The following is a 460,330-nucleotide window of genomic DNA, read 5'->3' as shown; positions in this document are numbered from 1 at the left end:
GTCGGCCCATGCGGTGGACGTCCTGCGGCGAGCGGGCGAGTGGGACGCCGCGGGGGTGGTCTTCGGGCCGGGCGGGCCGGGGCCGTCCGACTCCGCGTTGCGGACGGCTGCCGAGGAGGCCGGTGTCGCGGTCCTCTTCCGTACCGCGTGGTGCACCTGGGACCAGTTGGTGGGCGTGCTGCGGGCGGGGCTGGCGTCAGCCGGTGTTTCTCCCGGTCCCAAGGCGCAGGCCGTCGTGTTCGGGGACCTGGAGCGGCTGGCCGATGCGGTGGCGGCGCTCGCCGGGGGCGCGGTGACGATCGAGGACCCGGAGTCCCGCGTGCTGGCCTACTCCTCGACCGAGGAGGACGTGGATGATCTTCGTCGGCTGACGCAGCTGATCAGCACCTCCCTTGGCTCCTCCTGGCGGCTCACGAACCACCCAGCTCCGGGAACGAGCGCCGGCCCGAAGGGCGCGGTTGCGGGAGCACACGGAGTAGGCCGGCGACGGCCGAACAACTCGGGGGCGGAGGTGGCTCGGAGCGGCCCCTGCAACGCAGGCCTGCGTCAGTCGGGGCCGCTCCAGTCGAAGGGGAAGTGCTTGCTCGACTTGCCGGAGCGATCCCAGGAGAAGCCGAACGCGTTCGCCTGGTCGACGGTGGCCCGGCCCCAGGTGGCGACCTGGCCCGGCCCGACCTCGGCGCCCGGGGCGTTGTGGACCTGGACGCGCCCGCCGTCGGTGGTGGTCGGGCCGGTGAGTGCCTCGGCGACCGCCGTGACCCGGCCGGGGACCTCGGCCCGCCAGGTGGCGAGGTCATCGTCTATTTCCACGTGGATGGGAGCGACATCCATCCCGCGCATCTCGGGGTGGAACATCTCCCCGAACTGCGCAGGCCAGCCGCCCGCCTCGCCACCGAAGACGGCCCCGAGAGCACCGCGCTGCTGTTCGTCGGCGCGTTCGTCGAGGAACACCGCGGCGTAGGGGTCGCTGTGCTCGCCGGCCCAGACGTTGCCCGTGAAGGAGCCGAGCATCAGGACGTTGAGGCCGTCGAGCCGGACATCGCCGTAGCTGCCCTCCCGGATGTGCCAGACCAGGACGCCTTCGCAGTCGCCGTAGGTCGGGGGTTGTGCGAAGGTGCACGGGCAGGGGATGGCGCACTTGCACACATCGAACCAGTCGCCGGTCAGATGCCAGCGCGTCGCAGTGGCCTGTTCTGTCATCTCGCTTCCCTCCTGCCGAGCTCCGGGGAGCTCACTCGGAGTGGCGAGACCGCGTGTGCCGAGCCCGGTCCCGGGGACGGGACACGGTCTCCCTTCCAGCTTGCACCTCACGCCCCCTGCGCGGAACCCGGTTACGCGCAGGGATCACATGTCGTCCATCGACGGCATCGAGTCCTGCAGCCCGGGCAGCAGCCAGTCCTGGAAGGGCGCGAGCACGGCCAGAACGAGGAACGCCACGCCCACGACGCGCCCCAGCAGCACACCCCTGGGCGACAGCTTCTCCAGGAAGATCACCAAGGCCAGCCCCGCCATAGCCGCCACGTTCATCACGCCCAGCGGAACGAGGACGACCATCAGCCCGGCGCAGCAGCCGACGCAGTAGGCGCCGTGGTGGAGGCCCACCCGCAGGTCGCGGGTCGGCCCCCGGAAGCCGGAGTAGCGCACCAGATGGCCCAGGGGGTCGCGGCAGTGCCGCAGGCAGACGTACTTCAAGGGGCCGAGCTGGTAGAGGCCCGCGAGCAGGAAGGCGACCGAGCCGATCCAGCGACCGGCTGTGGGGTGGTCGTCCACGAGGCTGCCGGAGAGGGCCAGAGCGGCGTAGGCGAGCAGCCCGAACGCCGTCCACACCAGCAGATATCCGGCGACGAACGCGACGGTGCGGACGGTCCGGGCCCAGCCGGAGGACTGCCGGCCGATGCCCCGGACCCAGGTGATGGCCACCGGCGCCATGGACGGCAGCATCATGGCCGCCATCATCGTCACCCAGAGCACCAGGAACAGCGGCAGCGCCATCCCCATCGTGCCGGGCTCGACCCCCATGTCCTGGGCCTGGCCGATCGTCAGCACCCAGGCGGGGACGGCGATCAGGACCACGAGGAACCAGGCGGCCGCGAGATCCCGCGTGGGCAGCAACCCCCCACCCGTTCCGGTCGGGGCGACCGACCGGCCGGCTGTGAGAGCGGAACCCCGGCTGTGACGCATCGGCGTGTTCTCCTGCGGCTCCTTCCAGGAGAGCATTTCCCCGCCCTCGGCGCGAGCTGGTCCGGGCAGTTCTTCGCGAAGCTCTTGGCGCGCATTCCCATGCCTGCCCGCTTGACCGGCAGCGGCGGCCCGACGAGCTCTACGCTCTTGGCAGGAGCGGTCTCGACGGCGAGCCACGGGTGGCGGCAGTCATCCTTCAGGCGGCCTTGCGGGCGCGGACGGCGACCGCCACGGCGACCGCGTCCTGCCGCGCGGCCGGTACGAGGCGCCGCATGAGGGCGATCAACGCACGCCGTACAGCAGAGCGCCCCGCCGCCACAAGATCCTCAGGCTCGGCGGCGCTGATCACGACCGCCCCCGACCACCCCCGACCACCACTGCCCGACCTGGGCGCCAAAGGATGGTGCCCGTGTGTGGTCGCCGGGGGCGTATCGGCTCCGCGTTCCTTGCCGGGACTACGACTGGACGCTCTTCAACGCCTCGACCAGCAGCGTGACGGTGGCTGTACACCCCGTGCTGCATCGCGCTGGGCCGGGTCGCCGTCTTCAACCTGCCCGACTTCGCACGCACCGGCGGCACCGCGGCCGTCGTACTGGCGTAGGTCCTTTTCTGCCGGGGCGCTCGGTAACTGAAGTGACTGATGTGGCTACAGAAGCGATGGGGACTGTTGGGCGGGCATGGACGGTTTCGAGCGCAGGCCCGTGACTGCACGAGGTGATGGGTGCTAGAAAGGCCGAATGAAAGACCACTTTGTCCGAATTGGTCATATATCGCCACTGTGGTCACTGGCACGAAGGAACACCCGAAGCGTCGCGGGGCAGATATTCCTCCTGCAGGTGGCGCTGGTGGTGCTGCTTGTGGCATTCGCGGTCTTCGCCCTGGTCCTTCAGTCGCAGCGGCACACCGACGCCGGGGCCAAACGAAGATCCATAGCCGTCGCGCAGACTTTCGCACATTCCCCGGGCGTGCTGTCCGCACTGCAGGCCCCCGAGCCCGCGAAGGTCCTGCAGCCGCTGACCGAAGCGGGGCGCAAGTCCGCGGGCGTCGACTTCATCGTGGTGATGGACACGAAAGGGATCCGCTACACCCATCCCCTGCCGGACCGGATCGGCAAGCGATTCGTAGGAGAGATCGAGCCGTCGCTGGCGGGGAAGGTCTATACCGAAAGCGTGCAGGGCCCCCTCGGCGACGAGGTGCAGGCGACCGTGCCCATCCGGGACACGCGGGGCCAAGTGGTGGCCCTCGTTTCCGCCGGGCTGAAGGTCAAGAACGTGACCAGTCTGGTGGACCGGCAGATACCGATCATCCTGACCGCCGGTGCGGGCGCACTCGCAGTGGCCACCGCCGCCACCGTGCTGGTCGGCAGGCGGCTGCGACGGCAGACTCACAGCCTGGCCCCGAACGAGATGTCCCGCATGTACGAGCACCATGACGCGGTGCTGCACTCCGTACGCGAAGGGGTGCTCATCGTCAGTGGTGAGGGGCGATTGCTGCTGGCGAACGACGAGGCCAGGCGCCTCCTGGAGCTGGCCCCGGACGCAGAGGGGATGCAGGTGTCCCGGATGCCGGCCCTCGAACCCGAGATGGCGTCGTTGCTCAGCTCGGGCCGCGAGGCCACGGACGAGGTGCACCTGGCCGGGCCGCGGCTGCTGGTGGTCAACCAGAGGCTCACGGATCGCGGCGGAGGTCCCCGGGGCACCGTCGTGACCCTGCGCGATTCCACGGAGCTGCGGGCCGTGTCCGGCAGAGCCGAGATCACCGGTGAGCGGCTGAAGCTCCTCTACGACGCCGGACTGGGCATCGGCACCACCCTGGACGTGATCCAAACGGCCGACGAACTCGCCCGGATCGCCGTCCCTCGCTTCGCCGATTTCGTCACCGTGGACCTGGCCGACGCCGTACTGCACGGCGAGGAACCGGCGGCCACGGCCAAGGGAATGCGACGCGTTGCCGTATGCGGTATCCGCGACGACCAACCGCTCTACGAGAAGGGCCGGCTGATCGACTTCCTGCCCTCCACGCCCCAGGCACGCGGCTACGGCTCCGGCCGCTCGGAACTGGTGGCCGACCTGTCCACCGCGACGGGCTGGCATCTGCAGGACCCGGAGCGCACCGAGCAGATAGTGGACTTCGGCATCCACTCGCTCATCGCCGCTCCGATCCAGGCCCGCGGTGTCGTGCTGGGCTTGGTCAACTTCTGGCGCTCCAAGGAGCACGATCCCTTCGACCAGGAGGAGCTCTCGCTGGCGGAGGAGCTGGTGGCCCGTGCCGCGGTCAGCATCGACAACGCCCGCCGCTACACGCGTGAGCACGCTCTGGCGGTCACCCTCCAGCGCAGCCTGCTGCCGCGGGCCCTGCCCGAGCAGAGCGCCCTCGACGTCGGCTACCGGTACCTCCCGGCCCAGTCGGGTGTGAGCGGGGACTGGTTCGACGTGATTCCCCTGCCGGGCAGCCGCGTGGCGCTGGTCGTCGGTGACGTGGTCGGCCACGGCCTGCACGCCGCGGCGACCATGGGGCGGCTGCGCACCGCGGTGCACAACTTCTCCACGCTCGATCTGCCCCCCGACGAGCTGCTGAGTCATCTGGACGAGCTGGTCGGGCGCATCGACCAGGACGAGGCGTGCACGGAAAGCCCCGCCGCCGTGGTGGGCGCCACCTGCCTGTACGCGATCTACGACCCTGCGACGTGCCGCTGCACCATGGCGAGCGCGGGGCACCTGGCTCCCGCGCTGGTCCAGCCCGACGGGAAGGTCACCTTTCCCGACCTGCCGCCGGGTCCGCCCCTGGGGCTCGGGGGCATGCCCTTCCAGACCGCCGAGCTGGACATCGCCGAAGGCTCCCAGCTCGTCCTTTACACCGACGGCCTCATCGAGGACCGGACCCGTGACCTCGACGAGGGAATGGAACTCCTGCGGCAAGCCCTGACGGATCACACGGAGCGCGCGCCGGAGGAGAGCTGTCAGGCGGTGCTGGATGCGCTGTTGCCCGAACGCCCCACGGATGACGTGGCGTTGCTCATCGCCCGTACCCATGCGCTGCCACCGGATCGGATAGCCGAGTGGGACGTGCCCCCCGATCCGGCTGCCGTCGCCGGGGTGCGCGCCGCGGCGGCCGGCAAGCTCGACGAGTGGGGGCTGTCCGAACTGGGCTTCAGCACGGAACTGGTGCTGAGCGAACTCGTCACCAACGCCGTCCGTTACGGCGGCGAGTCGATCCACCTGAGACTGATCTACGACAGCAGGCTGATCTGCGAGGTGGCTGACGGCAGCAGCACCTCGCCCCACTTGCGGTATGCCGCGACGACCGACGAAGGCGGCCGGGGCCTGTTCCTGGTGTCGCAGCTGACCGAGCGCTGGGGAACCCGGTACACGCCCCAGGGCAAGGTGATCTGGGCCGAGCAGGCACTACCGAACAACTGAGCGCCCTTCGCCGGTTTCCGGCACGGAGGGGGAGAAGGGCGCCGCCTTCCGCACGTCCTTCGGCCGACAGTGGCGTCGTGCCCGTGCCGCCGCAGGGCTGCCGGACGGCTTCCGCTTCTACGACCTTCGTCACACCGGGCACACGCTGTCCACGCGCTCCGGCGCCGCGCTCAAAGACTCCATGGGTGCGCGCCGAGCGTGCGAAGAACCACACGGGCGACTCCGCGCACCATAGGGAGGAGGCCACCGGTACGCAGCGGGCCCGGATCGAGCCGTCTGCTCCCGGACCGGACGCCGAGGCGGGGTGGCCGATGAAAGGATCACCGCGAGGTGATCGACGCCATCGCCTTCAAGTTCCAGACCGGAACACAGTGGGTCCACCTGCCGAAGAAGTACGGCAATGGGCGAGGCGTCCACAACCGGCTGCGGATCTGGGCCATCGACGGCACCTGGGAGCGGGTGTTCACGACGCTGATGGCGCAGGCTGACACCGAAGACGACCTGAACGGGGCCGTCTCGGCGGACTCCACCATCGTGCGGGCCCACCAGCACGCCGCTGGGCCCGCAGAAAGAGACCCGGTCGGCGAGCCCGACGACCACGCCATCGGATGGTCCCGTGGCGGACTGACCACGAAGATCCAATGGGGACTACGATCTGGCGATTTCCTGCCGGAGCTGGTGGGTGAAGCGACGCAGGAGGTCCAACGTCTCTCGGAACTCGGCCCGGCGGTCGTCCCTGGCGTCGGTGGGCCGGGGGCCCCAGACCCGACGCGCGAGAGTATCGGCGAGATCGACGGTATCGCCGGCGCAGAGCAAGTAGAGGGCTGAGCGTGCTTCCTGCATCTGGTTCGCCAACTCGTTGGCTCCGGGACCGTCGCCACTCAGCTGTGTTTCCTTCAGGTGGTCCAGCAGCTGAACTACGGCCGTGTTGAAGCCGATCCCGGCTTTGAGCTTCTGCTCGCGGAGCCACATGTGGTCCTGTCGGCGCGCGGTGAACCACGAACCGAACACCGCCCCTATGAGGCCGATAGCGGCCCCGATGGCCACGGACAGGATGTTCTCCACGGTCAGCTCTCCCCGACGTACAGCGCCGCCAGGCTTCAGAGGCTGCCGGGGGCGCCGCACTCGACGAGCGCCCTCACATGCCAAGGGTTCGGTGATTCGAACGAAACGGCCTGGCCGGGTCCTTATGGTGCGGTTGTGGTGCGCCACCCGCTCACCGGTCTAGCAACAAAGAACCCCCGGGCCTCTGGCCTGGGGGTTTCGCATGGAGCGGGTGACGAGAATCGAACTCGCGCTCTCAGCTTGGGAAGCTGATGTTCTACCATTAAACTACACCCGCGTAAGACGCCGGTTGGTGCCGGTGTCGGAACGCTTGGTTACTTTACCTCATGTCGGGCCCCGCGCGCTGAAGCCGTGGGGCCCGGTGGCGTTTCGGGGGCGGGGATGGGGCTGCGGGGCGCGGGAGTTGGGGCGTACCGTGGAGGCGCGGAAGAGGGTCTGGGTGGGGCTCGGAACGGATCGGAGTGCCGCCTGGAGGGGCGTCCCGTTCATCCCGTAATGTGGCGCTTCGTCGTCAGGTCGACGTAGGTCGACAGCCAGACGCGGCTCTTGGGGAAGGGACTCTTGGACTTGATGGAGCGCACCGTCGTCCGTTGTGCCGATGGGCACGTGTTCAGCACCGCTTCGTTCCCGATGCAGCAGGCCGAGCGCCTCGGCCCCGGTCGGCTCATGCGCTGCCCGCGCTGTGCGCGGCTGCGCAGTGTCGTGCCGGTGGCGTTGGAGAGGCGGTAGTCACAGCTGCGGCCACGGCTACGTCCCTGTCACGGCCGTAGCCGTGGCCGCGGCCGTACGTGAGCCGTAGCGGCGCAGTCGTCGAGGCGCGCGGAGTCCGTCCTGATGGTGGGCGGTCCGCGCGTCTTGCGTATCCTCGGGGCGTGCTTCTCTCAGACAAGGACATCCGGGCCGAGATCGACGCCGGTCGGGTGCGGATCGATCCGTACGACGAAACCATGGTGCAGCCGTCGAGCATCGACGTGCGTCTCGACCGCTTTTTCCGGGTGCTCGAGAACCACCGGTACCCGCATATCGATCCCTCCATCGAACAGTCGGACCTCACACGGCTCGTCGAACCCGAGGGGGACGAGCCGTTCATCCTCCACCCCGGCGAGTTCGTGCTCGCCAGCACCTACGAGGTCATCTCGCTCCCCGACGACCTCGCCTCGCGGCTGGAGGGGAAGAGCTCCCTGGGCCGGCTCGGGCTCGTCACCCACTCCACCGCCGGGTTCATCGACCCCGGCTTCTCGGGGCACGTGACCCTCGAACTGTCGAACCTCGCCACGCTCCCCATCAAGCTCTGGCCGGGCATGAAGATCGGGCAGCTGTGCATGTTCCGGCTCAGCTCGCCGGCCGAGTTCCCGTACGGCAGCGAGCGCTACGGCTCCCGCTACCAGGGGCAGCGCGGGCCGACGGCCTCCCGGTCCTTCCTCAACTTCCACCGGACGCAGGTGTGAGCATGTCGAGCGCGCCTCCGGTCCGGGAGAACCTCACCTACGAGGCGTTCGGCACCGCCGTGCGCGAACTGGCGCAGACCATCGCCGACGACGGCTACGAGCCCGACATCGTGCTCAGCATCGCCCGCGGCGGGGTCTTCGTCGCCGGCGGGCTCGCCTACGCCCTCGACTGCAAGAACATCCACCTCGTGAACGTGGAGTTCTACACCGGCGTCGGCACGACCCTCGACATGCCCGTCATGCTCGCCCCGGTCCCGAACGCGATCGACTTCTCCGACAAGAAGGTCCTGATCACGGACGACGTCGCCGACACGGGCAAGACGCTCAAGCTCGTCCACGACTTCTGCCTCGACGCCGTCGCCGAGGTCCGGTCCGCCGTGATCTATGAGAAGTCCCACTCCCTCGTGAAGTGCGAGTACGTGTGGAAGCGGACCGACGAGTGGATCAATTTTCCGTGGAGTGTCTTGCCTCCAGTGCATAAGTCGGGAGAGGCCGCCAAGGCGAACAGGGAAGCGCTCTGAGCCGATGGGCGGCACGACAGCCCCTCGGCCTGGTCGTCGCGGGGCTCACGACCGTGTGGCGGTTCCGCATCCTGTCTCGTCGGACTCCCGCATGCGCGCGTCCATCGAGGTGCTGCGGTCGTACGGGTCGACCGCCGGGCCCTCTCCCGAGGGTGACGTCGCGCGCTCCGCGCCGAACTCGGGGGTGAAGTAGCCGGTGAAGGTGTCGCAGCCGCCGTTGGTGGTGTCCACCTTGTAGGAGACCAAGGAGAACGTGCCCGGCTCGGTGACGATCTTCGCCGGGTCGTCCCAGCTCATCACGACCTCGCGGCGCACGATGGTGCGGACGACCTCGTCGCTTCCCGCCTCGGCGCGGACGACCGGATAGACGTACGTGACATCGGTGGTCACCTCGACCGCGCCGCGCTTGCCCTCGCGGTACGTGATCCGTCCTCGTGTCTTGACCACATCCCCGACCAGTCGGACCTTCGAGTCCTCGAAGCGGCTGAACAGCAGCAGGGGATCGTTCTCACGGCTGGGTGCGCGGAACGCGGTCGCCAGGAAGTCCTGGACATCCCGCTGATGGGGATTGATCAACGCGATGGCCTTCTTCGGGCGTTCACCGCGCAGCACACCGGGATCCAGACTGGACGCGGCGAGGAAGTCCCGGCTCTCCTTGAGCGCCTGCGCGACCTGCGCCTTGCTCATCCAGCCGGTCGCCCGTGCCTCGGGCAGGCCGAGCGCGGCCTGCCCGTCACCCCACCGGGCCGCCGGCGAGCCCCTGAACGGCTCGTCCAGGGTGGGCTGTCGGACTGCCGCTTCCGTCGGCGGTGGCTGATCCGGACGTTCCGACTCCGCGGCGAGCGGTGTGCTCTCGCCGCCTTCGCCCGCGAACCATCCGGCCACCCGCCCCGGGTCCAGCGCCACGACCAGCAAGGCGGCCGCGACGATCAGACCGACCACGTACCAGCCCTTGCCTCTTCGCGGTCGGGCCGGTGAATGGCTCCGCCACGGCTCCGGCCTGGCGGTCTCCTCCCGCAGCCGCCCCGCCACCATGCGGGCCCGTGCCGACGGTTCCTCGGGGGCGTCCTTGCTCCCCGCCTCGGCTTCGCGGAGGAAGCGCTCCCACTCCTCGTCCGATATGGACTCCCCACCCTTGCCCACCCCGGGCCCCGCCCTTCTCGCTCACCGTGCCCCGCCCCAGGACCGGTCATTTTCGAGCATCATCACACAGCTCAACTCGGGCCGTTCCAGCCGCCGTCGGCGACCGGCCCGCGACGGCCGACGGCCCGTGACGGCCGACGGCCCGTGACGGCCGACGCCGGACGCCGGAAAGACCGGATGCCGGAAGAGAGGATGCCGGAAAGAGAGGAGGGGCTCCCGGCTTGTCGGCCGGGAACCCCTCACTCGTCGTGTCACCTGTTACCTGTTACCTGTCGCGTACTCGCCGCGGTCGCCGTGCCCAGCACGTGCCCGGCACGCGCTTAGAACGTGCCCAGCTTGATCAAGGACAGGATCGCCACCAGTTGGATCGCCGAGGCACCCAGCGCCTTCGGCCACGGGAGGTCGTGGGACTTGGAGACCATCATCGTCAGGAGGGCGCCCGCGGCGACCCAGGTGATCCAGCCGAGGATCTGGACGAACGAGGCGTCGCCGCCCGCGAACATCGCGACGACCAGGCGCGGCGCGTCCGTGAGGGTCATGATCAGCATGGAGAGGCCGACCGTGGGCTGCCAGGCGCCGTCGCCGCCGAGCTGGCGGGCCAGGGTGTGGGTGACCACGCCCAGGACGAAGATGCTCACCACCATCGTCACGCTGGTGACGAGCACGATCGGCACGACGGCCGAGAGCGTCGCCTTGATCGCTTCTTCGCGGGCGCTGTCGAAGCCGAAGACGGCCAGCAGGCCGTACAGGAACGACACGATGAGGGCGGGGCCCCACACCGCGTAGTCGCGCATCACCAGGAACGTCCGGTTGGGGCTGGTGACGATGCCCTTGAGGAGCGCCTTCCAGGGCAGCCGCGGGCCGAGCGGCGCCGCCGGGGCGTTGCCAGCGCGGTAGGTGTCGCCCTGCAGGTACGGGTCCTCGCCGACGGCGAACATCTGTGTGTGCCCCGGGTTGTTGGCGGCGTACGGGTCCACGCCGCCCTGGGGGTGCCCGCCGTCGTCGCCGAAGTACTCCGGCTCGCCGTGCCCGCCGTGCCCGCCGTGGTTGCCCTGTGTCCCGTAACCGCCGGGGCGTCCGCCGCCGTGCGTCTGCGGCCAGCCGCCCTGACCGCCGCGCCCGCCGCCGTACGGCGGTCCGGGGGGCGTCTGGGGGTAGCCGTACGACGGGCCGCCGGCCTGCGGGGCCTGCTGTCCGTACGGAGGGTTGTGCGGTCGCGCTTGAGGAGCGCCGTTGTCCCGGCCGCGTCCGATCCTGAATCCAGCCACGTCATCGAACGTACCTGGTCCCGGACGGCCGCGTGCCGGGCCGGGGCCAACCGGCCCGGCTTTGCGGCCGAGCTGTGACATCCCCTAAGGGATCGTCAGGGATGCGTGAGGGGTCGGCCGGACACGGCCCCCGCGCAGGTCGGCGGCCGTGTCAGCGGGCGCTCAATGGCTGCTCATGTACCTGCCGTACGACAGGGCCGACGACGGCGACGGCAGGCCCAGGTTCTTCGGGGTGAGGGCGTAGGAGCCGGTGACCGAGGTCTTCGGGAAGACCCAGACGCCGCCGGACCTCGCGTTCTCGCCCGGGGCGCCGACGGCCGTGTCCGGGGTGCCGTCCTGGTCGTAGTCGCCGGTGGCGACGGCCGCGCCGAAGGCGTCGTTCGTCTCCGCCGCGCCGGGGACGCGGGGACGGTCCTGGTGGTACGGCACGGAGGACGCCTCACCGAACTCGTCGACGATGCCGCCGACGTGGCTCAGCAGCAGGGTGGCCGCGCCGGCTGCCGCGCGGGTGCCGATGGCCTCGCCGGGGGCGCCCGCGACCAGGTCGTCGCGGCCGTCGTGGTTCCAGTCCAGCACGGCGAGGGAGGCGCCGAAGCGGTCACCGTCCTCGGCGACGCCCAGGACGCCGACGGTGTCCTGGTTGAGGGTCTGGGTGCGCAGGCCGAAGGATTTCTCGTCGCCGTAGAGGAGGTGGATGCCGCCGCCCTTGGCGTACGACTCCGGGCCGCACGGGTCGTCGATGTTCTCGTCGGCTATCTCACGGCACTCGCCGAGGGCCAGGTCGTCCAGTCCGTCGCCGTCGAAGTCGCCGACGGCGAGCGCGGAGGCGGCGCCGTTGTCGGAGTTCCAGGTGTTGGCCATGCGGCGCTCGGCTTCGTCCCACGTCCACAGCCGTACGTGTGACTGGGTGAAGGGGGCGTCGATCGTGTGGTAGGCGAGGGCGAGGTCGTCCGTGCCGTCGGCGGTGAAGTCGCCGGTGGCGAGGACCGGGGCACGGCCGCCCATCGGGGTGGCGAGGACGGTGGTGACGACCAGGTCCTCGCCGTTGTCGACGGCGGCACGCATGGCGACCCGGTCCCGGCCGCCGACCACCAGGTCCCGGCCGCCGTCGCCGGTCAGGTCCGCCGCCGCGACCGACCAGCCGTACGCCGCGTTCCCCGACGGGCCGGTGAGGGCGTTGGACGCGGGGCCCGTGCCGGTCCGCGCGCCGCCGACGACGGTGACCGTGCCCGCGTCCGCGCCCCGGCCGGTGACGTCCTCGCCGGGCGCGCCGACGATCAGCTCGGCGAGGCCGTCGCCGCTCAGGTCCGCGAGCAGTACGGAGGCGCCGAAGCGGTCGCCGGCCTCGGGGGTGCCGGGGACCTCGGCGGTGGACTGGCTGACCCGGATGCCGCCGTGCCGTCCGAGGCCCTTCGCGCCGCCCCAGACGAGGTGGACATAGCCGGCCTTGGCCTTGCCGTTCACGGTCGCGTCGGGGACGCCGACGGCGAGGTCCGCGTAGCCGTCGGCGTTGAAGTCGCTGGTCACGGCGGGGGAGGGGGCGGCGGTGGCGGCCGGCGCCAGGGTGAGGGCGAGGGCCGCCGTGGTGGCGGTCGCCACGGTGGCGGCGGCCAGGGCGTATGTCCGTCTGTGCACGGGGGGCTCCAGGTGGGTGGCCGGATGGCGGGGCCGAGATGGCCGGTTCACCTGTGTGACACCTGGAGGCCTCGTGGGGTTGTGCGGGCGGGGTCAGGGGTCAGGGGGCGGGTGGTCGAGGGCCGGGCCTACGACCAGAACTCGCTCTCCTTGTCCAGATCCTCCTGGCACTCGTCGATGTCCGTGATCCGGTCGCCGACGATCCGGAAGACGAGACAGCCGTTCTGCTCGATCCGCTTGCCGCCGCGCTCGGCGGTGTAGCGGTGCACGGAGACGGCGTGGCCCCGGCCGTCCACGCACACATGGCTGAGGGTGACGTCGAACGTCCCGCCGGTCTCCTCGAAGAGGCGCTGGTACAGGGCGATGATCGAGTCCTGCCCCTTGTGGTCGCCCGACAGCAGGTGGCTGCCGGGGACGTGGTGCGTGCAGTCCGAGGCCATCAGGCCCCGGAGGGTGTCCATGTCGCCCCGGGTGAAGGCGTCGTAGCCCTTGCGGACGAGCGCTGCGTTCGGGTGTTCGGCCATGGGGATCGCCGGCTTTCCGGATATCTGTCTGTTGTGCTTCTTTTATGTGATTATCGCCCCAAGTGGGGTGCTTCGCAGGCTAGGGCTGGGTGCGGGCCAGGAGGAGGAGCTGGTTGGGGGCCGGGTGGCGCGTGGGGTAATGGGGGAGTGCGGTCAGGCTCTGCCACGCCAGCCGCAGGGCCTGTGCGGCTTCCTCGTCGGCATGGTCTTCTAGTGGCAGGACGGCCAGGATGATCAAGGTGGCGAGAAGGGCTGAGCGGGCGCACGCCAGAGACCGATCGTCGGACGGGGACCACCGGTCGCGCATTGAGGTGAGGAGTGCGACCGTCTCGTCCAGCACGGGCAGTGTGCTGTTGTGCTGAGTCGCCCGTAGGCGCGCGCGGAGCTCGCGGAGGTCGGTGGTCGGATCCTCCGGTGGTTTCGGCGACGGTCCGGCGGGGGCCTCGGTCGCCACGCGTGTCATGAAGTCGTCGAAGCTCGCGAGGTCCGCATTCGCTCCGGGGAGGTACGTCCAGGCGGTGGACAGTGCGTGGAACGCGGCGGCCGCGATGCGCAGCCCCCCTGTGGTGGCGTTGTCGTCGAGGCTGAACACCAGGTCGAGGGCGGGGGCGATGCCGAGGGAATCGTCGAGGTCGGAGAAGACGGGGTTGAGGGCCGGGGCGTCGTTCAGCTCTAGATCGAGGGCGCCGTCGAGGGTGACGGCGAGGGGTAGCGCGGCCTCGACCGCCACGCGGAGGTCGAAGTGCAGTGTGTAGGCGCCGTTGGGGTCGTGGGTGAGATCGGGATCGAGCTCCCGGGCGCGAGTCAGGGTGCGCTCGTAGGCCTGGCTGAGGGCGACGGTGAGGGCGCGCCGGTTCGACAGTGCGTAGATGGCGGGGCCGTCGGCGATCGCCCGGTCCAGCTCGATGCTGAGGGCGGGGTCGACGATGAGGGCGGGGTTGATGGCGTGGAGCAGACGACGAGCCCGGGTGAGTGGCTTGTCGGCTTCTGGATCGGGCGTGCTGGGACCCGAGGCGGAGCTGTCCCGGGTGCTCAGGTGGGCACGGGCGTCGTCCAGGGCCAGGGCGAGAGCGAGCGTGAGAGGAAGCTCCAACGGTGCCAGGCCGGGGGAGCCGGGGATGTCCTCGGCGTGGGTGATCCCGGTGAGGAGGACCCTGGTACACCCCTCGATGTGGCTGCGGTCCTCGGCCGGGAGCGCCAGGAGCCGAAGGAAGGGCATGAGCCGTCGGCGGTCGGCGACTGGGCGGGTGCGAAGCCACGCCGACGGGGCGCTGTAGGGCCAAGGGGCTCCGTCAGGCCTGTGGAGGACGGTGCGTTCGGCGTGCCGGGCCCAGAGGGTGTGGTGGGCGAGGTCGACGGATGTGGCCGCGGCGGGGTCGTGGAGCTCTTCCGGTGTGGGCAGCCGGTAACCGGTGTCCCCGGTGACGGTGTTGAGCCAGGCGACGAAGCGTTCGGCGTCTCCTGCCTGCATGCCCACCGCGGCCCGGTTGTCGGCCTGGGACCCGTCTGAGGGAGCGGGGTCGTCATGGTGGCGCCCGGCCTCCCTCTCCTCGCGGACGAACTGCTGGTACACGAGCCGGGGAACGGGCCGTGCGCACAGGGCGGTGCTGTCGTCGAGCTGGATCGTCTCTCTCAGGCTTCTGGCGGCCAGAACCCCGATGAGCAGACGCAGCCGGGCGGCGTCCGCGGGGTCGTCCGTCCGTGCGGTCGCGATCTCGTCGACGCGTTCTCGGACGTCCGGGTCGACGGTCCTGGCCTGGTCGACGCAGTCCAGGGCCAGCGCCAGGGCGGGAACGGTGTTGCGGTCCAGGCAGGCGTTGATGACGGGTGTGGCGTCGTTGGCGGCCGACCAGAGCAGGATGGTCTCGCGCCACCAGGGGTCGTCGACATGGGTCGTCAGTACGGTGGAGTCGGTTCGTGAGTCGCCGAGCTGGGCGGCCGCCAGGTACTCCTGCAGCGTCAGGTGGGCGAAGCCGTACACGCCGCGTTCCCGTTCCACGAGCAGGCCGCTCTTGCGGGCCTCGGTCAGGAACACCTCGGCGGTCACCGTGCCCGGGACCTGGCGCAGCGGTCGGCGGATCGCGGTGGCCGCGTCACGCACCGGCCAGTCCCGCACCCTGGCCCTCATCATGGCCAGCGCCAAGTGCTGCGCGACATGCCGTTTGTGGGGGCCGCCGAGACCGGTGGCGTCGCTCAGGCCGCGGGCCTCGGCGCGGCGGTGGAGCAGTACGTCGCACATCTCCGCGTACAACTCGGCTCGGCTGCCGGGCAGTTGGCCACGGTAACGGTGGACGTTCGCGGTCATGGTCAGCAACAGCGGGTTGGCCGCCAGTTCGTACAGCGCCGGTTGACCGCGCAGCCGGGTCAGCAGGTCGGTGGCGTTCCTGTCCGCGATGGCGCGTATCTCCCGTTCCGTGCCCTGTCGGGCGCGGCTCTCCGTCGCGAACGCCCACTGCCGCAGGAAGAGTTCGATCTGCCGCCACGTGAATCGCCGTACCTGGAGCACCTCCGCTCCCGGCAGCGGATTCGTCTCGTAGCCATGGGGGCGGGACGTCACCACGTAGACGTTGTCGGGATGGCGCTGGATCTGGCGGGCGACCCAGGCCACGACCCGGTCGCGATCCGCCCGGTCGGCGACCTCGTCGAGTCCGTCCAGGAGTACGACACAGCCGCCCCGGTCGAGTCTTCGGTCCAGCCAACGCGCCGGGACCTTGCCCTCCAGCCAGCCGGCCGAGACCGCGACCGTGCCGAGCGTGGGAGGTTCGTCCGCCAGCAGAGCGGTGGCGTGGTCGCGGAGGTACAGCAGCACCGGCAGTCGGCGTCTCCACGGCCGCCAGCGGTGTTCGCACAGCCCCAGGGCGGTGTTGCGGGCCAGGGTCGTCTTGCCGGAACCAGGACCGCCGATCACCGCCAGCACCCGGGACGCCGCATCGCGGTCGGCGTCCCGGAGGACCGACTTCAGGCTTCGGCGTTCCCCGCCGGACACCGAACCCAGGTACGGCTCCCGCGTGGTGTTGTGCAGGGGCTGGGGTACGACGCTCACGTCCACGTACACCTGCCGCATCCGGAACACGAACTCGCTCTGTGTCGCGATGCCGACCGTTTCCATGTCCCGGACGCTGGCGCGGAGTTGACGGAGGTAGACCCTGCGTCCGCCGTGCGGGGTGGCCTCGGTGGCGGCGGGGACGGCCCGCTCCGAGAGCAGGAGGCTCAGGACGCCGAAGCCGAAGGCGGCGTACATCCAGGTCCAGCTGAGCGTTCCGTTGTTCAGCACCTGGTTCGTCGCCACGCCGAACGAGAGCAACAGCCCCGCGCCGCCCAGGACTCGGAGCGCCTTGCGTACGTCCGTCATCCCCACCCCGTGGTCGTCCGTCGTCAGCCGGGCTTCAACTCCGTACCCAGTTCACACCAGATGTACTTTCCGCTGTTCCCGTTCACGGTGAACCACCCCCAGTCGTCCGCGTAGGCGTCGACGAGATGCAGGCCTCGGCCGGAGGTGGGGGTGAGTGCGGGGGTGGTGACCGTCGGGGGTGTCGGGTCCGTGTCCCAGGCGCCCAGGCGGAACGAGCGGCCGGACTGGCGGAGCTTCAGGGCCGCCGGGCCGGTGGTGTGACGCAGGGCGTTGGTGAGGAGTTCGGAGGCCAGCAGCTCCGCCGGTTCGACGAGGGCGGGGAGGGTGTGGGTGGTGAGGATGTCGCGGAGGGTGCGGCGGCTGATCGCCACGGCTCGGGGGTCGTGGGGGATGTAGAGGGTGTACTCCCAGGCGTCGGGCATGGGGGGCTCCCGGTGAGGCGTACGGAGGGGTGGGGCGCTTCGGTGGCGGGCGGTGGCATTGTCGCCGCCGCCGTGGCAGGGCGGGGCGGTGCGCTTCCGGGGTCCCGGGATTCCGCAGCGTGTGCGTCGCGTCACTGAATGTAGGGGTGAATACTCACCCCGGTCAAGCTGGACTGGGATACTGGTGCCTCCAACTGTCGGGAGGGAAGGGCCACATGCCGGCCAGAAGCATCGTCACCGCACGCCAGGCGCGGCTGGGCGCCGAGCTGCGCAAGCTGCGGGAACGGAGGGGGCAGTCGATCCGGGAGGCGTCCGATGCCACGGGGATCGCGCAGAGCAAGATCTCCATGATGGAGTCGGGCAATGTCGGCGTGAGTGCCGAGCGCGTGCGGTACCTGGCCGGGCAGTACGCCTGTGACGACGCCGCCCTCGTCGAGGCGTTGGCGGCCATGGCGACCGAGCGCGGGCGGGGCTGGTGGGAGGAGTACCGGGAGCGCGTACCGTCGGGGTATCTGGACCTGGCGGAGCTGGAACACCATGCCGCCCACCTGACCAACTTCGAGTGCGTGCATATTCCTGGGCTGCTGCAGACCGAGGGACAGGTACGGGCGATCTTCGAGGGCTCGGTGCCGAGGCTTTCGGAGGAGGAGCTGGAGACGCGGGTGGAGTTCAGGTTGCGTCGGCAGCGGGCTCTGGAGAGTGTGCGGTACCTGGCGTTGGTGCATGAGGCGGCGCTGCGGATCCGGGTGGCCGACCGGAAGGTGGCTCGGGAGCAGTTGTCGTATCTGTTGGAGAGCGAAGTCGCGGTGCGTGTGGTGCCGTTCGATGTGGACGGTTTCGCCGGGGTCGTCGATCCGGTGGTGTACGCGGGCGGCCCGGTTCCGCGGCTCGACACCGCCATGGTGGACAGTCAGCATGGCAGTGCCTTCCTGGACGCGGAGGCTCAGCTCGGGCGATACCGGCAGGTGCTGCGCAAGGTGGAGGCGGCGGCGTTGGAGGTCGTAGAGTCCCGCGAGTTCATCCACCGACTCGTACGAGAATGCTGAGGGGTCAGGGCATGGCGGACGGCATGGTGTGGCGTAAGTCCTCGTTCTCCAGCGGCGGTGATGCGGCCAACTGCCTTGAGATCGCGGCCCATCGCGAAGCTCTCCACCTCCGTGAGAGCGAGGAGCCCGGCCGGGTGGTGCGCTCCACCCCCGCCGGGCTCGCCGCCCTCATACGTGCGATACGTGAGCCGCGTTACTGAAGCATTCCCGTGACGACGTCACCGTTCACCTGCTGCACGCCCGTCGTCGTCACGCCCTTCGAGGTGCCCGGCAGGCGCAGCGAGCTGTTGTCGCCCATGACGTACAGGTCCGCCATGCCGTCGCGGTCGGTGTCGCGGAGGCGGACCGTGTGGCCGACGTAGTCGCCGGTGGCCAGGGCGCCCGGGACACCCGGTGAGTTGCGGGCGAACCACTGCGAACCCTGAGCCCCCAGGCCCGACTTGGCGCCGTACAGGACGTGCACCCCGCCCGCCTCGTCAGCGCGGTCCGGGCTGTGGTGAGGGTCGTCGTCAGGAGGGTGCTGCGGCTGCTGCGCACGGGGAGGGAGGGCCCGCATCCAAAGTGGATGCGGGCCCGAACTCTGGTTGTGCCTGTGGCGGTCGCCCGGGTCAGTTGGCCGCGTTCGCGCCGAAGACCGGCTGGCCGGAGGTGGAGACGCCGACCGCGGACGGGGCGATGGAGCGCGAGCCCGTCGTGGTGATCTTCGTACCGTCGGAGGGCAGGTAGAGCAGGGAACCGTTGAAGTCGTTCTCGCCGTATGCGCCGACCGTCAGGTCCGCCTTGCCGTCATTGGTGAGGTCGGTGAGCTTCACGTCGCTGCCGAGGCGGTCGTCCGTCTCGTCCGAACCGGGCACGCCCGCGGTGGACTGGGCGAAGTACTGGTAGCCGGAGGTCGTGTTCAGACCGGATTCCGTGCCGTACAGGATGGTCAGGGCGCCCGCGTTGACGACACCGCCGAGGTTCTCGCCGGGGGCGCCGACCACCAGGTCGGTCTTCCCGTCGCCGTTGACGTCGCCGAGGGACAGCTCGCTGCCGAACCAGTCGCCGCGCTCGGAGGAACCGGGCACGTTGCCGCTGTTCTGCGTCACCGCGACGGTGGTGCCCGGGCCGCCGGCGGTGCCGTAGACGACGTGGACCTTGCCGCCGGTGGACGACTCGGGCACCGAGGGCTGGCTGCCGTCCTTCGACGGGTCCCAGTCCTGGCCGGTGACGATGTCGCCGTAGCCGTCGCCGTTGATGTCGCCGATGCCGGTGATGATGCCGCGCTTCAGCTCCTGCGCGCCCGAGGCGCTCAGGCCGGAGGCGCTGCCGGGCACGTACCAGTTGGTGTTGTAGTGGTAGTCGCCGTCGGTCTCGTAGCCGTTGACGACGAGGTCGGTCCGCTTGTCACCGTTGACGTCGCCCGCGCTCATCACCAGCGTGCCGGTGCCCTGGCCGGAGAGGATGTCGGTGGTGAAGCTGTAGCGGCCGCCGTACGCGCCGGACTTGCTGATGCCGCCCTTGAAGACGTACACCCGGTTCGACGAGGAGCCGACCGCGAGGTCCTCCTTGCCGTCGCCGTCGAAGTCGCCGGACGCCAGCGCGGTGCCCCAGTAGTCGTGCGAGGAGACCGCCGGGTCCTTGACGGTGGTGGCGCCGGACAGGCCGTTCGCCGAGCCCCAGACGATGAGGACCGTGCCGCCGTCGGTGTCGCCGTCGACGTCCTCGCCCTGCGCCGACACGGCGAGGTCGTCGTAGCCGTCGTCGTTGTAGTCGCCGTACGCGCTGACCCAGCCGAAGGCGTCGTTCTTCTCGGCGCTGCCGGGTACGCCGGTGGTGTTCTGGCTGATCGTGGCGCGCTTCGTCGAGGTCACGCCGCTCGCCGAGCCGTACAGGGCGACGATCTGGCCGGCGCCCGTGGCGCCGCCGACGGTGGCGTTTCCGGCCGAGTACGCGACGTCGCCGTAGCCGTCGCCGTTGAAGTCGGCCACGGGCTGGTGGACCGAGTCGGCCGCCGTCGCCGTCACGGCCGAGAAGGTGAGCAGACCGCCCGTCAGCGCGGCCGCGGAGGCCGTCGCGAGGGCGAGTCGCAGATGCTTGTGCATGCGGGAATCTCCTGCTGCATGCGGACGTCTGGCAGACGTCCGCAGTCAATGGGGTGCCCTTTCTGTCCGCGTTGCCCGGAGTTCTCCGGGAGTTCACGGGAAAGTTGGCGAACAGGAGACCGGTGAGGGGACGGGAGGGTTGCACGGAAGTTCGAGAAAATTCTGTGACCTGTGCGACAGGGGGGTGCGGGGGTGTGCGCTGGTGGGTCGTCCGAACGTTTTCCCACGGTCGTGCGTCTGCGTGGCGAGGCAACGACGGACGAGCGGTCGAACCCGTGGGAGACAAGATGCTGAGCGGTACCCGTGTACGGAGCGCCCTGGCCGCCCTGGCGACGGTCCCCCTGGCCGTCGGGTGCGCGGCCCTGGGCACAGGGGGCACGAGTTCGGCCTTGTGCGTGTTCGCCGTGGACTACGACGACCGGCAGTACGTCGAGGCGGGCGAGGTCGGCTACACCCTCGGCGCCGAGGTGGGCACCGCGCGGGACTCGGTCTGCGAGGACCAGGGCGGTGGTGAGGAGGACCAGGTGGCGGCCGAGGACCTGACCGTCTACGCGGCGTACGCCGTCGAGGGCGTCGACACCGGGGACGCGATCGCGGTGCGCGAGTCGCCGGGGGACGAGGTGCGCGTCCTGGTGCACGCGGTGGAGGACGAGGGGGTGCGGGCGGCGGTCGAGCGGGTGTTCGGGGAGGGGAAGGGCTCGACTGACGGTGAGGGGGATGTCGGCGGCACCGACAGCGCCGGCGGGGAGGCGCCCGCGAAGTGCGCGTTCGTCGTGGAGTACGGAGGGGACAGCTACAGCGACCGCGGCGAGGTGGAGTTCGAGTTGGGGGCCAGGGCGGGGACGGCCCGTGCGGTGCCCTGCGGGGACACACCCGGCGAGGTCGACGCCACGGCCGAGCCGGCGGTGTACGAGGCGTACGAGGTCAAGGGGCTGGACCCGGCCGACGCCGTGGCGATCCGCCTCTCGCCGGAGGAGGAACCGTTCTTCGTGGTGCGTATGAGCGACGACCTGCCGCCGGAGATCGAGAAGCTGTTCCCGGCCGAAGAGTTCTGAGCCGCACGGGCTGTGACGGCCGGGCTGTGACGGCCGGGTCATGACGATGCCCCCGGTCCGAACCGGACCGGGGGCATCGTCATGACAACTGCCGTGCACGCGCGGCTACTTCACCGGCTGCGGCTCCGGCTCGCTCTCCGTCTCCGCCGTGCCCGCCGGGGGCTCGTCGTCGTCCGGGGCCGGGGTCTTGACGGACTCCAGCAGCAGCTGGGCGACGTCGACGACGGTGATGGACTCCTTGGCCTTGCCCTCGTTCTTCTTGCCGTTGACCGAGTCGGTCAGCATGACGAGGCAGAACGGGCAGGCGGTGGAGACGATGTCCGGGTTGAGGGAGAGGGCCTCGTCGACGCGCTCGTTGTTGATGCGCTTGCCGATCCGCTCCTCCATCCACATCCGCGCGCCACCGGCGCCGCAGCAGAAGCCGCGCTCCTTGTGGCGGTGCATCTCCTGCTGGCGCAGGCCCGGGACGGCGGTCATGATCTCGCGCGGGGGCGTGTAGATCTTGTTGTGGCGGCCCAGGTAGCAGGGGTCGTGGTACGTGATGATGCCCTCGACCGGGGTCACCGGGATCAGCTTGCCCTCGTCGACGAGGTGCTGGAGCAGCTGGGTGTGGTGGATGACCTCGTAGTCGCCGCCGAGCTGCGGGTACTCGTTGCCGAGGGTGTTGAGACAGTGCGGGCAGGTGGCGACGATCTTCTTCGCGGACTTCGGCTTCGCCGACTCGGGCACGACCTTGCCCTCGTCGTCCATCTCCTCGCCGAACGCCATGTTCAGCGCCATGACGTTCTCCATGCCGAGCTCCTGGAACAGGGGCTCGTTGCCGAGACGGCGGGCGGAGTCACCGGTGCACTTCTCGTCGCCGCCCATGATGGCGAACTTGACGCCCGCCATGTGGAGCAGCTCCGCGAAGGCCTTGGTGGTCTTCTTGGCGCGGTCCTCCAGGGCGCCGGCGCAGCCGACCCAGTACAGGTACTCGACCTCGCTGAGGTCCTCGATGTCCTTGCCGACGACCGGGACCTCGAACTCGACCTCCTTGAGCCACTCCAGGCGCTGCTTCTTCGCCAGGCCCCAGGGGTTGCCCTTCTTCTCCAGGTTCTTGAGCATCGTGCCCGCCTCGGACGGGAACGCGGACTCGATCATCACCTGGTAGCGGCGCATGTCGACGATGTGGTCGACGTGCTCGATGTCGACGGGGCACTGCTCGACGCAGGCGCCGCAGGTGGTGCAGGACCACAGGACGTCCGGGTCGATGACGCCGTTCTCCTCGACGGTCCCGATCAGCGGCCGCTCGGCCTCCGCGAGCGCGGAAGCGGGCACTGAAGCCAGCTGCTCCTCGGACGCCTTCTCCTCGCCCTCCATGGTCTTGCCGCCACCGGCGAGGAGGTACGGGGCCTTGGCGTGCGCGTGGTCGCGCAGCGACATGATCAGCAGCTTCGGCGAGAGCGGCTTGCCGGTGTTCCAGGCCGGGCACTGCGACTGGCAGCGACCGCACTCGGTGCAGGTCGAGAAGTCGAGGATGCCCTTCCAGGAGAACTGCTCCACCTGGGAGACGCCGAAGACGTCGTCGTCGCCGGGGTCGGTGAAGTCGATCGGCTTGCCGCCGGAGGTCATCGGCTGCAGGCCGCCCAGCGCCGTGGCGCCGTCCGCGTTGCGCTTGAACCAGATGTTCGGGAAGCCGAGGAAGCGGTGCCAGGCGACACCCATGTTGGTGTTCAGCGAGACCGTGATCATCCAGATCAGCGAGACGCCGATCTTGATCATGGCGACGAAGTACACCAGGTTCTGGAGGGTGCTGGGGTCGAGGTCCTTGAAGGCGAGGACCAGCGGGTACGAGGCGAAGTAACCGGCCTCGTAGTGGTCCACGTGGTGGATGGCGCCCTCAAGGCCGCGCAGGGTGTAGATCGCGAGGCCGATGGTGAGGATGACGTACTCGACGAAGTACGCCTGCCAGGCCTTGGAGCCCGCGAAACGCGACTTGCGGCCGGCCCGGGAGGGCAGGTTGAGCAGCCGGATGGCGATCAGCACCAGGATGCCGAGGATCGTCATCACACCGATGAACTCGATGTACATCTCGAACGGCAGGAAGCCGCCGATGACCGGCAGCGTCCAGTCGGCCTGGAACAGCTGGCCGTATGCCTGGGCGAGGGTCGGCGGCAGCGTCAGGAAGCCGATCGCGACGAACCAGTGGGCGAAGCCCACGATCCCCCACCGGTTCATCCGGGTGTGGCCGAGGAACTCCCGGGCCAGGGTGATCGTGCGCGCCTTCGGGTCGTCCGTACGGCTGCCCGCCGGCACCGGTTGACCGAGCTTCACGAACCGGTAGATCTGCGCCACGGCTCGGGCGATGAGCGCAACGCCGACCACGGTCAGGACCAACGACACGATGATCGCGGCGAGTTGCATTTCGGGGCTCCTCGGGCCTGCGAGGGGTTTTCTCCGGGGTACCCGCCCGGGTGCCTCGGAGATCCATGGAGATCATTACTAAGCGGTAACTTATGCAGTCCGTCTGAGACTACCCAGTTCTTCAGCCGCACTGTAGCCAGGGGGGCGGTGATCTGCGTCGCTGAGGGTTGCCTGAGTGCGGGCCTGTCGGGGCCGGGGTGGGGGTCTGCGGACATCCGGGCGAACGTGCTGTTTCAAAACGATCGTGTTATTCATAAGAAATTGTGACATTCACCCCTAACGTGGATCCGTGCTGTACGGAATCCTCGCTGCCGCGTCCGCCCTGTTGCTGACCGCCGTGCTCTCGGCGACCGTCCGCGTGCCCGCGCTGCGGCTGGGGATCGTGGAACGCCGGCGCGGGCGGCGGGTGCCGTTGCTCGGGGGTGTCGCCGTGATGGGCGGCGTGGGCGCCGTGGCGTGGGTGGGGGAGTGGAGCGGGGTCGCTCCGCTCGGGCGTGAGGCCGGATGGCTGATCGTCGTCGGGGCGGGGCTCGGGGTGTTCGGTCTGCTCGGTGATGTGTGGCGACTGCCGGCCGTGGTGCGGGCGGCGGGGGTGGTCGTCGGCGCCGCGGTGGTGGTGCCATACAGCGAACTCGGCGTGCTGGGCGGGATGGTGGGGGTCGTCTGGATCGCCCTGGTGGTGCACGGGTTCAAGGGGATGGGACGTTCCGACGGGGTGCTCGGCGTGGTCGGCGCGGTCACCGCGTTCGCGTTGAGCGGGTGCGCGGCGGCCGAGGTCATGGACGGGCTGGCCACGCTGTTCAGCGTGCTGGCCGCGGCGCTCACCGGGTTCCTGATGCACAACTGGCCGCCCGCGCGCGTCGTGCTCGGCACGTGCGGGGCGTTGTTCGTGGGCTTCCTGCTCGCGGGGGGTGTGCTGCACGTGTACGCCGTCGGGTACGGGGCCGGTGTCGGGGCCCCCTTCGCCCTCACGGCCGTGGCGACCGCCGACGCGGTCCTCGTCCTGGTCTCGCGGAAACGGGCGGGGCGGGAGCTGTGGCGGGGCGGGCCCGACCATCTCGCCCACCGGCTGCGACGGATCGGGCTCACGCCGCCCGGGGCGGTGGTCGTGATGGGGGTCGCGGCCGCGGGTTCCACGGGTGTGGGGCTCGCCATCCACATGCTGTGGACCGAGCCGCGCACCGCGTGGTGGGTGGCGGGGGCGACCGCCCTGGTCGTCCTGGGGATGCTCTTCGTCCCGCCCGGCACGGCCAGACCGTCCCCCACCGCCGCGCGCCCCGCCCCCACGGGCATCCACCGCCCCCGCCCCACCGGCGTCCACCGCCCCACCATGACCCGCCCGGTCCCCACGGGCGCCCACCGCCCCTCTGACCGGGTCACCCGCCCCCGCCCCATCCCCGGAGGCCGCGCCCCCGGCCCCGTGTCCCGCCCCGGCCGCTTCCGCGAACAGGAGGCGGCGGAGCTGGGGCGGAGGGGGTGGGTGGGATAGGGGGCCGGGGGCGCGGCCTCCGGGGACGGGGCGGGGTGGTGGCGCGGCTGATGGGGCGGGACGGGGTGGGTGGCTGAGCGAGTGTCGTGAGGAGGGCGGAGAGGCTGTTGGTCCGAGGTGGGCGGCTGCGGCGCGTGGAGAGTGGCGGGATCTCGCTGTTCGGTACGGCGCGACCATCGCGGACCGCCCACCGGCGGCCTCCGGCCGTGCGCCACGGGCCTCTGCTCAGCCGTCGGCGACGCGCCCCGGCGCACCACCGCCGTGGCGTCGCCCGGGGGGCGGAGGTCAGGGGGACGGGCTGGTCCGTGGGCGTACGGCGACCACTGCTCGGCGCCCCTCGATTGGCGCCCCTGTGGACATATAAGCGCAGGTCAGCAGATGGTTGCGTATAAGGAAAACATAAGAGTTGAGCCCCCTCGACTCAGCTCTGTTGACCCAGCGGTGGGCGTCATGCACACTTGAGTCCGTTCCACTCAAGTCATTGTTGGAGGAATTGAAATGGCACGTGCGGTCGGCATCGACCTGGGCACGACTAACTCCGTCGTCAGCGTTCTGGAGGGCGGCGAGCCCACCGTGATCACCAACGCCGAGGGCGCCAGGACCACGCCGTCCGTCGTCGCCTTCGCCAAGAACGGTGAGGTGCTCGTCGGCGAGGTCGCCAAGCGTCAGGCGGTCACGAACGTGGACCGGACCATTCGGTCCGTCAAGCGTCACATGGGCACGGACTGGAAGATCGAGCTCGACGGGAAGCACTTCAACCCGCAGCAGATGAGCGCCTTCATCCTGCAGAAGCTGAAGCGCGACGCCGAGGCCTACCTGGGCGAGAAGGTCGCGGACGCGGTCATCACCGTCCCGGCGTACTTCAACGACTCCGAGCGTCAGGCGACGAAGGAGGCCGGTGAGATCGCGGGTCTGAACGTCCTGCGCATCGTCAACGAGCCCACCGCCGCCGCCCTCGCCTACGGCCTCGACAAGGACGACCAGACGATCCTGGTCTTCGACCTCGGTGGCGGCACCTTCGACGTGTCGCTCCTGGAGATCGGTGACGGCGTCGTCGAGGTGAAGGCCACCAACGGTGACAACCACCTCGGTGGTGACGACTGGGACCAGCGCGTCGTCGACTACCTGGTGCAGCAGTTCCGCGCCGGCCACGGTGTGGACCTCGCCAAGGACAAGATGGCGCTGCAGCGTCTGCGCGAGGCCGCCGAGAAGGCGAAGATCGAGCTCTCCTCGTCCACCGAGACCTCGATCAACCTGCCCTACATCACCGCCTCCGCCGAGGGCCCGCTGCACCTGGACGAGAAGCTCACCCGGGCCCAGTTCCAGCAGCTGACGGCCGACCTGCTGGAGCGCTGCAAGACGCCGTTCCACAACGTCATCAAGGACGCCGGGATCGCCCTCTCCGAGATCGACCACGTCGTTCTCGTCGGTGGGTCGACGCGTATGCCGGCCGTCGCCGAACTGGTCAAGGAACTGACCGGTGGCAAGGAGGCCAACAAGGGGGTCAACCCCGACGAGGTCGTCGCCATCGGTGCCTCCCTCCAGGCCGGTGTCCTGAAGGGCGAGGTCAAGGACGTCCTGCTCCTCGACGTCACCCCGCTGTCCCTCGGTATCGAGACCAAGGGCGGCATCATGACCAAGCTCATCGAGCGGAACACCACGATCCCGACCAAGCGGTCCGAGATCTTCACCACGGCCGAGGACAACCAGCCGTCCGTGCAGATCCAGGTCTACCAGGGCGAGCGCGAGATCGCGGCGTACAACAAGAAGCTCGGGATGTTCGAGCTCACCGGTCTGCCGCCGGCGCCCCGTGGCGTCCCGCAGATCGAGGTGTCCTTCGACATCGACGCCAACGGCATCATGCACGTGACCGCGAAGGACCTGGGCACGGGCAAGGAGCAGAAGATGACCGTCACCGGCGGCTCCTCGCTGCCGAAGGACGAGGTCGACCGGATGCGCCAGGAGGCCGAGCAGTACGCGGAGGAGGACCACCGCCGCCGCGAGGCCGCCGAGACCCGCAACCAGGGCGAGCAGCTCGTCTACCAGACCGAGAAGTTCCTCAAGGACAACGAGGACAAGGTCCCCGGTGACATCAAGACCGAGGTCGAGGCGTCCGTCGCCGAGCTGAAGGTAGTGCTCAAGGGCGAGGACACCGCCGAGATCCGCACGGCCACCGAGAAGGTCGCGGCCGTCTCGCAGAAGCTCGGCCAGGCCCTCTACGCCGACGCCCAGGCCGCGCAGGCCGCGGGCGGCGAGGCCGGCGCCGGTGACGCCAAGGCCGACGATGACGTCGTCGACGCCGAGATCGTCGACGAGGACCGTAAGGACGGTGCCGCGTGACGGAGGAGACCCCGGGCTTCGACGAGCAGCAGCCGCAGTCGGCTCAGCCGCAGCAGCCTGATGTCCCCTCCGGCTCCGAGGACGCCGAGTCGAAGGCCGCCCCCCAGGAGGGGGCGGCCCCGGCCGGGGACGCGGCAGCGACGGCCCAGGTGGCCGGTCTGACGGCGCAGCTGGACCAGGTGCGTACGGCGCTCGGTGAGCGCACGGCGGACCTCCAGCGCCTCCAGGCCGAGTACCAGAACTACCGTCGACGGGTCGAGCGCGACCGGATCACGGTCAAGGAGATCGCCATCGCGAACCTCCTGACCGAACTCCTGCCCGTGCTCGACGACATCGGCCGGGCGCGGGAGCACGGCGAACTCGTCGGCGGCTTCAAGTCCGTCGCCGAGTCCCTCGAGACCGTCGCCGCGAAGATGGGCCTTCAGCAGTTCGGCAAGGAGGGCGAGCCCTTCGACCCGACGATCCACGAGGCCCTGATGCACAGCTACGCGCCCGACGTCACCGAGACGACGTGCGTGGCGATTCTCCAGCCGGGGTATCGCATCGGCGAGCGCACCATCCGCCCCGCGCGGGTGGCCGTGGCCGAGCCCCAGCCGGGGGCGCAGCCCGCCAAGGCCGAGGGCTCCGAGGAGCAGGCGGCGGGTGCCTCCGGTGCCGACGACAAGGAGAGCGGTGGCCCGGACGAGGGCTGACGCCGACGGCGTCGTACACGGCGAGGTGCGCGGCGGCGTGCACGGTGAGCGGAAGGAGGGACGTCGAGGATGAGTACCAAGGACTTCATCGAGAAGGACTACTACAAGGTCCTCGGCGTCCCCAAGGACGCCACCGAGGCCGAGATCAAGAAGGCGTACCGCAAACTCGCCCGCGAGTTCCACCCGGACGCCAACAAGGGGAACACCAAGGCCGAGGAGCGCTTCAAGGAGATCTCCGAGGCCAACGACATCCTCGGTGACCCCAAGAAGCGCAAGGAGTACGACGAGGCCCGCGCCCTCTTCGGCAACGGTGGCTTCCGCCCCGGACCCGGCGCCGGCGGCGGCTCGTTCAACTTCGACCTGGGCGACCTCTTCGGAGGCGGCGCCCAGGGCGGTGGCCAGGCGGGCGGCTTCGGCGGGGGCATCGGCGATGTCTTCGGCGGCCTGTTCAACCGGGGCAGCTCCGGCACCACGCGGGTGCAGCCCCGGCGCGGCCAGGACATCGAGTCCGAGGTCACGTTGAGCTTCACCGAGGCCATCGAGGGCGCGACCGTCCCGCTCAGGATGTCCTCGCAGTCGCCCTGCAAGGCCTGTTCGGGCACCGGCGACGCCAACGGCACACCCCGGGTGTGCCCGACGTGCGTCGGCACCGGCCAGGTCGCGCGGGGCTCCGGCGGCGGCTTCTCCCTGACGGACCCCTGCCCGGACTGCAAGGGCCGCGGTCTGATCGCCGAGCACCCCTGCGACATCTGCAAGGGCTCCGGCCGCGCCAAGTCCTCCCGCACCATGCAGGTCCGGATCCCGGCGGGCGTCTCCGACGGCCAGCGGATCCGGCTGCGCGGCAAGGGCGCCCCCGGCGAGCGGGGCGGCCCGGCGGGCGACCTGTACGTCGTCGTGCACGTCGACCCGCACCCGGTGTTCGGCCGCAAGGACGACAACCTCACGGTGACCGTCCCGGTGACGTACCCCGAGGCGGCGCTCGGCGGAGAGGTCCGGGTCCCGACCCTGGGCGGACCGCCGGTCACCCTGAAACTGCCTCCGGGCACCCCCAACGGCCGTACGATGCGGGCCCGGGGCAAGGGCGCCTTCCGCAAGGACGGCACCCGTGGGGACCTGTTGATCACCGTCGAGGTGAGTGTCCCGAAGGACCTGTCGGGGAAGGCTCGTGACGCGCTGGAGGCGTATCGCGAGGCGACCGCGGGTGAGGACCCGCGAGCGGAGCTGTTCCAGGCCGCGAAGGGAGCATGAATGTGATGGACGGCCGCCGTAGGAACCCTTATGAGCTGACGGAAGAGACACCGGTGTACGTCATCTCGGTGGCCGCCCAGCTCTCCGGTCTGCACCCGCAGACCCTGCGCCAGTACGACCGTCTCGGCCTGGTCTCCCCGGACCGCACCGCCGGGCGCGGCCGTCGCTACTCGGCCCGTGACATCGAACTGCTGCGCACCGTCCAGCAGTTGTCGCAGGACGAGGGCATCAACCTGGCCGGCATCAAGCGCATCATCGAACTGGAGAACCAGGTCGCCGCGCTCCAGTCGCGGGTGGCCGAGATGGAGGCGGCCCTCGACGGTGCCGCCGCGGCCATGCGCCAGCGCGAGGCCGCCGTCCACGCGTCGTACCGGCGCGATCTGGTGCCCTACCAGGAAGTGCAGCAGAGCAGCGCGTTGGTGGTGTGGCGGCCGAAGGGGCGACAGGCGTCCGACTGACGGTTCGTCAAGTACGGTCAGGGGCCCGGAGGTTCAGGTGAACCTCCGGGCCCCTGCTGTGACGTCTGGGTGGGATCGCTGTGGTCCTTGGGGCCTTGGGGCGTGCGAGGGGACCTCGCGTGCTCAGGGGGCCAGGGCCACCCAGGCGTCGCCGGGGGGCGATTCGGTGCCGTCGGCGTGGAGGGCGGTCACCCAGTAGAAGTGGGTGGTGCCGGCGGCGGCCGTGGTGTCGGTGTACGACGTGCCGGTGACCGGGTCGGCGGTCAGGGGCTCGTAGGCGGCTGTGGCCGGGTTCCACCGGTACACCCGGTAACCGGTGATGTCCGTCCCGTTGTACGAGCTGGACAGCTCCCAGGTGAGGTCGACCGCGGCCGCGCCGTCGGCGGCCCGTGCGTTCACGCTGACCAGCCAGTCCGCGGGGGTCTCCACGGTGGGCCGCAGGTCGAGCTCGGTGACGGTCGTGGACACCATCTTGTCGGCCGACGTGTAGTTGGAGTTGCCCGAGGTGTCCACCGCGTCCACGAAGTACGTGTGGTGCTCGCCGTCCTGGAGGTTCGCCGCGTCGACGAGCCGGCTGGTGCCCGCCTCGACCGTGCCCACATGCGTGTACCCGGTCCCGTCGTCCACCGTGCTGACCCGGAACACGTTGTACTCGGCGAGGTCGGCGACCGGGCTGTCGTCCCAGTCCAGGACCGTGCCGTACTCGGTGGCGGTGGCCGTGAACCCGGTGACGAGCGGCGGGGCGGTGCCGTCGCCGTAGCCGTGGGAGATGGTCTGCGAGGGGGCCGACTCCCGGCCGAGCGCGTCGACGGTCGTCACCCAGTACACGTAGAACCCGTCGTCGGGGCTCGGCACGACCGTGGTGTCGGTGCAGGTGTAGCTGTACTTGGTGCCGTAGGCGGTGTCGGCGAGCTTCGGTTCGCAGGGCACCACCTGGGAGTCGACGACGTCGAAGGTCCCGGTCGCCTCGTCGAAGCGGCGCTCCTCGCGGTGGACCCGGAACTCGGTCGGCGCGTACGGCGACACGTCCCAGCGCAGATCGACGCCGCCGCCGTCCTCCGGCCGGTTCTCCGTCTTCCAGAAGTAAGGCACCGCGAGCGGCCTGGCGATCGACACCACCGACGAGTACGCGGTGTTGCCCGCCGCGTCCGACACCGCGACCTTGTAGTACGAGGTCTCCCCGTACGGGGCGGTGGCATCGGTCGCCGAGTTGCCCCAGGGGCCCTTGACCTCCTCGAACGGCCCGTCGGGCGAGGCGGCCCTCAGCAGCCGGTTCGTCTCGGCCCCCTCGGACATCCACCAGAGGGACACCCCGTCGAGGGAGGACTCACCGCTGACCTTCAGATCCCGGACGGTCGGCGGGATCCGGTCCACCGTGGTGACCAACTGATCGGCCGTACCCGCCGACCCATTGCCCGCCCTGTCGTAGGCGCGGACCTCGTAGTAGTACGCCGCGCCCGACTTCGGCAGCCCGGTATCGGTGTACGAGGTGGAGGTGGTCGTCGCGAGCGGCGTGCTGCCGAACGAAGCGCCCTTGAGCCGCCGGTAGACCTTGTACCCGGCGAGGTCCATCTCCTTGTTCTTCGCCCAGGTCAGCTTGGCCCGGCCCGTCTCCGAGTCGTACGACACCGAAGTCCCGGTCGGGACAAGGGGCTTGACCGTGTCGACGGTGGCGGAGGTGCGGGGCGTGTACGTGAACTTGACCTTGGCGGAGCCGGTCCAGTTGACGTAGTCGACGCGGAGGGTGTGCTTGCCGGAGGGGATGGTGAGGTTGAGGGTCTTGGAGACGGTCGTGGTGCCGTTCTTCCAGAGGTCGATCTTGCGGGCGCCGGTGGTGCCGGGGTCGAGGTAGACGCGGATGCCGTCGAGGCCGGTGGCGGAGAGGGTGAAGGGGCCGCCGGAGCCGAAGTCGCGGGTCACGGTCCAGCGGACGCCGAAGTTGTTGGACGGCAGGCCGGTGGCGGGAGCGCCGGTCCCCCAGTTCTGGTCGATCGCGCTGTCGCAGTCCGTCTTCTTCGGGGTGCCGGAGAAGGTGGTGTTCGCGAAGAACTGCCGCTTGAAGACGGGGGAGGTGCACGTGACGGCGGCGGACGCGGGCGCGGAGGCCGCGGTGAGCAGCCCACCAGCGGTGGCGAGCACGACAGCGGTCGCGCCGGCCGTACGTCTGACTGGGGTTTTCGGGATCACTTGGGTCCTTCTGCGCCGGTGCCTGGGTGGGATGCCTGGTGCCTGTTCGTCAGCGGTCAGGGACCTACCGCCGACGAACAGACAGCTGAGGTGGGGGATTGGTTGTACGGGGCCGTGGGGCGCGTGTGTCGGTCGAGGTCCGGGCCCCAGGCGCCCAGGTATCGGGCCGCCTCCTCGTAGGGAGCGCGCGTTACGCGTCCGGTGCGCCGACCGGTTCCGTCAAGGTGACGTACGAGAACTCCTCGCCTGTGCCGAAGCGGGAGTTGCCATGGATGTCCACGGCGATGACCGCCCAGCGGACGGTCTCGCCGCGAGAGCCGTACAACTCCTGGACGTGACTCAGGGGTTCATCGGGGTCCGTCCATCCCGCGTGCACCGAGTTCCACAGCTCGTACTGCCAGGTGCCGTCGACGAGTTGGCCCCGGTAGACGTCATAGTGGTCCACCTCGTCCGCCTCGGGGTTGCTTCGCCATGTCAGCTCGACATCCTGACCGACGATGGCCCCGGTCAGGCCGGTGACGGCCGCCGGGGCGAGGCCGGCCGTGGGAGCCACGGCCGTGGCCGATGCCGAGGCGGCGGACTCGTTCTCGGCGAAGTCGACCGCGGTCACCGTGTAGGTGTACGTAAGGCCGTGTCGAACGCCGGAGTCCACGAACGACGTCTGCGTGGAACGCACCGTGTCCACGAGCTTGTTGCCGCGGTAGATCCGGTAGTGCGACAGATCCTGGGCGATCGGAGTCTTCGGAGCCTGCCAGGTCAACCCGATGCCGGCCGCCGGTTTCGTCGTCGCGGTCAGACCGGTGGGCGCGGAAGGGGCGTGATCACCCCGCGAGACGTGGGTGCCCGCGGACTTCGCTGACTTGTTGCCGGCCTCGTCGACCGCGGTGACCCAGTAGCTGTAGTCGAGGTTCTCCTTCACCGTGGTGTCGAGCCAGGAGGTGGACGTCACCTTCGCCACCTGGACCACGGGGTTGTCGCCGCCGTCGTCGTCCCAGCGCCGGTGGACGAGGTGGTACGCCGCGCCCGGCACGGCGTTCCACGCCAGCGTGACCCCCGGCTGCCCATCGGTCGCCTCGACATGGGAGGGAACGGGGGGCGGGGTCCGGTCGACCGTCGTGACCGACCGGTCCGCGCTGCCGGCCGACTCGTTGCCGGCCTTGTCGTAGGCGCGGACCTCGTACACGTACGTCTCACCGGTCTTCGCCAGAGTGGCGTCGGTGTACGCAGAGGAGCCGGCTGCCGTATCGGTCAGTCTCTTCCAGCTGTCACTGGTCGCGGGGCGACGAAGGACCCGGTATCCGGCCAGGTCCATCTCCTTGTTCCTGGACCAGGCGATCTTGGCTTTGCCGGTGGCCTTGTCGTACGCCACGGTCGGGGCGGTCGGCGTCAGCGGGGCGACCTTGTCGATGGTGGCGGAGGTGCGGGGTGTGTAGGTGAAGTTGACCTTGGCGGAGCCGGTCCAGTTGACGTAGTCGACGCGGAGGGTGTGCTTGCCGGAGGGGATGGTGAGGTTGAGGGTCTTGGAGACGGTCGTGGTGCCGTTCTTCCAGAGGTCGATCTTGCGGGCGCCGGTGGTGCCGGGGTCGAGGTAGACGCGGATGCCGTCGAGGCCGGTGGCGGAGAGGGTGAAGGGGCCGCCGGAGCCGAAGTCGCGGGTCACGGTCCAGCGGACGCCGAAGTTGTTGGACGGCAGGCCGGTGGCGGGTGCGCCGGTGCCCCAGTTCTCGCTGATCTCCGCGTCGCAGTCCGTCTTCTTCGGCGTACCGGAGAAGGTGGTGTTCGCGAAGAGCTGCCGCTTGAAGGTGGGGGAGGCACAGGTGACGGCCGCGTTCGCGGACGTGGCGGTCACCGCGAGCAGGCCGCCTACGGCGGCGAACACGACTACGCCCGCCACTGCCGCCGTCGAGCGTCTGACTGAGGTCATGGGGTCCTTCAGGGGATGCCGATCGTCGTCGGCAGGGGACACCGCCGACGACGATCAGACGATTGGGGTGGGGGGATGGTTGTACGGGGTGGGTGAGACGGGGGAGGAAGGAGGGGCGCGAAGGGGGTGGTGAGAGCCAGGGCTTGTTGAGCGAATCGTTGCTGCGTCACCAGTTCGAGTGAAGTGGAGCCGTTTTCGCAGGTGAGCCACGGTGGCCGCCTAGCGTGGCGGCGTTGCTTGTGGGTTGAGCACGCCAAGCCCACACTTGAGAGGAGGTGCCACACCATGACCGCGCTGATGCATGAGAGGCCGGAGGCCATGCCTGAGATCAGGACCGATCCCGAGCCGGTCTCGTCCCTTTCCGAACTGGACGAAGTCGTGTGGCAGGCATGGAAGGCCATCGAACTCCCCGAGGGCTACCGAGCCGAGATCATCGAGGGAGCCATCGAGTTGTCGCCCACCGGCCGTCACTCGCACAGTCAGACGGTGAACCTCTTCCGGGACGACCTGGCCGATCACCTGAGGGGTGGTGACTTCGTCGCGAGACAGGACGGGAACATCATCCACGAAGGCCGCGTGTGGGTACCGGATCTGTTCGTTGTGCCGCGGGACAGCGAACGGTACGTGACCGCTGACGGCCTGGGCATTGTTGCCTCAGCCGTTCGGCTCATCGTCGAGGTCGTCTCTCCCGGCAAGCACAATCAGGACCGCGACCGGATCAGGAAGCGCCGTGAGTACGCTCGCGCGGGAATTCCGGTGTACGTCACCATCGATGACTACGACGGCGGGGGCGCTGTCACGCTCTTCACCAGACCGAGCCCCGAGAAGGCGGACTGGGAGGACATCCACCGTGTCCCCTACGGCACGGAGGTCGTCATCCCGGAAGGGCCGGCCAAGGGCTTCGTCATCGGCGAGGCGATCACGGGGCCGAAGCGGGACTGAATTCCGGCCCGCTCCGGTGACGTCCTCGGGGCCCCGGTCAGTCGCCCACGCCGAGCCCTGGGCCGGGGCGCTCGTGGCCGGGCGGCAGCTGCCGGGGCTGCTGGGTGGTGGGGCGGGGCACGCCGGATGTGCCGCGTGGACGCATGCCGACTTCCCAGAGGGGGATGTCGGGTGCGGCTCGGTCGGCGGTGGGTGTGGTGGGCTGCGGCGGGGTGGCGCTCGCGGGGCCTCCGGCCGGTGTTTCCGGCTCCGTCTTCGTGGCCGTTTTCGGGGCCGCGCCGAAGCAGTTGTCGATGCGGGCCTTGCCGGGGCTCAGGTCGGCGGTGAGGGCGTCCATCAGCGGTGACGATGGCAGGACGTCGAGTACCGTGCGGGCGTCCGCACCGCCCCGCTCTGCCTGGGTCAGCCAGGCCCGCAGCTCGCCCGCGTGGGGCAGGCCCTCGTCCTCCAACTCCCGCAACCGGTCACCGATCAGCCGCACGGCCTCGCTGCGGCTCTCCACGGCGTGGTCCCCGCGTGGCATGCCGGGGACGACTTCGGGGGTCAGACCGGTGGCGATGCTCGGGACGCCGTCGCAGGCCACCCACAGCGGGGGGTGGGGCATCCTTGCCGTCCACCGCCGGTCGCTGGATCTCGGCGAGGAGTTCGCCGTCGCGGCCGAGCCGCAGGCGGGCGTGGCCGTTCACCACGTCTCCCCTGGTGGCGAGCTGGTCCTCCCAGATCCGTACGGCCTCGACGGGCAGGCGGGGCCCGGGGTGCTCGACCGTGGTGTGCGGCCTCGCCAACATCGACAGGCACAGCACCCGGCCCGGCGGCACCGACTCCGGGGAGTGACCCGCCGAACTGTTCGCTATGCGGGGGACGCGGGCGTCTCAGGAGAGGGCGGCAGGGTGTCGGTGACGAACCAGCCCCGCTGAGGTACCGCGTCCACCCAGCCTTCGTCGGCCAGCAGGCCGAGCCCTCGCCGCACGGTCGTCCGGGCGATCCCGTACCGCTGCACGAGCTGGGCTTCGCTGGGCAGCATCCGCCCGGGCTGCCAGTCACCGCGCTGAATCTGAGCGCGGAGGATCCCTGCCAGCTGCCGGTATGGGGTCAGTGGCGCGCCGTGGTCGATGTTGCCGTCAGGGCTCACGCGGTTGGCGCTTCCCCGGAAGCAGGCGGCAACTGGTCGGCCACGAAGGTCCCCAGCCCTACTTCGCCTCGCGTCCAGCCCTGCTCCCGGACGTGCCGCATGGCCTTCGCCGCAGTCGCGTTCACCACACCGAACTCCTGCGCGATCTCCAGAGTGGACGGCACCCGGCTTCCCGGTGGGTAGGTGCCGTCCTCGATGCGCCGGATGATCTCCGCTGCGATCTGCCGCCACAGCGGGCGCGTACGGTCAAGATCCATGAATCTAGCGTGGGTGACCATGGCTTTCCGTGCATCCGTGGTTATCTGCGGTTATCCACGGGTATGGTGGACGCCGAACGTACAGCGGCCCCGACGGGAAGCGGCTACTTCCGTGTCGGGGAGGGTCGATGGGCTGCCGTTGGTCCGGCCGTACGTCGTCCTCTGGGAGTGCGAGCGGGACGAACTCGATCGGCGGCGGCTTCAGCGGGCGCGTCGTCGGGCGGCGGTTCTGGCGACGCTGGGGCAGGACTACTGCCCGTGGGAGGCGGCCGTATGAGCGGGGCGCGGCTGCGCAGGCTCGGTGTGGATCCGGTGACCGGCCGGGAGGCCCTCGCGGACACGTGCCCCGGTGGCCTCCTCGAAGCACTGGCCGACGTGCACGCGTTGAAGGCCGCCGCCGTGCTGGTGACGGTGGTGGGTGCCGTGCTGGAGGCGGGAAGGGCCTCGGACGCCGAACTCGCCGCCTTCGTACCGGCGTTGTGCGGGGCGCTCGAAGAATGCGTCCGCATCATGACCGCGGACGCGGACAGGGAGTGACGGCGAAAGGGAGTCCGGCCGCAGGGCCGTGACGCCGGTGGGTGGTCAGGGCTCCTCCCTGGCCACCCCCTGCTTGCGGTGACGTATCTGTCGTGACGGACCGACAGCTCAGCTCAGCTCCGCCAGCCTCTCCTCGATGGGCCCGGCCGAACGCAGGCGAATGGCCTCTTCGTACAGCTTCCGTTCGTCCTTGTGGTCCAGCCACGGATAGCGGACACGCCAGCGGTCGACGACGTACTGCAGCAGGTCGAACCGGCCTGCGGCAGCGATCGTGGCGGCGGCGACCAGGCTCTGTCTCGTCGAGAGCTGCGTCTCAGCCGCGTCCTGGTAATTGCGCTGCCGCACCGCAATCCCTCCGGCGGCGGGTACCGCCGCTGGTTCAGAAGGTGCAGACGGCCCTGTGCGCCCATCCGGTCGGCGACCACTGCCGCCGCCGACGGCGTGGCGCTCTGGAAAAGCCGGACGAACGTCTCGTCGAACTCCTCCTCGCCTTTCGTCACTGAGAGCCACCCGACTGCTGACCGGGCCAGTTCGGCGGCGGACCCGGGGCCCAGCTGCCCGGAGACTGGGGCGGCTGGACCGGGGGCATCCACTGGGCCTGTGGGGCAGCCGGAGCGTACGGCTGTTGAGGTGCCCCGGTGTACGGCTGTTGGGGCGCCACCGGGGTCTGTACGGGGGCGTAAGGCTGCTGCGGAGCGACATACGCCTGATCGGCGGTGATGGCGGGAGCGGGGATGTACTGCGGCGGTGTGTCGAAGCGGGGCAGCGGCTGCGTGCTCACCCGGTCCAGGAGGACGACGTTGGGGTTGCAGTCGCCGGCGTGCACCTGGACGGCGCCGCCGGGCTGCCGTTCCACCACCAGCAGGTTGAACTCGGCGAGCGACTGGAGCTGTGTGGGTTCGAGGGCGTACTCGTAGACGCGCTGCCGCCCGGTCGCCAGGCTCGTGCTGTCGCTGTCGCCGGTCGTGTGGGTGGTGGACTCGTTCGTGGTGTGGGTGACGCTCGTGGAGGTGCCGGTCGTCTCGCTGTAGCTGCCGCCGGAGTTGGTGGAGTCCGACGTCGAGAGCGGGTTGAACCAGCCCTGGTAGGTCGTGGAACTGCTGCTGCCCCAGTTCCGGCCGTACGTCTCCGAGTGGCTGGTGGTGGTGCCGCGGCTGACGGAGGAGCCGATCGTCTTGGCGACGGAGGTGTTGACGGTCCGGCCCTCGGTGTCCGTCAGCGAGTGCAGGACGAAGGAGTGGTGGCGGCCCAGGAAGTCGGCGGCGACCGTGGCTTCCTGGTGGTTGCCGAGCCGCATGAAGGCGACCGTTCCGCCGCCGATGAGCTCCTCGCCGGCGTCCCGCAGATGCGAGTGCACGAACGTGAGTTGGGCGCCCCGACGCTCACACACCTGGGCCAGTTGTTCGAGGTGACGACGTTGGAGGCCCTGCTCGCCCAGCATCACCACGACGCACGGGGCCTCCTCCTGGAACGAGGAGAGCCGCCGCATCACGCTCTGCAGGGCGAGGTCGGCCAGCAGCTCCGCGCTCGCCGAACCCGCGCCGAAGTCCAGTGCGACGCACGTCAGATAGCCGGGCCCACGCCCCTCACGGGCCGTTCCCAGCTGCTCCAGTGGGTGCACGAAGGACGCCAGCCGGATGAGGCTGTCCCGCAGCTGGTCCTTGTTCTTGTCGCTGAACAGATCGTCCGCGATGCGGTTGCGCTCCTCCCTGCTGAGCGCCTTGGCGTCGTCGGCCTCACCCACCAGGACGCGCAGCCCGGCACCGAGCCGTGCCAGGGACACGTCCTCGCCCAGCGCGCCGCACAGTTGGGTGAGGATCCGGGTGTAGACGGCACGATCGGCCCGGGCCGACTCGGGGCTGTCCCCGTGGATGGCCTCGACCAGGGCCTGCACCAGTTCGTGCGGCGCGAGCCCGCTCACGATGCCGCTCTCCGCCATACGGCTGGGCAGCAGCTGCACGTCCACGGGCACGCCGCCCGCCTCGGCGAGCACGGACAGCTCACGGCACACCAGGGCCTGGGTCAGGTCCAGCACGATCAGCGGCCGCTGGCGCAGCGTCGAAGCGCCGAAGACCGTGAGGAAGCCCTCGCGACCGCGCTGGCTGCCGCCGAAGACGTCCAGCCGCCGGGTGCCCGCTCCGAAGGGCAGCGCGCCCCAGGCGTCCAGGCCGGCGATCCACTGCGTCTGCTGGGCCTCGTGGAGTGTCCAGCGTTGGTGCCACGCCTGCCAGTCGTTCTGGAAACGTTCCTCCAGCGCCTTCGCCTGGGCGGTGCGGGCACGGGTGGCGGCGGTGTACCGCAACGAGGCGTAGAGGGCGCGCACCACCAGGATGCCGACGATGACACCGCCGATGGTGAGCATCACCGTGAAGAGAAGGCTCAGCAGGTAGAACACCACGGCGACGACGATGCCGATCCTCAGCGCGGAGCTGATGCGGTCCTTGCGGTCCAGCCTGGCGGCCTGCACACGGTTCTCGTAGCTGCCGTCCAGCTCCGTGCGCTGCGGCTCGGCTTCGACGAACGGCTGACGGAGCGACTCGGGGTCGCGGTAGGTCCAAGCGACGCGCTGGCCGGCGTCGAACAGTCTTTGATACGGGCCGAGTTGCCCGGCCTCGGTGTTCTCGATCGTCATGGGAGGGCTCCAGGCCGGTCAGGCGACGAAGGTCTCGATCGCGCGTATGCGCTTGTGCAGCGGCGGATGTGTGGACATGAGGCGCGCCATCGTTCGCTGCTTGCGGCGGTCGTCGTCGGCTCCCGCCGCGTGCCACGCGGTGAACACGGATACCAGGAGCGGACCGTAGCCGATCAGGCCCGCGAACCGGTCGGCCCGCAGCTCACCCTGGCGCCCGGACCAGGCGAGCAGGAACGGTACGGCGTAGAGGGCCAGCGCGGCCGGGAAGGTGAACAGCAGGGCGATGGCCAGTATCCCGAGGAAGATCACGAACAGTCCGGCGAGGATCTCGGAGATCGCGGCGAGGACGCGGATCACGAGCCGCAGGGCACTCATGACGAGCCGGGCGGGCACGGCGTACCAGTGGCCGAGCAGCCCGGCCCACGCGTGGCCGCCGACATGATGGCCCAGCTCGTGGGCGAGCACGGCGGCCAGTTGCTGGGGCGGGAGACTGCGCATGGCGCCGCGCGTGACCCCGACGATGTGGCCCGCGGCGGCGGAGGCGTTCAGCTCGTCGGTGTCCTCCATCCACAGGTCGTACTTGGACCCGTCGACGCCGGCCCGCTGGGTGACCTCGTACCAGATCGGCTGGAGTACGGCGAGTTCGCTGCCCAGGGGTTCACGCATCTTGAAGTACAGCTTCGCCAGGCCGCGTTCGGTCGGCCGGTTGAACACCAGGGCACCCGATGCGAGCCAGGCGACGACGAACGCCACGTCCACACCGCTCGGCATGGACAGCGAAATCAGGAACATCACCAGCAGGCTGCCCAGGAAGAGGGGGAGGTTGAGCAGCAGGGTGGTCACGGAGGAGGAGTCGGCTCCGCGGCGAACCTCGGGGGTGCCCACCGGAGCGTGGGCGGCGGGGAACTCGGCACCGGGGGTGGTGGAGACGGGGGCGGGCACAGGTGGTGGGGGCGGTGGCGGTGCGTGGTGCACGGGCTGGGGCGTCTGCGGAAGCGGTGCCTGCGGAGCCGCGTACAGCGGGTGGTGGGGTGCCTGGGGTGCCTGGGGTGACATCTGCGGTGTGCTGTACGGCTGTTGAGGCGCTTGAGGGGGCGCCGGATAGTGCGGCTGCTGCGGGTGCTGCTGCGGGTGCGGGTGCGGGTGCGCGTGCGGGGGCGGATACGAAGGCTGATACGGCGGCGGCGCGAACTGCTGGGGTGGAACCGCCTGCTGGGGTGGAACCGCCTGGTAGGGCGGCTGCGCAGGAGGCGGGTGGGCCGGGCCCGGTGCGTACGCCTGCGAGGGCTGGGCCGGGGCACCGTACGGCGGCATGGCAGGCGGTGCATCCGGAGCCTGGTACGCGGGCGGCACCTGGTGCGGCTGGCCGGGGGGAGGGTAGCCGTGGGGGAAGTCGCCCTGGGGAGGATGGCCGGGGCCGACCGGCCGGCCCGGTTGGTGCGGATCGACGGGATGGGTCACGTAAGAGGTCCGCCCTGGGAAGGAAGTGGGCCGAAAAGGCAGCCACATGTGGACAGTTGAGAAATGACCGTCCCGAGGGCGGCAGCACGTACGCCTCTGGTGATGTGAACTCGCCCCCGTGACCGCCGAAGCGGCAGCCAGTCATTGATTCGCAGCCGAAACATGCTGCACGAATTCGCCCCCTGAGTCCAGTTGGAACCACCGGTAACGAAGTCACAGTTGCAAGGCTTGGCCTGGGACCCGACCGGCTCTAGGGTGTAGGCGCAAGATCGACAACGGGGGAGACGTTGCGAACCGCACTGCTTGCGCACGATTCTGGTCAACTCAGCGATGATGCACGTTTATTCGCGTTGGCTGACAACTCCGGCAACTGGGGCGGTCCGCCGGTTTGCCGGAGTGAAGTCGGCGAAGGGGCCGCTTCTTGCGCCGCCGTGGAGCGGCACGGCAAAGGGGCTGCTTTTTGTGCCGCCGTGGAGCGGCGCGGCAAAGAACCTGACCGTCCGCATCCTGTGAGCCCGGCCCGGTATCGCGGACGCGCGGGCCAGTCGTATCCGGTCGGGACACAGCGGCCGCGGCTGCGCGCCGATCAGCGAGCGAGAGCGGGCCGTACCCCATGAACACCACGCCGTACGGCGGCACATGGCAGCGTTTCCTCGACATGGACGCCTGCCTGCTGCGAGAGGTCCCTCGCCAACGCCTCACGGACGACCGGCCAGGCGGTCCCGGCGACGACCTGCACGCCCAGCGGCTCGCCGCCCTGGTCTCCGCGCATCACGCACGGCGCTCCGAAGACCCCACGGGTGGTGCGGTGTTCGTCGGTTGGGCGCGCCGCGCGGCGGACCGGCCCATCGACGTGATGGTCGGAGGGAGCGCTCTGCTCGGCGGCCGTGCCGACGCCGACGGCGGCAGCACTCTGCTGCGACTGCCCGCCGGCGCACGCGGTCTGACCCAGCCGACGGGAACCGCGGCGTCCCTGTTCGCCGGCTTCCCGCACTGGAGCGCCGTCGCGGGTGTGACCGACGGGCTGCTCGTCGACGCGGAGCCGAACACCGGGGGGAGCGGCGCCGCACGTCAGCGGCCCAGCCTGGAGGACTGCCTCCTGGCGGTGTGGCAGGAGCCCTTCGCCTGGATGGTGTTCGCCGAACCGGTGCCCGCCGACGAACTCGACGACCTCACCGGCGACATCGCCGACGAACAGCGCCGCGCGATGTCCAAGGCGGACGGCTCGCCCGAGTACGCCATCGCGGCCGCCCGGTTGGAGCGACGGCACAAGGACCTGGCCAGGGCGGCGGCCACCGGACTGTGGCGGATACGCCTGCTGGCGGGCGGCCGTACGTCGCAGGAGGCGGCGCGTGTCGCCGCGCTGGTCTGCGCTTCGGCGGACCTGGAGGGGCTGCCCTACGCGCTCCGGCCGACCGGGCGGGTCGGGGACCTGCCCACGGCGCTCGGCGGCGCTCTCCCCGCCCCCGAGGAGTACCCCTTCCACGCCGGATCCGATCTGCTGGCAGCTCTGGCCCGGCCCCCCGCGCAGGAGATACCGGGCGTGCGGTTCGCGCTGCGCCCGGAGTTCGACGTCACCCCCGAGACCACCGGCCGTCCGGTCACGGCCGACACCCCGCCCCCGGTCCGGCTCGGGTCGGTGCTCGACCGCAACCGCAGCCCCGTCGGTGACCTGGAACTGACCCGCTCCACCCTCAACCGGCACACCTTCGTGTGCGGGGCGACGGGCGGCGGCAAGTCGCAGACCGTGCGCGGCATGCTGGAGGCGGCTACCCATGCGGGCATCCCGTGGCTGGTGGTGGAACCGGCGAAGGCGGAGTACCGGTTCATGTCGGCGCGGCTCGGCGACACGAGCGAGGTCGTCGTCATCAAACCCGGCGACCCCGACGCCCTCCCGGCCGGCCTGAATCCCCTGGAGCCCTCGGCGTTCGCGAACGGTGAGCGCTTCCCCCTCCAGACGCACCTCGACATGGTGCGCGCCCTGTTCCTGGCCTCCTTCGACCCGCAGGAACCGTTCCCGCAGGTGCTGAGTGCCGCGCTGACCCGCTGCTACGAGGACCTGGGCTGGGACCTCACCCTCGGCGAACCGCTCGTGCCCGGCACCGAGCCCCGCTACCCCACCCTTGAGGACCTGGAGCACACGGCCCTGAAGGTCGTGACCGACATCGGTTACGGCAAGGAGGTCGCCGACAACGTCCAGGGCTTCATCAAGATCCGCCTGGCCAGTCTGAGGCTCGGCACGACGGGACGATTCCTGGAGGGGGGCCGCCCGCTCGACTTCGGTGAACTCCTGCGCCGCAACGTCGTCTTCGAGATCGAGGACGTCGGCGACGACAAGGACAAGTCGTTCCTCATGGGCACGATCCTCATCCGGCTCGTCGAGTACCTGCGCATGGAACAGCGCGTGACCCGTCGACTCTCCTTCCCCTTGCGGCACTTGAGCGTCTTCGAGGAGGCGCACCGGCTGCTCCGCCGCTCGGAGGAGGGCGGCGCGAGCGCCCACGCGGTGGAGATGTTCGCCGGTCTGCTGGCCGAGATCCGCGCGTACGGCGAGGGCCTGGTCATCGCCGACCAGATTCCCTCCAAGCTCCTCCCGGACGTCATCAAGAACACCGCCGCCAAGGTGGTCCACCGCCTTCCCGCCCAGGACGACCGCGAGGCGGTCGGCGCGACCATGAACATCACGGCGGCCCAGTCCGAGTACCTGGTCACCCTGCGGCCGGGCGAAGCCGCCGTCTTCACGGACGGTATGGACTACCCGCTGCTGGTCCGCATGCGGGACGGGACGGACCGTGAGGACGCGGGGGCGATCCGGCCGGCGTCGGCGGCCGCGCTCACCGGAGAGCGCAGCCGCGCGTGCGGCCCCTGCTGCACCCCTGAACCGTGCACCCTCCGCGACCTGCGCAGGGCCCAGCGGCTGATGGACCAGCCGGAGCTCCGGATCGCGTTGTGGGCGGAGATGGCGGTGGCGGCCCATCTGCTGGGGTGGACGACGCCGTTGCCGGGGGAGGCGATGCGAGAGGCATTCGCCCCGTACCTGGCTACCGATGATGACCGCCGTCTGTTGAGCTGCGCGATCGGCCAGGCGGTCGACCGCGCGGTCCACAGCCGCGTCGGCGCGCCCACGGCCCCGGAGGCGCTGGCCGAGCATGTGGCCGCGATGATGCGCGGCCAGCTCGACGGGGAGGATCCGTGTCCGGTGGGTGAGCCCCGGTTCAGGGCGCGGAAGGGAACGAAGACGCGGGAGTACTACCACGGTCGGTATACGCCTTCCGTGCTGGAAAAGATCGTCGGGTGCTCCGATCCGTCGGAGGAGTGGGGATCGCGCTTCGGGCGCGCGCTGGGCTGCTTCGAACGAGTGATCAGGAAGCCGCGGACAGGGCAGGACAAGGGGGCAAGGAATGAGTGAGATCAAGGGCGAGGATCCTCACTCGGCCACGGAACTCACCTACGAGGGGGCTGACGGTCCCCCGTCCTGGCAGGCGGACGAAACCGGCGAACCCGCTGAACCTGCCGTGATCGATGCCGCCCACGACCCGTACGACTCAAGTGATGGGCCGTCTGACGAGGGGGAGCCGGAAGAGCCCCCCGAACCGGATCGCCTTGCTGTGGCCAAGGACCGAGATGTTGATCTGAGCCAGCTCGGAGTGGACGTCGTCTGGCGCGAAGGCCAGGAACCTCTCTACCGGAGCGACAACCGCGAGCCGGCTGAGATTTTCGCCAACGGCTTCGAAGCGCGAGACCTCTCGAATACAGATCTACGTCAATACGTGCGGGAGGATGACCCGTCAGCGTTCGTGAGTACGTCGTACCGCGAGGACATCGGTGACGATTTCGGAGGGAAGTACACTTACGAAATCGACGCACCCGGAGGGATCGACGTCAACAAGACGCTCGGTGCCCATCCGCTCTCGTACGAGGAAGAGGTTGCCTTCCCCGGCGGGGTGCGCAGCGAGTACGTCAAGTCCGCCGCTCCTTACGATTACGGAACCGGCGAGCTCGGTGAACCCATCTCGAATCCACACTACATACCCGAGGGTGAGCGTGTCCGAGGCAACTGAGGTCTTGTACGACAAGGAGATCTCTCTGGTCGCACATGACGGGGAAAAGACCGGCAGGCTTCTGGCCGAGTTCAAGGGATCCGATTACACGGTCCGCGTCACGTGCGGCTCACTGTCGTCACGTCACACGGCTTGGAACCTCTTTCAGGCTTTGGCGCAGGTCCGGGAAGACCTGGAACAGCACGGCCTGAAGCCGGCGGTCGAAGGGGCCTGCATCGATGTCTATCCCAGCAGGATGGCCCTTGAGATGGGGGGTGGCCGACGGGCGTACCACTGGGCAGGCGGCGGCCGTCCGGCGACCGTGGACATCTTCGACGACGTACCGCCCGCGGATCACGCACGGCTGGTATCGGTGAACGCACAACGGATCGCGCACGAGCAGCGTCAGGGGAGCCGAAATGAATGAAGGCGTGGGGGTGCGGATTCCTCCGGTGACCGACGAGATCCGTGCCCAGGCCGCCGCCCAGCCGGACGGCTGGGTCTACGCCATCGATTCGTACTTCGACCCGAACGGGGAGGTTCCGCCGTACGGCGTGGTTGGTGCCTGGAAGGTCGATTCGCAGGGTCGGCTCACCGGAGAATTCAAAAAGAACCCCAACTACCGTCCCTCGCCTCGCACACTCGGGATGGCGGAGCCCACCGACCCGGTGGACGCGGCCATTCAGCTGGCGGCGGTCGGCTATGGCTCCGAGGCCGATCTGAGACGTGCCCTGCTGGACGCCGTTGTATACGTGGGCCTTGACGTGCAGCACGTCTCACCGATTGTGATCCACACGAGTTCTTCCCAGGCCGCGAACTCAGCAGGAGAACTGCGGCAGATCCCCTTCCGTGAACTCCTGCCAGGCCTGCCTGAGGACGCCGTCCTCAGGCTGAACCCCGGTGGTTCGGCGTCCGTGAACATCCCCGTGGCCGACTTGAGCGGTGCGATGTGAGCACCATTGGACCTGCTTGGGGAAACTCGACCGCATCGAGCACCTCCACTCCCGAGCGGCGACTGGACGGTGGTTCTGTCCCGCGTGGAGTGAGGTCTGGTGAGTGAGCTGTACGCGGCGGAGGAGGGACACGACGCCGGGCTCGCCGCAGAGGCGCTGACGGTCCCCGCGTCAATGGAGCCTGTGGATTCGTGGGCGGAGCCCGAAGAGCCTCAGGACTTCGAAGCGCCCGAAGGGAGCGAAGCATCTGAGACACCCAAAGCGCCCGAGGAGGCTGAAGGGGCTGTCCAAGAGCCTGAGGCCTCGGAGGGAAGTGAGGATCCGCGAGAATCCGAACCGTCTGGGAGCGAGGAATCGCCCGGGGTTGCCGAGGACGCTGAGCAGTCGGAAGGGGCAGATCAGCCCGATCAGCCCGATCAGCCCGATGAGCCCGATGAGTCGGCCCAGTCCATCGAGGCTGTCGAAGCCGAGGGTACCCACGAGCCCGACGAGCCCGCGGATCGGAACGAGGCGCCGGACACCGCCGAGGCAGAGGATGTGAACGAGCCTGCCGCACCGTCGGCGGAGGACGGCGAGGGGGGCGCGGCCGACGCTCCGGAGTCGGGGGACGAGTCCGATAACCCGCTGGCCGACGTGGCAGAGGCCCTCGGCGAGCGCCATCCCGAGGTGGCTTCGGTGATCACCAAGCTCGGTGCGGACGACGCGAACAGGCTGAACGTGATCGAGAACCTGAAAGATCCTGAGGGCGGGGGCGCACGGACTCTGGAGATCATTCAGGAGCTCGCCGAGGGCGAGACCCTGGAAGGGCGTTCCTTGGAGGAGTACAGGTCGGAGAATCCCGGGCGGGGACCCCTGTTCGAGCCCGTGGAGCATGAGGTGAACTTCGAGCCCGACGGGACGTCCCGCAAGAACGCATACGTCGAGCAGGCCAAGTCGGACGACCCGGTGCGAGCCCTCGGAGCCTCCATCGAGGACGGCGACCGTGACGCCCTGGAGGACTACGGCATGAGGCTGCAGAACGAGGTGGAGCCGGCCGTCTACGAGGACGTGACGAGCCTCCTCGAGAAGGCCGACGATGCCGAATTGAGCATCCGCACGAAATCCGCAGACGGCCTGGTCGACAAAGTCAATAGAATGACAGAGGGGAGCGAGGGTCGAAAAGCCCGCCCGGATTACGAGATCGGGGACGTCATCGATGCCGTGGGGGCAAGAATCACCGTCGAGGACACCGCCCAGCTCGAATCCGTTCTTGAAAAGGCCAAGGGGCACTTCGGTACCGGTGAGGGCGGGCGCCTACTGGAGGTCGAGAACATGTACGCGGAGCCCAAGAGCGGGAATCCGAGCTACCGTGTCATTCCCATGGTCGTAGCCATCGAGGTCGGCGGAAAACCGTACACATACGAACTCCAGCTCACGACAGAGCGGGCTTCCGTGGCCGCCGACCTTGAGCACAACACCGTGTACAAGTCGCATATCGAAACGACTCCGGCGGAGCGCGACGTGATGCGTAGGATGCAGGCAGAAGCGGCGGCGTTGGATCAGGAAGAGACTCGCAGGAGGTACCCGTGACAGATGAGACAGGGTCGAAGTTCGTCATGATCTCGACGTTCCGCAGAAGGACCGCGGACGGATTTATGCTCGCTGCTTTCGTCATCGACGAGAGGGAGTGTGAGTCTCCCGCGGAAATGAAGTCGATCAGGAACGAAGCCCTCACCGAGATCCAGCGTCGACGCATCGCCGGAGAATTCGAGACCCGCAGGGCGAAGGCCGGCGAGGTGCCGTCGACCCTGCCTCGGTGGGCGGAATACAAGAGGCAGCTGGAAGCTGCGGACGAGGAGTCGTCTTGACCCATCGGGTGTTCGGCGCGTGGCACGACTGGGACACCGCCCGTCGACACTTGGCGGTGCTCGCTCCTGAGGTGTCGGCGCAGCGCCTCGGGGAAGCCGTCGCGTTCGCCGAAGAGGCCCACGGGGATCAGAAGAGGCCTGCCGGTGAGCCTTATGTGGAGCACCTCCTGGAGGTGGTGGAGATCCTCGTCTCGGGCGCGGGTGTTCACGACGAGGACCTGCTGGTCTCGGCCGTCCTCCACGACGTCGTGGAGGACACCGACCGCACTGCCGAGGAGGTCGGTGAGCGGTTCGGCCCCCGGGTCGAGGAGTGGGTGGGCTGGGTGACGAAGCCGAACCCCGAGGCACACGAGGATCCTGCGGAGGTGCGTGACCGCTACCTTCTGAGCCTGCGATCCGCCCCGCCGGAGGTCCTGCTGCTCAAGCTGGCGGACCGGTTCAGCAACGTGCAACGGCTCGACACGCACCCGCGGCCCGAGAAGCGGCGTTCCTACTACCGTGAGACGTGCCGCCACTTGGTACCTCTCGCCGCGGGGGTTCCGTGGTTCGAGGCGGCCTTCGAGGAGTGGCGGGAGTTCTACCGCCACCTGGAGGACGGGGCGCCCCCGGCGACGGCCTGACGTCCGCCGCCGGCGCCGATGCCCGGGCATGTGGGCCGACGCGTCGTCGGATGCTGCCCGTCTGACCGCGCCCAGACCGGCTACGGTTTGACGAAATCCCTCAGAGGCGTGCCGTGGAAGAGGCTGGCTCCGGGACCGTTACGGCACATCGCTGGGCCGACTCGACGGTACCCGCACACCGCTTTTCGACGGAGTGCCGACGCGGGAGCAGACCAAGCACGTCGCTCCGCTCCCACACCTGTCGGCCTCGTGAGAGTCCGGGCCGATGGTGGTACCGAGCCCGTCGGCTCAGTCCAACTGTTCCGTCGTCCCGTCCGGGTGGATCAGGAGGCGGATCGCGCCGCCGTAGCGGTTGTCCGTGATCGTCGCCGGGGTGGGGGCGCCGAGTTGTTGGGCGCGTTGTTGGAGGATCGACAGGACGACGTCCTGGATGTCGCCGTAGGGCGGGGCGGTGACCGGGACGCCGTCGATGAGGCCGGCGTTGGGGGAGAAGACGTGGACCTGGGCGTCGGACGCGGCTGAGGGTGCCGGACCCTGGCTCGGGATCGGTTCGGTCATCGGGGGCTGGTGTTCCTTCCGGCTCAGGTCAGGCGCTCTTCGCCTCTCCCCGCTCGGGGAGGATGGTGTCGTCGACGTCGTGGACGTCCTCGATGTTCAGGGCGTCCAGGACGCGAGCGTACGTGCCGCGTGAGAGACGTTGCAGGCGACCCGACTTGACCAGCGCGGACAGGACGTTGCTGATGGTCTTCGACGGGTCGCCGTACACGCCCGAGGGCAGGGCGCGCAGGACGTCGCGGGCGGAGAAGGCGCCGGGGAAGCCGGCGACGGCCTTCTCGACGGCCGCGCGGATGCTGGGGGTGGAGGGGGCCCGGCGGGTCTGTCCCGTTCCTGCTCCCGCTGCGGTCCTCACGGGCGGATGGCCACCGTGCAGGGGGTGAGCCGTGGGCGTGACCGGGCGCGGGAGGCGGTCGTGGATCTCGCGGACGGCCGTGCGGATGGTGTCCAGGCGGGCGTCGCCGGTGTCGTCGGAGGCGGCGGCCAGCATGGTGGCGACCTTCTCTATGTTCGCGAGGGTGGCGGCGAGTTCGCGCAGCAGCGGTTCCAGGAAGTCGCGGCGGAGCGCGGCCACCGGGTCGGTGGTGGCCAGGTCGACGGAGACGGAGCCGGTGAGGGGGCGCCGGGGAGGGAGGGGTGCTCCGTCGGCGTCCGAGGGGGCTTCGGCGTTGTCGGGGAGCAGTGACTCGACCGCTTCCCGTACGGCCGGCAGGTCCCGCGGGGCTTCGGTGGCCGGGTCGGCGCCGCCGGGCATGCACGCCAGCATGGTGACGAGCTGTTCGAGGCTGGTGAGCGCGGGCAGGGCGGAGCGCACCAGCGGGCCGAGCACGGCCTCCCGTACGGCCAGGGCGGGATCCTCGTACGAGAAGGTGATCCGTTGCCCGGCCTCGGCCGCTGCCATGGGTTCCTCGCTCCTGCCGTTCGACGGTCGGGACGTGTGCGACGGCCCGCCAGGAGGGGCCGTCTGTCTGTGGGTTGGCTGTGTGGTGGTGTGCGATTGCAACAGTGATGGCAACGCGGCGCGCGGCGGGCCTTCCCTCAACATGCTTTGATCATGGGTCAGTTGACCCTGAAGTCCCTGGAGCTGGTCGAACGCGTCGAGGATCCGCTCCAGTTCGGGAAGGTCCGGAGCGGTCGGCCGACGGGTTCCGGAGTGGGTCGCCGAGGACTCGTCGGCGCGGGACCTGAGCCGGGTGAGGCGCCGGGGGAGCGAGCCGGAGTCGAAGCGGACCGCGGCGTGGGCCGGCAGGTCGCCGTTCTCGTCGCCGAGGCCGAGCATGCGGCGCAGCGCGCGCCGGTCCTCCCGGGTGGTGGCCGCCGTGTAGCCGTACGGCTCGGCGTACGCGACGGCGTCCTGCAGACATTCCGCCCAGAGCGGGCAGGAGGCGCACAGGTCGCGGGCGGTGCGGAGGAGGACGAGGTGCTGGCGGCGCTGATCGGGTGGGATGCCGGGTGCCGCCGTCATCGGGGTGTCCGGGCCGTGGAGCCCGTACGGGTGCTCCGAGTTGTCCAGCAGCGGGTGTTGGAAGACGTCCGGCCGACGCCGACAGGGCAGAGCCGCGTCGGGTATGTGGGCCTCCCGGGCGACCGCCTTGCGGGCGGGTCGCGCGGGCAGCCTGGCCAGCGTCGTATGGCTCGCCATACGCATGAGTAATAGCCCCCGTGGTGATCCGTGATCGCGGGGGACTCTAGAACACATTGTCAAACTGTTGCAACGCATGTGCAAAGTGCTGGCCGGAAACGAACAGTGCCGCGACGAACCGTTCACAAGAGCCTCAACTGTCCGCCGTTTTCCGGGCGTCACGAGGACGCGGCCGACGTATCGCCTGGCCCAGCCTGCTGACCCGGGCCGCCATGGCCTTCGCGGATGCGCCGCGCACGGCGAGCACCCCGAGCACGCCCACGAAACCGATGGGCACGCCCGCCTCTGGCGCGAACATGCCGACGACGGAGCCGATGACCAAGATCACATCGGCGAGCACGACCGTGACCCCGCGCCGGCCCGGGTGCTCCTTCACCATCCACGCGCCGAGCAGGGCCATGCCGGTCAGGGCCCAGTAGCCGAAGGCGGCGGTCCCGGTGACGGCCGCGCTCGTGGTCATCCGGGCCGATTCACCCACCGCCGAGAAGTAGCCGGTGAAGGCGGCGGTGAGGATCGTGGAGGCGAGGGCGAGGAGGAGTTGGGTACGGCGGCGCAGCAGCCAGAGGGCTCCGCCGAGGAGCAGCACGGCGCAGACCATCACGAAGGACGAGCCGCTCTGCGAGGCGATCATGAAGAGGGTGTAGGCGCCGGCCAGGCCGAAGACGATGCGGGGGAGGAGGCGGACTGCCCAGGGGTCGTTCTTGTCCTGGTGGAGGAGGCGGCGGAGGCGGGACGGGGGCGGGGCGTCGGTACCTACCGGGGTGCCGACGCGAGGGCGCTGCGTGCGGCTCAATGGACCGGTCACTCTCCCATGCCGACGGCGGGCGTCTGCTCGAGGGCGGTAGAGACGGGGGCGGGGGCGGCGGAAGGGGCTGGTAGGGGGTGGGCTTCAGAGCGACTCCGGGCATGAACTGGGCACCTGCGACGGCTTGCGCCGAGGTCTCGTGCGGCTGGAGTGGCTGAGGGCCAGTCCGGGCGTTCACCTCGACGCCGGGGAGAAAGGCACCGTGAGTGCTGACGACGGGGTCGGACTTCGCGCGGGTTGCGTGCGCCCATGCCAGGTCGGTGGAGCTGGGTAGGGTCACCTCGTGGTCCGGGCGGATGACTTTGATCTCCTCGACGTATTTCTCGACATCGGCGGCTCGTGCGGGGCCGTCCATGGCCGCCACGCGGGCACAGACCTCAAGGACAGCGGCGCGCTGGGCCTCTGGAGTGGGGAGCGACTTCACGTGATCCAGGTCGAGGTGGCCGGCCTTGGTGAGCGGTGTGTACTTGGGGTCGTTCTCGTCGTACCCGAAGGTGTGCACCTGCGCGCGTACGGCCTGGGACGTCAGCAACTCCTGGGTCTCCGGGGCGAGACCCGTGTACTTGTCCAGCGGCGGCGGGTACATGAAATTGATGATGCCGAGCTTGCCGTCCTGGCGGAGCTGTCGGGATTCCGTCTGGTAGGCGACGGTGGCCGGGTTGAGTTCGGCCATGAAGAAGAGTGCTTCGTTCTCGGTCTTCGCGGCGTACCGCTGGGAGAGCGCGTCCCATGCGCCGGATGCCAGGGCCTTGCCTTCAGCCTCGTCCATTTCCAGGACGTTATGGAGAGCCTGGTCCCACAAGTAGAGTTCGCTCAGCTCTTTTCCGCCGGGCGTGCCCTCCAGGTATCGAACGGCGTTGGTGTCTCCCGCCTCCAAGTCGGCGTAGGCTCCGGCGACGTGCATGCTGGGGATACATTCGCCCTGGCCCAGCCCCGGGTGCTTGTCGAGGATCCAGGACCAGAAGGCGGATTTCGTGTCCGGGGCGGGGAGTTCGACATCCATCTTGTCGATGAGGCTGACCAGGTAGGAAGGCAATTTCTCCTTGAAGTCCTCGGCTTTGATGCCTGACTCCAGAGCACCTGCCCGCAAGTCTCTGAGGATCTTCCTGGCCTTGGTGTCAGAGATCCCTGTGTCCAGCACGGCCAATTCGTGCCGGGTGCGGGCCTCTGCGACGACCTCATCAGCCAGCTGGTCCTGGCTCACACGTCCTCCGGCGGGTAGCAGTTGATGTTGATGAGGGCGCCGCGCTTCTCGCCCGGGAGAGGGGAGATGCCCAGGTTCACGGTGAGAACGGTGACGCGATCCTCAGGCCCCGCGGCCGGCCACACGGCCATGCGGTAGGGGTCCATGTCCTCCAGTCGGTCCTCGCGCTGAACAAGCCAGTGGTGCTCGATCGGGGGCTCGGGGAAGGTCGGGTCGTCCCAACTGCCCGAAAAGACGGGCTCGCCGAGCACGGTGCGGGCTGCCGCCTCGAACGCACTCCATGCCTCGGCGGCCCGTCCCAGCACCAAGTCGTTCTCGTCCGCGTTGTCGGCCCGCAGGTGCCAGGAAGTCCAGTTGAGGTTTTTCACGGGCGCCCATCCACCACTGTGCACGGGGTACAGCGCCATACGCTGCCCTGTCGCACTGTGCACGCTCAGGATCCGTTCACCGGCCAGAGGGCGCCAGCCGAACAGCGCGCACCAATCGTCCAACGCTTGTCCGGGGCTCGGAGGGCCCGCCCAGACTGCGGGCCAGTCCACGTGCTCCAGGCCCTTGAGCTCCTCAGCCAGTTGCTCAGGGCTGCGGTCGATCCTGAGGGTCGTCATCGTCTGTTGCCTTCCTCGTCTTCCGGACGGCTCCGGTTCACCCGTGCCGTGCCTGCCGCTCCGCGTCCACGTGCGCTGGGTCGTGGCAGGCCAGCACGATCCTCGCATCGGCCGGGACCGGGCCGTGCGGGGTGACCGCGCCGAGCGTCATCCGCAGCTCGACGAGGGGTGCGTGGGGCGGGAGGAAGCGCCACACTGCCACTCGGTGGGGGTCTTGGTGCTCCGTGCGCCAGCGTGCGTCGGGCCAGGGCTGTGGGCCGGGCAGTTCCGGGAAGTCCGGGCTGTCCCACGTGCTGTGGTGGGTCGGGTTGCCCAGGTAGCCGCGCAGCGCGTCGAAGTGGGCCTGCCAGCGGATCTCAGAGAGATCCGTGACCTGGTCGTTCTCGGACAGGTCCCGGGACCGGGCTGCCCACAGCGTGTACTCGGCGCGGGTCACGGGGAGGGTCGGGCCGGGTGAGACGAGGTGCAGGCGGCTGCCCAGCGAGGTGCGGACGCGCAGGCCGGACTGGAACCACAGGGGGTGCCAGCCGAAGCCCGCGCACCAGTGCGCGCGCTTCTCCGCGTCCGCGGGGACGCCCGCCCACACCGTGGGCCAGTCCACGCCGGTGAGCCGCTGCATCTCCCCGACCAACTGGTCGGGGGTGCGGTCGGCGGTCAAGGCGGGCATGCTGGCTCCTCGGAGTGGATGGTGTGCCGGGGGAGGACAGGGGCGGCTAGACGCGACCGCTCGGGTCACGCGGGTCCCGTGGGGTCGGGCGCGGTGAGGGCGGAGTCGGATCCGCCGGAGCGACCCGGCGCGGTGCCGGTTCCGGCTCAGGCTCCTTGCGCGGTGCCGGTGCCGGTGCCGGTGCCGGTGCCGTGGGCGCGGGGCTCGGCGCGGGCCTGGGCGACGGCTGCTGGGTCTGCGCGCCGCTCGAACCGCTGACGCGGCCGCTGCGCCTGGAGCCGGCGGAATCCTGCCCCTCCGGCTCCTGTTCCGGCTCCGGCTCCGGCTGGGGTGACGGCGTGTTGGTGTTGTTCGCCGCGCGGGCTGCTGCCCTGTCCGCTCGGGCGGCGCGTGCGTCCTCCTTCGCCCAGTAGGCGGACTGGTTCTGCTCGCGCTTGGACTGGCCGAGCCAGCCCTTTTCCTGCATCTTGCCGCGCCCCTTGCCCTTGAAGATGGCGCGGTCCACCGCCCAGGCCGTGCCCTTGGCTGCCGTGCCCGCGACTCTCCCGCTGGTCTTGGGGGCATTCAGCATGGACTTCTCGCCCTTGGCGACGATCTTGTCGCTACCCCCGCTCGCCGCCTCCCGGATACCCAGCGCGTCACCGCCGCCGCCCGCGAACTCGGGGCTGAAGTTCCCGGCGAGCAGCTTCTTCAGCATCATGACCACGGCAGCAGTGACCAGGACCAGCATCAACAGCTGCGTACCCAAAGCGATCTGGGCCGGAAGGATCATCTGGTACAGGACGAGCAGGAGCGTCAAGATCACTCCGAACCCTGCACGCAGCACGAAGCTGTGAACGAACGTCTCCAACCAGCCCTTGAGCAGTTTCTGCTGTGAAGGATGGATACCGAGTGTGGCAACCAGGGGAAGCATGATGATCAAGATCAGCGTGACCGCGTGCCAGAGCAAGGTGAGCGCGCTGAGGACGAGGACCATGACGCCGACGATGAAGGCGGCGACGAGGGAGTAGAAAGCGATACCCACGCGGTCGGTGGCGTTCTTGCCCGTCCAGTCGTCAAAGGCCACCGGGTAGATGCTCTTGTCCGGAGCGTCTTCGCTGACGGCTATGTTTTTTCGAATTCCTTGCCACTCCACGAATTTGTCGACCTTGCCTCGTGTCGGGTCGACGTTGGTCGTGGACTGGGTGACGGCCTGACGTACACGAAGATCCGCACAGCGAGGGCTGCCAGGTGCTCCCCAATAGCAGTCGTACTTCGTGACGGGGCTGTCAGGGATAAGAGTGGTCGGGACTGTCTCCGGGCAGACGTCCTTCACGGAGTTCGATCCGTCCCTGTTGTTCCTGAAGATGCATGTGTTGCCGGGTTCTCCGAACTGTCCCAGCGCCCAGGGGCGGAACGCCAGTGTGTCGTACATCGCGCAACTGGAGAGGCGAAGTCCTACCGCTCCTCTGTTGTCGTCGAGGTCGCACGGGGGCTGGGGCTCACCTGACACGCCGGACAACACTGTCGAGGTGAGCGTGGAATTGGCCTCTGCGATCCATTTGTCGGCACCTGACACGAACTTGTCGTAGTTGGTGTCGTACAGAACGGCCATGACCGCGATCGTGGTCAACGCGGTCCAGGAGATCCCGGCCCAGACCTCCCGCATGTCGCCCTTGCGCCACTTGGAGAACACCCAGAGACCGACCAGCACGATCATCACCGGGACCGCGGGCCTGAGAACGTGGGTCTTGAGCGTCGTGACGGCGCTGTCACGCCCCGCGTAGAGGCCGGCGAACGGGCTCGGGTTGGAGGCCATCTCCTTGACCGAGATGGAGAACCGGGTCAGGACCTTGGTGCCGTAGAAGACCGCGTTCGCGATGCCGTTGTTGACATAGGCCATGACTTCACAGTCATCCGCCCCGCTGCCGTATTCACCGTTGCTCTGAGCGGCGTTGCCCTTGCCCTTGAACGTCATGGACCAGTTGAGGCCCCGCATCCCGTTCAACTCGTACAAGGTGTACTTGCTCGCATCCTTCGACTGCACCGTGTAGTCGTCCGGTACCAAACCTTTTTCGCTCTTGAGGTCACTGAATGGCGAGGAGCCCCACTGAAGGACCGCGGGTATGAACCCTTCGCCGTTACTGCCGGGAGAGTCCTTGTGGTAGCTCTCGTCCCCCGTGAAGTCGCAGGCGAAGTCCGCGGACGCGGATTTAGGAGCGGCCAGAGTGAGGGCGATCAGCGCCAGCACCAGAAAGAGGCCGGCGCGGACGGCTGCGCCGACATTTCGGATGCGACGGCTCAGCGCGTGACGCGGGGGCATCGAAAGTCCTATCGGAGACGGATGAGGTCAACGGCGAAAGCGGTGGGTTCTGTGGCCGTCAGACAAGCGGGATGTAGTTGCTCATGACGCATCCGTCGGCGAGTCCGTCGATCTTCTTGTAGCCGCTGGGAGTGGTGAAGCCCGGCTGGCAGCTCAGAAACATCATCTTGCTGGGGGCCAGTGCCTGGCCCGTCTCGTCACTCACCGGGGCTACGGCGAAGTCCTGACCGATCACCCACTGCTTTTCGGCTTTTGCGCTCTGATCCTGGAACTTTTGCATGTCATTGAGGAGGAACAGCGTGATGTCGTCGCCGTTCTCGTCGAAGCAGTGGGCACGTTCCTTGATGCCCCACGCCGGATCCCTGGCTTCGTCCCGCATGTAGTCCCAGTCCGCAGGGTCGTCCTCCAGGTCTTGACAGGCTGCATGCTCGTTGATAAGGGAGGCAAGGGAGGCCATGTCCGAGGCGGAGGGGAGTCCGAGGTCCGCCAGGGGGTCGTCTTCGCCGCCGCATCCGGTGAGGAAGACCAGCGCGGTGAGGGCGGCCGTGCCTGCCGTGAGTGCTCGCTTGATTCGCATCAGTCTGCCTACCGGTCCAATGGGTCGAAGAGATGGGTCGTCGGCACTCGGCCGCTCGCCAGTGAAGTCTGCGAGCGATGGCTCTCGGGAGGTCGGAAGCTCGGGTGGTGGCCCTGAGCGTCCTTCACCGTCCCAGTGCTCGGGTCGTCTGCTCCCCGCGAACCGGTGGCGCGCAGGGCAACCGACGTGGCGGCCAGGGTGGAGGTTCTGGTCGACAACATAGGCACGGTCTCCTCGGCGGACGGTGGTTCGGGGCGGGTCACGCGACCGACGGTTCCGGCGCGGCCGACCGCGTCGTCGTCGCCGGGTCCTCCGCCGCCTCCTGCAGGAACGTCCAGTCCCAGACGCTCAGCGGCGGGTTGACACCCTGGCGGGCCGGGCGGGTCGTGCCGTTGGTGTCCGTGGCCGCGAGGATCTCCTTGAAGACCAGGTCGACGGCGACCGTGCCGACGCGCTTGTCGGCGTCGCGCTGAAGGCAGACACCGGTGCGGAGTTCCTGGAGGGCGTTGACGACCTTCTGGTCGTCCTCCGGGCGGCCGAGCAGCGGGGCCACCAGGGACGCCTCCTGCGCGGACTTCTGCTTGAACGCGAAGACCGTGTGGATCTGGTTGGCACCACCGCTGCGGGCCTCGGAGTCCTCGATCTGGACGAGGTCGATGGCCTGCTGGGTGATCAGGACGGTCACGGCCATGTACGAGCGGCCCTGCTTCAGGGCGCGGCGCATCAGGTCGCGGCCCGACTCCGTGGCCGTGACGACGTACGCCTCGTCCACGAACAGCGCCTTCGGCCGCAGACCGATCTCGCCCGTCACGGGGTTCTTCTCGTAGCCGACGTCCAGCATCTGGCTGCCCAGCTCCACGACCGCCATCAGGGCCGTCGCCGCGAGGCGCTCCGCCGGGTTCCAGCTGCGCGGGTCCGACGCCGCGGGGGACTGGAAACCGCGCAGGGTGATGACCGTACGGCGCTTGCGCATCGCCGAGAGCGGCTTCGGCTGCTCGGAGAAGGCGAGCCGGGCGTAGGGGAGGGTGCGCAGCTCGGTGAGGAGCATCTGCGCGAGCTTCAGGTCCTTCGTGGCGTCCCGGTCGCCCGTCGCGAGGGCGTGCTCGTACGCCGTCACGACCTCGTCGACCACCTGCCACAGCGTCGGGCGGGGCACCTGCGCGTCCGCGTCGCGGGCCGTCAGGCCCTGCTCGACGGCCTGACGGATGGCCGAGTTGTAGCGGCCGACGACCGTGGCCATCGCCTCGATGACGGGCAGGCGTACGCGCTGGTAGTCCTCGTCGCCGAGGAAGCCGCGCAACATGGACTCCGCGAGAAGGCGGCCGGCCGGGACGTCACGGGCGATCACCCACGGGTCCAGCACGCCCGCCTGGCCCTTGAGGAGGTCGACGACCTCCGTCTCCGCCCAGAACTCCGGGTTCACCGGCTGGAACCGGCTCTGCGGGGTGCCGAGGAGTCCCGCCTCCGCGTCGGCGGAGAACGCCGGGTCGTTCACCTGGGAGCCGAATGCCAGGTAGTAGCAGAGCTGGGCGAAGTCGGTCTTCGGGTCGATGACCAGGCAGCGGACGCCCGACTCGGACTCCTCGTAGAACTTCTGCAGGGCCAGGGAGGACTTGCCACCACCGGACGCGCCGACGATGGCGAGGCCACCGCCGTCGTTGCGGGCCGGGCCGACGTGCAGGGAGTAGTGGACCGGCATCTTGCCCGCCCAGCCGACCAGGTTGCCGACCCAGCCGAGACGCTTTCCGGAGCGGTGCTCGGGGTTGTCGCCCAACTCCGTTCCGGCGGTGGGCAGTCCGGCACCCAGCTGCTCCACCTCCTGCAGGCGCAGGTAGGGGGCGATGGGGAGCTTCGGCGCGTCGCCCGGGAGCTGGGACTGCAGCAGACGCCACTGCTGGCGGGTCGGGCGCAGCAGGGTGACCTTGAGGTCCTGCTTGAACTGCATCTCCAGGACCCGGCGGCGGCGCTCCAGCTCCTTCACGCTCGGAGCCGAGATCGTGAAGCGGATCTGCGCCTCCATCCCCGGCATCTTGTGCTCCTCGATGTCGTCGACGAGCTCCTGGGCGCGGGTGACCTGGTGAGCCAGCTTGGTGTCGGGGCTGCGGCCGGAGTTGGCCATGTCGTTCATCTCGTCGACGAGGTTGCCGCGGATCTTGTCGGCGCGGTCTTTGAACTTCAGGTACGGGATGAGCGTGAACCGCATGTCGATCTCGACCGGGAAGTCCACGTGCTGCGCGGCGTACCGGGCCCACGCCGTCGACTGGCGGAAGCGGGTCTCCGCAGGCCAGTTGGCGGCGACCAGGGTGGTGGTGTAGCTGGTCTGCTGCTCGCCGGTGATCTCGTCGTACTGGTTCAGGACGATGTGCGTCTTGCGGTTCTCACCGGAGAAGTCGACGACGAGGTCGAAGGCGTTGGGGCCCCAGGCGCGCGAGCCGAGCACCGGCTCGGGCGGGACCGGCAGGTCGCCGTGGAGCGGTTTGCGGATCAGCCAGACCAGTTCTTCGCGGGTGAGAGGGGTGCCCCGGAGGGTCTCCAGGCTCTCGTGGACCTCGGTCGCCACCTGTGTCCACTCCGCGACGACGGAGGGCGACAGGTACTCGTCGGAGACCCCGGTCGCGGTCGCGGCCACATGGTCGGCGGCGCCCCGTACACCGCGGAGCAGGCCCGGCTCGTCGTACGGCTCGTCGTCCTCGGACATCACCCCGGAACCGCCGCTGTTGCGCTTGAGCGAGCCCAGCTTCACCAGGAGGACGTTGCGCTCCCGGTTGGCACCGATGCGCTCCTGGTACTCGGCTTTGCGCAGGTTGTAGGCCTTGTAGTTGTCGGTCGGGTCCCAGGCAATCGCGTTCAGGTCCTCCGCCCAGGTCAGCGCGGTGATCGGCTGGTACACCTTGCGGTAGTGGCACTCGACGTTGCGGTCACCGCGGGCGAGGTTGAGCAGACCACGCGGCGGACCCTCGGCCATCGCCTGGAGTTCCTGGGCGTTCAGGTACTCGTCGATGGCGTTGGGCAGGACGAGGCCGGTCCACACCGAGTCGCCGTGGACGAAGATCATGTCGTCGGCGTAGCGGTACGGCAGCCGGAGGTCCTCGCGTCGTGCCGAGGCGCCCGCCCCGGAGGACGACCTGGAACGGCTGGACGAGTTCGCCCGACTTCCGCCGCCCTGGCCAGGCTTCTTGCTCGACGTGGCGGCCATGATCATGGCGACCACGAAGAAGGCGGCCGCCCCGCCCAGAAGGATCAACATGAACATGGACATGGAGGAGTCATCCTGCGGTAGTCGGCTTGGTACGGGGGTGGATCAGCGGGGGAACCGGCCTGTTCAGCGGGGTGCCGAGAAGGCCGTACCGCGTTCGGCGGCCGCCCTGCGGGCCTCTTCGTAGCGGGTCTGCCAGCGCGGTCCTCCCGGGTTCCAGAGGATGACCTGCCAGTGCAGTTCCTCCGGCTCCTGGTCTGCGGAGAGTCCCTGCAGCCGCTTGGGCTGGAACCACCAGTCGGTCCACACCACCAGCTGCTGGCTCAGCGTGAGCGCCGAGGGCAGCGGGCGGCCCCAGACGAAGTAGACGGCGAACGGCGGCCCGAAGTAGAGGACCGACGTGAGCATCGACATGCCGAGGAAGGGGAGGAACGCGGAGAGGGTGAACAGGATGATGAGCCACACCAGCCCGAAGCCGAAGGCCGCGCCTAGCGCCGGCAGCAGCAGCCCCGGAAGGGGGATGTTGCCCCAGTTCCAGATCCGCTTCGGCCGGTTGACCAGATCGGTGTGGTCGTAGGCGACCAGTGGCTCGGGCGCGTCCTGCGCCATCGCGACCAACTCCTCCCGTTGACAGCGCTATGGACCGGCCGTCAGCTGCCGTTCCCGTTGCCGATCTGGTCGCCGAGGGAGATGAGCAGGCCGGCGAGGCCACTGGCGCCACCGATGACGAGGGCGGCGAGTGCGATCATGCCGAAGCCCTGGAAGGCCTCGCGCATGCCGTCGCCTCGCTTCATCGACATCAGCATGCGGATGCCGAGGACCAGGAGGGCGATGACGGCGACCAGAGTGCCGGCGCTGGTGAGGATGCTCTGCACCTCGCCGAACATCTCCTCCATCTTGTCGGTTCCGTCGCCTTCGGCGGCCAGGTACATGGTGGTTCCTCTCGGGTGGAAAAAAGCGAGTATGAGGGTGGGGCGGGGGCGAGGGGCGGTCAGGGCTTCTGAGGCTTGTCGTCCCCGGACGGCTTGGATGTGGCGGAGGGCGAGGCGGAGCCGGACGGGGACGCCGACGGCGCGTCGGTGTTCCCCTCCGGCGCGGTCTCCTCGTCGGAGTCGGCCCGGCCGCCCTCGGCGTCGAGCACACCGCCGCGGATGTCCTTGATGAACCAGCCCTGCGCCGTGTTCACGACGGTCATCCGGTAGGCGCGGCTCACGTTCGTGCCCTTGGGGTCGCCCCAGGTGACACTCACGCGGAGCTGCACGGCCTGGCCGTTGCCGTAGGTGTAGGAATCGGCGCCCTGGAGGCTCTTGGGTACCAGGGCGACCACGTCGTCGACCGTCGGGTCCGTCAGCCGGCCGGCCAGGCCGGCGGTGGCCACCTCGGTGGCGCCGGGAGCGGCGAAACGGGCCATGGCGGTGGAGTCCGACGCGCCCCACGCCTCGAAGTAGCCCGGCAGCACCTTCTCCTGGAGCTGTGCCGCGAGTTCGTCGTCGACGACCTCGTCGTCGCTGAGCTCGGGCACGTCCGCGCGGGCGGGCAGCGGCATCTGGCCGACGTCGCCCGCGACGCGCAGACCTTCGCCCGTCGCGAGGTCCTTCACATACACGGGCACGGTGAGCGTGGTGAGGGAGCCGTCGTCGCTACGGACCTGGATCCCGAGGTAGCGGCCGCGGTCGCCGTACTCGGGAAGCTCCTCGAGGGTCCCGTCCCAGACGGCGGACAGAGCGGTGTTGGACCCCTCCCCGCTCCAGCCGCACTCGGAGTCGACACCGGAGGAGGCGTAACGGGCCAGGTTCTCGCGGCGGTCCGCCTCCGTCTCCGGCGAGTACGTCATGCACAGCAGCGCGTACTGCTCGGCGAAGGTCGCCGCCTGCTGCGTCGGGAACTCGGTCAGGCGGTACTTGGCCGCGTCGTCGGCGTCGAGACCCGCTGTGACGGAACCCGACGACGCGCCGACCACCAGCCCCATTACTCCGCACGAACCCAGCGCGAACACACACGTGGTGATCAGCAGGGTGGCGCGCAGCGCGACGTGCGTACGGCGCCCTCCGGCGGCGGCCCGGCCGCCGGGCTTGGGGACGTCGAAGTCGCGGGCGGGGCGGGACTTGGCGGCGGTCGGGGCCGAAGCGGGCCCGGTGGCGGTGGCCGGTGCCGGGGCGGCCGAGGTGCCGGCGCGGGTTCCCAGGCTGAGGGTCTGGTTGCTGACCGCGGGTGCCTGGGGTGCCTGGGACGAGTGGGGTGCGTGGGCGAAGGCCGAGGCCGCAGGCGGGGCGGACGTGGCGGCGGGGGCGGCTGCCGTGCCGCCTTTCTTGCGCTGCTCCTTCGCCGCCTTCTTCTGCTCGTACGCGGCCTTGCGGGCCGCCCGCTCGCGCTCGCGCTTCTCCTTCTTCGACTCGCTCGCGGGACGCGTCTCACGCGGCGGCAAGGCCGGTACGGCGGCCTGCCCGGCCTGGGGCGTGTTGCGCACCCAGGCGGCGGCGACCTGGGCGCGGGCCGCGTCGGAGGGCAGCTGCTGCGGCTGCGGGTGGGAAGGCTGCGGGGCGGAGGGCTGAGCCTGGTGCGGGGCCGAGGGCTGACCGTGCCCCTGTGTCTGCCATGCCTGCTGTTGGGGCTGTTGGGGAGGACCGAAGGACCCGGGCTGGCCGGAAGGCTGGCCTCCGCCGACCGCGCCAGCAGGGCTGTTGTGGTCTGTCATCGAGTCGGTTACTCCAGCGAGTCGGTTCCCCGTCCGCCTCGGCGGGCACGACCGCACCGCACGACGGGCCCTGGCCCAGCCAGGTGCGCAGGCAGTGTGACAAAGACCTGTCACCGGACCGCCGTCGAATTCCTCGTCGGGAGACAGTGGATTCCCGCACCGGGGAAGTCCGGGAAAACGGTCGGGAAAAGTGTCAGGGACACGCCGGGACCCCGCTTGGCCGCTCCCACCCGTCCTGGGCCCACAATGCGCAGGGCACGTCGGCCGTACACACGACGTCCCCGACCGCACCTGGACCCGACGGACCCGGCGAAGGACGACAGTTGACCGACCACAACGGGCACCCGCAGCCGCCGCAGCCCGACCCGCGCGCCTGGGGTGCTCCCCAGCAGAACCCGCCGGTCCAGCAGGCACCCGCCACCGCTCCCGTCGTCGTACCGGCGCCACAGATCCACCCGGCCGACCGTGCCTGGGTCGACGGCTACGAGCCCGGCGACCCCTGGCAGGCGCGGCTCTGTGTCGAGACGCCGTACGGCACCTTCGCCTATCCCCTCACCCCCAACACGATTCCCGAACTCCTCGAGCAGATGGTCCTGGTGGCCCAGGAGCAGCAAGGCCTGCCGGTCGGTTTCGACGCCGAGTCCGAGCCCGAGTCCGAAGCCGAGGCCGAGCCCAGGACGCGCCCGGCGAAGGCTGGGGAGACCGGCGAGGACGAGCAGGACCAGCCCGCCGGACTCCACGGCGGCCGCGCCGCGCGGCTGACCGGCTGGGCCCTCGTCCATGACCTGTGGGAGCGCGAGGATCCGACGGCGCGGATCGTGATGGGCGCGATCGTCGTGGTGCTGTTGCTGCTCGGTATCGTCCTGTCCTGATCGCGTCGTCGGCGCGCGGGTGGTGCACATCAGTCGCCGCTCGGGCCCCACCCCGCTCGGGCCCCAAGGCCTCCGCCCCGGCCCGTGGCACTGACCCGTCCGCCGCCCCGGGCGCCGGAGCAGCAACCCGCAGGAGTGGAACCATGACCGGTACAGAAGCCGACGCCGAAGAGCCGGAGTTCTACTTCGCGGACGTCTATCTCTTCGTCTCCGACTACCTGGCCCAGATGGTCCGCCGTCGTGTCAACGGCTCGTCGGCGACCTGGTGTCCCAAGTGGTGGGAGCACCCCGAGGCCGGTGCCCGTCTCTCCGCGCTCTGGCTGGCGTGGGAGCACCTGCGGCAGGACCCGGCGCTCGGTATGTCGACGTGGTGGCTGCATCATGCCGACCCCCATCTCCGGGTGCTGATGGACGCCGACTCGGGCCCGTTCGCGGCCTGTTCACCCAAGGACGGGCACACGGCGTACCCGTTCGATCCCCTGCCGGTGGATCCGCGACCGGAGTGACGCCCTCGGGCTTTCCCCAAGCCCGCTCCCATTTCCCGGCCCATTCCTCGCCGGGAAATGGCGAGCCTCTCCCGCCCCCGCCTCCCCCTACCGTGTCCCGGTCAGCGCCCGACCGCCGTACCGGCACAGCACAAGGGAGTCACGGGAACCGTGGAGTTGCCTGCCGAGAACAAGCGCACGGCATTGTTGGCTCTGGCGGTGCTCGGCGCTCTGCTCGCCGCCGCGCTGACGGTGTTCATCGTTTTCGACGGAGACGACGAGGACGCGGGTGGGGGGAACACTGCATCGGCGGCACCCTCCGCGGAGAAGTCGGGTTCCGGCGGGGCTGACGCGGACTCCGGCTCGGACGAGCCGGGCGACGCCGAGGCGTCTCCCATCGTCGCCCTCTCCGAGGTGGACGAGGCCCACACCGTCATGGCGAAGTACATGGCCGGTATCAACACCTACGACTACAAGAGCAACGCCGTCGCGTGGGTGCCCCCGCTGCTGGAACTCACCACCGGCGACACCCGGATGAAGCAGTTGACCACGCTGCCCTCCGGCAAGACGTGGGCGACCTGCCAGGCGGAGCAGTGCGAGTCCAAGGGCACGGCCGTCGTCGTACGCGACGCGGTGATCTCCGACGATCTGGTGCGCGACAGCGGCCGCACCATCTCCAGCCTGGTCAAGGCGACTTCCACGGTCACCGCCGGCGGACAGTCGACCACGGAGTCCAACGAGTGGCTCGTGACCGTCCAGGAGGACGGCGGCAGGTGGGTCGTCTCCGGGTTCGACATCTTCGGCCTCGGTGACGTGGGTGCCTCCGAAGAATCGGGGGAGTGAGCCCGCCATGGTGGCACCTGCCGTACTGGCGGCCGCGGCGAAAGCCGCGAAGGTCGCCAAGACCGCCAAGGCAGCCGGCCAGTTGGCCGCCACCGCCCGCGGCTCCAAAGGCGGAGGCGGCGGGGGCAAGAAGAAGAGCACCTTCAAGTGGTGGATCTTCCTCGGCGGCGGCGGCGGGGGCCTCGCCATCGCGGGCATCTGTCTCGTCCTGCTGCTCATCGGAGGCATGATCGGCGGCGTCGGCAACGGCGCCACGAACGCCGCCTGCGGCGACTACGCCGAGAACGCCGAAGCCGGTAACACCGGCGACGCCGCGGCCACCAACCCGGTCATGCCGGCCGGCAAGATGTACATGCCGAGCGAGACCGCGCGCAACGAGATACCGCCCAAGATGATCCTCGCCTCGATGCGCGCCGCCGCCCGCTACGACGGCCTCGACTGGACGCTGATCGCCGGGCAGATGTACCAGGAGACCAAGTACGGCCAGGACCCCTCGGCCGCGCCGGGCGGTGCCAACTCCCTCGGCTACATGGGTATTTTGCAGTTCGGCAAGCCGGCCTGGACGGACTACGGGGACGACGGCAACGGCGACAAAAAAGAGGACCTGTACAACATCGACGACGCGGCGTACGCCGCCGCCAACTTCCTGCACGCGAAGAAGGCGGAGACCCAGCCGTTCAAGGCGCTGCAGATCTACTCCGGTTCGGTCGCCTCCAACACCATCTACCCGCGCGTGGTCCTCACCCAGGCCGCCCGGTACCGCGGTGCGCTCACCGGTGACAAGGACCTCATCAAGCGCTGGTACGTCCATCTGAAGGAAACCATCGAGAAGAACCCCGACTTCCCTACCCTGGGCAAGCAGTCGGACATCCCGGAGCCGGTCGGCAACGACGCCCAGCCGGACAAGGCCCTCAGTGTCGCCGCCACCTCGCCCCGGTCCTGGTCGACCCCGCCGCTGAAGGGCGAGACCGAGGACGTCGTCTCCGCCATGGCGCCGGTCGCGCACACGGTCGTGAGTGGCACGAGCGCCACGAACCTCACGCCGGTCTCCTTCCCCGACGCCAAGCCGCCCACCGCCGGCAAGGACTGGCAGTGGCCCATGAAGCGGGGCACGTACCAGATCGGCACGCCCTATCACAAGAGCGGCGGCATGTGGAGCCTCGGCTACCACACCGGTCTCGACCTGGTGGCTCGCAGCGGCACCCCGATCTACGCCCCGGCGGACGGCAAGGTCGTGGCCGCGGGTCCCGGCGGGTCGTACGGCAACATGACGAAGCTACGGCACGAGGGCGGCGTCATCACGCTCTACGCCCACCAGACCTCGTTCAACGTGTCCGTCGGCGACTCCGTCAAGCGCGGCCAGCAGATAGGAACCGTCGGCGCGACCGGCAACGTCACCGGCCCCCACCTGCACTGGGAGGTCCTCGTCCCGGGTGTCGACAACCCCTTCGTGGGGGGCCAGGACCAGGGCCCCGGCATGGTCGACCCCGAGGAGTGGCTGGCGGGACGGGTCACCGCCAACCCGGACTACGGCACGGTTCCCGGTTCCGACTCCGCCGATCCGGCCCGCGACACCACGTACGCCGACTGTGCGAAGGGCGGCAGCGGCGCGGCCGTCGCCCCCGACGGCGCCGGCGCCTCCGGTGTGCTTCCCGACTCCGACGACCCCGTGATCCGCGCGGTCCTCGGCTGGGCGCAGCGCGGCGTCGGCGTCCCGTACGTGTTCGGCGCGCCGCGGCTCCAGGGGCAGAACCCGACCAGCTTCGACTGCTCCAGCTTCACGCAGTGGGCCTACTACATGGCCAGCGGCGGGAAGATCGACATCGGCGGCACCACGTATGTGCAGGAGCCCCGCCTGGAGAAGTACGAGGTGCAGCTCTCCGAGGCACAGCCCGGTGACCTGATCTTCTTCCGGCCGGAGGGCGACAACCTGTCCGGGCACGTGGGCATCGTCTGGGACCCCAAGAGCAAGAAGATCATCCACGCCCCGCGCCCGGGCAAGAACGTCTCCTTCAGCACCTGGGACGTCCAGGACAAGATCACGGGCGTCTACCGCGTACCGATCCCGGCGGGCACCAACGCGGTCGAGGGCGACGGCAAGGCAGAGGCATAGCAGAGTTCAGGGCTCGGTGCGGGGCCCGGGATCCCGCCACGCGACCGCTCCCCATCTCCCCACCCCGTACAGAGCAAGGAAGTTGATGAAGACACGCACTGCTCTCGTCGTCGGAACCGTCCTGTCCCTGGGACTCGTGACCGGCTGTGGCGGCGGTGACGAGGACGCCGGGACCGGTACGAAGGCCAGCGGAAGCCCGAAGGCGTCCGCGTCGGCCGGCGCGGACGGCAAACCCGTCTACAAGGGGAAGCGGATCCCGGGGCTGGCGGCGAAGCCCGCCTGGGCCCTGGCCCAGAAGGACGGTGAGGAGTACTCGTGTCCGGGTGACGCCGCCTTCGACGGGCAGGACGAGAAGGGCTTCCCGACCGTCCAGGAGGGCGTCTGCCAGGTGGGGGACGCCTTCGTCCTGGTCCAGGACCGCACCGTGCCGGACGAGGAGTCCGAGACGGAGACGCCGACGGTGCACCTCGTCGCCCACTTCTTCGACGCGGCCACCGGTGAGAAGCGCAAGTCCCTCACCGTGAAGTGCGCGTACGACCCCGCACTGGAGGAGCAGCCCTCGCTCGACACCCTCGTCCAGGTGGGCGAGTGGAAGGACGGTTCCCCCGCCCTCCTGATCCGTACCTGCGAGAACACAGAGGCCAGCGGCCTGAAGGCGGCCACGCTCAAAAAGATCTACACCATGTACGACCCCAACGGCAGGGAACTGGGCAGCTCGACCCTCACCGGTGAGGGCAACAGGGACCTGCCGGTGGTCCGGGGGCACGTCGAGATGCCCGACGGCGAGGTGACCTTCGCCCCGATCGGTGGCGGCAAGGACTTCGTTCTCGAGCGATTCCTGGCCGACGAGACCATCTTCGGCACCGGCCAGGGCTATGTCGCCAAGTACGACGGGCCGTACTCCTCTCTGCGGTTGGCCGAACGCACCACGGGCGAGACCATCTGGAACACGGACGACGACGTCACCCCGCCCCGTGAACTGCGTGGCGACGGCGATGACGTCAAGGACGGCCACAAGGACCTGTTCCCGCTCCGGGGCGACCGGGCGACGCTCATGTGGACACCGCTGGGCAGCAGTGAATCGGTGATCACCACGGTCGACCTGCCGACCGGACGCACCATGGCCACGGGACCGTCCGTCGAGGTCAGCCTGGCCACGACCGACCTGGCCGAGATCGTCGTCTCGCCCGACGGCAAGACGGCCGTCTGCAACTTCGGTGAGGGCGCGCTCGCCTGGAACACCGAGACCGGCGCCGAGCTGTGGCGCCAGGAGGCGGACGAGAAGAACATCAAGCCGTTGCAGATCACGCCTGGCGGTGTCCTCTACGCGACGCTCGACGACGGCGAGACCGCCGCTCTGGCCGCGGACAGCAAGGAACTGCTCGGCATGGTCCCCGAGGGGACGGAGCTCCCCAAGGCGTTCTCCAGCAGCGGCTACGCGCTCGTCGACACCGCCGACGGCCTTTTCGCCTTCGAGGCCGAGAGGGCCTGACCGGCCGTTCCGCCAGTTTCGCCCCCACCCCCAGAAAGGACGGACCCGCGGGTGACCGCAGAACAGCAGAAGAAGCCCCGCGCCGAGGACGACTGGACGATCGAGATCGTCATCGTCGTCGCGATCGTGCTCCTGGGGGTCGTCGGCGCCTGGCTCGCGGCGAAGATCGGCGCACCGTTCGCGGACGCGCCGGCGCCCGCGTCGAACCCGCTGACGTTCCTCGTCGCCCTGATCAAGGGCGACTACAGCTGGCCGGGCTCCCCCGCCAGCGCCGTCGCCGCCGGTGAGGCCGTGCTGCTCGGCATCCTCGGGGCCGCCGCGTACCGGGTGGTCCAGCGGTTCAAGAAGAAGCACAAGGTCGACGGGGCGGCTCAACACCTCGCCAAGGGCGAGGAGTTGGGCAAGCTCACCATGAAGGGCGCGGCGGCCACGGCCGAGCGGCTCGGTGTGAAGGCGCGGACGCCCGGTGTCTTCATCGGACGGTCCGTCAAGGGCCGTCAGCCGCTGTTCGGTTCGTACGAGGACATGCACGTCGACATCTGGGGCCCGCGCACCGGCAAGACGACCCGACGGGCGGTCCCCGCCATCCTCGACGGGCCCGGCGCGGTCCTCGTCACCTCCAACAAGCGGGACATCGTGGACTCCACCCGGGGCCCCCGTTCCGCGCGAGGCCCCGTCTGGGTCTTCGACCCGCAGCAGGTCGCCGCCGAGGCGCCCACCTGGTGGTGGAACCCGCTGTCGTACGTCACCGACGTGGCCAAGGCCCGCAAGATGGCCGACCACTTCGCCAGCGGATCGCGGGACGCCAACGCCTCCACGGACGCCTTCTTCGACCCGGCGGGTCAGGACCTGCTCGCCAACCTCCTCCTCGCCGCCGCCTGCGGCAAGATGCCGATCACGCAGATCTACAGCTGGCTGTCCAACCCCAAGGACGACACCCCGGAGCGGATCCTGCGCGGCTCGGGCCACACCATGGCCGCCGACGGCCTCAACGGCGTCCTCACCGCCCCCGACAAGCAGCGCAGCGGTATCTACGGTGTCGCCCAGCAGATGGCGTCCTGCCTGATCAACCCCGAGGTCAACCGCTGGGTGACCCCGCCGGCCGACCCGAACGCGCCCGAGTTCGACCCGCACGCGTTCGTCCGCACCGCCGGCACCCTGTACTCCCTGTCCCGCGAGGGCCGCGACTCCGCCGGACCGCTGGTCACCGCGCTCACCGTCGCCGTCGTCGAGGCGGCCGAGGAGTACGCCACCACCCAGCGCGGCGGCCGCCTCCCGCTGCCCCTCGTCGGCGTCCTCGACGAGGCCGCCAACGTCTGCCGCTGGCGCACCCTGCCCGACCTGTACTCGCACTACGGCTCGCGCGGCATCATCCTCATGACCATCCTCCAGTCCTGGGCACAGGGCATCGAGGTGTGGGGCGAGCGCGGCATGGAGAAGCTGTGGTCCGCCGCGAACATCCGCGTCTACGGCGGCGGCGTCTCCGACACCCGCTTCCTGGGTGACCTCAGCGAGCTGGCCGGCGAGTACGACCAGCGCGAGTACCAGGCGAGCCGCGAGTCGGAGTTCGGCGGCTGGAGCGGCAACCGCACGGTCAGCGAGTCCGTCAGCCGCCAACGCGTCCTCGGCGTCTCCGACCTGGGCGCCATGCCCCCGGGCCGCGCCCTCGTCCTCGCCTCCGGCACCAAGCCGGTCCTCGTCGAGACCATCCCGTGGTGGGAGGGGCCGTACGCCCGCGAGGTCCAGGAGTCGCTGCGCAAGTACGACCCCGGGGCGCGGTGAGCACGGGCCCGGCGCACGCTTGAGCGGTCCGGGCAAGCATGAGGTTGAGGATGAGGCCGGGGCGGACGAACCGCCCCGGCCTCACACGTCATACCTCGATTTCGCCGCCGCGCGGCCCCGACAGATCCGGCGGTGGTTGCTGCGCACCCGCGGACCGTCCCGGTGCGCTCTCCCCGGCACCGTGCCCTGCGGCGGGCTGGCCCTGGTCCACGCCCACCTGCCACAAGGGCGTCGCACTCTCGGCGGGAGCGGCACCGCGAGGGCTCCCGGCCCCGGCCCCGGCCCCGGCCTGGGTCTGGGTCTGAGGGAGGCCGACTTGCCACAGGGGGGTCGGATTCTCGGGCGATGCGGCACCTTGGGCGTTCTCGGCCCCGGCCCCGGCCTGCTGAGCGCTCCGCGCGTTCTGTGGCAGACCCGCCTGCCACACTGGCGCCGGAGCGCCGGGTGCCTGACCCTCCTGCGCCGGCCCGTCCCGCCGCACGCCGACCCCGGGTCCCGGCTGCTCCTCCATCGCGGGCGGCGCCTGTTCCGGCGCGTCGGGCCTGAGCAACTGCCCGTTGGGCCCCTGCACCGTACGAAGCAGGTCCCGTTCCTGAGCGGTGATCAGAGTCCGGGGGTCGCGGTGCGGCAGCGGCGTCTGCTCCATCGCGGCCTGGACGGTGGCTTCGGCGGCGTGCTCCCAGGAGTACTGCTGGAGGATCTCCCGCATATGCAGCGCGCCGGCCTGCCGCGCGGGGAGGTCCTGCCGGAGCTCACGAATCGCCCGCATCCACATCTGTGCGCGGCTGCTGCCGTCCGTGGGCTCGGTCACCACGCACGGCCGGCCGATCTCCGGTGGGAACCGCTCGGGATCCTGGAGGAACTGCGCGGCCCCGCTCTCCTCGTTGACGAGAACGGGGACGCCGTGCCCCAGCCCCTCGGACGCCACCATGCCGAAGCCTTCGTGCTTCGACGGCATGATCATCGCGTGGGCGGCCCTGATGTCCTCGTTGAGTTCGTCCACGCTCGTCGTACGGGGCTTGACCGTGACGTTTCCGCCGGTGAGATCCTCAAGCCTCTCGAACTGTTCCTCAAGCTCCTCGTGGCGGATGCCACGGACGGTGAGGTGGACCCGGAGACCGGCCTCGTTCAGTTGCTTCACCGCGGTCGCGGCATCGTCCACGCCCTTGAGGGGATCCCCGACGCGTCCCATGACCAGGAGATTCAGCGTCTCCGGCGCGGGGTCGTGCTGGACCGGATCATAGATCTTGGTGCCCGGAACGAATTCGTGGGAATGCGGAACGTTCACGCCCTCCGCGGAAAGATCCCTGCTCGCCTGTGCCAGGAGCGGGCCGACCCCGGCCACGACGTCCGAACGCTCCATCAGCTCACGTTCGATCGCGGAGTCCTTGGCGGCCTTGGCCTCGGCCCTCTCGGGCGTGAGGCCCCGTACGAACGGAAGCCGCTCGGGGCTCGTGTGCAGGAAATGCACCAGGCGCGCGTCCTGGTACCAGTTCTCGCGCAGACCGGCGGCGGCCGGTCCGGAGAAGCGCGAGTGGCCGATGATGATGTCGTACGGCTGGGCCGCAGGATCTTCCAGTCCGTACTGCTGTGGGTCCCGGCCGGCGAGTTCTTCGAGCCATTCCCGCCGTTTCATCGGCCTCGGTTCGCCTCCGGCACCCGGACCCGGGTCGATCATCGGTGGCTGTGTCTGCACCGTCCTCTGTATGCCCTCGTGCGCGGGCATATCGGGATTGGCCGTGAACAGTGTGACGTTGTGCCGACGGGCGAGAGCCTCGGCCAACTCCTGGTTGAACACCTCGGCACCCCCCTCGCCTCTGCCGCTGTTGTCAGAGACGACGAGAATGTTGTAGCGCGCTTCAGACACCGTTTCCCCCGTATTCCTCAGTCATCCGTCCCGAGTCAGAAGCCGTACGTCTCCCTGAGTTCGCGGCCGATGCCCTGGGCGATGAAGTCCGTGAGGTCGTAGGCGGAGAGATGCACGACGCCGCACTGGGCGCCCGGGTGGATCCTCGCCGCGTACTCGTCCAGAAGCTCCGCCAGGATCTCCGCGCGGACGGCGGAGATGGCGACGTCTTCGGGGTTCCCCTTCTCACGGAAGATGCGGCGTTCGTCCGCGTGCGGAGCCCTCGGCTTCCGGCCCAACTCCACACTGCGCACAAACCCCTTGGCCGTGCCCGTGATCGGCCGGGGGTCAGGCCGGCCCTCGGTCCACGCCACCCCCAGCAGCGTGTGCACCCGCGGATCGATCGTCTCGTGCCGTTCCCGCCAGTACAGCCCCGACCGCCCCGCCAGCAGGTTCTGCAGATCGTCGGCCGCGATCGTCGTCGCGGGATTCACCGAGAAGTCCCCGTGATCCCGCATGTCCTTCAGGGACGGCAGGTTCTCCGAAGCACGCCAGGCCGCCCGGGACATGGTCTCGTACCGTGTCTGCAGGTCGTCCACGTCGGACGGCCGGTGGAACACCCGCGCCACGTCGACCGTGCCGACCGGGTGCGGGGTCGGTGTGGGCTTGCCGATGGCCGCCCGAAGCTCGTCGGCCGCTTCGTGCAGCAGACGGCTCAACTCGGCCGTGTCCGCGCCGATGGTCACGGCGGGACGTCCCGCCGCCAGCCGGTGGACCAACTCGTCGAGCGGGCGACACAGCACCATCATGTGCCCCTCGGGGATCACCACGGTCCGGCCCGGCACCATGTAGTCGTCCGGGTAGGGCTCCATCCGCGGCTCGTAGGGGCCGGGATCCTCGATCAGCCGGGCCGTCCACTCGGCGACCGCCTCGGCGAAGGTGATGGGTCGGTCGACAGGACCCGCGGCCCGACGGGAGATCAGATGACGTACGGGATCGGACGGTTCACCGGCCTGCGGCTCGGGTGCCTCGGAGACGCTGAGGGCCGCCTCCAGTTCCCGCCAGGCCGCCCGGCGCTCCTCCGGCCACCCGCCCCCCGGGCTGTCCAGGCGCCACACGCGGGTCTCTTCCACCCACATCATCCGCGCCGCCGCCGAGTACACGAGGTCGTAGGCGTCGGCAAGCTGCATCTGGCCGCTCATCCCGGCTCTCCTTCACGACTGATCAAGTAACTTCACATTCTCACACCGCGCTTCAGCGAAACGGTGAAGGCCAAATCGGTGTGAGCGGGTCCTTCGGTGAGCATGCGGCGAAGGCCGAAGACGGCTGTCTGCACCCGCCGTTCGGCTTCGGGCAGCGCTGAACCATCGGGTGCGGGGCAACGTCTCACCAGGGGAAACGCGTACGTCGCCGGTTGGGGAGGCACTCATGGCCATGGTCGGACTGTTCTGGATCGCCGAGGACGGTGGCGTGTACGTCGGGGCGCAGCCCGAGGGATACGGGCCCGGGGTGCGGCTGACGCGGGACTGGGTGGAGGGGCTGGGCACGGGGCAGAGCGCGGTGTGGGGCTGGTCGGAGATCCGGTCGGCGACCGTGCGGTACGTGCGGATCCGGTCCAGTGCCCGCCTGCTCGCCACCACGGCCGTCGACCTCGTGACCAACGCCGTCGCGGGCGGCGGGGATGCCGCGGCCGCGTTCGAGGTGCACCTGGAGACCGCCGACAGGACCGTCGAGCTCAACGCGCAGTCGGCCGCGGCCCTCGGCGGTTACGTCCAGTCCGAGTACGACCTCTCCGTCGCCCTGCTGGACCGACTCGTGGCGGGCACGGCGGACGTCGAGACCCTCGCACGCTGGGGCCGCGCCCACGCCGCCGAGGGCACCCCGCGACGTGAGCAGCGCGAGGCCCTGCTGCGGGAGTGGGCGACCGAGGCCTGAGCCGCCGGGGGCCGCGCCTCTCCGAGTTCTGGGGAACCCCGTTCCCCTCGTCCGCCGTCCCCCACAATGACCACTGGACACCGGGACACCGGAGGGACACATGACCGCACGGGACACCCCACAGGGCGCTCCACGGGACACCGCACGCGGCACCGCACGGAACAGCGGTGTCTCGGTGACCCACGACCTGGAGCCGCACGACTGGTCGAACGAGGAGACCGCGGCGTACGAGGCGGCGATCGAGGCCGTGAACGGCGCGGTCGGCGCCTACAGCGCGACGATCGCGGCGGAGGAGGCCAAGGACGTCCCCGACCCCGCCGTCATCGAGGCCGCGCGCACCGCGCAGGGGCGCCTGGCGCGGGAGCGCGAGGGGCTGCGCTCGGCCGACCGGGAGCAGATCGCCGAGGCCCGCGCGCGCTACGCCCAACTGGCCCGCGAGGTCCTGGCGGACCTCACGTGACCGGCCCGGCCGAGCGCACGACCCCTCCGGGCGATCGGGCGCCCGAGCCGCCCGCACGCGTGATCGACCCCGCCGAGGTGGAACGGCACCGGCTGTCCGACGCCGAGAACCGGCGGATCTTCCGTGAGCGGATCGTCCCCGACCTCCTGGCGGGCCGCGTCGCGCAGGAGACGCCCACCGTGGTGTTCCTGGTCGGCCAGCCCGGCGCGGGCAAGAGCCGGGTCACCGAGATGGTGGCCATCGCCCTGAACCGGCACGGCGGCTTCGCCGACGTCGACAGCGACCTCTACAAGCCGTACCACCCCGCGTACGCCCGGCTGATGGCCGAGGACGACACCCTGATGGCTGCGTACACCCGCGCCGACGGGCGGGCCTGGATGGCCCAGGCCGAGGCGTACGTCCGCGAGCACGGGCTGCACGCGATCATCCAGGAGACCTCGCAGAACGCGGCGGCCGTGGAGGAGAAGATGCGGGCGTACCGGGACTCCGGCGCCCGTGTCGAGGCCCTGTTCATGGGGGTGCCGCAGGCGATGAGCAACCAGGGCATCGTCAACCGGTACTTCGAGCAGCTCGCCGACCGGGGCCAGGGGCGGCTGACCGTGCAGTCCAACGCGGACGAGTCCTACGCCGGCATCCTCGAACTCGCCGACCGCGTGGACCGGGGCACCCTCGCCGACCTCGCGAGCGTCTACCGCCGGGGCGAGAGCAAGCCCCGCTACAGCAACTCCCTCGACGGCACCGGCCACTGGACCGGCCCGCCCGAGCTGCGCCAGGCCCTCGCCACGGAGCGGGACCGCCCCTGGACGGCGGCCGAGAGCGACTCCTTCGTCACCACGCAGCTGCGCCTGCGCGAGAGTGCCCGGGCCCTGGGCCCCGAATGGCCGGACCGACTCACCCGCATCGAGGACCAGGCCCGCCCCCTCCTGACCCCGACCGCCGCCGCCCAGCTGCCACCCGCGACACCCGCGACACCCGCGACACCCACGACACCTACGTCCCCCGCGCCGCCACCGCAGGCACCCCAGGCACCCCAGGCGACAGCGACGCCCTCACCCTCCCCCTCGGCCGCCGCCGCGCGCTCCCGCAGCACCCCACGCTCCGGCGGCCCCGCCACCCCGGGACAGGCCCCGGCCCCCGGACAGGGGCCCCGCCCCGTCCCCGGTCGGGCGGCGTCGCCCCCGCAGGGGCCGACCGGCCCCGACCCCAACCGACGCGGCAGGTAGCGGCCGGCGGTCGGCAGACAACGGCCGGCAGACGGGCGGCCAGCGGCCAGCGGACAACAGACAGCGGCCAGCGGACAACAGACAGCGGCCCGGTCGACCGGCGCGGCAGAAGCGGCAGCCGCCCGCCGACCGGCCTGCTCGACCGGCTCGACCGGCCCGGCCCGCTCGACCGGCCCGGCCGTGAGGTCCGCCACCCTCCTCACCCGTCCCGTCAGCCGGAGGAGCGGGTCGGCCCGGCGCGGCCGGTGGTGATCCCTGTCGCAGTCGGCCGCCGCCGCGCCCAGCCCGACCACACTCGCCCACCGCCTTGACCTGCCCCCTCCACGACGAACCCCGCCCCGACCCCCGCCCCGACCCCCGCACTCCCTACTCCCACAACCCCCGGCAGTACGGTGGACATTGGCGCGCGGCGGCATCCGGCGAGGCGTCGCCGGCCCGTGTCAGGGTGAAGGGCGCGCGGCGACACGGAGGGCCCCTTGCTTTACCCTCTTCACACCGAGACCACACAAGGCTGTTGTCATCTCGTTAAGTGATTGGTCCTTGACGCTGAGGTGATCACCGCGTTGGCTTTCAGCCACCTGGGTCGCAGTGCTGCGCCCACGCCCGGAAGGCCCTTGATGTGAACGCCCGTACCACCAGCACCACCCCCAGCACCCGTATACGTCGTCGCACCACCGCTCTGCGCCGCACCGCCACCGCCCTCGTCGCCTCGGCCGCAGCCGTCTCCCTCGCCTCCTGCGGGGTCTCGGACATCGGCGACAGCGCGGAGGCGAGCCCCACGAAGGGCGACGACATCACGGTGGGTGTGCTGTTCCCCGACAAGGACACCAAGCGGTACGAGCAGTTCGACTACCCCAACATCAAGAAGAAGATCGCCGAGCTGACCGACAACAAGGGCGTGACCAAGTACGCCAACGCGGAGAAGGACCCGGAGACCCAGAACAGCCAGTTCGAGCAGATGATCGCGGACAAGGTCGACATCATCATCGTCGACGCCGTGGACTCCAAGGCCGTCGCGCCCGCCGTGCAGAAGGCGGACGACGCGGGCATCCCCGTCATCGCGTACGACCGGCTGGCCGAGGGCCCGATCGACGGCTACGTCTCCTTCGACAACGAGCTCGTCGGGCAGGTACAGGGGCGCTCGCTGGTCGAGGACCTGGGTGACAGCGCCGCCAACAAGATCGTCATGATGAACGGGTCGCCCTCCGACCCGAACGCCGCCATGTTCAAGGACGGCGCGCTCTCCGAGCTCCAGGACAAGGTGACGATCTCCGAGTCGTTCGACACCAAGGACTGGGACCCCAAGGTCGCCAAGGTCAACATGGAGCAGGCGGTCGCCAAGCTCGGTGTCGACAACATCGACGCGGTCTACGCGGCCAACGACGGTATCGCCGGTGCCGTCATCGACGTGCTGAAGACCGCCGGTGTGGCCAAGGTGCCGCCGGTCACCGGGCAGGACGCCGACCTGGACGCGGTGCAGCGGATCCTCGCGGGCGACCAGTACATGACCGTGTACAAGTCCTTCCCGACGCAGGCGAGCGCCGCCGCCGAGATGGCCGTCGCCAAGGTCCAGGGCCGCTCCATCGAGTTCGACGCCCTCGCCAAGGACAGCGTCGACTCCCCGACCACCAAGAACATCCCGGCCCAGCTGGTGCCCCCGGTCGCCCTCACCAAGAACAACATCGAGGACACGGTCATCGCCGACGACATCTACACCGTCAAGCAGATCTGCACCGCCGAGTTCAAGTCCGACTGCGACGCGGCCAACCTGAAGTAGCCCAGCAGCAGCGCGGTCAGCCGGAGGTAGCCCTCAAGCCACCCGAGTGAACTCGATCGTCACCTCCGGGGGACCTCCGGCCACCCCTCGGTAGATGCCCTTGTGGGGCGTCACGTCGTCGTAGTCGCGGCCCCGGCCGACGACCACGTGGGACTCGTCGGCGGGGACGCGGTTGGTGGGGTCGTAGCCGGTCCAGTCGCCCGCCCAGTACTCGATCCAGGCGTGGCTCTGGCCGGCGACGGGGCGGTGGAGTTCGGCGTCGCGCTCCGGGTGGAGGTAGCCGGAGACATAGCGGGTGGGCAGGCCGAGGCCGCGGAGCATGCCGAGGGTGAGGTGGGCGATGTCCTGGCAGACGCCCGCCCCCTGCTCCCACGCCTCGAACGCGCTGGTGTGCACACCGGTCGCGCCCGGCACATACGCGACGTGGTCGGCGACCAGGGCCGAGACCGCGATCGCCGTCTCGTGCGCGGAGAGGCCGTCCGACGCCTCCCGGGCCCGGTCCAGCAGGCCCTGCGGGAGCGTCGTACGGCCCGTCGCCGTCAGGTACTCCAGGAGGCGGGAGTCCGCGGCCGCCCGGCGGATCTCCGCCCGGTCCGGCGCGTCCGGGAGCGCCTCGGGCGGGGACGTCTCCACCAGGCTCGTCGCGGTGATCGTCAGGTCGGAGTGCGGCTCGATGAGGTCGAAGCCGGTGACCTGGGTGCCCCAGTAGTCCCAGTACGACCACGTGGGCGTGGACGGGTTGACCAGGACCCGGGCGTCCAGGGTGGTCTGGCCCGGCAGCGTCAGCGGCGTCATCCGGACCTCGTTGTGTGAGGAGGCCGCGGGCTGCGCGTACGCGACGCGGGTGGTGTGCCGGATGCGTAGGCGCCGGGTCGCCCGAGGAGCCGTGGCGGGCATGTTCATCGTGCTCACGCGCCTTCCTGGGCCCACTCGACGGGGCCCTGGTACGGGAAGAACTTCTCGGCGACTGCCTCCGCCGAGGCCATGCACGCCTGCTGGAGGTCGCGCAGCAGCGCCGGCAGCCCGGCCTCCAGCGCCTCGGAGTCGAGGTATTCGAGGTGGGTGCGCAGGGCTCCGATCGGACGCCGGGCCGGGTCCTGGCGGGGGCGGCCGAGCGCCGCCAGGCACTCCTCCGCCGTGGTGAGGGCGTGCAGCGCCGAGCGTGGGAAGTTGCGGTCCAGGAGCAGGAACTCGGCCACCTTGGGGCTGTCGCCGAAGCCGCCGTGCACCCGCGCGTACGCCTCGTCGGCGCCGCTCGCGCTCAGCAGGGTCGGCCAGTCCGGCGCGTGCGCCGCGTCCAGCACCCGTACCGACAGCAGCCGCACCGTCATGTCCACCCGCTCCAGGCTGCGGCCCAGCACCACGAAACGCCAGCTGTCGTCGCGGCTCATCGTGGAGTCCGCGAGCCCGAAGAAGAGGGCCGCGCGACGCCGTACCAGCTCCAGATACGCGTACGGGCCGCCCGTGCGCCGCGCGGCCGTGCGCTGGTCGGCGAGCGCGTGCCAGGTGGAGTTCAGGCACTCCCACATCTCCGACGACACCGCCTCGCGGGCGCTGCGGGCGTTCAGCCGCGCCGCCCCGAGCGCGCCCTCGATCGACCCCGTCGAGCGGGCGTCGAAGGCCAGCCGGTCCAGCACCTGCTGCATGTCGCAGTGCTGGTCGGGCGCGTCGACGCCGAGGATCGCGTAGAGCGAGCGGCAGGCCGCGTCCTCGTCGCGCCAGGGGTCTTCGAGGAGGCGGTGGAGGTAGGCGTCGAGGATGCGGCCGGTCGCGTCGGCCCGTTCCACGTACCGCCCCGTCCAGGTCAGGGCCTCGGCTATCCGGGAGAGGATCACGTCGTTCACTGCTGCTGCGCCCCTTCCTGGGCGACCACGCGGGTGCCGTCGGGTCCGAGCTGACGCGGCGCCTTCTGCGGGAGCGGGCCGCCGGTCTCCGCGGGGCGCTGCTCGGCGGGGCCCTCGGCGAGCACCCAGGTGTCCTTGGAGCCGCCGCCCTGGCTGGAGTTGACGATGAGGTTGCCCTCCTGGAGGGCGACGCGGGTGAGTCCGCCGGGCAGGACCCACACCTCGCTGCCGTCGTTGACGGCGAAGGGCCGCAGGTCGATGTGGCGCGGGGCCATCCGTTCACCGGCGAGGGTGGGGGAGGTGGACAGGGCGACCGGCCGCTGCGCGATCCAGCCGCGCGGATCGGCCGCCACGGCCTCCCGGGTGCGCTCCAGCGTCTTCCGGTCGGCCTTCGGCCCGATGACGATGCCCTGCCCGCCGGCCCCGTCGACCGGCTTGATCACCAGCTGGTCGAGCTGGTCGAGGACCGCCTCCAGCTGTCCGGGCTCGTCCGGCCGGAACGACTCCACGTTCGGGAGAATCGGTTCCTCTGAGAGGTAGTAGCGGATGAGGTCCGGGACGTAGGTGTAGAGGAGCTTGTCGTCCGCGATGCCGTTGCCGACCGCGTTCGCCAGCGTCACGTTCCCCGCCATCGCGGCGCCCATGATGCCGGGGCAGCCGATCACCGAGTCGGGCCGGAAGTGGAGGGGATCGAGGAAGTCGTCGTCGAGGCGCCGGTATACGACATGGACCGGCATCTCCCCGCGGGTCGTCCGCATCCACACCCGGTTGCCCCGGCAGACGAGATCGTGTCCCTCCACCAACTGCACGCCCATCAGCCGGGCCAGCAGGGCGTGTTCGAAGTAGGCGGCGTTGCTGGGGCCGGGGGTGAGGACGACGACGCGCGGGTCGCCGATCCCGCCGGGCGCGGCGGCCCGCAGCGCGGCGAGCAGCCGCTGCGCGTACCCGTCCACCGGCACGACGTGCTGCTCGGCGAAGAGGGACGGGAACACCCGGGTCATCGCGCGCCGGTTCTCGATGACGTACGAGACCCCGGACGGCACCCGGACGTTGTCCTCCAGCACCCGGAAGTCGCCCGCCTCGTCCCGTACGAGGTCGATGCCCGCGACATGGATACGGACCCCTCCCGGGGGCTCCACACCGTGCGCGGCCCGGTGGAAATGGGCGGAGTTGAGGAGCAGCCGCCAGGGCACCACGCCGTCCTCGAAGGCCCGGCAGGGCCCGTACGCGTCGGCGAGGTACGCCTCCAGCGCGCGTACGCGCTGGGCCACTCCGCGCTGGATCAGATCCCACTCCAGGGCGTCCAGGATGCGCGGCACCAGATCCAGCGGCCAGGGTCTCTCCTCGCCCGCGAAGGCGTACGTGACGCCCCGGTCGGTGAACGCGCGGGCCATCTGGTCCGCCCTGAACCGCAGTTCGGCCGGCTCGATCGGCTGGAGCGCCGCCAGCACCGGCTCGTAGGCGGCCCTGACCTCACCCGGCCGCTCGAACATCTCGTCCCACGCGTCGGCCAACGCGTACGCGTCAAATATGTCCGCCATGGCCCGACGGTAAGCGCGCTCCGTAACGCCGCGATCACCGGAGCGTTTCCGCCGTCTTGCGGGGACGGCCACGACCTGCGGAAACGGAGGGTTTGAAGTACGGCCGGGTGGGGGATGCGGGGTGCGGCCGCGCGCGGGGAACAGTCACCGGGGTCTCCGTCCGACGACCTGCCGTTCGCGCCGGCGTGCGGGGGCGCGGGCACGCGGGGCGCGGGGGTGCAACGGCCCCGGCGCGGCGCGGGTGTGACGGACCGAGGCGTGCGCGGGGCGCCTCCGTCGTTGACTTCAGCGAGATTCATGCGAGGAAGCCCAGGCGTTTACGCCTGGGAGGAATCGCATCGTGTGGTGGCGACGCGGAGCGTCGCAGTGTCCGGGAGTTCGGGCGCGGAGCGCCCGTAGGGCTGTCTGGCGAAGCCGGGGCACTGTCGAACGTACGGCCGGGCGGGTCGCTGAATGGTGGGACAGGTGTACGGAAGTGGTCTGTTTGTACGGGCGGCTGTGTAGGTTCGGGTGTCATGAAGCTGGTGGTGCAGGTCAAGCTGTTGCCGACGCCCTTACAGGCGGCGGCGCTCGAGGCGACTCTGCATGCCTGCAACGAGGCGGCGTCCTGGGTGTCTGAGGTGGCTTTCGCCAAAAATGTGAAGCGGAACTTCGCGCTGCGCGAGCACACCTACCGCGAGATCAAGCAGCGGTGGGAATTGGGCGCGCAGGCTGCCCAGCACGTCATCAAGAAGACCTGCGACGCCTACCGCACGCTGGCGGCGAATGCGAAGGCCGGGAACCTGGGCAAGCGGTGGTCCAAGCGGTACCTGCGGGCCACCGAGAAGCCGATCACGTTCCGGCCCGAGGGTGCGCAGCCCTTTGACGACCGGATGCTGTCCTGGCAGATCACCGACCGCACCATCTCCATCTGGACATTGTCGGGGAGGGTGAAGCAGGTGGCGTTCACCGCCTCCCCGGAGCAGCTGGCCCGTCTGGCCCTGTACCGCAGGGGCGAGTCCGACCTGCTGTACCGGGACGGCATGTGGTTCCTGAACGCCACCTGCGAGATCCCCGAAGCCGAACCGAACGCGGATCCGGAGGGTTTTCTCGGCATCGACCTGGGCATCGTGAACATCGCCACGACCTCGGACGGTCAGATCATGGCCGGGCGCGAACTCAACCGGGGTCGGCTGCGCGAACGCACCCTGCGCACCAAGCTGCAGAAGAAGAACACCCCGTCCGCCAAACGCCGGCTGAAGAAGCGGCGGCGCAAGGAGTCGCGGCGGGCCAGAGACATCAACCACAAGATCGCGAAGCATGTGGTGGCCGAGGCAGAACGCACCGGTCGCGGAATCGCCCTCGAAAAACTGACGGGCATTCGCGAACGGGTACGGCTTCGAAAGCCCCAACGGGCCACCCACTCCAGCTGGGCCTTCGCTCAGCTGGGGGCGTTCATCGCGTACAAGGCCAAGAAGGCCGGGGTGCCGGTGGTGTACGTCGATCCGGCATACACCTCCCGCACCTGCGCCGAGTGCGGCCACATCGACAAGGCGAACCGCGCCTCACAGGCGTGGTTCGCGTGCCGGTCCTGCGGATTCGTTGATCACGCAGACCGCAACAGCTCCCGCAACATCCGCGCCCGCGCGGAAGAGTTGTGGCGACGCGGGGCGCAGTCAACCGCCTCAGTCCCGCCCCCGACATCCGAGGGCGGGACAGGACGCAAGCGCAGCACCACAACCAGTGGCGCCCGCTCTGCAAGCCCGGGACTTCAGTCCCGGGTCGTTGACCTTGTTGCAGAGCGCACTACCTGAGGGGTGGAGAAAAGCGAACATTACCCCTCCTATAGGGGCATAACCCTGGCGCAGCCGTGTTGCGGAGCCGGTGCGGGCCGCGCATAGTTGCGCTGCGAAGGGCTGGAACCGGGGGTGAATTGGGTGATGGCCGGGCACGCGACCGAGGAGCATCCGCACGGTGCCGACCGGCTCTGCGCGGCCGGGGACCGGGTGTACTCCAGGGCCGTACGGCGGGGCCGTGTCCCGCGCGCGGACGCCGACGCCGTGCCCTGTCTGCTCGAACTCGCCCTGCTGCACCCCGACCCCGACGACATGGGCTGGCTGGTGCCGACCTCCCCGCAGGAGGTCATGACCCGGCTGCTGCGCGGCGTCCACGCCGAGGTGAGCGCCAGTCAGGCACGGATGGGCGCGGCGGTCGACGCCGTCGAGTGGTACGCCGGGCTCGGCAGTTCCCGGGGCCCGCATCCGGCGGAGAGCGCGGCGATCCGGGTGCTCGACGGGCTGTCCCGGATCCGGGCGGCGATCGACGAGGCCACCGACCGCTGTACGACCGAGGTGCTGACCGTGCAGCCCGGCGGCATCCGGCGCGAGGACGAGCTGCGCGAGGGGCTGCACCGGGCGCTGGCGATGTGCCGCCGGGGTGTGCGGATGCGGGACCTGTACACGCATGTGGCCCGGCACGGGCAGGGCCTGCACAACTACATGGAGCTGATGGGGGAGTCGGCGGAGGCCCGCACCCTGGACGAGGTCGTGGAACGCCTCATCGTCTTCGACCGCACGGTCGCCTTCATCCCCGCGAACTCCGACCGCACCATGGCCCTGGAGATCCGCCACCCGGCACTGGTGGAGTACCTGGTCACCGTCTTCGAACGCCTGTGGCGCCTCGGCGTCCCGCTCGCCGCCTCCCTGCCCTCGACCGGCGTCGCGGGCATCACCCACCGGGAACGGTCCATCGCGGCGCTGCTGGCGGAGGGCCACCAGGACGCGGTGGTCGCCGAGCGGCTCGGCATCAGCGTCCGCACCTGCCGGGCCCACATCGCCCGCCTCTCCGAACGCCTGGGCGCGGCCAGTCGCACCCAACTGGGCGTCCGCATCGCCGAGGCAGGCCTGGACGGGCCGCCACGCACCACGTCGGCGGACGACCCCCTCAGGGTGCCCGCCCCTACGACGTCGATTCCCGCTCCAGAATCCCCGACTGCCCTATGAGATAACCGAGTTGCGCCCGGCTCTCACTGCCGAGCTGGGCGGCCAACTTGGCGATGTGGAGGCGGGCGGTACGGACGTTGAGCCCGAGCCTGTCGGCGATGGCCGTGTCGGTGTGCCCCTCCACCAGGAGACGGGCGATGGCGCGTTGGCGTGGGGTGATGCCGTCGATCACGGGGAGTTGGACGGCGTCGGGGTACATGGGCGTCGCAAGGTGCCAGAGGCGGTCGAAGGTGGTGGCGAAGAAGGAGATCAGGGTGGGATGGCGGATCTCCAGGGCCAAGGTGCGCTCGGCGTCGGCGGGGATGAAGGCCACTGTGCGGTCGACGAGGATGAGGCGGTCGGTGACCTGGTCCAGGGTGCGGGCCTCGGCGTCTCCGCGTAGTTGTTCATAGCGGTCGAGGACGAAGGGGGAGTGCCGGAGGGTGTGCGGGTAGAGCGTGCGGATGCGGGCGCCTCGGGCCAGCAGGGCCTGATCGCGGCCGATGGAACTGGCTTGCCCTTCCTGGCCGCGCGTGCCGTGTTGGTGGGTGTGCGGCTGAATGCAGAGCATTTCCTGCTTCGCCTCGGCCATGGCCTCGGTGATGGCGGTGTTGATCTGCTCGACGCCGCTGAGCAGAGTGATCGCCGAAGCGCCGATGTCCGCTGGTGTCCTCGACCGCTCGGCGGCCCGCAGCAACGGCTCGAAGACCGTCGCCAGCCACTCCTCCCGGCGCCGTTCCTCGGCGATCCGTTCCTCGATGCCACGCAGCAGCCGGTGCAGGGCGGTCGCGGGAGATGCTGGCTCCAGCCAGGACGGGTCACCGATCACGGGGTGCAGCAGTCCGGCATCGATCAGACAGGGTGCGGCCTTGGCAGCTTCGTCGCGTATTCGTCCCTCGCGCAGGGCGTGTGCGTACACCTCTGTGCCGGCCTCGCACATGTCGTCCGCCGTGTGGCTCTGGTGTCCTCCCGCGATCACTGCTTCGTATCCTCCTGCTTGAGAATGCCGGACTCAGCGATGCGATAACCGAGTTGCGCCCGGCTCTCACTGCCGAGCTGGGCGGCCAACTTGGCGATGTGGAGGCGGGCGGTGCGCACGTTGAGACCGAGCCGATCGGCGATGGCCGTGTCGGTGTGCCCCTCGACCAGGAGGTGGGCGATGGCGCGTTGGCGCGGGGTGATGCCGTCGATCACGGGCAGCTGGACGGTCTCGGGGTACATGGGAGTGGCCACGGCCCAGAAGCGGTCGAAGACCGTGGCGAGGAAGGAGACCAGGCCGGCGTGGCGGATCTCCAGAGCCTGTGTCCGGTCCTCACTGGCGGGGACGAAGGCCACGGCCCGGTCGACGATCAGAAGGCGCTTAGTGACCTCGTCGAGGGTGCGGACCTGAACGTCGCCCACCAGCCGTTCGAAGTGGGCGATGACTCCGAGGTCGTGGCGGGTGGTGTCCTGGTAGAGCGTGCGGATGCGGCAGCCCCGGGCGAGCATCCGCTGTTCGCGGGGGAGGCCCAGATCGTGCAGACGTGTGGCGGAACGTCTGCCCCCCGGCTGGATGGTGAGCAGTTCTTCCTGGGCTTCGTCCATGGCCAGTCCGATGGCCTCGTTGATCCGGTCGAAGCCGGCGAGGAGGCCAATGCCCGGAACTTCCGCAAGTGATTCGGAACGGCTGTCGAGGGCCAGTAACGGCTCGAACACCTCTGTCAGTCGAGCCTCCTCGTGCCGTCGCCGGGCGATGTCCCGGGCGCTTTCGTGCAAGAGCCGTGGCAGCGCCAGGGTCGGTGCCAGTGGGTGCAGCCAGTGGGGGGCACTGCTGTCCGGACGCAAGAGCCCGAAGTCGAGCAGGCAGGGCGCGTGATCGGAGTCCTCCACCGGGATCCGGCCCTCGCGTAGCGCCCTCGCGTACAGGTCGAACCCTGCCTTGCATAACTGCGCCGGTCCGTGCCCGTGGCCCTCGGCGACTTCCTGTAACCGCTCCCCCATAGCGTTCAGCTCTCCTGCTCCAGTATCCCCGACTGGGCGATCAGGTAGCCGAGTTGGGCCCTGCTGCCGCTGCCGAGCGCGGTCGCCAGCTTGGCTATGTGGGCGCGGCAGGTGCGGACGTTCATGCCGAGGCGGCGGGCTATGGCCTCGTCCACGTGGCCTTCGACGAGGAGCTTGGCGATGGAGTGCTGGATGTCCGTGATGCCGTCGGGGGCCGTCTCGTAGGGGGCGCCGGCTGTCAGTGGGACGGCTCGGCCCCACATGAACTCGAAGACCTTGACCAGGTAGCGCACGAGGCCCGGATGTCTGAGTTCCAGGGCGACCTGCTGGTCGTCGCGGGTGGGGATGAAAGCTACGGTGTCGTCGCAGATGATGAGGCGCTCGACCAACTCGTCGATAGTGCGGTATTCCACCTTGCCGTCGGACAGCCGCGCCACGTACGCCAGCTTTTCAGGGTTGTGCCGGGCCGTGTGTTGATACAGGGTGCGGATCCGCACACCACGTTCGATCAACGGTCTGTCACGTTCCAGCCCTTGGAGCAGGTTGCGCTCCGATATGCGGTTGCTCGGCTGGACCGTCAGCACCTCGATCTGGCACTCGGCGGTGGCCAGGTTGAGAGCCGTCTGTATCTGCTCTCCGCCTTCCAACACTCTGATGGCGTGGGTCGGGGCGGACACCTGGGCGCTGAGTGCCATAAAGGGTTCGAACGCGTCGCTGAGCTCGATCGACCGGCGCCGCTGTTCGGCGATCTCGCGCTCTATCGGGTTGAGCCGCTGGGCCAGTGCGACCGAAGGGGGAACGGGACGGAGCCAGTTCGCGTCATCGGGGTCGGGATGGAGCAGGGGGAACTCCATGAGGCAGGGGGCGGGCTCAACCTCCTCGCGTGCGATGCGTCCCGTCCGCAGTGCGTGTGCGTAGAGACGTGCTCCCTCGTCGCACAGATTGGCCACCGTGTGGGGATGTGTCGCTTCAGCCCGATTCTCCACCAAATCTCCACCCCCCAGGGTCCTGAACATGCAGGAACATGATGCATTGATTATGTGGCCATGACGTGCCCGAATGAGCCATCGTCGTACTCGACGGGGGAAGAGGGGACCTTCAAGTGAGGACGAAGCCGACTATGCGTAAGAGAATGCTTCGCTCGGTGCTTGTCGCCGCCTTCTCCACCGTTGTCGTTTTCGGAGCGCTGAGTGCCCTCTCCGAGACGAAGGGTGACAATCGCGCGGACACCAGTTGGCCGGCGGTTGCGGAGTCGACGACACTGGCGCGGGCCGCGGACACCAGTTGGCCGGTGCCCCCGGCTGATGACGGAGCAGGGGGCTGATGTGACCACTCCTCCCGACGACCGTTCTTTCCGGCGCGAAATGGCGACCGCCTATCGCTCCGGTTGGCACTTCATCGACCTGGCCACCGCCATCCCCCACAGCGGTGACTCGTTGATGGTGACCGTGTTCGGTGAACCGGTGGTGGTGACCCGGGACGAGGACGAGGACATCCGGGCGTACCGGTGTCTGCGGCGACCGCGCGGCGCGCCGCAGCCAGTGCGGTGTGCCGTTCGGTACGGGATGGTCTTCGTCAATCTCGACCAGCGCGACCACCGGCTCGCCGAGCCGGAGACCCAGGCCTCCACGGCCGTCTCAGCCACCCCCCGCAGTGCCTGAAGCGATTCCCCCGTCGTTTCAAATCGCTCAGGCGCTTCCCCCCAGCAGCGGCGTCACCGTGACCTGAACACGGTGACGCCGCTGCAGGTTTAGGGCGACATTTCAGGATGTCCCCCGGTATCGGAACCACCCCACCCGCCCGCCCATCTGTCCGAAAAAAGGTCAACCGGAAGCGGACGGTCACCCTCGGGGCGTCACCGCCCCCGTCTCACCCCCGCCCCAGCGCCCCCGTCAGCTCGATCTCGATCACCACGCGCTGCGGATTCGGCCGCGGATCCCTGCCGTACCGCTCCGCGTACCGCCGCTCGGCGTCCGTGATCCGCTCCCGGTCCGTACGGACGAACGCGCGCCCCTCCAGCGTGGCCCAGCGCTTGCCCTCCATCTGGCAGACGGCGACCCGGGCCCCCTCCTCCCCGGCCAGGCGCACATGCCGTGCCTTCGCGCTCGTCGAACTGGTGATCACCCGAGCGAGACGCGCCCCGGGTTCGTATGTCACTCCGACGGGCACCACATGGGGGCTGCCGTCGGCGCGGAGGGTGGTCAGGGTGCAGAGGTGGCGCTCCTGCCAGAAGGCCAGATAGGCGGCGTCCGGGGCGCCCGGGTCCACTCGGTAGGTACTCACGGTCGTGGAATCTAGCGGTGGATACGACTCCGGGCCCGGACCGCCCCCCCGGCCCTCCGGACCGCCCCCCGGCCCTCCGGACCGCCCCCCGGCCCTCCGGACCGCCCCCGACTCCCTCGATCCAATCCCCGGGATGCCTCCCGACTCCACCTTGAGTGGAATAGACTCAACTTTATGCACGTTGCCCAAGTCACTGTGGCCGACGGCTGACGCAAGGAGGGAAGCGCGAACGTGGACGCCGAGCTGACCAACAGGAGCCGGGACGCGATCAACGCGGCCAGCAACCGGGCCGTGTCCGAGGGACACCCCGACTTCACCCCCGCCCACCTGCTGCTGGCTCTGCTCCAGGGCCAGGACAACGAGAACATCACCGACCTGCTCGCCGCCGTCGAGGCCGATCAGGCGGCCGTGCGCGCGGGCGCCGAGAAGGTCCTGGCCGGTCTGCCCAGCGTGACCGGCTCCACCGTCTCGCCGCCCCAGCCGAACCGCGAGCTGCTGAGCGTCGTCGCCGAGGCCCAGGCCAAGGCGAAGGAGCTCGGCGACGAGTACGTCTCCACCGAGCACCTCCTGATCGGGATCGCGGACAAGGGCGGCCAGGCCGGGGACGTACTCTCCCGGCAGGGGGCGAACGCCAGGAAGTTGCAGGAGGCGTTCCAGAAGGCAAGGGGAGGACGCCGGGTGACCACCGCCGATCCGGAGGGCCAGTACAAGGCCCTGGAGAAGTTCGGGACCGACTTCACCGCCGCCGCGCGGGAGGGCAAGCTCGATCCCGTCATCGGCCGGGACCAGGAGATCCGGCGGGTCGTGCAGGTGCTCAGCCGCCGTACGAAGAACAACCCCGTCCTTATCGGTGAGCCGGGCGTCGGCAAGACCGCCGTCGTCGAGGGGCTCGCCCAGCGGATCGTCAAGGGCGACGTGCCCGAGTCGCTGAAGAACAAGCGGCTGGTCGCGCTCGACCTGGGCGCCATGGTCGCCGGGGCGAAGTACCGAGGTGAGTTCGAGGAGCGGCTGAAGACCGTGCTCGCGGAGATCAAGGACTCCGACGGGCAGATCATCACCTTCATCGACGAACTGCACACGGTCGTCGGCGCGGGCGCCGGCGGCGACTCCGCGATGGACGCCGGCAACATGCTGAAGCCGATGCTGGCCCGCGGCGAGCTGCGCATGGTCGGCGCCACCACCCTCGACGAGTACCGCGAGCGCATCGAGAAGGACCCGGCGCTGGAGCGCCGCTTCCAGCAGGTGCTGGTCGCCGAGCCGACCGTCGAGGACACCATCGCCATCCTGCGCGGACTCAAGGGCCGCTACGAGGCCCACCACAAGGTGGTGATCGCGGACGCGGCGCTGGTCGCCGCCGCCACCCTCTCCGACCGGTACATCACCTCCCGCTTCCTGCCCGACAAGGCCATCGACCTCGTCGACGAGTCCGCCTCGCGGCTCCGGATGGAGATCGACTCCTCGCCCGTCGAGATCGACGAACTGCAGCGGTCCGTGGACCGGCTGCGCATGGAGGAGATGGCCCTCGACAAGGAGACCGACGCCGCCTCCCGCGAGCGCCTGGAGCGTCTGCGCCGCGACCTCGCCGACAAGGAGGAGGAGCTGCGCGGCCTCACCGCCCGCTGGGAGAAGGAGAAGCAGTCCCTCAACGCCGTCGGTGAACTCAAGGAGAAGCTGGACGAGTTGCGCGGCCAGGCCGAACGCGCCCAGCGCGACGGCGACTTCGACACCGCCTCCAAGCTCCTCTACGGCGAGATCCCCACGCTGGAGCGGGCGTTGGAGGAGGCCTCCGAGGCCGAGGAGGAGGCCGCCGCGTCCAAGAACACCATGGTCAAGGACGAGGTCGGCGCCGACGACATCGCGGATGTCGTCGCCTCCTGGACCGGCATCCCGGCCGGCCGGCTGCTGGAGGGCGAGACCCAGAAGCTGCTCCGCATGGAGGACGAACTGGGCCGCCGCCTCATCGGCCAGGGCGAGGCCGTGCGCGCGGTGAGCGACGCCGTACGACGCTCCCGCGCGGGCATCGCCGACCCGGACCGCCCGACCGGCTCCTTCGTCTTCCTCGGCCCGACCGGCGTCGGCAAGACCGAGCTGGCGAAGGCCCTCGCCGACTTCCTCTTCGACGACGAGCGGGCCATGATCCGCATCGACATGTCGGAGTACGGCGAGAAGCACAGCGTGGCCCGGCTGGTCGGCGCGCCCCCCGGCTACATCGGCTACGAGGAGGGCGGCCAGCTGACCGAGGCCGTCCGCAGGCGCCCGTACTCCGTGGTCCTGCTCGACGAGGTGGAGAAGGCCCACCCGGAGGTCTTCGACATCCTCCTCCAGGTGCTGGACGACGGTCGGCTCACCGACGGCCAGGGCCGCACGGTCGACTTCCGCAACACGATCCTGATCCTCACCTCGAACCTGGGCAGCCAGTACCTGGTCGACCCCGTCACCACCGAGGCGGAGAAGAAGCAGCAGGTCCTGGAGGTGGTCCGGTCCTCCTTCAAGCCGGAGTTCCTCAACCGCCTGGACGACCTGGTCGTCTTCTCCGCCCTGGACAAGGCGGAGCTGCAGCGCATCGCGAAACTGCAGATCGACCGCCTCGCCAAGCGCCTCGCCGAGCGCCGCCTCACCCTGGAGATCACCCCCGAGGCGCTGGCCTGGCTCGCGGAGGAGGGCAACGATCCGGCCTACGGCGCCCGCCCCCTGCGCCGCCTCGTCCAGACCGCGATCGGCGACCGCCTCGCGAAGGAGATCCTCGCCGGCGAGGTCAAGGACGGCGACACGGTCCGGGTGGACACGTTCGGGGAGGGAGAGGGCCTGATCGTGGGGCCGGCGCCTCGGGAGGGGACGGGCAAGACGCTGTAGTCGAAAGAATTCTCTGGTCGCGGCCCCGGGACAAGGTACTTCGGGGCCGCGCAGCTGTGCGGGGAGACCTGCTATTCAGGGTGAGTATCGAGTCGACAATCCTTTCTTGACGTAACCTCCAGGCAGGCGAGCTCGTTCCTCCGGCAGGGAGGGATGTCGTATGAAACGAGTTCTGGCCGTGCAGCGCATCAGCCGTGACACCGAGGCGTCGTCGGCGCTCACTCGGCAGGACGAGGCGCTCACCCTGGCGGTGCGGCGGGGCGCCTACACGGAGGCGGGGCGGGTCGTCGACGCCACCGTGTCCGGCGCCGTCAATCTTGATCAGCGCCCCAGTCTGAGAAAGTGGCTCACCGATCCGCTTGTGCACGAGTGGGACGTCCTCATGGTCACCGAACAGGACCGCATCACGCGTGATGACATGCACTGGTGGCACTTCGTCGACTGGATTTTGAAGAACGGGAAGGACATCGAGGTTCTCGACGATCCGATGTTCGACATCCACTCCGAGGACGGACGGATGCTGGCGGGCATCAAGGCGGCCCAGGCAGCCAAGTACCGCAGGGCAGTTCAGGCCAAGCAACTCGACCGCACGCAGTTCTTCCGCGAGAACAGGCTGTGGAACGGCGGAGTCTGGCCCTTCGGCTACCGCGCTGAGGTCTTCTCCCACCTGGGAGAGCCCCGCAAGCGTCTGGTGGTCGACCCGTGCACCTCACAGCTCGTGCGCGAGGCGTACGAGCGCGTTGTCCATGGCCAGGACACGGTCTACGCGGTGGCTCGGGACTGGAACGCGCGAGGCGTGCCCAGTGCCCGGGACCATCAGCGCAGGGAGCAGAACAAGGATCTTCCGCAGCATGAGCGCAGGCCGGAGAAGGGCACTCTCTGGACTGTGACCCCCTTGCGCAACATGCTCAGGTCGCCCGCGCTGATGGGTGTGATGCTGCATCGTTCCGAACCCGTTCTGGACTCGGACGGGCAGCCCGTGGTCTGGGCGGACCCCCTCCTGACTCCCGAAGAGTTCGCGGCGCTCCAGGACGCCGTCATCACCGAGAGAAGCGTTCGGGACACCGGGCCGGTCAAAGGCTGGCGGACCCCATTGCTCGGCGTGGTCTTTTGCATCTGCGGCAGGCCCATGTACGTACGGCATCAGAAGAACCGTCTGGCCGACGGAACGGCGAGGGTGCTCACCTACTACCAGTGCCGTTCCATCTCCGAGATGAATCGCTGCGAGGCCCCTTCGACCTGGCGTGCCGAGAGTCTCTACGAGACAGTGGAGCGGCGTTTTCTGGACAAGGCCGGTGCGCTGACCGAGACGAAGCGCGTCTACGTACCAGGACGGAACCACACGGCGGCCATTGCCGAGTTGCGTCATGCTCTCGTCAACCTCACCGCGGCCGTCGGGCAGGCAACCGGCCCGGCGGCTGTGGAGGTACTGACCCGCCAAATGGACGAGTATGCGAAGACGATCGTGAGGCTGGAGACCGAACCGGTGGTCCCCGCCCGGTGGATCGAGGAGCCGACCGGTGCGGTCTACCGCGAACGCTGGAGCGCGCAGAGGGACTGGGAGGGCCGGGCGGCGATCCTCCTCAAGGCCGGTGTCCGCTACTTCTGTGAGGGAACCCACAGGTCGGGCGCCGCGCACATGTACCTTCCCCTGCCGCTTCGGCGCCGAGCGGGAGACCCAGACCCGAGCGGAGCCGCAGGGGCCGACGACGGGAGCGACTGTCCGGAGGAAGGGTTCCGCCAGTACTTCCTTGAGCTTCGGCAGGCCAGGGGAATGGGGCCGGGATTCTGGCACTCCCGTCGTTGATCCGACGCGCAGGGCAATCCTGTCGGCGGCGGCAGTTGCCGGGCAAGGGCCAAGAGAGAGAGGGTGGGATCTGTACGTCTGGTCTCCGCTCTGCGACGGCCGGACGAGCCAGACGACTGCAGGAGTATAAAACGTATGTCAATCGACCCGTCCTCGATTCCGAACTTCGGGGGCCAGCCCGAGCCGCAGCCCCAAGGGCCGGCGGGCCCCGTCGTCCCGGATCAGGACCTCGTGAAGCAGCTCCTGGACCAGATGGAGCTGAAGTACGTCGTCGACGACGAGGGTGACCTCGCGGCGCCGTGGGAGGAATTCCGTACGTACTTCATGTTCCGTGGCGAGGGTGACCAGCAGGTCTTCTCGGTGCGCACGTTCTACGACCGCCCGCACCAGATCGACGAGAAGCCGGCCCTGCTGGAGACGATCGACGACTGGAACCGCCGCACCCTGTGGCCCAAGGTCTACAGCCACACCCACGACGACGGCACGGTCCGTCTCATCGGTGAGGCCCAGCTCCTGATCGGCACCGGCGTCAGCCTGGAGCACTTCGTCTCGTCGACGGTCAGCTGGGTGCGCGCCGCCATCGAGTTCGACAAGTGGCTCGTCGAGCAGCTCGGCCTGGCCGAGGACGTCGACGAGGCCGACAAGCCGAAGGACGACGAGGGCGACGAGTAGCCGCCCCGCACACCTCCGCGGCCCCGGTGGCCCTCCACCCCCGGGGACGACGGGGAGGCCTGGCCCACGACGGCCGGAACAGCCCCGCAGACGCAGACAGGCGTAAGACGTACGAGAGCCCGGCCGGAGCGCCCGCCACCGCGGCGGTGTGCCACGGCCGGGCTCTCTTAAGTCCGGGCCGAAGGGAGCTTCAGAGGCGAGTTGAAGGCCGGGCGCTGTCGCCGCCCCTGAGTCGGCCGGGCCCCGGCCGTCGGCCGTCTTCCCGGCTCACCGGGCCCTTGTCCACGAGGGTCCGGCGGGCCACTGACCTCCCCAAAGAACCGGGGGAAAGAACTACCCGCCCACCCACCCTCCCCGGCCGCAAGGCCCACGTCACCCGTCCGAGTGACCGGCTTGCAGGCGCAGGATGCGGGCGGTTACGTTCGCCGTGACAACCGCAAACAGATACGGCCCCCGGCCGGGACGGCAATCCCGAACGAGGGCCTGACCGATCAGGAAGCACCAACCTTCCCAATGGCTGACCCGCAGTCTAACGCGCCCCTGCGCGCCGACGCCGGAGCACCGACCTCCGGCGTGATCCACGTACGCACCCGCCTCACGGCCGACTTCACCGTGATCTCCAATGCCCTCGCCCAGCGGCGCGGCAGCGCGGTCACGGTCGGTGTCGCGGCGTACATCTCCTCTCTGCCCACCGGTACGTGCGTGAGCATCACCGCCCTGTGCGAGCACTTCGACGAGGGCGAGATCCTCATCTCGCGCGCGCTCAGAGAGCTGGAAGTGGCCGGATACCTGGAGCGTCGGCGCGAGCGAACGCCTACCGGGCAGGTCCGTACCCGGACGTACTTCTACGACGTACCCGGCGGCGAACCCGACCCGGATCCGGACGGGTCTCCCAGGCCGCCCGAGCCGCGTCGCCCCCGGAAGCGACCCGCAGCTGCCACGCACGCGCCCGCGTCCGGGGCCGTGCCGGACACGGTGGGAACGCCCGGACCGGCGGAGGGGAAGACGGAGCAGGCAGCGGAGCCGGGAGCGACCGAGACCGCGGCTGAGACCGAGGTTGAGACCGCGGCGGAGGCGGAGGTACCGGTCCCGCTCGCCGACGTCGACCCCCGAGCCATCGCCGTACTCGCCGGTCTCCGCCGGGTCGACCCCCGCCTCGTCCTGTCCGAGCGGGAAGCCGCCCGCCTCGTCCCGGCCGTCACCCGGTGGCTCGGGGCAGGCCTGCTGCCCACCCAGATCACCGACCACCTCACCGCCCGTCTCCCGGCAGACCTCCTGGTCCGCCCGGTCGGCATCCTCGCCTACCGCCTCAAGGAGACACCCCTGACCGCACCGGAGGCCAAAACCGTCGAGACCCCAGAACGCCCGGTGGTCATGGAGATGCGGAACTGCGACGGCTGCGACCGGGGCTTCCGCTCCGCGGGACACAGCCACTGCCGGGACTGCCGGTCCCGGGACCCACTCCCCGCCGCCGTCTGAGACGACAGCGACTCAGCACGCCTGTCCACATCGACTTCTCCGCCGACGAGAACTCCGCCCCCGATCTGGCGATCCTTCGTGAGGACGCCCGCCGGGAGGGCATGCGCTACCGCTTCGAGGACGTCCTGCTGATCTCCGAGGCCGTCTGGTTACATCGCGGCACACACCCACGAGTACGGCACGGGCAAGCTCCCCATCCCGCTGGCAGACGGCCGGACCTTCACTCTCGACCTGGACGAACTCCCGCGTCCCGAACCCGAGTCGGACGCCCGGTGACGTCCGACTCGTAGCGGGCTGGGCGTTCGCTCGCGCCCGCGAGCGCGGGCGAGGAGCCGGCGGAGGCGGCCCAGCGGCGCCACTGACCGGCGTCGACACCGCCGGCGTCGAAGGCGGGTCGGCGGCCTCGTGGAGGACGGCCGTAGAAGACCGCCTCCGCCTTGCCGTGCCACTCACCCCACTCCACCACCCGCACCCGCCGCTTGCCCGAGGCCGTCGAGAATGAGGTCCAGCCCGAATTCGAACTCGTCACCGTAGGCGTATCCGGGGCGCATGACATGGACGGTCGCCATCTCGGTCAGGTACGGGTACTCGCCGTCGTCGAAGCCGCTCATGATGGACTCCGCCAGTTCGGCGGTCTCGGCCGGGGTGTCGAAGGGCAGGGTCTTCTCCTGCAGGGCGAACCCGTAGATGTAGCTGTCGAGCACCGAGATGGCGTGGGCGGTCAGGGTGAGGGAGAACCCCGCCTCACGCAGACAGCCGAGAACGGCATCGTGGTGCCGCAGGGTGGCGGGGCCCGGGGCGGATCGCGACTCCATCAGCCCGATGGCCCAGCGGTGGCGGGACAGCACCTCACGCATGGAGATCGCCCGCCGCCGCATGGCCGGCCGCCAGTCGTCGCCCGGTGAAGGCAGGTCGACCTCGCCGAAGACCAGGTCGACCATGCCGTCGAGCAGGTCCTCCTTGTTCGCCACGTGGTTGTACAGGGACATCGCCTCGACACCCACGGCCTCGCCGAGTCTGCGCATGCTGAGCGTCTCCAGGCCGCCGGTGTCGGCGAGTTCGACGGCGGCATGCAGCACCCGTTGGCGGCTGAGCGTCTCGCGGGGCGGCTGTGTGGTGCTGCGGCGGGACACGGCGGACGGTCACTCCCTCTTCCTGGACTCCAAACGTTGACGAGCTTACGCCGTAAGTGCTCTACTTACGGCGTAAGCACAGGCTTACGGTGTAAGTGCAGACTTACGTTGTAAGTAAGTGAGGGAGACGGACCCCGGGAGTAGCGACATGCGGAACATGAGCGAGGCGACCGCGCCCGCCGGTGCGACCGAATTGATGGCGGCCGTCGTGCAGGAGCGGTACGGAGCCGAGCCGGAAGCCGTGCTCCGGACGGCACAGCTCGCCCGGCCCCGTGCCCGGCCGGACCAGGTACTGGTGCGGGTGCGCGCGTCCAGCGTGGACCGGGGCACCTGGCACACCATGGCCGGCCTGCCGTATCCGGTCCGGGCGGTGTTCGGCCTGCGCCGGCCGAAGTATCCCAACCCCGGGCGTAACCTCGCGGGTGTCGTCGAGGCGGTCGGCGCCGATGTCACCGGGTTCGCGCCCGGCGACGAGGTGTACGGCACGGCGGTCGCCGCGTTCGCCGAGTACGTCGCCGCCCGCCCCGACAGGCTCGCTCCCAAGCCGGCCGGACTCACCTTCGAGGAGGCGGCGACGGTGCCCGTCAGCGGGCTCACCGCGCTGCAGGCGGTACGCGACGAGGGCCGGGTCCGGGAGGGGCAGCAGGTCCTGATCACAGGAGCCGCCGGAGGCGTGGGCACCTTCGCCGTCCAGCTCGCCCACGCCTGTGGGGCCCAGGTCACGGCCGTCGCGAGCACGCCCAAGCTCGACGCGGTACGGGCCCTGGGCGCCGACCGCGTCCTCGACTACACCCGTGAGGACTTCCTCGCCGACGCGCGACGCTACGACGTCATCATCGACATCGCCGGCAACCGCGGCCTCGGCGACCTGCGCCGCGCGCTCACCCCCCTCGGCCGGCTGATCATCACAGGCGGCGAGACGGACGGCGCCTGGCTCGGCGGAACCGACCGCCAGCTCCGTGCGCAGATGCTCTCCCCGTTCACGAGACAGCACCTCGGCACCTTCATCTCCTCCGAGCACGCCGAAGGACTGCGCGACCTGACCGCGTTCATCGACGCGGGCACGCTCAAGCCCGTCGTGGACCACGTCTACCCGCTCGGCGAGACGGCCGCGGCCGTGCGGCACCTCCTCGACGGCCGCGTCATCGGCAAGCTCGCGCTGGTCCTGTCCGGCCGGTGACCCGAGTGGCCCGGGCGCGGCGACCGAGCGTGTCGCCCGGTGGCCCCGAAGGCGGCGTGCGGCAAGGATGCCGGATCAGCGTGTCGGTGCGGTTGCCCGGCGCGGTCAGCGACTTGAGTCGGGCGGCTGCGTCCGCCAGCACCTCAGTACGCTTGCAGAACGCGAAGCGCACGAAGGGTGCGCCGTGCTCGCGGTGGTCGTAGAAGACCGCGTTGGGGATGGCGACCACCCCGCAACGCTCCGGCAGGGAGCGGCAGAAGGCGAAGCCGTCGTTCTCGCCGAGGGGGCGGATGTCGGTGGTGATGAAGTACGTGCCGGCCGGGCGGAAGACCTTGAACCCCGCCTGCTCCAGACCGCCCGCCAGCAGTTCGCGCTTGGCCCGCATGTCGGCGCGGAACTCCTCGAAGTACGAGTCCGGCAGGCTCAGGGCCTCGGCGACCGCGTACTGGAACGGCCCCGACGCCACGTAGGTGAGGTACTGCTTCGCCGAGCGCACCGCCGTCACCAGCGCGGGCGCGGCCGTCACCCAGGTCACTCCTCGTTGGCCTGCCTATTCCTCTTCCTATGTCGTGCGACAGGCCCCGCTGCGGATCTCCGGCACCGGCGGTGAGCGGGCCGCGCAACCCGTCCGGTCCGGTCTGGCGGCCGTCCCGACGGGCTCGGTGACACGGCACTGACCGTCGTATCCTGACCGCACACGGGAAGGAGCCGTTGATGGGCGTCGACGCGATCGTGCACACCGAGTTCCCCAAGGGGTACACGGTTCTGTTCGGGGCCGACGGAAAGGTGATCATGACCCCGCAGAGCGAAGAGCACTCCAGCACCATCAGGTCGATGCAGATCGACTCCGCTCTTGCCCTCGGCCGTCACGCGAAGGTCACCTCCGATGTCTACATCGACTTCCCCGCCGACGAGAACTCCGCCCCCGATCTGGCGATCCTTCGCGAGGACGCCCGCCGGGAGGGCAAGCGCTACAGCTTCGAGGACGTCCTGCTGATCTCCGAGGTCGTCTCGACCTCCTCCGCACGCCAGGACTACGACGACTGCACCGCGAAGTACGGCCGCTACGGAATCCCGATCTACCTCGTCGTGGACCCTTACGCCCAGGAAGTCGTCCTCCACACCCAGCCGACCGCCACGGGTTACATCGCGGCCCACACCCACAAGTACGGCACGGGCAAGCTCCCCATCCCCCTGGCCGACGGCCGCACCTTCACCCTCGACCTCGACGAGCTCCCGCGCCCGGAGCCCGAGGCGGACGGCCACTGACGAGGGACTCCCCGCCGGCCAGGCCACGCCAGGCCCGTGCCGTTCCGTGCCGCGAGCGCGTGCGACGAAGTCCGTTTCGCCGCAAGGAGGTTCGAAGCCGCGTTCGCTGCGGGCGACCACCACACGCACTGCCCTGAGGTAGCGGGCCCGCTCGTCCTCGGCCGAGTTGCCGGCCCCGGTTCGGCGATAGCGTGGCACGGCAAGGACTGCTGCTGACAGGTTGGACGAGTTTCATGCGGATGCGGTTCGAACCCGAGGCCGAGGAGGAGTTCGAGGCGGCGTGCGGGCTGCTGGTCGACCGCCTGGTCCGCTGGGCCGGGGAGCAGGGGCTGCCGGTGGACGGGTTCACTGCCGAGGCGGCCCTGGACTACCGACACCGGGCGACTGCCGACGGCCGACTGGGGCTGTGGGAGCCGCGCCATGTGGAGGAACTACTGCTCTCCTGGCTTCCCCAGCAGGTCACCGAGCTTCCCGGGGAGGAACGCGGCGACGCCCCGGGCACCTTGCGGACCCTGCTGCGCTATCTGCACGCCGCGCAGTTGGCGGACCCGCGCGGCCCCTCACTCCAGGATTCCCTTGCCGCGGTCGACAGGGTCGCGGACCGGCATCTGGCGGCGATGACGGACCGCACGCGCTGGGGACTGGCGAAGTTCTGGGCGATGACGGCCGCGGAGCAGGGCGTGGACGTCCAGGACGGGGCGGCGTTTCAGCGCTTCGCGGACCGGGCGCAGCGTGGGGAGGTCGCCTACGATCAGCAGGCCCTCGCCACGATCATGGAACGGCGGCTGACCGGCCGCGCGCTGTCCGGCGTGACCCGGGCCGAGCCGCAACTGCCCGTGATGCTTCCCCCGGACGACGGACTGCGCCGCCGGGCAGAGGCGTCGACGACCGTGGCGCAGTTGCGCGGACTCGCCGAATGGGCGGGGCAGGGCGGCCGACCGGTGACGGCGACGGGACGGCTGCGGATGGCGGAGGCCCGCGAGCTGGTGGACGTACTCGGCACCGGCGACAAGATCGAGGGGGTGCGCTCCTCTGCCGACCTGCCGCAGCTGGGCCTGCTGGTGGAGTGGGCGAAGAAGGCGCGCCTGGTCCGGGTGGTCAAGGGGCGGTTGTACGCGGTGGCCAAGGCCCGGCCGGTGCTGGCCGACCCGCTCCGGCTGTGGCTGCGCGCCTTCGACGCGTGCTTCGAGCTGCGGCAGGCCCTGATCGGGGCGCGTAGCGGCTGGCACGTCGAGTCGATGCTCTTCGACGTCTACGAGGACGTCCTGGAGGATGTGCTGAACACGCTCTACAGCCTGCCGTACCCGATGCCCTGGCCGCGACTGCGCGACACGGTGCACCTGGCCTATCGAAGCTCCTTCCAACTCGACCGCGGGTTGGACCTTCAGCACCGGATGTGGTTCGAGCACGCCGACCGGGACCTGCGCGCGGTGCTCGATCTGCTGGACGACCTGGGCGCGATCGAGCGTGACCGGGGGATGGCCGATCCGGTGTTCCTCGACATCGACCTCTCCGATGCCGGTCCCGAGCTGCTCGCGGACATGCCGCCGGAGCTGGCGGAGCTGCTGGGCGTCGCGGGGGCGGCAACGGACCCGGCGGCGCGGGAGCGTGCCGATGCCCGGCGAGAGGAGCTGACCGCCGGGCCGGTCGAGCTCATCCGTCTCACCGAGCTCGGTACCCGGGCCGTACGACAGCGGTTGCTGGCGGCCGGCAGGGACGCCCCGTTGGTCGGTGAACTGGCCCAGGCGCCGGCGGCCGGCCTGCTGGGGGTGCTGGCCGAGGAGTACGACCCGGACGCCGCCCGCACGGAACTGGCCCGCTGGATCACGGCCCGCGGCGAGCGGGAAGTGGCCCTGCGCCAACTGACCGACGCCGTAAGGACCATGACCTTCCGCACGCGTGCGCAGGCGATGCTCGACGTGCTGCCGGCGGCGTTGCCGGACGGTGAGGGCGAGCGGCTGCTGCACACGTTGCGGCGGGACACACAGCTGGCGCCGTCGGCGCTGAACGCGCTGGCGCACCGTGAGTTGCTGTCCCCCGAGGACATGACCGATGCCGAGCAGCTGCTGGTGCTCGCCGAGAGCCTGCTTCAGCTCGTGGAGTTGGCGGGCGGCGGGGACGGCGCCGAGGAGACGCTGCGCGCCCAGGGCCTGCAGGCCAGGGACGCGGTTGCCGCCGCGTTGGACTCCGCGCACCCGGACCGGGCCGGACTCGACGAGCTCAGGCAGCTGGCGGCCCGGGCACTGGGTACCCACGGCGCCCGCACCGGCCGCGCGCGGAAGGCCCGGCGCTCGTCAGGCAAGAGCGGCCGCAAGCGGCGCCGCTGACCGGGCAACACCGCCTGCCCCCCAGGTGCCGGGTGCGCCGGCACTGGCACGGAGCCGGGCGGAGGGAAACCGATGGGTCCCGGCGTCGTACTTCTCGGTGGCGCGTTACCGTCGGGGTCGTGGATGAGGGATGGGGCGAGGACGGGCTGCGGGCCCTGCGTGGCGCGCTCCACGCGTAGGACGGAGTGGCGTTGCTTGCGGCGTTGCGTCGTGGACCCGTGCGTGAGGTGCTGCAGCTGGCCGGCGATGGTGTGGCCGGGGCCGCGGCGCAGGGCCTGCCGGGGACTGCGGAGATGGCGGCCTTGTTTCTCGGCGCGCTCCTGGAGCGCGGCTTCCGGGGCGATGAGGAGCTGGCGGACCGGTTGCGCGCGGCCACGGGAGACGCGGCGGTGCCCCTCCTGCGCCCGCTCGCGGTCGATCTGGAGATGCTCGCCATGCTGCTGGAAGGCGACCCGGCCGAGTCCGGTGGCCGGATCGATCTGTCCACCGGGGAGTGCTGGCCTGCGTTCACCGATGAGCTGGGGCCTGGGCCCGAGGCTGAGGAGGACGACGATCCCGAGCGATGGCTGTACGTGCCGGCCCCGGGATCCCGGGCCGGTTACCGGGACATGGAGCTGTTCATCGAAGAGGTCGAGGACGTCGCCCTTGCCGACAGGCTGCGGATCGCCATGGGCGGGCGGGGTACCTTCCGGCGCTTCAAGGACGTCCTCGCTGGTGACGAGCGCTCCTGGAGCCGGTACCACCGGTTCCGCGATGAGCGACAGCGCGGACGGGCCCGCGCCTGGCTGGCCGAAGAGGGCTACTGCCCGCACATCACCTTCTTCGTAGAGCCCAGCTCGACTTCGTACCCTTCGGGGCCGGTATGACTCGTTGCTGCCCCTGTCCTGCATGATCCGGGGGCGCTGTCAGCGGGCCTGGCGGCGCCGGTTGATCGCTGATGGAAGCGTGTACGCCGACAGGCGGGTTGCGTGACATGACTGCCGAGCACCGGTGTCCCGACTCGACCAGGCGGCAGTCGGGTGCGGGTGCGCGGCGGCTCGGAGCAACCAGGCCGTGTGGCCCGTACATACGCTGGTACGTCTGTGGCTGTCAGGCGGCCAGCGTCTTGAGTCGGGAGGCCGCCTCCTCCAACACGCCTGTCCGCTTGCAGAACGCGAAGCGAACAAAGGGGGCGCCCTGCTCGCGGTGGTCGTAGAAGACCGCGTTGGGGATGGCCACCACGCCCGCCCGCTCCGGCAGCGCACGGCAGAAGGCGAAGCCGTCGGTCTCGCCGAGGGGGCGGATGTCGGTGGTGATGAAGTACGTGCCCGCCGTCCGGTACACCTCGAAGCCGGCGTCCGAGAGCCCCGTCGCCAGGAGGTCGCGCTTGGCCAGCATGTCCGCGCGAAACGCCTCGAAGTAGCTGTCGGGCAGCGCGAGCGCCTCGGCGACGGCGTACTGGAACGGCCCGGACGCCACATAGGTGAGGTACTGCTTCGCCGAGCGCACCGCCGTCACCAGCGCGGGCGCGGCCGTCACCCAGCCCACCTTCCACCCGGTGAACGAGAACGTCTTGCCCGCCGACCCGATGGTGACCGTCCGCTCCCGCATCCCCGGGAACGACGCCAGCGGCAGGTGCTCGGCGTCGTCGAAGACCAGGTGCTCGTAGACCTCGTCCGTCACCACCAGCAGGTCCCGCTCCACCGCCAGCTCGGCGATCGCCGTCAGCTCCTGGCGGTTGAGGACCGTCCCGGTCGGGTTGTGGGGCGTGTTGATCAGCAGCAGGCGCGTCCGGTCGGTGACGGCGTCCCGCAGCTCGTCGAGGTCCAGCCGGAACCGCCGGTCCCCGCCCGCGTCGCCCGCCCCCTCGCCGGACCCCTCGGACGGCCGCAGCGTCACCGGTACGCGCGTCCCGCCCGCCATCGCGATGCAGGCAGCGTACGAGTCGTAGTACGGCTCCAGGGCGACTACCTCGTCGCCCGGCTCCAGCAGCCCGAGCAGTGCGGCCGCGATGGCCTCCGTGGCACCGGCGGTGACCAGCACCTCGGTGTCGGGGTCGAATGTCAGTCCGTACCGTCGCCGCTGGTGGTCGACGATCGCGGCGCGCAGCTCGGGCACGCCGGGACCCGGCGGGTACTGGTTGCCACGGCCGTCCCGCAGCGCCCGTACGGCCGCCTCGCGGATCTCCTCGGGGCCGTCCGTGTCCGGGAAGCCCTGCCCGAGGTTGATCGACCCGGTCTGCAGGGCGAGCGCCGACATCTCGGCGAAGATCGTCGTCCCGAACTCGGCGAGCCGCCGGTTGAGCGGCGGACGAGGGGTGCGGGCGGGGCTTGCGCTGGAGGTCATGGCCGTCATCCTGCGCCCAAGCTCTGGAGTTCCTCAACTCGGCTTTGACCGGTGACACGCCAGGGCATCCCCACGTCACGCACGGCCCACGGGGGGTCTGCACGGGGGAACGAAAGGCAGGTGCCGCGATGGAGATCTTCTTCTTCCTCTTCGTGGGCGCGGTCGTCGTGATCGGCCTGGTCTCGGGGGGCCGGGGCTCGCGGCCGGGCCGTCGCCGCTCGCACAGCTGGTCGGACGACAGCGGCTCGTCCCACAGCGGCGGGGGGTGGTGGTCCTGCGGGGGCGGCTCGTCCTGTGGCGGCGGTTCCTCCTGCGGCGGTGGTGGCGGAGGAGGGGACTGAGCGACGGTCCTGTTCGGCGGCAGCCGGCCGCGCGGGCAACCGGCGCGGGAGACAAGCTCTGGACTTGCTCAATTCGGCTTTGAGCGGTCGTCGGCGGGGGCATCCCCGCCACACGCAAGTGAGCGAGGCACCCACGGGGGGTCGCTTCGGGGGACACAAGCAAGGAAGAGGGGAGGGTGGGCCATGGCGGAAGTCGGTTTCATCCTGGTGCTCAGCGTCATCGGTGTGGCCATCGTCGTCGGAGTCGTCAGGAGTTCCAGGCGGCGCGGCCGGCGCGGCAGCTGGTGGGCGGGCGGGGGCTCGTCCGGGGGATCGTCGTCCAGCGGATCCTCGTGCGGCAGCGGCAGTGGCTCGTCGTGCGGAGGCGGGTCCTCCTGCGGCGGAGGCGGCGGCTGCGGCGGCGGCAGCTGACCACGCGCTTCGAGCGGGCGTGGTCGGGGTCGGGGTCGTGGTCGTCGGCGGGGACATCCCCGCGACACACAAGTGAGCGAGGCACCCATGGGGGGTCGCTTCGGGGGACTCAGGAACAGAGGGGAGGGGTGACGCCATGAACGCGATCGCGGTGATCGGCATCATCCTGGTGATGGTCTGTGTGGTGACGGTGATCGTCGTGGCCGTCAACCGCGGCAGGGCGAACGCGGCACGTACGGCGGCACGACGCCGTCAGTCGTCGGGCCGGGGCGGCAGCGCTTACCGCGGCGGCCGGGGCAACAGCGGCTCCGACCACAGCGGCTCCGACAGCAGCTGGTGGGTGCTCGGGGCGGCCGCCGTCGGCGACTCGGGATCGTCCCACTCCTCGTCGAACGACGACCGCGGTTCGTCGTCCGGCGGTGGTGGCTCGTCCTGCGGCAGTAGCAGTGGGTCCTCGTGCGGCAGCAGTAGTGGCTCGTCCTGCGGCGGCGGGTCCTCCTGCGGTGGCGGCGGGGGCGGATGCGGTGGAGGCAGCTGACACGGGGCAGCCGAGCTCCACGACACGAGCGCCCGCCGGGACGAACTTCCCGGCGGGCGCTCGCGTGTGCAGCTCCGCAAACGGGGCAGGCGCAGCGGTGTGGTGACGCTTCACGCCTGAGTACGCCGGGTGGGCCCGGTTGTCCGGCAGGCGCTCCCCGACGTTCGCGCGCCCGGCTCGGTGGGCGCGCGGGGAGCACGTCGGTCGCCGGGGCGCACGCCTGGTTGAACAGTTGAGCTGGGCAGCCCTCGGGGGGATGGAAAGCACGTCAAGTTGGGTAAAAACGCTGTGGTGGCGCCACAGTTCATGATTCCCTATAAATCGCCAACGCAGCCCCCCGGACGTCCCTCCCGGCAGGCCTGACCTGGCTGACCGGACCGACCGGGACGTCGTCCTCACCCGACCTGGCTGACCGGGCCACATCTCCCGGTGCCGACCGGGGTGCGCCGGACCCACTCCTCTTCTCTTTGCGTCGCTGCGGAGCCGATCCATGCTCACGACCCTGAACACCGCCTACACCGACACGCGCGCGGCAGACCTCGCCTGGGCCCTGGGGCGTGAGCCGCTGCCCGCGCTCGCCACGCTCGATCTCGAACTCACCGGTGCGAAAATGCAGTTGAGGCTGCTCGGCGCGTCCCACCAGGTGCTCCTGGAGGAGGAGCGGGGCAGCCACTGCTCGGAGACGGTCGCGTGCATCCCGGGATCCAGCACGCCGCTCCCGCTCGGAGTGGCCAAACGTGTGGGTGATTGGGAGTACGAATTCGCCGCCCGGGTCGAGGTCCTCTCACCGGGATCCTTCGCCGGACGTGCCCAGGAACTCCTGGCGCTCGTCTCCGACCATCCCCATGGGCTGGCCGGTGTCTTCCCCGGCAGCCCGCACGCGTTCACCGCGATGCTCGCGCAGCGCCACGAGGGGCAGGTGCACTGGCGTACCTGGCACGCGTATCCACAGGACGGGCAACTGGTGGCCACCAGAACGAGGGTGGGGGTGAGGGTGCCGGTGACGGTGGCGCTGTGAGGGGTGGGTGACTTGGTTTTGGGTGGGTGGGTGGGTGGGTGCGGGGTGGGGTGGTTGTGGTGTGTGGGCGGGTGCGGGGTCGGTGGGGCTTCTCGCGCAGTTCCCCGCGCCCCTTAGAAGACCAGGCCCTGCGGGCCTGAAGGACAGCGGTCCTGCGGGCCTGAAAGCGGGGGGCGCCCGATGCTGCTTCTCGGGGGCGCGAGGAGCTGCGCGGGCGCCACGACGTGCCCGTGCCCGCCCAACCACCCGAACCCCCGAGCCATCAGGCACCCGCCCACGCGTCGCAGACCACTCGTGTGGGTGACCCAGCGCAGCGTGACCGTGACGGTAGCGTGCCAGGAGTGATCGAGCCGCACGCCCCCGCACCCCCCGGCGCCCCTCCCCCCTGGCGCGGCCACGGCGGCCCGGGTGCCCAGGCGTGGCTCCCCGTCCGCCCGGGAATCGGCCGCTTCCTCGTCCTCGCCGGGGTGTTCGTCTGCGCCGCCTGCGGACTCGTGTACGAACTCGAACTGGTCGCCCTCGCCTCGTACTTGATCGGCGACTCCGTCACCCAGGCCTCCGTGGTCCTCTCGGTCATGGTCTTCGCCATGGGCATCGGCTCCCTCGCCGCCAAACGCCTCCGCCCCCGCGCGGCCCTCGGTTTCGGCGCCATCGAGGCCGCCCTCGCCCTCGTCGGCGGCTGCAGCGCCCTCGCGCTGTACGCGGCGTTCGCCTGGACCGGCGACTGGGGCGGCATGTGGGCGAGCGGCTCCCGCTATCTCCTCGTCGCCTTCTCCCTGGCCATCGGCCTGCTCATCGGCGCCGAGGTCCCGCTGCTGATGGAGCTGATCCAGCGCATCCGCCGCCAGGACGCCGGCGGCGCGGTCGCCGACCTGTTCGCGGCCGACTACGTGGGCGCACTCGTCGGTGGTCTCGCCTTCCCCTTCCTTCTCCTCCCCTGGCTGGGCCAGCTGACCGGTGCCCTGCTCACCGGCACGGTCAACGCCCTCGTCGGCGGCGCGCTCGTCCTCGGCCTGTTCCACCGCGACCTGAGCCGCCGCGCCCGCTGGCTGCTGCTGGTCACCAACCTCGCCGTCCTCGGCCTCCTCGCCACCGCCGCCCTGCACGTCGACGACTTCGAACGCGCCGCCCGGCGCGCGGTGTACGGCAAGGACGTGCGGGTCGCGTTGCAGACCGGCCGTCAGGAGGTCGTCCTCACCGGCGGCCTGGACGGCCGCCCGCTCTCCCTCTTCCTCGACGGCCGGCTGCGGATCAGTGGCAGCGACGAACAGCGCTATCACCGCGCCCTCGTCCACCCCGCCCTGGACGCCGGACCGCACGCCCGCGTCCTCGTCCTCGGCGGCGGTGACGGCCTCGCCGCCCGTGAGGTGCTCCGCCACGACGGCGTACGCCAGGTGGACATCGTCGAGATCGACCCGGGCGTGGTGCGCCTGGCCCGCACGGACCCGGCACTCTCCGCGCTCAACAGCCACGCCTACGACGACGCGCGGGTCCGCGTCCACACGGAGGACTCCTTCGCCTGGCTGCGCGCCGCCCGGCCGGCCGAGCCGTACGACGTCGTGATCTCGGACCTCCCCGACCCCGGGATCACGGCGAGCACCAAGCTCTACTCGCAGGAGTTCTACGGGCTGGCGCGCGAGGTCCTGGCGGCCGACGGCCGCATGGTGGTGCACGCCGGGCCGGTGGCGTCCCGCCGGCGGGTGTTCTGGACGGTCGACGCAACCGTCCGCGCCGCCGGGCTGCGCACCACGCCCTACCGTGTCACCGCCGCCGACCCCGGATTCGTCACCGGCCCCGACCGTACGGCCCACACCTCCGGCGCCCCCTACGACTGGGGCTTCGTCCTGGCGACCCGCCCCGACGACCGTCGCCCACCCCTGGCCCTCGGCACCGGGACCACCCGGCTCACCGCCGCCGACGGGGTGCGGGACCTGCCGCCGTCGACGCTGGTGCACCCGAGGTACGGGGGCTGAGGCGTTGGTCGTGCGCGTGTCATGCGTCCGGTGTGTGGCGTAGGACGTAGGGGACGTGGTGGGGCGCATGGGGCCGCGCGGGCGGAACACGAGCAATAACGCGTATGTACGGGTGCGGTGCGGGGCCTCGTGGGTAGGCTCGACTGCCATGGAGCATGAGGTGTTCGTTCCGGTTCCCGTCGGCCGCCTCCGGGAGGCGCTGTCCGACCCCGAGCGGGTGGCCCGAGCGGTCCCCGGGCTCCAGCAGGACGTGGGCACGCCGCCCGTCGCCGGTCGCCTGAAGGTACGGGCCGCGGGGCACACCATCACCTACCGCGGCACCCTGCGCGTGACCCCCCGGGAGGACGGCTCCTACGCCGTGGAGGGCGACGCCGCCGAGGTCCGAGGCTCCGGCACCGTGAAACTCACCCTCACTCTCCGCCTCGTCCCGGCCGCCGAGGGCACCACCCTGGCCTGCTCCGCCACCGCCAGCGCCACCGGCCGCATCAGCGAACTCCCACCGGACCCGGTGACCTCGGCGGCCACCCGCCTGCTGGAGAAGTTCGCGGAGAACCTGGCGGCCGAGCCCGAGCCCGAGCCCGCCTCCGAGCCTGAGCCCGCCTCCGAGCCCGAGCCGAGGCCGACGGCCGCGGACACGGCGACACCACCCGAAGGCCCCCGGCCCACTGAGGACACCGCCGACCGAGACGAGCGCGACGAGCCCCGGACACCCCCGAAGAACGAGCCCCCGGCCTCCGCCGAGGACGAGCCGGCCCCTTCCCTCTTCGAGGCCGACGTGCCGCCGTCGGCACCGGACCCCTTCGGCGAGGGCGGCTACGTCGCCGACGACGAGCCGCCGGCCGAGGCCGCGCACGCCCGCCGGACGATGATCGGACGCAGCGCGGAGGAGGTCGACCACGCCCCGCCCCGCGGCCGGTACGCCCCGGTCCCGGCTCCCGAAACCGTCTCCGCGAGTGCCACCCTCCGCTGGGCGGCCCCCGCGGCGGCCCTGGCCGTGGCCTCGGCCATCATCGTGAGCCGCGCCCTGCGCAAACGCCGCTGACCCGACACCCCCCACGGATCCGCCGGGGCCGGGACGGTCGGGCAACTCCCCGGTGCGATCGACCAGTAGGGTCGAGGGGTGAGTAGTGAAGAGATCACGTTGGCCGCGGGTGACGCGGAGGTCGTGCTGGCGCCGGCGAACGGCGGCCGGGTGGCGGGGCTGCGGGTCGGTGGGGTCGAACTGCTGCGTCAGGGCGAGCGGTTCGGCTGCTTCCCGATGGTGCCGTGGTGCGGCCGCATCCGCGACGGACGCTTCCTCAGCGGCGGTTCCGTACAGCAGATGCCCCTGAACGCCCCGCCCAACGCCATCCACGGCACGACCCGCGAGGGAGCCTGGCGCGTCGCCCGCCACGACGCCACCGAGGCCGTCCTCACGTACGACCTGGTCGACCCCTGGCCCTACCCGGGCCGCGTCACCCAGGTGTTCACCCTCGCTCCGGACGCCCTCACCCTCACCATGTCCGTGGAGACGTACGACTCCTCCTTCCCGGCGCAGGTCGGCTGGCACCCCTGGTTCAACCGGACCCTCGGGGACGGCGGCGAGGACGTGCGGATCGACTTCCACCCCGCCTGGCAGGAGGAGCGCGGCGCGGACCACCTTCCCACCGGCAACCGCGTCGATCCCCGGCCCGGCCCCTGGGACGACTGCTTCGGCATGCCCGACGGCGTCGACGTCACCCTCACCTGGCCGGACCGGCTGGAACTGAAGGTGACCTCGCGGGAGGAGTGGGTCGTGGTCTACGACGAGCAGGCGGAGGCCGTGTGCGTCGAACCGCAGACCGGCCCGCCCAACGGCCTCAACACCCACCCCCGCCTGGTCACCCCCATCGACCCGCTGGAAGCGGCCACGACCTGGACCTGGCGTCGCCTGTAAGCGGACATAAGGGCCCCCTTAAGCTGACTGCCATGACTGACGTGGACGTACGTGGATCTCTGCTGCGGCAGATCAAGGACAAGGCCGTGGTGCACGGCAAGGTGACCCTGTCGTCGGGTCTGGAGGCGGACTACTACATCGACCTGCGTCGCGTCACTCTCGACGGCGAGGCCGCCCCGCTGGTCGGGCAGGTGCTCCTCGACCTGACCGCCGACCTCGACTTCGACGCGGTAGGCGGCCTCACCATGGGCGCCGACCCGGTCGCCGGCGCCATGCTGCACGCGGCCGCCGCCCGGGGCCGCAGGCTGGACGCGTTCGTCGTCCGCAAGGCGGCCAAGGCGCACGGTATGCAGCGCCGCGTGGAGGGGCCGGACATCAGCGGGCGTCGCGTCCTCGTCGTCGAGGACACCTCCACCACCGGAGGCTCCCCGCTCACCGCCGTCGAGGCCGTCCGCGAGGCCGGTGCCGAGGTCGTCGCCGTCGCCACGATCGTCGACCGCGCCACCGGCGCCGCCGAGAAGATCGAAGAGGGCGCCGGGGTGCCGTACCGGTTCGCGTTCTCGAAGGACGAACTGGGACTCGACTGAGGTCGGCACGCCGGGCGGAACACCAAGGTCATGGGTTACCGAACAGTTCCGGACACCCTGGCCGGAGCATCGGGTCCCGTCTGGAAGGATGGGGCCGACGATGACGTCGCAACCCTAGGTCAGGGACCGTAAGCACAACGCCACCCGCACATACAAGGAGCGGACCATGCCCATCGCAACCCCCGAGGTCTACAACGAGATGCTCGACCGGGCGAAGGCAGGCAAGTTCGCCTACCCGGCCATCAACGTGACCTCGACCCAGACGCTGCACGCCGCGCTGCGGGGCTTCGCGGAGGCGGAGAGCGACGGCATCGTCCAGATCTCGACCGGCGGAGCCGAGTTCCTGGGCGGTCAGTACAGCAAGGACATGGTGACGGGTTCCGTCGCCCTCGCCGAGTTCGCGCACATCGTGGCCGAGAAGTACCCCGTCACGGTCGCCCTCCACACCGACCACTGCCCGAAGGACAAGCTGGACGGCTACGTACGTCCGCTGCTGGCCGTGTCGGAGGAGCGGGTCAAGGCCGGTCGGAACCCGCTGTTCCAGTCGCACATGTGGGACGGCTCGGCCGAGACCCTCGCCGACAACCTCTCCATCGCCCAGGAACTCCTCGCCCGCGCCGCCGCCGCGAAGATCATCCTGGAGGTCGAGATCACCCCGACCGGTGGCGAGGAGGACGGCGTCTCCCACGAGATCAACGACTCCCTCTACACGACGGTCGACGACGCGATCCGCACCGCCGAGGCGCTCGGCCTGGGCGAGAAGGGCCGCTACCTGCTGGCCGCCTCCTTCGGCAACGTCCACGGCGTCTACAAGCCGGGCAACGTCGTCCTCCGCCCCGACCTCCTCAAGGAGCTGAACGAGGGCGTGGCCTCCCGCTTCGGCAAGGAGTCCCCGTTCGACTTCGTCTTCCACGGCGGCTCCGGCTCGACGGAGGAGGAGATCCGCACCGCCCTGGAGAACGGCGTCGTCAAGATGAACATCGACACCGACACCCAGTACGCCTTCACGCGTCCGGTCGCCGCGCACATGTTCCAGAACTACGACGGCGTCCTGAAGGTCGACGGCGAGGTCGGCAACAAGAAGACCTACGACCCCCGCACCTGGGGCAAGCTCGCGGAGGCCAGCATGGCCGCGCGTGTCGTCGAGGCGACGCAGAACCTGCGCTCGGCGGGCCAGAAGATCAAGTAGCCCCACCGCTCAGTCCCACCGCGTAGTCCCGCGTAGTCCCACCGCGTACGTCACTGTCGTACAGCGAGCCCGGTGCCGTGTTGGCGCCGGGCTCGCCGCGTGTGCGGGGGCGGCTGTATACCTGATCCATGCCCGACATCCGGCTCGCCTCGCCCCAGGGCAAGTGGGTCCTCTTCACCACGATTCTCGGCTCCAGCATGGCGCTGCTGGACTCCACGGTCGTCAACGTCGCCCTGCCCCGGATGGGGGAGGACCTGGACGCGGATCTCGCGGCCCTCCAGTGGACCGTCAACGCGTACATGCTCACCCTCGCCGGTCTGATCCTGCTGGGCGGCGCTCTCGGCGACCGCTTCGGCCGCCGCAAGGTGTTCGTCATCGGCGTCGTGTGGTTCGCCGCCGCCTCCCTGCTGTGCGGTCTCGCGCCGAACGTCGGCGTCCTGATCGCGGCCCGCGCGCTGCAGGGCGTGGGCGGGGCGCTGCTCACCCCGGGCTCGCTGGCCCTCATCCAGGCCTCGTTCCATCCCGACGACCGCGCGCGGGCCGTCGGCCTGTGGTCCGGCTTCGGCGGCATCGGCGCGGCCGTCGGCCCGTTCCTGGGCGGCTGGCTGGTGGACGGCCCCGGCTGGCGCTGGGTCTTCCTGCTGAACGTCCCCCTGGCGCTCCTCTGCGTGCCCGTGGCCACCCGCCACGTCCCCGAGTCGAGCGACGGCCGGGCCCACGAGGGCCGCTTCGACGTGCTGGGCGCGTTCCTCGGCGCGTCGTCGCTGGCGTTGGTGACGTACGCCCTGATCGAGGCGGCAGAGGGCTCGGTGGTGGTGACCGTCTCGGCCGTCGCCGGGGTCGCGGCGGGCGTGGCCTTCGTGTACGTCGAACACGCTCGCCCGGACCCGATGATGCCGCCGGAGATCTTCGCCTCCCGCCAGTTCACGACGGTCAACCTGGTCACCCTGTGCGTGTACGCGGCGTTCGGCGGCTTCTTCTTCCTCGCCGCGCTCCAGCTCCAGGTGGTGTCGGGGTACTCGGCACTGGGCGCGGGCACGGCCCTGCTCCCCATCACGGTCCTGATGCTCCTGCTCTCCTCCCGCGCGGGCGCGCTCGGCGAACGGATCGGCCCCCGCATCCCCCTCACCGTCGGTCCGCTGCTGTGCGCGGCGGGCATGCTGCTGGCCCTGCGGGTGGGGCCGGACGCGTCGTACGTCCTCGATGTCCTGCCCGCGCTGCTCGTGCTCGGCCTCGGCATGGTCACCCTGGTCGCGCCCCTGACCGCGACGGTCCTGGCCTCCGTGGACACCGAGCACGCGGGCCTGGCGAGCGGCATCAACAACGCGGCGGCCCGCGCGGCCGGTCTGGTCGCCGTGGCCGCGTTGCCGCTGATCGCGGGGATGGGCCCGGAGGCGTACCGGTCGGCGACCCAGTTCGACGAGGCGTTCGGCACGGCGATGATCGTCTGCGCCGCGACGCTGGTGGTGGGCGCGGTGCTGTCCTACACCACGATCCGCCGACCGGAACCGGACTGCCGCCACCCCGAGTGCCGGACGCACTGCGGGGTGGTGTCACCGCCGCTGGAGGCGGGTGAGGCGGGGGCGGGTGGCAGAGGGACGGGGGACCCGGGGGCGGGCGATCCGGAGGTGGGCGGTCTGGAGGGCGGCGGCCGGGAGAAGTGAGGAGAGCCCGGTCCGAGGGGGCGTCGACGGGCCGGTGTCCTGGGTGGGGAGGGTTGACGGCCGGTCCTGGGTGGGGTGGGCCGACGAGCGGGTCTCTTGGGTGGGGTGGGCCGACGAGCGGGTCTCTTGGGTGGGGCGGGCCGACGAGCCGGTCTCTTGGGCGGGACGGGCCGACGAGCGGGTCTTTTGGGTGGGGCGGGCCGACGAGCCGGTCTCTTGGGCGGGACGGGCCGACGAGCCGGTGTCCCGACCGGGGGACGAGGGGGCCGGCCCGTCCGCCGGGCCGACTCCGCGCCCGGTGAACCACCAACCGGGCCGTGCCACGACGCGCACCCTCATGAGCCAGACTGGAACCCATGACGATTCACGAGAACCTCCTCGGGGGCCCGCCCCCGACGCACCTCCCCGACGACCCGGAGCCCCGCGAACTCCTCGCGAACGGCACACCGCCGGCCGACGTCGCCGCGAAGTACCCCACCTCCTCCCTCGCCTGGGCCCGGCTCGCCGACGACGCGTACGAGCGGGGCAGCGTCGTGGAGTCGTACGCCTACGCCCGCACGGGCTACCACCGCGGCCTGGACGCCCTGCGCCGCAACGGCTGGAAGGGCCACGGGCCCGTCCCCTGGGAGCACGAGCCGAATCGCGGCTTCCTGCGCGCCCTGCACGCCCTCGCCCGCGCCGCGGGAGACATCGGCGAGCAGGAGGAGTACGAGCGCTGCTCCCAGTTCCTGAAGGACTCCTCCCCGACGGCGGCGCAGATGCTGAGCTGAGCGGACGTCGCTCGCTCACTGAGCCGACCGGAGGGTCGTTCGCGCAGGTCCGCCTGGTGTGACCAGGCGGACCTTGCGGTGCGGGGGTGGTATCGCCGACCATGCCGGTGGGGACCGGGGCCCCCGTGTCGGAATCGGCAGGGGCGGACCGCTACCCGGAGTACACAACAGGAGACAGCGATGTCCCAGCAGGCTCAGCCCCATGAGGCTTCGGAGCCCGAGACCCCGCATCTCGACTTCCAGGGCACGACCCCGTACGAGGACTACGTCCAGGCGGATGTCCTCACCCACCTCCAGCACCCCCTCTCCGACGACCCCGGCGAGATGGTCTTCCTGGTGACGACCCAGGTCATGGAGTTGTGGTTCACCGTCATCGTCCACGAGTGGGAGACCGCGACCACCGCGCTCCGGGGCGACGACGTGGCGAGGGCCAGGGACGCGCTGAAGCGCTCCGTACGCGAACTGGAGGCCCTGAACGCCTCCTGGCGCCCGCTCGCCCAGCTCACCCCCGCCCAGTTCAACTCCTACCGCGCCGCCCTCGGCGAGGGCTCCGGCTTCCAGTCGGCGATGTACCGCCGGATGGAGTTCCTGCTCGGCGAGAAGTCCGCCTCCATGCTCGTCCCGCACCGGGGTGCCCCCCGCGTCCACGCCGAGCTGGAGAAGGCGCTGCACGAGCCGAGCCTCTACGACGAGGTCCTGCGGCTGCTGGCCCGGCGCGGCCACGCGATCCCCGAGTCCGTCGTACGCCGTGACGTCTCCCAGCGCTACGAGCCGTCCCCCGAGGTCGAGGAGGTGTGGACCGCGTTGTACTCCGGCGACCCGGACCACGAACTCGCCCGCCTCGGCGAGGCGTTGACCGATGTCGCCGAGCTCGTCTGGCGCTGGCGCAACGACCACCTCGTCGCCACGCGCCGTGCGATGGGCTCCAAGGCGGGCACGGGCGGCTCCGCCGGTGTGGCCTGGCTGGAGAAGCGCGCCCGCAAGAACGTCTTCCCCGAGCTGTGGACGGCGCGCTCCCATGTCTGAACTCACCGCACTCAGTGCTGAACTGGCCTCCCGGGCAAGGGAGTTGGACGAGGCCGACGAACTGGCCTGCCTGCGCAGCCGTTTCGTCCTCGACGACGCGGTGTACCTCGACGGCAACTCGCTCGGCGCGCTGCCGGTGTCGGTCCCCGGCCGGCTCGCGGACGTCGTGTACCGCGAGTGGGGCGAGCTGCGCATCCGTTCCTGGGACGAGAGCGGCTGGTGGACCGCACCCGAACGCATAGGCGACCGCATCGCCCCGCTGGTGGGCGCGGCCCCCGGCCAGATCGTGGTCGGCGACTCCACGAGCGTCAACGTCTTCAAGGCGGTCGTGGCGGCGGTCCGGATGGCGGACGAGGAGGGCGAGGGCCGACGCGACGAGATCCTGGTCGACGCGACGACGTTCCCCACGGACGGCTACATGGCCGAGTCGGCGGCCCGTATGACCGGCCGCACCCTCCGCCCGGTGACCCCGGCGGAGGTCCCGGCCGCCCTGAGCGACCGTACGGCCGCCGTCCTCCTCAACCACGTCGACTACCGCACGGGCCGCCTGCACGACCTCCCCGGTCTGACGGCGGCGATCCACGAGGCCGGTGCCTACGCCGTCTGGGACCTCTGCCACAGCGCGGGCGCCCTCCCCGTCGGCCTCGACGAACACGGGGTCGACCTGGCGGTCGGCTGCACCTACAAGTACCTCAACGGCGGCCCCGGCTCCCCGGCCTACCTCTACGTCCGCCGAGACCTCCAGCCCCGCTTCGACTCACCCCTCCCCGGCTGGACCTCCCACACCGCCCCCTTCGCGATGCACCCGAAATACGAGCCCGCACCGGGCGCCGTGCGGGGCCGGGTCGGCACGCCCGACATCCTGTCGATGCTGGCCCTGGAGACGGCACTCGACGTCTGGTACGGCTGGAGCGGCGGGGGCGACGCGGGCCCGGCCCAGGAGGCCGGGGCGATGATCGAGTCGGTCCGCGCGAAGTCCCTCGCCCTGACGGACTTCTTCCTGCGCTGCGTAGCGGCGTACGTCCCCGAGGGCCGCGTCGAATCCCTCACGCCGACCGCCCACGCGGAACGCGGCAGCCAGGTCGCCCTCCGCTGCGACGACGCGGGCGACATCATGAAGCGCCTCATCTCCCAGGGCGTCATAGGCGACTTCCGTCACCCCGACGTCCTCCGCTTCGGCTTCACCCCGCTCTATGTCACCTTCGCCGACACCGAACGGGCGGCTCGGGTGCTGGCGCAGACGTTGGAGGGGGCGGGGTAGGCCGCGGGGGAGGGGCAGCCGCGGCCGCAGCGGCAGCGGCAGGGGCAGCCGCTGCGGCTGCGGGGGACCTCTCCGGTGGGCCGCCGCGCGGCCGGGGCGGCGTACCCCTTGGGCCGCGCGCTCCCGGCGGCCGTTCCTGTTGCGGGCGGTCGTGCCGCTGGGGCGATGGGGGAGGGTGGGCGCAGGCGGCACCCGGCAAGCGCCGGTGAGCGAAACCCGCCTCCGCCCAGCCCCAACCCCGGGCCACCCACCCGCACCCGTCCACCCTGCACCCCTCCCCCCTGCACCCACCCATCCCGCACCCGTCCACCAAGCCCCCTTCCCCCGGGGGCCGACCCCCACCCTGACCCCCCGTCACATCCCCGTGTCCGCCCACGTCACCGGCCTGATACCGTCCCCGCCAACGGCAGGCGCCCTTTCCCCGGCACCCGCCCACCCAAACCCTTCCAAATCCGTTTCACCCCCGAGAGGTTGGCGCATGCCGGACGACGACGCCGCAGCCCGCGATGCCGCCGAAGAGGCATCCGCCTTCTCGCACCCCCCGGTTACCCCCGACGCCGTCGCCACCTACGGCGACCACCCCGACCAGGTGATCGACTTCTACGCGCCCCGCACCGCCACCACCGAGTCCGGCGGCGCGGCCACAGCCACCGTCCCCCTCGTCGTGGTCCTGCACGGCGGCGCCTGGCGGGCCCCCTATGACCGCCGGCACATCACCCCCTTCGCGGACTTCCTCGCCCGCCACGGCTTCGCGGTGGCCAACGTCGAGTACAGGAGGGGCAGTTCACTCCCCGCCCAGACCGGCCCCACCGGCACCCCCGAGCCGGTCGCGGGCCGCTGGCCGGAGACGTTCGACGACATCGCCGCCGCCCTCGACGCCCTCCCGGACCTCGTGCGCGACGCCCTGCCCCAGGCCGACCCCCGCCGCACGGTCCTCACCGGCCACTCCGCGGGCGGCCACCTCGCCCTGTGGGCCGCCGGCCGCCACGTACTGCCGCCCGACACCCCGTGGCGCACCGACCGCCCCGCCCCCCTGCGCGGCGTGGTCGCCCTCGCCCCCATCGCCGACTTCACCGTGGCCGAGAAGCTCGACGTGTGCGGCGGCGCGACCACCCAACTCCTCGGTGGCCAGGACAAGTTCACCCACCGCCGCCCCTACGCCGACCCGGCCCTCCTCCTCCCGACGGGCATCGCCACCACCCTCGTACAGGGCCGCTCCGACATCGTCGTCCCCCAGGCCGTCGCCGAGGCGTACGCCGACGCCGCGGCCAGGGCGGGCGAGGTCGTGGGACTGACCCTGCTGGAGGACGTGGGCCACTTCCCCCTCATCGACCCGGCGGCGGACGCCTGCGCGGTGGTGGTGGAGGAGATCGCCCAGCTGGCCTGGTGAACGACGGCGCCGAGCCCCCTCCGGGGTTCCCGCCCCCGCACTCGTACCCGTAGTACCTGAGACGGATCCGGACAGACCCTCCTCACTGGTGACGACGGCGTACCCGCCCTCCGCCTACCGTTTTCCCCGTGACCGAGACGACCCAGACGCAGACGATGCCTCCGCGGGGCGGGGGCAGGCCGAGCAGCAGCCCGGAGTTCAGGGTGGCGATGGACGCCTGGCGCAGGCTGAGACAGGACCTGATAGACGACGCGTTCGCCTACCGACCGATGCCGCCCATGAAGATGGACGGCCCGTTCACCAGCAGCCTCTCCGGCCGCCTCCGTGACTACGTGGCCTGGACCCCGCACGCCGCGGTGGTGATGGCGGGCCTGCTCTCGGCGGCCATCGCCGCGTCCGCCACCGACGGCGACGGGATCGCCGCGATGATCGCGGCCGCCTTCGCCCTGCTCCCGGTCCTGCTGACCATGGTCAGGCCGGTGGCCGCCTTCTGGGCATCCATGATCGCCACCCCTCTGACCTCGGTCTTCAGCGACATGTGGGACGACTGGCCGTGGACAGCCGGCAGCTTCGCCGCCCACCTCGTGGTGATGACGGTGGTGGCCCTGCGCAGCCGGCCGCGCATAGCCGCCTGGATGTGGGGCCTGACCGCGGTGTACGGGATGTTCATGGAAAGCACCATCGGCGGCGGTCACTACGCGTCGAACACGGGCCCCCTGCTCGTCATCTCCGCGATGTCCCTGCTGGCCGTCTCCGCGCTGACCATCCGGCGCACGGCCCAGCGGGAGGTGACCGCCCAGCAGACGGTGACCGAGCACGAGCGCTCCCGGCGCACCCTCCTGGAGGAGCGCACCACGATCGCCCGCGAGCTGCACGACGTGGTGGCCCACCACATGTCGGTGGTCGCCATCCAGGCCGAGGCCGCGCCCTACCGCGTGGAGAACCCGCCGCCGGAGCTGGAGCAGGCCTTCGCCACGATCCGGGAGAACGCGGTGGCCGCGCTCACCGAGCTGCGCCGCGTTCTCGGGGTCGTCCGGGCCGAGGACTACGAGGCCCCGGACGCCCCCCAGCCCACCCTCGCCGACCTCGACGGCCTGCTCGCCAACGTGCGGGAGGCCGGACTCACGGTCGACAAGGCGGTCACCGGAGCCGTGCGTGAGCTTCCGCAGGGCGTGGAGCTGTCGGCGTACCGCATCGTGCAGGAGGCCCTCAGCAACACCCTGCGCCACGCACCGGGAGCGTCGGCCCGTGTGGAGATCGGCTATGTCCTGGGCGGCCTCGGGCTGCGCGTGGTCAACGGTCCGTCCCCGGAGGTGACCCTGGTGAAGTCCACCCACGGCACGGGGCACGGCCTCACCGGCATGCGGGAGCGCGTCACCATGCTGAACGGCGAGATGACGACGGGCGAGACGGAGGACGGCGGCTACGAGGTGACGGTGTTCCTGCCGGTGGCCGGCGCGAGCGAGGCCGACGCATGACGATCCGTGTGCTGATCGCCGACGACCAGATGATGGTCCGCGAGGGCTTCTCCGTGCTGCTCGGCGCGATGCCGGACATCGAGGTGGTCGGCGAGGCGGTCAACGGCCGGGACGCGGTCGCCCGGGTCCGGGAGCTGTCGCCGGACGTCGTCCTGATGGACATCCGGATGCCCGAGCTGAACGGCATCGAGGCCACCCGCGAGATCGTGGCCTCGGACGGCGGGGCGAAGGTCCTGGTGCTGACGACGTTCGACCTGGACGAGTACGTGTACCAGGCGCTGCGCGCGGGGGCCTCCGGCTTCCTCCTCAAGGACGCCTCGGCCCGCCAACTGGCCGACGGGGTGAGGGTGGTGGCCGCCGGTGAGGCCCTTCTCGCGCCGTCCGTCACCAAGCGGCTGATCACCGAGTTCTCCAAGCTGGCCCAGTCGCCCCGCCCCTCGGCGGCCACCCAGCTGGCGTACGGCGAACTCACCGACCGCGAGACCGAGGTCCTGGTCCTGATCGCCCAGGGGCTGTCGAACTCGGAGATGGCGGAGCGCCTGGTGGTCGCCGAGTCCACGATCAAGACCCATGTGAGCCGGGTCCTGGTCAAGCTGGGCCTGCGCGACCGCACGCAGGCGGCGGTGTTCGCCTACGAGGCACGGCTGGTCACGCCCGGCTGACGGGGCTCCGAGGGCGGCTTTGCCGAGGTCACGCGCCGGTTCCCCCTGTTCATCCGGCCCGCTCACGGGTTAGCGTCCGGTCATGGCACCTGCATCCGACCCCGCTTCCGACCTCGCCTTCGACCCGTGGGACCCCGACTTCGTGGCCGACCCGTACCCCGCGTACGCGGAGCTGCGGTCCCGGGGCCGGGTGCGGTACTTCGAGCCCACGAACCAGTGGCTCGTCCCGCACCACGCGGACGTCTCGGCGTTGCTGCGGGACCGGCGGCTCGGGCGGACGTACCAGCACAGGTTCACGCACGAGGACTTCGGCCGGACTGCCCCGCCGGCGGAGCACGAGCCGTTCCACACCCTGAACGACCACGGGATGCTCGACCTGGAACCCCCGGACCACACCCGGATCCGGCGGCTGGTCTCGAAGGCGTTCACCCCGCGCACGGTGGAGCAGCTGCAGCCGTATGTGCGGGAGCTGGCGGGTGAGCTGGTGGCCGGACTGGTGGAGGCGGGCGGGGGCGACCTGCTGACGGATGTCGCGGAGCCGCTGCCGGTGGCGGTGATCGCCGAGATGCTGGGCATCCCCGAGTCGGACCGGGCGCAGCTGCGGCCCTGGTCGGCGGACATCTGCGGGATGTACGAGCTGAGCCCGTCGGACGAGACTGCGAAGCGGGCGGTGCGCGCGTCGGTGGAGTTCTCGGAGTATCTGCGGGAGCTGATCGCGCACCGGAGGGCGGAGCCGGGCGAGGACCTGATCTCGGGTTTGATCGCCGCGTACGACGAGGGCGACCGCCTCACCGAGCAGGAGATGATCTCGACCTGTGTGCTGCTGCTGAACGCGGGCCACGAGGCGACGGTGAACGCCACAGTGAACGGCTGGTGGGCGCTGTTCCGCAACCCGGACCAGCTGGCGGCCCTGCGCGCGGACCACTCGCTGGTGCCGGCGGCGGTGGAGGAGCTGATGCGGTACGACACCCCGTTGCAGCTGTTCGAGCGCTGGGTGCTGGACGACATCGAGATCGACGGGACGACGGTCCCCCGGGGCGCGGAGATCGCGATGCTCTTCGGCTCCGCGAACCACGACCCGGCGGTGTTCGCCGACCCGGAGAAGCTGGACCTCACCCGGCGGGAGAACCCGCACATCTCGTTCAGCGCGGGTATCCACTACTGCATCGGCGCGCCGCTCGCCCGTATCGAACTGGCGGCCTCGATGACGGCGCTCCTGGAGAAGGCCCCGACCCTCGCCCTCGCCACCGAGCCGACCCGCAAGCCGAACTTCGTGATCCGGGGACTGGACGGGCTGGCCGTCGAGATCTGAGGACTACGCCCCACCGCCCGGCCCCGGCCCCGGTCCCGGCCCCGGTCCCGGCCCCGGTCCCGGCCCCGGTCCCGGCCCCGGTCCTGGTCCTGGTCCTGGTCCTGGTCCTAACGGTCCTGCTTCTGCACCCGGCTCCGACCCTGGCCGTGCGCCCGCCCCGGACGCTCGGCCTGCCGCTGCCCCCGTCCCTGCCCCCGTCTCTGCCCTCGTCTCTGCCCCCGACCTCCGTCGTCGGGCCACCAGGAGCGCGATCGCCAGGCAGACGGCGGCGGGGAGGGCGGCGCCGGCCAGGGCGACGAAGGGGAGTTCGGTGGCGAGGACGGTGTAGTCCATGTCCTCGCCCTCGAAGCCGCCCCGCAGATGCCGCTGAGTCCGGTCCGAGTTCCCCCAGGCGAGGGTCGCGGCCACCGCGCCCACCGCCGACAACGTGCACCCGCCGCACCCGGAAACACTCTGCCGATCCAACCCCGGCCCCCTCACCCGATCCAACCCCGGCCCCCTCGCACGACCCGGCCCCGGCTCCTGACCGCTCCGGTCGGTCCCTGCCCCGCCGGACGCGTCCCGCTCCACGACGGTTCTGTCCTCAGACGCTGATGTCCCGTCGCCGCAACCCCGCCAGACCCCCCGCGACCAGCACCACCGCGAGCCCGGTCAGTGTCAGTACCGGCGTCCAGTCCATCGTGCCGCCCGGCAGCTTCGGGAGGTGACCGAAGGGGGAGAGGTCGAGGAGGGCCTGGGGGGCGTTGAGGGCGGGGCCGATCCAGCCGATGAGGAGGACGGCGCCGGCGAGGCCCCAGGCCGTCGCCGCCGCCCGGGGGGTGAGCCCGTGGAGGAGGACGGCGGCGCCGCCGATGACCCACACCCCGGCGACCTGGACGAGGCAGGCGCCCAGGATCGGACCGGCCTCCTTGCCGTAGCCGAGGGTGAAGCCGAGACCGGCGAGGAGCATGATCCAGACGGTTCCGCCGAAGGCGACGACCAGATGCCCGGCGGCCCAGCGGAGCCGGCTCACCCGGTTCGCGAGGAGCGGTTCGGCGCGCCCGGAGGTCTCCTCGCCGTGCAGGCGGAGCACCGCGCCGACGATGTACAGCGCGGCGACCAGACCGAGCATGCCGATCATCGACGCGAGGAAGGCGTTGGTCAGGCCGGACTGCCCGCCCATGCGTTCGAAGATCTCGCGGGCGGCCTCGTTGTCGCCGACGAACTCGGCCGTGCCCTCGGTCAGCCCGCCGTAGACGACTCCGGCGAGGAAGAACCCGATGCTCCAGCCGAGGACACTGCCGCGCTGGAGCCGCCAGGCGAGCGCACCTGCCGTACCCAGCCGGCCGTTCGCCGGTCCCGGGCGGGTCGGCAGGAAGCTCATGCCGACGTCGCGGCGGCCGGCGAGCGCGTACGCCACCGTGCCCTGGATGGCTGCCGCCGCGATGAACAGCAGCAGCACCCACCACCGCTCCTCCGCGAACGAACGCTCGTTTTCGAGCCACCCCAGCGGCGACACCCAGGTCAAGAAAGACGAACCTTCGTTCTCGGAGGCGTCACCCGCCGCCCGCAGCACGAACGCCGCCCCCAGCACGCCCGCCGTCAGCCCCCGAGCCAGCCGCGCGCTCTCCGTCAGCTGCGCGACGACCGCCGCCATGGTTGCGAACACCATCCCGACGCCCGCGATCCCCAGCCCGAAGGCCAGTGCCCCCGCCGCGCCCTGCCCGGCCAGCCCGAGCGTGACGAGCAGCGCGAGCCCGCCGTTGGCGACGGCCGCCGCGAGCAGGGCGGCGGTCAGCGAGGCCCGGCGGCCGACCATGCCCGACGCGATCAGCTCCTGGCGCCCGCTCTCCTCCTCGTCGCGGGTGTGGCGGATGACCACGAGGAGGCTCATGACGGCGGCGAGGAGACCGGCGTAGACGCCGACGCGCCAGGCGGTCAGGGCGCCGAGGGAGTCGTCGAAGACCGGCCCCACCAGGGCGCGCAGCGAGGAGTTGGTGGTCAACTGCCGCATGAGGTCGGCGCGTTCGGCGGCGGTGCCGTACAGGGCCTGGAGGCTGTTCGGCATGGAGAGGACCATCAGCCCCGTCACCGCGACCCAGACCGGCACCATCACGCGGTCGCGGCGCAGGGCGAACCTCAACAGGGTTCCCGTCCCGGCCAGTTGACGGCTGCCGCCGGACCGTACGGAGAGCGGCTCGGTGAGGGCGGTGTCGGCGGTCGTGGTCATCGCGCGGCCACCTCCTCCGCCTGGTAGTGCCGCAGGAACAGCTCTTCCAGCGTCGGCGGCGTCGAGGTCAGGGACCGTACGCCGGACTCGGTCAGCGAGCGCAGGACGGCGTTGAGTTCGGCGGTGTCGACCTGGAGGCGGACGCGGTTGCCCTGGACGTCGAGGTCGTGGACGCCGGTGAGGTGGGCCAGGCCGCCCGGAGGGCCCGCCAGTTCGGCGGTGACGGTGGTCCGGGTCAGATGGCGCAGGTCGGCGAGGGAGCCGCTCTCGACGGTGACGCCCTTGCGGATGATGCTCACCCGGTCGCACAACTCCTCGACCTCGCTGAGGATGTGCGACGACAGCAGGACCGTGCGGCCCCGGTCGCGCTCCTCCCGTACGCAGCGCTGGAAGACCTCCTCCATCAGGGGGTCCAGGCCCGAGGTCGGCTCGTCCAGGATGAGCAGGTCGACGTCGGACGCGAAGGCGGCGACGAGGGCGACCTTCTGGCGGTTGCCCTTGGAGTACGTGCGCCCCTTCTTCGTGGGGTCGAGTTCGAACCGTTCGACGAGTTCGGCCCGGCGACGGGCGTCGAGCCCGCCCCGGAGCCGTCCGTAGAGGTCGATGACCTCGCCGCCGGACAGGTTGCGCCAGAGGGTCACGTCACCCGGCACGTACGCGATCCGGCGGTGCACCTCCACCGCGTCCGTCCACGGGTCGCGGCCCAGCACCCGCGCGGCGCCCGCGTCGGCGCGCAGCAGACCGAGCAGGACGCGGATGGCGGTGGACTTTCCGGCGCCGTTGGGGCCGAGGAAGCCGTGGACCTCGCCGGTCTCGACGCTCAGGTCGAGGCCGGCCAGAGCGTGGGTGCGCCCGAAGGACTTGTGCAGTCCGGTGACCTCTAGGGCGGGGTTGGCCTTCGTCATGCTTCAGAACGTACGCTTACTTCAGAAATTTGTGAAGTTAAGGAAACGTATGAATCGCCGGTAGGCTGGCTGAGGGTGTCGAAAGAGGGTGCCTGAGCAGTGCGCGCAGTGTCTGACCAGGGGAGATGATCCAGGGATGGTGGAGTCGAAGGCCGAGGTGGAGGTGCCGGAACGGGACCCGGAGTCGGTCTCCCGTTTCGTCGAACACTTCGCGGCGCAGCTCGTCGAGGCCGGGGTGCCGCGCATGCCGGCCCGGGTCTTCGCCGCGCTCCTGGCCTCCGACACCGGCGCGCTGACCTCGGTCGAACTGGGCGAACAGCTGCGGATCAGCCCCGCCGCCGTCTCCGGCGCGGTCCGCTATCTCGCCCAGGTGCACCTGGTCTCACGCGAACGCGAACCCGGTTCGCGCCGTGAGCGCTACCGCGTCCACAGCGACCAGTGGTACGAGGCCCTCACCAACCGCGAGGCCATCATCAAGCGGTGGGAGGAGGCGCTGCGCGAGGGCGTCGCCAGCCTGGGCGCCGACAGCCCGGCGGGCCGCCGACTCTCCGAGACCCTCGCCTTCTTCGAGTTCATCGAGACCGAGATCGAGGCGATGATGGGCCGCTGGCGCACCCACCGCGACGAACTGTTCGGCCGGGACTGACCGGCGGCCCGTTCATCGCCGACGACAGGGCCTGGGTGCGTCCCTGGCGGCAGCCTCCCCGGCACCCTCGTCCCCAACCTCGCCGACGGCGTAGCTCCGGCTCCGGCGCGCCGGAGCCACACCGGAGCCACGCCCAGCCGGGCTCAGTCCGAGCTGTTCCGCCGCGCCGCTCCCGCCGCCTTCCTGGCCGCGCGGTGACGTTTGGCCAGCCGCATCGAGTGCAGGCACGAGACACCGTCCCTCCGGCACGCGTCCACGCAGGCCACGGCATGGTCCAGCCAGTCGCTGAACGTGGCCAGGACGGGGTCGGTGGGCGGGGCGGAGCCCCCTGCCGGTTTCGTCGTTTCGTCGGTCATGCCGTACGTCCCTCCCCCAGGTACGCCGTGACATACGCCCGCACGAGGCCTCCCTCGTCTTCTTCACCCACGTGTGGACCACCCATGAATACGGCGCGCACGGGCAACGCTCTCATCGGCCGCCTCTCCCAGCAGGGCTCGCGTGGCGGAAACGGCAACCACCGGCCGTACGTGGCCCGATAGCGCTCCGCCCGGGCAGCCCAACGCCGCCACCGCCCGCGGTACGGGCTCAGCGCCGCCGCGCTCACCGCGCCCGCCCCGGGATCACGAAGTACGCCCACACGCACTTGGTGAACGGCCGCGCTTCGTGCCCCCACCGTTCGGAGAGCGTGTCGACCAGCACGAGTCCGCGCCCGCCGTCCCGTTCGGCGTCCCCGTCCCGCAGTGTCGGCACCTTCTGCTTGTCCGGATCCGACACCTCGACCAGTACGCCGCAGCCCCGGACCGACACCACCACCTCGACCTCGGCGCGGGGCACCCGGCAGTGCCGGACCGCGTTCGTTACGAGTTCCGTGGCCACGGTGGCGACGTCATGGGCGAGTTCACCGTCGAGCGCCCAGTCCTTGAGGATCCGCCGCACGTGGGCGCGGGCTTCGGGGACGTGTCTTCCGCGCTTGGGGATACGGAAGGAGTCGCGACGTGGGGTGAGAGCGGGCATGGCTAATAGACCCCCTGACGTGCAGTCAAGTAGCGCCGAGTAGTGGTGCGCTCACTCTGAGGTTAGAGTGCGAGCCTGCTTTTCAGCAACAAGATGAAGAGCATGTATGCGAAGGAGTGGATTGCTGGGAGCCGTCATCGCCCTAGAGTGGTGGCTCGGAAACCTCGCCGGAGAGGGGAAGCAATGCCCGCAGGGGGACGGCCGACCGTACGCAGTAGGCGACTTGGCGCCGCGCTCAAGAGGTATAGGTAGGCCGCCAAGCTGGATCAGCCGCAGGCGGCGGACGTACTCGGGGTGCATCAGACTCGGATCAGCCGCATAGAGAGCGGGCATGTGACCGCACGCATCGTCGAGATCCGCGTGCTGCTGAACGCGTACGGCGTCGACGACCCCGAAGTCCTCGCCAAACTGGAGGACTTGGCGAAGAGGTCCAAGCACCGCGGGTGGTGGCTCGAACATGCGGAGCACCTGCGGCCGAATTACCTCGACTACATCTCTCTGGAGGGCGACGCGACGCACATTCGGGTCTGGGCGCAGGTGCTGATGCCGGGCCTGCTGCAAACGCCCGCCTATGCCGAGTCCGTCATCACCTCTGGGCCCAGCTATGTCCCTCCGGAACGCGTGGCCCAGTTGGTCAAGGTGCGGGAAGCGCGGCAGGAGAAGATCGACGAAGGGGAGACGGCGTACACGGCCATCATCTGGGAGCCCGTGATCATTCATCCTCTGGTGCGTGCCGAGAGCCACCGTGAGCAGCTCGAACGCATCTTGGAAGTCGGGCAGCGGAAGAATGTGACCATTCAGGTCCTCCCGGTGAGTGCGGGGACACTCGCCGGTGAGATCTCCGCGTTCGCCTCCTTCAGCTTCGACGCCGAACCGGTCGTCGAGGCCGTGACGTTGGACAACCTGCGGGGAACCTCGATCCTTGAGGCGCCCGAGGATCTCGCCGCTTACACCCTTGCCTTCGACCAACTACGATCGGCCGCGCTGGCACCGGACGCGAGCGCGCAGCTCATTCGGCGTGCACTACAAAGAAGCAAGGACGATGCATCGTGACCCCTGAGTTCATAGGCCCCTTCCGGAAGTCTTCGTACTCCACGTCACAAGGCGAATGCGTCGAGGTCGCCCCCATCTCCACCGGCGGCCGAGCCATCCGCGACAGCAAGAACCCCCACGGCCCCCTCCTGCACATCTCACCCGCCGGATGGCGCGCTTTTCTCGGCGCCGTCGCCGGGACGGTCGTGCCGCGCTGACTAACATGGAAAGGTAATCCCGTAGGGATGCCCCCGTGCCGGAACCCCGGCTCGATTACGGCGAGCCGGGGTTTCCGATACCTGGGTATTCCGGGGTGTGTGCTTGCCTTCTCGGTTATCACCAGTGGCCGTTTCCGACGACGCGGAAGCTGCCGATGAGGAGCTGTCCCTCCCGGTCCCCTTCGACCGCGCTGCTGGAACTGTGCGGTCCGACCGTGGCGACGGGAGCCCCGTTGTCGCAGGTGATCCCGTTGAAGAATTCGACGGTCCTGTCGCTGTCGTTCCGGATGTTGAAGCTGCTGGCGCCCTCCTGACCGCGGCCCTGGTTCTGGCCCTGGCCCTGGTTCTGGTTCTGGTTCTGGCCCTGCCCGTGGCGCACGTTGACCACGGCGATGCAGGACCCCGGCTCGGCGCCGTACACGCGCTCGTTGACCTGAATCTGACCCTCGTCCCGGCGGTGCTCGCCACGACCCGCGCCGCGGCCCTCGTTGCCCTTCCGGGGGCCGTTGAAGTTGTCCGACGCACCCGCGTCGGCCGGGGCGTTGGCGGCGTTCGAGCCGGCGCTGGTGCCCGTGCCGTTGCCGCCGCGGGGGGCCGGGGCGGCGTCGGTGATGGCCGAGGCGGACTTGGGGGCCGACTCCAGGGCGGAGCTGGCGTAGGTGACACCGGTGGCGGCCGCGACTGCCACGCCGACGGAGGCGGCGATCACTGTGATCTTACGAGTGCGCAATGCACTTCCCCTTCTCTTCGTTCTCGTCGACAGGACCTGCCGACGAGAACGAACGTAATGACGGCCATTTCCGCTGTCATGTCGAGGAGGGCTGAGGTGGGGTCGGAAAAGAGGCCGAATGGGCGCATGGATTGTCGCTCCGGAGGGTGACGGTCGGCGTGCCTGACACCTCATCAAAATATGGCAATGAGCTGGTATTTCGAATCGCGGTCGGCTCTACACCGGCGCGTGCTGACGTGTCGTCACCCTGTTGGAGGCTGCGGGTATGCCTCGCTCGCTGTTCTCGCGCTGATCGCACGTCAGGTCGCGTCCGCGGCGCGCACCTGACACTCGCTCAAAATTCTTTTCCGATAAGCGACCGAGGCGGCGTGTCGCGCGCTCGTACCGCCTCCCAGCGCATAAAGTGGTCCGCCTTCCGGTGAGGCTCCCGGCACCAGCACCACCGCCCCAGTCGGCGCGCCGGGCGATCACGGGGCCTGACTGAGGCGGCGCTCAAGGGGTGTGCGGTAGTGCGGGGTGGTGCACAGGTCACAGGCCCCGGATCGGCCTCATGGCGTCGAGCAGCAGCCGGAGTTGGGTGGCGTCGTGGCGGTTGCCGGGGCGGGCCCGGGCGGCGGCCCGGACCCGCGTGGTGCCGGTGATCAGGATTTCGCTGCGGACCCGTTGTCGGACGGCTCATCGGCCTTGCCGCCCTGGTTCAGCATGCCACCGAGGGCGCTGAGGTTGCTGCCGCCACCGGTCACGAGGGGTGCCGCCTTGCCGGCAGCGTCGACGGCGATCTGGGCCATCTTCTGCAGGTGTTCGGTGGCGGTCTTCATGGCGGCCTGGGCACGTTCGCCGGCGTCCTTGTCGTTGCCGGCAGCGGATTCGATGCCCTTGGTGAGCACCTGGCTCATGTTGCTGAGGCCGCTCATGTCGCGGAACAGGTTCGCGGTGGCGATGGCCTGCGCCGCTTGTAGGGCGGTCGGGTCGGGCATCGCCGCGAGCGGCGTGAACTTCGCCTGGGAAGCACCCATACCGGCCGCCGTGACGTCGAGGTTCTGCGCCCGCGACGCGGTGGAGACCGGTGCGATGTCGGCCGGCGTGATCTGGATGGGCGAGTCCTTCCAGTTCCAGAATCGGGTGAGGTCGATCTTCTCCGCCGAGTTGGCCCGGCCCAGTACGGCCTCGGCGAAGACACCCTTGGTGGCGATGGCGATCGTGTTGGTCACGGGTGCCCCGAAGGTGGCATCGCCCGGCTGCCGGGCCTTGGTCCACGCCTCTCGTTCCTGCTCACTGCCGAAGTTCCACCGGAAGCCGAGATAGTTGCCGGTGGCAGCGACCGGCTTCGGATCCAGCAGCGTGCCGAGCAGGACAGGCGCAGCGTTCGAGCCCGGCGGGGTGTACGAGTAGTTGGCGAGGATGCGGCTGAGCGTCAGCTCGTCGGCGTTGGCCCACACGGCCTGGCTGTAGTGGCGGCGGTTGTCGTTCAGGTGGTCCAGGACCGCCTGCGGCACGTTCCCGCCTCGTACGTGGAAACCGAGCGACGCGACATAGGTGCGGGTGCCTGACTTCACCGTCGAACCGAACAGCCCGCAGATGGCCGCGCCACCGGCATCCTCGGTCAGGTCGGGTGCGACGGTGGTGGTCTCGGCGATCCCGAAGTTGGCCACGCCCGAGGTCATCGTCAGGCGCAGCCCGGCGAGGCTGCCGCGGGCGGCCGTACCGGACCAGGCGTCGACGGAGATCAGCTTGTCGGCGCCGCCGAAGGCGTAGGACGCGCGCTGCAGAACGCCGGAGCCGCCGGTGTCGCCGCAGCGGAAGGTGTGGCCCGGGAAGACCACCTGGAGGCTGCGTATCCCGAACTCGTCGTACCAGACGTCGATCTTGGACGCGTAGGGAGAGTCGGTCTTCGGCGGGACGTCGAAGGAGATCGGCGCCTCGCGTGCGGCGGTGAGCAGCCGGAGAACGTACCCGGTGCTCGTCAGCGCCCAGTACTCCCCGCCGACGGACGAGACGACATCCACTATCCCGGGGACCCCGGAAAAGTACTTGGGGGCAGTCCAGGCTGTCGCACCAGGCTCCACCACGAGGGCCTTGCCGTCGGTCGTGATGCCCCAGAGCACGCCGTCCGGGCCGGCGGACAGGCGCTGCACGTTCGGCGCCGGAGTCCGCTCCACCCAGTTGGCGCCGCTGCGCTCCCACGTCTGTCCCTGTCGGCAGTACCACACCTTGTTCTTGCCGACGACGGCGACATCGTCAGCCGTGATGCTCAGGTTCTGCGATACGCCGTTCGGGTCGCGATGGTAGAGCGAGCTGTCCGTGCCGATGAGGACGAGCGTGCCGTCCGAGCCGCATGCGAGGCTCAGTCCCGCCCAGCCCTGCGGGTCGTTTCGCCAGGTCGCCCCGTCGAACTGCACGAGCCGCCTGTCGCTCCTGAGCGCCCACACGGTGTTCTTGCCCGGCGCGATGCGGATCAGTTCGCTGTTCAGTCCGGTGGTCGGCATCGGGTTCCACTGCCGGGCCACCGGATCGAACCTCACCGGACTGCCGTCGGACTTGCGCACCCCGTACACGCCCATGGCCGAAGCGGCGATGTCGGCCAGATCCACCCCGTCGAACACCTGGGGGACCGACGGCGTCTCCGGTGCCAGGCACGCGTCGAGCTTACGCACAGCGGTGTCAAACGGGTTGGCGGCCCGTATCTTCGCCGCCCAGTCGGCCGGCGCCACCGATGCGAGCACCTCCTTGTACCGCTGCAGGCTGGTGTAGTTGAAGGTGAGCTCCTGCAGCGGAATGAACAGGCAGCGCTCCAGCTTGGTCGGCTTGGTCGTCACGTTGTAGACCTGGACGACCTCGTAGTACTGCACCGACATCGCGTGCATGTGGTTGTAGTTGGTGACGACGCGGGTGACGACCTGGTCCTTCTCCGACTGCGTCGTCTCACGCACGACCGTCATGTTCCGGCTGCGGGCCGCGGTCGCCAGCTGCTGGGTCCGCGCGCTGATACGCTGCGCCGCCTCCTCCGCGACCGACTTCACGCCGGTGGAGCGCGACACCGCTGTAGTGAAGCCGGTGTTCGACGACTCACCCCAGTTGCCGCCGGCCCCCATACCGAAGAACGCGACGCCGATGCTGCCGCCGGAGCTGGACGACTTGCTTGCCTGGGATGCCTGGGACGTGCCGAACTGCTCCTCGCGGGCGATCGCGTTCGCGACCTCGCTGATCGACCGGTTCTGGTCGGTGGTGCCCAGCAGCGTTTCGTTCTCGGAAGCCGTCTCGGTGCCGGTGGCCTTGGTGCTGCGCTGCCAGTCGACGACCGCGACCTTGGTGCTTTCGCCCGGTGCGAGTGCGAGGCTGTGCAGCAGTCGGCCGAGCGTGACGCCCTGGGCCGACCAGCTCTGTTCCGTCGTGACGATCATGCCCTCGGCCGGCCGGTCGTAGAACGGCAGGTTCTCCTCGCCGAGGTCGATGGCACCGGTCAGCTTGCGGGCGGGTTTTGCTCCGGGGATGTCGGTGAGCACCACCGAGCGGTACCGGACGATCTCCACCGGGTAGTTGCCGGTGGTCGGAAGCAGGTCCTTCGGCGTCGGTCCGTCGAGCATCGCCTTGTCCACTTCGAACTTCGGCGAGGTACTCGGCGGCGTCGTCTTGCTCGCCGGGGTGGTGCCAGACGTTCCGGTGCTCGGACTACTCATCACGATGCCCGTCTGCGAGGACGATGGGGAAAGGCCGGCATGACCGCCGCGACGTGGAGTGCCTGTTCCGAGGACGAATCACGCCTTCCAGGTCGCTCGAAAACTACACAGCCCGATTACGGAAAAAACACACTTTGCCAAACTTGGCCGGAACCAGGTGCCCAACGGAAATCCCTCCCTCAACGCCGTTTCCAGGCACCCCCCACTACCGGACGCCTGCCGAAACGCCTTGCCGTCCGGAGCGAAGACCACTGCTGCCGCCAGAACCCATTCGGTCAGGGGTGCCGGCATCCGCCTTCGGAAGCTCGGAATCCCTTTCTGAACAATCAGTAACTTGTAGAGAATCCCGACGAGATCCGGCCCCACCGCCCTTGGAGGGCGGAGGGGCTGTTCCACAGGCACATCGAACGGTGGAAGGTCGGATAGGCCGCCGACTTCCATCCGGCGGACGGCGGCAGCGCCGGCGGACGGGTTGGAGTCGTCGACGGCCGGTCACACCTGACAAAGGGGGGGGCAGTATCGCCTCGGCCATGTCCCTGGCCGGCAGTCGCGACTCCCGTGGCGGGAAACAGCCGGCCACCGCCGCCGTCGCCGCCCTGAAACACTCGCTCCCGCGAGCACCCAGCAGGCCGCTCACCAGCACGAATACGTCAACGAACAGGAACTACAGCTGCCGGGACCGACTCACCAGCACCTGGTGGAAATCGTGACCATCGCGGTCTGCTTCTGGGCTTGCTTGTCGTTCTCGTAGCTCTGATTGACGACCTCGGAATGCTTGTACCTGATCTCGCCGGACTCGCATTGGCGCTTCGCCGCCCACTCTGCGGTTTCGCGCGCGGTGGCGATCAAAGCATCCATGGACATGAACTGGCCACCATTGGAATATGTGTTCGTGACGGTAGCGCTCCCCGTCACCTTTGCTTTACTGGGCAGCCCTGCGGCGGCCGCAGGGCCACTCGCCGAAAGTATCGTTCCGCCCACTATGGCGGCCACGGCCAGAGCCCTTACGGAAAGTAAACTCTTCACGCTTGACAACCTCTCCATGCATGAATGGCCTCGCATGTCGCGAGACTTGACCCGCTGATCTTCGCGATCTTGGCTGGCAGGAGAGTACCCCAAAAAGTATATGAACTTTCAGCAACTTGATTGGCGGCTCATCGAGCTTGATAGGGGAGGCAGGCGTCCGCGAGCGCGCCTGGTGGTAGCACAACGTGATGGGAGTCCATTGGTTGGTGCGGTTGCGGAAGCCGTAGACCTGGCGGGCTTCGAGCTTGATCACGCGTCCGCACTCCGGGCACGCCCGCGCGCCCCGCACCCCGCATGCGTCACCCTGCGTCACACGGCCCTGGCTACAGCGAGCTGACACCTCATCATGTTCGATGGGTGCAGATCTTGTGAGGGTGTCTGGTTGGCCTGCTGATCGACTGCCCCGCCGTGGTGACCGGGCGAGGAGTTTCGTGGCGATCAGCGAGTGGGCGGCCGAGGCCCCTCGGGACGTCCTGGCCCGGTTCGGTGCCCACACCGTGACAGCCCTGTCCGTGCACATCCCGCCCAGCGGCGCGACGGTCCGCCGGGTCATCAAGGACCCCTGCCCCGGCGGCCTGGCCGACCTCCTCGGCCATGACCCGTCCGGCACCCACCGGGCGCCCCTTGCAGACCCTCACCCCGGCAGCGTCAGCCCCCACGCCGCCTCCCGGACCGTCCACGTCCGCGTCCGTACCGGGCCCGCCACCAGGGAATCCGCCCGGTAGCGGAAGTCCGCGCCGGACACGGTCACCCGCCGGCCTATCGCGTGCAGCGGGGCCGCCTCGGCGCCCACCGACACCGGCCGGATCTCGACATCGGCGCCGCCATGGACGTTGGGCGTGATGGACACGACCTCCACGGGCTGGTCCAGGTCGACGAGGATCACGCCGTCCACCTCCACCCGCAGCCGCGAGGGCCCGGCCCCGCCCCCGGCGGCGACCCGTATGCGCGAGGGCCGCAGCGGACGCGACATCCGGGCGGGTATCGCCGATCGCGTCGACAACGTACGGGCGAGAGACTGCGGCCAGGCGCGCAGCCAGGAATGATGGCCGGACGACGACGGCGACGCACACCCGTCGGCCGACCCGTCGGCCGACCCGTCGGCCGACCCGTCCCCGGGCTCCGGCCCCCTGGCCGACCCCGTGCCGCTGCCCGCCCGCGGGCCCGTCCGCGCATCCGCCTCCGAGCCTGTCCCCGATGCCTTCCTCGGGTCCGTGCCTCTGCCCGGGCCCGACGCCGCGCCCCTGCCGGGCCCCGGCGCCGGGCCCGGCGCCGTCCCGCCCCCCTCCGGCAGGTCCCGGGGCGGCGCGCCCGGCACGCCCGGCAGGGCCGGGATGCGCAGGGCGCCCAGGACCACGCCGTCGCTGTCGTCGACGAGCAGATCCAGCCGATGTTCGACACCGTCGAGGACGGCGCGGGCCGCCGCGACCGCGCCGGTGGGCACGCCCAGGGAGTGGGCGAGCCCCAGGGCGGAGCCCACGGGCACCAGGGAGAGGGCGCATGCCGCCAGCTCCCGCCGACGGTGCAGAAGAGCCACCGCCCGCAGCAGCGCGCGGTCGTCGCCGACCACCACCGGGCGCCGGGAACCGCGCCGTGAGAGGGCCCGCGCGAATTCCTCGGGCCCTTCCGGAAGGCACACCTTCGTACTCGCCGCACCCGCGCTGAGCACGTCTTTCGCGATCCGTACGGCCTCGCCGTCCGTGCGACGGGCGAGGGGATCGATCACCACGAGGAGCTGGTCGTCAGTCGCCACCTCGGTCCTGCCTCGCTTCCTCGGGTAGCATCTTTGTGCAAGAGCCCCTTGCGCTATTGCGCCAGGGGCTTCGTCTATTCCGGGGCATCCGGGTCCACAGTGTGCGGCCAACGACGGTCGCGGCGCACGCGACGGTAATGAGCCATCGCGTACGCCCCCGACCTTGGACATGCCCCGCCCGGAAGGGGTGTACGCGCGTGCCCGCACTTGTGCTGCTCGGTGCTCAGTGGGGTGACGAAGGCAAGGGAAAGGCGACGGACCTGCTAGGTGGGTCCGTCGACTATGTGGTGCGCTACCAGGGCGGCAACAACGCCGGCCACACGGTAGTCGTGGGTGACCAGAAGTACGCCCTCCACCTTCTCCCTTCCGGGATTCTCTCCCCCGGCTGCACGCCGGTCATCGGCAACGGCGTCGTCGTCGACCCGTCGGTCCTGCTCTCCGAGCTGAGCGGTCTGAACGAGCGCGGCGTCGACACGTCCAAGCTCCTGATCAGCGGCAACGCTCACATCATCACGCCGTACAACGTGACGGTGGACAAGGTCACGGAACGTTTCCTCGGTAAGCGCAAGATCGGTACGACGGGGCGGGGCATCGGCCCGACCTACGCCGACAAGATCAACCGCGTGGGCATCCGGGTTCAGGACCTGTACGACGAGTCGATCCTGACGCAGAAGGTCGAGGCGGCCCTCGACGTCAAGAACCAGCTCCTCACCAAGCTCTACAACCGCCGCGCGATCGCGGTGGACCAGGTCGTCGAGGAGCTGCTGGGCTACGCCGAGAAGCTGGCCCCGTTCGTCGCCGACACGGTCCTGGTCCTCAACCAGGCCCTGGAGGACGACAAGGTCGTCCTGTTCGAGGGCGGCCAGGGCACGCTCCTCGACATCGACCACGGCACGTACCCCTTCGTGACCTCGTCGAACCCGACCGCCGGTGGCGCCTGCACGGGCGCGGGCGTCGGCCCGACGAAGATCAGCCGGGTCATCGGCATCCTCAAGGCGTACACCACCCGGGTCGGCGCCGGTCCGTTCCCCACCGAGCTGTTCGACGAGGACGGCGAGGCGCTGCGCCGCATCGGCCACGAGCGGGGCGTCACCACCGGCCGTGACCGCCGCTGCGGCTGGTTCGACGCGGTCATCGCCCGCTACGCGACCCGCGTGAACGGCCTGACGGACTTCTTCCTCACCAAGCTCGACGTCCTCACGGGCTGGGAGCAGATCCCCGTCTGCGTCGCCTACGAGATCGACGGCAAGCGCGTCGAGGAACTCCCGTACTCGCAGTCCGACTTCCACCACGCGAAGCCGATCTACGAGACCCTGCCGGGCTGGTCCGAGGACATCACGTCGGCGAAGTCCTTCTCCGACCTCCCGAAGAACGCCCAGGCGTACGTGAAGGCGCTGGAGGAGATGTCCGGGGCGCCGATCTCCGCGATCGGGGTCGGTCCGGGCCGCGACGAGACGATCGAGATCAACTCGTTCATCTAGTCCTCCCGTTCCTCCGCTCTCCCCACACGAAGACGGCCGACCCGGCGACGGTGTCGGCCGCCTTCGTGTGTCGGTGTCGCGGCCACCCGGGACGACCTGCGGGCGCACCCGGGGCTGTCGGGCGGCGAGTGCGGTGCACAGGATCTGCCGCCCGTGCGACCGGGTCGGTGACTGCCCGGTCTGACGGGGCACGTCTTCGGCTACCCGGTGGGCCGGCTCCAGCGTCTGCCGCCGATCATCGGCCGGGGAAAGGACCTCACCCGCTGCCGGGTCTCGGCCGCTGACGCGCGTCCGGTCCGCAGTGCCGTCCCGGCACGGTGATCCGGGTTCAAGGGTCGAGGAGCCGGGTGCCGGGCCGCGGGCGCCCCCGCGGGTGTTCGGGGAGAACGGCTCCCCGAACACCCGGCGGCCGTGCGGCGGTGACTCAGTCCCGACAGGTGAAGACGTCGCTCGCCTGGCTCTTCGGAACCTGGCAGCTGGTCGTCCGGGATGTGCCGTCGTCCAAGATCCAGTTGATCCTCACCTGGCCCTGCCACCAGCGAGCGGTGTCGGTGACGCAGCCGTTCCGGCCGAAACGCCAGTACTCGCCGATCGCGAAGTTGCCGTTGTGGTCGTTGCCGTCCGCTGTCGCGTAGCCGGCTTGGCCGGCCGAGCTGCAGAACTGGACGCGCTGGCCGCTGCCTCCCGCCAGCGCGGTCTGCGGAAAGGCCAGGCCCGCCACGGCCACGGCGGTGACGGTGAGGGCGAGCACGGCAGTGCGGCGGCGTGGGGTGGTCCGGGGGGTGGTCAGGGGGATGGTGGGGTGCGACGACATGGGACAACTCTCCAGTTGTGTGTGGGGGAGAGAGATGAAGAAGATCATTCTAGTCCCGTACATCGCTCATCGTTCGTTCATACCGGGTCGCCGACTGAACATGGCGCATATAACGGGCATATCATTGGAAGATGCGCTTGTTCGTGCATGCTTGACCAGCTGAGGAAGGTGAGTGCGATGCGCGTCATGCTCAGGGCACGGATGGACACGGAGAAGTCGAACGAGGCGATTCGCAACGGCACGTTGGGGAAGCTGATGCAGGCCTCCATGGAGCAGGTGAAGCCGGAGGCGGCCTACTTCACCGCCGACAACGGGCAGCGCACCTGTTACATGGTCTTCGACATGCAGGACAGCTCGCAGATGCCCGCGATCGCCGAGCCGTTCTTCCTGGAACTGGGCGCGGATGTCACCTACACCCCGGTCATGAACCCCGAGGACATGCAGAAGGGCCTCGCGGCACTGGGCCGCTGAGCGCGAGGGCCCCTCAGCTGAAGACGATCATCGAGCCCTGCGCCAGGCTGCGGGTCGCCGCCGCGTGCAGGCCCAGCCAGACGTGCCGTTCACGGGCGAACGGGCTCGGGTCGTAGGGCGCCGGGACGGCCGGCTCCTCCAACTCCGTGGGCGCGCGCGGTGCCTCGGGGGGCGTCGGCGGGTTCGCCGGGTCGATGCCGATGGCCGGGGCGACGAACTCAAGTTCCCTCAGCAGGCCTTGGGAGGAGCCCAGGGGGCCGCCCCCGGCGAGGAGTTCGTCGCTGGAGAGGGGCTGCGGGAAATCGACGGGGACATAGGCGCCCGCGTGGTCGTAGTGCCAGACCAGGTGCGACTGCTGGGCCGTGCCCTCGAACATCTCCAGGAGCTGTTCGTAGTCCCCGCCCAGCGCGTCCACCGGCGTCACCGCGAGGCCGCACACCTGGAGCAGATAGGCGCGGCGCAGGAAGTGCAGCGCGTCGTAGTCGAAACCCGCGACGGGGGCGACCTCTCCGGTCAGCCCCGGCATGTACTGGTAGACCGGAACCGGTGGCAGCCCGGCCTCGCCCAGCAGTTTGTTGTAGAGCGCGAGTTCCTCGGCGAACGGGTTGTCGGGCGTGTGGCACAGCACGTCGACGAGCGGGACCAGCCAGAGGTCACAGGCCAAAAGAGAGCTCCTCGCGTCATCCGGCACGCACACGCACGGTAGGGATACGTTCGCGTACGGCACACAGTGGTCAGGGAAGCGTAGTCGCTGAGGGCGCCTTCAGTCCCCTTCGTGCAGGTCCCATACCCACACTCCGGCCACCCACCTCCCGGGTCGGCCGACGAGCTTGTCCACCGCCTCCCGCAACTGCTCGTCGTACGGCTGCGGGCGCAGGACCAGCGCACCCGCGTGCCAGTACGCGAAGTCCCTGCGCGCCTGCGCCTGCCAGTTCTCCCCGATCACCGGGACCTTGCCGGTGTAGCGGACGTCACGCAGCAGGTTGGAGGTGTGGCGGGGGACGGCGCCGTAGATGCCGACGCGGTCCTCGCCGAACGGGCCGTTGAAGTAGCCGCCGGGCATCCGGAACCCGAAGTCCGCCGTGGTCTGCCAGCGCAGAGCCTCCGCGTTGCCCGGGTCCGGCAGCGGCACGGGCACCAGGGTCTCGCCGGCCCCGGTGTCGACGTACGACGCCCACGTGCCGTCCGAGAAGAACGCCGGGACCTCCGCGCGTTCCACGGACTTCAGCGGGGCCGGGACGATCGGCAGCAGGGCGAGGGTCACCGCCATGAAGCCGACGTAGCGCGTGCCGAGGGCGGGGGTGGCCGCCAGGCGTTCGCAGGCGATCGCCAGCAGCATGCCCAGCACCGGGGCGCAGATCATCGCCACCCGGCCCTCGATGACCGACTCGAAGAGGGGCTTCTCGGCCAGCAGCGCCCACGGGCCGGGCAGGACGAGGTCCGTCTGCGGGAGGCGGATCTCGGGGCCCAGGGAGAGCACGGCGGCGGCTAACGCCGTGCAGGCCAGCGCCTTCACCAGAGGGCGCTCCCACAGCCGTACGACGATGCCGAGGGCCAGCAGGACCAGGGGCCAGCCGTAGAAGGCGTTCTGCTCGGTGATGTTGAGGGACAGCGCGTCCGAGCGGTCGCGGTCGCCCGCGAGGAGGGAGCGTTCGGCGAAGGAGAGGAGCGCGAGCGGGCTGTTGCCGGAGTTGGCGCCGTGCGCGATGTTCCCGTAGCTCTGCGGGCCGAAGAACTGCCAGGAGAGCGGGAAGGTGACGATCGGGAGGGACACGAGGACCGCGATGCCGAGGCCCTTCAGCAGCGGGCGCCAGGAGTCGCGTGCCACGTCCCGGCGGAGCAGGCCGTACGCGACGGCGAACAGCAGCATGCCCATGGCGGCGAGGAGGAGGGGTTCCTCGCCCAGGAATATCTGGTAGGCGGCCATCAGGCCGAGGACGATCCCGTCGTGCCGGGTCCGGGCGCCCGTGCACAGGCGCAGCGCCCGGTCGACGATCAGCGGGATCATGAACAGGACGACGAAGTTCGGGTGCGCGTTGGCGTGGCTGACCATCGGCGGCGCGAACGCGGCGAGGGCCGCTCCGGCGAAGGCCGCGCCCCGGTGCCGTACGACCCGTTCGACGATGAGCCAGTACCAGGCGGCGGCCGTGGCGGCGAGGCCCAGGGTCATGACCAGGGCGAGCGAGACCGCCGGGCCCAGGAGGAGCGTGACGGGCGCGAAGGGCACCGACAGGCCGAGCATGACCGTGTTGGCCATGAGGTTCACGCCGTCGGGGAAGCCCTGGAAGGTGGTGAAGAGCGGGTTGCGGAAGTGGACCAGGTTGTCGGCCGTGACCGCGAAGAACCACTCCCACTGGTTCTGGTCCTGGAGGGAGTCGGGGAGGTAGCGGCCGTTCGGGTCGATCCAGCGGCCGATGTAGAGGGCCACCGCCATCAGGAGGAAGCCCAGGACCGCGAGGACGTCGGCCCGGCGGACGGAACGGGCGCGCAGGACGGCGAGTTCGCCGAGGACCCGGGCGTAGTCCCCCGGGCGGATCTTCGAACCGGGCTGGTGGGACCAGCGGACGGGGACCTCGGCGACGGGCCAGCCGCTGCGGTGGAAGTACCGCAGGATCTCCACGTCGATCCCGAACCCGTCGAGTCGGGAGGCGGCGAAGGCCTCGCGGGCGCGGTCGCCGTCGAACAGCTTGAAGCCGCACTGGGTGTCGCGGATGCCGGGCACCGCGACGCCGCGTATCAGGAAGTTGCCGGCCCGGCCGAGCGTCTCGCGCAGCCGGTGCTGGTGGCGCTCGATGCTGGCGCCGGGCGCCTCGCGCGAGCCTATCGCCGCCGTGTGGCCGTCGGAGAGCGCCTTGTCGAGCCGCTCCAACTCGTCGATGGGCGCGGAGAGATCGGCGTCCGTGAGCAGGACGCGGCGGCCGTGCGAGGCGAGCACACCGAGCCGCAGGGCATGGCCCTTGCCCCGGTTGCGGTCCCCGCCGGAGACCAGCTGCACCCGTGCGTCGCGGGCGGTGACGGCGGCCACGACCTCGGCCGTCGCGTCCGTCGACCCGTCGTCGACGACGATGATCTCCCAGCGGGCGGCTGCCTCGGTGGCCGAGAGATGACTGATGATCGCGTCGAGCGTGGGGGCGAGGCGGTCCTGCTCGTTGTAGGCGGGGACGACCACGGAGAGGTCGACGCTCAACTGCCCGCCGCCCGTCCTCGGGGACGTGCTCATCCGTCCGCCAGTCGTTCCACAAGCGTCAGGGACTGCTCGTCGTATCCGGCGATGATCTCCTGCGCGCTCTGCGCGTCCCGGCGGGTGAGGGCGTCGACGAGATCGGTGTGGTCGGCCCACAGGCGGCCCTTGAGATCGTTGGTGCAGTGGCTCTCCTGACGGAGGTACTGCACCGCGCACACCCAGGACTGCACGCGCAGCCGGTGCAGGAAGTCGGTGAGGTACGGATTGCCGAACAGGGCGCTCAGTTCGCGCCAGAACCGCAGGTCGTAGCCGATGAGGATGTCCAGATCGCTGGCGGTGGCGGCCCGCCGCGCCTCCTCGCCGCGCCGCCGGACCCCGGCGAGCGCGGCGGCCGTACGGGGGTCGACCTCGCGGTCGCCGAGCCGTCGGAACATGCCTTCGGTGACCAGGATGCGAGCCTCGACCATGTTCCGGTAGTCGGCCACCGAGTAGGCGTGGACCTCGAAGCCCCGGTGCTGCACGGCGTCCAGCAGACCCTGCGCGGACAGATCCACCAGGGCCTCGCGCACGGGTGTCGCCGAGACGCCGTACTGCTCGGCGATCTCCTTGACCGTGAACTCCTGCCCCGGCTTGAGTCTGCCGGCCAGCACCTCGTCACGGAGCGCGTCCGCGAGCTGCTGCCGCAGGGTGCTTCGGGTCACGGCGCCAACGCCGCCGCCGGTGCCGGGCATCGTGGTCTGGGTCCCCCATCCGCGTACGCGTACGCATCCTGTGCGTGCTCTCTCAGTTCTCTTACGAGCACGTCACCTTACGCGTTCGGTTTTCGCGGAGGTGTTTTCACCCTTCTGCCCGGCACCGCCGACGTCCAGGGCCTCACACGGTGTGCTCGTCCGCCACGGACAGGGCCGCGTCCAGGGCGGCGAGGCCCTCCTTGGCCTCGGCCTCGGTGATGTTGCACGGGGGCACCACGTGGGTGCGGTTCATGTTGATGAAGGGCCACAGGCCGTTCGCCTTCGCGGCGGCGCCGAAGGCGAGCATGGGCGCGTTCGCCTCGCCGGTCGCGTTGTAGGGGACGAGCGGTTCGCGGGTCTCCTTGTTCCGCACCAGCTCCAGCGCCCAGAACATGCCGGTGCCGCGCACCTCGCCCACCGAGGGGTGCCGCTCGGCCAGTTCGCGCAGCGCCGGGCCGACGAGGGAGGAGCCGAGGGCGGCCGCGTTGGTCACGACGCCCTCCTCCGCCATGACGTTGATCGTCGCCACGGCGGCGGCGCAGGCCAGCGGGTGGCCGGAGTAGGTGAGACCGCCGGGGTAGGGGCGGCGGGCGAAGGTCTCGGCGACGGCGGGGGAGATGGCGACGCCGCCGAGGGGGACGTAACCGGAGTTGACGCCCTTGGCGAAGGTCATCAGGTCGGGCACGACGTCGAAGAGGTCCGCCGCGAACCAGGTGCCCGTCCGCCCGAAGCCGGCCATGACCTCGTCGAGGACGAACACGATCCCGTACTTGTCGCACAGCTCCCGGACCCCGGCCAGATAGCCCGGCGGCGGCACCATGATCCCGGCCGTGCCCGGGACGGTCTCCAGGATGATCGCGGCGATCGTCGACGGCCCCTCGAAGGTGATCGTCGTCTCCAGGTGCTCCAGCGCGCGGGCGCACTCCTGCTCCTGGGTCTCCGCGTGGAAACGGGTGCGGTAGAGGAACGGCGCCCAGAAGTGCACGACGCCCGCCGTGCCGGTGTCGGAGGCCCAGCGGCGGGGGTCGCCCGTGAGGTTCACGGCCTGCTGGGTGCCGCCGTGGTACGAGCGGTACGCGGCGAGGACCTTGGGGCGGCCGGTGTGCAGGCGGGCCATGCGGATGGCGTGCTCGACCGCGTCGGCGCCGCCGTTGGTGAAGAAGATCTTGTCCAGGTCGCCGGGGGTGCGCTCCGCGATCAGCCGGGCCGCCTCCGAGCGGGCCTCGACGGCGAACGCGGGGGCGAAGGTCGTCATGGTCGCGGCCTGCTCCTGGATGGCCGCGACGACCTTCGGGTGCTGGTAGCCGATGTTCGTGTAGACGAGGCCACTGGTGAAGTCGAGGTAGCGGTTGCCCTCGTAGTCCCAGAAGTAGGAGCCCTCCGCGCCGGCGACGGCGAGGGGGTCGATGAGTTCCTGTGCGGACCAGGAGTGGAAGACGTGCGCGCGGTCCGTGGCCTTCACCTGGGCGCCGGTCCGGGGGTCGGGGCGAGGGGTCATGGGGTGAGGCTAGGGGTGGGGTGCGGGCGGGGGACATCGGCTTTGTGTCTGCGTGCGGTCGGGTGGGCGCGACAGTGTGTCGCCCCCGCCGCCTCAAGGGGCGAAAGCACGGGGCGCGCCCCTGCTTTTCAGGGGCGCGGGGAACTGCGCGACCAGCCCCCACCCAGCCGCAGTCGAAGCCGACCCTATTGACAGCACACTGTCGTAATGCCAGCATACTGTCATGAGTAATCGGAAGCCTGTTCATCTCGCCGTGTACGACACCTACGCCGACTGGGAGACGGGACACACCACCGCGTGGCTCGCCCGGGGTGGGTACGAGGTCCGTACGGTCGGGGCGGGGACCGCCGCCGTGCGGACGATCGCGGGGGTGCGGATCCAGCCGGACGAGGAGCTGGGGGAGCTGCGGCCCGAGGACAGCTCGCTGCTCGTCCTCACCGGCGCGGACCTGTGGGACGCGGGCGACGGACTCGCGCCGTTCGCCCGCAAGGCCCGGGAGTTCCTGGCGGCCGGCGTGCCCGTCGCCGCGATCTGCGGCGCGACCGCCGGGCTCGCCCGGGAAGGGCTGCTGGACGACCGGGAGCACACCAGCGCGGCACCCTTCTACCTGGCGGCCACCGGATACGGCGGCGGTGAGCACTACGTGGACACGGACGCCGTCACCGACGGCTCCGGACTGCTCGTCACCGCCGGCCCCACCGAACCCGTCGCCTTCGCCCGTGAGGTCCTCCGCCTCCTCGGTGTCTACGAGGGCGAGGTCCTCGACGCCTGGTACCGCCTCTTCCACGACTCGGACGCGGAGGCGTACGCCGTGCTGGAGGCGGCCGGAAGGTGAGCCGCGAGCAGCAGGACCTCCTCAGCCGCGCCGCCCTCGGCGTCTTCCGCCTCAACGGCCAGTTCCTCTCCGTCGCCGACGAGCTGGCGCGCCCGGCAGGGCTCACGGCCGCCTGGTGGCAGGTGCTCGGCGCGGTGCTGCCCGAGCCGCTGCCCGTCGCCGGGGTCGCCCGGGCCATGGGCATCACCCGGCAGAGCGTCCAGCGGGTCGCCGATCTCCTCGTCGACCGGGGGCTCGCCGCGTACGTGCCGAACCCGGCCCACCGCCGCGCCAAGCTCCTCACGCCGACCCCCGCCGGGCGCGCGGCGATCGAGCGCATCGACCCGGGGCACGCGACCCTGGCCGCCCGCCTCGCTCAGGCGCTGGGGGAGGAGGAGTTCGCGGCGACCGTGCGGGCGCTCGAACGGTTGTCGGGTGCCCTGGACGGCCTCGCGACGCCACCGGACGCTGTTACGGAACCGTAGACACCGCCCCATCCGCCTCCCCGTACGGCCGCACTACGATCGGTCCGTTGCGCACGTACGCGACGTAGACGACGTTGATGAGGTTGCCGACGTAGGCGACGTACCCGTACGTACATGTACACGGATACGTACGCGTCCACGGACGCGTCGGGGACGGCACGGGGAATCGGGGGGACGGTGGCCATGGAGAAGCTCGGGCCCGGGGATCCACAGCGGATCGGGGCGTACCGGCTGCTCGCGCGGCTGGGGGCCGGCGGGATGGGGAACGTGTACCTGGCCCGGTCCGAGCGCGGCCGTACCGTCGCCGTCAAGCTGGTCCGGCGGGAGCTGGCGGAGCAGGAGGAGTTCCGGGCGCGGTTCCGGCAGGAGGTGCGGGCGGCGCGGCAGGTGGGCGGGTACTGGACCGCGCCGGTGCTGGACGCGGACACCGAGGCGGGCATTCCGTGGGTCGCCACCGGATACGTCGCCGGGCCGTCCCTCCAGGCCGTGGTCGGCAGGGACCACGGGGCGCTGCCCGAGCGCTCGGTACGGATCCTCGCGGCGGGGCTCGCGCACGCGCTGGAGGACATCCACGCGGCCGGGCTCATCCACCGGGACCTCAAGCCGTCCAACGTGCTGGTGACCATCGACGGGCCGCGCGTCATCGACTTCGGGATCGCGCGGGCGCTGGAGACCGTCACGGACGGCGGGCTGACGCGCACCGGCGCGCTCGTCGGGTCGCCGGGCTTCATGGCGCCCGAACAGGTGCGCGGCGACCGCATCACCCCCGCCTGCGACGTCTTCTGCCTCGGCTCCGTCCTCTCCTACGCGGCCACCGGCAACCTGCCGTTCGGCGCCGCCAACTCCGGTGTCCACGCCCTGATGTTCCGCATCGCGCAGGAGGAACCGGATCTGGAGGGGCTGCCGGAGGGCCTGTACGACATCGTCCGCGACTGCCTGCGCAAGGACCCCGCCGCCCGCCCCACGCTGGCCCAGATCCTGCAGCGCACCGGCGCCGAGGACACGGTCTTCGCCGGCCGCTCGCGCGACCCGTGGCTCCCGAGCGCCCTGGTGGCCCAACTGGGGCGGCACGCGGTGCGGTTGCTCGACACCGAGGATCCTCAGGATCCGGAGGAGACGAGTGGTTCCGGTGGGGCGGCGGGCCCGGGGGGAGCGGCGGCGGCTGCGGGCGGCTCGGGTGCGGGCGGCACGGGAGCGGGCGGCACGGGTGCGCCGGGCCGCGGGTCCGAAATGCCGGGAGGTCCGGAGGGTGGTGGTCGGTCGACGGCTTCTCCGGCCTCGACTCCGCCCGCATCTCCGTCGGTGAGCCCGTCGGTGGCCGGCGTCGCGAACTCGGCGGCCGGTGCCGCTGCCCAGAGCCCGCCGTCGGCCGAGTCCACATCCGTGCTGCCGGCCGGGTCCGCGGGGCCGCCGCCGTCGGCTCCGCCCGTGTATCCGCTGGGCGACCCCCATTCTCCGTACGGCGGCTCCGGTGCGTCCGGAGCCCCGGACGCGGGCGGGAGGCCTGGGCCGACGACGCCTCCCGGTGTCCCCGGCTCTCCTGCCGAGCACCACCCCGCCGCCACGCGCGAGGGTGCCGTACCGCCTCCGCCGGGGGCACCGGGTGGGGAGCCGTTGGACCGGATGCCGACGCGGAGCGTGGGCGCGGCCGGATCACAGCCCCCTCCGCCGACCGCGCCGCCGGGCGCGGGCCCCGGCGGCTACGCTCCGGGGCCCGCGCCCGGCGGATACGGCTTCCCCCAGCCGTACACCCAGCAGCCCGCCGCCGGGTACGGGCAGCGACCCGCACCCGGCCACGGTCAGCAGCCCGGCATGGCCCCCGGCCCCGGCCCCGGCCCTGGTCCCGGATACGGCTACCCGCAGGGCGGGCCGCAGGCGTCTTACGGGGCGTACGGGGCGTATGGGCAGGGGCCGTACGGGGGCGGCCAGGGGTTCTCAGGCGCCGGCGGGGCGGGGCTGGGCGCGACCCCGCCGTACGGGCCGGAGCCCCTCTACGGCCCCGGGCCCGGCGTTCCCCCCGAACCGGAGCGCGGGAGCCGGCGCGCCTCCGTGCTGCTGGTCGCCGTCGCGTTGGTGGTCGCCCTCGGGGCGGGCGGCTCGGTGTACGCGTTGATGAAGAAGGGCGGCGACGGCGGCGAGGAGGACGACGCGAAGGGCGGTACGCGGACGAGCGCGCCCGAGACTCCGGGGCCGGCGACCGACGAGCCCACCGACCCCGTGACCTCGCCGGACCCGACCACCGAGTCACCCGACGCCGGCACGATCCCGGAGGACTTCCTCGGCACCTGGAACGCCACTCTCGACGGCTCCGACGGCTCGGACACCCGTCAACTGGTCATCCAGCAGGGCGAGGTCGGCGACACGGTGCTCTCGCTCACGGCGGACGGTCCGCTCGAAGGCGGCGGCACGTACCACTGCGTGTTCGAGGCGGCGCTGACGGACGAACCGGACGACGAGGGTCCGCTCCGGATCGGCCCCTCCACCGTCACCACCGGCGAACCGGCCGAGTCCTGTTCCCCCGGCGCCGCCACCACCGTCACCCTCCTGCCCGACGGACAGCTCCGCCGCGTCGACACGGCGGGCAGGTCGGTGACGTACACGAAGGCGGACTGAGGACCCAGACGCCTGCGGGCCTGAGAAGCAGGGGCGCAGCCCCTGCTTCTCAGGGGCGCGGGGAACTGCGCGAGAAGCCCCACCGGACCCGCACCCGACAACGCACCCATCCACCCGCACCCATCCACCCGCACCCATCCACCCGCACGCGGCCCCTACCGGGCCTCCGGCGGCCGCTGCCGAGGCATGTTCGGGCGAGCCCCCGGCGGCAACGGCACCCGCCCGTTCATCGCGCCCTCCGGTCGCGAGACGGATCCCCCCGCCCGCATCCCCAACGGCGCCGCCCCCGTCCGGAACTCCAGCATCCAGTCCGCCGTCTCGGCCCGCACCAACTCCGTGATGTCCTCGGAGAACCGCCGCAGCACCCCGAGACACCGCTCGGCGGCCTCCCCGGCCGTCCCTTCGGCCGGCCCCAGCACCTCGCGCGCGCTCTCGGACGCCCAGTCGAACCGCAGCATCTGCAGCCGTCGCTGCACCGCCTGGGCCGTGGCGACGTCCCGCATCCACCCGGAGGTGACACCGAAGAACCGATCCACCGCCACGCACCCCACACAGGACAGCAGCGCGAGATACCCCCAGGGTGCGACCCCGCCCACCGCCCCGGTGAGATCGAGCAACGGCAGCGCGGCCCCGAAGAGCGCCCCGGTCGCCGCCCCGATCCGCAGCACCCGGGCCGCGAGCCGTTTCCACACCCGGTCCGCGAGATACCACGCGGCGGTCTCCAGCGCCGCCCGCTCCACCCAGTGGTACAACTCCTCCAGTCGCTCCGCCGGCGCCCCCCAGTCCCCCTGCGGGAACGGCCGCCCGGCCAGATCCCCGACCCACGGTCCGGTCGCCGCCGTCCACGGCTCCGCCCACAGCCCGGACCCCTCACCCCGCCCGTCCTGGGGTCCCCCCTCGGGCTGCATCTCCGGCTGGCTCACCCGGCACTCCCTACGTACGTACGGCGCTCACGCACCACCCTGACGCGGCCGGACCCTTCCTACCGCCCAATGGGTGGCGAAGATGGTGTTTTCACCGCTTATCCCCTGGAAGATGCCCTTGATCGGATATACGAATCCCCGCCGACTCACTCGAAAGAGTGGCGCGGCAGAGGCCGTGCCGACCACGTAGGCTCGTTGCGACCGCAAGAAGGTCCACGGGGCGCCGAAAGAACCGTCCCCGCGGACCTCCGCAAGTACTCGTGCGAGGGAGCTGAACGTGATCCCCGGTGGTGGCCAGCCCAACATGCAGCAGCTGCTCCAGCAGGCCCAGAAGATGCAGCAGGACCTGGCGAGGGCACAGGAGGAGCTCGCGCGCACGGAGGTCGACGGCCAGTCGGGCGGCGGCCTGGTGAAGGCCACCGTCAACGGCTCCGGCGAACTGCGCGCCCTGAAGATCGACCCCAAGGCGGTGGACCCGGAGGACACCGAGACCCTCGCCGACCTGATCGTCGCGGCCGTCCAGGCGGCCAACGAGAACGCGCAGACCCTCCAGCAGCAGAAACTGGGCCCCCTCGCCCAGGGCCTCGGCGGCGGTGGCGCGGGCATCCCCGGCCTGCCCTTCTGACCTCGCCCCCGGCCGGCTCCCCACCCGTTCCTCTCCGCGCTCCGCGGCGCGACCTCCCCTCCGAACTCCTCCGCACCCCCGTGCGAACCCATCCGTGCCCGGTACCGCCTTCCTCGGAGCGGCGGCGGCCGACTACGGTACGTACTGAAAGACACCAGGAAGGACGGGCAGTCCGTGTACGAAGGCGTGGTCCAGGACCTCATCGACGAGCTGGGGCGGCTGCCCGGCGTCGGTCCCAAGAGCGCGCAGCGGATCGCCTTCCACATCCTGCAGGCGGAGCCGACGGACGTGCGGCGGCTCGCGCAGGCCCTCCTCGAAGTGAAGGCGAAGGTCCGTTTCTGCGCGACCTGCGGCAACGTGGCGCAGGAGGAGCTGTGCAACATCTGCCGCGACCCGCGCCGCGACCCGTCCGTCATCTGTGTCGTCGAGGAACCGAAGGACGTCGTCGCGATCGAGCGCACCCGCGAGTTCCGCGGCCAGTACCACGTCCTCGGCGGCGCGATCAGCCCGATCGAGGGCGTCGGCCCCGACGACCTGCGCATACGGGAACTGCTGGCCCGCCTGGCCGACGGCACGGTCACCGAGCTGATCCTGGCCACGGACCCGAACCTGGAGGGCGAGGCCACGGCCACGTACCTCGCCCGCATGATCAAACCCATGGGCCTCAAGGTCACCCGCCTGGCCAGCGGCCTCCCGGTGGGCGGCGACCTGGAATACGCGGACGAGGTGACCCTCGGCCGCGCCTTCGAGGGGAGACGATTGCTGGATGTCTGACGCCACGCTGCACGCGACGGGCCACAACCCGGACGACTTCGCCGTCCAGATCGCGGACCAGATCGAGAGCTTCCTGGTCGCCGTCACCGAGGTGGCCAAGGGCGACGAGCCGGACTCGGCCGTGCCCTTCCTGCTGCTGGAGGTCTCCCAGCTGCTGCTGGCCGGCGGTCGCCTCGGCGCGCACGAGGACATCGTGCCGGACGAGCGCTACGAGCCCGACCCGGGCCCCGAGCCGGACGTCGACGACCTCCGCGAACGCCTCGCCGCCATGCTCGACCCGGTCGACGTCTACTCCGAGGTCTTCGACCCCTACGAGCCCCGCAAGGCGCCCGTCCCGGCCCGGATCTCCGACGACCTCGCCGACGTCATCGCCGACCTCCGCCACGGCATGGCCCACTACCGCGCGGGCCGTACCACCGAGGCCCTGTGGTGGTGGCAGTTCTCCTACTTCTCCAACTGGGGCTCCACGGCGTCGGCGACCCTTCGGGCCCTGCAGTCCCTCGTGGCGCACGTCCGGCTGAACCAGCCCCTCGCCGAGCTGGACGGCCTCGACACCGACCAGGAACTGATGGGCGACGAGACCCTGGAGTTCGAGGCGGGCAAGGTCATGGCGGAGGAGATCGCGGCCCCGCTGGGGTTGCGCGAGGCCAAGTAGCCGCGTCGCCCTCGGGCGTCCCGTGACCGCGCGGGGGGCTTTCCCAAGGGGTGCTGCGGGTGCGGGTACCGGCGGTAGCGTAGGCACCGTCGTTGTACGAGACGTCCGTACGTCTTCTCGCACCCGCTCGTACCCCGCCCGCCCCCCGACAGGAACCGGACCCAGTGACGTGACCGTTCTCCTGCTCCTTCTCGTCGCCGTGGCTCTGACCGCCGCAGTGGTGGGCCCTCGTGCCCTGCTCAGGGCGAGGTGGCCCGAGCGGGAACCCGTGGTCGCGCTGTGGGCGTGGCAGTGCCTGGTGGCGGCGGCGCTGCTGAGCTGCCTCGCGGCGCTGGTACTGGGCGCTGCGGCGGTGTTCGAGACGGTCCGCACGCACGCCTTCGCGCCCGCGCCCCCGGCCGTGACCGCCGCCTACGACCTCACGGCGGCCCCGCCCTGGACGGCCGTGCTGACCCTCGCGCTGGCCTGCGGGGCGGCGTGGAGCGGAGCGATGCTCGCCCGGGAGCTGGTCGAGGCCCGGCGGCGTCGGCAGCTGCGCCGGGCGCATCTGCGGGAGCGCGCCCCCGACCTCCCGGCGGGCCTGCCGCAGGCGCGGGGTCCGCTGCTGGTGCTGGAGGACGAGTACCCGGACGCGTGGCTGATGCCGGGCGCGCCGCCCCGACTGGTCGTCACCACGGGAGCGTTGGGCAGGCTGAGCGACCGTCAGCTGGACGCGGTCCTCACCCATGAGCTGGGCCACGCCCGTGCCCGTCACGACTGGCTGCTCCACCTCTCCACCGCCCTCGCCACGGGCTTCCCGCGCATCCCCCTCTTCGCCCACTTCGCCGACCAGACCCACCGCCTGGTCGAACTCGCCGCCGACGACACGGCGTCGCGTCGCTGCGGCCACCTCACCACCGCCCTGGCCCTCATCGAACTGAACCAGCACCGGGGGGTGTTGAGCTGCTCCAACACCCGTCGGCTGCTGGGCGACCGGGTGGAGCGGCTGCTGGAGCCGCCGCCCCGCCTCGACCGCACCAGCCGCGCGGCCACCACCACGGCCGCCGGGCTCCTCGCCCTCCTCCCGCTCCTCATCGCGTTCGCGCCGGCGCTGGGGACGCTCTAGTACGGCTGCTGTTCCTGGAGGAAGTCCATGAGCACGGCGGTGAGTTCGGCGGGAGCGTCCTCCTGGACGAGGTGCCCCGCACCGGCGATCGGCTCGAATCGCGCGCCGGGGATGAGACCGGCCAGCTCCCGCCCCTTCGCCAGCGGAATCCACCCGTCGTCCTCGCCCCAGCAGACCAGGGCCGGGATGCCGATCTCCCCGTACCGCCCCTGGATCTCGTCCGTGTGGGCCTGGTCCGCCTGGGCGATCTGCCGGTAGAAGGCGGGCTGCCCGTGTTCGCCGAGCCACGGCTGGACGAGCCGGTCGAGGACGGTCGGGTGCAGCCCGGGGCCGCTGGCGGAGCCGACGTACTCCCGTACGAGGGCCCGGTGCAGTGCGGGCGGCAGTTGCTCGAAGACCTCCGCGTGACGGCCCAGCAGCCGGAAGGCGGGCGAGCCCCACGGCGCCAGCGCCACGGGGTCGACGAGGGCGAGCGCGCGGTAGCGGGCCCCGTGCAGCAGATGCGCTCGCAGGGAGACGGCCCCGCCGAAGTCGTGCGCGACCACGAAGGGTTCGTCCGTCCCCCAGTGCGCCAGCAGCTCGGCGAAGACGCGTCCCTGCGCGGCCAGGGACACGTCCTGGCCGGTGTGCATGTCCGACTCCCCGTACCCGGGCATGTCCCATGCGAACACCTGGTACCGGTCGGTGTCGGCCAGCGCCTGGGCGATGCCGCGCCAGACGTAGGAGGAGAAGGGGGTGCCGTGGCAGAGCACGACCGGTTCCTGCCCGGCCTCCCCGATCGTGCCCCACCGCACGGCCCCCGACGCACTACGGAAAGTCTCAGTCAGCAGCACTTCGCTCATGGCTGTCGGTTACCCCACGGAACGCCGTCGTCACTGCGGTGCGCAGCGACTCCCGTTCCACGAGGTGATCCTGCCCGACGGCTACGCCGCCGCAGGCATCAACCCGTACGAGGAGAAGTTCGCCGGAGTACGCGGACCGACTCCTTCGGCCCGCACCGCCTTGCCGAGTCACCGTCCCGTCACCCTCCGTGCTTTGGGTGATCCCTGGCCGCCCCCTGTACGTCTCCTGCACGGCCCCTAACCGGCGTCACGCGAGTCTTGAGTCACTTCCACCGCACAGAAAGCGGAGGCAGTAACACCCCACACTCGCACAGGAGATCGCGATGACCCGCAAGAACCGGATACGCGCCGCCATCGTCACCGCCACCGCTCTGGTCACCGCCGGCACGGTCACCGCCGGTGTCAGCATGGCCGGGGCCGAGGCCGCGCCGAAGAAGCCCTCCAAGAAGGAGATCGCGGCGCTCTTCGACGGCTGGAACAAGGCGCTGCAGACCGGCAGTTCCAAGAAGGTCGCGGACCGGTACGCGAAGGACGCGGTCCTCCTGCCGACCGTCTCCAACAAGATCCGTACGGACCGCGCGGGCCTCGTCGACTACTTCGACCACTTCCTGAAGAACAAGCCGGTCGGCACGAAGACCAAGACGATCATCAACGTCCTGGACGCCAACTCCGCCATCGACACCGGCTCCTACTACTTCATCCTCACCGACCCCAAGACCGGTGAGAAGAGGAGAGTCGACGCCCGCTACACCTACGAGTACGAGAAGCGGAACGGCGTGTGGAAGATCGTCAACCACCACTCGTCGGCGATGCCCGAGGGCTGATCGGAAGTAGTCCCTCCCCAGTCGTGGCTGAGCCACACCCCCCGGCTCAGCCACCCCCTTGTCGCGCCGCGCGCAGCGTGAGCGCGACGCACAACCCGCCCCCGGGGGCGTCCTTGAGGGCCACGGTCCCGTTGTCGTCGGTGACGAGTTGCTTGACGACGGCGAGGCCGAGGCCCGACCCGGACTTCCCGGTGAGGCCCTGACCGCGCCAGAAGCGGTCGAAGGCGCGGGACTTCTCGGCGTCCGACATACCGGGCCCCTCGTCCAGCACCGAGAGCACCACCTCGTCGCCCCGGGTCTCCACCGAGACCGTGATCGTCGCACCGTCCGGCGAGACCTCCAGGGCGTTGGAGAGCACGTTGTCCAGGACCTGGTCCAGATGACCGGGACTGGCCAGCACGAGCGGCCGGCCGTCGGCACTCCCCCTGAGCGTGATGGTGACTCCGCGCTCGTCGGCGGCCGGCCTCCACACGTCCAGGCGCTCCTGGATGACGTCCCGCAGGGAGAGCGGTTCCGCCGCCGTCACCTTCGCCTCGGCCCGTGCCAGCACCAGCAGACCGTTGACCAGGCGGCTCATCCGGACCACCTCGGCGGTCGCCTGCTCCACGTCCTCCCGTACGAACTCGTCGTCCACCCCGTCCGCGATGTTGTCCAGCGACAGCCGCAATGCCGTGAGGGGGGTGCGGAGTTGGTGGGAGGCGTCGGCGACGAAGATGCGCTGTGACGCGATCAGGGTGTCGAGCCGTTCGCCCGCCTGGTTCAGCGTGCGCGCCAGGGTCTGTGTCTCCTGGGGGCCCGTCACGGGGGAGCGGGCCGTCAGATCGCCGTCGCTCATCTTGCTGGCCATCTCGTTGAGCTGGCGCAGCGGAGCGGTCAGGCGCCGGGCGGCGAACACGCCGATGACCGCGGCGGCCAACAGGACCACGACGGCCAGCGCCGCCCGGAAGCCCCAGATGGTCCAGAGGCGGTAGGTGAGGTGGTCGGTCGAGAACATGATCCGGACGGCACCGACGACCTCGTCCGTCTGCGTCTCCCCGTCCGGCGAGCGCTCGAAGGCGGGGACGGTGACCACCAGGTTCTCGCCCCAGATGAAGTCGGAGCCCCAGTCGACGGTGCTCTCACCGCGTTCCAGGGCCCTGGCCAGCGCCGCGTCCGCCGTCGGCTCCCGCAGCCTGTCCGGCGCGCACCTGTCGGTCGCGGTGACCTCGACCTTCTCCTCGTCGGGCGGGTACGCCCCGGCGAGCTGCGCCAGGGCCTCGCAGGACGCGGTGTCGCCCACGCCCAGCAGCCGGGCCATCGTCTCGGCCTCGCGCTGGACGGCCTCGCTGGTGTCGTCCCGCAGCTGATCCGTGAGCGTGAACGCCACGGGCACGGTGAACAGGGCGATCGCCACAGCCACGAGGAGCACGTAGCTGCGGATGAGCTGACGGATCATGGCGTGCCGTCGCCCTCACGGGCGGAGCCGGCGGTCTCGGCCGCCTCGGCCGCCTCGGTGACGATGAGCCGGAACCCCACCCCCCGCACCGCCTCGATCGTGATGGCCCCGGCGAGCTTGCGCCGCAGCGCGGCCACATGGACGTCGAGCGTCTTCGTCGGGCCGAACCAGTTCGCGTCCCAGACCGCCTCCATGATCTGCTCGCGCGACATCAGGGCGCCCGGCTCCTCGGTGAGGAAGGCGAGAAGGTCGTACTCCTTGGGCGCGAGCGGCACCTCCGTACCGTCGAGGTGGACGCGCGCGGCCTTGCGGTCGACGGTGAGGCGGGGGCCGTAGCGGTCGGGGCCGGGGGCGGGCGCGTCGGCGGCGCGCGGCTGCACCCGGCGCATCACGGCCCTTATCCGGGCGATCACCTCGCGCACGCCGAACGGCTTGGAGACGTAGTCGTCGGCGCCGAGCTCCAGTCCGACCACCCGGTCCGTCTCGTCGCTGCGGGCGCTGATCACGATGATCGGCACCTGGCTGCGGTCCCGCAGGGCCTTGCAGACGTCCAGGCCGTCGGTGTCGGGCAGCCCGAGGTCCAGGAGGACGACGTCGTACGGGCCGTCGTACGACAGCGCCGCCCCGCCCGTGTTGACCCACTGCACTTCGAAGCCGTATCGCAGGAGCCCTCGTCGCAGGGACTCGGCGACCGGCTCGTCGTCTTCCACCAGAAGTACGCGCACGGCCATGACCTTAGTGCTTGAAAGTTGCGGTTCCGCCGCCGAGAGAGCCGTCCATGGGCTCCCGGTGTGACTCCAGGCACTTTTCCCCGTCCGCGCCGACTGTTCGGCGACGACCTGGGCAGAGACGTTCCCGGAGCGGTCGAGGGTCCGTGGCGAGAAGCCGGGTGAAACCGGTGGAAGGCCCGGAGAAAACCCAGGCGATCAAAGGGTGAGCGGGACATCTCACCATGCGATACCAGGGAAGGGATATTCGACCGCTCGATAGACTGAGCCGACCGCCGCAGCACGTGTGAGTACGTGTGTATGTGCGGATAAGGGACTGAAACGGAGCGAGGAGCGCACGTGGGCCTTGTCGTGCAGAAGTACGGAGGCTCCTCCGTAGCCGATGCCGAGGGCATCAAGCGCGTCGCCAAGCGGATCGTGGAAGCGAAGAAGAACGGCCACCAGGTGGTCGTCGTCGTTTCCGCGATGGGCGACACGACGGACGAGCTGATCGATCTCGCCGAGCAGGTGTCACCGATGCCTGCCGGGCGTGAGTTCGACATGCTGCTGACCGCCGGAGAGCGTATCTCCATGGCGCTGCTGGCCATGGCGATCAAAAACCTGGGCCACGAGGCCCAGTCGTTCACCGGCAGCCAGGCAGGCGTCATCACCGACTCCGTCCACAACAAAGCCCGGATCATCGACGTCACGCCGGGGCGCATCCGGACCGCGCTGGACGAGGGCAACATCGCCATCGTCGCCGGGTTCCAGGGTGTCAGCGCGGACAAGAAGGACATCACCACCCTCGGCCGCGGCGGGTCGGACACGACCGCCGTCGCGCTGGCCGCCGCGCTGGAGGCCGAGGTCTGTGAGATCTACACCGACGTCGACGGCGTCTTCACCGCCGACCCGCGGGTCGTGAAGAAGGCCCGGAAGATCGACTGGATCTCCTCCGAGGACATGCTCGAACTGGCGTCGTCCGGTTCGAAGGTGCTGCTGCACCGCTGTGTCGAGTACGCCCGCCGCTACAACATCCCGATCCACGTCCGCTCGTCCTTCTCCGGACTGCCGGGCACCTGGGTCAGCAACGAGAAGCCAGAGTCGCAAGGGGACCACAAGGTGGAGCACGCCATCATCTCCGGAGTCGCCCACGACGTCTCCGAGGCCAAGGTCACGGTCGTCGGCGTCCCGGACAAGCCGGGCGAGGCCGCCGCGATCTTCCGCGCCATCGCGGACGCCGAGGTCAACATCGACATGGTGGTGCAGAACGTCTCCGCCGTGACGACCGGGCTGACGGACATCTCCTTCACCCTCCCCAAGACCGAGGGCCGCAAGGCCATCGACGCGCTGGAGAAGAACAAGGCCGGCATCGGCTTCGACTCGCTGCGCTACGACGACCAGATCGGCAAGATCTCCCTGGTCGGCGCGGGGATGAAGACCAACCCGGGTGTCACCGCGTCCTTCTTCGAGGCGCTGTCCAACGCGGGGGTGAACATCGAGCTGATCTCGACCTCCGAGATCCGTATCTCGGTGGTCACACGCGCCGACGACGTGCCGGAGGCCGTGCGCGCCGTGCACTCCGCCTTCGGGCTCGACTCCGACAGCGACGAGGCCGTGGTCTACGGAGGCACCGGACGATGACGGTCCGTTCCTCCCGCGCGGACGACGGCGGCATCGGTCACGGCGTCGACCGCTGATGGCCGTGGATGCCGGGCGAACCGGCAGGCCGACGCTCGCGGTCGTGGGCGCGACCGGGGCCGTCGGCACCGTCATGCTCCAGATCCTGTCCCACCGCGCGGACATCTGGGGCGAGATCCGTCTGATCGCCTCCCCGCGCTCGGCCGGCCGCAAGCTGGCCGTGCGCGGGGAGCAGGTCGAGGTGACGGCACTGGCCGAGGGCGCCGAGGAGGCCTTCGACGGGGTCGACATCGCCCTGTTCGACGTACCGGACGAGATCGCGGAGCACTGGGCGCCGATCGCGGCGGCCAAGGGCGCGGTCGTGGTCGACAACTCGGGCGCCTTCCGGATGGACCCGGAGGTGCCCCTCGTCGTCCCCGAGGTCAATGCCCACGCCGCCCGGAACCGGCCGCGCGGGATCATCGCCAACCCCAACTGCACGACCCTCTCCATGATCGTGGCGCTCGGCGCGCTGCACGCCGAGTTCGGGCTGCGCGCCCTGGTGGCCTCCTCGTACCAGGCGGTCAGCGGCGCGGGGCGGGCCGGCGTGGACACCCTGCGCCAGCAGATCGCCCTGGTCGCCGGTACGGAACTGGGGACCACCCCCGGTGACGTGCGGCGGGCCGTGGGCGACAACACCGGGCCGTTCCCGGAACCGGTGGCGCTCAACGTGGTGCCGTGGGCCGGGGACCTCCGCGCGGACGGTTGGTCCTCGGAGGAGATGAAGGTGCGGGACGAGTCCCGCAAGATCCTCGGGCTGCCGAAGCTGCCGGTGGCCGTGACCTGCGTACGGGTGCCGGTGGTCACCGCGCACTCCCTCACCCTGCACGCCCGCTTCGAGGGCGAGGTCACCGTCGCCAAGGCGCGGGAGATCCTCGCCACCGCCCCCGGGGTCGTCCTCTTCGACGATCCGGGCGCGGGGGAGTTCCCGACGCCGGCCGACGTGGTCGGCACCGACCCCACCTGGGTGGGGCGCCTGCGCCGGGCCCTCGACGATCCGACGGCCCTGGAACTCTTCGTCTGCGGCGACAACCTGCGCAAGGGCTCCGCCCTGAACGCCGTCCAGGTGGCGGAGTTGGTGGTCAGGGGGGCCTAAGGCGCCTGGGGCCTGGGGTGGCTGGGGTAGCTGGGGTGCCTGATGCGCCTGAGATGCCTTATGCGCCTGGGGTGCCCGGGGCGCCTGGTCGCTCGGGGGGTGACGGTTCTCGGGCGACCGCCGGGCGTTCGTGGTTGCTCGCGCGGCTCCCCTCGCCCCTGAAAGACCAGGCCCGCGGGCTCGCACGGCGTGGGGCGGGGCCCCTGCTCTTCCGGGGCGCGGGGAGCCGAGCGAGGAGCCCCCAGCGATCCGGTCCCGCCGACGAGCCCGCACCCGCCGCCCTACAGGCCTCCCGGACCGCGGCGTCGGCCCCTGTCGGTGGTGGCGTGTAAGTTCTTCGAGTCGGCGGTGCCACGGGCGGAGGATTTCCGGCCGGACCGTCGCCGGATTTCCGGGTTGATTCAGGCCTCCCGGTGATCGAGGATTTTCCTCCCCGTCCGCCGCAACCGCGCGGCGGACGGGGAGCGTCTTTACTGGGCGCCCTTCGGCGGGGCTGGGCGCCAACACTTGGGGCATAGGGGAAGAGCTGGTACGCATGAGGGCGTTCGACGCGCTGTCCGGTGTTCGGTGGGTCGTACCGATGGCTGCGCGCTGCGTGCCGGGGGACAGGACCGCCGTACCGAACAGCGCACATGCCGTACGGACACATGTGCGGTCTGACGCAAAAGTGATGCCTGTTCCGTACAACCCCGACGGGGGGATGCGGGTCCAACAGGCGTGGCAGAGGTTCTCGATTTCACCGCGGTACAGACGAGGGGCACCGCCCTTCGTCCACCCCGCCGTCCCCGCGTGCCCGGTTCGGCCGGCGGCATGCCGGTGATCGCGCCGATGCCCGCGGCGCGGCCGACCCGCATACCCAGCCAGCGCGACGGCGCGGACGACACGTCGACGGTGCCGGCCTCCGGTACGACGGTCGACCACCTGACCGAGACCTACCGCGCGCACTACCGGTCGCTGCTGGGCCTCGCGGCGCTCCTCCTCGACGACACCGCCTCCTGCGAGGACGTCGTCCAGGAGGCGTTCATCCGCGTGCACTCGGCGCGCAAGCGAGTTCGCGACCCGGAGAAGACGCTCGCCTATCTGCGCCAGACGGTCGTGAACCTCTCGCGCTCCGCCCTGCGCCGCCGCATCCTCGGCCTGAAGCTGCTGTCGAAGCCGATGCCCGACATGGCGAGCGCGGAGGAGGGCGCCTACGACCAGCTGGAGCGTGACTCCCTCATCAAGGCGATGAAGGGGCTCCAGCGGCGGCAGCGCGAGGTCCTCGTGCTGCGCTACTTCGCCGACATGACCGAGGCCCAGGTCGCTGAGACGCTCGGCATATCGCTGGGTTCGGTGAAGGCGTACGGCTCGCGGGGCATCGCGGCACTGCGCGTCGCCATGGAGGCGCCCGCATGAGCACGCACGGCAAGCACGACGGTCCCGACAGGCACGACGGTCCCGACAGGCACGACGGTCCCGACAGGCACGACGGTCCCGACAGGCACGACGGTCGGGACGAGCTCGGTGCCCGGAGGCGCGCCTCCTGGGGGCGCCGGGACGAGGACGAACGCGCGGAGCAGCGCGGGAACGAACGCGCGGAGCAGCGCGGGCGGAACGAGCGCGTCGGGGGGCGCGGGCTCGAGGAGCACGAAGAAACGCAATCGCACGCTGGGAACGGAACTGTGAATCACGGCCCCGAAGAACAAGGCCCCCACCCCGAGGGCCAGGATCTCGAAGGCCACGCTCCGCACGACTCGCGTGAGGACGACTCGCGGTCCGCCGGCCTGAATTCGGCCGACCCGGGTACGGACGACGCGGCCGCGGACGACGCGGGCACGAGTTCCTCGGCACCGAACGGCTCGGCACTGAAGGGCTCGGCACTGAAGGGCTCCGCGGCCGCCGGCTCCGGGCTGAACGGCTCCGGGTTGAACGGCTCCGGGGCGAAGGGCATCGGCGGGTTCGAGCCCGACGAGCTGGTGCTGCGCAATCTGCTGCACCAGGCGGTGTCGGAGATCGAGCCCAGGGACGGCACCCTGGAGCACCTGCGGCGAGCGGTACCGGCGCGGCGGACCCGCAAGCGCCAGGCCGTCGTCGGCATGGCCGCCGCCGCGCTCTTCATCGGCACGGCGATCCCGGCCCTCGTGCACGTCTCCAACTCCACCGGCTCCGACGTCAACCCCTCCATCATGGGCAACGGCTCGCACAAGCCGGAGACCGAGGGCCAGTCCAAGGGCCAGACCGGCGGGAACGGTTCGCCGGGGGGCTCCTCCGGCGGGTCCAAGGGGTCCGACAAGAACAAGGACAAGCACAAGGGCGACACGGGCAAGGGCCAGAGCACCGGCTCCACGGGCGGCACCCAGGCGACCCCGACGGCCGCTCCCTCCACGTTGTGCACGGCGGATCAGCTCGGCGGTGGCGGGAGCGTGGGCGCACCGGACTCCGGCGGAGCCGTCTACGGCTCGTTCCGCGTCTCCAACATCTCCGGCACGAGCTGTACGGTCACCGGCGCGGGAGCGGTGAGTGCCACCCCGCAGGGTGCCGCGGACGGGTCGAAGATCACCGTGGCGACCCATGTCGCCGGTGACGCGGCGGCCGGACTGCCCGACCCGGCGCTGTCCCTGACACAGCTGGTGCTGGCGCCCGGAGCGGCCTACGAGGTGCGGTTCGCCTGGGTGCCGTCCGAGCCCTGCCAGACCACCGGCGGGACGACCGGCGGCGGCACCGGCGGTACGGATCCGTCAGCGGACCCGACACCCACGGGGGAGGCGACCCCCGGCACCACCACCGACGGCTCCAACTCCGTCTCCACCCAGCTCGTCACCGAGGACGGCGTCGTCGACGGCAGTGTCCTCGTCTCCCACACCGCCGAGGGCGGCGTCGCCGGCTTCTCGACAGCCATCACCAACGCCTGCGCGGGCGTGGTCTACCGGACGGGCCTGCTGGCGGCCACCTGACGGGAGCCGCGGTCAGCGGTTCCCCCGCGGTCGCGCGAGTGCCGCCGTCCCACGTCCTGCCGCGAGTCCCGCCGGTCCTCCGTCCTACGGGGTCGGCTTGCGTCCTCCGTCCTACGGGGCCGGCTCGGCTTCGCGGGAGCGGCTCTCGGTGGCGCGGTCGCCGCCGTCGGGCTCGTCGCCGCCCCGTGCCGCAGTGCCGGAGCCGTCTCGGTCCGGTTCGACGGTGTCGGGCAGCAGCCCCAGTTCCGCGTCGCGGATGAACTCGACCTCGCGGCGGAGCAGGCGGAACCACATGAAGACGACGAAGCCGGCGAAGACGAACCACTCGCCGGTGTAGCCGAGGTTCTGGAAGGCCTTGAGGTCGAGCCCGGTGTTCTGCGGCGCGGTCGCGGGGACGGCCTTCATGCCCGAGTCGCCCTTGTCCAGGGTGATCCAGGCGTCGTACAGGTCGTCCGGCACGAGGTTCACCAGCGTCGCCGCGCTGATCGCCGAGGTCTGCCCGGCCGGCAGCCCGCCCTGGACGGGCACGCCGTTCGACCCCGGAGTCTCGGATGCCTGCAGCGAGCCGGTGACGGTGACCTCGCCGGAGGGAGCCGCCGGGGCGCGGTCGGCGTCCGCGGTGCCGGGCAGCCAGCCCCGTACGACCGGCAGGGCCTTGCCCTCGTCGGTGCGCAGCAGCGTCAGCACGTAGAAGCCGGTCCTGCCGTCCACCTCACGGTCGGGCACGAGGAGTTGCTCGCCGTACCGCCCGCTCACGGTGGCCAGTTCGCCCGAGGTCTCCTTGTCCACCGGCAGCAGCCGGTCCAGTGGGCGCGCCGGGGCCCGGTCCGCCGGGTCGATCCGCTCGGTCGCCGCGCGATGGTCCTGCATCCGGTCCTCGAACCGGCTCAGCTGCCACGAACCCATGAACACGCAGAACGGGATGGCGAGCAGCACGAAGACGTTGATCCCCCACCATCGGGGCGTCAGCAGGAACCGGTACACGCCTTCCACCGTACGGTGCCCGCGCGGGGTCCCCGGCTCCGGGGTCGCCCCCTCAGTACCGCTCGACGAGGTGCTCACGCCCGGCAGGCGGCTCGTACGGCTCGGGCCAGAAGTCCGTGATCGCGACTATCCGGCCGTCCTCGTCCCCCGTGAAGAAGGTGATCGCGTACATCTCCTCCGACCCGACCGTGACATGCGTCCGGCTCACCGCCTGCTCCCGCTGTCCCGGCTCGGCGACGATCCGCTCCACCCGGGCGTGCCAGTCGCCCGGGTACTCCCGGTTGAACTCCACATACCGCTCCCGGCCGCGGATCCGCTCCCTCGTCTGCGGCAGTTCGTACACGACGTCCTCGGCCAGCGTCTCGGCGAACGCCGTCCAGTCCCGCTCCTCGGCGGTGGCCCAGAAACGCTCGACGGTGCTGCGGAGATCGGTGTCGCGGAGATCAGCGCTGCGGAGATCAGCGCTGCGGAGATCGGTGCCGCGGAGATCGGTCGTGGGAGTCGTGCTCGGTTCTGTCCCTGGTGTCGTCGAGGTCATGCGGCGAGTCTGCACCCGGCCACTGACAATCGGCCCGGCCGCCGGCCCGCGACGGCCGAAGTTATCCACAGGCTGGGGACCTCGTCGGCACTTTGTCGTGCGGGCCGGGCAATATGGGGCCATGACTGAGAGCAACGGGTCCACCCCGCAGCAGCAGAGCGGGTTTATGCCCGACTGGGAGAAGAGGTTCCGGGCACCGAGGGTGTCCCTGCCGGACTGGGCGGAGGACGCGCCGCACCGCTCGCTGTTCGTCTCCAACGCCACGGGCACGTACGAGCTGTACGCGTGGGACCGCGCCACCGGCGAGCAGCGCCAGGTCACGAACCGGGCCAACGGCACCACGGACGGTGTGCTCTCGCCGGACGGCGAGTGGATCTGGTGGTTCGACGACAAGGACGGGGACGAGTTCGGCGTCTGGCGGCGCCAGCCCTTCCACGGCGGCCCGGACGAGGAGGGCGCCCCGGGCCTGGAACCGTCCTACCCGGCGGGCCTGGCCCTCGGCCGTGACGGCCGTACGGCGGTCGTCGGCCGCTCCACCGACGAGGACGGCTCCACGATCCATGTGTCCCGGCAGGGCGAGGCCCCCGTCGAGATCTACCGCCACCGTGAGTCGGCCGGAGTCGGCGACCTCTCCCACGACGGCTCGCTGATCGCGATCGAGCACACCGAGCACGGCGACGCGATGCACGCGGCCGTGCGCGTGGTCCGGCCGGACGGCACGACGGTCGCCGAGCTCGACGACACCAAGGGCGGCACGGTCGAGCTGGGCCTGGACGTGTTGGGTTTCGCACCTGTCGACGGCGACACCCGGCTGCTCATCGGCCACCAGCGGGGCGGACGTTGGGAGCCGCTCCTCTGGGACGCCGTCTCCGGCGAGGAGACCGACCTCGGACTGGCCGACCGGCTGGAGGGCGACCTGAGCGCCGAGTGGTATCCGGACGGCTCCGCGCTGCTGGTCGCCCACAGCTTCGAGGCCCGCAGCGGGCTGTACCGCTACGACCTGGCGACCCGCGCCCTGGACCGCGTGGAGACCCCGAGGGGCACCGTGTCGGGAGCCACGACCCGCCCCGACGGCAGCGTCGAGTACCTGTGGTCCTCGGCCGCGGAACCGCCGGTCGTGCGCTCCACGACGGGCGAGGTCGTGCTGGACCCGCCGGGCATGAAATCGCCCGGCTCGGTGGCGGTGGAGGACGTCTGGGTGGACAGCCCCGGCGGCCGTGTGCACGCCCTCGTCCAGCGCCCGGCGGGCGTGTCCGGCCCGTACCCCACGGTCTTCGACATCCACGGCGGCCCGACCTGGCACGACAGCGACTCCTTCGCCGCCGGGCCGGCCGCCTGGCTGGACCACGGGTACGCCGTGATCCGCGTCAACTACCGCGGCTCCACCGGTTACGGCCGTGCCTGGACCGACGCCCTCAAGCACCGGGTCGGTCTGATCGAGCTGGAGGACATCGCGGCGGTCCGGGAGTGGGCGGTGGGTTCCGGCTTCGCGGATCCCGACCGCCTCATCCTCACGGGCGGCTCCTGGGGCGGCTACCTCACCCTCCTCGGTCTCGGCGTCGAGCCGGACGTCTGGGCGCTCGGCATCGCCGCCGTTCCCGTCGCGGACTACGTCACCGCGTACCACGACGAGATGGAGGCGCTGAAGGCCATGGACCGCACGCTCCTCGGCGGCACGCCGGAGGAGGTCCCCGAGCGCTTCGAGGCCTCGTCGCCCCTGACCTACGTCGACGCGGTGAAAGCCCCTGTCTACATCTCCGCCGGCGTCAACGACCCCCGCTGCCCCATCCACCAGATCGACAACTACGTCGACCGTCTGGCCGGCCGGGGCGCCGTCCACGAGGTGTACCGCTACGACGCCGGTCACGGCTCCCTGGTCGTCGACGAACGCATCAAACAACTCCGCCTGGAACTCGACTTCGCGGAACGCCATCTGAGGGAGCGCGCCCAGCGGTCGTCACCCGCGTAGTCCCTGGAGATCGGCGGTCGGGGGGAGCACTCCGCGGGGCGCCGCGACCTCGGCTACGTCCCCCTCTGCCACTCGTGGCAGACGGCCGTGACCGCCGGGCCGGGCGTGGAAAGCCACCCGTGAACGGCACGCGGGGGCCGTCCATGCCCGGCAGCCGGCAGCCGGCAGTCGGCAGCCGGCAGCAGGCAGCCGGCTGCCGACCGTCGGCAGCCGACCGCCGGCAGCCGACCGCCGACCGCCGACCGCCGGCAGCCGACCGCCGACCGCCGGTCTCGGACGCCTCAGGCCGCCACCAGCGCGCCCTCCTCCTCCCGCGCCCCCTCCGCCGCCGCCAGCAAGCGCACGAGTGTGGTCCGTGCCCGTGCCACCCGCGACCGCACCGTCCCGACGGGGCATCCGGTCAGTTCCGCCGCGTCCTCGTAGGAGAGGCCCAGCATCTGCGTGAGGACGAACGCCTCGCGCCGTTCCTCGGGCAGCGCGCCCAGCAGATCGGCCAGCGCGATGCCGTCGTCGAAGCCGGGCAGTCCGCGCGGCTGGGCGTGCTCGACGGCCAGCCGCCAGTCCGGTACGTCGGACAGCCGGGGCCGGGCCGCCGCGTACCGGAAACTGTCGGTCACCGCTCGGCGGGCGATGGACAGCAGCCACGTACGGGCGGAGCAGCGGCCCTCGAACCGGTGCAGGCTGCCGAGCGCCCGCAGGAACGTGTCCTGCGCGAGGTCGTCCACCGCCTGCGGGTCCGCGCAGAGGTGGGCGACGAACCGCTGGACGTCGTGGTGGAGTGCGCCGACGAACCGTTCGACGGCCTCCGGGTCCCCACCGCGCGCGGCGAGCGCCCAGGCGGTTATGGACTCGTCGGTCGTGGACCGGGAGGCTCGCGGGATCGACGCGGGCGGGGGAGTAAGGGTGATCACCTGATGTCCTTCTCGGGTCGTCCGGGACCGGGGCCATCCGCCGACACGGGCACGTGAGAGCCACATGGCCGCACAGCCACGCTCCGCACGGCCGCCCTGCCTACGGCCGCCCTGCTTGGAGGCGCCCGGAGGGCGGGGGCGGGCAGGCAGGAGGGCAGGTGCGTGCGTGCGGACGTGCGTGGCGCGTGGGAACGCGTCCGGTGGTCCGGTGGTCCGGTGGTCCGGTGGTCCGGTTGGGAGGGAAGCCGGCCGTACGGCACGCGGTGTGGGCGGCGTACGGCCGAAGCCCGGGGAGCGAGCCGTGGTGGCTGCCCCGGGTCACCGGCTGTCGTCAGCTGACAGCGGTCCCGGCGGGCGGACCCCGAGAGGTGATCGCATGGACGAGAAGGAGCCGACGCGGTGAGCGGTCCGTACGGCCGCGCCGTACCCGGGGGCGCGGCCGCTCCGCCGCGACCGGCAGCGCGAGCGACAGCCGCAGCGGTGCGGCCAGCCAGCCGGCCACCGCCCGCAGCAGTGTGAAGGCGGCGCGCTCGCCGTGCGCCAGCCACAGACCGCACAGCAGCGCGGCCAGCAGATGCGCGGCGAACATGCCGGACGAGGACGCGTACGCGCCGTCCAGGAGGTAACCGGTGGGGTCCACATGGTCCATGTGACCGGTCGGGCCCATGTGGACGGTGTGATTCATGTGGGCGGAGCCCATGTCCATGGCGCCGTTCGCAGTGCTGTTCGCAGCGCCGTTCGCAGCCCCGTCCATGGCGCCCGCGCCCGCGGAGCCCGACGGCTGTGCCAGCTCGAAGCCCCCGTGGAGGGCCGTCTGCGCGGCGACCACCACGGAAGTGATCAGCGGGAGGCCGCGCTCACGTCCGGCCAGGCACCAGCCGGCCGCACCGGTCGCGGCGGCCCCGACCGCCAGGGCCCACCAGGGGACATGACCACCGGACATCATCACGTGGCCCAGGGCGGCGAGCAGCACACAGACGGCCGCGAACATCGCGGCGCGTGTCGTGCGCGTACCCCACCCTGCGGTCATGGCGCCCCATCCTCGCATTCGGACACCGCCGTCACCCCGTCCCTCTTGAGTACGGATTTCCACCCGCCGTCGCACTCACACCGGCAACTGTGATCCGGATCACTGAGGAACCGGCCGCCCGTATGCGGCAGTCTTCTGCCTCGTGGGGAGCCCTTCGCAGCACAACAGCCGTACCGGTCCGGGCCGACAGTCTGGTCCGGCGGACCCGGGCGCGCACATGGTCGTCTGCGGGGACGACGGACTGGCGCACCGGCTCGCCGCCGAACTGCGGACCGTGTACCGGGAGCAGGTGACCCTCGTCGTGCCGCCCACCGCGCGGATCGCGCGGCGGCCGGTCGTCGGACGCGCCCGCACCGCCGCCGCGCTCCTCGACCGGGTGACGGCGGTCGTCAACAGGGCGGCGGGCAACGGCGATCCGACCACCGGTGACCGGAGCGCCGGGACCGGAGAGGGGACCGGCCGCGCGGCCGGCGAGCGAGGCGACCGGAGGGAACGGGGCGACCGGGGCGAGGGCAGGAACAGCCCCCGGGACGGCGGTGAGCGGGTCCTGGAGGCGGGGGAGGCCACCGAGGCGGTGCTCGCCGAGGCCGGGGTCGAGCGGGCCGCCGCGCTGGCCCTGGTGTACGACGACGACGAGACCAACATCCGTGCGGCCCTCACCGCCCGCCGCCTCAACCCGCGTCTGCGGCTCGTCCTGCGGCTCTACAACCGTCGGTTGGGCCAGCACATCGAGGAACTGCTCGACCAGGCATCGGCGTTGGCGACCGGCGGCACCGCCGACGGAGTCGACGGTTTCGGCGCCTCGACGACGGTCCTGTCCGACGCCGACACGGCCGCGCCCGCACTGGCCGCGACCGCCGTGGCCGGAACCAGCAAGGTCGTCCAGACGGACGGACTGATGCTCAGGGCCGTGGAACGCCCGCCGGGCCGGGCGAGCCAGGGGGCGGGCGGCCAGAGCCCGGGAGGTCAGGGGCCGGGAGGCCTCTGCACCCTCGCGCTGCTGTCGGCCACCACCAACGACCCCGCCGGAACCGAGGGTTCCGAGGGCAGCGGGGAACGCGGTCCCCAACTCCTGCCCGACGAAAGGGCGGTGGCGGCGGCCACCGGGCGCGGCACCGTCGTCCTCGACACCGTGCGCTACACGGGAACCGCGCTGCCGCCCGGCCGGTCCGGCGGCGGTCCGCTCGGGGCCTTCGGCTCGCTGCTCTCGCGGCGGCTGCGGTGGTCCCTCGCGGGGATGATCGGGTGCGTGTTCGCCCTCGCCGTCGCGCAGATGGTGATCACCGGGGAGCATCCGCTCCAGGCGACGTACGCGACCCTCCTCGACCTCTTCGGAATCGCCGACCCCGCGACCGACCAGAGCGACTCCCGGCAGATCCTCCAACTTCTCTCCGGCCTCATGGGTTTACTCCTCCTGCCCGTGCTCCTGGCCGCCGTCCTGGAGGCGCTCGGCACGTTCCGCAGCGGGACCGCCCTGCGCAAGCCGCCGCGCGGTCTGTCCGGACACGTCGTCCTCCTCGGCCTCGGCAAGATCGGCACCCGCGTGCTCGCCCGCCTGCGGGACCTCCACATCCCGGTCGTCTGTGTCGAGGAGGACCCCGAGGCGCGCGGCCTCGCCGAGGCCCGTCGGCTGCGGGTGCCGGTCATCCTGGGCGACGTGACCCAGGAGGGCGTCCTGGAGGCCGCCAAGATCCACCGCGCCCACGCCCTGCTCGCCGTCACCAGTTCCGACACGACGAACCTCGAAGCCGGCCTGTACGCCCGTTCGTTACGCCCCGACCTGCGCGTCGTCCTGCGCCTCTACGACGACGACTTCGCCACCGCCGTCTACCGCACCCTCCGCGCCGCCCACCCGGGCGCCCTGACGCGCAGCCGCAGCGTCACCCACCTCGCCGCGCCCGCGTTCGCCGGCGCGATGATGGGGCGCCAGATCCTGGGCGCGATCCCCGTCGAGCGCCGGGTGCTCCTCTTCGCCGCCGTCGAAGTCCGCGGTCACCGGCGCCTGGAGGGCCGGACCGTCGCCGAGGCGTTCCAGGCGGGGGCGTGGCGAGTGCTGGCCCTCGACACGGCGGCGTCCGGGGAGCCGGGTCCGGAGCGGCCCGCCGGGCCGCCGCCGGGTTCGGGGCTGATCTGGGACCTGCCGCCCACGTACGTCCTCCGGGCCGAGGACCGTGTGGTGCTGGCGGCGACGAGACGGGGGCTGGCGGAGCTGCTGGGGAGGCGGGCGGGGGCGGGAGCGTAGCTGAGGGTCCAGTCTCTGAGGGTTCAGCCCCTGCGGGCCCAGTCCCTGAGGGCCCAGTCCCTGAGGGCCCAGTCCCTGCGGGCCGGGAAGACCACGGTCGCGCGTCCCTGGGAAGCGCGGGGCGCGGCCCCTGCTTCCCAGGGGCGCGGGGAACCGCGCGAGATCCCACTCATCCCCCACTCACCCGCAACTCACCCCCCACTCACCCGCAGACGACCCCGTGCACATCCCACGCCGGGAACGGATCGTCGAGGGCCACCTCACGCAGAACCTCGTCCTCCGTCACCAGACATCCGGCCAGAGCCGCCCGCAGCGCGTCTTCCCGCAACCCCGTCCCGATGAACACCAACTCCTGTGCGAACGGGGCCTCTTCGTCCTGCGCGGCGGTCGGTTCGAAGCGCGCCACCGACCCGGCCTGGGACCACAGCCCGATGACCCCCGGCCTCCCGGCGAGCGTGAAGAACCCCTTGGACCGCAACACCTGCCCGAAGGCACCACTGTCGAGGCCCTCGGTCACGAAGTCCCACAACCGCCCGGGATGGAAGGGCCGTTCGGAGCGGAACACGGTCGACGAGATGCCGTACTCCTCGGTCTCCGGCACGTGCTCCCCGTTCAGCTCCCGCACCCACCCCGGTGCCTGCTGGGCCCGTTCGAGATCGAACGCCTCCGTGCCGAGCACGTCCTCGACCCGGACCCGCCCATGGCTGACCGGCACGATCCGCGCCGCGGGATTGAGCCGTGCCAGGGTCGCCGCGAGCCGTTCGGCGGTCGCCGTGTCCACGAGGTCGAGCTTGTTCAGCACGATCACGTCGGCGAACTCCACCTGGTCCATCAGCAGATCGCTCACGGTGCGCTCGTCGTCCTCGTACTGGTCGAGCCCTCGCGCGACCAGCTCGTCCCCGCCCGCGAGCTCCGGCAGGAAGTTCACCGCGTCGACGACCGTCACCATGGTGTCGAGGCGGGCGAGATCGCCGAGCGTGGCCCCGTCGTCGCGCGCGAAGGCGAAGGTCGCGGCGACGGGCATCGGCTCCGAGATCCCGGAGCTCTCGATCAGCAGGTAGTCGAAACGCCCCTCCCGCGCGAGGCGGTCGACCTCCTCCAGCAGATCGTCGCGCAGGGTGCAGCAGATGCACCCGTTGGTCATCTCGACGAGCCGCTCCTCGGTGCGGGACAGCGCCGCCTCGCCCCCGCGCACGAGCGCGGCGTCGATGTTGACCTCGCTCATGTCGTTGACGATGACCGCGACGCGGAGCCCCTCGCGGTTGCCGAGCACATGGTTGAGCAGGGTGGTCTTGCCCGCGCCGAGGAACCCGGACAGGACGGTGACGGGCAGCCGTCGGTTCGTCATGGTCGCGCTCCCTGTCCCCCTCCTCAGCCCTCGGGGTGGATCAGCCCGCGCTCGTACGCCTTCAGCAGCCGCTGCGGTACGAGGTGCGTGGTGCCGTCGACCGTGAACGGCACCAGCTGGGGCGTGCTCGCCTTCCACTGGGCGCGACGGTGCCGGGTGTTGCTGCGGGACATCTTCCGCTTGGGTACGGCCATGGGGTCCTCCTCCACAGGGTGATGGACCGGAACGCTACATGAAAATGGATCCCATTACTAAAAAAGGGTTCCGGGGGCCGTGAGCAACCCCGGGCCGGGCGCCGTATGGGAGGAAAGGGTCGAACAGGCCCGCTCAGCGCAGCCGTTCCCTACGGAGGTACCGTCCCCCGTGGCCACAACCAAGGAAGAAGTCCCCCGCCGAGGTCGGCATCTCGACCCACCCCTCCTGCTCACCATGCTGCTGGTCCTCGCGGTGGTGGCGCAGGGCCCGCTGCGGGGCCTGCTGTCCGCGCCCGTGACCCAGAGCTGGATGACCGTGTTCGTCGCGGTGGTCGTGCAGGCCCTGCCGTTCCTGGTCATCGGGGTGCTGTTGTCGGCGGCGATCGCGGTGTTCGTGCCCGCGTCGTTCTTCGTCCGCGCGCTGCCGAAGCGGCCCGCCCTCGCGGTACCGGCGGCGGGCGTGGCCGGTGTGGTGCTGCCGGGCTGCGAGTGCGCCTCGGTGCCGGTCGCGGGCGCCCTCGTACGCCGGGGTGTGACGCCCGCGGCGGCGCTCGCCTTCCTTCTCTCCGCCCCCGCGATCAACCCGATCGTGCTGACCGCGACCGCCGTGGCCTTCCCGGGGAACCCCGAGATGGTGCTGGCCAGGTTGGTGGCGAGCCTGCTGGTGGCCTGCGCGATGGGCTGGCTGTGGCAAGGGCTCGGCCGCGGCGAGTGGATGCGCCCTCCGGAGCGGCCGTCCTACGAGGGCCGGGGCAGGGGCGCGGCCTTCTGGGGCTCGGTGCGACACGACGTGATGCACGCGGGCGGATTCCTGGTCGTCGGCGCGATGGCGGCGGCCACGCTCAAGGCCGTCGTCCCGGCGAGCTGGCTGAACGCCGCCGCGGACAACCCGGCGATCGCGATCCTCGCCCTCGCCGTCCTGGCCGTACTGCTGTCGATCTGCTCGGAGGCGGACGCGTTCGTCGCGGCCTCCCTGACCCAGTTCTCCCTGACCTCCCGGCTGGCCTTCCTGGTCGTCGGCCCGATGATCGACCTGAAACTCTTCGCCATGCAGACCGCCACCTTCGGCCGTGCCTTCGCGCTCCGCTTCGCCCCCGTCACCTTCGCCCTCGCGATCCTCGTGTCGGCCCTCGTCGGGGCGGTGCTGCTGTGAACCGTCAGGCACAGACCGTCGTCCTCTTCCTCACCGGCGGAGCCCTGCTCCACGCCGGCTTCACCGACCTCTACCTCCGCTACGTCAAGGCCGGCCTGCGCCCCCTCCTCATCGGCGCGGGCATCGTCCTCATAGCCACCGCCGTGGCCACGCTCCGGTACGAACGCCGGGCGCGACACCAGGACGACGAACGATCCACGCAGAACGACGAACGGTCCACGCAGGACGACCCGGATGCCGCCCACGGCGAGGCGCACGCCGCCCCTGACGAGCCGCACGCCCACCGCGAACCCCGGGTCTCCTGGCTTCTCGTCCTCCCGCTGCTCGCCCTCGTCCTGGTGGCCCCGCCGGCCGCCGGTTCCTACACCGCGATGCGCACCGGCACGGCCCTCCAGGAGCAGCCCTGGGGCTATCCCGCCCTCCCCGCCGACGGCACCCTCCGCCTGAGCGTCGCCGACTACGCGGGCCGCGCGGTCTACGACGAGGGGCGCGCTCTCGCGGGCCGGCCGCTGAAGGTCACGGGCTTCCTCGCCTTCGACGACTCCGGCACGCCGTATCTGGTCCGCATGGCCCTCAACTGCTGTGCCGCGGACGCCCAGCCCGTCAAGATCGCCCTCACCGGCGACCTCCCCGCCGTGCTCCAGCCGGACACCTGGATCGAGGTCACCGGCACCTACACGCCGAAGCGGACCGAGGATCCCCTCAACGGCACCGCCGTCCCCTACCTCCGGGTCACCACGACCAAGCCGGCGAAGGCACCGCGGGACCCGTACGACGAGGCCTGGAACGGCTGAGGCGTGTGTGTGGGGGAGCGGGGGGAGGCCCGGAGGGCATGAAAGGGCCCGGTCGCTGGCGACGGGGGATGCACCAGCGACCGGGCTATGGCCAAGGCTAACAAGGCTGTTCGCGGGACGGGAGCCGACTGGTCGATAGCGTTGACAAGTTGTGATCGGGATCACGCGAACCCGCGGCCCCGTCCGGCCCGCCCCCGACCCCGCCCGACAGGCCGGACGGGACCGGTGAGAAGACGTGAACGCGCTGATCAGAGGCTTGTCAGGCGTCCTCGCACGGTGGCTCGTAGGACAGCCGTGGCAGGTACTCGTCCCACTTCTCCCGCGTGAGCACCCCGCGCGTCGACGAGCAGATGTGCCGTACGGCGTCGTCGACGTCGAGATTCCACAGCCGTACGGTGTCGGCGCCGCTGGAGACCCCGAGCATGTCGCTGTCCGGGCTGAAGGACAGGAACTGGCCCGTCTTGGCGTTGGGGCTCATCGCCCGGCCGATGGGAGAGGCGTCGGCGGGGCGGGAGACGTCCCAGAGGTGGACGGTGCTGTCGTTGCCGCCGCTGGCGAGGGTCCGGCCGTCCGGGCTGAAGGTCAGCGAGACGACCGTCTCGGTGTGGCCGACGAGCGGGGAGCCCAGGCGCGTCGCCTCGCGGGGGTCGGAGACGTCCCAGAGCCGGACCATGTCGTCGCCACCGCCACTGGCCAGGGTCCTGCCGTCCGGACTGTAGACGAGGTCGCTGACCGCGCCGCGGTGGGCGGTGAGGGGCCCGTCGACGTGCCGGGACCGGGCCGGGTCCGCCACGTCCCACAGCCGGATGGTGCCGTCCGCGCTGCCGCTGGCGAGCGTACGGCCGTCCGGGCTGAAGACGAGGGCGAGGATGTAGCCCTTGTGTCCGGTGAGGGGCTTGCCGAGCGGGACGACATGCGACGGGTCGCTGACGTCCCACAACCGCACGTCGTGGTCGCCGTAGGAGGTGGCCAGGACCCGCCCGTCCGGGCTGTAGGCCTGCGCGTCCGTGTACCGGATCCGCAGCGCGAGCGGCGATCCGCGCAGGACGGGGCGTGCCGGGTCGCTGACGTCCCACAGATACAGCGCCCGGTTTCCGGCCACGATCGAGAGGGTGCGCCCGTCGGGGGAGAACGACAGCGAGCGATTGCCGCTGTCCTTGAGCGTGAACGCCTTCCCCAGCAGCACGGGCCGGCCGGGCTCCGCCACGTTCCACAGCCGGATCCGCCCGTCGCGCCCGGCGGTGGCCAGCACCCGCCCGTCCGGCCGGAACACCCCGTTCCGGCCGGCCATGTCCGAGGTCGGCAACGACCACAGCCGGACCTTGCTGTCACCGCTGCCGGTGGCGAGGGTCCGGCCGTCCGGGCTGAACCCCAGGGCGAACATCTCCCCGCTCGCCCCGGCCAGGGGCTCACCGACCTGCGACGGATACGCCGGGTCCTCGACGTTCCACAGACTCGCCGTGCTGTCCGCGCTGGCGGCGGCGAGCGTCCGGCCGTCCGGGCTGAAGGCCACGGACCAGATGGGGCCGGTGTGCCCGGTGAGCGGCGCCCCGAGCGCACTCGCCCGGCGGGAATCGGCCACGTCCCAGAGCCGGACGGTGTTGTCCGAACTGCCGCTGGCCAGCGTCCGCCCGTCGGGACCGAAGGCCAGCGAGTGCACCACACTCGTATGGCCCTTGAGCACGGTGCCCAGCGCGCGCGGCGCACGCGGGTCGGCCACGTCCCACAGCCGGATCGTGTTGTCGTCGCCCCCGGTCGCCAGCGTCTTCCCGTCCGGACCGAACGCGACGGCGCGTACGGGAGCGCTGTGCCCGGTGAGTGGCGCGCCGAGCTCCCTGGCGTGCGCCGGGTCGCTCACGTCCCACAGCCGTACGGTGCGGTCCTCGCCCACGGACGCCAGCGTCTTCCCGTCCGGGCTGAAGGCGATCAGGAAGATCGTGCCGTCGTGCCCGGTCAGCGGTGCGCCCAGCGCGCGCGGCGCACGCGGGTCCCGCACGTCCCACATACGGATCGTGCCGTCGTCGCCGGCGCTGGCGAGCGTACGGCCGTCCGGTGCGAAGACCGCGCTGCTCACCCAACTGGTGTGCCCGGTGAGGGGCTTGCCCAGGGCCGTGGGCCGGGACGGGTCCGCCACGTTCCACAGCCGTACGGATCGGTCGTAGCTGGCGGTGGCCAGGTACTTCCCGTCGGGGCTGAAGGAGGTGAGGTAGACGGCACCGCCGTGGCCGAGGAGAGGGGTGGCCAGGGGCGCGTTGACGATCGAGACGAGCCGGTTGTCGGTGCCCTCGTCGTCCGGCCGGAGATCGTGCGCCACCAGGTCGAGCTGGGCCGACAGCGACGGATCCGAGTACTGGACCCGATCGGCCTGGGCGACCACCTGCTCGAACACCGCGTCGTTGCGCTGCTGCCAGGCCACCACCGCCGAGCCGACGGCCACCAGGGCGAACGCCACCAGCGCCGCCACGGCACTCCGCCGGATCCGGACGGTACGCCGGTGCAGCCGGACCGACGCTGCCAGGAACTCCACCGCGCTCCGGGTCAGGAAGGCGCCCCCGGTGTCCCCGACGTCTCCGGGGTCCTTGGTGCCCCCGCTGCCCCCGCTGCCCCCGGCTTCCCTGGTGGACTTCGCCCAGGTGTGCGCCTGTTCGAGCCGCGAACCCCGGTAGAGCAGCGAGGAATCGCGGTCGGAGTCCTCCCAGGCGCGGCCGTCCTCCTCCAGCCGCTGCCGCAGCAGATGGTCGTTGCGGCCCTCGTCGATCCAACTCCGCAGGCGCGGCCAGGCGTGCAGCAGCGCCTCGTGGGTGATCTCCACGGTCTCCGCGTCCAGCGTCAGCAGCCGGGCGCGGGCCATCGCCTCCAGCGACTCCTCGGTCTTCTCCGGGTCCGCCGAGCCGTCCGCGAGCTGCCGCCTGGTGCCCCGGCGCCGGGTGGCCTGGGTGTCCTCTCCCAGCCGGACCAGCCGCAGCAACAGCAGCCGTGCCGCCGAACGGGCCGCCGGGTCCAGCCCCGACCAGGCCCGCTCGGCGGTGGCCGCCACCGCGCCCTGGATACCGCCGGCTGCCCGATAGCCGGCCAGCGTCAGCCGGCCCGCCTTCCGCCGCTGCCATGTCACGAGCAGGGCGTGCGACAGCAACGGCAGCACGCCCGCGTCGTGCGCCCCGCGCGGCCCGTCCGCGCTCACCTCCCGCACGATCAGCTCCGCCAGCCCCGGTTCCAGCTCCAGCCCCACGGCCTTGGCCGGTCCGGTCACCGCCTCCCGCAGCTCCGCCGTGGTCAACGGCCCCAGCACCATGTGCCGGTGCTGCAGAGCGTCCGCCAGCTCCGGATAGCCGAGGCACTGCTCGTAGAAGTCGGCCCGCACGCCCAGCACCACGACCAGGGGCGCCGCCCCGCCCTCCTCTCCGGGCGTGCACGCCGCACTGAGCAACTGCACGAACGTCCGCCGCTCCGCCTCGTCGGAGGAGAGCGTGAAGGTCTCTTCGAACTGGTCGACGATCAGGACGGGGCGGAGGGGGGTTGGGGTGGGGATGGGGATGGGGGTGCCCCTGGTCTCGCTGCCGCTGCCGCTGCCGCTGCCTCGGGCGCCGCCGTCCCGGGCTTCGCCGCTGCCGCCGCTCTCCTGGCTGCCGCCCCTCGCCTCGCCGCCCCTCCCGTCGCCGCCATGGTGCTCGGTCCCGCGTCGGCGTGCCCACGTCGCGACGGCCTCTCGTACCGCCTCGGCGAACATCGGCGTACCGGGCTCGTAGGCGGCGGACACGACCTGCCCCAGCTCCGGTATGTGACGGGTCAGCTCGCCGACCGGATCGGCACCCGGCACGAGCTGGAGCACCTCGCCGACCCTCCGCCCACCGGCGGTGCCCGCGCTCCCGAGCCCTGCGCCTACCTGGCCGGCGTCACCGTCGTCCAGGGCACCGCCGCGCACGGCGGGCACGAGCCCTGCATTGAGCAGTGAGGACTTTCCGGCGCCCGAGGCACCCACGAGCATGACCAGGCCGCCGGTGCGCCCCGCCGCGCGCAACTGCTCGACGAGCGCATCGGTGCTCCGCTCCCGCCCGAAGAACCAGCGTGCGTCCTGCTGCCGGTACGAGGCCAGTCCCCGGTAGGGGCAGACACCACCAGGAAGGGACGAGCCCTCGCCGGCAGGCTGCTCGTCCATGCCGGCGCCGGACGCGGCGGTCGCGGTGCCGGACGCGGAGTCCGCCGGGCGCTCCCCGACGGGATCGGCCAGGGCCCGCTCCCAGAGCCGCTGCCACTGGGCCATGTCGTACAGCCCCTTGGACACCGGAACGGGCCGCGCACGCCGGGCCTCGGGGATCAGCACCTGCAGTACGGAGGCGAGGGCGGCGAACTGCGCGGGGACGTTCCGGGCCCGTCGCCAGTCACTGATTCGCTGGGCCGAGACCCGTACGGGGCGCCCGCGCTCATCGACCCGCTGGAGCCGGACGACCGACTCGGAGACGCTCTTGAGGGGAGGATTGCCCGCTTCCTTGTACAACAGCGCGAGACGTTCCGCGAAGGCCGTGCGTGCCTCTGAGTCGTGACTCAAGGCATCTACCCCTTAACTTCCCCCACTACGTGGACATCCGGACCGGAAAACTCACCTTGCTGGTCTGACCTGCGGAAACGCCGTCACCGGACACCAGGGCCTTTCTCTCCCGCCAGCCCCGAATGGCAGGATCGGGCCCGAGCCGCCCACGCCGGTGCACTGCCCGCAGGGGCCACCGGCGTAGCGCCCGCACATCCGATCCATCATGCCGCACGCTTCCGGCCACCCTCAGCGACGCCCCCAGCCACAACCTCCTCGATCCGCGTCCCCAAGCGCGGATCGACACCCCCGCACCGTTCGGCACCGGTCCCCACGTGGGGAGGGACCGGTGCCGAACGAAGCGGCCCCAGGGCGCCGTCGCGGAACCGGGCACATCGAACGGGAAGCGAAGACAGGCTCCAGGGTGGCCGGGCCCACCCCCGCGGAACCCGGCCACCCGGCTGGGAGGTCTCTCATGGCCCGTGCCGAAGACAGCTGATCGGAGCCATGGAACACTCTGGTGTGAGTGACCCCCGTAGAACGTACACCGTAGTTGTGGGCGATCGTCAACTAAAGTTGAGCAGAAGCCACCACGTTCCGCGCTCACGCACACCAGAGTGGACACAGCGGCGATCAGGACAGGACGTACCGGACGTGACAGACGACGAGCCGCGCACCTTCGCGCAGTTGCTGGACCACCTCTTCCAGGAGGTCCACCCGGCGGGTCGCGGGCCCTACACGTACGCCGAGGTCGCCGAAGGGATCCGAGAGGCTTCGGGCGACGAGGGCAAGGGGCTCACCGCGAGCGCGATCCAGCAACTGCGCACCGGTGCCAAGAAGAACCCCACAAGGCACACCATCAAGGCGCTCGCCGACTTCTTCGGCGTGCCCGCCGGCTACTTCGTGGACGAGCAGGCCGCCCATCGCACCCGAGCGGAGATCGCGGTCCTCGCCGCCATGCGGGACCAGAACGTCCGCACCGTGGCCCTGCGCGCCAACGGTCTCAGTGCCGAGACCCTCCAGATGGTGACGGCGGTGATCGAGCAGGCCCGCATCCTGGAGGGCCTTCCGGGCGAAACACCCTCGAACGGCCTCGACTTGGACAATTAAGCGGGCGCGGGGCGCGGGGCGCGGGGCGCACCTGGCTGCTGGCCGCTGCCGGCCACCGGCCCACCACGGGCCACCGCCCCGCCGCCAGCCGCTGACTTGGACCTGGGCCCGGACCCGGACCTGCACTTGGACCCGGACCCGGACCCGGACCCGGACCCGGACTTGGACCGGACCCGGACCCGGAGTGCTCCCTGGACTCGAACCGGCCCCGGACAGTAATTCGGCCTCAACCCGAAAATCAGCCCCGGACAGGAAACCGGCCCCGGCTCGAAAACCTGCCTTTGCCCAGATGAAACGCGCCCTCACCTGATGGGCGAATCGCGAGATCCGGCCATTCGGCCAGAGCGCCGAGATTCCCTTGGACCGGCCTGCGTGTTCGCCTAAGCTTTCGAACGATTCGGTGCCGGGGATCCCGGATCGCACTCCGGCCTTACGGGGTCACGCCGTCAGCGGCCAGACCCGAGCAACGTCAGGACCGGACATGGACCTTGAGCGGTTACGCCGCGCTTGCGAAGAACGCGTGGACGCGCTTCGGCTCCCTCACCGCTTCAACACCCGAGACCTCTGCGACGCCGTGGCGGAGATGCGCGGCCGTCCGATCATCCTGAGGCCGCTGAGCACCCTCGGCGCGATCGACGCACCCTGCGGGATCCGCCTGGAGACACCCGACGCGGACCTCCTCTTCTACGAGGAGGGAACGTCCGCCCTGCACCAGAACCACATCCTCGCGCACGAGGTCAGCCACATCATCTGCGACCACCCCGGCACGCTGGAGCTGGACGCCGACGCCTTCCGCGCCCTCGGCTTCAACCCCACCCTCGTGCAGCGGATGAACGGACGCACGAGCTACTCCACGGACGACGAGCGCGAGGCCGAGACGATGGCCACCGTCATCCGGCAGCACATCTACCGCGGACGTGAGTTACCTCCCCGTGAGCCCGAGAAGGGCGCCGAACGCTGGGAGGCCCTGTTCGCCAAACCCACCAGGAAGGGCCGTCGGCGCCGATGATCGACCTCTTGTTCGCAGGCGTGGCCCTCGTGCTGCTGCTCGCCGCCGGGTACTGGGTCCGGGGCCGGGGCGGCCACCGGCCGACCGGCACCTGGGCCATGGCGGCACTGCTCGTCTCCTTCGCCTGTGCCTTCGGCTCGTACGTGTCCGTCGTGGAGAACGCCGTCGAAAGCGTCGTCCCCGACGGCGGGCGCCTGCTCAGCAACTCCTTCACGCTGACCGCCGCGACCTCCGTCCTGGCGTTCATGCTCCAGCTCGACCAGGAACCCGACGAGGCCCGGCGGAACATCCGACGGCGCGTGCTCTTCCTCGGCATCTCCGTCACCGCCATGACGGTGCTGTTCACCGCCAGCCAGTTGAACGACGATTCACCCCAGCTGTACGCGCTCTACGTGCTGATCTACGTCACGTACCTCAGCGTCACCGCGAAGGACTTCGGCACGCAGACCTGGAAACAGGCCGGCCACTCACGCCGCAAGAGCCAGCGCGTAGGACTGCGCATCACCTCCGTCGGCTGCGTCTTCGCCCTGCTGTACGCCGCCTACAAGGTCTTCGGCCTGGTCTCCATCGGGCTCGAACTGGACCTCCTGCCGCACGGCGTCCGATGCTCGACGCCCATCAGCCCCGTCCGCTGCGTGTTCAGCGTCACGGCGCCGGCGGTCGCGGTACTCCTCGTCACCGTGGGGCTCACCCTCCCGGCGGTCGTGTGGCCGTTCAGCCAGTTCCTGCGCCGTCGCTGGGAGTCGAGGTCGTTCGCCGCGCTGGCCCCCCTGTGGAAGGACATCACCGACACGACCCCTGAGGTCGTCCTGGGCCCGGCGGGGTCGCAGCACGTGGACGACTCCGACTTCCACCTCCACCGCCGGGTGATCGAGATCAACGACGGAGTGCTCGCCCTTCGCCCCCACCGCTCGGTGCGCGTCCAGGAGAGCGCCGAACGGGCCGTCGCCGCACGCGGCTTGACGGGAACCCAGGAAGGAGACGCCATCGTCGAGGCCGCGATCCTGCGCGCGGCCGTACACGCGAAGACAACGGGAAGCGAACCCAGAACGGGAAGCGAACCCAGAACGGGAAGCGAACCCAGAACGGGAAGCGAACCCAGGACCGGAAACGAACTTAGAACCGGAGCCGCACCCGCGCCCTCCAGAACCGCCTCCCGAGCGGGCAACCTCCGAGCCGAGACCGAATGGCTGCTGCTCGTAGCCCAGGCATACACCCAGCACGAAACCACCCCCACCACCGACCCCCTGGCACCGTCCGGAACGGATCCCCGAACGTGACCAACCCGCCCCACCCGACCGAAGCCCCCCACCCGACCGAAGCCCCCCACCCGACCGAGGCCCCCCACCCAACCGAGGACCCCCGCCCCACCAGCGCAACCGACCCGTTGCAGGACCCCGCATTCTTCGCCGACCCCTACCCCACGTACGCCCGCCTGCGCGAAGCGGCACCGGTACGCAGGGTACCCACCGGTTCAGGAGGCCGCCACAGCTACCTGGTCACCGGCTACACCGAGGCCCGGGAGGCGTTCACCGACCCCCGGCTCTCGAAGGACACCACGAAATTCTTCGCCGGTCGGCCGTCGCAACGCGATCTCCACCCGGCCGTCTCCCGGAACATGCTCGCCACCGATCCCCCGCACCACGCCCGGCTACGGGCGCTGGTGACGAAGGCGTTCACCACCGGGGCGGTCGCCCGGCTGCGCCCCTACATCTCGGGCCTCGTCGACGAGTTGCTCGACGCATGGCCGGACCACGGAACGGTGGACCTCGTCGCCGACCTCGCGGTCCCGCTGCCCGTCACGGTCATCTGCGAGCTGCTCGGGGTGCCCGAGTCCGACCGCGCATCCGTACGCACCTGGTCGAGCGACCTGTTCGCCGCCGGAGACCCGCGACGGATCGACGCCGCCTCCCACGCCGTCGGCGACTATATGACCGCCCTCGTCGCCACCAAGCGCACCGCACCCGGCACCAGCCTGCTCGACGACCTCATCGCCGTACGCGACGGCCAGGACCGCCTGTCCGAGGACGAACTCGTATCGCTCGCCGTACTTTTGCTGGTGGCCGGCCACGAGACCACCACCAACTTCATCGGCAACGCGGCCCTCGCCCTCCTCCGGCACCCGGAATCACTCGCGCGACTGAGGGCCGAGCCGCAGCTCCTCGGCAGCGCGCTGGACGAGCTGCTGCGCTACGACTCGCCCGTCGGGATCGCCACGTTCCGCTACAGCACCGAGGCACTCACACTCGGCGGTACGGAGATCCCCGAAGGCGCCCCGGTCCTCATCGCACCCGGCGCCGCCAACCGCGACCCGGACCGATTCCCCGATCCCGACCGCTTGGATCTCACCCGCCCCGCCGCAGGACACCTCGCCTTCGGCCACGGCATCCACCGATGCCTGGGTGCCCCTTTGGCCAGAGCCGAGGCCGAACTCGCCCTCCACGCCGTCATCACCCGCCACCCCCACGCCAGCCTGGCGGCCCCCGTCGAAACCCTCCCCTGGCGCCACACCCGCCTGACCCGAGGCCTGAAGACCCTCCCGCTCACCCTCTGACCACCCACACCCCACGCCCCACCCAGGAACCATGGACGGTGCGTTCGCTGTCGTGTCATGTCGTGCACACATCCGAGCCGAGTTCCACCTCCTGTCTTCCCTGGGCGTGCTCCGCCTTGCTCGGCGTCGCCATGGGCTGCGCCGCCTGGTCACTGACCGTCTGGGCACGCGCGTACTGCGACGCGGGTTACGACGCCGGCGGACGCCTCGAACTCAACTTCCTGCTCACTCTCGTCGTGGGAGCCGAGGCGCTCGTCGGGCTCGTGGCACTGGCCATCGGCCGACGCCTGACGCTTCGCGCACCGAGGGCACTCCGCGCCGCACTGCCGACGCTGCTGGTCGTCGTGGCGACGGTCGGGCCGGCCTGGTGGCTCTTCGCAACCCGAGGCACCCTGGACGGCTACCCCGGCGACTCCGGCCTCTGCCCCACAAGCAACGTCCCACCCCAGTGGCCCGCCTGGCTCCCCGCCTGACCACCGCCCCACGCTCTTCGAGGCCCGAGGCCCGAGGCCCGAGGCCCGAGCCCCGTGCCCACTCCATCGACGCCGGGACCACCCAGTCGCACGCGCGGCACGCCAGGGTCTGTACGGTGAGCGGTGTAACTCCCGAGCTGGACGCGAACGGGTGCGACGACGTTCGCGTGGTCACCAGGGACGGCGCCCTCGGCGCCGAGGAGTTCAGCCCCTACGACCGCATGATCGCCGCCGTCGGCATGTGGGACCTCCCCGGAACCTGGTGGGACCAGCTCGCCGTCGGCGGACGCCTCGTCGTCCCGCTGCGATGGCGCGGGCTGTCGCGGTCCGTGGCGTTCCGACGCGAGAAGGACCGGATGACGTCCGACTCCGTGAAGATGTGCGGCTTCCTCCCGGTGATCGGCCAGGACGGAGAGCGGAACGACTACATCGACGACGACCGGTTCGTCAGGCTCTACTGGGACGAGGACCAGCCCATCGTCCCGGAACTCCTGCGTGACGCCCTCACCCGACCGAAGACGGTCGTCTGGACCGACGCGACGGTCGGCCCCGTCGAGTCCTTCGACGGCGTATGGCTGCGCCTCAGTGCCACCGAGCGAGCGACCTGCCGTATCACCGCGAATCCCGCGGCGATGGAGGCCGGCCTTCACCGCCCCGCCTCGCCCGCCCTGAGCCCCGCCCTCGTCGAGGGTGACTCCATCGCGTACTTCACCCTGGAGCGCACCGCCGCAGACCCGGGCACCGAACCCCGGTTCCGGCTGGGAGCCGTCGGCTACGGCCCGGCCGGCGCCGATCTCGCCGAGCGGATCTGCGCGCAGATCCGCGCCTGGAGCCCGGCCAGGACCGTCGAACCCGCAGTCACCGCCTACCCCGCGGACACACCGGACAACGACCTCGCCGACGGAGCCGTGATCGACCGGCCTTCCGTACGGCTCGTCATCACCTACTGACGTCGGCGGGCGCGGCCGTCGGCAGTTGCGGCTGCGCCACCGACACGAGACGAAACGAGAGCAGAGCGGCGTCGGAGCCCTGTGGTCAACCCTGCGCAAGGTTCAACTCGCAGTCGGTGCACCGCCGTACGGCCCGTCGGCTCTGGTTGCCCGCGGTGGCGGTCGCCGGAGAAGCAGTACTCAACCGCTCCCAGAGCCCAGGTGGAGGATTCGTGATCCACCCCCACCGTGGCGGCCGTACGTCGTCCTCGGTCATGTGGTCGCACCAGCCGGGCCTGTGCGCGCACCGAGCCGGGGAGATCAGGATCGTGTCCTCCGGGTGAGTACGCCACTCCCTCTTCACGAACGTGCCTACCGAACGCGAGGGCGCCGACGCGGACGAGCCCGGCGGACATTCGCATCCGAGCCCGATGACGATCTTGCTGCCGCACTCCTCGCAGCGCTCCTCTTTCACTGGTCTCGTACCACCCTCACGCGGTGCCGGAGTCGACCCGGTAGACGATCTTCCCGTCGGACTCGGTGAACCCGCGCGACTCGTAGAAGGCCCGTGCGCCTGGGTTGTCGCGGTCAGTCATCCATTCCACCCGGCTGCACCCGGGGCGCGCGGCGGCCAGGGCGCGGAGTTCGTCCATGAGGCGAGCACCGATGCCCTGCCGACGCAGGGTGTCGCGGACGTAGAGCTCCTTCAGGAACAGGGAGTGCGAGGAGCCGGTAGCCGGCCAGAGGAAGGAATAGGCGGCGAGGCCCACGATGTCCCCGGTCTCGTCCTCGACGAGCAGGGCGGAAGCCAGCGGTGGCACGCCGAAGAGGGCTTCTTCCACCTGGAGGCGGCGCTCCTCGATCGGCTGGATATCTGTGTCGGCGGCCCCGTAGAACCGCTCGATCTCCTCGATCAGCCCGGCCACGGCCGGGACGTCCCGCTTCTCCGCGGGACGGATCGTCACGGTCATCGGCGCCTCCTGTCCTTCCTCGGTTGCTTCGGTCGCTGCTGCACTCGTTCGTTCCAACGCGTGATCCCCTCCTGGCGGTACGGGGCACGCGTCTACGGCGGCGATGCGGCCTGCGCGTAGGGGTTCCAGCCGTGCTGCCGCAGGGAGCTCTGGACGTGTCGGATGAGGTACTCCAGGTCCGTGCAGTAGACAGACGGGTTCCGGTAGCCCTGGGCTTCGCTGAAGCGGTGTGGGAGGTAGCCACCGCCGCACACGTCCACGAGTGGGCAGGCGCGGCACTGCTCGGCGAGCGCGTCCTTGCCGTGCTGCCGGTGCAACAGCTTCGGATGCGACAGAGCTTCGTCGAAAGAGTGGCGGAGGACGTCGAGCCCGAGCCAGGTGGCACCCTCCTCGACCGACCGCAGGGTGTCCACGGCCTCGATGGAGCCGTCGGACTCGATCACGACGCTTGTCGGCGGGGCCAGGCCGAGCGTCTCCACCGAGCCGCGCACGCCAGAGCTGAGGGCCACGATGTCTTCCAGCATCCGGACGCTGTGCCCGTACTCGGGCCGGGCGAGCCAGGCGTCGTACACCCTGCTCATCCACAGCCCGTACTCGGGCACGCTCGGGTCGGCGCGGTGCGGCGGGTCGTCGTGGGTCGCGTGCGGCAGGCCGAAGTCGACCACGGGCGGTTCGAACGCCGCCAGGTAGTCGTGGACCTCCACGGGGTCGTTGGCCAGGTCCACGACGGCGAGCAGCCCCGCGAACAGGTGTGGCCGCGACCGCAGGAGTTCGATGCCGCGCATGGCGGAGGCGGCGCTCGACCGCCCTGCGTGGGTCAGCCGGTGCCGGTCATTTGCACGTGGCGGTCCGTCGAGGCTGACGCCGACCGCGACCTCGTACCGCTCGAAGAGGTCCAGCCAGGCATCGGACAGAAGAGTTCCGTTGGTCTGGAGCTCGAAGAGGACCCGGGTCCCGGCCGGCGCAGCGTCCCGGACGGCCTCAAGTAGACCGGCCATGTGCCCGACACCGATGAGAAGCGGCTCCCCGCCGTGCAGTACGACGTGGACGGTCCGAAGGCGGTGTGCGGAAGCGTGTTCACCGATCCGCCGGGCCGCAGCCCGGGCCACAGCGAGGTCCATTCGGGCGGGCAGGCGCCGCGCCGCCTGGTCCTTGGAGTTGAAGACGAAGCAGTAGTCGCAGTCGATGTTGCAGCGGTTGGCGACCTTGAGGATGAACGTCTGAAAAGGTACGGGGCCTTCGGGTTCTTCAGGTTCTGTCATCGAGCGGACGTGCTCACAGCGGCCAGGGCCAGATGAGCGAGGCCGCGTGGGCACCGGCACCGACCGGGCCCGTCGCGCCCTCCTCGGCCTCCAGCCGCTGTCGAACGCGGGCGGCCACGCGGTCCAGGACGGCGGTGCCGGACGCCGTCGGCTCCACGGACGCCGGGCCGACGGGCGTGATGGTGCATGGCTCGGTGACGGACGCGGGTGGCGGCATTCAACGCTCCTCGTGAGGTACGTGCCGGAGGCGGCACAGTGCGACGGGGTTGAAGCGACAGATCAGCCGGAAACGTAGCATCCTCAACATCCCACCTGGCACAGGAAATTCGGCCACGTGGTCGGCGTCAACCGGACCGTGACACCAGCAACCGTTCGATGTCGTTCACGGCCGCGCTCACTCCCAACCGCCGGTACACGGTCACGGCGGCTCGCAGCGAGCCCACGCCGTGACCGGGCCCGTCAATCGTCCAGTCGCATCGGCCGATGCCCTCCAGCGCCCGAGCCTCCTCCAGCGGGCAGCGGATGTCCCGGGCTAGCGTGAGCGCCTGGTCGAAGTGCCCGCGAGCGGCCGCCGATTCACCGGAGGTGAACAGCAGCATCCCCCAGTGGTTCAGTACCTCTGCCTCGCCGCACCGGTCGCCCAGGCCCCGCAGGATCTGCAAACCGCGTTGGAACGCCTCGATCGCGCCGTCGCGCTCACCGACGATGCCGCGCGCCACGCCCAGCTCGCTCAGCGAGGCGGCCTCACCTCCGCGGCTGCCGAGTTCGCGGTAGACGTCCAGGGCCTCCACCAGAAGCCGGATCGCCTCTGTCGCATCTCCGGTCACACGCTCCACGACGCCTAGCTGGCGGACGCTGGTCGCGCGGCCGAACCGTTCACCGAGCTCGGTGAAGTGCGTCAGGGCCTGGCTGTGTGCCGTCCGCGCTCCCTCCATGTCTCCGGTCAGTCGTCGGACGACGCCCAACTCGTTCAGCGCGTACGCCTGGTGCACACGATCGTCCAGCTCCAGGTAGATGTCGAACGCTTCCCGGTGATGCCGCGCGGCCAGGTCGTACGCGCCCATGAGGCAGTGCACGACGCCCAGGTCCCGCAGGGAGTTCGCCTCCCCGTACCGGTCACCGAGTTCTCGGTAGATCGCCAGGGCCTCGCTCTGGGCCTCCACCGCGGTGTCGAACCGGCTCATCTGCCGGTGTGTCATGCCGAGATCCGCGAGCGCGTTCGCCTGTCCGAGCCGGTTCCCCAGCTCACGGTAGAGGGCGAGGGCGTCGGTCTGGGCTCGGGCCGCGTCCTCGTTGTCCGCGGTCAGGTACCAGACGATGCCGAGCTGGTTGAGTGTGTCCGCCTTGCCGCGCCGGTCGTCGACCGCTTCATACGCCGTCACGGCGTTGTTCAGGGCCTCGATCGCCTGTGGGTAGGAGGCCATGAAGCGGCGTACGACACCGAGTTCGGCGAGAGCGTCGCCCCGGGCCCGCTGGTCGCCGGTATGGCGGGCGGCCTCGGCGGCGGTCCGATGGAGCCCGACGGCCTGGTCCCAGGGGCCGGCCTGGCGCAGGAAGGGCGCCATGGCCGCGGCGAGCCGGACCACGAGGTCGTACAGGGCGAGGCCGTTCGCCCGCCGGACGCAGGCCAGGATGTTGGCCCGCTCGGTCTCCAGCCAGCTCAAGGCGTCCGCCCGCGACTCCAGGGGCGGAGTCTCCACCCGCGAGGCGCCGTCCGGCGCCGGTGGCACTACGGCACCACTGCGCCCGATGTGCCCGTTCACGACGGTGAGAGCGGCCAGGTAGTAGGCGCACACACGCTGTACGGCCTGTGCGTGGTCCATGCTGTCCCCCTCGGCGGCGAGACCGCGAGCGTAGTCCCGCAGGAGATCGTGCAGCCGGTAGCGACTCCCCGGTTGTTCGTCGATCAGGTGGTCGTCGTAGAGCGCCTCGAGGTGCAGACGGGCCACTACGACCGAGACGTCACCCAGAGCCGCACCGACGTGCGGGTCGAGATCGGTGCCGGGGAATAACCCGAGCCGCCGGAAGAAGCGCTGCCGCTCCGGCGCGAGATCCCGATAGGAGAGATCGAACGTCGCGGTGACGGCGCGCTCCCCGGCGCGCAGCTCTCCCAGGCGGTCCCGCGCCGCCACCAGCCGCCCGCGCAGGTCCTCGGCGTTCCAGGACGGATGGTGCCGCAGCCGTGCCGCGAGAAGCGACACCCCCAGAGGCAGACACCCGCACAGCCGCACCAACGCGTCCACCACATCCCGGTCGAACGTATCGGCCGGCCGCCCACTGAGCCGTACGAAGAGGTCGACAGCGTGATCCGGCGGCAGTGCGTCCACCGACATGACCACCTCCTCGTTCGCCACCAGCCGCTTGCGGCTGGTCACCAACACCAGGCACCCGCTCCCACCGGGGAGCAGCGGCTCCAGCTGCCGGTAACTGGCCGCGTTGTCGAGAATCAGCAGCGCCTTCTTGTCCGCGAACCTGCTCCGCCACATGGCGGCCCGGGCCTCCGTGACCGCTCCGACGTCATCACCGACGGGAATCTGCTGCGTCGGCACGCCGGCGGCCGCGAGAAGCGAGGCGAGCGCCTCGCCGGCCTGTACCGGAGTACGCCCCGGCGTGTGTCCGTTGAGATTCACGAAGAGCTGTCCGTCGGGGAACCGCTCCGAGAGCAGGTGGCCGGCGTGCACGGCGAAGGTGGTCTTCCCGACGCCGGGCATGCCGTCGATCACGTGAACGGGCAGACCCTCGCCGCGCTCCTGTGAGGCCCGCACCGAGCCCACCAGCCGCTCCAGCTCCGCGGCACGGTCGGTGAACGCGGCGGTGTCGCGTGGCAACGAACGCAGCACCTGGGCGGCCCCCGGCGGCCCCGTTCCATCCTCCGGTCGCCCCGGCGGGGTGGGAGGCCGCGTCTCGGAGAGTCCGGCGAGCAGGGCCGTCAGCCCCGCCATCGTCACACCCAGCACGACGAACGAGAACCAGGCGTGCTCCTGTAACCACCCAAGCCAGCCGGGCCACCGCGACTCATCGGACACGGCGTTCGTGACGAGCCCGACCAGCATGGTGGTCAAAGCGCAGCCTCCGGCGACGACGGCGATCGCGATCCCGCGCCGGAGTCTCATACGGAGGCCCCAGCAGCCGAGGGAGCGGCCGATTCCCCCCTGGTGCCGCTGATGAGACACCACGCACTGCCAACCGACCTGGTCACGAAGGCAACCCCCGAGTACGACACCCCAACTTCCCTAACCGAACAGTCCTCGTAGACCTTGGTCAAGGGCGCCTCTGAGCCACGGCGTGCACCAGCTGCCGCAAGGCGCGCTGGCCCACGGCCACCGCACCATCTTCAGTGGGCGGTTCGTAAGGTGATGTCTGTTTCTTGCTGAGGTGGGAGCAAGGACGCTGGTGGAGGTTCTGCCGGCTATTGCGTCCTGGCGAAGTTGCCGGTGTCGGCCTCGGTGAGGATCCCGAGTTTGACCAGGCGTTTCAGCTTGGCGCGGGTGCCTTCGACGTTCTTCGGTTGCAGTTCGTGGCCGAGGGCTTCGCAGACGTCCTTGGCCCGTAGCGGCCCGGTCGTGTGGTTGAAGGCGGCGAGGATGCGGGGGTAGTCCGGGTGCTCGGGCAGGTCCGGCGCGACGGTTGGGAGCCGGTCGGCGAGGCCGGTGACGGTCTTGCGGGTGATCGTGAGGTGTTCCAGGTGCGTCTCGGCCTCCCGCCACCGGGTCTGCAGGTCGTCGATCTGTGCGCGGAGGTCGTCGGCCAGGGCGCGGGCGGCGTCTTCCTGGAGGTCCAGGGCATCGAGCAGGGGCCGGATGTTCACGCTGCCACCGCCTGTGCCGTGCGCCAGGTGGGGGCGTTCGCGCCGGTGAGGCGTCGGGTCATGACGTGGGTCATCGCCCAGTAGACGCGGGAGGCGGAGGAGGAGGGGCGGTGCTCGTAGTCGCGGACCAGGCGCCGGTGCAGTATCAGGATCCCGTAGGTCTGCTCGACCCTCCACCGCTTCGGCTGTGGCACGAACCCCTTGTCCTGCGGGTTGCGTGCGACGATCTCGACGTCGATCCCCAGGCCGGCGCCGTGCAGGACGACCTGGTTCTTGAAGCCCTGGTCGACCAGGGCTTTGCGGACGGTTCCGCCGGCGTGCTGGGCGACCTGGTTCAGCAGGATGATGCCCGCGGTGTTGTCGTGGGTGTTCGCGGCGAGGACGACGACAGCGATGACCAGGCCGAGGACGTCCACGGCCAGGCCGCGTTTGCGGCCCGGCACCCGCTTGGCCGGATCGTGGCCGCTCGTGGCGGCGGGGACCCCGGCGGCCACATGGACACTCTGGGTGTCCAGGACCACCAGGGTCGGGTCCTCTAATCGCCGGGCGCGCTCCCGGACCTGGCAGCGCAGCAGTTCATGGATGACCTGGTCGGTCCCGTCGTCCCGCCACGCGGCGAAGTAGTAGTACGTCGCGCTCTTCTGCGGCAGGTCGTGCGGGAGATAGGCCCACTGGCAACCGGTCCGCCCCTGGTAGAGGATCGCGTTCACGATCTCCCGCATGTCGTAGGCGCCCTGGTGGCCGCTGACAGAGCGGTGCCGGTCCTTCCACGCGGTGATCACCGGCTCGATCAACGACCACTGCTCGTCCGATAAGTCACTCGGATACGGCTTGCGTTCACTCACCCGATCACATCAACAGATCAATAGCCGCGGACCGGCGGGTTCCGCCCCGCCACCACACCATCAGGCGACACCAGATCAACCCAAAAGCTCACGAACCGCCCACTCAGAACTCCACGCAACCTCTGATGATCACGCGGTGGCTGCTTCCCTATCGGCCCCGGCCACGACCTGCTCAATCGGCTCGGGGCCTACTCGGCATCGCGGGTCGTGGCCTCGGATCCAGTCGGTTTCGTAGACCTCGTGCCAGTACTCTCGCTCTTCTTGCCCGCCTCGATAGGGGCGTAGCGCCGCCGTTGCAGCTCATCGCGTTCAGCGTCCGGGATCGTCATCGACTCGGCAAGCACGGCGGCGAGCGCGTCCACTTGAGTGTTGTCCACGTCAGCGTGGAAGAGCCACCGGATGTTCTCGTCGCGCGTGATGAGGTCGATCGCCAAGCGCGCGCTTCTGTCCTGTGTGGTCGTTGCTCGGACGTATCGCACTTGGTCAATCGGGATGTCTTGCCGGATCTCGGCTTGCTCAAGGAATGCGTTCGTCTTGGCCGTGATGATGCGGCGATCTGTGACGGCGACCAGTGTCTTTGCCGCAGCCTTGTCCCTCGCTGCCGCCAATTTCTCCTTCGCTCCGCCGACGATCGCAGAAATGGGACCGAGGGCATCGAGCTGGTCGGGGAAGCCGAGGACACGTAGAGCCTCACCGTCCTCGAGTAGCCATCGCAGGATGCGAAGGTACGGCTTGAGATCCAGCGATTTGGGTGTACAGACGACGCCCGGAGCCTTGAGCGGAGGGGCCGGCGGATGGAGAGCGTCGGCAAGAGGCTCGACCGCCTCCAGAAGACGGGCGGAGGTTTCGCGGGCTGCCTTCACGTCCTTCCGCTTCCCCGGCAGCGGCCATGCGTCGGGTCCGGGGAGCTCGGCGGTGATCCGCAGCTCCCGCGTCAGCGCGTCGACGAGGCTCGTCGACTCGGCGAGAGCGGAGTCGAACTCCGCGCGGGTGTCGCGCGCGATGACCTCGGCGTACTGCGCCTCGGCGGCGTCTTCGCGTCCAGCGGCTCTCGCCCTTGCGGCGCGGAGCGCGTGATACCCGGTCCATGCCTTGAGGGAGGACAGGAGGGCGTAGGCATCGAAGGCGATCGCCTCGGCGTTCGTCTGCAGATACTCACGGTGGCTGCGTGCGTCGGCCCGACCGATCTGCCTGACGTGGTCGCGGACGTTCCCCTGGTAGAGCTCAAGCTGCTTCTGCAGCAGCGCTCCACTGCCCGCGACGTCCTCCCACAAGGACGTCGGGACCGATTCGATCTCTCGCGCCTGGTCGACGGCGCGATCGATGGCGGCGACGAGCCCCGTCAGCTCGGCCCACTGATCCTTGCGGATGGTGGTGAGGACTTGACTTGTCACCGCGAGGTTGGTCCTCACGAGGCCCGAGACCTCACTCAGCATCATCTGAAGGCCGACCATGGCCAGCGCCGGCCCGATCGAGGCCGCGGTCTGCGCCTTGCTCACCGCATTCACGGAGTAGAAGCGGGCCTGATGCAGGATGCGGCCAGGAACCATCACCGCTCCGAGGTTCCCGCCGTCCTTGGCGGCGAGCGTCGCGCCGCTCTTCAGCAGGGCCTGTGCCGTGTCGCCGATCCTGTAGAGCCCCTGCACGCTGGCGAACGCGTTTCCGAGATTGCCGACCACGGTCGCCGCGTTCCCGATCGAGGCGAGGATCGCTGAGATCTGCTTGCGGTCGGCAGCCGGCACGATCCCGAAGTCGATCAGATCGGGCTTCAGCTCCGGCGGGACCTCACCGGCGACGACAGCCACCCCTGGAAGCACCTCCACCAGGACCGTCGACGCCGTCGTCGAGTCGATGTCCGAGTCGGACGTCGGATCGTCCACAACAGGTGAGTCGGCGGTATTGCCCCGGCCGTTCTCGTCAGGCTCGGCGATCTCCGTCGAGTCCGAAGGGTCCTGCATGCGATCTCCTCCCCCGAAAGCGCGCGCAACGGCCGGACCTCGTCGGCGTTGACTGCCGAATTCTACGGCTCAACGCCCTGCGGTTCAGCCCGAATCCGCCGGGCTGATTCCGCACTGGCTGGTGCCAGCTGAGCTCCCCAGGGCTCCGCTCCGGATGAGTGGATCAGCGCAGTCCGGCGAAGAGATCGTTCTCGGGTACGGCCGCGCCGGTGGCGTCCTGGACACGTACGAAGGTCTCCATGCCCATCAACTCGCCGAACCGCTCCTTGCCCATCTTGAGGAAGAAGATGTTCTCGCCCTGACTGGCGTGCGCGGCCAGCACGTCGAACTTCTGGCCGCTGAACGCGGTGGTGTCCACCCACGTGGTGATCTCATCGTCGGGGAGGCCGATCTCGGCCATCGCGGCGGCCTCGGCTCCGGCATGTCCGGATGAAACTCGCGCATGATCTCGCCGAACCGCTGCATCATCGAGCGGGGCATCGTGGTCCAGTACACCTTCGGTGCCAGCGCGGTCATCTCCAGCGCCGCCATCGTGATGCGGTGGGCCTGGATGTGGTCGGGGTGGCCGTAGAAGCCGTTCTCGTCGTAGGTGACGACCACATCAGGTCGGTAGTGCCGCATGAGTTCCGCGAGTCGGGCCGCGCCTTCCGCCACGGGGGTTCCCCAGAAGGATCCGGGGGCGTCGTTGCTCGGCCAGCCCGTCATCCCGGAGTCGGCATAGTCCAGCATCTCCAGATCGCTGACCTTCAGGACGTCACAGCTCGCCTTGAGCTCTTGACGGCGCAGCGATGCGACGGCCGCCGGATCGTGCCCGGGATCGCCAGGCTTGACACCCCCCGGTCCGTCACCGCAACCGCCGTCGGTACACGTCACGAGAACCGTGCGGATGCCTTCCGCCGCGTACCGCGCGAGGACCCCTCCGGTTCCCGTGGCCTCGTCGTCGGGGTGGGCGTGCACCGCCATGAGCGTCAAGGGCCGGTCAGTCATCAAGCAGTCCTCCTGCAGAAATACGTCTTGGTCCGAGTGTGCGGCGGGCGTACCGCGATCCCGGGGCCCGGATCCTGTCGGGGCAGACGACCTTGTGGTCTCCGAGTTCCCCGCCCGTGCAGCGCCGGCCCCCCCGGTCGATGCAACAGTGCCGGCCGGACCCGCTGTTCCCGGCGCGGCTGCACCTCTCAGCGCCAGGTCGGATCCGACTTCCATCCGGCACCAGGCGTGAGATTCCGACGCGAAACTGGAGACCCTACCTGTCCATCTATCCACCAGTTCTGTCCTTTGACATCGAAGTTAGTCGTGTGCAGCCCCCTGACCTGGGCCGACTAGGTTGGATGTCAACGATTCCCCGGTTACCCGTGCTTGTCCGGTTCGGCGTCGGCGAAGGCGCGGTATCCGCCGAGATCTCGGGCTGGGCGAGGACGTCGCCGCGGTGTACGACTCGGACCGGCCCCCGGGCCATCATCGGAAACTGATCCGCCGGCGTAGCGAGGTCGTGTCGGACATTCAGCAAGACCGCCGTCGTCGTCATCACCGCGAAGTCCGCCGGGCGCAAGGTCTTCGGCCTCGCCACCGCAGGCGTCCGTCTCGCTTGACCTCTTGCGCGTCAGTCCGGCAGCCAGTGCAGCTCGTGCGCCAGGGTTTTGGCGACGGCACGGATGCGGCGGTGTAGCGGCGACTGCTCGCGTGGGAGGACCAGGTGGATCGTCAGGCTGGGCGCGCCTCGCAGTGGTCGCCAGGTGAGACCGGCCGGTTGTGCCGTGGCCGCGGCTTCTCCGGCTGGGGCGAGGGTGACCCCGTCGCGCAGGTCGCGCTGAGACATGTCGAAAGAGACTGCGGGCGTGTGGAATCGGGGGTGTGGTCGGGTGTCTCTGAACAGTGCGGACAGCTGATCGTGGATCACGGGGTTGGCCGCACGGTCCGGGAGCCGCAGCGGATACGCGGCCGCGTCGGCGATCTCGATCTCCGGGTGTTCGGCCAGCGGATGGTGCTGCGCCAGCTGGACTCCGACGCGCATACGCCGCAGCAGGAACCGGCGCACGCCACGGCCCGGCTGTTCACCGCGGGTGATCCCGGCATCGATGCGGCCGTCGGCGACCGCGGGGGAGATCTCCGGTGTCGCCATCGGGACCGCGCCGACCTCGAGTCCGCTGTTGCCGCGAATCAGCCTGTCCACCAGGGCCGGTGCCGTCTCGGCCCCGGCGCTGAGGCTGTATCCGATGCGCAGCGTGCCCAGTTCACCGGCCGCCGCGCTCCGGGCGGTGTCCCATGCCCGGTCCAGCGCCGCCAGCGCGGGCGGCGCGGACTCCGCCAAAGCCGCACCGGCCGTGGTCAATACGACGCTACGCGTGTTGCGGACCAGCAGGGCCGTACCGAGTTCCGCCTCCAATCGGCGCATCCGGGCACTGAGTGCGGGCTGCGCGATACCGATCCGTGCGGCCGCGCGGGTGAAGTTCAACTCCTGCGCCAGCACCAGGAAGTACCGCAGGCTCACCGTATCCGGCGCCACGTGCCCTCCCTGCCGATTGATAAGGATCCGTTCTGAGCCTATCCCGAACCGGTCTTTCCCTTGGCCTCAGATCAAGCCCTAACCTGCGCATATGGCGATGCAACTGACCGCGGTGCCCGTCGCCGGGATCGATCTGAGTGTCAATTCGAAGTCGGACGTGTCCGGCCCAACACAGGAGGTTTTCCATGGCCAAGGGCTACTGGGTCAGTGTCTACCCCGCCATTTCCGATCCTGAGAGGCTGACTGACTACAACGAGCTGGCGGGTCTGGCTGTCCGGGCTGGGGGCGGGCGCGTCCTGTCCAATTTCGGTCGAGTCGTCGCCCACGAGGCCGGAATCACCGAACGCGTCGTTCTGATCGAGTTCGACGGCTTTGAACAGGCGGTCGCGGCATACGAGAGCGAGGCATACCAGAAGGCGCTGGTGGCCCTCCCCGACGGCTTCGAGCGCGACTTCCGCATCGTCGAAGGCATCGACTGACCGGCGGGCCCAGCCATCGCTGGGCATCCGTCACCTGACACGCACACGGTGCTCAACGACGACTCACGAGACGAGTTCGAAGCCATGCCCCGCGTCCCAGTTTGTCGTCGACGTCCTCGACGGCCTGATCCCTGTCGGGCGGATCGAAGAAACGACGCGACGTCCGGGCCAGCTGGACTGTCTCGCTGACCTCGTCGACGAAACTGCTGGTGGTGGCCTTGCCGATCTTGTTGGTGCTGAAGTGGGTGAACCACAGATTGCCGTCCGCACCGGCGGCAATCCCCACCGACGTGGAGTTCCCGACCGGCACGTCGTCCTCCGTGACCACCCCGGCAGGGGTGATCCTCCCGATCTGGACGTCCTGGGGCTGGGTGAACCAGACGTTGTCCTCCGGGCCCGCGGCGATGCCCTGAGCCCGGCCGGGCACGCTGTGCTCGGTGATGGTCACCACCGCGGATCCCGGGATCGCCTCCACCCCGCGCCTGTAGCGGAGCGCTCACTTCCTCCTCGGCTGGCCCGGGTAGAACCCGGCGGGGCGGAGCCGGGTGCCGGTTCTGTAGTCGTGTGCAGTCCCCTGACCTGGGCCGACTAGGTTGGATGTCAACGATTCTGCTCGTGCTGACGCTGTTCGGGATCGTGTGTATCGGATGTAGTGGCGGATGCTGTCGTATGTGACCAAGTAGTCGTGGTGGTCCATGAGTTCTGTCCAGATCTGCCTTCCGTTGAGCTTCCTGCCGATCATTCCCTCGACCAGGTCGGCGAGTTCCCCTGTGATGGGGTCGGTCAGCGGACTCGTCTCTGCGGTGATCAGGCGTGGGACGGGTCTGTACGGTGAGCGGTGTAACTCCCGAGCTGGAAGCGACGGTTGATGACTGACGTGACGAGTGACGCCGAGGTGCGGAAGGCCGTTGTGAGTGGGGCGGGCGCCGTGGATGACGGGCTGGTCGCCGAGCTGGTGGCCCGGGCCCAGGCCGGTGGGGTGAAGCTCACCGGGGAGGGCGGCCTCCTGCAGCAGCTGACGAAGCGGGTGCTGGAGTCCGCGCTGGAAGGCGAACTCACCGATCATCTGGGGCACGAGTTCGGTGAGCGGGCCGAGGGCGGCCGGGAGAACTACCGCAACGGGCACCGGCCCAAGACGGTGATCACCGAGTCGGGGCCGGTCGAGATCGCGGTGCCGCGGGACCGGGCCGGGTCGTTCGAGCCGCAGCTGGTCAAGAAGCGTCAGCGGCGTCTGGGCGGGGTGGACGAGATGGTCCTGTCGTTGTCGGCGAAGGGGCTGACGCACGGGGAGATCTCCGCACATCTCGCTGAGGTGTACGGCGCGGAGATCTCCAAGTCCACGATCTCCACGATCACCGACAGCGTGATGGCCGGCATGACGGAATGGCAGAACCGTCCGCTGGACAGCGTCTACCCGGTCGTCTTCATCGATTGTGTGAACGTGAAGGTCAGGGACGGTCAGGTTGCCAACCGGCCTGTCTATATGGCGGTGGCGGTCACCGCCGAGGGGCACCGGGACATCCTGGGGCTGTGGATCGGCGACGGCGGGGAGGGCGCGAAGTACTGGCTTCAGGTCCTGACCGAGGTCAAGAACCGCGGCGCGGCCGATGTCCTGATGCTGGTCTGCGACGGCCTGACCGGCCTCCCGGACGCCGTGAACACGGTCTGGCCTGCGACGATAGTCCAGACCTGTGTCGTTCACCTGCTGAGGAACAGCTTTCGTTACGCGGCCCGGCAGGACTGGGAGAAGATCGCGAAGGCGCTCAGGCCCGTCTATACCGCGCCGACCGAGGAGGCCGCGCTGGAGCGGTTCGTGGAGTTCACTGACACCTGGGGCGGGAAGTATCCGGCGATCGTCCGGCTCTGGGAGGCGGCCTGGGCGGAGTTCGTGCCCTTCCTCCGGTTCGATGTGGAGATCCGCAAGATCGTCTGCACCACGAACGTGATCGAGAGCATCAACGCGCGGATCCGCAAGGCCGTCCGGGCCCGAGGGCACTTCCCAACCGACCAGGCCGCCCTCAAGTGCGTCTACCTGGCAGTCATGAGCCTGGACCCGACCGGCACCGGACGCAAACGCTGGACCATGCGCTGGAAGGCCGCACTCCAAGCCTTCGACATCACCTTCGACGGCCGGCTCACCGCCGGACGCCGCTGAACAAAACCGACTGAGTTCCACCGTTCGCTACACAGACCCCCCCGAGGGAGATCGCCGAGACCCGCGGCTGCTCGGCCTGGTGGGTCAAGGACCGCGCACGCCGGCGCCTGATACCGCACACACGAGTCGGCCGCGCCTACCGCTTCACCGCGGACCACCTCGCCGTGATCATCCGCATCCACGAGGAGCCGGCGCCACAGCGAGCCCAGAGGACGCCGTCACCGGCCAGTCCGCCGGAGTCGGCTATGACGCCGTCGCGTCCGACTCGGCAGGCGCGGCCCTCCACGTCCTCCGCCCCACGTCTCAGGGCTCGACCGCCCCGCAGGTCCCAGTACGGCACTGCTGCGTAGCTGTACCCGGCACATCCGAGAAAGGAGGGGATGCGAGGCGTGGGCTTCGCCGAGAAGCGCGGCAGTTACTGGCGCGGTCGATACAAGGCCAGCGAGGGCAAGTACGGCACCGTCGTCGACCCGACGGGCGCGGTGGTCAAGTTCGCCACCAAGCGGGAGGCCATGCAGGCCGCGGACGAGGAAGAGGCCAAGGTCCGGCGCGGCACCTGGCGCGACCCGGCGGCCGGACAGGAGACCTTCGGCGAGTACGCCAGCCGTTGGTACGACGCCCAGGACCTGGCTGCGTCCACCATGCAGAACTACCGGCGCCACATCGAGGAGCACCTGCTCCCTGAGTTCGAGGACAAGGCCCTCGCCGGCATCCTCCGCACGGACGTGGACACCTGGGAGAAGCGGGAGAAGGCCGTCTACGCGGCATCCAGTGTCAAGACGTGGCGCTCGACGCTCCACCTCATCCTGGAAGACGCCGTGGACGAGGGCCTCATCGCGTCCAACCCCGCAGCGAAGCGGCGCGGACGCGGCAAACGCGCCGGCCGCTCCCGCGACCGCGGGCCCGAGAAAGTGATCACCGACCCGCTCGGTCTGCTCTTCATCGCCGAACGCGCAGCCCTGCTGTCCGGCCGCGACGACGAGTTCGTCGCCGTGATCCTCAAGGGCTACACGGGGATGCGGTGGGGCGAAATCGTCGGGCTGGAGACTGAGTTCGCCCGACCCGGCGCCATACGCGTGGAGCACCAGCTGTACGAACTGGACTCGGGCGAGCTGACCCGCTGCCCGCCCAAGGACGACAGCTACCGCACCATCGACGCGACGGACTGGCTGTCGGCCCTGGTCGCTGACCACATTGCCCGTACGAAACCGACGCCGTGCCCCTGCCACGGCAAGCGCTACGTCTTCCACGGCCAGGGCACCGCCCGCACCGGCGGGCACACCGGTGCCAAGCTGGTGGACGTCGCCCGACGCGCGGGCGTTTCCACCGGCACCGTGTCCAACGTCCTCAACCACCCGGAACGCGTGCGGGAGGACACCCGCGCCTGCGTCGAACTCGCCATCGCCGAGCTGAACTTTGTCCGCGGCGGCATGCCGACGGAGAACGCCGCTCATTGGCGCCGCAACGGCTTCGCCACCTGGCTGTTCGCGCCTGCCACCTCCGGGTGGTACCCGAAGAAGGCACCTCAGGAGACCCGCCCGGTCCCGCTGCTCGGCGAGCCCTGGCCCGGCATCCCGGTCCGTGGCCGCAACGCCCATGGCCGGGCCGACGCCTGCTGGCTGCCCGTCGCCAGAGGGCTCACCCCGCATGGCCTGCGCCACTCCCACCGCACGCACATGGAAGACCTCGGCACCGAGAAGGTGCTGATGGACGAGCGCATGGGCCACATCGACGGCTCGGTCTCGGCACGCTACGCCCACGTGACCCCTGGCATGCGTGAGCGTCTCAAGGTCGGCCTGACCGTGCAGTGGGAAGCAGCGCTCGATGTCCGTCGGCGCCTGCACCCGCGCTCGCCGGTCGCCGTACTCGATCGGCTGCTGCGCGCTCGTGCCACGACGATGGCCTGATGGTCGGGAGACGGCTCCGATTACCTCGAACGGAGCCCGTCTTTTCCGATCTCGGCGGAAGGCACGAGAATGGAGTACGGTCACCAAAGATCCGATGGGGGCGGAGAGGAGGAACGCGGTGTCGTATGAGCCCAAGCTGGCCGCGGCCCTTTCCGGCGCCACGCTGCGGCAGCTCTCTCACTGGCGCCGCGCTTCCGGCACGAAGGGCGCGCTCCTCGTTCCGGAGATCTCCGACTCACGCCCGATCCTGTATTCCTTCCGCGACGTGGTGGCGCTGCGGGCCTGCGTGAAGCTTCGCAAGGAGACGTCGCTGCAGAAGATCCGCAGGGCCGTTGACACGCTCCGAGAAGACCTGGGCGAGCGTAAACACCTGTCCTCCTACGTGCTCGTCGCGGGACCGGACACGATCTATCTTGCGGAGCCCGAGCAGGCGGTCGATCTGATCAGGGGCGGGAACGTGGTCATCCACCAGTTGGTGGATGTGCTTGCTCCCTTCTACAAGGACGGCCGGCACATCCCTGATCTGCTGAAGCCACGCGACCACGTCGCCGTCGACTCTGCTGTGCGTGGCGGTGAGCCGGTCATCGAAGGAACCCGGATTCCCGCCGCAGAGGTAGCGGCCTTGGTCAGGGACGGTGTACCCCCGGACCGGGTCAGCGACTTCTACCCAGGGGTCAGCGCGGCAGCCGCACGCGACGCGGTCGATTTCAGCGACTACGTGGATAGCTACGTCGATGGCTCTCGGCAGGTTGTCGCTTGAAGCTGCTGCTCGATGAGAACGTCCCCAGGCCCATGGTCGAGATCGTGCGCATTCTTCTGACCGCGCACGACGTGGTGCACGTCCACGAGCTGGACGGTTGGGCCGGCACGAAGGACATCGAGCTGTACGCGAAGGCCAGGTCGGAGGGCTTCCAGGCGATCATCACCAATGACGCCAAGCAACTGAACCGGCCCATGGAGGTCGAGGCGATCGCGCGGTCGGGACTCCATCGCATCCAGTACCGCCAGAACAACAAGCATGGCGGCTTGGTCGGCCTTGGCACCGCCATCGCCACCGTATGTGCGGCGCTTCCTCACGCTTTGGCCGAACTGGAGGAGGCGGACGGCCAGCGACTCGTCTCCCTCACGGCCGTCGATCCCTCCCGACGCAGCCGATTGCAGGTCACGGACCCTGCTGTGGAGCCGCCGAAGCACTGGCCACGTCGCTGAACACGACGTCTACGACGGCTGCACCGCCGACATCAGCCGGGGCCGACTGCCTGGCTCGATGCGTAGTGCGCGTGATTGAGCGGATTCCTCCCCGTCGCTTGGGATATCCCTGCCAGGATCGGACGCGTGACATACGTAGTGACTGTGGACGCCCGCATCCCGGAGGGCACTCCGGAGATGGACCCACTTCAGCGCGCCGGCGCCGTGGCGCTCATTGAGGACGGCTTCGACTCGGTCGAAGCCATCGAGGGCCCCGACGGCATGGAAGTTGACCTCCTTGACAGCATCGTGGCCGTCTACCCGGGCGGAGCGCTTCTGAAGGTGTTCGTGGATGCTCCGGCTCTGGAATTCGCCGAGGAGGCTGCGCGGTCGGTCGTGGGTGAACTGCTGGAACGGTCTGAGCTGTTGGCTGACTGGCAGATCGAGCGATGCGAGGTCGAACTGCACCCGGATCTCGCCCAGGAGAGTCTCGCCGCCGCCGACGGTCCCGACGCCCCGCCCGATGATCCGGCTGACCGTAAGGCCCGGCATGCCGAGCGTCCCACGGTCGAGGACGACAGCGAGGGCTATGACGCCACGGCGGAAGCTGAGGCAGTACGCGGTCAGATGCTGGCACTGGCAGACGAGCTGCGCTCCTTCCCGCCCGTGATGTTTGGCGTCCTGGACGACGAAGACGATGAGGAAGAAGACCGTGACATCGAGTTCGCCGTCTCGCCGGAGGACGCCAAACTCGCCGCCGGTGCCTTGGTGTACGCGACGGAAATCTTGGTGGACGAGCTGTTCCGAGACGTGCAGACCCTGACGGAGGAGGACACCACCGCTGCGGAATGCGACGGCCCCCTGTGGCACTTCGAGGACCTTCCCGAGCGATACGCCCTCCAGTACGACGCCCGCTTCGCCCGCCGCTTCCTGGTGACGGTGATCGCCATGACCACCCGCTTCACGGATGGCAGCTTCCAGCAGCTGAGCTGCGTCGCCGAGGAACTCGCGCTGAAGCTGTTGCTGAACGAGACAAACGTGACCCTGGAGACCTTCGGGCTGCTCGACGACGGCGTCTCGGCCGCGCTCGACTCGTTCGCGAACAACGTCTACGAGGACATGGATCACGAGTGGCTCTACGACGATTCCATGGACGGTATAGACGAGAGCGCCGTCGGAGCGGCTCTCGGCGTCGCACCGATGGCGTTCAAGGCGTGGTTCACTCCGTTCAACGAGGGCAGGTACGTCCACCCGTCCGCGGCTGATGAACCGGAGGGGGCAGCGCAGTGAGTTGTCCCGCTGCCCGCCCCTTACACAGCCAGGTTCTGCCGGAGCCACGGGCCTGACATCGAAGACGAGCCGCTGCTTCACTCACAGGTCGAACAGTGCGTCGCCCGCATCCGATGTCGCCTTCAACGCCTTGGTCGCCTCTATGGGCACGGGAAGGATGCCCGCTGTGGTCAGGTCCGTCACCGTGATCAGTGGGCCCGTGCACACCTCATTGAAGAGATCGGCCTGTGCCGGCTCCTCGCGCACGAGCAGGCCGAGGACATTCAGCAGCTCCAGCAATTCCGTGGTCCATGAGGGAAGCCAGCGCCGAGCGAACTCATGGTCCAGTTCGAGTCGCCGCTTGCCGGCGGGATTCTTTCGGCGGTAGCCAAACCACTTGTCGAGAACGTTCATCCCGGACACTTCGTACTCCCGGACCGCGCGAGGCACCGGACTGATCCGTCCACTGCCGACCCACAGGTCCTGTGTCACGGGGTCGTACGCCAGCTTCTCCGGCATGGCTTCCGCATGGTCCGGAATCTCCGCGACGCATCGGGGGCGGTCGCGTGGTAGCAACACCCTGCCGTACGGCCTCCCGGCCGTCTCATCGGCGTACCGCTCGCCGTAGGTGTGCAGCCACAGGACTCGCTGGCCGATGGCAACCGCCCGCTCCCACAGGTAACGGTCAGCGGTGAGGGGTATCCGGGCGCCCGGGACTTCGAGGTCTTCCTGGAATCGAGCTGTGTACTCCGGGTGGGACGCGATGGCGGCGATGTAGGCCAGCAGGTCTTCGGCGACGACCGGTACGCCGAGCCGCCCGGAGATCAGGGGGAGCAGACCGGGCGTGACGTTGGGCAGCGTACCGGCGGCGTTGCGGTAGAGAGGACGGGCGCAACCGCTGCGGTTGTTGAAGTAGTGCATGTCGGGAATGAGGGCGCTGAAGACCAGTGCTGGCCCGTTGACCACCGGGTGGGCGTTCTGCTCGATGGTATAGATCTGGCGGTCGCTACGGACTCGCCAGAGGTCTGCTCTGCCGCGTTCCATCAATCGGCTGTCCGGCAGGACATATTGCCGGTCGAACGACCGGAATCCGATGCGCACCGTTTGAGCGTTTGTCCTGTGCTCGGTGGCGAGTGTTGTCCGTCCATGAGATTCGACCCCCGGCAGGGGCGGGACATTGTCATCAGGCGTTCGCTCTCCCGAGTTTCCGAGCATCTCGGCACGCCGCTCGGTGTCCGCAGCGACAAAGCGCCGCCACCGTTTGTGGAGCGTGTCCTCGTCCGGTGCATAGACCCACATGCGCCCCGGGGTGACGCCACGGGACGACCACGGCATCAGGTCTCTCAACTGCGGGCAGGACTCCCACAGATCGCTACCGGGTGGCAGGAAGGCATCCGTCCCGCCCGTGGCGCACTCGCGCCATTCGGGGTCGTCGAGCCTGAGGGTCGTCAGGCGTTCGATCTTCTCGTCGCGGCGCCCGCCGACCTTGAGGTGTCTTACCTTTGCGGTCTGCCGGTCTGTCCGCGGCCTGGGGCTGTCCCGCCATCGTACAAAGATCGCGATGCACAGCTCCTGGGCGACCTGAGGGAAGATGCGGGTCGCGACATCCGCGCGGTGGCCCTCCGGCGACAGGTCGATGATCCAGCCCTCGTCGGCGGTTTCCCGCAGGTAGCGCCGCATTCCGGCGAACGCCCGCCCCTTGAGCCATGCCTTCGGTGTGATCAGGGCGACGACACCGAATGGAGCGTCGTCGTGTGCGTCGAAGACCTTCCAGGTAGCCCAGCGCCAGAAGTAGACGTAGAGGTTGGCGATCTTCGACTCGTACCTGCCGTTGCCAGGTTGCCGGAAGGCCCCCAGCGGGGCGGGGATGTCCGCCTCGGGCTCGCCTCGTTCCACCCACTTGCCGGCGCCCCGACTCGCGGCGTCGTGAGGCGGGTTGCCCATGACGACCATGACACGCTCGTCCCGCTTGACCTGGTTGGCCTGGCGGCGGGATTCGGCGAGCGCCCGGTAGGTATGGGGGATCCAGTTGAATTCGGCTGTCGGGCTGTCCAGGGCATCAGCCACCAGCAGCCTGAGGCCCTGGGAGGGGGCCGCGGACCCGTACTGCTTGAGCATGGCGTGCATGCGCAGTTCTGCGACTGCGAATGGACCGACCTGCATCTCGAAGCCGACCAGCCGACGCCCCACCATCTCTCGCAGACGCGGGCCCACCGCGCCCGGGCCCTCTTCTTCGGCGATCGTCTCGGCAGCGAGCTCCAGTGCCGACAGCAGGAAAGTGCCGGTGCCCATGGCCGGATCGACAAGGACCACATCGGGAGAAGCGAAGCCGGACGGAATACGGAATCCCTCCCGTCTCAGGACGTCCTCGACCAGCCTGGCCATGGCCGAGACGACACCACGCGGTGTGTAGTACGAGCCGGTGCGTATCCGCAGCTCAGGGTCGTAGATGTGAAGGAAGTGCTCGTAGAGCAGGAAATAGGCGTCGCCCGTTCCGTCGTCGAGCACGTCCCATCTGACCGCGCCGATGACACGGAGCAGTGTGTTGAGCGTGGTGGACAGTCCAGCGACCGAGTCTCCGGCGAGGGCGTCAAGTGCCTGGCCCATCAACGAGTGCTTCTTACCCAGCTTCGTGGCGATACTGTGCATGGTCTCGCCCTCGAAGGTGATCTCCTCCACCCGAGCGAGCAGAAGGGCGAACACGACGGCCTGGCCGTACTGTTCGACGAACTCGGCGTCGGTCGCCTCCGGGAACAGCAAGTGCCGCCAGTCCTTGGCCAGTTTTGTAAAGGCTGGCAGACGGCGTCGGCTTTTTTCCTGCGCGATCGCCTCACCGACCTCTTCTGACAGAAGCTGGCAGAGTCCGGCGACTGCTCGGATGAGCTGGCTCGTGGTGCGGGGTGTCTGCGGCTTCCAGGTCAGGAAGTCGTACAGCACCCGCGCAAGCGCCCCGTCGGCGGGAGCAAGCCGGGCGCCGGAGGTGAGGACCGAGCCGCGCATGTTGGCTACTTCGCCAACCTGCTGGCCCTGCTGGTGGACAGAGAACGCGTTCCCGTCACAGAGCAGTACGTTGTTGAGCAACCGCAGTTTCGCCCACTGTTCGGCGTTGCGGCCTGTGTAGACGGACGGGTCGGCCTCGGTGCCCGGCTTCTTGAGCTCGATGTAACCGACGAGAGCGCCGCCGACCTCGACCGCATAGTCAGGGCGGGCTCCCATGTCGACGAGGGGAACTTCGCCGATGAGGATGACGTCCAGACCCAGGCCACGGCACACAGACCGGATCATGTTCTCCAGCGGCCCCCGGAGCTGGTCCTCCTGCCACCCGCTGCCTCTCAGCTTTGGCGTGACCTCCGCTCCAAACGCGGACACAGAGGCTTGGACTGCCTGTTCGAAGCTGTCATGGATCCTGCGTCGGGCACTCATACCGCCCCATCCCCCAAGGCGGGCAGATCCGGCCGACGTCAGGTCGGTGCGGCTATCTGCCGCACCTTGCTCCCGTCGGGGTCGGACTTCATTCCGGCCCTCGCTGTTCCATGACCGTAGGAGGGGAGCGCGGGGCGCAAGGAAGGTGCATGCGAGGGCGCACGGAGGCGCGTATGCGCGCAATATGCGCCCATGTCGGACTGGAGCTGAGACGTTGGATGCGCCAGGTCAAGGCCGTCGCGAGGCGGCGGGCGCTGTCCAGGGGGTCGTCTGGTGTTCAGCCGGATTGCCGAGACGAACCAGCAGCACGACTCCGGAGCGCATGGTGCCCAGTTAACGAACGCGCACATGAGAGGGATGCGGTGACGCGGTGATCAGGTGGGTGCGGCTCCTGCACGCTGGGAGAGCCCGATCAAGATCTTCTCCCAGATCTCTCCCAAACGATCTCCAGAAACCCGTCAGGGGCCTGATCCACTCACTGGATCAGGCCCCTGACCTGGTACTTCACTGTCGGGGTGGCGGGATTTGAACCCACGACCTCTTCGTCCCGAACGAAGCGCGCTGCCAAGCTGCGCTACACCCCGATTGTCGCTGCTTGTCGCGGCGACGTCGTTTACTTTAGCCCACCGGTGGCCGGAGACGAAATCCGGTTTTCGGGGTGGCGGTCAGGGCGGTCGGGGCGCCCCCGGCGGGGGTGCACCGGGTCGGGGCGGAGGTGGTCGACGACGACGAGGAGGAGGGCGACGGCGCAGAACGCGAGGCCCAGGAGGAGGGCGTTGCCGAGGACGCCCTTGTAGCCGTGGCGGTCGACGTCCAGGAACGGGTAGAGGTACGGGGCCGGCCAGTCGGCGGTCACCAGGGCGGCACGGCCGAGCGTGGACGCCAGGTACACCAGGGGGTAGAGCAGCCAGGTCACCGCGTGGATCAGGCGGGGTGGGGACGGGCGGGTCAGCAGCAACCAGTCCGCCACCACCGCGAGGGGGATCACGGTGTGGAAGGCGAGGTCGGTCAGGGTGAGCCAGCCGGTCGGGGCGACCGGGGCGCCCGTCGACGTCACCGTCATGGAGAAGGTCGACGGGGCGTTCGTGAGGAGCAGGTGGTACACCGACGCCGTGATCACGGCGTAGAAAACCGTGCCACCCGTCACCGCCGGTGGGAGGGGACGGCGGGCCGACCAGGCGCGACGTGCCGAGGCGGCGAAGACCAGTGCCACCAGGGCGCTGCTCTGGACCGAGAAGTGGCTGAACGCGCGCAGCGGGCTGCCCAGCACCATCTCGGTCACCACGGCCGCTGCCGCCGCCAGCGCGACCAGGGCACGGTACGTCCCCGCAAGCGGGCGTCGTGCCGGTGCCACCACAGCCGTCGCGGGGACGACGGACGTCACCGGCGCGGGCATGCCCGAGATCGCGGGCAGGTCGGGGATGTCCCTCGGTATCGGTGCGGTCATGCGCTCACGCTAAGGCGGCAGGATGAAACGGGCGATCCGGGGCGATCCGTACGGGTGGACGTCCGTGTGGGAGGCGCCCTGCACGCCAGGGCCCCGAACCTGCACGCCAGACCCCGAAGAGGGGCCTCGCCGTGCCGCAGGCGCAGCCCTACACCTCCCGCCCCACCAACGTCAGCAGCGAAGCCTCCGGCGGACACGCGAACCGCACCGGGGTGTAGCGGTTCGTGCCGCAGCCGGCGGAGACGTGCATGTAGGCGGTGCGGCCGTCGGCCGTGTGGGTGGAGAGGCCCTTGACGCGGTCCGTGTCGAGATCGCAGTTGGTGACGAGGGCGCCGTAGAAGGGGACACAGAGCTGTCCGCCGTGGGTGTGGCCGGCGAGGATCAGGGGGTATCCGTCGGCGGTGAAAGCGTCGAGGGTGCGGAGGTAGGGGGCGTGGACGACGCCCAAGGAGAGGTCGGCGGAGTCCGACGGACCACCGGCCACCCGCGCGTACCGGTCCCGCTTGATGTGCGGGTCGTCCAGGCCGGTCAGCTCGACCGACATGCCCTCGACCTTCAGCGTGCTGCGGGTGTTGGTGAGGTTGAGCCAGCCCGCCCCGTCGAAGCCGTCCCGCAGGTCCTCCCACGGGTTGTGGATGGCGCCGACCACCGGCTTGTTGCCGTTCAGGCCGTGTCGTCCCTGCACCTTCTCCAGGAGGTAGCGCGCGGGGTTGCGCAGCTTCGGGCCGTAGTAGTCGTTGGACCCGAAGACATAGGCGCCGGGGAACTCCATCAGCGGGCCCAACGCGTCCAGCACCTCGGGGACGCCCTCGGGGTCGGAGAGGTTGTCACCGGTGTTGATCACGAAGTCGGGGCGCAGCCCGGCCAGGGACCGCAGCCAACGCTGCTTCTTGCGCTGCCCGCTCACCATGTGGATGTCGGACACCTGGAGTATGCGCATCGGCCGCATGCCCGGTGGCAGCACCGGCACCGTCACCCGCCGCAGTCGGAAGGAGCGGGCCTCGAAACCCGCCGCGTACACCACACCGGCGGCACCGACCGCCGCGATCCCCAGAGGTACTCCGTATCGCGCTCGCATGTGTCCATCGTGTCAGACCCCGCCGAGCCCGAGCGCCCGCCTGTGGACAACCGTCGCCCACCATCGCCGATCGTCACCGATCGTCAACTCTCCCTGTGGACAACCCACTCCGGCTTCCGCACCCGATCCGCACACACCAGCGAAATCAAGGCGCGCTTCTCACGCCACACCTGCGACAATCGACGCCATGACCACGCTCAAGTCGAAGCTGCAGGAAGACCTCAACGCCGCCATCAAGGAGCGCGACGAGCTCCGCTCCTCGACGCTCCGGCTGACGCTCACCGCGATCACGAAGGAAGAGGTCGCGGGCAAGGAGAAGCGTGAGCTCTCCGACGACGAGGTGCTCAAGGTGATCACCAAGGAGGCGAAGAAGCGCCGTGAGGCCGCGGAAGCCTTCGCCCAGGGCGGTCGTACCGAGTCGGCCGAGCGGGAGAAGGCGGAGGGCGAGCTCCTCGCCGAGTACCTGCCCAAGCAGCTGTCCGACGAGGAGCTGCGGCAGATCGTCGTCCAGGCCGTCGAGGAGGTGCGGGCCGCCGGTGCCGAGGGGCCGCGCGCGATGGGCCAGGTCATGAAGATCGTCAACCCGAAGGTGGCCGGGCTCGCCGAGGGCGGCCGTGTCGCCGCCATCGTCAAGCAGCAGCTCGCGGGCGGCTGAGCAACCCACCGGCCGGCGTCGGCCCTCCGCTCTCCGCCGGGTCCTCCGGCTCGCGTCGGCCGCCGGCTTCCTCCAGCCCTCCCACACGACGGCGGTGGGGGCGCCCCTTCTCCAGGGGCGCCCCCACCGCCGTATCTCTTGGTCCACCGCCATGGCCGTCAGCGGACCGCCGACCTGACCACGACCGTCACCGAACCGTCGGCACGACCACGACCGTCACCGAACCGTCGGCACGACCACGGCTCTCACCCGAACCGAGGCCACCACCGCGGCTCTCGTCCGAACCGCGGCGTATCCCGGTCGGTCACCCGAACCGCAGCCGTATCCCGCTCCGTCACCCGAACCCGCCGTTGCCGTTCCCGTTGTTCCCGCCGTTCGTCTGGCCCTGGATCCAGTTCTCCGGGATGGTGAAATCCGGGGTCGGGAAGGTGGTGCCGCCGTCAGCGCCGCCGATGAAGCCGTCGTTGTCGCCGTCGTCACCGTTGCCGTTGTCGTCGCCGTTCCCGTTCCCGTTGCCGTTCCCATTGCCGTTGTCGTCGTCCCCACGGCCACGGTCCGGCCGCTCGTCGGGGATGTAGACGCGGTTGAAGTCGGGGTTCGGCCTGCCCTCCAGCGCGCCGGACATCATGTCGCGCCAGATCGGGCCGGGGACCCGGCCGCCGAAGACCTTGTCGTACCGTTCGCCGCCGATGGTGATGTTCACCATGCGGCGCTTGTGCGCGGGGTCGCCGACCCAGACGGCACCGGCCATGTTCGGGGTGTAGCCCACGAACCAGGCCGCGTAACGGAAGTCGGTCGTACCGGTCTTACCGGCGCTGGGACGGCTGCTGCCGAGGCCGGCCTCCCTGCCCGTACCGTCCTCGACCACGCCCTCGAGCAGGGTGCTGATCGTGTCGGCGGTCTTCTCGGACATGGCACGCGAACACGTCGACTTCGGGACCTCCAGCGACTTCGACTTCTCGCCGACCCGCTGGGTGATGGAATCGATGGCGACCGGCGTGCAGTACATCCCGCGCGCGGCGAAGGTGGCGTACGCGTTCGCCATGGTCAGCGGGGACATCTCCTGCGTGCCGAGCGCGATCGACGGGGCCTGGTCCATCTTGCGGCCGTCGGCCCGCTCGACGCCCATCTTCCCGGCCATCTTCGTCACCGGGCAGATGCCGATGTCCGCGATCATCTGCACGAAGTAGGTGTTGACCGACAGCGCGGTCGCCTTCTCCATCGAGTACGGGCCGACCTCGCTCGCGCTCTCGTTCTCGAGCTTCGCGGCGTTACTGCCCGTGCCGTTGCGCCAGGAGCCGCCGTCGCAGGTGGAGATCGGGCTCGGATACGCCATCTGGTACGGCGCGGAGTAGATCTTCCCCGGGGACATGCCGTCCTCGATGGCCGCCGCGGCGACGATCGGCTTGAACGTCGAACCGGGCTGGTAGCCCGCTCCGCCACCCATCGACTCGTCGACCGAGAGGTTTATCGACGTCTCGTTCTTCTTGGTGTCCAGGCCGTACGGCCTGGACTGGCCCATGGCGAGGATCTTGCCGGTGCCCGGCTCCACGATGGTGGCGGCGGTGGCCACCTCGTCCTTCTGCCGGACGTGTGCCTTGACGGAGGCCTGGACCGACTTCTGGGCCTGCGGGTCCATCGTCGTCCGGATGGTCAGACCGCCCTGGTTCCAGATCTTGGCCCGGTCCTCCTTGGTCTTGCCGAAGATCGGGTCGTTCAGGAAGACCTCGCGGACGTAGTCGCAGAAGAAGCCCGCGCCCTTCACCGCGGTGATGCAGCCGTTCTTCGGCTTGCTGATGTCGAGGCCGAGCGGCTTCTTCTTGGCCTTGTCGGCGTCCGCCTGCGAGATGTCGCCGACATCGGCCATGCGCTGCAGCACGGTGTTGCGCCGCTTGGTGGCCTCCTGCGGGTCGTTCACCGGGTCGTACCGGCTGGGCGACTGCACGATGCCGGCGAGGAGCGCGGCCTCCTCCACGTCCAGGTCCTTGGCGGACTTGGAGAAGTAGCGCTGCGAGGCGGCCTCGACGCCGTAGGCCTGCTGACCGAAGAACGTGATGTTCAGGTAGTTCTCGAGGATCTTCTTCTTGCCGAGTTCCTCCTCGAGCTGGATCGCCTTCTTCAGCTCGTTGATCTTCCGGCCGAGGGTCTGCTGGGTGGCCTGGGCGACCAGCGTCGGGTCGTCACCGGCCTCCTCCACCGCCACGTTCTTCACCAGCTGCTGCGTCAGCGTGGACGCGCCCTGGGCGACACCGCCCTCCCGCGCGTTCCGGTTCAGCGCGCGCAGGACGCCCTTCAGGTCGACCGCGCCGTGCTGGTAGAACCGGGCGTCCTCGATGGCGATGATCGCCTGCTGCATGTACGGCGAGATCTCCTTGAGATCGACCACCGTGCGGTCGCGGCTGTACACCGTGGCGATCGAGTCGCCCTTGCTGTCGAGGATCGTGGTGCGCTGGCTCAGCGGTGGCTGCTTGAGGTTGGCGGGGAGCTCGTCGAACCCCTCGACGGAACCCTTGGCCGCCAGCCCGAGGGCGCCGACCGCGGGCAGGGCGATGCCCGCCATCACGGCACCGGCGAGCACGCTGACACCTAGGAACTTGGCGGCCTGCTGTGTGGGGGACAGACCACCACCCGAGCGCTTGTTTGGCATGAGGGCAGCCTAATCCGTACCGATGACCGTTCCGAAGGAGCGGGTGGGTCCAGAGGGGTACGGGTGCCGGATCGTGACATCCGTTGCCCACGGTGCGACGGCGCCGAGGCGTGATGGTGCCGACGCGTGACCAGAAGAAGAGAACATGAGCGGTTGTCTACGTTCTCATTCGCCGGACACGCGCGCAGGCCTTGGCCTAAGCTGCTCTCAACTGTCACAGCCGTAGGCCCTTGTATCAAGTACGTCCAGCGAGCCCGAATCGTTCTGACGTTCTTACGATTTTTTTCCGGTGCCGTGTCCGAATCCACCTCGTGTGTCATTCGGTGTCCGTTGTGACGCATGTCAACTGCCCCGTTCTGACGGGATAGTCACGTATGTCCTCAGGTCACTCCCGCGGGTGATCTGCCGCTTACGCATAGTCCGTTCGGGCCATTCAAGATTGGGCCCGAAGGGGGTGTTGCGCTGTGCCCACCTTCCGTAACGTCCTCAACTGGCGGCGGTGAATATGCCGCTGCCGCCGTGGGGGAGCCTCGATTCGGGAGAGGACGGCGCCGGTATGGGCTGGGTAACCGACTGGAGTGCGCAGGCTGCCTGCCGCACTACCGATCCGGATGAACTGTTCGTTCAAGGAGCAGCGCAGAACAGGGCCAAGGCGGTGTGCACCGGATGCCCGGTGCGGACGGAGTGCCTGGCGGACGCGTTGGACAACCGCGTCGAGTTCGGCGTGTGGGGAGGAATGACGGAGCGCGAGCGCCGCGCACTGCTGCGCAGGCGACCGACCGTCACGTCGTGGCGCAGGCTGCTGGAGACCGCGCGCACGGAGTACGAGCGTGGCGCGGGCATTCTGCCGCTCGACGATGACGAGATGTACGAGAACTACGCGGCGGTGAGCTGAGAGCGAGGCCCCTTCCGGGCCACGTCGGTCGAGGGCGCCCTTGAGGTGTCGGCGCGTCGGGCAGGTGTGCCGGCTCTCGGGTGCCCCGAGGCGTGGATCGGTCTTCTGGCCACGGACGGCTCCTCAGCCTTCCGCCAGCCAGCCAGGCAGGCAGGCAGGCATGCAGTGAGTCAGCCAGGCAGCCAGTCAGTTGTCGGAGGTGGGCAACTCCGGCCTTATGGCCGCGAGCCGGTCCCCGATGTCCCGCAGACCCGCCAGGTCGTGGACATCACCGGGCAGCGCGGCCACTTCGGCCACGGGCACCTCGGGATGAAGCGCGGTGAAGCGGTCACGCGTGCGCTGTTCCCGGGAGAGCAGACGCATCCGCTCGGCATGCAGTCTGAGCAGGCCGGACGTGAGTTGTTCCACCGTCAGGTCCGGGGCGGGGGAGCCGTCCTGCGGACCGGTCGTTGCGGGAGATTCCGGACTGGCTGAACTGTCGTACGTGTCGGGAGAGTTACGAACTGCTTTCCCGTCCATCTGATCCACAATGCGGGGCTCGTCAAGATTTTCAGCGGCGGCGAGCGCGCGCTCGGCGGACAGCTGGGCCGCGCCGCTGCCATGGACACGGTTGAGCACCAGTCCCGCCAGTGGCATGTCCTCGGCCGCCAGCCGCTCCACGAAGTACGCCGCCTCACGCAACGCGTCCCGCTCCGGCGCCGCCACCACCAGGAAGGCCGTGCCGGGTGCCTGGAGCAGCTTGTACGTGGCGTCGGCGCGCGTACGGAAGCCGCCGAACATGGAGTCCATGGCGGCCACGAACGTCTGCACGTCCCTGAGCAGTTGACCGCCGAGCAGCTTGCCCAGGGCGCCCGTCATCATCGACATGCCGACGTTCAGGAACTTCATCCCGGCCCGCCCGCCGACCTTCGCGGGCGCCAGCAGCACCCGGATCAGCTTGCCGTCCAGGAACGAACCCAGCCGCTTCGGTGCGTCCAGGAAGTCCAGCGCCGAACGCGACGGCGGGGTGTCGACGACGATCAGGTCCCACTCGTCACGGGACCGCAGCTGGCCCAGCTTCTCCATCGCCATGTACTCCTGCGTGCCCGCGAAGCCCGCCGAGAGCGACTGGTAGAAGGGATTGCTCAGGATGGCGGAGGCCCGGTCGGGGTCCGCGTGCGCCTCGACGATCTCGTCGAAGGTGCGCTTCATGTCGAGCATCATGGCGTGCAGTTCGCCGTCCCCGTCGATGCCCTTCACCCGGCGCGGGGTGTTGTCCAGCGAGTCGATGCCCATGGACTGGGCGAGCCGCCGGGCCGGGTCGATGGTGAGCACGACCACCTTGCGGCCGCGCTCGGCGGCCCGGAGTCCGAGGGCGGCCGCCGTGGTCGTCTTGCCCACACCGCCGGCGCCGCAGCACACCACGATGCGGGTCCGCGGGTCGTCCAGCAGGGGGTCGACGGCCAGCGGCCGGGTCGAGCTGATCACGCGATGTCCGTCGGGCGCCTGGGTCAGGGCGTGGTCGAGGTCCGAGGCGTGGTCGTGCGCCGCGTCGCGCGAGGCGGCCGGGTCCGGAGTCATGAGATCCCTTGCTGACGCAGTTCCGTGGCGAGTTCGTACAGGCCCGCGAGGTCCATGCCCTCGGCGAGCAGCGGCAGTTCGTGCAGCGGCAGGCCCAGCTCGCCCAGTACCGACCGCTGTTCGTGCTCCAGGGTGTACCGCTCGGCGTACTCCTCGGCCTGCACGAGCAGCGGCTCCACCAGCCGTTCGGCGTTGCCGCCGCGCCGCGCGCCGCCCAGGCCCGCCGTGGACAGGGACTTGGCGACGGCCGTACGGGGCACCGCGCGCGCGAACTCCAGCTCGTCGGCGTCCAGCACCTCCGGCCGCACCATGTTGACGATGATCCGCCCCACCGGCAGATTCGCGGCCCGCAGCTCGGCGATGCCGTCCGCCGTCTCCTGGACGGGCATCTCCTCCAGCAGAGTCACCAGGTGCACGGCCGTCTCGGAGGACTTCAGGACCCGCATGACGGCCTGGGCCTGATTGTGTATCGGGCCGATCTTCGCGAGGCCCGCCACCTCGTCGTTGACGTTCAGGAAGCGGGTGATGCGCCCGGTGGGCGGCGCGTCCATCACCACGTAGTCGTACGTGAACCGCCCGCTCTTCTCCTTGCGGCGCACCGCCTCGCAGGCCTTGCCCGTCAGCAGTACGTCCCGGAGACCGGGCGCGATGGTGGTGGCGAAGTCGATGGCACCGAGTTTCTTCAGGGCCCGGCCCGCCCCGCCGAGCTTGTAGAACATCTGGAGGTAGTCCAACAGGGCCAGTTCGGGGTCGATGGCCAGCGCGTACACCTCCCCGCCCCCGGGGGCCACCGCGATCTTCCGCTCTTCGTACGGCAGTGCCTCCGCCTCGAAGAGCTGTGCGATGCCCTGTCTGCCCTCGACCTCGACCAGGAGGGTGCGCTTCCCCTCGGTCGCGAGGGCGAGCGCGAGTGCGGCGGCGACCGTGGTCTTTCCGGTCCCGCCCTTGCCGCTGACGACCTGGAGCCTGCTCACGTATTCGAGCCTAACCAGTCCGCGCGCGGCATACGCGGGAGGCTGTGGACAACTTGTGCCCTCCTCGCCTGTCGGCCCCCCACCTGTCGGCCCACGCGCGGCCCACGCTCCTGGGTGCTCCTGCCCGCCCGCCCAGGTCGTCACGCCCACCGGGACGGCGACGGAAACCCGTGCCGGACGGCGAGGAACCGGTGCCGGACGGCGGCCGGGCAGCGGATAAAGTCGGCCACATGACCAAGTGGGAATACGCAACCGTGCCGCTGCTCGTCCATGCCACGAAGCAGATTCTGGACACCTGGGGCGAGGACGGCTGGGAGCTCGTCCAGGTCGTGCCCGGGCCGAACAACCCCGAGCAGCTGGTGGCCTACCTGAAGCGGCCCAAGCCGTGAGCGCCGTCGAAGCGAAGCTCGTGGAACTCGGGCTGAGGCTGCCCGAGGTCGTCCCGCCGCTCGCCGCGTACCAGCCGGCCGTCCAGTCCGGCGTGTACGTGTACACCGCCGGGCAGCTGCCCATGGTGGACGGCAAGCTGCCCGTCACCGGCAAGGTCGGCGCCGAGGTCACCCCCGAGGAGGCCAAGGAGCTCGCCCGTACCTGTGCGCTGAACGCGCTCGCCGCAGTCAAGTCCGTGGCGGGCGACCTGGACCGGGTCGCGCGCGTGGTGAAGGTCGTCGGCTTCGTGGCCTCGGCCTCCGACTTCACCGGCCAGCCCGCCGTACTGAACGGCGCGAGCGAACTCCTCGGCGCCGTCTTCGGCGACAGGGGCGTCCACGCGCGCAGCGCGGTCGGTGTGGCGGTCCTGCCTCTGGACGCGCCGGTCGAGGTGGAACTCCAGGTGGAGCTCACCGAAGCCTGACCGCCACCAAGATCGCGGAGGCTCACTCGAACATCAGCCCGTTACGAGTTAGCCTCCGCCCATGGCAAACGGGCAGTGGTACCCAGCCGAGTGGCCGGACCGCATCCGCGCACTCGCGGCCGGCACGCTGACACCGGTGACCCCCAGGCGGGCCGCCACCGTCATGCTGCTCAAGGACACGGCCGACACCCCGGTCGTGCACATGCTGCGCAGACGCGCCTCCATGGCCTTCGCCGGAGGCGCGTACGCGTATCCGGGCGGCGGGGTGGACCCCCGCGACGACGACCACCAGATCCGCTGGGCGGGCCCCACGCGCGCGTGGTGGGCGTCCCGCCTCGGTGTCGACGAGACCGACGCCCAGGCCATCGTCTGCGCGGCCGTCCGGGAGACGTACGAGGAGGCGGGCGTCCTGCTCGCCGGGCCGAGCCCCGACACCGTGATCGGGGACACCACGGGCGACGACTGGGAGGCCGACCGTGCCGCGGTGGCCGCCCGGGAACTGTCCTTCGCCGAGTTCCTGGAACGCCGGGGGCTGGTCCTGCGCTCCGATCTCCTCGGCGCCTGGGCGCGCTGGATCACCCCGGAGTTCGAGGCCCGCCGCTACGACACCTGGTTCTTCGTGGCCGCCCTCCCGCAGGGCCAGCGCACCCGCAACGCCTCCACGGAGGCCGACCGCACGGTGTGGATCCGCCCCCGGGACGCGGCGGACGGCTACGACAAGGGCGAGCTGATGATGATGCCGCCCACCATCGCCACCCTGCGCCGGCTCGCGGAGTACGACTCGGCCGCCGCCGCGCTCGCCGCCGCACCCGCCCGCGACCTGACACCCGTCCTCGCTCGGGCCCGCCTGGAGAACGACGACGTGATCCTCTCCTGGCCGGGCCACGACGAGTTCACCAAGCGTGTTCCGGCCGCCGGAGACCCCACATGACCGCGGCGACAGCCCTCCCGAGCCGGTCGAGCGGCCGGCCCGAGGATCCGCCCGCGTTCCCCGCACCGCCGTGCGGGCGCCGGGACGCCGCGCCCGCCCGCGGCCGACACCGCGGCACTCCTCCCATCCCGCTGGAAGGCCCCTCCGCATGACCGACGCAGCAGCCCTTCCCGGCCAGCCCAGGGGCGGTGTCCTGTCCGGCCCCGCCACGGCGCGCGCCGTCAACGTGCTCGCGCCGAACGCCTCGGTGATGACGCTGGACGGCACCAACACCTGGATCGTCTCCGAACCGGACTCCGAACTCGCCGTCGTGATCGATCCCGGTCCGCTGCACGACGCTCATCTGCGCAACGTCGTCGACACGGCGGAGAAGACCGGCCGGCGCATCGCGCTGACCCTGCTCACGCACGGCCACCCCGACCACGCCGAGGGCGCCGCCCGCTTCGCCGAGCTGACCGGGACGAACGTACGGGCCCTGGACCCGACGCTGCGGCTCGGCGACGAGGGACTGGGCACGGGTGACGTCATCGCGCTCGGCGGCCTGGAACTCCGTGTCGTCCCGACCCCGGGCCACACCTCCGACTCGCTCTGCTTCCACATCCCGGCCGACCGGGCCGTCCTGACCGGTGACACCGTTTTGGGCCGCGGCACGACCGTCGTGGCCCACCCCGACGGTCGTCTCGGCGACTATCTCGACTCCCTGCGCCGCCTCAGGTCCCTCACGGTCGACGACGGCGTCCACACCGTCCTCCCCGGCCACGGCCCCGTCCTGGAGGACGCCCAGGGTGCCGTCGAGTTCTATCTCGCCCACCGCGCCCACCGGCTGGCGCAGGTCGAGACGGCCGTCGAGAACGGTCACCGCACCCCGGGCGAGGTGGTCGCCCGCGTCTACGCGGACGTGGACCGCTCCCTCTGGCCCGCCGCGGAACTCTCGGTTCGGGCACAGCTGGAGTATCTGACCGAACACGGCCTGATCTGACCGCTCCCGAGCCTGAGCGCCCGCCTCCGGGCTTCAGGGCACCCGGGGTGTCACACCGGGCCTCCGTGCCCTCGCGGGCCCCAGGGGCCCCTCCCAGGCGCTTCCAGGGGGCCGAGAGCGCGTCGCGGCGCCTCTGGACACGACAAGGGCGCTTCTGGACACGACAAGAGGGGGCCCGCCCCGAGAAACGAGACGAACCCCATCGGCGTACGGGTGGCCGCAGCGACCACGGCCTGACGTACCTGGCGGAACCGGTGTACCGCCGGCCCCGCGTCAGCGAGACCGCTTGGCCAGTCGCTCCACGTCCAGCAGGATGACCGCGCGCGCCTCCAGGCGCAGCCACCCGCGCTGCGCGAAGTCCGCCAGCGCCTTGTTCACGGTCTCCCGGGACGCGCCCACGAGCTGCGCCAGCTCCTCCTGGGTGAGGTCGTGCACCACATGGATGCCTTCCTCCGACTGCACCCCGAACCGGCGGGAAAGATCCAGCAGCGCACGAGCGACCCGCCCGGGCACGTCCGAGAACACCAGGTCGGACATCTGGTCGTTGGTCTTGCGCAGCCGCCGCGCGACCGCGCGCAGCAGCGCCGCCGCCACCTCGGGCCGCGCGTTCAGCCACGGCTGGAGGTCACCGTGGCCGAGGCCCAGCAGCTTGACCTCGGTCAGCGCCGAGGCCGTCGCCGTCCGCGGACCGGGGTCGAACAGCGACAGCTCGCCGATCAGCTCACCGGGGCCGAGCACGGCCAGCATGTTCTCGCGGCCGTCGGGCGAGGCGCGGTGCAGCTTCACCTTGCCCTCGGTGACCACATAAAGGCGGTCACCCGGGTCGCCCTCGTGGAACAGAGCGTCACCGCGCGCGAGGGTCACCTCACTCATGGAGGCGCGGAGCTCCGCGGCCTGCTCGTCATCGAGCGCCGCGAAGAGCGGGGCGCGCCGCAGAACGTCGTCCACGAGTTCTCTCCTTGTCGACCTGCTCAGGGGATCTTGCTCCCCGTACTACCAGGGGACCGTGTTCCCCATCTTGCCGGACGGTCCAAACAGTGTGATCTGTCACAAGGATGCCGCACACATGTCCCGGGGTATGCGTCAGGGGTCCAATTGGGGGCCGATCTTCTGGGCCCGGGGCGGATGTCGGTGCCGGGCTTTAGGCTGGCCGGGTGTCCAAAACGCCGGTGAGAGCACGGGCCGAGGGGGCTGGGCGGGTGGTTGTACGGCGCGATTCCGCTGTGGGCGAACAGGGCCCCACGGGAGCGAACAAAACGGCAAAGGCGACGAAGGTGTCCGATCCATCAGCGGCGGAGAATCCCGCCCGGAAGACCACGGCCCCGGCGAAAGCGGCTCCGGTGAGGAAAGCGGCCCCGGTGAAGAAGGCCGCCACCGCCCGGAAGGCGGCAGAGGCGGCAGAGGCGAAGGCGGCCGTGACGCGAGGGGCTCCCTCGACCCGGAGAAAGGTCCCGGCGGTCAAGCCCGAGTCCCGGACGGCCCTCGTCCGCCGTGCCCGTCGCATCAATCGCGAACTCGCCGAGGTGTATCCGTACGCGCACCCGGAGCTGGACTTCGAGAACTCCTTCCAGCTGATCGTGGCGACGGTCCTGTCCGCGCAGACGACCGACCTGCGGGTCAACCAGACGACACCGGCGCTCTTCGCGAAGTACCCCACCCCCGAGGACCTGGCCGCGGCCGACCCGCAGGAGGTCGAGGAGATCCTGCGACCCTGCGGGTTCTTCCGTGCCAAGACGAAGTCGGTGATGGGCCTGTCGAAGGCCCTGGTGGACAACCACGGCGGCGAGGTCCCCGGTCGTCTGGAAGATCTCGTCAAGCTGCCCGGCGTGGGCCGCAAGACCGCCTTCGTCGTGCTGGGCAACGCCTTCGGCCGCCCCGGCATCACCGTGGACACCCACTTCCAACGGCTCGTACGGCGCTGGCGATGGACCGAGGCGACCGACCCGGACAAGATCGAGGCCGCCGTCGGCGCGCTCTTCCCGAAGAGCGAGTGGACGATGCTGTCGCACCACGTGATCTTCCACGGCCGCCGTATCTGCCACGCCCGCAAACCGGCCTGCGGCGCCTGCCCCATCGCCCCGCTCTGCCCGGCGTTCGGCGAGGGTGAGACGGACCCGGAGAAGGCCAGGAAGCTGCTGAAGTACGAGAAGGGCGGTTTCCCCGGCCAGCGCCTCAAGCCTCCGCAGTCCTACCTGGACGCGGGCGGCATCCCGGCCCCGCCCCTCGGAGCCGCCGGATGACGGACCGCACCGGGCGCCCGGACACGCACACCACCGCACCCGTCCGCCTCACCGCACCCGTCCGCTTCGGCACACACGCCGGCGCGCACATCTCCCTCGCTCCGTACGCCGTCTCGCGCCCTTGCTCCGGATCACGCCCTCCCCGTCCCGGTCTCCGCCACCCACAAGGGGGACGTCGGGTTCATGTGGAACGATCAGCGGTCCTCCGGGCGTTGGGACCGGAAGAACGACGGGGGTGGCTATGACACGCGTGAGCCGGACGGACGGCGGCACGGACACCGACAACGGGCACCACACGGGGCGGCACCACGAGTGGGCCCAGCACGTCGTCCTGGACAAGACGGGCCTGCCCTCCTGGCTGGACCCGGTGGTGCGCGCCGCCGAGACGGTCGAGCCGCTGCAGCTGAGCCGCTTCCTGCCGCCGGAGAACGGCTCGGGTCGGCAGTCGGCGGTCCTGATCCTGTTCGGCGACGGCCCGGACGGACCCGAACTGCTGCTCATGGAGCGCGCCGGTTCGCTGCGATCGCACGCGGGCCAGCCGTCCTTCCCGGGCGGCGCCCTCGACCCCGAGGACGGCGACCCGCAGAGCGACGGCCCGCTGCGCGCCGCCCTGCGCGAGGCCGAGGAGGAGACCGGCCTCGACCCGGCAGGCGTCCAGCTCTTCGGCGTGCTGCCCAAGCTCTACATCCCGGTCAGCGGCTTCGTCGTGACCCCCGTCCTGGGCTGGTGGCGCCGCCCCACCCCGGTCCGCGTCGTCGATCCGAACGAGACGGCCCGCGTCTTCACCGTCCCCGTGGCGGATCTCACGGATCCCGCCAACAGAGCCACCGCCGTGCACCCCCGCGGGTACGCAGGTCCGGCATTTCTGGTCGAATCAGCCCTGGTGTGGGGTTTCACGGCCGGAGTGATCGACCGTCTGCTGCACTACTCGGGCTGGGAGCGCCCCTGGGACCGGGAGAAGCAGGTCCCGCTCGACTGGCGCTCATGACAGGGTGTCTGCCGTGCTGCGTCTTCTGGGGCCTGCTGCGTCCCCCTGTCGCCGCGCGGCGGACCGGTTCCCCGGTCGGCCTGTAGTGATCGCGTAGTGACGAGGCGAGGCTTGAAGCGGTGAACGTGCTGGACATCCTGTTGCTGGTCGCCGCCGTCTGGTTCGCGATCGTGGGCTACCGACAGGGCTTCGTCGTCGGCATCCTCTCGGTGATCGGCTTCCTCGGCGGCGGTCTCGTCGCGGTGTACGCCATGCCCGTGATCTGGGACTGGATGACCGACAACTCCGAGGTCAGCACGGCCGCCGCGGTCGTGGCGGTGGTCATCGTGATCGTCTGCGCCTCCGTCGGCCAGGCGCTGACCACCCACCTCGGCAACAAACTGCGCCGCTACATCACCTGGTCCCCGGCCCGCGCCCTGGACGCCACCGGCGGTGCCCTCGTCAACGTCGTCGCGATGCTCCTGGTCGCCTGGCTGATCGGTTCCGCACTCGCCGGAACGACCCTGCCGACGCTCGGCAAGGAGGTCCGCAACTCCAGGGTGCTGCAGGGCGTGGCCGGTGCCCTGCCCACCCAGGCGGACACCTGGTTCGCGGACTTCTCCTCGGTCCTCACGCAGAACGGTTTCCCGCAGGTCTTCAGCCCGTTCTCGAACGAGCCGATCACCGAGGTCCAGCCCCCCGACCCCGCACTCGCCGGCAGCCCGGTCGCCCAGCGCGCCAAGCGATCCATCGTCAAGGTCATGGGCACCGCCCAGAGTTGCGGCAAGGTCCTCGAAGGCACCGGCTTCGTCTTCGGCGAGCGCCGGGTGATGACCAACGCGCACGTGGTCGGCGGGGTCGACGAACCCACCGTCCAGATCGGCGGCGAGGGCCGCAAGTACGACGCCAAGGTCGTCCTCTACGACTGGGAGCGCGACATCGCCGTACTGGACGTGCCCAGCCTCAAGGCCCCCGCGCTGCAGTTCACCACCAAGGACGCCGTCAGCAGCGACGACGCGATCGTCGCGGGCTTCCCGGAGAACGGCGCGTACGACATCCGGCCCGCGCGCGTGCGCGGTCGCATCACGGCCAACGGCGCCGACATCTACAAGCGCGGCACCGTCCACCGTGATGTGTACTCGCTCTACGCGACCGTCCGCCAGGGCAACTCCGGCGGCCCGCTGCTCACGCCCGACGGCAAGGTCTACGGCGTGGTCTTCGCGAAGTCCCTCGACGACCCGGAGACGGGCTACGCCCTCACCGCGGACGAGGTCGAGGAAGACATCGCCAAGGGCCGTACGGCCAACCAGCAGGTGGACAGCGACAGCTGCGCGCTCTGAGGCCGGGCGGGGCCGGTGGTGCGAGGTCCTGTGCGGGTCGCCCCGTACGGGTCAGGGACGAGGATGGCGCAGCCGGGCCGAGACCCAGCGGGCCCGGCGGCGCAGGATGCGCGGAATGCCCAGCCGGGGATCGGTGCCCTGCAGTTGCGGACCGCCCCTCTGGTGGGAGCTCAGGCCCGAGGCCGAGCGGCGGTTGCGTGCTGCGTCACTGTAGTCGTGCGTCCAGCCCATACCCCGACGTGTGCCCCCGCCCCAAGGTCGATAACCGCCCCCAGGCCCCCCAATTGGCCTATGCGCCGGGCAAGTGGCCCTCCGTGGAACAGGTGTTCACGTCCGGATAGCGGGCGACCTGGCCGACTCACCGGTCGGGCTCGGGATCCTTCAGCCAGTTGATGAGTTCGGTCGAGAACGCCACCGGGTCCTCCTCGTGGGGGAAGTGTCCCAGACCGTCGAACAGCCGCCAACGGTACGGCGCTTCGACGTACTCCCCGGACCCGGCCGCACTGCGGGTGCGCATCACCGGGTCGAGCGAACCGTGCAGGTGGAGGGTGGGCACCCGGACCGGCCGCTTCATCCGGCGGTTGAACTGGATGCCGTCCGGGCGGGCCATGGACCGCACCATCCACCGGTACGGCTCGATCGAGCAGTGCGCGGTCGAGGGGATGCACATCGCCCGCTGGTACGCCTCCACGGCCTCGTCGTCGGGCAGCCGCGGCCCCGACCAGTCCCGGATCAGCCGGCCGACCAGGGCGCCGTCGTCGGCGGTGAGCTGCCGCTCGGGGATCCAGGGCCGCTGGAATCCCCAGATGTAGGAGCCCGCGGAGGTCTGTTTGACGTCCGAGAGCATCGCCGAGCGCCAGCGCCGCGGGTGCGGCATGGACGACACGGCGAGCCGCCGGACGAGCTTGGGGCGCATCACGGCCGCCGTCCACGCCAGATAGCCGCCCAGGTCGTGGCCGACCAGTGCGGCGTCGGGCTCGCCGAGGGACCGTACGACCCCGGTGATGTCGAGGGCGAGGTTCGCGGGGTCGTAACCCCGGGGTGTGCGGTCGCTGCCGCCGACCCCGCGCAGGTCCATCGCCACGGCCCGGAAGCCCGCGTCCGCCAGGGCGACCAGCTGATGCCGCCAGGTCCACCAGAACTGCGGGAAGCCGTGCAGCAGTAGCACCAGCGGTCCGTCGCCGACTTCCGCGATGTGGAAGCGTGCGCCGTTGGCGGCCACGTCCCGGTGGATCAGCTCCTTGGCACCGGGCACGTCGAGCCGTACGGGAGACGCGGGCTGATTCCAGGGGGCGGCCGGGGTGGTCGCGGGGTCCGTCATGACGTCGAGCGTGCCACAGCCTCGACGGCGCCGTCGGCCGGGGCGGGCCGACGGGGGTGCGGCTTGGCGTTCTGCAGCACACCCGCCGTCTCCTTCATGGAGGCGGCGACCTTCTGCGGGCCCTGGCCCTTCTTGGCCTTCTTGGAGAAGACGACGCCGATGAGTGTCAGCACGAGGGCGACCACGACGTTCGCCGCGAACGACAGCAGGAAGCAGATCGCCAGGTTCCACTCGCTCCAGGTGCGGATGCCGTACGCCAGCGCGAAACTCAGCATCGGCAGGGAGAAGATCAGCACCGCGCCGGCCGCGGTGAACGCCCCGCCGCCGATCACTCCTCGCTTGACGTCCTGCCTGAGCTGGGCCTTGGCCAGCGCGATCTCGTCGTGCACCAGCGCGGACATCTCGGCCGTCGCCGAGGCGACCAACTGGCCGACGCTGCGTTCGGCTCCGACCGGGCTGCCGTCGGGTGCGCTCATCGGGGTCTCCCTCATATGCGTTTGTACGGTCCTGTGTACGGTCCTGTCAGATCATGCCGGACCGTCGTCGCCGACGCCTGCCCCGCCCGCCACTTCGGCAAGCCTGCGATGTTCTGCGGCCTTGCGTTCGTAGATCTCCGCCATGCGCAGGTGGTACGCCGGGTCATCCTGCTCGTAGATGTCGGGGATGCCGTCGAGGTCCTCGTCGCGCTCCTCGGCGGCCCACAGGGCCTGGTACTTGGCGTTCCGCAGCTTCAACAGGACGGTCGCCAGGACCGCCGCGACGAGGGAACCGGTGAGGACGGCGGCCTTGACGCTGTCGGTGAGCACCTGGTCTCCCTCGAAGGCCAGTTCGCCGATGAGCAGCGACACGGTGAAGCCGATCCCGGCGAGGGAGGAGACGGCGAAGACGTCCGGCCAGGCCAGGTCCTCGGAGAGTTCGGCCCGGGTGAAGCGCGCTGCCAGCCAGGTCCCGCCGAAGATCCCGACCGCCTTGCCGACGACCAGTCCGAGAACCACGCCGAGCGTCTCCGGCTGCGTGAACACCTCCGCCAGCGCTCTGCCCGACACCGCGACCCCCGCGCTGAACAGGGCGAACAGTGGCACAGCCAGACCTGCCGACAAGGGGCGAACGAGGTGCTCGATGTGCTCGCCGGGGGAGTGCTCCTCCCCTTCGCGCCGGGTGCAGCGCAGCATCAGCCCCATCGCGACACCGGCGATGGTGGCGTGCACGCCGCTGTTGTACATCAGCGCCCAGACGACGAGCGCGAGGGGAACGTAGACGTACCACCCGCGTACGCCTTTCCTCAGCAGCAGCCAGAAGACGGCGAGACCGGCCAACGCGCCGCCCAGCGCGGCGAAGTTCAGGTCGTCCGTGAAGAACAGCGCGATGATCAGGATCGCGAACAGGTCGTCGACGACGGCGAGGGTGAGCAGGAAGGCGCGCAGCGCGTTCGGCAGGGAGGTGCCGATGACGGCGAGCACGGCCAGCGCGAAGGCGATGTCGGTGGCCGTGGGCACCGCCCAGCCGGCCAAAGAGCCGCCCCCGGTGAGGTTGGTGAGCGTGTAGACGAGCGCCGGAACGACCATGCCGCACAACGCCGCGATCACGGGCAGCGCGGCCGTCCGGGGGTCCTTGAGGTCACCGGCGACCAGTTCGCGCTTGAGTTCGATGCCGGCGACGAAGAAGAAGATGGCCAGAAGGCCGTCGGCCGCCCAGTGCGCCACGGACAGGTCGAGGCCGAGCGCTGCGGGGCCGAAGTGGAAGTGGCTGACGCTCTCGTAGCTGTCGTGCAGCGCGGGCACGTTGACCCAGACCAGCGCGGTGACGGCGGCCAGGAGCAGCAGCACACCGCCGACGGTCTCCGTGCGCAGCGCGTCCGCCACGAAGGTCCGCTCCGACAGGGAGAGCCGGTCGAGAACCCTGCGGGTGGGGGTGGTGCGGGACGCGGCCACGGTGGGACCTCCGGTCGGTGGACAGCACGGAACACTCGCCGACCAGACTTCCCGGCACACCTGTTCTTTAGCCTACCTAAGGGGCACCCGGCGTGCCGGTCGCCGGGTGCCCCTGGGAGGTCGTACGGGGCGCGTCAGTCCTCGCTGGGCGCCGCCGGCAGCTTGGCCTGGATGAGGTCCATGACCGTGGAATCGGTCAGCGTCGTGACGTCGCCGAGCTGACGGTTCTCCGCCACGTCACGCAGCAGCCGCCGCATGATCTTCCCGGAGCGGGTCTTCGGCAGCTCCTGAACCGGCAGGACCCGCTTCGGCTTGGCGATCGGGCCGAGGGTGGCGCCGACGTGGTTGCGGAGGTCGGCGACGAGGCTCTCGTCCTCGGCGTTCGCCGTGCCGCGCAGGATGACGAATGCCACGATCGCCTGCCCGGTGGTCTCGTCCGCGGCGCCGACCACGGCCGCTTCGGCCACGGACGGGTGCGAGACGAGCGCGGACTCCACCTCGGTCGTCGAGATGTTGTGGCCGGACACGAGCATCACGTCGTCGACGCGGCCGAGGAGCCAGATGTCCCCGTCGTCGTCCTTCTTCGCCCCGTCACCGGCGAAGTACTTGCCCTCGAACCGCGACCAGTACGTGTCGAGGAAGCGCTGGTCGTCCCCCCAGATGGTGCGCAGCATCGACGGCCACGGCTCGGTGAGGACGAGATAGCCACCACCGCCGTTCGGCACCTCGTTCGCCTCGTCGTCGACGACCGTGGCGGAGATGCCCGGCAGCGGCGTCTGCGCGGACCCCGGCTTGGTCGACGTCACACCCGGCAGCGGGGAGATCATCATCGCGCCGGTCTCGGTCTGCCACCAGGTGTCCACGATCGGCGTCGCGTCGGCCCCGATGTGCTTGCGGTACCAGATCCACGCCTCGGGGTTGATGGGCTCACCGACGGAGCCGAGGACGCGGAGCGAGGACAGGTCGAACTTCGCGGGGATGTCGTCGCCCCACTTCATGAACGTACGGATGGCCGTGGGCGCCGTGTAGAGGATCGTCACCCCGTACTTCTGCACGATCTCCCAGAACCGCCCCTGGTGCGGGGTGTCGGGCGTGCCCTCGTACATGACCTGCGTCGCGCCGTTCGCCAGCGGTCCGTAGACGATGTACGAGTGGCCGGTGACCCAGCCGACGTCGGCCGTGCACCAGTACACGTCCGTCTCCGGCTTGAGGTCGAAGACGGCGTGGTGGGTGTACGACGTCTGCGTCAGGTAGCCGCCGGAGGTGTGCAGGATGCCCTTGGGCTTACCGGTGGTGCCGGACGTGTACAGGATGAACAGCGGATGCTCGGCCCCGAACGGCTGCGGGGTGTGCTCGCTGCTCTGCCGGTCGACGATCTCGTGCCACCACACGTCACGGGAGTCGTTCCAGGCGACGTCCTGGCCGGTGCGGCGGACGACGAGGACGTGCTCGACATTGCCGGCCCGGTCGGCCGCGTCGTCCACGGCGGGCTTGAGAGCGGAGGGCTTGCCGCGCCGGTAGCCGCCGTCGGAGGTGATGACCACCTTGGCGTCCGCGTCCTGGATGCGGGTCGCGAGCGCGTCCGCGGAGAAGCCGCCGAAGACGACGGAGTGCGCGGCGCCGATCCGGGCGCAGGCGAGCATCGCCACGGCCGTCTCCGGGATCATGGGCATGTAGACCGCGACCCGGTCGCCCGCCTGGACCCCCAGCTCCAGCAGTGCGTTGGCGGCCTTGCTCACCTCGTCCTTGAGCTCGGCGTAGGTGATGGCCCGGCTGTCTCCGGGTTCGCCCTCGAAGTGGATGGCGACCCGGTCGCCGTTGCCGGCCTCCACGTGCCGGTCGACGCAGTTGTACGCGACGTTGAGTTCGCCGTCCTCGAACCACTTGGCGAACGGCGGGTTCGACCAATTCAGCGTCTCGGTCGGCTCCTTGGCCCAGGTCAGCCGCCGGGCCTGAGCCGCCCAGAAGCCGAGCCTGTCAGCCCTGGCCTGCTCGTACGCCTCGGCCGTGACGTTGGCGCTCGCGGCCAGGTCAGCGGGCGGCGCGAAGCGTCGCTCCTCCTTCAAGAGGTTGGCCAGGCTTTCGTTGCTCACGACATCTCCCTTGCGGTGCTTTGCCGGGGCGTCCGTTGTGTCCCAGGCCACAGCTCATCAGACCCGGACCCCCGATGACAAGGGTCTTCTTCGGATTGGTTTAGACCTGTGGGCGGGTGGCCCTGCGGCCAGGACGCCACCCTTTCCCACGGACCCGGAGGGAGATCGGTTCACGCGCGCGTGTCGTGCAGGACCGTCCCGGTGGGGTCGGACGGGTCGGTCGTGCCGGTGACCCGATCGAAGACTCCGCTCTCGGGTGCTTCCCCCGTGAGCAGGTACGCCTGTGCCTCGCCCACGTGGAAGTACATGCCGTGCAGTTCGAGCGCCCCCTCGCGCAGTGCGCGGGCGACGGAGTCGTGGGCTCTCAGGTGTGCCAGCTGCTGGACGATGTTGGTCAGGCACAGCTGTTCGACGGCGTCGGCGGGTTCGCGACCCGCGAGACGGGCCCAGGGGCGGTTCTTGTCGGTCGCGCGCTCCAGGCTGGGCCGGCCGTGGCGCAGCCAGCGCTTGAGAGGGGTCTGGGCGCCGTGCGGATCGGTTGTGAGCAGGGCCTGCATCGCGCCGCAGCCGGAGTGCCCGCAGACCGTGATGGACCGTACCTTCAGCACGTCCACCGCGTACTCGATCGCCGCGGCCACCGAGTCGTCGCCGCTCTCCTCGCCGGGCAGCGGCACGAGGTTGCCGACATTGCGCACGACGAAAAGGTCGCCGGGACCACTGGAGGTGATCATCGACGTGACGAGCCGGGAGTCGGCGCAGGTCAGAAAGAGCTGCGACGGCTGCTGCCCCTCGCGCGCCAGCCGGGCCAGCTCCCTGCGGACCAGGGGAGCCGTGTTGCGCTGGAACGCGCTGATGCCGCGGGCCAGTTGATGACCGCTCGGGCCTTCGGCCGCCTCCTCCTGCGGCGTGCCCGCGGTCGGGGTGACCGGGGCCTCGCACTGGTGGTTGCGCCAGGGCGTCCAGGGCCGGCAGCGGCAGCCGGCCGCCGAGGTGCTCGCGGGCTCGGCGATCCGGGTGCCGGCGCGGCCGGTGATCTCCACGGTGCCGCCCCGCGCGTGGTGGGCGTGCTGCCAGTCCTGCAGTGACTCGTAGGCCGCGTGGTCCATGAAGGACCCGTCCAGCTCCACCACGGTGGCGGCCCCCACGGGGACCTGGTGCAGGGCACGGCTGAGGCGGGGCACCGCCAGGAACGTCAACTGACCGCGCACATGGACGTGATGGACTCCGTCCCTCTCGTCGCGGGTGATGCGGGTGCGGGTGAGGCGGTGCAGGGCGACGCCGACGGCCACGGCGATACCGAGCGCGACGCCCTCCAGGACGCCGAAGACGACGACGCCGAGGGTGGTGACGGCGTAGACCAGCACCTCGCGGTGGCGGCTGACCGTGCGGATGTGGTGCAGGGACACCATCTGGACCCCCACGGCCATCACCAGGGCGGCCAGCGAGGCCAGGGGGATCAGCTCCAGGACGGGCACCAGCAGCAGGGTGGCCCCGACCACCCAGACGCCGTGCAACATCGTGGAGTTCCGGCTGGTGGCGCCGGCACGGACATTGGCCGTGCTGCGGACGGCGACGCCGGCGATCGGCAGGCCGCCGAGGGCGCCGGAGACGACGTTGGCCGCGCCTTGGCCGCGCAGCTCGCGGTCGAGGTCGGAGCGCCGTACGTCGGTCCGCCCGGCCGCCAGTTTGTCCATGGCGACGGCCCCGAGCAGCGACTGCACGCTGCACACGAGCGTGGTGGTGAGGACGGCCGCGACGAGGCCGAGCACCGGCCCGTCGGGCACGCCGGCCAGGGCGTGGCTCCGCCAGGACGGCAGGTCGACCTTGGGCAGGCTCAACGCGGCGACCGCGGCCGTCGCCGTGGCGCCGGCGACCGCGACCAGGGCGGCCGGGATCGTGCGTAGCTGCCGACCGACGGGGCCGGGGAGCCGGGGCCAGGCGAGCAGCAGGACGAGGGTGAGGACGCTCACGGAGACCGCGGCGGGTTGCAGGTGCGCCAACTGGGCGGGCAGCGCCCCGATGTTGGCGCTGACGGAGCTCTGCGGGGTGCCGCCGAGCACGATGTGCAGCTGGGCGACGGCGATGGTGACGCCGATGCCGGCGAGCATGCCGTGCACGATCGCGGGGCTGACGGCGAGCGCCGAGCGGGCCACGCGCAGGTGGGCCAGGCCCAGTTGGGACAGACCCGCGAGGACGGTGATGGCACAGGTGGTGCGCCAGCCGTACTGGTGGATGAGGTCGGCGGTGACGACGGTGAGACCGGCCGCGGGGCCGCTCACCTGGAGGGGGGATCCGCCGAGGCGTCCGGCCACGATTCCGCCGACGGCGGCCGCGACGAGGCCGGCCTGGAGCGGTGCGTCGGTGGCGAGGGCGATGCCCAGGGACAGGGGGAGGGCGATCAGGAAGACCGCGATGGATGCGGACAGGTCGGCGGCCGAGACATGGAACCGACGGCGCGGTCCGTCCGGCGGGCTGTGCGGTCGGTGATCACGCTCCGTTCGGTTCGAGTCCGGGTCGGTGGTGTGGGTGGGGACGCAGGCGGACATGTTCTCCCGTCTCCTCCGGGGCTGCGCGGACGCGTCGGTTCGCGGCCGTGGGGCACGGCGTTCAACGGCGGGATTCCTCAACGCTCAGTAAACGAATCGTAATGCAGGGTAAAGGACACGCAAGAACATTAGCCGCAAATAGGTCATTAGATCACTCGTGAGGGTGAATGAAGCCTTTCATCGGCTTGTCGTATTAATCATGATCGGAACTCTGTGTGACCTTGGCTGCTCTGCCCCTGAGCGAAGGAAGGTGGGCGGGACATGGCCGTCACCCAGAGGATCGCCGCCGGAGTCACGCTCGCCGCGACCTGCGCCGCGGCGCTCGCCGGATGCGGGATCGGTGAGCCGACGACGACCGCCGGCTCACCCGGCGCGAACACCACGGAGCAGGAGGGTCGGCAGGGCGGGCCCACGAAGGGAGGTGCCCCGGCGCCGCCCAAGGCCGCGGTCCGGCTGATCGGCGACGGCTCCACCGCCTATACCGGGCTGCAGCCGCACCTGCCCAGGCCGGAACGGCTGAAGCCCGGTCAGCGCCCCCCGCAGTTCGTGGTCTTCTCCTGGGACGGCGCGGGGGAGGACGGTCAACGGCTCTTCTCGCACTTCCGCGAGGTCGCCCGGGCCAACGACGCGACCATGACGTACTTCCTGAGCGGCGTGTACATGCTGCCGGAGGAGAAGCGGGACCTGTACCGGCCGCCTCAGCACTCACCGGGCCGCTCCGACATCGGGTTCAACGACGTTCGCGGAATCAAGGACACCGTGGACCAGCTGCGCGGCGCGTGGCTGGAGGGCAACGAGATCGGCACCCACTTCAACGGCCACTTCTGCGGCCCCGGCGGTGGGGTCGGCGAGTGGTCGGTCGAGGAGTGGAAGAGCGAGATCGCCCAGGCCAAGTCGTTCGTGAAGGCCTGGAAGACCAACACCGGCACGGAGAAGGCCGAGCCCCTGCCCTTCGACTACGACAAGGAGCTGATCGGCGCCCGCACACCCTGCCTGGAAGGGCAGGCGAACTTCATGCGGGCCGCCCGCGAACTGGGCTTCCGCTACGACACCAGCGGCGTCAGGGCCCAGGTCTGGCCCGAGAAGAAGGACGGGCTGTGGGACCTGTCGATGCAGTTGGTCCCCGTCCCGGGGCGGGACTTCGAGACGCTGACCATGGACTACAACTTCTACGTGAACCAGTCCGGCGCCCGGGCGGGGGCGCCCGGCCGACGGGAACAGTGGGGCGACCAGTTCCGTGACGGACTGCTCGCGGGCTTCGAGCGCGCCTACGAGGGCAACCGGGCGCCCCTGATCATCGGCAACCACTTCGAGTCCTGGAACGGCGGCGTCTACATGCGCGCCGTCGAGGAGACCATCGAGGCGGTCTGCGGCAAGGCCGAGGTGCGCTGCGTCTCCTTCCGGCAGCTCGCCGACTGGCTCGACGCCCAGGACCCGAAGGTCCTGGACAGACTGCGCGGCCTGGGTGTCGGCCAGTCCCCGAAGGAGGGCTGGAAGGCCTTCCTGTCCGCCGGACCGGCACCGGCCCCGAAGGGGGTCCCGGGGGCGCCGGCGGCCAGGCCGTAGCCGCACTCACACGGCGGCGGCGACCTCTTCTCCGAGCACGAACTCGGGGTCGATCTGCGCGGCCAGATCGACCCCGGTCCTCTCGTTGCCCCAACTGAAGGCGTTCTTCAGGTGGAAGTGCGCCATCTGACGGGTGTAGCGCTCCCAGTCGCGCAGCTCGTACGTGGCATCGGCCGCCTCGTGCAGGAGGCGCAGGGAGCGGCGGTTGGCCTCCTCCAACTGCTCGAAGCGGGGCGGGCGGCCCTTCTCCAGGGCGCGCACCCAGTCCGAGTGCCCGAGGGCGACCAGCAGGTCGTCCCCGACCTCGGCGCGGAGGAAGTCGAGGTCGTCCTGGCCGTGCACCTTGTTCCCGACGACCTTCAGGGCGACGCCGTAGTCGGCGGCGTACTCCTTGTACTGGCGGTAGACGGAGACCCCCCTCCGGGTCGGTTCGGCCACGAGGAACGTCATGTCGAAACGGGTGAACATGCCCGACGCGAAGGAGTCGGAACCAGCCGTCATGTCGACCACCACGTACTCGTCGCGACCGTCCACCAGGTGGTTCAGGAACAGCTCCACCGCTCCCGTCTTGGAGTGGTAGCAGGCGACCCCCAGATCGGCGTCGGTGAAGTGGCCGGTGACCATCAGACGGACGGCCCCGCCGTCGAGTTCCACCGGGCGGGCGCAGGCGTCGTAGATCGCGTTCGGCTCGCAGATCCGCACCAGACGTGAGCCGTCGCCCGGCGGGGTGGTCTTGATCATCGTCTCGGCGGAGGCGATCCGCGGGTTGGAGCCCCGCAGATGGTTCTTGATCAGCGCCAGCCGCTCGCCCATCGCGGGCAGTTCGGTGGCCTCCGACTCGTCGAGGCCGAGGGCGACGCCCAGGTGCTGGTTGATGTCCGCGTCGACGGCGACGACGGGAGCCCCGGAAGCGGCGAGGTGGCGGATGAACAGGGAGGACAGCGTGGTCTTGCCACTCCCGCCCTTCCCGACGAAAGCAATTTTCATGTTCACTAACGGTAGTGGGCTGGGCGCCAAGGGTGTTCGCGCTGTCGGGAAGACCACTCCTTCGAGGGGTCGGCCGCCCATGCGCGTAGGGTCGTACTCATGAGTACGACAGGTGCGGCCGCCGATCCGCTCGCGGCCCTGGGAGAGCTTCCCGGTGTGGCCGAATCCGTGGAGTCCGTGCGCAAGTCGGTGGACCGGGTCTACGGCCACCGCGTCATGCGCCGTCGCAGCAACGCGGTCACCTCCGAGGCGGCCCTGCGCGGCGCGCGCGGCTCGGCGGCGCTGTCCGGCGCCGACTGGGCCCTCGAAGAGGTGCGGCGCCGTACGGACTTCAGCGGCCAGGACGGTGACGACGAGGCCCGCGCCGTGGGTGCCGCACTGCGGCTCACCGCCGAGGCGGGCCAGCTGCTGTCGATCTGGCGGCAGTCGCCCCTGCGGGTGCTGGCCCGCCTGCACCTCGTCGCGGCCGGAAGCGACGACGCGCGCGTGGGACGTCCGCGACAGGACGGCGAGACCGTCGACGAGCCGCTCGTCGAGCTGCCCCTGCCGGGCGCGGCGGAGGTCGCCGGCCGGCTCGACGGCCTCTCCGAGCTGATCATCAAGGGCAGTTCGGCCCCGGCCCTGGTGACTGCCGCCGTCGTCCACGGCGAACTGCTCGCCCTGCGGCCCTTCGGTTTCCACAACGGCCTCGTCGCCCGCGCGGCCGAGCGGATCGTCCTGATCGGCAGCGGCCTCGACCCCAAGTCGGTCTGCCCGGCGGAGGTCGGCCACGCGGAACTCGGCCGCGCCGCCTATCTGGCCGCCCTCGACGGCTACGCCTCCGGCACCCCGGAGGGCATGTCCGCCTGGATCACCCACTGCGGCAGGGCGATCGAACTGGGTGCGCGCGAGTCGACGGCCGTGTGCGAGGCGCTGCAGCGCGGGGCGGCGTAGAAATCCGCGAGGCGGGCGGCGGGAAACCCCTGGAAAAGGGTTGCGGCGGTACGAGAATTCGTACCGCCGCTGGCATGTCCACCCGGTTACCAAGCGTCCTCGATATATGCCCATCAGGCCGGGAACTATGGCCCGTGACCTGGTGCGGCTGGCCCGTAATCGACGGGTCGACGTCGCGTGGGTGCCCGGTGTTCATGCTGGGTCCGTGGGGCCAAAATGAGTTGTTAAAGGTGATCCTCTCGGATGTCCTTTGGTCTCGCGGGCCTTGAATCCTTTCTACTCCAGGGACCGGTCAAGCGGAACCCCTCGATGCGCTTCTTTACTTTTGGGTTCAAAGAGGGTGAATCGGCTGCCGGGGTGCGGACCGCCGTTCAGGCGGTCGCCACACGGCGCCGACTCGCGTACCAGACGAGGCCGGCGGTGGCCGCCGCGGCGCCTATGGCGGCCGCCGCGAGCAGGGCGGGTCGCGGCCGTACGGCCAGGCGCTGCTTGAGGCGGACCGGGCGGTGGAAGTCGAGAATGGGCCACCCGCGCGCGAGGGCCTCCTTGCGCAGCGTCCGGTCCGGGTTCACCGCGTGCGGGTGGCCCACGGCCTCCAGCATCGGCAGGTCCGTCGCCGAGTCGCTGTACGCGTAGCAGTGCGCGAGGTCGTACTCCTCGGACTGGGCCAGCTCCCGGATCGCCTCCGCCTTCGTCGGCCCGTAGGCGTAGTACTCCACCTCGCCGGTGAAACAGCCGTCGTCACCGACGACCATCCGGGTGGCCACCACCCGGTCCGCGCCGAGGAGCTCGCCGATCGGCTCGACGACCTCGGCGCCGGAGGTGGAGACGATGACGACGTCCCGCCCCGCTATGTGGTGCTCCTCGATGAGGGAGGCGGCCTCGTCGTAGATGATCGGGTCGATCAGGTCGTGCAGGGTCTCGGCGACGATGTCCTTCACCTGTTGGACGTTCCAGCCCCGGCACAGCGCGGACAGATACTTCCGCATCCGTTCCATCTGGTCGTGGTCGGCGCCGCCCGCGAGGAACACGAACTGCGTGTACGCCGTTCGCAGGGCGGCCCTGCGGTTGATCAGGCCGCCTTGGTAGAACGACTTGCTGAAGGTGAGCGTGCTCGACTTCGCAATGACCGTCTTGTCCAGGTCAAAGAAGGCCGCTGTGCGGGGCAAGGAGTGGTTTTCCACGGGGCCGAGCATATGCGCCCGCCATTCGGGCTAGGCTGGGGCGCGTGGGTTTGCCTGAGAGGCCTCTCGGGTACACCATGGAAGTCACGGATCGTTCGCGACCGTGCTAACCCGGTCCGGCTCCTCCCCCCCCGAGTCGGCCGTGGAGACGACCCCCACTCTCCCCCCCGGTGGGGGTCGTCGCATGTCCGGACGCGTTTCCTCTCCCCTCTCCAGCCCGCGAGGCGCTCTCGTGCCCTCGTGGGCTTTCCTCTGCCCCGGCACAGGATCCGTCACCATCCGTAGCCGTGGGGCTGCGCTGTGGAAGTCGTACAAGCGTCGCCTGTTCGGGTGACTGCGATATCCACAAGGGCTGAGTTGTCCACAGTTATCGACCAAGATCCACACGATTTCGCAGACCGCTGCACCGTGATTCCAGCGCGTCCCGACGACGGCGAGTTCATGGCTGGTTCCGTTTCGCGGATGCGTAGCGCCGGATTCCGCCGACCGCCTCCGCAGCGGCCGATCTCCGGTGCGTCACACACGAGTTGAACGGGGGCGTCGGGAACACCGGGCGCCCGCGTTCACGCAGCGAAAGGGGCTGGAGATCGTGGCGGGAGCCATCACCGACGACCGGTCGTCCGCCGCCGAGGGGCGGCAGGGCAGGCCGTTGATCGTCACCGAGGACGTGGAACTGCTGGACGACCTGCTGCGCCTGTGCGCGGCCGCGGGCGCCCGGCCGGAGGTCCACCACGGGGTGCCCGAAGGGCGGGGCCGGTGGGAGACGGCGCCGCTCGTGCTCGTCGGGAACGACGCGGCGCGGCGGTTGCGCGGGGCCGCGCGCAGACGGGGAGTGGTGCTCGTCGGCAAGGACCAGGACGACTCGGGGGTCTGGCAGCGGGCCGTGGAGATCGGCGCCGACCACGTCCTGGTGCTGCCGGACGGCGAGCAGTGGCTCGTCGACCGCATCGCCGACGTGGCGGAGGGCGTCGGCAGGCCGGCTCTCACCGTCGGCGTCGTCGGCGGTCGGGGCGGTGCCGGCGCGTCCACGCTGGCCTGCGCCCTCGCCGTCACCTCCGCGCGACAGGACACCCGCACCCTCCTCGTGGACGCCGATCCGCTCGGCGGTGGCCTGGACGTGCTCCTCGGCGGAGAGAGCGCCGACGGACTGCGCTGGCCGGCCTTCGCCGCGTCACGCGGCCGGGTCGGCGGCGGCGCGCTGGAGGAGTCGCTGCCCGAGGTGCACGCCCTGCGCGTCCTCAGCTGGGACCGGGGCGACGCCGTGGCCATTCCGCCCCAGGCCGTCCGCGCGGTGCTCGCTGCGGGCCGGCGGCGCGGCGGAGCGGTCGTCGTCGATCTGCCGCGCCGCGTCGACGAAGGCGTCGCCGAAGCCCTCGCCCAATTGGACATCGGGCTCATGGTCGTCCCCGCCGAACTGCGTGCCGTCGCGGCCGCCTCGCGGGTCGCCTCCGCCTTCGGCATGGTCCTGCGCGACCTGCGTGTCGCGGTCCGCGGACCGTACGCCCCTGGCCTCGACGACCACGAGGTGGCCCGCCTCCTCGGGCTGCCGCTCGTGGGTGAAGTGCCCACCGAGGCCGGGTTGCCCGACGGCGGCAAACCACCGGGAGGCATCCCACGCGGACCGCTCGCGCGGTTCTGCGAGGGCTTCTGGGCGCGCGCGGCGGTTCGGGGTGAGGCGGCGTGAGCCGGGTGCCGGGCAGCGGGGAGCCATGCGTGGCGGGGCCTCGCGGGCGCTGTGCGAGCGAGGGCGGTGCCGTATGAACGGGATGCCCGACGACGGTCTGCTGGACGGTGTACGGCAGTGGCTCGTCGAGAGCGGGGCCGAGCCGACGCCCGCGCGTGTGGCGCAGGCGCTGCGCGAGCGGGGCCGGGTGCTCGGGGACGCCGAGGTCCTCGGGGCGGCGGAGCGGCTGCGGTCGGAGCTGGTGGGAAGCGGGCCGTTGGAGCCGCTGCTCGCCGATCCCTCGGTCACCGATGTGCTGGTGTCCGCGCCGGACCGGGTGTGGGTGGACCGGGGCGGCGGCCTGGAGCTCACCGGGATCTCCTTCCCGGACGCGGCGGCCGTACGACGGCTCGCGCAGCGCCTGGCGGCCGTCGCCGGACGCCGACTGGACGACGCCCGACCGTGGGTGGATGCCCGGCTCCCGGACGGCACCCGGCTCCACGCGGTGCTCCCGCCGGTGGCCGTCGGTTCCACCTGCCTGTCCCTGCGGGTGGTCCGGCCCCGCGCCTTCACCCTCGCCGAACTGGTGGAGGCGGGCACGGTGCCGCCCGGCGGCGACCGCGTTCTGCGGGCGCTGATCCGCTCCCGGTTGTCGTACGTCATCAGCGGTGGGACCGGGACCGGGAAGACCACGTTGCTGAGCGCGCTGCTCGGTCTGGTCGACCCCGGCGAGCGGATCGTGCTGGCCGAGGACTCGGCCGAGCTGCGGCCCGACCATCCGCATGTGGTGCGGCTGGAGGGCAGACCGGCGAACCAGGAGGGCGTGGGTCTCGTCGAGCTGCAGGACCTGGTGCGGCAGGCGCTGCGCATGCGCCCGGACCGGCTGGTGGTCGGCGAGGTGCGCGGACCTGAGGTGGTGTCCCTGCTGGCCGCCCTGAACACAGGCCATGAGGGCGGCTGCGGCACGCTCCACGCCAATGCCGCGGGCCAGGTGCCGGCCCGTCTGGAGGCCCTCGGAACTGCCGCGGGGCTGGACCGGGCCGCACTGCACAGCCAGTTGGCGGCCGCGTTGTCGGTGGTCCTGCACCTCGTACGGGACCGGGACGGCCGACGGCGGATCGCCGAGGTGCACGTGCTGGAACGGGACGGCTCGGGGCTGGTGGTGACCGTACCGGCCCTCCGCTGGGGCGAGAAGGCGTTCGTGTACGGGCGGGGCTGGGAGCGACTGCGGGGGCTGCTTCGAGGCGGGGCGCAGGGCCAGGCCGAGGGGCTTCTGGACGGGCGGCACGGTCGGGATCACGGGGTGTTGGACGGGACGCGCTGTCGGGATGACGCGGCCTCGGACGGGGTGCGCAGGCGGGACGGCGGATTGCCGGGTGGGGCGAACGGCCGGGCCGGTGACCATCTGGAAGGGAGTGAGCGGCGGTGACAGGGGTCGGGGAGATCTCGGGGGCGGTGGCCGTGATGTGTGCCGGGGCCGCGGCCTGGATGTCGGACGAGGGACGGGGCGCCGGGCTGCGGCGGGCGCGGTCGTTGCTGCCGGGGGGCGGAGCGGTGGGGCCGCCCATCTGGAAGCGGGTCGTCGGCCGGGTGCGGACCCTGGGAGCCGAGTGGTGGGCGCCGGTGGCCGGGTTGGTGATCGGCGTGCTCGGGTCGTCGGTGTTGCCGGTCGTCGCGGGAGCGGCCGGGGTGCCGTTGCTGAGGCGGGTGCGGCGGGCGGCGCGGGAGCGTCGGGCCCGGGAAGGGCGCGGCGATGCCGTGGTCGCCCTGTGCGCGTCGCTCGCGGGGGAGGTGCGGGCCGGGCGGCAGCCGGGCGAGGCGTTGACGCGGTCCGCGCGGGACTCCGGAGGGCTGGGCGAGGCCCACGGCGCGGTGCTGGCGGCGGCTCGCTTCGGCGGGGACGTGCCGGGTGCCCTGGCGGACGCGGCGCGGCAGCCGGGCGCCGAGGGGCTGCTGGGGCTCGCGGCGTGCTGGCGGGTGGCCGTCGACCGGGGCGCGGGCCTCGCCGCCGGGCTGGACCGGCTGGAGGGCGCCCTGCGTGCCGAGCGGGACCAGCGGGCGGACCTGCGCGCCCAGTTGGCCGGCGCGCGATCGACGGCCGTCATGCTCGCCGGGCTTCCGGTCCTGGGCCTCCTGCTGGGCACCGCGCTCGGTGCCGACCCCCTGCACGTGGTGCTGCACAGCACGGCGGGGATGGGCTGTCTGCTCGTCGGTGCCGTGCTGGAGGGCGTGGGCCTGTGGTGGGCGCTGCGGATCGTCCGGGGAGCTGAGGCGGTGTGAGCGGGGAGGTTGTCCACAGGCTGGGGGTGGCCGTCGTCGTGATCGTGAGCCTGTGGTGGCTGGTCCGGTCGTTCGACACCGCGCAACGCCGGCGAAGGCTGCGCGGTCGGCTGACCACGGTACTCGCCCTCGTGTCCGAGCCACCCCGGTGCAGCGTTCTGCCCCAGGGGCTCGTACGGCGATGGTTGCCGGTCGTCGGCGCGGTCTGTGCCGGGTGGGTGCTCGTCGGTGGCCTCGTGGGACTGCTGCTGGGGCTGGCCGCCGGATTCGGGGCCTGGCAGTGGCTGAGAAGGGCCCGGCGTGCGAACGGCGACCCGGGCGAGGCGTACGACGCCGCCGTGGCCGCACGCCAACTGCCTCTCGCCGCCGACCTGCTGGCCGCCTGCATCACGGCCGGGGCGAGCCCGGTGGTGGCCGCGCAGGCCGTGGGCGAGGCCCTCGGCGGACCGGTGGGCGGACGGCTGGCCAGAGGGGCGGCGGAGGCGCGGCTCGGGGGAGAACCGGCCGAAGCGTGGCGTTCGTTGGCGGCGCTTCCCGGTGCCGAAGCCCTGGCGCGGCTCCTGGAGCGCGCCGACGAGTCCGGCGTGCCGGCCGCCTCACCGGTCGCCCGCCTGGCCGCCGAGGCCCGCGCCGAATGGGGCCGTTCGGCGACGGAACGGGCCCGCCGGGCCGCCGTGATGGTCACCGCACCGGTGGGGCTGTGCTTTCTGCCCGCCTTCATCGCAGTGGGTGTCCTGCCGGTGGTCATCGGGTTGGCGGACGGGCTGTTGGGAGGAGGCGGGCGATGACGGGGCGGACGTCGGCGGGCGGTGCGCGAGGGCCACCCGGAGGACCGGAAGCGGCCGACGAACAGCGGAGATCAGCGGACAGACCAGTGGTCGACGGAACAGAGCCTCACGGGGGTTGAGATGAACAAGGCGGTACAGGCGCTGCAGGTAGTGGGAGCAGTGCGGGAAACGGTGCGGGTCCGGGTGGTGCGGGCCGTGCTGTGTCGGGTGCGGGCGGCCCGGAGGGATGCGGGGATGGTGACCTCCGAGTACGCGGTGGGGATCATCGCGGCCGTCGCCTTCGCCGCGGTTCTGTACAAGGTGGTGACCAGCGGGCAGGTCCAGGCGGAGCTGCAGCAGATCGTCGGGCGGGCCCTCAATGGCGGGGCGTGAGCCGCGACGGCTTCGCGGGGCGCTGGGTGGTGACGACGGGTTCGTGACGGCGGAGGCGGCCATGGCCCTGCCGGTGATGCTGCTGTTCGCGACGGCACTCGTGTGGGCCCTGCTCGCCGCCTGCGCGCAGATCCAGGTCGTGGATGCCGCTCGGGCCGGTGCCCGGGCGGCGGCCCGGCAGGACCCTCCGGGTGCGGTCGTGGCGGCAGCGCGGAAGACGGCGCCGGAGGGGGCGGAGGTGCTCGTGGGCCGGGAGGGCGACTTCGTACGTGTCGTGGTCTCGGCCGGTGCGCCGGGGCCGGACGGTCTGGGCCTCGACCTCAGCCATGCGGCCGTGGCGCTGGCGGAGGAGACGGTGGGGGAGGTGGGCGGGTGACCGCGCTCTGGTGGCGCGGCCGGTGGCTCAGGGGCGCCCGCTCGGCCCCGGGGCAGGCGGCCGGTGCGGACAGGGGTTCCGCGACCGTCTGGGCGGTCGGCGCGATCGCGGTGCTGTGCGCGGTGTTCGGTGCCGTACTCGCCTTCGGCCAAGCGGTCGTGATCCGGCATCAGGCAGAGGCAGCGGCCGATCTCGCGGCCCTTGCGGCCGCCGACCACTGGATGAGAGGAGCCGAGGGGGCCTGCGCGACGGCGGAACGGGTGGCGAAGGCACAGGGCAGCCGACTGGTGCGCTGCGAGGTCGAAGGAGAGATCTCGGACGTCACGGCCGCCTCCAGGACGGGCCCGCTCACCGCCGAGTCCAGGGCACGTGCGGGGCCGCCGGGCCCGACTTCCGGCTGGGAGGCCCACCGGAGAGCCCCGTAGGAGCGCGCCTCAGAGAGGGTGGGGAGCGGAGCGGCCAGCCCCGCACGACGGCAGTAGCCAGATCCCGGCGGTCCCCGAGTCCTGAGGCGCTAAGAACCCCCGGGTACCAAGGCTCCCCCGCATCCGAAACACGCCTAGGGCACCCGCCCCTCCGTCGGAGCCCCCGGTGCGGTGCGCAGCAGTTCGGTCAGGAGGCGTACGGCGCCCCGTTTGTGCAGCGGGTCGTTGCCGTTGCCGCACTTGGGGGACTGGATGCAGGACGGGCAGCCGGCGTCGCACTCGCAGGAGGCGATGGCCTGGTGGGTGGCGGTGAGCCAGGCACGGGCCGTGTGGAAGGCGCGCTCGGCGAATCCCGCGCCGCCCGGGTGGCCGTCGTAGACGAAGACCGTCGGGAGCAGGGTGTCCGGGTGGAGCGGGACCGAGACGCCGCCGATGTCCCAGCGGTCGCAGGTCGCGAAGAGGGGCAGCATGCCGATCGAGGCGTGTTCGGCGGCGTGCAGAGCGCCGCCGAGGATCTCGGGGCCGATCCGGGCCGCGTCGAGCTGGTCCTCGGTGACGGTCCACCAGACGGCGCGCGTGCGCAGCGTACGAGGAGGGAGGTCGAGTTTGGACTCGCCGAGCACCTCGCCGGTGATGAGGCGGCGACGGAGGAAGGAAACGACCTGGTTGGTGACTTCGACGGAGCCGTAGCACAAGCGGCCGTCACCCCAGGGGACTTCGGTGTCGGTTTCCAGGACGGAGATGGAGGTGGTGTCGCGGGCGACCGTCGAGTAGGGCGGCTCGGCCTGTTGGACGAGCGCGACGGAGTCATCCAGGTCCAGTTCGCGCACCAGGTAGGTGCGGCCCTGGTGCAGGTGGACCGCGCCCTCGTGGACGCTGGTGTGGGCGGCGCCCGCGTCGACCGTGCCGAGGAGCCGGCCGGTGCCCGTTTCGACGACCTGGACGGGGCGACCGCCCTGGCCCCGGATGTCGGCCAGGTCAGCGGCCCGTTCGCGACGGGTCCAGTGCCAGGCCTTGGCCCGGCGGCGGAGCAGTTTCGCGGCCTCCAGCTGCGGCAGCAGGTCTTCGCAGGCGGGGCCGAACAGGCCGAGGTCCTCGTCCGTGAGAGGTAGCTCCGCGGCCGCGGCGCAGAGGTGGGGGGCGAGGACGTACGGGTTGTCGGGATCGAGGACGGTCGATTCCACCGGTCGGTCGAACAGGGCCTCGGGGTGGTGGACCAGGAAGGTGTCCAGCGGGTCGTCCCGGGCGACGAGGACGGCGAGGGCGCCCTGGCCGGAGCGTCCGGCGCGGCCTGCCTGCTGCCACAGGGAGGCGCGTGTGCCGGGGTATCCGGCGATGAGGACGGCGTCGAGGCCGGAGATGTCGACGCCGAGTTCGAGGGCGGTGGTGGCTGCGAGGCCGAGGAGCTCGCCGGAGTGGAGGGCGCGTTCGAGGGCGCGGCGTTCCTCGGGGAGGTAGCCGCCGCGGTAGGCGGCGACACGACGGGAGAGGGAGCGATCCACTTCGGCGAGGCGTTCCTGGGCGATCACGGAGATCAGCTCCGCGCCGCGCCGGGAGCGGACGAAGGCGACCGAGCGGACGCCCTGGACGACGAGATCGGTGAGCAGGTCGGCGGTCTCGGCGGTGGCGGTACGGCGCACCGGCGCGCCCTTCTCGCCGTGCAGCTCGGTGAGTGGGGGCTCCCAGAGGGCGAACACCAGTTCGCCGCGGGGTGAGGCGTCGTCCGCCACCTCGGTGACCGGGACGCCGGTGAGGCGGCCGGCGGCGACCGAGGGCTCGGCGGCGGTGGCGGAAGCGAGGAGGAAGACGGGTTCGGCCCCGTAGCGGGCGCACAGGCGGCGCAGGCGCCGCAGCACCTGGGCGACGTGCGAGCCGAAGACGCCGCGGTAGGTGTGGCACTCGTCGATGACGACGTACTTCAGGGCGCGCAGGAAGGAGGACCAGCGGGGGTGGGAGGGAAGGATCCCCCGGTGCAGCATGTCGGGGTTGGTGAGGACGTAGTTGGCGTACTGGCGGACCCACTCGCGTTCCTCGACGGGGGTGTCGCCGTCGTACACGGCCGGGCGGACGGCGTTTCCGAGAGGTTGTGAAAGTTCCTTCACGGCCCGGCACTGGTCCGCCGCGAGGGCCTTGGTGGGGGCCAGGTAGAGGGTGGTCGCGCCACGGCCGTTGGGGGCCTCGGAGCCGTCCAGAAGGCGGGAGAGGACCGGGACCAGGTAGGCCAGCGACTTGCCGGAGGCGGTGCCGGTGGAGACGACGACCGATTCGCCGTCCAGCGCGTGCTCGGCGACGCGTGCCTGGTGGGCCCAGGGATGTTCGATTCCTGCGGCCTGAACGGCGGCGACCACTTCCGGTCGGATCCGGTCGGGCCAGACGGCATGGCGGCCCGCACGTGGGGGCACATGCTCCGTATGAGTGATGCGCGAAGCCCGGCTCGGCCCCGAGGCGAGCCGGTCCAGGACCGTGCCCGGCGAAGGGCTGGAGGCGGTGTCCGTCGGGGTTCGATCGGATCGGTGATTCTTGGCCATCGGCATCGAGTGTGTCACCGGCGTGACGGACAATGGAGCCAAGGCGTCGTGCACGCCTGCCGGTAAGTGATTGAATGCCATCGCGGCTGGCGAACCGTCCCGGGGGCTTTCAAGCCGAGGTGTCCCGAGGGGCGAACGCTCGATAGCAAGGTGCTGGAGGATCCGTGGACCTGTCCCTGTCGACCCGTACCGTCGGCGATCGTACGGTCGTCGAGGTCGGTGGCGAAATCGACGTTTATACCGCGCCCAAGCTGCGTGAGCAGCTGGTCGAGCTGGTCAACGACGGGAGTTTCCACCTCGTCGTCGACATGGAGGGCGTCGACTTCCTCGACTCCACCGGGCTCGGCGTACTGGTGGGCGGCCTGAAGCGAGTACGGGCCCATGAGGGCTCGCTGCGCCTGGTGTGCAACCAGGAGCGGATTTTGAAGATCTTCCGCATCACCGGTCTGACCAAGGTGTTCCCGATTCACACCTCGGTCGACGAAGCGGTGGCGGCCACTGACTGATCACGTCCGTCCGGGCCCCGTGCCCGGACGGCCACAGACAAGTGAGGAGGACCGGGCCCGAGCGGTCCGGCCTTCCGACAGCACGCCCGTAGTTCCGAGGGGGATGCATGGCCACCGTTGAACTCCGCTTCAGCGCGCTGCCCGAGCACGTCAGGACCGCCCGGCTGGTGGCGGCAGCGGTGGCGCGCAGGGCCGGAGTGGACGAGGCCGTCCTCGACGAGGTCAGGTTGGCCGTCGGCGAGGCGTGCACCCGTGCCGTCGGACTGCATCAGAGCAGCGGTATCTCGGCGCCGGTGCGGGTGTCGCTGATCGAGGAGGAGAAGCAGTTCTCCATCGAGGTGGGCGACGAGGCGCCGCACGCCGTTCCCGGTGACCGGTCATCGGGTGCCGGCGGGGATGCGGACGCCGAGATCGAGGAGGACGACATGGGCCTAGCGGTCATCAGCGGCCTCGTCGACGACGTGGAGGTCACCGCCGACGAGAACGGCGGGCTGATCCGCATGACCTGGCCGACGACTCCGTCGGTCGCGGTCGTGCCCTGATCGTCCGTTCTCACAACTTCAAGTAGTACCGCGAAGGGCCCTGCTGAGCAGGGCCCTTCGTGTTTTGTTCGGCATTTATTCTGATCACCGTCCATCGGAACACCGGAATTCGTGAAGGAATTCACGATCATTCACGTGATAATTGATCAAGTGTCAACGCCTTTGAGGCGTTACTTCTTTCGAGTAACGTGGTCGGGTATGGATCATTTGCTCAAGAGCATGTGAAGGCCAATTCCGTTTCCCGTGCACTGTTTTGATCAGGTTCCCCTCCCTACAATCCGTCCACATCTTGAGCTCAGCCCAAGCGTCAAGGAGGACGAATGGCGGGGCTTTCTACCCCTCAAAGGTTTGACCACACCGCGAACTTCGCAGCCGCGGTGCTCACCGACGACAACCGGATCATCGTCATGGTGATCGGCGTCGTGGCCCTGGCAGCACTCGTCGTCGCCGGGGTCCTGGTGCGCCAGGTGCTCGCGGCGGGTGAGGGCACCGACAGCATGAAGAAGATCGCGACGGCCATCCAGGAAGGCGCGAACGCCTATCTGGCACGGCAGTTGCGTACGCTCGGCGTATTCGCCGTCGTCGTGTTCTTCCTGCTCATGCTGCTGCCCGCGGACGACTGGAATCAGCGCGCCGGGCGATCGGTGTTCTTCTTGATCGGCGCGGCGTTCTCGGCGGCCACCGGCTATATCGGTATGTGGCTCGCCGTGCGCAGCAATGTGCGCGTCGCCGCGGCGGCCCGGGAAGCGACACCGGCGGAAGGTGAGCCGGAAAAGGATCTCACCGCCGTCTCGCACAAGGCGATGAAGATCGCATTTCGCACCGGCGGCGTCGTCGGCATGTTCACGGTGGGGCTCGGCCTCCTCGGCGCGTCCTGCGTGGTCCTCGTCTACGCGGCCGACGCACCGAAGGTGCTGGAGGGCTTCGGCCTCGGAGCCGCGCTCATCGCCATGTTCATGAGGGTCGGCGGCGGCATCTTCACCAAGGCCGCCGACGTCGGCGCCGACCTGGTCGGCAAGGTCGAGCAGGGCATTCCGGAGGACGATCCGCGCAATGCCGCGACCATCGCCGACAACGTGGGCGACAACGTCGGCGACTGCGCGGGCATGGCGGCCGACCTCTTCGAGTCGTACGCCGTGACGCTCGTCGCCGCGCTGATCCTCGGCAAGGCGGCGTTCGGCGACTCCGGACTCGCGTTCCCGCTGATCGTGCCCGCGATCGGCGTGATCACCGCGATGATCGGCATCTTCGCGGTGGCACCCCGCCGCACCGACCGCAGCGGCATGTCCGCCATCAACCGCGGGTTCTTCATCTCCGCGGTGATCTCGCTGGTGCTCGTCGCCATCGCCGTCTACGCCTATCTGCCCTCGTCGTACGCCGACCTCGAAGGGGTCACGGACACGGCGATCGCGGGTCACGAGGGCGATCCGCGGGTCCTCGCGGTCGTCGCCGTGGCCATCGGCATCCTGCTGGCCGCGCTGATCCAGCAACTGACCGGCTACTTCACCGAGACCAGCAGGCGTCCCGTCAAGGACATTGGCAAGAGCTCGCTCACCGGCGCGGCCACCGTCGTCCTCGCCGGTATCTCCATCGGTCTCGAATCGGCCGTCTACACCGCCCTGTTGATCGGCCTCGGCGTCTACGGGGCCTTCCTGCTCGGCGGTACGTCGATCATGCTCGCGCTGTTCGCGGTGGCGCTGGCCGGCACCGGCCTGCTCACCACGGTCGGCGTCATCGTGGCCATGGACACCTTCGGGCCGGTCTCCGACAACGCGCAGGGCATCGCCGAGATGTCCGGCGACGTCGAAGGCGCGGGTGCGCAGGTGCTCACCGACCTGGACGCCGTCGGCAACACCACCAAAGCCATCACCAAGGGCATCGCCATCGCCACGGCCGTCCTCGCCGCCGCCGCGCTCTTCGGCTCGTACCGGGACGCGATCCTCACGGCCGCGAACGACGTCGGGGAGAAGGTCTCCGGCGAAGGCGCGCCCATGAACCTGATGATGGACATCTCGCAACCCAACAACCTCGTCGGGCTGATCGCGGGTGCCGCGGTCGTCTTCCTCTTCTCGGGGCTGGCGATCAACGCGGTCTCACGGTCGGCGGGCGCGGTGGTCTACGAGGTGCGGCGGCAGTTCCGCGAGCACCCCGGGATCATGGACTACAGCGAGAAGCCGGAGTACGGCCGGGTCGTCGACATCTGCACCAAGGACGCCCTGCGGGAACTGGCCACGCCCGGTCTGCTCGCCGTCATGGCGCCGATCGCGATCGGGTTCTCGCTCGGGGTCGGCGCGCTCGGCGCGTATCTCGCCGGTGCGATCGGGACCGGGACGCTGATGGCGGTGTTCCTCGCCAACTCCGGTGGTGCGTGGGACAACGCCAAGAAGCTCGTCGAGGACGGCCATCACGGCGGCAAGGGCAGCGAGGCCCATGCCGCGACCGTCATCGGCGACACCGTCGGGGACCCGTTCAAGGACACGGCGGGACCGGCCATCAACCCGCTGCTGAAGGTGATGAACCTGGTCGCACTGCTCATCGCGCCCGCCGTCGTCCAGTTCAGCTACGGAGAGGACAAGAGCGTCGCGTTGCGGGTCGCCATCGCCGTGGCCTCGATCGCCGTCATCGTCGGCGCGGTGTACGTGTCCAAGCGACGCGGGATCGCCGTGGGTGACGAAGGCAACTCCGAGCGGATGGCCAAGTCGGCGGATCCAGCGGTGGTTTCGTAGGCGGTCTTACGACCTGCTTCGCCTGGGGCCAGCTCAAGGGGCGGGCGGACGGCGCGTGTTGACGCGTCGGCCGTCCGCCCCTCGGCCGTGGCGGTGGTGTCCGTGAGCCTTCTCTCTCTTGGTGCAAACGGTTACAAAAGGGTGCACCGGGGGTGCTCGGCACACAGGTGTCGCCCATCCGGCGTGTATGTTCCGGGGCCGAGAGCCATGGAAGGGACCAATCCGGTGAACAAGAAGCTCGCGGCCGCACTGTCCGGCGGTGCGGTACTGGTACTGGCGCTGTCCGGCTGCGGCGGCGACGACGAGACGAACGACAAGCTGAACTCCTGGGCCAAGGAGGTCTGCGACTCGGTGCAGCCGCAGATCAAGAAGATCGCGGCGGCCAACGCCTCGATCCAGAAGGAGACCTCGGACGACAGCGCGCCGGCGGACGTGCAGAAGGCCGACTCCCAGGGCTTCCAGGACATCTCCGACGCCTACAAGGCGATGGCGACGGCCATTCAGCAGGCCGGCGCGCCGGACGTCGAGGACGGCGAGAAGAAGCAGAAGGCCGCGGTGGCCGAGCTGAACCAGCTGTCCACGGCTTACGGGGAGCTGAAGAAGAAGTCCGACGCCCTGAACATCAAGGACCAGGCGAAGTTCGCGGACGGGCTCGAAGGGGTCGCGACGGAGCTGGAGAAGCTCAGCAAGACCGGGAGCGACGCGCTGAAGGAGCTGGAGAAGGGGGAGGTCGGGCAGGCGATGGCCGAGCAGCAGAGCTGCAAGTCCGCGACCACGTCCGGCGCTGCCTCGGCACCGGCTGTGCCCACGAAGAGCTGATCCGGTCGCCCTCGGCCGTGACGTGAGCCGGGCCGGGGCTTGAGTGTGCGCCAGAGGTCGCTGGTGGGCGAAGGCGGAGCCGACGCCCGATCTCGCGCCCGGCGGTCGGGGCGGGCTGGGATGGGTTCCGCGGCTCGGCGGTGACGAGGCGCCGCCGCGCCCGCCCGGGTCGCCCCTGGGGCCCTTCCGCCCCCGGTCGAGAGTGTGTGGGGCGCGCTGCCGCGCCAGGGGAGGACGCGGGGTGCCCGCGACCGGGTCGGGTCACGTCGCGCGGCTACGCTGGGCGGTGTGAGTGACTCCAGACTGTCTTCGTTGCCCTCTGTCGATCGGTCCGATGTCGCCGCGCGGTTGCGGGAGGCGTTGCTCGGTGCCGAATTCACCGCTGACGGGTTGCTCGAGCTGCTCGGTGCCTCCGCCTACGCGGCCCTCGCGCGGAGTGAGGTCGTGCCGGCGCTCAGGGCGACGCGGGGCGACACGGCGCTGGAGGCGCTGGTGCGGCTGTTCCTGCTGCAGGAGCCGGTCGTACGCGCGCGCGTGGAGGGCGTGCTGCCTGTCGACGCGTGCGTCGAGAGCGGATGGCTTGTTCGGGTCGGTGACGACGGGGACGAGGTCGCCGCCACCGTCGACGTGCGGCCGTACGGCGGCCCCGACGGCGAGGACTGGTTCATCGTGTCCGACCTGGGCTGCGCCGTCGGCGGGGCCGGGGGGATCGGGAGCCGGGACGAGGGCGTCGTGCTGGGGGTCGGTGGGGCGTCCACGACGCTGGCCGGCATCACCGTACGGACGCCCGTCGCCGCGGCCCTCGACCTCGGGACCGGTTCCGGCATCCAGGCGCTGCACGCCGCACAGCACGCCACGCGCGTGACGGCGACCGATCTCAACCCGCGCGCGCTGCACATCACGTCGCTCACACTGGCGCTCTCCGGAGCCCCCGCCGCCGAGCTGCGGGAGGGCTCGCTCTTCGAGCCGGTCGGGGCGGACGAGACGTACGACCTCATCGTGTCGAACCCACCGTTCGTGATCTCGCCCGGCGCCCGGCTGACGTACCGCGACGGCGGGATGGGTGGGGACGACCTGTGCCGCACGCTCGTCTCGCAGGCGGGGGAGCGGCTGAAGGAGGGCGGGTACGCGCAGTTCCTCGCCAACTGGCAGCACGTGGAGGGGGAGGACTGGCAGGAGCGGCTCAGGTCGTGGGTCCCGCGCGGCTGCGACGCGTGGATCGTGCAGCGCGAGGTCCAGGACGTCACGCAGTACGCCGAGTTGTGGCTGCGGGACGCGGGCGACCACCGCGGTGACGTCGCCGAGTACCAGGCGCGGTACGACGCGTGGCTGGACGAGTTCGAGGTGCGGAAGGTCAAGGGCGTCGGGTTCGGGTGGATCACGCTGCGGAAGTCGGCCGCCGCGGGGTCCGAGCCCTCGATCACCGTGGAGGAGTGGCCGCATCCGGTCGAACAGCCGCTCGGTGAGACGGTGCGGCAGCACTTCGCGCGCGTCGACTACCTGCGGGCGAACGACGACGCCGCCCTCCTCGCGGCACACTTCCGGCTCACCGCCGAGGTCGTCCAGGAGCAGGTCGGGCTGCCCGGCGCCGAGGACCCCGAGCATGTGGTGCTGCGTCAGAACCGTGGCATGCGGCGGGCCACGAAGGTGGACACGGTCGGCGCCGGATTCGCCGGTGTGTGCGACGGCACGCTCAGCGCCGGACGCATTCTGGACGCCATCGCCCAACTCGTCGGCGAGGACCCGGTGGCCCTGCGCGACCGGACCCCGGTCCAGATCCGCCTCCTCGTCGAACAGGGGTTCCTCGAACCGGCCCGGTGACCCGCTCGCACCGGCGCGGGGCCTGTCCGGGCAGGGGCCACCCCGGCGGCGCACCCGGTGACGATTTCCGGACCGTACGGTGACCGAACCGGTGCCCCGCCCGGCGCCCGTTCCCGTGACGTACGGGGCGCATTCGTGCCACTGGGACGCGTGTGTCCCTTCTGGCTGGATTGGTCGGTAAAAGGCCTCCTGTCAGTGGTGCGTGCGAAGCTATTTTCAAGAGACGGATTCGACGTGTCCTCGGGGGAGGCACGCGCTGTCTCTGGGGGATCGGGGGGTCGCGATGGCGGGGGATACGCCGGAGCAGGGCCAGGGAAGGATCATCAACGACCGGTACCGGCTGCTGCGCACCCTGGGCGCGGGCGGCATGGGCCGGGTCTGGCTCGCGTACGACGAGGAGTTGGCCTGCGAGGTCTCCATGAAGGAGATCTCCCTGCCCGACGTCCCGAGGGACACGACCGAGCCCGCCCAGCGCATCGCCCGGGCCCGCAGCGAGGCCCGGCACGCCGCGCGGCTGCGCGGTCATCCCCACGTGGCCACGGTCCACGACGTGGTGCTCCACGAGGGCCTGCCGTGGATCGTCATGGAGTACGTGCCGGACGCGATCGACCTCCAGGCGGTCGTACGGCAGCGGGGGCCGCTCTCGCCCGAGCAGGCCGCCCGGGTCGGGCTCGCCGTCCTCGACGCCCTCACCGCGGGGCACCGGATCGGCATACTCCACCGGGACGTGAAACCGGCCAACATCCTGCTCGCGGCCGACGCCTCGGGCGACCCCTACGCGCGCGTGCTGCTCACCGACTACGGCATCGCGCTCCAGCCGGAGTCCCGCGAACCCAGGCTCACCGCCACCGCCGGCATCCTCGGCACCCCCGGGTATCTGGCGCCCGAGCGGGCCCGGGGCGAGCCGCCGACGCCGGCCGCCGACATGTTCTCGCTCGGCGCCACGCTGTACGCGGCGGTCGAGGGCCGCGGCCCCTTCGACCGGCACGGCGAGTACGCGACGCTCACGGCCCTGCTCGGCGAGGAACCGACGCCTCCCGCCCGCGCCGGTGAACTGGCGCCCGTCCTGCACGGGTTGCTCATCAAGGACCCCGTGCGCCGACTCTCGCCGGAGGCCGTGGCGCGCGGCCTGGAGCGGGTGGCCGCCTCGGGCGGCGAGTCGACCCCGCCGGGCTGGGGTGCCACCCCCGCGTCGGCACCCGGCGCGTTCGGGCCGCCCCCCGGAACGCCCGGGGCTCCCGCCACACCCGGCACGCCCGGTGCTCCTCCGGGGTACGTGGCGAGCGCGCCGCCGGGGTACGTGGCCGCCGGGCAGCACGGCCTCGGGGGCACGCCGAACACACCGGGCCAACCCCACACGCCCGGTCCACCCCACACGCCGTACACACCGCACACCCCGGGGGCCCCGCACACGCCCGGCGCGCCCTCGGCGCCGAACACGCCGAACACTCCCGCCGGTGGCCCGCCCACACCGGGCGGCGCGGCGGGCGCCCCCTCGCCGTACGACCCGTGGCGGCAGGGACAACAGCCGCGCAGCCCCTACGACAGCTACAACCCGTACGGGGGCGGCCCGTCCACGCCCTACGGGAGCCCGGCGAGCGGCGGGGCCACGCCCTACGGAGCCACCCCCGGCGGTCGGCCGTCGGCGTACGGCGGCGCCGGAGGCGGTCAGGCGCCGCCGGGGTACGGCGCCACCATGGGCAACCAGTCGCTGCCGTACACGGCCAACGCGTCGGCACCGTACGGCACGGCCGGCGCACGGCCGCCGGGGAACGCGGGGTTCCCGACCATCACGGCCGGGAGCCCGCCGCCGCCCGGTGGGCCGAAGCGGAAGACGCCCGCGGCGGCGGTCGTCGCGATCGTGGTCGCCGTGCTGCTCGTGGCGGGCGGCGGTACGTGGGCCGCGGTGAACCTGACGGGCGGCCCGGACCCCAAGCCCTCCGACACCCCGGACGCGCTGGCGTCGCCGCCGCAGTCGGAGTATCCCTACGGCAAGCAGGCGGCCCTCAAGAAGGCCCTGGAGGTGGGGGACTGCGTCAAGGCGGTGTGGACGGGGACGGCGTTCGACTCGGTGCCCGACCTCGGGGTGGTGGACTGCGACGAGGACTGGCCGGACGGCCAGGTCGTGGCGATAGAGACGGCGTCGGACCCCTCCGACGCCAAGGCCAGCGGTGCGCAGCGCTGCGCCAGCCAGGCCGACCCGATGGCCGAGGCCCTGCCCGACGCGGACGTCTACGCGCTCGTCCCGACGAAGGAGGGCTTCGCCGCGGCCAAGGGCGGTACGGCATGTCTCGTCCTCGGCAAGCACGTCCCGATCGGCGGCGAGGTGGGCCGACTCCGTGACGTGGGCACGAACCTGTGGCCCACGCAGATGGCCGTCGGTGACTGCTGGGACTACGCGACCAGGGAGGACGAGGGGTACGACGCCCCGCTGACCGACTGTGCCGAAGCGCACACCGACCAGGTCGTCGGATCGGTGCAGGCACCCGACAACATGACCTTCGCCGGCGCCCTCGCCGAAGGCGGAAAGCTGTGCACCAACAGGTTCGAGTCGAGTTGGGCGCCAGGAGCTGACCTGATCGTGTCGGGATGGGTCTCCGCCGAAGAGGAATGGAAGAAGGGCTTCAACAAGGTGGTGTGCACGGTGCGCAACGCCGACGTGTCGCAGACGACCGGGAAGATACCCACGCCCGGCTCGGTCTGAGCGTCCGGACGCCTCGCGTTCACCTCGGGTTCGCGCGCTCGCTTCCCGTCCGTGCCAGCCTCCCGTCCCGGGGCAGTCGAGGGGTGGGAGGACGGGACATGGAGAGCGGTCCGGCGATCTTCGTGGGAGTGGTGTTCGCCCTGTTCGGGGGCGGACTGCTGCTGTGGACCGCGAGGCGGTCGCGCCTGGGCGAGCCGGTCGCGCAGGGGGTGCGTCCCGTGATGTCGACGACCCTCGCGAGCGTCGCCGCGGTCACCGCCCTGGCGCTCGGCGTATGGTGCCTCACCCGCATCTGAGAGGGCCGGGCGGACGGGGCCGTTGAGCGAGTGGGGTAACCGAGATGTGACCCTCCGCATAGGCCCCGAACGGATCGCTGAAGACGCCGGGCGGCAGGAATGGCGGTAGTCGGGTTACCGTTCGAGTGGCCGTTGCGGGCTTTTCCCGTTTGACACGGGGGCGGGATGTACCGTCACACTCCGCAGCGTCAGCATGACCCGACCCCGGGCCGACCGCCGAGCCCCGTGCGAGGCAACGGCTTCCGGGGGCGCCCGCCCCGGGAAGCAAGCCTGGGGAAACCCAGCGTCGACCGGAGAGAAGAGCGAAGTTGTCCCCGACCAGCGAGACCGCGAAGGGCGGCCGCCGACTCGTGATCGTCGAGTCGCCTGCCAAGGCGAAGACGATCAAGGGCTATCTCGGCCCCGGCTACATCGTCGAGGCGAGCGTGGGGCACATCCGCGACCTTCCGAACGGCGCCGCGGAGGTGCCCGAGCAGTACACCGGCGAGGTGCGCCGCCTCGGCGTGGACGTCGAGCATGACTTCGCGCCCATCTACGTCGTCAACGCGGACAAGAAGGCCCAGGTCAGGAAGCTCAAGGACCTGCTGAAGGAGTCCGACGAACTCTTCCTCGCCACCGATGAGGACCGCGAGGGCGAGGCCATCGCCTGGCACCTCCAGGAGGTGCTCAAGCCCAAGGTCCCGGTCAAGCGGATGGTCTTCCACGAGATCACCAAGGCCGCGATCCAGGCCGCCGTCGCCAACCCGCGCGAGCTGAACCAGCGCCTCGTCGACGCCCAGGAGACCCGCCGCATCCTCGACCGCCTCTACGGCTACGAGGTCTCGCCGGTCCTGTGGAAGAAGGTCATGCCGCGCCTGTCGGCGGGCCGCGTCCAGTCCGTCGCGACGCGGCTCGTCGTGGAGCGGGAGCGGGAGCGGATCGCCTTCCGCTCGGCCGAGTACTGGGACCTGACCGGTACCTTCGCGACCGGCCGCGCCGGTGACGCCTCCGACCCGTCGTCGCTGGTCGCACGCCTGCAGTCGGTGGACGGCCGCCGCGTCGCCCAGGGCCGCGACTTCGACTCGCTGGGGCAGATCAAGGGCGCGAACGTCCTCCACCTCGACGAGGCGAACGCCCGAGCGCTCGCCGCCGCCCTGGAGAACACCCGGTTCGCGGTCCGGTCCGTCGAGTCCAAGCCGTACCGCCGCTCGCCGTACGCCCCCTTCCGTACGACGACGCTCCAGCAGGAGGCCTCGCGCAAGCTCGGCTTCGGGGCGAAGGCGACGATGCAGGTGGCGCAGAAGCTGTACGAGAACGGCTTCATCACCTACATGCGTACGGACTCCACGACGCTCAGCGACACCGCCGTGGCCGCCGCCCGCGCCCAGGTCACCCAGCTGTACGGCGGCGACTACCTGCCGGCGCAGCCGCGTACGTACGCCGGGAAGGTCAAGAACGCGCAGGAGGCGCACGAGGCGATCCGCCCCTCGGGTGATCGTTTCCGCACGCCCGCCGAGACCGGGCTGACCGGTGACCAGTTCAAGCTGTACGAGTTGATCTGGAAGCGGACCGTCGCCTCCCAGATGAAGGACGCCACGGGCAACAGCGTCACCGTCAAGATCGGTGGCACCGCCTCCGACGGCCGGGACGCCGAGTTCAGCGCCTCCGGAAAGACGATCACCTTCCACGGCTTCCTCAAGGCCTACGTCGAGGGCGCCGACGACCCGAACGCCGAGCTCGACGACCGTGAGCGTCGGCTGCCGCAGGTCAACCAGGGCGACCCGCTCTCCGCCGAGGAGATCACGGTCGACGGGCACGCCACCAAGCCCCCGGCCCGCTACACCGAGGCGTCGCTGGTCAAGGAGCTCGAAGAACGCGAGATCGGCCGCCCGTCGACGTACGCGTCGATCATCGGCACCATCCTCGACCGGGGCTATGTGTTCAAGAAGGGCACGGCGCTCGTGCCGTCCTTCCTGAGCTTCGCCGTGGTCAACCTCCTGGAGAAGCACTTCGGGCGGCTCGTCGACTACGACTTCACCGCCAAGATGGAGGACGACCTCGACCGCATCGCGCGCGGCGAGGCCCAGGCGGTGCCGTGGCTGAAGCGGTTCTACTTCGGCGAGGGCCCGGGCTCCGGCGGCACGGCGGCCGAGGCCGGCAACGGCGACGGCGACCACCTCGGTGGACTCAAGGAACTGGTGACCGACCTGGGCGCGATCGACGCGCGCGAGGTGTCGTCGTTCCCCGTCGGCAGCGGCATCGTGCTGCGCGTCGGGCGTTACGGCCCGTACATCGAGCGTGGGGAGAAGGACGCCGAGGGGCACCAGCGCGCCGACATCCCCGAGGACCTGGCCCCGGACGAGCTGAGCGTCGAACTGGCGGAGGAACTGCTGGCCAAGCCCAGCGGCGACTTCGAACTGGGCGCGGACCCGGCGACCGGCCACCAGATCGTCGCCAAGGACGGGCGCTACGGGCCGTACGTCACGGAGATCCTGCCCGAGGGCACGCCGAAGACGGGCAAGAACGCCGTCAAGCCGCGTACGGCCTCGCTGTTCAAGTCGATGACCCTGGACACGGTCACCCTGGACGACGCGTTGAAGCTGATGTCGCTGCCGCGCGTGGTCGGTGCCGACGCGGAGGGCCAGGAGATCACCGCGCAGAACGGGCGGTACGGGCCGTATCTGAAGAAGGGCACGGACTCGCGTTCGCTGCAGTCCGAGGAGCAGCTCTTCACGATCACTCTCGAAGAGGCGCTGCAGATCTACGCCCAGCCCAAGCAGCGGGGGCGGGCCGCCGCCAAGCCGCCGCTGAAGGAACTGGGCGAGGACCCCGTCAGCGGGAAGCCGGTCGTGGTGAAGGACGGCCGTTTCGGGCCGTACGTCACCGATGGCGAGACCAACGCGACCCTGCGGTCCGGGGACAGCGTGGAGGAGATCACGCCCGAGCGCGGCTTCGAACTGCTGGCGGAGAAGCGGGCGAAGGCGCCCGCCAAGAAGACGGCCAAGAAGGCGCCGGCGAAGAAGACGGCGACCAAGAAGGCCGCGCCGGCGAAGAAGACCGCCGCCAAGAAGACCACCGCTTCGAAGACGGCCGTGGCCAAGAAGGCGGCTCCCGCGAAGAAGGCGGCAGCGAAGAAGGCGACGTCGGCAGGGGAGAGCGCCTAAGTAGCTCGGGGGTGCGGGTGGTGCGGCGGCTGCGGGATCGTTGTGGTTGATCGCGCAGTTCCCCGCGCCCCGGGGGCGGCTGTTGTGCGCCGTGGCTGGAATCTTCACCTCGGCTGCGCTGAATCTGCGCCCTTTACGCGACTTGGTGTCGAGGTGTGTGTGCGCTCGGGCGCTGCTTCTGGGTGTCGGTGGGTGCCGATAGGCTGAAAGCATGATGCGAGCCGAGCAGCCGACGGCCCACAACCCGGCCCCCGATGACGCCCTGGCAGCCGACTCCAGGGAGCGCGCCGTCCGGGCGCTGCTGCGCCGACCGCAACTGAAACGGTTGTGGAGCGCTCAGCTCGTGGGCGGTGTGGGCGATGTGCTCGCGCTGCTCGTGCTGGTGCTCCTCGCCTTCCAGGCTGCGATCGCCGAGGGCTCCTTCGGCGGCGGCTACCGGGGCGTCGCCCTGACAGTCGCGACCGTCTTCGGAACGCGCGCCCTCGCGACCCTGCTCTTCGGTGCCGTACTCCTCGGGCCGCTCACCTCTCTGACCTCGCAGGACGGCCCGCTCGACCGCCGCTGGACCATGGTCGGCGCGGACGGGCTGCGGGTCCTGCTGCTGATCGTCGCGCCCCTGTGGATCGACTGGACGCCCGACAACGCGCTCGCGATCCTGCTCGTCACCGTGTTCGTCGGCGGTGTCGCCGAGCGGTTCTGGACGGTCTGCCGCGAGAGCGCGGCCCCCGCGCTGCTGCCCGCGCCGCCACTGGAGGGCGCGACCGTACGGCCGCTGCCGGACCACATGGACGCGCTGCGGCGCCTGGCCCTGCGCACCGGATTCGTGGCCGTGCCCCTGGCGGCCGCCGTCCTCGTCCTCGCCTCGCTGCTCAACAACCTGCTGGGCGCGGGCCTGGACTGGTTCGGGCAGCACCAGGCCGCGCTCGCCTCGTACGTTGCCGCCGGGCTCTTCGCCGCCTCGCTGTCGGTCGTGACCTTCCTCGACCTGCCCAAGACGCGTACCCCGCGCGCGCGGTCGCCGCTGGAGGGGCTGCGCCGGCCCAAGACCGGCACCGGTGTGGACAAGGGCCGCACGGGCGCGATCCCGCTGCTGGTGCCGGCCTGCGGGGCCGTCGCGGGTGCGGTCGCCGCCGCCGTCGCCGTCGCCGTGCTGCACGCCAAGGACCTGGGCGGCGGGCCGGTGATGTACGGGCTGTTCGTCACCGCGCTGACGGGTGGCGTGGTCGTCGGGATCCGCCGGGCGCCGTCCGTGCTGCCCGCGCTGTCCCGGCGTCGGCTGCTCGCCCTCGCGATCGCGTTCACCGGCATCGCGCTGCTCGCCGCCGGCCTGACGCCGGACGTCACGAGCGTCGTGCTCGTCCTCGGGCTCGCCGGTGCCGGCGCGGGGATCGCCGCCAACACCGGGCACACGCTGCTCGACCAGGAGGCCGAGGACTTCCGCCGGGCCCGCACCACCGAGCATCTGCACGCCGTCGTACGGGTGTTCGTGGCGCTCGCGGTGCTCGTCGCTCCGCTGGTCGCCGCCGTCATCGGGCCGCACCGGCTGGAGAGCGGCAAGTTCGTGTTCGCGCACGGCGGTGCGGCGTTTACGTTGATGCTGGTGGGGGCGTTGCTGCTGCCGGTCGCCGCGTTGGTGCTCGCCAAGGTCGACGACCGGTCCGGGGTGCCGCTGCGGCAGGACCTGCGGGACGCGCTGCTGAAGGGCGACGATCCGGTTCAGGCGCCCGCGGCTTCGGGTTTCTTCATCGCCCTGGAGGGCGGGGACGGCGCCGGGAAGTCCACTCAGGTCGAGGCGATCGCCGAGTGGATCCGGGCCAAGGGGCACGAGGTCGTGGTGACGCGCGAGCCGGGGGCGACTCCGGTGGGCAAGCGGCTGCGGTCGATTCTGCTGGACGTGTCGAGTGCCGGGCTGTCGCACCGTGCCGAGGCGTTGCTGTACGCCGCGGATCGTGCCGAGCATGTGGACACCGTCGTGCGGCCCGCGCTGGAACGCGGCGCGGTCGTCGTCTCGGACCGGTACATCGACTCGTCCGTCGCCTATCAGGGGGCCGGGCGGGACCTCTCACCCACGGAGATCGCCCGGATCTCGCGGTGGGCGACCGACGGGCTCGTGCCGCATCTGACGGTGCTGCTGGATGTGTCGCCGGAGGCCGCGCGCGAGCGGTTCACCGAGGCGCCGGACCGGTTGGAGTCGGAGCCTGCCGAGTTCCACGAGCGGGTGCGGGCGGGATTCCTGACGCTGGCCGCCGCGGATGCCGGGCGGTACCTGGTCGTGGACGCCGGGCAGGACCCGGAGGCCGTGACGACCGTGGTCCGGGCTCGGCTCGACGTGATGCTGCCGCTGTCCGAGGCCGAGGTGAAGGCGCAGGAGGAAGCTCGGCGCAAGGCCGAGGAAGAAGCGCGGCGCAAGGCCGAGGAAGAGGCCGCGCGGAAGGCCGAGGAGGAGCGCCTGGAGCGGGAGCGCCAGGAGGAGCTCGCCCGGCTGCGCGCCGAGGAGGAGGAGCGCAAGCGGCGCGAGCTGGAGGAGGCTCAGCGGCGCGAGGCGGAGCGGCAGGCGGAGGAGGCCCGGCAGCGGGCCGAGGAAGCACGTCGTCGAGCCGAGGAGGAGCAGGCGCGGCTCCTCGCGGAGGAGAAGGCGCGGGCCGAGGCGGAGGAACGGCGCCGGGTCGAGGAGGAACGTCGTCGTCAGCAGGCCGCGGAGGAGCAGCGGCTGCGGGACGAGGCGGAGGCGCGGCGCCTGGAGAAGCAGCGGAAGGCCGAGGAGGCCTTGCTGCGGGCCGAGGAGGCTCGGAGGGCGGCCGCTGCCGCGGAGGCCGACCGGGCCGCGGCGGTTGCGGCCGAGGCGGAGCGGGCTGCGGCGGAGCGTGTCGAGGCCGACCGCAAGGCGGAGGCGGAGCGGGTCGCCGCTGCGGCTGAGGCTGCGCGGGTCGCGGCCGAGCGGGGGGCCGGGGCTGAATCCGGTGCCGGTGCCGGTGCCGGTGCCGGTGGTCATGGCGATGACGCGGTGACCGTGGCCACGCCGTTGGTGACGCCGACGAATGCGTCGGGTGGGCCGGTGGACGAGACGGCTGTCTTGCCGCCGGTGCGGGGGGACGCGTCGGGCGCCGACTCCGAGACGACGGCGAAGTTGCCGAAGCCGTCGGTGCCGTCCGCGGGGGCCGCTGCGGAGGATGAGACCGCGCTGTTGCCGCAGGTGCCCTCGGGTACGACCGATGAGACGGCTGTCCTGCCGCCGGTGCGGGACGATCGGGTGCCGCCGGGATACTTCCGGGACGAGCGGCCCGCGGCGGACGGGTCGGACGCGGTCGACGGGTCGGACGCCGTGGATCGGACGCGGGAGCTGCCGCAGGTCGACGAGCAGGGAGTGCCGCGGCGCCGGCCTCGGTCGGACTGGGCCGAGGAGACGCCGTTGGACGATCTGCCCACGTTGGCGGACGAGTTGTTGGGGCCGCACGACGAGGACGACGCCGATGAGCGGCGGGGCTGGGGGCGGCGCCGACGCTGAGGTGGGCTGAGACGCGGTGGCGGGGTGCGTGCCATGGGTTGCGGATGACCGGTACGCGCGCCACCGCCGGTACGCGTGACGCCGGTGGTTCTTCGGGTCGGGGCCGTGCCGGTGCGCCAGCCCGTCGCTTGGTGCTCCACTGCTCAGGGGGGAACCTCCGGGGTCTCTGGTCTCTGGGCCGCCGTGTGCGACGGGCTTGACGCACCGGCCGGCCCCTTCTGTGCGTGGGCCCGCCCCGCAGCGGTGCCTTTGCGGCCTTGTGTCCGTGCTCGCGGCCGGTCCGCTGCCCCCGTGCGGGGGCAGCGGTTTCGCGCCCTCGGTCCGCGTGTGGGGCTGGGTGTCAGTGGGGTCGCGCACAATGGGGCGCGGTGAGGGTGTTGTGGGACGGAGGCGGTGGGGCATGGCTGTGTGGGACGACCTGGTGGGGCAGGAGCGGCTGAGCGCGCAGCTGGACGCGGCCGCTCGGGACGCGGACCGGATCGTCACGGCGGCGGAGCAGGGGACCGCGCCTCCGGAGGCGTCCAAGATGACGCATGCGTGGCTGTTCACGGGGCCGCCGGGGTCGGGGCGGGTGACGGCGGCACGGGCGTTCGCCGCGGCGTTGCAGTGCGTGAGTCCGGACCGGGCGCTCGGGGGAAGCCCCGGATGCGGGTTCTGTGACGGGTGTCATACGGCGCTGGTGGGGACGCACGCGGATGTGAGCACCGTGGCGGCGGTGGGCACGCAGATCCTCGCCGACGACATGCGGGACACGGTGCGGAAGTCGTTCACGTCGCCGGCGAACGGGCGCTGGCAGGTGATCCTGGTCGAGGACGCCGAGCGGCTGAACGAGAAGTCGGCGAACGCGGTCCTGAAGGCCGTGGAGGAGCCCGCCCCGCGGACGGTGTGGATGCTGTGCGCGCCCTCGTTGGAGGACGTGCTGCCGACGATCCGGTCGCGGTGCCGGCATGTCGGGCTGCTCACACCGTCGGTGGACGCCGTGGCGGACATGCTCGTACGGCGGGAGGGCATCGAGCCGGAGGCCGCGGCGGTGGCCGCGCGGGCGACCCAGGGGCACATCGAGCGGGCCCGGCGGCTGGCCACCGATCCGCGGGCCCGGGAGCGGCGGGCCGCTGTGCTGAAGCTGCCGTTGCGGGTCGAGGACATCGGCGGGTGTCTGAAGGCGGCGCAGGAGTTGGTGGACGCCGCTTCGGAGGAGTCGAAGCAGTTGGCCGAAGAGGTCGACACCAAGGAGACCGAGGAGCTGAAGGCGGCGCTGGGCGCGGTGCAGGGCGGCCGTATGCCGCGCGGCACGGCGGGCGTGATGAAGGACCTGGAGGACAAGCAGAAGCGGCGGCGTACGCGCGCGCAGCGGGACAGTCTCGACCTCGCGTTGACCGAGCTCACCGGGTTCTACCGGGACGTGCTGGCTCTGCAGCTGGGCTCCCGGGTGGCGCTCTCCAATGTCGAGGTGCGAGACAGCCTGGAGCGGTTGGCGCGGGGAGGCACGCCCGAGGCGACGTTGCGGCGCATCGACGCGGTCGCGGCGTGCAGAGAGGCGTTGGATCGCAACGTGGCGCCCCTGCTGGCCGTGGAGGCGATGACGATGGCCCTGCGCGCCGGGTGAGGTGACGGAGGGCGGGCCGGGTACGGGGGTGGTGGTCTGCGCGGCTGGTCTGCGTGGTCTGCCTTACCGGGGCCGGTCTGCACGGTCTGCTGTGGGGGGTGGTCCGCGCGGTCTGTCTGCGGGGTGGGGGTGCGTTCGGTTGACCGCGTCACTCGTACGAGGAGCGTTCGTTGCTGTTCGTGATGAATTGCGCGGTTCTGGTTACGCTCGCGAGATGCACACCAGGCGTACTTCCCGGCCGCACCGGTCCCTGCGGGCCGGCGGCGCGTTGCTCGCTGCCGCCGCGCTGCTCGTCGCGGGCTGCTCCTCAGGCCACTCCAGTGCGGCGGCCACGACCGTCGACGGGGGGCCCGCCCTCGGCCCGCTGCCCCGTGCGACTCCGTCGGCTCTGGCCCCGTACTACGAGCAGAAGCTGAGCTGGCGCGACTGCGAGACACCCGGTTTCCAGTGCGCCACGATGAAGGCGCCCCTCGACTATGCGAAGCCGGGCGAGGGCGACGTCAAACTGGCCGTCTCGCGGCGGAAGGCGACCGGCCCGGGGGAGCGGCTCGGCTCGCTGCTGGTCAATCCGGGCGGTCCCGGCGGCTCGGCGGTCGGCTATGTGCAGAAGTACGCGGGCATCGGCTACCCCGCCAAGGTCCGGGCGCGGTACGACATGGTGGCCGTCGACCCGAGGGGCGTGGCAGGCAGCGAGCCGGTCGAATGTCTCACCGGGCGCCAGATGGACACGTACACGCAGACGGACCTCACCCCGGACGACACGGAGGAGACGGGTCGGCTGGTCGCCGCGTACAAGCGGTTCGCGGAGGGGTGCGGGGAGCGGGCGCCCAAGCTCCTGCGGCACGTCTCCACGGTCGAGGCCGCCCGCGACATGGACATCCTGCGGGCCCTGCTGGGCGACGAGAAGCTGACGTACGTAGGTGCCTCGTACGGGACGTTCCTCGGTGCGACGTACGCGGGGCTGTTCCCCGAGCGGGTCGGCCGACTGGTGCTGGACGGCGCGCTGGACCCGTCGCTGCCCGCCCGCAAGCTCAACCAGGAGCAGACGGCGGGCTTCGAGACGGCCTTCCAGGCTTTCGCCCGGGACTGCGTGGGGCGGAAGGACTGCGTGCTGGGGCGTACGCCGGCACAGGTCGCCGAGAACCTGCGCGCGCTCTTCGAACGGCTCGACGCGCGGCCGCTCGCGACAGGTGACGCCGACGGGCGGCGGCTCGGCGAGTCCCTCGCCACGACGGGCGTGATCGCCGCGATGTACGACGAGGGGGCCTGGCCCCAGCTGCGCCAGGCACTCACCGAGGCGGTCGAGAAGGACGACGGCGCGGGCCTGCTCGCCCTCTCGGACAGCTACTTCGAACGGGCACCGGACGGCACCTACTCGAACCTGATGTACGCCAACGCCGCCGTGAACTGTCTCGACCTCCCGGCCGCCTACGACACCCCCGAGGCGGTCGAACGGGCCCTCCCCGAGTTCGAGAAGGCGTCGCCCGTCTTCGGCCGGGCCCTCGCTTGGGCCTCCCTGAACTGCGCGTACTGGCCGGTGAGGCCGACGGGCGGGCCGCACCGCATCGAGGCGAAGGGCGCCGCCCCGATCGTCGTCGTCGGTACCACGCGCGATCCCGCCACGCCGTACCGCTGGGCAGAGTCCCTCGCCTCTCAGCTCTCCTCCGCCCGCCTCCTCACCTACGACGGCGACGGACACACCGCCTACGGCCGCGGCAGCGACTGCATCGACTCCGCGATCAACACCTACCTGCTCCGCGGCACACCCCCGACCGACGGAAAGCGCTGCTCAGCGTCCTGATCATCGACCTCTGCGACGTCTGGGCCCGGTCGTCCCCGGGGTGCTCCGACCCGTGGTTCGGAGCACCGCGGAAACTGTGTAGACTTACCGACGTTGCTGATCGCACCATAGTGCGGACAGCGCGCCGCCTTAGCTCAGATGGCCAGAGCAACGCACTCGTAATGCGTAGGTCTCGGGTTCGAATCCCGAAGGCGGCTCTTGTAAAGCCCAGGTCCCATAGTGGTGGCCTGGGCTTTTGTGTTGTGTGACGTGGGAAGACCCCGTACCCGCCATGGCTGGGTACGGGGTCTTCCTTCGGCGTCGCGCGGGGGGTGTTCCGGCGGGGGGATGGCGAGAACGGACTCCCGTGCGTGACGCGTTTCTGGGGGAGGCTCGTTCGGTGGTCGTGTGAACGAGGTGGCAGTCGAGCGAGGTGTCAGTCGGTTCCGGGGCGGGTCGTGGGGAAGGCGTGCTTGCGGGCGGCGATCACCACCAGGAGGACCGGGGCCATCAGTGCGAGAACGCTCCACGGGAAGGACTTGGGGCCGAGGCCGTCCAGGAGGATGCCCCCGACCGCCCCGCCGCCGGCCATGAACGAGTTCCACGTGGTGACCAGCAGGGCCTGTCCTCGGTCGCCTCCCGCGTCGGTGACGGCGGTCTGCAGGAGCGTGGTGACGCCACCCCAGCCGAGGCCCCACAGCACCATCGCCGTGTAGACCACGATCATGTTCCCGGCCAGCGCCGCCAGCAGGACGGAGGCGACGAGGAACAAGGCACTGCTGACGATGGTCAGTTGACGCAGCTTGCGGTCGACCAGGGCGCCCGTGATCCAGATGCTCACCACGGACGCGATGCCGAAGACGAGCAGCACGATGTCGCGGGAGCCGCCCATGTCGTAGGCGTCGAGGAAGGTGGCGATGTAGGTGTAGAGGATGTTGTGGGCCAGCACGTAGGCCGCGACCACGAACAGGACCGCCGCGACCCCCGGAAGGGACAGGGCCTTCAGGATGGGCTCGCGGGCCTCCGGCCGTTGGCCCGGGGCGTCCGGGACCGACACCATGATCCACCCCAGCAGCGCCACGGAGATCACCGTCACGAGGCCGAAGGTCATGCGCCAGCCGAAGAGCCCGCCGAGGAAAGTGCCGAGCGGGATGCCCAGGGACAGGGCCAGCGGGACGCCGGCCATGGTGATGGCGATGGCCCTGCCCTGGAGGTGCGGGGGCGCCAGACGCCGTGCGTAGCCGACGAGTTCGGCCCAGACCGCGGCCGCGGCGACACCGGCGAGGAGCCGGAACACCATCGTCAGGGGGTAGTTGGACGAGAGGGCGGTGACCAGGTTGGCGACCGCGAACACCGTCACCGCCAGCAACAGCAGTTGCTTGCGTCGCCAGGCCGCCGTGGTGACCGACAGGGGGATGGCGGCGACGCCGGTGGCGATGGCGTAGACCGTCAGGGCCTGGCCCATCGCGGACTCGCTCACCGACATGTCACGGGCCATCTCGGGAAGCACACCCGCCGGGAGCGCCTCGGTCAGAATCCCCATGAAGGCTGCTGTGGCCAGAGCCAGAAGCGGTGAGAGGGGCAGCTTCCGATTGTCTGCTGCTGGAGCGGAATCGCTCAGCAGCTCTGTCTGGGATGTTGACATGGTTGTATCCTCAAACCCTCACATCGGTGTGAATGTCAAGCTCGTACGAAAGAGGTGGGTCACATGCGGATCGGGGAGCTGTCCGAGCGGACCGGAACCCCTCGTCGGCTGCTGCGCTACTACGAGGAGCAGGGCCTGCTGGTCGCCGACCGCGCGCCCAACGGCTACCGGGACTATCCCGAGGGCTGTGTGAACCGGGTCCTGCAGATCAGAGGACTCCTCGACTCCGGACTGCCGACGCGGATCATCAAGCAGATCCTGCCGTGCATCAACGACCCCCGGGCCATCCACGTCTCCGACGCGACGCCGGAGACGATCGCCGCCCTGGAGGGCGAGCGCCAGCGCATGACCGACCGCATCGAGTGCCTGATGCGCAGCAGGGAGGCCATCTCCGGCTACCTCGAGGCCGTCCGCCGCGAGTCGGTCGTGGCTGCCTGACCGTACTGGACGGGGTTGGCCAGTACGACACCGTGGCTGCTCACGTCGATGACCATCCGGTCACCGTCCTCGATCCGGAAGCCGTCGTGGTAGGTGGCCTTGTCGGCGCCGAGCAGCAGGTAGTTGACCAGCCCCGGCTGTCGCAGAATCGGGTGCGACAGGACGTACGCCGTCATGTCCTCGACGCGTTGGTAGAGGGAGTCCCCGCCGCAGCTGAAGTCGCCCTCCCAGGCCGGGGCACCGTCACGCTCGATGGTCACCCGGCCGGTCACCGTCCGCGGCGGCTCGTCGAGGAAGAGCCAGGGTGCGAGGGAGGTCTCGCAGAGCTTGGCGTACGGCGTCCAGGCCCACGGGTTCTTCAGGTGCACGCCGATGTCGTTGAGGTCGTTGCCGAAGGTGTACCCGGCGTAGTGCGGGACGCCGTCGTCGTCGTTGACGTAGACCAGGGCGACCTCCGGCTCCTCGATGAGCCAGATCGGATCCGCCGGGGTGATCAGGGGTTCGTCCGGCATGCGCAGCCAGGAGCCGAAGCCCTTCTGGTAGTAGTTCGGCGGGGTGAACTCCTCGTCGGGGGACGGGTCGTGGTCGAACTTGGAGCGGTGCGTGCCCATGAAGCCGTTGACCAGGGCGTTGTTGGTGCTCGTCGGCAGCAGCGGAGGAAGGAAGCGCAGTTCCGGGTCACCGATGGTCACCTCGACCGTCTCGGCGCCCTCGGTCACCGCGGCGAGGACCGCTTCGGGGCCGCGGGCCGCGATGACGGCGGCGCGTACCTGCCCCTCGGTCACCCGGTGCAGGACATGGGTGTCACCGGGGGCCGGTACGCCTACGCCGGCGTACCGCTGACCCTTGTACTCGCATTCGAAGAGGATGGACATGGCGGTGAGGGATCTCCTTAGAGGGTGGTGAGGTCGGTCAGGACCTCGGTGATGCGGTCCAACGAGGCCTTGACCCAGGGCAGTCGGGCCGGCTCGTCGGCGGCCAGTGCCGCGAAGCGCTCGGCGTCGGTCCCGCCGTACAGACGGCTGGTGGCGACCCGGATCCGCAGCGAACGGTCCTCCTCGCCGAAGGCGGTTCCCGGCAGCAGGCCCACTCCGTACCGTTGCGCGAGGAGGGTGGCGAGGGCGTCGGCGCCGTGCACGTCGTGCGCCCCGGCAAGGTGGTCCCGGAGCGGCTCGAAGTCCGGGTAGAGGTAGCAGGTGGCCCGCACCGGGGCGAGTCCGGCGCCGGCGGCGGTGAACCGCTCGGCCACCGCGCGCACCACCACCTCGTGCAGTCGCCGGGCGGCTGCGACGTACCCGACCACCTCGGGCGGCTCCTCGAAGGCGTAGGCCGCGGCGCTCTGCACCGGGGCCGCGGTGCTCGACCAGATCTGGCTGGCGATGCCGACCAGCCTGGTGAGCGCCTCGTGCCCGAGCGGGCTGTCGGGGAGCCGGGCGACCCCGAGCCGCCAACCGCCGAGCGCCAGGTTCTTGGTGAGCCCCGTGGTGACCACGGTCCGCTCCGGCGCGAAGGCCGCCGGGGAGACCGCGCGGTCCGCCGGGTCGAAGACGAGGTCGCAGTAGATCTCGTCGGAGACGATGACGAGATCCAGGTCCCGGGCGGCCCGCGCCAGTCTCTCGACCGTGCCCGCGGTGGCGACGGTGCCGGTGGGGTTGTCGGGCAGGGTGACCACCACGCACCGCGGGTCCCGACCGGCGGCACGGGCGCGGGCCACCGCCTCGCGCAGGGCCGCCGGATCGGGCACACCGCCCTCGCCCGGCAGGACGGGCACCGGGATCGGCCGCGCCCCGACCAGCCGGGCCTGCGCCGCGTAGCTCACCCAACTCGGCACCGGCACCACCACATCGCCGCCGACCGCCAGAAGCAGGGCGAACAGCAGTGGCTTGCTGCCCGGTCCGCAGACCACCAGGCCCGGATCGACGGAGAGGTTCCGCCGCCCCCAGTAGCCGGCGACCGCGGACCGCAGCCTCGGGCTCCCGGCCACGGACCCGTAGGCGTTGCGATCCGCCGCCGCGGCGAGCCGCTCCCGCAACGCCGGCAGCACGGGCAGGCCGATCTCCCCGCTGGCCAGGGAGAGCACCTGCTCCCCGGCACGCTGCCGTCGAGCCAGCGCCTCGTCGGCGGCGAGGGTCGCCGACATGGTGACGGGCACGCGTGCGGTCATGGTGGGCTCCAACGAATCGAGCGGGGCTGATGGGTGGCCGGGCGGGGCACGCCCGGACGGCGGGGAGGGAGGCGGCGAGGTCACGCGCCGGCGAAGCGCTCCCGCAGTTCGACCTTGCGGACTTTGCCGGTGAGGGTCTTGGGCAGGGCCGTGACGATCTCCAGGCGCTCCGGGTAGAAGCGGGGGTCCTGGCCGGCCTCCCTCAGGTAGGCGCGGATCTCCTCCAACGTCACGGTGGCGTCGCCGCGCGGGACGACGACCACGAGGATCGGATCGTCGACCGTGCCGTGGGGACCGACGAGGGCGGCCTCGGTCACCTTCGGATGCCGGGAGAGGATCGCCTCCAACTCGGCCATCGGTACGACGATCCCGTCACGCAGGATGGTGTCCTTGGCGCGGCCCAGGATGCGGATACCGCCCCGGCCGTCCTCACGCGCCACGTCGCCGGTGTCGAACCAGCCGTCCTCGGTGAGTTCGGCGTCGAAGGCGTCCTGGTGCTTGTAGTAGCCGAGAGCCCGCGACGCGCCGCGAGCCCGCAGCCGGCCCACCGGGGCCCGCTTCGAGGGGTCGTGGCACAGGTCGATGCGGATCTCCATCGAGTCGATGGGCCGCCCGTGGCTGTGCGCCGCCCAGTCCTGGTTGTAGTCGAGCCGGCTGATGGTGACGGGACCGAACTCCGACATGCCCCACACCGAATACGTGCGGGCTCCGAAGGTCTGGCGCAGTTCGTCCACCAGCGGCTGGAGCACCGGAGCGGCGCCGGTGACCGTATGGCGCAGACTGGACACGTCGTGCGGATCGATCCGCTGGGCCCTGGCCACACCGGAGAGCGTGGGCGGCGGACCGTACAGCAGGGTGGCGCCGTACCGCTCGACCAGGTCCAGCAGGCCGGTGTGGTCCCCGCCGTCCTGGAAGACGACCGTTCCGCCGAGCATCACCCCGGCGAGGACGCCCTGCCCGAGGCCCGAGTAGTGCACCAGCGGGGTGGTGACGACGACCACCAGGTCGTCGCGGAGCATGAAGGTGTCCACATAGCCGCGCACACCCGAGTGCACCGTGTTCTGGCTGTGCACGACTCCCTTGGAGAAGCCGGTCGTGCCGGAGGTGAACAGCACCACGAACGGCTCGTCGGGCCGCAGCTGACGGCCCTCCAGGTCGGCCGTGCGCCGCTTCTCCCAGGGGGTGGCCACGAAGTGGTCGTGGAAGTCGAGGGCCCCTTCGGGAGCGTGCCCGTCGACGACCACGACGTGGTCGAGGGGAAGTTCCTCCTTGAGCGCGGTGACGGTCTCGGCGAGCGGAAAGCCCTCCCATTCCGGCACCGTCACGCACACCTTCGCCTCGGTGAGCGCCAGTCGGTGGCGCAGTTCCTCCTCCCGGCAGACCGGAGCGATCGGGCAGATGACCGCGCCGACCGCCATGCAGGCGAACATCAGCGGCACCATCTCCCACCGGTTGGGCAGCTGGACGGCGACCACGTCGCCGCGTCGCACGTCCAGTTCGAGCAGCGCCCCGGCGAACCGGTCGGTCAGCCGCGCCAGTTCGGCGTAGTCGAGGGTGTCGGTGCGGGCCTCGTCCAGACGGCGTCCGGCGACGGCCAGCTTGCGCGGCCGTTCCCGGGCCTGGCGACGCAGGTCGTCGAGGAAGGTCTCGTCGCGCCACCAGCCGCGCCGCCGGTACTCCGCCATGCGGTCCGCGGCCGACGCCGTGGCCAGGATGGCTGTGGTCGTCGAGGTCATCCCCGCTCCTTGCGGCGGGTCTCCAGCAGTTCGGGCAGCGGGTCGCCGGGGTTCGCGGCGCCGATGTCCAGCAGGTCGCGGGTGTTGCGGCGCACGCGGTCGCCGATCCAGTCGAAGACCCATGCCTTGCGGGCCTCGGCCGCCAGATCGAAGGGGACGACCCGGGTGACGGCGAGGGCGGCCGAGCCGGCCCCGCCGATGTTGGCGATCACGCCCGGTACCAGAGTGGCGCCCGAGGCCCGCGCCTTCTCCCGAGCCTCGGCGCTGGAAGCCAGGTTCGCGCCCTCGACCACCAGGTGGGCCCGCAGCCGGTGCGCGTTGTCGGCGTTCAGCGCGTTCTTCTGCGCGGCGAGGACCAGCAGGTCGGCGTCGACGTCGAGCCAGGCGTCCGGCTCGGTGGAGCAGGTGACGTCCTGGGGCAGCCGGGAACGGTCGATCAGCCCGAACTCGTCGGTGACGGCGATCAGGTCGGCCACCGGCAGCCGGTCCGCGCTGACGGTGCCGTGCACATCGGCCACGCCGACGATCACGTGCCCGCGCTCCTCCAGGAACCGGGCGACCGCCCGGCCCACCGCTCCGAATCCCTGAACGACGATCCGGGCGGGACCGGTACGACCGTTCGCCTCCAGGGCGGTGACCGCTGCCACCCCGACCCCGTGGCCGGTGCAGTCGATCAGGGGCTCGTAGTACGTCCGCCAGTCGATCGGCATGTCGGGTGCGCCCAACCGGTAGCGGGGGTCGTAGCCGGCCTCGGCGAAGAACACGGCGCGGTCGGCAGGGGTGACACCCATGTCGATGCCGAGGTGGATCCCGCCGTGCAGCAGCGGTTTGACGGTGCGGCCGAAGGTGCGGAAGGTCTCCTCGCGGTCGGTGCCGTCGGAGACGATGCCGCCCTTGGCGCCGCCGATGGGCAGGCCGGCGAGGATGAACTTGTGCGTCATGTCGCGGGCGAGACCGGCGACCTCCTCCTCGGTGACCCCCGTGGTCATCCGTACGCCGCCCATGGCCAGGCCGTCGTAGAGGGAGTCGACGACGACCCAGCCCCTGAGCGCGCCGCCGCTGCCGTTCAGGTGCACCGTGAATGCGGGGTCGTGCGGGGTTTCCAGATCACTCATTGCCAATCCTCGCTACGTAGATGTGGGTCACTGGTAGAGCTGGGCGAATCCGCGCAGGATCTCCAGGCCGTCCCCGCGGAACTCCAGGTGCGCCTGCGAGCCGAGGATCCGGCCGTCGTCGGAGCGCAGGAACTCCACGGGCGCGTGCTCGGACCGGCCGATGGAGCGGAAACCGGGGGGCGCCTCCTGGAGGTAGAGGGTGTGCCGGTGGAAGACGGTCACCGTCGGCTTCACATGGGTGAAGAGCGGTTCCTCCTTGTCGACCTGGACCTCGTAGCCGCCGACCCGCTGGGGCCCCTCGGCGAGTCGGCCGCCCGCCGCGACCGCGAGGATCTGCATGCCGCCGCAGATCCCGAAGACCGGCACGTCGGCGCTCATGACGAGGTCGATGAGCGGCTTGTAGTAGTCGCGGTCGTAGGCCCGCACCTTGGTGCCGCTCAGCACGATCGCCTGATAGCGGCCGTCGAGCCGGTTCGGCACGGAGGCCGCGTCGACCGCCTCGGTCTCCGAGCCGAGTTGCTCGAAACGCTTGCGGAGCTGCTTCAGCGACAGCGTTCCGTTGTTGACGACGAGTACTCGGGACTGCGCCACGCGCATGCTCCTCACGTTCGGGTGATGACGGTGCCGGTGCGGGCGGCGAGCAGCTCGGTGACCGGCGCGCTGCCGATGACGACGCGCTCCACGCCCTGCTCCAGGGCCTCGCCGGCGGCGCGCAGCTTCTTGCGCATGCCTCCGGTGGCGCCCTTGTCGCGGAACTCGGCGGCGGCCCGCGCCGTGATCCGTCGCACCGGCTCGCCGTCGATCAGCAGATGGGCGACATCGGTGACGAGCACCAGGTCCTCGGCGCCGGTGGCGCCCGCGACGGCGGCGGCGGCCCGGTCGGCGTCGGTGTTGACCTCCTGGCCCGCCGCGTTCCTGGCCAGCGGAGTGACCAGGTAGGCGTGCCCCGGCTGGAGGTTCTTCAGCGCCGACGGGTCCACCCCGGTGATCGGGCCGACCAGGTTCTCCAGCTCGACCAGCTGCTTGTTCCGCCACCACCAGCGCTCGCCTTCTCCGGCGGAGACGAGGCCGTCACTGCCCAGGAGCCGTTCCGCGGTGATGCCGCGCTGTTCGAGGCGGTCGAGGACGTCCTCGCCGAGGCGCAGACTGACGGTCTTGATGTCCGAGATGACCTCGGGCGTGGTCCAGCGGCTCTGATTGCCGTACCGGTCGCGCAGGATCGCGGACGGTTCGCTGTGGCGCGGGCTGAGCTGTTTGAGCGGCTTGGACCAGCCGTGCACCAGGACCAGCGGCCGCTGTCGGCCGTGCCGGGCCAGGTCGTCCCACCAGTCGCCGGCGAGATCGTCCAGGCAACTGCCGCCCAGCTTCACCACGGTCGGGGTCCGCTGTGTGATCGTCTCGCTCATGCGGGCATCACCGGCTGCATCGTCAGGCCGGTCTCCTCCGGCAGGCCGAACCGGATGTTCATGGACTGGAGGGCCTGGCCCGCCGCGCCCTTGACGAGGTTGTCGAGGGCGGCGAGGACGACGATCCGGCCGCCTTCGTCGTCGTACAGGACCGTCACATCACAGAAGTTGGAGCCCAGGACCGCCTGCGGATCGGGCACCGGGATGAGCGTCTCGGTGTGCCGCCGCACCCGCACGAACCGGTGCCCCTTGTAGAAGCGCAGGTAAGCCCGCTGGAGTTCGCGGCCGTCCACCTCGTCGTCGGTGAAGACGTAGGTGCTGGCGAGCAGTCCGCGCACGTGCGACACCCCGTACGCCGACATCGTCAGCGAACCGACGGTGCCGGGCTTGCTGTGTTCCAGGAAGTCGCCGACCTCGGCGGCGTGCCGGTGCCCCGTGGGGGCGTACGGTGCGATCGCGCCGTTGCGCAGCGGGTGCAGGTCCGGCACGCGCAGCTGCAGGCCGCCGCCGCTGGACCCGCTCTTGCCGTCCACGACCACGGTCTTCAGGTTCAGGCCGAGGCCGAGGGTCAGCGGGGCGAGCCCGAGGGTGATCGCCGTGGCGTAACAACCGGGTACGGAGATCAGCGGGGCGCCGGCCAGCTGGTCGCCGACGAGTTCCGGTACGCCGTAGACGAAGCGGTCGGCGAGTTCGTCCGACCGGGTGGCCTTGGGGTACCAGCGCTCATGCAGCCGAGGGGTGCGGATACGGAAGGCGCCGCTCAGGTCGACCACGCACGGGACGCGGTCGGCGAGGAGCGCGGCGAGTTCGGCCGAGGCCGGGGCCGGCGTGGCGAGGAACACCACGTCACACCGCTCGGCCACGGCCTCCGCCGTGACGCGCTCGACGGTCAGGCCCAGGTCGAGGCGGAGCCCGGGATGCAGCTGGGCCGGGCGCCGGCCGGCGCTGGAGTTGCCGCCGAGGAAGGTCAGTTCGAGTTCGGGATGCTGGCTCACCAGCCTGATCAGTTCACCGCCGGTGAGCCCGGAGGCGCCGACGATTCCCACGCGGATCATGCGTATGTCTCCTGCAGGTGACGGGCGATGGCCGACGGGATGTCCGCCCCCGTCGTCGATGCCACCCCACGCCAGGCGGGGGCGTGGTTGACCTCGTTGACGACGTGGCCCGATGGCGTCTTGAAGAGATCGACTCCGTAGATGCCCTCGCCGAGTCGGTCCACGACCCCGTCGACGAGCTTCTGCACCTCGGGGTCATGGGCGAGGGCCCGGCTCTGGTTGCCGAGCGCCGCGTTGCTGCGCCAGTCGGCTCCGGCACTCTCGAACTCGGCGGCGGCGACGATTCGTCGGCCGACGACCAGAGCGCGGACCGAGCCGCCGCCCAGATACGGCTCCACCAGACAGGCCTGCTCGAAGGCGTGTCCGAGGTCCTCGACGTAGTCGTACACGGACTGCGCCAGGTCGGCCTCGCGGACCAGGGTGACGCGCTTGCCCATGCCGCCGTAGACCGGCTTGAGCACCACGGGCAGGCCCAGGTCGTCGAGTGCCCGAGTGAAGTCCTTGCGGGACAGGGCGAGCCGGAAGTCCGGCACCGGCACGCCCGCGGAGCGCAGCTCGGAGCGCAGCACCAGCTTGTTCTCGCAGGCGTGGATGGCCCCCGCGGAGTTGAGGACGGGCACACCGCCCGACTCGGCCAGCGTGGCGAGCAGCCCGCCGCGGGTGTAGCTGCGGCTGCGGACCAACAGGGCGTCGTAGCCGTCGATCGACGGGGCCTTGGTGTCCCCGAGGCACAGGGACTCGTCGTTGACCCAGTCGATCCGGAGACCGAGGTCCGGGGCGCGACGGATGAGTTCGCGTTCCTCCCAGCCGACCCGGTCCGCGACGATGGCGACGTTCAGGGGCATGTCACTGGCCCCAGTCGCGCAGCTGTACCTCGACCATCTGCAGGGACAGCCGGCCGTTCTGGATCTCCTCCACGCGCAGCGTGAGCATGCACTCGGGGCAGGAGAGGGTCTCGCCCTGAACCATCGGGGGCACGGTCAGGTCGGTTTCGCACTCGGGGCAGTCGCCGGTGAGGAGGGCGGTGGACATGGATCAACTCCGGATTCGTCGTACGGGATCGGGGTGGCACGGACCGGCCTGCCCCGGTGAGGGCGTGGGTTCAGGCGGCCTGGAAGTCGATGGCGGCCTTGCGGATCGTGTCCCGGTCGAGCAGCGGGCCTCCGTCGCGCTCCTGCCGCTCGATGAGCCACGGGGTGAAGGCGTCGATGTCGACGGACACACCCGATTCGGCCAGGGCCCACTTGACGAGGGCAGGGGTGAGGCGCGTACGGACCCGCAGCTCGCGGGCGTTGCCGACGAGTTCGGCGGGCAGCGTCTCGTACGCCTCCGGGTGGGTGAGCTGGCCCGGCAGTTCATAGGCGAACGCGTGCGGTGTGGTCGGTCCCGACTGGAAGGAGTCGCCGAGGCCGGCGCCCTTGAGGGCGACCCGCGACAGCTCGGTGAGGTGGCTCAGGTCGAAGCGGGTGTCGCCGTGGATGACACGCAGTGAGGTGAGCAGTTCGGCGAGCGGGGCGTTGCCACCGCGTTCGCCGATGCCGCCGACGGTCGCCGAGATCCACTGCGCGCCCGCGCGGACGGCGGCCAGGGAGTTGGCGACGGCCATGCCGAGCATGTTGTGCGAGTGGATCTCGATCTCGGAGCCGTCGATCGCGGTGAGGTCGGCGATGACCTCCTCCATCTGCCAGGGCGACAGGTAGGCGACGGTTTCCGCGAGCCGGAACCTGTCGGCCCCCGCCTCGAAGCCGGCGGTGACATAGGGGACGAGGCGTTCCCTGGGCGTACGGGCGCCGTCCTCGCCGCTGAAGGTGACGTGGAAGCCACGTTCCTTGGCCTGCGTGATCGCCGAACGGGCCAGCGTCTGCAGGAACTTGGCGCTGGGCGAGCCGAGCTTGAGCTTCGCGTGCTGCTCGGAGGTGGGGATGGAGTACATGATGTGCCGTACGCCCAGGCGCTCGGCCTCGTCGAGGGCCTTCGCGACCTGCTGGCGGTCCCGCACCACGACGAGCGTCATGCTGCGTTCCGGGCCGACGGCCTCATGGGTGGCGAGGACCAGATCGGCGTCCTTGGAGCCCGGACCGGACACCATGCCGACCTCGACGAGCTCGATCCCGGTCTTCACCAGCAGGTCCGCGATGACCGCGGCGTCCTTGGGGCCGAACTCGACGCCGGCCATGTGCGCGGAGTCCCGCAGGGTCGCGTCAGACAGATGGGGCAGCCTCGGAAGACTTCCCCCGTGCTCTGCTACTGCCATTGCTCTTCCTCCTTTTGCAGGGCCGCCAACCATGGTGGACGGCGCAATGTGAGGAGACAACGGCTCTTGTGTCAGAGCATTGTCAAGGACTGTGCTGAAAAGTCCGCGCGAGTCATTTCTGTGAACTGTCCGCAGGATCGCTGAAAAATCTCAAATCCGCACCGAGAATTGTTCGAATTGCTGGTTATGGTGACCGGGCCCGTTTTCAGTGGATGGGAGTGGAGACTTCGATGGGAATTCCGCATTTCCCCACAGGCGAGTGGGCCCGGGAGCTCGCCGACCGCCTCGCGGGACCGACCACCGCCGAACGCGACCGCGAGTGCCGCTGGGACCCGCGGCTCTTCGCCGAGCTGGTCGCCGCCCGGCCCGGCCCGGGCCTCGCCGGTCCCTTGGTACCGCCCGACCTGGGCGGCGCCGGCCTGTCGGCCACCGAGGCCGTCGACCTGCTGGCGGGGCTCGGTGAAGGGGCGCGCGACCCGGGCCTCGCCCTCGCGGTCGCAGTGCACGCGGTGCTCGCCACCGTGCCCCTGCGCGCCTTCGGCACCCCCGGGCAGCGGGAGCGGTACCTGCCCCGGATGGCGTCGGGCGAGTGGGTGGGCGCGCTGTCGCTCCAGCAGACCCAGGGGGCGTCCCTCGCCCCCACCGTCACCGTCCGGCCCGCCGCGGAGGGGGCGGGCGGCTGGGTGCTCACCGGCGAACTGGACCTGGTCGCCGGTGCCCCCGTGGCCCATCACTTCCTGGTCGTCGCCGCGCACGACGACGGCCGACGGACGGCGTTCGTCGTGGACCGGGCCGGCGAGAGGCTGTGGGTGGACGAGGCCCGCCCGGCCGCGATGCCCACCTGCCCCTGGGGCCGGTTGGTCCTGGACGGCCGCGCGGTCGCGGACACCGCGGTGCTGGGCTCGGTCGGCGGCGCGGCGACCGAGGTGGAGCCGCTGCTGGCCGTGCTGGACTGGGTCTTCTCCAGCGCCCCCTGGCTCGGCCTCATCCGTGCCCTGACCCGGGACGCCGTCGACGGCGCCCGCGAACGACGGCTCTTCGGACGGCCGCTCCACCACGACCAGTCCGTCCGGTTCACCCTGGCGGATCTGGCCGCGCGCTGCGAACTCGCCGAGGGAATGCTGTACCGGGCCGCTGAGCAGTTCGACTCCGGCGACCGGCCCTCACACCAGGACGCGGCGGCCGCCCGGCTCTTCGTGGCCGCCGCCGTGCGCACGGTCACGGACGCGGCCGTGCGCTTGTCCGGCCCGCTCGGCCTCTCCGGCGACCACCTGGTCGGACGGGCGCACCGGGACGGGCTGTTCTTCGCCGGCACCGGGGGCGGCACGGAGGTGCTGCGCCCGGTGATAGCGGCGTCCCTGCTGGAACTCGGCTGAACATGCCCGACACGAGGTCAACCCGAGGAGCGCGTACGAGATGACCAGCACCACGCATGCGGACTACGTGAGCGGGAACCGGGCCGTGCCCGACTTCCCCGACTTCCCCGCCTTCCCCGGCATCGCCGCACGAGCCGCAGAGACGGACGCGACGGGTCGCATACCGGCCCAGAACTGGAAGGAGCTCGCCGACAGCGGCTACCTGCGGCTGTTCCACCCGCCGGAGATCGGCGGCACCGGCGCCGACGGACTCACCCAGGCCGATGCCATGGAGGCGCTGGCGCGGGCCTGCCCCGGCACCTACTGGGCGGCGACCGTGTCCACGCTGCTGTGCGGCAAGCTGATCTCCACCTACGGCGACCTCCGACACCACGAGCCGCTGCTGCGGGCCCTGCTGTCCGGGGAGCGGCTGGCCGCCTTCGCCGTGGTGGAGCGTACGGCGGGCAGCGACGCCGGCACCTACCGGACCACGGTGCGGCCCGCCCGGGAGCCCGAGGGCGGGTTCGTCATCAACGGAGAGAAGTCCAGGATCACCAACGCGCCCGTCGCCGACGTGGCCGTGGTACTCGCCCGCAGGGAGCGGCTCCCCGGAGACGACGGCCCCGACTGGTGCCTCGCCTTCGTCGACCTGAACCAACCCGGCGTCGAGCGGTACGAGATCGCGCACATGGGGCTGCGGGGCATGCCGTGGGGCGGGATCGTCTTCACCGACGCCCACATCGCCGCGAGCGATGTGGTGCCGGTGCCGTTCGGGGAGCTCGCCGAGGGCATGGCATGGGGCTGGCTGAAGAACTCGTTCGCGGCCATCGCCGTCGCCGAGTCCGCCCTGGCCGCCTCGGTACGGCATGCCAGGGAGCGGGTCTCGTTCGGTCGGCCGCTGGCGCACATGGAGGGTGTGCAGGCGCAGCTCGCCGAGTCCCGCGCCCAGATCGACGCCGCCCGGTTGCTGGCCCGCCGGGCGATGTGCGCGCGCGTCGAAGGCCGCTCGGTCCGGGATCTGATCGCGATGCTCAAGATCTACGCCACCGAGATGGGCGTCGAGGTCGCCGCCCGGGCCGTGCAGATCCACGGGGCGACCGGCGTCACCCAGGGCCATGAGGTGGAACGCCTCTACCGCGACGCCCAGATGAACGTCATCGGCGGCTTCACCTCCAACCGGTTGCGGGAGCAGGTCGCCGAGAACATCGGCCTCGGCCCCGCGGTCTACAGCGCCTTCGACTGGGTGACCCCGGCCGGCCTCGGCCAGGACCCGGCCGGGCTCGACGGATCGCCGTACGCGCAGGGGGCCGTGACGTAGGTGACGTAACCGAATACCGACGGATCGATCGCGCCGGCGCGGGTCCGAATTCCTTTCGGGGTTCGGACCCGCGGTGGCGTTCTCACGGAATTCGTCAGCCGTGTCCCATGCGGTAACCGACGCCGCGGACCGTGATGATCCACGAATGCGTGCCGAGTTTCGCCCGCAGGCTGCGCACGTGCGTGTCGATGGTGCGGCTGGAGTCCGCCCACCCGGTTTCCCAGACCCGTGCCATCAGTTCCTTTCGGGAAATGACGCTTTCGGGTGTGGCGGCCAGGGTGTGCAGTAATTCGAATTCTTTGGCGGTGACGTTCACCGGGCGGTCGTGCAGGCGGACCTCGCGCGTTCTGCTGTCGATGTGCAGCGGGCCGAGGCAGAGGGGCCGGGACCGCTCCGTCCGCGGGCGGGCCCGGCGCAGTACGGCTTCGATGCGCGCCAGCATCTCGCGCTCACCGCACGAGGTGACCACGCAGTCGTCCGCGCCGGCCTGCAGGGCGAGGACCCGGTCCAGTTCGGTGTTGCGGGCGGTGACGGAGATGATGGGCTTGTCGCCGGCCTGCCGTATCGACCGACAGACCTCGAGACCGTCGATGTCGGGAAGATCGAGGTCGAGCAGGACCAGGTCCGCCTGCTGATGGGCGTTGAGCGCCTCTGCTCCGGTGACGACGCTCTGGGCGTGGTACCCCTGTCGGCGCAGCTCGCGCGCCCTCGCCTCGGCGGCGTCGGCGTCGTCGCCGACTATCAGCACGCGAGTCGTGTCCGGTTGCGCAGCGTGCACTGCCATCGCTCCCCCTCCTTACACGCCAAACTTCCCATCAATAAAAGAACACACGTCCTGTTATTTGTACAGTGAACCGCCAGCGTCATATCGGTATGAACTATGGCGAAACGGTCAAACTCTTACGTCACATGGAGCCGGAGGGCGCAAGAAATCCGAAATATCACTCATATCTGGCACTCGAAAACAGGACTCTGGAGGCGTACACTCGCTCGACAGAGCCCAACCGGGGGGTCCGGGTGGCCGGAGGCGTGACAGCGCGCTCATGGCCGCAGATGGGTGAAGCTTGGCGTGCGACTTGTCGTCACGCCGCGGTGCGGGGGTACGCTAATGCAAATGAAGCGAGGCTTGGACGCGCAACGGCTCCGGGTGTCCACCCGGAGCCGTCCATCGGGGTCGTCCGACTCTCACTCGTGTTCGGGCGCTTCCTGTCCGCGGCTCTCCCGCAGGAGCCGTTCCGCCCGGTGGGGCGACAGGTCGAGTCTGGCCAGCACCGCCGGGGTGACGATGCTGGGAAGCAGTAGCTGATACAGGCCCGCGATCTCCTCGGAGAGGTCCAGCTTCTCCTCCAGGGCTTCCGTCACCAGTTGCACGCCGGTCCACGCGCCGACGAACGCTCGCGATATGGCGGCGGGGTCGGCGTGACCGAATAGTTCTCCGCTCTCCTTGGCCTCGGTCAGCAGTGTGTGTCCGAGGGTGACCCAGTCCGGCCATCGGGTGCCGAAGAGTCTGCGTGCCTTGGGGTCGACGGCCAGTCGGATCGCGGCGCGCAGTATCGGTTCCCTGGGTAGCCGGTGGGCCAGCAGCAGTCCCAGATCCACCCACTCCTGCATTTTGAACGCCTGGGGGCTGAACCCTTCGCGGGTCACGGCCTCGTCCAGCACGGCACGCGCCATGTCCTCTTTCGACGCGAAGTGGAAGTACAGGGCCCCTCGGGTCAGTCCCGTCCGCTCGACCAGCGCGGCGATCGTCGCCGCGTCGTACCCCACCTCATTGAACAAGCTCGCCATGCTCTCCAGGATTAGATTGCGAGTGCGAATCGCACGATCCTGCCTCACCACCCGACACCTTCCAGCGGTCCGTTAGATCAGTCGATCGGCACTCACCGAAGGATCACCCATGAGTAACCGAATGCTCGTTACTTTATCAGCGCACCCCACGTGGGCGGGCTCGGCGCCTGTGGAGACATTGCAACAAGGGGAAACGGTGGTCGGCGCCATCGGTGCCGTGCAGCCCGCGCTCCATGGCGCTGTGGACATGGCGAGACTGGGCGAATACACGCATCTCAGACATGACTCGGCGATCGTCGTCAGAGACTGGCGTCGGACAGGACCGGACACCTTCACCGTCGCGGCCCGCTGGCCCGGGTACCGCGGCCCCGGCCGGTACGACCCTCGGCTCCTGGCGCAGACCATCCGGCAGAGCGGACTCCTCGTCGCGCACGCCGAGTACGGGGTGCCGACCGGGCACCAGACGCTGCTGAGCAACCTCCGCATCACGGCCGAGGCCGGATTCCAGGCTCGGGAGGCCTCGGACTTCGAGGTCGACATCGCGGTCACCCGATCCGGCAGACGCTCCGCGAGCCTGGGCATGGAGTTCCGCATCCGGCGGGACGGTGCCACCGTGTGCCTCGCGGACACGGAGTTCGGCTGGGTCTCCCCGGCGGCCTACCGCCGGGTGCGCGGCCCGCACCTCACCGTCGCATGGGGCGAGTGGCCCGTGCCGGAGCCCATCGACAGCCACCTGGTCGGCAGGGCCGACGACAGCGACGTGCTGCTGGCGGCCGGACCAGCCGACCACCAGTGGCAACTGCGCAACGACGTCTCCCACACCTTGCTCTTCGACCACCCCGTCGACCACGTCCCCGGTCTCGTCCTGCTGGAGGCCGCGCATCAGGCCGCCCACGCCGCCGCGGGCCCGACGCCCGTCGAACTCACCGACATATCCATCGGCTACGAGCGGTACGTGGAGTTCGACGAGCCCTGCTGGATCGAGGCCCGGCGCCTGCCCACCCTGCTGCCCGACTGGTGTGCCGTCGTCGTCACCGGACGCCAGGGCGGAGAGGTCGCCTTCCAGGCGCGCCTGCGAGGGCTCCTGACGTAACCCGGCGGCATGGCGCACCGCAGGCGGCGGACCCCGCCGCCTGCGGTCGCCCTCGGCGACGCCGGCCATGTCGTCGGTGGCTGTCGTCGGTGGCTGTCGTCAGTGATTGACGAACCCTCCGTCGACCGGCACTACAGCGCCCGTCAGGAAGGGGCAGCGGTCGCTGAGCAGCCAGGCCGCGGCCTCGGCTATCTCCTCCGGCTCGGCGGTACGTCCCTGCGGCGTCAGCGAGTTGACCCGCTCCTCCAGACCGGGGTTGCGGGCGAACCAGTCCACGGTGATCTCACTGCGCGTGGTGCCCGGCGCGACCGCGTTCACCCTGATGCCCCGCGTCGCGTACTCGTCCGCGGCCGCCCTGGTCAGGCCGACCACCGCGTGCTTCGAGGCGATGTACGGCGCGGCGGCGGGGATGGCCACCACACCGGCCACGCTGCTGTTGTTGACGATCGCGCCGCCCCCGTGCGCCAGCATCGCGGTTATCTCGTGCCGCAGGCAGTTCCAGACGCTCCGCACGTTGACGTCCATGATGGTGTCGTACACGTCGTCCGTCATCAGATGCAGCGGAGTGCGGTCGCCGCCGATCCCGGCGTTGTTGAACGCCCCGTCCAGTCGCCCGTACTCGGCGACGGCGAAGTCCACCGCGCGGCCCGCGTCGGCGCTCACCGACATGTCGCCCACCACGTACGACGCCTCGGCCCCCTTGTCCCGCAGTTCACTCACGAGCGCTGCCAGTCGGTCCTCCCGACGAGCGGCCAGCACCACCACCGCGCCCTCCCGGCTGAACACCTTCGCCGCCGCGGCGCCGATGCCGCTGCTCGCACCGGTGATGAGGACCACCTTGTCCGCTAAAAGATCACTGATCATGGCCGCAGTCTCTCAAGGTGTTCCGGGCCCGGTGGGGCGTGCGGCGATATTGACCTTCGGCCGGACGACGCGGGACGAGGTACGGGCGGGGCACGGCGCAGGGGGTTCGGCCGGCTCAGCGGCCCACCTCGTGGTGGTGGCCCGTCGGGCCCGGGAGGGGTTTGAGGTCCACCTGGATGCGGTGGGTGGAGTCGTGGCTGACGGTGCCGCCGAGGCGGGCCTCGACGACGCCGAGGCGGAGGCCCGCGCCGCCCTCGCCGGAGCGGTGGAACTGGACCGCGAACTCCAGGCTGACCTGCTCCACGCTGAACCGCCAGTCGCTCGCCGCGCCCTCGGCCTGGGCTCGGGCCAGTTCCGCGCGGACCGTGCCGATGGCCTCGGCGAGGCCGACCGGTTCGGTATCGCTCATGTCAACACCCCGTCGGATTCCGTTGATTGACCGATCCAAGTTGGTTCACAAGTCTAGGGACGCGGCCTGCCCCGCGCGTAGTGTGAGGCAGCATGGGGGAATTGCGTGCGGACTGGAGACTCCGGCTGCGGCGCGGGAGTGCGCGGGGCCCCATCTGCGGCGCCGGGGTGCTCGTCGATCAGAACACCGTGTTGACCTGCGCCCATGTGGTGCGGCACCCGGATGCCGTGATGTGGGTGGAGTTCGCGGAGAACAGCGAGCTCGAACCGGTCTCCGCGCGCGTCCTGCCCGGCGGTTGGCTCGCGGGGAGCGACGTCGGCGGAGGGCGCGTAGGCCAGGCGGTCGGCGAGCCGGTCGGCGACGTGGTCGGCGAGGATGTCGCCGTACTGCGGCTGGACAGCCCCCGGCCTCAGGCGCGGCCCGCCCGGCTGGAGACCCGGCTGTGGGGCGGGATGGAGGTGTCCGCCACCGGGTACGCGGAGGGCTTCGACGACGGGATGAGCCTGTGGGGGCGTATCGGTGGGGTCAGCGGTGAGCGGGTGCAGCTCGACGCCGTCACCAAGGCCGAGGTGGTGCGCCGGGGGTTCAGCGGGGCCGCCGTGTGCACCCGGCCGGAGGAGGGGCGGGCCGCCCGGGTCGTCGGGCTCGTCGTCAGTTGGCGGGGAGACATGGGCGAGCTGTTGCCCGAGAACAACCGGCTCGCCTTCTCGTATCTGATCCCCGTCGCGCGTATCGCCGAACTGTCGCCCGTGATCGCTGAGTTGTGCGGCCCCCACGCCTGGGACCACGACTTCGAGGAGCGGCTGACACGGTGGTTCGGCGACGAGTGCGCCGACGAGGAGCCGGTGAAGGTCACCGTGGTGCCTCCGGGGAGCGGGAAGGAACGGTCCCTGCGGCATCTCGTGCACCGGGCCGATCTCGTCTACCGGGGTGGTGGGTCCAGTCGGCCCGACCTCGCCGATCACGCGCTGGGACACATCGCCTTTCCGCCCGGACGGTATCTGGCGTACTGGGACTGGCTTCTCGGCACCCGGCCGCCGCCGGGGCGACCACCCGCCCTCGTGGGTGGGCGGCGGGTCACCGTCGTGGTCGACGGGCTCGACGAGGAGCCCGAGCCGGGTGCCTTGATCGCGCTCCTCGCCCGATTACGGTCGCTCGGCTTCCGGCTGCTGCTGGTCTTCCGGCAGGAGGGGGGCACCGGCTGGACGGCCGCCCGCGACGACCTCCTCGCGCCCGCGCTCCTCGACCACGCGGACGCGCTCCTCGCCCGGCTGGAACGGGCGGAGTTCAGCCGCGCGGTCCGGCACGGTGTCGTCGACAGCGCCTCCCTCGGCTCCCTCACCGAGACGGCCGAACGGCGCCGGGGCGAGCGGCGGTCGATCGACGCGGCTGGGGGGACTGGGGGGAGTGGGAGTGGGAGTGGGAGTGGGGGGAGTGGTGGGTTTGGTGAGGGTGGCGGGTTTGACGGGGGTCGTGGGTTTGACGGGGGTGGTGGGGTCGGCAGGGCCGGTGGGACCCAGAGGGATCGTGTAGGCCGCGGGGCTCATGGGTTCGGTGGTGCCGGTGGGGGCATGGACCCGCAGCAACGGCTGGCCCGGCTGCGGGAGTTGATTCGTACCCTCCGCGCGGATCTGCGGCGCATCGGGGAGCGGGCGGGTGGGGAGCGGCCCGTCGCGGAGCAGGCACCTGGAGGGGAGCCTCCCGGAGAGCGGGCATCGGGTGGGTGGTCAGCTGGAGGGCGGCCCACCGGAAAGCGGGCATCTGGCGGGCGCGCGGACGGAGCGCGGCCCAGCGGGGAGCGGGCAGCCGGCGGGTGGCCCACCGGAGACCGGGTGTCCGGTGACCGGCCTTCCGGCGACTGGCCTTCCGGAGGCCTCACATGAGGTTCACCGCCCGCTTCGGGCCGGGGACGGGAGGCCGAGGGAGGAGTGGCCCGGGGACGGGAGGCCGTGGGGCGGGTGACCCGACCGCCGGCCGAGGGATGCATGGGCTGCTGGGGACGCATGGCCAAGGTGTGCCGGGCCCGGCGGCTGCCCGAGGTGAGGGTGGCCCGGGGGCGTATGGCCAAGGCGCGCGGGGCGCTGGGGCGGGTGGTCCGGAGATGCGTGGCTCGGCGGCGGGTGGCTCGGAGGTGTACGGCCCGGCGGCTGCCCGAGGTGTGGGTGGTCCGGGAGTGCATGGCCTAGGCGTGCGGGCCCCCGGGGTGGGTGGCTCGGTGGCGGGTGGTCCAGGGGTGGGTGGCTCGGGTGCGGGTGGTCCGGGGGTGCGTGGCCTGGAGACGCGTGGTGCGGAGGGTGGCCGACGTGTGGCTGGCGCGGGGACGCACGGCCAAGGCGCAGGCGCCCGGGAGACCACCCGAGGTGCCTCCGGGACGGGTGGTTCGGGCGGCCCGGGTGCGGGGGGTCCGGGTGTGGGTGGATCAGGGGCGGAGGGGCTCGGGGCGCGCGGTTGTCCGCATCGGCGGTTCACCGGTGCGCCGTGTGGCGGGACCCTGTTGCCCACCGGGTACTGCGCCGTGTGCGGGCGTGCGGAGGGCGGCCCCCGGCTGCCCGCACTGCCCGAGGAGCCGCGGGAGTTCGGGCCCGCCGAGTTGCTCGCGTTGCCCGAGCGGGCGTCGCGGCCCGCCCAGGAACGGCTCATCCATCCCGAGGCACCGCTGCGTGTCCGTATGGTCTGCTCGTCCGCCGAGTGCGGCATCACCTTCGCGCCGCCCTACACGGTGGGCCCGGTGCCGGTCGAGGGGTACTGCCCGGCCTGCGGCGAGCCCTACTCGTACCGGCCCGAACTCGCCGAGGGCGACGTGCTGCGCGACCAGTACCGGATCATGGGGCCCATCGCGCACGGCGGCCAGGGCTGGGTGTACCTCGCCGAGGACACGCACCTCGGCGACGTGGTCGCCGTGAAAGGGCTGCTCAACCGGTACGAGCAGGACGGGGCCAGGCTCGCCGACCTCGAACGCCGCAACCTCGTCGCCATCCGCCACCCCCGTATCGTCCAGATCCGCGACTTCGTCGCCCGGCGCGACGACTCCGGGCGGGTCACCGGCGGGTACATCGTCATGGACGACGTCGGCGACGGCACCCTCGACAAGGTCGTCAAGGAGACCCGACGCGGGGAGTCCGTCCTCGACATCGAGCACGTGGCCGCGTACGGCTGCCAGATCCTCGAAGCGTTCGTGCATCTGCACGCCGGTGGTGAGAAGGGCTTCGTGTACGGGGACATGAAGCCCTCGAACGTGGTGCACCACGGCGACGGCGTCAAGGTCATCGACCTCGGCGGCATGCGCGAACAGGGCCAGGAGCAGCCGCCCGCCCATGTCACCCCCGACTACATGGCACCCGAGACGGCGTCCTCGCCCATGCCCACCACCGCCCACGACCTGCACACGGTCGGCGTCACCCTGCGGGAACTCGCCGGCTGGGCCGTCGACGAGGTGCCCGGCCTCGGCACCGCCTCCTTTCGCGAGGTCATCGACCGCGCCACACGCACCGATCCGGGTCTGCGCTTCGCCGATGCCCGCGAGATGGCCGGCCAACTGCGCGGCGCCCTGCGGGAGATCCGCGCCCTGCGCGGCAAGAACGACCCGCCCGAACCCTCCGACTACTTCCGGCCGTCCCCGCAACTGCTCGGCGCCCGGCTCGGCACGGTGCAGGGCATCGAGCACTGGCTCGACCGCCCCCGGCGCGACCGGTACGACCCGCCCCTCGCCCCCGCCCTCGACCTCGGCGCGCCCACCCTCACCGAGATCGCCCGCCGGCTGCCGGTGCCCCGGCGGTACCCGGGCGATCCGCAGACCACACGGTTCGAGGTCAGCAGCGGTTACGACCCCGGCCGGCTCCTCGACCAGGAGGAGGGCAAGCCGCCCTCGGTGGAGATCCGCCTGCACAACGTACGGGTCCTGCTGGGCCGGAACAGCCGGGACGACCTGGAGCGGGCCCAGGAGGAGCTCGACACCGCCGACTCCATCCCCGGGCCGTCCGCCGTCCGCCGGTGGCGGCTGGAGTGGCACCGCGCGCTGGTCGCGCTGCGCCGCGCCGACCTCGACGCAGACCCGCGCCAGGTCGCCGTGGCCAAGCGCCACTTCGCCGCGGTCCGCCTCGAACTGCCCGGCGAGTACGCGCCGAAGCTGGCCCTCGCCTACTGCGGGGAACGGCTCGGCGACGACACGGCGGGGCCGACGGCCAAGGAGCTGTACGAGGCCGTGTTCGCCCGCAACCCCGCGCACGGGGGAGCGGCCCTGGGCCTCGCCCGGCTCGCGCTCCGCGCGGGCGACCGCCGGGCCGCCCTCGACGTCCTCGGCCGGGTCCGTCCCGGCACCCTGGACCACACCGTCACCCGGATCGCCTCCCTGCGCATCCGCGCGGCCAGGCTGCCCCGTGACAGTGATCCGCTGCCCGCGCCCACCGAGGTCGACACGGCCCTGGCCGAACTGAGCGACCTCGTCCGCCGGGAACCGGGCGCCGGCGGGCCGAGCCTGTCCGAGGACGAGGCGCTGCGCCTCAGCACCGAACTGCACGAATGGAAGCTGGACGCGCTCCACAGCCGCGGCGACCGGCCCGGCCCGGGAGGAGCGGGAGGAGGGCGGCTCGATCCCGGCAGCCTGCGGCGGCTGAGCGCGCAGGAGCGGGAGCTGCGTGCACGGATCGAGTCGCTCTATCGCCAACTGGCCGCCCGGCACGCGGAGTCGTCCGCCGCGCACGAACACCTCGTGGACCTCCTCCAGGCGGTACGGCCGCAGACCGTGGTCTGACCCGCTTGGCCGTGTGGCGGGGGCCTGTGGCACGGGGGAGTCGAGCGAGCCGAGGGGCCTGAGGAGAGCAGTGGGCGGCGTCCATGTGGTCCGTACGGCGACGAACGGGGAAGGAACGGTGACGCACGACATGAGCGGACGCGTGAGCGGGCACATGAGCCGGGGCGGGAGCGGGCAGACGGGCGGCGGGCGTGGGGGCGGGCGTATGGAGCGTCGTACGGGTGGTCAGGAGCGTCGTGCGGGTGGGCCGGGGGAAGGGCGCGCGAGCGGGCGTACGCACGGTGGGGCGGAGGCGCGTGAGGGCGGACGCACGGGCGGCCACGCGCGGTCGGCGCGGCCGCCCGAGATCCAGGTGCGGGTCGACCTCGACGGCGATGTGCGGCCGCACCGCAGCGCGAAGATCGAGGCGCATCTGCGCGTGGACGTGACCGCCGGGGGCGCGCCCGCCGAGCTGCCCGCGATCGAGCTCGCCGTAATCATCGCGGTCGATGTCGCCGAACCTCTCCGCGGGGTCGTCCGCCACGCCCTGCAGGCCGCGCTGCGCAGCCTGCCCGACGGCATCTCGTTCACCGTGCTCGGCGCCGGCCCCGAGCCGGTCCCGTGCCATCCGCGGGGTGACGCCGAGTGGGCCGTCGCCGACCAGCGAGAGAAGCGCCGGGCCGCCTTCGCCGCGGGCGCGATACCGCTGCACCGGGACGGCCCGCGCCCCGCCGGGTACGCCGTCTGGGCGGCCAGGGCACGCGCCCTGCTCGCGGCCCGCCCACTGTCCGTACGCCATCTGCTGCTGATCACCGACGGCAGCAGCGGACCGGGCGAGACCCGGCTGGACGAGGAACTGGACGCCTGCGCCGGGCACTTCACCTGCGATGTGCTCGCCGTGGGCGCGGACTGGGCGCCCGACCCCCTGCTCGCGCTCGCCGAACGGCTGCACGGTACGGCCGAGTTCGTGGACGATGGGCTCGGCCAGGCGATCACCGGCGCCGTCCGGCGGTTGCGCCGGGTGCACGCCCCGCAGTTGCCGATCGAGGTGACCGTACGGCCCACGGTGCGGCAGGTCGCCCTGAACGAGAAGGCGCCCCGGCCGCATCGTCTCGGCGGACTTCCCCAGCCCGGTCGGCCCCACCGCTGGAGCTTTCCGACGTACCAGTGGGAGCAGGGCGGGCGCGACTATCTGCTCACGCTCGTCGCCGACGCCGACGGTGATCCGTTGGAGACGTGGCTGCAGTTCGCCATGGTCTCCGTCGGGGACGTCCACGCGCCCGTCACCGCGCGCTGGCACCGGCCCGAGCAGCCGCCGCCCGAGGTCGCGGCCAGGGGTGACAGTGTGCGCGACCAGAAGTCGACCACCGTGATGCGGGACGCGCTGCGCCGGGGGCTCGTCGCGCTCAAGGACCGGCGCCGGGACGCCGCCGAGGGGCACCTCGGGCGGGCGGCGCGGCTGGCGGCCCGGTTCGGCACGGACTGGGTGCTGGACGAGATCGGCGCGGTCGCCGACATCGAGGACGCGTCGGCGGGGCGGGTCCGGCTGCGACCGGCCGCCGCCGTCGACGCGTCCACGCTCGGCCCGATGATCCTGCGTGCCGGATCCTGGCCCGTGCCCCTGCCCGACACGGCCGCTCCGCAGCCGGGCGCACGCTGCACCCGGTGCGCCGCCCCGGCCGGGGGCGAGGCCCGCTACTGCATAGCGTGCGGGGAGAAACTGCTGTGACGGCCGGACAGGGCGCTTCCGGGAGCGGGCGCTCGGGGTGGGCTCTTCGCGACGGGCGCCGGCGGTGGGGCCTTCGCGGCGGGCGCTCGGGGTGGGCTCTCCGCGGCGGCTGGTCTGCCTGGGCCCTTCGCGGCGGCTGGTCTGCCTGGGCCCTTCGTGGTGGCTGGTCTGCCCGGGCCCTTCGTGGGGAGCCTTCGGCCGGGGCTTCGCTGGGCGGGCGGTTTCTCGGCGCGGCCCGGCGGGGGCGAGCCGCGGTCGGCGGCGACCGGAGCCGATCCCTCCCCTCCGTCGCCCCGAGCGAGGGCCCGGCGGTGGCTCTACGGGAAGGGACCGCGTCGTCCGCACGGCTGTCCGCACGGCCGTCCGCACGGAGGCGGTGGATCGCGTTCTTCGGCTTCTCCGCGTCCGCACGCCCGGGTGGGCCCGCGTTTCTCGCCTCCCGGAGTGCTTCCTCCCGGAGTGCTTCCTCCCGGAGTGCTTCCTCCCGGAGTGCTTCCTCCCGGAGTGCTTCCTCCCGGAGTGCCTCCTCCCGGAGTGCCTCCCCCCGGCGGGGGAGGCCGTCGTACTCCCTCGGTGGTTTCTGGCGGCGCCGGTTGGGGCGGTGGCGGACGCGGCGGTTGCTGGAGGTGCATCTGGTCGTGCTGGCCGTCTGCGCGCTCGTAGCGGCCGGGGCCCTGTTCGTGTCCTGCCGGCAGATCCAGAGCGGCGCCGCGGCCGTCGCCGACGAGGAGGCGCCGGCCGTGCAGGGGCTCGCCGCCACCCGGCTCGCGGTGCTGCGCGCCGACCGCGAGGCCCGTGCCCTGGGCGAGCGGGAGTTCGTCGACGTGGCGGGCCGCGGCGAGACCTACCGGGCCCAGCTCTCCGCCGCCGATCAGGGACTGTCCAGGATCGCGGACCGCACGGACCAGGACCTCGGCACCGTCAACGGGCTGCTCGCCACCTACAGCAACTCCCTCACCCTCGGCACGGTCATGTACCGGGACCAGCCGCTCATGCGGCACCAGAAGCTCACCGAGGCGCGTTCGCTGCTCACCCGCCGGGGCGTCGGACTCGTACCCCGTCTGGACGACATGCAGCAGGTCCAGATGAAGCACGCCGAGGCCACCGTCACCGAGGGGTGGCTGCAGCGCGGCGGCTGGTGGACCGCCGAACTAGCTCTGGTGGCGCTGGCGTTCACCCTCCTCTCCGCGCTGTTCGTGCTGCGCGACCGCTGCGGCAGGGACTGGAACCCGTATCTGCTCGCGGCTTTCGCCCTCACCGTGCTGCTCGCCGTCGTCCCGCTGCTCACGATGGAGTCCGCCCAGGACGACCTAGACCGTGTGGTCGGGGATCTGCGGGAGATCACCCAGGAATCCAGGGATTCCTGCTGCGGCCTGGAGTTGGAGCGCGCGCAGCGGACCGTCACGGCCAAGTCGGAGGAGGTGCGGAGCGTCCTGGCCGACGACGCCTGGACCGACCGGGTGTACCAGGGCACCCTGACCGGCGGTCTGCTGATCGTCGTCCTGCCGGTGATCGGCCTCGGCCTCCGGCTCGACAGCGACTACTGGAGGCGGCGGTGACCCGGCGGTTCAAGGTGCTGGCTCTGCTCGCGGCGCTGCTGCTGGTCTGCGCCGGCGGCATGGTGGCGGTCTGGTCGGAGCGGGACGACGAACCGGTGACCATTCTCGGGCCGTGGACCGACAAGCAGGGCGAGCAGTTCGAGGACGTGCTGCGGAGCTTCGGCATCCCCTTCGAGTACCAGGGCACCGCGGCCCAGCGCGAGGTGCTGCTGTCCAAGGTGCAGTCGGGGGAACCCCCGGACATCGCGATCATGCCGGGTGTCGGTGAACTCGCCGAGTACGCCGACCAGGGCCTCCTGAAGTCGCTGAACGGTCTCTACGCCGCGGAGGAGTACGGTGCCCCCTGGAAGCCGGTGAGCACACCCCGGGAGGACGCGTACTGGGTGCCGGTCAAGGCGGACCTGAAGAGCATCGTCTGGTACCGCGAGGGGGAGCGCCCCGCGAACTCGCCCGCCTCGCTGCAGAGTTGGTGCATCGGCATGGGCGACGACGGAGCGTCCGGCTGGCCCGGCAGCGACTGGATCGAGGACCTCGTGCTGCAACGGGAGGGCCCGGAGGTCTACGGCAAGTGGGCACTGGGCGACGCCACGGTGCCCTGGACGGGGGCTCCGGTGCGCGGGGCGTGGGAGGCGTGGGCCGGTCTGCTCCGGCAGGACGAGGCGGCTGCCGGGCGCGCCCTGCTCACCGATCACCGCGGTGCCCCCGGCGAGCACGGGCTGCTCTTCGACGGTCAGGACGGGTGCGCGCTGGAGCACCAGGGTTCCTTCGCCCGCTCCTTCTACGGGGACAAGGGGCGGCGGGCGGGTCTGATGGACTCCGCTCCCCTGCTGCCCGGCGGCGGCTACCGGGTCCGGGGCCACGAGGTGACCGGTGACTTCGCCGCGCTGTTCAGCGACCGTCCCCGGGCCGGTGACCTGATCGAACGGCTGGCCTCGCGGGAGGGTCAGCGGAAGTGGGCCGAGGCCGCGGACGTCTTCTCGGCGAACCGGCGGGTGCGACCTGAAGGCGGCCCCGTCGAAGAGGAGATCGCCGAACGCCTCACCGGCTCCGGCCCCCGCTGCCTCGACGCCTCCGACGTCATGCCCCCCGCCGTCCGCGACGCCTTCTACGAGGCCGTCCTCCTGACGATCGCCCGCGCCGCCGCCGGGGAGGACCTCGACGTGCCGGGACTGCTGACCGACGTGCAGAACGTGGCGGAGACGCAGCCCGACCGGCGGGCGCCGTTGAGGACGGTGTGCAGTACGTAGTCAGCGGGTGTCGGGCTGGGCGGCGTGGAAGGTGCGGCGGTAGGCGTCCGGGGGGACGCCGAGGGTGCGGTTGAAGTGGCGGCGGAGGGTGGCGGCGGTCCCCATGCCCGTGGTGGTGGCGATGGCGTCGATGCTGTCGGCGGTGGTCTCCAGCAGTTCCTGGGCGCGGCCGATGCGCTGGGTGAGGAGCCACTGGAGGGGGGTGGTGCCGGTGGCCGCGCGGAAGTGCCGGGTCAGAGTGCGGGAACTCATGCTCGCGTGGCGGGCGAGGTCCTCGACGGTCAGGGTCCGGTCGAGGCGTGCCAGGGCCCAGGGGAGCAGGTCGGTCAGCGGATGGTCGCTCCGCGTGGGGACCGGGGCGGGGACGAACTGGGCCTGGCCGCCCGAACGGTGTGGGGGGACGACCAGCCGGCGGGCCACCGCGTTGGCGGCCGCCGAGCCGTGGTCGAGGCGGACCAGATGCAGACAGAGGTCCATCGCGGCGGCCTTGCCCGCCGAGGTGAGGACGCTGCCGTTGTCGACGTAGAGGACGTCCGGGTCGACCTCCACCTCCGGGTATCGGGTGGCCAGGACGTCCGTGTGTGCCCAGTGCGTGGTCGCCCGGCGGCCGTCCAACAGGCCCGCGGCGGCCAGCACGAACGCGCCGGTGCACAGCGAGGCGATCCGCGCGCCCGCCTCGTGCGCCGCGCGGACCGCGTCGACCAGGTCGGCGGGCGGGGCCACGTCCAGATCGGCCCAGCCGGGGACGATCACCGTGTCGGCGTGCGGTAGCCGGTCCAGGCCGTGGTCCGGCTCCAGGCGGAAGCGTCCCACGGAGACGGGGCCCGGGCCGCAGAGGGCGAACTCGTACCAGGGGTCCACCAGGTGCGAGAGGTCGGAGCCGAACACCTCGTAGGCCAGGGACAGTTCGAAATGGAGCATGCCGTCGGTGACGGCCAGCGCGATGGTGGGCGGGTCCGGTGAGGGCATGTCGGAAATTGTACGGGGCTCGTCGTTTCAGACACTCGTGGTGGGTGGCCGTGGTCGGAAGGATGGTCGTCAGGCGGGGCGGTCGACGCTCGGTCGACGGTGACGGTGACGGTGCTGGTGCCTGTGCCTGTGCCTGTGCCTGTGCCTGTGCCTGTGCCTGTGCCGGTGACGAATGACGAATGACGAATGACGATGGGGAGAGCTGATGAGTGCGGGGCGTACGGTCGCGGTGTTCGGGGCTTCCGGGCACACCGGGCGGTTCGTGGTGGCGGAGTTGCGGGCGCGGGGGTTCGTGCCGCTGCTCGTCGGGCGGAACGCGGAGAAGCTGCTGGCGCTCGTGGCGGGGCAGCCGGGCCCGGAGCCGGGGCAGGGGCCGCAGGGGTGGGTGCGGGTCGCCTCGGTCGATGAACCGTCCTCGCTGGACCGGGCGTTCGCCGGTGCGGACGCCGTGGTGAACTGCGCCGGGCCCTTCGCGGAGACGGCCGCGCCGGTGATCGAGGCGGCCTTGCGCGCCGGGATTCCCTATGTGGATGTGGCGGCCGAGATCGAGGCCAATCTCGACACGTTCGCGGAGTTCGGGGCGAAGGCGCGGGCGGCGGGGGTCGTCGTGGTGCCCGCCATGGCCTTCTTCGGCGGGCTCGGCGACCTGCTGGTCACCGCCGCGACCGAGGCGGCCGGCTGGTCGGCGGCGGACGAGGCGCACATCGCGTACGGGCTGAGCGGATGGCACCCCACGGCGGGGACACGGGACGCGGGCGCGGTCTCGCGGCAACGCAGGGGCGGGCGACGGGTCCGGTACGCCGACGGACGGCTGGAGTACCGGGACGACGCGGCGCCGGCCACGAAGTGGGACTTCCCCGAGCCGATGGGGACCCGCGCCGTGATCGGGGAGTTCAGCATGGCCGACATCGTCACCGTGCCCAGCCATCTGCCCGTCCCCGAGGTGCGGACGTACATGACGGTCGAGGCCGCGCGTGATCTGGCGGCCCCCGAGACCCCCGCACCGGCCGCCGTCGACGCCCACGGGCGGTCCGCGCAGACCTTCGTCGTCGACGTCGTCGTCCGGTCCGGGGACGTGGAACGGCGGGCCACGGCGCGCGGACAGGACATCTACGCCGTCAGCGCGCCGCTCGCGGTGGAGGCGGTACGGCGGGTGATCGAGGGACGGGTGAAGGGGACCGGGGTCCTCTCGGCCGGGGCGGCGTTCGACGCGGCCGACTTCCTCCGTGCGCTGTCCGGGCACGTCTCGGTGGAGGTGGAGTAGGTGTGGGGGCTGGGGCCGCAGCCGGGGGCCGGGGCGGTAGACGGGGACATGGGAAAGGGCCCTAGGGGGTGTTTCGAAAGTCCCGCACAGCACCCACGGCGCCCGGCACGCTCCCCCACTCTCGGCTCCGCTCGAGCGGGAGGGACCCCCACCGCCGCACCGGCCGACACCCCAAGTACGTCCAGTACGAGGGCTTTCGTCCGGCACGCCGAGAGCACGCACCGGACACCGCGGGCACCGCGGGCACCGCACAAGACTTTCGAAACACCCCCTAGTCCTCGACGGTCGGCGTCCCGGCTGCCGCGCCCGGCACGATCAGGCCCGTCTCGTACGCCACCACCACGGCCTGGGCGCGGTCGCGGAGGCGGAGTTTGGCGAGGATGCGGGCGACATGGGTCTTGACGGTGGCCTCGCTGAGGCGGAAGTGGGCGGCCAGTTCGGTGTTGCTGAGGCCGGTGGCGAGGGACCGGAGGACCCAGTTCGCGGGGGGTGAGGGGGGCGAGGTCGCGGTGGAGGGTGGGGGTCTCGGCGGCCGGGGAGACGAAGCGCTCGATCAGGCGGCGGGTGATGGCGGGGGACAGGAGCGCGTCGCCGGTGCGGGCCAGGCGGACGGCGGCGACCAGGTGCTCGGGGGTGACGTCCTTGAGCAGGAAGCCGCTGGCGCCGGCGGTGAGGGCGGCGTAGACGTAACGGTCCAGGTCGAAGGTGGTCAGCATGAGGACGCGGGGCGGGTCGGGGACCGTGCCGGAGAGGATGCGCCGGGTCGCCTCCAGGCCGTCGGTGCCGGGCATGCGGATGTCCATCAGGACGAGGTCGGGACGGGTGCGACGGACCGCCTCGACGGCCTGTTCCCCGTCGGCCGCCTCCGCGACCACGTCGATCCCGTCGGCGGAGAGGATCATGCCGAAGCCGGTGCGGACCAGGGCCTGGTCGTCGGCGATCACCACCCCGGGCCGGTCCGCCTCTGCCGGGTACGCGGCAGAGGCGGACCGGCCGTCACGGGTGCTCCTCAAGGGGCGGGGCGCTTCGGGGCGCCCTTTCGGAGGGTGGGTCAGGCGGGCCCAGTCGGTCGAGTGGTATGACCGCCTGGACGCGGTAGCCGCCGGTCGGGCGGGGGCCCGTGCGGAGGGTGCCGCCGTGGACGATGAGGCGTTCCCGCAGGCCCAGGAGGCCGCGGCCCGTGCCGGAGGCGGCCGCGGGGGTGGTGAGACCGCCGGTGTCCGTGATCTCCAGGCGGAGCGCGGTGGGCGTGTGGTCGACGGTGATCCGCACCCGGGCGCCCGCGGCGTGCTTGACGGTGTTCGTCAGGGCCTCCTGGACGACGCGGTACGCGGCCAGGTCGGCGCCCGGCGGCAGCGGGGAAGGGGTGCCGGTGACGATCAGCTCCACGGGGACGCCGGAGGCCCGGACGCGCGAGGTGAGGGCCGGGAGCTGACCCAGGCCCGGTTGCGGAGCCAACTCGGTGTCGTCGGCCGGCCCTTTCCAGGGGCCGGAGCCCAAACCGGAGCCGGAGCTCAAACCAGAATCGGAGCCGGAGCCGGAACCGGAGCCGGAGCCGGAGCCGGCACCCAAACCGGAGCCGGAGCCGGAGCCGGCACCCAAACCGGACCCGGAGCCGGACTCGGTGCCGGTGCCCGCACAGGAGTCCCACCCCGAGCTCGTGCCGGAGTCGGCACCGTTGGAGCCCGGCCAGGTGCCCGAATCGGTCGGGCCTCTCCACGCACCGGTCGGGCCCGTCTCGGCGGCAGGGGGCCGATCCTCCTCGGTCATCGTCAACAGGCCCATCACATGGCGCAGTTCCGTGGCCCTCCGGGGTCACCGGGGTGACGACCGTGGTGGCGTACGAGGGCGACTCGGCGTGGGGCGCGCCCGAGCTGGTCTCGGGGCACTGGCTCGACGGGCCCGGACAGGCGGTGGTGACCGCGCGGTTCCTGACGGCCGCCGGGATCGGGGTCGGGGACACGGTGACCCTCGACGAGAAGGGCCGACGAGCCACCGTACGGATCGTCGGCGAGGCCTTCTTCACCCAGGACGGGGGCATGACCCTCCTCACCTCCACTGCCACCCTCGCCGAACTCGGGCTCGGGGACGAGGCGTTGCCCGGCCGGTTCCACGTGCGGACCGCGTCGGGCACCGATCCGGGGCAGTACCTGGACACGCTGAACCGCGCGCTCGACGGCGCGGGTGTCGCCGCCCTCGCCCACGCCGACAGCGGCAACTCCTCCAGCGTGATCGTGGCCATGGACGCGCTGATCGGGATGCTCACGCTCATGCTGGTCGTGGTCGCCGGGCTCGGTGTCCTCCACACGGTCGTCCTCGACACCCGCGAACGGGTCCGCGACCTCGCGGTCCTGAAGGCCCTCGGTATGACACCCCGTCAGACCGTCGCCATGGTCGTCACCTCCGTCGCCGGGGTCGGCCTGCTCGTCGGGCTGGTCGCGGTCCCGGCCGGGATGGCCCTGCACGGCATGGTCACGCCGTTCATGGGAGACGCCGTCGGCATGACCCTGCCGGAGACCGTCCTCGCCGCGTACGACGGGCCCGTGCTCGCCCCCCTCTCGCTGGGCGGGCTGGTCATCGCGGTGGCGGGCGCGCTGCTGCCGGCGGGGTGGGCGGCGGGGACGGGTACGGCCAGGGCGCTGCGCACGGAGTAGGAGGCGACGACTCCCCGAGGGGTGTCGAGCAGTGATGTCAGGCAGCCGTCGGAGGAGGTGGGCGCGTACGAGGAGTCGTTCCCGGGGCCGAGGGCCGGGGGCCGGGGGCCGAGGGCCGAGGGCCGGGGTGCGCGTGGCGGAGCCCGCCCGCGCACGCCCAGGAGCCCGCCCTCGCACGCCCACCCGCCTTGCTCGGCACGGGCGTTGACCCGCGTCGTGCGCAGCAGCAGAATGAGCCCCCATCCGCTTGAGAGCGCTCTCAGAGGGCGTTCGGAACGCGGCTCCGGGCGGGCCTCGCACCGCGGCCCGCACCCCCCACCTCGTACCGGCAAGGGAGACCCATGACCGGCAGTACCGGCAGTACCGGAAGCAACGGCAGTACTGGCAGCACCGGAAGCACCGGCGGAACCGGCGGAACCGGCGGACGAGCCCGCGCGTTCAGCCGCCGCAGCCTCCTCGGTACCGGCCTCGGCGCCGCGGCGGCGCTCACCGTCGTCGGCCCGGGCCCGGCCCACGCCGCGTCCGGGGTGTCCGGGGTGTCCGAGGCGTCCGGCGGCTCGGCCCCGCGGCGCGGGCACGCCTTCCTCGCCGCCGCCATGGACGCCTACCCCGACCACGGCGACGTGCGGCTGGCCCAGAGCTACACCGACCAGGCGGGCCTGTTCAGCACGGCCTTCACCTACGACAACGCCCTCGCGATCCTCGCCCACCTCGCCGTGCGCACCGAGGACGGGCGGGCCAGGGCGGTGGCGCTCGGGGACGCGCTGATCTACGCACAGGAGCACGACCCGGCGTACGACGACGGCCGGCTGCGCCAGGCGTACAACGTCGGGCCGTACGTGTACTACGACGGCGTACCGCAGCCTGACGGGTTCGTCCGGGCGGACGGGACGGCCAACGTCGGCACCCAGTTCGGCTTCACGGGGACGGCCGTGGGGGACATGGCCTGGGCGGGGATCGCGCTGAGCGCGCTGGCCCGGCGGACCGGCGCCCGACGGTTCCTGGCCGCCGCCGTGCGGATCGGGGAGTGGATCGAGCGGACCGGCCGTACCGACGAGCCCCTCGGCGGCTACAAGTTCGGCGTGAACGGGGCGAACGAGAAACTGCCGTTCACCTCGACCGAGCACAACACCGACCTGATCTGTCTGTTCGGACGGCTCGCACGGCTCACCGGCGACCGGGTGTGGTGGCAGCGGCGGGCCCGGGCGGAGGCCTTCGTGAAGGGTATGTGGGAGCCCGGCCGGGGCGCGTCCGGCGGCTTCTTCTACACCGGCACCAACGACGGCGTCACCGTCAACAAGTCACCGATCCCCGAGGACACCCAGACCTGGACCCACCTCGCCCTCGACTCCGACCGGTACGCGCGCTCCCTCGACTGGGCGGCCCGGGAGCTCGCCGTCCTCGACCACGCCGAGCGCCGCAACAGCACGGTCCCGGCCGGGCAGTCGTACGAGGGCGTGACCTTCAGCTCGGCCAGTCTCCTCGCGAACGAGGACGCGCCCATCGCCGAGTTCCAGCCCAAGCCCAACCGCAACGGTGTCTGGTTCGAGGGCACCGCCCATCTCGCGCTCGCCCTGCGCGACCGGGGCGCACGCGGCGATGAGACACGCGCCCGGCGCCTTCTCGCCTCTCTCGAACGCGCCCAGGACTTCCTGGGCACCGCCCAGACCGTCGGCGGCCGCGCCCTTCCCGACCGTTCCGGCGTGGTCTCGGCCAGCAGCCCCCTCGACACCGGCTTCGGGTTCGGCTACTACCCGTACCGGCACACCGGCGCCACGGCCTGGTACCTGATGGCAGCGGTCCGCTCGAACCCGCTGCGGGCCTGATACCTGCGTCCGCACCGGGACCTGGAGCGCTGACCAGCGCTCCAGGCACGGGAGTTGACACGTCCCGTCACGGTGGGAGAGAGCGTGTGACGCCGACGGTCAGCTCTCTCCGCGCCTCGCCGTGCGCTCCTGGTGTCCCGCCCGGTCGGGCCGCCCCGCGTATGACAGCGGCTGCGGCACCACGCCGAACCACAGCTCGGGCGCCCACCGGCGCAGGGCCCGTTCGTAGGGCCCGTGGGTGTGGGGGAGGCGGATGCGGTAGCGCAGGCGGGGCAGTCCGGGCCGGAGCGGTTCCGTGTCACGGACGAACTGCCACAGCAGCGGGTCGTCGCGGTCGATCTCGTCCCGGGGGCACAGTTCGACGGTGGAGATCTGGTGCGTCCAGTAGACACCCACTCCGGCGAGCGAGTCCCAGCGGATCAGCGCGATCTCCTTGCCCCGGATCCACCAGAATCCCGTCGCGTCGAAGGCTGCCACCCATCGGCGGGTCCGCCAGGCGGAGACGACCGGAACGGCGAACAGCAGCGCCATCAGGATGAACAACACGGGGCCCCAGATGGCGAACAGGCCGTCGCTGTCGCGGCCGTACACCGCCTCGACCACGCCGAGCCCACCCGAGACGAGCGTCACCGGCACGAACAACAGGCTCCAGAGAAACCGCCGCCGACCGTACCGCACGACCGTCGCGTCGACAGCCGGCTCCGCCCCAGAGATCATGGGGCGGGACCCTAGCCGAGGAACAACACCCCCACCAGAGCCGCGACTGCCCCGGTCCGCTCGCACCTGTCCACCGGAGTCGTCCTCGGTCGCCCGTCACCTCAGCCGGGCGACGCGGTGCCGCCGTCGAGGAAGTCGTCACCTCAGTCAGGCGTGGTCCAGCCGTCGGCGAAGTCGCAGAGGCGGGTCATGCCCGTGAGCTCCCGGTCGGGGGCGTACGCGGGGCGGTCCGACTCGTGGACGACGGTGTCCACCCAGCGTTGGTAGGGGCCGCCGGGCGCGGCAAAGGGCGCCGCGTGTGCCGTGCCCAGACGGCTGTCGACGTACAGGAGGGCCCCCAAGGCCACGGGCTGGTCGTAGCGGAGGTCGGTGCGGGGCAGATACCGGTTCAGGTAGGCGGCGAGGATCTCCGCGTCCTCGTCGGTGCCGAAACGGGCCAGGGCGAAGCAGTAGCCCAGGCCCGCGTACACCGTCTCGTCGGCCAGCAGCAGTTCACCGAGGCGGGGACGGTAGGAGGTCCGCCGGGATATGCCGATCAGCCACGCGGCGGTGAGACGGGGCCGCCAGCCCTCGAAGAGCAGGGCGTCCAGGTCGGTGTCCGTGATGGACGCGGCGTCGGCGAGCAGAGGGTGCAGGAACCGCCTCCGGGTGGCCCCCTCGAACCGCAGGAACCGGCCGCTCAGCAGTTCCCCGTACCGGCCGATGCTCCGCCGGTCGGCGCGCGGCTGGACGTACCGCTTGACAGCGTTCCACCGGGCCGCCTCCTCCGGCGTCATGGCCGGCACGCGCCACACCCGCGACCCGCGCAGCTCTCTCCGCGATCTCCGCTCCACCATGCCGGAAGCGTAGATCCAGGCCGCCGGCTCCGGAGAAGGCCGTGAACGCGGTGAGTGCCGTGCAGACGGTCGCAGGGGGAAACGGTCGTGCAGGGGCGGAAACGGTCGTGCAGGGCGGAAACGGCCGAGAATGATCGGCATCGGCGATGGGCCTGATCCGTAATCAAGTGCGCGGGGGACGAACGGAGTCGGTGGAGTGGCGCTGGCCGCGCGGCGGGACGGCGAAGGGCCTGAACAGCGAAGTCGAGGAGTCGATGCGAAGTCTCCGGCGTGAACGACTAGCATCCCGGCCGTAAACAGTCGGTGGAGGACGGGATCCGGGTCGACGGTTCGTCGGCCGCGCCGGTCGTCGTCGGCGGTCCGTGGACGGAATGGGGTTGGTGTCGTGGTGGAGGCCGGGCCTCGGGTCGCTGTCGCCGTGGTGACGATGGGCAATCGGCCCGCGGAGGTGGACGCGCTGCTCGCCTCCGTGGCCAAGCAGGATGTCGCCCCCGAACGCATCGTGATCGTGGGGAACGGCTGCCCCCTCCCCGAGTTCGCCGAACGGCTGGACCTGCCCGGCGAGGTCACCCTCATCGAGGTGGACGAGAACCTCGGCTGCCCCGGCGGCCGGAACGTCGCGCTGGAGCGGCTGCGCGCTTTCGGTGACGTCGACGTCGTCGTCGAACTGGACGACGACGGGCTGCTCGTCGACGCCGATGTGCTGCGCCGCGTACGGGACTTGTACGCGGCCGACCCGCGCCTCGGCATCGTCGGGTTCCGGATCGCCGACGAGCACGGCGAGACCCAGCGGCGGCATGTGCCGAGGGTGGGCGCGAAGGACCCGATGCGCGGCGGTCCGGTCACCGGGTTCCTCGGCGGCGGGCACGCCCTCTCCATGGCCATGCTCGGCGAGACGGGCGACTGGGCCGCCGAGTTCTTCTTCGCGCACGAGGAGACCGACCTGGCGTGGCGGGCGCTCGACGCCGGCTGGACCGTGCTGTACGCCCCCGAACTGCTCCTCCAGCACCCGAAGACCTCACCCGCCCGGCACGCCATCTACTACCGCGTCAACGCCCGCAACCGCGTCTGGCTCGCCCGCCGCCGCCTCCCGCTCCCCCTCGTCCCCGTCCACCTGGGCGTGTGGGTCCTCATCACCCTGCTGCGGATGCGCTCGGTGGGCGGTCTGAAGGCCTGGTTCAGCGGCTTCGTGGAGGGCTGGCGCGAGTCGGGCGGCGAGCGTCGGTCCATGAGCTGGCGGACCGTCTGGCGCCTGACGCGACTCGGGCGCCCACCGATTCTGTAGGGCCGCGCCGATTCTGTGGGCGGAGCCGCCCGTCGATCCCGTGGCGCACAGCCGACCGTCGATCCCGTAGGGCCGTCCCACGCCACATCCCGCACACACGAGTGCCCCGGTCGTTCACCCCCGCCGACCGGGGCACAGCGCTTTGTGCGGTTCCGGGATCCGGCAGCGGCGGCGGCACTCCCCCGAGCTACGCGTCTCACGCGTGCGCCGTCGCCGCCGGATCCGATGAAGTGATCACATCAGGTCCCGCCAACGGATCGCTAACATGAGCCCAACGGTTCCACGAGGAGCCGTACGGGAGGCGGCGGCAGGTCGCCGCGGGGTAGGCCCGGAACGACGGTGCGGAAAGGCAGCGGACGGGTTCTATGCGGGACGGGCTGCGGTTCGGACTGCTCGGTCCGCCGGTTCTGTACGGGGCCGGGGGCGCGGATGACACCGAAGTAGCCGGGGGCGCCGCGGGTTCCGGCGGCGGCCGTGCGGCCGGTGGCGGCGGGGGCCGCACGATCGGCGGCTCCGGTGGCGGCGTACGGTCCGTCGGCAGCGGCAAGATGCGCGCCCTGTTCGTCGCACTGCTCCTCGAACCCGGGCGGGTCGTCTCCGTCGACACCCTGAAGGACGTGCTGTGGGACGCGGCGCCACCGCCCTCCGCACAGGCCTCCCTGCAGAACCATGTGACCCGGCTGCGCAGGCTGTTGGACGACCCCGAGCGGTTGCGCGCGATCCCGCCCGGTTATCTGCTGCGGGTGGACGAGGGCGAGTTGGACGTCCGCGTCTTCGAGAGCCACGCCCGTGCCGCCCGCACCGCCCACGCCGAACGCGACTGGGCCCGGACCGTACGCGAGTCCACCGCCGCGCTCGCCCTCTGGCGGGGGAAGCCGCTCGGCGGTCTGCCGGTCGAGGAGTTCCGTGCCCAGGCCTTCGTCCAACGCCTGGAGGAGGCACGGCTGTTGCTCCTGGAGCGACGCTACGACGCCGAACTCCACCTCGCGGCCGACAGGGCGGGACCCGGCGGGGCGGAACCCGGCAGGGCGGAGGCGGAACCCGCCGGGGCGCACGCGCTCGGCGCGCTCGCCCCCGAACTCGCCGCCCTCGTGGCCGAGCACCCCCTGCGCGAGGCCTTCCACCGCCTCCTCATGCTCGTCCTGCACCGCACGGGCCGCCAGGCCGAGGCCCTCGCCGTGCACCGCGACCTCCGCGCCCGCCTCCTCGACGAACTCGGCGTGGAGCCGGGCCACGCCGTACGCGACGCCCACGTGGAGATCCTGCGCGAACAGCCCTCCGAGCCCCGCCCGACACCACCCGACCTCCCTGCCGAGGAGCCGCCGCCCCGCCCGGCCCAACTTCCGCCACCCCCGGCCTATTTCACTGGCAGGTCAGAGGTACTGGCGGAGCTGCGGCAGGAGTTGGCCGGGGACGCAGGTGACGAGACCTTCGCCCCCACCCCGCCAGGGTCGCGGGGAACTGCGCGACCAGCCACAACGAGCCCGCACCCGCCGACGCGCAGTCTCCCCCGAGTTCAGAGGCGCCCCGCCTCGCCGACGGCGGTCATCAGCGGCATGGCCGGCGTCGGCAAGAGCGCCCTCGCCCTCCACCTCGCCCACGAACTCGCCGAACACTTCCCCGACGGCCAGCTGTACATCAACCTCCACGGCGCCACCCCGGGCATGACCCCCCTCACCCCCGCCCAGGCCCTCGCCGCCCTCCTGCGCGACCTCGGCACCGCCCCCCGACGCATCCCCGAACACCCGGACGCGGCGGCCGCGTTGCTCCGCTCGACCCTCGCCCCCACCCGGACCCTGATGGTCCTGGACGACGCCGCGAACGCCGCCCAGGTACGCCCCCTGCTCCCGGCGGGCCCCGGCTGCGCGGTCATCGTGACGAGCCGTTCGCCGCTCACCGCGCTGGACGGCGCCCACCGCTTCCCGCTCGCCCCGCTGTCGGACGCCGAGAGCGCGGCCCTGCTGCGGGCCGCCTCGGGCCGCGCGGCGGGTCTGGACGCCGCGCACCCCCTCGTCGAACTCACCGGCCGCCTCCCGCTCGCCCTCCGCGTCGTCGCGGCCCGCCTCGCCGCCCGGCGCGCCCTCACCCCGGACGCGCTGGCAGGGCAACTGGCCGCCACCGAAGGGAGGTTGCGGCACCTCGAATACGACGACCTGAGCGTCCGCCGCTCCCTCGCCGTCGCCCACGAGGCCCTGCGCGCCTCCGACCGCGAGGCCGACCGGGACGCTGCCCACGCCCTCCGCCGCATCGGCGCCCTCGACCTGCCCGCCTACGGCGCACCCCTCCTCGCCCGCCTCACCGGCACCGACGAGTCCCGCGCCGAGGCCGCCCTCGACCGCCTCGTCGACGTGGCCCTCCTGGAGGAGACGACGTACGGCCGGTACGTCCCCCACGACCTCGTACGTCACTTCGCCCGTGAACTCGCCGACTCGGCCACCGCCACCGAGACCGCCGCGGCCGTGGAGCGAGCCCTGCGCTGGTACACCGGTCGCGCCCGGCAGAGCCTGCTGGTGATGCTGCCACCGGGGTACGAGCGCGACGAACGCCTCCGCACGAGGCCGGCGACGTCCGAGCCGGCGGGCGCGGCCCCGGCTGCGGAATCCCCCGAGGAACGCCCGCCCACGGAACCGCCCTTCACCTCCGCCGAGGAGGCCTTCGCCTGGGGAGACCGCGAACTCCCCACCATCGTCGCCCTGGTGGATCGCTGCGCCCGCGACCACGGCGACGGTGACGGCCGCACCGAGGGCACGGCCGGGACGGGCGCGGCGGCACTCGTCCCCACCCTGGTCCGTCACCTCTTCCCCTATCTGCACCGGGGCGGCCGGCTCGCCGAGCTGGACGTGCTCGGTGGGCACGCGCTGAACGTGGCGCGGTCCCTCGGCGACGACGAGGCGGAGGCGTTCGCCCTCACCGACCGCGCGGGACTGCACTTCATGTCCGGCCGGGCCTCGGAGGCGCTCGCCCTCAACGACGAGGGCCTGAAGCTGTGGCGCCGCCTCGGAGTGGTGTCGTGCGTACGGCGCTGCCTGAACAACCGGGGGCTCGTACTGGAGAGCCTCGGCCGGTACGAGGAGAGCGAGGAGACGCTCCGGCAGAGCCTGGAGCTCTCCCGGCAACTCGGCGACCCCTACGGCGAGGCGGTGACCTTCAGCCACCTCGGCAACCTGTACAAGCACACCGACGCGCGCGCCGCCATCGCCCACCACGAACGGAGCCTGGCGCTGGGCGAGATCGCCGACAGTCTCGTCGTACGGCACACCGCGCACTGCAACATCGGCTACGCGCACCTCCGCCTCGGTGAACCGGCCGCCGCCGTACGCAACTTCGAGCAGAGCCTGCGCATCCTCGGTGACGACGAGGACTGGCAGGGCGAGTCCAAGTCCCGGCTCGGCCTGGTCCGGGCCCTGCGCGAACTCGGCCACCCGGACCGCGCGGCCCAGGAGTGCGCCGTCCTCCTCGATCTCGCCGAGCGCCGCGCCGACCAGTACGCCGTGGGCCTGGCCCGGCACCAGCGGGGGCTGCTGCTGCGGGCCGGGGGCCGTACGCAGGAGGCGTACCGCGAATGGGAGCGCGCACAGTCGATCCTCGACGGCACGGACTCGACGGTGGCGGTGGAGCTGAGAGAACTACTGAAGGACCGCGCTGTGTAGGGGCGCGGGAAGTGGTTGACCAGCCCGGGCGCGGCGGATCGCCAGGGCACGGGCCGGCCGGAGCGCGGCCTGCTGATCCGCGCCGCGTCCGGCAGGACCGTGCCCTGGCTGTGCACGGGTCGGATTACCTACCGACTACGCCATGTGGTTCTGTTCTCTACCACTCGACCGTGGCGGTTCGTGTACTGCCGTTCTTCGCATCCGCCGGAAGGACGTAGCCACGGCCGGTCCACCTGTCCGTGTCGGGGTCCCAGCGGGTGGGGAAGGTGCTGATCCTCACGTTCTGGCCGGTCTTCCACCACCAACTGGCGGTGTGGCAGCCGCCGTTCGCCTTGATGGTGTCACCCTCGTAGTAGGTCGTCCATGCGTTGTCCTGGTTCAGCCCCTCGATCTGGTACACGCGGTCCCTGTCCGTCGAGTTGCAGACCTTGACCTTGACCGACGGGTACGTCGCGGCCTGGGCCGTTCCGGACAGGGCCAGGCCGGTGATGCTGACAGTGGTGAGAGCGACTGCCGAAATCGTGCGCAATATCTTCGCCATTTGATTACACGCCTCTCTCCTGGATATATCCAGGATCGTTTTCTGTGGGGGTGGCGGCGTTATGTGGGCCGGATAAGCAGGGGTAGGCGCTGCCGAATGGCCCACGCATGGGCTCCCTCGGTGTTATCGAGGAAGTGAGGAAAACAATTACGCATTGATGCTTGAAGTGTCAAACGATCACTTGGCTTTGGCTGACGATCTGTCACCGTGCCTTCAAAGCAAGGGCTTTGTCGTTCTCGCGGTCGGTCCGGTGCACCTGGTCGGGGCCTGTCGGCCGTGATGGTGACTCGCACCGGAACCAGCAGCTTCACGCGAAGGTACGGCTCCCGGTGGTCATGGAGTATCGAGTTCGCCGATCACCACAAACGCACGAGCGCGGGGGAACGGAGCGACCATTTCCCTGCAACCCGCGCCCATGAGCCGGCACCGCTGTACCTCGGTCGATCGTGCTCACTTCGCGTCCGCATAACACTCGACCACCGCCGTGGTGAACGGAAACCGCACCGGCGTCTCCCCGAACGCCAGGCGCCCCGACAGCTCCGACGCCTCGCGGATCGCCGCCACCACGGCCTCCGCCTCCCGCTCGGGACAGTGCACGATCACCTCGTCGTGCTGGAAGAAGACCAGCTCGGCCGCCATGCCGTCGAGGGCGCGGCGGAGGGCCGCGAGGAGGAGCAGGGTCCAGTCGGCGGCGCTGCCCTGGACGACGAAGTTGCGGGCGAAGCGGCCCCGGGCCCGGGAGTTGGTGGACGCGTACCCGGGTACCCATTCGTCGCCCTGCCCGCGCTCCCGGGCGTCCCGGTCACCGTCGTCCTGCGGGAGGCCTGCCTCCTCGCCGGCGTCGTCGGAGGCACCGGCCGCCGGTGGACACGTACGCCCGAGCCAGGTCCGTACGAGCCGGCCCTCCTCGCCCGCGCGGGCCGCGTCGTCGACGTACTGCACCGCACGCGGGAACCGCCGGCGCAGCGCGGCGAGATTCTTGAGCCCGTCCCCGGACGTCTGCCCGTACACCGCACCGAGCACGGCGAGTTTGGCGTGCTCGCGGTTTCCGGAGAAGGCGCGGTCGGAGACGGACTGGTAGAGATCGGTGGGGCGGCCCGCGACCTCCATCAGCCCGGGGTCACGGGAGATGGCTGCCAGCACCCGGGGTTCCATCTGGTCGGCGTCGGCGACGACGAGCCGCCAGCCGGGGTCGGCGACACAGGCGCGGCGGATCACCTTGGGGATCTGGAGGGCGCCCCCGCCGTTGGTGGCCCACCGCCCGGTGACCGTGCCGTGCGCGAGGAACTCGGGCCGGAAGCGGCCGTCCCGGACCCAGTCCTGCAGCCAGGACCAGCCGTGGGCGACCCAGATGCGGTACAGCCGCTTGTACTCCAGGAGGGGCTTCACGGCGGGGTGGTCGAGGCTCTCGATCTCCCAGCGCCGGGTGGAGCGGATCCGGATGCCGGCCTGGGCGAAGGCCTTGACGACGTCCGCGGGGAGATCGGGCCGCACCCGCCGCCCGAACGCGTGCGACACCTCCTCGGCGAGTTCGGCGAGCCGGCGCGGCTCGCCCCCGCCCGCGTACCGCTCGCCGAGCATCTCGTGCAGCACGTCGCGATGGACATCGGCCCGCCAGGGCAGCCCCGCCCGGTTCAGCTCGGCGGCGACGAGCATCCCGGCCGACTCGGCGGCGGTCAGCAGCCGCATCCGGTCCGGGTGGGCGGTGGCGTCGTGCCGTCGCTGCTGGTCCGCGTACACCTCGACGAGGTCGGTGAGGGGGACGTGGACGGGGCGGGGCTCGAACAGGGAAGGCTGGGCGCCGGTGTCTGCGGAGCGGAGGGGCGGATCCGGCGGGACGGGTGCGTTGCGCAGACGGGCGAGAGCGGCGGCGGCGGAGCGGGGTTCACCGAGACGCCCCTCGTGCCCCAGGAGCAGGCTCTCGGCGTCCTCGATGTCATAGCACCGCTCGACTCGCACCCCCGTGGCGAGCAGCCGCGGATACACCTCCCCGGTGGCCCGCCACACCCACCGCCCCACCTGCGGCCCCCGCCGCCGCACCGCCTCGGCGAGATCGGGCTCCCAGGTCACGGCCCCCGCGAGCAGGCCGTCGGGCCCGAGCGGGGCGACCTCCACACCCCCGTCCTCGGCCGTCGCGAGCACCCACCGGTCGGTCATGGGTGCGAGTGTGACAGGGGGGTCTGACAACCCTCCTACTTCTACTCCTGGCCCTGGCCCTACTCCTGGCCCTGGCCCTGGCCCTGGCCCTGCACGATCGCCTGGAGGGCTCGGGCCACGTCCGCCTCGGTGGCCTCCTTGGTCACACCCAGCCCGCTCAGCACTCCCTCGCCGTTCTCGAACTCCAGGAGGGCGAGGAGGATGTGCTCGGTGCCGATGTAGTTGTGGCCGAGGCGGAGGGCCTCGCGGAAGGTGAGTTCGAGGACCTTCTTGGCGTCGGGGCCGTAGGGGATGAGTTCGGGCACCTCGGCGGCGGCCGGCGGCAGGACGGCTGTCGCGGCTTCCCGTACGGCCTCGGGGGAGACGCCCTGCGCGACTAGCGCCTTGGCCCCGAGCCCCTCCGGTTCGGCGAGGAGCCCGAGGGCGAGGTGGGCGGGCAGCCCCTCGACGGCGCCGGCTGCCTTGCCCTCGTTGTGCGCGGCCGTGACCACGTTCCGGGCGCGCGGTGTGAAGCGGCTGAAGCCCTGGCTGGGGTCGAGATCGCCCTCGCCCTTCGGCACGAACCGCTTCTGCGCGGCCTGCCGGGTGACGCCCATGCTCCGCCCGATGTCCGTCCAGGAGGCGCCCGAACGCCGGGCCTGGTCCACGAAGTGGCCGATCAGATGGTCGGCCACGTCGCCGAGGTGGTCCGCGGCGATCACCGCGTCCTGGAGCTGGTCGAGCGGTTCCGGGTGCACCTTCTTGATGGCTTCGATGAGCTCGTCGAGACGGATGGAGGCGGTGACTCGCGGATTCGTCGTCATGTGTCAACCGTAGGTTGACGGTGGAGGGGTGTCAACCCGAAGTTGACACTCTGGTCTCGCTTCGGCGCCGTCGCCAACCGCATCGCCAGCCCCGCGAACACCGTCCCGGTGAAGATGTTCAGCCCCCGTGCCACCCGTGCCACAGGGCGACCGAATTCCACCACCTGAGACCCCGACGCCCACCCCGCCCCTGACGGGGCGCGGGGAACGGCGCGCCCAGCCACATCCGCCCCGCACACGCCCTCCAACCGCGCCCCACCCTCTGATGCGCCCGTCCTATCTCCCCCCGGCCCCGCGGACGCCCACGCCCACGCCGACGCCCACCACCGCCACCATCCCGCCCACCCCGACGCACGCCCCCACACACGCCCCGAGGACCTCCCACGGCACCGCCACCCCCACCGGTGCCGACAACATCCCCAACGCCCCCGCCACCCCGGCGAGATTCACCACGGTGACCGCGGCCCCCAGCAGCACGCCCACCACCACCGCGACCAGGGCCTCGCCGACCACGACCACCCGCACCTGCCCCCGCGTCGCCCCGGCCAGCCGCAGTGACCGCAGCTCCGTGCCCCGCGCCGACGTGGCCATCAACAACGTCCCGGCCAGCGAGATCCCCGCGTACACGAGCGCGATCCCCAGCACCACGAGAAACCCCAGCCGGGTGTGCGCCTTCGTACCGGGACGGTTCGCCGCGAGCCACTCCTCGGCCGTCCGGACCGTCCAGCCGCCCGGCTCCGACCGCGCCCCTTCCAGCGCCGCCGCCACCCCCGCCCGGTCCACCCCGTTCCCGACCCGCACGTCGACCCGGTCCACCACGGCCCCACCCGCGTTCGCGGCCGTCACATACGCCCCGTTGTCCCCGGTCCCCTCCGCGAGCACCGCCGCGATCCGCAGCCGTACCGGCCGCCCGTCCCCGAGCCACACCCGCACGCTCTGCCCGACCTCGTGCCGCTCCCACTCCTCGTTCACGACGATCGACCGGTCGTCGAGGTCCCGTACGTCCCCGGCGACCACCGGCAACCGCGCCACCGTCGCGAGGCCCGCCGCGTCCGTCACCGCCCGTGCCTCGGACCGCACCAACGCGGTCCCCTCCTCCACGACGTACACGGCGGTGGAAGCGGACCCGACCACCGTCGCCCCGTCCCCGACGGCGCCCCGCACCGCCTCGTCCCGCAGCCCCGTACCCCCCTCACCCGTGACCACGAAGTCGGCCCCGGTCCGCGCCGCCGCCTCCGCGCCCTTCGCCCCGGCCACCGTCCCGGCGGCCCCCAGCAGCGACCCGGCCAGCGCGACGGTCACCAGCACCGGCGCCGCGACGGCCGCGGTGCGGCGTACGGAGGTGGCCGCGTTCTCCCGGATCAGCAGTCCGGCCGCCCCGGGCAGCGCCGCGCCCACCAGCCGTACGACCGGCCGCACGAGCAGCGGCGCGAGCGCGGCCACCGCCGTGATCAGCAGCATCGGCTGGGTGGTGTACGTCTTCCGCTTCAGCAGCTCGGCGGGATCGGTCCCCAACTTCCAGGCCAGCAACCCCAGTCCACCCACCAGCAGCAGGGACCCGATCACCCGGCGCGACAGCGGCAGCACCCCCGTGTCCACCGACGCCTCGCGCAACGCCTCCACGGGCCCGATCCGCCCGGCCCGTCGCGCCGCCACCCACGCCCCCGCGAGGGCCACCGACAGCCCCGTCCAGAAGGCCACGTGATACGGCCACACCACCGCCTCCGGCACCGTGAACCACGTCGGCGCGACCCCGCCGTCCACCAACTCCCGCACCAGCGGCGGCGCTCCCCACGCCCCCAGCGCACACCCGGCGCCGGACGCCACGACCCCCACCGCCACGGCCTCGCCGAGCAGCAGTCGCCGTACCTGCCCCGGGGTCGCGCCCGCCATCCGCAGCAGTCCGAACTCCCGTCTGCGCAGCGCCACCACGAAGGCGAACGTGGACGCCGTCACGAACACCGACACGAACGCGGCGACCCCGCCGGCCGTCCCCAGCAGCGAGTTCACGGCGACCAGCGCCTCCGCGTCCCGCTCGTACGACGGATCCACCTGCCGCCGGGCGTCACCGGTCAGCACCCGCGCACGCTCCCCGACCACGGCCCGCACCTCGGCCACGGGCGCGTCCACGCCGACCGCGTCCACGCCGGCCGCGTCAGCCCCGCCCGTGCCCGCCGTCACCGGCCCCAGCTTCCGCAACTCCGCCAGCAACCGTTTGTCCACAGGGTGTGGACGGGCCAGCTTCTGCGACACCCGGGCCGTGCCCGGCCCCCGCCGCACCTCCACCGTGAGTCTGTCCAGGCCCGCCACCACGACGGGGGAGGAGCCGAAACGCTCCGGCGCACGCGCGGGCGGGTCGAGTGACGCCGCGAGCCCCAGCCCCATGGCCGTCATCACCCCGACCCCCACCATCACGGCGACGAACGACCCGAGCAACGCGGCCCACCGCGTACGCAACGACGACAGGGTCAGCACGTCACACCCCCGATGGCGCCGTTGTCGGCCGCCCGCTCCAGCGTCGCCGTACGCTGCGTCCCCGCCGCCCGCTCCAACCCCGCCATTCGCGCCGCAACCGCCTCGACCGACGGCCGGACCAACTCCCCGTTGACCCGTCCGTCGACCAGGAACACCACCCGGTCCGCGTACGACGCGGCCACCGGATCGTGGGTCACCATGACCGTGGTCTGACCCTCCCTGTCGACCAACTCCCGCAACAGACAGAGCACTTCACGGCTGGTGGTGGTGTCCAGCGCCCCGGTGGGCTCGTCCCCGAAGAGAACGGCGGGGCGGGTGATCAACGCGCGGGCCAGGGCGACCCGCTGCTGCTGTCCGCCGGACAGCTGCGTGGGCCGGTGCCCGGCCCGCTCGGCCAGCCCCACCCGGGCCAGGGCCTCGCGCACCGCACCCCGCGAGGGGCGCCGCCCGGCGAGCCGCAGCGGCAGGGCGACGTTCTGTGCGGCGGTCAGGGAGGGGAGGAGGTTGAAGGCCTGGAAGACGAAACCGATCCGCTCCCGGCGCAGCAGCGTCAGCCGCCGCTCGCTCAGCCCGGCCAGCTCCACGCCGTCGACCCGCACCGTCCCGCCCGACGGCCGGTCGAGGCCCGCCGCGCACTGCAACAGCGTCGACTTCCCCGACCCCGACGGCCCCATCACCGCCGTAAAGGTCCCGACCCCGAAGTCCAGGTCCACCCCGTCGAGGGCGACGACCTCGCCGTACGCCCGCCGCAGCCCCCGCACGCGTACGGCCGCGCCCCCCGTCTCCCCGTCCCCTGCCGACACCCTGCCCGCCTTCGCGGCGGCCCTGTCTCTCTCTACCGTGGTCATGCCCCAAGCGAACCGTCCCCGCCCCGCCCGCACACGACCCCTGAAGGGCGTCCTGAGGGTAGGGCCAGCCCCACCCCCACCCCCAATCCCCGCCCCCGGAACAGAGCCCCCCACCCCATGACACGATCGAACACGTGAGTACGACCAGCACGGTGGACCGCGCCTTCGAGGCGGCGCTCTACGCCGACACCGACGCCGCCCTCGACACCGGCGCCTCCCTGCTCGCCGCCGACCCGGCGGCCGACGCCGAACTGGCCCGGCGCGGACGGGAGTTCGTCGCCGGGGCCTGGCGGCGGGGCTGGCAGCCGGCCGACGTCGTCCGGTTCGCGCGGCGCGAGCTGGAGGACGAGCACGTACGGCTCCTCGCGCGGCTGGTCGTCGAGGAGCACGAGGACGCGCGCGCGGGCGCACGCCCCCAGCCACCCGGCCCCCGCTGGTCCGCCCAGCTCGACGAGATCAGGGAACTCGCCGCACACCCCACCCGCGCGGACCGCTTCTCGCACGCCACCGCGGCCCTGGAGCTGTACCGCCTCCTCCTTCGCCTGCCCACCCTCGAACCCCTGGATCGCCCGCGGGAGGCCGGTGCCGCGAAGAACTCGCCCCACCCGGAGTCCCGCATGCTCAGCAGGATCCGCGCGCTCCTCGCCAAGGCGGAGGCGACCGGATTCCCGGAGGAGGCGGAGGCGCTCAGCGCGAAGGCGCAGGAGCTGATGGCACGGCACAGCATCGACGAGGCGCTGATCGCGGCCCGCGCGCACAGCAAGGACGCGCCCGGCGCGTGCCGGATCGGCGTCGACCCGCCCTACGAGACGGCCAAGGCGGTCCTCCTCGACGCGGTCGCCCGCGCCAACCGCTGCGAGGCCGTGTGGAACGAGGCCCTCGGTTTCTCCACGGTGGTCGGGTTCGAGGCCGACCTGGAGGTGGTCGAGCTGCTCCACACTTCGCTCCTCGTGCAGGCCACCACCGCCATGACCAAGGCGGAGGCGGTCCAGCGCAAGGGCGGCCGCAAGCGGACCAAGACCTTTCGGCAGTCCTTCCTGGCCGCCTACGCCCACCGCATCGGAGACCGGCTGGCGGCGGTCGCCGAGGCCCAGGTCGCCGAGGCGCGGGCCGCCGAGGAGGAGGCCGGGAGCACCGGAGCGGGCGCCCCGGAACCGGACCTGCTGCCCGTCCTCGCCGCCCGCGACGTCGCCGTCCACGACGAGTTCAGCCGGATGTTCCCGGACACGGTCACCACCCGCGTCCGAGGCGTCAGCGATCTCGTCGGCTGGCAGCAGGGAGCGGAGGCGGCCGACCGTGCCCAGGTCAGGGCACGGCCCCGGCTGCCGTCATGACAGGGAGACCGGCCCTTACCGTCACCGGGGCCCGGCCCCGGTGACTCAGTCGCCCGTCGGCAGGAACGGCCCCACCGTCGCCTCCAACGTGCTCTCGGACTTCACCGCGACCTCGGCGTCCGGCCACTTGAAGCTGCTGACCTTGCTGTCTCCGGGCAGGGTCAGCTTCAGCTGATCCACGGCGGCACTCTTCTCCGCGTCACCGGCGACCCCGCGCACGTAGGAGATGGAGAAGATCATCGACTGACCGCCCTGCAGCGTCACCTCGGTCTCCTCGGACGCGCCCTCCTGCGGCTGGAGCGCCCACGACTTGTCGCCGGCGAACAGGTCGACCCCGGCGAGACCCTTCAGCGTGCAGGCGGCGTCGCCCTTGTTGGTGACCGTGACCGGGACGGCCCCTTCGTCCCCGGCGGCCGGTGCCGCACTGCTGGGACCGACCTCGAAACCGACCCGCGCTGCCGTGCACGCGCCTTCCCGCGCGCTCTCGGTGGTGGCGGCGGCCCCGGTCTTGCCGTCGTCCCCGCCGTCACCTCCCTCACCCCCGTCACTCCCGCTACAGGCGGTCAGCGTGAGGGCCGCGAGAAGGGCGGCGGCGATGGCGGTCGGAGCGGTGCGCATGGGGTTCCCGGTGGAGTTCGTGGCTGTCACAGCACAGCCGGCGGTGGTGTGAACGTGCGAACGGGCCACGGAACCCGGAGGTTCCGCGGCCCGTCCCCACATGATCTACGACCCGAGCGCCGAGCGAGGCACATTCCCCAGGCTCACCGCCCGAAGGCGCCCCGGTGCCCGCGTGCCCGCGTGCCCGCGTGCCCGCGTGCCCGCGTGCCCGCGTGCCCCCGTGCGCGTTGCCCCCTTGCCCGAAGGCGACCCGGCCCGCGGCCCTACGACCCCGCGCTCGCCGTGGGCAGATCCGTCGGCAGCCCGGACGGCATCGACCCCTCCGCCTTCCGGTACGTCTCCTCGCCGACGCCGCCCTCCCAGGTGATCGTGAGGGACTTGGCGCTCACCTTGTCCACCATGCCCTCGGTGCGGTCGTCGCTGCCGTCCTGGCACTTGAGGCTGATCATCTGCATGTCGGCCGTGTCGGAGACCTTGCCGCTGCACACCGAGGTGCCCACGAAGACGGCGACCTCGCCGCCGTTGACGAACAGGGCGACCGGCTTGCCGCCGGTCGTGGCCAGCCAGTTGCCCTGGAGTTCGGTCTCGGCGCCGGAGGAGTCCCCGGAGCCGCCGCTGTCCGAACCCTTCGTCGCCGAGGGGGCGGCCGACGACTCCTCGGCTCCGGAGTCACCGTCGCCGCCGCCGCTGCACGCCGTCAGCAGGAGCGCGGCCGCGAGCCCGGCCACCCCGGCCACGACACGCAGCCGCCGACGGGCGGAGGAAGCCCCGGAATCCCCGGAGGCCCCTGAAGTCCCGCTCAGCGGCATTGCCGCCGTCGCCGTGGTCGTCCTAGTCGCCGTAGTCACTGGAGTTCTCCCGAGAGTGTGGCCGGATCAGGTCGCCGCCGGCGACAGCGGCAAGCTACCAGCAGCGGCTTTGCGACAGACGGCCGGGAACTGTGAGAACTCCGAGGACGACAGGACGCCCTGCAACGCCCTGTAGCAGCCCTATAGCGCCCTGCAACGCCCTGCAACGCCCTGCGACGGACTACCAGGACGACTTGCGCACCCCCGGCAGGTACCCCGCGTGCGCCTGCTCCCGCAGACTCACCCGGGACAGCCCGAACGTCCGGAAGTACCCCCGGGGCCGCCCGTCCACCTGGTCCCGGTTGCGGACGCGGGTGGCGCTGGCGTCGCGCGGCTGGGCGCGCAACTCCCGCCGGGCGGCCTCGCGCTCGGCGTCCGTGGCGGACGGCCGCCGGATGATCTCCTTCAGCTCGGCCCGCCGCTCGGCGTACCGGGCGACGATCTCCCGGCGCTTCTCGTTCTTCGCGATCTTGCTCTTCTTCGCCATCAGACCCGCACCCCCCGCGCGCGGATCCGGGCGACCGCGGCCTCGACGCCGATGACGTCCACGGTCTTGATCCCCTTCGCGCTCAGCCGGAGCCGCACATGGCGGTTCTCGCTGGGCAGCCAGTACCGCTTGGACTGGATGTTGGGGTCGAAGCGGCGGGACGTACGCCGGTGGGAGTGCGAGATGCGGTTGCCGAAGCCGGGCTGGGCTCCGGTCAGCATGCAGTGGGCGGACAAGGTGACGCACCTCTCTCGATCAGTTGATGCAAATGGAAGTCATTTTCAGTAACATACCAGCATGGCACGCAACGAACTCCGGCCGGTCATCAAACTCCGGTCCACGGCCGGCACCGGCTACACCTACGTCACGCGCAAGAACCGCCGGAACGACCCGGACCGGCTGACGCTGCGCAAGTTCGACCCGATGGCGGGCCGTCACGTCGACTTCCGAGAGGAGCGCTGAGGCGCCGATGAAGAAGGACATCCACCCGTCGTACGGGCCCGTCGTCTTCCGGGACCGTGCCGCGAACCACACCTTCCTCACCCGCTCGACGATGACGAGCGAGAAGACGATCGAGTGGGAGGACGGCAACACCTACCCGGTGGTCGACGTCGAGATCTCGAACGTCAGCCACCCCTTCTACACGGGCACCGCGCGCGTGCTGGACACGGCCGGCCGCGTGGAGAAGTTCGAGAAGCGGTACGGCGCCGGGAAGAAGCGAGGCTGACCGACGTGACCCAGCTGTCTGTCGCGATCGTCGGCGGGCTGCACGCCGACGCCCGGCGGGCCGCCGTCGAGGCGCTGCTCGCCGGGGTCCCGGGCAGCGTCGCGCTGCACCACGACCTCTCCACCGCCGTCGACGGTCCGGACGCCAAGGTCGTCCGGACCGTCCGGGACGCGGCGGGCCTCATCTCCACCGGTGAGACCCCGCTCGTCAACGACTGCGCCTGCTGCGCGCTGCGCGAGGACCTCGTCCCCGAGCTGGAGCGCTTCGCCGACGCGGGCCTCACCCGCCTGGCGGTCGTCGAGCTCTGGGACTCGGTCGAGCCGAAGGCCATGGCCGAGGTGGTCGCGGCGAGCGGGCTCCGCCTCACCTCCGTGATCACGGCCGTCGACCCCGCCCTCCTCCTGCCCTACCTCGGCAACGGCGACGACCTCGCCGACCGAGGCCTCGCCGCGGCCACCACCGACCAGCGCACGGTCGCCGACACCTTCGCCCGCCAACTGGAGTACGCCCCGATCCTGGCCGTACTCGACTCGGCGGAGGCGGACGACGAGGACAGAGCCCTCCTGGCGCAACTGCACCCGACCGCACAGAGGGTCCCCATCGAGAGCCAGGGGGCGCCCCTTGCTCCTGAGGGGCGCGAAGAACTGCGCGACCAGCCGCGACGCACCCGCACCCCGCAGCGCACCACCACCCCCATGGCGCCCCCCGGTTCCCTGCTCGCCGCGGCATTCGCCGGCTTCGACGTGGACGCCGCCGCAGCCGCCCAACACCCCGCGAGCGCCCTGCTGCCCACCGACGCCGACGAGCACGGCGTCACCACCCTCGTCTGGCACCGCCACCGCCCCTTCCACCCGGAGCGGCTGTACGCGGCGCTGGAGGACCTCTGCTGCGCGGCGGCCCGCAGTCGCGGCAGGTTCTGGCTGGCCGAGCGCCCCGACACCCTGCTGCACTGGGACGCGGCCGGCGGCGCCCTCTGTGTGGAGTCGGTGGGCCCCTGGCTCGCCTCGCTCCCGGACGCCGCCTGGGACATGGTGCCCCCGGTGCGCCGTGCCGCCGCCGCCCTCGACTGGCACCCGGAACACGGCGACCGCTGCCAGCACCTCGTCTTCACCTCCCCGGGCCTGGACCGCGACGGACTTGAACGGCTGCTGGAGTCCTGCCTGCTCACCGACGCCGAGTACGCCGCCGGCCGCGCCGCCTGGGAACGGCTGCCGCGCCCCTTCGACACCTTCCTGGAGGTCTGAACCGCCATGCCCCGCAAGCCGGAGCGCAAGCCCGCCAAGTCCCGCCCCAACCCGCTGGACCAGGCGAAGATCACGTACATCGACTACAAGGACACGGACCTCCTGCGCCGCTTCATCTCCGACCGGGGCAAGATCCGCAGCCGCCGCGTGACCCGTGTCACCGCACAGCAGCAGCGACAGCTCGCGCGGGCCATCAAGAACGCCCGCGAGATGGCTCTTCTGCCGTACGCCACGCGCTGACGCATCCCGACGCACCCCGACGCACCCTGACGCACCACCCCCCACCCGGCCCCGGGGAGGCTCCACGACCTCCCCGGGGCCGTCCGTTTTCCGCCATTCCGCGGACACCGCTCCCGCCGCCCTGAACCTCCCGGATCCCCACCCCGTACGGAGAGATGTAGGCCCGGATGGAACAGGATCGCCATGTCTTACGTCTCTCTGGTGCTGTAACCGAGAAGACACCCCGCGTGCACGTGCATCCGCTCATGCATCGGCACGTGAACAAAGCTATGATCCGGGGCAGTTGACCACTGCATCACTGGCAACACGGACATCACTGGCAACACCGGTCACACCAGAGCCAACGCGCGTCGAGCGCACTACTGCACCACCCCGGGGAGCGACCTGTGGACCACGACGTGTACGGCGTGGATGACGTGTACAACGGCATGGCCGCGACGGAGCTGACCGAGCTCCACGCGGTGGCCTGGCAGAAGAGCCGGCACAGCAACTCGCAGGGCAACTGCGTGGAGTTCGCCCGGCTGCCCGGCGGCGAGGTGGCGGTACGCAACTCGCGCTTCCCCGACGGCCCGGCGCTCGTCTACACCCGCGCCGAGATCGAGGCGATGCTCCTGGGCATCAAGGACGGGGAGTTCGACCACCTGGTCGGGTGAGGCCCGCCCGGCGGCGGGAGGCCTGCGGGACCCGCCGATGTGACACGCGTAGAACCGCGGCGCCGAAAAGCGCCGCGGTTCATCGACGGGCGGACGGGCGGCCCGGCACCGGCTCCACCTGGAACAGCGCCCACACCACCTTGCCGCTGAGGGCGCCCCCCAGCGGATGCCAGCCCCAGCTGTCCGCGAACGAGTCGACCAGGAACAGCCCCCGCCCCGACTCCGCCGAGAAGTCCTCGGAGTCGCCCGCGACCGGGCTGTCGTGACTGGGGTCGCGCACCGCGCACACCAGCCGCTCGCTCCAGCGCATCAAGTGCAGCCGTACGGGCGGGTCCTGGGCCGGGCACGCGCCGTTGCCGGCGGGCAGGCCGTGCCGCAGGGCGTTGGTGACGAGCTCCGAGACCACGAGGCAGACGTCGTCGAAACGTTCGTCCAACCGCCACTGGTCGAGCGTGCCCCGCGTGAACTGCCGTGCCTCGCGCACCGCTTCGTAGCGGGGCGGCAGCGCGCAGGACGCGGCGTCGGACACGGTCGCCGGATCAAGTGGCGGAAGTCCCTGCCGTAAGGGTTCGAGCATGGTCGATCCATTCGTCCCCATGCGAGGCACTCCCGGGTGTTCGCGGTCGTTGCGATGCAGCGGTGGCGCGGGACCATGGTTTCTGATGCGTACAGCAGATGCAAGGGCAGATGCACGTGCACGCGCCCGAATTGGACCTTCACATACCGCTTGCTGAACATTTCTTCTGTCACTTCACTCCCTCTCGACGGGCTCCGGCCGGCGCCTTCCTGGCAGCTGCCTGGCAACTGCCTGACGGCTTCCTGGCCGCTTCGTGACGATTTCCTGTGTCCGCGGGGTGTTCTTCGCGACGCGTCTCGGCCACACTCCCTTCTTTCCTCCCTCGCCTCATCCGTCTCAGCTGTTGAAGGCTTTCCATTTCTGTAACCGGACGAGTGCGGATCGGAGTGGTTTAGTGGCAGACTGCGACCCTTGAAGAAGTTGGGGAGGCTGGACGAACGTGGGCGCCGGTGAATCGAGCGGGTCGGTGGTGAGGCGGATGCTGCTGGGCTCGCATCTCAGGCGGCTTCGCGAGTCGCAGGGGATCACCCGGGAGAAGGCCGGGTACTCGATCCGCTCCTCCGAGTCGAAGATCAGTCGGATGGAACTCGGCCGGGTCAGCTTCAAGACCCGTGACGTGGAGGACCTGTTGACCCTCTACGGCGTCACCGACGAGACCGAGCGCACCTCGCTGCTCTCCCTGGCGAAGGAAGCCAACGTCGCCGGCTGGTGGCACAGCTACTCGGACGTCCTGCCCAGTTGGTTCCCCACCTACGTCGGTCTCGAAGCGGCGGCCCACCTCATCCGCAGCTACGAAGTCCAGTTCGTGCACGGCCTGTTGCAGACCGAGGCGTACGCCCACGCGGTCGTCGCCCGGGGTATGAGGGGCGCGAGCGAGGCGGAGATCGACAAGCGGGTCGCCCTGCGCATGGAGCGCCAGAAGTACCTGGTGGCCGAGAGGGCCCCGCAGTTCCACTGCGTCCTCGACGAGGCCGCCCTGCGCCGGCCGTACGGCGACCGGGAAGTGATGCGGGGGCAGCTCCAGCATCTGATCGAGATCTCGGAGCGCCCGAACGTGACGATCCAGGTCATGCCGTTCAGCTTCGGCGGCCACTCCGGCGAGAGCGGCGCCTTCACCGTGCTGAGCTTCCCTGAGTCCGACCTCACCGACGTCGTCTATCTCGAACAGCTCACCAGCGCCCTCTATCTGGACAAGGGCGAGGACATCGCCCAGTACGAGCGGGCGATCAAGCGGCTCCAGGACGACAGCCCGTCCCCGGCCGAGAGCCGGGACCTGCTGCGAGGGCTGCTCCAGCTCTCCTGAGCCCCGCCCGGCGGCCCACCGGCGACACACCGGGGTTCCGGAGCGAGTCTTCACAGAGTCTCCCGAGTAGCTCTCCAACTCCCTTTACCCACAAGTACGATGACGAGTGATCAATCTTGATCGATGCCGACTGATTGAGGATCACATGTCGTCCTACTTCACCGACCTGGCCCAGCAGTACATCGGCGGCGAGTGGCGCCCGGGCTCCGGCTCCTGGGACATCATCGACTTCAACCCGTACGACGACGCGAAGCTCGCGTCGATCACCATCGCCACGGTCGACGAGGTGGACGAGGCCTACCGGGCCGCCCAGGCGGCCCAGAAGGAATGGGCCGAGGTCAACGCCTATGCGCGTCGCGCCGTCTTCGAGAAGGCCCTGAAGGTCATCGAGGAGCGTGAGCAGGAGATCACCGAGGTGATCATCGCCGAGCTCGGCGGCACGTACCTGAAGGCCGGGTTCGAACTGCACCTCGCCAAGGAGTTCCTGCGCGAATCGATTCAGCTGGCGCTGCGTCCCGAGGGCAGAATCCTTCCGTCGCCGATCGACGGCAAGGAGAACCGCCTCTACCGCGTGCCGGTCGGCGTCGTGGGCGTCATCAGCCCCTTCAACTTCCCCTTCCTGCTCTCCCTCAAGTCGGTCGCCCCCGCCCTCGCCCTCGGCAACGGCGTGGTGCTGAAGCCGCACCAGAACACCCCCATCGCCGGTGGCACCCTGGTCGCGAAGATCTTCGAGGAGGCCGGCCTGCCCGGCGGGCTGCTCAACGTCGTCGTCACCGACATCGCCGAGATAGGCGACGCCTTCATCGAGCACCCCATTCCGAAGCTGATCTCCTTCACCGGCTCCGACAAGGTCGGCCGCCACGTCGCCACCGTCGCCGCCCAGAACTTCAAGCGCACCATCCTCGAACTGGGCGGCAACAGCGCCCTGGTGGTCCTGGACGACGCCGACATCGACTACGCCGTCGACGCGGCCGTCTTCTCGCGCTACGTCCACCAGGGCCAGGTCTGCATGGCCGCCAACCGCGTCCTGGTCGACCGCTCGGTGCAGGACGAGTTCACCGAGAAGTTCGTGGCCAAGGTGAAGTCCCTGAAGGTCGGCGACCCGAGCGACCCGAGCACGGTCATCGGCCCGGTCATCAACTCCTCCCAGGCGGACTCCCTCAAGTCCGTCGTCGAGCAGGCCCTCGCCGAGGGCGCCACCGCGCTCGTCCACGGCTCCACGACCGACAACCTGGTCGAGCCGTCCGTCCTCACCGACGTCCCCGCCGGCTCCGCCCTCCTCCAGCAGGAGGTCTTCGGCCCGGTCGTCTTCCTGATCCCCTTCGACGGGGAGGAGGAGGCCGTCCGCATCGTCAACGACACCCCGTACGGCCTCAGCGGCGCCGTCCACACCGGGGACATCGAGCGGGGCGTGCACTTCGCCAAGCAGATCGACACCGGCATGTTCCACGTCAACGACGGCACCGTCCACGACGAGCCCCTCGTCCCGTTCGGTGGGGAGAAGCACTCCGGGATCGGCCGCCTCAACGGCGAGACCACGGTGGACGCGTTCACCACCCAGAAGTGGATCTCGGTCCAGCACAAGCGGAGCTTCTTCCCCTTCTGAGGGCGTCCCGTTCCGGGCGCCGAGGACCACGACGAGGCCCGCCGCGCGCTGCTCGAAGCGGCGGGAAGCGGCGGGAAGGGGTGGGTGACGGACGCCGGGGGCCCCGGATCGAGCGGTGGCGTCCGGGAGCCGGGGGCCGAGAAACCGGGTGCGAGCCGGGGTGATCCCGCCTGGTTCTACGCTGGGCCCATGTCAGCGATCCGTCTTCTCGTGCTCGGCGCCGTGCGCCAGCACGGGCGGGCCCACGGCTACCAGGTGCGCAACGACCTGGAGTACTGGGGCGCGCACGAGTGGTCCAACGCCAAGCCCGGCTCGATCTACCACGCGCTGAAACAGATGGCGAAACAGGGGCTGCTGCACGCGCACGAGATCGCCCCGTCCACTGCAGGCGGACCGCCCCGCACCGAGTACGAGATCACGGAGCAGGGCACCGGGGAGTTCCGCAAGCTGCTGCGCGATTCCCTCACCGCCTACGACCAGAAGCCGGACGTGCTCTCCGCCGCGCTCGGCTTCATGGTCGACCTCGACCGCGAGGAGGTCCTCGGACTCCTCGAAGAGCGCGTGCGGACCATCGAGGAGTGGCGCAAGTCCGTCACCGAGTACTACACGCCCGAGGAGGGCCCCGCCCAGCTCGGCCACATCGGCGAGATCATGAACTTCTGGGTCACCTCCGCAGACACCGGCGCCCAGTGGACCCGAGGCCTCATCGAACGCATCCGCGGCGGCGCCTACACCTTCGCCGGCGAGGGCGAACCATTCGTCGGCGTCCTGAGGGAGGGCCAGGAGAACCCGTACGCGACGGGGGACCGGCATCCACAGGATCATCATTAATCAAGTTTGACTAGCAGGTGGTCTCCAGGTACCTTTCAGGCGAGTAGTCAAGTTTGACTAATGAGGGGGGCTCATGGCCGATCCATCGATCACCGTCCAAGGGGTGCGCAAGAAGTACGGCGCCAACGGCGGCAAGGTCGCCCTCGACGGCCTCGACCTCCAGGTCGCCCGCGGTACGGTCCACGCGGTGCTGGGCCCCAACGGCGCCGGCAAGACGACCCTGGTCCGCATCCTGGCGACCCTGCTGCGGCCCGACGCCGGCCGGGTCGAGGTCGCCGGGCGCGACGCGGTGACGCACGCGCGTGAGGTGCGCTTCCGCATCGGCCTGCTCGGCCAGCACGCCGCGCTCGACGAGGAGCTCGGCGGCCGGCAGAACCTGGAGATGTTCGGCCGCCTCTACCACCTGGGCGCCCGCCACGCGCGCGTGCGGGCCGGTGAGCTCCTGGAGCGGTTCGGCCTCGGCGACACCGGCCGCAAGGCCGTCAAGCAGTACAGCGGAGGCATGCGGCGCCGCCTCGACCTCGCCGCGTCCCTCATCACCGAACCGGAGGTGCTCTTCCTGGACGAGCCGACGACCGGCCTCGACCCCCGCGGCCGCGCCGAGGTCTGGGACTCCGTCCGCTCGCTGGTCGGCGGCGGTACGACGGTCCTGCTCACCACCCAGTACCTGGAGGAGGCCGACCAACTCGCCGACCGGATCTCCGTGGTCGACGGCGGCCGGGTCGTCGCCGACGGCACGGCGGACGAGCTGAAGCGCCTGACCGGCGGCGACCGCATCGACGTCGTCCTGCGCGACGCCGGCCAACTGGACGCCGCCGTCGGCCTGTTGCCCGTCCCCGCGGGCGACGTCTCGGTCGACACCGACCGCCGCCGCCTCAGCGCCCCGGTCACCGACCGCATGACGGCCCTCACCACGGTCGTACGCGCCCTCGCGGACTCCGGCATCGAGGCCGAGGACATCGCCCTGCGCCGCCCGACCCTGGACGAGGTGTTCCTGCACCTCACCGGGGGTGACCGGGCGGACGAGAACGACCGGGCCACCGGCGACCACCGAGTGAGGGAGGCCGTATGAGCACGCACACGACGTACACGATCCGGCACGGCGGTGTCGGCGCGTACGCGCTGACCGACTCCTGGACCATGACCCGCCGTGAACTCGCCCACTGGGCACGGCAGCCCGTGCAGCTGCTCGTCGGGCTGGTCTTCCCCGTGATGCTGCTGCTGATGTTCGGCTATCTCATCGGCGGCGGCCGTGGGGTGAGCGGCAGCTACCTCGACTATCTGGTCCCCGGCATGCTCGCGCTCACCATGGCCTTCGGTCTGGAGGGCACGATGCTCGCCGTCACCCAGGACCTCAACAAGGGGGTGATCGACCGCTTCCGCTCGATGCCGATGGCCAACGGGGCGGTTCTGGTGGGCCGTTCGGTCGCGGACATGCTCCAGTCGGCGGTGGGCCTGGCCGTCCTCATGGCCGTCGCGTTCGCGCTCGGCTGGCGCGCGCACGGCGGCCCCGCGGCCTTCCTCGGCGCGGTGGGTCTCCTCCTGCTCTTCCGCTTCGCCATGCTGTGGATCGGCATCCACCTCGCGATGCTGGCCGGCAGGCCCGAACTCCTCACCGCCGTGCAGATCCTCGTCTGGCCGGTCGGCTTCCTCTCCAACGCCCTCGCCACCCCCTCCTCCATGCCCGGCTGGCTCGGCACGGTCGTCGACTGGAACCCGATGTCCCACACGGCGACGGCCGTGCGCGACCTCTTCGGCACGCCGGGCGCCGACGCGGACCACCTGTGGACGGCGATCGCCTGGCCCCTGGCCCTGCTGGCGGTCTTCTTCCCCCTGGCGGTACGCAGGTTCGCCCGCCTGAGCAAGTAACGGCCCGAGCCGAACAGGCAGGGGCGCAGCCCCCTGCCTGTTCAGGGGCGCGGGGAACTGCGCGAGAACCCCCACCGGACCCGCACCACACCCACCCACCCCCCATTCCCCCATCCCCCCAATCCCCCGCGAAGGCGGTCGAAGGCCCAGGGGCCCTAGTGGTGAAACCCCGTCGCCGCCCCCTTGTCCCGCACCGCCGGCCCCGACTGCCGCCGAAGTTCGGGCAGCAACCGCCCCAGGTCCTCGAGAAACAGCCCCGCGAGATCGGAGGTGAACCCGTTCCGGCACACCACCCGCAGCACGGACAGATCCTCCCGGTTCTTCGGAAAGGTGTACGCCGGCACCAGCCACCCACTCTCCCGCATCCGCCGGGCCACGTCGAAGACGTCGAACGCGGTGACCCCCTCCTCCGTCGTGAAGGCGAACACCGGCAACTCGTCCCCCCGGGTGAGCAGCCGGAAGTCCCCGAACTCCGCCACCTCCTCCGCGAGCCCCGTCGCCACGTCCCGCGTCGATCGCTGCACGGCCCGGTAGCCCTCCCGCCCGAGCCGCAGGAACGTGTAGTACTGCGCCACGACCTGCGCACCCGGCCGGGAGAAGTTCAGCGCGAACGTGGGCATGTCCCCGCCCAGGTAGTTCACCCGGAACACCAGCTCCTCCGGCAGCTCGGCGGCGGACCGCCACAGCGCCCAGCCCACCCCCGGGTAGACCAACCCGTACTTGTGCCCGGAGGTGTTGATGGACGCCACCCGGGGCAGCCGGAAGTCCCAGGCCAACTCCTCGTCGAGGAAGGGCGCGACCATCGCACCGGACGCCCCGTCGACATGGACGGGCACATCCAGACCCGTACGTTCCTGGAGGTCGTCGAGAGCCGCGCACAGCTCGGCGATCGGCTCGTACGACCCGTCGAAGGTGGAGCCGAGGACGCCCACCACCCCGATCGTGTTCTCGTCGCACAGTGCCGCGGCCGCCGCCGGATCGAGATGGAACCGGTCGCCCTCCATGGGCACCTGCCGGGCCTCCACCTCCCAGAAGGTGCAGAACTTGTCCCAGCAGACCTGGACGTTGATCCCCATGACCAGGTTGGGCCGGGCGCCCGCCGACGGGTAGCGGTCGGCGTTCCGCTTCGCCCACCGCCGCTTGAGGGCCATCCCGGCGAGCATGCAGGCCTCGCTGGACCCGGTGGTCGAGCAGCCGACGGCGGCGCCCGGATCGGGCGCGTTCCACAGATCGGCGAGCATCGCCACGCACCGCCGCTCCAGCTCGGCCGTACGCGGGTACTCGTCCTTGTCGATCATGTTCTTGTCCCGGCACTCAGCCATCAGCACCCCCGCCTCGGGCTCCATCCAGGTGGTGACGAAGGTGGCGAGGTTCAGCCGTGAGTTGCCGTCCAGCATGAGTTCGTCGTGGACGAGCCGGTACGCCGTCGAGGGGGCCAGCGGTGCCTCGGGCAGCCGGTGCTTGGGCGGGGCCTCGGTCATGCCGCCCACCGGGTTGGCCTGGCCGTAGAAGGCGTTCACGGCGAGCCGGTGCCCGTCGTGCCGGTCGCGCCCGGGGTCCTGCGGGGCGGCGCTGTCCCATTGGTGCAGTGGCATGTCTTCGACGGTAGGTCGGCCCCCGCGGAGGCGCATCTCACACGCGCGCGGAGGGGGTGCGGGTGGCCCGTGAGGATGATGTGTCGGTCATATCGTCCGTCCATTACGCTGCCGAATGCACACCACGTATGACAAGAGCGAACACAGCAGGTGGAGTTGAGCGTCCCGCGGACCCACGTGCGTGACCGGGGAGGGACGGCGGAGTTGCCCACCCTTGACTATCTGATCAACGAGCGCCGACAGCTGAGGCTGCGGTTCCTCCAGCCCGGCCACGCGCCCCGCCACGGCGCGACCAGGGTCTCCGAGGTCGTCGCCCGGCCGCTGACCGAGGCGCCGCACACGCTCGCCGACCTCTCCGCCGACACCCCGTTCGAGAACGGGACGCTGTTCCTGGTCACCCTGGACACGCCCCGGCCGACCCCGGCCCATGTCCGGACGCTCGACCACCTCATCCGCCTCCTGGACCGGCGCAAGGCGGCCGGCCTCGTGATCGGCACCCCCGGCCACGACCTGAGCACCCTCCCCGATGCCACCCTCGCCGCCGCGAACCGCCTGGAGCTGCCCCTGCTCGCGACCTCCGCCGAGGCCACCGCCTGGGCCCACGTGAACGAGGATCTGCGGCTGCGGCGCGCCCAGTTCGCGGAGCGCCAGGTCGCGCACCTCGACGGCCTCCTCAACCGGCTTCCGGCCCGCCTCGCCGACCCCACGGCCGTACGGCGCATCGCCGACTGGCTCTCGGTGGCCCTGGACGCCGAGGTCCTCGTCACCTCGGCCCGGCGCGGCGTCCTCGCGGCGGCGCCCGACAGCGCGCCCGCCGCCCTGGCCCACGCCGTCATCACCGGAGCGCACGGCGCACAGGGCGCGCTCAGCGGCGCCATGCACACCCGCATCGTGTCGATCTCCCCGGGCGCCCCCGGGACCCCGGGATTCCCGGACGGCGATGACGAGGCCCGGCTGGCCATCGCCTCCCACGCACCCTTCGACAGCGCGGCCACGGCCCTGATCCAGCACGCGGCGAAACTCCTCGGACTGTGCGACCAGGCCCGGCGCGAGCACCAGGCCAGGACCCAGACCCCGCGGGCGGTGCGGCACGCCGCGTTCCAGCTGCTCATGCGCGGAGAAACGGTTCTGGCGCAGGTGGTCTACACGGGCGCGGCACAGGCCCTGCTGGACACCGACACCGCCCGCGTCTTCGTCGTCGACACCGGACCGCAGGAGCGCGAGGCCACCCTCAGCTGGTGCGAGCGGGCCCTGGCCGAACAGGCCATCGTGTCCCCGTGTCCGGGCAAGCCGAAGCACATCCTCATCCTCGACCCCGTCCGGGAGAGCGACCGGGTCGAGACGGTCCTCAAGGAGATGATCGCGGCCCGCGAGGGCCATCTGATGGGCCAGAGCCGACCGCACCCGCTCGCCGAGACCGCGGTCGGCTATCTGGAGGCCCTGACGGCGGTGGGCGACGCGGCCGGGACCCCGCACCGCATCCGGTTGGGCGGTTCCAAGGCCAAGTTCGCCCCCCTCCTGCCCAGGCGGGCGGCGAGGGCCTGGGCGGCGGCCCTGATGTCCCCGCTCCTGGACGACTTCCCGGGCCGGGGCGACGAGCGCAAACTGCTGCTGGAGACCCTCCCGACCGCCCTCAGCTTCAAGCACACCGAAGCCGCGGGAGGCCTCGGCGTCCACCGCAACACGGTCACCCAGCGCCTCAACCGGGCCGGGAAGATCCTCTCCCTCGACCTCCGGGGCTCCGCCAACGACCGCATCCTGACGCTGCTCGCCCTCGACATCCTCGCCCTGCCGCACCCGGAACCGGACGCCGACACCCCCGCCCTGCCGCACCCGCACCCAGACCCGGACCCGGACACCGCCGCCCCCTCCCGGCCACCCACCTTCGCGGCGCTGATGGCGGCCGCGGCCGAGGACGGCGGACCGACGGCCTGGGCGGAGGAACGCCTGCGCCCCGTACGGGCGGATCAGCGCGACCTCGTCGAGACCCTCTGCGTCTGGCTGGAGAACAACCTCAGTACCAGGGAGACCGCCCGCGCCCTCGGCCTCTCCGAGGCCACCGTCCGCAATCACACCCGGGACGCGGCCGGTCTCCTCGGCATGGACTTCTCCACGAAGATGGTCGGCATCACGGACACCGACGTGGTGACCGTGGCCGACATCGCGCTCGCCCTGCACGTGCTGCTGGGCCGCCCGGCCCTGGTCCAGCCGCCCCGGCCCTGACCCCGGGCCCGCGTCACCCGGTCGCCATGGACCGAACCCGCGCACGTGCCCCAACACGTGCACGGGCAGCTCGGATGCCCCCGCGGGAGAGGCGGCCTGGTCCGGCCCGCCGACGGCACGCCCGGCCCGCACCCCCGTGCCGGGCCCAGCGTCTCGTCGACGCACCCACCGTAGGAAAACCGCCGGGAGCGGGCCATTGCACAAGTGCACGGTCCGCGCGCCAGGGCTTCGCGTTGTGCACAGTGAGACGCGTGTGACCCGTCGCCAGTGCGTTTCACGAGCCCCGAGCCTTGCGGAAGTGCACAGTCCGCTACCGCCCGCCGCCCGCCGCCCGCCGTCCGGCACAAAAGACTTGCACCTCACGTCACGTGAGGCCCCAGCCTGGAGCACGTACCGACAAGGGAGCGGAAGCCATGAGCCACACCGTGGGACAGGTCGCGGGCTATGCCGGGATCACGGTGCGCACGCTGCACCACTACGACGAGATCGGCCTCCTCGTACCGAGCGAGCGCACCCACGCGGGTCACCGCCGCTACGGCGACGGCGACCTCGACCGGCTGCAGCAGATCCTGTTCTACCGGGAGCTCGGCTTCCCCCTCGACGAGGTCGCGACCCTGCTCGACGATCCGGCGGCGGACCCGCGGTCCCACCTGCGCCGCCAGCACGAACTGCTGACCGCCCGGATCGAGAGACTGCAGAAGATGGCCGCGGCCGTGGAGCACGCCATGGAGGCACGCACAATGGGCATCAACCTGACCCCCGAGGAGCGGTTCGAGGTGTTCGGCGACAAGGACCCCGAGCAGTACGCCGAGGAGGCGGAACAGCGCTGGGGCGGCACGGAGGCGTACGCGGAGTCGCAGCGCCGCGCGGCCACGTACACCAAGGAGGACTGGAAGCGCATGCAGGACGAGGTGGCCGACTGGGGCGCGCGCTACGACGCCCTGATGGCCGCCGGCGAGGAGCCGACCGGCGAGGCGGCCATGACCATGGCCGAGGAGCACCGGCAGCACATCGCCACCTGGTTCTACGACTGCCCGTACGAGATGCACCAGTGCCTCGGCGAGATGTACGTCTCCGACGAGCGCTTCAAGGCCTTCTACAACTCCACCCGCCCCGGCCTCGCCGAACACCTGCGGGACGCGATCAACGCGAACGCGGCCCGCCGGCGCCCCTGATCCCACCTCTGACCGCACCCGTGACCACACGGCTTGGTCTCAGTGCGGCCACAGGGCACTCTGGGGGAACCCGTGGAACCTAGTGGGGTGACCGTGCGTTGATAGCTTTGGTCACCCCTATGGGTCCCACCCCTGTGCGACCCGCCCTCGTGGGTCCCCACCCACAGGCGTTCACTCTTCCTCACCCCCCAGGAGCCCGGAACCGTGCAGACGATCGCCCTCGGACCGAGCTGGCTGGATCCGGACTACCTGCTCAACTCGTTCGGCATCTGGGGCCTGCTCCTGATCGTGTTCGCCGAGTCCGGCCTGTTCTTCGGGTTCTTCCTGCCCGGCGACTCGCTGCTGTTCACGGCCGGCCTGCTGATCACCACCGACCAACTGGACTTCCCGCTGTGGCTGGCGATCGTGCTGATCTGCGTCTCGGCGATCCTGGGTGACCAGGTGGGGTACATGTTCGGCAAGAAGGTCGGCCCCGCGCTCTTCAACCGCCCCGACTCCCGCTTCTTCAAGCAGGAGAACGTCACCAAGGCCCACGAGTTCTTCGAGAAGCACGGCCCGAAGTCCCTGATCCTGGCCCGCTTCGTGCCCATCGTGCGGACGTTCACCCCGATCATCGCGGGCGTCAGCGGCATGCGGTACCGCACGTTCCTCGTCTTCAACGTCGTCGGCGCCATCCTCTGGGGCGCGGGCGTCACCCTCCTCGGCTCCTGGCTCGGTCAGATCGAGTTCGTGCACAAGAACATCGAGGCGATGCTCATCCTCATCGTCTTCATCTCGGTGCTCCCGATCATCTTCGAGCTCCTCAAGGCGAGGAAGGCGAAGAAGAACCAGCCCGCGCAGCCCCAGCAGCAGTCCGCCCCCGCCCCGGTCATGGACGACGCGACGACCCAGCTCCGCCGCATCCCGCCGACCGACCAGCCCCAGCAGCAGCCGTACGACCCGAACCAGGGCTACGGCAACCAGGGTTACGGCGGCCAGGGCTACCAGCAGCAGGGCTACCAGGAGAACTACGGCCACCAGCAGCCCCAACAGCAGCCCTACGCCCAGCAGTACCCGCAGGGCGGCCAGTACCCCCAGGGCGGCCAGTACCCGCAGAGCCAGGACCAGAACCAGCAGGGCTACCAGGGCCAGGACTACCCGAGGTACTGACCCGCAGAGCTCACCACCCGCGCCTCCGCCATCCGGGGGCGCGGGTTCTTCTTTCTCTGGCGCGGGGAACCGCGCGGGAAGCCCCACCGAACCCGCGGCCGCCAACACCCCGCATCCCGGAGCCGGCTGTCAGGCGCTCAGAACCCACGCGTCCTCTTCGCCGCCTTCCGCCCCGCCCGAGCCGCCCCCGGCAGGAACAGCCGGAACACCTCGGACCCCAGGTTCACCCCGATCGCGATGGCCATCGCCAACGCCGCCGCCTTCGTCAGCGACACCAGCCCCGCGTCCACATCGTTCTGCGCGAGGCCCAACAACCCGAAGTAGGTCGCCGAACCCGGCAGCAGCGGCCCGATCGCCGCGGTCGTGTAGGGCAGCGCGGAAGCGAACCGGTACCGCGACAACAACTGTCCGAACAGGCCCACCAGCCCCGCCGCCACCGCCGTGGAAGCCACCGGCGAGATCCCGCCCGCGTCGTGCATGGCCCCGTACACCGCCCAGGCCACACCGCCGTTGAGGGTCACGGCCAGCACGGTGGATCGTTCCTGCTGGAGCAGCAGCGCGAACGTCAACGACAGCAGCATCGAGGCCCCGAGCTGCAACAACGGCCGTTCCGCGCTGCCGAGCGCCGCGTCCGGATGCAGCTCGGCGCCCAGCTTCACACCGAAGTACAGGACGAGCAGCACCCCCACCACGATGCCCACGAAGAGGTACATGACCTCCAGGAGCCGCGCGGAGGCGGTGATGTAGAAGCCGGTCAGGCCGTCCTGCACGCCCGCCACCAGCGCCCGCCCGGGCAGCAGCGCGAACAGCCCACCGGTGATGACGGCGGACGCCTCCACGTCCACGTGCGCCACGGTCAGCGTCACCCCGATCGCCGCCGGGGGCATCGCCGCCACCAGGAACTGGTAGAACTCCGGCAGCCCCCGCCCCGAGCACAGCCACGCCAGCCGGTCGCCGAGCATCGCACCGAGCGCCGCCGCGACGAACACGACCACGCCACCGCCGACCAGCACGGACGCGGCCCCCGCCAGCAGCCCGCTCGCCAGGGTCAGCGTCCAGCCGGGATACGGATGCCGGTTGCGCCGTATCTCCGCGAGCCGTCGGTAGGCCTCCTCCAGCGAGATCGCGCTCTCCGGATCGCTGAGGTCGTCCACCAGCCGGAAGACCGCCGCGAGCCGGGTGTAGTCGGTGGCCCGGCGCCGGACGATCCGGGACGCCGTGACCGGGTCGTCCACCAGCGACGGCTGGTAGGTGACCGACAGCTGGGTGAAGGTCACCGTCGGCTCGCAGCGGTCGAGGCCGTAGGACCGGCACACGGCGAACATCGCCGCCTCCACGTCCTCCGCGCCCTCACCGCCCGCCAGCAGCAGTTCACCGATCCTCAGGGTGAGGTCGAGCACACGCGGGACGGCAGGCCCCGTGTCGCCCTCGGCGCGCGCCGGCGGCTCCGGCGCGGGCCGCTCCGCCACCGGCATCCGCAGCATCGTGCGCATCCGGTCCTGCCACGGCACGTCCTTGGTCAGACTGACGGCCGGAATCCCGCCGGCCGGAGTGAACGCGACCGGCGCGTGCCGCGCGTTGTAGGTCCGCGGCAGGCTGAACGCGGACCCCTCGTGCTCGTCGGCGAGCCCCTCGGGCGGCGCCAGCCCCTCCGGAAGGGCGAACTCGGAGGTGGTGTGCGCCTCGGCCTCCGCCCCCGAGGCCGGCACATCCAGCCCCGCCGGGATCGCGAACTCCGAGGTCACCGACGCGTCACCGTCGATCCCCAGAGCGAATCCCACCGGCGCGAAGGCACTGCCCGCCTCGTCCGACACCGGCTTGCGGTCCTCCTGCGGCCCGCCGTCACCGGGCTCCGTCACTCCCACTCCGCAGCGCTCCCTGTACGACACCTCAGGTACGCCTCAGTATGCGCACCGACACCCACGCATACCCGAACGGGCCACGCGCCCCTCCTGGGGACACGCGGCCCGTTCGCGGAATCGGTCGGCAAGACAGCCGAGGAACTCAGGGGGTCAGTGACCGCCCTGCTCCTTGAAACGCTTGTACGACTTCTCGACCTCGGCCTCGGCCTCGGCGCGGCCGACCCAGTCGGCGCCCTCGACGGACTTGCCGGGCTCCAGGTCCTTGTAGACCTCGAAGAAGTGCTGGATCTCCAGGCGGTCGAACTCCGAGACATGGTGGATGTCACGCAGGTGCTCCACCCGGGGGTCGGTCGCCGGGACGCACAGCAGCTTGTCGTCGCCCCCGGCCTCGTCCGTCATCCGGAACATGCCGATCGCACGGCACTTGATGAGGCAGCCCGGGAAGGTCGGCTCGTCCAGGATGACCAGCGCGTCCAGCGGGTCGCCGTCCTCGCCGAGGGTGTTCTCGACGAAGCCGTAGTCGGTCGGGTAGGCGGTCGAGGTGAAGAGTCGACGGTCCAGGCGGATCCGACCGGTCTCGTGGTCCACCTCGTACTTGTTCCGCGAACCCTTCGGAATCTCGATCGTGACGTCGAACTCCACCGGTGACTCCTCCATGATCAACACATAGTTCTGGTGGTTAAGTGTCCCTCACGCAGGTGTGTGATCGCGAAAGGGGCTGGTGGTCGTGCGGGAGCCGAAGGTCTGGCAGGCCGCGAGACCGCGTGTGGTGCGGGTGGTGCACGGCGTGAAACCGGGGATCGTGCGCGTCACGCGCGCCGTGAAGCCCGGTGCCGCGCGCGTCGCACAGGTGGTGAAACCCGGCGTCGTACGCGTCACGAGCGCCGTCACGGCACGCTCTTCGCGGCTCGCGGGGAGCACGAAGAAGCTCACGACCCTCCAGTTCACCGCCGGCGCGGCCACCCTGGGGCTGGTGTTCTCGGCCGGGGCGGTGGCCGCCGCCGGACCCTGGGACTCCTCCGGTCAGCGTAAGGCCGAGCACGACTGGGCGGCATCGCGCGAAGGCCAGGGTGGCGCAGATCACGGACGCGGTTCCGGCGCGTCGTCCGGTACGGCGGCGGGGGCGCCCAAGCCCGCGCCGAGCGCCCCTTCCGTCCTGGCCGGCCTCGGCGGTGTCTCCGGCGCGGGCTCCGCGCCCGATTCCGCCGCCCTGGCGGCCCGCCTGGACCCGCTGCTGAACTCCTCCGTCCTGGGCCCGCGCCGCGCGGCCTCCGTCGTGGACGTCGAGACCGGAGAGCAGCTGTACTCCAGGAACGCGGACGAGGCCCTGACACCGGCCTCCACCACCAAGATCGCCACGGCGGCCGCGGCCCTGTCGGCGGTCGGCCCCGACCACCGCATCGAGACCCGCACGGTGCTGGACCCCGACTCCGCCGAGGTCGTGCTCGTCGGCGGCGGCGACCCCACCCTGACCGCCCACAAGGACACGGACGGGTACGCGAGCCTGCGGTCCCTCGCCGACGAGACGGCCGCCGCCCTCGACAAGCGTCACCTGAACGAGATCACGCTCGCCTACGACACCTCCCTCTACGAGGGTCCCGAGCAGCACACTATCGGCGTGAACGGCAACCTCGCCCTCGTCGTCCCGCTGATGGTCGACGAGGCCCGCCTCGACGGCTCCTCCAGCGGCAGCGCGGACCGCGCCCCGAACCCGGCGGCCGACGCCGCCGCCGAATTCGCGGACCTCCTGGAGGACCGGGGGGTCAAGGTGAAGACCGAGGGCTCCACCACGACCGGGAAGAACGCGAGGGAACTTGCCGCGGTCTCCTCCCCGCCCCTCTCCACCCTGGTCGAACGCATGCTCACCAACAGCGACAACGACATCGCCGAGGCCCTCGCCCGCCAGGTCGCGCTCGCGACGGGCGAGCAGCCGAGCTTCGAAGGCGGCGCGGCGGCCATCAGGAAGGAACTGAAGAAGCTCGAAGTGCCTCTGCAGGGCGTCGCGTTCGCGGACGGCAGCGGCCTCAGCCGGGGCAACGCACTGACCCCCGCCCTCCTCACCGCCCTGCTCGCCGAGTCCGCGTCCCCGGCCCACCCCGAACTCCGCCCCGTCCTCACCGGCCTCCCGGTCGCCGGCTTCACCGGCACCCTGCGCGGCCGCTACCCCAGCGACGCCACCGGCACCGGCGTCGTCCGCGCCAAGACCGGCACGCTCAGCAACGTGAACACCCTCGCCGGCACCGTCGTCGACGCCGACGGCCGCCTCCTCGCCTTCGCCTTCCTCGCCACGGAGACCCCCCTGGAGAACACCGACCCGGCCAAGAAGCTCCTGACGGACGCGACCTCGTCCCTGGCGACCTGCGGCTGCCGCTGAGGCGGGATAGGCAGGGAAGAAGCACGGGGCGCAGCCCCTGCTTCTCAGGGGCGCGGGCAACTGCGTGAGGACCCCCACCCACCCGCACCCGAGTCGCAACCGAACCCACCCCTGTCCCACGGCCTGCCCCAAGCGGCAGTGCTCACGTACGGTTGACAACATGACTCGCATCGGTGGTGCCGAGATGGTCGACTGGAATCTCGCGGTGGCGACCGCGACCCGGCTCGTACGGCCGGGCCCCGAGGTGAGCCGCGACGAGGCCAGGGCCATCGTCGCCGAGCTCCGCCGACACGCGAAGGCCTCGGAGGAACACGTCCGCGCCTTCACCCGCATGCTCCCCGACACGGGCGACGACACCCCTGTCCTCGTCGTCGACCGCCCCGGCTGGGTCCGGGCCAACGTCGCCGGCTTCCGGGAACTGCTGAAGCCGCTGCTCGACAAGATGCAGGAACGTCGCGGCAACACCCCCGGCGGAGCCGTCCTCGGCGCCGTCGGCGGCAAGGTCACCGGCGTGGAGCTGGGCATGCTCCTGTCCTTCCTGGCCTCCCGGGTCCTCGGCCAGTACGAGACCTTCGCCCCCGCGACCCGCGAACTCCCCGCGGGCGAGAACGGCGGCGGCCGACTCCTGCTCGTCGCGCCGAACATCGTGCACGTGGAGCGCGAACTCGACGTGCAGCCCCACGACTTCCGCCTCTGGGTCTGTCTGCACGAGGAGACGCACCGCACGCAGTTCACGGGCGTCCCCTGGCTGCGGGACCACCTGGAGGGTGAAATCCAGTCGTTCTTGGGGGAGACCGAGGTCGACCCCACGACCTTCCTGGAGCGCATCAGGGAGGCCGCCCAGTCACTCGCGGGGGGCCGCCCCGAGGGAGAGGTCGGCGACGACGGTCACTCGATCGTGGAGTTGGTGCAGACCCCCGCCCAGCGCGAGATCCTCGGCCGGCTCACCGCCGTCATGTCTCTCCTGGAGGGCCACGCCGACTTCGTGATGGACGGCGTCGGCCCGGCCGTCGTGCCCTCGGTCGCCGAGATCCGCGAGAAGTTCCAGCAGCGCCGCGCCAAGGGGGCCTCCCGCCTGGACCAGGCCCTGCGCAAGCTGCTCGGTCTGGACGCCAAACTCCGGCAGTACCGGGACGGCGAGCGGTTCGTACGGGCGGTCGTCGAACAGGTCGGTATGGACGGTTTCAACCGGGTGTGGACCTCCCCGAACACCCTGCCGACCAAGGCGGAGATCGCCAAACCGGCGGACTGGGTCGCGCGGGTGCACCGCAAGGCGGAGTCGTGAGCCGTGCGTGAGCGTGGTGAACGAATCCGGCCGACGGCAGGCAAACGCCCCTCCAATCACCCGTCCGAGGGACCGTGAGCGAGGGGTAGGCGTGCAATGCTCGGGGAAGGGCCCGGTTCTGTCACCATCTACACACTCTGAGTGACCGAACTCGGGCTCACCCCCCGACAATTTCATGAAGGGAACCGGACATGGGTCCCCACCCCGCGGTCGCGGCGATACGCCTGGCGGTCCGCCGCGTACTCCACGACCTCCTCACCGAACACCACACGAACACCACCCTCCACGCGCCCGCCCACGCGCTCCCGGGCGCGCCCTCCGACACGGGCGCACCACCGGTGCACACGCCCCCCACGGCCGTACCCCCCGCGGCCGTGCCCGTCGAGGTCAGGCGCGGCAGTTCCGCGCGCCCGCGCGCCGCGCGCACGGGGGCCGCCGCACACGAGCGCCCGCTCGTGCTCGTGGCCTGCTCCGGCGGCGCCGACTCCATGGCGCTCGCGTCCGCCCTCGCCTTCGAGGCGCCCAAGCTCGGCGTCCGCGCCGGCGGCATCACCGTCGACCACGGTCTGCAGCCCGGCTCCGACCTGCGCGCCGAGGAAGTCGCCCTGCGCCTGCGGGAACTCGGCCTCGACCCGGTCGAGTCCGTCGCCGTCACCGTCGGCCGCGGCGGCGGCCCCGAAGCCGCCGCCCGCGACGCCCGCTACGCCGCCCTGGACGCCGCGCTGGAACGCCACGGCGCCACCGCCGTCCTCCTCGGCCACACCCGCGACGACCAGGCCGAGACCGTCCTCCTCGGGCTCGCGCGGGGCTCCGGCATCCGCTCCCTGTCCGGAATGGCCGCGGTCTCGGGGGCCGACGGCCGCTACCGGCGCCCCTTCCTCCAACTCGACCGGCAGACCGCCCGCAAGGCCTGCATGGTCCAGTCGCTGCCCGTCTGGGACGACCCGCACAACGCCGACCCCGCCTACACCCGCTCCCGGCTCCGCCACGAGGGCCTGCCCGCCCTGGAGAAGGCGCTGGGCAAGGGCGTCGTCGAGGCCCTCGCCCGTACGGCCCAGCTCTCCCGGGACGACGCCGACGCCCTCGACACCTGGGCCCGTCAGGCCGAGGCCTCCGTCCGCGACGCCGCGGGCCTGCTGGAGTGCGCCAAGCTCTACGCCCTGCCGCCCGCCGTACGCCGTCGGATCCTGCGCCGGGCCGCCATCGAGGCCGGTGCCCCGGCGGGTTCCCTCTTCGCCCGGCACATCGAGGAGATCGACCGTCTCATCACCGGCTGGCGCGGTCAGGGGGCCATCAATCTCCCCGGCCGGGTCGTCGCCCAGCGGCAGGGTGGCAGACTGGTGATTCGGCAAGGCTGAAACCGGACGCCGAGGGGGCCCGCGGGGCGGGCCCCGAGCCCCCGCACAGGAGGCGGGCGTCCGGGAGCGGCCCTGGGACGACCGAAAGTGATGCGGGTGGACGCGAAAGACATGGGCACCGACCTCAAAGAGGTGCTCATCACCAAAGAAGAGATCGATGCGAAGCTGGTCGAACTGGCCGCGAAGATCGACACGGAGTACGCGGGCAAGGACCTGCTGATCGTCGGTGTCCTCAAGGGCGCGGTGATGGTCATGGCGGACCTGGCCCGGGCCCTGTCCACCCCGGTCACCATGGACTGGATGGCTGTGTCCTCCTACGGCGCGGGCACCCAGTCCTCGGGTGTGGTGCGGATCCTCAAGGACCTCGACACCGACATCAAGGGCAAGCACGTCCTGATCGTCGAGGACATCATCGACTCGGGGCTCACGCTGTCCTGGCTGATCTCCAACCTCGGCTCCCGCGAGCCCGAGTCCCTGAAGATCTGCACCCTGCTGCGCAAGCCCGACGCCGCCAAGGTCGCCATCGACGTGGAGTGGGTCGGCTTCGACATCCCCAACGAGTTCGTCGTGGGTTACGGCCTCGACTACGCCGAGAAGTACCGCAATCTCCCGTTCGTCGGTACGCTCGCGCCCCACGTCTACGGCGGTTGAGCCAACCCCCGTAAGACGCTCGGGAACCCCAGCGGGTTTCGTGCCGTTGGACCATGCGAGGACGGTATCGCCGACAGTCCCCTGCGGCTTCGGGTGACAATGCTGGGGTACCGTCCGAAGAACAGTCTTTTATCAAACTCACTATGGCAGGAGGGACGGGGCGGCACCGCTCCGTATGGATGGACGTGAAGCGATACTTCCGTGGGCCAGTCATGTGGATCGTGCTGGCCGTCCTTGCCGTGGTCGTGTTGATGCAGGTCGTCGGCTCGTCCGGCGGCTACAAGACGGTGGACACCGGCCAGGTGGTCCAGGCGATCAATGACAACAAGGTCAAAGAAGCCAAGCTGACCACCGGCGAAGAGTCGACCATCAAGGTCCAGCTCAAGGACGGCCAGAAGATCGAGGGCAGCTCGAAGATCCAGGCGAGCTACATCGGCGACCAGGGCGTCACCCTCGCCAACACCCTGCAGGACAAGTTCCAGAACAAGCAGATTCCCGACGGCTACACGGTCTCCCCGACCAAGCAGAACGCTTTCGTCGGAATCCTGCTGTCCCTGCTCCCCTTCGTCCTCATCGTGGTCGTCTTCCTGTTCCTGATGAATCAGATGCAGGGTGGCGGCTCCCGAGTCATGAACTTCGGGAAGTCCAAGGCCAAGCTCATCACCAAGGACACCCCGAAGACGACGTTCTCGGACGTCGCCGGTGCGGACGAGGCCGTCGAGGAGCTCCACGAGATCAAGGAGTTCCTCCAGGAGCCGGCCAAGTTCCAGGCCGTCGGCGCCAAGATCCCCAAGGGTGTGCTGCTGTACGGCCCGCCCGGTACGGGCAAGACGCTCCTCGCGCGCGCCGTCGCCGGCGAGGCGGGCGTCCCCTTCTACTCGATCTCCGGATCCGACTTCGTCGAGATGTTCGTCGGTGTCGGTGCCTCCCGGGTCCGTGACCTCTTCGAGCAGGCCAAGGCGAACGCCCCGGCGATCGTCTTCGTCGACGAGATCGACGCGGTCGGCCGCCATCGCGGCGCCGGCCTCGGCGGCGGTCACGACGAGCGCGAGCAGACGCTCAACCAGCTGCTCGTCGAGATGGACGGCTTCGACGTGAAGGGCGGCGTCATCCTGATCGCCGCCACCAACCGCCCGGACATCCTGGACCCGGCCCTCCTGCGCCCCGGCCGCTTCGACCGCCAGATCGCGGTCGACCGCCCGGACATGCAGGGCCGTCTGGAGATCCTGAAGGTCCACCAGAAGGGCAAGCCGGTCGCGCCCGACGTCGACCTCGGCGCCGTCGCCCGCCGCACCCCCGGTATGACGGGTGCCGATCTCTCCAACGTCCTGAACGAGGCCGCGCTCCTCACGGCCCGCAGCGACAGGAAGCTGATCGACAACCACATGCTGGACGAGGCGATCGACCGTGTGGTCGCGGGCCCGCAGAAGCGGACCCGGATCATGTCGGACAAGGAGAAGAAGATCACCGCGTACCACGAGGGCGGACACGCCCTGGTCGCGGCGGCCTCACCGAACTCCGACCCGGTCCACAAGATCACGATCCTGTCGAGAGGCCGTGCCCTCGGCTACACGATGGTCCTGCCGGACGAGGACAAGTACTCGACCACCCGCAACGAGATGCTCGACCAGCTCGGGTACATGATGGGTGGCCGCGCCGCCGAGGAACTGGTCTTCCACGACCCGACCACCGGCGCCGCGAACGACATCGAGAAGGCCACCAACCTGGCCCGCGCGATGGTCACGCAGTACGGCATGACCGAGCGCCTCGGCGCCATCAAGTTCGGCGGCGACAACACGGAGCCGTTCCTCGGACGTGAGATGGCTCACCAGCGCGACTACTCGGAAGAGGTCGCCGCGCTCGTGGACGAGGAAGTCAAGAAGCTCATCGAGAACGCGCACAACGAGGCCTGGGAGATCCTGGTCGAGAACCGCGACGTCCTCGACAACCTGGTCCTTCAGCTGCTGGAGAAGGAGACGCTGGGCAAGGAGGAGATCGCCGAGATCTTCGCCCCCATCGTCAAGCGCCCGCCCCGGCCCGCCTGGACCGGTTCCTCCCGCCGCACCCCGTCCACCCGTCCGCCGGTGCTCTCCCCGAAGGAGCTCGCACTGACGAACGGCGCCAACGGCGCGGCACCGGCGATCACCACCAAGGCGCCCGCCGAGGCGACCCCGGAGGAGAGCACGGAGAGCTGACGCCCCACCGATGAGAACCGGCCACCGGGAGCCTGCCCGCTCCCGGCCCAGGCCGACTCGTCAGGCCCGGAATGATTGCCGTGCCCCCCTGGTTCTAGCCTGGGGGGCGCGGCATTTTCGTATGGCCGAAAAAGGGCCGCAAGAAGGCCGAGGACGAGACGCGTCATCCGCACGTGTCACAGGCTCAGGAGCGAGGCACGACATGACCGACCCCGTGACGCTGGACGGCGAGGGCACCATCGGCGAGTTCGACGAGAAGCGCGCCGAGAACGCCGTACGGGAGCTGCTGATCGCCGTCGGCGAGGACCCCGACCGAGAGGGGCTCCGGGAGACGCCGGGGCGGGTGGCGCGGGCGTACAAGGAGATCTTCGCGGGGCTGTGGCAGCAGCCGGAGGATGTGCTGACCACCACGTTCGACCTCGGTCACGACGAGATGGTGCTGGTGAAGGACATCGAGGTGTACAGCACCTGTGAACACCACCTGGTCCCGTTCAGGGGCGTCGCCCATGTCGGATACATCCCGTCCACCAGCGGCAAGATCACCGGTCTGTCGAAGCTGGCGCGGCTCGTGGACGTCTACGCCAGGCGCCCGCAGGTGCAGGAGCGGATGACGACGCAGATCGCCGATTCGCTGATGGAGATCCTGGAGCCGCGCGGTGTGATCGTGGTCGTGGAGTGCGAGCACATGTGCATGTCGATGCGGGGCATCCGCAAGCCCGGCGCGAAGACCATAACGTCGGCGGTGCGGGGCCAGCTCAGGGACGCGGCGACCCGCAACGAGGCGATGAGCCTCATCATGGCGCACTGACCTCCTCCGGTGTCGGGAGCGGCGGAACGCGGCCGGTGCCGGGGGCCTAGGCTTGACGCATGAGCAAGCAGAACCGGCGTGGGTGGGTGGCCGGATTGCCCCGGTGGGACCGTTGCGCGGTCATGGGCGTCGTCAATGTCACCCCGGACTCCTTCTCCGACGGCGGCCGTTTCTTCGACACCACGGCGGCGGTCAAGCACGGCCTGGACATGGTCGGGGAGGGCGCGGACCTGGTGGACGTCGGCGGTGAGTCGACCCGCCCCGGTGCCGCCCGTGTCGACGAGGCGGAGGAACTGCGCAGAGTCGTCCCGGTCGTCCGGGGGCTGGCCTCCGAGGGTGTGACCGTCTCCGTGGACACCATGCGCGCGTCCGTGGCCGAACAGGCCCTCGCCGCCGGAGCCGCCCTCGTCAACGACGTCAGCGGCGGACTGGCCGATCCCGCGATGATCCCGGTGGTCGCCGACGCCGGCGCCCCCTTCGTGGTGATGCACTGGCGCGGCTTCCTGGAGGGCGGCAACGTCAAGGGCGTCTACGACGACGTCGTCACCGAGGTGCTGGAGGAGCTCCACGCGCGCGTGGCGGCCGTCCTGGCGGGCGGTGTCGCCGAAGACCGGGTCGTCGTCGACCCGGGCCTGGGCTTCTCCAAGGACGCCGAGCACGACCTCGCCCTCCTCGCGCACCTCGACCGGCTGCACGGCCTCGGTCACCCCCTGCTGGTCGCCGCCTCCCGCAAGCGGTTCCTCGGCCGGGTGCTGGCGGGCTCCGAGGGCGCCCCGCCGCCCGCACGGGAACGGGACGCCGCCACGGCCGCCGTGTCGGCCCTGGCCGCACAGCAGGGCGCCTGGGCGGTCCGCGTGCACGAGGTCCGCGCCACCGCCGACGCGGTCCGTGTGACCCGCGCCATCGAAGGGGCCCGGGAGCGGTGAGCGCTCCCCACACCGACGTCGAACAGGTCGAACTCGCCAACCGGGCCTTCTACGAGGCCATGGAACAGGGCGACTTCGAGACGCTCTCCTCGCTCTGGCTGGCCCCGGCCGACGTGGGCGTGGACGAGGAGTACCACGACCCCGCCGAGACCGGCGTGATCTCCTGCGTCCACCCCGGCTGGCCGGTGCTCACCGGGCGCGGCGAGGTGCTGCGGTCGTACGCGCTGATCATGGCGAACACGGAGTACATCCAGTTCTTCCTCACCGACGTGCATGTGTCGGTCACCGGCGACACCGCGCTCGTCAGCTGCACCGAGAACATCCTCAGCGGGGGTCCGGCGCCGGACGGCAGTGACGAGCTGGGGCCGCTCGTGGGGCAGCTGGTGGTCGCCACGAACGTGTTCCGTCGCACATCCGACGGCTGGAAGCTCTGGTCGCACCACGGTTCCCCGGTCCTGACGGAATCCGACGACGACGAGGGCGAGGAGTCGTCTTCCTGAGCGGAGCCGCCTTCCTGAGCGGAGTCACCTTCCTGAGTGGGCCGGCGGTCCGTGAGGCCCAAGGGGTGATTGGGAACACGGGTGCGCGGGTAGGGGCGGCTTCCGACCCGTGAGCCGTGGCGTTCCCTGGGAAACGCTCGATGAACCCTGTCCGTATGGAAGTGGAATCGGGCCTTCCGGGGGTGAGCGCTGTCAGTGCCCGCAGGTAGATTCGAAGGTGGCCGGTGTGCCGACCGTGCTCGGACGACACGGAGGACATCGGCCGTTCCCGACGACTGCAGGAGTGATTCGCGTGGATCGTGTCGCGCTGCGCGGCCTCAGGGCCCGTGGGTACCACGGGGTGTTCCCGGGTGAACGCGAGGAGGGCCAGACCTTCGTCGTGGACCTCACGCTCGGGCTGGACACCCGGCCGGCCGCGGCCGACGACGACCTGGCGAAGACCGTGCACTACGGGATCGTGGCGGAGGAGGTCGTCGCCATCGTCGCGGGCGAGCCGGTGAACCTCATCGAGACGCTCGCCGAGCGCATCGCCCAGGCGTGTCTGCGGCACGAGGTGGTCCAGGAGGTCGAGGTCACCGTCCACAAGCCGAACGCGCCGATCACGGTCCCCTTCGACGACACGACCGTCACCATCACCCGGAGCCGAGTATGACCGCGTTCTTCACCGAGGGTCAGAGCGACCCGACCGTACAGCCGGTGCCGGCCTCCGTCGTGCAGAAGGTGGACGAGGCCGACACGACCCTGCACAACCCCCGCCGGGCCGTGATCTCCATCGGCTCGAACCTGGGCAACCGGCTGGAGAACCTCCAGGGCGCCGTCGACGCCCTGGAGGACACTCCGGGTGTCCGCGTCAAGGCCGTGTCTCCGGTGTACGAGACCGAGCCGTGGGGTGTGGCCCCGGGCAGCCAGCCCTCGTACTTCAACGCGGTGGTGGTTCTGAAGACCACCCTGCCGCCCTCCTCGCTGCTGGAGCGGGCCCAGGCGGTGGAGGAGGCCTTCCACCGGGTGCGGGACGAGCGTTGGGGCCCGCGCACATTGGACGTCGACATCGTGTCGTACGCGGACGTCGTCTCCGACGACCCGGTACTGACCCTGCCGCACCCGCGGGCGCACGAGAGGGCCTTCGTCCTCGCGCCGTGGCACGACGTGGAGCCGGAGGCCCAGCTCGTCGGCCGCGGTCCGGTCGCCCTGCTCCTCGACGGCATCACCCGTGAAGGTGTGTCGCCCCGCGCCGACCTGGAACTCCACCTGCCCGAGTAGTCGTTAAGGTCTACCGGGTCGGGACCATCCCCGACGCACCGTCGGGACCACCGGCCGGGCCGACCACCCGGCGCCGTGGGGCCCGGCGTCCGTGGACCATCGGGCTCGTCGAAGGGGCATCGTGAAAGAGCTGCGCATCAGGACGCTGGCCGCGGTGTTCGTGGTGGCGGGGGTGCTGTCCTGGGCCGGCGCCCGGCTGTGGAACTCGGTGGACACCCTGCCGAGCGTCCCGCTGGCCGCCCCCATCGTGCTCGCCCTGATCGCGGCCGTCCTGACGGCCACCGCGCTGTCCCTGCGCAGCCGGCTCAAGGCCCAGCGGGAGCGCCGGCCCGAGGCCAAGGGCGTCGACCCCCTGATGGCGGCCCGCGCGGTCGTCTTCGGCCAGGCCAGCGCCCTCGTCGCGGCCCTCGTCGCCGGGATGTACGGCGGCGTCGGCGTCTTCCTCCTGGAGTACCTGGAGGTCCCGGCCCGTCGTGACCAGGCCATCTACGCCGGCTTCTCCGTCCTCGCGGGCATCGGCGTCATAGTGGCCGCCTTCTTCCTGGAGCGCGTCTGCAAACTCCCGGAGGACGACGACACCAATGGCGGGGCCGCGCGGGCGGTGTAGCGCCGCGCGGGTGCGGGTGGTGCGACCTGCCGCGGGCGGGCCGCACCCTTCACGCGGCGCCGCGCGCCGGGTGTTCCGTGGAGCGCACCGCGTGGGCACAGGGGGCCGGAGTCTTCGTGCGGCGGCGCAGCAGGCGGGGCAGGGCGAGATTCACGAAGCCCTCGGCCTGCATGGCGGCCAGGCCGATGCGGGGGAGGTCGCGGGAGGCGGCGTAGACGACGAAGCGGGGTTCCCAGCGGGGGCGGAACTTGGCGTTGAACTTGTAGAGCGACTCGATCTGGAACCAGCGGGAGAGGAAGACCAGCAGGCCGCGCCAGGCACGCAGGACCGGGCCCGCGCCGATCTTCTCGCCGCGGGCCAGGGCCGAGCGGAACATCGCGAAGTTCAGGGAGACCTGCCGGACGCCCAGGCGGGGGGCCGCCTGGAGGGCCGCCACGATGAGGAGTTCGTTCATGCCGGGATCGGCGGAGCGGTCGCGGCGCATCAGGTCCAGGGAGGCGCCGTCCGGACCCCAGGGCACGAAGTGCAGTACGGCCTTGAGATCGCCGTACGGGCCGGGGAGTTCGTCGGCCTTGTGCGCGGTGGCGATGAGGCAGTCCCCGTCGGCCGGGTCGCCGACGCGGCCGAGCGCCATGGAGAAGCCACGCTCGGTGTCGGTGCCGCGCCAGTCCTCGGCGGCCCGGCGGATCCGGTCCAGCTCGGCCTCACCGAGGTCACGGACGCGCCGTACCCGGGTCTCGTAACCGAGGCGCTCGATGCGCTTCACCATTTGACGCACGTTGCGCATCGCACGTCCGGTGAGGGAGAAATCCGCGACGTCCACCACCGCCTCGTCGCCCAGTTCGAGAGCGTCCAGGCCGGTCTCCCGGGTCCAGACCTCCGCGCCGGTCTCCGAGCAGCCCATGACGGCCGGGGTCCAGGAGTGCGCCTTCGCCTCGTCCATGAAGCGTTCGATCGCGCCGGGCCAGGCCTCGACGTCGCCGATCGGGTCGCCGCTGGCGAGCATCACCCCGGAGACGACGCGGTACGTCACCGCCGCCTTGCCGCTCGGGGAGAAGACGACCGCCTTGTCGCGGCGGAGCGCGAAGTGGCCGAGCGAGTCGCGGCCGCCGTGCTTGTCGAGCAGGGCGCGCAGGTGTATCTCGTCGTCGTCGGTGAGGCGGGCCGCCGGGTGTTCGGGGCGGAAGGCCAGGTAGATGGTGGTGATGGCGGTCAGCAGACCGAGGGCGCCGAGGGAGAAGGCCACTGTCCAGGACGTGGTGTCGGCGTAGTCGACCGGACCCTCGAAGCCGAACAAGCCGTAGATGACGTGCTCGAGCCGGTCGGCGAGGCTCGGGTCGCCGACCATGCGTCCGGGGTGGGCGCTCACGACGATCAGCCCGAGGACGATCGAACCGGCGCCCATCAGCACGAAGTTGGTCAGTGCCCGCCAGCGGCTGGTGGGGTCGGGCAGGGCGCGGAACTCGTCGCGGTGCCGCAGCAGCGGGATGAGCAGCGCGAGCGAGACGAGCACGCCGACGAGCGAGTGACGGTAGGTGAACTGGGCGATCGCCCCGGCCGGGAGCAGGACCACGGCCGCCCGCCAGGCCCGCCGCTTGCGCCGGCGCAGACCGTGGGCGAGGAGCAGCAGCAGGACGCCGACGCTCAGGGAGAGGGCCGCCGCGAACGGGCCGAGCGCACCCGGGAGCACCTCGGCCAGCGCGTGCATACGGCTGTTGCGGAAGCGGGGGAACACCCCCGCGGCGATGTCCACGAGCCCGACGAGTGTGCAGGCCCTGGCGACCAGGGCGGGTACGGCCTCGGGGCGCGGGCCGCGCAGCGCGCCGCGCAGTGCGCCATGCACCGCGCCCCGGCGCGTGCTTTTCAGCTGTCGGTCGGCGCTCGGCGCGAGTCGGTCCGACCGGACCGGAACCCCACCCGACATTTCCCCATCTGTCCTGACAGACATCGCATCCCGTAGTTCCGCGAGAGAGCTTGGATCCGGTGCCTTTTCCGGCATCCGGCGACATTGCGCCCTCTAGGACGGTGCCTTGGCGGGGGAGGTTCACTCTCCATCGGAAAGCTGAACCAAAGGGCAGGGAAAGACAAGGAAAGAAAGGTCGGCGGGGGACAACCCGATGGGTCTTACGAGCAACAAGGTGCTGGCCTTGGCGGTGCTGTCCGCCGTGCTGCTGTTCATCGGCACGGTGTGGCTGTGGCCGCGGTTGGCCCGGCGCGGATGGAAGGCGGTCGGCGGTCGGATCGTCGTACTGCTGGCCACGCAGGTCGCCGTCTTCGTGTCGGTCGGCCTCGCCGCCAACCAGGCCTTCGGGTTCTACGCCAGCTGGGCCGACCTGCTCGGCAGGGAGACCGGGCAGGGCGTGGTCGTCGACCATGACGGGGCCGAGACCGGGGGGCCGTTGCGGGTCGTCGACACCCGGCAGGTGAACGTGGCCGGCGGCGGTCGTCCCACGGTCGGCGGCCAGATCCAGAAGGTCGAGATCGTCGGCCGTACGAGCCGGATCGCGAGCCCGGCGTACGTGTATCTGCCGCCGGAGTACTTCCAGCCCCGGTACCGCACCCGCAGCTTCCCCGCCGCGGTCGTCCTCACCGGCTACCCGGGCACCGCCGAGGCGCTCATCAAGGGTCTCCACTTTCCGCAGACGGCCCACGCGTTGGCCCGGGACGGGAAGGCGCAGCCCATGATCCTGGTCATGATGCGGCCGACCGTGGCGCCGCCGCGCGACACCGAGTGCGTGGACGTCCCGGGCGGGCCGCAGACCGAGACGTTCTTCGCCAGGGATCTGCCGGACGCCGTGGGCCATCACTACAGGGTCGGGAAGAAGCCCGGCAGTTGGGGTGTCATCGGCGACTCGACCGGTGGCTACTGCGCGCTGAAACTCGCCATGCATCACCCTCGGGTGTTCGCCGCCGGCGCGGGTCTCTCGCCGTACTACAAGGCGCCGATCGACCCGACGACCGGTGATCTCTTCCAAGGGAACAAGACGCTGCGGAACGAGGCGGACCTGTTCTGGTATCTGAGGCACCGTCCGGCGCCGGACACCTCTCTGCTGGTCACCAGCAGCAAACAGGGGGAGACCAACTACAAGGCCACGCTGAAGTTCATCGAACAGGTGAAGGAGATGCGGCCGACGCGGATCTCGTCGATCATCCTCGACAGCGGCGGGCACAACTTCAACACGTGGCGCCGGGAGATCCCGGCGACGTTGCAGTGGATCAGCGGGCGGTTGAGCGACCGGTGAAGTCGGCCGGTGAAGCCATCGATGAAGGGGGCGATGAAGGGGTCGGTGAGGAGGTCGGTGAGGAGGTCGGTGAGGAGGTCGGTGAGGGTGGCCGATGACGGGCGGTGCGGCGTCGTGAAGAGCGGGTCGGTCACGGTCCGGCGACGGGGCGGCGACGACTTCGGTAACGGTTCGGCGGCGGGTTCGGCAATTCGTCGAATTCACCGGCGGGGAAAGGGGCGGATGCGGCCAAGGTGTATCCGGATTCAATGGGGTTGATCCAGTGGAGGAGCCGCCGGTGAGCGCATTGGCGCACCGGCGGGGAGGAAGCTTGTGAAGGCTTGTGAGAGGTGAGAGGGGCGGCTGAGTTTTTGCGGCCCGGGGCACCATCATTCGCCTACGCGCGGTAAGTTTCTGGCCATGCCACGTGGACGTCACCGCCATTCACCGCCTCTGCACAGGCTGCTGCCCCCCACGGCGATCGCAGGCGTCTCGCTCGTCTGCGCCCTTGGGCCATGGATGTTCTCCGAGCCGGCGGTGCTCCGGGTCACCGCCGCCGTCGCCGCGGCGACGGCAGCGGTGGGCGCGGCGGTCATGCGCCGTTGGGACGTCGAGGCGGGCAAACGCGTCGCCGACCTCACGCGCGCGCGGGCGAGCGACGAGTGGCGTCACGAGGAGAAGGTCGCCGAACTGGAGACCGACCTCGACGAGTCCCGTGAGCTGCGCACCAAGCTGGAGCACAAGCTCCGCGCCAAGCGCACCGAACTGGCCAACCTCCGCAACGAGCACGCGGCGCTGCTGCGGCGTTATGCCACCGCCGAGACCGAGCGGGCCAGCGCCCTGGAGGGCCGCCGCCTGCTGGAGATCGAGGCGACCGTCCCCGAGGACGCGCGGGCGTTGCCGACGTCCGGTGCGGACGCGGGCGACGGCGACGGTGACGGTGACGGCGACAAGACCACGGCGGCGTCCCGGACCTCGACGGTGCCGCCCCAGGGGGCTCCCTCGCCGGGGGCGCCCTGGGCCTCGTGGGAGACGGCGTCCAAGGCCGCGGCGGCGAGGGTGGCGGAGCAGGGGACGACGGGCGAGGCGGGTGCCGGTGGCGGTGCCGGCTCGGGTGCGGATGCGGAGGCGGAGAAGTCGGTCCTCTCGGTGTTCTCGCCGGCCGGTTCGTCGCTCTTCCTGCGTGCGAACTCTGCGTTGGACCGGATCATCACCCAGCGGGGCTCGGTGCCGAGCGAGAAGGGCGAGGCGGACGACGAGGGCGACGCCGAGCCCGTAGCGGCCGGGGCCGTGGAGGAGAGCACGTCCGAGGACCTCGAGCCCGAGGGCTCCGAGTCCGAGGGCTCCGCTTCTGCTGATGCGGGTGCTGATGAGTCCCTCGGTGGCTCCGCGGACCAGCAGGTCGATGAGTCCGTCGATGAGTCGGCGGGCGGGTCGGTGGATGAGTCGGTGGAGGCGCCTGTCGACGGTCCGACGTCGGCCGAGTCCACCGAGCCCACTCAGTCTGCCGAGTCCTCCGAATCCTCCGAGCCCACTCAGTCTGCCGAGTCCGCCGGTGCGACGGCCAAGGACGAGGGCGAGGGATCGAAGGGTGATTCCCCGAAGGGCCCTTCTCCCAAGGGTGACCCGGACGGGCCGACGGACGGGGGCACTCGGCAAGGACGTTCCGCCGAGGCGGAGGAGGAGCCGGTTCCGGTGCTCACCGCCGAGGAGGGCGACGCGGTGGGGAGGTCGGCGGCGGCCCGGGGGCATGAGCGCGCGGCCGGTGGCCCCGTCCCCGTGGTGGCCGCACCGGTCAGGTCCACGGGGGTGGGGGAGTTGACCCGCGTGGAGCCCGCGGGGCGTGCGGGGCAGGGACAGCAGGCCGAGCCGGCTCCGGCGGCGCCGGCCGCCCTTCCGTCGGCCGGTCACTTCACGGTGCCCACCGCCGTGGCGGTCGTTCCGGCGGCGCCGCAGCGGCGGACGGCCGTGGAGGGAGGGTTCGACTTCTTCGGTACGCAGAAGGCGGCGGACGCCCTGGAGGCCGTGCAGAACGAGGACCTCGCCGACGTGGTCGGTCAGGAGGCCCTCGCGCTCCACAAGGCCGAGTCCGAGGCCCAGTTCAAGCGCGTCGACGAGGCCTCCCGAGGGATCGGCCAGGTCATCGACCTCACCGCGTACGACGAAACAGAACAGATCGACGTACAGGGCCTCCGCACGGCGGCGTCCTAGTCACCGGCCCGCCCCGACCGCGGGCCTCGTGCCGTCCCTTCGGCCGCCCGACCTCTCCCGGCGGGCGGCCCGGGCGACCGTGCCGCCACCCGGCGAGCCCCGGTGGCGCAACGGACCCGCGCGCCCTACACCATCCACCGGTCGGGCAGCGCCTCCCGCCGTCCCGTCCGTGACCGTTCCGCCTGGGCCCGCAGCAGGTCCGCCGCCTCGCCCGCGTCGCGCAGTCGCGCCGTCACGGTCTTGTTGGCGCCGGTGTCGACGTGGACGTCGGCGAGCCCCTTGTACCGCTTCCAGGGCCCCTGCGACAGCCGTACGCTCTGCACCTTCGCATGCGGTACGAGGTCGAGCCGGCGCCGCAGCAGCCCGTGCCGGGCCGCGAAGACCGTGTCGCTGACGGCCAGCCCGTACCCCCGCCACCACCACGGCACGCACCACCGCGCCCGCCCCGGCGGCCGTTCGAGGGCCGTCGCGTCCGGCACGCTCACCCCCGGCAGCACCCGCGCGATGACCGACTCGGCCACCGCACGCGGCGCGACGGGCAGGAGAACGGAGTTGGTCGAGCCCGCCACGTCCAGCTCGACCCGGACCCACCCGCGGCGCCGCCACAGCAGCGGTTCGACGACGCGCACGGTCTGCACGCGGCCGGGCGGGACCGTCTCGTGGGACCGGTCGAGGAGTCCGTGGTCGATGCGGAGCCCGTCGGGGGAGTCGCCGACCGTCCAGTCGTACTCCCCGACGAACCGCCCCACGCTGCTCGCCCCGGCCGCGCCGAGCAGCGGCAGCGCGGTCGCGAGGACGGTCCACACGCTCTCCGTGGCGAACCACAGCACGGACGGCACGACGACCGCGGCCACGAGGGTCCACCAGGTCGCGCCGGTCAGGACGAGGGACATGGCCAGCACGCCCGCCGGCACCCTCAGCAACTGCCGTACGGGCGCCTCGCCGACCTCGTGCGCGGTGTCCGGCGCGAAACCGGCCGCGCGGGCCAGGAGTTCGGCCCGCAGGGCGCCGGCGTGCGCCTCGCCGAGATAGGCCAGCTCGTCCTTCTTGTCGGTGCCGACGACGTCGAGTTTGAGTTTGGCGACGCCCGCGATCCTGGCCAGCAGCGGGCGGGTGACGTCGATGGCCTGAATGCGTTCGAGACGGATGTGGGCGGTGCGGCGGAACACCAGTCCGGTACGGATGCGCAGTTCGCTGTCGGTCACCGCGAAGTGGGTGAACCACCAGGTCAGGAAGCCGTAGAGGGCGGCGGCCGGAACGAACACCGCGAGCCCGATCAGCAGGGTCGTCGTGTCGAGCCGCATCAGCTGCCGCTGCGCGCCGTCCGGATCGTGCACCCCCCACCCGATCAGCACCGCCACCGGTGCCCAGGCGCGCCGCAACGGCGTCACCGGATGCAGCCGATGCTCGACGACCGGTTTCTCCGCCCCCGCGGCGCCGTCCGCCGGTATGGTCTCCGCCCCTGCCGCCCCTGCTGCTCCGTCCCTCCGTACGGCCTCCGCCCCCGCCACGCCGTCCGTCCGTCCGATCTCGTCCCCCACCGTGCCGTCCGCCGGTACCGTGCCGTCCCCCAGCGCGCCGTCCGCGTCCTGTGCCGTCACCGTCACAGCCCTGCCGATCGGGCCTCGCCCAGCTGGGTGAGGTGGTCGCGCAGACGTTCGGCCTCGGCCGGGTCGAGGCCCGGGATACGGGCGTCCGTGGCGGCCGCGGCCGTGTGCAGCTGCACACTCGCCAGGTTGAAGTGCCGCTCGACGGGACCGGAGGTCACCTCGACCAGCTGCATGCGCCCGTACGGCACGACGGTCTCCTCGCGCCAGAGCACACCCCGGCTGATCAACAGGTCGTCGGCCCGTTCGGCGTACCGCCACGACCGCCAGTTGCGGCCCAGCATCGGCCACCCCCAGAGCAGCAGTCCCAGGGGCAGGAGCGCGAACGCCGCCCAGGGCGGCCCCGCCAGCCAGCCCAGCAGGACGGCCGTACCGACGGTGATCGGCACCAGCCACACCACCAGCAACAGCCGCCTCATCCGCAGCAGCCCGGGCGGCAGTCCCGTCCAGACCGGCTCGTCCTCCGCGCGCTCGGCGCCGTCCTCCAAGGTCCCCGTCTCCATTCCGCCAGCGTACGTACGACAGACTGTGTCCATGACTCCCCCGACGGAGACCCGAGAGACGACGGTCGGTATCGGCGGTGCCGCCGAGAGCACGGACATGGTGCTGAACATCGGCCCGCAGCATCCGTCCACGCACGGTGTGCTGCGGCTGCGGCTGGTCCTCGACGGCGAGCGCATCCAGCACGCCGAGCCGGTCATCGGCTATATGCACCGGGGCGCGGAGAAGCTCTTCGAAGCGCGTGACTACCGCCAGATCATCATGCTCGCCAACCGTCACGACTGGCTCTCCGCCTTCTCCAACGAACTCGGCGTCGTCCTCGGTGTCGAACGCATGCTCGGTATGGAGGTCCCCGAGCGGGCGGTCTGGATGCGCACGCTCCTCGCCGAGCTGAACCGGGTCCTGAACCACCTGATGTTCCTCGGCTCGTACCCGCTGGAGCTCGGCGGCATCACCCCGGTCTTCTACGCCTTCCGGGAGCGCGAGGAGCTCCAGAACGTCATGGAGGAGATCTCCGGCGGGCGGATGCACTACATGTTCAACCGGGTGGGCGGTCTGAAGGAGGACCTGCCGGCGGGGTGGACCGCACGCGCGCGTGCGGCCGTCGCCGACGTCCGCTCCCGTATGGACGTCTTCGACGACCTGGTGCTCGGCAACGAGATCTTCCGGGGCCGCACCCGGGACGTGGGCGTCCTCTCCCCTCAGGCCGTGCACGCGTACGGGGTCAGCGGCCCCATCGCCCGCGCCTCCGGCGTCGACTTCGATCTGCGGCGCGACGAGCCGTATCTGGCGTACGGCGAGCTCCAGGACGTCCTTCGGGTCGTCACCCGGGACGAGGGCGACTGCCTCGCCCGCTTCGAGTGCCTGCTGGAGCAGACCCACAACTCCCTCGCCCTCGCCGACGCCTGCCTGGACCGTCTGGCCGACCTCCCGCCCGGTCCCGTGAACCAGCGCCTGCCGAAGGTCCTCAAGGCCCCCGAGGGGCACACCTACGCCTGGACCGAGAACCCCCTCGGCATCAACGGCTACTACCTCGTCAGCAAGGGCGAGAAGACCCCCTACCGCCTCAAACTCCGCTCCGCCTCGTACAACAACATCCAGGCCCTCACGGAACTGCTGCCGGGGACGCTGGTGGCCGACATGGTGGCCATCCTGGGCTCGCTGTTCTTCGTGGTGGGCGACATCGACAAGTAGGGCGGGCCCTGGGCAGGTCCCAGGCCCTTGCCTTAGAGGGTGTCCTGGGCGAGCGGGTCCGGGATCCCGACCGGCTGCAGCAGCCAGCCGAAGTCGCCCAGGCCGCCCGGAGCGGTCAGCTCGGCGGCCTCGCCCGCGCCCGCGAGGGCCCGTACGTACGCCGCCGGGTCGGTGGTCGCCAGGGAGAGCGGTGGACGGCCGCCGGTGACCCCGAGGGCGCGCAGGGCCTCCCGCTGGGTGAGCAGCCGGGCCCCCGGCAGCGCGCACGCGTCCAGTGCCACATGCGCGGTGATGTCGCACGACCCGTCCGGGACCGGCGTCGTCTCCCGTCCGTCCCGGAACCCGGTGAGCGTCCCGAAGGGGGGCCGGGAGCCGGCGAGGTGCGCGTAGTCGACGGCGACGGCGAGCCCCCGCCCGACGCCCGCGACGGCGGCGGCCCACGCCCGGTCCCGGGGCAGCCCGACCTCTGCCCGCAGCCCCTCCCGCGGGGCGAGTGGCCACCACCGGTCCAGCCACTCGGCCTCGGCCCCGCCGACGGGCGCCCCGAGCGCCTCGGCGCCGTCCTCCCGTACGAGCACCAGCCGTGCCACGCCCGCCGCGTCCACCTCGACGACCTCCACGGGCACGTTGTCCAGCCATTCGTTGGCGAACAGCAGCCCCGAGACCCCCTTCGGCGGCTCGGCGACCCACTCGATGCGGTGATCGAGCCCCGGGGGCCGGTCGGCCAGTTCGACGGCGTACGCGCGCGTGCGGGACGACACCTCGGCGGGGAGCGCGTCCACGACCCCGCCCACCAGCTCGCCGTGCCCGGCCCCCAGGTCCACGAAGGCCAGCTCGCCGGGCCGCCCCAACGCCTCGTCCACCCGGCACAGCAGCCGCGCCACGGCGGCCGCGTAGAGGGGCGAGGCGTGCACGGAGGTCCGGAAGTGCCCGGCGGGCCCTTCCGGACGCAGGTAGAAGCCGTGGGGCCCGTAGAGGGCCTCCTGGGCCGCGGTGAGCCAGGAGCGCGTCATCACGTCAGGCTAAGCGGAACGGCTAACGCCGCCTCCACCTTGGGGAGTACATGCCCCAGTCATGGATCGGCCCTCCGGTTGACCCGTGCACACCGCCCGCTTCCCTACGCTGGGTTACGTGCAGCGCCTCTATGACTTCCTCCGCCGACACCCGACATGGGTCGACAGCTTCTGGGCCGTCGTCCTGCTCGGGGTGACCCTGGCCGGCGGAGCGATCGACCCGGACTACGCGAGCGACATGAACGAGACCGCGTTCGTGGTGATCACGCTCGTGCTCTGTCTGTCGATCGCCCTGCGGCGCCGTATGCCCGAGAAGATGCTGATGCTGGCCGCCGCGGCGGGCATCGCGCAGCTGATCCTCGACGTGCCGAGAATCCCGGCCGACTTCGCGATGCTCGTGGTCATCTACACGGTCGCGGCGAACGGCGCCCGCTGGGCCTCCTGGTTCGCCCTGGGCGGCGGCCTGTGCGCGGCGTCGCTGGGACAGCTGCGCTGGACCGAGGACGACACGAGCACGATGGGCAACGCGGTGCTCGCGCTGTTCCTGACCGTGCCCTTCGCCCTGGCCTGGGTGCTCGGCGACTCGTTGCGCACCCGTCGCGCGTACTTCGCGCAGCTGGAGGAGCGCGCGGCCCGCCTGGAGAAGGAGCGCGAGGCGCAGGCCAAGGTCGCGGTCGCCGCCGAGCGCGCCCGGATCGCCCGTGAACTGCACGACGTGGTCGCGCACAACGTGTCCGTGATGGTCGTCCAGGCCGACGGTGCCGCGTACGTCCTCGACGCGGCCCCGGACCAGGCGAAGAAGGCCCTGGAGACGATCTCCTCCACCGGCCGGCAGGCGCTCGCCGAGATGCGTCGCCTGCTGGGCGTGCTGCGTACCGGTGAGCACAAGGAGGTCGGCGAGTACGTCCCGCAGCCCGACGTCGACCAGATCGACGACCTGGTCGAACAGTGCCGGGTGGCCGGACTGCCCGTCGACTTCAAGATCGAGGGCACCCCGCGTCCGCTGCCCAGCGGGGTGGAGCTGACGGCGTACCGCATCGTCCAGGAGGCCCTCACCAACACCCGCAAACACGGCGGACCGAACGCCGGTGCGAGTGTCCGGCTGGTCTACTTCGACGACGGCCTCGGTCTGCTCGTCGAGGACGACGGCAAGGGCGCGCCCCACGAGCTGTACGAGGAGGGCGGCGTCGACGGCCAGGGGCACGGCCTCATCGGGATGCGTGAGCGCGTCGGTATGGTCGGCGGCACGCTGGACGCGGGCCCCCGCCCCGGCGGCGGCTTCCGGATCAGCGCCCTGCTGCCCCTGAAACCCGCGCACTGACACGGTCGTGCCGGCGACTGACACCTGTGGACGCCGACATCCGGCCTGTGACATCCGATCTGTGACACCTGACCTGTGACATCCGAACTTGTGTATCTGACATCCGACATCTGATCTGTGGACGGAAGAGGACCCGATGGCGATCCGCGTAATGCTCGTCGACGACCAGGTGCTGCTGCGCACCGGGTTCCGGATGGTGCTGGCGGCCCAGCCGGACATGGAGGTCGTGGCGGAGGCGGGCGACGGCGTCGAGGCCCTCCAGGTCGTACGGTCGACCGAGGTGGACGTGGTCCTCATGGACGTCCGGATGCCCAAGCTGGACGGGGTCGAGGCCACCCGCCGTATCTGCGCGGAGCCCGACCCGCCCAAGGTGCTCATCCTGACGACCTTCGATCTCGACGAGTACGCCTTCTCCGGGCTGAAGGCGGGCGCCTCCGGCTTCATGCTCAAGGACGTGCCGCCCGGCGAACTGCTCGCCGCGATCCGTGCCGTGCACAGCGGCGACGCCGTCGTCGCGCCCTCCACCACGCGGCGCCTGCTAGACCGGTTCGCCCCGATGCTCCCGAGCACCGGCACGGAACCCAAGCACAAGGAGCTGGAGCGCCTCACGGAACGCGAGCGCGAGGTCATGATCCTCGTCGCCCAGGGCCTCTCCAACGGCGAGATCGCCGCCCGCCTCGTCCTCTCCGAGGCCACGGTGAAGACCCACGTCGGCCGCATCCTCACCAAGCTGGGCCTACGGGACCGCGTCCAGGTGGTCGTCCTGGCGTACGAGACCGGGCTGGTGCGGGCGGGCGGGCACGGCTGAGGCAGGCGGGCACGGCTGAGGTGGTCCGCGTGCGCCGAGGCGGTCGGCGTACGGCACGACCGGCTCGGCCGGTCACCTGAGCAGCCCCTCCAGGAAGTCGCTCCCCAGCCGGGCCACCACCGCCACGTCCAGCTGGTGGAGCACGTACCGGCCCCGGCGGCGCGTCGTCAGGAGGCCCGCCTTCTTGAGGACGGCCAGGTGCCGGGATATCTCCGGCGGGGTCATCCCCAGCATCTGGGCCAGCTCTCCCGTGGTGTTCGCGCTGCGGGCCAGATTGCGGCACAGGCGCATACGGACGGGGTGGGCCAGCGCCGTCATGCGCAGGGCGAGCTGCTCGACCGTGAGCGGGGCGGCGGGCTCGGCCGCGCTCACGGGGTACTGGATCACCGGCTGCCAGCCGAACCGGTGCAGGACGGTGAGATGGGGCCGGCCCAGGCTGGTCGGCACGAGCAGCAGGCCGCCGTCACCCGTGTGCGTACGGCCCTCGATCAGCTTGTCCACCACGATCCGCCCCGCCGCCCCGCCCACGCCGTCCAGGGTCAGTGAGGGCGACACGGCACCCAACGCCTCGGCGAGCCCCTTGTGCCGCAGCAGCTCGCTCTTGTGGCGGGCGTCCGAAGCGAGCGGGTGGCACAGCCGCGACCAGGTCTCCGCGAAGAAGGCTGCGTCGCAGTCCTCCAGGAACTGCCGCAGCCAGGCCCGCACACCGGGCGGGTCCGCCAGCAGCCGCCGGGCGAACCGCAGTTGCCGCGGCCCGCGCGCGGCCGCCAGCTCCAGGGCGCGGCGCCGCATCTCCGCATCGGCCAGCGGGCCGGGCCGCCGCGAGTCGTACGCGTATCCGGGGGAGCAGACGAACTCCAGCCCGGCGTCCACGAACTGGTCGTCCGTCAGTTTGTCCAGCAGATCGAGGTCGTCGGCGAGCGTCGCGCCCGGGAGGGTGTCCCGGCCGGGGATCCCGGCGAAGGGCATGAACAGGTCCGAGAACGACGTACGCCACAGGAAGTCCGCCTCGGACATCCGGTCGGCGAGATGCGCGTCGAGCCGGGCGGTCACCCCCGTCACCCAGCCCTGGAGCCCCGGGTGGTGGCCGGGCTCCGACAGCACGTGCAGCGCCATGCCGAGCTCGGCCAGCGGCGAGGGCGCGACGGCCACCTTCTCCCGCCGCAGCCCGGTGATGTCGATGCGCACACTCATGGCCCCATGGTCCCCCCGACCACTGACACCGCCCCCGCCACCACCGACGTCACCCGGCCCCCCTCCCGTCCGGCGGGCCCTATTCGCGGGCCACCTTCTCCACCAGGCCCACGAAGTCCGCCACGGCCCCGTGGACGTCGTCCGCCGTCCACTCCAGCGCCGCGGCCCGCACCTCGATCTCGGTGACGGCCAGTCCCGGCCCGCCCCGGTCCCACGCGCGGGCGAAGAGCAGCGCGCCGGTCTGCTCGCCCTGCCGGACCGCGGCCTCCGCGGCCACGTCGACCTCGTACGGCAGCCAGACCTGGAACTCGTGGGTGTGGGGCTCCTCGGGGTGTACCCGGGCCCAGGGCACCCCCGCCGCGGCGAACCCCTCGCGCAGCGCGGCGGCGACCACGCGCGCGTGGCGGACGTACTCCGGCAGCCGGGGCAACTCGCGCTCCAGGCCGACGAGGGCCGACAGGGCGGTGGGGAACTGCTGGAAGAGCTGCCCGCCGTACCGGTGCCGCCAGGCCTTCGCCTCGTCGATCAGCGCGGCGGGGCCGGCGATCGCGGCGCCGCCGTAGGCGCCCAGCGACTTGTAGTACGACACGTAGACGCTGTCGGCGAGGGCCGCGATCTCGTCGACGGGGCGGCCGAAGTGAGCGGTGGACTCCCACAGCCGGGCCCCGTCGAAGTGGACCACCGCCTCCCGCCCGCGTGCCGCCCCGGTGACCTCCTCCAGCTCCTCCCAGGAGGGGAGCAGGAAGCCGGCCTCCCTGAGGGGCAGTTCGAGCATCAGCGCCCCGAAGGGCTCGTCGAGACCGCGTACCTCCTCGGCGGTCGGCTGCCTCGGCTCGCTCGTCAGCCGCACCGGACGCAACCCGCTGACCTGGCTGAACGCATGCCGCTCGTACATCTCGGGGTGGGAGAGGGCGTGCAGGGCGACGGCCGGGTTCCCGGTGCGGGCCGCCCAGCAGCGCAGCGCCACCTGCTGGGCCATCGTGCCGGTCGGGAAGAACGCGGCCGCCTCCGTGCCGAGCACCGCGGCGGTCCGCTCCTCCAGCGTCTCGACGACCCCGTTGCCGTACATGTCGGCGGTCCGGTCCAGGTCGTACACGTCCCCGGCCGCGTCCAGCAGCGCCAGGCGCTCCCGCACCGTCGCCAGCGCACTCGTCCGGGCCAGCACCCGCTCGGCCGCCCGATGGGCGACCTGCCGCCGCTCGTACCGCTTCAACGCCGCTTCGCTCATCCTGGGATCATCCCCTCGGGCCGTCCGGCCCGGCACCCGGATTTCGAGCCGAACCGTCCTCGCGTCCGGGCCCGCGAACACGACCTGCGGAAACGGCCCGCGACCGCCCACAGCCTGTGGACAACCGAACGCCGCCCGAACCAATCGCGTTAACATGACGAGAAATCGTCCGGTACCCAGAGCGGACTGGAACGGGAAGGCCACCACCGAGTGAGTACATTCCAGCAACCAGAGCCGAAGGACCGCCCCGCGCGGCTCGCCGTCGGTGTCGTCGGCGCCGGTCGGGTCGGCCCCGCGCTGGCGGCGTCGCTCCAGCTGGCGGGTCACCGGCCGGTGGCCGTGTCCGGTGTCTCCGACGCCTCCCGGCGGCGGGCGGCCGAGCTGCTGCCCGACGTCCCGCTGATGTCCCCCGCCGATGTGCTGGGCCACGCCGACCTGGTCCTGCTGACCGTCCCCGACGACGCCCTGCCGGGGCTGGTCGAGGGCCTCGCCGAGACCGGATCCGTACGGCCGGGGCAACTCCTCGTGCACACCTCGGGGCGGTACGGCGCGAAGGTGCTGGACCCGGCGCTGCGGGCCGGGGCCCTGCCACTGGCGCTGCACCCCGCGATGACGTTCACGGGGACCGCGGTGGACGTGCAGCGGCTCGCCGGGTGCTCCTTCGGGGTCACGGCCCCGGACGAGCTGCGGATGGCCGCCGAGGCGCTGGTGATCGAGATGGGCGGCGAGCCCGAGTGGATCGCCGAGGAGAACCGCCCGCTCTACCACGCGGCCCTCGCCCTGGGCGCCAACCACCTGGTGACCCTGGTCGCCCAGTCCATGGAGCTGCTGCGCACGGCCGGGGTCACCGCCCCCGACCGCATGCTCGGCCCGCTGCTCGGCGCCGCCCTGGACAACGCCCTCAGGTCCGGCGACGCGGCCCTCACCGGCCCCGTCGCGCGCGGGGACGCGGGCACGGTCGCCGCCCACGTCGCCGAGCTGCGGGCGCACGCCCCGGCGACCGTCGCCGGATATCTGGCGATGGCCCGCGCGACCGCCGACCGGGCCCTCGCCCACGGCCTGCTGAAGCCGGAGCTGGCCGAGGACCTGCTCGGGGTGCTCGCGGGCGACCCGGACCGCACCGCCGGAGCGGGCGGAACCGACGGGACCGAAGGGGACGCCCTATGACGATCACCGTGCTGCGCACCGCCGACGAACTGCACGCACGCGCGCGTGCGGGACGCCGCGCCGTCGTGATGACCATGGGCGCCCTGCACGAGGGGCACGCCACCCTGATCCGCGCCGCGCGCGAGATCGCCGGCGGCACGGGCGAGGTCGTCGTGACCGTCTTCGTCAACCCCCTCCAGTTCGGCGCCGGCGAGGACCTCGACCGTTACCCGCGCACCCTGGACGCCGACGCCAAGCTCGCCGAACAGTCGGGCGCAGACGTGGTGTTCGCCCCGTCCGTGGAGGAGGTCTACCCGGGCGGCGAACCCCAGGTCCGGATCACCGCCGGCCCCATGGGGGAACGCCTGGAGGGCGCCTCCCGCCCCGGGCACTTCGACGGCATGCTCACCGTCGTCGCCAAGCTGCTCCACCTCACCCGCCCCGACGTGGCGCTCTACGGCCAGAAGGACGCCCAGCAGCTCGCCCTGATCCGCCGCATGGTCCGCGACCTGAACTTCGGCGTGGAGATCGTGGGCGTCCCGACGGTCCGCGAGGCCGACGGCCTGGCCCTGTCCAGCCGCAACCGGTACCTGTCCACCGAGGAGCGCCGCACCGCCCTGGCGCTCTCCCAGGCCCTGTTCGCCGGCCGCGACCGGCACGCCGCGCAGGAGGCGCTGCGCGCCCGCGCCCGCGAGGTGCCCGCCACGCGCGCGCGTGCCGAGGCCCTGAGCGCGATCGGCGAGTCCCGCGCGGCCGCCGACGCGCACGCCATGGCCAAGGCGGCCCCCGGCGGCCCGGCCGCCGTCCGCGCCGCCGCCCGGCTGGTCCTCGACGAGGCCCTGCGCATGAAGCCGCCGATCGCCCTGGACTACCTGGCCCTGGTCGACCCGTCCGACTTCACCGACATCCCCGACGACTTCACCGGCGAAGCCGTCCTCGCCGTCGCGGCCCGGGTGGGGACGACCCGGCTGATCGACAACATCCCCCTGACCTTCGGAGCCGCCTCGTGACCAGCACAGGCATACGCCCGCCCGTCGCCCACCACCACCCTCGAACGGGAGCGCTTCGCGCTCGCCCCCACCTACCTGCGCCCGCACCGGGCTGGTCCATCGACGCCGACGTCGTGGTCGTCGGTTCGGGCGTGGCCGGCCTCACCGCCGCGCTGCGCTGCGAGGCCGCCGGCCTGCGCACGGTCGTCGTCACCAAGGCCCGCCTCGACGACGGCTCCACCCGATGGGCCCAGGGCGGCATCGCCGCGGCCCTCGGCGAGGGCGACACCCCCGAACAGCACCAGGACGACACCCTGGTGGCCGGCGCGGGCCTGTGCGACGAGGAGGCCGTACGGCTCCTCGTCACCGAGGGACCCGACGCCGTACGCCGGCTGATCGCGACCGGCGCCCACTTCGACGAGTCGGAGGAGGGCGGCCTGGAGCTGACCCGCGAGGGCGGCCACCACCGCCGTCGCATCGCCCACGCGGGCGGCGACGCCACCGGCGCGGAGATCTCCCGGGCTCTCGTCGAGGCCGTGCGCGCGCGTGGCGTGCGGACCGTGGAGAACGCGCTCGTCCTGGACCTGCTGACGGACGCCGACGGCCGCACCGCCGGAGTCACCCTGCACGTCATGGGCGAGGGCCAGCACGACGGCGTGGGAGCCGTGCACGCCCCCGCGGTCGTCCTCGCGACGGGCGGTATGGGCCAGGTCTTCTCGGCGACCACCAACCCGTCGGTGTCGACGGGCGACGGTGTGGCCCTCGCCCTGCGCGCGGGCGCGGAGGTCTCCGACCTCGAATTCGTGCAGTTCCACCCGACCGTGCTGTTCCTCGGCGCGGACGCGGAGGGCCAGCAGCCCCTGGTCTCCGAGGCCGTGCGCGGCGAGGGCGCCCACCTGGTCGACGCCGACGGCACCCGCTTCATGGTCGGCCAGCACGAACTGGCCGAGCTGGCGCCCCGGGACATCGTCGCCAAGGGCATCATGCGCCGCATGCAGGAGCAGGGCGCCGAGCACATGTATCTGGACGCCCGGCACTTCGGCGCGCACATGTGGGAGCACCGCTTCCCGACGATCCTCGCCGCCTGCCGCGCCCACGGCCTCGACCCGGTCACCGAGCCCATCCCGGTCGCCCCGGCCGCCCACTACGCCTCCGGCGGCGTCCGCACCGACTCCCACGGCCGCACCACCGTGCCCGGCCTGTACGCCTGCGGCGAGGTCGCCTGCACCGGGGTCCACGGCGCCAACCGGCTCGCCTCCAACTCCCTCCTGGAGGGCCTGGTCTACGCCGAGCGCATCGTCGCCGACATCGCCGCGGCCCACGCCGAGAACGGCCTCCACGCGCGCGTGCCCCAGCCCGTCCCGCACGCGGAACAGCCCGCGCACCCGCTGCTCGCCCCGGAGATACGGTTCGCGATCCAGCGGACCATGACCGAGGGCGCCGGCGTACTGCGCTCCGAGGCGTCCCTGGCCACCGCCGCGGCCGCCCTGGACCGGCTGCACGCCCAGGCCCGCGACGCCCTCGCCGAGAACGGCAAGACGGCCGAGCCCGGCGTCGACACCTGGGAGACCACCAACCTCCTGTGCGTGGCCCGCGTCCTGGTCGCCGCCGCCCGGCTGCGCGAGGAGACCCGCGGCTGCCACTGGCGCGAGGACCGCGCCGAGCGCGACGACACCGCCTGGCGCCGCCACATCGTCGTACGGCTGAATCCGGACCGGACGCTCGCCGTACACACCACGGATACCGCAGACTTCCCCCCGACCCGGCAGCACCAGCAGGAGCAGTGACAGACGTGAGCACTCCCGACTTTCCCCTCGCCCAGAGCGGCGGCTGCGGCGACGGCTGCGCCTGCGGCGCGGACGACGGCCTCAGCGAGGAATACCTGGAGTGCGGGCTCGATCCCGCGCTCGCCCAGCTCCTGGCCGACGCCGGACTCGACCCCGTGGAGGTCGAGGACATCGCCAACGTCGCCATCCAGGAGGACCTCGACCACGGCGTGGACGTGACCACGGTCGCCACGATCCCCGAGGACGCGCGTGCCACGGCCGACTTCACCGCCCGCGAGGGCGGCGTCGTGGCGGGTCTGAGAGTCGCCGAGGCGGTTCTCTCGGTGGCCTGCTCCGACGAGTTCGAGGTCGAGCGGCACGTCGACGACGGCGACCGCGTCGAGGCCGGCCAGAAACTCCTCAGCGTCACCGGCGCCACCCGCGACCTGCTCACCGCCGAGCGCAGCGCCCTGAACCTGCTGTGCCGCCTCTCCGGCATCGCGACCGCCACGCGCGCGTGGGCCGACACCCTGGAGGGCACCAAGGCGAAGGTGCGCGACACCAGGAAGACGACGCCGGGGCTGCGTTCCCTGGAGAAGTTCGCGGTCCGCTGCGGCGGCGGGATCAACCACCGTATGTCCCTGTCGGACGCGGCCCTCGTCAAGGACAACCACGTGGTCGCGGCAGGCGGGGTCGCCCAGGCCTTCGAGGCAGTGCGCCGGATGTTCCCCGAGGTGCCCATCGAGGTCGAGGTCGACACTTTGCACCAGCTGCGCGAGGTCGTCGACGCGGGCGCCGACCTGATCCTCCTGGACAACTTCACCCCGATCGAGTGCGAGGAGGCCGTCTCGATCGTCGACGGCCGCGCCCTCCTGGAGGCCTCGGGCCGGCTGACCCTCACGAACGCGAAGGCGTACGCGGACACGGGCGTCGACTTCCTGGCCGTCGGGGCCCTGACCCACTCGTCCCCGATCCTGGACATCGGCCTCGATCTGCGCGCGGCCGAGTAGGGACGGGGACGGGCCATGCTGCTGACGATCGACGTGGGCAACACCCACACCGTCCTCGGTCTGTTCGACGGCGAGGACATCGTCGAACACTGGCGCATCTCCACGGACGCGCGCCGCACCGCCGACGAACTGGCGGTCCTCCTCCAGGGCCTCATGGGCATGCACCCGCTGCTCGGCGAGGAGCTGGGCGACGGCATCGACGGCATCGCGATCTGCGCCACCGTCCCGTCGGTCCTGCACGAGCTGCGCGAGGTGACCCGCCGCTACTACGGCGACGTCCCCGCGGTCCTCGTCGAGCCGGGGGTGAAGACGGGCGTCCCGATCCTCACCGACAACCCGAAGGAGGTCGGCGCCGACCGCATCATCAACGCCGTCGCCGCCGTCGAGCTGTACGGCGGGCCGGCCGTGGTGGTGGACTTCGGTACTGCGACCACGTTCGACGCGGTCAGCGCCCGTGGCGAGTACGTCGGCGGTGTCATCGCGCCCGGTATCGAGATCTCCGTCGAGGCGCTCGGCGTCAAGGGCGCCCAGCTCCGCAAGATCGAGGTGGCCCGGCCGCGCAGCGTCATCGGCAAGAACACGGTCGAGGCGATGCAGTCCGGGATCGTGTACGGGTTCGCGGGCCAGGTCGACGGTGTCGTCAGCCGCATGGTCCGCGAGCTCGCCGACGATCCCGCGGACGTGACGGTCATCGCGACGGGTGGGCTGGCACCGATGGTGCTGGGCGAGTCCTCGGTGATCGACGAACACGAGCCGTGGCTCACGCTGATCGGGCTGCGCCTGGTCTACGAGAGAAACGTGTCGCGCCTCTGAGGGGGCGCCTCACCGGATGCCGGTCAGGGGCGCGGGGAACTGCGCGAACGGGGTCCGGGGGAGCCCCGGGTCCATGCCGGGGGGGTCGAAGGGGCGCGCAGCCCCTGGGTGGGGGAGGGACGGGTAGGGGCGGCGGGGGCGAAAAAACCCGTCCACGTGGGTGGAACCACCGGCGCCACGCCCCCTCATCCCATCTGTTTTGTCTGATTAGCGCGTATCGTCGCCGCATGCCCACGCCCCACGGAACCCGCGGCGGCATGGCGTTCGGCGCTGAGGAGCTGCGTGTGCTCCGTCGTGCCCTCGCCCTCGCCCTCAACCCCAGCCCCGTCTCGGCGGAGGAGGTGCAGGACTGCCTCCGGCTCGCCGAGTCCGTCGACGAGGCGACCCGCGAGGACGCCCGTCTGAGGGCCTTCCTGCTGGCCGACCTCGCCCGGTACCGCGCCGCGCTCCCCGGCACGGTCACGGGCTACGCGGCGCTCCTGACGGAGGCCCTGGACGCCGGGTACCACCCTCATCCGGACGACCTCGCCGCCCTGCGCGCCCTGCGCGGCAACCCCACCGCCGCGTCGCTCCTGGAGCGCTGCCGCCCGCTCGTCGCGCAGGACGTGCGCGCCCGTTTCGCGGGGCGCGCGGCCACCTCGGCCGTCGTCGTCCCCGCCTCCCGCTCCGCCTCGGGCCGCTCGTGGCTCCGGCTCACCGCGCTCCCCGGCGGTCTGGCGGAGCAGGACACCCACGCGCGCGCCGCCGGAGAGCCCGCCCGGCCGAAGCCCGCCCGGCCGGCCCGCCCCGCCGAGCCCGCCGACCCCGCCGACAAGCCCGGTCCGGTGCCCCGCCCCGACGCCCCGCGCCCGGCCCGCCGCCCCATTCCCACCCCCGGCGAGGTCTTCCCGCCCAAGCGGAAACCGGCCGCCCCGCCCGCGAAGCCGCCCCAGCAGCTGGCCGCCGTCTAGCCCTGGCTACCCTGGACGCATGGACTACGTCTCCGCGCTGCTGCCCCCCTTCGTGATGGCCGTGCTGTTCATCAGCGTCATCCGGGTGATCGTGAAGACCCAGGGCGGCCCCAACAAGGCCAAGGAGGACGCGATGGTCGACGCGGCCCTCGCCCGCGCGGAGAACGTCCGCCAGGCCGGCGACCGTGACTCCCGGGGCCCCGGCGCCTGACCCGCACCGCTCCGCCCCGTCGGCGTACGACTCGTGTGTTTTTCGAGTCGTACGCCCTTTTTGTTCTGCATCTTGGGGTTTCTCCGGATAGTGTGCGGAACTGTGCCTCGCCCATTGGGAGAACTCGAAGACGCGGTCATGACGCGGGTGTGGAAGTGGAACCGCCCGGTGACAGTTCGGGAAGTCCTGGAAGACCTCCAGCGGGAACGGTCCATCGCGTACACCACCGTGATGACCGTTCTGGACAATCTCCATCAGAAGGGCTGGGTGCGCCGGGAGGCGGAGGGCCGGGCCTATCGATATGAGGCGGTCTCCACTCGTGCCGCCTACGCGGCCGCCCTCATGAACGAAGCCTGGTCGCAGAGCGACAACCCCGCCGCCGCGCTCGTGGCCTTCTTCGGGATGATGAGCGAGGAACAGCGACAGGCGCTCACCGACGCCGTACGCATCGTGCAGGGCCCGGGCCCCGCCAAACCCGAACCCGCCGAGCCCGCCGCCCCCGTGCTCGAAACCCCTGTTGAAACCGCCGGCGAATCCGTCGAATCGTCCGGCGAAACACAGGGCACCCCCGGCGAATCACCGGATGTACCCGGGCGATAGCGTCCGCTCATGCCAGCAACGCCTCCCGAAGCCACCGCAAAAGCCATCACCGTCAGGCGGGCTCGGACCAGCGATGTCCCACACGTGCGCGACCTCCTCGACTCCTACGTCCAGCGCCGCATCCTGCTCGACAAAGCGACCGTCACGCTTTACGAGGACATCCAGGAGTTCTGGGTCGCGGAACGGGACGACAACGCCCAGGTCGTCGGCTGCGGTGCGCTGCACGTCATGTGGGAAGACCTCGCGGAAGTCCGCACTCTCGCGGTGAACCCGGACGCCAAGGGTCTCGGTGTCGGTCACCAGTTGCTGGAGAAGTTGCTGCACACCGCTCGCTGGCTGGGTGTTCGACGGGTTTTCTGTCTCACCTTCGAAGTCGAGTTCTTCGCGAAGCACGGCTTCGTGGAGATCGGCGAGACTCCCGTGGACACCGATGTCTACGCGGAGCTGCTGCGTTCCTATGACGAGGGCGTCGCGGAGTTCCTCGGTCTCGAACGAGTGAAACCGAACACCTTGGGCAACAGCCGGATGCTTCTGCATCTGTGATCGCCGACGGAGACCAATTCCGCTGAGGCGTTCCATGAGCCCTTCCCGGGTGAGCTCCCGGTGAGGGTCGCCTTGCCCACGGGGCCTATGTCCGAAACGCGCATGTTTCCGGTCTTCCCCGGGCTCTCGTCCTCTCCGGGGTCTCTCCCCGGTCTCTCCCAGGGGTTTGTGTTTTTCCTGGAAAAGCGGTTTGCTTTCCGACGTACTGCAGTACTGCATATAACAGGGGACGTGAAACAGCGGCGCTCGCCGCAGGCCCTCGGCCCTGAAGTTATCGATGAAAGGAAATCCGGTGGCACAGAAGGTTCAGGTCCTTCTTGTCGACGACCTCGACGGCGGCGAGGCGGACGAGACCGTGACGTTCGCGCTGGACGGCAAGACGTACGAGATCGACCTCACGACCGCCAACGCGGACAAGCTTCGCGGCCTTCTCGACCCCTACGTCAAGGGTGGTCGGCGTACCGGAGGCCGTGCTGCGGGAGGGCGTGGCAAGGCCCGTGCCGCTTCCGGCGGCAGCCAGGACACCGCGGCCATCCGCGCCTGGGCGAAGGAGAACGGCTACGAGGTCAACGACCGCGGTCGCGTCCCCGCCTCCATCCGCGAGGCCTACGAGAAGGCCAACGGCTGAGATTCCGACGGCCCGGTGCTCGCGCGCCGCAGCCGGACGCGGTGGCAGTGCGTCGCCACCGTGTCCACCACTCGCACGAGGTCGGGGGCGCCCCCACCGCCCCCCAACGCCGACATGCTCGGCAGCGAGGGTTCGACCTCGCACTCCGGCTCGGGGGGCCGCAGCCACTCGGCGGCCCCCTGTGAACCAGCCTCCCCGCGCACGCCCCCACGCTTTCCGGCTCCGTCCGGAGGCGTCGGCGCCACCATGTGACCGCCCGTTCCGACGGCAGTGAGGTCCAGGTCGAGGCCGCCCCAGTCCAGCCACTGCAACAGCCCCGGCAACTCTTCCGCGCTCCCGGCCGCGACCAGCAGCAGCATCCGCCCGCCGCACAGCGCCACCGGTGAGCCCGGACCGGGCACCGGCCCCAGGTGCCGCAGCGCCGCGACCCCCGCTTCCACCGGTACGTCGAGCACATCGAAGCGCAGGCCCGTAATGAGATGTACGGGCGTCCCGGGCACGGTCGCCCAGCCGAGATCGTTCTCGTACCACCACCGCACCGCGTCGCACGGGGTCTCACCCGGGACATCGCGCGAGGCGGCGGCCGAGGAAGCGCTCGGGTCGAGCGGTCGGCGGGGAAGGGGGACGATGGCCATGTCAGGAGCAACCGGGCGAAGAGGCCCAGAGTTACGCTGGGTCTCGGCGTGGATGCGGAGAGTTCCGGGAAAGGGGGCGTTCCCCAGTGTGCGGTGACGCAAGGATGTTCGCCCTTAGCGGAGGGAACCGGTGCATCCGGCATGGAGTGTCAGTGCCTACGGGTAAGACATCCCTAGTGGGAGGGGGCGACACGCAGGAAAGGCCGTCTCACGTTCGCCATCGGCGTACTGATGGTGAGGGTAACTGCCTGGCCTGCGGGAACATCGTCTCGCACCATCGGGTTGGAGCAGATGTCGGCGTTCGGGGTCAGGAGGCCAAGGACGGTGTCGGCAGTTGGAATGAGCGGTCCCCGCTTGCGGGACTAAGCTGCGGAAGGACAGCGAGGGGAGCGTCCCCTCACTGCCTGACCGCTCTGAGGAGCGATTAACGATGTTCGAGAGGTTCACCGACCGCGCGCGGCGGGTTGTCGTCCTGGCTCAGGAAGAAGCCCGGATGCTCAACCACAACTACATCGGCACCGAGCACATCCTCCTGGGCCTGATCCACGAGGGTGAGGGTGTCGCCGCTAAGGCCCTGGAGAGCCTCGGGATTTCGCTCGAGGCGGTCCGCCAGCAGGTGGAGGAGATCATCGGGCAGGGGCAGCAGGCTCCGTCCGGCCACATCCCCTTCACCCCCCGTGCCAAGAAGGTCCTGGAGCTGTCGCTCCGCGAGGCCCTTCAGCTGGGCCACAACTACATCGGCACGGAGCACATCCTGCTCGGCCTGATCCGTGAGGGCGAGGGCGTCGCCGCCCAGGTCCTGGTCAAGCTGGGCGCAGATCTCAACCGGGTGCGGCAGCAGGTCATCCAGCTGCTCTCCGGTTACCAGGGCAAGGAGACCGCCACCGCCGGCGGTCCCGCCGAGGGCACCCCCTCCACGTCCCTGGTCCTCGACCAGTTCGGCCGGAACCTCACCCAGGCCGCTCGTGAGTCCAAGCTCGACCCGGTCATCGGGCGCGAGAAGGAGATCGAGCGGGTCATGCAGGTGCTGTCCCGCCGTACCAAGAACAACCCGGTCCTGATCGGTGAGCCCGGCGTCGGCAAGACCGCCGTCGTGGAGGGCCTCGCCCAGGCCATCGTCAAGGGCGAGGTGCCCGAGACCCTCAAGGACAAGCACCTCTACACCCTCGACCTCGGCGCGCTGGTCGCCGGCTCCCGCTACCGCGGTGACTTCGAGGAGCGCCTGAAGAAGGTCCTCAAGGAGATCCGCACCCGCGGCGACATCATCCTGTTCATCGACGAGCTGCACACGCTGGTCGGTGCGGGTGCCGCCGAGGGCGCCATCGACGCGGCTTCCATCCTGAAGCCCATGCTGGCCCGCGGTGAGCTGCAGACCATCGGCGCCACCACGCTGGACGAGTACCGCAAGCACCTGGAGAAGGACGCGGCCCTGGAGCGCCGCTTCCAGCCCATCCAGGTCGCCGAGCCCTCGCTCCCGCACACCATCGAGATCCTCAAGGGTCTCCGCGACCGGTACGAGGCGCACCACCGTGTCTCGATCACGGACGAGGCCCTGGTGCAGGCGGCGACGCTCGCCGACCGGTACATCTCGGACCGCTTCCTGCCGGACAAGGCGATCGACCTGATCGACGAGGCCGGTTCCCGGATGCGCATCCGCCGGATGACCGCGCCGCCGGACCTCCGCGAGTTCGACGAGAAGATCGCCGGTGTCCGCAGGGACAAGGAGTCCGCGATCGACTCGCAGGACTTCGAGAAGGCCGCCTCCCTCCGCGACAAGGAGAAGCAGCTCCTGGCCGCCAAGGCCAAGCGGGAGAAGGAGTGGAAGGCCGGTGACATGGACGTCGTCGCCGAGGTCGACGGCGAGCTGATCGCCGAGGTCCTCGCGACCGCCACCGGCATCCCGGTCTTCAAGCTGACCGAGGAGGAGTCCTCGCGTCTGCTGCGCATGGAGGACGAGCTCCACAAGCGGGTCATCGGCCAGGTCGACGCCGTCAAGGCGCTGTCGAAGGCGATCCGTCGTACGCGCGCGGGTCTCAAGGACCCGAAGCGTCCCGGTGGTTCGTTCATCTTCGCCGGCCCGTCGGGTGTCGGTAAGACCGAGCTGTCCAAGGCGCTCGCCGAGTTCCTCTTCGGTGACGAGGACGCGCTGATCTCCCTCGACATGTCGGAGTTCAGCGAGAAGCACACGGTCTCGCGGCTCTTCGGCTCGCCCCCCGGCTACGTGGGCTACGAAGAGGGCGGCCAGCTGACCGAGAAGGTCCGCCGCAAGCCGTTCTCCGTCGTCCTCTTCGACGAGGTCGAGAAGGCCCACCCGGACATCTTCAACTCGCTGCTGCAGATCCTGGAGGACGGTCGGCTGACCGACTCCCAGGGCCGGGTCGTGGACTTCAAGAACACGGTCATCATCATGACGACCAACCTCGGTACCCGGGACATCTCCAAGGGCTTCAACCTGGGCTTCGCGGCCTCGGGCGACAAGAAGACCAACTACGAGCGCATGAAGAACAAGGTCTCGGACGAGCTCAAGCAGCACTTCCGGCCCGAGTTCCTCAACCGTGTCGACGACGTCGTCGTCTTCCCGCAGCTGACGCAGGAGGACATCCTCGCGATCGTCGACCTGATGATCGGCAAGGTCGACGAGCGCCTGAAGGACCGGGACATGGGCATCGAGCTCTCCCAGTCCGCCAAGGAACTGCTGTCCAAGAAGGGGTACGACCCCGTGCTGGGCGCCCGGCCGCTGCGCCGGACCATCCAGCGCGAGATCGAGGACACCCTCTCCGAGAAGATCCTCTTCGGCGAGCTGCGCCCCGGCCACATCGTGGTCGTGGACACCGAGGGCGAGGGCGAGACCCAGATCTTCACCTTCCGGGGTGAGGAGAAGGCGGCCCTGCCGGATGTGCCGCCGATCGAGCAGGCGGCCGGCGGTGCGGGACCGAACCTGAGCAAGGACGCGTAACCGCTGCGCTCGGCCTGAGCGAGCAGAAGGGGCTGCCCCGGGACTTCGGTCCCGGGGCAGCCCCTTTTTCGTGTCGGAAATGAGTGATGCGGGCCTCGTAGTCGGCGTCACATTCCCGAGTTCTTTCCGGCCGGTACCGGTGACGTGCCGCACAGGTCATTTGTCCGGTACTAGGTGAAATAGTGGTGAACCGTTGACGGGCAAAACGGACATTAAGGCCTCGCGGTCGGGGATTCGCGTCGTGCTGTGCAGGTGAGGGGTGGTTTGGGGGTGGGTGTCAATGAGAGGGGTGATTTCTGTAGACCTACGACGTTCGGTCGTAGGTCACACGTTTGGGGGGTTTCGGGGGGTCGGGGTACCAAGGTGTCGTCCCATTCGGCGGCCGCAGATGCGTGCCGGGTGGGATTCGTGTCCACCGAGGCACGTTCCCTGTCTCCGTCCCCCGTGAGGTACTCCATGTCGCAGCGTGTTCGCACTCCCCGTTCCCGTATGTCCCAGCTCCGTGTCCGCGCCGCCGTGGCGGCCGTGGGTGTGGGTGTCTCGGGTGTGCTGGGGGCCGGGGTCGCGGCCGCCGCCGGTGGTGCCCAGGCCACGAGCGCCGGCACCGCCACCGTCCAGACCGCCGCCGCCAAGAAGGCGGCCTCCTGGGTCGGCCCCGTCAAGGGCTACAAGCTGAGCGCGCGGTTCGCGCAGGCCGGCAACATGTGGTCCGCGAAGCACAGCGGCCAGGACTTCGCCGTCAAGAGCGGTACGGCCGTCGCCGCGGCGCACGGCGGCACCGTCGTGAAGGCCGGCGGCAATGGTGCCGGTGACGGCCCGGCGTACGGCAACGCCGTCGTCATCAAGCACGGCAACGGCACGTTCTCGCAGTACGCCCACCTGTCGAAGGTGAACGTGAAGGCCGGGCAGGTCGTCAAGACTGGGCAGCGCATAGCCCTCTCCGGCAACACCGGTAACTCCAGCGGGCCGCACCTGCACTTCGAGATCCGTACGACCGCGAACTACGGCTCGGCCATCGACCCGGTCGCCTTCCTGCGCACCAAGGGCGTCAGCATCTGAGCCGCTCGTGCCTGAGGCCGTGGCCGGTCAGCACGGGCCGTAGTCCTGGCCCGTGCCGCACATCGGGGTGTCGGCGTAGTAGTCGTTGAAGTAGAGGATGAGCACGATCATCGCGATCACGACCGCCACCGCGCCGGCGAGGCCGGCGACGTGGTGTCTGCGGTCGTGGGCCTCGCGCTCCTCGTCGGTCATCCGGGCGTAGTCGTCGGCGTTCATCCGGGCCTCCTCGTGCGGGTGTCCGGGAGGATCCCGAAAGCTCTGAGGGTCTACCCGGATGCGACGGCCCTCAAGGGCGTCCGGTTCCGGCGTGCGCCTGAGTCACCAGATCGATCGCGACCTCCAGGACGGCCTTGCGCTTCTCCTCGGGGTCGCCTTCGACGTCCTGGAGGACGAACATGCCGGCGTGCATCGTGAACAGGGCGCTCGTGCAGCGGACCTGGTCGGTCAGGGCGGCGTCCGGTTCCTTGATGGTGTCGATCAGCCGGATCATGCGGTCCTTGAACGTCTCGCCGACGCTCAGCTCGCGCACCGTCGCCTGGTTCTCCTGCATGAAGCGGAAGAGCGGGGCGACGTCGGCCAGGGCCACGCTGTAGCGGCGCAGGATCTCCCTCTTGGTGTCGAGTGTGCGCGGCTGGGTGCCCGCCCACTCGATCAGTTCGTCGATCGGGCGCTGCAGGTCCTGGAAGAGGCCGATGAGGATGTCTTCCTTGGTCTTGAAGTGGTAGTACAGCGCCGCCTTCGTCACGTCGAGACGTTCGGCGATCTCCCGCAGCGAGGTCTTCTCGTAGCCCTGCTCGGCGAAGAGTTCGAGGGCGACGTCCTGGATGCGCTGGCGGGTGTCGCCGCGACGCTGCCGCTTCGGCGTCGCGTTCGTCGCGCCCGTCGCGTCCTGTGCCGTGCCGCTCATCCTCGTACTCCTCGCCGTTCGGATGGCCCGGGTCGGTCGGTCAAGCCTCGGCCAAGCCCGTCAAACTTACTTGACGCCCGGCTAGTTAGGGGCCTAGTTTCCCTCAGTGTAGACAACTAGCCGGTCGGCAAGTAAGTGCTCGGATGCTCCGGGGGGAGTGGAGGACCGCGATGGATGCGGAGAAGAAGAACGAGGTGAGCGGTGGGGCCGAGACGGACGGGCCGCAGCCGCGCAGTGTGCGGGTGGTGCTGCTCGCGCTCATGATCGCCATGCTGCTCGCGATGCTCGACAACATGATCATCGGGACCGCGATGCCGACGATCGTGGGTGAGCTGGGCGGTCTCGAGCATCTGTCGTGGGTCGTCACCGCCTACACGCTCGCGACCGCCGCCTCCACGCCCATCTGGGGCAAGCTCGGCGACCTCTACGGCCGCAAGCGGGTCTTCATGGCCTCGATCGTGATCTTCCTGATCGGGTCCGCGCTGAGCGGGATGGCCCAGGACATGGGCCAGCTCATCGGGTTCCGCGCGGTGCAGGGACTCGGCGCCGGCGGGCTGATGGTCGGCGTCATGGCGATCATCGGTGACCTGATACCGCCGCGGGAGCGCGGCAAGTACCAGGGCATGATGGCCGGGGTGATGGCCCTCGCCATGATCGGCGGGCCGCTGGTGGGCGGGTCCATCACGGACCACTGGGGCTGGCGCTGGTCCTTCTACATCAACCTGCCGCTCGGGATCGTGGCGCTGATCGCCATCAGTGCCGTGCTGCACCTGCCGAAGCCGTCGCGCGAGGGGCGCTCGGCGCGGGACATCGACTATCTGGGCGCGGCCCTGCTGACCGTGGGCATCACGGCGATCGTGCTGGTGACCACGTGGGGCGGCACCGAGTACGCCTGGGGGTCGGCCGTCATCATGGAGCTGATCGCGCTCGGGGTGACCTCGCTGGTCGGGTTCGTGATCGTGCAGAAGCGGGCGGCCGAGCCGGTGATCCCGCTGCACATCTTCCGCAGCCGGAACTTCACGCTCATGTCCGTGATCGGGTTCTTCACCGGGTTCGTGATGTTCGGCGCGGTGCTGTTCCTGCCGCTGTACCAGCAGTCCGTGCAGGGCGCTTCCGCGACCAACTCCGGGCTGTTGCTGCTGCCGATGCTGGGGGCGATGCTCGCGGTGTCGATGGTGGCCGGGCGGGTGACCACGAACAGCGGCCGCTACAAGGTCTTCCCGGTCGTCGGGAGCGTCCTGATGATCGTGGGGCTGTTCCTGCTGGCGCAGATGGACACCGGGACGAGCCGGGTGACGTCCGGGCTGTTCATGGCCGTGCTGGGTGCCGGTATGGGATGCCTGATGCAGATCACCATGCTGGTCGCGCAGAACAGCGTCGAGATGAAGGACATGGGCGTCGCCTCGTCCACGACCACGCTGTCCCGGACCCTCGGGTCGTCCTTCGGCGTCGCGATCATGGGCGCGTTGTTCAACAGCCGGGTGCAGGACGTCATGGCCGAGCGGGCCGGGGCGCTGGGGTCCAGCGTGACCGAGCAGTCGGCGCAGCTGGACGCGGCGAGTCTGGCGAAGCTGCCGGAGGCCGCGCGGGAGGCGTACCAGTACGCGGTGTCCTCCGGGACGCACTCGGCGTTTCTGCTGGGGGCGGTTGTCTCCGTGGTGGCGCTGGTGGCGGCGGTGTTCGTGAAGGAGGTGCCGTTGCGGGGGGCCGGGGGGTCTTCTGCGGCGGATGCGTCCGATGGGGGTGGGGCGGCTGGGGCCGCTGGGAAGACGGGGGAGGCCGGGGCGAAGGAGGCTGCGGCGGCCGTCTGATGGTGTGAGTGGGCCCCCTGAGTTCGCGGTTGAGCTCGGGGGGTTCGGTGCATTGGCGGGTGCGGGTGCGGGTGCGGGCGTGGGGCTTCTCGCGCAGTTCCCCGCGCCCCGGAAAAGCAGGGGCTGCGCCCCGTGCTTTTCACCGCCCTACCCCGTCGCGTCGTTCGACATCGGCAGCATCGGGTAGCTTCCCGTGTTCGTCGGGGCGTGTTCCGGGAGCCAGAGGACGGCGACCGCGCCCTCCGCCGGGACCGCGTCCGGGGACCCGGGCGGGCGGACGTTGCGGAAGGTGAGGCGGGCACCGAGGACGCGCGCCTGGCCGGCGGCGATGGTGAGGCCGAGGCCGTGACCCTGGCCGGCCCGGTCCGAGGCGCCGGTGCGGAAACGGCGGGGCCCGTCGGCGAGGAGTTCCTCGGGGAAGCCGGGGCCATGGTCGCGGACCCGGATGACGCGGCCCTCGACGGACACCTCGATCGGCGGTCTGCCGTGCTTCGCCGCGTTGGCCAGCAGGTTCAGCAGGACCCGCTCAAGACGGCGGGGGTCGGTCGTCACCTCCGACTCGTGCACGACCTGCACGCGCACGTCCGCGTTCTTCGCCGCCACCCGCCGGGCCACGAACTCACCCAGCATGATGTCCTGCAACTCGGCCCGCTCGGAGGCCCCGTCGAGGCGGGCCACCTCCAGCACGTCCTCGACGAGCGTGCGCATCGCCTGGGCCCGGTCGCGGACCAGCTCGGAGGGGCGGCCCGGGGGCAGCAGTTCCGCGGCCGTCAGCAGTCCGGTCACCGGCGTACGCAGCTCGTGGGCGATGTCCGCCGTCACCCGGCGCTCCGCCTCGATGCGCTGCCGCAGAGTGTCGGCCATGGCGTCCACGGCCCGCGCCAGCTCCGCGGTCTCGTCGCGTACGACACCGCCGATAGCGTCCTGCACCCGTACGTCCGACTCACCCTTGGCCACCTCGTGGGCGGCGGCCGCCGCCTTGCGCAGCCGACGGGACATCTGTCCGCCGATGAGGACTCCGAGGGCCGAGCCGCCGAAGACGACCGCGATCGAGCCGATGAGCAGGGCCTGGTCGAGGTCCCGCATCACCGCCGAGCTGTGGTCGGTGAAGTCGGTGTGCAGGGACAGGACCCGCTTGTCCTTCAGCGGGACCGCCGCCCAGATGTCGGGCACCCCGTTCTCGCCCTCGGACACGTAGGTGGCCCGGCGACCCTCGCTGACCTTGGCCAGCAGGTCCTTCGGGATGTCGGGGTCGTCGAGCTTGACCCCGAAGGCGCCGGACTTCAGCGGGCGGCCCGACTCGTACATGCGCTGGGCGACCTGGATGCGCTCGTTGGCGAGGTCGCGTGAGTTGTCGAGCATCGAGACGCGTGCCGCGTTGTGCACGACCAGGCTCAGCGCGACCGCCACCAGCGCTCCGACCAGAGCGATCGCCGCGCTCAACTGCCAGCGCAGCCCCGTCCGGATGCCCGAAGCGGACCCCGTGCCCGAAGCGGGCCCCGTGCCCGACGCGGACCTCGCGTCCGGTGCCGGCCTCGCCCCCGATGCGAGCCCGCCGAACGGGCGGCCGGCGGCGGCGCGTGTCGCCTCCGGCGCCCGCCGCCCTCCTCGTATCCCCCTCGACTCCATGTCGGTCCCGTCCCCGCTCAGGCCTTGAGCTTGTAGCCGAAGCCGCGGACCGTCTCGATCCGGTCCTGGCCGATCTTCGCGCGCAACCGCTGGACATGGACGTCGACGACCCGGGTGTCACCGCCCCAGCCGTAGTCCCACACGCGTTCGAGCAGCTTGTCACGGGAGAGAACCGTGCCGGGGGCGGACGAGAACTCCAGCAGCAGCCGCATCTCGGTCGGTGTCAGCGCCACCGGCACCCCCGACTTCCGCACCTCCATGCCCTCGGTGTCGATCACCAGTTCGCCGAAGGTGAGCACCCCGCCGGTGCCCGCGGCCCCGGCCTCCTCCGCCTTGGCGTCACCGCCGCTCGCGTGGCCGAAGCGGCGCAGCACCGCGCGGATCCGGGCGACCAGGACCGCGCCGTCGAACGGCTTGGTCACGTAGTCGTCGGCGCCCGCCTCCAGGCCCAGCACCACGTCGATCGAGTCGGCACGCGCGGAGAGCATGATCACCGGGACGGTCGACTCGTCCCGGATGCGGCGGCACAGGGAGACCCCGTCCAGGCCCGGGACCATGACGTCGAGGAGGGCGATGTCGGGCCGGTTCGCACGGAACGCCTCCAGCCCCGACAGTCCGTCGGGCATGGCCGTGACCGCGAATCCGTCCCGCTCCAGGGCGAGCTGGGTGGCCTCGCGGATGACGTCGTCGTCCTCGACGAACAGGACATGGGTCTGCTCTGCCATCCGGTGATCTCGCTCGCTCTCGGTCGAAGGGTGTCGGGTTGGTCGGGAAGGGCGGGTGGGTCGGGTAGATCGGGTGGGGCGGGGGCGGCTGGACTCGGCTCAGCTCGACCCGGGAGTCGCCGACTCCGCGCCGCCCACCGCGGTGCTGTACTCGGTGCGCGTGCTGGAACGCTGGACGAAGTCGTCCTTGATCCAGCGATAGGTGGTCACTTCCTCGCTGGTCGGATACGAGGAAGGGTCGCCATTCTCGTACAGCTGCCGGGTGACCAGGAGGTCGCCCCGGTCGATCTCCGCGTAGACGGGGGGCTGTTCGGACAGGAAGACGCTCCGGTACGTCCCCTTCTTCTCCGCGCGGTACACGTACGACGCCACACCGACGGCGTCCGCGCAGGTCATCACATTGACCACGAGGTCGTCGGTCGAACCTCCGGTCAGGTCCCCGTACGTCACGTCCACCGGGTACTCGTCGGCCACGCACGGCCTCAGGTCGCTCTTGACCGCCTTGCTGACCTCCGGGTCCGCGCGGACCATCCGGACGACCTCGGCGACACTCGGGTGGTCGCCCTCCCCGTCGGCGTCCGCCGAACCGGAGACGGACGGTGTGGCCCCGCCCGCCGCGAGGGAGTCGCTGTCGGCCGGTCCCTCGTCCCGGGCACCGGTGCCGCCCGTGCCGCAGGCGGACACGGAAAGGGCGAGGGCGGCGAGCACGGCCACCGCCGTGATCACCGCCTTCGTGGCCCGCCTGACCCCCGGACGGGGGCCGGCCGCTGTGCTCAGGCCGCGCAACGCTCCTGCTCCTCGCTCGCTTCGAGCGCGCGGGCGGCGCGCTCTTCGTGGTCCCGCGACTCCAACTCCTCGCGGAGTCGGGCCAGCGCACGGTGCAGCGTGCTCTTGACCGTGCCGGCCGACATGCCGAGGGCGGCGGCCGTCTCCTCCGTGGACATCTGCTCCCAGTGTCGCAGGACCACGACACTGCGCTGCTTGGGTGCCAGCACCTTCATGATGTCCATCAGGAGGGCGCGGTCCGCGTGCTGCTCGGTGGAGTCGTCGATGCAGGCGTCCGGCAGCTGCTCGGTCGGGACCTCCTCCAGCTTGCGGGCCCGCCACCACTCCGTACGCGTGTTGATCATGACCCGGCGCAGGTAGGCGTCCGCCAGCCGCTTGTCCGCGATGCCGTCCCAGCGGCCGTACGTCCGTGCCAGCGCCGTCTGCAGCAGATCCTGGGCGTCCACCGGGTCCGGCACGAGCCGGCGGGCGCTGCGCAGCAGCGCGTCCTGCCGGGTACGGACGTACTCCTCGAATTCGAGCACCTCGCCGTGCGCCATGATCAACCGCCTCCGTTCCCCGTTTCCGACGTCCGCGCTGTGGCGCGGTGCCGGCTGTCCGCCGCTTCGTGTGCTGGTGCGTGCCGCATGCGATTCGCGGTGCGTACCGCTCGTTCCGCCGGATCCGCCGGTTCGTTTCGCGGGTTCCTGCGGTACGCCAATGAAGCTACGGAGGGGTTGTCACGGAGACGTCCGAGGCAGCCTGCGGAGAACGCTCGGCTGTCCGTCGGTTGTGTAACAGAAGGAGGAACGGGGTAAAGCGGAGTGGGCTTTCAGGGGGAGATGGGCCGGTTTACCCCGTCGGTGACACCGGTGGGTCAGGTGAGGGGGAGGCGGTAGAGGCCCCCCGGGAGGGGTTCCACGAGTCCGTCGGAGACCAGCCCGTCCAGGGCGCGCGCCCGCTGCACCGGCTCGTCCCACACCCGGTCGAGCACGGTCTGCGGCACCGGCCCGATCGCCTCCCGCAGAACGGCGAGCAGCTTGCCGCGCACCTGGCGGTCGGTACCGGCGTACGTCTGACCGCGCCGCGCCGGACCCTCGTGCGCGGGCTTCCCCGCCAGCCGCCAGGCGCACTGCCCGGCGATCGGACAACGCCCGCACGTCTCGTTCTTCGCCGTGCACACCAGCGCGCCCAGCTCCATCGACGCGGCCGCCCACCGGGACGCCGTCCCGTCGTCCTCGGGCAGCAGGGCCCGGGCCAGCTTCCGCTCGGCGGCCGTGGTCGCGTTCGGCGGGTACTGCGTGCCGCTCACCGCACGGGCGAAGACCCGCCGCACGTTCGTGTCGAGCACGGCGTGCCGCTGCCCGTACGCGAACGACGCCACCGCCGCGGCCGTGTACTCGCCGATCCCCGGCAGGGCGAGCAGCTGCGCGTGCTCGCGTGGTACGTCGCCGCCGTGCCGTTCCGTTATGGCCACCGCCGCGCCGTGGAGCCGCAGTGCGCGACGGGGGTAACCGAGCCGGCCCCACGCGCGCACCGCCTCACCAGGTGGTTCCTTGGCGAGGTCCGCCGGACGGGGCCAGCGCGCCAACCACTGTTCGTAGACGGGCAGTACACGGTTGACCGGTGTCTGCTGAAGCATGAACTCGCTGACCATCACCCCCCATGGCCCGGCCTCCGGTCGCCGCCAGGGCAGATCACGGGCGTGCGTCTCGAACCAGGCGATCACCGGGGTGTGCAGATCGGTGGCCGTGGGGGTGGGGGTGGAGGTGGGGGTTACGTCGGCAGGGCTGCTCTGAGGTTTCGTGGGTGCAGTCATGGCACGGTCGATCCTGCCATGCGGGATGTAGTGGGGGCGGGATGCGGGGCCTGGTCGTCAGTCGGCCGGGTGCCAACCCAACGCCGGCCCCAACCTCGTCGCGATGTCCGTGAGGATCTGGACGTAGTCCTCGTGCGCGAAGGTGAACGGCAGCGCGAAGGCCACCTCGTCGATCTCGCGGAACGCGACGTGCGCCCGCAGCCGCTCGGCGATCTCCGCGGACGTGCCCACCAGGTCCGGCGCGAACAGGAGCCGCCCCGGCCCCTGCGGCGCGGTGGTCCGGGGCAACCGCTTCGCCGCGTACGCCTCGTACTTGGCGCGCTGCTCCGAGTTCGCCGAGTCGGTGGGGATGACGACGAGGCCCTGCGAGACCCGGGCCCGCTCGCCGTCGGGGTGGTGCGCGCGGAACTCCCGGATGTGCGAGCGCTGGATCTCGGCGAAGTCCACCGTCCCGGAGGCGGCCGCGGTCCCCGGCTCCGCGGTCCCCGGCTCCGCCGCCACTCCCTCCACCGGCCCCTCCGCCTTCACCACGCTGCTGGTCAGGAAGTTCATCCCGTTCTCGCCTGCCCACCGCGCCGACCGGAGGCTGCCGCCGCCGTACCACATCCGGGCGCCCAGCCCGGGGGAGTGCGGCTGGACCCGGTCGGAGAAGACCTCGAACCCCTCGATGCCGCTGAAGTCCGTGGCCGCCTCGCCGCGTACGAAGCCCAGGAGCCGCCGGACCCGTTCGAAGCCGAAGTCCTCCGCGTCGGCCGTGTCCGGGTAGAGCGCCGCCTTGACGGTGTCGTAGTGCATCGGCGGTCCGACGCTGACCCCCGGGTTGAGCCGGCCGCCGGAGAGGAGGTCGACCGTGGCCAGGTCCTCGGCGAGCCGCAGCGGGTTCTCCCAGCCCAACGGGATGACGGCGGTGCCCAGTTCGATACGGCTCGTGCGCTGCGAGGCGGCCGCGAGGACCGCGACGGGGGAGGAGATGCCGTACTGCAGATGACGGTGGCGCAGCCACGCGCTGTCGAATCCGAGCCGCTCACCCAGCTCGATGATCTCCAGGGTGGACTCGTGGCCCCGGCGCGGGTCGGCCTCGTCGAACAGCCCGATGGTCAGGAACCCCAGCTTGCGCAACGGCCTCGACGCCGGTGCGCCGGCGCCGTTCTCCACGGTCTCGGATCCGGCCATGGTCTTCTCCAAGTCCTGCGACGTGCTGCGGTGGTGGGGACGATTGTGGCAGGTGGGTCGAGGCAGGCGCCGAGTGGACTCGGTGTCGGCGGAGCGTGTGTTCCGTGAACGGACGTGGAGGGACGGAGAGTTGGTGCTGATCGCGCGATCCGAGGGCGGTCACGGATCGTGCCCGTACGGGCTCTGTGATCACACACCGCGATCACGGGGCGGTCAGTCGCGGCGATCACGGGAACGACCGGGATGATGATCCGGAAAAGTTGAGGTTTCGGGCGGCGGGTGGGGCCAGCGAAGTGCCGGATCTCTCGTACAGTTTGCGCCGTGGGATCTCTGCGCAATCCGATCGGGCCGCTTCCCTCCACCATCTACTGGCGCCGGAGGGCCGTTCTGCTGACCGTCGTCGGTCTGCTCGCGATCCTCGTCGTGTGGGTCGTCACCGGCGGTGGCGGAGACGGCGACAACAACGCGGGTGAGCCCGGCGGTAAGAATCCCGTGACCTCGATCACTCCCGGGCCGTCCGGTTCCGGTCCCGCGATCAGTGAAGCGCCGGGCGGACGCGACGAGTCGGGTGACGAGTCGAGCTCCGGGGGCGACAGTTCCGGCACCGGTTCGGGCGAGGGTTCGGGGTCCGGCTCCGGCTCGGGTTCCGGTGGTGGGGACACGACTGCCGGCGCCGGTGCGGCGGGTGGGGGCACGTCCGACGACGGCGGCAAGAACGGGAGCAGCTCCGGCGAGCAGGTTCCGGCGGGGTCCAGTCTGCCCAACTGCACCGCCGGGGCGGTGAAGTTGACCGTGCGCAGCGTGCGTAACGCCTACGAACCCGGGGTGAACCCGACGTTCGAACTGATCGCCCGCAACTCCTCCGGTGGGGACTGCAAGCTCGATCTCGGGCCGGACAACACGGTGGTGACGATCACCCCGGCCGACGCCGACGACACGTTCTGGGCGTCCGACGACTGCCATGAGACGGCGGGCAGCCTGATGTTCAAGGTGCCGGCCGGTGACCGGGTCACCTACACCGTCGAGTGGAACCGCGACCCCAGCGCCCCCAACTGCGCCACCCCGTCCCCCGGTTCGGCCACTGCCGGGACGTACCTCGTCGAGGCGAAGGCGCCGGGGCTGGCCACGGCCCGGACGTCCTTCGTGCTGGAGAAGGACTGACGGACGGGGGCGGGCGGGCCTGAGGGCTGCGTCCCCGGATCCCCTGTCGGTCTTCGGCCTTGTCCTCGACCTCGACCTCGTCCGGTGTGGGCTGCCGTGGGGCGGTCGGTCAGACGTAGCGTTCCAGGATCGACGACTCCGCCAGGCGGGACAGGCCCTCGCGGACGCTGCGGGCTCGGGCCTCGCCGACGCCGTCGACCGTCTGCAGGTCGTCGACGCTGGCGGCGAGGAGTTTCTGGAGGCCGCCGAAGTGCTCCACGAGGCGGTCGATGATGGCGCCCGGGAGGCGCGGGACCTTGGCGAGGAGGCGGAAACCGCGCGGGGAGACGGCCGAGTCCATGCCCTCGGGGGAGCCGGTGTAGCCGAGGGCGCGGGCGACCGTGGGGAGTTCGAGGAGCTCGGCGTGGGTGAGGGCGTCGAGTTCGTGGAGGGCCTGGTCGACCGTACGGGAGCGTTTGGCGGTGGGCTCGGGCACGTAGTCCCTGACCACCAGCTCGCGTTCCGGTTCGACGCCCGCGATCAGTTCGTCGAGCTGGAGGGCCAGGAGACGGCCGTCCGTGCCCAGTTCGACCACGTATTCAGCGATTTCGGTGGCGATGCGGCGGACCATCTCCAGTCGCTGGGCGACCGCCGAGACGTCCCGGACCGTCACCAGGTCCTCGATCTCCAGGGCGGAGAGAGTGCCCGCCACCTCGTCCAGACGGAGCTTGTAGCGCTCAAGGGTGGCGAGGGCCTGGTTCGCGCGGGAGAGGATCGCGGCCGAGTCCTCCAGGACGCGGCGCTGTCCGTCGACGTACAGCGCGATGAGGCGCATCGACTGGGAGACCGAGACGACGGGGAAGCCCACCTGCTTGCTCACGCGGTCGGCCGTGCGGTGCCGGGTGCCCGTCTCCTCCGTGGGGATCGTCGGGTCGGGGACCAGTTGCACGCCCGCCCGGAGGATCTTGGAGAGGTCCGAGGCGAGGACGATGCCGCCGTCCAGTTTGCACAGCTCACGCAGGCGCGTGGCCGTGAACTCGACATCCAGGACGAAACCGCCCGTACACATGGCTTCGACGGTCTTGTCGGAGCCCAGCACGATGAGTCCGCCGGTGTTGCCGCGGAGAATCCGTTCTAGCCCGTCGCGCAGGGCCGTGCCTGGGGCCACGGCGCTCAGTGAGGCGCGCATCAGGCCATCGGCACCGGAGCTCCCACCGGACTTTCCGGGAGCTGCTGCCCGGTCGTTGGCTGCCACTGCACTCCTCCGGTCGCAGGTTCTGGGGCGCTCCCGTTTCGCACACGTGGTTCGTACGGACGGGCGAGACCTGGGCAAAGTCTACCGGCGGTCCTCGTCGTCCCGTGGGGCCTCTCGCCGACGGGATCGGGGCAGTACCCGCAGCGCGTCTCCCATGTCGGCCACTTCCAGGACCTTCATACCGGGAGGAACCTTGCCGGGATCGGACGGAACGAGCGCGTGGGTGAAGCCGAGGCGGTGTGCCTCGGACAGCCGGCGCTGGACGCCGGTGACTCTTCTGACCTCGCCCGCGAGGCCCACTTCGCCGATCGCCACGAGGTTCTTGGGCAGGGGGGTGTCGGTCGCCGCGGATGCCAGGGCCAGCGCGATCGCGAGGTCCGCCGCGGGCTCCGACAGCTTCACGCCGCCGACCGTCGCCGAGTAGATGTCCCGCTTGCCGAGGGCGCTGATCCGGCCGCGCTGCTCCAGGACCGCGAGCATCATCGAGACCCGGGAGGTCTCCAGGCCGGACGTGGTCCGGCGGGGGGAGGGGAGCTGCGAGTCCACTGTGAGCGACTGCACTTCCGCGACCAGGGGACGGCGGCCCTCCAGCGTGACGGTCAGGCAGGTGCCGGGGACGGGTTCGTCGCGGCGGGTGAGGAACAGCCCGCTGGGGTCGGTCAGGCCGGTGATGCCCTCGTCGTGCAGCTCGAAGCAGCCGACCTCGTCCGTGGCGCCGTAGCGGTTCTTGACGCCGCGGACCAGGCGGAGGCGGGCGTGCCGGTCGCCCTCGAAGTGCAGGACCACGTCGACGAGGTGCTCCAGGAGGCGGGGGCCCGCGATGGCGCCGTCCTTGGTGACGTGGCCCACGAGGAGCGTCGACATGCCGCGATCCTTGGAGGCGCGGATCAGGGCGCCGGCGACCTCGCGGACCTGGGCCATGCCGCCGGGGGCGCCGTCGATCTCCGGGGAGGCGACGGTCTGGACCGAGTCCAGGATCAGCAGGGACGGTTTGACCGCGTCCAAGTGGCCGAGGACGGCGGCGAGGTCGGTCTCGGCGGCGAGGTAGAGGTGGTCGTGGAGGGCGCCGATGCGGTCGGCGCGCAGGCGGACCTGGCTGGCGGACTCCTCGCCCGTGACGTACAGGGTGGGGTGTTCGGCGCTCGCGGACTTGGCGGCGGCGTCGAGGAGGAGGGTGGACTTGCCGACGCCGGGCTCTCCCGCGAGGAGGACGACGGCGCCGGGGACGAGGCCGCCCCCGAGGACTCGGTCGAGCTCGGGGACGCCGGTGGAGCGGGCGGTGGCCTGGCGGCCGTCCACCTGGCCGATGGGGACCGCGGAGGTGGTGACGCGGCCCGGGGCCGTCGTACGGACGGCGGGGGTGCCGTACTCCTCGACCGTGCCCCAGGCCTGGCATTCGGGGCAGCGGCCCAGCCACTTGGCCGTCTGCCAGCCGCATTCGGTGCAGCGGTAGGACGGGCGGTCCTTCGTGGTCTTCGTACGGGCAGCCATGGACGAACCGTAACGGAGGGCACTGACATCTCAGACCGTCGGCCGAATGGCTTACGTGGGGAAGGGCGTTGTGGGGTGGTGGGTCCGGCGGTGGATGGGGCCGGGCCGGGCCGGTGCGTGGAGCCCGTCGCCTGGTGGCCTACGGGCTTCCACGCACCGGCCAAGTCGGCCCGGCCGTTCTTCTGCTCGGCCGCCGTCCGTCCCATGACGGACGGCGGGGCCGGTTTCTACGGGCGGCGGCCGATGGTCAGTTCGGCCGGGCGGTACGGGACGTAGGCCGCGCCGTCGAGGTCGAGGGCCGTGGCGGCGGACTGGAGGGCGGTCGGGGTCGCGGAGGTGCCCCAGCGGCCGGTGTCGAGACGGGACTCCAGGGCGTGGAGGGCGGCCACCGTCTCGGCGGTGGTGAAGGTGCAGTGGCCCTGGCGCTCGACGTAGGCCTGGCGGAGCTGCGCGGCGTCGCCGGAGGCGCGGACCCGGGTGGCGAAGCGGGACTCCTGTTCGACGGGGACGAGGCCGTCGGCGGTGGTGTGGATGTTGAGGAGGGGGACGGCGAGGCCCTGGCCCGCGGAGGACGTGCGCAGGCCGGCGGCGACGGCGGCCGGGTCGGCGGTGATGGTGGCGTTGGCGGTCAGGTCGCGCAGATCGGCTCGCAGGTCGAGGCCGGCCTTCTTGTAGAGGGCCTTGACCAGGGGTGCGTGCTGGGAGCCCGCGAGCACGCGCGCGTAGTCGACGCCCTTGTTCCCGGAGTTGTTGCCGCCGAGGGCCTTCTCCACGTGGAAGCGGGCGAGCTCGACGCGGTTGAGGATGCCTTGGGCCAGCCACTCGTACTGCTGGGCCTGCTGCTCCTCCCGGTCACCGGCGGCGGGGCGGTCCTTGCCGGGCGCCCAGGTGGGCAGGTTGAGGTAGGCGGCGGCGAGGGCGATCCGGGCCCGGCCCTCAGGGGTCTTCTGGGCGGCGACGACGGCGTCGGTGAGCTGTTGGCCCGTGGCGGCGCCCTCGGCCTCGGAGGCGAAGTCCACCAGCTTCACGGGAGTGCCGGGGAGCAGGAGCCGGGCGATCGTGTACTCGGCGTCGAGCTGGTAGGAGTGCAGGTCGTTGGCGCCGGCCACGAGACCGCACAGGCCCAGGGCGCCGTCGATCCCGCCGGCGCCCGAGCGGGCGAGCCGGGCGTTGACCAGGCCGCCCATGGACTGGCCGATGGACAGGGTGCGGGTGGGTTCGCCGATCCTCTCGGTGACCGCGGCGACGGTGGCGACCTGGTCGCGCTCCGCGCTCTCCAGGGCCCAGAGGGTCTCGCTGGTGTCGTAGGAGGAGCCGGTGAGGGCGTAGCCCTCTTCGAGGAGGCGGAGGCGTACGGCCTCGCGGGGGGCGTTCTGGGGCACCGTCGAGCCGAAGCCGTGGCTGAAGACGATCAGCGTGCCGTTCCAGTTCTCGGGGACGTCCGCTATCCAGGTGGCGCCGTCGGGGAGGGTGCCGTTGAGGCGTTCGACGGCGGGCGCGGCGGTCAGGGGGGCGGCGGTCGAGACGGAGGCGCCGGTCAGCGAGAGGACGACGGTCGCGGCCAGGGCGGCGAGGGCTCGGCTGGTGGAGCGGCGGGTGGAGCGTCGGGTGCGTGCGGCCATGGGGGTGGGGCTCCTGTCGACGCGGAGGAGGGGGGACGTTGCCCGCTCGTACTTGGGAGTAGCTCGGACCACAAAGGAAGGTAGGGCTATTTTCTGGTGGCAGTCAATAAAGTGCACAACATTCGGCCATGGTTCCCGCGCGCCGCGGAATGCGGGATTCCTGTCCCCTTATGAGGGATCGTTTCACCCGTACGGAGTAAATGTGCTCAAGGGGCGAGAAGGTGCTGGTTCCGGGCGCCTACCGTCCATGAATGATGAGCATCAGTCCGGAAACCTCGACCCGCACCACCGGCGCACACCGGGCGCACCGTGAGGCGCGCGATCGGGCGGCGGCGCGCGCGGTGGCGCAGCGCCCGCCGGCGCGCTACGAGCCGTACCTGGACGGCCTGTTCACCTACTGCATGTCCGTGCTGTGCGACCGCGACGCGGCCACCGCGGCGCTCGCCGACGTGCTCGCGCTCGCCGAGCGGCGCCGGGGGCCGGACACCGCCGACGACCGCCGGGCCTGGCTGTACGCACTGGCCCGCTGGGCCTGTCTGCGCAAGCTCGCCGAGGTCAGGCAGAAGCGTCCGGGCGCGCGTGTCTCCGCGCGCCAACCGGTGCACGGCGGTGGGGCCGAGAAGGCGCACGCCGAGAAGACGCGCTCGGAAATGACGCGCCCGGAAGCGGCGCGCTCGGAGAAAGGGCGCGCGGAGAAGGGGCGCGCGGAGAAGGGGCGCGCGGAGAAGGGGCGCGCCGCCAAGGGCGCCGTGAGGGCCGTCGTCCTCTCCGAGGACGAGGAACGGCAGCGGCGGCGTGAACTCGCCCTGCTCGCCTGGCCGGAGGTGGCCGGCACCACACCCGAGCAGCGCGAGGCCCTGGAGCTGGCCGTACGGCATCAGCTCACCGCGCATGAGGTCGCCGCCGTGCTGGGCATGGACGCGACGGCCGCGCGGGAGCTGCTCGCCTCCGCCGCCTGCGAGGTGGAGCGCACCCGGGCCGCCCTCGCCGTCGTCGAGACCGGCGCCTGCGCGAGCGTCGCCCTGCTGACCGGTGACCATCAGCTCGTCCTGAGCGCCACCCTGCGCCGCGAGCTCGTCCGGCACGTCGACGACTGCCCCGTCTGCCGTCGCGCCGCCGAGCGCGCCGTCCCCGGCCGCTGGCCCGGCACCACCGTCACGCCCGCCGCGCTGCCGGTGCTCGAAGCGCCACGCGCCGCCCTGGGTCCCGCGATGGCCCATCTCACCCGCGCGCGTGGCGGCGCCCCGCGCTTCGACCGGCGTGGCTTCCCCATGGACCCGCGGGACCGCGCGGCCCGCCGGGAACGGCTGCGCGCGCGGGCCGTGACCACCACCGTCGTCGCCACCGTCGTCGCCGCGCCGGTCTTCGCCCTCTGGGCCGCCTACCGGGGCGCCCCCCTCATCGGCGAGGGGAGCGACGGCCGCTCGGTCAGCGCGGGCGAGGAGCAGGGCGACGGCGACGGCACCGTCGGCGACGGCGGTGGCGACGCATACGAGAACGCCGGCAACGCCCGGACCAGGCCCGACGCCCGCCACAGCCGGGGGAAGCACGCGTCGGACGACGTGTCCGTGGAGGTCAGCCAGGGCAAAGGGCGGGGCGCACTCGCCGTCGCCGCCGCGAACGACGGCGACACCACCCTCATCACCCTCAGGGCGACCGGTGACTCGTCCGTCCGCTGGTCCGCCCGCACCGGCGCCGACTGGCTCTACCTCAGCCAGTACTCGGGCACCCTGAAACCCGGCGAGTCCCTGACGATCAAGGTGTACGTCGACCAGCTGAGCGAACCCACCGGGTACTGGACCGCGCGGGTGACGCTGGACCCATCGGACGCCGTGGTGACGATCGAGGGCTACGGTCCGGCTCCGACGCCGCCGGTCGACCACCGGCCGACCCCACCGGTCCCGGACCCGGGCCCGCCGAGGCCCACCGCGCCACCGCCCACTCCTGACCCGGACCCCACGCCCACCGGCCCGGCCCAGCCGGACCCCACCCCGCCCCCCACCGACCCGGCCCCCACGGACCCGGGCGGCCCCACGACACCACCGGGCGACGGAGGCGGCGACCCCCCGCCGGCGTCGTAGACCGGCGGGGAGGGAGCCAGGGAGTCAGGGAGGGGGCGAGAGGGGGAGCCGAGAGGGGACCGATGGTCCTTTCCTCACTCCCCGGACGGGAAACGGCCCGCTGCCGCCGCCCGTCGGCCTATCGACCTGCGGCAGTTGCCGGACCAGACGGACCAGACGGACCAGACGGCTCCGCCGGATCCGCAGGGTGCGGCGCCACCAGGGGCAGTCGGGAGGCCAGTCGCTGTTCGCACAGCTCGACCAGGCGGTCGTACCCCTCCTTGCCCATCAGTTCGATCAACTCCGGGCGGTACGAGACGTACACCGGGTCGCCCGCGCCGTGCGCCGAGGTCGCCGAGGTGCACCACCAGTGCAGGTCGTGACCGCCGGGGCCCCAGCCGCGACGGTCGTACTCGCCGATCGACACCTGGAGCACCCGGGTGTCGTCGGGCCGGTCGATCCAGTCGTAGGTGCGGCGGATCGGCAGCTGCCAGCAGACGTCCGGCTTGGTCTCCAGCGGCTCGCGCCCCTCCCGGAGCGCCAGGATGTGCAGCGAGCAGCCCGCGCCCCCGGCGAAACCCGGGCGGTTCTGGAAGATGCACGACCCCTTGTACGGGCGGGTCTGCCGGTCGCCGTCCTCGTCCTTCGAGACCCAGCCGGACTCCGTGCCCACATCGTGGAACTGCCAGATCTCCGGAGTGAGTCTCGCCACATGCTCGGCGACGCGTTTCTCGTCGTCCTCGTCCGAGAAGTGGGCGCCCAGGGTGCAGCACCCGTCGGCCGCGCGGCCCGCCTGGATGCCCTGGCAGCCGCTGCCGAAGACGCAGTTCCAGCGGGACGTCAGCCAGGTCAGATCGCAGCGGAAGACCTGCTCGTCGTCCGCCGGATCAGGGAACTCCACCCACGCGCGCGCGAAATCGAGCCCCTTCTCGTCCGGCACCGTGGACTCCGCCGAGCCCTTCGCCGACTTCGGTGGCCTGGTCGCCGCCTTCGCTCGCGAAGAGCCGCCGGCCGCAGCCGCTCCGGACGCCGCTCCCGCTGCCGACTTGTCGGCCTTTGCCTTTTTCGTCTTTGGCACCCGTCCAGGGTACGGCGCCCGAAGCCGCATCGAGGACGGTCCACGCCTCCGCTGGCAGTAGCGTTCCGCCCATGAGACTCGGTGTCCTCGACGTGGGATCGAACACGGTGCATCTGCTGGTGGTGGACGCACACCCGGGCGCGCGCCCTCTGCCCGCGCACTCGCACAAGGTGGAACTGCGCCTTGCCCAACTCCTCGACGAGGCCGGGGCCATCGACCCCGAAGGGGTCGACAAACTCATAGCCGTCGTCCACGAGGCGCTCCAGGCCGCCGAGGACAAGGGCGTCGAGGAGCTGCTCCCGTTCGCCACGTCGGCGGTGCGTGAGGCCAGCAACGCCGACGACGTCCTCGCCCGTGTCAAGGACGAGACCGGCGTGGAGCTCCAGGTCCTCACCGGCTCCGAGGAGGCCCGGCTGACGTTCCTCGCCGTCCGCCGGTGGTTCGGCTGGTCGGCCGGCAAGCTCCTCGTCCTCGACATCGGCGGCGGCTCCCTGGAGATCGCCTACGGCATAGACGAGGAGCCCGACGCCGCGGCCTCGCTGCCGCTCGGCGCCGGCCGCCTCACCGCCGGCTGGCTCCCCGGCGACCCGCCCACCCCCGACGACATCCGGGCCCTGCGCCGCCATGTACGCGCCCAGATCGCCCGTACGGTCGGGGAGTTCAGCCGTTTCGGGGCCCCCGACCACGTCGTCGCCACCTCCAAGACCTTCAAGCAGCTCGCCCGTATCGGCGGCGCCGCCCGCTCCGCCGAGGGGCTCTACGTCCAGCGCGACCTCAAGCGCGGCGCGTTGGAGTCCTGGGTGCCCAAACTCGCCGGCATGACCACCGCCCAGCGAGCGGCCCTGCCGGGCGTGTCCGAGGGGCGCGCCAACCAGCTCCTCGCCGGTGCGCTGGTCGCGGAGGCCGCGATGGATCTGTTCCAGGTGGAGACGTTGGAGATCTGTCCCTGGGCGCTTCGGGAGGGTGTGATTCTGCGGCGGCTGGATCACATGGGTACGGCGTAGGGCCCAGGTGGGACGTGTGGTCGGGTGAGTCGTCGGGCGCGGGTGCGAGGGGCTACTCGCGCAGGTTCCCGCGCCCCTGAGAAGCAGGGGCTGAGCGTCGTTCTCACCCCGCGGCCCCGTGGTCTTCCAGGTTCGCGGGGCCTGGCCTTTCACGCGTGCGCGCCCCCGACGGCGCACGGGCGAGGCCCCACCCCGTAGGCTGTGCCGCGTGGCAGAACCCGTACGGATCCCGGACGCGAAGGTCGCCCTGTCCACGGCCTCCGTGTACCCGGAGTCGACGGCCACGGCCTTCGAGATCGCCGCACGCCTCGGGTACGACGGCGTGGAGGTCATGGTCTGGACCGACCCGGTCAGCCAGGACCTGGAGGCCCTGCGCCGCCTCTCCGACTACCACCAGATCCCCATCCTCGCCGTTCACGCGCCCTGTCTGCTGATCACCCAACGCGTGTGGTCCACCGACCCGTGGGTCAAGCTCCAGCGCGCCCAGGCCGCCGCCGAGAAGCTCGGCGCGAGCACGGTCGTCGTCCACCCGCCGTTCCGCTGGCAGCGCCAGTACGCGCGTGACTTCGTCACCGGGATCTGGCGGATGGCGAACGAGACGGACGTCCGGTTCGCCGTCGAGAACATGTACCCCTGGCGCTACCGCGACCGCGAGATGCTCGCGTACGCCCCCGACTGGGACGTGACGAAGGACGACTACCGGCACTTCACGATCGACCTCAGCCACTCCGCGACGTCCCGCACCGACGCCCTGGACATGGTCGGCCGCATGGGCGACCGCCTCGGCCATGTGCACATGGCGGACGGCAGGGGGTCGGCCAAGGACGAGCACCTCGTCCCGGGCCGCGGCAGCCAGCCCTGCGCCGAACTGCTGGAACGTCTCGCCCTGAGCGGTTTCGACGGCCACGTCGTGATCGAGGTCAACACCCGCCGTGCCATGTCCGCCGCCGAGCGCGAGGCCGACCTGGCGGAGGCACTCGCCTTCACCCGGCTGCATCTCGCCTCCGCCGCGCGGGTTCCCCGACGGTGACCCCGGCCACCCCCCGCCGCAGGGGCAGGCCCTCCCGCACGGAATCGGCCGACACGCCCGCCGCCCGCGACCGCATCCTGGCAGCGGCCCGCGAGGAGTTCTCCGAGCGCGGCTACGACAAGGCGTCCGTACGCGGCATCGCCAAGGCCGCCGGGGTGGACTCGGCGCTGGTGCACCACTACTTCGGTACGAAGGAGCAGGTGTTCGAGGCCGCCGTCACCCTCTCCTTCGGCCCGGCCATGCAGGCTCCCCAGGCCGTCGAGGAGGGGCCGCTCGACGGTGTGGGCGAGCGGCTCACCCGGTTCGTCTTCGGTGTCTGGGAGAACCCCGCCACCCGTACGCCCCTGCTCGCGATCGTCCGGTCCGCCGTGAACAACGAGGCCGCCGCCGCCGTCTTCCGCCGCATCATCGCCACGCAGGTGCTCCGCCGTATCGCCGACCGCCTGGAGGTACCGGACGCGGAGCTGAGGGCCGAGCTGGCCGCCGCGCAGCTGGTGGGCATCGCGATGCTGCGGTACGTGATCAAGGTCGAGCCGGTTGCGTCGGCGGACCCGGAGCAGATCATCAAGAGGGTGGCCCCCGTGGTGCAGGCGCACCTCACGGCGCCCTCTTAGTGCCCGGAACCTCGCGAGCGACCGCCACGCGCCCGCAGCCGCGAACCGAGACAGTCATCCCGTATTCCGGACAAGCTGTCCGACCCTTGGCGCAACGGGCGTACGCTCGACTCAGTCAGAAGTCTCTGATCGCAGTCTCAGAAGGTCCCCTGAAGGAGCGAGCGCGATGCCCGAGCTGAGGTCCCGCACAGTCACCCACGGCCGCAACATGGCGGGCGCCCGCGCCCTTATGCGCGCCTCCGGTGTACCGGGCGCGGACATCGGCCGCAAGCCGATCATCGCGGTCGCGAACTCCTTCACCGAGTTCGTGCCGGGCCACACCCACCTCCAGCCGGTGGGCCGGATCGTCAGCGAGGCCATCCGCGAGGCCGGCGGCATCCCGCGCGAGTTCAACACGATCGCCGTGGACGACGGCATCGCGATGGGCCACGGCGGCATGCTGTACAGCCTCCCCTCCCGCGACCTGATCGCGGACTCGGTCGAATACATGGTCGAGGCCCACTGCGCCGACGCCCTGATCTGCATCTCCAACTGCGACAAGATCACCCCGGGCATGCTGAACGCCGCGCTGCGGCTCAACATCCCGACCGTGTTCGTCTCCGGCGGCCCCATGGAGTCCGGCCGGGCGACCCTCGTCGACGGCACGGTCCGCACGCTCGACCTGGTCGACGCGATCTCCGACGCCGTGAACGACAAGATCTCGGACGAGGACATCCTCCGCATCGAGGAGAACGCCTGTCCGACCTGCGGCTCCTGCTCCGGCATGTTCACCGCCAACTCGATGAACTGCCTGACCGAGGCCATCGGCCTCTCCCTCCCGGGCAACGGCTCGGTCCTGGCCACCCACACGGCCCGCAAACAGCTGTACATCGACGCGGCCCACACGGTCATGGACATCACCCGCCGCTACTACGACCAGGACGACGAGACGGTCCTGCCGCGCTCGATCGCGAACTTCGCGGCCTTCGAGAACGCCATGGCCCTCGACATCGCCATGGGCGGCTCCACCAACACGATCCTGCACCTGCTGGCCGCCGCCCAGGAGGCGGGCGTCCCCTTCGGCCTCAACGAGATCGACGCCGTCTCGCGCCGCGTGCCCTGCCTGGCCAAGGTCGCGCCGAACGTCGCCAAGGACCGCACGTACTACATGGAAGACGTGCACCGCGCCGGCGGCATCCCGGCCCTGCTGGGCGAGCTGCACCGCGCGGGTCTGCTCAACGAGGACGTGAACTCCGTCCACAGCCCCTCCCTCGCCGACTGGCTCAAGACCTGGGACGTGCGCGGCGGCTCCCCGTCCCCCAAGGCCGTCGAGCTGTGGCACGCGGCCCCCGGCTGCGTCCGCTCCGCCGAGGCGTTCTCCACCTCCGAGCGCTGGGACACCCTGGACGAGGACGCCGAGGGCGGCTGCATCCGCTCCGCCGAACACGCCTACTCCAAGGACGGCGGTCTGGCGGTGCTGAAGGGCAACCTCGCCGTCGACGGCTGTGTCGTGAAGACGGCCGGCGTCGACGAGTCGATCTGGACCTTCGAGGGCCCGGCGGTCGTCTGCGAGTCGCAGGAGGAGGCCGTCCAGAAGATCCTGCTGAAGGAGATCAAGGAGGGCGACGTCGTCGTCATCCGCTACGAGGGCCCCAAGGGCGGCCCCGGCATGCAGGAGATGCTCTACCCGACCTCGTACCTCAAGGGCCGCGGCCTGGGGAAGTCCTGCGCGCTGATCACCGACGGCCGTTTCTCCGGCGGCACCTCGGGCCTCTCCATCGGCCACGCCTCGCCCGAGGCGGCCGGTGGCGGCACGATCGCCCTCGTCGAGGACGGCGACCGCATCCGTATCGACATCCCGAACCGTTCGATCGAGCTGCTGGTCGACGACGCCGAACTGGCCCGCCGTGAGAAGGCGCTGAACGGCGTCTACGCCCCGAAGAACCGGGAGCGCAAGGTGTCGGCCGCGCTGCGGGCGTACGCCGCGATGGCCACCAGCGCCGACAAGGGCGCGGTGCGGGACGTCAGCAAGCTGGGCTGAGGGCTGCCGAGGGGCCGCCGAGGCCCGCACGCCGGTTGTACGACCGAGGGCCGTTCCCCGACGGGGAACGGCCCTCGGTCGCGCAGGTGGGGGAGGAGGCGGTCCACGTCGTACGTAGGGTCGGTCGGCCGCCTCACCAGCTCGCCGGATCGTTCCCGTCCAGCCCGAGCACGGTCCCGTCGGGTGCGCCCGCGCAGACGCGGCCGTCGATGACCACCGGCTCGGGCCGCGCACTGGTGATCCGGTCCGAGTCGCCCAGCCGGGACGCCGTCTCCCCGCTGAGCCGGCCCTTCCGCGCATCCACCGCGAGCAGGCGCCCGTCGGACGAGGTGAAGTACACGTACCGGTCGCCGACGACCGGCGTCGAACCCCGAGCGACCCCCGTCTCGGTCCGCCACAACTGCTTCCGCGCCTTCATGTCGACGGCCACGAGCGCGCCGCTCGCGCCGCTCAGCAGATACACGACGTCACCCCGCACCACCGCATGGGCCTGTTCGAGCCGTACGGGCAGCTCGACCCGGACCGTCTTCCCGGTGCCGGGGTCGTACCGGAGCACGGCGACCGTGTCGGGGTACGCGCCACCGATCGAGGCGAAGAAGAGCGAGCCGTTCCGGGCCCCCACCGGTTCCAGCTGACCGTCCAGCCGGGCGTCCCACCGCACGTCACCCGTCTCCGGGTCCACCGCGGTGACCCGCGTCCGGGCCCCCGCCCCCTCACCGGTGACGCTCGCCACGTAGGCCGACCGGTCACCGTCGAACGCCGTGAAGTACGCCTCCGGCTGCCCCGGGATCCGGCGGCTCCAAGCGATGTCACCGGTGGCACTGTCCACACCGGTGACCGTTCCGTCGGCGGCCGTCAGCAGCAGCGTGCCGCCCGCGTATCGCTGGGCGCCGTACGCGGAGACGTCCCGCTCCCACCGCACCTTGCCGGTGTCCGGGTCGAGTGCCTGGACCCGTCGGCTCTGGCCCGTCAGCACGTGCACGAGTCCGCCCGACTCGACGGGCGGGGCACCCGCGCCCAGCGCACCCGCGTCGTCGACGGTGTGCCGCCACAGCACGCCGCCGTCCGCCGGATCCAGCGCGGAGACCAGCCCCCGCTGCGAGCACAGCAGCTTCCCGGCCCCGTACGAGCACTGCGGCGCGCTTCCGTTCTTCGCCGCGGGCTTGGTGGCCCAGGCTGCGAGTGCGGGCGCGGCGGCCGCGGCGCGACTGGCCCGCGGCGTGGCCGTGGCCCCGTCCGCCCGCCCACCCTCACCGCCCAACACCCGCGCCGAGACGAACCCCCCGACCGCGACGACCACCAGTGAGGCGGCGACCAGAACGGCCCGCCTGCGCAACCGCCGCCCGGCGCGACCGGTCCCGCTTCCACGCCCGCCGTCGGGGGACTTTCCGGACCCGCCGCGACCACCGCTGACACCTGTGCCGGTGTCTGTATCGGCGCCCTTGCCTGTGCCTGTGCCGGTGTCTGTGCTGGTGCTGGTGCTGGTGCTGGTGCTGGTGCCTTTGCCGGTGGCGGAGGCCGGGGCCGCTCCCGTGTCTGCCACCGCCCCGGTGTTCTCGCCCTTGCCCCGCCCTGTGTTTGTGTTGCCGTACTTGTTGCCGTGCTCGTCGTCGTGCTCGTCGCCGTCTCGGTCGGCGGTCCGGCCAGGACCGGGGACGCCTGTCCACCCCGCCCCTTGTCTCTCTTTCTCCCGCTCCCTTTCCCGATCCCTCTCCCGCTGGCTCGGTATGAAGGTCTGCGTGTCGTACGAGGCGGCCACGGACCGGAGTTCGCGCATCAGCTCGTCCGCCGTGGGCCGGTCCTCGGGCTCCTTCGCTAGGCAGGCGCGGACGAGGGGCGCGAGGTTCCCGGGTACGCCGGTGAGGTCCGGCTCGTCGTGGACGACCTGATAGGCGACGACGTAGGGGCTGTCGGAGTCGAAGGGCCCGCGCCCGGTGGCCGCGTGCACGGTCACCGAACCGAGGGCGAAGATGTCGGCGGCGGGCCCGACCTCCCTGGGCCGCCGGAACTGCTCGGGGGCCATGAACGGCGGTGTGCCGATCAACTTCCCTGTCTCCGTGCGCAGTTCACTGTCCTTCGGCCGGGAGATGCCGAAGTCGATGACCTTGGGGCCGTCCTCGGCGAGCAGGACGTTGCTGGGCTTGAGATCCCGGTGCACCACGCCGGCGCGATGGATGTCGCGCAGGGCCTCCGCGAGCCCCGCCATCAGCCGCCGCAACTGTCCAGGCGGCATGGGCCCGTTCCGCTTCACGTGCTCGGCGAGGGTCGGGCCGGGAATGAAGAGGGTGGCCATCCAGGGTCGGGGACTGTCGGTGTCGGCGTCGACGACAGGCGCGGTGAAGGCACCGCTGACCCGCCGGGCGGCGGCCACCTCTTGCCGGAAACGCCCCCTGAACTCAGGGTCCTTGGCGAACTCGGCATGCACCACCTTCACCGCGAGCCGCAGTCCCGAGGTCGAGCTGGCCAGATGGACGACACCCATACCGCCGGACCCCAGACACGACTCCAGGCGGTACTGGCCGGAGTACTCAGGAAGTTCCGCTTCCGCTCCCGACCCGGTGCCCCGCTGCGGTGCCATGGGTCCACCCCCGTGCTGTTTCGGCCGCCCCCGCGACGCTCGGAGCCTAGTCGATGACATCTACGGGACAGAGGCGGCTTGCTAGCCTTCGCGTGCGAAAAACGCACAGGTGTGTGTGTCCTGATTCAGGGGTATCAAAGGGTCTCCATGGCTTGCATGGGGACCAAACGGGGTTCGAACGTGTTTCAAACGGGGGGAGTTCAGCCATGTCTGTCGAGCATGTCGAAGAGGTCACCGGCGACGGCGAGGGGGAGCAGTCCGCCATGGTGACGGCCGGCGCGGCCGCGGTCACGGCAGCCGTCCGGTACTACTCGGTCGCGCCGGGCGTCCGCGTCAACGTCCGCAGCGGCCCGAGCACCGGCTACGGCATCGTCCGAGTCCTCTCCGAGGGCGCCAGGGTGCCGATCTACTGCCAGACGCCGGGCCAGACCATCACCGGCCCGTACGGCACCACCAACGTCTGGGACAACATCGACGACGGCCAGTACATCTCGGACGCCTACGTCTACACCGGCAGCGACGGCTACGTGGCCGGCCGCTGCGGCTGACCCGGCGCGGGGCGTCCGGCGCGCGCACGCCGCACGGAACTCGCCGCGGTACCACCACATCCGGTACCGCGGCGTCCGGTGGCCGGCGTCCTGTGCCCGATGCCGCCGCCCAGCCCTCTCCGACCCGGGGCGATAATCGACGCGTGAGCGATGAACCGAAGAACATCCGGGCGGAGCGGCGGGAGCGGCAGGAGCAGCAACAGGAGTCGGCAGCGCCCCAGGGGCGCCAGGCGCCCTCGACGGCCGGGGCGACCCAGGCGGGCCCTCGTCCCGAACCCATCCGTTTCTTCGGGACGACCTGGCTGAATCACGACGGCAACTATCCGGCCCGCCGCGCGGGCGTCACCGCGGGCTCGCTCGCCGCCGTGGTCGCCTCCGGTCTGGTGCTGCGTCTGGCCTACGAGGGCCTGCAACTGGCAGCGGTCGGCGGCTTCGTCAGCATCCTGGTCGTCATCATGTTCGCCACCTGCAGCGCCCTGGCCTTCGGCCACACCTGGGGCTCCTACACCACACGCCCCGACCCGGCCCGACAGTCCTCCCTGCGCGGCCTGCTCACCATCGGCTTCCTCGGCTCCCTGACCGCCTACTTCCTCCGCTCCCTGAAGGAGGCCCCGGGCGAGTCCCTCCACCGCGAGGAATACACCACGGCCCGCGAGCAGTACGACCGCCGCACAGCCAAGCGCACCGGCAACCCGTCGAAGCGCCGCCGCCCCTGACGGCAGCCCCGTCAGTGGCGAGGGGAACTGCGCGAGGGCCCTGACAAACCAACGACGAACCCTCCCCAACGCTCCTCATCCCGAGTGAGGATGCCCCCATGGCGACCTCCCGTCCTCACCCTCGCGCCCACCCCTTCCACACCGCCCGAGCCCACTCCTTCAACAACGCCGCAGCCCAGTACGCCGCAAACCGCCCTTCCTACCCACCCGCCCTCTTCGACACCATCGAAGCCCTGTCCCCCCACCCCCTCCACGGCTCCCGCACCGTCGACGTAGGCGCCGGCACCGGCATCTCGACCACCCTGCTCCACTCGCGAGGCGCCCACGTACTCGCCGTCGAACCCGGCGCGGGCATGGCCGCCCAGTTCCGCCGCACCCACCCCCACCTCCCCCTCGTCCGAGGCGACGGAAACGCCCTCCCCATCGCCACCGCCTCCACCGACTTCCTGACCTACGCCCAGTCCTGGCACTGGACCGACCCCTCCCGCTCGGTCCCGGAAGCCCTCCGAGTGCTCCGCCCCGGCGGAGTGCTCGCCCTCTGGTGGAACACCGACGCCGTCGACATCCCCTGGATCGCCGACGCCACCACCCGTATCCACCGCTTCCTCGGCGTGGACCCCGACACCCCGATCGAGAAAAGCGTTTCCGGGGCACCCGCGGCCCTCGCCGACGCGGCGGGACACCTCGACTTCACGCGCCGCCCCATCCGTTGGAGCCGCGCGGTCTCCCTCGACACCCATCTGGCCAACATCGCCAGCCACTCGGCGTTCCTGGTCCTGGGCGAAGACGCCACCGCCGAGTTCTTCACCGAGGAACGAGCCCACCTGCGCAGGCTTTTCCCCACCGAAACCATCGAGGAGACCTACGACGTGGACCTGCTCCTGGCCATACGCCCCTGAACGAGCCCCGCTCGAACCAGCCCCTGTGCCCCTCTTGCATCAGCCCTTTTCTAAAGGGCATCGCCTGCCGTCCCAGCCCCTCCTGAACCCCGCCCCCGGCCGTCTCACCGCACCACCCCCACATCCCCTTCCCCTCCCTCTCGCACCCCGCGATCCACGGCCAATCCCGCCCCCCATGCCTCCAGAGCCGCCGCACACGCGTGGTCCACATGCCACAGCCCGCTCAACTCCAGTCGCACACCTCGCTCCCGAGGCACCCCTTCCAGCGCGTCCAGCAGCTTCGGCAGCCGCAGGAACGTCGCGTTCCCGACCACCCGCACCACCACCTCCGTGTCCCCCCGGTCCTCGATCTCCACATGCACCTGGCTGATGTCCCACGCGGTCTTGGCCACCGCCAACGCGAGCCCCACCAGCACTCCCTCGAAGAGGTTCCAGGCCACGATCGCCAAGGCGGTCACCCCCAGCACCACCACCTCCCCGCGATCCCGCGACCGCCACAGCACCCCCAACTCCCGTACGGGCACGAGCCGACACCCCGCGTACACCAGCAGCCCGGCCAGTGCCGCCACGGGGATCCCACCGAGCACCCCGGGCAGCAGAGCGGCGAAGACCAGCAGCCACACCCCGTGCAGCACCCGTGAGGCCTTGGTCCGCGCTCCCGCCCGCACGTTCGCCGCACTCCGTACGATCACCGCCGTCATGGGCAGTGCCCCGAGCGCCCCGCACAGCATGTTCCCGGCGCCCTGGGCGACCAACTCCCGGTCGTAGTCGGTCCTCGGGCCGTCGTGCAGCTGATCCACGGCCGCCGCGCTGAACAACGACTCGGCGGAGGCGATCAGCGCGAGGGCGAGAACGGTCCCGACGACCCCGGCCTCCGCGAGCAACCCCAGGTCATCGACCGTCGGCACCCGCACGGCCGCCAGCAACCCCCGCACCTCGACGCGTCGCACGCCCAGGTCGAACACCCCGGTCACCAGGGCCGCACCCCCGACGGCCACCAACGGCGCCGGCACGAAACGAGCCCCGCGCCGCCACCGAGGCCACACCACCAGGACGCCGACCGTGGCGCCCCCGAGCGCGAGCGCCACGGGATCCACGGCACCGGGCAACGACCCCCACCCCGCGAACTTCTCGATCCCCCCACCCCCGGGCGCGGCCACATCACCCATCGCGTACACCTGCCCCGCCACCAGCACCAGACCGATCCCGGCGAGCATCCCCTGCACCACGGCCACGGACACGGCCCGGAACCACCGCCCCCACCGCAGCACCCCCAACCCGATCTGCACCACCCCCGCCCCGAGCACCAGCACACCGAGCGCCGACAGCCCGTACGCCCGCACCGCCTCGTACACCAGCACGGTCAGCCCGGCCGCCGGCCCACTCACCTGGAGGCTGCTCCCCGGCAGAACACCGACGACCAGTCCTCCGACGATCCCCGTGACCAGCCCCAACTCCGCTGGCACCCCCGAAGCCACCGCGACGCCCACACACAGCGGCAACGCCACGAGAAACACGACGACCGAGGCGGCCAACTCCCCTCGCCACGGCACAGCCCCCGCGCCGCGAAGCCACGGCCGGAGCCGTAACCGTGCCTGAAACGGCCCCAAGGCATTACGCACGAGCACACACCTCCGGTAGCCGACGTTCGATCAGGAGTGCCCGGCAGGAGATGCGCGGTCCCCAGCCAGGGGAGAGAACCCGACGGTGATCACGAGGACTCACGACGGGTGACCGCCGCGCAGATCACCCGGACGACACGGCATGGCCAAGAACCCTCCGAATGGCCACGCTCCGCAACCAATTGTCACCCAAAGCGAGCATCCTCCGCACCCCTTCACCGCGATCACCGCTCCGCAGCGGAAGCGCACACCCCCGGAACCCCGCCCTCCGATCACCCCGCCAAGCGCCCGCGCCCCTCCCTGCTCCCGCCGCGCCGCCTCCCTGCCGCGCGCGCCCCGCGCTCAGCGCGGTTCCTGCCGCGCCCTTCCTTGACGACACCCCGACCCCTGCGCAATATTCATCACATGATGAATTACCCTCCGAAGGAGACGCCACCCCAACCCCCCGCCCCCGCCGGCGCTCCTCCACGCCCTGCCATCCACGCCCAGGGCCTCACCGTCGCCCGAGGCCCCCGCACAGTCCTCCGCAACCTCGACTTCGCCGTCCCCCCGGGCCAGATCACCGGCCTCCTCGGCCCTTCCGGCTGCGGCAAATCGACCCTGATGCGAGCGATCGTCGGAACCCAGGCCAAGGTCACCGGCACCCTCGACGTCCTCGGTCACCCCGCAGGCGACGCCACCCTCCGCTCCCGCATCGGCTACGTCACCCAGGCCCCCTCGGTCTACGACGACCTGACCGTCCGCCAGAACCTCACCTACTTCGCCGCGATCCTCGACCCCGGCCGCGCCGCCGCCGACCGCCGCGACGAAAACGTCACCCGGGCCATCACCGACGTGGCCCTCACCACTCACGCCGACGTCCTCGCCGGCAACCTCTCCGGCGGCCAGCGCAGCCGGGTCTCCCTGGCCGTGGCTCTCCTCGGCACGCCCGAACTCCTGGTGCTCGACGAGCCCACCGTCGGCCTGGACCCCGTCCTGCGCCGTGAACTCTGGAACCTCTTCGACACCATCGCCGCCGAGCGCCGGGCCACCCTCCTGATCTCCTCCCACGTCATGGACGAGGCCGAGCGCTGCCACCGCCTCCTCCTCATGCGCGAGGGCGAGATCCTCGCCGACGACACACCCGAGGCCCTCCGCACCCGCACCCGCACGGAATCCGTCGAAGCCGCCTTCCTCCACCTCGTCGACGAGGCCACCGCGACCACGACCGAACCCACGACCACGGCCGCGACCGGCACACACCAGAAGGAGCAGGCGCGATGAGGACGACACCGAGCGACTCCGCCACACCCGCGGTCCCACGACCCAGGACCCTCAGCTACTCCCGCACGACCGCCACCGCGGCCCGAGTCCTCCGCCAACTAGGCCATGACACCCGCACGATCGCCCTACTGATGCTCATCCCGTGCGTGATGCTCTTCCTGCTCCGCTACGTCTTCGACGGCAACCCACGCGTCTTCGACTCCATCGGCGCCTCGCTCCTCGGCATCTTCCCGCTGATGACGATGTTCCTGGTGACCTCGATCGCGACCCTGCGCGAACGCACCTCCGGCACCCTGGAACGCCTCCTCTCCATGCCCCTCGGCAAAGGAGACCTCATCGCCGGCTACGCCCTGGCCTTCGGCACCCTGGCGATCATCCAGTCCGCCCTCGCCACCGGTCTGGCCGTCTGGTTCCTCGACCTGGACGTCATCGGCTCACCCTGGCTGCTCCTGATCGTCGCCCTCCTCGACGCGCTTCTGGGCACCGCTCTCGGCCTCTTCGTCTCGGCCTTCGCCTCCTCCGAGTTCCAGGCCGTCCAGTTCATGCCGGCCGTGATCTTCCCCCAGCTCCTCCTCTGCGGCCTGTTCACCCCGCGCCCCGAGATGCATCCCGCCCTGGAAGCCATCTCCAACGTCCTCCCCATGTCGTACGCCGTCGACGGCATGAACGAAGTCCTGCTGCACCACGACATGACCGCCACCTTCGTCCGCGACATCACGATCGTCGCCGGCTGCGCCCTGCTGGTCCTGACCCTGGGAGCCGCCACCCTGAGGCGCCGGACGACATAGCGCCCACCCAGCACCTGCCAATGGCGGCACGCCCCGTATGCGGCACCCGACATCCCGCCCACCGGACACCGCAGCCGAAGCCCCCTCCCCGGTGCGAGGATGGCCCCAGGACGACGCACCCCCGGAGGGCACCCGCACCATGAGCCAGAAAGTCGCAGTCCTCGGCACCGGCAAGATCGGCGAGGCCCTGCTCAGCGGCATGATCCGAGCCGGCTGGGCTCCCGCGGACCTCCTGGTCACCGCCCGCCGCCCCGAACACGCCGAGGAACTCCGCACCCGCTACGGCGTCACCGCGGTCACCAACGCCGAGGCGGCGAAGACCGCGGACACGCTCATCCTCACGGTCAAGCCCCAGGACATGGCCACCCTGCTCGACGAACTGGCCCCGCACACCCCCGCCGACCGCCTGGTCGTCAGCGGCGCGGCGGGCATCCCCACCTCCTTCTTCGAGGAGCGCCTGGCCGCAGGCACCCCTGTCGTCCGTGTCATGACGAACACCCCCGCTCTCGTCGACGAGGCCATGTCCGTGATCTCCGCAGGCAGCCATGCGAGCGAGGCCGACCTCGCGCACGCCGAGGAGATCTTCGGCGCCGTCGGCAAGACGCTCCGCGTCCCCGAGTCCCAGCAGGACGCCTGCACCGCCCTCTCCGGCTCCGGCCCGGCGTACTTCTTCTACCTGGTCGAAGCCATGACCGACGCGGGCATCCTCCTGGGTCTGCCCCGCGACAAGGCCCACGACCTGATCGTCCAGTCCGCCATCGGCGCGGCCACGATGCTCCGAGACAGCGGCGAACACCCCGTCAAGCTCCGCGAGAACGTCACCTCTCCCGCGGGCACGACGATCAGCGCCATCCGCGAACTCGAGAACCACGGAGTACGCGCCGCACTGATCGCCGCGCTGGAGGCCGCCCGCGACCGCAGCCGCGCCCTGGCCTCCGGCAACAACAGCTGACGCCGCCCGCGGTCAACCGGCCAGAAGACCGATCGCCCGATACGCCTGATCCACCCTCGGTCGAGCCATCTCTCTGGCCTTCGCCGCACCCATCCGCAGCACCCCCTCCACATACGCAGGATCCGCGCACAACTCCTTGTGCCTCTCCTGTACGGGCCTGAGGAGCTCGACCACGGCCTCTGCGGTGTCCTTCTTCAGCGCCCCGTACGATTCATATACACCGCTCAGATCCTCGGGGTTCCCACCCTCACAGGCCGCGAGGATCTCCAGCAGATTGGCGAGCCCCGGCCGCTCCTCCCGGTCGTACACGACGTCCCGCCCGCTGTCGGTCACGGCCCGCATGACCTTCTTCCGCACCACATCCGGTTCGTCCAGCAGATAGACGATCCCCGGCCCGACGTCGTCCGTCTTCCCCATCTTCGACGTCGGATCCTGCAGATTCATCACGCGCGCACCGACCTTCGGCGGTGTGGCCCGAGGCACGACGAACGTCTGCCCGTACCGCTGGTTGAACCGCACGGCCAGATCCCGCGTCAGCTCCACATGCTGTGTCTGGTCGTCCCCGACCGGCACCTCGTCGGTCCCGTACGCCAGGATGTCCGCCGCCATCAGTACCGGATACGTCAGCAGCGACAGCCGGACACTCCCGCCCCGCTCCCGCTCTCGCGCTGCTTTCTCCTTGTACTGGATCATCCGCCGCATCTCGCCGTCCGTGGCCACGCACTCCAGCAGATACGAGAGCCGCGCGTGCTCGTCCACATGACTCTGCACGAAGACGGTGCACAGCTCGGGATCCAGCCCCGACGCCAGCAACAGCGTCGCCGCCTGCCGACTGAGTCTGCGCACCCGGGCCGGATCGTGGTCCACGGTCAGCGCGTGCAGGTCCACGACGCAGAACAGCGCGTCCGTCCGGTGCTGGTCGACCTCGGCCCACCGCCGCACGGCTCCCAGGTAGTTCCCCAGCGTCAGATGCCCCGTCGGCTTGACCCCGCTGAAGACCCGTGTCATCTCTCCACCTCCTGATCAGGGCCGCCGCCACCGGGTGGCCGATCCTCAGGAGGGAGAAACGAGAACGGCCGCCGGGGCGGCGGCCGTTGAGTACATACGTGAGTACGGCCGCCGTCAGGCGGCCCACCACTGCTGGCGACACGTACGCGTAGTCATGAGGGTCAGGCTACGCCTGCGAGAGGCCGGCCGACAGCGAGTTGACACACCCCGAGCCGGTACGTAGTGTTCTCCGGGTTGTCCGACGTGAGCGCCGACCTCGGTCGGTCCCCGGACAGCCACTTCGCAGGTAACCACCAACAATCGACGATCCGTCGTCGTGCCCTTGGTATGCGTATTTGCGAAATGAGGAATCCGCGTTCGAAAGGGCGCAGCCCCCGATTAGCTCGGGAGCCGGGAATCCGCTAAAGTCTCACTCGTCGGAACGGCCCAACGGCCGTGAAGACAACACCCGCTGACTGGGAATCAGGCCCGAAAGGATCTGATAGAGTCGGAACCGCCGGAAAGGGAAACGCGGAAGCGGAAACCTGGAAAGCGCCGAGGAAATCGGATCGGAAAACGATCTGATAGAGTCGGAAACGCAAGACCGAAGGGAAACTGCCCGGAGGAAAGCCCGAGAGTAACTTGGGTGAGTACAAAGGAAGCGTCCGTTCCTTGAGAACTCAACAGCGTGCCAAAAATCAACGCCAGATATGTTGATACCCCGTTCCCGGCCGGTCATCGGTTGGGGCGAGGTTCCTTTGAAACAAACACAGCGAGGACGCTGTGAACCATCGGATCATTCCTCCGGTGGTTCCGCTCTCGTGGTTTGCACCCGATTACGGGTACACATTCACGGAGAGTTTGATCCTGGCTCAGGACGAACGCTGGCGGCGTGCTTAACACATGCAAGTCGAACGATGAACCACTTCGGTGGGGATTAGTGGCGAACGGGTGAGTAACACGTGGGCAATCTGCCCTTCACTCTGGGACAAGCCCTGGAAACGGGGTCTAATACCGGATACAACCACTGCAGGCATCTGTTGGTGGTGGAAAGCTCCGGCGGTGAAGGATGAGCCCGCGGCCTATCAGCTTGTTGGTGAGGTAACGGCTCACCAAGGCGACGACGGGTAGCCGGCCTGAGAGGGCGACCGGCCACACTGGGACTGAGACACGGCCCAGACTCCTACGGGAGGCAGCAGTGGGGAATATTGCACAATGGGCGAAAGCCTGATGCAGCGACGCCGCGTGAGGGATGACGGCCTTCGGGTTGTAAACCTCTTTCAGCAGGGAAGAAGCGAAAGTGACGGTACCTGCAGAAGAAGCGCCGGCTAACTACGTGCCAGCAGCCGCGGTAATACGTAGGGCGCGAGCGTTGTCCGGAATTATTGGGCGTAAAGAGCTCGTAGGCGGTCTGTCGCGTCGGATGTGAAAGCCCGGGGCTTAACCCCGGGTCTGCATTCGATACGGGCAGACTAGAGTGTGGTAGGGGAGATCGGAATTCCTGGTGTAGCGGTGAAATGCGCAGATATCAGGAGGAACACCGGTGGCGAAGGCGGATCTCTGGGCCATTACTGACGCTGAGGAGCGAAAGCGTGGGGAGCGAACAGGATTAGATACCCTGGTAGTCCACGCCGTAAACGGTGGGAACTAGGTGTTGGCGACATTCCACGTCGTCGGTGCCGCAGCTAACGCATTAAGTTCCCCGCCTGGGGAGTACGGCCGCAAGGCTAAAACTCAAAGGAATTGACGGGGGCCCGCACAAGCAGCGGAGCATGTGGCTTAATTCGACGCAACGCGAAGAACCTTACCAAGGCTTGACATACACCGGAAACGGCCAGAGATGGTCGCCCCCTTGTGGTCGGTGTACAGGTGGTGCATGGCTGTCGTCAGCTCGTGTCGTGAGATGTTGGGTTAAGTCCCGCAACGAGCGCAACCCTTGTTCTGTGTTGCCAGCATGCCCTTCGGGGTGATGGGGACTCACAGGAGACTGCCGGGGTCAACTCGGAGGAAGGTGGGGACGACGTCAAGTCATCATGCCCCTTATGTCTTGGGCTGCACACGTGCTACAATGGCAGGTACAATGAGCTGCGAAGCCGTGAGGCGGAGCGAATCTCAAAAAGCCTGTCTCAGTTCGGATTGGGGTCTGCAACTCGACCCCATGAAGTCGGAGTTGCTAGTAATCGCAGATCAGCATTGCTGCGGTGAATACGTTCCCGGGCCTTGTACACACCGCCCGTCACGTCACGAAAGTCGGTAACACCCGAAGCCGGTGGCCCAACCCCTTGTGGGAGGGAGCTGTCGAAGGTGGGACTGGCGATTGGGACGAAGTCGTAACAAGGTAGCCGTACCGGAAGGTGCGGCTGGATCACCTCCTTTCTAAGGAGCATCTAGGTCCCGTCAAGGGATCCAGGGCCATAACGCAGGCGAGTGTTCTGCGGTGGTTGCTCATGGGTGGAACGTTGATTATTCGGCTGGTTTTCACGGGCCGGAGGCTGTTAGTACTGCTCGCAAGAGTGTGGAAAGCATGATCTCCGGGCGGGAGCCGGCCGGGCACGCTGTTGGGTGTCTGAGGGTATGGCCGTATGGCTGCCTTCAGTGCCGACCCCGGTGAAGCACCATGCAGATGGTGTGTGACGGGTGGTTGGTCGTTGTTTGAGAACTGCACAGTGGACGCGAGCATCTGTGGCCAAGTTTTTAAGGGCGCACGGTGGATGCCTTGGCACCAGGAACCGATGAAGGACGTGGGAGGCCACGATAGTCCCCGGGGAGTCGTCAACCAGGCTTTGATCCGGGGGTTTCCGAATGGGGAAACCCGGCAGTCGTCATGGGCTGTCACCCATACCTGAACACATAGGGTATGTGGAGGGAACGCGGGGAAGTGAAACATCTCAGTACCCGCAGGAAGAGAAAACAACCGTGATTCCGGGAGTAGTGGCGAGCGAAACCGGATGAGGCTAAACCGTATACGTGTGAGACCCGGCAGGGGTTGCGTATGCGGGGTTGTGGGATCTCTCTTCTGTTGTCTGCCGGCAACAGGACGAGTCAGAAACCGTTGATGTAGACGAAGGACATGCGAAAGGTCCGGCGTAGAGGGTAAGACCCCCGTAGTCGAAACGTCAGCGGCTCGTTTGAGAGACACCCAAGTAGCACGGGGCCCGAGAAATCCCGTGTGAATCTGGCGGGACCACCCGCTAAGCCTAAATATTCCCTGGTGACCGATAGCGGATAGTACCGTGAGGGAATGGTGAAAAGTACCCCGGGAGGGGAGTGAAATAGTACCTGAAACCGTGTGCCTACAAGCCGTGGGAGCGTCGGAACAAGGCTTGCCTTGTTCTCGTGACTGCGTGCCTTTTGAAGAATGAGCCTGCGAGTTTGCGGTGTGTTGCGAGGTTAACCCGTGTGGGGAAGCCGTAGCGAAAGCGAGTCCGAACAGGGCGATTCAGTAGCGCGCTCAAGACCCGAAGCGGAGTGATCTAGCCATGGGCAGGTTGAAGCGGAGGTAAGACTTCGTGGAGGACCGAACCCACCAGGGTTGAAAACCTGGGGGATGACCTGTGGTTAGGGGTGAAAGGCCAATCAAACTCCGTGATAGCTGGTTCTCCCCGAAATGCATTTAGGTGCAGCGTCGTGTGTTTCTTGCCGGAGGTAGAGCACTGGATAGGCGATGGGCCCTACCGGGTTACTGACCTTAGCCAAACTCCGAATGCCGGTAAGTGAGAGCGCGGCAGTGAGACTGTGGGGGATAAGCTCCATGGTCGAGAGGGAAACAGCCCAGAGCATCGACTAAGGCCCCTAAGCGTACGCTAAGTGGGAAAGGATGTGGAGTCGCACAGACAACCAGGAGGTTGGCTTAGAAGCAGCCACCCTTGAAAGAGTGCGTAATAGCTCACTGGTCTAGTGATTCCGCGCCGACAATGTAGCGGGGCTCAAGCGTACCGCCGAAGTCGTGTCATTCCAGCATGAGGGCCAACGCCCGCTGGGATGGGTAGGGGAGCGTCGTGTGCCGGGTGAAGCAGCCGCGGAAGCGAGTTGTGGACGGTTCACGAGTGAGAATGCAGGCATGAGTAGCGATACAAACGTGAGAAACGTTTGCGCCGATTGACCAAGGGTTCCTGGGTCAAGCTGATCTGCCCAGGGTAAGTCGGGACCTAAGGCGAGGCCGACAGGCGTAGTCGATGGATAACCGGTTGATATTCCGGTACCCGCTGTGAAGCGTCAAACATTGAACCAGGCGATGCTAAGTCCGTGAAGCCGCCCCGGAGCCTTCGGGCAAAGGGGAGTGGTGGAGCCGACGAACCAGACTTGCAGTAGGTGAGTGATGGGGTGACGCAGGAAGGTAGTCCATCCCGGGCGGTGGTTGTCCCGGGGTAAGGGTGTAGGACGTCAGGTAGGTAAATCCGCCTGGCAATAGTCTGAGACCTGATGCCGAGCCGATTGTGGTGAAGTGGATGATCCTATGCTGTCGAGAAAAGCCTCTAGCGAGTTTCATGGCGGCCCGTACCCTAAACCGACTCAGGTGGTCTGGTAGAGAATACCGAGGCGTTCGGGTGAACTATGGTTAAGGAACTCGGCAAAATGCCCCCGTAACTTCGGGAGAAGGGGGCCATCACTGGTGATCCGATTTACTCGGTGAGCTGGGGGTGGCCGCAGAGACCAGCGAGAAGCGACTGTTTACTAAAAACACAGGTCCGTGCGAAGCCGTAAGGCGATGTATACGGACTGACGCCTGCCCGGTGCTGGAACGTTAAGGGGACCGGTTAGCTCACTTTCGGGTGGGCGAAGCTGAGAACTTAAGCGCCAGTAAACGGCGGTGGTAACTATAACCATCCTAAGGTAGCGAAATTCCTTGTCGGGTAAGTTCCGACCTGCACGAATGGCGTAACGACTTCTCGACTGTCTCAACCATAGGCCCGGTGAAATTGCACTACGAGTAAAGATGCTCGTTTCGCGCAGCAGGACGGAAAGACCCCGGGACCTTTACTACAGTTTGATATTGGTGTTCGGTTCGGCTTGTGTAGGATAGCTGGGAGACTGTGAAGCTCGGACGCCAGTTCGGGTGGAGTCGTCGTTGAAATACCAGTCTGGTCGTGCTGGATGTCTAACCCGGGTCCGTGATCCGGATCGGGGACAGTGTCTGATGGGTAGTTTAACTGGGGCGGTTGCCTCCCAAAGGGTAACGGAGGCGCCCAAAGGTTCCCTCAGCCTGGTTGGCAATCAGGTGGTGAGTGTAAGTGCACAAGGGAGCTTGACTGTGAGACCGACGGGTCGAGCAGGGACGAAAGTCGGGACTAGTGATCCGGCGGTGGCTTGTGGAAGCGCCGTCGCTCAACGGATAAAAGGTACCCCGGGGATAACAGGCTGATCTTCCCCAAGAGTCCATATCGACGGGATGGTTTGGCACCTCGATGTCGGCTCGTCGCATCCTGGGGCTGGAGTCGGTCCCAAGGGTTGGGCTGTTCGCCCATTAAAGCGGTACGCGAGCTGGGTTTAGAACGTCGTGAGACAGTTCGGTCCCTATCCGCTGCGCGCGCAGGAATATTGAGAAGGGCTGTCCCTAGTACGAGAGGACCGGGACGGACGAACCTCTGGTGTGCCAGTTGTTCTGCCAAGGGCATGGCTGGTTGGCTACGTTCGGGAGGGATAACCGCTGAAAGCATCTAAGCGGGAAGCCTGCTTCGAGATGAGTATTCCCACCCACTTGATGGGGTAAGGCTCCCAGTAGACGACTGGGTTGATAGGCCAGATATGGAAGCCTGGTAACGGGTGGAGTTGACTGGTACTAATAGGCCGAGGGCTTGTCCTCAGTTGCTCGCGTCCACTGTGTTGGTTCTGAAACCACGAACAACCCCACGTCTGTCACAGAGCGTGGTGCGGTTGAGTGTTTCATAGTGTTTCGGTGGTCATAGCGTGAGGGAAACGCCCGGTTACATTCCGAACCCGGAAGCTAAGCCTTACAGCGCCGATGGTACTGCAGGGGGGACCCTGTGGGAGAGTAGGACGCCGCCGAACAATTCTTGAGAAGACCCCTGCCGGGTGACCGGCAGGGGTCTTCTGCGTTTCCGGGTCGTTTAGGGTCGAGCCATGCGCTACGACCTCGTGATCTTCGACAATGACGGTGTTCTCGTCGACAGCGAGCCGATCTCCAATCGGCTCCTCGCCGAGTATCTGACCGAACTCGGGCACCCGACCTCGTACGAGGAATCCATCCGGGACTACATGGGGTCTGCCATGCACCGCATTCATGAGCTCGTTCTGGAGCGGACCGGGGAGACCCTGCCGGGTGACTTCGACGAAGTCTTCCACCGGCGCGTGTTCACCGCGTTCGAGCGGGAGTTGGAGGCCGTGCCGGGTGTGGTCCCGGTGCTGGAGAAGCTGGTCGCGGACGAGGTGCCGTACTGCGTGGCGTCGTCCGGGAGCCATGAGCGGATCCGGGTGGGGCACCGGAAGACGGGGCTGGACCGGTGGTTCGGGGACGGTCTCGTGTTCAGTTCGCAGGACGTGGGGCGGGGTAAGCCGGCACCGGATCTCTTCCTGCACGCGGCCGAGCGGATGGGCGTGGCCCCGGAGAGGTGTGCTGTCGTCGAGGACAGCCCCCTCGGGGTGCGGGCGGGGCTCGCCGCCGGGATGGATGTGTACGGGTTCACCGCGATGACACCGGCCGAGAGGCTGACCGGGGCCAGGGGGTACTTTTCGGACATGGGGAGGCTGCTGGACCTGCTCGCCTGAGGCTGCTCGGCGAGCTTAGTTGAGCAGTATTCAACTTCCTCTACCCATGGGTAGGTCGTGGCCCCTACTGTGCCGCCATGACAGATGTGCTGCGGCGCGGTAGGGCCGCGTTGGCGTTCAGCTTCTTCGCTCAGGGTGTCGCCTTCGCGCTGCTCGTGACGCGGATTCCGGCCATCCAGGACCGGTACGGGGTCTCCGACGCGCTGTTGCCCGCCTTCCTCGCCGCCGTGCCGATCCTCGCCGGGGTCGGCAGCGTCTGCACCGAGCACCTGGTGAAGAAGGTGCCGCCGAGCCTGGTGCTGCGGTGGTCCCAGCCTGTCGTGCTCCTGGCCCTGCTCGGAGTGGGGGCCGGCGAGCAGATGATCGTGCTCGGTGCCGCGCTGGCGGCCTTCGGGCTGGCGGTCGGGGCGCTCGACGCGTCGATGAACATGCTCGGGGTGAGCCTTCAGCGGTCGTACGGGCGGAGCATCATGCTCGGCTTCCACGCGGTGTACAGCCTGGGCGGGATAGCTGGGGCCTCGCTGGCGTGGGTCGGGGCGCACTGGGACCTGGCGCTGCTGGTGTCGTATCTGCCGGTGGTGGTCGTGCTGTTGCCGGCGGCGCTGGTCGGGAGCCGGTGGTACGTCGACGCGGGGCCGGACGGGGCGAAGCAGGAGGACGCCCTTCCGGCGGAGGCGGGCGGGGCGGGCGGGTCCGTCGCGTTCAAGATGCTGCTGCCGCTCTGTCTGGTGATGTGCTTCGCGTACATCGGGGACTCGACCGTCTCCAACTGGAGCGCCAAGTACTTGCAGGACGTGCTGGGTAGCAGCGAGCAGCTCGCGACCGTGCCGTACAACGTCTATATGGTCACCACGCTGCTCGGGCGGTCGATCGGGGACTTCGGGGTGCGCCGGTTCGGGGCCGCGGCCGTCGTGCGGGCCGGGGCGTTGGTGGCGGCGGTCGGGTTCGCCGTGGTGGCGGCCGCGCCGGGGGCCTGGGTGGGCATGCTCGGGTTCACGCTGCTGGGGCTCGGACTGTGTGTGCTGGTGCCGCAGACGTTCGCGGCGGCGGGGCGGCTGTTCCCCGGAGCTTCGGATGCGGCTGTCGCGCGGCTGAATATTTTCAACTATGTCGGGTTCTTGATCGGTTCTCCGTTGGTGGGGGCCGTGGGGGATCTCTGGAGTTATCGCGGGGCGATGCTCATTCCCATGGCGTTGGTGCTGGTGACCCTGGTGTACGCCCGGTCGTTCGAGACTGAACCGGACCGATACGGTGGCGGTCATGAGCGGCCGCGCACAGCTGATGTGGGACGAGGCAGTAACGGGCTATGACTTCGGTCCGGACCATCCGATGGATCCGGTCCGGCTGGCGCTGACCCGGAGCCTGGTGACTGCCTTCGGGCTCGACCGGGAGATGGATGTCGTCTCGGCGAAGCCGGCGGGGGAGTCGACGCTGCGGCTCGTGCATCGCGAGGACTACGTGGCGGCGGTCAGGGCGGCGTCCGCCGATCCCGAGGGCGCGGACGGGTCGTACGGGCTGGGGACGGTGGACGATCCGGCCTTCGCCGGGATGCACGAGGTGTCCGCGCTCATCGCGGGGCAGTCGGTCGGGGCGGCGGAGGCCGTGTGGCGGGGGGACGCGCTGCACGCCGTGAACTTCGCGGGCGGGCTGCATCACGCGATGCCCGGGGGTGCTTCGGGGTTCTGTATCTACAACGACGCGTCGATCGCCATCGCCCGGCTGCTGGAGCTGGGGGCCGAGCGCGTCGCCTACGTGGACGTCGATGTGCATCACGGGGACGGGGTGCAGGCGGCGTTCTGGGAGGACCCGAGGGTTCTGACGATCTCGCTGCACGAGCATCCCCGGACCCTGTTCCCGCAGACCGGGTGGCCGGAGGAGACGGGGGCCCCGTCGAGCGCGGAGGGGTCGGCCGTGAACGTGGCGCTGCCGGCGGGGACCGGGGACGCGGGGTGGGTGCGGGCGTTCCACGCGGTGGTGCCCGAGCTGATCGCCGACTTCCGGCCGCAGGTGCTGGTGACCCAGCACGGCGCCGACACGCACTTCGAGGATCCGTTGGCGCATCTGGCGGTGTCGCTGGACGCGCAGCGGGCCGTCCAGGTGGCGCTGCACGAGCTGGCGCACGAGTACGCCGACGGGCGGTGGGTCGCGCTCGGCGGCGGCGGGTACGCGGTGGTGGATGTGGTGCCGAGGTCGTGGACGCACCTGGTGGCGATCGCGGCGGGCCGGGAGATCGCGCCGGAGACCGCGATTCCCGAGGAGTGGCGGCAGCAGGTGTTCGCTCGTACGCGGCAGTTGGCGCCGGCGCGGATGACTGATGGGCGGTGGCCTGTGGTCTGGGCGGGGTGGGACGCGGGGTACGACCCCGCGGACCGGTTGGACCAGGCGGTGGTGGCCGCGCGGAAGGCTGTGTTTCCGTTGCGTGGGTTGCTGCCGTAGGGGTTTTCTCGCCCCCGCCGCCCCTACCCGTCCCATCCTCCAGGGGGCTGCGCGCCCCCTTCGCCCCCCGTCACAGATTCGGGGCTCCGCCCCGGACCCCGTTCGCGCAGTTCCCCGCGCCCTTGAGATGAGTTAGGCCAACTGTGTGGTGGGGCGGTGGTTTTCGGGGCGGTGGAGCGGGCCGTGCGTCAGCATCGGAGGGTGGTGAGCGGTGGGGCTTTGCGGCGGCATCTGGTGGGGGCCGGGTTGGCTGGGAGGGTGGCCACCGCCCGGGAGGTGAGTCTGCGGAGTTATCGGTTGTTCGCGGCTCGGGATCCTCGGTTCTTGATCGGGATTGATCCGGAGATGGCTTGGTGCCAGCGGGATGTGCTCGCGCTGATGGCCGAGAGATGCGGGGTTTCGGCCGATCCGGCGTGCACATCAGGGCAGGATGTGATCGATCCGGAGTTGACCGTCGGGGCGCTGGACCGTTTCGCGGAACGGCTCGGGGCGGTCGCTCGGAGTGGCGGAGCGGTGCTCCTCGGGACCGGGCACCCGCACCGGCTGATCGGCTTCTACGGCGCGTTGGCGGACGCTTTGTCGGCGGCGGGATGTGAGGTCCTCACCCCAGCGACGGGTAGACGTGTCGACATAACGACCCGGTTCGGTCTACGCACGTACAACCTCGACTACGTACGAGGAGTCGCTCTCGTCCGTGAGGCGCCCGCCCTGCGCTCCGGTGGTGCGACCGGCGTGCACACGCATTCACCCCTCCCGGTTCGGGTGGCTCTCGCGGCCGCCGCGGAGGCCGGCGGGCCGCTCCCGGAACTCGTGGTGGGAGACCACGGATGGGTCTGCGGGGCAGGTCAGCTGGGGTTCGAGGCGATCGGGCTCGCCGATGCGGACGATCCGGCGCTCTTCGTGGGGGAGGCGGAGGGGCGGGTGTCCGTCGCCGTTCCACTTGATGACGGTGTGCGGTCTGATTACTACCGACCGCTGACCCGCTACGTACTCAATCGGGCGTGTCTGTCACAGTAGGCCGCCGATGGCATCCCCTCTTCCCCACTCGCATCACCCGCCCCTACATTGGGGAGTGAGCACGCAGCGACGAAGAGTCACCGGAAGGGGAAGCCGGTGGCCGTCGAGTGCGGAAGGTTCAGGTGTGTCATGGCTGCAGCTGGCGAGAGGCCTCTGAACGAGGTTCAGTTCCTGACCGTGGCGGAAGTCGCCGCGGTGATGCGCGTGTCGAAGATGACCGTGTACCGCTTGGTGCACAGCGGTCATCTGCCGGCGATCCGGGTGGGCAGGTCCTTCCGGGTGCCGGAGCAAGCGGTACACGAGTACCTCCGCGAGAGCTATGTGGGGGTGGAGACGGCCTGACGGCCATCGGGGCCGAGGGGTTCCCGGAGGCCCTGCGGGACCTTCGGGATACCCCCGGTTCCCCCTCGATTACGCCCTCAGAGCTCGGACGGGTAGGCTGGCCCCTCGTAGGTCGTATGGGCCCATGGCGCCCAAACACCGAGTGATGAGAAGTGAGCGAGGGTAGTCGTGGGCTCTGTTATCAAGAAGCGGCGCAAGCGGATGGCTAAGAAGAAGCACCGCAAGCTGCTCAAGCGCACCCGCGTTCAGCGTCGCAACAAGAAGTAAGGCGGTCCGGCCCCGAGATCGGGGTCCTGGCCGGTCCCCCTCGCGTAAGGGGACCGTACGCCTTGCTTTCTTGCGCGAGCGCTGTTGAGAACGCGTTGCCGCGACCCCCCACCGAAAGCGGTGGGGGGTCGCGGTGTTTTCGCCCGTCGTTGTTTTTGCCGGTCGTTGACGGGGTCGCAGTCACCACAGTGCAACATCGACCCGCTAACGTGGCCGCACACGGGGAACGCGGAGAGCACGGGGAACGCGGCAGAGTTACGAGCAGACCGACGCCTGTGTGAGGCGACGGCTGGAAGGAAGGCGCTGATCTTGGGGAAGGTCGTGCTCGTCACCGGTGTGGCCCGTCAGCTGGGAGGCCGGTTCGTCCGGCGGATCCAGCGCGACCCGCAGGTCGACCGGGTCATCGCCGTGGACGCGGAGCCGCCGGGCCACCATCTGGGCGGAGCGGACTTCGTCCAGGCCGACATCCGTCAGCCCGCCATAGCCCGTCTGCTGGCCGAGCACAACGTGGACACCGTGGTGCACATGGACGTCACGGGCACCCCGCTGGGCAGCGGTGGTCGCGCCACGCTGAAGGAGACCAACGTCATCGGCACCATGCAGTTGCTCGGTGCCTGTCAGAAGTCCCCGTTGGTCAAGCGGCTGGTCGTGAAGTCCAGTACGAACGTGTACGGCTCCGCGCCGCGCGATCCGGCCGTGTTCACCGAGAACACCCCGCCCAAGTCACTGCCCAGCGGCGGCTTCGCCAAGGACACCGTGGAGGTCGAGGGGTACGTCCGAGGGTTCGCCCGGCGACGGCCCGATGTGGCCGTGTGTGTGCTGCGGTTCGCGAACATCCTCGGACCGAGCGCCGATTCGCCGCTCGCCTCCTACTTCTCGCTGCCGGTGCTGCCGACCGTGCTGGGCTACGACCCCCGGCTGCAGTTCGTGCACGAGGACGACGTCATCGAGGTGCTGCGGATCGCCTCGCACGAACCGGCACGGGGCACTCTCAACAGCGGCACGTTCAACATCGCCGGCGACGGTGTGCTGCTGCTCTCGCAGTGCGCGCGGCGTCTCGGGCGGCCGACGGTGCCGCTGCTGATGCCGGCGGTCAGCTGGGTCGGCTCCATGGTCCGGACGCTGGGCGTCACCGACTTCTCGCCGGAGCAGCTGCGGCTGCTGACGCACGGGCGGGTCGTGTCGACCAACCAGATGCGCGACACGCTCGGCTACCGGGCCAGGTACACGACCGCGGAGACGTTCGCTGACTTCGCGCGCAGCAGGGGGCCCGGCCTCCTGCCTCCCGAGGCCCTCGCAGGGGCCATCGACCGGATCGCCGCCCTGCCCGTGCCCACCGTGGGTGGCGGTCAACCCCCGACGCAGAGCGCCAACTGAGGAGCGCATCAACGATGGCGGATGCCAAGGTCATTCCGTTCGACGACGACCGGACGCGCGGGGGTGGCGTGCAGCGCCCGTCGCGCCGCCGGACCACGGGGAGTCGGCGCAAGGGCGAGAGCGCGGTCGTCCGGGACGTCCGTGAATCCGGCGAGGTCCAGGCTCTCCCCGGACGGCCGACCAGGACCGATGATGTCCCTGTGACACGGGAGAAGCCGGAGCCGCCCCAGGGGGCCGCCGAGGCACAGGACGGCGGCGGGCTGGAGCGACGGATCGCGGGAGGGCTCGCGTTCCTGCGCAAACGCCTCACGGGCGACTACGAGGTCGACGACTTCGGCTTCGACGCCGAACTCACCGACCAGGTGCTGATGTCCCTGCTGCGGCCGGTGTACGAGAAGTACTTCCGCGTCGAGGTGAAGGGCATCGAGAACATCCCGACGGACGGCGGCGCCCTGATCGTCTCCAACCACTCGGGGACGCTGCCGCTGGACGGCCTGATGATGCAGGTCGCCGTGCACGACAACCACCCCACCGGGCGGCATCTGCGGCTGCTCGCCGCGGACCTGGTCTTCATGCTGCCGGTGGTCAACGAGCTGGCCCGCAAGCTCGGGCACACCCTCGCGTGTGCGGAGGACGCCTCACGGCTGCTGCAGCAGGGCGAGCTGGTCGGGGTCATGCCGGAGGGCTTCAAGGGGCTCGGCAAGCCCTTCGGGGACCGCTACAAGCTTCAGCGGTTCGGTCGGGGCGGCTTCGTCTCCACGGCCCTGCGGGCGGGCACGCCGATCATCCCGTGCTCGATCGTGGGCGCGGAGGAGATCTACCCGATGATCGGGAACTCCAGGACACTCGCCCGGCTGCTCGGTTTCCCGTACTTCCCGATCACGCCGACCTTCCCGTGGCTCGGCCCCCTGGGTGCCGTACCGCTCCCGACGAAGTGGACCATCCAGTTCGGCGAGCCGATTCCGACGGACGGCTATCCGCCGGAGGCAGCCGAGGACCCGATGTTGATGTTCAACCTGACCGACCAGGTACGGGAGCAGATCCAGCACACGCTGTACAAGCTGCTGGTGCAGCGGCGGTCCGTGTTCTTCTAGGTTCTTCCCGAGCACGTACGACGGTGGGGCGCCCTTCTTCGAGAAGGGCGCCCCACCGTCGTACGGGGCTACTAGCTGTTGTCGCCGTCGATGCCCAGGCCGGGCAGGAGGCCCGGGAGGAGGGGCGGGAGGGTGACGTCGGGGTCCTCGGGCGGGGTGGACCTGCCGGTGGACGGGGAGCTGCTGGTGGTGTCGTCCTGGGGCGGGTCCAGCAGGCCGCCGGTGGTGCCGCCGACGAGTCCTTCGCCGCCGCTGTCCGAGTTCGAGGTGGACGGCTTGGGTCTGCCGCTGGTGTCCTCGCCGCCGCCGACGGAGCCGCCGGTGGCGCTCGGGGCCGGACGGCCGGTGTCCGCGGTGCCGGGGGAACCGGAGCCCGTGGACCGCTGCTTGCCGTCGCCGTCCTGGGCGGGGGGCTGCGGCAGCAGCGACGAGTGCGGGGCGACCTCGTCGTCTATGGCGTCGAAGACCGACGAGACCTGCTGACTCACGTCCCCGAGCTGCACGGGCAGCCGGTCGCGGAGCGCACCCCAGGCCTCGCGGTGGGACCGGGAGAACGCAGAGAGGGCCCGGATGGGGCCCAGGGACTCCGGATCTCGCTCGTAGGCCTCGTGGAGCAGGCGGTGGCCCTCGGAGGCGTCGTGCCGCATCCCGGTGAGGGCGCGGCGGATCTCGCCGAGGGACTCGTGGTCGAGTTGTCCGCCCCGGCCGCGCTCCATGAGGCGGCGGGCCTCGCTGAGGCGGGTCGACGCCTGGTCCAGATAGAGCCGGCCCCGGTCGTCGGTGTCGTCGGCCAGGGTGAGCTTCACGTCCTCGATGCCGCGCTTGAGGCCGTAGAGCGAGTCACCGGGCAGGGCGTCCGAACTGGCGGCTGCCACACCGCCGAAGGCGCTCGCGGCCACGCCGACGCTGAGCCCGCCGGCGGCGAGACCCTTCGTCAGACGGGACCGTGGCCGCAACTTGCCCAGCGGACTTGCCCGGTGCGCGCCCCGCGCCTTGCCCGATCGCTGTTCGGGCACCGAAGGGTCCGACGCCTCGCGCCCCGGCAGTGTGCCGTCCCGCAGCATGGCTTCCATCGCGGCCACCAACTGGGCGCGATGGACGACCTTGACCTCGGGGTCGAGCACTGGCTTGGGCAGCTCGTCGAGACCGGTGGTGAGGGCCAGCATGCGGCCCTGCTCGGTCTGTTCCGCTGCCGGGGCCGGTGCCGATCCCTCGGGCTGCTCGGCCGCCGTGCCCCGGTCGGACAGCTCCTCCAGGGCCTGGGCGAAGGCGTTCGCCCGCCGGTGCGCCGATACGTTCGCGATCACTGGCGGCACCTCCTCTCGTCATGACGGTCGACTCCCCAGGGGGTCCTGAGGGTTGCACGACCCCGACCGAGCCACACGATCGAGTGATCGGTGTCGGCCAGGCGCGACCACAGGGAGCCTGTATCCCGCACAACGAGCGGCGCGGCACTTGGGTTACGGACGGCGGATGATCGGACGAGGAAGTCAACAGACTTCGACGCAGGGTGAGTTGAGCATCGCGGAGCGTAGGTGAGCGATGTGCTCGGCGGTCCGGTGGCTCAGCCGTGGTGGTCCCGGTGGGCGGGCTTCAGCGGGCGTCGTCCGGGAGGAGGCGGGCGAGGGTGCGGACCGCGCGGTACTGGAGGGTCTTGATCGCGCCCTCGTTCTTGCCCATGACCCGGGCGGTCTCCGCGACGGAGAGGCCCTGGAGGAAGCGGAGGGTGACGCACTCCTGCTGCTGGGGGTTGAGCCGGCGTACGGCTTCCAGGAGGGCGGCGTTGGAGAGGGACTCCAGGACGGAGTCCTCGGGGGAGCGCTCGACCTCGTTGGCGTCGAGCATCTCGCCGGTGGTGACCTCCAGCCGGAAGCGGCTTGACTTGAAGTGGTCGGCCACCAGGTTGCGGGCGATGGTGACCAGCCAGGCGCCGAAGTCGCGGCCCTGCCAGGTGAACGTGCCGATGCGGCGCAGGGCGCGCAGGAAGGTCTCGCTGGTGAGGTCCTCGGCGGTCGCCTTGCCGCCGACGCGGTAGTAGATGTAGCGGTAGACGGTGTCGCTGTACTGGTCGTACAGACGGCCGAAGGCGTCGGCCTCGCCGGACTGGGCGCGTTCGACGAGGTCCATCATGCGGGCGCTGTCGCTGTCCGCGGCGGGACGGCGGGTGGTCGTGGCGGTGGATCCCGAACGGGCTCGTCTGCCCGCCCGCCCGTCACCCGACCACCGCCCCTCGGTGACAGCGCTTCGCCCTGGCCCCGGCTCGACGCTGTCGGCCAGTGCGTAGCACGGGCCGACGGGCGCGGCGGAGGTGGCGAGGGCGGGGACGGCGTACGCGGTGGGGACGAAGCCGCGCAACAGTTGGTTGACTGTCGCGCGCAGCGTAGCCAGGCCCGAGGCGTCAACCCCGACGTGTGGGTACACGGGACTCCCAGAGGCAGAGCTTCCATCACGTGCAGTGCGGAACCTTTCACCCGTCGTAGCGACGGAGGGGCACCGGTTTGCGTTTGAGGAGAATAACGCTTCGTGCAGGCACTGCTACACCCAGTTGCTCAAATCATCGATTACGTCGCTTCTGTTACCGATTGACGGCTGCTCAAGTGCCGCTCCGTGATCGGTTATTGATCGATTGAGTTCGTGTTCCGTCTGGGTGCGGGGCGTGTTGTGGTCGGGTGCGGACGGCGTGACTGAGGGGGGTGCGGTGGGGGTATGACCGCTGGAATGTCGGCGTGACGGGGGCGGACACACTGGACGCGCGAACGCCGGAGGGGCTGGGAAGACCCAGCCCCTCCGGCGTTCGAGAAACGATCAGCCGTTCAGCGGCGACGACGGTGCAGTGCGATCGCGGCCGCCGTGCCGCCGGCCACCGCGCCGACGCCCGCCGCCGCGGGGAGGCCGACCTTGGCGGCCTTGCGGGCGGTGCGGTAGTCACGCAGCCGCCAGTCCATGTCGCGGGCGTGCTTGCGGAGTTTGCTGTCGGGGTTGATGGCGTACGGGTGGCCCACGAGCGACAGCATCGGGATGTCGTTGTGGGAGTCGCTGTACGCGGCGCAGCGCGAGAGGTCGAGACCCTCGGCGGCGGCCAGGGCGCGCACGGCCTCGGCCTTCGCCGGGCCGTGCAGCGGCTCGCCGACCAGCTTGCCGGTGTAGACGCCGTCGACGGACTCGGCGACCGTGCCCAACGCGCCGGTCAGGCCGAGGCGGCGGGCGATGACCTGGGCGATCTCGACGGGGGCGGCCGTGACGAGCCAGACCTTCTGGCCGGCGTCGATGTGGGCCTGGGCCAGGGCGCGCGTGCCCGGCCAGATGCGCTCGGCCATGTACTCGTCGTAGATCTCCTCGCCAATGATCGTCAGTTCGGCGACGCGGTGGCCCTGGACGATGGAGAGCGCGGAGTTCTGGGCGTCCTGCATGTGCTCGGGGTCCTCGGAGCCCGCCAGCCTGAACCACGCCTGCTGCCAGGCGAATCGGGCGAGGTCGCGCGTCTCGAAGAACTTCCGCTTGTACAGGCCCCGGCCGAAGTGGAAGAGCGAGGCGCCCTGCATCACGGTGTTGTCGAGGTCGAAGAACGCGGCGGCCTTGTCGTCGCCGAGGACCGGGAACTCCGGTTCCTGGACGGCGTCGGGCGCGGGGGAGATGTCCTCCAACTCCTGGGAGGACTTGCGCGCTGCCTCCGCAGAGGCCTCGCCTGCCAAAACGCTCCGCGCCGTGGCGGAGCGCCTACGGGGAGTGAGCCATCCGAGAGCGGCCATGTCGTGAGCATAGCCAGTCTGTTCGGCACTTCCGGAGTCCAGAGGTTTGCGGGCTGTGAACTCTCCACGACCGTGCCGTTAAAGGAGTGGTCCCGGCGGCGTGTCCCCGTGCGGAAGAGGGAGGAACAGGTGGGGAAAAGGGCAGGTCGTGCGCTTCATGGTGAGGGGGAGGTGTGGATGTCCGGTGCGGAGCGACAATGGCCCGCATGAGTGCCATGTTCCGGCGGACGCCGAAGAATCCCGGTGAGCGACTCGTCACACTGATCGGCAAACCGGGGTGCCATCTGTGCGACGACGCGGAGGCGGTGATCGGGAAGGTCTGCGGTGAGCTGGGCGTTCCCTGGGAGAAGAAGGACATCACCCAGGACGAGGAACTGCACCGGCAGTACTGGGAGCAGGTCCCCGTGGTGCTCGTGGACGGCGCGCAGCACACCTTCTGGCGTGTGAACGAGGAGCGCCTTCGCAAAGCCCTCGCGCCGAGGTGACCCGAGATGTGACCTGACCGACCAGTCCAAGTGGTCCCAAAAGTCGCTTAGGATCGATGGGCTGGTTGGTCTCGGGGGCGGGATTCGTGAGGAGAGTGTGCGGTTTTGCCCCCGTCGTGCAAGGCGTCAGGTGAGGAACGAGGGCACGCCTGTGCCGGTTCCACGCGCGTGCGTCAGGTGTGCGTGACCCCGGTCACGTTGGCCGGGCAAATCGGACACCATCTTTGTGCACGCGTTCACAAAGACATAGCCTGCTGTCGACGGGGCGGTCTGGGGACGCATGACCGCCCGCAGCCCCGCTCTACCCGCAGGAGCACCGTGGCAACTGGCCGAACTCACCGACCGGCGACCCGTAGCCGAGGGATTCCCGAGGCCACCGTCGCCAGGCTTCCGCTGTACCTCCGTGCCCTGACCGCGCTGTCGGAGCGCTCGGTACCCACCGTTTCATCCGAGGAGCTGGCGGCCGCCGCGGGGGTCAACTCCGCGAAGTTGCGCAAGGACTTCTCGTACCTGGGCTCGTACGGAACGCGGGGCGTGGGCTACGACGTCGAGTATCTCGTCTACCAGATCTCACGTGAGCTGGGGCTGACCCAGGACTGGCCGGTCGTGATCGTCGGAATCGGTAACCTCGGCGCCGCGCTCGCCAATTACGGCGGGTTCGCCTCGCGCGGGTTCCGGGTGGCGGCGTTGATAGACGCCGATCCGGCGATGGCGGGCAAGCCGGTCGCGGGGATCCCGGTCCAGCACACGGACGAGCTGGAAAAGATCATCGACGACAACGGTGTGTCCATCGGGGTGATCGCCACCCCCGCCGGCGCCGCCCAGCAGGTGTGCGACCGACTGGTCGCCGCCGGTGTCACGTCCATCCTGAACTTCGCGCCCACCGTCCTGTCCGTGCCGGACGGTGTCGACGTCCGCAAGGTCGACCTCTCGATCGAACTCCAGATCCTCGCCTTCCACGAGCAGCGCAAGGCCGGCGAGGAGGCCGCGAGCGAGGCCGACGCAGTACCGCTGGCTGCCAAGGAGGCCGGGAAAGGGCCCGACGGGGATGTCCCCGCCGTGATGCCGGCATGAGCCTTCTGGTCGTCGGACTGAGTCACCGCAGTGCTCCGGTGAGCGTGCTGGAGCGGGCCGCGCTGTCCCTGGACGCGCAGATCAAGTTGCTTCAGGACACGGTCGCCGCCGAGCCGGCCACGGAGGCCGCCGTCCTCGCCACCTGCAACCGCATCGAGCTGTATGCCGACGTGGACAAGTTCCACGCGGGCGTCGCCGAGCTGTCCACGCTGCTCGCCCAGCACAGCGGGGTGGGGCTCGACGAGATCACTCCCTATCTGTACGTGCACTACGAGGACCGGGCCGTCCACCATCTGTTCTCCGTGGCCTGCGGACTCGACTCCATGGTCGTCGGCGAGGGGCAGATCCTCGGACAGATCAAGGACTCGCTGGCCCGCGCGCAGGAGCTGCACACCGCCGGGCGACTGCTGAACGACCTGTTCCAGCAGAGCCTCAGGGTCGGCAAGCGGGCCCACTCCGAGACCGGGATCGACCGGGCCGGACAGTCGCTGGTGACCTTCGGCCTGGAGCAGTTCACCGCCGGTGGCGACGTCGCGAGCTGGGCCCGGGGCAAGCGGGCCGTGGTGATGGGCGCCGGATCGATGTCCTCGCTGGCCGCCGCGACGCTCGCGCGGGCCGGCGTCGGCGAGATCGTGATCGCCAACCGGACGTACGACCGGGCCGAGCGGCTCGCGCACCTGCTCGAAGAGCAGTACGGACAGGGCCTGACCGAACAGGGCGGAACGGACGCGCTGGCCCGCGCGGTCCCGATGGAATCGGTGCAGGACGAGCTGACACGTGCTGACGTCGTCATCTCCTGCACGGGCGCCACGGGCCTGGTCCTGACCGCCGAGATGGTCGCCGCGGCCGTCGAGGGCCGGGTGCCCGACGGCACGCTCCCCGCGGAGACCGAGACGCGTGGCGACGTACGGACGGCCCTGCCGCCGACGTCCATCGGCAGCGACGACGACTGCCCCCTCGACCTGCCCGCCGTGCAGGGCGGCGGCTTCTCCGTGCACGGGGAGGCCGCGGTCGCCGGGATGGACGCGGCCACGCTGGAGCAGCACGCGGCCTGGGTCGACAACGCGACCGTGGACCGGCGTACGAGCCGTCGCGCGCCGGAGCGTGAGGCCGCGCGCACGCCCGCCGCCGACGCCGAGCTGATCGCCGCGCTCGTCGCGACCGTGGCCGTCACCGGGCGGATCACCGAGCTGCGCCGGCCCGAGCCCGTCGCCGAGGTGCCCAGGCCCGCGCCCGTGCTGGCGCTGCTGGACCTGGCGATGCCCCGGGACATCGACGCCGCCGCGCACCGGCTGGCCGGCGTGCGGCTGGTCGACATCGAGTCGCTCGCCGAGGTCTCCGCCGACGCGCCCATGGCCGCCGACGTCGACATGGTGCGGAGGATCGTTTCGGACGAGGTGGCCGCCTTCGGCGCCGCTCAGCGGGCCGCGCACATCACACCCACCGTCGTGGCGCTGCGCGCCATGGCCGCCGATGTGGTCGCCGGTGAGATCGCCCGCCTGGAGGGCCGGCTGCCCGGCCTCGACGACAAGCACCGCGGCGAGATCACCCAGACCGTGCGGCGCGTCGTCGACAAGCTGCTGCACGCTCCGACCGTACGGGTCAAGCAGCTTGCGGCCGAGCCGGGCGGCGCCGGGTACGCGGACGCGCTGCGCACCCTGTTCGACCTGGACCAGGAGACGGTCGCGGCCGTGTCCCGGGCCGAGGACAGCAGCAGTTCAGAGAACGACGCCGAGAACCGAGGGCGATCATGAGTGACCAGGCACTGAGGCTGGGGACCAGGCGAAGCAAACTCGCCATGGCCCAGTCCGGGCAGGTGGCGGAGGCGGTCCGCCGGCTGACCGGGCGGCCCGTCGAACTCGTGGAGATCACGACGTACGGCGATGTCTCCCGGGAGCAGCTGGCGCAGATCGGCGGCACGGGCGTGTTCGTCACCGCGCTGCGCGAGGCGCTGCTGCGCGGCGAGGTCGACTTCGCCGTGCACTCGCTCAAGGACCTGCCGACCACGCACCCGGACGACCTGGCGCTGGCCGCCGTGCCGGTGCGCGAGGACGCGCGGGACGTACTGGTCGCCCGGGACGGACTCACCTTCGAGCAGCTCCCCGAGGGCGCGCGCGTCGGTACCGGTTCGCCCCGGCGCATGTCCCAGCTGAACGCGTACGCGCGCAGCCACGGGCTCACGATCGAGACGGTGCCCATACGCGGGAACGTCGACACAAGGATCGGTTACGTCCGCAAGGGCGAGCTGGACGCTGTCGTCCTGGCCGCCGCCGGACTGAACCGGATCGGACGGAGCGACGAGGTGACCGACTTCCTCTCGGTCGACACAGTTTTGCCCGCCCCCGGCCAGGGGGCACTGGCGATCGAATGCAGGGCGGGACACACCGCCCGAGACGCTGAGCTGATCGCCGCGCTCGCCGGGCTCGACGACCCGCACACCCGGGTCGCCGTGACCGCCGAGCGATCCCTGCTCGCCGCCCTGGAGGCCGGTTGCAGCGCACCTGTGGGTGCGCTCGCCGACCTGCTGGCCGACGGGCAGACTGTCAAGGAGCTGCGCCTGCGCGGCGTCGTCGGCACGATCGACGGCTCGACGCTGGTGCAGCTGTCCACCACCGGTCCCGTGCCCGAGACGCACGACCAAGCAATGGCGCTCGGCCGTGAACTCGCCGCCGAGATGCTCGCTAAGGGCGCGGCCGGTCTGATGGGGGAGCGAGCACATTGAGCCCCACCACCCTTCCCGCCGGTCCGGACCACGGTCACGTCACCTTCCTCGGTGCCGGACCCGGGGATCCGGGACTGTTGACACTGCGCGCCGTCGAGGCACTGGCGAACGCGGACGTCCTCATCGCCGAGCACGACGTGCTCGACGTGGTGCGAACGCATGCCCGCGCCGGCGTCGCCCTACTGGACACCGACTCGAGCCCGCCGTCGGTACTGACCGCGGCGTCCTCAGCCACTGCCTCTGCCTCTTCCGCGGCTACTTCAGCGGATACGTTTTCGGGCACAGGCACGCCTCAGCTGACGGTTGTTGACGGCGCGTCAACAACCGTTGGTGCACCCGCTGTGCGGGATGCGGCACATCTTGTCATGGAGGCCGCGCGGGGCGGCAAGCGGGTCGTGCGTGCGGTGTCCGGGGACCCCGGGCTCGACACGTACGCCACCGAGGAGATGCTGGCGTGCGCCGCCGCGGGCGTGCCGTTCGAGGTGGTCCCGGGCGTTGCGGCGGCCGTGGGCGTGCCCGCGTACGCCGGTGTGCCGCTGCGGGACGCGCAGGGCGCGGACGTCCGGTTCGTCGACGCGCGCACGGCGTCCGACCGCTGCTGGGCCGAGGTCGGGGTGTCCGACGGGACCGTCGTGGTCTCGGCGACGCTGGAGACCGTGGCCGCGGCGGCGGGCGAACTGGTCGCCGCCGGCCGTAAGCCGGACACCCCCATGACGGTGACCGTCGCGGGGACGACGACGCGGCAGCGCACCTGGACCGCGACGCTCGGCACGATCGCGCAGACGCTGAAGCAGGCCAAGGTGCTGCCCTCGCCCGAGGGCGGGCGGCCGGTGATAGCCGTGGTCGGTGAGCGTTCCGCGGCGGCCCAGCGCGACCAGCTGTCGTGGTTCGAGAGCAAGCCGCTCTTCGGGTGGCGGGTCCTCGTGCCGCGCACGAAGGAGCAGGCCGCCTCGCTCTCCGACCAACTGCGCTCGTACGGGGCCGTACCGCACGAGGTGCCGACGATCGCGGTCGAGCCGCCGCGCACGCCGCAGCAGATGGAGCGGGCCGTGAAGGGGCTCGTGACCGGCCGCTACGAGTGGATCGCGTTCACCTCGGTCAACGCCGTCAAGGCGGTGCGGGAGAAGTTCGAGGAGTACGGGCTCGACGCCCGTGCCTTCGCCGGGATCAAGGTCGCGGCGGTGGGCGAGCAGACCGCCAAGGCCCTCATCGCCTTCGGTGTGAAGCCGGACCTGGTGCCGAGCGGTGAGCAGAGCGCGGCCGGGCTGTTGGAGGACTGGCCGCCGTACGACCCGGTCTTCGACCCGATCGACCGGGTGTTCCTGCCGCGCGCCGACATCGCCACGGAGACGCTGGTCGCCGGGCTGATCGAGCTCGGGTGGGAGGTCGACGACGTCACGGCGTACCGGACCGTGCGCGCGTCGCCGCCGCCGGCGGAGACCCGTGAGGCCATCAAGGGCGGTGGTTTCGACGCCGTTCTGTTCACCTCGTCCTCCACCGTGCGGAACCTGGTGGGCATCGCCGGGAAGCCGCACAACGTGACGGTGATCGCCTGTATCGGCCCGGCCACGGCCAAGACGGCCGAGGAGCACGGGCTGCGGGTGGACGTGATGGCTCCCGAGCCGTCCGTGCACAAGCTGGCCGAGGCGCTGGCGGACTTCGGGCTGCGGCGGCGGGCTGCCGCCGTGGAGGCCGGCGATCCGGTGACGCGGCCGAGTGAGCGGCGACCGGGGGCGCGGCGGCGGCGGTCTACGACCTGAGGTGAGGTGTGAGGGGGCGGTGGCTGCTTGCGGCTGCCGCCCCTTTGTGCTTGTGGGCGCCTTGCTTCTTTCGCGCGGCGATCGCGGACTGACGGTGCGCGCGGCCCCGTATCCGTGACGTCGGGTGCGGGGCCGCGCGGCTCGTCCGTCAGCTCCCGGAGGCGTAAGGAAGGAAGGTCGTCCAAGCACGTGGGGCGAGGGTGAGGCGAGGGCCCTGGGGGTTCTTCGAGTCGCGGACGAGGACTGCAGCGGGCCTGGCTGCGACTTCGACGCACGAAGGAGTGTCAGCACCGCTGTAGCTGCTTTTTATCCACTCCAGCGGCGCCCGGCCCCCATCAGCGGACTTGAAGCTCATGTGTCTCCCAGCATTTTCTCGATGAAGGCCAGCGATTCTTGCGGTGTCAGAGCCTGCGATCGGATGGTCCCATATCGGATCTCAGGACCTGGACGAGTTTCGGCTCGGCGATCGCACGGCTGATGAGCTGGACTTCGTTGTAGCCCATGGTGGTGCCGTCGCTGAGTCTGAGTACTCGGAACGGGCCGTCGACGCCGGCGTTCGCCTCGCGGTCCAAGGGCATGATCTGAACGTCAACGTTCCGCAACTGTCCGCGCTGCAACAACCGTTCGAGCTGCCTGCGCATCACCATTCTGCCGCCGTAGGGGCGTCGCAACGTCGACTCGCACTGGACAAAACTGAAGACCGGCCGTGTGGTGGGGCCGTCGATGATCTCCTGTCGTGCCAGACGCGCGGCCACCCTCTGCTCCAGTTCCTCCTCGGAGAACGGTGGCCTCCGGGAGCCGAACACCGCCCGCGCGTACTCCTCTGTCTGAAGCAGCCCGTCGACAACCGAGTTGTTGTAGGAGCAGATCTCGACCGCCCCGGACTCCAGGCGCTTCACGTCCCGCACCTTCTTCGGATACCGGACCTCCGCCAAGTCCCTTTTCATCGCCGCGATCTTGCCGCCCGCACCCAGCACCTCGTCCGCCTGGTCCAGGTACTCGGGTCGGGGAATCCGCCGCCCCCGCTCGACCGAGGAGACCAGTTCCTCCCCGTACCCGATGGCCGCCCCGAACTCCGCCTGGGTGAGCCCGGCCGTCTCCCGCCACAGCTTGAGCTGCCGCGCGACCGTCTTCATCACCGCCCCGGCCGCGTCGTCCTCCAGTCCCGCGTCCCAGTCACTCACGCAGTCCACCGCCTCCCGTCGCGCCACCGGTTGCCCAACTCGGGTTGCCCGTAGCGCGTCACCCCGGTGCGGGCCGGACAGCGGTCGGCCCGCACCCGGACAGCCACTCTCCGCCCGGGCTCCATCTCTTCACAGGCTATGCACGCGCAACCACTCTGTGTGACATGAGAGGCCACTTCACCCGAACCAGCAGTTCCCCTACGGTGCCCGCCGGGTCTGACGCCTTTGCTGACCCGCCCCACCGGTTCTCCGTGCCGTTGTCCGCCACCCGTCGCGGGGCACGCCTGGCCAGGCTTCTGGCCACAGAGCAACTGCGCACCTGGGGGCTGCCGTTGGACCCGGCGCGGCTCATCGTCGCCGAACTCGCCGCCAAGGCCGCCTCGCATGGCCGGGTCCCCGGTCGGAGCTTCCGCCTCACCCTCGCGGTCACGCGGCCCGGCGCCCTCCGTATCGAGGTGACCGACACCCGTGGTGACTGCCTGCCCGTCCGTGCGCCGGGCACCAGCGGAACTCCGGCCGAGAACGGCTACGGGCTGTTGCTGGTCGAGGAACTGGCGGACCGGTGGGGTGCGGCGCACGGACCGGTGCCGTCGAAGACCGTTTGGGCGGAGCTGGACCTCAAGTGCTGAAGTCGTTGCGAGTCTCCCGATGTCCCCCGGATGCGGTGCGTCCAGCACCTGAGCCGCTGCCATGGCGAACCCTGCCCGGGTCAACAGGCGCTCGCACACCGCCGGACGGTAGGTGTAGCGACCGCACCGGTGCCCGCCCGGTCAGCCCTCGAGCGCGGCGGAAGGCGCGTCCCCGTCCTGGGCCTGTCGGGCCCGCTTGGCGAGCACCGTGGCCAGGTCCCGGACACTGTCCTCGTTGACGCCGTCTTCGTTGACGCTGTCCTCGTCTTTGTCCATGGAACCCGCCAGCGTCCACAGCAGCGTCGTGCCGACCCGGGTCTGGGTCACGGCGCCGGGCTCACCGAAGTAGCCGGCGGACCCGAACCGGGCGTCACGCTCGTCACCGATCGGGCCTAGGCTGAACGTCTTGGCCCGCTGCCCCGCCTTCTTGCCGTAGTAGCCGTCCCAGAGCACGTCGTACGCCTTACGGGCAGCCTGTTCGCTGTCGTAGGCGATGATCAGAAAGGTGACGGTGGCGGCGTTGTCGTTGTGCCGGAAAGTCGAGACGCCGAAGAAGCGGGAGTTCTCGCAGCCCGCGTTGCCCTTGATGGGGCAGGCCTCCGAACGGTAGTTGAGCTTGTCCATCTCAACGGTCGTGGGCCGAGCCGACTCCTTCCAACGTTTCATGGCCCCGCCATCCGGCAACGTCTCCCGTACCTGTTCCTTCGTGAGCGCCACCGCCTTGCCGTCCCAGCTGTCGCTCTCCGCGCCACCGCCACAGCCGGCCAGCAGCAGTGCCGCCGCGATCGCCACGTACCACCGGTGGTTCCTCATGGCCATGCCATCACCCCTTGAGTGATGATCTTACGCGGACCGTCTTCGCGCAGAAGGCGCCGCCTGCGGACCGCGACTGTCAACCGCCGTCACGAATGATCTGTCGGCCGATGCCGGTGATCTGTCGGCCGATGCCGGTACAAAGCCGGCCGAAGCCCGGAAACGCTGGTCCCGGTCGGGCGTGCGTCGGGGGTGCGGGCCGTAAAGAAGGAAGAACTCTTGGGAGAGAAACCCTCCAAACCAAACCAAACCCCGTGTTCGTCACTCGGCTGGGTGAAACGGGCCAACTCGGCTGGCGCGGAGGAGGTTTGGGCGGGCAGGCTCGGTGGAGACCAGACGCAGACATGCGACGGCCCCCGCCGGGACTGGCATCCCAGTGCGAGGGCCTGACCACCGAGGAGAAGTGAAGGCCTTCCCTCATGGCTGAGACCAAGCCTAGTGGCGCCGTGCGCCCGCAGTCCCGTATCCGGCAAAGTGCCACCCGTTCCGGTGTCATCCACGTCAAGGAGTTCCAGCCCGACCGGTACACGATCATCGGCAATCACCTCGCCCAGCATCGTGAGCTGTCGCTGACCGCCATCGGGCTCGGTGCCCACATCCTGTCGCTGCCCGAGGGGGCCTCCGCCGACATCCGTACTCTCGCCGAGCGGTTCACCGAAGGCCGGGACCGGATCGCCTTCGCTCTGCGGGAGTTGGAGGCGCACGGTTATGTCGAGCGGGTGCGGGAGCGGGTCGACGGCGGGCGGGTGGTCACGCGGACGTACGTGTACAACGCTCCGGCACTCACGCGGGCCCGCGGGGTGAGGGGGGAGAGGGAGGGGGCGGCGGCCCCTGTCGCCGCTCGGGTGGACCCCGTGTCCGTACGGCCGGTCGTCGAGGAGGCGACCGTCGAGGACGTGGCGGCGGACGGGGAGCCTGTTGAGGGCGATCCCGGCGCCGTTGATTCCGTCGTGGCGCCTGCGGCCGAGGACGTCGACCCCGAGTCGTCGGGACGTGGTGAGCACCACGACAAGGCTGTCGCGCTGCTCGTGCGGCTGCGTCGGACCGATGATCGGTTCACGCTCTCGCAGAAGGATGTGCGCCGTCTCGCTCCGGCCGTCGTCGCCTGGTTCGAGAACGGGGCCAGTGGCGTGGCGGTGCACCACGCCATGACGGCCGATCTTCCCGTGCCGCTCAGGAATCCGGCACGGTTCCTCGCCTACCGGCTGAGTGAGCTGCTGCCACCGCCCTTGCCCGTCCTGCCGGAAGTGTCCGAGGGGCAGGCCCCAGAGGGCGAAACGGAGCCGTGGTACCGGATGGTGGACTGCGCGGGCGGCTGCAACCGGGCCTTCCGCAAGCCCGAGGGGACCTGGTGCCGAGATTGCCGCGCCGAACGGGAGCGCCGTATCGCCGCGGGGGCGGGCGCGGGCGCGGGGGCGGCGGCCAGGGGGACTGCGGGGGACGCGGGGTGGCAGGACCCGAATTCGTCCGATCCGTCAGATCCGTCAGATCCGTCAGATCCGTCAGATCCGTCAGATCCGTCAGATCCGTCTGGCCTGTCCGGCCTATCCGTATCGCCTGTATCGCCCGTATCACCCGTCTCGCCAGTACCGCCTGAGCCGGACTCGGGGCGGTTTGATCCACCCGGCTTCCCGAGGAGTGCCGCATGACCGATCACACGATCCACGCCACCTATGTGCAGGTGTACAACGCCCTGCGCGATGCGTCGGCCACCCTGGAGTACCTGAAGAAGGAAGGGGTGGCGGAGGGCGTGGAACCTCATGCCGGGGCCGCCATGTGGGGTGTCCGGTTCGCCGCCGCCGTCCTCTACCCGCTGCTGCCCTGCCAGCCGGGGCCGCCCGTCGACTACGACCCGCAGAAGCTGCTGGAGCTGGCCGCGCACTGGCGGGACGCCGCGTTCGATCTCGGTGAGTTCGCGCTGCCGGAGCCCGTGCTGCGGGTCGTCCGGGAAGAAGAAGGGGGCGCGCGGGTTCCAGGGAGTGGAGTCCAGGGGGCGTAGGACGGGTGTCGGGCTGCCGACGTCCCGTCGGCAAAGGGACCGTCGGCCCGGGCGTAGCGTAGGTGTATGTCGAAGTACGGATCGTTTCCCGGTACGCGGCCCCGCCGGCTTCGTACGACGCCTGTGATGCGGAGGATGGTGGCCGAGACCCGGCTGCATCCCGCGGACTTCATCCTCCCCGCGTTCGTGCGGGAAGGGGTCAGTGAGCCGGTGCCGATCACGGCGATGCCGGGGGTCGTGCAGCACACACGGGACAGTCTGAAGAAGGCCGCCGTGGAGGCCGTGGAGGCCGGGGTCTCCGGGATCATGCTCTTCGGGGTGCCGGAGGACGAGAAGAAGGACGCGCTCGGGACTCCCGGGACCGACCCCGACGGGATTCTGCAGGTCGCGCTGCGCGACGTGCGGGCCGAGGTCGGGGACGAGTTGCTCGTCATGTCCGACCTGTGTCTCGACGAGACCACCGACCACGGGCACTGCGGAGTCCTCGACGACCAGGGGCGCGTCGACAACGACGCGACCCTGGAGCGGTATGCCGAGATGGCCCAGGTGCAGGCCGACGCCGGTGCGCACGTGGTCGGGCCCAGCGGAATGATGGACGGTCAGATCGGGGTCGTCAGGGACGCCCTCGACCAGATCGGGCGTGAGGACGTCGCGATCCTCGCGTACACCGCCAAGTACGCGTCCGCCTTCTACGGGCCCTTCCGGGAGGCCGTCGGCTCCTCGTTGCGGGGGGACCGGAAGACCTACCAGCAGGACCCCGCCAACGTCCGGGAGTCGCTGCGCGAACTCGCCCTCGACCTGGAGGAGGGGGCCGACCTGGTGATGGTCAAGCCGGCCGGCCCCTACCTCGACATCCTCGCCCGGGTCGCGGACACCGTGGACGTGCCGGTCGTCGCGTACCAGATCTCCGGCGAGTTCTCGATGGTCGAGGCCGCCGCCGAGAAGGGCTGGATCGACCGTGAGCGGGCCATCCTGGAGACGCTGACCGGGATCAAGCGGGCGGGTGCGCAGAACATCCTCACCTACTGGGCCGTCGAGGCGGCTCGCATGCTGCGCTGACAGCCGTAGGGCCCCGACCCCGGTACCGCTCGGCTCAGTACTGCAGGGCGTCCTCCATGGTCGACTGCCAGTAGGTGACGGCCACGGAGTTGTCGACGTAGACGCCCTTGGCCGGGAGCGCGGGGGACGCGGGGGAGCCGGCGTCGCTGCCGGCCTCGGCGCCCTGGAAGTGGATGACGACCTTCTTCTCCGTCGTGCCCTTGCCGCCGCTGCCGTCGGCGGCGGAGAGGAGGACGCCGGCGTAGCCGGACTCGCCGGGGGCCAGTGTCACCACGGCCTGCGGCTGCGACTCCTCGATCACGCGCGGCGCCGACTGGGCCTCACCGAACCGGACCGTGGGGTTGTAGTAGAGGTCGCAGTACTTCGAACCGGTGTTCTTGACGGTGATCAGCATGTGGTTGAGCGGGCGCGACACCGGCTGCGCGGTGACGGTGGTGGTGGACCCGTTGCAGGTGACGCGGTTCTCGGGGTCGGAGGGGTCCGAGGTCCCGCCCTTCGAGGAGGCCTTGTCGGCCGTGGTGCCGCCGGTGGTGGATGCGCCGCCCGTGCTCGTGGAGCCTCCGGTGGTCGAACCGCCGGTCGTGCCGGAGCCCCCGGTCGTGCCGGAGCCGCCCGTGCTCTGGGAGGACGAGGTCGAACCGCCCGCCGCCCCCTCGTCCCTCGTGCCCATGCCGTTGTCGCACGCGGTGAGGGCGAGGGCGGCGAGCGCCGCTCCCGTCACGGCGAGCAGACGGGCGGGGCGGGCGGAGCGGGCGGAGCGAAGCGTGCGCATGAGAGGTCCCTTCCGGACAAAGCAAGTGGAGAAGGCTGAGAACAAGTGCTCGAAGCCGTGCCGCTCGACCGGTGTGCCGGGAGCGGCGTGCTTGGATGACTCAAGCTTGTGGGGTGATCCGTCCCGGCCGCCACAGCCGACGGACGATCAGGGACACTGGAACGCTCGCGAGGGCTTTGACCTGCGGAAATATCCCTTCCCTGGAACGCGGAACGGGACGCGCGGGACGTGAGGGGACGGAGGAGGACGTGTCGGGGAGCGGTACCGCGAACGGCCCGGGGGCTGATTTCGCCGAGCTGCTGAGGGAGTTGAAGGAGCGCTCCGGGCTGAGCTACGGGGTGCTCGCCAAGCGGCTCCACATGAGTACGTCGACGCTTCACCGGTACTGCAACGGGGACGCCGTGCCGACGGACTACGCCCCCGTCGAGCGGCTGGCCCGCCTCTGCAAGGCCTCCCCGGAGGAGTTGGTCGAGCTCCATCGGACGTGGGTGCTCGCGGACGCGATGCGTCGGCGCAAGGGGGGTGACTCCGCCGGGGCGGCGGCGGAGGAGCGTGGTGCGGGTGCGGGTGCGGGTGCGGGTGCGGGTGCGGGTGCGGATTCGGATTCGGGCGCGGGTTCGAGTTCGGGTGCGGGTTCGCGGTCGGCCGCCGTGGAGGAGAGTGGCTCGGCGGTCGAGGCGCCCGAGGACGCCGAGACGGAGACCGTGATCGGCGGTGTCGTTTCCGCAGGGTCCCGGGAACGGGGGCCCGCTCGGCGGCGTACGCGGGTCGCGCTCGTCGCCGGGGTGGCCGTGGCCGCCGTGCTCGGGGCGGTGACGCTCGCCCTGAGTCTGCCGTCCGGTGGGAAGGAGGACGGGGCCGGGCGTACGGCCGGGGCCGCGTCCGTCGACAGCCGCGGCGAGGAGAAGGCCGACGGCGACTCCGCTTCACCCACCGGTGCCTCGCCCTCCGGTTCCGCGAGCGAGTCCGGCGGCAAGAAGGGCGAGGATGCCGGCAAGGGGGCGGGGGCCTCGGCCACCGCGACCCCGAGCAGCCCCGGCGGCGCCGGCGGGGCGGACGCGTCCCTTCCGGTGCCGCTGGACGTGAAGGTGGAGCCGTACACCTGGGAGGACCCCTGCTCCCAGCGGTATCTGGCCGACCGGACGCCCGCGGAGGTGGGGCCGCCGCCGCTGGAGCAGGACGCGCCCGCCTGGGTGTCGTCGGAGGGGGCCGTGGCGTCGGGGAAGCAGTTCCTGACGCTCACCGTGCAGGGCGCCGGCGAGGAGACCGTCGTCGTGCGGAGCCTCAAGGTCCGGATGACCGACAAACGGTCGCCCCTGGCCTGGAACGACTACGCCATGGGCTACCCGGGTGTCGGCTGCGGGGCCGGTGTCCCGACCCGCTCCTTCACGATCGCCCTCGACGCCGCGCGCCCCGATGTGAAGCCCAAGGCGGGCAGCAGGAACTTCCCCTACTCGGTCAGTCAGTCCGATCCGGAGGTGTACTACATCACCGCCGACGCCTCCGCGTACTACGTCAGCTGGTACCTGGAGCTGGAGTGGACCGCCGGGTCCCGCAGCGGCACGCTGACGCTGGACGACGACGGCCGGCCGTTCCGTACGAGCGGCAACAACGGGCGCCCGGCGTACGAGTATCCGCTCGGCGGGCCGAAGTGGGTCCCGGAGGGGACGACGCTGGGGAAGGGCGAGGACGAGAGCGGTAACTGATTGACGAGTTCTCATCAATCGGCATAGGTTCTGCGCCTGCCCCCGATTTCCGGGGCGCACCTATGCCGATTTTCGGGGGAAGCCATGAACTGGTTCATCGAAGTGCTCAAGAAGTACGCGGTCTTCAGCGGGCGGGCGCGCCGCCAGGAGTACTGGATGTTCACGCTGATCAGCTCGCTCATCTATGTCGCTCTGTACCTCCTCGGTCTCGTCCTGGACTCGCAGGCGCCGCAACTCCTCCTCAGCGTCGCCCTCTTCCTGCCGTCCCTGGCGGTCAGCGTGCGGCGGCTGCACGACACCGGCAAGAGCGGCTGGTGGGTCCTCATAGGGCTCGTCCCCTGCGTCGGATTCATCTTCATGATCATCTTCATGGCCACCGAGGGCCAGCGGGACGCCAACCAGTACGGCCCCGACCCGAAGGCGTATCCGGTGCAGCCCTGACGCGGCGACGTGACGCGGCAACTCCCCTGGGGCGTTAGGTTGTTGGTCATTCAATGACCGACCCCCAGGGAGAGATTCATGGCCGGTGACGCGCTCAGCCAGGACCCCGCCGAGCTGCGGCGGAGAATCGACACCACCAAGGCGCACCCGGCACGGGTCTACGACGTCTTCCTCGGCGGCAAGGACAACTACCCGGTGGACCGGGAGGCGGCCGCCGCGGCGCTGGCCGCCAATCCGCGCGGCTACCTGGACGTCCGCCACAACCGTGACTTCATGCGCCGGGCGGTGACCACGCTCACCAGGGACGAGGGCATCCGGCAGTTCCTCGACATCGGCACCGGGCTGCCGACCGCCGAGAACGTGCACCAGATCGCCCAGGGAATCGTCCCCGACTCACGGGTCGTGTACGTCGACAACGACCCGGTGGTGCTCGCCCACGCGCGCGCGTTGCTCACGAGCGGGCCCGAGGGGGCCACGGACTACATCGACGCCGACCTCACGTCACCGGCGGGGATCCTCGAAGCGGCCGCGAAGACGCTCGACTTCGACCGGCCGATCGCGCTGTGCCTGGTGGCGATCCTGCATTTCGTGGAGAACGACGAGGCGTACCGCGTCGTGCGGGAGCTGGTGCGGGCGCTGCCCGCCGGGAGCCGGCTGGTCCTCAGTCATCTGACCGAGGACCTCAACCCCGCGAAGATCCGCGCCGTCCAGGAGACCTACACCAAGCGGGGGTTCACCTTCGTGCTGCGGTCCAAGGACCAGGTGGCGCGGTTCTTCGAGGAGAGCGGGCTCGTGGTGGACGAGCCCGGGGTGGTGCCGGCGCACCACTGGCGGTTCTCGGACGGTGCGCCGGTGCCCGAGGCGGTGGAGCCGCATGTGCTGGCCGGGATGGACGACATCGAGCGGGTTCGGTATCGGGACATCAATGATGTGACCGACGCGGACATCAATGTGTACGCGGCGGTGGGGCGTAAGCGCTGAGGGATGACGGGTGGGTGGTCGGGTGCGGGTGAGTGGGGGCTGGTCGCGGAGTTCCCCGCGTGCCTGAAGGGGGCCGGGCCCCCTTCACCCCCGATCCCTCAGGTGTCATCCCCCCGTTCCGAACCACGTCTCCGCCAAGGAGTCCAGTGTCTGGCTGGGCGGGGCCGGGAGGCTGCGCAGGTACCAGTTCAGGTCGCTGTAGACGTGCAGGAGGGTGTAGGCCATCAGCTCGCGGGGGTCGAACGGGGGGTGGCCGTAGGCCTCGTAGAAGAGCTTCAGGAGGGTGGGGTCGGCTCGGGTGAGGTAGAGGCCGACGCTGACGAAGTCGTAGGCGGGGTCGCCGACCATGGCCGGCTCGAAGTCGAAGAGGCCGGTCAGGCGCCAGCCGTCATGGGGGTCGACGGTGAGGTGCTCGCGCATGAACTCGGTGTGCAGCAGCACCGGGCGGCGCGCGGCGGGCAGGGGGACCGAGCGGAGGAAGTCCGGGATCTGTTCGAGCCAGGGGCCTGTGAGACCGCCGCTCCGCTGCTGTTCGACCGCCGCCGCGCGCTGGGCGGCGAGGAAGCCGCCCCAGTCCGGCGGCCCGGTGAGCGGGACGACCGGCGAGGCGTCCAGGGCGTGCAGGGCGGCCAGGCCCTCGGCGGCCTCGGCGACGATGCGTTCCTGATCCGGCCGGGGGATCCGGGGCCAGGCCTCGTTGAGGTCCTCACCGGGCAGCCGGGACATCAGCACGTAGCGCCAGCCGTTCTTGTACTGGTCCGCCGAGTGCAACCTGGGTGTGGGGATGGGGAGTTTGCCCCACAGGATCGACAACAGGCGGGCCTCACGGACGGCTTGCGCGGCTTCGAAACCCGGATACAGCTTGAGGACGAGGGCGTCGCCGACGGCGTACACCGGCAGCGAGCCCTCGGGAAAACGCACGATCCGCGCGCCTGCGAGACCGAGCTGACCGCAGAGATCCTGGGCAGCGGGTCGCAGCAGTGCCTCGTCACCGACGACTTCTTCCAACTCGTCGTTCGTGTCCACGCTGGGCAGCATGCGCGCAGCCTAGGGGGTGGCGACGGCCGTCCGCATCGCGGAAATGGTGGGTGTAGGGGGCATGCACCTGTCTAGGGTGCGGGCAGGGGCGGGGTCGTGCCGTCCGGGTGTGGCGAAGGAGCCGTGGGATGGGTGCCGTGGATGCCGTGCGTGCCGCGTATGACGTGGGGTTTGTCGCGAAGACGAGGGCCGGGGGCGGTTCGGGGGACGAAGGTGGGGCGGGCGCCGGGGCGGCCGTGCCCGGCTTCGCGGAGCGGGTCGCGGCCGTCGGCGGTTCCCCCGTTCGAGACATCCTCGCCGTCACCTCGCGTCCCGAAGTCGTCAACTTCGCCGGTGGACTGCCCGCGCCGGAGCTGTTCGACACGGAGGGGATAGCCGCCGCCTACCGCGATGTGCTCGCCGAGTCCGCGGGGCGCGCACTGCAGTACGCGACGACCGAGGGCGAACCGGTGCTCCGGGCGGCGCTCGCGGCGCGGTACGGGGCGCGCGGGCTGGCGACCGGCGCGGACGGAGTGCTCGTCACCACCGGCTCGCAGCAGGCGCTGTCGCTGCTCGCCACCGCGCTGCTGGAGCCCGGGGACGTCGTCCTGGTCGAGGACCCCTGCTATCTCGCGGCACTCCAGGCGTTCCGGTTCGCGGGGGCGCGGGTGGTGGCCGTGCCGGGCGACGCGCACGGGGTGGACCCGGTGGCGCTGGAGGAGTCGGTGGTACGGCACCGGCCGAAGCTCTTCTACACCGTGCCCACCTTCCAGAACCCGACCGGGCGCACGCTCCCCGCCGAGCGGCGGGCGGCCGTCGCCTCCGTGGCCGCCCGGCGCGGACTGTGGATCGTCGAGGACGACCCCTACGGCGAACTCCGCTTCGAGGGCGACCGGGTGCCGTGGATCGCCTCGTACCCGGGCGCCGAGGACCGTACGGCGCTACTGGGCTCCTTCTCCAAGGTCATGGCCCCCGGGATGCGGCTGGGCTGGCTGCGCGCGCCCGCGGGGCTGCGGCGGGCGTGCGCGGTCGCCAAGCAGGCGGCCGACCTGCACACGCCGACCGTCAACCAGCTCGCCGCGGCGCGCTATCTGGCCGACCGTGATCTGGACGCCCATGTCGTCCGGGTCGCCGACGCCTACCGGGAGCGGCGCGACACCATGCTCGCGGGCCTCGCCGAAGCGCTCCCGGCGGGCTCCACGTGGAACCGTCCCGAGGGCGGCATGTTCCTCTGGGCCCGCCTCCCCTCCTCCCACGACACCACCGCGCTGCTGCCGCGCGTCGTCGCGCGGGACGTGGCGTACGTGCCCGGGGCGCCCTTCTATGCCGGCGAGCCCGACCGGTCGACGCTGCGGCTGTGCTTCGTGACGCAGACGCCGGAGGAGATCCGGGAGGGGCTGCGGCGCCTGGGGGTGGGGCTGCGGGGATGACGGCTACCCCCTCAGTCCCACCAGAAGGACCAGAGGGGTTCGCGGAGGAGGGTGCGGGCGTAGGAACCGCGGGTGCCGTCGGCCGTGCCCTGCCAGATGTTGTCGGGGCAGAAGGCGAAGTGTTCGGCCGCCAGGGCTTCGGCCTCGGCCTCGGTGGTGGGCGGGGTGGCCACGGAGAGGACGAGGTGGTCGTAGGCGAGGGCGACGACGCGTATGCCGAAGCGGTCCTCCCAGGAGCGCAGGACCGCGCAGAGCCTCGCCACGTCGTTCTCGTGGTTCGTCGGGCCGGTCCAGCCGATGGCCGCCGGGATGTCGGCGCTGCGGCGGGCGGGGACCAGGGCGAGGCGGGGGTCCTTCAGCCGTGCCGGGTCCTCGACGAGGGCGTCGGCGGTCTCGGCGGCGAGGACGTCGGGGTCGGTCACCGCCTCCGGGGCGGGCGTCGGGGCTTTGCCGAGGCCCGGCCAGTCGGGGTCGTCCGTGGTGGCGCAGGCGTCCCAGAACTCGGCCAGGACCTCGTCGGCGTCGTGGTCGCCGGGGTAGGACATCTCGCCGGGCAGCAACTCCCACTCCTGGGGCCCGCCCTGGGCGCCGCCGACGTCCAGCAGCACCGGGAGCAGGCCCGCCGTACGGCGGGCGGGCTGGACGGCGGCCCAGGCGCCCGGCGCCGCCGGCTCGTCCGCGCACCACAGCAGCGGCTCGTGCCACGGGCCCTCGTCCGTCGTGTCGATCAACCTCCCCTGCGGGAGCGGGATCTCAAGCCCGAGCACGCGCCCGCTCGGGTCGGCCGCCAGCTGGGGCAGCGGGTTGGGAAGTGTCGCCATGCGTGTGACTGTAGGGGCCGCCACTGACAGCGGCCCGACCGGTGGCGTCGGTTCGGGGAGAGCGGCGGGCGGTTGTGCGGCGGGCCGAGGTGGGGTGGGCCCGGTCGCCGGGGCGGGCGGGGGGCGTGCGCGTGCCGCCCGCGCGTGCCGTGGCCTGATCCGTCGCCCGGCTCGCACGGCAGCCCCGGGTGGGAGTGCGAGCCCGCAGGCGTGCCGGTCGGGTCGGCCGACAGCCTGGCGATCGGATCGAATCGAATCGGATCGGGTTCGATCGGATCGGGACGGGACGGGACGGGTCAGGGTGAAGAAGCAGGCCATCACCAGCTTCGCCGGCCAGAAGTTCGGCGCCCGCCTCTCGAACGCCTGAGCCGCGCGCGCCCCGGCCCAGGAAAAGGGGCGGCCGTCGCGACGGCCGCCCCCTCTCCTTGTCCTGGGTCAGAGCTTGTCGGGCGTCCTGATGCCCAGCAGGGCCATGCCCCGGTGCAGGGTGCGGGCCGTCAGGTCGACCAGGAACAGACGGTTCTCCGTCTGGGTGGGGGTGTCGGCCTTCAGGACCGGGCACTGGTCGTAGAACGCGGTCAGCAGGGTCGCCAGCTTGAAGAGGTAGGCGGCCAGCTTGTGCGGCTCGTACGACTCCGCGACCTCGGCCACGGTCTCGCCGAACTGGTCCAGGTGCAGGCCCAACGCGCGCTCGGCCGGGGCCAGTCCGAGCTCCGGGTGGGCGGTCGGGCGGGCCTCGCCCGCCTTGCGGAGGATCGACTGGATACGGGCGTACGCGTACTGGAGGTAGACGGACGTGTCGCCGTTCAGCGAGACCATCTGGTCCAGGTCGAACTTGTAGTCCCGGACGGCCGAGGTCGACAGGTCGGCGTACTTGACCGCGCCGACACCGACGTACCGGCCGTTCTCGACGATCTCCTCCTCGGTCAGGCCCACCTTCTCGGCCTTCTCCCGCACCACCGTGGTGGCACGGTCGATCGCCTCGTCGAGCAGGTCGACCAGGCGGACCGTCTCGCCCTCACGGGTCTTGAACGGCTTGCCGTCCTTGCCGAGGACCGTGCCGAACGCGAGCTGGAACGCCTTGACGTCCTCGTCGTTCAGCCAGCCCGCCCTGCGCGCCGTCTCGAAGACCATCTTGAAGTGCAGGGACTGGCGGGCGTCGACCACGTACAGGAGGGAGTTCGCCTTGAGGTTGAAGACGCGGTCCCGGATGGCGGACAGGTCGGTGGCCGCGTAGCCGTAGCCGCCGTCCGACTTCTGCACGATCAGGGGGACCGGGTTGCCGTCCGGGCCCTTGATGTCGTCGAAGAAGACGCACAGGGCGCCTTCCGAGCGGACGGCCACGCCCTGCTCCTCCAGGAGGCGGCAGGTCTCCGCGAGCATGTCGTTGTAACCGGACTCGCCGACGATGTCGGGGTCGCGGATCTCCATGTCGAGCTTCTCGAAGACGGAGAAGAAGTAGATCTTCGACTCGTCGACGAACTTCTGCCACGTGGCGAGGGTGTGCGGGTCCCCGGCCTGGAGGTCGACCACCCTGCGGCGGGCCCGCGTCTTGAACTCCTCGTCGGAGTCGAAGAGCTTCCTGGCCGTCTTGTAGAGCCGGTCCAGGTTGGACATCGCGGCCTCACCGGACGCCTGGAGGTCGCCGGCGGCGTCCTTGTGGTCCAGCTCGTGCGGGTGCTCGTCCAGATACTGGATCAGCATGCCGAACTGGGTGCCCCAGTCGCCGATGTGGTGCCTGCGGATCACGTTCTCGCCGGTGAACTCCAGGATCTGGACGACCGCGTCACCGATCACCGCGGAACGGAGGTGACCGACGTGCATCTCCTTCGCCACGTTCGGCTGGGCGTAGTCGATGACCGTCGTGCCCGGGTGCTCCGTCAGGGGCACGCCGAGGCGGGCGTCCGCGTCCGCGTACCGCTGCGCGAGGTTCGTGGTGATGGCCTGGTCGGTGAGGGTGATGTTGAGGAAGCCGGGGCCGGAGACCTCGATCTCCTCGATCAGCTCGCCGGACTCCACCCGGGAGACGACCTGGGTCGCCAGCTCCCTCGGGTTGGCCTTCGCCTTCTTCGCCAGAGCGAGGATCCCGTTCGCCTGGTAGTCCGCCCGGTCGCTGCGTCGCAGCAGCGGGTCGACGCCGTCGGCTTCCGGGAGGGTGGAAGCGAGGGCGTCGACGAGGCGCGCGTTGACGGAGGCGGTGAGGGACGTGACCGGGGCCATCAGGGGGAGCCGTTCTCCTCGGGGTACGGGCGGATACGGTCAGTATCCCACGGGGGTAAAGCGGTTTTTCTGGGGTGCCCGGGGGTGTGGTGGTGGGGGCGGTGCGTGCTTCGGGTGCGGGTGCGTGAAGGCTTCTCGCGCAGTTCCCCGCGCCCCTGAAAAGCAGGGGCTGAGCCCCGTGCTTCTCAGGCCCGCGGAACCCGGCCCCGCACCCGCACTCGCAGGACCACCCGCACCCCCGAGTTATTGGGTGCCCAGTTCGACCCGCGGAGTGAAAGGCTGGGAGAATGGCGCGGTCGCCCGGGACCGTAACCGGCGGCCATGGAAACTCCAGGAAAAAAGAGGACGTGCCGATCGTGGCTCAGAGCACCGAGACCACCGACTGGGTCTCCCGTTTCGCGGATGAGGTCATCGAGGAGTCGGAGCGTCGGGCCCCGGGCAAACCGGTCGTCGTCGCGTCCGGCCTGTCGCCGTCCGGCCCGATCCACCTCGGCAACCTCCGCGAGGTCATGACCCCGCACCTCGTCGCCGACGAGATCCGCCGCCGCGGCCACCAGGTCCGGCACCTCATCTCCTGGGACGACTACGACCGCTACCGCAAGGTCCCGAACGGCGTCGACGGCGTCGACGGCTCCTGGGCCGAGCACATCGGCAAGCCCCTCACCTCCGTGCCCGCCCCCCAGGGCTCCGCCCACCCCAACTGGGCCGAGCACTTCAAGGCGGCGATGGTCGACGCGCTCGCCGAGATGGGCGTCGAGTTCGACGGGATCAGCCAGACCGCGCAGTACACCTCCGGGGTCTACCGCGAGCAGATCCTGCACGCCATGAAGCACCGCGGGGACATCGACGCGATCCTCGACCAGTACCGCACCAAGAAGGCCCCGGCGAAGAAGCAGTCGCAGAAGCCGGTCGACGAGGCCGAGCTGGAGGCGGCGGAGGGCTCCGGCGCCGCCGGTGAGGACGACGGCAGCTCCGGCACCGCCGGGTACTTCCCGTACAAGCCCTACTGCGGGAGTTGCGGCAAGGACCTCACCACCGTCACCGCCTACGACGACGACACCACCGAGCTGACCTACACCTGCACGGCCTGCGGCTTCTCCGAGACCGTCGCGCTGAACGAGTTCAACCGCGGCAAGCTCGTCTGGAAGGTCGACTGGCCGATGCGGTGGGCGTACGAGGGCGTGATCTTCGAGCCGAGCGGCGTCGACCACTCCTCGCCCGGGTCCAGCTTCCAGGTCGGCGGACAGATCGTCGGGATCTTCGGCGGCGAGCAGCCCATCGGCCCGATGTACGCCTTCGTCGGCATCAGCGGCATGGCCAAGATGTCGTCGTCCAAGGGGGGCGTGCCGACGCCCGCCGACGCACTGAAGATCATGGAGCCGCAGCTGCTGCGCTGGCTCTACGCCCGCCGTCGGCCCAACCAGTCCTTCAAGATCGCCTTCGACCAGGAGATCCAGCGGCTCTACGACGAGTGGGACAAGCTCGACGCCAAGGTCACGGACGGGACCGCCCTGCCGGCCGATGTCGCCGCGCACTCCCGCGCGGTGCGTACGGCCGCCGGTGAGCTGCCGCGCACGCCCCGCCCGATGCCGTACCGGACCCTCGCGTCCGTCGCCGACATCACCGCGGGCGCCGAGGACCAGACCCTGCGCATCCTCAGCGAACTCGACCCCACCGACCCGCTCGCCGGCCTCGACGAGGTACGGCCGCGGCTCGACAAGGCCGAGGCCTGGATCAACACCCAGGTGCCCGCCGACCAGCGGACCATCGTGCGCGAGGAGCCCGACGCCGAGCTGCTGAAGTCCCTCGACGAGGCGTCCCAGCAGTCGCTGCGGCTGCTGCTCGACGGGATCGCCGAGCACTGGTCGCTCGACGGGCTGACGCATCTCGTCTACGGCGTGCCCAAGGTGCAGGCCGGTTTCTCGGCGGACGCCACGCCCAAGGAGCTGCCGGCGGAGATCAAGACGGCCCAGCGGTCGTTCTTCGCCCTGCTCTACCACCTGCTCGTCGGGCGGGACACGGGGCCGCGACTGCCCACGCTGCTGTTGGCGGTGGGGCAGGAGCGGGTGCGGGCCCTGCTCGGGGGGTAAGGCCGCGTCGTGACATGAGGAGGGGCGCCCGGTGGTCATCACCGGGCGCCCCTCCTCATGTGTGTCTGCGCCGGTTACGCGATGTGCTCGTCGGTCAGTTCCGCGTTGAGGCGGTTGGAGAAGCGATTCACCATGCGCTTGGCCTCGGCCTCTTCGAGCGTGACGCCGTACGTCGACTCGATGTCGGAGATGAGCGCGCGCGGGGTGGGGGCTCCGTTCCCGCCCTTGGTGATCTCGCGGAAGACCTGGTAGTAGTCCTCCTCCGTCGGCTCCGGGGCGCCGCCGCCCTCGCCCAGTTCACGGGTGCGGTTCGGGCCGGCCGGGATGGGGAAGCTGCCGGTCTCCTCCGGGGAGGGTTCCGGAGACCGGAGGTCGGGGTCCTGGAGCGGGGGGCCCTGGAGTTCGGGGGCGTCGAACTGCTGCTGCCGGTAGCGGGGGTCCCGGGGGTCCCCCTCGAAGCGCTGGTACTGCTCGTACGAGCCGTTCTGGCCGTTCTGCCCGTACTGCTCGTGCTGCCCGTACTGCTCGGGGTCCTGCTCCTCGTACCACTCCTCGTACTGTTCCTCGGGTTCGTACGAGGGGTCGTAGCCGCCCTGGTAGGGGACCTCCTGGGGGTGGCGGGCGTGGAGCCAGGGGCTTTCGTCGACCGGGGGTTCCTGCTCGGCGTGGCCCTGCTCCCGGTACTCGGCGTACTCCGGCTGCCGCTGGGCGGGGGTGCTCTCCAGCTGGGGGCGCTGCTCGCCGGGAGGTGCCGTCACGCCCACCCGCGTCGCCCCGGTGGCTCGACTGCCCGCGGCTGCACCGATGTCGACCTGCGGTGCCGCCGGCAGCACCGCAGGTTCTATTCCTGCCGCCGCCAGGCCCGCCGGGGCCGTTTCCGCCAGGGGGACGCCGTAGCGGGCCAGGCGGAGGGGCATCAGGGATTCCACCGGGGCCTTGCGGCGCCAGGCCCGGCCGTAGCGGGAGCGGAGGCGGGCCTGGTAGACGAGACGTTCCTGCTCCAGCTTGATGACCTGCTCGTAGGAGCGCAGCTCCCAGAGCTTCATACGGCGCCAGAGGAGGAAGGTGGGGACGGGGGAGAGGACCCAGCGGGTGAGGCGGACCCCCTCCATGTGCTTGTCGGCGGTGATGTCGGCGATACGGCCGACCGCGTGCCGGGCCGCCTCGACCGCGACGACGAACAGGATCGGGATCACCGAGTGCATGCCGACGCCCAGCGGGTCCGGCCAGGCCGCCGCGCCGTTGAACGCGATCGTCGCCGCCGTCAGCAACCACGCCGTCTGGCGCAGCAGCGGGAAGGGGATGCGGATCCACGTCAGGAGCAGATCCAGGGCCAGCAGGACGCAGATGCCGGCGTCGATGCCGATCGGGAAGACGTAACTGAAGTTCCCGAAGCCCTTCTGGAGGGCCAGCTCCCGTACCGCCGCGTACGAACCCGCGAAGCCGATCCCGGCGATGATGACGGCGCCGAACACGACCACGCCGATGAGAACGCGGTGCATGCGAGTCAGCTGGATTGGCGCGGACACCCGTACTCCCCTCCCCTTGCGTGTTGTTGCGCGCAACAGAGTGGCACATGTGTACGGCGAACGGGTTGCCGGATGGCATCGGGCCCGGCCCCGGCGGGCACCGGGCTCCGACGAATCAGCAGGTGAGGTGAGGCTACGACTTGCTCTTCCGGCTGCCCGAGGTGGACGAACCCGAGTCCGAATCGGAATCCGAGCCACCGTCCGAGTCGGAACTCACGTCCGCACCGGAACCGCCCGACGACGACGCCTTCGTCGAGTCCTGCGACGGTGTCTTGGAGGCACTCTTCGACGGCGACGGCGACGCGTCCTTCCCGTCGTTCGCCTCCTCGACCGCCTCCACGGCGTCCTTGGCGGCGGACTTCGCGGACTTCAGCAGCGCGGCCGCATCCGGTGTCTTCTCGCCGGCCAGACCGGCACCGTTGTAGTCGAGCGTGACGACCACGTTCTCCGTGCGCACCACGATCGTCTGCTGCTTGAAGGTGTCCCCGTCCTTCTTCAGGTCGTACTTGACCACCGTCGCCTGGTCACCCAGGCCCGTCGCCGGCTCCGTCTTGACGTTCTTCGCCCCGTCCACGGCCTTCGCCGCGGTCACCTTCGAATCGAACGCCTTGGCCGCGCGGTCCTCGCCCGGGCCGTTCGCCGCGTCCGAGGCCAGCAGGTGCAGGGAGACACTCAGCCAGCGGTACTGGGAGCCGTCCACACCGTTGTTGTCGAGGCTGATCCAGCGGCAGTCGCCGGACACGTCCGCCTCGGCCTTGTTGATCGCCTTCCCGGACTTCACGCCCTCCGGCACCAACGACTTCAGCGTCTTGTCGGGGAACACCTCGCACGCGTCCGGCAGCGACGCGTACTTCGCCGCGACCACCTCCGGCGTGGCGCTCTCCGTCGCCGACTGGTTCAGCCCCGCCGGCGTCTCGTCACCGGAGGCGCTGTCGGATCCGGAGTCCGACGAGCAGCCGACCGCCAGCAGCATCGCGGGCACGACCGCCGCGCCCGCGAGAACCCGGGCCCGGCCCGGACGCCCGCGACGTCCGACACGCGTCACCCGCACCGAAGGCGCGATGCGCGACGACTGATGCTGATCTGACTCTGCGGCTCGTTGCATGGTTCCTTCACAATCGGATCGGGTCTCCGAGAGGCCACCGTACGCGGTGAAGAAGAAGTGCGGTTCTGGTTCAGGTGGTTCGCATGTGCGCCCGAACCACCCCCGAGCGCCCCTCAGTCGTCGAACGCCTCCGCCAGCCGCTCCGCCAGATTCCGGGCCCTGTCCTGCATTTCCTCGCTGTCCGGCACCGCCGTCGTGGTCGCCGGCTGCTCCTCGTACTCCACCGTCACGAGCACGTTCGACGTGCGGAACACCACAGTCACGGTCCGCTGCCCACTCGTTCCGAGCGCGTCGTCGAGGAACGCCTCGTCCCCGAGACCGTCGAGCGTGCGCGGCTGGAGGGAGGCGGGGGTCCCGGTGGCGGAGGGGGTGGAGGATCCGGCGGCCCCGGATGAATCGGACGAACCAGATGAACCCGATGAATTGGATGCATCGGAGGCGTTCGAGGAATCGGGAGAAGGGGACGTCGAGCGGGAAGCGGAGGCCGAGGGGTCCGCCGACGGGTCATCGGTGCCGTTCCCCGTCGTCGCCGTGCCCTCGCCGTCCCCCTCCGGGACGGTCGGCGTCGGTTCCGGCAGATCGGCCGCCTCCACCCTTCCGCCGTAGACCTCCTGCGCCTTGCTGTCGTCGCTGACCGCGTTGTCGTACGACACGACGCGCTCGAAGTCGACGAAGAGATAGTGGGTGGCGTCCGTGGACTCCACCTTCCAGCGGCAGCCGGCCTTGCGGTCCGTGTCGTACGTCTGCGTCGCCTCGCCCTCGTACGCCTGCTCGCGCTGGGCAGCGCCGGGGAGTTGCTCGATGCCGGGGAGGAGGGTGTCGAGGGTGCTCTGGTCGATCGAGCCGCAGGGTTCGGGGAGCGTGTCGTAGCGGCCGGGCTGGGCGACGGTGGCCGAGGTGGTGGCCTCGCCCGGGCGGGGGTCGTCGGTGGAACCGTCGTCGCTCGATCCCGTGCACGCGGCCAGCAGGGCCGCGAGGAGCACGGCGACGCCGGGTACGTACGCCTTCCGCTGCACGGTCGGGCTCCTCTCGACGGGGTCCCTCGGGACGCCTGCGCAGTCCTGCCTGTGGTTATTCACTTGCCGTCCGGGGGTGACCCCCGGGCACCATGTGTATCGCACGCACTGCTGTGAACGCCGGTCCGGCATCCCTTTCGTTGACCTTGGCGACGGTTTTGCGTTCTGCGACTTTGATCTGTTTTCCGGGGGAATGAGGGCGATATGTCGTACGTCGAGATACCGGGTGCGCAGGTACCCATCCGCCTGTGGACCGACCCCGCGTCGGTGGAGGAGGGGGCCCTCCAGCAGCTCCGCAACGTCGCCACCCTCCCCTGGATCAAGGGCCTCGCCGTCATGCCGGACGTGCATTACGGCAAGGGCGCGACGGTCGGGTCCGTCATCGCGATGCGGGGGGCCGTGTGTCCCGCGGCGGTGGGGGTGGACATCGGGTGCGGGATGTCGGCGGTGAAGACGTCACTGACGGCCAACGACCTTCCCGGCGACCTGTCCCGACTGCGGTCGAAGATCGAGCAGGCGATCCCGGTGGGCCGGGGGATGCACGACGACCCCGTCGATCCGGGCGACCTGCACGGCTTCGCCGCCGGGGGGTGGGACGGGTTCTGGGGGCGGTTCGACGGGGTTGCCGACGCGGTGAAGTTCCGGCGGGATCGGGCGGCTCTGCAGATGGGGACGCTTGGAGCGGGAAATCATCACCTTGAAGTCTCATTCGATACTGAGGGTGTTGTCTGGCTCACCCTCCACTCCGGATCTCGGAACATCGGCAAGGAACTGGCCGAGCATCACATCGGTGTGGCCCAGACGCTTCCGCACAATCAGGGCCTGGTCGACCGTGACCTTGCTGTCTTCGTCTCGGACACTCAGCAGATGGCGGCTTACCGCCACGACCTCTACTGGGCTCAGGAGTACGCGAAGTACAACCGCTCGGTCATGATGGCGCTCCTCAAGGACGTGATCCGCAAGGAATTCAAGAAGGCCAGGCCGACCTTCGAGATGGAGGTCAGCTGCCACCACAACTATGTGGCTGAGGAACGATACGAGGGCATGGACCTGCTCGTGACCCGCAAAGGCGCAATCAGGGCGGGGGACGGTGACCTGGGGATCATTCCGGGCTCCATGGGGACGGCCACGTACATTGTCAAGGGCCTCGGTAACGAGAAGGCGTTCAACTCGGCCTCGCACGGCGCCGGTCGGCGCATGAGCCGCAACGCAGCCAAGCGTCGCTTCTCCACGAAAGACCTGGAGGAGCAGACGCGAGGCGTCGAGTGCCGTAAGGACTCGGGTGTCGTTGACGAGATACCTGGTGCTTACAAGCCGATCGAGCAGGTCATCGACCAGCAGCGCGACCTCGTGCAGGTCGTGGCGAAGCTGAAGCAGGTCGTGTGTGTGAAGGGTTGAACTACGCGAGGGGCCCGAGCCATCGTTGGCTCGGGCCCCTCGGCTCACTGTTCGCTGGCCGGTAGCGGAACTTGACCGGTACGCAGGCGCCAGAGGCGCAGACTACAGCTCTGGGTGGTCCTACCGAGTCTCTCGCCTGCTGCCTTCGGGCTGCTCAGTTCCAGCAGGATCCGGTCTTCATGCCGACTCCAGGGGCGTTTCGTGTAGGCCGCCCTCATGCCCACAGGGCGTTCCCAGGACGCGAGTGAGTCGGCGACGTTGTGTTTGCGCTGCAGGGCCAGGCAGCCAGGGTAGTAGAGGTGGGCGGCCAGTCGCTGGGCCAACTCCATGGTGTATAGGACGTTGTAGATGCTGTCCCGAATGTTGCGCTTGAGGGTTCGTTCGGCGCCTGTGATCTCTTTCGCGTACTGGCACAGGTACGTGCCGATGGCCGTGCTGGCCGTGGTGAGAGAGATGAAGGGGAAACCCTTGGCTGTATATCCGACCGAGCCGTCGGCGTCGATCACGCCTCGAAGGTAGTCGAGACGCGAGAACGCGCCGCGAGGCGGGGACACCGTCGTCGACTTGCGGCCATAGGGCAGGCCGAGGTCGTTGAGACGGGTTCTGGCTTCGAGGGAGCACAAGCTCCACGTGACTGAACTGTGGGTTTCGGCGAAGTTCGTGGAACGTACCCGCTCGGTGATACTGCTGTAGTACGGCGTCAGCTTCTGGAACCGCCGTAGGAGTTCGACGTCTTGAGCGGTGATTTCGACTGTGAGACGCCCCTTCTGGCCCAGTCCCTTGGCCAGATGCCCGTCCATCTGCAAGAAGCCGAACATGTACGCGTACGCGGGGACCGTGAGGTCCATGAACTCCGTAGCGTTAGGCTCGCATTCAGCCACAGGGAAGCTCCACTTCCGTGCTGGTCAGGCCCTCGGCCCGGGATGCCGCCCGGCCGAGGGCCGTCGTGTTGATGTTGTGGCGCGAGCCTAGGTCGGGAGTTCGGGCGGCGGGTGAGTGATCGAGAGGGTTCACCCTTGTGAGTTATGGCCGTGCGAAGCTACTGGCATGGTGATCGCCCGCTCCGCCGCCCTCTTCGTGCTTGCCGCGTTGTTCGAGATCGGTGGGGCCTGGCTGGTGTGGCAGGGGGTGCGGGAGCACCGGGGGTGGGTGTGGATCGGGGCCGGGGTCGTGGCGCTGGGGGCGTACGGGTTCGTGGCGACGTTCCAGCCGGACGCGCACTTCGGGCGGATCCTCGCCGCGTACGGGGGGATCTTCGTGGCCGGGTCGATCGCCTGGGGGATGGTCGCGGACGGCTACCGGCCCGACCGCTGGGACGTGACGGGCGCGCTGATCTGCCTCGCGGGCATGGCCGTGATCATGTACGCGCCGCGCGGGGGGTGACGGCGGCTGTCACTCAGGAGGGCTGTCGCCTACGACGGCTGTCGCCTACGACGGCTGTCGCCTACGACGGCTGTCGCCTACGACGGCTGTGTCAATTCCTCCGGTAGCAGGCCGAGTTGGTTCATAAATTCCAGCTGGTCGAAGTAGAGCCGGTAGCTGGTGATCTGGCCGTCCCGGACCGTGGCGAAGTCCACGCCGCGCATCCTGATGTCCTTGTGGGTGGCGGGGATGGACGTTCCGTCGGGGAACGCCAGCGGGCCGCTGTTGGTGCCGCTGAAGATGCCCTCGTCGATGGCGGTGTCGCCGACCTCGAAGGAGGAGAGCGACTCGTACCTGGCCCCGGGCATGGCGTCCGTCATCTGCTGCCAGTAGTCGGCGATGGCGTCCCGCCCGTGGAGTTCTCCGCCGTCCGGGGTGTGGGCGACCGCGTCCTCCGCGAAGAGGTTCGCGACGGTCTTGGGGTCCTGGTGTGTGGTGAGCGCCTCGGTGAGCTGGTCCATCAGCTCGCGCGCCTGTCCCATGATCCACCTCCTGTACCGGGGATCACCTCTGTCATTGTCCCACCGCCCGCCTATCCTGGCCGGGCAGAGACCGACGTTCGATTCGTACCGCCCCAGGAGCAGCTCATGGCCACCGCCGTACCGTCCGCCGCCTCCCGCATCGCCGTCGTCACCGGTGCGAGCAGCGGGATCGGCGCCGCCACGGCCCGGCAGCTGGCCGCGGCCGGGTACCGGGTCGTGCTGACCGCGCGGCGCAAGGATCGGATCGAGGCGCTCGCCGAGGAGATCGGCAAGGCGGGCGGAGAGGCCATGGCCTACGCCCTGGACGTCACGGACCGGGCGGCGGTGGACGAGTTCGCGACCGCGTTCAAGAAGATCGGTGTGCTGGTCAACAACGCGGGCGGCGCGCTCGGCGCCGACCCGGTGGCGACCGGCGACCCGGCCGACTGGCGCACCATGTACGAGACGAACGTCATCGGCACGCTGAATGTCACCCAGGCCCTGCTGCCCGCGCTGACCGCGAGCGGTGACGGCACGGTGGTCGTGGTGTCGTCGACGGCCGGGCACGGGACGTACGAGGGCGGCGCGGGCTATGTCGCCGCCAAGCACGGCGCGCACGTCCTCGCGGAGACGCTGCGGCTGGAGATCGTCGGGACGCCGGTGCGAGTGATCGAGATCGCGCCCGGCATGGTGAAGACGGACGAGTTCGCGCTGACCCGCTTCGGCGGCGACGCGGCGAAGGCGGCGAGCGTCTACGAGGGCGTCGCGGAGCCCCTGACCGCCGACGACGTCGCCGACACGATCACCTGGGCGGTCACCCGGCCCAGCCATGTGAACGTCGACCTCCTCGTCCTGCGCCCCCGCGCCCAGGCCTCCAACACCAAGGTCCACCGGAAGTCGTGATGGCGGCCGAGGGCGCTCCGGCTCCCGACGAGGACCTGACACCCGAGAGGCGTCGCCTCGCCGAGGAGAAGAAGAACGAGCGGTATGTGTGGTGGTACCTCGCGTACTTCCTCTTCGGTATCCACCTCGTGGCGTTCGTGATGATCTACGCGGTCATGCACGCGAAGTAGCCGCCCCGACCCGCAGGTCGACCTCGCCGGGCCCCTCGTCGACCGCGTCCGCACGGGGTAGAGGCAGGCATCGAGGCCGGGGCTTGGGCCTGAGCGGTGGGGAACGCCTCCGGCGGGTGTACGCGGCGGCGCCGGTCCAGTGCGGCGTGGGGTGGGCCCGGGCAAAGGGGCGGAAGACCGTCCGGGCGGACCTGGATGCCCGGGACCCGGATGTCCGCGGACCTGGATGCCCGCGGACCTGGATGCCCGCGGACCCGGATCCCGCGGACCCGACCCCTGCCCTGCACCTTCCGCGGTGGACCCCTCAGGAATAGGGAGAGCGGCGCCCTCGTTCATGGGTATAGTTGAATCGTAAACAACCTGGAGAGGGTGGCAGCCATGATGCAGTTCGGGATCTTCAGCGTCGGTGATGTGACGCCGGACCCCACCACGGGCCGGACGCCGACCGAGCGCGAGCGCATCAAGGCGATGGTCGAGATCGCGCTGAAGGCGGAGGAGGTCGGCCTCGACGTCTTCGCCACCGGTGAGCACCACAACCCGCCGTTCGTGCCGTCGTCGCCGACCACGATGCTCGGCTATGTCGCCGCGCGCACCGAGAAGCTGATCCTCTCCACCTCCACGACCCTCATCACCACCAACGACCCGGTGAAGATCGCCGAGGACTTCGCGATGCTCCAGCACCTGGCCGACGGGCGGGTGGACCTGATGATGGGGCGCGGGAACACCGGTCCGGTCTACCCGTGGTTCGGGCAGGACATCCGGCAGGGCATCAACCTCGCCATCGAGAACTACGCGCTGCTGCGCCGGCTGTGGCGCGAGGACGTCGTCACCTGGGAGGGCAAGTTCCGCACGCCGCTGCAGGGCTTCACCTCCACGCCGCGCCCGCTGGACGGCGTACCGCCGTTCGTCTGGCACGGCTCCATCCGCTCGCCCGAGATCGCCGAGCAGGCCGCGTACTACGGCGACGGCTTCTTCCACAACAACATCTTCTGGCCGGCCGACCACACCAAGCGCATGGTCGAGCTGTACCGGCAGCGCTACGCCCACTACGGGCACGGCACGCCCGAACAGGCGATCGTCGGCCTCGGCGGTCACATCTTCATGCGGAAGAACTCGCAGGACGCGGTACGGGAGTTCCGGCCGTACTTCGACGTCGCGCCGGTCTACGGCAACGGGCCCTCCCTGGAGGACTTCGCCGACCAGACGCCGCTCACCGTCGGCTCGCCGCAGCAGGTGATCGAGAAGACGCTGGCGTTCCGCGAGTACGCCGGGGACTACCAGCGGCAGCTGTTCCTCCTCGACCACGCGGGGCTGCCCCTGAAGACCGTCCTCGAACAGCTCGACATGCTCGGCGAGGAGGTCGTGCCGGTGCTGCGCGAGGAGTTCGCGAAGGGGCGCCCGGCGGACGTGCCGGACGCGCCGACCCACGGGTCGCTGCTGGCGGCGGAGCAGAAGGACGCCGAGCAGAAGGACGCGGAGAAGAAGGACGCGGAGAAGAAGGAGAGTGTGTCGTGAAGCTCGTCGTCGTCTCGGCGGGGCTGAGTGTGCCCTCGTCCACGCGGCTGTTGGGCGACCGGCTCGCCGCCGCCGTGGTCGCCCAGGACGCCTCGGTCGAGGTGCAGGTGGTCGAACTGCGGGACCTCGCGGTGGAGATCGCGCACAACTTCACGAACGGGTTCCCGGGCCGGCGGCTCGCCGCCGCGTCGGACGCGGTGGCGGGGGCCGACGGGCTCGTGGTGGTGACTCCGGTGTTCTCCGCGTCGTACAGCGGGTTGTTCAAGTCCTTCTTCGACGTGCTGGACCGGGACGCGCTGGCCGGGAAGCCGGTGCTGATCGCCGCGACCGGCGGGTCGGCTCGGCACTCGCTGGTGCTGGAGCACGCGATGCGGCCGCTGTTCGCGTATCTGCGGGCCGTCGTGGTGCCCACGGGGGTGTACGCCGCGTCGGAGGACTGGGGCGCGGAGGGGCTGGCCGGGCGGATCGAGCGGGCGGCGTCCGAGCTGGCCGGGTTGATGGCCGGGCTGTCCCGGCGGGTGGCGCCGCCGTTCGAGTCCGCGCCCGAGTCCGGGACAGAGACCGAGGGGTTCGTTGTCGTGCCCTTCGAGGAGCAGTTGGCGGCCCTTCGGGGCTGAGCTGCGCCGTGGGGGTGCGGTGGGATTCAGGCCGCGCGGTGTGTGTGGTTGCTCGCGCGGTTCCCCGCGCCCCTGAAAGACCCGGTGACTTTTGTCCAAGCGCGCACCCGGCGGCGCAGCCAGCCCCTCGCCCTCGTCGATTCCCGTTCCCACGTGCGCCGGAGCCTCGTTTCGCGTAGTTCTGCGAAGAGGTGTTCGTACTTGGTGACGGCTGGGCCCGGGTCGTAGCGGTGGGCGCTCTCGAGGGCGGCTCGGCCCATGGCGCGGCGCAGCGAGGGGTCCGCGGTGAGGTCCAGCAGGGCATCCGCCAGGGCGTGCGGGTCGTCGACCGGGACGAGGCGGCCGTCGACGCCGTCGGTGATGATCTCGGCGGGGCCCAGCGGGCAGTCGGTGCTGACGACGGGGACCCCGCAGCGCATGGCCTCGACGAGGGTCATGCCGAAGGACTCGGCGTCGGAGGCGCTGACGACGATGGAGGCCCGCGCGAACTCCTCCTCGATGGGGGTGTGCGGGCCCATCAGATGCGCCCGGTCGGTGAGGCAGAGGTCCTGGACGAGGGCCTCCAGGCGCCCCTGCTGCTTGCCGCCGCCGTAGATGCGCAGCTGCCAGTCGGGTTCCTTCGTGGCGACCTTCGCGAACGCCTCCAGAAGCAGATCGAAGCGTTTGCCCCGGGCGAGGCGGCCGGCGGCCGCGATCACGGGGGCCGAGCAGTCCGACGGGGCGACCCCGGCCTCCGGGACGATGTTGGGCACCGACATCACCCGTACGCCCGGCAGTTTCATCCGTGCGCGGTACACCGCCGCGTCGGCGGCCGTCGTCGTGACGACCGCGTCCAGCGTGCGGTAGTGGCGGGCGAGGGCCTTGCGGAGCTGCTTGGAGTGGGCGTCGTGGCGCAGGTGTTCCTGGGCGATGCGCAGGGCGCGGCGGGGCGCGAAGCGGGAGACGTAGACGTTGATGCCGGGGCGGGTGCCGATGACGACGTGCGCGCCGCAGCGGGCCAGATAGGAGCGGACCCGGAGGTCGGTGAGACGGCTGTACTGACGGTGCCGCTTGTCCTCGGCCGGGAAGTCCGTCGCGGGCTGCGCCTGGGCCGGATCGCGCAGGTCGGGGCTGTACGGGCGGATGTCCACCAGGGGGACGAGCCGGACCCTCGGGTCGACCGCGAAGCGGGGCTCGTCCAGGTGGCGGGCCATCGAGGCGATCTCGACGTCGTGGTGGTCCGCGAGCGCCGACGCCAGGTTCAGCGTCGTACGGACGGTGCCGCCGATGGCGTACGCGTTGTGCAGCAGGAACACGATCTTCATGCGGCGGCTCAAGGCCCTACCTTCCCGACGGGATGAGCGATGTGGTGACGCAGTTATACGGAGGTGGAGTTGTTGTCCGGCGATGTGCGTGGTGGTGATGGTTTGGCTGGTTCGGACCCTTTGTACTCCATCTGCTCACTCTGCCCGGGTTCCCGTGCGGACAGGTGTCACACGGACACGCTGCGCCGGAGGAGTAAGCCCGACGCGCGGTCGGGGTGAGAGGCCGGTAAGAAGGGCGGTCCGGCGCTTCCGACGAGGTGGTGGGCGCCCGTGACCTTGGCAGACTGGTGGGGTGCCCCAGAACGTGCTGCTCGCCGAGGACGACCGTGCCATCCGCCATGCCCTGGAACGCGCGCTGACCCTGGAGGGGTACGAGGTCACGGCGGTCGCCGACGGCGTCGAGGCGCTCGCCCAGGCCCACCGCAACCGGCCCGACGTGCTCGTGCTCGACGTGATGATGCCCGGCATAGACGGCCTCCAGGTCTGCCGGGTGCTGCGCGCGGAGGGAGACAGGACGCCGATCCTGATGCTCACCGCGCTCGTGGAGACCGCCGACCGGATCGCCGGCCTCGACGCCGGAGCGGACGACTACGTCGTCAAACCGTTCGACGTGGAAGAGGTGTTCGCGCGGCTGCGGGCGCTGCTGCGGCGGACGGGCGGTTCGGACGGGTTCGCGGCTCCGTCCCAGCCGCCGGCAGCCGCGTCCTCGGCCGGCTCCGCGTCACCGGACACCGGCGGGCTCCTCACGGCCGCCGGGCTGCGCATGGACGTGCAGGCGCGGCGGGCGTGGCGCGGGGCACGGGAACTGGAGCTGACCCGAACCGAGTTCGACCTGCTCGAACTACTCGTCCGCAACGCCGGCATCGTCCTCGACCACGCGACCATCTACGACCGGATCTGGGGCTACGACTTCGGCCCCGGCTCCAAGAACCTCGCCGTCTACGTCGGTTATCTGCGCCGCAAGCTCGACGAGCCCGGGGCGCCGGCGCTGATCCACACCGTGCGTGGTGTGGGGTACGCGCTGCGGGAAGACTGAGGGCGGCGCGCGATGCCGCCGCCCCGTGGCGTCCGGTCCCTGCCCCGGCTGCTCTCGCGACTGAAGCCGGTGCCCTCGCTGCGGGCCACGTTCACCGTGTCGTTCGTGGCGGTGGCGTGTGTCGTCACCGTCCTCGTCGGGATCCTCAGCTACAGCGCGGCGGCACGGCTGGTGCGGGTCGACGAGCAGACCGTCTTCGCCGAAGTCGTCCGTGATCTGCGGGAGTTGGTGGAGCAGGATCCGCTGACGCCGGAGGACTTCGCGCCGAGCGACAGCGGCGGCCCGCGCGACGACCTGATCCGCTCCGGCCGTACGGACGTCCAGGTGCTCGGCCCGAACGGGGAGATCCTCGACGAGGGCGCCCCCGGCCTGCCCGTGCGCGACGCCGACCGCCGTACGGCCGACGCGGTCCTCGCGGGGGTGACGGTCGAGCACGGCGAGGTCGAGGTCGGCAACGACCGCTACCGGGTGGTGACCGTCGCGCTCGGCGGTGGCCGGGGCGCGGTGCAGGTCGCGCAGGAGTTCAGCGACACGGAGGATCTGCTGCGGGAGCTGCAGCAGCGGACCCTGCTGTTCGTCTCCGGTGTCGTCATCTCGTCCGGATTGTTCGGCTGGTGGCTGGCGCGGCGGCAGACCCGGCGGCTGGTGCAGCTGGCGGGGGCGGCGGAGGACGTGGCCCGGACCGGGCATCTGGGTATCCAGGTGCCGGTCGCGGGCCGGGACGAGGTGGGGCGGCTCGGCCGTTCGTTCGACCGCATGCTGGTCCGGCTGGCCCAGTCGGAGGAGGACCAGCGACGTCTGGTGCAGGACGCGGGCCATGAGCTGCGCACCCCGCTCACCTCCCTCCGGACGAACATCTCCCTGCTCCGGCGCATCGACGAGCTGCCGCCCCGGATGCGGGCGGAGCTGGTCGACGACCTCTCCCAGGAGGCCCTCGAACTGACCGACCTGGTCAACGAGTTGGTCGACCTCGCGGCCGGGCAGTCGAGCACCGAGCCGGTGCAGCGGGTGCAGTTGGCCGACCTCGCGGAGGACGTCGCCGGGACCGCGCGGCGGCGCACCGGGCGCGAGGTCGTCGTCCGGGTGGCCGGGGACACGACCGTCGAGGGGCGGGCCGGGGCGCTCCAGCGGGCGGTCTCCAACCTGGTGGAGAACGCGGCCAAGTTCGACCGCGGCGGCACGGGGGCGATCGAGGTCGTGGTCGCCCGTGGGTCGGCGGGGGCCCTCGGCGAGGTGGGCGGACTGGGCGAGCTGGGAGACCGCGGCGACCTCGGCGGACTCGCCGGTCCGGGCGAACCAGGCGACGACTCCGACGTCGTCCGTGTCGAGGTCCTCGACCGGGGCCCCGGCGTCCCCGACTGCGACCTCGAACGCATCTTCGACCGCTTTTATCGGGCCCCCGACGCCCGCAGCCTGCCCGGTTCGGGCCTCGGCCTCTCGATCGTCCGAGCCGTGGCATCCGCACACGGCGGCGCCCCGTTCGCGTTCCGCCGGGAGGGCGGGGGGTTGGTGACCGGGTTCACGGTGCGGGGGGCCGCCGGCGGCGAGGGGGATTGACGGGGTGGCCGGGTGACGAGGAGTCGCCGGGTGACCGGGCAACGGCCGGGTGAGTGGCACGGTCGGATGAGGGGCACGGTCGGATGAGGGGGCGGCTGGGCAGGGTGGCGATCGGCCTGTCGGTCCGGTGTGCTCATCGGGCAGCGGTACTCCGGCCTCTACTGCTTCCAGCCGCGCCCCCCGCACGGGCCCGGCGAGAACTCGGTCAACACCCGCGACAGGCTGCTGCTCTCCGGCGCCACGAGCCGCGCCGCCGGACGCAACGGCCTCTCCCTGTGGGCGAACCCCGGGTGAACCTGCTCGAACCCGACGTCGCGGTACCACCGGAGTCGGCCACGGCCGAACGGTACGTGACGGTGTGCGGGGGCGCGGCGGTGCGGGCGCCTCAGGCGGCCGGGTGGGTCGCTCCCGCGCTCCAGCGGCCGAGTACCGGCTCGGTGAGGGTGCGGGCCGTCCAGCACAGGGTCTGGCCGTGGCGTGCGAAGAGTTCGTCGCGGTCGTCGAAGTGGCCGAGGTCGGCGACGACCCGGGCGGAGAGGTCGCAGGCGGTGCCGGGTCCGGTGCCGGCCTCGGCGCCGCAGGCGTCCCACCGGACGCCCGTACGGGCCACCGCGTCGAAGAGGGTCTCGCCGCCGCTGTTGGCGAAGCCGACGCCGCTGTCGGCGGGAGCGGGAGCGGGAGCGGTGGCGGCGGAGGCGTCGAAGAGTTCGCCGATGGGGACCCAGGCGCCGCTGATCCTGAACTCCGGCCAGGCCAGCAGGACCTGCTCCGGCACGAACGGCTTCAGCCGCGGGAAACGCGGATACCAGAAGGTCCCGTCCACCAGCAGCCCGCGCACCCGCGTCCGAACCCGGACGGCCCGCGCGACCGCCTCCAGCGCCGCCATCCGCTGACTGCACGAGCCCCGCCCGAGCCGCAGCGTCCGCGACACCCGCCGACCGTCCTCCACCGAGTACACCGGGCGTACGTCCCGGGCGATGATCCGGTGCGCGGTCCGCAGCGCGTCACGCGGTGTCGCCTCGCTCAGCACCCGGCGCGCGACCGCTCCGACCCGCGGATCGTCGTGGTCCAGGATCTCCGTGGCCCGCGTGGAGCCGATCACGTCCGCGGGCTCCCGCACCGTCACCGCGGCCCGTTTCGCCTGCGCGTCGTAGGACATGAGCAACCGACTGGTCATGACAGTTCCGTCCCCGTACCCGTTGTGTTCGCGCCCCCGGGGGAGCGCCGCCCGTCCCCTGCGGGCGCCCTCGCGCCCATCATCACACGCGCCGCCGACCGGCTCGCGAACCACTCAGGGTGAGGGTCGGGCCGGGGATCCCGGACCCTCGACGACGCGCTTTCGTAGTACTTCCACCGTCCCCATTGCGGCGGTGTGAACGTGCCGACTACGGTCATTCCTGCGCTCACGGAGAGTGCTCGAACAATCACTCATATGTACTGTCAGTTGAAAGCGCACCCCGGGCCGTCGACACCCGAGGAGGAGCCGCAGACGCGGTAGGGACGCGAGCAATCCCTTCTCGTCACAATGGAGTTGATCACCCATGACCGAAACTGCCCGCAGTCTCCGCGCCCCGATCCCCAGCGCCACCCCTTGGCTCTCGCCGGCGGCGACGACGTACACCCTGTTCTGTCCGCCCCTCGACACCTCCCCGCTCATCGCCCGCGACTTCGTCGCCACCGTCCTGCGCGCCCTCGGCCTCGACACCCTCGTCGACGCGGCCGCCCTGTGCACGTCCGAGCTGGTCACGAACGCCTGTGTGCACGCCAAAGGTGGAGGATCGGTTCTCTGGCTGGCGGTGGAGACCTGGCGCGTCAGAGTGATCGTCTTCGACGGCGACGAGAACCCGCCGGTCATGAGGGAGTTGACCCCGGATGGCTGGGAGGAGGGCGGGCGCGGCCTCTACCTCGTGGACGCCCTCACCGAAGGCCACTGGGGCACCGCCGCCGCCCTCCCGAACGGCGGCAACCTCGTCCATCCCGACGGCAAGGCGGTCTGGTTCGACCTGGCGGCGCCGGGCTAGGGGTGCCTCGGCCGGCGGCCGCAAACCGTTTGGGCCCGGGGGCTCCCGCGTATGACATGGCGGGGGACAGAGGTTCGAACGAGACGAGCGGGACGGTGGGTTCATGCGGAGCAGGGCCGGGTTTGTCGCGGATGTGTACGGACTCGGGGGCGGGGCCTGGGAGATGGCACCCGTCGCGCGGGGGGCCTTGGGGCAGATCTGGCGGCTCTCGGCCGGGGGCGGTGCGGCCTGGGCGGTCAAGGAGTTGCTGTTCGGGTGCGACGAGGAGCAGGTGGCGCGGGAGGCCGCGTTACGGAACGCGGCGGAGGGGCTGGGCATCGCGGCGCCCCGGTTCCTCCCGGACCGGGACGGGGCGTACGTGACACGGCTCCCGGAGTCGATGGGCGGGTCGTACGTGAAGCTCTACGACTGGGTCGACGGGAGCGAGGCGGATCCCGGCGATCCGGAGAACCTCACCTGGTGCGGGCGGACACTGGCGCTGCTGCACCGGGCCGGCGAGGGGACGAAGGAGACGCCGGACGACTGGTACGAGCGGTGCCCCGGGGAAGAGGACTGGGCCGAGCTGTGCGAGGAGGCCCGGCGGGCCGGGGTGCCGTGGGCGGACGCGTTGGAACGGTTCGCGGCCACGGAGGCGGTGCGACTGGCGCGGCACGTCACCCCGTCCGGAGGCGAGGACACCGTGACCTCCCACCTCGACATGCGGCCGCAGAACGTGCTGGTGGGCCCGTCCGGTCCCGCTCTGCTCGACTGGGACAACGCCGGACCCGTCTCGGCGGCACGTGAACTCGCCCGTGCCGCTTACGTGTGGGCCGGTGGCAACGACTTCCGCGCCGACTCCGCCCGGCGGCTGGTGCGCGGCTACCTGGACGCCGGAGGGCCCGCGCTCGTCGAGGGGGTGGAGTCCTTCTCCCTGCTCTTCGCGACGGATCTGAACTATCTGCGGGTGCAGGCCGAATCCGCGATCGATCCACACCTGACCCCGGCACAGCGGGAGTTCGCGAGCGGACAGGTCGTCGGCCTGCTGGGGAACCTGCCGGACCCGGCCGCCACCTCCCGACTGGCGCGGGCCCTCGCTCCCGAGTGGTGAGATCCCGAGAGCCGTAAGGGGGCGTCAGGAGGGCGCGTTCAGGTGCGGTCGATGTGGACGTTCGTGGACTTCACCCGGGCCGTGGCCTCCATGCCGACCTCCAGGCCCAGTTCCTCCACGGCCTCCCGGGTGAGCAGGGAGACCAGGCGGTGCGGGCCCGCCTGGATCTCGACCTGGGCCGCCACGTCACCGAGCTTCACGGCGGTGACGATGCCGGCGAAGGCGTTGCGCGCCGACGTGTACGGGACGTCGGCCTCGTCGGCGGCGTCCCGGGCCAGCCGCACGGAGAAGGCCGCGAGGTCCCTCCCGTCGATGAGCCGACGCCCGCTCTCGTCGCGCCGCGTCGCCACCCGGCCCGCGTCCGCCCAGCGCCGCGCGGTGTCGGGGCTGACCCCGAGCAGCCGCGCGGCCTGCCCGATCGTGTAGGACTGCATGGGCGACAAGATATGCGGGTCGGCGCGAATACGCCTCAGCGCGCCCCGGCGCCGCCCGCCGCCTGTGCCGACGCGGGAGGAGCGACGGGGCGGGCAGCGGCCGTGACACGCCGCGAGACCGGACCTCACCGCAGCGCGGTCATGAACTTCCCCAACCTGGCGATCCCCTCGCGCAGTTCGTCCGACGAGGCCGCGTAGGAGAGGCGGACGTGGGTGTCGGCGGTGTGCGTGCCGAAGTCCCTGCCGGGCGTCAGGGCCACGTGCGCCTCCCGCAGGGCCCGTTCGCAGAACTGCCAGGAGGTGAGGCCGGTCCCGCTGACGTCGAAGTAGACGTAGAACGCCCCGTCGGGCGGCACCGGGACCGGCAGCCCGATCCGTGCCAGCCCGTCCAGGACGAGCGCGCGCCGCTCGCCGAACTCCACCCGGCGCGCCTCGCACACCGCGAGGGACTCGGGGGTGAAGCAGGCGAGGGCGGCGTGCTGGGCCGGGGCGGAGGCACAGAGGAAGTAGTTCTGGGCGAGGCGCTCCAGGGCCGGTACGAGGGACTCGGGGACGACGCACCAGCCGAGCCGCCAGCCGGTCATCCCGAAGTACTTCGAGAAGCTGTTGATCACGACGGCTCCGGGGTCGTACGACAGGGCGCTGCGCGGCGGCCGGCCCCGCTCGTCGTGGTCGCCGAGGTCGAGGTAGATCTCGTCGACGAGGCGCCACGCGTCGCGCTCCCGGGCGAGGTCGCAGATCGCGGCCAGCTCGTCGGCGGGGACGGAGGTGCCGGTGGGGTTGGACGGGGTGGCGACCATGAGCCCGCGCGTGCGGTCCGTCCAGTGCGCCCGCACCGCCGCCGCGTCCAGCTGGAACCGGCTCGCGGCGGTGGTGGGCACGAGGGTGACCTCGGCGCCGAAGCTCTCCATGATCTGCCGGTTGCACGGGTAGGAGGGGTCGCCGATGAGCACCTCGTCACCGGGGTCGACGAGCGCGGCGGTGGCCAGCACGAGCGCGGCCGAGGCGCCGGCCGTGACGACGACCCGGCCCGGGTCGACCTCGACGCCGTGCCGGTCGGCGTAGAAGCCGGCGATGGCCTCCCGCAGGGCGGGCAGTCCGAGCGCCGCCGTGTACGTCAGCGGCCGCCCGTCCATCACCTCCCGCATCGCCTCCGCTACGGCCGGGGGCGCGCCGAAGTCCGGTTCCCCGAGGCTGAGTTTGACGACGTCATGGCCCTGGGCGGTCAGCGCGGCGGCCTGCTTGGCGAACTCCATGGCGTAGAAGGGGGCGACGGCCCGGGCCCGCCGTGAGACACGCACGCCGCCGCTGCCCCCGGTACCGGCGACCGGGCTGTCCGTACCGCCCGTACCGCTCGTGCCACCGGTACCGCCCGCGCCGCTCATGCCGTTCACATCGCTCATGCCACTCATGCCACTCATGCTGCGGCCCGGAGGGGGCTCGGGGCCAGCCGTGACCGGGGTGCGGACGGTACCGCGCCCCGGCCGGTGGTCGCCGCTACGCCGTGAGCGCCTCCGCGACCAGCCCCGCCGCCCTGGCCACCAGTGGGTTGTCCGTGGGGCCCGCGGGGTCGTACTTCGTCGACAGGACGGACAGGACGAGGGGCGGGCGGCCGGGCGGCCACACGACGCCGACGTCGTTGGCGACCCCGTACGCCGCCCCGCCGCCGGTCTTGTCCGCGAGCGTCCAGTCGGCGGGCAGGCCCGCCCGGAACCGCTGGACGTTGGTCGAGTTGGCGATCAGCCAGTCGGTCAGGAGCTCCCGGTCCGCGTCCCGCAGGGCCCGGCCGAGGAGGAGCCGCGCGTAGGTCCCGCCGATCGCCCGAGGGGTGGTGGTGTCCGTCGTCCGCCACGGCTCCGCCGTGTTCAGCTCGGGCTCCCAGCGGTCGAGGCGGGTCGTCCGGTCCCCGAGCGAGCGGCAGAAACGGGTGATCGCGGTGGGCCCGCCCAGCTCGCGCAGCAGCAGGTTCCCCGCGCCGTTGTCGCTGTGCGAGACCGTGGCGGAGCACAGCTCCCCGACCGTCATGCCGGCCTCGACGTTCGCGGCCGTGCTCGTGATCGGGCTGTAGCCCGCGGCCTCGGCGTACTCCTTCGTGTAGTGGATCCGCTTCGCGAGGTACTCGCCGTCGCGGTCGAGGTCCCGTAACACCGCCCCCGCGGCGAGCGTCTTGAACACCGAGCAGAGAG

At 70.7% G+C, this 460,330-nt stretch carries 390 protein-coding genes, 3 tRNA genes, 3 rRNA genes and 9 pseudogenes (1 of these 405 only partly in view); 233 read left to right on the top strand and 172 right to left on the bottom strand.

Annotation, left to right across the window (positions count from 1 at the left end; translation table 11 throughout):
* Positions 1–546: 546 nt before the first annotated feature.
* The 3 genes from K1J60_RS20190 to K1J60_RS20180 all read right to left on the bottom strand — a co-directional run bounded on the left by K1J60_RS20190 (position 547) and on the right by K1J60_RS20180 (position 2,530).
* On the bottom strand, positions 547–1,200 hold the full coding sequence (locus K1J60_RS20190; protein WP_220647430.1) for a DUF1326 domain-containing protein: 654 nt from the start codon (positions 1,198–1,200) through the stop codon (positions 547–549).
* Between the two features lie 144 nt (positions 1,201–1,344).
* Positions 1,345–2,217 (bottom strand): DUF2182 domain-containing protein, encoded by an 873-nt coding sequence (locus tag K1J60_RS20185; RefSeq protein WP_259407812.1) that lies wholly within the window; start codon positions 2,215–2,217, stop codon positions 1,345–1,347.
* Between the two features lie 160 nt (positions 2,218–2,377).
* Positions 2,378–2,530: a hypothetical protein gene (locus tag K1J60_RS20180; protein WP_220647429.1), complete on the bottom strand. Its 153-nt coding sequence runs from the start codon at positions 2,528–2,530 to the stop codon at positions 2,378–2,380.
* A gap of 147 nt (positions 2,531–2,677) precedes the next feature.
* Here K1J60_RS20180 and K1J60_RS20175 point away from each other — a divergent pair.
* The 4 genes and pseudogenes from K1J60_RS20175 to K1J60_RS45940 all read left to right on the top strand — a co-directional run.
* Positions 2,678–2,776, top strand: a pseudogene (locus K1J60_RS20175) (PAQR family membrane homeostasis protein TrhA); the annotation flags it as partial.
* Positions 2,777–2,918: 142 nt separating this feature from the next.
* Positions 2,919–5,600, top strand: a complete 2,682-nt coding sequence (locus K1J60_RS20170; RefSeq protein ID WP_259407811.1) for a SpoIIE family protein phosphatase — start codon at positions 2,919–2,921, stop codon at positions 5,598–5,600.
* 28 nt (positions 5,601–5,628) lie between these two features.
* A pseudogene (locus K1J60_RS45945) lies at positions 5,629–5,784 on the top strand (tyrosine-type recombinase/integrase); the annotation flags it as partial.
* A 146-nt stretch (positions 5,785–5,930) separates the two neighbouring features.
* Positions 5,931–6,053: pseudogene (locus K1J60_RS45940) on the top strand (transposase); the annotation flags it as partial.
* 195 nt (positions 6,054–6,248) lie between these two features.
* Here K1J60_RS45940 and K1J60_RS46890 read toward each other — a convergent pair.
* Both K1J60_RS46890 and K1J60_RS20160 read right to left on the bottom strand, forming a co-directional pair.
* Positions 6,249–6,665 carry a hypothetical protein gene (locus tag K1J60_RS46890; protein WP_317619719.1) on the bottom strand — a complete coding sequence of 139 codons (417 nt, stop codon included), beginning with the start codon at positions 6,663–6,665 and terminating at the stop codon, positions 6,249–6,251.
* Between the two features lie 203 nt (positions 6,666–6,868).
* A tRNA-Gly gene (locus K1J60_RS20160) sits at positions 6,869–6,942 on the bottom strand.
* Between the two features lie 595 nt (positions 6,943–7,537).
* Between K1J60_RS20160 and dcd the strand changes: the two genes are divergently transcribed.
* Together dcd and K1J60_RS20150 are read left to right on the top strand one after the other, a co-directional pair.
* Entirely contained in the window at positions 7,538–8,113 is a 576-nt protein-coding gene (gene dcd / locus K1J60_RS20155) for a dCTP deaminase (protein ID WP_220647427.1), read from the top strand.
* Positions 8,114–8,115: 2 nt separating this feature from the next.
* Positions 8,116–8,634 carry a phosphoribosyltransferase gene (locus K1J60_RS20150; protein WP_220647426.1) on the top strand — a complete coding sequence of 173 codons (519 nt, stop codon included), beginning with the start codon at positions 8,116–8,118 and terminating at the stop codon, positions 8,632–8,634.
* Between the two features lie 45 nt (positions 8,635–8,679).
* On the opposite strand, the gene K1J60_RS20145 is transcribed toward K1J60_RS20150, so the two are convergent.
* The 6 genes from K1J60_RS20145 to K1J60_RS20120 all read right to left on the bottom strand — a co-directional run bounded on the left by K1J60_RS20145 (position 8,680) and on the right by K1J60_RS20120 (position 16,978).
* Positions 8,680–9,777 (bottom strand): hypothetical protein, encoded by a 1,098-nt coding sequence (locus tag K1J60_RS20145; protein WP_220647425.1) that lies wholly within the window; start codon positions 9,775–9,777, stop codon positions 8,680–8,682.
* A 320-nt stretch (positions 9,778–10,097) separates the two neighbouring features.
* Positions 10,098–11,126 carry a Yip1 family protein gene (locus tag K1J60_RS20140; protein WP_220647424.1) on the bottom strand — a complete coding sequence of 343 codons (1,029 nt, stop codon included), beginning with the start codon at positions 11,124–11,126 and terminating at the stop codon, positions 10,098–10,100.
* A gap of 81 nt (positions 11,127–11,207) precedes the next feature.
* The gene (locus K1J60_RS20135) at positions 11,208–12,680 is read right to left on the bottom strand and encodes an FG-GAP-like repeat-containing protein (protein ID WP_259407810.1); all 1,473 of its coding nucleotides are present in this window, start codon (positions 12,678–12,680) and stop codon (positions 11,208–11,210) included.
* Between the two features lie 128 nt (positions 12,681–12,808).
* Positions 12,809–13,204 carry a nuclear transport factor 2 family protein gene (locus K1J60_RS20130; protein ID WP_220647423.1) on the bottom strand — a complete coding sequence of 132 codons (396 nt, stop codon included), beginning with the start codon at positions 13,202–13,204 and terminating at the stop codon, positions 12,809–12,811.
* Positions 13,205–13,283: 79 nt separating this feature from the next.
* Positions 13,284–16,556 carry an NACHT domain-containing protein gene (locus tag K1J60_RS20125; protein WP_220647422.1) on the bottom strand — a complete coding sequence of 1,091 codons (3,273 nt, stop codon included), beginning with the start codon at positions 16,554–16,556 and terminating at the stop codon, positions 13,284–13,286.
* 23 nt (positions 16,557–16,579) lie between these two features.
* Positions 16,580–16,978: an ATP-binding protein gene (locus K1J60_RS20120; RefSeq protein WP_220647421.1), complete on the bottom strand. Its 399-nt coding sequence runs from the start codon at positions 16,976–16,978 to the stop codon at positions 16,580–16,582.
* Positions 16,979–17,193: 215 nt separating this feature from the next.
* On the opposite strand from K1J60_RS20120, the gene K1J60_RS20115 reads away from it, so the two are divergent.
* On the top strand, positions 17,194–18,024 hold the full coding sequence (locus K1J60_RS20115) for a helix-turn-helix domain-containing protein (RefSeq protein WP_220647420.1): 831 nt from the start codon (positions 17,194–17,196) through the stop codon (positions 18,022–18,024).
* An 11-nt stretch (positions 18,025–18,035) separates the two neighbouring features.
* A complete protein-coding gene (locus K1J60_RS20110) occupies positions 18,036–18,224 on the top strand; it encodes a DUF397 domain-containing protein (protein WP_220647419.1) in 189 nt (62 codons plus the stop codon).
* Here the strand turns inward: K1J60_RS20110 and K1J60_RS20105 are convergent.
* Together K1J60_RS20105 and K1J60_RS20100 are read right to left on the bottom strand one after the other, a co-directional pair.
* A complete protein-coding gene (locus K1J60_RS20105) occupies positions 18,218–18,580 on the bottom strand; it encodes a hypothetical protein (RefSeq protein WP_220647418.1) in 363 nt (120 codons plus the stop codon). The two genes, K1J60_RS20110 and K1J60_RS20105, sit on opposite strands and share 7 nt — an antisense overlap.
* A 52-nt stretch (positions 18,581–18,632) precedes the next feature.
* The gene (locus K1J60_RS20100; RefSeq protein WP_220647417.1) at positions 18,633–20,108 is read right to left on the bottom strand and encodes an FG-GAP and VCBS repeat-containing protein; all 1,476 of its coding nucleotides are present in this window, start codon (positions 20,106–20,108) and stop codon (positions 18,633–18,635) included.
* Positions 20,109–20,395: 287 nt separating this feature from the next.
* Between K1J60_RS20100 and K1J60_RS20095 the strand changes: the two genes are divergently transcribed.
* On the top strand, positions 20,396–21,163 hold the full coding sequence (locus K1J60_RS20095; protein ID WP_220647416.1) for a DUF6281 family protein: 768 nt from the start codon (positions 20,396–20,398) through the stop codon (positions 21,161–21,163).
* A 105-nt stretch (positions 21,164–21,268) separates the two neighbouring features.
* Here the strand turns inward: K1J60_RS20095 and K1J60_RS20090 are convergent, their stop codons facing one another.
* Positions 21,269–23,566, bottom strand: a complete 2,298-nt coding sequence (locus K1J60_RS20090; protein ID WP_220647415.1) for a (Fe-S)-binding protein — start codon at positions 23,564–23,566, stop codon at positions 21,269–21,271.
* Between the two features lie 289 nt (positions 23,567–23,855).
* On the opposite strand from K1J60_RS20090, the gene K1J60_RS20085 reads away from it, so the two are divergent.
* From K1J60_RS20085 to K1J60_RS20065, 5 genes are all read left to right on the top strand, one after another.
* A complete protein-coding gene (locus tag K1J60_RS20085) occupies positions 23,856–25,055 on the top strand; it encodes an MraY family glycosyltransferase (RefSeq protein WP_220647414.1) in 1,200 nt (399 codons plus the stop codon).
* A 498-nt stretch (positions 25,056–25,553) separates the two neighbouring features.
* Positions 25,554–27,395: a molecular chaperone DnaK gene (gene dnaK, locus K1J60_RS20080; protein ID WP_220647413.1), complete on the top strand. Its 1,842-nt coding sequence runs from the start codon at positions 25,554–25,556 to the stop codon at positions 27,393–27,395.
* Positions 27,392–28,087 carry a nucleotide exchange factor GrpE gene (grpE, locus tag K1J60_RS20075; protein ID WP_220647412.1) on the top strand — a complete coding sequence of 232 codons (696 nt, stop codon included), beginning with the start codon at positions 27,392–27,394 and terminating at the stop codon, positions 28,085–28,087. The genes dnaK and grpE overlap by 4 nt, the downstream gene beginning before the upstream one ends.
* Before the next feature lie 69 nt (positions 28,088–28,156).
* Positions 28,157–29,335: a molecular chaperone DnaJ gene (gene dnaJ, locus K1J60_RS20070; protein ID WP_220647411.1), complete on the top strand. Its 1,179-nt coding sequence runs from the start codon at positions 28,157–28,159 to the stop codon at positions 29,333–29,335.
* 5 nt (positions 29,336–29,340) lie between these two features.
* Positions 29,341–29,793, top strand: a complete 453-nt coding sequence (locus K1J60_RS20065) for a heat shock protein transcriptional repressor HspR (RefSeq protein ID WP_220651567.1) — start codon at positions 29,341–29,343, stop codon at positions 29,791–29,793.
* Positions 29,794–29,916: 123 nt separating this feature from the next.
* Here the strand turns inward: K1J60_RS20065 and K1J60_RS20060 are convergent, their stop codons facing one another.
* Positions 29,917–31,980 carry a PA14 domain-containing protein gene (locus tag K1J60_RS20060; protein ID WP_259407809.1) on the bottom strand — a complete coding sequence of 688 codons (2,064 nt, stop codon included), beginning with the start codon at positions 31,978–31,980 and terminating at the stop codon, positions 29,917–29,919.
* A 190-nt stretch (positions 31,981–32,170) separates the two neighbouring features.
* Positions 32,171–33,904 carry a fibronectin type III domain-containing protein gene (locus K1J60_RS20055; protein WP_220647410.1) on the bottom strand — a complete coding sequence of 578 codons (1,734 nt, stop codon included), beginning with the start codon at positions 33,902–33,904 and terminating at the stop codon, positions 32,171–32,173.
* Positions 33,905–34,189: 285 nt separating this feature from the next.
* Here K1J60_RS20055 and K1J60_RS20050 point away from each other — a divergent pair, with 285 nt between their 5' ends.
* Complete coding sequence (locus K1J60_RS20050) at positions 34,190–34,846, top strand: Uma2 family endonuclease (RefSeq protein WP_220647409.1); 657 nt, start codon at positions 34,190–34,192, stop codon at positions 34,844–34,846.
* A 37-nt stretch (positions 34,847–34,883) separates the two neighbouring features.
* Here the strand turns inward: K1J60_RS20050 and K1J60_RS20045 are convergent, their stop codons facing one another.
* On the bottom strand, positions 34,884–35,450 hold the full coding sequence (locus tag K1J60_RS20045) for a hypothetical protein (protein ID WP_220647408.1): 567 nt from the start codon (positions 35,448–35,450) through the stop codon (positions 34,884–34,886).
* Between the two features lie 95 nt (positions 35,451–35,545).
* On the opposite strand from K1J60_RS20045, the gene K1J60_RS45930 reads away from it, so the two are divergent.
* On the top strand, positions 35,546–35,680 hold the full coding sequence (locus K1J60_RS45930) for a hypothetical protein (protein ID WP_259407808.1): 135 nt from the start codon (positions 35,546–35,548) through the stop codon (positions 35,678–35,680).
* A 16-nt stretch (positions 35,681–35,696) separates the two neighbouring features.
* Here K1J60_RS45930 and K1J60_RS20040 read toward each other — a convergent pair whose 3' ends face one another.
* Both K1J60_RS20040 and K1J60_RS20035 read right to left on the bottom strand, forming a co-directional pair.
* Positions 35,697–35,978 carry a GntR family transcriptional regulator gene (locus K1J60_RS20040; RefSeq protein ID WP_220647407.1) on the bottom strand — a complete coding sequence of 94 codons (282 nt, stop codon included), beginning with the start codon at positions 35,976–35,978 and terminating at the stop codon, positions 35,697–35,699.
* Positions 35,975–36,235: a GntR family transcriptional regulator gene (locus tag K1J60_RS20035; RefSeq protein ID WP_259407807.1), complete on the bottom strand. Its 261-nt coding sequence runs from the start codon at positions 36,233–36,235 to the stop codon at positions 35,975–35,977. Before K1J60_RS20035 ends, K1J60_RS20040 begins: the two co-directional genes overlap by 4 nt.
* A 273-nt stretch (positions 36,236–36,508) precedes the next feature.
* Here K1J60_RS20035 and K1J60_RS20030 point away from each other — a divergent pair, with 273 nt between their 5' ends.
* On the top strand, positions 36,509–36,772 hold the full coding sequence (locus tag K1J60_RS20030; RefSeq protein ID WP_220647405.1) for a hypothetical protein: 264 nt from the start codon (positions 36,509–36,511) through the stop codon (positions 36,770–36,772).
* A 108-nt stretch (positions 36,773–36,880) separates the two neighbouring features.
* On the opposite strand, the gene K1J60_RS20025 is transcribed toward K1J60_RS20030, so the two are convergent.
* The 3 genes from K1J60_RS20025 to K1J60_RS20015 form a co-directional block, all read right to left on the bottom strand.
* Entirely contained in the window at positions 36,881–37,117 is a 237-nt protein-coding gene (locus K1J60_RS20025) for a hypothetical protein (protein WP_220647404.1), read from the bottom strand.
* A 151-nt stretch (positions 37,118–37,268) separates the two neighbouring features.
* Positions 37,269–39,404: a hypothetical protein gene (locus K1J60_RS20020; protein WP_220647403.1), complete on the bottom strand. Its 2,136-nt coding sequence runs from the start codon at positions 39,402–39,404 to the stop codon at positions 37,269–37,271.
* An 18-nt stretch (positions 39,405–39,422) separates the two neighbouring features.
* Positions 39,423–40,460, bottom strand: a complete 1,038-nt coding sequence (locus tag K1J60_RS20015) for a M48 family metalloprotease (protein ID WP_263013085.1) — start codon at positions 40,458–40,460, stop codon at positions 39,423–39,425.
* Positions 40,461–41,168: 708 nt separating this feature from the next.
* On the opposite strand from K1J60_RS20015, the gene K1J60_RS20010 reads away from it, so the two are divergent.
* The 8 genes from K1J60_RS20010 to K1J60_RS19975 all read left to right on the top strand — a co-directional run bounded on the left by K1J60_RS20010 (position 41,169) and on the right by K1J60_RS19975 (position 48,325).
* Positions 41,169–41,378, top strand: a complete 210-nt coding sequence (locus tag K1J60_RS20010; protein ID WP_220647402.1) for a hypothetical protein — start codon at positions 41,169–41,171, stop codon at positions 41,376–41,378.
* Positions 41,379–41,478: 100 nt separating this feature from the next.
* A complete protein-coding gene (locus tag K1J60_RS20005) occupies positions 41,479–44,274 on the top strand; it encodes an ATP-binding protein (RefSeq protein WP_220647401.1) in 2,796 nt (931 codons plus the stop codon).
* Positions 44,267–44,926 carry a scabin-related ADP-ribosyltransferase gene (locus tag K1J60_RS20000; protein ID WP_220647400.1) on the top strand — a complete coding sequence of 220 codons (660 nt, stop codon included), beginning with the start codon at positions 44,267–44,269 and terminating at the stop codon, positions 44,924–44,926. The genes K1J60_RS20005 and K1J60_RS20000 overlap by 8 nt, the downstream gene beginning before the upstream one ends.
* The gene (locus K1J60_RS19995; RefSeq protein ID WP_220647399.1) at positions 44,904–45,332 is read left to right on the top strand and encodes a hypothetical protein; all 429 of its coding nucleotides are present in this window, start codon (positions 44,904–44,906) and stop codon (positions 45,330–45,332) included. Before K1J60_RS20000 ends, K1J60_RS19995 begins: the two co-directional genes overlap by 23 nt.
* 25 nt (positions 45,333–45,357) lie before the next feature.
* A complete protein-coding gene (locus K1J60_RS19990) occupies positions 45,358–45,858 on the top strand; it encodes a type VII secretion system-associated protein (RefSeq protein WP_220647398.1) in 501 nt (166 codons plus the stop codon).
* Positions 45,859–45,957: 99 nt separating this feature from the next.
* Positions 45,958–47,427: a hypothetical protein gene (locus K1J60_RS19985; RefSeq protein ID WP_220647397.1), complete on the top strand. Its 1,470-nt coding sequence runs from the start codon at positions 45,958–45,960 to the stop codon at positions 47,425–47,427.
* Entirely contained in the window at positions 47,424–47,705 is a 282-nt protein-coding gene (locus K1J60_RS19980) for a hypothetical protein (protein WP_220652001.1), read from the top strand. Before K1J60_RS19985 ends, K1J60_RS19980 begins: the two co-directional genes overlap by 4 nt.
* Positions 47,702–48,325 carry an HD domain-containing protein gene (locus K1J60_RS19975; RefSeq protein ID WP_259407806.1) on the top strand — a complete coding sequence of 208 codons (624 nt, stop codon included), beginning with the start codon at positions 47,702–47,704 and terminating at the stop codon, positions 48,323–48,325. The genes K1J60_RS19980 and K1J60_RS19975 overlap by 4 nt, the downstream gene beginning before the upstream one ends.
* Before the next feature lie 288 nt (positions 48,326–48,613).
* Here the strand turns inward: K1J60_RS19975 and K1J60_RS19970 are convergent, their stop codons facing one another.
* From K1J60_RS19970 to K1J60_RS19960, 3 genes are all read right to left on the bottom strand, one after another.
* Positions 48,614–48,883, bottom strand: a complete 270-nt coding sequence (locus K1J60_RS19970; protein WP_220647396.1) for a hypothetical protein — start codon at positions 48,881–48,883, stop codon at positions 48,614–48,616.
* Between the two features lie 28 nt (positions 48,884–48,911).
* Positions 48,912–50,522, bottom strand: a complete 1,611-nt coding sequence (locus K1J60_RS19965) for a WhiB family transcriptional regulator (protein ID WP_220647395.1) — start codon at positions 50,520–50,522, stop codon at positions 48,912–48,914.
* A gap of 133 nt (positions 50,523–50,655) precedes the next feature.
* The gene (locus K1J60_RS19960) at positions 50,656–51,315 is read right to left on the bottom strand and encodes a hypothetical protein (RefSeq protein ID WP_220647394.1); all 660 of its coding nucleotides are present in this window, start codon (positions 51,313–51,315) and stop codon (positions 50,656–50,658) included.
* A gap of 295 nt (positions 51,316–51,610) precedes the next feature.
* Here K1J60_RS19960 and K1J60_RS19955 point away from each other — a divergent pair, with 295 nt between their 5' ends.
* On the top strand, positions 51,611–52,396 hold the full coding sequence (locus tag K1J60_RS19955) for a hypothetical protein (RefSeq protein WP_220647393.1): 786 nt from the start codon (positions 51,611–51,613) through the stop codon (positions 52,394–52,396).
* 131 nt (positions 52,397–52,527) lie between these two features.
* On the opposite strand, the gene K1J60_RS19950 is transcribed toward K1J60_RS19955, so the two are convergent.
* The 8 genes from K1J60_RS19950 to K1J60_RS19915 all read right to left on the bottom strand — a co-directional run bounded on the left by K1J60_RS19950 (position 52,528) and on the right by K1J60_RS19915 (position 62,573).
* Positions 52,528–53,136, bottom strand: a complete 609-nt coding sequence (locus K1J60_RS19950; protein WP_220647392.1) for a hypothetical protein — start codon at positions 53,134–53,136, stop codon at positions 52,528–52,530.
* 37 nt (positions 53,137–53,173) lie between these two features.
* Positions 53,174–53,803 (bottom strand): hypothetical protein, encoded by a 630-nt coding sequence (locus K1J60_RS19945; protein WP_220647391.1) that lies wholly within the window; start codon positions 53,801–53,803, stop codon positions 53,174–53,176.
* 46 nt (positions 53,804–53,849) lie between these two features.
* Complete coding sequence (locus K1J60_RS19940) at positions 53,850–56,105, bottom strand: ECF transporter S component (protein WP_220647390.1); 2,256 nt, start codon at positions 56,103–56,105, stop codon at positions 53,850–53,852.
* Between the two features lie 58 nt (positions 56,106–56,163).
* On the bottom strand, positions 56,164–56,682 hold the full coding sequence (locus K1J60_RS19935) for a hypothetical protein (RefSeq protein ID WP_220647389.1): 519 nt from the start codon (positions 56,680–56,682) through the stop codon (positions 56,164–56,166).
* Between the two features lie 259 nt (positions 56,683–56,941).
* A complete protein-coding gene (locus K1J60_RS19930) occupies positions 56,942–59,941 on the bottom strand; it encodes an ATP-binding protein (protein WP_259407805.1) in 3,000 nt (999 codons plus the stop codon).
* 63 nt (positions 59,942–60,004) lie between these two features.
* Positions 60,005–60,487 (bottom strand): hypothetical protein, encoded by a 483-nt coding sequence (locus K1J60_RS19925; RefSeq protein ID WP_220647388.1) that lies wholly within the window; start codon positions 60,485–60,487, stop codon positions 60,005–60,007.
* Positions 60,488–60,528: 41 nt separating this feature from the next.
* The gene (locus tag K1J60_RS19920; RefSeq protein ID WP_220647387.1) at positions 60,529–60,810 is read right to left on the bottom strand and encodes a TrbC/VirB2 family protein; all 282 of its coding nucleotides are present in this window, start codon (positions 60,808–60,810) and stop codon (positions 60,529–60,531) included.
* Between the two features lie 59 nt (positions 60,811–60,869).
* On the bottom strand, positions 60,870–62,573 hold the full coding sequence (locus K1J60_RS19915; RefSeq protein ID WP_220647386.1) for a conjugal transfer protein: 1,704 nt from the start codon (positions 62,571–62,573) through the stop codon (positions 60,870–60,872).
* A 323-nt stretch (positions 62,574–62,896) separates the two neighbouring features.
* Between K1J60_RS19915 and K1J60_RS19910 the strand changes: the two genes are divergently transcribed.
* The 6 genes from K1J60_RS19910 to K1J60_RS19885 all read left to right on the top strand — a co-directional run bounded on the left by K1J60_RS19910 (position 62,897) and on the right by K1J60_RS19885 (position 70,160).
* A complete protein-coding gene (locus K1J60_RS19910) occupies positions 62,897–63,445 on the top strand; it encodes a hypothetical protein (RefSeq protein WP_220647385.1) in 549 nt (182 codons plus the stop codon).
* Positions 63,446–63,588: 143 nt separating this feature from the next.
* The gene (locus K1J60_RS19905) at positions 63,589–63,951 is read left to right on the top strand and encodes a DUF4913 domain-containing protein (RefSeq protein WP_220647384.1); all 363 of its coding nucleotides are present in this window, start codon (positions 63,589–63,591) and stop codon (positions 63,949–63,951) included.
* A gap of 150 nt (positions 63,952–64,101) precedes the next feature.
* Positions 64,102–64,773 (top strand): hypothetical protein, encoded by a 672-nt coding sequence (locus K1J60_RS19900; RefSeq protein WP_220647383.1) that lies wholly within the window; start codon positions 64,102–64,104, stop codon positions 64,771–64,773.
* Between the two features lie 7 nt (positions 64,774–64,780).
* Positions 64,781–66,886, top strand: a complete 2,106-nt coding sequence (locus K1J60_RS19895) for a peptidoglycan DD-metalloendopeptidase family protein (protein ID WP_220647382.1) — start codon at positions 64,781–64,783, stop codon at positions 66,884–66,886.
* Between the two features lie 85 nt (positions 66,887–66,971).
* On the top strand, positions 66,972–68,378 hold the full coding sequence (locus K1J60_RS19890; RefSeq protein WP_220647381.1) for an outer membrane protein assembly factor BamB family protein: 1,407 nt from the start codon (positions 66,972–66,974) through the stop codon (positions 68,376–68,378).
* Between the two features lie 51 nt (positions 68,379–68,429).
* Positions 68,430–70,160, top strand: coding sequence for a type IV secretory system conjugative DNA transfer family protein (locus K1J60_RS19885; RefSeq protein WP_220647380.1), 1,731 nt, complete (start codon positions 68,430–68,432; stop codon positions 70,158–70,160).
* Between the two features lie 88 nt (positions 70,161–70,248).
* Here the strand turns inward: K1J60_RS19885 and K1J60_RS19880 are convergent, their stop codons facing one another.
* Both K1J60_RS19880 and K1J60_RS19875 read right to left on the bottom strand, forming a co-directional pair.
* A complete protein-coding gene (locus K1J60_RS19880; RefSeq protein WP_220647379.1) occupies positions 70,249–72,027 on the bottom strand; it encodes a glycosyltransferase family 4 protein in 1,779 nt (592 codons plus the stop codon).
* A gap of 35 nt (positions 72,028–72,062) precedes the next feature.
* Positions 72,063–73,208 carry a hypothetical protein gene (locus K1J60_RS19875; protein ID WP_220647378.1) on the bottom strand — a complete coding sequence of 382 codons (1,146 nt, stop codon included), beginning with the start codon at positions 73,206–73,208 and terminating at the stop codon, positions 72,063–72,065.
* A gap of 226 nt (positions 73,209–73,434) precedes the next feature.
* Between K1J60_RS19875 and K1J60_RS19870 the strand changes: the two genes are divergently transcribed.
* The 4 genes from K1J60_RS19870 (at position 73,435) to K1J60_RS19855 (ending at position 77,401) form a co-directional block, all read left to right on the top strand.
* Complete coding sequence (locus K1J60_RS19870) at positions 73,435–73,941, top strand: hypothetical protein (RefSeq protein WP_220647377.1); 507 nt, start codon at positions 73,435–73,437, stop codon at positions 73,939–73,941.
* A 100-nt stretch (positions 73,942–74,041) separates the two neighbouring features.
* Positions 74,042–74,401, top strand: a complete 360-nt coding sequence (locus K1J60_RS19865; protein WP_220647376.1) for a hypothetical protein — start codon at positions 74,042–74,044, stop codon at positions 74,399–74,401.
* Positions 74,398–75,624, top strand: coding sequence for a zeta toxin family protein (locus tag K1J60_RS19860; protein ID WP_220647375.1), 1,227 nt, complete (start codon positions 74,398–74,400; stop codon positions 75,622–75,624). Before K1J60_RS19865 ends, K1J60_RS19860 begins: the two co-directional genes overlap by 4 nt.
* A 619-nt stretch (positions 75,625–76,243) precedes the next feature.
* Positions 76,244–77,401 (top strand): sugar ABC transporter substrate-binding protein, encoded by a 1,158-nt coding sequence (locus K1J60_RS19855; protein WP_259407804.1) that lies wholly within the window; start codon positions 76,244–76,246, stop codon positions 77,399–77,401.
* Positions 77,402–77,434: 33 nt separating this feature from the next.
* Here K1J60_RS19855 and K1J60_RS19850 read toward each other — a convergent pair whose 3' ends face one another.
* Genes K1J60_RS19850 through K1J60_RS19840 form a run of 3 tightly spaced genes read right to left on the bottom strand, consistent with a single transcriptional unit; the run spans position 77,435 to position 80,786 of the window.
* Entirely contained in the window at positions 77,435–78,304 is an 870-nt protein-coding gene (locus tag K1J60_RS19850; RefSeq protein WP_220651561.1) for a transglutaminase family protein, read from the bottom strand.
* A gap of 5 nt (positions 78,305–78,309) precedes the next feature.
* Entirely contained in the window at positions 78,310–79,245 is a 936-nt protein-coding gene (locus tag K1J60_RS19845; protein WP_220647374.1) for an alpha-E domain-containing protein, read from the bottom strand.
* Entirely contained in the window at positions 79,242–80,786 is a 1,545-nt protein-coding gene (locus K1J60_RS19840; RefSeq protein WP_220647373.1) for a circularly permuted type 2 ATP-grasp protein, read from the bottom strand. Before K1J60_RS19840 ends, K1J60_RS19845 begins: the two co-directional genes overlap by 4 nt.
* Before the next feature lie 515 nt (positions 80,787–81,301).
* Here K1J60_RS19840 and K1J60_RS19835 point away from each other — a divergent pair.
* Positions 81,302–82,579, top strand: a complete 1,278-nt coding sequence (locus K1J60_RS19835; RefSeq protein WP_220647372.1) for an RNA-guided endonuclease InsQ/TnpB family protein — start codon at positions 81,302–81,304, stop codon at positions 82,577–82,579.
* 126 nt (positions 82,580–82,705) lie between these two features.
* A complete protein-coding gene (locus K1J60_RS19830; protein WP_220647371.1) occupies positions 82,706–83,767 on the top strand; it encodes a helix-turn-helix transcriptional regulator in 1,062 nt (353 codons plus the stop codon).
* Here the strand turns inward: K1J60_RS19830 and K1J60_RS19825 are convergent.
* Genes K1J60_RS19825 through K1J60_RS19815 form a run of 3 tightly spaced genes read right to left on the bottom strand, consistent with a single transcriptional unit; the run spans position 83,724 to position 86,742 of the window.
* On the bottom strand, positions 83,724–84,725 hold the full coding sequence (locus K1J60_RS19825; RefSeq protein WP_398683255.1) for a helix-turn-helix transcriptional regulator: 1,002 nt from the start codon (positions 84,723–84,725) through the stop codon (positions 83,724–83,726). The genes K1J60_RS19830 and K1J60_RS19825 overlap by 44 nt on opposite strands.
* A complete protein-coding gene (locus K1J60_RS19820) occupies positions 84,722–85,726 on the bottom strand; it encodes a helix-turn-helix transcriptional regulator (protein ID WP_220647370.1) in 1,005 nt (334 codons plus the stop codon). Before K1J60_RS19820 ends, K1J60_RS19825 begins: the two co-directional genes overlap by 4 nt.
* A gap of 5 nt (positions 85,727–85,731) precedes the next feature.
* Positions 85,732–86,742, bottom strand: a complete 1,011-nt coding sequence (locus K1J60_RS19815) for a helix-turn-helix domain-containing protein (RefSeq protein WP_220647369.1) — start codon at positions 86,740–86,742, stop codon at positions 85,732–85,734.
* A gap of 309 nt (positions 86,743–87,051) precedes the next feature.
* On the opposite strand from K1J60_RS19815, the gene K1J60_RS19810 reads away from it, so the two are divergent.
* Complete coding sequence (locus K1J60_RS19810; protein ID WP_033524521.1) at positions 87,052–87,387, top strand: Rieske (2Fe-2S) protein; 336 nt, start codon at positions 87,052–87,054, stop codon at positions 87,385–87,387.
* Positions 87,388–87,595: 208 nt separating this feature from the next.
* On the opposite strand, the gene K1J60_RS19805 is transcribed toward K1J60_RS19810, so the two are convergent.
* On the bottom strand, positions 87,596–88,009 hold the full coding sequence (locus K1J60_RS19805; RefSeq protein WP_220647368.1) for a pyridoxamine 5'-phosphate oxidase family protein: 414 nt from the start codon (positions 88,007–88,009) through the stop codon (positions 87,596–87,598).
* A 231-nt stretch (positions 88,010–88,240) separates the two neighbouring features.
* Between K1J60_RS19805 and clpB the strand changes: the two genes are divergently transcribed.
* From clpB to K1J60_RS19785, 4 genes are all read left to right on the top strand, one after another.
* Complete coding sequence (gene clpB, locus K1J60_RS19800) at positions 88,241–90,862, top strand: ATP-dependent chaperone ClpB (RefSeq protein ID WP_220647367.1); 2,622 nt, start codon at positions 88,241–88,243, stop codon at positions 90,860–90,862.
* Positions 90,863–91,022: 160 nt separating this feature from the next.
* Complete coding sequence (locus tag K1J60_RS19795; protein ID WP_220647366.1) at positions 91,023–92,669, top strand: recombinase family protein; 1,647 nt, start codon at positions 91,023–91,025, stop codon at positions 92,667–92,669.
* Positions 92,670–92,804: 135 nt separating this feature from the next.
* Entirely contained in the window at positions 92,805–93,341 is a 537-nt protein-coding gene (locus tag K1J60_RS19790; protein WP_220647365.1) for a YbjN domain-containing protein, read from the top strand.
* 513 nt (positions 93,342–93,854) lie between these two features.
* On the top strand, positions 93,855–94,820 hold the full coding sequence (locus K1J60_RS19785) for a hypothetical protein (RefSeq protein ID WP_220647364.1): 966 nt from the start codon (positions 93,855–93,857) through the stop codon (positions 94,818–94,820).
* Positions 94,821–95,269: 449 nt separating this feature from the next.
* Here the strand turns inward: K1J60_RS19785 and K1J60_RS19780 are convergent, their stop codons facing one another.
* Positions 95,270–95,953, bottom strand: a complete 684-nt coding sequence (locus K1J60_RS19780) for a TetR/AcrR family transcriptional regulator (protein WP_220647363.1) — start codon at positions 95,951–95,953, stop codon at positions 95,270–95,272.
* Between the two features lie 148 nt (positions 95,954–96,101).
* Between K1J60_RS19780 and K1J60_RS19775 the strand changes: the two genes are divergently transcribed.
* The gene (locus tag K1J60_RS19775) at positions 96,102–97,133 is read left to right on the top strand and encodes an NAD(P)-dependent alcohol dehydrogenase (RefSeq protein WP_259407803.1); all 1,032 of its coding nucleotides are present in this window, start codon (positions 96,102–96,104) and stop codon (positions 97,131–97,133) included.
* A 106-nt stretch (positions 97,134–97,239) separates the two neighbouring features.
* Here the strand turns inward: K1J60_RS19775 and K1J60_RS19770 are convergent.
* Positions 97,240–97,668 (bottom strand): annotated as a pseudogene (locus K1J60_RS19770) (aminotransferase class I/II-fold pyridoxal phosphate-dependent enzyme); the annotation flags it as partial.
* Positions 97,669–97,847: 179 nt separating this feature from the next.
* Between K1J60_RS19770 and K1J60_RS19765 the strand changes: the two are divergent.
* From K1J60_RS19765 to K1J60_RS19755, 3 genes are all read left to right on the top strand, one after another.
* On the top strand, positions 97,848–98,402 hold the full coding sequence (locus K1J60_RS19765) for a Uma2 family endonuclease (RefSeq protein ID WP_220647362.1): 555 nt from the start codon (positions 97,848–97,850) through the stop codon (positions 98,400–98,402).
* A gap of 239 nt (positions 98,403–98,641) precedes the next feature.
* Positions 98,642–100,729, top strand: a complete 2,088-nt coding sequence (locus tag K1J60_RS19760; RefSeq protein ID WP_220647361.1) for a hypothetical protein — start codon at positions 98,642–98,644, stop codon at positions 100,727–100,729.
* 218 nt (positions 100,730–100,947) lie between these two features.
* Positions 100,948–101,595, top strand: coding sequence for a UPF0158 family protein (locus K1J60_RS19755; protein ID WP_259407802.1), 648 nt, complete (start codon positions 100,948–100,950; stop codon positions 101,593–101,595).
* Positions 101,596–101,818: 223 nt separating this feature from the next.
* Here the strand turns inward: K1J60_RS19755 and K1J60_RS19750 are convergent, their stop codons facing one another.
* Complete coding sequence (locus K1J60_RS19750; RefSeq protein ID WP_220647360.1) at positions 101,819–103,063, bottom strand: pyridoxal phosphate-dependent aminotransferase; 1,245 nt, start codon at positions 103,061–103,063, stop codon at positions 101,819–101,821.
* A gap of 119 nt (positions 103,064–103,182) precedes the next feature.
* Between K1J60_RS19750 and K1J60_RS19745 the strand changes: the two genes are divergently transcribed.
* The 17 genes from K1J60_RS19745 (at position 103,183) to K1J60_RS19665 (ending at position 120,589) form a co-directional block, all read left to right on the top strand.
* Complete coding sequence (locus tag K1J60_RS19745; protein WP_220647359.1) at positions 103,183–103,395, top strand: hypothetical protein; 213 nt, start codon at positions 103,183–103,185, stop codon at positions 103,393–103,395.
* A gap of 183 nt (positions 103,396–103,578) precedes the next feature.
* Positions 103,579–103,806: a hypothetical protein gene (locus K1J60_RS19740; RefSeq protein WP_220647358.1), complete on the top strand. Its 228-nt coding sequence runs from the start codon at positions 103,579–103,581 to the stop codon at positions 103,804–103,806.
* A gap of 136 nt (positions 103,807–103,942) precedes the next feature.
* Positions 103,943–104,344 carry a hypothetical protein gene (locus K1J60_RS19735; RefSeq protein WP_259407801.1) on the top strand — a complete coding sequence of 134 codons (402 nt, stop codon included), beginning with the start codon at positions 103,943–103,945 and terminating at the stop codon, positions 104,342–104,344.
* Between the two features lie 490 nt (positions 104,345–104,834).
* Positions 104,835–105,362, top strand: a complete 528-nt coding sequence (locus K1J60_RS19730; RefSeq protein ID WP_220647357.1) for a DUF2617 family protein — start codon at positions 104,835–104,837, stop codon at positions 105,360–105,362.
* 341 nt (positions 105,363–105,703) lie between these two features.
* Positions 105,704–107,335: a polyamine aminopropyltransferase gene (locus K1J60_RS19725; protein WP_220647356.1), complete on the top strand. Its 1,632-nt coding sequence runs from the start codon at positions 105,704–105,706 to the stop codon at positions 107,333–107,335.
* Between the two features lie 148 nt (positions 107,336–107,483).
* Positions 107,484–108,377 carry an SRPBCC family protein gene (locus K1J60_RS19720; RefSeq protein ID WP_220647355.1) on the top strand — a complete coding sequence of 298 codons (894 nt, stop codon included), beginning with the start codon at positions 107,484–107,486 and terminating at the stop codon, positions 108,375–108,377.
* Positions 108,378–108,455: 78 nt separating this feature from the next.
* Positions 108,456–109,250: an aldose epimerase family protein gene (locus K1J60_RS19715; RefSeq protein ID WP_220647354.1), complete on the top strand. Its 795-nt coding sequence runs from the start codon at positions 108,456–108,458 to the stop codon at positions 109,248–109,250.
* 32 nt (positions 109,251–109,282) lie between these two features.
* Positions 109,283–109,837 (top strand): orotate phosphoribosyltransferase, encoded by a 555-nt coding sequence (gene pyrE / locus K1J60_RS19710; RefSeq protein WP_220647353.1) that lies wholly within the window; start codon positions 109,283–109,285, stop codon positions 109,835–109,837.
* A gap of 166 nt (positions 109,838–110,003) precedes the next feature.
* On the top strand, positions 110,004–111,026 hold the full coding sequence (gene fbaA, locus K1J60_RS19705) for a class II fructose-bisphosphate aldolase (RefSeq protein ID WP_220647352.1): 1,023 nt from the start codon (positions 110,004–110,006) through the stop codon (positions 111,024–111,026).
* A gap of 128 nt (positions 111,027–111,154) precedes the next feature.
* Positions 111,155–112,690, top strand: coding sequence for an MFS transporter (locus K1J60_RS19700; protein WP_220647351.1), 1,536 nt, complete (start codon positions 111,155–111,157; stop codon positions 112,688–112,690).
* Between the two features lie 356 nt (positions 112,691–113,046).
* Positions 113,047–113,460, top strand: coding sequence for a DUF3151 domain-containing protein (locus tag K1J60_RS19695; RefSeq protein WP_220647350.1), 414 nt, complete (start codon positions 113,047–113,049; stop codon positions 113,458–113,460).
* A gap of 180 nt (positions 113,461–113,640) precedes the next feature.
* Positions 113,641–114,486, top strand: a complete 846-nt coding sequence (locus K1J60_RS19690) for a tryptophan 2,3-dioxygenase family protein (protein ID WP_220647349.1) — start codon at positions 113,641–113,643, stop codon at positions 114,484–114,486.
* The gene (locus tag K1J60_RS19685; protein WP_220647348.1) at positions 114,479–115,747 is read left to right on the top strand and encodes a kynureninase; all 1,269 of its coding nucleotides are present in this window, start codon (positions 114,479–114,481) and stop codon (positions 115,745–115,747) included. The genes K1J60_RS19690 and K1J60_RS19685 overlap by 8 nt, the downstream gene beginning before the upstream one ends.
* Before the next feature lie 478 nt (positions 115,748–116,225).
* Positions 116,226–117,137 carry an alpha/beta hydrolase gene (locus K1J60_RS19680; protein ID WP_220647347.1) on the top strand — a complete coding sequence of 304 codons (912 nt, stop codon included), beginning with the start codon at positions 116,226–116,228 and terminating at the stop codon, positions 117,135–117,137.
* Positions 117,138–117,265: 128 nt separating this feature from the next.
* A complete protein-coding gene (locus tag K1J60_RS19675; protein WP_220647346.1) occupies positions 117,266–118,615 on the top strand; it encodes a sensor histidine kinase in 1,350 nt (449 codons plus the stop codon).
* On the top strand, positions 118,612–119,277 hold the full coding sequence (locus K1J60_RS19670) for a response regulator (RefSeq protein WP_220647345.1): 666 nt from the start codon (positions 118,612–118,614) through the stop codon (positions 119,275–119,277). Before K1J60_RS19675 ends, K1J60_RS19670 begins: the two co-directional genes overlap by 4 nt.
* Before the next feature lie 82 nt (positions 119,278–119,359).
* On the top strand, positions 119,360–120,589 hold the full coding sequence (locus tag K1J60_RS19665; protein WP_220647344.1) for a cytochrome P450: 1,230 nt from the start codon (positions 119,360–119,362) through the stop codon (positions 120,587–120,589).
* Positions 120,590–121,172: 583 nt separating this feature from the next.
* On the opposite strand, the gene K1J60_RS19660 is transcribed toward K1J60_RS19665, so the two are convergent.
* Both K1J60_RS19660 and K1J60_RS19655 read right to left on the bottom strand, forming a co-directional pair.
* Positions 121,173–122,798, bottom strand: coding sequence for an ABC transporter permease (locus K1J60_RS19660; RefSeq protein WP_220647343.1), 1,626 nt, complete (start codon positions 122,796–122,798; stop codon positions 121,173–121,175).
* The gene (locus K1J60_RS19655; RefSeq protein ID WP_220647342.1) at positions 122,795–123,703 is read right to left on the bottom strand and encodes an ABC transporter ATP-binding protein; all 909 of its coding nucleotides are present in this window, start codon (positions 123,701–123,703) and stop codon (positions 122,795–122,797) included. The genes K1J60_RS19660 and K1J60_RS19655 overlap by 4 nt, the downstream gene beginning before the upstream one ends.
* A 136-nt stretch (positions 123,704–123,839) precedes the next feature.
* On the opposite strand from K1J60_RS19655, the gene K1J60_RS19650 reads away from it, so the two are divergent.
* Positions 123,840–124,349, top strand: coding sequence for a GbsR/MarR family transcriptional regulator (locus tag K1J60_RS19650; protein WP_220647341.1), 510 nt, complete (start codon positions 123,840–123,842; stop codon positions 124,347–124,349).
* Positions 124,350–124,492: 143 nt separating this feature from the next.
* Here the strand turns inward: K1J60_RS19650 and K1J60_RS19645 are convergent, their stop codons facing one another.
* Both K1J60_RS19645 and K1J60_RS19640 read right to left on the bottom strand, forming a co-directional pair.
* Positions 124,493–124,705, bottom strand: a complete 213-nt coding sequence (locus K1J60_RS19645; RefSeq protein ID WP_220647340.1) for a hypothetical protein — start codon at positions 124,703–124,705, stop codon at positions 124,493–124,495.
* A 244-nt stretch (positions 124,706–124,949) separates the two neighbouring features.
* Complete coding sequence (locus tag K1J60_RS19640; RefSeq protein ID WP_220647339.1) at positions 124,950–125,363, bottom strand: ATP-binding protein; 414 nt, start codon at positions 125,361–125,363, stop codon at positions 124,950–124,952.
* 261 nt (positions 125,364–125,624) lie between these two features.
* Between K1J60_RS19640 and K1J60_RS19635 the strand changes: the two genes are divergently transcribed.
* Together K1J60_RS19635 and K1J60_RS19630 are read left to right on the top strand one after the other, a co-directional pair.
* Entirely contained in the window at positions 125,625–126,416 is a 792-nt protein-coding gene (locus tag K1J60_RS19635) for a helix-turn-helix domain-containing protein (protein ID WP_259408291.1), read from the top strand.
* The gene (locus K1J60_RS19630; RefSeq protein ID WP_220647338.1) at positions 126,413–126,613 is read left to right on the top strand and encodes a DUF397 domain-containing protein; all 201 of its coding nucleotides are present in this window, start codon (positions 126,413–126,415) and stop codon (positions 126,611–126,613) included. Before K1J60_RS19635 ends, K1J60_RS19630 begins: the two co-directional genes overlap by 4 nt.
* Before the next feature lie 118 nt (positions 126,614–126,731).
* On the opposite strand, the gene K1J60_RS19625 is transcribed toward K1J60_RS19630, so the two are convergent.
* The 4 genes from K1J60_RS19625 to K1J60_RS19610 all read right to left on the bottom strand — a co-directional run bounded on the left by K1J60_RS19625 (position 126,732) and on the right by K1J60_RS19610 (position 133,799).
* Positions 126,732–127,343, bottom strand: a complete 612-nt coding sequence (locus tag K1J60_RS19625) for a hypothetical protein (RefSeq protein ID WP_259407800.1) — start codon at positions 127,341–127,343, stop codon at positions 126,732–126,734.
* A 641-nt stretch (positions 127,344–127,984) separates the two neighbouring features.
* Positions 127,985–131,020, bottom strand: a complete 3,036-nt coding sequence (locus K1J60_RS45925; protein WP_259407799.1) for a hypothetical protein — start codon at positions 131,018–131,020, stop codon at positions 127,985–127,987.
* A gap of 684 nt (positions 131,021–131,704) precedes the next feature.
* Positions 131,705–132,013, bottom strand: a complete 309-nt coding sequence (locus K1J60_RS19615) for a hypothetical protein (protein WP_220647337.1) — start codon at positions 132,011–132,013, stop codon at positions 131,705–131,707.
* A 667-nt stretch (positions 132,014–132,680) separates the two neighbouring features.
* On the bottom strand, positions 132,681–133,799 hold the full coding sequence (locus K1J60_RS19610) for a diacylglycerol kinase family protein (protein ID WP_220647336.1): 1,119 nt from the start codon (positions 133,797–133,799) through the stop codon (positions 132,681–132,683).
* 197 nt (positions 133,800–133,996) lie between these two features.
* Between K1J60_RS19610 and K1J60_RS19605 the strand changes: the two genes are divergently transcribed.
* Positions 133,997–135,280 carry an adenylosuccinate synthase gene (locus K1J60_RS19605; RefSeq protein ID WP_220647335.1) on the top strand — a complete coding sequence of 428 codons (1,284 nt, stop codon included), beginning with the start codon at positions 133,997–133,999 and terminating at the stop codon, positions 135,278–135,280.
* Between the two features lie 424 nt (positions 135,281–135,704).
* On the opposite strand, the gene K1J60_RS19600 is transcribed toward K1J60_RS19605, so the two are convergent.
* On the bottom strand, positions 135,705–136,094 hold the full coding sequence (locus K1J60_RS19600; protein ID WP_220647334.1) for a hypothetical protein: 390 nt from the start codon (positions 136,092–136,094) through the stop codon (positions 135,705–135,707).
* A gap of 177 nt (positions 136,095–136,271) precedes the next feature.
* Here K1J60_RS19600 and K1J60_RS19595 point away from each other — a divergent pair, with 177 nt between their 5' ends.
* A complete protein-coding gene (locus K1J60_RS19595) occupies positions 136,272–136,565 on the top strand; it encodes a DUF3303 family protein (protein WP_220647333.1) in 294 nt (97 codons plus the stop codon).
* A 13-nt stretch (positions 136,566–136,578) separates the two neighbouring features.
* Here K1J60_RS19595 and K1J60_RS19590 read toward each other — a convergent pair whose 3' ends face one another.
* From K1J60_RS19590 to K1J60_RS19575, 4 genes are all read right to left on the bottom strand, one after another.
* Entirely contained in the window at positions 136,579–137,229 is a 651-nt protein-coding gene (locus K1J60_RS19590) for a hypothetical protein (protein WP_220647332.1), read from the bottom strand.
* A gap of 99 nt (positions 137,230–137,328) precedes the next feature.
* Positions 137,329–139,785, bottom strand: coding sequence for a dolichyl-phosphate beta-glucosyltransferase (locus K1J60_RS19585; RefSeq protein ID WP_220647331.1), 2,457 nt, complete (start codon positions 139,783–139,785; stop codon positions 137,329–137,331).
* Positions 139,782–140,480 (bottom strand): GntR family transcriptional regulator, encoded by a 699-nt coding sequence (locus K1J60_RS19580; protein WP_220647330.1) that lies wholly within the window; start codon positions 140,478–140,480, stop codon positions 139,782–139,784. Before K1J60_RS19580 ends, K1J60_RS19585 begins: the two co-directional genes overlap by 4 nt.
* Positions 140,481–140,622: 142 nt before the next feature.
* Positions 140,623–141,978, bottom strand: a complete 1,356-nt coding sequence (locus tag K1J60_RS19575) for an aspartate aminotransferase family protein (RefSeq protein WP_220647329.1) — start codon at positions 141,976–141,978, stop codon at positions 140,623–140,625.
* A gap of 223 nt (positions 141,979–142,201) precedes the next feature.
* Here K1J60_RS19575 and K1J60_RS19570 point away from each other — a divergent pair, with 223 nt between their 5' ends.
* The 3 genes from K1J60_RS19570 (at position 142,202) to K1J60_RS19560 (ending at position 145,890) form a co-directional block, all read left to right on the top strand.
* The gene (locus K1J60_RS19570) at positions 142,202–142,813 is read left to right on the top strand and encodes a DJ-1/PfpI family protein (protein WP_220647328.1); all 612 of its coding nucleotides are present in this window, start codon (positions 142,202–142,204) and stop codon (positions 142,811–142,813) included.
* Positions 142,810–143,277, top strand: coding sequence for a MarR family winged helix-turn-helix transcriptional regulator (locus K1J60_RS19565; protein ID WP_220647327.1), 468 nt, complete (start codon positions 142,810–142,812; stop codon positions 143,275–143,277). Before K1J60_RS19570 ends, K1J60_RS19565 begins: the two co-directional genes overlap by 4 nt.
* Before the next feature lie 183 nt (positions 143,278–143,460).
* Positions 143,461–145,890, top strand: coding sequence for a serine/threonine-protein kinase (locus tag K1J60_RS19560; protein WP_220651556.1), 2,430 nt, complete (start codon positions 143,461–143,463; stop codon positions 145,888–145,890).
* A 155-nt stretch (positions 145,891–146,045) separates the two neighbouring features.
* Here K1J60_RS19560 and K1J60_RS19555 read toward each other — a convergent pair whose 3' ends face one another.
* Positions 146,046–146,813: an SLATT domain-containing protein gene (locus tag K1J60_RS19555; RefSeq protein WP_220647326.1), complete on the bottom strand. Its 768-nt coding sequence runs from the start codon at positions 146,811–146,813 to the stop codon at positions 146,046–146,048.
* A gap of 277 nt (positions 146,814–147,090) precedes the next feature.
* On the opposite strand from K1J60_RS19555, the gene K1J60_RS19550 reads away from it, so the two are divergent.
* The 4 genes from K1J60_RS19550 (at position 147,091) to K1J60_RS19535 (ending at position 149,972) form a co-directional block, all read left to right on the top strand.
* The gene (locus K1J60_RS19550) at positions 147,091–147,438 is read left to right on the top strand and encodes a YbaB/EbfC family nucleoid-associated protein (protein WP_033524559.1); all 348 of its coding nucleotides are present in this window, start codon (positions 147,091–147,093) and stop codon (positions 147,436–147,438) included.
* Positions 147,439–147,612: 174 nt separating this feature from the next.
* Positions 147,613–148,212, top strand: coding sequence for a recombination mediator RecR (gene recR / locus K1J60_RS19545; protein WP_220647325.1), 600 nt, complete (start codon positions 147,613–147,615; stop codon positions 148,210–148,212).
* Positions 148,205–148,867 (top strand): DUF5063 domain-containing protein, encoded by a 663-nt coding sequence (locus K1J60_RS19540; protein ID WP_220647324.1) that lies wholly within the window; start codon positions 148,205–148,207, stop codon positions 148,865–148,867. Before recR ends, K1J60_RS19540 begins: the two co-directional genes overlap by 8 nt.
* Positions 148,868–149,036: 169 nt before the next feature.
* Complete coding sequence (locus K1J60_RS19535; RefSeq protein WP_220647323.1) at positions 149,037–149,972, top strand: M56 family metallopeptidase; 936 nt, start codon at positions 149,037–149,039, stop codon at positions 149,970–149,972.
* Here K1J60_RS19535 and K1J60_RS19530 read toward each other — a convergent pair.
* On the bottom strand, positions 149,969–150,814 hold the full coding sequence (locus tag K1J60_RS19530; protein ID WP_220647322.1) for an alpha/beta fold hydrolase: 846 nt from the start codon (positions 150,812–150,814) through the stop codon (positions 149,969–149,971). The two genes, K1J60_RS19535 and K1J60_RS19530, sit on opposite strands and share 4 nt — an antisense overlap.
* Before the next feature lie 323 nt (positions 150,815–151,137).
* On the opposite strand from K1J60_RS19530, the gene K1J60_RS19525 reads away from it, so the two are divergent.
* Complete coding sequence (locus K1J60_RS19525) at positions 151,138–151,638, top strand: SgcJ/EcaC family oxidoreductase (protein ID WP_220647321.1); 501 nt, start codon at positions 151,138–151,140, stop codon at positions 151,636–151,638.
* A 46-nt stretch (positions 151,639–151,684) separates the two neighbouring features.
* Here K1J60_RS19525 and K1J60_RS19520 read toward each other — a convergent pair whose 3' ends face one another.
* Positions 151,685–153,073 carry a HAMP domain-containing sensor histidine kinase gene (locus K1J60_RS19520; protein WP_220647320.1) on the bottom strand — a complete coding sequence of 463 codons (1,389 nt, stop codon included), beginning with the start codon at positions 153,071–153,073 and terminating at the stop codon, positions 151,685–151,687.
* Positions 153,070–153,798: a response regulator transcription factor gene (locus K1J60_RS19515; protein ID WP_317619718.1), complete on the bottom strand. Its 729-nt coding sequence runs from the start codon at positions 153,796–153,798 to the stop codon at positions 153,070–153,072. The genes K1J60_RS19520 and K1J60_RS19515 overlap by 4 nt, the downstream gene beginning before the upstream one ends.
* 342 nt (positions 153,799–154,140) lie before the next feature.
* On the opposite strand from K1J60_RS19515, the gene K1J60_RS19510 reads away from it, so the two are divergent.
* From K1J60_RS19510 to K1J60_RS19495, 4 genes are all read left to right on the top strand, one after another.
* Positions 154,141–155,421 carry an aspartate kinase gene (locus K1J60_RS19510; RefSeq protein ID WP_220647318.1) on the top strand — a complete coding sequence of 427 codons (1,281 nt, stop codon included), beginning with the start codon at positions 154,141–154,143 and terminating at the stop codon, positions 155,419–155,421.
* A 55-nt stretch (positions 155,422–155,476) separates the two neighbouring features.
* Entirely contained in the window at positions 155,477–156,553 is a 1,077-nt protein-coding gene (locus tag K1J60_RS19505; RefSeq protein WP_220647317.1) for an aspartate-semialdehyde dehydrogenase, read from the top strand.
* Positions 156,554–157,270: 717 nt separating this feature from the next.
* The gene (locus tag K1J60_RS19500) at positions 157,271–157,948 is read left to right on the top strand and encodes a SigE family RNA polymerase sigma factor (RefSeq protein ID WP_220647316.1); all 678 of its coding nucleotides are present in this window, start codon (positions 157,271–157,273) and stop codon (positions 157,946–157,948) included.
* 266 nt (positions 157,949–158,214) lie between these two features.
* Positions 158,215–159,486, top strand: a complete 1,272-nt coding sequence (locus K1J60_RS19495) for a hypothetical protein (protein ID WP_259407798.1) — start codon at positions 158,215–158,217, stop codon at positions 159,484–159,486.
* Positions 159,487–159,597: 111 nt separating this feature from the next.
* Here K1J60_RS19495 and K1J60_RS19490 read toward each other — a convergent pair whose 3' ends face one another.
* Both K1J60_RS19490 and K1J60_RS19485 read right to left on the bottom strand, forming a co-directional pair.
* Positions 159,598–160,470: an SURF1 family protein gene (locus tag K1J60_RS19490; RefSeq protein WP_220647315.1), complete on the bottom strand. Its 873-nt coding sequence runs from the start codon at positions 160,468–160,470 to the stop codon at positions 159,598–159,600.
* A gap of 52 nt (positions 160,471–160,522) precedes the next feature.
* Positions 160,523–161,008: a nuclear transport factor 2 family protein gene (locus K1J60_RS19485; protein WP_220647314.1), complete on the bottom strand. Its 486-nt coding sequence runs from the start codon at positions 161,006–161,008 to the stop codon at positions 160,523–160,525.
* Between the two features lie 121 nt (positions 161,009–161,129).
* On the opposite strand from K1J60_RS19485, the gene K1J60_RS19480 reads away from it, so the two are divergent.
* Positions 161,130–162,977 carry a S9 family peptidase gene (locus tag K1J60_RS19480; protein ID WP_220647313.1) on the top strand — a complete coding sequence of 616 codons (1,848 nt, stop codon included), beginning with the start codon at positions 161,130–161,132 and terminating at the stop codon, positions 162,975–162,977.
* Between the two features lie 281 nt (positions 162,978–163,258).
* Here K1J60_RS19480 and K1J60_RS19475 read toward each other — a convergent pair whose 3' ends face one another.
* Both K1J60_RS19475 and K1J60_RS19470 read right to left on the bottom strand, forming a co-directional pair.
* Entirely contained in the window at positions 163,259–163,888 is a 630-nt protein-coding gene (locus K1J60_RS19475; RefSeq protein WP_220647312.1) for a sigma-70 family RNA polymerase sigma factor, read from the bottom strand.
* 331 nt (positions 163,889–164,219) lie between these two features.
* Entirely contained in the window at positions 164,220–164,918 is a 699-nt protein-coding gene (locus K1J60_RS19470) for a hypothetical protein (RefSeq protein WP_220647311.1), read from the bottom strand.
* A gap of 217 nt (positions 164,919–165,135) precedes the next feature.
* On the opposite strand from K1J60_RS19470, the gene K1J60_RS19465 reads away from it, so the two are divergent.
* Positions 165,136–167,160, top strand: a complete 2,025-nt coding sequence (locus tag K1J60_RS19465; protein ID WP_220651554.1) for an NAD(P)-binding protein — start codon at positions 165,136–165,138, stop codon at positions 167,158–167,160.
* Between the two features lie 202 nt (positions 167,161–167,362).
* Here K1J60_RS19465 and K1J60_RS19460 read toward each other — a convergent pair whose 3' ends face one another.
* On the bottom strand, positions 167,363–168,508 hold the full coding sequence (locus tag K1J60_RS19460) for a GTP-binding protein (RefSeq protein WP_220647310.1): 1,146 nt from the start codon (positions 168,506–168,508) through the stop codon (positions 167,363–167,365).
* Between the two features lie 23 nt (positions 168,509–168,531).
* Entirely contained in the window at positions 168,532–168,702 is a 171-nt protein-coding gene (rpmF, locus tag K1J60_RS19455; protein WP_033524576.1) for a 50S ribosomal protein L32, read from the bottom strand.
* 169 nt (positions 168,703–168,871) lie between these two features.
* Between rpmF and K1J60_RS19450 the strand changes: the two genes are divergently transcribed.
* Positions 168,872–169,855, top strand: coding sequence for a permease (locus tag K1J60_RS19450; protein WP_220647309.1), 984 nt, complete (start codon positions 168,872–168,874; stop codon positions 169,853–169,855).
* Complete coding sequence (locus tag K1J60_RS19445) at positions 169,852–170,649, top strand: TIGR03943 family putative permease subunit (protein ID WP_220647308.1); 798 nt, start codon at positions 169,852–169,854, stop codon at positions 170,647–170,649. Before K1J60_RS19450 ends, K1J60_RS19445 begins: the two co-directional genes overlap by 4 nt.
* Positions 170,650–170,908: 259 nt before the next feature.
* Here K1J60_RS19445 and K1J60_RS19440 read toward each other — a convergent pair whose 3' ends face one another.
* Complete coding sequence (locus tag K1J60_RS19440) at positions 170,909–175,195, bottom strand: WD40 repeat domain-containing protein (protein WP_259407797.1); 4,287 nt, start codon at positions 175,193–175,195, stop codon at positions 170,909–170,911.
* Positions 175,196–175,828: 633 nt separating this feature from the next.
* On the opposite strand from K1J60_RS19440, the gene K1J60_RS19435 reads away from it, so the two are divergent.
* The 6 genes from K1J60_RS19435 (at position 175,829) to K1J60_RS19410 (ending at position 181,270) form a co-directional block, all read left to right on the top strand.
* Positions 175,829–176,284, top strand: coding sequence for a helix-turn-helix domain-containing protein (locus K1J60_RS19435; RefSeq protein WP_033524580.1), 456 nt, complete (start codon positions 175,829–175,831; stop codon positions 176,282–176,284).
* A gap of 520 nt (positions 176,285–176,804) precedes the next feature.
* The gene (locus K1J60_RS19430) at positions 176,805–177,293 is read left to right on the top strand and encodes a M48 family metalloprotease (RefSeq protein ID WP_259407796.1); all 489 of its coding nucleotides are present in this window, start codon (positions 176,805–176,807) and stop codon (positions 177,291–177,293) included.
* Positions 177,290–178,573: an MAB_1171c family putative transporter gene (locus K1J60_RS19425; protein WP_220647306.1), complete on the top strand. Its 1,284-nt coding sequence runs from the start codon at positions 177,290–177,292 to the stop codon at positions 178,571–178,573. The genes K1J60_RS19430 and K1J60_RS19425 overlap by 4 nt, the downstream gene beginning before the upstream one ends.
* A 107-nt stretch (positions 178,574–178,680) precedes the next feature.
* Entirely contained in the window at positions 178,681–179,847 is a 1,167-nt protein-coding gene (locus K1J60_RS19420) for a cytochrome P450 family protein (protein ID WP_220651552.1), read from the top strand.
* 62 nt (positions 179,848–179,909) lie between these two features.
* Positions 179,910–180,320 carry a hypothetical protein gene (locus K1J60_RS45920; RefSeq protein ID WP_259407795.1) on the top strand — a complete coding sequence of 137 codons (411 nt, stop codon included), beginning with the start codon at positions 179,910–179,912 and terminating at the stop codon, positions 180,318–180,320.
* 116 nt (positions 180,321–180,436) lie between these two features.
* Positions 180,437–181,270 carry a class I SAM-dependent methyltransferase gene (locus tag K1J60_RS19410; protein ID WP_259407794.1) on the top strand — a complete coding sequence of 278 codons (834 nt, stop codon included), beginning with the start codon at positions 180,437–180,439 and terminating at the stop codon, positions 181,268–181,270.
* Positions 181,271–181,740: 470 nt separating this feature from the next.
* Here the strand turns inward: K1J60_RS19410 and haaN are convergent, their stop codons facing one another.
* The 9 genes and pseudogenes from haaN to K1J60_RS19365 all read right to left on the bottom strand — a co-directional run bounded on the left by haaN (position 181,741) and on the right by K1J60_RS19365 (position 192,596).
* Positions 181,741–182,220, bottom strand: a complete 480-nt coding sequence (haaN, locus tag K1J60_RS19405) for a cyclophane-containing RiPP N-acetyltransferase HaaN (RefSeq protein ID WP_220647305.1) — start codon at positions 182,218–182,220, stop codon at positions 181,741–181,743.
* 92 nt (positions 182,221–182,312) lie between these two features.
* A complete protein-coding gene (locus K1J60_RS19400) occupies positions 182,313–183,482 on the bottom strand; it encodes an FxsB family cyclophane-forming radical SAM/SPASM peptide maturase (RefSeq protein WP_220647304.1) in 1,170 nt (389 codons plus the stop codon).
* Positions 183,483–183,495: 13 nt separating this feature from the next.
* Positions 183,496–183,699, bottom strand: coding sequence for a HaaA family cyclophane-containing RiPP peptide (haaA, locus tag K1J60_RS19395; RefSeq protein WP_220652000.1), 204 nt, complete (start codon positions 183,697–183,699; stop codon positions 183,496–183,498).
* 127 nt (positions 183,700–183,826) lie between these two features.
* The gene (gene haaT, locus K1J60_RS19390; RefSeq protein WP_220647303.1) at positions 183,827–186,595 is read right to left on the bottom strand and encodes a cyclophane-containing RiPP biosynthesis TPR protein HaaT; all 2,769 of its coding nucleotides are present in this window, start codon (positions 186,593–186,595) and stop codon (positions 183,827–183,829) included.
* A gap of 296 nt (positions 186,596–186,891) precedes the next feature.
* Positions 186,892–187,290: a hypothetical protein gene (locus tag K1J60_RS19385; protein ID WP_220647302.1), complete on the bottom strand. Its 399-nt coding sequence runs from the start codon at positions 187,288–187,290 to the stop codon at positions 186,892–186,894.
* A complete protein-coding gene (locus tag K1J60_RS19380) occupies positions 187,287–188,135 on the bottom strand; it encodes an IS5 family transposase (RefSeq protein WP_220647301.1) in 849 nt (282 codons plus the stop codon). Before K1J60_RS19380 ends, K1J60_RS19385 begins: the two co-directional genes overlap by 4 nt.
* A gap of 188 nt (positions 188,136–188,323) precedes the next feature.
* Complete coding sequence (locus K1J60_RS19375; RefSeq protein WP_220647300.1) at positions 188,324–190,093, bottom strand: hypothetical protein; 1,770 nt, start codon at positions 190,091–190,093, stop codon at positions 188,324–188,326.
* Between the two features lie 163 nt (positions 190,094–190,256).
* Positions 190,257–191,080: pseudogene (locus K1J60_RS19370) on the bottom strand (PIG-L family deacetylase).
* Positions 191,081–191,693: 613 nt separating this feature from the next.
* Entirely contained in the window at positions 191,694–192,596 is a 903-nt protein-coding gene (locus tag K1J60_RS19365) for a LysR family transcriptional regulator (protein WP_220647299.1), read from the bottom strand.
* A 185-nt stretch (positions 192,597–192,781) separates the two neighbouring features.
* Between K1J60_RS19365 and K1J60_RS19360 the strand changes: the two genes are divergently transcribed.
* The gene (locus K1J60_RS19360) at positions 192,782–193,075 is read left to right on the top strand and encodes a DUF1330 domain-containing protein (protein ID WP_220647298.1); all 294 of its coding nucleotides are present in this window, start codon (positions 192,782–192,784) and stop codon (positions 193,073–193,075) included.
* A gap of 52 nt (positions 193,076–193,127) precedes the next feature.
* Here the strand turns inward: K1J60_RS19360 and K1J60_RS19355 are convergent, their stop codons facing one another.
* Positions 193,128–193,550 carry a virginiamycin B lyase family protein gene (locus K1J60_RS19355; RefSeq protein WP_220647297.1) on the bottom strand — a complete coding sequence of 141 codons (423 nt, stop codon included), beginning with the start codon at positions 193,548–193,550 and terminating at the stop codon, positions 193,128–193,130.
* A gap of 393 nt (positions 193,551–193,943) precedes the next feature.
* Here K1J60_RS19355 and K1J60_RS19350 point away from each other — a divergent pair, with 393 nt between their 5' ends.
* The 6 genes from K1J60_RS19350 to K1J60_RS19330 all read left to right on the top strand — a co-directional run bounded on the left by K1J60_RS19350 (position 193,944) and on the right by K1J60_RS19330 (position 199,615).
* Entirely contained in the window at positions 193,944–195,230 is a 1,287-nt protein-coding gene (locus tag K1J60_RS19350) for an IS256 family transposase (protein WP_220647296.1), read from the top strand.
* Positions 195,231–195,280: 50 nt separating this feature from the next.
* Positions 195,281–195,580, top strand: coding sequence for a DNA-binding protein (locus K1J60_RS45915; RefSeq protein ID WP_259408290.1), 300 nt, complete (start codon positions 195,281–195,283; stop codon positions 195,578–195,580).
* 39 nt (positions 195,581–195,619) lie between these two features.
* Complete coding sequence (locus tag K1J60_RS19345) at positions 195,620–197,137, top strand: LacI family DNA-binding transcriptional regulator (protein WP_220651550.1); 1,518 nt, start codon at positions 195,620–195,622, stop codon at positions 197,135–197,137.
* Between the two features lie 118 nt (positions 197,138–197,255).
* The gene (locus K1J60_RS19340) at positions 197,256–197,897 is read left to right on the top strand and encodes a DUF433 domain-containing protein (protein WP_218514023.1); all 642 of its coding nucleotides are present in this window, start codon (positions 197,256–197,258) and stop codon (positions 197,895–197,897) included.
* The gene (locus K1J60_RS19335; protein ID WP_220647295.1) at positions 197,894–198,346 is read left to right on the top strand and encodes a DUF5615 family PIN-like protein; all 453 of its coding nucleotides are present in this window, start codon (positions 197,894–197,896) and stop codon (positions 198,344–198,346) included. The genes K1J60_RS19340 and K1J60_RS19335 overlap by 4 nt, the downstream gene beginning before the upstream one ends.
* A 126-nt stretch (positions 198,347–198,472) precedes the next feature.
* Positions 198,473–199,615: a hypothetical protein gene (locus tag K1J60_RS19330; protein WP_220647294.1), complete on the top strand. Its 1,143-nt coding sequence runs from the start codon at positions 198,473–198,475 to the stop codon at positions 199,613–199,615.
* Positions 199,616–199,696: 81 nt separating this feature from the next.
* On the opposite strand, the gene K1J60_RS19325 is transcribed toward K1J60_RS19330, so the two are convergent.
* The 4 genes from K1J60_RS19325 to K1J60_RS19310 form a co-directional block, all read right to left on the bottom strand.
* The gene (locus K1J60_RS19325; RefSeq protein WP_220647293.1) at positions 199,697–202,879 is read right to left on the bottom strand and encodes a type ISP restriction/modification enzyme; all 3,183 of its coding nucleotides are present in this window, start codon (positions 202,877–202,879) and stop codon (positions 199,697–199,699) included.
* A gap of 648 nt (positions 202,880–203,527) precedes the next feature.
* Positions 203,528–203,601, bottom strand: a tRNA-Pro gene (locus tag K1J60_RS19320).
* Positions 203,602–203,630: 29 nt separating this feature from the next.
* Positions 203,631–204,464, bottom strand: a complete 834-nt coding sequence (locus K1J60_RS19315) for a Pr6Pr family membrane protein (RefSeq protein WP_220647292.1) — start codon at positions 204,462–204,464, stop codon at positions 203,631–203,633.
* A 148-nt stretch (positions 204,465–204,612) separates the two neighbouring features.
* On the bottom strand, positions 204,613–205,542 hold the full coding sequence (locus K1J60_RS19310; RefSeq protein WP_220647291.1) for a metallophosphoesterase: 930 nt from the start codon (positions 205,540–205,542) through the stop codon (positions 204,613–204,615).
* Between the two features lie 187 nt (positions 205,543–205,729).
* On the opposite strand from K1J60_RS19310, the gene K1J60_RS19305 reads away from it, so the two are divergent.
* Positions 205,730–206,197, top strand: a complete 468-nt coding sequence (locus K1J60_RS19305) for a GatB/YqeY domain-containing protein (protein WP_033524585.1) — start codon at positions 205,730–205,732, stop codon at positions 206,195–206,197.
* A gap of 334 nt (positions 206,198–206,531) precedes the next feature.
* Here K1J60_RS19305 and K1J60_RS19300 read toward each other — a convergent pair whose 3' ends face one another.
* On the bottom strand, positions 206,532–208,844 hold the full coding sequence (locus K1J60_RS19300) for a transglycosylase domain-containing protein (protein WP_220647290.1): 2,313 nt from the start codon (positions 208,842–208,844) through the stop codon (positions 206,532–206,534).
* A 556-nt stretch (positions 208,845–209,400) separates the two neighbouring features.
* On the opposite strand from K1J60_RS19300, the gene wblA reads away from it, so the two are divergent.
* On the top strand, positions 209,401–209,739 hold the full coding sequence (wblA, locus tag K1J60_RS19295) for a transcriptional regulator WblA (RefSeq protein ID WP_033524587.1): 339 nt from the start codon (positions 209,401–209,403) through the stop codon (positions 209,737–209,739).
* 186 nt (positions 209,740–209,925) lie between these two features.
* Here wblA and K1J60_RS19290 read toward each other — a convergent pair whose 3' ends face one another.
* Positions 209,926–211,299 (bottom strand): ArsA family ATPase, encoded by a 1,374-nt coding sequence (locus K1J60_RS19290; protein ID WP_220647289.1) that lies wholly within the window; start codon positions 211,297–211,299, stop codon positions 209,926–209,928.
* Positions 211,296–212,273, bottom strand: coding sequence for an ArsA family ATPase (locus tag K1J60_RS19285; protein WP_220647288.1), 978 nt, complete (start codon positions 212,271–212,273; stop codon positions 211,296–211,298). Before K1J60_RS19285 ends, K1J60_RS19290 begins: the two co-directional genes overlap by 4 nt.
* Before the next feature lie 230 nt (positions 212,274–212,503).
* Here K1J60_RS19285 and K1J60_RS19280 point away from each other — a divergent pair, with 230 nt between their 5' ends.
* The 4 genes from K1J60_RS19280 to K1J60_RS19265 all read left to right on the top strand — a co-directional run bounded on the left by K1J60_RS19280 (position 212,504) and on the right by K1J60_RS19265 (position 215,036).
* Positions 212,504–212,662, top strand: coding sequence for a DUF4177 domain-containing protein (locus K1J60_RS19280; protein ID WP_086785308.1), 159 nt, complete (start codon positions 212,504–212,506; stop codon positions 212,660–212,662).
* On the top strand, positions 212,659–213,126 hold the full coding sequence (locus tag K1J60_RS19275; RefSeq protein WP_033524591.1) for a RidA family protein: 468 nt from the start codon (positions 212,659–212,661) through the stop codon (positions 213,124–213,126). The genes K1J60_RS19280 and K1J60_RS19275 overlap by 4 nt, the downstream gene beginning before the upstream one ends.
* Positions 213,127–213,187: 61 nt before the next feature.
* Positions 213,188–214,057 carry an NUDIX hydrolase gene (locus K1J60_RS19270; RefSeq protein WP_220647287.1) on the top strand — a complete coding sequence of 290 codons (870 nt, stop codon included), beginning with the start codon at positions 213,188–213,190 and terminating at the stop codon, positions 214,055–214,057.
* 148 nt (positions 214,058–214,205) lie between these two features.
* Positions 214,206–215,036: an MBL fold metallo-hydrolase gene (locus K1J60_RS19265; RefSeq protein WP_220647286.1), complete on the top strand. Its 831-nt coding sequence runs from the start codon at positions 214,206–214,208 to the stop codon at positions 215,034–215,036.
* Between the two features lie 273 nt (positions 215,037–215,309).
* Here the strand turns inward: K1J60_RS19265 and K1J60_RS19260 are convergent, their stop codons facing one another.
* Positions 215,310–215,984 (bottom strand): Crp/Fnr family transcriptional regulator, encoded by a 675-nt coding sequence (locus tag K1J60_RS19260; RefSeq protein WP_220647285.1) that lies wholly within the window; start codon positions 215,982–215,984, stop codon positions 215,310–215,312.
* Positions 215,985–216,235: 251 nt separating this feature from the next.
* On the opposite strand from K1J60_RS19260, the gene nth reads away from it, so the two are divergent.
* The 3 genes from nth to K1J60_RS19245 all read left to right on the top strand — a co-directional run bounded on the left by nth (position 216,236) and on the right by K1J60_RS19245 (position 219,583).
* On the top strand, positions 216,236–217,276 hold the full coding sequence (gene nth / locus K1J60_RS19255; RefSeq protein ID WP_220647284.1) for an endonuclease III: 1,041 nt from the start codon (positions 216,236–216,238) through the stop codon (positions 217,274–217,276).
* A gap of 241 nt (positions 217,277–217,517) precedes the next feature.
* Entirely contained in the window at positions 217,518–218,264 is a 747-nt protein-coding gene (locus tag K1J60_RS19250; RefSeq protein WP_259407793.1) for an NUDIX hydrolase, read from the top strand.
* A 119-nt stretch (positions 218,265–218,383) separates the two neighbouring features.
* Positions 218,384–219,583, top strand: coding sequence for a MarP family serine protease (locus K1J60_RS19245; RefSeq protein ID WP_220647283.1), 1,200 nt, complete (start codon positions 218,384–218,386; stop codon positions 219,581–219,583).
* Positions 219,584–219,634: 51 nt separating this feature from the next.
* Here K1J60_RS19245 and K1J60_RS45910 read toward each other — a convergent pair whose 3' ends face one another.
* From K1J60_RS45910 to K1J60_RS19220, 6 genes are all read right to left on the bottom strand, one after another.
* On the bottom strand, positions 219,635–219,814 hold the full coding sequence (locus K1J60_RS45910) for a hypothetical protein (protein WP_078853953.1): 180 nt from the start codon (positions 219,812–219,814) through the stop codon (positions 219,635–219,637).
* A 127-nt stretch (positions 219,815–219,941) separates the two neighbouring features.
* Positions 219,942–220,904, bottom strand: a complete 963-nt coding sequence (locus K1J60_RS19240; RefSeq protein WP_220647282.1) for an alpha/beta fold hydrolase — start codon at positions 220,902–220,904, stop codon at positions 219,942–219,944.
* Positions 220,901–221,380 carry a phage holin family protein gene (locus K1J60_RS19235; protein WP_220647281.1) on the bottom strand — a complete coding sequence of 160 codons (480 nt, stop codon included), beginning with the start codon at positions 221,378–221,380 and terminating at the stop codon, positions 220,901–220,903. Before K1J60_RS19235 ends, K1J60_RS19240 begins: the two co-directional genes overlap by 4 nt.
* A gap of 51 nt (positions 221,381–221,431) precedes the next feature.
* Positions 221,432–222,835: a Na+/H+ antiporter NhaA gene (nhaA, locus tag K1J60_RS19230; protein WP_220647280.1), complete on the bottom strand. Its 1,404-nt coding sequence runs from the start codon at positions 222,833–222,835 to the stop codon at positions 221,432–221,434.
* Between the two features lie 134 nt (positions 222,836–222,969).
* Positions 222,970–224,928 (bottom strand): acetate--CoA ligase, encoded by a 1,959-nt coding sequence (acs, locus tag K1J60_RS19225; protein WP_220647279.1) that lies wholly within the window; start codon positions 224,926–224,928, stop codon positions 222,970–222,972.
* A gap of 170 nt (positions 224,929–225,098) precedes the next feature.
* Positions 225,099–227,474, bottom strand: a complete 2,376-nt coding sequence (locus tag K1J60_RS19220) for a SulP family inorganic anion transporter (RefSeq protein ID WP_220647278.1) — start codon at positions 227,472–227,474, stop codon at positions 225,099–225,101.
* Between the two features lie 261 nt (positions 227,475–227,735).
* On the opposite strand from K1J60_RS19220, the gene K1J60_RS19215 reads away from it, so the two are divergent.
* Entirely contained in the window at positions 227,736–229,040 is a 1,305-nt protein-coding gene (locus tag K1J60_RS19215; protein ID WP_220647277.1) for a polysaccharide deacetylase family protein, read from the top strand.
* Between the two features lie 6 nt (positions 229,041–229,046).
* Here K1J60_RS19215 and K1J60_RS19210 read toward each other — a convergent pair whose 3' ends face one another.
* The gene (locus tag K1J60_RS19210) at positions 229,047–230,027 is read right to left on the bottom strand and encodes an ATP-binding protein (protein WP_220647276.1); all 981 of its coding nucleotides are present in this window, start codon (positions 230,025–230,027) and stop codon (positions 229,047–229,049) included.
* Positions 230,028–230,126: 99 nt separating this feature from the next.
* Between K1J60_RS19210 and K1J60_RS19205 the strand changes: the two genes are divergently transcribed.
* Complete coding sequence (locus K1J60_RS19205; protein WP_220647275.1) at positions 230,127–230,960, top strand: Fic family protein; 834 nt, start codon at positions 230,127–230,129, stop codon at positions 230,958–230,960.
* Positions 230,961–231,331: 371 nt separating this feature from the next.
* Here K1J60_RS19205 and K1J60_RS19200 read toward each other — a convergent pair whose 3' ends face one another.
* Positions 231,332–232,156, bottom strand: a complete 825-nt coding sequence (locus K1J60_RS19200) for an HAD family hydrolase (protein WP_220647274.1) — start codon at positions 232,154–232,156, stop codon at positions 231,332–231,334.
* A 577-nt stretch (positions 232,157–232,733) separates the two neighbouring features.
* Here K1J60_RS19200 and ssd point away from each other — a divergent pair.
* From ssd to K1J60_RS19165, 7 genes are all read left to right on the top strand, one after another.
* Positions 232,734–233,828 carry a septum site-determining protein Ssd gene (ssd, locus tag K1J60_RS19195; protein ID WP_220647273.1) on the top strand — a complete coding sequence of 365 codons (1,095 nt, stop codon included), beginning with the start codon at positions 232,734–232,736 and terminating at the stop codon, positions 233,826–233,828.
* A 73-nt stretch (positions 233,829–233,901) separates the two neighbouring features.
* A complete protein-coding gene (locus K1J60_RS19190) occupies positions 233,902–235,236 on the top strand; it encodes a TadA family conjugal transfer-associated ATPase (RefSeq protein WP_259407792.1) in 1,335 nt (444 codons plus the stop codon).
* A gap of 35 nt (positions 235,237–235,271) precedes the next feature.
* Entirely contained in the window at positions 235,272–236,087 is an 816-nt protein-coding gene (locus K1J60_RS19185) for a type II secretion system F family protein (RefSeq protein WP_220651548.1), read from the top strand.
* Positions 236,084–236,875, top strand: a complete 792-nt coding sequence (locus K1J60_RS19180; protein ID WP_220647272.1) for a type II secretion system F family protein — start codon at positions 236,084–236,086, stop codon at positions 236,873–236,875. Before K1J60_RS19185 ends, K1J60_RS19180 begins: the two co-directional genes overlap by 4 nt.
* A 120-nt stretch (positions 236,876–236,995) precedes the next feature.
* Positions 236,996–237,247, top strand: a complete 252-nt coding sequence (locus tag K1J60_RS47175; protein ID WP_398683254.1) for a DUF4244 domain-containing protein — start codon at positions 236,996–236,998, stop codon at positions 237,245–237,247.
* On the top strand, positions 237,234–237,623 hold the full coding sequence (locus K1J60_RS19170) for a TadE family type IV pilus minor pilin (protein ID WP_220647271.1): 390 nt from the start codon (positions 237,234–237,236) through the stop codon (positions 237,621–237,623). Before K1J60_RS47175 ends, K1J60_RS19170 begins: the two co-directional genes overlap by 14 nt.
* Entirely contained in the window at positions 237,620–238,048 is a 429-nt protein-coding gene (locus tag K1J60_RS19165; protein ID WP_220647270.1) for an Rv3654c family TadE-like protein, read from the top strand. Before K1J60_RS19170 ends, K1J60_RS19165 begins: the two co-directional genes overlap by 4 nt.
* Before the next feature lie 134 nt (positions 238,049–238,182).
* On the opposite strand, the gene K1J60_RS19160 is transcribed toward K1J60_RS19165, so the two are convergent.
* Positions 238,183–240,657: a DEAD/DEAH box helicase gene (locus tag K1J60_RS19160; RefSeq protein ID WP_220647269.1), complete on the bottom strand. Its 2,475-nt coding sequence runs from the start codon at positions 240,655–240,657 to the stop codon at positions 238,183–238,185.
* 83 nt (positions 240,658–240,740) lie between these two features.
* On the opposite strand from K1J60_RS19160, the gene bldG reads away from it, so the two are divergent.
* From bldG to K1J60_RS19100, 12 genes are all read left to right on the top strand, one after another.
* On the top strand, positions 240,741–241,082 hold the full coding sequence (bldG, locus tag K1J60_RS19155; RefSeq protein ID WP_005475923.1) for an anti-sigma factor antagonist BldG: 342 nt from the start codon (positions 240,741–240,743) through the stop codon (positions 241,080–241,082).
* Positions 241,083–241,189: 107 nt separating this feature from the next.
* The gene (locus K1J60_RS19150) at positions 241,190–241,624 is read left to right on the top strand and encodes an ATP-binding protein (protein ID WP_220647268.1); all 435 of its coding nucleotides are present in this window, start codon (positions 241,190–241,192) and stop codon (positions 241,622–241,624) included.
* A 320-nt stretch (positions 241,625–241,944) separates the two neighbouring features.
* Positions 241,945–244,350: a sodium-translocating pyrophosphatase gene (locus tag K1J60_RS19145; RefSeq protein WP_220647267.1), complete on the top strand. Its 2,406-nt coding sequence runs from the start codon at positions 241,945–241,947 to the stop codon at positions 244,348–244,350.
* Positions 244,351–244,557: 207 nt separating this feature from the next.
* Positions 244,558–245,169, top strand: coding sequence for a small secreted protein (locus K1J60_RS19140; protein WP_220647266.1), 612 nt, complete (start codon positions 244,558–244,560; stop codon positions 245,167–245,169).
* Positions 245,170–245,457: 288 nt separating this feature from the next.
* Complete coding sequence (locus K1J60_RS19135) at positions 245,458–246,990, top strand: DUF7059 domain-containing protein (protein ID WP_220647265.1); 1,533 nt, start codon at positions 245,458–245,460, stop codon at positions 246,988–246,990.
* Positions 246,991–247,273: 283 nt separating this feature from the next.
* Positions 247,274–249,694 (top strand): serine/threonine-protein kinase, encoded by a 2,421-nt coding sequence (locus K1J60_RS19130; protein WP_220647264.1) that lies wholly within the window; start codon positions 247,274–247,276, stop codon positions 249,692–249,694.
* Positions 249,695–249,792: 98 nt separating this feature from the next.
* Positions 249,793–249,990, top strand: a complete 198-nt coding sequence (locus tag K1J60_RS19125) for a hypothetical protein (protein ID WP_220647263.1) — start codon at positions 249,793–249,795, stop codon at positions 249,988–249,990.
* Positions 249,991–250,298: 308 nt separating this feature from the next.
* On the top strand, positions 250,299–253,133 hold the full coding sequence (gene topA / locus K1J60_RS19120; protein WP_220647262.1) for a type I DNA topoisomerase: 2,835 nt from the start codon (positions 250,299–250,301) through the stop codon (positions 253,131–253,133).
* Between the two features lie 211 nt (positions 253,134–253,344).
* Positions 253,345–256,638 (top strand): dTMP kinase, encoded by a 3,294-nt coding sequence (gene tmk / locus K1J60_RS19115; protein ID WP_220647261.1) that lies wholly within the window; start codon positions 253,345–253,347, stop codon positions 256,636–256,638.
* Positions 256,639–257,038: 400 nt separating this feature from the next.
* Positions 257,039–258,244 (top strand): DNA polymerase III subunit delta', encoded by a 1,206-nt coding sequence (locus K1J60_RS19110; RefSeq protein ID WP_220647260.1) that lies wholly within the window; start codon positions 257,039–257,041, stop codon positions 258,242–258,244.
* Positions 258,245–258,458: 214 nt separating this feature from the next.
* Complete coding sequence (locus K1J60_RS19105) at positions 258,459–260,045, top strand: alpha/beta hydrolase (protein ID WP_220647259.1); 1,587 nt, start codon at positions 258,459–258,461, stop codon at positions 260,043–260,045.
* Between the two features lie 123 nt (positions 260,046–260,168).
* Positions 260,169–260,242, top strand: a tRNA-Thr gene (locus K1J60_RS19100).
* Between the two features lie 218 nt (positions 260,243–260,460).
* Here the strand turns inward: K1J60_RS19100 and K1J60_RS19095 are convergent.
* Entirely contained in the window at positions 260,461–261,669 is a 1,209-nt protein-coding gene (locus K1J60_RS19095) for an MFS transporter (RefSeq protein ID WP_220647258.1), read from the bottom strand.
* Between the two features lie 63 nt (positions 261,670–261,732).
* On the opposite strand from K1J60_RS19095, the gene K1J60_RS19090 reads away from it, so the two are divergent.
* Positions 261,733–262,107: a MerR family transcriptional regulator gene (locus K1J60_RS19090; RefSeq protein ID WP_220647257.1), complete on the top strand. Its 375-nt coding sequence runs from the start codon at positions 261,733–261,735 to the stop codon at positions 262,105–262,107.
* On the opposite strand, the gene K1J60_RS19085 is transcribed toward K1J60_RS19090, so the two are convergent.
* The 10 genes from K1J60_RS19085 to K1J60_RS19040 form a co-directional block, all read right to left on the bottom strand.
* Complete coding sequence (locus K1J60_RS19085; RefSeq protein ID WP_220647256.1) at positions 262,065–262,982, bottom strand: fumarylacetoacetate (FAA) hydrolase; 918 nt, start codon at positions 262,980–262,982, stop codon at positions 262,065–262,067. The genes K1J60_RS19090 and K1J60_RS19085 overlap by 43 nt on opposite strands.
* 17 nt (positions 262,983–262,999) lie before the next feature.
* Positions 263,000–264,271 carry a pyridoxal phosphate-dependent aminotransferase gene (locus K1J60_RS19080; protein WP_259407791.1) on the bottom strand — a complete coding sequence of 424 codons (1,272 nt, stop codon included), beginning with the start codon at positions 264,269–264,271 and terminating at the stop codon, positions 263,000–263,002.
* A gap of 80 nt (positions 264,272–264,351) precedes the next feature.
* Positions 264,352–266,007, bottom strand: a complete 1,656-nt coding sequence (locus K1J60_RS19075) for an AMP-binding protein (RefSeq protein WP_220647255.1) — start codon at positions 266,005–266,007, stop codon at positions 264,352–264,354.
* Positions 266,004–267,122, bottom strand: a complete 1,119-nt coding sequence (locus K1J60_RS19070) for a Glu/Leu/Phe/Val dehydrogenase dimerization domain-containing protein (protein WP_220647254.1) — start codon at positions 267,120–267,122, stop codon at positions 266,004–266,006. Before K1J60_RS19070 ends, K1J60_RS19075 begins: the two co-directional genes overlap by 4 nt.
* 27 nt (positions 267,123–267,149) lie before the next feature.
* Positions 267,150–267,719 carry a type 1 glutamine amidotransferase gene (locus K1J60_RS19065; protein WP_259407790.1) on the bottom strand — a complete coding sequence of 190 codons (570 nt, stop codon included), beginning with the start codon at positions 267,717–267,719 and terminating at the stop codon, positions 267,150–267,152.
* Positions 267,720–267,724: 5 nt separating this feature from the next.
* Positions 267,725–268,528: an amino acid kinase family protein gene (locus tag K1J60_RS19060; protein ID WP_220647252.1), complete on the bottom strand. Its 804-nt coding sequence runs from the start codon at positions 268,526–268,528 to the stop codon at positions 267,725–267,727.
* Positions 268,525–269,583 (bottom strand): N-acetyl-gamma-glutamyl-phosphate reductase, encoded by a 1,059-nt coding sequence (gene argC / locus K1J60_RS19055; protein ID WP_220647251.1) that lies wholly within the window; start codon positions 269,581–269,583, stop codon positions 268,525–268,527. Before argC ends, K1J60_RS19060 begins: the two co-directional genes overlap by 4 nt.
* Positions 269,580–270,428, bottom strand: coding sequence for an ATP-grasp domain-containing protein (locus tag K1J60_RS19050; protein WP_220647250.1), 849 nt, complete (start codon positions 270,426–270,428; stop codon positions 269,580–269,582). The genes argC and K1J60_RS19050 overlap by 4 nt, the downstream gene beginning before the upstream one ends.
* A gap of 1 nt (position 270,429) precedes the next feature.
* Positions 270,430–270,615 carry a lysine biosynthesis protein LysW gene (locus K1J60_RS19045; RefSeq protein WP_220647249.1) on the bottom strand — a complete coding sequence of 62 codons (186 nt, stop codon included), beginning with the start codon at positions 270,613–270,615 and terminating at the stop codon, positions 270,430–270,432.
* A 70-nt stretch (positions 270,616–270,685) separates the two neighbouring features.
* Complete coding sequence (locus tag K1J60_RS19040; protein ID WP_220647248.1) at positions 270,686–271,837, bottom strand: isopropylmalate synthase; 1,152 nt, start codon at positions 271,835–271,837, stop codon at positions 270,686–270,688.
* A gap of 230 nt (positions 271,838–272,067) precedes the next feature.
* Here K1J60_RS19040 and K1J60_RS19035 point away from each other — a divergent pair, with 230 nt between their 5' ends.
* Positions 272,068–273,213 carry an acyl-CoA dehydrogenase family protein gene (locus tag K1J60_RS19035; RefSeq protein WP_220647247.1) on the top strand — a complete coding sequence of 382 codons (1,146 nt, stop codon included), beginning with the start codon at positions 272,068–272,070 and terminating at the stop codon, positions 273,211–273,213.
* 40 nt (positions 273,214–273,253) lie between these two features.
* Positions 273,254–274,510, top strand: a complete 1,257-nt coding sequence (locus K1J60_RS19030; protein ID WP_220647246.1) for an acyl-CoA dehydrogenase family protein — start codon at positions 273,254–273,256, stop codon at positions 274,508–274,510.
* A 94-nt stretch (positions 274,511–274,604) separates the two neighbouring features.
* Here K1J60_RS19030 and K1J60_RS19025 read toward each other — a convergent pair whose 3' ends face one another.
* Together K1J60_RS19025 and K1J60_RS19020 are read right to left on the bottom strand one after the other, a co-directional pair.
* Positions 274,605–275,294: a response regulator transcription factor gene (locus K1J60_RS19025; RefSeq protein ID WP_220647245.1), complete on the bottom strand. Its 690-nt coding sequence runs from the start codon at positions 275,292–275,294 to the stop codon at positions 274,605–274,607.
* Positions 275,295–275,695: 401 nt separating this feature from the next.
* Positions 275,696–276,346: a ScbR family autoregulator-binding transcription factor gene (locus tag K1J60_RS19020; RefSeq protein ID WP_317619717.1), complete on the bottom strand. Its 651-nt coding sequence runs from the start codon at positions 276,344–276,346 to the stop codon at positions 275,696–275,698.
* Between the two features lie 148 nt (positions 276,347–276,494).
* Between K1J60_RS19020 and K1J60_RS19015 the strand changes: the two genes are divergently transcribed.
* Positions 276,495–277,391 carry a ScbA/BarX family gamma-butyrolactone biosynthesis protein gene (locus K1J60_RS19015; RefSeq protein WP_259407788.1) on the top strand — a complete coding sequence of 299 codons (897 nt, stop codon included), beginning with the start codon at positions 276,495–276,497 and terminating at the stop codon, positions 277,389–277,391.
* Between the two features lie 99 nt (positions 277,392–277,490).
* Here the strand turns inward: K1J60_RS19015 and K1J60_RS19010 are convergent, their stop codons facing one another.
* Together K1J60_RS19010 and K1J60_RS19005 are read right to left on the bottom strand one after the other, a co-directional pair.
* Positions 277,491–278,255 carry a glucose 1-dehydrogenase gene (locus K1J60_RS19010; protein ID WP_220647243.1) on the bottom strand — a complete coding sequence of 255 codons (765 nt, stop codon included), beginning with the start codon at positions 278,253–278,255 and terminating at the stop codon, positions 277,491–277,493.
* 115 nt (positions 278,256–278,370) lie between these two features.
* Positions 278,371–278,664: a trypco2 family protein gene (locus K1J60_RS19005; protein ID WP_045563122.1), complete on the bottom strand. Its 294-nt coding sequence runs from the start codon at positions 278,662–278,664 to the stop codon at positions 278,371–278,373.
* A gap of 92 nt (positions 278,665–278,756) precedes the next feature.
* On the opposite strand from K1J60_RS19005, the gene K1J60_RS46780 reads away from it, so the two are divergent.
* From K1J60_RS46780 to K1J60_RS18980, 5 genes are all read left to right on the top strand, one after another.
* Complete coding sequence (locus tag K1J60_RS46780; protein ID WP_263013084.1) at positions 278,757–280,547, top strand: S1 family peptidase; 1,791 nt, start codon at positions 278,757–278,759, stop codon at positions 280,545–280,547.
* Between the two features lie 785 nt (positions 280,548–281,332).
* On the top strand, positions 281,333–283,414 hold the full coding sequence (locus K1J60_RS18995) for a tetratricopeptide repeat protein (protein ID WP_259408288.1): 2,082 nt from the start codon (positions 281,333–281,335) through the stop codon (positions 283,412–283,414).
* Positions 283,415–283,544: 130 nt separating this feature from the next.
* Positions 283,545–285,122 (top strand): vWA domain-containing protein, encoded by a 1,578-nt coding sequence (locus tag K1J60_RS18990; RefSeq protein WP_259407787.1) that lies wholly within the window; start codon positions 283,545–283,547, stop codon positions 285,120–285,122.
* A 626-nt stretch (positions 285,123–285,748) separates the two neighbouring features.
* Complete coding sequence (locus tag K1J60_RS18985) at positions 285,749–286,681, top strand: hypothetical protein (protein ID WP_259408287.1); 933 nt, start codon at positions 285,749–285,751, stop codon at positions 286,679–286,681.
* Positions 286,678–287,928 (top strand): extracellular solute-binding protein, encoded by a 1,251-nt coding sequence (locus K1J60_RS18980; protein ID WP_220647241.1) that lies wholly within the window; start codon positions 286,678–286,680, stop codon positions 287,926–287,928. Before K1J60_RS18985 ends, K1J60_RS18980 begins: the two co-directional genes overlap by 4 nt.
* Here the strand turns inward: K1J60_RS18980 and K1J60_RS18975 are convergent, their stop codons facing one another.
* Positions 287,929–288,897, bottom strand: coding sequence for a helix-turn-helix domain-containing protein (locus K1J60_RS18975; RefSeq protein WP_220647240.1), 969 nt, complete (start codon positions 288,895–288,897; stop codon positions 287,929–287,931).
* Positions 288,898–289,102: 205 nt separating this feature from the next.
* Here K1J60_RS18975 and K1J60_RS18970 point away from each other — a divergent pair, with 205 nt between their 5' ends.
* Positions 289,103–290,161, top strand: coding sequence for a saccharopine dehydrogenase NADP-binding domain-containing protein (locus K1J60_RS18970; RefSeq protein ID WP_220647239.1), 1,059 nt, complete (start codon positions 289,103–289,105; stop codon positions 290,159–290,161).
* Positions 290,162–290,432: 271 nt separating this feature from the next.
* On the opposite strand, the pseudogene K1J60_RS18965 reads toward K1J60_RS18970, so the two are convergent.
* Both K1J60_RS18965 and K1J60_RS18960 read right to left on the bottom strand, forming a co-directional pair.
* Positions 290,433–291,063: pseudogene (locus K1J60_RS18965) on the bottom strand (response regulator).
* Between the two features lie 94 nt (positions 291,064–291,157).
* Positions 291,158–291,637 (bottom strand): annotated as a pseudogene (locus tag K1J60_RS18960) (sensor histidine kinase); the annotation flags it as partial.
* A 347-nt stretch (positions 291,638–291,984) separates the two neighbouring features.
* Here K1J60_RS18960 and K1J60_RS18955 point away from each other — a divergent pair.
* Complete coding sequence (locus K1J60_RS18955; protein ID WP_220647238.1) at positions 291,985–292,815, top strand: ABC transporter permease; 831 nt, start codon at positions 291,985–291,987, stop codon at positions 292,813–292,815.
* A gap of 341 nt (positions 292,816–293,156) precedes the next feature.
* Complete coding sequence (locus tag K1J60_RS18950; protein ID WP_220647237.1) at positions 293,157–294,641, top strand: Tat pathway signal sequence domain protein; 1,485 nt, start codon at positions 293,157–293,159, stop codon at positions 294,639–294,641.
* A gap of 99 nt (positions 294,642–294,740) precedes the next feature.
* Here K1J60_RS18950 and K1J60_RS18945 read toward each other — a convergent pair whose 3' ends face one another.
* A complete protein-coding gene (locus K1J60_RS18945; protein ID WP_220647236.1) occupies positions 294,741–295,358 on the bottom strand; it encodes a hypothetical protein in 618 nt (205 codons plus the stop codon).
* A 143-nt stretch (positions 295,359–295,501) separates the two neighbouring features.
* A complete protein-coding gene (locus tag K1J60_RS18940) occupies positions 295,502–296,194 on the bottom strand; it encodes a DUF6000 family protein (protein WP_259407786.1) in 693 nt (230 codons plus the stop codon).
* Between the two features lie 385 nt (positions 296,195–296,579).
* Here K1J60_RS18940 and K1J60_RS18935 point away from each other — a divergent pair, with 385 nt between their 5' ends.
* Positions 296,580–297,479, top strand: coding sequence for a glycosyltransferase family 2 protein (locus K1J60_RS18935; protein WP_220647235.1), 900 nt, complete (start codon positions 296,580–296,582; stop codon positions 297,477–297,479).
* A 365-nt stretch (positions 297,480–297,844) separates the two neighbouring features.
* Positions 297,845–301,129 (top strand): AfsR/SARP family transcriptional regulator, encoded by a 3,285-nt coding sequence (locus tag K1J60_RS18930; RefSeq protein WP_220647234.1) that lies wholly within the window; start codon positions 297,845–297,847, stop codon positions 301,127–301,129.
* A gap of 157 nt (positions 301,130–301,286) precedes the next feature.
* On the opposite strand, the gene K1J60_RS18925 is transcribed toward K1J60_RS18930, so the two are convergent.
* The 5 genes from K1J60_RS18925 to K1J60_RS18905 form a co-directional block, all read right to left on the bottom strand.
* Positions 301,287–301,670 carry a hypothetical protein gene (locus K1J60_RS18925; RefSeq protein WP_220647233.1) on the bottom strand — a complete coding sequence of 128 codons (384 nt, stop codon included), beginning with the start codon at positions 301,668–301,670 and terminating at the stop codon, positions 301,287–301,289.
* Between the two features lie 450 nt (positions 301,671–302,120).
* Positions 302,121–303,827: a bifunctional 3'-5' exonuclease/DNA polymerase gene (locus tag K1J60_RS18920; RefSeq protein ID WP_220647232.1), complete on the bottom strand. Its 1,707-nt coding sequence runs from the start codon at positions 303,825–303,827 to the stop codon at positions 302,121–302,123.
* A 59-nt stretch (positions 303,828–303,886) separates the two neighbouring features.
* Positions 303,887–304,630, bottom strand: a complete 744-nt coding sequence (locus K1J60_RS18915) for a Clp protease N-terminal domain-containing protein (protein WP_220647231.1) — start codon at positions 304,628–304,630, stop codon at positions 303,887–303,889.
* Positions 304,631–304,906: 276 nt separating this feature from the next.
* Positions 304,907–307,105 (bottom strand): ABC transporter permease, encoded by a 2,199-nt coding sequence (locus K1J60_RS18910; RefSeq protein ID WP_220647230.1) that lies wholly within the window; start codon positions 307,103–307,105, stop codon positions 304,907–304,909.
* Positions 307,099–307,953, bottom strand: coding sequence for an ABC transporter ATP-binding protein (locus tag K1J60_RS18905; protein ID WP_259407785.1), 855 nt, complete (start codon positions 307,951–307,953; stop codon positions 307,099–307,101). Before K1J60_RS18905 ends, K1J60_RS18910 begins: the two co-directional genes overlap by 7 nt.
* Before the next feature lie 134 nt (positions 307,954–308,087).
* Between K1J60_RS18905 and K1J60_RS18900 the strand changes: the two genes are divergently transcribed.
* Entirely contained in the window at positions 308,088–309,287 is a 1,200-nt protein-coding gene (locus K1J60_RS18900) for a DUF2786 domain-containing protein (RefSeq protein WP_220647229.1), read from the top strand.
* A gap of 45 nt (positions 309,288–309,332) precedes the next feature.
* Here K1J60_RS18900 and K1J60_RS18895 read toward each other — a convergent pair whose 3' ends face one another.
* The 4 genes from K1J60_RS18895 to rpmB all read right to left on the bottom strand — a co-directional run bounded on the left by K1J60_RS18895 (position 309,333) and on the right by rpmB (position 311,476).
* On the bottom strand, positions 309,333–309,905 hold the full coding sequence (locus K1J60_RS18895; RefSeq protein ID WP_220647228.1) for a DUF4232 domain-containing protein: 573 nt from the start codon (positions 309,903–309,905) through the stop codon (positions 309,333–309,335).
* 263 nt (positions 309,906–310,168) lie between these two features.
* Positions 310,169–310,753, bottom strand: coding sequence for a hypothetical protein (locus K1J60_RS18890; RefSeq protein WP_317619716.1), 585 nt, complete (start codon positions 310,751–310,753; stop codon positions 310,169–310,171).
* Between the two features lie 181 nt (positions 310,754–310,934).
* Positions 310,935–311,240 carry a 30S ribosomal protein S14 gene (rpsN, locus tag K1J60_RS18885; protein ID WP_220647227.1) on the bottom strand — a complete coding sequence of 102 codons (306 nt, stop codon included), beginning with the start codon at positions 311,238–311,240 and terminating at the stop codon, positions 310,935–310,937.
* Positions 311,240–311,476 carry a 50S ribosomal protein L28 gene (gene rpmB, locus K1J60_RS18880; protein ID WP_045562600.1) on the bottom strand — a complete coding sequence of 79 codons (237 nt, stop codon included), beginning with the start codon at positions 311,474–311,476 and terminating at the stop codon, positions 311,240–311,242. Before rpmB ends, rpsN begins: the two co-directional genes overlap by 1 nt.
* Before the next feature lie 61 nt (positions 311,477–311,537).
* On the opposite strand from rpmB, the gene rpmG reads away from it, so the two are divergent.
* From rpmG to K1J60_RS18855, 5 genes are all read left to right on the top strand, one after another.
* Entirely contained in the window at positions 311,538–311,702 is a 165-nt protein-coding gene (gene rpmG, locus K1J60_RS18875; protein ID WP_033524681.1) for a 50S ribosomal protein L33, read from the top strand.
* 7 nt (positions 311,703–311,709) lie between these two features.
* Positions 311,710–311,967: a type B 50S ribosomal protein L31 gene (locus tag K1J60_RS18870; RefSeq protein ID WP_033524682.1), complete on the top strand. Its 258-nt coding sequence runs from the start codon at positions 311,710–311,712 to the stop codon at positions 311,965–311,967.
* A 5-nt stretch (positions 311,968–311,972) separates the two neighbouring features.
* On the top strand, positions 311,973–313,211 hold the full coding sequence (locus tag K1J60_RS18865; protein WP_220647226.1) for a CobW family GTP-binding protein: 1,239 nt from the start codon (positions 311,973–311,975) through the stop codon (positions 313,209–313,211).
* 6 nt (positions 313,212–313,217) lie between these two features.
* Positions 313,218–313,451 carry a 30S ribosomal protein S18 gene (rpsR, locus tag K1J60_RS18860; RefSeq protein ID WP_086757358.1) on the top strand — a complete coding sequence of 78 codons (234 nt, stop codon included), beginning with the start codon at positions 313,218–313,220 and terminating at the stop codon, positions 313,449–313,451.
* 386 nt (positions 313,452–313,837) lie between these two features.
* Entirely contained in the window at positions 313,838–314,104 is a 267-nt protein-coding gene (locus K1J60_RS18855; RefSeq protein WP_033524685.1) for a DUF397 domain-containing protein, read from the top strand.
* Between the two features lie 79 nt (positions 314,105–314,183).
* Here the strand turns inward: K1J60_RS18855 and K1J60_RS18850 are convergent, their stop codons facing one another.
* The gene (locus K1J60_RS18850; protein WP_259407784.1) at positions 314,184–314,681 is read right to left on the bottom strand and encodes an ATP-binding protein; all 498 of its coding nucleotides are present in this window, start codon (positions 314,679–314,681) and stop codon (positions 314,184–314,186) included.
* Between the two features lie 478 nt (positions 314,682–315,159).
* On the opposite strand from K1J60_RS18850, the gene K1J60_RS18845 reads away from it, so the two are divergent.
* The 5 genes from K1J60_RS18845 (at position 315,160) to K1J60_RS18825 (ending at position 320,290) form a co-directional block, all read left to right on the top strand.
* On the top strand, positions 315,160–315,984 hold the full coding sequence (locus K1J60_RS18845; RefSeq protein ID WP_220647224.1) for a helix-turn-helix domain-containing protein: 825 nt from the start codon (positions 315,160–315,162) through the stop codon (positions 315,982–315,984).
* Positions 315,985–316,129: 145 nt separating this feature from the next.
* The gene (locus tag K1J60_RS18840; RefSeq protein WP_220647223.1) at positions 316,130–317,590 is read left to right on the top strand and encodes an aldehyde dehydrogenase family protein; all 1,461 of its coding nucleotides are present in this window, start codon (positions 316,130–316,132) and stop codon (positions 317,588–317,590) included.
* Positions 317,591–317,779: 189 nt separating this feature from the next.
* A complete protein-coding gene (locus K1J60_RS18835; protein ID WP_220647222.1) occupies positions 317,780–318,421 on the top strand; it encodes a PadR family transcriptional regulator in 642 nt (213 codons plus the stop codon).
* Between the two features lie 73 nt (positions 318,422–318,494).
* A complete protein-coding gene (locus tag K1J60_RS18830; RefSeq protein ID WP_220647221.1) occupies positions 318,495–319,493 on the top strand; it encodes an ATP-binding cassette domain-containing protein in 999 nt (332 codons plus the stop codon).
* Positions 319,490–320,290, top strand: a complete 801-nt coding sequence (locus K1J60_RS18825; RefSeq protein ID WP_220647220.1) for an ABC transporter permease — start codon at positions 319,490–319,492, stop codon at positions 320,288–320,290. Before K1J60_RS18830 ends, K1J60_RS18825 begins: the two co-directional genes overlap by 4 nt.
* A 155-nt stretch (positions 320,291–320,445) precedes the next feature.
* Here K1J60_RS18825 and K1J60_RS18820 read toward each other — a convergent pair whose 3' ends face one another.
* The gene (locus K1J60_RS18820) at positions 320,446–321,885 is read right to left on the bottom strand and encodes a glutamate decarboxylase (RefSeq protein WP_220647219.1); all 1,440 of its coding nucleotides are present in this window, start codon (positions 321,883–321,885) and stop codon (positions 320,446–320,448) included.
* Between the two features lie 204 nt (positions 321,886–322,089).
* On the opposite strand from K1J60_RS18820, the gene K1J60_RS18815 reads away from it, so the two are divergent.
* The 3 genes from K1J60_RS18815 (at position 322,090) to K1J60_RS18805 (ending at position 326,432) form a co-directional block, all read left to right on the top strand.
* Positions 322,090–324,108, top strand: a complete 2,019-nt coding sequence (locus K1J60_RS18815) for a helix-turn-helix domain-containing protein (RefSeq protein WP_220647218.1) — start codon at positions 322,090–322,092, stop codon at positions 324,106–324,108.
* Positions 324,109–324,521: 413 nt separating this feature from the next.
* A complete protein-coding gene (locus K1J60_RS18810; protein ID WP_220647217.1) occupies positions 324,522–325,283 on the top strand; it encodes a MerR family transcriptional regulator in 762 nt (253 codons plus the stop codon).
* A 204-nt stretch (positions 325,284–325,487) separates the two neighbouring features.
* Positions 325,488–326,432, top strand: coding sequence for a DedA family protein (locus tag K1J60_RS18805; RefSeq protein WP_220647216.1), 945 nt, complete (start codon positions 325,488–325,490; stop codon positions 326,430–326,432).
* Positions 326,433–326,569: 137 nt separating this feature from the next.
* Here the strand turns inward: K1J60_RS18805 and K1J60_RS18800 are convergent, their stop codons facing one another.
* Positions 326,570–328,291, bottom strand: a complete 1,722-nt coding sequence (locus tag K1J60_RS18800; protein ID WP_220647215.1) for a threonine/serine exporter family protein — start codon at positions 328,289–328,291, stop codon at positions 326,570–326,572.
* Positions 328,292–328,444: 153 nt separating this feature from the next.
* Positions 328,445–328,936, bottom strand: coding sequence for an inorganic diphosphatase (locus tag K1J60_RS18795; protein WP_048819635.1), 492 nt, complete (start codon positions 328,934–328,936; stop codon positions 328,445–328,447).
* A 79-nt stretch (positions 328,937–329,015) separates the two neighbouring features.
* On the opposite strand from K1J60_RS18795, the gene dacB reads away from it, so the two are divergent.
* From dacB to K1J60_RS18740, 11 genes are all read left to right on the top strand, one after another.
* Positions 329,016–330,668 carry a D-alanyl-D-alanine carboxypeptidase/D-alanyl-D-alanine endopeptidase gene (gene dacB / locus K1J60_RS18790; RefSeq protein ID WP_220647214.1) on the top strand — a complete coding sequence of 551 codons (1,653 nt, stop codon included), beginning with the start codon at positions 329,016–329,018 and terminating at the stop codon, positions 330,666–330,668.
* A gap of 160 nt (positions 330,669–330,828) precedes the next feature.
* Complete coding sequence (locus K1J60_RS18785) at positions 330,829–331,953, top strand: zinc-dependent metalloprotease (RefSeq protein WP_220647213.1); 1,125 nt, start codon at positions 330,829–330,831, stop codon at positions 331,951–331,953.
* Positions 331,954–332,144: 191 nt separating this feature from the next.
* The gene (tilS, locus tag K1J60_RS18780; protein ID WP_220647212.1) at positions 332,145–333,311 is read left to right on the top strand and encodes a tRNA lysidine(34) synthetase TilS; all 1,167 of its coding nucleotides are present in this window, start codon (positions 332,145–332,147) and stop codon (positions 333,309–333,311) included.
* Positions 333,312–333,401: 90 nt separating this feature from the next.
* On the top strand, positions 333,402–333,962 hold the full coding sequence (gene hpt, locus K1J60_RS18775; protein WP_033524698.1) for a hypoxanthine phosphoribosyltransferase: 561 nt from the start codon (positions 333,402–333,404) through the stop codon (positions 333,960–333,962).
* A gap of 179 nt (positions 333,963–334,141) precedes the next feature.
* The gene (gene ftsH, locus K1J60_RS18770) at positions 334,142–336,157 is read left to right on the top strand and encodes an ATP-dependent zinc metalloprotease FtsH (protein ID WP_220647211.1); all 2,016 of its coding nucleotides are present in this window, start codon (positions 334,142–334,144) and stop codon (positions 336,155–336,157) included.
* Between the two features lie 202 nt (positions 336,158–336,359).
* Positions 336,360–336,965 (top strand): GTP cyclohydrolase I FolE, encoded by a 606-nt coding sequence (folE, locus tag K1J60_RS18765; protein ID WP_033524700.1) that lies wholly within the window; start codon positions 336,360–336,362, stop codon positions 336,963–336,965.
* 59 nt (positions 336,966–337,024) lie between these two features.
* Positions 337,025–337,891 (top strand): dihydropteroate synthase, encoded by an 867-nt coding sequence (folP, locus tag K1J60_RS18760; RefSeq protein WP_220647210.1) that lies wholly within the window; start codon positions 337,025–337,027, stop codon positions 337,889–337,891.
* On the top strand, positions 337,888–338,391 hold the full coding sequence (locus tag K1J60_RS18755) for a nuclear transport factor 2 family protein (protein WP_220647209.1): 504 nt from the start codon (positions 337,888–337,890) through the stop codon (positions 338,389–338,391). The genes folP and K1J60_RS18755 overlap by 4 nt, the downstream gene beginning before the upstream one ends.
* 292 nt (positions 338,392–338,683) lie before the next feature.
* Positions 338,684–339,043, top strand: coding sequence for a dihydroneopterin aldolase (gene folB, locus K1J60_RS18750; RefSeq protein ID WP_220647208.1), 360 nt, complete (start codon positions 338,684–338,686; stop codon positions 339,041–339,043).
* Positions 339,040–339,651, top strand: a complete 612-nt coding sequence (gene folK, locus K1J60_RS18745; protein ID WP_220647207.1) for a 2-amino-4-hydroxy-6-hydroxymethyldihydropteridine diphosphokinase — start codon at positions 339,040–339,042, stop codon at positions 339,649–339,651. The genes folB and folK overlap by 4 nt, the downstream gene beginning before the upstream one ends.
* A gap of 121 nt (positions 339,652–339,772) precedes the next feature.
* Positions 339,773–340,258 (top strand): DUF3180 domain-containing protein, encoded by a 486-nt coding sequence (locus K1J60_RS18740; protein ID WP_220647206.1) that lies wholly within the window; start codon positions 339,773–339,775, stop codon positions 340,256–340,258.
* A 49-nt stretch (positions 340,259–340,307) separates the two neighbouring features.
* On the opposite strand, the gene K1J60_RS18735 is transcribed toward K1J60_RS18740, so the two are convergent.
* The gene (locus K1J60_RS18735; protein ID WP_220647205.1) at positions 340,308–342,182 is read right to left on the bottom strand and encodes a phosphatidylglycerol lysyltransferase domain-containing protein; all 1,875 of its coding nucleotides are present in this window, start codon (positions 342,180–342,182) and stop codon (positions 340,308–340,310) included.
* Positions 342,183–342,375: 193 nt separating this feature from the next.
* On the opposite strand from K1J60_RS18735, the gene K1J60_RS18730 reads away from it, so the two are divergent.
* Positions 342,376–343,500 carry an alpha/beta hydrolase gene (locus tag K1J60_RS18730; protein ID WP_220647204.1) on the top strand — a complete coding sequence of 375 codons (1,125 nt, stop codon included), beginning with the start codon at positions 342,376–342,378 and terminating at the stop codon, positions 343,498–343,500.
* Between the two features lie 399 nt (positions 343,501–343,899).
* Positions 343,900–345,690 (top strand): hypothetical protein, encoded by a 1,791-nt coding sequence (locus tag K1J60_RS18725; RefSeq protein WP_398683251.1) that lies wholly within the window; start codon positions 343,900–343,902, stop codon positions 345,688–345,690.
* 125 nt (positions 345,691–345,815) lie between these two features.
* On the opposite strand, the gene K1J60_RS18720 is transcribed toward K1J60_RS18725, so the two are convergent.
* Both K1J60_RS18720 and K1J60_RS18715 read right to left on the bottom strand, forming a co-directional pair.
* Positions 345,816–347,141: a PH domain-containing protein gene (locus K1J60_RS18720; protein WP_220651538.1), complete on the bottom strand. Its 1,326-nt coding sequence runs from the start codon at positions 347,139–347,141 to the stop codon at positions 345,816–345,818.
* A gap of 152 nt (positions 347,142–347,293) precedes the next feature.
* Positions 347,294–347,800 (bottom strand): PH domain-containing protein, encoded by a 507-nt coding sequence (locus K1J60_RS18715; RefSeq protein WP_220647203.1) that lies wholly within the window; start codon positions 347,798–347,800, stop codon positions 347,294–347,296.
* Positions 347,801–347,831: 31 nt separating this feature from the next.
* Here K1J60_RS18715 and K1J60_RS18710 point away from each other — a divergent pair, with 31 nt between their 5' ends.
* Positions 347,832–348,992, top strand: coding sequence for an NADH-quinone oxidoreductase subunit D (locus K1J60_RS18710; protein ID WP_033524709.1), 1,161 nt, complete (start codon positions 347,832–347,834; stop codon positions 348,990–348,992).
* A gap of 32 nt (positions 348,993–349,024) precedes the next feature.
* Here K1J60_RS18710 and K1J60_RS18705 read toward each other — a convergent pair whose 3' ends face one another.
* On the bottom strand, positions 349,025–350,005 hold the full coding sequence (locus K1J60_RS18705) for an SAM-dependent methyltransferase (RefSeq protein ID WP_220647202.1): 981 nt from the start codon (positions 350,003–350,005) through the stop codon (positions 349,025–349,027).
* Positions 350,006–350,123: 118 nt separating this feature from the next.
* Between K1J60_RS18705 and K1J60_RS18700 the strand changes: the two genes are divergently transcribed.
* Positions 350,124–351,326: a sensor histidine kinase gene (locus K1J60_RS18700; protein ID WP_220647201.1), complete on the top strand. Its 1,203-nt coding sequence runs from the start codon at positions 350,124–350,126 to the stop codon at positions 351,324–351,326.
* Positions 351,327–351,462: 136 nt separating this feature from the next.
* The gene (locus K1J60_RS18695; protein ID WP_033524712.1) at positions 351,463–352,134 is read left to right on the top strand and encodes a response regulator transcription factor; all 672 of its coding nucleotides are present in this window, start codon (positions 351,463–351,465) and stop codon (positions 352,132–352,134) included.
* Between the two features lie 72 nt (positions 352,135–352,206).
* Here K1J60_RS18695 and K1J60_RS18690 read toward each other — a convergent pair whose 3' ends face one another.
* Both K1J60_RS18690 and K1J60_RS18685 read right to left on the bottom strand, forming a co-directional pair.
* Positions 352,207–353,328 carry a DUF5937 family protein gene (locus K1J60_RS18690; RefSeq protein ID WP_220647200.1) on the bottom strand — a complete coding sequence of 374 codons (1,122 nt, stop codon included), beginning with the start codon at positions 353,326–353,328 and terminating at the stop codon, positions 352,207–352,209.
* A gap of 79 nt (positions 353,329–353,407) precedes the next feature.
* The gene (locus K1J60_RS18685) at positions 353,408–354,556 is read right to left on the bottom strand and encodes a threonine aldolase family protein (RefSeq protein WP_220647199.1); all 1,149 of its coding nucleotides are present in this window, start codon (positions 354,554–354,556) and stop codon (positions 353,408–353,410) included.
* Positions 354,557–354,766: 210 nt separating this feature from the next.
* Here K1J60_RS18685 and K1J60_RS18680 point away from each other — a divergent pair, with 210 nt between their 5' ends.
* The 10 genes from K1J60_RS18680 (at position 354,767) to K1J60_RS18635 (ending at position 363,212) form a co-directional block, all read left to right on the top strand.
* On the top strand, positions 354,767–355,723 hold the full coding sequence (locus K1J60_RS18680) for a Rossmann-like and DUF2520 domain-containing protein (protein WP_220647198.1): 957 nt from the start codon (positions 354,767–354,769) through the stop codon (positions 355,721–355,723).
* Complete coding sequence (panC, locus tag K1J60_RS18675; protein ID WP_220647197.1) at positions 355,720–356,712, top strand: pantoate--beta-alanine ligase; 993 nt, start codon at positions 355,720–355,722, stop codon at positions 356,710–356,712. Before K1J60_RS18680 ends, panC begins: the two co-directional genes overlap by 4 nt.
* Positions 356,709–358,478, top strand: a complete 1,770-nt coding sequence (locus tag K1J60_RS18670; protein ID WP_220647196.1) for an L-aspartate oxidase — start codon at positions 356,709–356,711, stop codon at positions 358,476–358,478. The genes panC and K1J60_RS18670 overlap by 4 nt, the downstream gene beginning before the upstream one ends.
* A 5-nt stretch (positions 358,479–358,483) precedes the next feature.
* Complete coding sequence (gene nadC / locus K1J60_RS18665; RefSeq protein WP_220647195.1) at positions 358,484–359,467, top strand: carboxylating nicotinate-nucleotide diphosphorylase; 984 nt, start codon at positions 358,484–358,486, stop codon at positions 359,465–359,467.
* A gap of 15 nt (positions 359,468–359,482) precedes the next feature.
* Positions 359,483–360,280 carry a type III pantothenate kinase gene (locus tag K1J60_RS18660; protein WP_215448328.1) on the top strand — a complete coding sequence of 266 codons (798 nt, stop codon included), beginning with the start codon at positions 359,483–359,485 and terminating at the stop codon, positions 360,278–360,280.
* A 257-nt stretch (positions 360,281–360,537) separates the two neighbouring features.
* Positions 360,538–361,230 carry a hypothetical protein gene (locus K1J60_RS18655; RefSeq protein ID WP_220651537.1) on the top strand — a complete coding sequence of 231 codons (693 nt, stop codon included), beginning with the start codon at positions 360,538–360,540 and terminating at the stop codon, positions 361,228–361,230.
* A 19-nt stretch (positions 361,231–361,249) separates the two neighbouring features.
* Positions 361,250–361,441, top strand: a complete 192-nt coding sequence (locus K1J60_RS18650) for a hypothetical protein (protein ID WP_220647194.1) — start codon at positions 361,250–361,252, stop codon at positions 361,439–361,441.
* Between the two features lie 138 nt (positions 361,442–361,579).
* On the top strand, positions 361,580–362,041 hold the full coding sequence (locus tag K1J60_RS18645; RefSeq protein ID WP_398684266.1) for a BlaI/MecI/CopY family transcriptional regulator: 462 nt from the start codon (positions 361,580–361,582) through the stop codon (positions 362,039–362,041).
* Positions 362,042–362,050: 9 nt separating this feature from the next.
* Positions 362,051–362,584 carry an amino-acid N-acetyltransferase gene (locus K1J60_RS18640; RefSeq protein ID WP_220647192.1) on the top strand — a complete coding sequence of 178 codons (534 nt, stop codon included), beginning with the start codon at positions 362,051–362,053 and terminating at the stop codon, positions 362,582–362,584.
* Between the two features lie 292 nt (positions 362,585–362,876).
* On the top strand, positions 362,877–363,212 hold the full coding sequence (locus K1J60_RS18635) for a histone-like nucleoid-structuring protein Lsr2 (RefSeq protein ID WP_033524724.1): 336 nt from the start codon (positions 362,877–362,879) through the stop codon (positions 363,210–363,212).
* Here K1J60_RS18635 and K1J60_RS18630 read toward each other — a convergent pair.
* Entirely contained in the window at positions 363,191–363,847 is a 657-nt protein-coding gene (locus K1J60_RS18630; protein ID WP_220647191.1) for an SCO3374 family protein, read from the bottom strand. The two genes, K1J60_RS18635 and K1J60_RS18630, sit on opposite strands and share 22 nt — an antisense overlap.
* A gap of 430 nt (positions 363,848–364,277) precedes the next feature.
* On the opposite strand from K1J60_RS18630, the gene K1J60_RS18625 reads away from it, so the two are divergent.
* Positions 364,278–366,803: an ATP-dependent Clp protease ATP-binding subunit gene (locus K1J60_RS18625; protein ID WP_220647190.1), complete on the top strand. Its 2,526-nt coding sequence runs from the start codon at positions 364,278–364,280 to the stop codon at positions 366,801–366,803.
* A 456-nt stretch (positions 366,804–367,259) separates the two neighbouring features.
* Positions 367,260–367,862, top strand: coding sequence for a M23 family metallopeptidase (locus K1J60_RS18620; protein WP_220647189.1), 603 nt, complete (start codon positions 367,260–367,262; stop codon positions 367,860–367,862).
* A 27-nt stretch (positions 367,863–367,889) separates the two neighbouring features.
* On the opposite strand, the gene K1J60_RS18615 is transcribed toward K1J60_RS18620, so the two are convergent.
* Together K1J60_RS18615 and K1J60_RS18610 are read right to left on the bottom strand one after the other, a co-directional pair.
* On the bottom strand, positions 367,890–368,078 hold the full coding sequence (locus K1J60_RS18615) for a hypothetical protein (RefSeq protein ID WP_220647188.1): 189 nt from the start codon (positions 368,076–368,078) through the stop codon (positions 367,890–367,892).
* 70 nt (positions 368,079–368,148) lie between these two features.
* Complete coding sequence (locus tag K1J60_RS18610; protein ID WP_220647187.1) at positions 368,149–368,769, bottom strand: TetR/AcrR family transcriptional regulator; 621 nt, start codon at positions 368,767–368,769, stop codon at positions 368,149–368,151.
* 170 nt (positions 368,770–368,939) lie between these two features.
* On the opposite strand from K1J60_RS18610, the gene K1J60_RS18605 reads away from it, so the two are divergent.
* On the top strand, positions 368,940–370,580 hold the full coding sequence (locus K1J60_RS18605) for an MDR family MFS transporter (RefSeq protein ID WP_220647186.1): 1,641 nt from the start codon (positions 368,940–368,942) through the stop codon (positions 370,578–370,580).
* 147 nt (positions 370,581–370,727) lie between these two features.
* Here the strand turns inward: K1J60_RS18605 and cseC are convergent, their stop codons facing one another.
* The 6 genes from cseC to K1J60_RS18575 form a co-directional block, all read right to left on the bottom strand.
* Positions 370,728–372,209 carry a two-component system sensor histidine kinase CseC gene (gene cseC, locus K1J60_RS18600; RefSeq protein ID WP_259407783.1) on the bottom strand — a complete coding sequence of 494 codons (1,482 nt, stop codon included), beginning with the start codon at positions 372,207–372,209 and terminating at the stop codon, positions 370,728–370,730.
* Between the two features lie 17 nt (positions 372,210–372,226).
* The gene (cseB, locus tag K1J60_RS18595) at positions 372,227–372,934 is read right to left on the bottom strand and encodes a two-component system response regulator CseB (protein ID WP_220647185.1); all 708 of its coding nucleotides are present in this window, start codon (positions 372,932–372,934) and stop codon (positions 372,227–372,229) included.
* A 99-nt stretch (positions 372,935–373,033) separates the two neighbouring features.
* A complete protein-coding gene (locus tag K1J60_RS18590; protein ID WP_220647184.1) occupies positions 373,034–373,720 on the bottom strand; it encodes a hypothetical protein in 687 nt (228 codons plus the stop codon).
* A complete protein-coding gene (locus tag K1J60_RS18585) occupies positions 373,708–374,259 on the bottom strand; it encodes a SigE family RNA polymerase sigma factor (protein ID WP_220647183.1) in 552 nt (183 codons plus the stop codon). The genes K1J60_RS18590 and K1J60_RS18585 overlap by 13 nt, the downstream gene beginning before the upstream one ends.
* A gap of 317 nt (positions 374,260–374,576) precedes the next feature.
* Complete coding sequence (locus tag K1J60_RS18580; protein ID WP_220647182.1) at positions 374,577–375,518, bottom strand: HhH-GPD family protein; 942 nt, start codon at positions 375,516–375,518, stop codon at positions 374,577–374,579.
* A gap of 57 nt (positions 375,519–375,575) precedes the next feature.
* Entirely contained in the window at positions 375,576–376,691 is a 1,116-nt protein-coding gene (locus K1J60_RS18575; protein ID WP_220647181.1) for an LLM class flavin-dependent oxidoreductase, read from the bottom strand.
* 321 nt (positions 376,692–377,012) lie between these two features.
* Between K1J60_RS18575 and K1J60_RS18570 the strand changes: the two genes are divergently transcribed.
* Positions 377,013–377,852, top strand: coding sequence for a hypothetical protein (locus K1J60_RS18570; RefSeq protein ID WP_220647180.1), 840 nt, complete (start codon positions 377,013–377,015; stop codon positions 377,850–377,852).
* A gap of 109 nt (positions 377,853–377,961) precedes the next feature.
* On the opposite strand, the gene disA is transcribed toward K1J60_RS18570, so the two are convergent.
* The 3 genes from disA to K1J60_RS18555 form a co-directional block, all read right to left on the bottom strand.
* Entirely contained in the window at positions 377,962–379,086 is a 1,125-nt protein-coding gene (disA, locus tag K1J60_RS18565; RefSeq protein WP_220647179.1) for a DNA integrity scanning diadenylate cyclase DisA, read from the bottom strand.
* Positions 379,087–379,167: 81 nt separating this feature from the next.
* Positions 379,168–380,577 carry a DNA repair protein RadA gene (gene radA / locus K1J60_RS18560; protein WP_220647178.1) on the bottom strand — a complete coding sequence of 470 codons (1,410 nt, stop codon included), beginning with the start codon at positions 380,575–380,577 and terminating at the stop codon, positions 379,168–379,170.
* Positions 380,578–380,804: 227 nt separating this feature from the next.
* Positions 380,805–382,199 (bottom strand): alpha/beta hydrolase, encoded by a 1,395-nt coding sequence (locus tag K1J60_RS18555; protein ID WP_220647177.1) that lies wholly within the window; start codon positions 382,197–382,199, stop codon positions 380,805–380,807.
* Between the two features lie 251 nt (positions 382,200–382,450).
* Between K1J60_RS18555 and K1J60_RS18550 the strand changes: the two genes are divergently transcribed.
* Entirely contained in the window at positions 382,451–384,280 is a 1,830-nt protein-coding gene (locus K1J60_RS18550) for a BACON domain-containing protein (RefSeq protein ID WP_220647176.1), read from the top strand.
* Between the two features lie 118 nt (positions 384,281–384,398).
* Here K1J60_RS18550 and K1J60_RS18545 read toward each other — a convergent pair whose 3' ends face one another.
* Positions 384,399–385,337, bottom strand: coding sequence for a hypothetical protein (locus tag K1J60_RS18545; protein WP_220647175.1), 939 nt, complete (start codon positions 385,335–385,337; stop codon positions 384,399–384,401).
* A gap of 71 nt (positions 385,338–385,408) precedes the next feature.
* Here K1J60_RS18545 and K1J60_RS18540 point away from each other — a divergent pair, with 71 nt between their 5' ends.
* The 4 genes from K1J60_RS18540 (at position 385,409) to ilvD (ending at position 390,005) form a co-directional block, all read left to right on the top strand.
* Complete coding sequence (locus K1J60_RS18540; RefSeq protein ID WP_220647174.1) at positions 385,409–386,341, top strand: Ppx/GppA phosphatase family protein; 933 nt, start codon at positions 385,409–385,411, stop codon at positions 386,339–386,341.
* 208 nt (positions 386,342–386,549) lie between these two features.
* Positions 386,550–387,371, top strand: a complete 822-nt coding sequence (locus K1J60_RS18535; protein ID WP_220647173.1) for a sugar phosphate isomerase/epimerase family protein — start codon at positions 386,550–386,552, stop codon at positions 387,369–387,371.
* Positions 387,368–387,985 (top strand): TetR/AcrR family transcriptional regulator, encoded by a 618-nt coding sequence (locus K1J60_RS18530; RefSeq protein ID WP_220647172.1) that lies wholly within the window; start codon positions 387,368–387,370, stop codon positions 387,983–387,985. Before K1J60_RS18535 ends, K1J60_RS18530 begins: the two co-directional genes overlap by 4 nt.
* Before the next feature lie 166 nt (positions 387,986–388,151).
* The gene (gene ilvD, locus K1J60_RS18525; protein WP_220647171.1) at positions 388,152–390,005 is read left to right on the top strand and encodes a dihydroxy-acid dehydratase; all 1,854 of its coding nucleotides are present in this window, start codon (positions 388,152–388,154) and stop codon (positions 390,003–390,005) included.
* A gap of 133 nt (positions 390,006–390,138) precedes the next feature.
* Here the strand turns inward: ilvD and K1J60_RS18520 are convergent, their stop codons facing one another.
* A complete protein-coding gene (locus K1J60_RS18520; protein WP_220647170.1) occupies positions 390,139–392,583 on the bottom strand; it encodes a serine/threonine-protein kinase in 2,445 nt (814 codons plus the stop codon).
* A 206-nt stretch (positions 392,584–392,789) separates the two neighbouring features.
* On the opposite strand from K1J60_RS18520, the gene K1J60_RS18515 reads away from it, so the two are divergent.
* From K1J60_RS18515 to K1J60_RS18505, 3 genes are all read left to right on the top strand, one after another.
* Positions 392,790–393,131 carry an SH3 domain-containing protein gene (locus K1J60_RS18515; protein WP_220647169.1) on the top strand — a complete coding sequence of 114 codons (342 nt, stop codon included), beginning with the start codon at positions 392,790–392,792 and terminating at the stop codon, positions 393,129–393,131.
* A gap of 143 nt (positions 393,132–393,274) precedes the next feature.
* The gene (locus K1J60_RS18510; protein WP_220647168.1) at positions 393,275–393,847 is read left to right on the top strand and encodes an EamA/RhaT family transporter; all 573 of its coding nucleotides are present in this window, start codon (positions 393,275–393,277) and stop codon (positions 393,845–393,847) included.
* Positions 393,848–393,945: 98 nt separating this feature from the next.
* Complete coding sequence (locus K1J60_RS18505) at positions 393,946–394,746, top strand: class I SAM-dependent methyltransferase (protein ID WP_220647167.1); 801 nt, start codon at positions 393,946–393,948, stop codon at positions 394,744–394,746.
* A gap of 104 nt (positions 394,747–394,850) precedes the next feature.
* Here the strand turns inward: K1J60_RS18505 and K1J60_RS18500 are convergent, their stop codons facing one another.
* Positions 394,851–396,281: a SulP family inorganic anion transporter gene (locus tag K1J60_RS18500; protein ID WP_259407782.1), complete on the bottom strand. Its 1,431-nt coding sequence runs from the start codon at positions 396,279–396,281 to the stop codon at positions 394,851–394,853.
* Positions 396,282–396,773: 492 nt separating this feature from the next.
* Between K1J60_RS18500 and K1J60_RS18495 the strand changes: the two genes are divergently transcribed.
* The 3 genes from K1J60_RS18495 (at position 396,774) to proC (ending at position 399,371) form a co-directional block, all read left to right on the top strand.
* The gene (locus K1J60_RS18495; protein ID WP_220647165.1) at positions 396,774–397,631 is read left to right on the top strand and encodes an ABC transporter ATP-binding protein; all 858 of its coding nucleotides are present in this window, start codon (positions 396,774–396,776) and stop codon (positions 397,629–397,631) included.
* The gene (locus K1J60_RS18490) at positions 397,628–398,419 is read left to right on the top strand and encodes an ABC transporter permease (RefSeq protein WP_220647164.1); all 792 of its coding nucleotides are present in this window, start codon (positions 397,628–397,630) and stop codon (positions 398,417–398,419) included. The genes K1J60_RS18495 and K1J60_RS18490 overlap by 4 nt, the downstream gene beginning before the upstream one ends.
* A 139-nt stretch (positions 398,420–398,558) precedes the next feature.
* A complete protein-coding gene (gene proC / locus K1J60_RS18485; protein WP_220647163.1) occupies positions 398,559–399,371 on the top strand; it encodes a pyrroline-5-carboxylate reductase in 813 nt (270 codons plus the stop codon).
* Positions 399,372–399,383: 12 nt separating this feature from the next.
* On the opposite strand, the gene trpS is transcribed toward proC, so the two are convergent.
* The gene (gene trpS, locus K1J60_RS18480; RefSeq protein ID WP_033524753.1) at positions 399,384–400,379 is read right to left on the bottom strand and encodes a tryptophan--tRNA ligase; all 996 of its coding nucleotides are present in this window, start codon (positions 400,377–400,379) and stop codon (positions 399,384–399,386) included.
* A gap of 828 nt (positions 400,380–401,207) precedes the next feature.
* Here trpS and K1J60_RS18475 point away from each other — a divergent pair.
* The 11 genes from K1J60_RS18475 to K1J60_RS18425 all read left to right on the top strand — a co-directional run bounded on the left by K1J60_RS18475 (position 401,208) and on the right by K1J60_RS18425 (position 413,617).
* A 16S ribosomal RNA gene (locus K1J60_RS18475) occupies positions 401,208–402,734 on the top strand.
* A 308-nt stretch (positions 402,735–403,042) separates the two neighbouring features.
* A 23S ribosomal RNA gene (locus K1J60_RS18470) occupies positions 403,043–406,161 on the top strand.
* An 89-nt stretch (positions 406,162–406,250) separates the two neighbouring features.
* Positions 406,251–406,367: ribosomal RNA gene (gene rrf, locus K1J60_RS18465) — 5S ribosomal RNA — on the top strand.
* Together the 16S, 23S and 5S rRNA genes form the textbook arrangement of a ribosomal RNA operon.
* A 72-nt stretch (positions 406,368–406,439) precedes the next feature.
* Positions 406,440–407,084, top strand: coding sequence for an HAD family hydrolase (locus K1J60_RS18460; RefSeq protein WP_220647162.1), 645 nt, complete (start codon positions 406,440–406,442; stop codon positions 407,082–407,084).
* Between the two features lie 77 nt (positions 407,085–407,161).
* Positions 407,162–408,394: an MFS transporter gene (locus tag K1J60_RS18455; RefSeq protein ID WP_220647161.1), complete on the top strand. Its 1,233-nt coding sequence runs from the start codon at positions 407,162–407,164 to the stop codon at positions 408,392–408,394.
* Positions 408,345–409,520, top strand: a complete 1,176-nt coding sequence (locus K1J60_RS18450) for an acetoin utilization protein AcuC (protein ID WP_220647160.1) — start codon at positions 408,345–408,347, stop codon at positions 409,518–409,520. The genes K1J60_RS18455 and K1J60_RS18450 overlap by 50 nt, the downstream gene beginning before the upstream one ends.
* A 201-nt stretch (positions 409,521–409,721) precedes the next feature.
* Complete coding sequence (locus K1J60_RS18445) at positions 409,722–410,537, top strand: phosphatase (RefSeq protein ID WP_220651535.1); 816 nt, start codon at positions 409,722–409,724, stop codon at positions 410,535–410,537.
* Positions 410,538–410,666: 129 nt separating this feature from the next.
* Positions 410,667–410,879: a helix-turn-helix domain-containing protein gene (locus K1J60_RS18440; RefSeq protein ID WP_007443703.1), complete on the top strand. Its 213-nt coding sequence runs from the start codon at positions 410,667–410,669 to the stop codon at positions 410,877–410,879.
* A gap of 168 nt (positions 410,880–411,047) precedes the next feature.
* Positions 411,048–411,146 carry a 30S ribosomal protein bS22 gene (locus tag K1J60_RS18435; protein ID WP_003948845.1) on the top strand — a complete coding sequence of 33 codons (99 nt, stop codon included), beginning with the start codon at positions 411,048–411,050 and terminating at the stop codon, positions 411,144–411,146.
* 309 nt (positions 411,147–411,455) lie between these two features.
* Entirely contained in the window at positions 411,456–412,523 is a 1,068-nt protein-coding gene (locus K1J60_RS18430) for an NAD-dependent epimerase/dehydratase family protein (RefSeq protein ID WP_220647159.1), read from the top strand.
* Between the two features lie 14 nt (positions 412,524–412,537).
* Entirely contained in the window at positions 412,538–413,617 is a 1,080-nt protein-coding gene (locus tag K1J60_RS18425) for a lysophospholipid acyltransferase family protein (protein WP_220647158.1), read from the top strand.
* Between the two features lie 71 nt (positions 413,618–413,688).
* On the opposite strand, the gene K1J60_RS18420 is transcribed toward K1J60_RS18425, so the two are convergent.
* The 3 genes from K1J60_RS18420 to K1J60_RS18410 form a co-directional block, all read right to left on the bottom strand.
* On the bottom strand, positions 413,689–414,924 hold the full coding sequence (locus tag K1J60_RS18420) for a DUF5667 domain-containing protein (RefSeq protein ID WP_220647157.1): 1,236 nt from the start codon (positions 414,922–414,924) through the stop codon (positions 413,689–413,691).
* Positions 414,925–415,210: 286 nt separating this feature from the next.
* A complete protein-coding gene (locus K1J60_RS18415) occupies positions 415,211–416,038 on the bottom strand; it encodes an ECF subfamily RNA polymerase sigma factor, BldN family (protein WP_220647156.1) in 828 nt (275 codons plus the stop codon).
* Between the two features lie 392 nt (positions 416,039–416,430).
* Complete coding sequence (locus K1J60_RS18410; RefSeq protein ID WP_220647155.1) at positions 416,431–417,366, bottom strand: HAD family hydrolase; 936 nt, start codon at positions 417,364–417,366, stop codon at positions 416,431–416,433.
* Between the two features lie 197 nt (positions 417,367–417,563).
* Between K1J60_RS18410 and K1J60_RS18405 the strand changes: the two genes are divergently transcribed.
* From K1J60_RS18405 to K1J60_RS18385, 5 genes are all read left to right on the top strand, one after another.
* On the top strand, positions 417,564–417,851 hold the full coding sequence (locus K1J60_RS18405; protein WP_220647154.1) for a glutaredoxin family protein: 288 nt from the start codon (positions 417,564–417,566) through the stop codon (positions 417,849–417,851).
* A 318-nt stretch (positions 417,852–418,169) separates the two neighbouring features.
* A complete protein-coding gene (locus K1J60_RS18400) occupies positions 418,170–418,925 on the top strand; it encodes a redox-sensing transcriptional repressor Rex (protein ID WP_220647153.1) in 756 nt (251 codons plus the stop codon).
* Positions 418,922–420,679, top strand: a complete 1,758-nt coding sequence (locus tag K1J60_RS18395; protein ID WP_220647152.1) for a glutamyl-tRNA reductase — start codon at positions 418,922–418,924, stop codon at positions 420,677–420,679. The genes K1J60_RS18400 and K1J60_RS18395 overlap by 4 nt, the downstream gene beginning before the upstream one ends.
* Complete coding sequence (gene hemC, locus K1J60_RS18390; RefSeq protein WP_220647151.1) at positions 420,676–421,647, top strand: hydroxymethylbilane synthase; 972 nt, start codon at positions 420,676–420,678, stop codon at positions 421,645–421,647. Before K1J60_RS18395 ends, hemC begins: the two co-directional genes overlap by 4 nt.
* Complete coding sequence (locus K1J60_RS18385) at positions 421,644–423,407, top strand: bifunctional uroporphyrinogen-III C-methyltransferase/uroporphyrinogen-III synthase (RefSeq protein ID WP_033532729.1); 1,764 nt, start codon at positions 421,644–421,646, stop codon at positions 423,405–423,407. Before hemC ends, K1J60_RS18385 begins: the two co-directional genes overlap by 4 nt.
* 148 nt (positions 423,408–423,555) lie before the next feature.
* Here the strand turns inward: K1J60_RS18385 and K1J60_RS18380 are convergent, their stop codons facing one another.
* Complete coding sequence (locus tag K1J60_RS18380) at positions 423,556–423,762, bottom strand: DUF397 domain-containing protein (RefSeq protein WP_220647150.1); 207 nt, start codon at positions 423,760–423,762, stop codon at positions 423,556–423,558.
* Positions 423,759–424,591 (bottom strand): annotated as a pseudogene (locus tag K1J60_RS18375) (helix-turn-helix domain-containing protein). The gene K1J60_RS18380 and the pseudogene K1J60_RS18375 overlap by 4 nt, the downstream one beginning before the upstream one ends.
* A 164-nt stretch (positions 424,592–424,755) precedes the next feature.
* Between K1J60_RS18375 and K1J60_RS18370 the strand changes: the two are divergent.
* The gene (locus K1J60_RS18370; RefSeq protein ID WP_259407781.1) at positions 424,756–425,220 is read left to right on the top strand and encodes an ATP-binding protein; all 465 of its coding nucleotides are present in this window, start codon (positions 424,756–424,758) and stop codon (positions 425,218–425,220) included.
* A gap of 9 nt (positions 425,221–425,229) precedes the next feature.
* Here K1J60_RS18370 and K1J60_RS45895 read toward each other — a convergent pair.
* Together K1J60_RS45895 and K1J60_RS18365 are read right to left on the bottom strand one after the other, a co-directional pair.
* Positions 425,230–425,340 (bottom strand): annotated as a pseudogene (locus tag K1J60_RS45895) (SAM-dependent methyltransferase); the annotation flags it as partial.
* Between the two features lie 21 nt (positions 425,341–425,361).
* Positions 425,362–426,039 carry a hypothetical protein gene (locus tag K1J60_RS18365; protein ID WP_220647149.1) on the bottom strand — a complete coding sequence of 226 codons (678 nt, stop codon included), beginning with the start codon at positions 426,037–426,039 and terminating at the stop codon, positions 425,362–425,364.
* Positions 426,040–426,452: 413 nt separating this feature from the next.
* Here K1J60_RS18365 and K1J60_RS18360 point away from each other — a divergent pair, with 413 nt between their 5' ends.
* From K1J60_RS18360 to hemB, 3 genes are all read left to right on the top strand, one after another.
* Positions 426,453–427,682 (top strand): helix-turn-helix domain-containing protein, encoded by a 1,230-nt coding sequence (locus K1J60_RS18360; protein ID WP_259407780.1) that lies wholly within the window; start codon positions 426,453–426,455, stop codon positions 427,680–427,682.
* Complete coding sequence (locus K1J60_RS18355; RefSeq protein ID WP_220647148.1) at positions 427,679–428,032, top strand: hypothetical protein; 354 nt, start codon at positions 427,679–427,681, stop codon at positions 428,030–428,032. The genes K1J60_RS18360 and K1J60_RS18355 overlap by 4 nt, the downstream gene beginning before the upstream one ends.
* A gap of 66 nt (positions 428,033–428,098) precedes the next feature.
* The gene (hemB, locus tag K1J60_RS18350; RefSeq protein ID WP_220647147.1) at positions 428,099–429,091 is read left to right on the top strand and encodes a porphobilinogen synthase; all 993 of its coding nucleotides are present in this window, start codon (positions 428,099–428,101) and stop codon (positions 429,089–429,091) included.
* A gap of 34 nt (positions 429,092–429,125) precedes the next feature.
* On the opposite strand, the gene K1J60_RS18345 is transcribed toward hemB, so the two are convergent.
* Positions 429,126–429,863, bottom strand: coding sequence for a DUF4232 domain-containing protein (locus K1J60_RS18345; protein ID WP_220647146.1), 738 nt, complete (start codon positions 429,861–429,863; stop codon positions 429,126–429,128).
* A gap of 248 nt (positions 429,864–430,111) precedes the next feature.
* Here K1J60_RS18345 and K1J60_RS18340 point away from each other — a divergent pair, with 248 nt between their 5' ends.
* The 3 genes from K1J60_RS18340 to K1J60_RS18330 all read left to right on the top strand — a co-directional run bounded on the left by K1J60_RS18340 (position 430,112) and on the right by K1J60_RS18330 (position 432,991).
* Positions 430,112–431,569: a helix-turn-helix domain-containing protein gene (locus K1J60_RS18340; RefSeq protein ID WP_259407779.1), complete on the top strand. Its 1,458-nt coding sequence runs from the start codon at positions 430,112–430,114 to the stop codon at positions 431,567–431,569.
* 84 nt (positions 431,570–431,653) lie between these two features.
* Positions 431,654–432,010 carry a DUF805 domain-containing protein gene (locus K1J60_RS18335; protein ID WP_220647144.1) on the top strand — a complete coding sequence of 119 codons (357 nt, stop codon included), beginning with the start codon at positions 431,654–431,656 and terminating at the stop codon, positions 432,008–432,010.
* Between the two features lie 78 nt (positions 432,011–432,088).
* Positions 432,089–432,991 (top strand): SAM-dependent methyltransferase, encoded by a 903-nt coding sequence (locus tag K1J60_RS18330; protein WP_220647143.1) that lies wholly within the window; start codon positions 432,089–432,091, stop codon positions 432,989–432,991.
* Positions 432,992–433,096: 105 nt separating this feature from the next.
* Here the strand turns inward: K1J60_RS18330 and K1J60_RS18325 are convergent, their stop codons facing one another.
* Entirely contained in the window at positions 433,097–434,029 is a 933-nt protein-coding gene (locus tag K1J60_RS18325) for a phosphotransferase family protein (protein ID WP_220647142.1), read from the bottom strand.
* A gap of 128 nt (positions 434,030–434,157) precedes the next feature.
* Between K1J60_RS18325 and K1J60_RS18320 the strand changes: the two genes are divergently transcribed.
* Positions 434,158–435,438, top strand: coding sequence for an aminotransferase-like domain-containing protein (locus K1J60_RS18320; protein ID WP_259407778.1), 1,281 nt, complete (start codon positions 434,158–434,160; stop codon positions 435,436–435,438).
* A gap of 11 nt (positions 435,439–435,449) precedes the next feature.
* On the opposite strand, the gene K1J60_RS18315 is transcribed toward K1J60_RS18320, so the two are convergent.
* Together K1J60_RS18315 and argS are read right to left on the bottom strand one after the other, a co-directional pair.
* Positions 435,450–436,259, bottom strand: a complete 810-nt coding sequence (locus tag K1J60_RS18315; protein WP_220647141.1) for a DUF4253 domain-containing protein — start codon at positions 436,257–436,259, stop codon at positions 435,450–435,452.
* A 435-nt stretch (positions 436,260–436,694) separates the two neighbouring features.
* Positions 436,695–438,479 (bottom strand): arginine--tRNA ligase, encoded by a 1,785-nt coding sequence (gene argS, locus K1J60_RS18310; protein WP_220647140.1) that lies wholly within the window; start codon positions 438,477–438,479, stop codon positions 436,695–436,697.
* Positions 438,480–438,826: 347 nt separating this feature from the next.
* On the opposite strand from argS, the gene lysS reads away from it, so the two are divergent.
* Complete coding sequence (gene lysS / locus K1J60_RS18305; protein WP_220647139.1) at positions 438,827–440,569, top strand: lysine--tRNA ligase; 1,743 nt, start codon at positions 438,827–438,829, stop codon at positions 440,567–440,569.
* 74 nt (positions 440,570–440,643) lie between these two features.
* On the opposite strand, the gene K1J60_RS18300 is transcribed toward lysS, so the two are convergent.
* The 3 genes from K1J60_RS18300 to K1J60_RS18290 form a co-directional block, all read right to left on the bottom strand.
* Positions 440,644–442,071 (bottom strand): DUF2637 domain-containing protein, encoded by a 1,428-nt coding sequence (locus K1J60_RS18300; RefSeq protein ID WP_259407777.1) that lies wholly within the window; start codon positions 442,069–442,071, stop codon positions 440,644–440,646.
* Positions 442,072–442,231: 160 nt separating this feature from the next.
* Positions 442,232–443,203 (bottom strand): hypothetical protein, encoded by a 972-nt coding sequence (locus K1J60_RS18295; protein ID WP_220647137.1) that lies wholly within the window; start codon positions 443,201–443,203, stop codon positions 442,232–442,234.
* Between the two features lie 113 nt (positions 443,204–443,316).
* Complete coding sequence (locus K1J60_RS18290) at positions 443,317–444,219, bottom strand: DUF3558 domain-containing protein (protein WP_220647136.1); 903 nt, start codon at positions 444,217–444,219, stop codon at positions 443,317–443,319.
* A gap of 204 nt (positions 444,220–444,423) precedes the next feature.
* Here K1J60_RS18290 and K1J60_RS18285 point away from each other — a divergent pair, with 204 nt between their 5' ends.
* Positions 444,424–445,617, top strand: a complete 1,194-nt coding sequence (locus K1J60_RS18285; protein ID WP_220647135.1) for an RtcB family protein — start codon at positions 444,424–444,426, stop codon at positions 445,615–445,617.
* Positions 445,618–445,661: 44 nt separating this feature from the next.
* Here the strand turns inward: K1J60_RS18285 and K1J60_RS18280 are convergent, their stop codons facing one another.
* The gene (locus K1J60_RS18280) at positions 445,662–446,465 is read right to left on the bottom strand and encodes an LAGLIDADG family homing endonuclease (RefSeq protein ID WP_220647134.1); all 804 of its coding nucleotides are present in this window, start codon (positions 446,463–446,465) and stop codon (positions 445,662–445,664) included.
* Positions 446,466–446,664: 199 nt separating this feature from the next.
* Here K1J60_RS18280 and K1J60_RS18275 point away from each other — a divergent pair, with 199 nt between their 5' ends.
* Positions 446,665–447,000, top strand: a complete 336-nt coding sequence (locus tag K1J60_RS18275; protein ID WP_220647133.1) for a YnfA family protein — start codon at positions 446,665–446,667, stop codon at positions 446,998–447,000.
* A gap of 77 nt (positions 447,001–447,077) precedes the next feature.
* On the opposite strand, the gene K1J60_RS18270 is transcribed toward K1J60_RS18275, so the two are convergent.
* The gene (locus K1J60_RS18270; RefSeq protein WP_220647132.1) at positions 447,078–447,521 is read right to left on the bottom strand and encodes an ester cyclase; all 444 of its coding nucleotides are present in this window, start codon (positions 447,519–447,521) and stop codon (positions 447,078–447,080) included.
* Between the two features lie 105 nt (positions 447,522–447,626).
* On the opposite strand from K1J60_RS18270, the gene K1J60_RS18265 reads away from it, so the two are divergent.
* The 4 genes from K1J60_RS18265 to K1J60_RS18250 all read left to right on the top strand — a co-directional run bounded on the left by K1J60_RS18265 (position 447,627) and on the right by K1J60_RS18250 (position 450,705).
* Entirely contained in the window at positions 447,627–448,403 is a 777-nt protein-coding gene (locus K1J60_RS18265; protein ID WP_220647131.1) for an SDR family NAD(P)-dependent oxidoreductase, read from the top strand.
* A complete protein-coding gene (locus tag K1J60_RS18260; RefSeq protein WP_220647130.1) occupies positions 448,403–448,573 on the top strand; it encodes a hypothetical protein in 171 nt (56 codons plus the stop codon). The genes K1J60_RS18265 and K1J60_RS18260 overlap by 1 nt, the downstream gene beginning before the upstream one ends.
* A 381-nt stretch (positions 448,574–448,954) precedes the next feature.
* Positions 448,955–450,088, top strand: coding sequence for an LLM class flavin-dependent oxidoreductase (locus K1J60_RS18255; RefSeq protein WP_220651532.1), 1,134 nt, complete (start codon positions 448,955–448,957; stop codon positions 450,086–450,088).
* Positions 450,085–450,705, top strand: a complete 621-nt coding sequence (locus K1J60_RS18250; protein WP_220647129.1) for an FMN reductase — start codon at positions 450,085–450,087, stop codon at positions 450,703–450,705. Before K1J60_RS18255 ends, K1J60_RS18250 begins: the two co-directional genes overlap by 4 nt.
* A 26-nt stretch (positions 450,706–450,731) precedes the next feature.
* Here the strand turns inward: K1J60_RS18250 and K1J60_RS18245 are convergent, their stop codons facing one another.
* Entirely contained in the window at positions 450,732–452,009 is a 1,278-nt protein-coding gene (locus K1J60_RS18245) for a glycosyltransferase family 4 protein (RefSeq protein ID WP_220651531.1), read from the bottom strand.
* A 292-nt stretch (positions 452,010–452,301) separates the two neighbouring features.
* Here K1J60_RS18245 and K1J60_RS18240 point away from each other — a divergent pair, with 292 nt between their 5' ends.
* The 3 genes from K1J60_RS18240 (at position 452,302) to K1J60_RS46885 (ending at position 454,896) form a co-directional block, all read left to right on the top strand.
* Entirely contained in the window at positions 452,302–453,045 is a 744-nt protein-coding gene (locus tag K1J60_RS18240) for a response regulator transcription factor (RefSeq protein ID WP_220647128.1), read from the top strand.
* 12 nt (positions 453,046–453,057) lie between these two features.
* Entirely contained in the window at positions 453,058–454,602 is a 1,545-nt protein-coding gene (locus K1J60_RS18235) for a HAMP domain-containing sensor histidine kinase (protein ID WP_220647127.1), read from the top strand.
* 129 nt (positions 454,603–454,731) lie between these two features.
* Positions 454,732–454,896 (top strand): potassium-transporting ATPase subunit C, encoded by a 165-nt coding sequence (locus K1J60_RS46885; RefSeq protein ID WP_317619715.1) that lies wholly within the window; start codon positions 454,732–454,734, stop codon positions 454,894–454,896.
* Between the two features lie 91 nt (positions 454,897–454,987).
* On the opposite strand, the gene K1J60_RS18225 is transcribed toward K1J60_RS46885, so the two are convergent.
* Entirely contained in the window at positions 454,988–455,779 is a 792-nt protein-coding gene (locus K1J60_RS18225) for a transglutaminase domain-containing protein (protein WP_220647126.1), read from the bottom strand.
* 364 nt (positions 455,780–456,143) lie between these two features.
* Here K1J60_RS18225 and K1J60_RS18220 point away from each other — a divergent pair, with 364 nt between their 5' ends.
* Both K1J60_RS18220 and K1J60_RS18215 read left to right on the top strand, forming a co-directional pair.
* Positions 456,144–456,623 carry an ATP-binding protein gene (locus tag K1J60_RS18220; RefSeq protein ID WP_220647125.1) on the top strand — a complete coding sequence of 160 codons (480 nt, stop codon included), beginning with the start codon at positions 456,144–456,146 and terminating at the stop codon, positions 456,621–456,623.
* 103 nt (positions 456,624–456,726) lie between these two features.
* Positions 456,727–457,710 (top strand): phosphotransferase enzyme family protein, encoded by a 984-nt coding sequence (locus K1J60_RS18215; protein ID WP_220647124.1) that lies wholly within the window; start codon positions 456,727–456,729, stop codon positions 457,708–457,710.
* Between the two features lie 38 nt (positions 457,711–457,748).
* Here K1J60_RS18215 and K1J60_RS18210 read toward each other — a convergent pair whose 3' ends face one another.
* From K1J60_RS18210 to bla, 3 genes are all read right to left on the bottom strand, one after another.
* Positions 457,749–458,144, bottom strand: a complete 396-nt coding sequence (locus tag K1J60_RS18210; protein ID WP_220647123.1) for a TOBE domain-containing protein — start codon at positions 458,142–458,144, stop codon at positions 457,749–457,751.
* 125 nt (positions 458,145–458,269) lie between these two features.
* Positions 458,270–459,547, bottom strand: a complete 1,278-nt coding sequence (locus tag K1J60_RS18205; RefSeq protein ID WP_398684263.1) for a pyridoxal phosphate-dependent aminotransferase — start codon at positions 459,545–459,547, stop codon at positions 458,270–458,272.
* Between the two features lie 94 nt (positions 459,548–459,641).
* Positions 459,642–460,330 carry the 3' portion of a class A beta-lactamase gene (bla, locus tag K1J60_RS18200; RefSeq protein WP_220647122.1) on the bottom strand. The gene runs 271 nt beyond the window's last position, so 689 of the gene's 960 nt are visible here — the last part of the coding sequence; its start codon lies beyond the right edge, outside the window; it ends in the stop codon at positions 459,642–459,644.

This window comes from Streptomyces akebiae (assembly GCF_019599145.1).
In the GTDB taxonomy this organism is placed as follows: domain Bacteria; phylum Actinomycetota; class Actinomycetes; order Streptomycetales; family Streptomycetaceae; genus Streptomyces; species Streptomyces akebiae.
Note: the sequence above shows the minus strand (reverse complement) of the source record. Positions and strands in the feature narration are given on the sequence as shown.

What these genes read in the sequence shown, in the direction of transcription:
- K1J60_RS20190 (WP_220647430.1), bottom strand. Translation starts at nt 1,200, where the DNA reads ATGACAGAACAGGCCACTGCGACGCGCTGGCATCTGACCGGCGACTGG.
- K1J60_RS20185 (WP_259407812.1), bottom strand. Translation starts at nt 2,217, where the DNA reads ATGCTCTCCTGGAAGGAGCCGCAGGAGAACACGCCGATGCGTCACAGC.
- K1J60_RS20170 (WP_259407811.1), top strand. Translation starts at nt 2,919, where the DNA reads ATGAAAGACCACTTTGTCCGAATTGGTCATATATCGCCACTGTGGTCA.
- K1J60_RS20150 (WP_220647426.1), top strand. Translation starts at nt 8,116, where the DNA reads ATGTCGAGCGCGCCTCCGGTCCGGGAGAACCTCACCTACGAGGCGTTC.
- K1J60_RS20140 (WP_220647424.1), bottom strand. Translation starts at nt 11,126, where the DNA reads ATGTCACAGCTCGGCCGCAAAGCCGGGCCGGTTGGCCCCGGCCCGGCA.
- K1J60_RS20130 (WP_220647423.1), bottom strand. Translation starts at nt 13,204, where the DNA reads ATGGCCGAACACCCGAACGCAGCGCTCGTCCGCAAGGGCTACGACGCC.
- K1J60_RS20125 (WP_220647422.1), bottom strand. Translation starts at nt 16,556, where the DNA reads ATGACGGACGTACGCAAGGCGCTCCGAGTCCTGGGCGGCGCGGGGCTG.
- K1J60_RS20120 (WP_220647421.1), bottom strand. Translation starts at nt 16,978, where the DNA reads ATGCCCGACGCCTGGGAGTACACCCTCTACATCCCCCACGACCCCCGA.
- K1J60_RS20115 (WP_220647420.1), top strand. Translation starts at nt 17,194, where the DNA reads ATGCCGGCCAGAAGCATCGTCACCGCACGCCAGGCGCGGCTGGGCGCC.
- K1J60_RS20110 (WP_220647419.1), top strand. Translation starts at nt 18,036, where the DNA reads ATGGCGGACGGCATGGTGTGGCGTAAGTCCTCGTTCTCCAGCGGCGGT.
- K1J60_RS20105 (WP_220647418.1), bottom strand. Translation starts at nt 18,580, where the DNA reads ATGCGGGCCCTCCCTCCCCGTGCGCAGCAGCCGCAGCACCCTCCTGAC.
- K1J60_RS20100 (WP_220647417.1), bottom strand. Translation starts at nt 20,108, where the DNA reads ATGCACAAGCATCTGCGACTCGCCCTCGCGACGGCCTCCGCGGCCGCG.
- K1J60_RS20095 (WP_220647416.1), top strand. Translation starts at nt 20,396, where the DNA reads ATGCTGAGCGGTACCCGTGTACGGAGCGCCCTGGCCGCCCTGGCGACG.
- K1J60_RS20090 (WP_220647415.1), bottom strand. Translation starts at nt 23,566, where the DNA reads ATGCAACTCGCCGCGATCATCGTGTCGTTGGTCCTGACCGTGGTCGGC.
- dnaK (WP_220647413.1), top strand. Translation starts at nt 25,554, where the DNA reads ATGGCACGTGCGGTCGGCATCGACCTGGGCACGACTAACTCCGTCGTC.
- dnaJ (WP_220647411.1), top strand. Translation starts at nt 28,157, where the DNA reads ATGAGTACCAAGGACTTCATCGAGAAGGACTACTACAAGGTCCTCGGC.
- K1J60_RS20065 (WP_220651567.1), top strand. Translation starts at nt 29,341, where the DNA reads ATGGACGGCCGCCGTAGGAACCCTTATGAGCTGACGGAAGAGACACCG.
- K1J60_RS20055 (WP_220647410.1), bottom strand. Translation starts at nt 33,904, where the DNA reads ATGACCTCAGTCAGACGCTCGACGGCGGCAGTGGCGGGCGTAGTCGTG.
- K1J60_RS20050 (WP_220647409.1), top strand. Translation starts at nt 34,190, where the DNA reads ATGACCGCGCTGATGCATGAGAGGCCGGAGGCCATGCCTGAGATCAGG.
- K1J60_RS20045 (WP_220647408.1), bottom strand. Translation starts at nt 35,450, where the DNA reads ATGCCCCACCCCCCGCTGTGGGTGGCCTGCGACGGCGTCCCGAGCATC.
- K1J60_RS20035 (WP_259407807.1), bottom strand. Translation starts at nt 36,235, where the DNA reads ATGGATCTTGACCGTACGCGCCCGCTGTGGCGGCAGATCGCAGCGGAG.
- K1J60_RS20030 (WP_220647405.1), top strand. Translation starts at nt 36,509, where the DNA reads ATGAGCGGGGCGCGGCTGCGCAGGCTCGGTGTGGATCCGGTGACCGGC.
- K1J60_RS20020 (WP_220647403.1), bottom strand. Translation starts at nt 39,404, where the DNA reads ATGACGATCGAGAACACCGAGGCCGGGCAACTCGGCCCGTATCAAAGA.
- K1J60_RS20015 (WP_263013085.1), bottom strand. Translation starts at nt 40,460, where the DNA reads ATGTCACCCCAGGCACCCCAGGCACCCCACCACCCGCTGTACGCGGCT.
- K1J60_RS20005 (WP_220647401.1), top strand. Translation starts at nt 41,479, where the DNA reads ATGAACACCACGCCGTACGGCGGCACATGGCAGCGTTTCCTCGACATG.
- K1J60_RS20000 (WP_220647400.1), top strand. Translation starts at nt 44,267, where the DNA reads ATGAGTGAGATCAAGGGCGAGGATCCTCACTCGGCCACGGAACTCACC.
- K1J60_RS19970 (WP_220647396.1), bottom strand. Translation starts at nt 48,883, where the DNA reads ATGACCGAACCGATCCCGAGCCAGGGTCCGGCACCCTCAGCCGCGTCC.
- K1J60_RS19965 (WP_220647395.1), bottom strand. Translation starts at nt 50,522, where the DNA reads ATGGCGAGCCATACGACGCTGGCCAGGCTGCCCGCGCGACCCGCCCGC.
- K1J60_RS19950 (WP_220647392.1), bottom strand. Translation starts at nt 53,136, where the DNA reads ATGACGACCCTCAGGATCGACCGCAGCCCTGAGCAACTGGCTGAGGAG.
- K1J60_RS19945 (WP_220647391.1), bottom strand. Translation starts at nt 53,803, where the DNA reads ATGCCCGCCTTGACCGCCGACCGCACCCCCGACCAGTTGGTCGGGGAG.
- K1J60_RS19940 (WP_220647390.1), bottom strand. Translation starts at nt 56,105, where the DNA reads ATGCCCCCGCGTCACGCGCTGAGCCGTCGCATCCGAAATGTCGGCGCA.
- K1J60_RS19935 (WP_220647389.1), bottom strand. Translation starts at nt 56,682, where the DNA reads ATGCGAATCAAGCGAGCACTCACGGCAGGCACGGCCGCCCTCACCGCG.
- K1J60_RS19930 (WP_259407805.1), bottom strand. Translation starts at nt 59,941, where the DNA reads ATGTCCATGTTCATGTTGATCCTTCTGGGCGGGGCGGCCGCCTTCTTC.
- K1J60_RS19925 (WP_220647388.1), bottom strand. Translation starts at nt 60,487, where the DNA reads ATGGCGCAGGACGCGCCCGAGCCACTGGTCGCCTACGACCACACCGAT.
- K1J60_RS19920 (WP_220647387.1), bottom strand. Translation starts at nt 60,810, where the DNA reads ATGTACCTGGCCGCCGAAGGCGACGGAACCGACAAGATGGAGGAGATG.
- K1J60_RS19915 (WP_220647386.1), bottom strand. Translation starts at nt 62,573, where the DNA reads ATGACAGACCACAACAGCCCTGCTGGCGCGGTCGGCGGAGGCCAGCCT.
- K1J60_RS19905 (WP_220647384.1), top strand. Translation starts at nt 63,589, where the DNA reads ATGACCGGTACAGAAGCCGACGCCGAAGAGCCGGAGTTCTACTTCGCG.
- K1J60_RS19895 (WP_220647382.1), top strand. Translation starts at nt 64,781, where the DNA reads ATGGTGGCACCTGCCGTACTGGCGGCCGCGGCGAAAGCCGCGAAGGTC.
- K1J60_RS19890 (WP_220647381.1), top strand. Translation starts at nt 66,972, where the DNA reads ATGAAGACACGCACTGCTCTCGTCGTCGGAACCGTCCTGTCCCTGGGA.
- K1J60_RS19875 (WP_220647378.1), bottom strand. Translation starts at nt 73,208, where the DNA reads ATGAGCGGCCAGATGCAGCTTGCCGACGCCTACGACCTCGTGTACTCG.
- K1J60_RS19870 (WP_220647377.1), top strand. Translation starts at nt 73,435, where the DNA reads ATGGCCATGGTCGGACTGTTCTGGATCGCCGAGGACGGTGGCGTGTAC.
- K1J60_RS19865 (WP_220647376.1), top strand. Translation starts at nt 74,042, where the DNA reads ATGACCGCACGGGACACCCCACAGGGCGCTCCACGGGACACCGCACGC.
- K1J60_RS19850 (WP_220651561.1), bottom strand. Translation starts at nt 78,304, where the DNA reads ATGAACATGCCCGCCACGGCTCCTCGGGCGACCCGGCGCCTACGCATC.
- K1J60_RS19840 (WP_220647373.1), bottom strand. Translation starts at nt 80,786, where the DNA reads ATGGCGGACATATTTGACGCGTACGCGTTGGCCGACGCGTGGGACGAG.
- K1J60_RS19835 (WP_220647372.1), top strand. Translation starts at nt 81,302, where the DNA reads ATGAAGCTGGTGGTGCAGGTCAAGCTGTTGCCGACGCCCTTACAGGCG.
- K1J60_RS19830 (WP_220647371.1), top strand. Translation starts at nt 82,706, where the DNA reads ATGGCCGGGCACGCGACCGAGGAGCATCCGCACGGTGCCGACCGGCTC.
- K1J60_RS19820 (WP_220647370.1), bottom strand. Translation starts at nt 85,726, where the DNA reads ATGGGGGAGCGGTTACAGGAAGTCGCCGAGGGCCACGGGCACGGACCG.
- K1J60_RS19815 (WP_220647369.1), bottom strand. Translation starts at nt 86,742, where the DNA reads ATGTTCAGGACCCTGGGGGGTGGAGATTTGGTGGAGAATCGGGCTGAA.
- K1J60_RS19795 (WP_220647366.1), top strand. Translation starts at nt 91,023, where the DNA reads ATGAAACGAGTTCTGGCCGTGCAGCGCATCAGCCGTGACACCGAGGCG.
- K1J60_RS19790 (WP_220647365.1), top strand. Translation starts at nt 92,805, where the DNA reads ATGTCAATCGACCCGTCCTCGATTCCGAACTTCGGGGGCCAGCCCGAG.
- K1J60_RS19785 (WP_220647364.1), top strand. Translation starts at nt 93,855, where the DNA reads ATGGCTGACCCGCAGTCTAACGCGCCCCTGCGCGCCGACGCCGGAGCA.
- K1J60_RS19775 (WP_259407803.1), top strand. Translation starts at nt 96,102, where the DNA reads ATGCGGAACATGAGCGAGGCGACCGCGCCCGCCGGTGCGACCGAATTG.
- K1J60_RS19765 (WP_220647362.1), top strand. Translation starts at nt 97,848, where the DNA reads ATGGGCGTCGACGCGATCGTGCACACCGAGTTCCCCAAGGGGTACACG.
- K1J60_RS19760 (WP_220647361.1), top strand. Translation starts at nt 98,642, where the DNA reads ATGCGGTTCGAACCCGAGGCCGAGGAGGAGTTCGAGGCGGCGTGCGGG.
- K1J60_RS19750 (WP_220647360.1), bottom strand. Translation starts at nt 103,063, where the DNA reads ATGACGGCCATGACCTCCAGCGCAAGCCCCGCCCGCACCCCTCGTCCG.
- K1J60_RS19745 (WP_220647359.1), top strand. Translation starts at nt 103,183, where the DNA reads ATGGAGATCTTCTTCTTCCTCTTCGTGGGCGCGGTCGTCGTGATCGGC.
- K1J60_RS19740 (WP_220647358.1), top strand. Translation starts at nt 103,579, where the DNA reads ATGGCGGAAGTCGGTTTCATCCTGGTGCTCAGCGTCATCGGTGTGGCC.
- K1J60_RS19735 (WP_259407801.1), top strand. Translation starts at nt 103,943, where the DNA reads ATGAACGCGATCGCGGTGATCGGCATCATCCTGGTGATGGTCTGTGTG.
- K1J60_RS19730 (WP_220647357.1), top strand. Translation starts at nt 104,835, where the DNA reads ATGCTCACGACCCTGAACACCGCCTACACCGACACGCGCGCGGCAGAC.
- K1J60_RS19720 (WP_220647355.1), top strand. Translation starts at nt 107,484, where the DNA reads ATGGAGCATGAGGTGTTCGTTCCGGTTCCCGTCGGCCGCCTCCGGGAG.
- pyrE (WP_220647353.1), top strand. Translation starts at nt 109,283, where the DNA reads ATGACTGACGTGGACGTACGTGGATCTCTGCTGCGGCAGATCAAGGAC.
- fbaA (WP_220647352.1), top strand. Translation starts at nt 110,004, where the DNA reads ATGCCCATCGCAACCCCCGAGGTCTACAACGAGATGCTCGACCGGGCG.
- K1J60_RS19700 (WP_220647351.1), top strand. Translation starts at nt 111,155, where the DNA reads ATGCCCGACATCCGGCTCGCCTCGCCCCAGGGCAAGTGGGTCCTCTTC.
- K1J60_RS19695 (WP_220647350.1), top strand. Translation starts at nt 113,047, where the DNA reads ATGACGATTCACGAGAACCTCCTCGGGGGCCCGCCCCCGACGCACCTC.
- K1J60_RS19690 (WP_220647349.1), top strand. Translation starts at nt 113,641, where the DNA reads ATGTCCCAGCAGGCTCAGCCCCATGAGGCTTCGGAGCCCGAGACCCCG.
- K1J60_RS19685 (WP_220647348.1), top strand. Translation starts at nt 114,479, where the DNA reads ATGTCTGAACTCACCGCACTCAGTGCTGAACTGGCCTCCCGGGCAAGG.
- K1J60_RS19680 (WP_220647347.1), top strand. Translation starts at nt 116,226, where the DNA reads ATGCCGGACGACGACGCCGCAGCCCGCGATGCCGCCGAAGAGGCATCC.
- K1J60_RS19670 (WP_220647345.1), top strand. Translation starts at nt 118,612, where the DNA reads ATGACGATCCGTGTGCTGATCGCCGACGACCAGATGATGGTCCGCGAG.
- K1J60_RS19665 (WP_220647344.1), top strand. Translation starts at nt 119,360, where the DNA reads ATGGCACCTGCATCCGACCCCGCTTCCGACCTCGCCTTCGACCCGTGG.
- K1J60_RS19660 (WP_220647343.1), bottom strand. Translation starts at nt 122,798, where the DNA reads ATGACCACGACCGCCGACACCGCCCTCACCGAGCCGCTCTCCGTACGG.
- K1J60_RS19655 (WP_220647342.1), bottom strand. Translation starts at nt 123,703, where the DNA reads ATGACGAAGGCCAACCCCGCCCTAGAGGTCACCGGACTGCACAAGTCC.
- K1J60_RS19650 (WP_220647341.1), top strand. Translation starts at nt 123,840, where the DNA reads ATGGTGGAGTCGAAGGCCGAGGTGGAGGTGCCGGAACGGGACCCGGAG.
- K1J60_RS19645 (WP_220647340.1), bottom strand. Translation starts at nt 124,705, where the DNA reads ATGACCGACGAAACGACGAAACCGGCAGGGGGCTCCGCCCCGCCCACC.
- K1J60_RS19640 (WP_220647339.1), bottom strand. Translation starts at nt 125,363, where the DNA reads ATGCCCGCTCTCACCCCACGTCGCGACTCCTTCCGTATCCCCAAGCGC.
- K1J60_RS45925 (WP_259407799.1), bottom strand. Translation starts at nt 131,020, where the DNA reads ATGAGTAGTCCGAGCACCGGAACGTCTGGCACCACCCCGGCGAGCAAG.
- K1J60_RS19600 (WP_220647334.1), bottom strand. Translation starts at nt 136,094, where the DNA reads ATGTCGTCGCACCCCACCATCCCCCTGACCACCCCCCGGACCACCCCA.
- K1J60_RS19595 (WP_220647333.1), top strand. Translation starts at nt 136,272, where the DNA reads ATGCGCGTCATGCTCAGGGCACGGATGGACACGGAGAAGTCGAACGAG.
- K1J60_RS19585 (WP_220647331.1), bottom strand. Translation starts at nt 139,785, where the DNA reads ATGAGCACGTCCCCGAGGACGGGCGGCGGGCAGTTGAGCGTCGACCTC.
- K1J60_RS19580 (WP_220647330.1), bottom strand. Translation starts at nt 140,480, where the DNA reads ATGCCCGGCACCGGCGGCGGCGTTGGCGCCGTGACCCGAAGCACCCTG.
- K1J60_RS19575 (WP_220647329.1), bottom strand. Translation starts at nt 141,978, where the DNA reads ATGACCCCTCGCCCCGACCCCCGGACCGGCGCCCAGGTGAAGGCCACG.
- K1J60_RS19570 (WP_220647328.1), top strand. Translation starts at nt 142,202, where the DNA reads ATGAGTAATCGGAAGCCTGTTCATCTCGCCGTGTACGACACCTACGCC.
- K1J60_RS19560 (WP_220651556.1), top strand. Translation starts at nt 143,461, where the DNA reads ATGGAGAAGCTCGGGCCCGGGGATCCACAGCGGATCGGGGCGTACCGG.
- K1J60_RS19540 (WP_220647324.1), top strand. Translation starts at nt 148,205, where the DNA reads ATGTCTGACGCCACGCTGCACGCGACGGGCCACAACCCGGACGACTTC.
- K1J60_RS19530 (WP_220647322.1), bottom strand. Translation starts at nt 150,814, where the DNA reads ATGAGCGAAGTGCTGCTGACTGAGACTTTCCGTAGTGCGTCGGGGGCC.
- K1J60_RS19525 (WP_220647321.1), top strand. Translation starts at nt 151,138, where the DNA reads ATGACCCGCAAGAACCGGATACGCGCCGCCATCGTCACCGCCACCGCT.
- K1J60_RS19520 (WP_220647320.1), bottom strand. Translation starts at nt 153,073, where the DNA reads ATGATCCGTCAGCTCATCCGCAGCTACGTGCTCCTCGTGGCTGTGGCG.
- K1J60_RS19505 (WP_220647317.1), top strand. Translation starts at nt 155,477, where the DNA reads ATGGCCGTGGATGCCGGGCGAACCGGCAGGCCGACGCTCGCGGTCGTG.
- K1J60_RS19485 (WP_220647314.1), bottom strand. Translation starts at nt 161,008, where the DNA reads ATGACCTCGACGACACCAGGGACAGAACCGAGCACGACTCCCACGACC.
- K1J60_RS19480 (WP_220647313.1), top strand. Translation starts at nt 161,130, where the DNA reads ATGACTGAGAGCAACGGGTCCACCCCGCAGCAGCAGAGCGGGTTTATG.
- K1J60_RS19470 (WP_220647311.1), bottom strand. Translation starts at nt 164,918, where the DNA reads ATGACCGCAGGGTGGGGTACGCGCACGACACGCGCCGCGATGTTCGCG.
- K1J60_RS19465 (WP_220651554.1), top strand. Translation starts at nt 165,136, where the DNA reads ATGGTCGTCTGCGGGGACGACGGACTGGCGCACCGGCTCGCCGCCGAA.
- K1J60_RS19460 (WP_220647310.1), bottom strand. Translation starts at nt 168,508, where the DNA reads ATGACGAACCGACGGCTGCCCGTCACCGTCCTGTCCGGGTTCCTCGGC.
- rpmF (WP_033524576.1), bottom strand. Translation starts at nt 168,702, where the DNA reads ATGGCCGTACCCAAGCGGAAGATGTCCCGCAGCAACACCCGGCACCGT.
- K1J60_RS19425 (WP_220647306.1), top strand. Translation starts at nt 177,290, where the DNA reads ATGATCGACCTCTTGTTCGCAGGCGTGGCCCTCGTGCTGCTGCTCGCC.
- haaN (WP_220647305.1), bottom strand. Translation starts at nt 182,220, where the DNA reads ATGACCGTGACGATCCGTCCCGCGGAGAAGCGGGACGTCCCGGCCGTG.
- K1J60_RS19400 (WP_220647304.1), bottom strand. Translation starts at nt 183,482, where the DNA reads ATGACAGAACCTGAAGAACCCGAAGGCCCCGTACCTTTTCAGACGTTC.
- haaA (WP_220652000.1), bottom strand. Translation starts at nt 183,699, where the DNA reads ATGCCGCCACCCGCGTCCGTCACCGAGCCATGCACCATCACGCCCGTC.
- haaT (WP_220647303.1), bottom strand. Translation starts at nt 186,595, where the DNA reads ATGAGACTCCGGCGCGGGATCGCGATCGCCGTCGTCGCCGGAGGCTGC.
- K1J60_RS19375 (WP_220647300.1), bottom strand. Translation starts at nt 190,093, where the DNA reads ATGCAGGACCCTTCGGACTCGACGGAGATCGCCGAGCCTGACGAGAAC.
- K1J60_RS19360 (WP_220647298.1), top strand. Translation starts at nt 192,782, where the DNA reads ATGGCCAAGGGCTACTGGGTCAGTGTCTACCCCGCCATTTCCGATCCT.
- K1J60_RS19350 (WP_220647296.1), top strand. Translation starts at nt 193,944, where the DNA reads ATGACTGACGTGACGAGTGACGCCGAGGTGCGGAAGGCCGTTGTGAGT.
- K1J60_RS19325 (WP_220647293.1), bottom strand. Translation starts at nt 202,879, where the DNA reads ATGATCCGGTCTGTGTGCCGTGGCCTGGGTCTGGACGTCATCCTCATC.
- K1J60_RS19315 (WP_220647292.1), bottom strand. Translation starts at nt 204,464, where the DNA reads ATGACCGCACCGATACCGAGGGACATCCCCGACCTGCCCGCGATCTCG.
- K1J60_RS19310 (WP_220647291.1), bottom strand. Translation starts at nt 205,542, where the DNA reads ATGCGAGCGCGATACGGAGTACCTCTGGGGATCGCGGCGGTCGGTGCC.
- K1J60_RS19305 (WP_033524585.1), top strand. Translation starts at nt 205,730, where the DNA reads ATGACCACGCTCAAGTCGAAGCTGCAGGAAGACCTCAACGCCGCCATC.
- K1J60_RS19300 (WP_220647290.1), bottom strand. Translation starts at nt 208,844, where the DNA reads ATGCCAAACAAGCGCTCGGGTGGTGGTCTGTCCCCCACACAGCAGGCC.
- wblA (WP_033524587.1), top strand. Translation starts at nt 209,401, where the DNA reads ATGGGCTGGGTAACCGACTGGAGTGCGCAGGCTGCCTGCCGCACTACC.
- K1J60_RS19290 (WP_220647289.1), bottom strand. Translation starts at nt 211,299, where the DNA reads ATGACTCCGGACCCGGCCGCCTCGCGCGACGCGGCGCACGACCACGCC.
- K1J60_RS19280 (WP_086785308.1), top strand. Translation starts at nt 212,504, where the DNA reads ATGACCAAGTGGGAATACGCAACCGTGCCGCTGCTCGTCCATGCCACG.
- K1J60_RS19270 (WP_220647287.1), top strand. Translation starts at nt 213,188, where the DNA reads ATGGCAAACGGGCAGTGGTACCCAGCCGAGTGGCCGGACCGCATCCGC.
- K1J60_RS19265 (WP_220647286.1), top strand. Translation starts at nt 214,206, where the DNA reads ATGACCGACGCAGCAGCCCTTCCCGGCCAGCCCAGGGGCGGTGTCCTG.
- K1J60_RS19250 (WP_259407793.1), top strand. Translation starts at nt 217,518, where the DNA reads ATGACACGCGTGAGCCGGACGGACGGCGGCACGGACACCGACAACGGG.
- K1J60_RS45910 (WP_078853953.1), bottom strand. Translation starts at nt 219,814, where the DNA reads ATGGGCTGGACGCACGACTACAGTGACGCAGCACGCAACCGCCGCTCG.
- K1J60_RS19240 (WP_220647282.1), bottom strand. Translation starts at nt 220,904, where the DNA reads ATGACGGACCCCGCGACCACCCCGGCCGCCCCCTGGAATCAGCCCGCG.
- K1J60_RS19235 (WP_220647281.1), bottom strand. Translation starts at nt 221,380, where the DNA reads ATGAGCGCACCCGACGGCAGCCCGGTCGGAGCCGAACGCAGCGTCGGC.
- K1J60_RS19220 (WP_220647278.1), bottom strand. Translation starts at nt 227,474, where the DNA reads ATGTCCGCCTGCGTCCCCACCCACACCACCGACCCGGACTCGAACCGA.
- K1J60_RS19215 (WP_220647277.1), top strand. Translation starts at nt 227,736, where the DNA reads ATGGCCGTCACCCAGAGGATCGCCGCCGGAGTCACGCTCGCCGCGACC.
- K1J60_RS19210 (WP_220647276.1), bottom strand. Translation starts at nt 230,027, where the DNA reads ATGAAAATTGCTTTCGTCGGGAAGGGCGGGAGTGGCAAGACCACGCTG.
- K1J60_RS19205 (WP_220647275.1), top strand. Translation starts at nt 230,127, where the DNA reads ATGAGTACGACAGGTGCGGCCGCCGATCCGCTCGCGGCCCTGGGAGAG.
- K1J60_RS19200 (WP_220647274.1), bottom strand. Translation starts at nt 232,156, where the DNA reads ATGCTCGGCCCCGTGGAAAACCACTCCTTGCCCCGCACAGCGGCCTTC.
- K1J60_RS19190 (WP_259407792.1), top strand. Translation starts at nt 233,902, where the DNA reads ATGAACGGGATGCCCGACGACGGTCTGCTGGACGGTGTACGGCAGTGG.
- K1J60_RS19185 (WP_220651548.1), top strand. Translation starts at nt 235,272, where the DNA reads ATGTGTGCCGGGGCCGCGGCCTGGATGTCGGACGAGGGACGGGGCGCC.
- K1J60_RS47175 (WP_398683254.1), top strand. Translation starts at nt 236,996, where the DNA reads ATGAACAAGGCGGTACAGGCGCTGCAGGTAGTGGGAGCAGTGCGGGAA.
- K1J60_RS19170 (WP_220647271.1), top strand. Translation starts at nt 237,234, where the DNA reads ATGGCGGGGCGTGAGCCGCGACGGCTTCGCGGGGCGCTGGGTGGTGAC.
- K1J60_RS19160 (WP_220647269.1), bottom strand. Translation starts at nt 240,657, where the DNA reads ATGGCATTCAATCACTTACCGGCAGGCGTGCACGACGCCTTGGCTCCA.
- K1J60_RS19150 (WP_220647268.1), top strand. Translation starts at nt 241,190, where the DNA reads ATGGCCACCGTTGAACTCCGCTTCAGCGCGCTGCCCGAGCACGTCAGG.
- K1J60_RS19145 (WP_220647267.1), top strand. Translation starts at nt 241,945, where the DNA reads ATGGCGGGGCTTTCTACCCCTCAAAGGTTTGACCACACCGCGAACTTC.
- K1J60_RS19140 (WP_220647266.1), top strand. Translation starts at nt 244,558, where the DNA reads ATGGAAGGGACCAATCCGGTGAACAAGAAGCTCGCGGCCGCACTGTCC.
- K1J60_RS19130 (WP_220647264.1), top strand. Translation starts at nt 247,274, where the DNA reads ATGGCGGGGGATACGCCGGAGCAGGGCCAGGGAAGGATCATCAACGAC.
- K1J60_RS19125 (WP_220647263.1), top strand. Translation starts at nt 249,793, where the DNA reads ATGGAGAGCGGTCCGGCGATCTTCGTGGGAGTGGTGTTCGCCCTGTTC.
- tmk (WP_220647261.1), top strand. Translation starts at nt 253,345, where the DNA reads ATGATGCGAGCCGAGCAGCCGACGGCCCACAACCCGGCCCCCGATGAC.
- K1J60_RS19110 (WP_220647260.1), top strand. Translation starts at nt 257,039, where the DNA reads ATGGCTGTGTGGGACGACCTGGTGGGGCAGGAGCGGCTGAGCGCGCAG.
- K1J60_RS19105 (WP_220647259.1), top strand. Translation starts at nt 258,459, where the DNA reads ATGCACACCAGGCGTACTTCCCGGCCGCACCGGTCCCTGCGGGCCGGC.
- K1J60_RS19095 (WP_220647258.1), bottom strand. Translation starts at nt 261,669, where the DNA reads ATGTCAACATCCCAGACAGAGCTGCTGAGCGATTCCGCTCCAGCAGCA.
- K1J60_RS19090 (WP_220647257.1), top strand. Translation starts at nt 261,733, where the DNA reads ATGCGGATCGGGGAGCTGTCCGAGCGGACCGGAACCCCTCGTCGGCTG.
- K1J60_RS19085 (WP_220647256.1), bottom strand. Translation starts at nt 262,982, where the DNA reads ATGTCCATCCTCTTCGAATGCGAGTACAAGGGTCAGCGGTACGCCGGC.
- K1J60_RS19080 (WP_259407791.1), bottom strand. Translation starts at nt 264,271, where the DNA reads ATGACCGCACGCGTGCCCGTCACCATGTCGGCGACCCTCGCCGCCGAC.
- K1J60_RS19075 (WP_220647255.1), bottom strand. Translation starts at nt 266,007, where the DNA reads ATGACCTCGACGACCACAGCCATCCTGGCCACGGCGTCGGCCGCGGAC.
- K1J60_RS19070 (WP_220647254.1), bottom strand. Translation starts at nt 267,122, where the DNA reads ATGAGTGATCTGGAAACCCCGCACGACCCCGCATTCACGGTGCACCTG.
- K1J60_RS19065 (WP_259407790.1), bottom strand. Translation starts at nt 267,719, where the DNA reads ATGCGCGTGGCGCAGTCCCGAGTACTCGTCGTCAACAACGGAACGCTG.
- K1J60_RS19060 (WP_220647252.1), bottom strand. Translation starts at nt 268,528, where the DNA reads ATGAGCGAGACGATCACACAGCGGACCCCGACCGTGGTGAAGCTGGGC.
- argC (WP_220647251.1), bottom strand. Translation starts at nt 269,583, where the DNA reads ATGATCCGCGTGGGAATCGTCGGCGCCTCCGGGCTCACCGGCGGTGAA.
- K1J60_RS19050 (WP_220647250.1), bottom strand. Translation starts at nt 270,428, where the DNA reads ATGCCCCTGAACGTCGCCATCGTCGCGGACCGGGTCGGCTGGGAGGAA.
- K1J60_RS19045 (WP_220647249.1), bottom strand. Translation starts at nt 270,615, where the DNA reads ATGTCCACCGCCCTCCTCACCGGCGACTGCCCCGAGTGCGAAACCGAC.
- K1J60_RS19040 (WP_220647248.1), bottom strand. Translation starts at nt 271,837, where the DNA reads ATGGCAGTAGCAGAGCACGGGGGAAGTCTTCCGAGGCTGCCCCATCTG.
- K1J60_RS19035 (WP_220647247.1), top strand. Translation starts at nt 272,068, where the DNA reads ATGGGAATTCCGCATTTCCCCACAGGCGAGTGGGCCCGGGAGCTCGCC.
- K1J60_RS19030 (WP_220647246.1), top strand. Translation starts at nt 273,254, where the DNA reads ATGACCAGCACCACGCATGCGGACTACGTGAGCGGGAACCGGGCCGTG.
- K1J60_RS19025 (WP_220647245.1), bottom strand. Translation starts at nt 275,294, where the DNA reads ATGGCAGTGCACGCTGCGCAACCGGACACGACTCGCGTGCTGATAGTC.
- K1J60_RS19010 (WP_220647243.1), bottom strand. Translation starts at nt 278,255, where the DNA reads ATGATCAGTGATCTTTTAGCGGACAAGGTGGTCCTCATCACCGGTGCG.
- K1J60_RS19005 (WP_045563122.1), bottom strand. Translation starts at nt 278,664, where the DNA reads ATGAGCGATACCGAACCGGTCGGCCTCGCCGAGGCCATCGGCACGGTC.
- K1J60_RS46780 (WP_263013084.1), top strand. Translation starts at nt 278,757, where the DNA reads ATGGGGGAATTGCGTGCGGACTGGAGACTCCGGCTGCGGCGCGGGAGT.
- K1J60_RS18995 (WP_259408288.1), top strand. Translation starts at nt 281,333, where the DNA reads ATGGTCTGCTCGTCCGCCGAGTGCGGCATCACCTTCGCGCCGCCCTAC.
- K1J60_RS18990 (WP_259407787.1), top strand. Translation starts at nt 283,545, where the DNA reads ATGAGCGGACGCGTGAGCGGGCACATGAGCCGGGGCGGGAGCGGGCAG.
- K1J60_RS18975 (WP_220647240.1), bottom strand. Translation starts at nt 288,897, where the DNA reads ATGCCCTCACCGGACCCGCCCACCATCGCGCTGGCCGTCACCGACGGC.
- K1J60_RS18970 (WP_220647239.1), top strand. Translation starts at nt 289,103, where the DNA reads ATGAGTGCGGGGCGTACGGTCGCGGTGTTCGGGGCTTCCGGGCACACC.
- K1J60_RS18950 (WP_220647237.1), top strand. Translation starts at nt 293,157, where the DNA reads ATGACCGGCAGTACCGGCAGTACCGGAAGCAACGGCAGTACTGGCAGC.
- K1J60_RS18945 (WP_220647236.1), bottom strand. Translation starts at nt 295,358, where the DNA reads ATGATCTCTGGGGCGGAGCCGGCTGTCGACGCGACGGTCGTGCGGTAC.
- K1J60_RS18940 (WP_259407786.1), bottom strand. Translation starts at nt 296,194, where the DNA reads ATGGTGGAGCGGAGATCGCGGAGAGAGCTGCGCGGGTCGCGGGTGTGG.
- K1J60_RS18930 (WP_220647234.1), top strand. Translation starts at nt 297,845, where the DNA reads ATGCGGGACGGGCTGCGGTTCGGACTGCTCGGTCCGCCGGTTCTGTAC.
- K1J60_RS18925 (WP_220647233.1), bottom strand. Translation starts at nt 301,670, where the DNA reads ATGGCGAAGATATTGCGCACGATTTCGGCAGTCGCTCTCACCACTGTC.
- K1J60_RS18920 (WP_220647232.1), bottom strand. Translation starts at nt 303,827, where the DNA reads ATGACCGACCGGTGGGTGCTCGCGACGGCCGAGGACGGGGGTGTGGAG.
- K1J60_RS18915 (WP_220647231.1), bottom strand. Translation starts at nt 304,630, where the DNA reads ATGACGACGAATCCGCGAGTCACCGCCTCCATCCGTCTCGACGAGCTC.
- K1J60_RS18905 (WP_259407785.1), bottom strand. Translation starts at nt 307,953, where the DNA reads ATGACCACGGTAGAGAGAGACAGGGCCGCCGCGAAGGCGGGCAGGGTG.
- K1J60_RS18895 (WP_220647228.1), bottom strand. Translation starts at nt 309,905, where the DNA reads ATGCGCACCGCTCCGACCGCCATCGCCGCCGCCCTTCTCGCGGCCCTC.
- rpsN (WP_220647227.1), bottom strand. Translation starts at nt 311,240, where the DNA reads ATGGCGAAGAAGAGCAAGATCGCGAAGAACGAGAAGCGCCGGGAGATC.
- rpmG (WP_033524681.1), top strand. Translation starts at nt 311,538, where the DNA reads ATGGCACGCAACGAACTCCGGCCGGTCATCAAACTCCGGTCCACGGCC.
- K1J60_RS18870 (WP_033524682.1), top strand. Translation starts at nt 311,710, where the DNA reads ATGAAGAAGGACATCCACCCGTCGTACGGGCCCGTCGTCTTCCGGGAC.
- rpsR (WP_086757358.1), top strand. Translation starts at nt 313,218, where the DNA reads ATGCCCCGCAAGCCGGAGCGCAAGCCCGCCAAGTCCCGCCCCAACCCG.
- K1J60_RS18850 (WP_259407784.1), bottom strand. Translation starts at nt 314,681, where the DNA reads ATGCTCGAACCCTTACGGCAGGGACTTCCGCCACTTGATCCGGCGACC.
- K1J60_RS18845 (WP_220647224.1), top strand. Translation starts at nt 315,160, where the DNA reads ATGCTGCTGGGCTCGCATCTCAGGCGGCTTCGCGAGTCGCAGGGGATC.
- K1J60_RS18840 (WP_220647223.1), top strand. Translation starts at nt 316,130, where the DNA reads ATGTCGTCCTACTTCACCGACCTGGCCCAGCAGTACATCGGCGGCGAG.
- K1J60_RS18835 (WP_220647222.1), top strand. Translation starts at nt 317,780, where the DNA reads ATGTCAGCGATCCGTCTTCTCGTGCTCGGCGCCGTGCGCCAGCACGGG.
- K1J60_RS18830 (WP_220647221.1), top strand. Translation starts at nt 318,495, where the DNA reads ATGGCCGATCCATCGATCACCGTCCAAGGGGTGCGCAAGAAGTACGGC.
- K1J60_RS18825 (WP_220647220.1), top strand. Translation starts at nt 319,490, where the DNA reads ATGAGCACGCACACGACGTACACGATCCGGCACGGCGGTGTCGGCGCG.
- K1J60_RS18820 (WP_220647219.1), bottom strand. Translation starts at nt 321,885, where the DNA reads ATGCCACTGCACCAATGGGACAGCGCCGCCCCGCAGGACCCCGGGCGC.
- K1J60_RS18810 (WP_220647217.1), top strand. Translation starts at nt 324,522, where the DNA reads ATGAGCCACACCGTGGGACAGGTCGCGGGCTATGCCGGGATCACGGTG.
- K1J60_RS18785 (WP_220647213.1), top strand. Translation starts at nt 330,829, where the DNA reads ATGACTCGCATCGGTGGTGCCGAGATGGTCGACTGGAATCTCGCGGTG.
- tilS (WP_220647212.1), top strand. Translation starts at nt 332,145, where the DNA reads ATGGGTCCCCACCCCGCGGTCGCGGCGATACGCCTGGCGGTCCGCCGC.
- hpt (WP_033524698.1), top strand. Translation starts at nt 333,402, where the DNA reads ATGCGGGTGGACGCGAAAGACATGGGCACCGACCTCAAAGAGGTGCTC.
- ftsH (WP_220647211.1), top strand. Translation starts at nt 334,142, where the DNA reads ATGGACGTGAAGCGATACTTCCGTGGGCCAGTCATGTGGATCGTGCTG.
- folE (WP_033524700.1), top strand. Translation starts at nt 336,360, where the DNA reads ATGACCGACCCCGTGACGCTGGACGGCGAGGGCACCATCGGCGAGTTC.
- folP (WP_220647210.1), top strand. Translation starts at nt 337,025, where the DNA reads ATGAGCAAGCAGAACCGGCGTGGGTGGGTGGCCGGATTGCCCCGGTGG.
- folK (WP_220647207.1), top strand. Translation starts at nt 339,040, where the DNA reads ATGACCGCGTTCTTCACCGAGGGTCAGAGCGACCCGACCGTACAGCCG.
- K1J60_RS18735 (WP_220647205.1), bottom strand. Translation starts at nt 342,182, where the DNA reads ATGTCGGGTGGGGTTCCGGTCCGGTCGGACCGACTCGCGCCGAGCGCC.
- K1J60_RS18730 (WP_220647204.1), top strand. Translation starts at nt 342,376, where the DNA reads ATGGGTCTTACGAGCAACAAGGTGCTGGCCTTGGCGGTGCTGTCCGCC.
- K1J60_RS18725 (WP_398683251.1), top strand. Translation starts at nt 343,900, where the DNA reads ATGCCACGTGGACGTCACCGCCATTCACCGCCTCTGCACAGGCTGCTG.
- K1J60_RS18715 (WP_220647203.1), bottom strand. Translation starts at nt 347,800, where the DNA reads ATGGAGACGGGGACCTTGGAGGACGGCGCCGAGCGCGCGGAGGACGAG.
- K1J60_RS18710 (WP_033524709.1), top strand. Translation starts at nt 347,832, where the DNA reads ATGACTCCCCCGACGGAGACCCGAGAGACGACGGTCGGTATCGGCGGT.
- K1J60_RS18705 (WP_220647202.1), bottom strand. Translation starts at nt 350,005, where the DNA reads ATGACGCGCTCCTGGCTCACCGCGGCCCAGGAGGCCCTCTACGGGCCC.
- K1J60_RS18695 (WP_033524712.1), top strand. Translation starts at nt 351,463, where the DNA reads ATGGCGATCCGCGTAATGCTCGTCGACGACCAGGTGCTGCTGCGCACC.
- K1J60_RS18690 (WP_220647200.1), bottom strand. Translation starts at nt 353,328, where the DNA reads ATGAGTGTGCGCATCGACATCACCGGGCTGCGGCGGGAGAAGGTGGCC.
- K1J60_RS18685 (WP_220647199.1), bottom strand. Translation starts at nt 354,556, where the DNA reads ATGAGCGAAGCGGCGTTGAAGCGGTACGAGCGGCGGCAGGTCGCCCAT.
- panC (WP_220647197.1), top strand. Translation starts at nt 355,720, where the DNA reads ATGACGATCACCGTGCTGCGCACCGCCGACGAACTGCACGCACGCGCG.
- K1J60_RS18660 (WP_215448328.1), top strand. Translation starts at nt 359,483, where the DNA reads ATGCTGCTGACGATCGACGTGGGCAACACCCACACCGTCCTCGGTCTG.
- K1J60_RS18655 (WP_220651537.1), top strand. Translation starts at nt 360,538, where the DNA reads ATGGCGTTCGGCGCTGAGGAGCTGCGTGTGCTCCGTCGTGCCCTCGCC.
- K1J60_RS18650 (WP_220647194.1), top strand. Translation starts at nt 361,250, where the DNA reads ATGGACTACGTCTCCGCGCTGCTGCCCCCCTTCGTGATGGCCGTGCTG.
- K1J60_RS18645 (WP_398684266.1), top strand. Translation starts at nt 361,580, where the DNA reads ATGACGCGGGTGTGGAAGTGGAACCGCCCGGTGACAGTTCGGGAAGTC.
- K1J60_RS18640 (WP_220647192.1), top strand. Translation starts at nt 362,051, where the DNA reads ATGCCAGCAACGCCTCCCGAAGCCACCGCAAAAGCCATCACCGTCAGG.
- K1J60_RS18630 (WP_220647191.1), bottom strand. Translation starts at nt 363,847, where the DNA reads ATGGCCATCGTCCCCCTTCCCCGCCGACCGCTCGACCCGAGCGCTTCC.
- K1J60_RS18625 (WP_220647190.1), top strand. Translation starts at nt 364,278, where the DNA reads ATGTTCGAGAGGTTCACCGACCGCGCGCGGCGGGTTGTCGTCCTGGCT.
- K1J60_RS18620 (WP_220647189.1), top strand. Translation starts at nt 367,260, where the DNA reads ATGTCGCAGCGTGTTCGCACTCCCCGTTCCCGTATGTCCCAGCTCCGT.
- K1J60_RS18615 (WP_220647188.1), bottom strand. Translation starts at nt 368,078, where the DNA reads ATGAACGCCGACGACTACGCCCGGATGACCGACGAGGAGCGCGAGGCC.
- K1J60_RS18610 (WP_220647187.1), bottom strand. Translation starts at nt 368,769, where the DNA reads ATGAGCGGCACGGCACAGGACGCGACGGGCGCGACGAACGCGACGCCG.
- K1J60_RS18605 (WP_220647186.1), top strand. Translation starts at nt 368,940, where the DNA reads ATGGATGCGGAGAAGAAGAACGAGGTGAGCGGTGGGGCCGAGACGGAC.
- cseC (WP_259407783.1), bottom strand. Translation starts at nt 372,209, where the DNA reads ATGGAGTCGAGGGGGATACGAGGAGGGCGGCGGGCGCCGGAGGCGACA.
- cseB (WP_220647185.1), bottom strand. Translation starts at nt 372,934, where the DNA reads ATGGCAGAGCAGACCCATGTCCTGTTCGTCGAGGACGACGACGTCATC.
- K1J60_RS18585 (WP_220647183.1), bottom strand. Translation starts at nt 374,259, where the DNA reads ATGGCGCACGGCGAGGTGCTCGAATTCGAGGAGTACGTCCGTACCCGG.
- K1J60_RS18580 (WP_220647182.1), bottom strand. Translation starts at nt 375,518, where the DNA reads ATGACTGCACCCACGAAACCTCAGAGCAGCCCTGCCGACGTAACCCCC.
- K1J60_RS18575 (WP_220647181.1), bottom strand. Translation starts at nt 376,691, where the DNA reads ATGGCCGGATCCGAGACCGTGGAGAACGGCGCCGGCGCACCGGCGTCG.
- radA (WP_220647178.1), bottom strand. Translation starts at nt 380,577, where the DNA reads ATGGCTGCCCGTACGAAGACCACGAAGGACCGCCCGTCCTACCGCTGC.
- K1J60_RS18555 (WP_220647177.1), bottom strand. Translation starts at nt 382,199, where the DNA reads ATGGCCGCACGCACCCGACGCTCCACCCGCCGCTCCACCAGCCGAGCC.
- K1J60_RS18550 (WP_220647176.1), top strand. Translation starts at nt 382,451, where the DNA reads ATGATGAGCATCAGTCCGGAAACCTCGACCCGCACCACCGGCGCACAC.
- K1J60_RS18540 (WP_220647174.1), top strand. Translation starts at nt 385,409, where the DNA reads ATGAGACTCGGTGTCCTCGACGTGGGATCGAACACGGTGCATCTGCTG.
- ilvD (WP_220647171.1), top strand. Translation starts at nt 388,152, where the DNA reads ATGCCCGAGCTGAGGTCCCGCACAGTCACCCACGGCCGCAACATGGCG.
- K1J60_RS18520 (WP_220647170.1), bottom strand. Translation starts at nt 392,583, where the DNA reads ATGGCACCGCAGCGGGGCACCGGGTCGGGAGCGGAAGCGGAACTTCCT.
- K1J60_RS18515 (WP_220647169.1), top strand. Translation starts at nt 392,790, where the DNA reads ATGTCTGTCGAGCATGTCGAAGAGGTCACCGGCGACGGCGAGGGGGAG.
- K1J60_RS18505 (WP_220647167.1), top strand. Translation starts at nt 393,946, where the DNA reads ATGGCGACCTCCCGTCCTCACCCTCGCGCCCACCCCTTCCACACCGCC.
- K1J60_RS18495 (WP_220647165.1), top strand. Translation starts at nt 396,774, where the DNA reads ATGATGAATTACCCTCCGAAGGAGACGCCACCCCAACCCCCCGCCCCC.
- K1J60_RS18490 (WP_220647164.1), top strand. Translation starts at nt 397,628, where the DNA reads ATGAGGACGACACCGAGCGACTCCGCCACACCCGCGGTCCCACGACCC.
- proC (WP_220647163.1), top strand. Translation starts at nt 398,559, where the DNA reads ATGAGCCAGAAAGTCGCAGTCCTCGGCACCGGCAAGATCGGCGAGGCC.
- trpS (WP_033524753.1), bottom strand. Translation starts at nt 400,379, where the DNA reads ATGACACGGGTCTTCAGCGGGGTCAAGCCGACGGGGCATCTGACGCTG.
- K1J60_RS18460 (WP_220647162.1), top strand. Translation starts at nt 406,440, where the DNA reads ATGCGCTACGACCTCGTGATCTTCGACAATGACGGTGTTCTCGTCGAC.
- K1J60_RS18455 (WP_220647161.1), top strand. Translation starts at nt 407,162, where the DNA reads ATGACAGATGTGCTGCGGCGCGGTAGGGCCGCGTTGGCGTTCAGCTTC.
- K1J60_RS18450 (WP_220647160.1), top strand. Translation starts at nt 408,345, where the DNA reads ATGAGCGGCCGCGCACAGCTGATGTGGGACGAGGCAGTAACGGGCTAT.
- K1J60_RS18440 (WP_007443703.1), top strand. Translation starts at nt 410,667, where the DNA reads ATGGCTGCAGCTGGCGAGAGGCCTCTGAACGAGGTTCAGTTCCTGACC.
- K1J60_RS18425 (WP_220647158.1), top strand. Translation starts at nt 412,538, where the DNA reads ATGGCGGATGCCAAGGTCATTCCGTTCGACGACGACCGGACGCGCGGG.
- K1J60_RS18410 (WP_220647155.1), bottom strand. Translation starts at nt 417,366, where the DNA reads ATGGCCGCTCTCGGATGGCTCACTCCCCGTAGGCGCTCCGCCACGGCG.
- K1J60_RS18405 (WP_220647154.1), top strand. Translation starts at nt 417,564, where the DNA reads ATGGCCCGCATGAGTGCCATGTTCCGGCGGACGCCGAAGAATCCCGGT.
- K1J60_RS18395 (WP_220647152.1), top strand. Translation starts at nt 418,922, where the DNA reads ATGAGCCTTCTGGTCGTCGGACTGAGTCACCGCAGTGCTCCGGTGAGC.
- hemC (WP_220647151.1), top strand. Translation starts at nt 420,676, where the DNA reads ATGAGTGACCAGGCACTGAGGCTGGGGACCAGGCGAAGCAAACTCGCC.
- K1J60_RS18380 (WP_220647150.1), bottom strand. Translation starts at nt 423,762, where the DNA reads ATGAGCTTCAAGTCCGCTGATGGGGGCCGGGCGCCGCTGGAGTGGATA.
- K1J60_RS18370 (WP_259407781.1), top strand. Translation starts at nt 424,756, where the DNA reads ATGAGAGGCCACTTCACCCGAACCAGCAGTTCCCCTACGGTGCCCGCC.
- K1J60_RS18365 (WP_220647149.1), bottom strand. Translation starts at nt 426,039, where the DNA reads ATGGCCATGAGGAACCACCGGTGGTACGTGGCGATCGCGGCGGCACTG.
- K1J60_RS18360 (WP_259407780.1), top strand. Translation starts at nt 426,453, where the DNA reads ATGGCTGAGACCAAGCCTAGTGGCGCCGTGCGCCCGCAGTCCCGTATC.
- K1J60_RS18355 (WP_220647148.1), top strand. Translation starts at nt 427,679, where the DNA reads ATGACCGATCACACGATCCACGCCACCTATGTGCAGGTGTACAACGCC.
- hemB (WP_220647147.1), top strand. Translation starts at nt 428,099, where the DNA reads ATGTCGAAGTACGGATCGTTTCCCGGTACGCGGCCCCGCCGGCTTCGT.
- K1J60_RS18345 (WP_220647146.1), bottom strand. Translation starts at nt 429,863, where the DNA reads ATGCGCACGCTTCGCTCCGCCCGCTCCGCCCGCCCCGCCCGTCTGCTC.
- K1J60_RS18335 (WP_220647144.1), top strand. Translation starts at nt 431,654, where the DNA reads ATGAACTGGTTCATCGAAGTGCTCAAGAAGTACGCGGTCTTCAGCGGG.
- K1J60_RS18330 (WP_220647143.1), top strand. Translation starts at nt 432,089, where the DNA reads ATGGCCGGTGACGCGCTCAGCCAGGACCCCGCCGAGCTGCGGCGGAGA.
- K1J60_RS18325 (WP_220647142.1), bottom strand. Translation starts at nt 434,029, where the DNA reads ATGCTGCCCAGCGTGGACACGAACGACGAGTTGGAAGAAGTCGTCGGT.
- K1J60_RS18320 (WP_259407778.1), top strand. Translation starts at nt 434,158, where the DNA reads ATGGGTGCCGTGGATGCCGTGCGTGCCGCGTATGACGTGGGGTTTGTC.
- K1J60_RS18315 (WP_220647141.1), bottom strand. Translation starts at nt 436,259, where the DNA reads ATGGCGACACTTCCCAACCCGCTGCCCCAGCTGGCGGCCGACCCGAGC.
- argS (WP_220647140.1), bottom strand. Translation starts at nt 438,479, where the DNA reads ATGGCCCCGGTCACGTCCCTCACCGCCTCCGTCAACGCGCGCCTCGTC.
- K1J60_RS18300 (WP_259407777.1), bottom strand. Translation starts at nt 442,071, where the DNA reads ATGCACCGCGTTCTCATCGGCGTGGTCGTGTTCGGCGCCGTCATCATC.
- K1J60_RS18295 (WP_220647137.1), bottom strand. Translation starts at nt 443,203, where the DNA reads ATGCAACGAGCCGCAGAGTCAGATCAGCATCAGTCGTCGCGCATCGCG.
- K1J60_RS18285 (WP_220647135.1), top strand. Translation starts at nt 444,424, where the DNA reads ATGTCGTACGTCGAGATACCGGGTGCGCAGGTACCCATCCGCCTGTGG.
- K1J60_RS18280 (WP_220647134.1), bottom strand. Translation starts at nt 446,465, where the DNA reads ATGGACCTCACGGTCCCCGCGTACGCGTACATGTTCGGCTTCTTGCAG.
- K1J60_RS18275 (WP_220647133.1), top strand. Translation starts at nt 446,665, where the DNA reads ATGGTGATCGCCCGCTCCGCCGCCCTCTTCGTGCTTGCCGCGTTGTTC.
- K1J60_RS18270 (WP_220647132.1), bottom strand. Translation starts at nt 447,521, where the DNA reads ATGGGACAGGCGCGCGAGCTGATGGACCAGCTCACCGAGGCGCTCACC.
- K1J60_RS18265 (WP_220647131.1), top strand. Translation starts at nt 447,627, where the DNA reads ATGGCCACCGCCGTACCGTCCGCCGCCTCCCGCATCGCCGTCGTCACC.
- K1J60_RS18260 (WP_220647130.1), top strand. Translation starts at nt 448,403, where the DNA reads ATGGCGGCCGAGGGCGCTCCGGCTCCCGACGAGGACCTGACACCCGAG.
- K1J60_RS18255 (WP_220651532.1), top strand. Translation starts at nt 448,955, where the DNA reads ATGCAGTTCGGGATCTTCAGCGTCGGTGATGTGACGCCGGACCCCACC.
- K1J60_RS18245 (WP_220651531.1), bottom strand. Translation starts at nt 452,009, where the DNA reads ATGAAGATCGTGTTCCTGCTGCACAACGCGTACGCCATCGGCGGCACC.
- K1J60_RS18235 (WP_220647127.1), top strand. Translation starts at nt 453,058, where the DNA reads ATGCCGCCGCCCCGTGGCGTCCGGTCCCTGCCCCGGCTGCTCTCGCGA.
- K1J60_RS18225 (WP_220647126.1), bottom strand. Translation starts at nt 455,779, where the DNA reads ATGACCAGTCGGTTGCTCATGTCCTACGACGCGCAGGCGAAACGGGCC.
- K1J60_RS18220 (WP_220647125.1), top strand. Translation starts at nt 456,144, where the DNA reads ATGACCGAAACTGCCCGCAGTCTCCGCGCCCCGATCCCCAGCGCCACC.
- K1J60_RS18215 (WP_220647124.1), top strand. Translation starts at nt 456,727, where the DNA reads ATGCGGAGCAGGGCCGGGTTTGTCGCGGATGTGTACGGACTCGGGGGC.
- K1J60_RS18210 (WP_220647123.1), bottom strand. Translation starts at nt 458,144, where the DNA reads ATGCAGTCCTACACGATCGGGCAGGCCGCGCGGCTGCTCGGGGTCAGC.
- K1J60_RS18205 (WP_398684263.1), bottom strand. Translation starts at nt 459,547, where the DNA reads ATGAGCGATGTGAACGGCATGAGCGGCGCGGGCGGTACCGGTGGCACG.